This is a genomic window from Shewanella schlegeliana, assembly GCF_016765635.1.
Classification (GTDB): Bacteria; Pseudomonadota; Gammaproteobacteria; order Enterobacterales; family Shewanellaceae; genus Shewanella; species Shewanella schlegeliana.
This window is the reverse complement of record NZ_JAESVD010000002.1, coordinates 57,672-519,044: the sequence shown is the minus strand read 5'-3', so window position 1 is coordinate 519,044 and position 461,373 is coordinate 57,672. Positions and strand designations below refer to the sequence as shown.

Here is a 461,373-nt window from a genome sequence, read left to right as displayed (position 1 = left end):
TTATATCACCTCTAGGCGTTTGACTCGGCCCATCGAAGAGTTGGAGGCCGGTATTGTCGCCTTCGGCGCCGGAGAAACTAAACGGATTAAAAAGCCTCGCGGAGCGGCGAGCGAAATTGCCACCTTGACTGATAAGTTTAACGATATGGCCGAGGTGTTGGAGGAGCGGGAAGAGGCGCTGTTAGACTCTCGAGGTAACCGTTTCGCCAAGTTAATCGATGGTATGAGTGATAAGTCTTTCTATTGTTCTGTGGCGCCAAGTGGAGTGATTGATCAAGTGAGTGATGGTGTTGAAAAGGTATTGGGAGTCACGCCAGATCTTCTTAAGCGCAAGTACCAGAGGATGTTTTCAGATAATCCCATCAACGAGCTCAATTGGCAGTATATGGATCGGGCTTTGCTTGGAGAGAATGTGCCGCCGCACCAGATAGAGATGATCGATGCCTTCGGCAAGTTGAGACGCTTAGATCTATTTATGCAGCCTCTGCTCTCTGATAATAAAGAGCTGCTCTCCATAGAGATGCTATTTAATGATGTGACCGAGCAGTTTTCTGCCGTCGCTTGGTCAAATGCGGTACTCGAGTCTGCGCCAGAGGCGATGCTGATTGTCGAAGAGTCGGGACAGCTGGTGTTTACCAACAGTCGCTGCCAACAGCTGTTTGGTTATGATGAAGAGCAGATGTTGGCAATGTCAGTGGATGCTTTAGTTCCTGATGCGGTTAGAGAGGGGCATGCCGAGCAGCGGGCCAAGTTTGTGGCTGAGGGGCGTGACCGCAAGATGGGGGCGGGCAACCCGTTATGCGCACGTCGAAGTGACGGTAGTGAGTTTCCGGTGGAGATCAGTCTAGGGCTGTTGCCAATAACCGATGATGGCAAGCGTCAGGTGGCTGCAACTGTTAGGGACATGACAGTTGAGCTTGAAGTCGCTCAGCGGATAAAAGATAGTGAAAGCCGCTTTAGAGGCTTAGTGACCAACATCCCGGGAGCTGTCTACCGTACCCGGATTGGCGAGAGCTGGGTGATGGAATATATCAGTAATAACATTAGTGATATTACTGGCTTCCCCGCATCGGACTTTATTGAAAATAGCAGTCGTGGTTTTGCTAGTTTGATTATCGAGCAAGATCTCGAGGCCACGACTCGAACTATTGAGGAGGCACTGCTAGCGCAAAAAAGCTTCGAAGTTCAATATCGAATTAAGCACCGAGATGGCAGTATCCATTGGGTTCATGAGAAAGGTAAGGCGAGTTACAGTGATGAGGGGGTCGCGCTTTGGTTTGATGGCAGCATTAACGACATCACTAGGAGTAAGTTAGCCCAAGAGGAGATCGTCCAGTCTCAACAGCAGCTGGAGACGATCACCGAATCGATCCCAAGTACCGTCTATCAGTTACATTGGTGCAGTAGCGGTGAGCGTACATTTACCTTCTTATCCAGTGCCTGTATCACCACCTTAGGTTTTCACCGTGATGAAGTCATGAATGATTTCGAGCGAGTGGCTGAGTGTATTATCAGCGACGAGCGCTCGCATATTTTAGAGGCGCTCTCGGGGAAGAGCAGTAAAGGGCTGCAGTGGACCGAAGAGTTTAGGTACCGCCACCCGATTGGTGAGATCCGCTGGCTTCAAGCGGGGGCTCGAGGAGATCTGCAGGCCGATGGTTGTATTATCTGGAACGGTTACTTGATGGATATAACTGACCGTAAACAGATTGATAAGGAGTTAGAAGATCGTGAGGCTCACTTTAGAGCACTTTTTGATAATGCGGGGATCGGTATCGTCAATGTCGATGAGCGCGGTAATATTCTCGACTGCAACGAGCAATTTAGTTTGTATATGCAGACAGATGTCGCCGAGTTAAAGAGTTGCTCTTTCTTTGATTTTCAGCACCTAGATGATCGTGAAAAGGCTAGAGAAGTATTTGCCGATCTTACCGATGGCGGCAGTGATAATGTGCTCACCGAGCTAAGATTGCTTAACCAGTCTGGGGAGTGTATCTGGATGGATATCACCCTGACCAAGCTGCAAGATCCCGATGGTAAATTAACCTCTGTTGTGCTGTCTATGGCCAATATCACCTCGTTGAAGCAGCTTTCAGAGGAGCTAAAGCAGGCGAAAGACAGCGCCGATGCGGCCAATCAGGCTAAGAGTGACTTCTTAGCCAATATGTCGCACGAAATTCGCACCCCGATGAATGCCATCATAGGTATGTCACAGCTCTGCTTGCAGACCGAACTGGACAGTAAGCAGCAAAACTATGTCCAGAAAATCGACAGAGCCTCTAAGTCTTTGCTGAGGATCATTAACGATATTCTCGACTTTTCTAAGATAGAGGCAGGCAAGCTTGATATTGAGTCTGTCGCCTTTCAGCTTGATACCTTGCTTGAGGACTTAAGTGATATGTTCTCGGTCAAGGCAACCGATAAGCGGCTCGAGTTGCTATTTGCTGTATCTCCTAATATTCCAAGGCAGTTGCAGGGCGATCCACTGCGCCTGAGTCAGGTACTTATCAATCTAATGAGTAACGCCATTAAGTTTACCGAGCAGGGAGAGGTGCTGCTGTCCATCAGTCAGCTAGAGCGTATCGAAGATGACATAGTGCTTAAATTTAGTGTGCGTGATAACGGTATAGGGCTCACTGAGGAGCAGCGTGAACGACTGTTTAAGTCCTTTAGTCAAGCGGATACCTCTACCACTCGAAAGTATGGCGGCACTGGGCTAGGTCTGGCTATCAGTAAGCAGCTGGTGGAACTGATGGGCGGCGAGATTGGTGTTGAAAGCCAGTTTGGCAATGGTAGTACCTTCTACTTTAGCGTGAAGCTGAAGGTTGCCAATAATCAGCTGTTAAAAGTGAAACGTGAGATCGAAGGGATGCGGATCTTGGTGGCGGATGATAACGCTACTGCTCGAGATATTATGCGTACCACCCTTGAGAGCATGGGCTTTAAGGTCGATGCCGTTAAGAGTGGTGCCGAAGCGATTGAGTATTGTCTACATACTGACTATCCGGTGGCGCTGATCGATTGGTTAATGCCGGAGATGAATGGAATCGAGGCCGCGCAGAAAATTCTATCTGGGAAAGATAATCCCCCCAAAATATTGATCGTCTCGGCCCATGCCAATGCCGAGTTTATCGAGCAGGTAGAGCACAGTGACATAGCCAGTTACATCACTAAACCCATCAGTGCTTCGCGCTTACTTGACGGTATCATGTCTTCACTCGGCCAAAATGGCGCAATGGTGGTTCGTCGCAAAGGGAGCGACATCAGCCAAGAGTTGCTTTTGCAGTTGCAGGGCAAGCGAGTTTTGTTGGTTGAAGACAATGATATGAATCAGGAGGTGGCCACCGAATTTCTTGAGCAGGTTGGGGTGGTGCTATCTATCGCCGAGAACGGTCAAGTGGCACTGGAAAAACTGGCAACGCAAAGCTTCGATCTGGTGCTGATGGATTGTCAGATGCCAGTGATGGATGGTTATCAAGCCACGCGAGAGCTAAGGAAAATGCCAGGGCTAGAAAAGCTCCCCGTAATTGCTATGACGGCGAATGCGATGGCAGGCGACAAGGAGATGTGTCTGCGAGCAGGCATGAATGACCATATCGCCAAACCTATTGAGGTGGCGAGACTCTATAGCACCTTGCTGCAGTATTTAGGCGATAGTCAGCAGGCTATTACGCTTACCAACTTAGATGGTAAGGAGAACGAAGATGTGCCGTTTTGGCCGGAGCATAAGGCGTTAGATATCGACAAAGGTTTGCAGCTGGTACAGAACTCTGTGCGGCTTTATCGCAGGATCTTCGAACGTTTCCATAGTGGTAAAAGTCATATCGCCGAGGAGATAGAGTCAGCGCTTAGCCAAGGTAAGACCGATGACGCGATCCGCTATGCCCATACCCTGAAAGGCGTGTCTGGTAATTTGTGCTCGCCTCTATTAGTCGATCTAGCCAGTCAGCTTGAGGCTAAGCTGCAAGACTCACCAACGGCAGATGTGACAGATGAACTGAGTCAGATAGCCGAGCTAACGACATCGATATGTGCGGCAATTGCGAGCTGGCAGGCGAGTTTGGATGACGCTGTTGAGGTCGAGGCCAGTGGCGCACCAGAGTCTTTGTTGTCGGATAAGGAACTGAATCAGGAAGTGACACAGTTATTGCTGATGTTAGAGGAGGCTGATTCTGATGCGGTTGAGAAAATGAATCAAATTCGAGTGCAGGTCTCCCAGTCGCTATGGCAGAAGATGAGTCCTGCTGTAGCCATGGTTAACAGCTATCAGTTTGATGAGGCGGCAGAGCTGATTCAAGAGCTGTTTAAAGACAGGTCATGACAGTAAAAATATCATAAGTCACTTAAGCTGTTTTAGTGCCAAGCATAATAAGTGAGCAGCTATACTTGATTGCTAGTGTGAATACTAAAAGGAGAGATGGTTTAATGGATAAGGCCACCATTTTAGTTGTGGATGATACCCCCGAGAATATTGATATTTTAGTTGGGATATTAGGAGGGGACTACCGAGTTAAGGTCGCGATTGATGGCCCCAAAGCCCTTGCTTTAGCGAGCAAAACCACACCGGATCTTATTCTTCTGGATGTGATGATGCCGGGAATGAATGGCTATGAGGTATGTAAGCGACTAAAGCAAGAGCCATTAACTTGCCATATCCCCGTCATCTTTGTCACCGCCCTTAGTGATGTCGCCGATGAGACGCAAGGGTTTGAGCTCGGCGCCGTCGATTACATTACAAAACCGGTTAGTGCGCCTGTTGTGAAGGCGAGGGTAAAAACCCATTTGGCTCTCTATGATCAGAAACGCTTACTGGAGCAGGAAGTTAAAGTTCGGACCAAAGAGCTCGAAGAAACACGTTTCGAGATCATTCGTCGTCTTGGTCGCGCCGCTGAATATAAAGATAACGAGACTGGCTTACATGTCATTAGAATGAGTCACTATGCGCGCTTGTTGGCGGTTCAATCGGGTTTACCTGAATACTATTGCGAGCTGATTTACAATGCTGCGCCTATGCATGATATTGGTAAAATAGGCACACCAGACTCTATTTTAAAAAAGCCAGCTAAGCTCGATGATGCTGAGTGGACGGAGATGCAGCTTCACGCCGAAATCGGCGCCGAGATCATCGGTGAGCACAATGATCCATTGCTGGAGATGGCGCGTCGAATCGCCTTAACACATCACGAGAAATGGGATGGTAGCGGTTACCCCAATGGGCTGTCGGCTGAGGAGATCCCAATAGAGGGACGGATTGTGGCGATTGCCGATGTGTTTGACGCTTTAACTTCAATTCGTCCCTACAAGAAAGCGTGGACGGTGGAGGCGACCATGGCCTTAATCGAGGATGAAGCTGGAAAGCAGTTTGACCCAGAGTTAGTGGAACACTTTAAGCAGATAACTGATGAGCTGACTAAAGTTCGCGATGCCCACAATGAGACTGAATAGCAATTTAGCCGCTGAAAACGAGGGCAAATAAAAAGGCGCATTAAGCGCCTTTTCTGTTATGACAAACTCACTCAGTTACTCTTGCTCTTCTAGTGAGTAAGGTAGAGCTATTAGTGTCAGTTCAGATTGGTCGTCATCAGCAACGCGTAACTTGGCATCGAGCTGAGTATCGTTAGCCAGTACCGCAGTCAATAGCACCAGACCATCGCGTTGAACCGCTTCGATAATTGTGCCTGCGCGGCGGAAGCCTTCACCATCTTCAAGTGCAATTTCAAGCTGGCTGTCGTTAGTTAATGGCGTAGATACACTGCCACTGACGATGTAAAGTGCGCGCTTGTTGCCACCGCGATACTTCATTCTAGCAATCGTCTCTTGGCCCATATAGCAGCCCTTATTGAAGCTGATCCCATTGATAGCTTGGACGTTACACATCTGGGGGACAAACTGCCCTTGATGGTTAGCACCTAGGTTTGGATAACCCGCAGCGATTTCCAGTGCCTGCCATGCAGTAGCATCATAGATAGGTTGTTCGATAGCACTGATAAGTGATGCGGCTTGGCCTTGTTCAATCGCGACAATATAACGACCAGCATCGTGGATGATCATGCCGCCATCGATTAAAGTCAGTTCATGGTTTAGCTCGCCAAACTGTGCGGTTAACCATGTCGTAGCTTGTTCACCTGCCACACCCAGTAATAACCAGTCTGCAGTGACATCCGTTAATTCAGCCTTACTAAATACTGCGTATTTCTGCAGTTGCGGTAGATCCAGTGCCAAGGTGTCTTTTGGCATCATCAAGAATAGGGTGCCATCTTTAGCGAAGGTTCTAAAGCTCGCTAGCATCTTACCTTTAGGATCACAATGTGCGCCCCAGCGCCATTGGTCTTGCTCGAGTGAGCTGATATCGGTCGTGACTTGGCCGTGAATAAAGCTGCGACCTTGCTCTCCTGTGACCGAGATTAAACCTAAGTGCGTTAGTTCAGAGAAAAGCAGTTCAGGCTGTTGTCCATTTAGAGGCCAAGTTGGCTGAGAAGTTGACAAGGTCATAAGAAGATCCAAGAGTTAAACCAAAGAGGGTAATGATTGTACCGCTAAATTGATACTGCGCAAGCTTGCCAGTTCAAACATTTCGCGCTGCAAAAATAAAGGCCGTATAACCTGAGTTATACGGCCTTATTCATCGACTTAAACCAAGTGCAAATTTAGTGAAGCAAACGGGTTCTAATCGTGCCTTCAATCGCTTGCAGCTCAACTAATGCATCTTCAGCCTGATCTGAGTCCACTTCCATTACCACGTAACCGATCTCAGAGGTTGTCTGTAGATACTGTGCGGCGATGTTGATGCCTTTCTCTGCAAACGCCGAGTTAATCTGGATAAGAATACCGGGACGGTTATGGTGAATATGCAGTAGACGTGAAGTGCCAGAGTGCTGCGCAAGGGAAACTTCTGGGAAGTTTACCGCAGTCATGGTCGAGCCATTGTCTGAGTACTTAGCCAGTTTACCGGCAACTTCGACACCGATATTTTCCTGTGCCTCTGCCGTGCTGCCACCCACGTGAGGTGTGAGCAACACATTGTCTAAGCCACGTAGTGGGCTGAGGAACTCATCATCATTTGACTTAGGTTCAACTGGGAATACGTCAATTGCCGCGCCCGCCAGATGCTCCTCTTTCAATGATGCCGCTAGGGCATCGATATCGACCACAGTACCACGGGAGGCATTGATCAAAATGCTGCCTTTACGCATGCAGGCGAGCTCTTCAAAGCCGATCATCTCTTTAGTTTGTGGCGTCTCAGGTACATGCAAGCTGACAACATCTGCAAGGGATAATACCTGCTGCAGTGAATGCACCTGCTGGGCGTTACCCAGTGGCAACTTGTCTTCGATATCGAAGAAGATCACTCGCATACCTAAGGTTTCTGCAAGAATACCTAGCTGAGTACCAATGTGGCCGTAGCCTATGACACCTAAAGTCTTGCCACGGGCCTCATAACTGCCTGAGGCACTCTTTAGCCAGCCCCCGCGATGAGCCAAGGCGTTACGCTGCGGGATCCCGCGCAGTAACATGATGATTTCACCCAGCACTAGCTCTGCCACACTGCGGGTGTTAGAGAATGGCGCATTGAATACTGGGATCCCCAGTTTTTCTGCGGCAGATAAGTTAACTTGGTTAGTACCAATACAGAAACAACCAATACCGACGAGTTTGTCTGCTTGGGATAGTACTTCTTCAGTCAATTGGGTACGGGAGCGGATACCAATGAAATGTGCATCTTTAACAGCAGCGTGTAGTTCATCTTCAGCTAGTGATGCTTTGTGATATTCAATGTTGGTGTAACCCGCACGTTCAAATACATCTACCGCAGATTGGTGGACGCCTTCCAACAGCAGGATCTTAATTTTATCCTTGTCCAGCGAATGTTTCGCCATGATTTATGTACCCTTTTAGTTTATATGTATTATGTATACTTAATGCCACGGCAGAGACGACTAAACTCTACGTTGTAGGAGTGGTTTGGGTATAGACTGTCAATGTACTAAGGACTGTAAAGCCTTCACAACCGAAATTTACTTCGAAAGCGTAACAGAGGTAACAAAGTAGCACTTTTTTTTGTGGCTGTGGAGGGCTAGATGGCTAAAGTGTTTATTCTTAATTTAGAACAATATGGTATATAAGGGAGATATTTTGAATAAAAGCACTGTGTGGCTAGTGATATTCTTCGCCGTATTGATCTGGTCGGGGATAGATCCTAAGGATCAATTTACCTGGTTTTTAGAGGTGGCACCGGCCTTAATTGCCCTGCCTATTTTGATCTATACCCGTAATAGTTTTGCCTTAACCAGTTTGGCCTATGGATTGATCTTGGTTCACTGCATTATCTTGATGGTGGGTGGGCATTACACTTATGCCGAAGTGCCGCTGTTCGATTGGATTAGCGATTGGACGGGAGGTGAGCGTAATAACTACGACAAGGTCGGGCATTTTGCCCAGGGCTTTGTTCCGACTATTTTGGCTCGAGAGATATTTATCCGCTTGAGTGTGGTTAAGGTTGGCGCCTGGTGTAACTTTCTAGCCATTTGTTTTGCTTTGGCATTTTCTGCTTTTTATGAGCTTATCGAGTGGTGGGTTGCCGAGTTAACTGGCGAAGATGCCGAGGCATTTTTAGGTACTCAAGGCTATGTGTGGGATACACAGTCAGATATGGCGATGGCATTAATCGGTGCTATATCGGCAATCGTATTCCTCAGTCGTTTGCATGATAAGGCGCTAAGTGCAAAGCCTAGAGCTGCGAAGTTATGATAAGCTGATTGGCTACCAAGGAATTAAAAAGGCAGTTACAGCCTTTAGCGGGTCACATGATGTGTCTCGTATGGATGAATAAAAAATAATGCCGTAGTAAATAGTGCTATTTATGGCCACAGGCTCTCATGTTATCTCAGACTCGTTTCTGAATTAACATCGGAGCTTGTTCTATTTAGCGTACAGGCAAAACTTTTCAGGGAGAAAAGTAATGAGTAAAATTGATGAGATTGTCTTTCTTCATCAGGTGGCATCTCCTTGCCACTTAGCAATCCTCGCAGAGTCAATAGGACTTAAAACACGCGTCCTGTCTAACGTCGAACAGTTAGAAAATAACGCCAAAGTGAATAGCTTTTACCTATTATCACAACAGGGTGCCGCACTCGATGCTAACGGAATCCCACTTATTGCCAGCCAAATGGTTAAGCATGTTCCTGTCGCCTTATATCAAGTCGAGCGAGAGCAGTTGGCCGCCGATGCTGCTTTGTTGATGGGGATCCGTGGTTTGTTATTTACCGAAGAGCGCATGGATCTCCTTTTAACAGGGTTGCGTAAGATGCTGGCCGATGAGTTGTGGTTCGATCGTCCCCTAATGAGTCAGATGTTACGTCAATTGATCCGTCGAAATGAAGCCCCCGATGAACTGTCCGAGCAAAGTTCGGAAATGCTGCAACTGCTTACCAAGCGAGAGAAAACCATTATCGAGCTAGTATCCGGTGGATCGCGTAATAAAGAGATCGCCAATGCGCTGAGCATCAGTGAGCACACGGTTAAAGCGCACATCTCCTCTATTTTTAGAAAGACTCAGGCGAGAAATCGAGTCGAGCTATTGCGATGGGCACAATCTTTTCAGCGCCAACTAGGTAGCCCGGCCTTAAGTCATTATGCAGAGCATTTATAGGTGCTAGTTTTTGGGAAGGTAAAGCAGGAGAGAGGGCAGGCTTTGGGTCCTAGAATCTGCTTTCCTAGGTGCTTCTTTTAAAGTCTGCCTTAATTTAGGTTTAAGCTCCGTCAGTTAATAATGACTTAAAGATGTGGCTAGCATCTCTACCTCCATGTTATTAGCTAGCGAAGTTTTAGCTAAATGAGTCCAAAGTGATCGAGTTTTTGTCATTTTTTAAGTTGTAAACTTTCAGTATTGTAGTTGTTTGATCTATTTTTTGAGCTTGTAGAGCCAAAAAATACAATTTATAAGCTGCTTATTTTTTAGTCCTTATGTTGATATTTATTTAATCTAGTAATTACTCTGTAGGTTTACAGTTGCCTTTCTGTTTTTTGTTTATTGTGTTTTCTTTGTTTTTCACCCATTTCATCATGGTTTGCTATTCAAGACGATAAAACCTTCGTTTATCTTCGCCAAATTCGAGCAATTTCCTTGCAGCAAAATTCCGTCTGTATACACTGCCGTCATATTGATATTTAAATGGTAATAAATGTATGGAAGTTTTCATCAGTTTGTTCGGCATGCTTTGTCTTGTTGGCTTAGCGGTTGCATTATCAGAAAATAGAAAAGCAATTAACCCTAGAACAGTACTGGGTGCGCTGGCATTTCAAGTCGCCTTTGGTGCCTTTGTTATGTATGTGCCTATGGGGCAGGCGGTGCTTGATGGTGCATCAAATGGTGTGATGCATGTTATCGGCTATGCCAATGAAGGCTTAGCATTCCTATTTGGTGATCTGGCTAAATTTGGTGTTGGCTTTATTTTTGTGATTAACGTGCTGTTTGTTGTGGTTTTCATCAGCTCATTGATCGCCGTACTTTATTATCTTGGCATCATGCAGCTGGTTATTGGCTTGATTGGTGGCGGTTTATCTAAGCTTTTAGGCTCAAGCCGTGCAGAATCTTTGTCTGCAACAGCAAACATCTTCGTTGGTCCAATCGAAGCGCCATCTATGGTGAGACCTTTCGTTAAGCACATGACTCGCTCTGAGTTATTTGCGGTGATGACTGGTGGTTTAGCTTCAGTCGCTGGTGGCACCATGATTGGTTATATCCAGATGGGTGTTGACGTTAAGTACGTACTAACTGCAGCCTTTATGACGGCGCCAGCGGGTCTACTATTTGCTAAGTTGATGTGGCCAGAAACAGAAACGCCGCAAAATGACATCAAGAAAGTGATGGACGATGTCACTGATAAACCAGCCAACGTACTTGACGCAGCCGCTGGCGGCGCAGCAATGGGCATGCAGCAAGTATTGTCTGTATCGGCACTGCTATTAGCCTTCGTAGCCCTTATCGCCATGGTTAACGGTATATTAGGTGGCATAGGTGGTTGGTTTGGTATTGAAGACCTAACTATGCAAGCTATCTTAGGCTACCTATTAGCACCGCTAGCCTGGGTGATGGGTGTGCCTTGGAGTGAAGCGACACAAGCGGCATCATTTATCGGCCAGAAGATGGTGATCAACGAGTTCGTAGCCTATATCGATTTCTTGAAAGTGGCCGATCAGCTATCAGAAAAGACCCAAATTATCATCAGTTTTGCTCTATGTGGCTTCGCTAACATCGGCTCACTGGCCATGGTAATTGGTGGTTTAGCGGCACTTTGCCCTGAGCGTCGCCATGACTTAAGTGCTCTAGGTATGAAGGCGCTGATTGCTGCTGCTCTAGCGAACTTAATGAGCGGTACCATCGCAGGTCTACTTTATAGCTTAGCGGGCTAAGTGTTTAACAAAGAACAATATTTTGTAAACGGTGCTTGTTTATAGCGCAAACAAGCATCTTATTTTTTTGTAAGGAAAGTATCATGACTCCACATATCAATGCCGAAAACGGCGCATTTGCTAAAACTGTATTAATGCCTGGTGACCCACTAAGAGCAAAATACATTGCAGAAAACTTCTTAGAAAATGCCGTGCTAGTGACTGACGTACGTAATATGTTGGGTTATACCGGCGAATATAAAGGCAAGAAGATCTCTGTGATGGGCTCTGGTATGGGCGTGCCATCTATCTCTATCTACGCGAAAGAGCTGATCACCGAGTATGGTGTTGAGAATATTATCCGTATCGGTTCTTGTGGCGCTGTGAGCGACAAGATCAAGTTGATGGACGTGGTGATGGCGATGGGCGCAAGCACTGACTCTGCAGTAAACAGAACTCGTTTTGCTAACACTGATTTCGCTATGATTGCTGACTTTAACTTGTTGAAGCGTGCTGCAGACTCTGCTGAAAAGTTAGGTGCTAGCTACCATGTTGGTAACTTGTACTCTTCAGATCTGTTCTACTGTGCAGACGAAACACGTTACGACTTCATGGAAAAGTACGGTATCTTAGGTGTCGAGATGGAAGCTGCTGGCCTTTACGGCGTAGCGACAGAGTTTGGTGCTAACGCACTGGCTATGATGACAGTTACCGATCACCTTCGCCAAGGCTTGCACCTAACGGCAGAAGAGCGTCAGCAAACCTTAAACGATATGATCAAGCTCACGTTAGATGCTGTTGAAGATCTTCTTTAATAAAGAATTAAGCTTGGCAAGATAGGCTGCTCGACCATTTACAAAGAAACATAGATCAGCTTATCTCTTTACCCTCAGGTCCGCGATTATGCACACTAAGTTGGATTACGTAATCGACAAAAAATATTAAGTATTCTCGCGGACCAACTCTGTTTTCCCCTATAGATTTCCCTCATAGCCTCATAGCCATTAGCCATTAGCCATTAGCCATTAGCCATTAGCCCAGATTGCTAACGAATCTTGTGCCACTTTTAGCTAGTAAGTTACATAGTTAGTGCTGTGAGTCGATTCACAAGGCTTTGCTCTATTAGCAGTTTCAAGATCCCGCCTGACAAAGTAGACTGTGGCCAATATTGAGAATTAATAACAGTCAACAATAACATAGTGGAAGTTAAATATGTCGATTTGGTTTAAGCCTGTAACCCTTGAAGTCTGCGCAAAAATGGATGCTGGTATGCACGGTAAAGGCACCCTGATGCAGACGCTTGGGATCACCATTACCGAGATCGGTGATGACTATATGAAGGCGACTATGCCTGCGACTCCCGCAGTGCACAATCCACTTGGCATCGTTCATGGTGGCGCCAATGTGGCACTGGCTGAAACCGTTGCAAGCTACGCGGCTAATTTCGCGGTCGATTTTGAAAATTATTACTGTGTCGGCCAGGAGATCAACGCCAATCACCTTAAAGCCTCCCGTAATGGCACGCTTACAGCCACGGCTAAAGCGGTGCACTTAGGGAAGCGTAGCTCGGTTTGGGAAGTGCTTATTCATAATAGTGCCGGTGAGCTGTGCTGTATCTCTCGTATGACTGCCGCGGTGGTTAAGCGTTAAGTTTTACAGTTTTAGTTAAGCATCGAACAGCAGGCGTGCTGCTGTATGTGATCTATCATTCCCCATGACTGCCGCGGTGGTTAAGCGTTAAGTTTTACAGTTTTAGCTAAGCATCGAACAGCAGGCGTGCTGCTGTATGTGATCTATCATTCCCCATGACTGCCGCGGTGGTTAAGCGCTAGGCTGCTTTAGTGCTTTAGTGCTTTAGTGCTTTAGTGCTTTAGTGCTTTAGTGCTTTAGTGCTTTAGTGCTTTAGTGCTTTAGTGCTTTACTGTTTTGCCTAGCACCTAGCACCTAGCACCTAGCACCTAGCACCTAGCACCTAGCACCTAGCACCTAGCACCTAGCACCTAGCACCTAGCACCTAGCACCTAGCACCTAGCATCTTAGTGTCGAGTAACAACAAGGCTGTTGTATTTGATCTATCATTCTTATGACAGCCGCAGTGATTAAACGCTAAGCCAAAATTAATTTACGCTAGGCTTGTTTCTGCGGCTAATTTTTGCCCATACTTACTCTATCGTTAATGAGCATGATTTGCGGTCTACAGTGCTGTGGATCAATTCTCAAGCTAAGTCACTAGGAGTGGGCATGGATAACGCAACAATATGGGAATGGGTTGGCTATCTGGCGTCTGTCGTCGTCGCAATATCCTTGATGATGTCCAACATCAAAAAGCTGCGCTGGTGGAATCTGGTTGGTGCGGCGCTGTTCGTGGCATACGGACTCGCTATCGATGCAATTCCGGTGGCTTTGGTTAACTTCTTTATCGTACTTATCGATGCCTATTATTTAGTTAAACTCTATAAGGCTGAAACTAAATTAAAGAGTCAAACCTAGGCGCTACTAGCATAGGGAGAGCAGTTGTGACGCTCAGTCGCTGTTTTCCCGGCTCGCATATATCTTCAATTTACCTGATCTGGTTACCCAACTCGTTCTAATCTGAGCTTTCTAATTAAAACTCCCTAATTAAAACCTCCTAATCTAAATTTCAGTTTAGAGTTATCTGCTTTAATCGTTTTTAAATCTTTAAATTACTCATTAAGATTACTCCATCACTTAAGGCCTACCTGTTATAGCGTTTACACGCAGGAGATAAACCATGGCCACAATTTTTGATTTAATCGAAACTTGGCTCGAGACAAGCCAAGACTGAGGAGTAATGTATGAGTCAGCAAAACCGAGTTCTTACCACACAAAATGGCGCACCAATCAGTGATGACCAAAATTCACTATCTGCGGGAGAGCGTGGTCCGCTACTGCTGCAAGATTGGCACCTAATTGAGAAGCTTGCGCATTTCAACCGCGAGCGCATTCCTGAGCGTATTGTGCATGCAAAGGGTACTGGTGTTTACGGTACATTCACGCTGACTCGTGATATGAGCGACTATACCATTGCTGACCACTTTAACGGTGTGGGTAAGCAGACAGAAACTTTCGTGCGTTTCTCAACGGTAGGTGGTGAGATGGGCAGCGCTGATGCTGAACGTGATCCTCGCGGCTTTGGTTTACGTTTTTACACTGAGCGTGGTAATCACGATATCGTGGGTAACAACACGCCGACGTTCTTCCTGCGTGATGGCATTAAGTTCCCAGACTTTATTCATACTCAAAAGCGCAATCCGCAAACAAATCTTAAAGATCCTCATGCGATGTGGGACTTTTGGGCACTAAACCCAGAAGCTATGCATCAAGTGACTGTCTTGATGTCAGACCGAGGCATTCCGGCAAACTACCGTCAAATGCACGGCTATGGCTCGCACACATTCTCTTTCTGGAATGCAGAAGGTGAGCGTTTCTGGGTTAAGTTCCACTTTAAGACTAAGCAGGGCATCGCCAACTTAACCGCTGAGCAGGCCGATATCCTTAAAGGCATCGACCCAGACTCATCACAGCGTGACATGGTTGCCGCTATCACCGACGGTAACTTCCCTAAGTGGGCGGTTAAAGTGCAGATCATGCCAGAAGCGGATGCCAATACCTATAAGCTCAACCCGTTTGACCTGACTAAAGTCTGGCCACACGCCGATTATCCGTTGATTGAAATCGGTGAGTTAGAGCTAAACCGTTTACCACAAAACTACTTTGCTGAGGTTGAGCAGGTGGCGTTAGCGCCAAGCAACTTAGTGCCAGGCGTGGGGGCGTCACCAGACAAGATGCTACAAGCGCGTTTATTTGCTTATGCAGACGCACAACGTTACCGCATTGGTGCCAATTACAACCAGTTACCGGTTAACTGCCCACATGCAACTACGGCGAATCATCATCAGCGCGGCGGCGCGATGGCTGGCACACAATGCCCATTCTCAGGTAGCCAAACAGGTGGTGATGCGAGTCGTAACTACGGCCCAAACAGTTACGATGGTCTGCAAGACCAAGCGCAATTTGCCGAGCCACCACTGCGTTTAGATGGTGAAGCAAACCGTTACAGCCGTTACGACCAAGATGATTTCAGTCAAGCGGGCGACCTATATCGCTTATTGCCTGAAGATGAGAAGGCGAGATTGGTTGCTAACATTGTCAGCACATTAAGTGTCGTGAGCGAAGCGACTCAGAATAAGATGGTTGAGCACTTCAGCGCCGCAGACAGCGATTATGGCCAGCGAGTAAAAGAAGCGTTAAAGGGTTAATCAGGCTAAGAAAGGTTCTAGGTGAAAGCTGGTTCTAGGTCCTAGGAAAAGCAGGAGCTAAGATCTGAAAAGCTAAAGGCAAAACAGTGGATGCTGTTTTGCCTTTTTGTATTTTGTTTGTGCTAGAACCTAGAACCTAGAACCTTTCTTTAAAACACCAAAGTCGCGACACCGAGCAGTGCAAATAGGACGGCGCAGCCGCGATGGATCCAGCTCATGGGCAGCTTTTCGGCGCTAAAGTGCCCGGCTATGACCACTGGAACGTTGGCAATGAGCATGCCCAAAGTGGTACCCATCACCACCATGGCTAAGGCATCGTATTTGGCCGATAGCACCACGGTAGCAATCTGGGTCTTATCGCCCATTTCGGCGATAAAGAATAGAATAAAGGTGGCTATAAACGGTCCCATGGCATAGAAACGGCTCTCTTCGGCATCGACTTTGTCGGGAATTAATACCCATAGCGCGATGGCGAAGAAAGAACCTGCAACTAAGTAGCGTCCCATTTCGGGGCTGATCCAAGAGATGGCCCATTGACCAAGCCAAGCGGCGGCAAAGTGATTAACTAAAGTAGACAGAAATATGCCGAGAATAATGGCAGTCTTGTTTTTAAAGCGAGCGGCTAAGATTAGTGCTAATAGCTGAGTCTTATCACCGATTTCGGCGATGGCAACGGTAAGCGTCGAGGCGAGCAGAGCTTCCAAGGTTCAATCCTATAATGGGGACAAATAGCAAACTCTAAGCACAGCAACTCTTCCCCAAATTAAGAGGTGCGGTGCTCAGGTCTTGCTGGGCACATTGAATGCGAATGGCATTAATGGCTGTATGTACCATGGCATGTGGCCAATTATGTTGATACATACTCGGTAGTAGACTTAAGTTATCCTTGAGTCATGCACCGATAGCTACTCCCCTGAAGCGGAGGCGACATTATAGCGACTTACTTTTTTTTATCAACGTCGACTAGGATGGCGCGCAAATTTTTTGGCAAAACAAGCAAAACGTAATGTAACTGCTGCTTAAGTTTTACATTGATGTTGCCAACTCGTGCTAAGTTGATTTTAACTGCTCTAGATGGCTTGCTAGCAGGGAATACAGCTGTTAATGTCACTCACAGTCATTTTTTAGAGAAAGAGCCGTAATGAAGCAATTCAATCTGTATTTTCCACGATTTATCCAGCCTCAGTGGCTAAGTTGATAAGGTGAATACACGTATTATTTAACTAGCCGTTGGGGCCAATTGGAATCGCTAAGGTTGATTTTGACCAGATTCGATTGGGGGCTGTTAATGATGTTGTTAGCTTGCAAAATCCTCTCCCTCAAAGTCGTTCTAAATCTGACCTACCTAAATAAAAAATAAAATTTAACAGGACAATTTTGTGAACTCAAAAATACTTGGCTCTATTGCCATAGTTGCCGGCACGGCAATTGGTGGTGGCATGTTGGCATTACCACTGGCAACCGCTTCATTAGGTACCATCCCCGCACTGCTTTTACTTATCGCTATCTGGGGCGTATCTATTTATACCTCCCTATTAATGCTTGAAATTAACCTACGTGTCGGTGTGGGCCTAAACCTGCATAGCATCACGGGGAAAACCTTAGGTAAGCTAGGTCAGCTTATTCAAGGCGGCTCATTCTTAAGCCTGTTGTTTGCACTTACCATGGTCTATCTGATGGGCGGTTCTTCACTGCTTGAATCTAAGATGGAGCTGGTGGGCATGAAGATGGACAATCAACTCGCCGTACTGGTGTTCACGGCGGTTTTTGGTGGCTTCATTGCCGTCGGTGTCGGTTGGATCGATAAAGTCTCACGCGTGTTGTTCAGCACCATGATCGCACTGCTGGTTGTTGTCGTCGCCTACTTGATGCCAGAAGTCGACATGGGCATGATGATGACCAATACCACAGAAGGCTTGGTTGATGGGCGTGATCTGACTAACCTATGGCTGGCGGCGATTCCAATTGTGTTCACCTCTTTCGGTTTCCATGTCTGTATCGCGACTATCGTGCGCTACCTAGACGGCGATGCTATGTCGCTGCGTAAGGTATTGATTATCGGTTCGACCATTCCGCTAGTGTGCTATATCCTCTGGTTAGTGGTGACCCTAGGTACCTTAGGCGGCAAAACTGTCCATGAGTTTGATGGTTCGCTGCCATTGCTTGTGACGGCACTACAAGGTGTTGCCGAGTCTTCAATCTTGAAGCATTTCATCGATCTATTTGCCAACCTAGCACTGGTAACTTCGTTCCTTGGCGTAACCATGAGCCTGTTTGATTATGTTGCCGAGCTGACTCGCGCGAAAGAGAGCTGGAAAGGGCGTGCACAGACTTGGTTATTGACCTTCATTCCACCGCTACTTTGTGCGCTTTACTATCCAGATGGTTTCTTCAAAGTGTTAGGCTTTGCGGCGATCCCGCTGGTTGTGATGATTATCTTCCTACCGATTGCGATGGCATTGGGTCTGCGTAAACAAAACCTAGGTGGTTATCAGGTATCGGGTGGCAACGCGGCACTGGGCTTAGCGGCCATTGCAGGCTTAACTATTATTTTGGCTCAGCTATGGGTTGCACTATAGTAAATGCTGGCATCAGGCGTTGGAGGCCTGCTCTATGCTGATGCATGCAAAGTTATAGCTTTGTAAGAGATTAATTCAGAAGCTGTTATCAACGCTGCTTCTTATGATAAAGTCGAGCACGAATATGAAAATATTGGGCTCGGCTTTTTTGCTTTTTACGGCCCAAGAATAGTACGGACTTTGCTCGATTTAGGCTAAGCCAAGCGCTATTAATTGAATATCGAGAGACAAGCAATCAACAAAAATTTTAATAAATAAAAAATGGACTTATAAAATGAAAAAATGGCTTTTGACAGCGGCTATGGCGACCTCTTTTGGCGCTCTAGCTGACGAAGGTATGTGGCAGCCTTATCAGCTTCCTGCAATGGCAGATGAGCTTAAGGCGAAAGGGTTAGAAATTGATGTTAATTCGATTTCAAAACTGACCGAATTTCCAATGAACGCCGTGATCAGCCTAGGTGGTTGTACCGCATCGTTCGTTTCTCCAAAAGGGTTAGTCGTGACTAACCATCACTGCGCTTACGGCTCAATTCAGTACAACTCAACACCTGAGAACAATCTGCTTCGTGACGGCTTCCTAGCTAAGTCATTTAGCGAAGAGTTGCCTGCAACCCCTGGCTCACGTGTCTACGTGACTGAAAGTGTCACCGATGTGACCGACAAGGTTAAAGACGGGCTTGAAAACAAAACGGGTAACGCATTTTACAAAGGCGTAGAGCAAAAAGAGAAAGGCTTAGTCGCCGAGTGTGAGAAAGAGGACGGTTACCGTTGTAAGGTATACAGCTTCCACGGCGGCTTAGAATACTACCTAGTTAAGCAGTTAGAAATTCGTGATGTGCGCCTAGTATATAACCCAGCGGCAAGCGTAGGTAAGTACGGCGGCGATGTTGATAACTGGATGTGGCCACGTCACACAGGTGACTACTCATTCTATCGCGCCTATGTATCGAAAGATGGTAAGCCAGCAGATTTCAGCAAAGATAACGTGCCATTCGAGCCAAAGAGCTTCTTGAAAGTATCGGCTAAAGGTGTCAGCGAAGGTGATTTCGTGATGGTCGCAGGTTATCCGGGGCGTACCAACCGTTACCGCACCGCTTACGAAGTCGAAAACCAGTTTGAGTGGTCGTATCCAGAAGGCAAAGTCTTGCGTGAGCGCCTAATCGAGATCATCAAAGAAACCGCGCCTGAGGGCAGCGATGAGCGCATCAAGTATGAAAGCTCAATTGCAGGCCTTGCTAACTACGCTAAAAACTTCACCTCGATGATCGAGTTTTACGGCAAATCAACCATGCTTGACGACCGTAAGGCGCTCGAGCAAAAGCTAGCTAACTGGATTAACGCCGACAGCAAGCGCAAGCAGCAATACGGTAAAGTGCTCGCGGAGCTGGATAAGCTGATTGCGAAGAGTCAGCAAGATCAAGAGCGAGATCTGCTACTAGGCTACATGGGCTACAGCACCATGATGAGCACGGCAAATCGCTTATATCGTCTCGCCAATGAAAAAGCCCTGCCAGACATGGAGCGTGAGCCAGGTTACCAAGACCGTGATATGACTCGCTTTACCTCGGGCATGGAGCGTATCGAACGCCGTTATGCTGCCAGTGTTGATAAAGCCATGCTAGCGGACTTAATTACTCGCTACGCAGCGCTACCGAAAGAGCAGCGCCTACCGGCGTTTGATAAAGCCTTTGGGATCACCGATAACTTCGATGCGGCTAAGCTAAACAAGACACTTGATAAGATGTACGCCAACACCTCGCTTTCTGATAAAGAAGTGCGCCTAGCGTGGATGGAGAAGTCTGTTGCTGAGTTCAACAAGTCAAAAGATCCTTTCATCCAGTACGCGGTAGCGACCTATGATGAAAACATGAAGCGTGAAAAAGAGAAAAAGCAGTTAGCGGGTGAGCTAATGAAGGTACGTCCTATGTATATGGATGCCATCATCGCCTATAACCGCGAGCAAGGTAAGCCTGTTTACGCCGATGCCAACTCAAGCCTACGTGTGACAGTGGGTCATGTGAAAGGTTACTCACCTGAAGACGGTCTTTACGCTGAGCCGTTTACTCGTTTAGAGGGTATTTTGGCGAAAGACACGGGTGTTGAACCGTTTAACGCTCCGGCTAAAGAGCTAGAGCTTATCGCCAACAAGCAGTACGGTGATTACTATGTGAAGTCTCTGGACTCAGTACCAGTTAACTTCCTATCAACGCTGGATACCACAGGTGGTAACTCTGGTTCACCCACTTTGAATGGTCGCGCCGAATTAGTTGGCCTGCTGTTTGACGGTGTGTACGAGAGCATTATCGGTGACTGGGGTTACGATACCGAGACTAACCGTTCTATCCAAGTGGATAGCCGTTATATGCTTTGGGTCATGAAGTACCTAGATAATGCCGATAACCTGTTAGAAGAGATGGAAATTGTGCATTAACCTTATAGACCAAGGTTAGATAGGTCTTTTGGATGCAAAAGCCGAAACATGAAAGTGTTTCGGCTTTTTTGATCTTTGGTGGGTTGAGTTTCATGCTCAAACTCGCTGAATGATACGTTTAAGTAATCAAGCTGGGCTTGAGCTTTAATCGCTATCAATCGCCTGCAGCGGGCGGATGTGCAGACACTTCTGCGAGACGCTGCAAGTACAATCTCTGTAAGCTCTGCGATGACATCCATGTCATCGAAGCCCGCAGCCGTATCTACACGGGGTGGTTGGTGAACTCATTTATCATGGGATAACAGGCAAGCAAAGTCGTGGGATTCCAGCTCACACTCGGGCAAGAAGGGGAAAAAGAGTCAACAGCTAAGCCCTCTTGACTATTTTATTTATAAAGAGTCCCAGCCGCCCCGACGAAGTTACATGCATTAGATACGGACCTCATGCTTATGGATAAATCGCTAACGCTTCCGATGGGGCATCTGATGTGAATGGATTCACAAATGCCGTGATGGCAGGATGCCAAGGAACGGCCTGCCCCGCGAAAGCTATGCCCACGTCCGTGTGGGCATTACGACTATTTCTTCAACGTACTTCGGCAACTCCGATGGGGAACTGGTGTTTCCTGTGAGTTTTGTAGAAAGTTTACTCTGACCCGACTTATTAGGCGTAGCCTGATAAAAGGAGTAAGTTTATTAGACGAAGTCTAACGTCTAACTCAAGTGAGACTTGCTCAAATCAATCATTGGTGCCTATGCTAAATGAAATGGCGAAGATGAAAGTTTAGCTAGGTTACAACTGCTGATATTCGCTGGGCTGCGCTGTATTGAGTTGTTGAATGTTAGTCAGCGGCTGAGAGCAATATCAGTTGGTACTTTGACTGTATCTAAGTTTTTAATATCAAGGTTATTTATGGACAAGCCTCACTATTCAAAAATCAAAATTGGTGTTAGCAGCTGTTTGCTTGGGGAAAACGTTCGCTTTGACTCTGGTCATAAAAAGAATTCGTATATTACTGGTGTATTAACAGAGTTCTTCGAGTTTTTACCATTTTGCCCAGAGGTTAAAATCGGCCTTGGGATCCCACGTGAGCCGGTGCGTTTGGTTCTACAAGACGGGAGCGTTTATTGTAAAGGAACCAAAAATAGTGAATTGGATGTCACTGAGAAACTTAGCACTGTTGCTGAGCAGCAAAAAAAATGGCATGAAAGTCTATGCGGTTACATAGTCAAGAAGGACTCGCCAAGCTGTGGTATGGAGCGTGTAAAACTATATAGTAATGAAATGCCTAGTCGCAAAGGTGTTGGTATTTACACTAAGCGACTGATTGAAAACTTCCCCAATTTACCCGTTGAGGAGGAGGGGCGCTTGGAAGACGCTAAGCTAAGAGAAAACTTTATTCAACGTGTCTATGTTTTTTCTCGCTGGCAAGATATGCAGAGTCAGGAAGTCACTATCTCTGCCTTGCAAAGTTTTCATGCTAGGCATAAATACATTTTTATGAGTCATGACCAAACACAGGCTAAGGAGCTTGGTTCTATGTTGGCTGACATTGGAGACACTACACCAATCGACTTGGCTGAGCGATACCTTACAAAAATGATGTGTCTATTAAAGGTTATAGCGACGAGATCCAATCACGTCAATACCTTACATCATATACAGGGATATCTTAAAAACCACTTGGACACCGAAGATAAAGCAGAGCTAGTGTCGGTTATTCATGACTACAAAAATGGGTTATTGCCTCTTATTGTCCCTGTAACCTTGTTGCGCCATCATTTCAGAAAACACCCTAATGATTATATAGAACGATCTCATTATATGGCTCCTCACCCTGGGGAGCTAATGTTGCTCAATAATATATGAAGAAAATCCTTGTAAATGATAAATTTCAGAAAGGCTATGAATATCAACTTGTTGAGCCCGTTGGGGAGAACTTTGCCGCGGATTTTAGGCCAGAGCTGACACCCTGTGAAATGTTAAACTTGGGTGTGTTTGGCGGAAAATACTTGAATGATTGTCAGAATGAATTCCCTGAAAGCTGGTTTATCCACGCCAAATTAAGCAACGCAGGAAAGGATGTGAGCCTAAACTATTTCAATGCAGACGCTTCACAGTCGTTGAGCGAATGGGTAAAAAAGGGCTGGATTCACCCTCAGGATCCCCGTGGTTGGTTCCAATGGTATTGCCGATATTACATGGGGCGAAGAACTGACGATGACGCGCGCCAAATCAAAAGGTGGAAAGCATTCAGGCGTCATGAGTCAGCTGTAAAAAAGCATTGTGAACGATACAATTTCAGCTGCAGAAAAAAGCAGAGGCAGGCTCTTTTACATTGGGCATATGATTCACGAAAATATTAGGCAGCCTTTCGATAAGTGGTCAGAGTAAACTTTCTGAATTGATGCCTAGAACTGAATGAATACCTCTCTCTAGCCTTAGCCATAAACTAATAGTTAGTTGGTTATATTGGGTATACAGAAAACACCCATTCCCCATCGAAGTTGCCGAAGTACGTTGGAATAAATCGCGTGATGTCGACAGGGATGTCGGCGTAGCTTTCGCGGGGCAGGATGCCCCATCGGAAGCGTTAGTGATTTATCCATAAGTATGAGGCCCGTATCTAATGCATGTAACTTCGTAGGGGTGGCAGGGGAGATCCAAGAGGGGGTTGCTGTAGACCCCTTCTTGGCCGTGTGTGAGCTGGAAGCTTACGACTTTAGTTGTTAGACGCAGTCTAACTTAAAGGTCAGGCGTAGCCTGATTGCCTACAACAGAACTTGTTAGACGAAGTCTAACTTAATCCCCTAGCCGCTAAGGCTAAATCAATCAGCGCAGCTTTCTGGGCAAGCAACAGAAGCTAACAACTCCGTTAGCTCAGCGGAAGATAAAGGTCTCATAGACCCTTCTGCCAAATCCCCAAGTTGCAAACTCTGAATCGACACCCGTTTAAGGTCGATAACCTTAAACCCCAACGCCTGAGACATACGCCGTATTTGACGATTCAGCCCTTGAGTCAAGGTGATCTGATACTTATCAGCAGCTAAACGCTGCATGATACAAGGCAAGGTGGTGACATCCTTATAGCTTACCCCCGCAGCCATATTTGCCAAAAAAGTATCATCAAAAGCACGGTCGACCTGCACATGGTAGGTCTTAGCATGACCAAAATTTGGGTGCATTAGCTTATGGGTCAGTTCGCCATCGTTGGTTAAGATCAATAAGCCCCGGCTGTCTTTATCGAGACGGCCGATGGGGTAGAGTCGTGGTGACTCTGGCAAAAGGTGTATCAAGCTGTTTGGCAGATGAGCGAGCAAGCGGCTGTCGGTGCCGACCGCTTTATTAAATAGCCAATAGGCCTTGGCTTCGACAGGTTGAACGGCTTCATCGTTAACATAGATCTGCTCAGCGCTGCGTAGCCCTTCAGGAGTCTCGATAAGGGTCACGCTGTCGATATGATTGGCTAAGCGATCATCGATGCGAACGTGACCGTCTCTTATTAAACGAGTCGCGGCGCGGCGGGAACAGCAGCCGGTTAAGGCAAGGTATTTTGCGAGTCTCATGGTTTGTATTACGATTTACCAGCTAAGTAGCTTTGTGACAGGGCCAGATAGCTTTTAATGGCTATATTACGGATATTCCATGCAAACGAGAGGCACCACAGCATGACAATATTCGTCAACAGCCACATGGTGATAGCTACCAAACAATAGGGTTGTTTGTAGTTGTGACTCTCACAGGGATTAAAGTCCAAGGTGCGCCAGTTTAACTGAAATATCAGTACCGATGCTGCAATAAAACCTAAAACACTGAAAAAGAATACTGGCCAGCCACATATAGAGTGGTGATTAAACTTGTCGCTGATACAGAGGAAAAACATCATCACGGTGCCGATAAGGTAACAGGTAGAAACGATTCGATGCAGCTCAAGATAATTGGTCGGAAACACACCCATTAAGATCACAGCTAGGCCGACCCAGGCTCCAGCAAAGGATAGGTAATGACTAAAGTTACCTAGCTTTAACAGATAGAGGCCCAGCATGGATAGCATGATGCACACTCCTGCTACCATCAGCGAGATATTATAAACAAAAGCAAAGGGGGTATAGGTATAGTCACCGAGCAGATCGGGACGGGTGTTGAGTACTTCAAGGCCTATGTTTTGAAACTCGAACCAGACGGATGTGGATACCCCTGCTGCAGCGATGAGTGCGCCAATGAAAATACTGAGTACCACTAGGCGGTGAAGATCGTACTGCATTGACTGGTGCTGTATTTGGTCGTCCATATTGGTCCATTTGGGGTGTTTTTGTTAGCGTGAGCCACAAAAAAAGGAGTACATATCCATGTACTCCTCTATCGATTCGAATATGTTCAGGTAGAACTATTCTATAAGTTGCCTGATTATTTGCGTTTACGCAAGCAGACTATCGCGATTGCCACTACACCTAAGATCATGCAGTACCACGCGTGAGTCACAACATCGAGTGGAGACAGGCTAAAGGTTGAAGCAACTAAGAGTGCCTGTGCGCCGTATGGGAGCAGACCCTGAACGATACAAGAGAAGATGTCCAAAATACTGGCCGCACGCTTTGGTGTGACGCCGTGTTTCTGGGCTAACTCTTTGGCGATATCACCAGTAACCACAATCGATACCGTGTTGTTTGCTACACAAGTATTGGTTGCCGCCACAATACCCGCCATTCCAAGCTCTGATGCTCGGCACGAGGCTTCACCTTTTGCCTTTGAAAAACGGGCAATTAGCTTTTCAATCTTCTGGTTAACAAAGGCTAGACCACCTTGCTGCTGCATTAGCGCCGCTAGACCACCGACTAACATCGACAGGATAAAGATCTCCTGCATGCTGCCAAAGCCTGCGTAGATATCTTGGCCGAACTGAATGATGCCGTAATCCATGGTGGCGATGCCAGTAATACCGGCTAATAGAATGCCAATGGTCAACACGACGAATACGTTAAGGCCCGCTACCGCTAAAAATAGAATCGTTAGGTAAGGGATGACCTTGATGAAGTCGACATCTTGTGCTGCAACTTCAGCCTGCCCTTGGCCCGCTAGGGTAAATAGCACTAGGGTGATGATAGAGGCTGGAATAGCGAAAATCAGGTTTTCTTTAAACTTGTCTTTCATATGACAGCCCTGAGTACGGGTCGCCGCAATCGTGGTGTCAGAGATGATAGATAGGTTGTCACCAAATAGTGCGCCTGAAATTACCGCGCCAGCCATAATCGCTAAATCAATTTGTGCTTCATTGGCAACGCCCAGTGCAATTGGTGCTACTGCAGCGATGGTGCCCATAGAGGTGCCCATGGCCGTTGCGATAAAGGCTGCAATCACAAAGAAACCAGGTAACAGTAAGTTCGAAGGCACCAGTGATAACCCTAGAGCGACTGTGGCATCGACACCGCCAGTGGCTTTTGCTACAGCGGCAAAGGCGCCTGCTAGCAAATAGATCATACACATGGCGATGATATTTGAGTGGCCAATTCCCCCTAAGAAGGTTTCGATTGACTGGTTAAGCTTCTGCTTTGAGATCAGAATAGCGAAAACAATAGCAGGTAGAATCGCCACTACGCTCGGTAGCTGATAGAAAGCAAAGTCTACACCTTGGCTTTGAAAGTAAACGCCAGCACCGATAAAAAGTGCTAGGAACAGAAATAGTGGCGTCAGGGCTAAAAACGATGGTGCAGAGCTTGCTGCAGCATTTTGGGCATTATTGGAAGTCGTCAATGTTATCTCTCTTATCTTAAACCTGTCTTCGAACCATTGTTCCCATTGCCCTCCTAGCTGGAACACACTACTCATCAGCCTGGGCTAATTCATAGAATGGTACATCTCAATGGTTGAGAGGATATGAGATCGAAAGACGTCTGTCAATTTAGACGTCTAGATGTTTTTACTGCTAATGGCGACTTTGGCAAAAGTTGTGAACTCGGTTGGGTTAGTTATCGCTATTTAAGTCAATTCTTAATTAATGGGTTAAGTTGCCTACATTGGCGGTGAAACACAAACCTTTTCACTTTTGGGGTTGCAACAATCAGTTCATAAGTTAGCCGGGGAGAAGGGACAATAAGTAAATGTAACGAAAATTCATTTAGGCTTTAACTTTCAATGCTAAGCTGTAGTACATAATCGGCACCGCGATCGCGCTAGCGTGCTTAGTGAGAATATACTTACATGAGAGTGCGCTTTTTAAGAGCGCTAAGTCATTGTGTAAAATTAAATAATAAAAGAGACGAATCATGCAGTTGATGGATATTGATAAGCAGACTTACCGTAAGAATACCAACTTAGTGATTATGGGCTTTGTGGCGAGTTTGGCTATATTGGCGTTAGTCTACGGCGGTGTGTTGATCCACTTTTTCGGCGCAACCGAGACGGTTAGCGGCGAGTCTACAGGTAACTTCCACTTGAATCTAATAGGTGTCATCCTCGCGATGCTCACTTGTGGAGCTGTACTCAATACCCAAAAGCAGAAGCCCTTTATGCGTGAGGTGTATTATGTTTGGCGCTTAAAGCAGCTACATAATCAGATCTACCGCAAACTGACTAAGATCAAACAGGCCGCCGACAACGAAGAGGTGAACGCCTTTATTATCTTGAGCTTCTACTTTGCTAGTCTAAAACAGGTCTACACCCTAGATGACAATACACTGACGATATCCACGGTCGACAAGGATCTTATGCAGCTAAACGACAAGATAGCGGCGCTGGGCTTAACCATCACACCGGATCTGTTTGAACCCGAGATGCTGGATCAGATCTAAGTTTGGTTAACCATTTTTATCGGCCATCGAGAGAGTGATAAATATTTTATTTAGACTTCTAGATGGCTAGCTGTTATGTTGCTATTTCAATCAATGAAATAGGATATGACGCGATGAAACTCGAATCTTTAGCGCTGCACCATGGATATAAATCGGAATCGACCACTAAGGCTGCAGCCGTTCCTATTTATCAGACCACCTCCTATACCTTTGATGACACTCAGCACGGCGCCGATCTATTTGATCTGAAAGTGCCGGGTAATATCTATACTCGCATCATGAACCCGACCACTGATGTGCTCGAACAGCGCCTTGCGGCGATAGAGGGCGGCATAGGAGCCTTGGCGCTGGCCTCTGGCATGGCAGCGATCACCTATGCTATTCAGGCGCTCACTCAAGTGGGCGATAATATCGTTAGTACCAGCCAGCTCTATGGCGGCACCTATAATCTGTTTGCCCATACGTTGCCGCGCCAAGGTGTTGAAGTACGTATGGCGGCATTCGATGATTTTGAGCAGCTCGATGCCCTGATTGATGACAACACGAAGGCGCTATTTTGTGAGTCCATCGGTAACCCTGCGGGTAATATTGTCGATCTGCAGCGCCTAGCTGAAATAGCCCATAAACATGGCGTGCCATTAATTGTTGATAACACGGTGGCGACCCCGGTGCTGTGTAAGCCGTTTGACCATGGCGCCGATATCGTTATTCATTCATTGACCAAATATATTGGCGGCCACGGCACGACTATCGGTGGAGTGATTATCGATAGTGGTAAGTTCGACTGGGCGGCGCAGCCAAAACGCTTCGCACTGCTCAATGAGCCGGATCCCTCTTATCATGGTGTGGTTTATACCCAAGCCTTTGGGCCTGCCGCCTTTATCGGCCGCTGCCGCGTAGTGCCACTGCGTAATACTGGCGCGGCCTTATCGCCCCAAAGCGCCTTCCTGCTGCTACAAGGTTTAGAGACATTGGCCCTACGCATGGAGCGCCATTGCGATAATGCCTTAGCCCTAGCTAAGTATCTCGAAACGCACCCTAAGGTAAGCTGGGTTAACTACGGCGCACTGGAAAACAGTCCTTTCCAAGATAACTGTCATAAGATCACTTCAGGCAAGGCGTCAGGGATCATTAGCTTCGGTATAAAAGCCGATGATGGCAAGGTTGCTGGTGGTCGTTTTATCGATGGGTTACAGATGATACTGCGCTTGGTCAATATCGGCGATGCTAAGTCACTAGCCTGTCATCCAGCATCGACCACTCATAGACAGTTGGATGCCAATGAGCTTGCTAAGGCTGGGGTATCGGAAGACTTAGTGCGAATTTCGGTGGGGATAGAGCATATCGATGATATCATTAGTGATGTCGCCCAGGCGCTGGAAAAAGCCGTTTAAGATTCACTAAGCTTATACGATGCAGGCAAACCGATAACTTAGTTTGCCTGCATTTGCTCTTTGCTCGTCCTAGCCTTATCCTGTTTTACCTAGAACCTAGAACCTAGAACCTAGAACCTAGAACCTAGAACCTAGAACCTAGAACCTAGAACCTAGAACCTAGAACCTAGAACCTTCTCTTAAACCCTTTGCTTTTCCGTCTTAGTTTTTATCGGCTCTTATTCGGTCTTTCCCGTCTTAGCCTGTAGCGTCTTGGCTTTGCCTAGAACCTAGAACCTTCTGTTAACTCTATAAATATACTATTTCGCTGTGTTAAGCTGCGTGACGTTTATTGTAAATAATTTGGACTTTAGGTGTACATTGCAAAAAAGTGGCTAAACAGAGCAGGCCTATACATGGTGGCAAGTTTTGCTGCTGTGGCGAGCTTATGGGCACAGGCCGTCGAGCCACTTCAGCAGCTAGAACAGCAACTTTCTGAAATACCCGCGGCTCAGGCTTTGATATTACTGGATGAGTTTCAACTCGAACCAGACAGTGCCAGCGGTTATGACAAAGCCAAGTTACACTTCCTATACGGCATGCAGTACCAACGCGGGCGCCAGCTTGAGCAAGCGATTGCTAGCTATGATAAGGCGATCGCTCTGATTAAATCTCTAGCGGTATCAGATCTCCTGATTGATACTTATCTGGAGCGATCCTTTGTACTCTACTTAACGACGAATGATCCTGAGGCCTACTGCGGTGATAGAGACAAGGCGCTGACACTGGCTAGATTGCATGGTAATAAGCAGTTATTGGCTAAGAGCTTAACTCAGAAAGCGTTTTGCTATAACAAGGTGACTAACGTTCATCAAGGGATCGCCTTGTTAGATGAAGCCATGTTGTTGATCGATACCGAAGCCATTACAGATTACAACCGCAAGGCGATGATCTATAACGCCACAGGCTCCCTCTATCGCACCGTGGGTCTGCATAAGCGCGGATATGTCAATTTCAATAAAGCCTATCAAACTTGGAGCGAGATAGACGATACCCAAGACATGTTTAATATGCTGCATAATATGATTAGTGAAGCAGTTAAACTGGGGGACTGGGACAAGGCTCGCGGCAATATTGCCCAGCAGTTTTCCTTGGCACTGTCGGCGCCAGAGTTTATCGACTTTCGTTTTTTTGCCCACCTTAATGCTGGTCGAGTCGAGCTGGCAACTCATAATTACGCTGAGGCCATCGAGCACTTAAAGCAAGCTATCTTGTTAAAAGAGACCACTCGTGAGCAGTACTTTGTCACTGGAAGTTATCTGTTTTTGGCTAAGGCATATTTGCGAACCGGTGAAGTGGAAAAGGCGGCGGAGATGGCGCGTACCTTTAAGAAAAACAACCAGTTTCCTAAGAATATGACCAGTATGGCGTTAACCGCAAATGCCATCATAGCCCTAGATGAGCAGCAATACCTGAGCGCGATATACGCTTTATTAGAGGTGATAGATGAGGAGCGGGAAAAGCATAAGCAGATTATCGATAATGAGGTGATCGATTCGGCGCTAGAGCATAATGCTAAGCTGGCCGAATTTGAGAATCAGTTATTGGCTAATCAACTGGCTATCAACGAGTTGAGCTTGGCGGCAGTGAAGGATAAAGAGCGGATCTACGATCTTAGGCTGAGTATCTTCTTCTTAGTCGCCATCGTTCTGGTGATCGCCATCCTGTTTCTATGGCACTCCCGTAAGACCTTTAAGCATAGTGCTCAAACTGACTTCTTAACTGGCATTGCCAACCGCGGCCATACTTTTAAACTAGGCCAGAGGATGCTCGACAGGGCGATTAAGAAGCAGCGATCCTTAGCGGTGATCATCTTCGATATCGATAACTTTAAGTCTATTAATGATCGTTATGGCCACCATGTGGGTGATTTGGCGATAAAAGCGGTGGCAAGACGCGCAGAGCGATGGCTTAGAGATTGTGATTTGATTGGCAGAATCGGTGGTGAAGAGTTTTTGATTGTACTGCCCGATGTCACTGAGGCGGAGGCGATGGAAATCTCTGAACGGTTGCGAGAGGGGATCGCGACCCAGCCATTCCAGTTCGATGAGCAGGTGATCGAGCTGACAGTAAGCCTTGGTCTAGCCCCATTTAAGATGTCTCAAACCAGTTTGACGGAGCTGATTAATCAAGCGGACAGGGGGCTGTATAAGGCCAAATTCTCAGGTAAGAACCGAGTCTACTTTGTTGAGCAGTTTGCTTAAATATCCTTTCTACTGCCCAGTCAGTTCTGGGCAGCTTTTCATTTTATCCAGCATTATTTTCCACTATAGCGCCATGCTATAAGCTGAATAACTGGGTTTCAAACTTGTATTAAGTCATTTGTTTGCTATGTTTTTTATTTAGCGAGAGCTGAAGTTTGTTCGTGCCTGAGCGCGATACGATATCAGCTAGGATGCTCGTTGAATGGATTGATAAATTGATAACCAAGGTTGGAGATCCCATGAAAAAAGCGCTAGCAATATTCCCCCTTGCCACAATGGTTTTAATGCCATCGGCTTTTGCTGTTGAAATCTATAAGGATGATAAAAACTCCATAGGAATTGGCGGCTATATTGATGCTCGTATTATTGATACCCAAGGCCAAACTCAAGTCGTAAACGGTAGCTCTAGAGTCAATATTGGCTTTACCCGTGAGATGTCTGATGATTGGAAGGCTTTTACCAAGCTAGAGTGGGGGGTAAACCCCTTTGGTGACACTAGCTTGTCATACAGCAGTGAGAGTTTCTTTGAGACAACCACAGATAACTTTCTGAGCAACCGTTTAGGTTATGTTGGTGTTAGTCATGACAAGTTAGGCTCTCTCGCAATAGGTAAACAGTGGGGCGCGTGGTATGACGTTGTTTACAATACTAACTATGGCTTTGTATGGGATGGTAATGCATCTGGTACATACACTTATCAAGGAGATGGTTCGTTTAATGGTACAGGCCGTGCCGATAAAGCGGTGCAGTACCGTAATAGCTTCGGTATGTTTAGTTTTGCGCTGCAGGTGCAATTAAAAGATGATTCTTTCGATGTTATAGAACCGGTAGACCAAGCTGCTGCAATGGTAACGGCTCCAACAACAGTGACTCATGTAGAGTATAACTATACCTATGGTGCGGGTCTTACACTAGATGCAACCGATAGGCTAACATTCACCGCGGGTGCTAACTTTGGTGAATTTAAAGCGAGAGCTTCTAATGGTTCACGACTGACCGAAACTGATTATGTTTATGGTGGTGGTGTTACTTGGGGGGCATGGGATGACCAAGGGTTTTATGCGGCTCTAAATGCTAACCAACAGGAATACCATGATACAGATAATCTTGGACGTATGATCCCGGATGCAACCGGTCTCGAGTCACTCTTCTCCTATCTATTTGAAGGTGATTTTAAGGTTTTCCTCTCATATAACATTTTAAAGGCTGGTGATGAGTATGAAGCCGCCTATAACGGCGATATTTTTGAGCGTGAATCACTCGTTGCTGGTGGTCACTATATATGGAATAACAGTGTTATTTTCTACCTTGAAGGGCGTAAAGATTTAAGTAACTTTGACAGCACCAATAAAGCGCAAGAAGAGCTGATGGGTAAGCCTGAGGATGATGGCGTAGCGATAGGTGTTCGTTTTATTATTTAGGCTAACTTGATATTTAATATTAAAGGCTTACCAAGTTTCTATAGCTGCTTGATAAGCCTTTTTTGTTACTTTTTTTGATTAGCCTAAGATTATTTCAAACGATAGGTCACTTCGACTCTATCTTGGATGGTTACCTGACCCTGCTGGTAACTTGGGCCTGCATCGAACCCCTTTGCCTCAGAGTTCATTCTTAGCATAACAGGTTGAATAGGACGCTGTTCAAAGTAGCTGATCTGCCAAACACCATCGAGCTCTTCACCAAAGCCTTCGGCCAGCATCTTGGCTTTTTGCTGGGCATCTTTTATCGCGGCCATTCTTGCTTGCTCAACATACTGCGCTTCCTTACTGGATTTAAGCGCGATATTGTTGATGCGATTCATGCCCTGCTCAAGCGCCGAATCGAGGATATCGTTAAGCTCGGCCAGTTTTAGCACCGTTACCTTGATGCGGCGATTCGCGCTATAACCGATAAGCTGATTAGGCTTGTTCTTTTCGTATTGGTATTGCGGCTGTAGGCTGATATTAGCACTTTGGATAAGCTCTCTATCGACGCCAGCCTTTTCAAGGCGGGCTAAAAAACTGGCAACGGCTTTATCGGACTCTGTTTTTGCCTCTTTGGCTGTCTTGGCTCTTACCACGACCTCGACATTCACCTCTGCCATGTCGGCTTTAACGCTAATTTCACTGCTGCCTACCGTATTCAGGCTAGGAAAATCGAGATCGGCAGCCTGAGCCGTGGCGACCATGCTAGTCGAAGCGATAAAGCCTGAGATAAGTGCGGCGATAATTGATGATTTCATAATGACTCCAAAAATTGAAAGCAAATAAGGATTGATTAGGTAACTTGATAGTTATAAACGTAGTCACTTTTGAAAAGGGTTTTATTTTTTTTATTATTTTATTTTTCCTGATTAGTCGAGTCAAAGCGCTCTTTAATTATCACCTCACTCATGGTTTTTTGCTTTTCCCACCCAAGGGCTTTTAACTCGGGTTCGGCCAGAAAATCTTCTACATAACCGATGCAGAGGTAGCCAATCAGTTCGGCATCTTGAGGGGCGTTGAGGATCTTTTTCACTGACTCAGGATCGATAATACTGACCCAGCCTACTCCAATATTGAGTGAACGAGCCATCAACCATAGATTTTGAATCGCGCAGACAACGCTGAATCGGCCCATGTCGGCCATGCTGGTCTGTCCGAGAACAGGTTTCGCTTGTGGTTGATAAAAAACTGCTAAATTAACTGGGGCTTCCAAGATCCCCTCAAGTTTCAAGTTTTGATATAGCCGCTGTTTTTCACCACTAAACTGTTCTGCTCCTACGGCATTTTCTTTAATAAAAGAGTGATGCACCTGCTGTTTAACGCCATCTTCGCGGATCACAACAAACTGCCAAGGTTGAGAGTAGCCAACAGAAGGGGCATTTATGGCCGCCTCAAGTAGCTTGTCTAAAGTGTTGTCATCGATGGGGCTTGATAGAAATCGTGTACCTCTTACATCGCGTCTCAGACGAATAATTTCGGCGAGTAATAGGCTATCATTTTCAGAAAACTGGTGGCTCATAGGGCTCTCACAAGTGAACAAGCTAATAAAAAGGCGCCACTATGGGCGCCTAGACTGTATTTTGTTCTTAAAGCAGTTAGCTTATGCTGACGCTAGTTAATCATCATAGAGATGAAGTAACCAATGACGGTCGCAGTTATAACGCCGATAAAGCCCGGCATGATAAAGCTGTGGTTGACGATGTATTTGCCAATATGGGTAGTCCCAGTTCTGTCAAAGCTGATGGCTGCCAGGTCACTTGGGTAGAACGGGAAGAAGAAATAGGCGTAACACGCAGGTAAGACACCGATAAGCACAGGGGCTGGAATACCTAAAGAGAAACCCAATGGCAACATGATAGTTAAGGTCGCTGCCTGGCTCTTTAAAAATACCGAGGCAGTAAACATGGCGATAGCAAATGACCATGGATGGGCATGAACGATGTCGCTGACAGACTCGATTAAGTAGCTCTTGTGGTGGGCAATGATAGTGTCACTAAGCCATGCGATACCGAAGATGATGATCACCGCCGTCATCCCCGCGATAAAAACGTTGCTGTGAACAATTTTCTTCGGATCAATCTTGGTCGCTAGTAAAATCACTGCGCCAACCGATAGCATCATAAACTGGATTGCTACCGACATTTTAACGCCTTCAGGTAGTAGTTGATCGCTAAACATCGCCAGAGCGATAACGGACAATATACCCAATAGGAAAATGCTTAAACCCTTCTTGGCGGTGCTTTCGTTGTGATTCGAGTCACTAGACTCCACTTCACTATCTAGCAGGCTATTTCTAAACTCTTCATCCTGCAACCGCGCTTGGAACTCTGGGTCTTTATCGAGATCTTTACCGCGCTTAAGGCTCCAAGTGGCTGCGACTAACACACCGATTAATGTCGATGGAATGGTTACCAGTAATACATCCACCAAACTGATATCGAGATTATTCTCCATTGAGGTGGCAATCACCACGGCGGCCGCAGCAGCGATTGGACTGGCGGTAATACCCATCTGTGAGGCAACCGTTGCAATGGCAAGCGGGCGCTCGGGGCGAATGCCTTTCTTGTAGGCAACATCATAGATAACGGGGAGTAGTGGATAAACCGAGTGACCCGTACCCACTAATACCGTCAGTGAGTAAGTACAAAGCGGGCCAAGAAACACAATTTGACTCGGGTGTTTACGCAGCAGCTTTTCGGCGTAACGCACCAGTAATTTAAGACCGCCAGTGGCCTCTAAGGTTGCCGATGCTGCGACTACCGCCAGAATAATCAACATCACGTTGATTGGCGGTGTGCCAGGTGCTATGCCAAATGCAAACGCTAATATCGATACCCCTAAACCACCGAGCAGACCAAAGGCCACACCACCGTGGCGGATCCCCACAAAGATAACGGTTAACAGCAAGAGCATATGTATAAAAAACATAGCGGGTTCCTTTAAGAATCGGTCGTAATTATGAGTAGCTTAATCGCTGTGAGCACTGAGGCTGTCTATTGCAACGGCCTGTTACGCGCTGTTATACCGTATGTGACCGATTGCTTAAATAGCAGGGCTTCAGCAAGGTGATTGCACGCATTGATTTGATCAACTTTTTACAGAAAGTGTGAACTAAAACTGATGTCATCACGCTTGTCTCAGCGCTTGGCGACGGGGAAAAGGCAAGGTTATTGCAATCGTGTCGATTTAAACGCGAGTTAACTGACAAAGCTTGCCGCAATTGGGTAGAATGAGGCAGATTTTTCATTCACTAGAGTGATGGTATGCACGTACATATTTTAGGAATTTGTGGCACTTTCATGGGCGGCTTAGCCTTGTTGGCTAGAGCAGAAGGGCACAAGGTCACTGGTAGCGATGCCAACGTTTATCCTCCTATGAGCACACAGCTTGAAGAGCAAGGCATCGAGCTTATCCAAGGTTTCGACCCATCTCAACTTGGGACTAATGAAGATGATGCGCCAGATCTGGTGGTGATTGGCAATGCCATGAGTCGGGGGAATCCTTGTGTCGAGGCGGTATTAAACCGTGGCCTTAAGTACACTTCTGGTCCGCAATTTCTTGCCGAGCATATTTTACCTCAGCGTTGGGTGCTGGCAGTATCGGGTACCCATGGTAAGACATCGACATCGAGCATGTTGGCGTGGATTTTAGAAGACTGCGGCTATGAGCCGGGGTTCTTGATCGGTGGTGTACCACAAAACTTCGGCGTATCGGCCCGCCTCGGCGGCTCACCTTTCTTCGTGGTAGAAGCCGATGAGTATGACAGCGCGTTTTTCGATAAGCGTTCTAAGTTCGTTCATTACCAGCCGCGCACCTTAGTGATTAATAACTTAGAGTTCGATCATGCGGATATTTTTGACGATCTAAAAGCTATTCAACGCCAGTTTAACCATGTCATCCGTACGGTTCCGGGTGAAGGCAAGATAATCTGGCCTGCAGACGTTAAGAGTGTGCAGCAGGTGATAGAGATGGGCTGCTGGAGTGAGCAAGAAACCTATCATTTAGCCGCAAACAAGCAGGGCTGGTATGCGGTGAACCTAACTGAAGATGGGCATAAATTTGAGGTGTTCTTCGATGGTGAGTCCCAAGGCATTCTCGACTGGCAGTTAATCGGTCAGCACAATATCGAAAATGCTGTGATGGCGATAGCGGCGGCAAGACACGTAGGCGTTAAACCTGATGCGGCAATCGCAGCCTTGACTCAGTTTGCCCCACCAAAGCGTCGCATGGAGCTGCTGGCTGAGATAGATGGTATCGAAGTTTTTGATGACTTTGCTCATCATCCGACGGCGATTACAACCTCGCTTAAAGGGATGCGTGCCCGTGTTGGTGATGGCAAGATCACCGTGATTTTAGAGCCTAGATCTAACACCATGAAGAGCGGTGTGCATAAAGATACCTTGGCCAGCTCGTTAGAGTTGGCCAGCAACGCGTTTCTCTATCAGGCGGGCAATATCGATTGGGATATCGCCTCGGCGATGGGATCAGCCTCTATCCCGGTTAAGGTCTTATTTGAGATTGACGATATCGTTGAGCAAGTCGCGGCTCAAGCTCAGAGCACAGATACTATTATTGTTATGAGTAACGGCGGCTTTGGTGGCTTACATCAAAAGCTACTGGCAAAGCTTCGCAGTAAAACAGGTAAATAAATAGCTATGAGCGTGACATACCGTAAAGCAGAAAAATCTATCAGTTTGGCATGGACTGGCGCATCAGGAGCTCCCTATGGTCTAAGACTGCTGGAGTGTTTATTGAAGAGTGATTATCAGGTGTTCTTGATGATCTCTTCTGCCGCTCGGGTGGTATTGGCAACAGAGCAAGGACTGCAGCTCAGCGCGAATGCCGATAAAGCAAGATCCCAATTATTAGCCCAGTTTGGTGAGGTGGACGGAGAGCTGATTGTCTTGGGCAAGGAGGAGTGGTTTTCTCCACCTGCATCTGGCTCGGCCGCACCTAAGCAGATGGTGATCTGCCCCTGCAGCACCGGCACTTTAGCGGCGGTAGCAACAGGAATGAGTAATAATTTACTCGAAAGAGCTGCGGATGTGGTAATAAAAGAGCGCGGCCAATTAATCTTGGTTCCGCGAGAAACTCCCTTTAGTGCCATACACTTAGAACATATGTTGTCACTATCTAAGCTCGGGGTGACCATCATGCCCGCCGCACCAGGCTTTTATCATAATCCCAAATCGGTTGAAGATCTGGTAGACTTCATGGTCGCTCGAGTTCTAGACCATCTGGGCGTTAACCATGCACTAACGAATCGTTGGGGTTATGACAAGCATAACGTTAGCGACATCGACTATTGAGAGTTATATGAAACACACCACTGAAGTGATGATCACTGCTGAAGAGATCGATCAAAAATTGGATATTTTGGCTGAGCAGATCAATGCCCATTATGCCGACAGCGACCGCCTATTGATGGTCGGTCTACTGAAAGGTTCTGTTGTCTTTATGGCAGATCTTTGTCGACGCATTAAGGGACATGTTGAGATCGATTTTATGTCGGTATCAAGCTATGGCAACGAAATGACGAGCAGCCGTGACGTAAAAATCCTTAAAGACGTACAGTCTGAAATTCAGGGGCGTGACGTATTGATCGTTGAAGATCTTATTGACTCAGGCAATACCTTGAACAAGGTACGCGAAATACTCATGATTCGTGAGCCAAAGAGCCTTGCGCTTTGTACGCTACTGGACAAGCCAGAGCGCCGAGAAGTTGACGTACCTGTTGATTTTATTGGCTTTACTATCCCTGACGAGTTTATCGTTGGCTATGGTATCGACTATGCGGAGCAGTATCGTAATCTGCCGTATATCGCTAAAGTTGTGCCACTAGAAGACTAAATTTCAGCCCTAATGTCAGCGCTGGAAGTGTTAAATGAACGCGGAGCGCTGTTATTAGGGATGTGATTAGATGACTGACTCCCGCAATTGCGGGAGTTTTTATTTATTTTTCAGATGGATTGAAATAACCATGGCAAATTCTCAAGCCGCCCTCGTTATCGACTCTCTAAAAAAAACCTATAAGGGCGGAGTCGAAGCAGTTAAGGGGATCAGCTTAACCGTTAATAAAGGGGATTTCTTTGCCCTTTTAGGACCCAATGGCGCAGGTAAATCGACTACGATTGGCGTCATCAGCTCACTGGTACAGAAGAGTTCGGGCAAGGTCACTGTGTTTGAACATGACTTAGATACAGAGCTTGAGTTGGCGAAGCTGTGTATCGGGCTTGTGCCACAGGAGTTTAATTTCAATCAATTTGAAACCGTGCAGCAGATTGTGGTTAACCAGGCTGGCTACTACGGCGTTAAGCGCGATGTCGCATTACAGCGCGCCGAGAAGTACCTAAGTCAACTCGACTTATGGGAAAAACGTAATAGTGCTGCTCGTGAACTCTCAGGCGGCATGAAGCGCCGCTTGATGATTGCCCGTGCGCTGATGCACGAGCCAAAGTTGCTTATTCTCGATGAACCAACCGCTGGTGTCGATATTGAGCTGCGCCGCTCGATGTGGAGCTTCCTGACCGAGCTAAACGCTCAGGGAGTGACGATTATTCTGACCACCCACTATTTAGAAGAAGCGGAAATGCTATGCCGCAATATCGGTATCATCGACAAAGGTGTGCTGGTGGAGTGTACGAGCATGAAATCTTTGCTAAGCCGCTTGAATATGGAAACCTTTATTCTTGATCTGAAGAATGACCTCAATTCAGCCCCTGAGCTGAGTGGTGTGCAGTGTCGCTTGAACGATAGCCATACACTAGAGGTGGATGTTGCCAAGGAGCAGGGCTTAAATAGCGTGTTCCTACAGCTTAGTGAATTAGGTATTCAGGTGTTATCGATGCGTAACAAGGCAAACCGTTTGGAAGAGCTATTTGTTGAGTTAGTCGAGAAAGGTAAACATGGCGGAGATGTGAAATGAATATGAAGGCGCTGTATTTCACAGCTTTTAAAAGTATCCTAACCAAAGAGATCAACCGTTTTACCCGTATTTGGGTGCAGACCTTGGTGCCGCCAGCGATCTCTATGACTTTGTATTTCTTAATCTTCGGTAACTTAGTCGGTAAGCGTATCGGTGAAATGGGCGGCGTCTCTTACATGGAGTTTATCGCCCCGGGTCTGATCATGATGTCAGTGATTACCAGCTCCTACTCGAATGTGGCCTCGTCATTCTTCAGTGCCAAGTTTCAGCGTAACCTTGAAGAGTTGATCGTGGCACCCGTGCCTCATTATGTGATTATTGCAGGCTATGTTGGCGGCGGTGTCGCGCGCGGCCTATGTGTAGGCACGATTGTTACCCTAGTGGCGATGTTCTTCGTCAATATCACTTTGCATCATGTGGGATTAGTGGCGCTAACAGTACTGCTTACGGCAATTCTGTTCGCCTTGGGCGGCCTGATTAATGCGGTATTTGCCAAGAGTTATGATGATATCAGTATCGTGCCGACCTTTGTGCTGACGCCACTGACCTATCTTGGTGGCGTGTTTTACTCCTTGTCTCTACTTCCGGAGTTTTGGCAGGGCGTGTCGGCATTAAATCCTGTGGTCTATATGATTAACGTATTTCGCTATGGGTTCTTGGGCTATGCCGATATGAGTGTGCCTTTATCGATTGGTATCATGGTGGCTTTCTGTGCCGCTCTTTGGAGTGTCGCTTACTATCTGATCTCTCGTGGCATCGGCCTGAGAAGTTAAGCTAGAGCACACACTCTTGAGCGAAAAAAGCCAGCAGTTTATCTGCTGGCTTTTTGCTTTATTACTCTTGCTAGGAAAACCGATTGCAGATAACGGGGCTTAGATAACGGGGCTTAGTTGACCTCTGCTGTCTCTTGCTCTATCTGCTGTTTTCTTACATTAAGCAACGCTATGGTATCGGTGTTAACTTTTACAAGTTGATCAAAATGTTGATTCATCTCTTCGACTGACGATTGGTACTCAGGATCCGTTGGCTCTTTCTTCTGCCAATAGCGGTTGCGCTCAAGTTTTTGTAGTTCACTGGCTCTGAGGATCTCGTAATAACTGTTCTCTTGGCGAAGACGGTATGCCTCGCTGTCTAATAGCTGCAGTAAGCGTGCTTTAGAAATTGTACTTTTATTTAGTAGAGCCTGTAGGGGGTCTTGAGTCTTAATACGCTTATCAGAGTCGGTTTCGGTAGTAATGCCGTACTGATATTCAATCTTGTGCTGACGAAATTCTTTTGGGCAGGAGTGTTGGCTAAAGACGATCTTGTCATCTTTGATACACTTAAAAATGCTATTTGCCTGTGCGGCACTAGATAGCATAAGACAGACAATGGTAAAAATAACTTTCGCCATCCGGCTAAATATCCTTATCGAGCTTGGTGCTTAGTTAGATCCTGAAAAGCCTATGTTTACAGTGGTAACACTGCATTTGCTTAACAAAAGAGTTAATAATTTAACAATAGGCCATACTATGGCGTAACTTGGATCATAACGCCAGTATTTTGAGAGACGATGAATACTTGTTTGTGTAAGTGTAGGCGGGGGCATTTGATACAAAAACGGCTTAAAACTGAGTTTTAAGCCGTTTATCAGTTTTGCTACTTGCCTCTTAAGCCAGCTTGACGACAAGGTTATCGATAAGTCGAGTGGAGCCCATATAGGCCGCCACTAAAATCACTAACTCCGTGTCTTCGCCATTAGCGACGGCAAAGTTATTCGCATTTCTAACATCGAGGTAGTCGTTTCTAAAGCCGACGTCTTCTAGCTCTATTTGCCCTTGAGCAATAACGGCTTCGATGCTTTGAGCTGTTTTAAGTGAACAGGCCATCTTATCTAGGGTGCGCTTTATCTGTGCGGCCTGAGCTTTCTGCTCGGCGCTGAGATAACCGTTGCGTGAACTCATAGCAAGGCCTGAGTCTTCACGGATAGTTTCAACGCCAACGATTTCAATCGGCAGAGAAAGGTCATCGACCATGGTGCGGATCACTAATAGCTGCTGAAAGTCTTTCTGACCAAACAGGGCGATGTCAGGTTGCACGATATTAAACAGCTTACAGACGATGGTGGCTACGCCTCTAAAGTGTCCTGGGCGACTCGCACCGCAAAGCACATCAGAGATCCCTGGCACCTCGACAAAGGTCTGTGCATCCATCCCCTTAGGGTAGATGATTTCCGGTGTCGGTGTGAACAGCAGCTCGGCGCCCGCTTCAATGAGTGCTGCTTGATCGTCGGCTAAGGTTCTAGGGTAAGCATCGAGATCTTCGTTTTGGCCAAACTGCATCGGGTTAACAAAAATCGAGGTGACCACGTGGTCCGCTCGTGTCTTTGCTTCTTTAACTAAGGTGATGTGACCTAAGTGCAAGTTGCCCATAGTAGGAACAAATGCAACGGTTTCGCCCTTCTGTTTCCATGCTTTTACTTGGGCACGGATATCGGCGATAGATTGAGTCGTGATCATGGTTTTACTGCTCTGGTACGCAATTTAAAGAATGGCTCTCACCCCATAGGCTGAGAGCGAATGATTAGACTGGTTAGTTAAATGTATGCTCGTCACCAGGGAAAACACCCTCGGCAACTTCATCAATATAGGCACGAACTGCTGCGCGAATTTCGCCAGTCTGCTTGAGGTAGTTTTTAGAGAAGCGTGGAATATAACCACTAGAGATCCCAAGTACGTCATGCATCACTAGGATTTGGCCATCAGTGTCTTTACCCGCGCCGATACCAATAACAGGAATCGTTAACGCTTCGGTAATGGTTTTAGCCAGAGAAGCGGGAATGCATTCTAGAACCAATAGCTGGGCGCCAGCGCCTTCTAGGGCTTTGGCTTCGTCAAGAATACGCTGAGCGTTATCAGCGTCACGACCCTGAACTTTAAATCCACCGAATACATGTACAGACTGTGGTGTTAGCCCTAGGTGGGCGCACACTGGGATGCCGCGCTCGGTGAGCATAGCAACGCTCTCGAGTAACCATTTTCCGCCCTCAACCTTAACCATGCTAGCACCGGCTTGCATCAGCTTAGTGGCGTTGGTCATGGTTTGCTCTGGTGTGGCATAGCTCATAAATGGCATATCAGCGATAAGCAGAGAGCGCTCAATACCACGACGGACGCAACGAGTGTGATAAGCAATATCTTCAACAGTTACTGGTAAGGTGTCGCTATGTCCTTGCAATACCATTCCCATTGAATCACCGATCAATAGCACATCTATCCCTTCACTATCGAACGCACCAGCAAAGCTAGCGTCGTAGGCAGTTAATGCGGTGAACTTCTTACCTTCTTGCTTGAAGGTACGCAGTGTAGAACTTGTAATTTTGGACATAATGGTAACTTTTTAACCCAATTTGTGAAGCCGTTATATGCCAATAAAGGCTCGACTTCAATGATCTCGGTATCAAACTTTTATATTAACGGATAGGCGCCATACTAGCAGGAAAGACTACTGTGGTGCATGTCACTTATTCGTCGTTGGAATCTTGTGCTATTACTAATTCGGCTCTTAAGGCGTCGCTGATTAAACTCTTGAGCTGAGTGTTATCAGGTAAGCTAAGTGTTGGTGCGATATCGAATAGTGGTATCAACACGAAACTACGCTCGCGCATGCCATAGTGAGGCACTGTCAGGCGAGGGCTGTCGATGCATTGCTTGTCATAGAGCAAGAGATCTAAGTCTAGGGTTCTGGGTCCCCAGCGCAGCTCTCTTAAACGACCCTGTTGGTTCTCGATACTTTGTAATGCATTGAGTAACTCGATAGGCGTCAGCTCGGTTTTAAAGCCTGCCACCGCATTAACGTAGTCAGGCTGCTCGACGTCTCCCATGGGGGCGGAGCGATAATAGGGGGAGACTGAAAATGATTGGGGGGCGGCCAAACTCAATAAGGCCTCACAGGCATTATTGAGTTGGCTGATTGGGTTCGCTAAATTAGCGCCCAAAGCGACATAGACTTGCGCCATTATTCTGCAGATTTTGGCGCCGATTTAGCACTAGGCTTGCGACGACGGCGTTGGTTAGAGCTGCGATTGCGTCCGCCTTTATTGGCTGAACGAGCAATTACATTGCGCTGATCTTCGCTGCCTTCAACGAAGCTCTTCCACCAAGCGGCATTCTTAGCAATCACACCACCTTCGGCATGGGCGCGAAGCAGGAGTAGATCGTAAGCCGCTCTAAACTTAGGATGCTCGATAAACCTAAACGCCTTAGTGCCTCGGTTACGCTCGAATCTCAGTTGTAGCTGCCAGATATCTTTGGTTACTGTGCTAAAGCGGCGCGGAACACTAATAGAACGGCACTGCTGCTCCATAATATCGCCCATGGCGGCATTATAGGCATCATACATGGTTAGGCCACTTTCTAGTGCGATATCGTCAGCGCGCTGGCTCAGTGGGTACCAAAGCAGTGCGGCGTAGAAAAACGCGGGTGTTACCGGCTTATCTTGCTCAACACGCTCATCGGTGCTTGCCATCATCTCTTGCATCAGCTTAGCGATAGCCCCATTTGGCGCCTCTTTAAGTTGTGCTTCAACGAGTGGGAATAGTGGTTCAAATAGGCCAAATTCACGCATCATATGGTAGTTTTCAAGTGCTCTTCCTGCGAAAAACAGCTTGAGTACTTCTTCATACATACGAGCAGCTGGGATATCCTTAAGCAGACCCGCTAAGGCTTTAATTGGCTCGGCAGTCTTAGCTTCAATATTCATATCTAGCTTAGTCGCGAAGCGCACTGCACGTAGCATACGCACAGGATCTTCACGGTAGCGCGTTTCAGGGTCACCAATTAAGCGGATAGTACGTGACTCAAGATCTTCTAGGCCACCACCGTAGCTGTGAATAGAGAAATCACTGATATCGTAATACAGGGCATTAACGGTAAAGTCGCGACGTTCGGCATCTTCATCTATGCTGCCATAGACGTTATCGCGCAGCAGTCTACCAGACTCATTGGTCTTAGAGATCTTCTCTCCGCTATCGACATGGTGTCCACGCAGGGTTGCCACTTCAATCACATCGCGTCCAAAGACGATATGGGCGAGGCGGAAGCGACGGCCAACGAGACGGCAGTTGCGGAACAGTCGTTTAATCTCTTCGGGTGTCGCATTGGTGACAACGTCGAAATCTTTCGGTTGCATGCCCAATAAAATATCGCGTACACCACCGCCTACCAAGTAAGCCTTAAAGCCTGACTTGTGCAGTCTATAGAGTACTTTGATCGCATTTTCACTGATCTGTCTACGAGATATCGCGTGCCCATTTCTTGGCACGACCTCTAAGCTAAGACCTGTCTGCGTGTTTTCTTCAGCTATTGGTTTTGGACTGTCTTCAAATAGCTGTTTACAGAATTGGCTAATACGGCGAAAAATGGGACACCTCTGATTTGGATCTTAATTGGGGTAAAAACAAGTGGGCTATGATAACTCAATTAAAGCTTAATGAGTATACGATTAAGCTCACGTATCGAGGAGTATTTCCGATTGTGTAGGAACCTTGGTGAGATCAAATTGACTCACGGCCTGCTCAATCATCTTACTGGCTTGGGATTCTGTTGCAACGCTACTCTGCCCAAGAAAGGCTAAAGCCGCATTAATGCTGGCCTGCGGGTGAAGGTTGTCTATCGCGGGGGCATGATTTTGCTTAGACAATTTCCTGCCTTTCTCTGCGCAGGCTAAAGGCAGATGTAACCATTTAGGTATAGGTGACTTCAGTAGGTGATATAAGCTTTCTTGGCGACAGGTGGGTTCGAGTAGATCGCAACCTCTGACCACCTCGCTAATTTGCTGATGAATATCATCGAGCACAACTGCTAACTGGTAAGCGTATAAGCCGTCACTGCGCTTGATAATAAAGTCTTCAGCCGCAAAACGCTTATCAACCGAGACCAAGCCCATATGTTGATCGACAAACTGCTCGATAGCATAGGGGTTTCTGACTCTGATAGCACCTTGTGTTAAAGGTTGGATTAACTTGCCACAACGGCCATCGTAACTGCCACCCATAGCTTGGATCTGCTTGCGAGTGCACTGGCAGTAGTAAGCCAGATCATCCTGTAGTAGCTGTTCTATTTTATCTTGGTAAACATCGAGGCGTTGGCTTTGATAAAGCACACTGTCGTCCCACTCAAAACCATAGGCTTCAAGGGTTCTTAGAATTGCGCTGCTTGCACCAGGGATCTCACGTGGGGGATCGATATCTTCGATTCGAACCAACCATTTTCCGCCCAGAGAGCGGGCACGCAGATAACTGCCGAGGGCAGCAATTAATGAACCAAAATGCAGAGGACCAGATGGGGATGGCGCAAAACGGCCAATATAGGGAGTCACGTTAATCATTTACTGACGTCAAAACAAAAGAGCGGAGCCATAAGCTCCGCACCTTAAGATAGCATTTAACCTGCCATCTGTTTTTCTTTGATCTCAGCAAGCGTTTTACAGTCAATACACTGATCGGCTGTTGGACGCGCTTCTAAGCGGCGAATACCGATTTCGATGCCACAAGATTCACAGAAGCCGAAATCATCGTCTTCAATCTTTTGCATTGTCTTTTCGATCTTCTTAATAAGCTTACGCTCTCTGTCGCGAGCACGTAATTCTAGGCTGAACTCTTCTTCCTGAGCTGCGCGATCGACAGGATCTGGGAAATTAGCAGCTTCGTCTTGCATGTGATTCAGAGTGCGATCAACTTCTTCGCGCAATTGGTTACGCCATGCTCCAAGAATCGTCTTGAAGTGGCCCAATTGAGCCTCGTTCATGTACTCCTCACCTGGTTTTTCCTGGTAAGGATCTACACCAGCAATAGCGAGCACGCCAAGTTTTCTAGTGCCTTCAGGCATAACGCATCTCCTGTTAATCATTTGCGTTGTAGGGCGTCATTTAATAACGGCCGCTATCTATATCAGAAAGCTTTGAACTAGGCAAATAATTTGTATTAAATCGCTTCTATTCTTTGACTATGTCCGCTATTAAGAACAATTTCAACTCTATATTCAGAATTAAAGCCTAACCGGACAGGATTTAACCAAACGTGTCTGTGTGGGCGATAAGTCAGCGCTGTAGGCTAAAACCTCCACCCCAGCTTGGTGTGCTTCAGTCAGTAATTTAGCATAAGCTGCATCGATATGAGCGGCGGCGGCAACACAGTTTATGCCCGAATGCTGAACAACAAATAGCAATACGGCGCGATGACCCTGTTGCACCATTTCCATCAGTTCTCTAAGGTGTTTTTGTCCACGAGTGGTCACTGCATCGGGGAAGTATCCTTGCCCCTGCTCTAATAAAGTACAACTTTTGACTTCTATATAACAGTTAGGCTTATTGGCATCTTCGAGGAGGATATCGATGCGGCTGTTTTCACTGCCGTATTTGACTTCGCGGCGCAGTGAGTCGTAGCCCTGCAATTCGGTGATGATCCCTGAAGCGATTGCTTCCTCTGCGAGGGCATTGGCACGGCCAGTATTGATACCAATAATATGGCCATCGGGTGTTTGGGCTAGCTCCCAAGTGCGGCTATATTTGCGCTTAGGATTATCAGATACCGAGAACCAGACCTTTTCACTAGGAAATAAGCAGTTTTTCATCGAGCCAGTATTGGGGCAATGAATGGTGACCTGCTCACCATTTTCTAAGGTGATATCAGTTAAAAAGCGTTTATAGCGTTGGAGTAACACGCCACTTTCAAAAGCGGGACTAAATTCCATTGAGTCACCTGTTGTTAATCGATTTTGGCTTAGGTTAGCAAAATTTGCCCCTGCTGTGGCAACTGATAGTTGTGCTCTATTTCTGATAAAGGGGGAGTGACTAATCGCTCTGTTTCAAAATGCTGCCACTATTATAGTCATTCACTTGTAGTGCTAGCCTTTAGATATCGTTAGGGATCCAGTAGACTGCTTGCACTAAAAATAGGCTGGTTGTCGATAGCTCAAAGTCATTCGATAGGGTTGTCGAAACATCGATTTATATAAGGACCTAGCATGACGGATTTTATGAAAGTGACCCTTACTCACGAAAGTGCCGCTGCTCATTGGGGCAAGGCTGACGTGACTTTTCTGGGGGATGTCGCTTCTATTCACTTAATAGAGGGCGATGCCTTGCTGCATGTACAGCAAGCTGCGCGTAAGTTAGAGCTTCAAGGCGTGACCAAAGTTGCCCTTACTGGTGAGTTGTGGACAGTCGACCTACAGTGGGCATTTGCCCAAGGCTTTGCCACTGCACTTGCGGCCCCCATTATCCAGTGGACAGGCGATGATGCAACTCAGGCACTACTAACTAGCCGTCTCGAGAGCGCGACATTTGCTCGCCATCTGATTAACGAAACCCCTGAAAACCTATCGCCAATGGCGTTGGCGACTCAGGCGGCCACTTGGCTCAGCGCTATCGGCGGTGACAAGGTGAGCTATCGTATCATCGAAGGCGAAGCGCTACTGGAAAAGAAGTGGATAGGCATTCACGCCGTCGGTCGTGGTAGTGAGCGTCCACCTGCGCTGCTAGAGCTAGATTTTAATCCATTGGCCGATGACGCCCCAGTATCTGTTGCGCTTGTGGGTAAAGGCATTACTTTCGATTCGGGCGGCTATAGCATCAAAGGCTCCGAGGGCATGCTCGGCATGAAGTGTGATATGGGCGGCGCCGCAACCGTGACCGCAGCCCTAGGTCTTGCAATGAAATCAGGCCTTAATAAGCGCGTTAAGCTGTTCTTATGCTGCGCTGAAAACCTCATTAGTGGTCATGCCTATAAGCTTGGCGATATTCTTAAATATAAGAATGGCGTCACTGTTGAAGTCGTCAATACCGACGCTGAAGGTCGCTTGGTGCTGGCCGATGGTTTGCAGGCTGCATCTGAAACTGGTGCGCCTGTTATTATCGATGCGGCAACGTTAACGGGCGCAGCGGTAATGGCGGTGGGCACTAATTACAATGCTATTTTCTCGCCTAAGCCTGAGATGTTAGCGCTAGCCCAGCAAAAAGCAATGGCGGTTGGTGAGCGCGTTTGGCCGTTACCGCTAGACCCTTGGCATAAAGATAACTGCCCGAGTGCCTATGCCGATACGGCAAACAGTCGTCCGATGAAGGGCGGTGGCGCAGGTGGTGCATCGAATGCTGCAGGCTTCCTCTGGCGCTTTGTTGCACCAGAGGCCAACTGGTTGCATATCGACCTGGCTTCGGCATTTTCAGATACGGGGGATCACCTTTGGTCTGCGGGTGCAACGACCCACGGTGTGTTAACCATAGCGGGGCTGCTAGAAGACTAAGCACTATTTGCCTGAATGACTCTAAACCCTACATTTTGTAGGGTTTTGTTTTTAGGTTTAGTCGGTTGCAGATGGGCGCTGCTGCGAAATCAGGCTTTGCTAAAACCTTATTAATGTTGCACTATTGTTGCACGGCTCTTGGTTACCATTAGCAAAGGCTCTTCTGCATATGAAGCTCACTTTTAGTGAATTCTCTATCGACAGTGAAACTTTTGAATTGCGTGTTGGCAATCAAAGCGTTGCAATCGACGAACGAAATATTGCTCTGCTATCGATATTGGCGCAGCGTTACCCCGAGCACTGTATTAAACAGGAGTGTTTAGATCTTATCTGGCCAGAGACAGTCGTCTCTGATATGTCGCTGTCAAAGTTGGTGTCAGACACCCGTAAACTCTTCAGTAAGGCTGGCTATCAGGGGCCGCTGATCCAGACGGTTCATGGTCGCGGTTACCGTTTAGAACATGTGCTGGGTAAGCAAGTTGTCGAGCAGGCTAGGTCTGAACAACAAAATCAAGCGCAGAGTCAAAGCTCAAACCAAAATCAGACTCAGCGCCATGAAATAGATCCATCTATTCAGCAGGCTGTTGAACATACAAAGAGCGAGTCTCAGCATAAGACGTTGGCCTCTGATAAAACCATGTCTTCGAATAGACTGTCTAATTGGGAAAACTTTGCCAAGGTACTGATTGCACTGTTATTGATTATCGGTTTAGTTTTTCAGTTTTTGCATGTTACAAGCCCAAATCACAATCAGCATTCAGTAAGCCAACTTGCTTATAGTGAGCCCAATAAAGCGATTGGCCGCATACTATGGGTCGATGATCACCCTGAAAACAATCTAGTCGAGAAAGCCTATTTCGAGCAGAAAAATATTGGCGTCTATAACACGGTGACCTCACAAGAAGCGCTGATGTTATTGTCTATGTATAACTACCAAGCGGTGATCTCCGATATGGGGCGACACGGTGATTCACTGGCCGGGTTAAAGTTATTGCAGGCCATTCGTGCCGAGGGAAATAACACGCCGTTTTACCTCTATACCTATGTGGAGTCGCCTGGGCTTGTGGATGCAATTAATGAAAGTGGTGGTCAGGCCGTGGTACTTGAGTCAGAGTCACTCTATAAGTTGGTATTGAGCCATATTGAGCTTAAATAGATGGCTAACCGATTAAAATTCAAAACTTTTCAAATAATTTCAAGTTTTCTCTGTGGGTAATTTCAAAAGCTTGTGATATCAATAGAGCTAACAGATTGTGAACTTGCTGTTTAGTGATGCAGCAAGGGACAGGGCTCTTAATTACTGATGAGTTAAGTTAAAGCTCTTAATTAAGAGTGCTCTGTTGTTACTCAGGTTCTTCGATTAGCCACCTAGAGAGAGGTGGCCTTTTTTTGTCTGTTCGTTACGATGTGCCTAGCGTGATTAATCGCTAAAACCATCTTGAATGAATAGATGCTTAGTTTGGTTAAAGTTGCTTTCGCTACAGTTGACAAAGTCGATGGCGTACTGAGCATTATCGAGTCTAAACTTTTCAATTTTTGCAATTTCATATTCATTCATCACGATATTCATCGCTTCTTGAGTCCATTCAGGCTCACCGGTACCGATTTTAACTTCAGGCGGATCGTAGTGAGTCACCATCCAGTTTTGCAGGGCTTCGGCATCAATTTCACCTAGCTTCCAAGAAGTCAGAAGGGCAAGCAGTTGTGCTTTGGTAATTTCGGTTGTTTCCATGATTATCTCAAATAGCTAGAACTTAATACTGCATAGGGTAGCGTAGATTTTATAAAGCACCTAGTTTCCACGAATGGAGTGTTGGATATTCGACCCCGTTGGGGCTGGGACAGGACTCAAACAGGTGCAGTTCCGTTGGCGCTAGGGTTAACGCTTGGTAGTCAATTCCGTTGACTTCAGCCTTGGCCTTGCGCGAAAGGGTGATATGGGGATTGTAGTGATGCTCGCTGCAATGTAAGCCAAGCTCGGCGGCAAGGTGTTGTGTGTCTTGGGCAAGCTGTAGCAGCTTGATGTCTTCAGCGTGGCCTCTAAGGCAGAGGATTTTTGGCTTTGCCCAATGGCTTAAGGTATTGAGGGTGACGCTAAATTGGGGTTTATGCAGTTGGTTCACTTTCTGAATAAGCGCCGTTAATTGCTCAGGTGTCGCCGCACCTAAGAAAGCCAGCGTCATATGCAGATTCGCACTGGGCACTAAGCGGACGCTGCTGGGAAGCTGAGCTTGAATCGCGGTGATGCTATCGGTTTGCGCACTATCGAGAGCAAAGCCTAAGAAGACGCGCTTAATTTGGCTTTTTGTGTTGCTAGGCATCCAAGGTCCCTGAGTTTTTAATGTTGCGATAATACTAGCAGTTTAGTCTATAGCCCCTTTTAGAGTACACTAGTGGCCAATTAGAACCAGCTCAATCCTGTTGCTCTTTTGACTAAAACTAAAGTTGATTAAAGCCAAGGTTGATAGTTGATTAAAGCCAAGGCTACTTATAACCAAGCTTGATTCAAACTCAGTTTAATTAGGTTTAACACTGAGTTATCAACTCGAAAATAACGGTAATAGACCCACTCGTGACATCGCTACCTATACATGCACTGCTACAACCGCTGCGTGACACTTTTATGTGTTGCCAGCAGGTGATCCTCGAAGCGCCAACGGGGGCGGGTAAATCGACCGCTCTGCCACTGGCTATGCTGGATTGGCCGGAGATCGACGGTAAAATATTGATGCTGGAGCCCCGTAGAGTTGCGGCCCGTAATGTGGCGCAGTTTATCGCCAAGCAGCGTGGCTGTGAGCTGGGCACTGAAGTGGGTTACCGTGTCAAAGGTGATACTCGGGTGTCAACCAATACACGGTTAGAGATCGTCACCGAAGGTGTGTTAACCCGAATGATCCAGCAAGACCCTGAGCTTACAGGGATCGATATGGTGATTTTCGATGAAATTCACGAACGCCACCTGACCACAGATCTTGGCTTGGCCCTGGCGCTGGAGATCCAAGCGAGCTTTCGTGAGGACTTAAAGATCCTCGCCATGTCCGCGACTCTGTCTGGTTTACCGCTATCTGAGTTAATGCCTGAAGCAAGGCTATTAAAGAGTGAAGGTCGCAGCTTTCCTGTTGAGCACAGTTATAGCAGCGTACCCAACCAGAGCCACTGGCTAGAGCATATGGCTAAGGTGATAGTGACCAGTGTTAGCGAGCATACTCAAGGCTCCCTACTGGCATTTCTACCCGGGCAGGGGGAGATCAACAAATTACACGGCATGCTCAGTGCGCGACTCGACCCAAATCGTTATATAATCTGCCCGCTTTATGGCAGCTTGAGCCCTAAGGCACAGGACTTAGCCATTGCGCCTGCGCCAAGGGGAGTCAATAAGGTGGTGCTTGCCACTAACGTTGCTGAGTCGAGTTTGACCATTGATGGTATTACTCAGGTTATCGATTCGGGTTATAAGCGTCAGGCACGATTTAACCCTAAAACAGGCGTAACTCGCCTGTCACTTAAGCGAATAAGTCAGGCATCGGCGGCTCAGCGTGCAGGGCGTGCGGGTCGTCTTATGGCAGGTTTCTGCACTCGGCTATGGAGCCAAGAGGAGCATGGGCGATTAATTAAAGCCGATGAACCTGAGATAGTGCATAGCGATCTGCTGTCTATGGTATTGGATGGCGCTTATTGGGGGGTAAAGTCCCTAAATGAGCTGCCTATGCTCACCGAGCCATCAGTAGCCAATGAAGAGGTAAGTTGGCGCTTACTTCAAACTATGGCCATGGTTAATGAATCTCGTTTAATTACCCAACATGGGCGTGAGGCACACAAGTTAGGTTGTAACCCAAGACTTGCACATATGTTGTTGATGGCCAAGCAGAAGGCTGAAGATAATCAAGATCAAAACTTAGCGCTGTTAGCTTGCATATTAGCAGGCATATTAGAAGCCCGTAGTCGCAGTAGGCTGGGAGCGGATATCAGCCGTTATCTAAGCGAGGCGCTGCAAGGGGAGTCGCAAAAACAGATCCGCAACTGGGTTAACACACTAGCCCTCTCCTCCCTTGGAAAGGTTGATTTAGCTCAGGCGGCCCGCAATGCCAGTAGTCATGATATCGCCATGTTGTTGGCGTTCGCCTATCCCGACCGTATCGCTAAGGCGCGCGGCGTAACTGGTTACCAACTGGCAAACGGCTGTGGTGTCGAGCTGGTGAATGATGACGCACTATCGGGTTCGCCTTGGTTAGTGGTTGCTGACTTCCAGGAAACTGAGGGACGCAGTCAGGGGAAAGTCTATCTGGCAGCGCAGCTGGACTGCGCATTATTCGATAGTGAGTTAGCCGAGCTGGTTATCACGCAAGAATATGCTGGCTGGGATGAGGTTAAGGGTCGCTTCTTTGCCGAGAAACAGCAAAAAATTGGTGAGATTTTATTGTCTAAAGCACCGATTAACAAGGTGGATAAGCGTTTAATCAAGCAGGCTCTCCTAGAGCAAATTAGGCTCAAGGGACTGGCACTAATGAACTTTAATGATGCCTGCCACCAGCTGCAACGCCGAGCGGCATTGGCCAAACAGTATTGCCCAGAGCACGGCTGGCCCGCCCTAGACGATGATACCTTGCTGAGTGAGCTTGATGATTGGCTCGCTCCCTATTTAGATGAGGTGCGCACGCTTACACAATTGCAGCAATTAGATTGTTATACTCTGCTGCTTAATTTACTGCCTTGGGATCTACAACAGCAATTAGAGGCGTTATTGCCAAGAAAGTGGCCGATGGCAACAGGCTCGAGCGTAAAAATCGAGTATGATGCCACGGGGCGGGCACTGCTGAGTGTGAGACTGCAAGAGGCGCTAGGTATGCAGCAGAGCCCTAGACTGGCTCAGGGCAAGTTAGTGGTGACTATGGAGCTATTGTCTCCAGCTCATAGGCCACTGGCGTTAACCGCCGATCTTGAAAGCTTTTGGCAAGGACCTTATGAGCATGTAAAGAAAGAGATGAAGGGGCGCTACCCAAGACATCTATGGCCAGATGATCCCGCCAATACACAACCGACCAAATTTACTAAAAAGAAGACGTTTAGCTCGCAGTAAGCTCGAGCACGTCGCGGAAGTACAATGACAGATAAAGCTACACCAAAACCTAAAGTGGCAGCCAGAAAAGCGCCAGCAAAGAAGCGGCCAACCGCGAGAAAACCCCGAGCTAAAAAGTCGACGCCGAAGAGAGCGGGCATGAGCTGGGGTAAGAAGATCTGGTCTATCAGCTGGAAGCTTGGTCTTGTCCTAGTTGTGGCTATCGCCTCATATGGGATCTATCTGGATCAAATTATTGCTCGCAAGTTTGAAGGGCAAAAGTGGCATCTACCTGCCCAAGTATTTAGTCGCTCGATGGCGCTTTATCCTGGGGCTGCGGTGAGTCATGCACAACTGATGTCTGAGCTTAAGCTGCTTGGCTATCGTAAGGTGGCGAACCCTCGCCAGGTGGGGGAGTTTTCCGCTTCTAAGACCAAGATCGATCTCTGGCGTCGTCCTTTCCTACATCCACAAGGAGATCAGATTGAGCAGAGGGTGATGATCACCTTCGACAGCAATGGTGTGGTGTCGGTCGCCCGTAACAGCGATAAGCGCCAATTAGCCGTGTTCCATCTTGAGCCAGTACTGCTAGATAGAATTATCACAGGTGATGGTGAAGATAGACTGTTTGTGCCGACAGAGAGCATTCCAGAGCCGATCGTTAACGCACTGATTTTGGTCGAGGATCGCACCTTCTATCAACATCACGGGGTTAATCCGTTTGCTATTTTGCGTGCTGCTATGGTGAATATTAGTGCCGGGCGTACGGTACAAGGGGGGTCGACCTTAACCCAGCAGCTTGCGAAGAACTTCTTCCTTTCCAGTGAACGCTCGATAACCCGTAAGCTGCGTGAAGCCCTTATGGCGATCATCATCGATTTTCGTTATGAGAAAGATGAGATCTTAGAGGCTTATCTCAATGAAGTGTATATGGGACAGGACAAAGCCCGCGGAGTGCACGGCATGGGCTTAGCTTCGCAGTTCTATTTTGGCAGACCGATTGCCGAGTTAACCGTACCGCAGCAGGCATTCCTTGTGGCGGTAATTAAGGGGCCTTCTTATTATAATCCGTGGCGTTACCCTGAGCGCGCCCAAGAACGACGCGACCTAGTCTTGCGCCTATTGATGGAGGCGGGCGATCTGAATGTGGCCCAGTATCAAGCTGCCGTTGAGTCGCCGCTGGGGCTTAGAAAAGCCAACAAGTCTGTGCATCAAAAGCTACCAGCATTCTTCTCCGTGGTGAAGCATGAGCTTGCTAGTCGCTATGGCGACGCATTGCTGCAGCAGTCTGGGGTTAAGGTCTACACCACGCTCGATCCTATGGCTCAAGAAGCGGCCGAAAAGGCGGTCGAGCAGACCCTAAAGCAGCTGGGTAAAAACGATAAGAGTCTGCAAGTTGGCATGGTGCTCACCGATAAGTACTCTGCCGGTATTGCCGCTATGGTTGGCGATAAAGTGCCAAGCTATCAAGGTTTTAACCGCGCTGTTGAGATCCGCAGACCTATTGGCTCCCTGATCAAGCCGTTTGTCTATGCCACCGCGTTAAACCAAGGTGATAAGTACAACTTAGTATCGCCACTCAAAGATGAGCCGATAACCCTTAAAAATGATCAAGGTAAGACCTGGTCACCACAGAACGTCGATAAGCAGTTCCGTGGGCAGGTGCCGCTATTAACTGCCTTTAAAAAGTCGATGAACGTGCCAACGGTTAATTTAGGTATGGCGATTGGGGTGAGCAGCGTGGCGACGACCTTGGATAAAGCGGGCTGGCGAGAAAAGATCCCTGAGTATCCCTCTATGTTGCTTGGTGCGGTAAACGGCTCGCCCCTAATGGTGGCGCAGGTGTTCCAAACCATTGCCGATGATGGCCGCTATCGCCATTTAAACTCGGTGACCACTGTACTGGATGCTAATAATCAGCCGCTAGCTGCATCTCGTCCGCAAGCGAAACAAGCGATGCCTGCAGCCAGTAACTACTTAGTCAAATATGCCATGACTCAGGTGGTAGACTCGGGAACAGCCAAACGTCTAGGCAAGGCTTTCCCCTATGTGACATTGGCGGGTAAGACTGGCACCAGTAACGACTCGCGAGACTCGTGGTTTGCCGGTTTCGATGAGCGAAATGTGGCGGCTATCTGGGTTGGTCGAGATGATAACGGCAAGACGGGTCTATACGGTAGTAGTGGCGCAATGGCGGTGTACCAAGCCTTTCTTAATCACCGCGCACCGTTGAGCCTGCGTATGGCGCCAGTCGATGGTGTGGTGCAAGGTTACTTTGAGCGTGATACCGGTAAAGCGCAGGAGCCACAGTGTGCCAATGTGGTGAAGGTGCCAGCCTTAGCCGAGAGCTATCAGCCAGTGGCTAACTGCGGTGATCCATTGCCTTGGTGGAAGAAGCTAATTGGTGGTTAGTTCAATTTAAGTCTGACCTAATATCCAAGTTAAGATGTTAGCCAGAAATCTTCATATGGCCCAGAGATGATTTTTCATCTCTGGGCCATATTTTTAGGTGCGAGAATAATGGAGAGTAAGGTTAACTTGCTAGAGCTTGCACTCGACGAGCTCTGAGTAGGTAAACCAAGGGAATAATCGCGACAACAATGAGTAAAGTTGCCCAGCTACCGTTTTGGATCACGCCATAGTGCGCGGCGATAATACTGCCCAGTAGTGCCCCCCCACCAATACCTACATTGAACAAGCCCGAGTAGATAGCCATGGCGACATCGGTAGCTTCAGGCGCTAGTTTCAACGCCTTAGATTGCAGTGACAGGCACATCAACATCATGCCTGTGCCCCATAAGATGCACAGGGGGAGTAACAGCCAAAGTTGACTGGCGATAAATGGCAGCATTGCCATACAGCTGCCAAGGGTCATGATGGCGAGGATCAACAGTTGTTGGGCGTGCTTTGCTTGAAAGCGGCTGAAAAGCGCGCTGCCTATTAATCCGGCTCCGCCAAAGATCAGTAAAATCATGGTGGTGATATTAGCCGAATAGCCAAAATGTTCCTGCAGTAGCGGCTCGAGATAAGTGTAAACACTGTAGTGAGCAGTAACGAGCGTCATCGTCAGCAGATACAACCAGAGCAGGGCTTTATTGCGCGCTAACGAAGGCAGACTACGCCAACTGCCGCCATGAGTAGCGGGAAGGTTTGGCAGACCGCGCCACAGCAGCAACATCATAGCTAATGTGAGTAGGCCGATTAAGGCGAAGATACTGCGCCAACCCATTAATTGGCCAATAACGCGTCCAAGGGGAATACCGAGCACCAAGGCAAGTACGCAGCCAGTAGCGAAGATACTGAGTGCCTTTGCCCCTTGAGCATCGGGGGCTAAGCGCACCACTAATGCTGGGGCGATAGCCCAAAATAGCGCATGAGTTATTGCTATGCCTGTGCGCCCAGCGAGTAAGATCTCATATGTCGGTGACCAAACACAGATCCCGTGACTGATAATGAAAACAGACATTAACCCTAACAGCAGCTTTTTACGCTCAAAGCGGCCAAACAGCAGCACGGCAGGCAGGGAAGCTAGTGCGACCACGGCGGCATAAACAGTGAGCATAGGCCCGATGGCAACCGCGCTCATATTAAAGCTTTGGCCTAGGGAGGCTAAGAGCCCAACAGGTACAAATTCAGTCGAAACAAAAACAAAGGCGGTAAGAGCCAGTAAAAGCACTGGAGCCCAGGCGATAAGACGCTGTTTCATCGCGTTTAACATCCAAAATTCAAAGGGCGGCAAGTCTACGCCTAAACGGAATTTTTGGCGAGAGTGGAAGTGATGGTGCTGGGCGTGGAGTGTGTGATTTGTGAGCAGTGCTGCAGTTTTGCCTAAGCTGTTATGTTCTATTTTTTAGAACCTAGAACCTAGAACCTAGAACCTAGAACCTAAGCCGTCTAGAGCACTCGTAAGCTCGTTGCGAACACGCTTCGCTACTAGAACGGACTTCGTCCTGCTATACGGTCAAGAGCCAACATATGTTTTTGTTGTAGCTTGGGCTTTAGCCCATCAAAAATGACGGCATAAATGCCGACCTACATTAAAAGAAGGGCTAGGACGTAGGGCGCTTTGCTGCGAGGACGGGCTGAAGCCCAGCTAGGAAAAGCAAAAGCCAAAAGCGTCAGGCTGTTATCTTTGGTTTTCGCGCTTTATCTTTCCCTGCTTTTATCGTCCTTGCTCTTCCTAGAACCTAGAACCTGCTTTGCCTAGCGCCTTCCTTTAAACTTTTAATACCTCTTCAATAAAAAATAACGTTCGGGGCTTCTTGCTGTGCAGGGCACGGTACCGATAATTTCAAAGCCAAGTTTTTGATAAAAGAGTGGCGCCTGAAAGGAGAGGGTATCGACTTGTGCCATGGTGCAGTCCCGTTGTTTGGCTTCAATTTCGGCTTGCTGCATAAGCTTGCGACCAAGGCCTGTGCCTCGGACACTTTCATCGACCCACACCACGTTAATCAAGAAGTTGTCATAGATAGTGCACCCCGCGACACCAGCAATGAGCTTGCCAGTGTCATCATAAGCCACAACCGCTAACGGTTTGCTTTTCTCTGGCCCCATATGGGCCAAGTTATGCTGCCGAACGCCATCGACCAAGGCATCAAAAATGGCTGGATTTTCATCGTGGAGCACGTCTATGTTCATTTTAACATCCATTTTTATTGTTTTAGTTTGGCTCTGCTTTTTGATGTGGTTTGGGCTTTAGTTCATCAAGAATGACGGCAAAAATGCCGAGCTACAATTAAAGAAATCTCTAGGAAAAGCAGGTGCTAGGATAAAGAAAGGCAAAAGTGTTACCAATTGAGTTAGATAGATATGGTTTTGCTTTCCGACTTGTGTCGTCTTAGCCTCTATCGACTCTTATCCGGCCTTTCCCGTCTTAGTTTGAACCTTGCTTTTCCTAGAACCTAGAACCTAGAACCAGCTTTGTTCTATCGCGGTTGAAAAAACTGAAGAATAATCAGCTAAAATAGCACGCTGGCCTGCCGTAAACATCGCAAATGATGCATCAGTGGGCACTGTTAGTTCGCTACTGGTGACATTGACGATTAATTCGGGAAATAACACTGTGTTGGCTGCATTAATCAAGTCTTGCGCTTCAGTTAACGAGTAATCATCATTACTTATTGAAGCTGCTGAAATATTTGATAGTTCAGAATCAGATACTCGAATTATCACTGATAAATTAGCGAGTGCTGCAATCGACTCTTTGGCGTCATTTACCAAATCAGCGGTAGCAAAATCAGTGGGTTCTTGCCATGTGTACTGATAACCATCATTGAACTGGTAAGCTCGGCTGTTTTCAAATTCAATATTGGCAGTGGCACCGTCTGCGGGCAGATGAAAAATAACTCGGCTGGCAACCGTGCTTTTGGCGTAATTATTTTTCTGAATAACATTGTTGTAAGCGTATTCAACTCTGACTTCTTGTTGACTTGTATCAACATTAAGTTCGGTAATGCATTTAACGCTAATCTTATTTGTCGCTGTACATAAGCGGGTTATGGTGTCATCAGATAAGCCGAGTTGTAGCGCATCACTTCTGAAGTTTTTATCGACGATCACTTCATCACCATCGTCAGGGTGCAATATATTGTCGATATATTCACAGCCACTGATATTAAGACATAACAAACTAGTCACTAGTATTTTGACTTTAAAATTCATTAATTACTCTGCCATTGATAAAGCGATTGGTAACTATAATTTAGCACTGTTTTTAATGACAAGAGTAGTGATATTTACTCCTATGTACTATAGGCAATACTATAAGCAGATCCTTGCATTAGCGCCTGTAGTGCAACAGAGAACATGCCTGATAACTGAAGTTATATTGTGCCGTTACATGGCGTGGTTTTACTCGAAGTTATTCAGGTTAACTTCCGTATTTTGTTATTGTTTTAGCTTTACTCTATCTTGCTAGAATCTCAAAAGTCTAGAGCGCTAGCCTACTCGCTGCGAGGACGCTGTACGGCTAGAGCGGACTACGTCCTGCTATACCGTTAAGAGCCTGCAAATGTTTTTGATGTAGGTTAGCCCATCAAGAATGACGACATAAATGCCGACCTAGATTTAAATAAGCTGGTTCTAGGATAAAGAAAAGTAAAAGTGTGACTAATTGATTGGATAGATATGGTTTTGCTCTTCCGGCTTGTGTCGTCTTAGCCTCTATCGGCTGTTATTCGGCCTTTCTTGTCTTAGCTTTTTCTCGCACCTAGAGCCTAGAACCTAGAACCTAGAACCTAGAACCTAGAACCTAGAGCTAAACCCTTCTTTCGCTTCCAACTAAGTTACAAAAAAGGTGAGCTTGATGCTCACCTTTTTTAGTTTGGATTAAAACTTATATGTATAGCCTACAGAGACTGTTAATGGTTTGCCCACAAAGTTGGAACCATAGACTTTTGAGGTGACATATTTTTTGTCAAATAGGTTCTCAGCGGTGAGGTAAAGCTCCTGTGATTCACTGATAAAGTAACGACCCGATAAGTCGACAATGGTTTTGGCTTTGATCAGATCTTCAGGCGCAATTTCACCTTGGCCTGCTTTGGTGCGTATATCATCGGTATAGCGGGCTGCAACTGTTAGCTCCCAGCTATCTGCCTTGACACCTGCTGAGGCAAACAGCATGTTTTCTGCGATATAAGGAAGTTTATCTCCTTTTTTCACATCCCCCCATGGATCGAAATCTGATTCAAAGCTATTAGCAAACTCGGCATCTGTATAGGTATAGGCAAGCTTTACAGGAAAGCTGAAATCGTTTTGGGTATTAAAGCTATAAGCCAAGCTGAATTCCAAGCCTTTAACGTCAACTTTGCCACCATTGTATTGGTTACCAATATTGTCATCGTCACAGCCGATAGATGCCGTACATTCGCCGTGCATGTTGCTGTAGTCACTATAGAAGAAGATCGCCTCTGAGCTAAGATCGCCACTGTTATATCGGGCACCAGCCTCATAGTTCCAGCTCTGCTCCTCTTTTTTATCGGCATTACCAGGAGAGGCGGGGGCAAACCCCTTCTGAACTCCAGCAAGTACTAAGAAATCGCTGTTTACCTGATAGGTTGCCGACAGCGAAGGTAAGGTTGCTGAAAAACTGTTGTCGATATCTTTATTTGGTTGACCTTCGCGGCCAGGATTATCTTTACCCCAGTCGGTACGATTGGTCTTCACATCTTCATAGCGAACGCCAGCGGTAATATTGAAGTCACCTAACTGGATCTTATCTTGAACGTAGAGCGCTAAGGCCTCGGCGCTATCTACGCGGTTAGAGTCGCTGCCGGGAGTGCCGCTCTCAGTTAAAGTCATCACCTGATTTGAGTCTAGAGCATAATGATCGGCCCACTGGAATCTATCCATCTCATCTTCATGATAGCGAGCGCCAAAGGCCAGATCATGGTTATCGAGATACCAGTTAAGTTCAGTCTGAATCCCCTGTGAAATATAGCCACGATTATTGGCTTTAACGCGTACATCCATTGGCCCCATTGATGGGTTTTTATCAAATGCAGAGGCCGCTTCGATACCACCTTTACTGAGTTTAAGCCCGTCGACTTGATCGGCTTTATACCAGTTACGAGCAAAATCGTTGTAATAGGCTGTGGTACCTAAGGTAAGGTTGTCGCTAAAGTCAATAATATGGTTGATCTGCAGCTGCTTATGTTCAGTGTTCATCACATCTTTTTGTGAGGCCGAGTAACGAGCGTAGGGGGTCGCTTCATAATCGGCATCGGTTAATCCCATGTAGGTTTCATTTGAAACCTCATCTGAATACTTCAGCTTAAACTCTAGCACCTGCGCATATTTGGCATCGTCTGCGGAGCGAATGCTTACTTTAGCTAGGGCATCGTTTTTTTCAAAGCCAGTGTTGCCACCGACTCCATTGATATGTTTAAAGCCATCGGCTTGATAGCGATAGAAGTCCACTACCGCACCGACTCGTTCTCCTTGCCCACCGGCATAGGCGTGTAGCTTACCGAAACCATCTTGGCCCGCTGCAACATCGACTTTACCCGCTAACTCCTCCTCTGGGATCTGACGAGAGAGCATATTGATCACGCCCCCTGTGGTTCTAGGCCCATATTTTACGGTCGAGCTTCCTTTTAGGATCTCAACAGATTGCATTCTGCCGGGTGTTGGGAAGTAATAGGCGGCGGGGGAGGCATAAGGGGCTGGTGCTGCTAATACCCCATCTTCCATGATGGTAATTTTTTCAGAACGGTTCTGTCCTGTACCGCGCATGCCTATGTTAGGTCTTAAACCGTAACCATCTTCCTCTTGGATATATACGCCAGGAATGCTAGCAAGTGTGCGCATGATATCTGTGTATTTGAAGTTATCCAGCTCGGCCTGATTGATCTGATGCGCACTACCAGGAACGGTATTGAGCGGATTTTGCTTACCAAAGATACTGATCTGTTCCATGGTCGGCTGGGAGTCTGATTCCTGTGCCATGATTTGAGGCGAAAGCGCGGTGAGTAGTGCAGTTGAAAGTAAACTTAAGGAACGTGTTTTACGGTGCGGCATAGAAACTCCCAATTGGGTATAGGCTTCGAATAATTTTGCGGAATCTTAATGGTATTCATTCTCATTTTCAACAAGATCTTAGCCTTCGTTGCTTGAAATTAACTTAATGGTGTAAATCTTTACATTTGTTAACGCTCAACTATGGCAAAGGCCACTATGGGTGAGTAAGTCATCGGGTGAGTCAAAATCAAATCTTGGTATACACTGTCGGGTCATTTTTATGGCTAACAAGATGTTTGAGTGAATATGTTTCTAAGTTCTTATTTTAAAAAAGAAAATCAATCTGTATCTATCACTCCTACCCAGGCTAGTGATTTTGCCAAAGGCGTCGCACAAGACTTCAATCCTATCCATGATGTTGCGGCCAAGCGTTTTTGTGTGCCAGGGGATCTGCTTTTTGCCTTAGTATTGAATGAATATGGCTTAAGCCAGAAGATGACCTTCAACTTTGCCGGTATGGTGGGAGACGGTGTCAAACTGCAGTTTCCTGATGCGGTCGCAGAAGACTTTGACATTCGCGATGACAAAGATAAGTGCTATCTCGAGGTACATCGCAGTGGTGATGTGCGTCACTGCGAGACACAAATAGAGTCGTTTATCCGTAAGTACGTGGCATTCTCTGGTCTTAACTTCATGCACATCTTAGTGCCTATGATGAAGCAGCATCAGATGATGATTAATCCGGCTCGTCCATTGGTGATCTACGAGAGCATGTCGTTTGATTTAACTACCTTAGACTTTACCGAAGTGAGCTTGAAGTTGGTTAAGCAAGAACTCGAGATTGAAGGTAAGCGCGGCGATGTGACGCTAACCTTTGAGCTGCTCAGCGGTGATACTGTCGTGGGCACTGGTGTCAAAACGCTAGTGATGAGTGGCTTACGTCCATATGAAGAGGAAGCGGCGCAGCAGATGTGCGATGCCTACGAGAGCCGCCGAGTCGCATTTTCTTAAACACTATCCCCATGGTTCCTCCTAGTCCTTCTAGAAATTCAATGCCACTCAAGCCACTTAAACCATTTGGCTTGAGTGGCTTTTTAGTTTGGGCATTTGAACTTTAGTTTTTAGCACGAAATAGCGACAACTTGATTTAAAAGTGTGCGAATGAACGGCGAGTGTTAAAAATGTGACTAAGCTCACTTGCTGCAAGCGAACTGAGAGCGCATTCTATCTGTCCCTGCCACTTGCTGATCCTAATGGTTAGACAAGGGCGGGGATCCGTTCGGATGAAGGTAGCAGGAGAGTGGGGAGTAACCCCACACCGACGAGGCAACTTTGTGATGGCTTTAAGCCAAACAAAGCACTCTTTCAGGTGCCACATAGTGGTGAGGACTGTTACTGGACGAGCCTCTGGAGAGACTGTGAGCAGCTAAGTGTTCGAAAGCTTAATTGTCACACAGCGCCGAAGGCGAAAGTGTTAGCCCTATATTGAGCTAACGCGAAACGCTCAGGCAAAAGGACAGAGGAGAGGATGACTGTGCTAGTTATTAATCGTAACTACATAAAGTCACTGTCGTTTGTCGCTGCGCCTTTTTCTACCTAACTCACGTTTAGTGAAGCTAGGTGGACTCTATCGCTCGTTGCAATCGGCTAGTGCCAGCAACAGCCATTTCTTTTCCTCCTCCGATTATTAATAACTCTTATTAAAAGAGTCTTGTTGTTTAATACTCGAGGAATACCATGAACTTTCACGCGCTTTTAGCCGATATCAATGCCATTGTCTGGGGACCCGTAACCCTGTGCTTATTGGTTGGAACCGGCCTTTATCTCACCGTTAGACTGAAGCTTTTACAAGTCACTAAATTGCCTATGGCATTAAGTTTACTGTTTAAACCAGCAAGCGGAAAGGGCGACCTATCCTCTTTTGCGGCGCTATGTACTGCGCTATCGGCCACTATCGGTACCGGTAACATTGTCGGCGTAGCCACCGCGATTAAAATTGGTGGACCAGGCGCGCTATTTTGGATGTGGCTTGCGGCCTTTTTCGGTATGGCGACTAAGTACGCCGAATGTATGCTGGCGGTAAAATATCGCACTACCGATGCCAAAGGTAATATCGCTGGCGGCCCTATGTATTATATCGAACGCGGACTTGGCCTTAAGTGGTTAGCTAAGATCTTCGCCATCTTCGGTGTCGGTGTGGCGTTTTTCGGTATTGGTACCTTTGCTCAGGTTAACGCCATCAGTGATGCCATGACTATCGCCTTTGAGGTGCCATCTTGGGTTACGGCGGTTGTCTTAACGCTAATGGTGGCGGCGGTGACACTGGGTGGTGTTAAGCGCATCGCGAACGTGGCGCAAAAGCTAGTACCGACTATGGCGCTGGGTTATGTGCTGGCCTGTATGTGGGTACTGTTTACCTTTAGCGATCAGATCATTCCAGCGTTTGAGCTGGTTATTCATTCAGCCTTTACGCCTATCTCTGCTGCGGGTGGTTTCTTAGGTGCGACGGTTGCTCAAGCGCTGCAGATCGGTATTGCTCGCGGTGTGTTCTCCAATGAGTCGGGCCTAGGTAGCGCACCAATTGCAGCAGCAGCGGCTAAGACCAACGAACCGGTTGAGCAAGGTCTTGTGAGCATGACGGGAACCTTCTTCGATACTATTTTGATCTGTACCATGACAGGTTTAGTGTTGATTATTACCGGCGTTTGGAGTGGGGATACTGCTGGTGCAGCCATGACGAGCGCGGCATTTGCTGCGGGTGGTTCAGCCATTGTCGGTCAATACGTGGTGACTATCGCTCTAGTGTGTTTTGCCTTTACCACGATTCTAGGTTGGCATTATTACGGTGAACGCTGTTGGTATTACCTAACGGGAAGCCGTCTTGGTGAGAAGGGCGTTAAGTTGTATCAATTTACCTTCTTAGGCTTAATCGCGGGTGGCGCCTTCATTCACTTAGATCTGATTTGGATGCTAGCCGACACCGTAAACGGCTTGATGGCGATCCCTAACTTGATTGCGATTATTGGCCTTAGACACGTGATCTTAAAAGAAACTCGCAAATATTTTGCTAAGCAGCAAGCCCTCGCCACTCAAAGCACATTAGCTTAAGGCGTAAATATTGCAATTAGCCGACTGAACTGTAACAGTTAAAGTTCAAGGTAATTCAATAGGTTATACAATGTTGCAACCAGCCCGTCTCATCATCAGTGAGATGGGCTTTTTAATGGGCTGTTTTTTCGAAAAGGCTAAAGGTTTTAGACGATGCTGTCGCCTGTTAACTGCCGATTGATTGAGCATTAAAATGCCTAAAAATGGCGTATGATCTCGCTTCTGATATTTGGTTACCGAAACCGCCGCTTTAGTCACTTTGGCATAATTGCCAAGCGTAGCGCTTTCCTTTAATTTAGTGACCATCAAAACTTTTATAGCCCTAATATTAGCCCTAACATTAGACCTAAACATTATTAGCTTAATGTAAGCCCACAGTGCTTACCGTTACGGCTCTGTTTGGATTAAGGAATGCAATGCCAAGCTTAAATCGCATCATACTTATCGATACTCACCTACCTGGCGTGGTAGAACTGGCCTTGGATGGCCACACCAATATTTGTGGTACTAACGCATCGGGTAAAACCACCTTGCAGCGTCTGGTCCCTGTTTTTTATGGTGAATACCCGAGTCGAGTGGTGCCATCAACCCGTGACAGTTTCGAGCGCTGGTACTTGCCCCATGATTCAAGCTTTATCATCTATGAATATATCAAGTCAGATGGCTTAGCCTATCAGGCGGTGCTAGCATCAGCTGGTGATGGTAAAGGGGTTAACTACCGCTTTATTGCCAAGGGCTTTGAGCTTGAGGATTATATCAAGACTAAGCAGGGCGATAGTATTCAGTGCTTTACTATGGCTGAACTTGGCCGCGAGATGAAACGCGCCGGGGTGGCGGTGACCAACCTGCTGAACACCCGCGAATATCGAGCCATTATCCAAAATGATCGCGCGCTACTGAGCACCGGCAGCAACCGTAATGAGCTGCGCAACTATGCGCGTCAGTTCTCCCTGTGTGAGGCCGAGCACTCTCTACGCCATATCGAAAAGTTGGCTAAAGCGGTGCACTCGAAAGAGGGCAAGATGGAAACGATCAAGTCGATGATCGCCGCTATTCTAGAGGAGGACGGGGTTAATCCGCCAAGCTCACGCCTTAATCCACAGCGCGTTGAAGCCTGGATCCGTGAGAGCCAGTTAATTCAAGGTTTTGAGCAAATTCGCCCCGAGTTTGAAAAGCTAGAGCAGGAGTTTGACCAACTGCTGAGCACCGAGCAACGCCTTGCCAGTCTGCGCCGTGGCTACAGCAAAGATGAAACCACCGAGATTGAGCGCCAAGAGCACCATCAAGACCTGTCTAAGGCGTTAAATGCCCAGCTTCGCCAACTCGATGAAGAGTGGAAGGAGCAGCGTGACGAGTTGAACCTCGACCTGTCTGCCGCCAAGGGCGATGTGGCTAAGTGCGAGCATGAGCTGGACTCGATTGAAGATCAGCATGCCAGCTTCCAAGATGCCGATATCGAGCAGGCCAAATTAGATCTAGAGCAGCTTCCAAGCTGGCGCGGTAGCTTAGAGAACCTAAGCGAGCGTCATAAGCTGCAAACCGAGAAGCATCAAGATATTGAAGCCGCTTACAATGCCCGTCGCAGTAAGATTGGTGAAGGCCTTAACCGCGAGCTAGAAAACCTGCATCAAGAGCAAGATAGCCTACGTGAATCCCGTGATAAGCAAAGAGAGATTGGCCGTAGCGAGCTCGCAGAGCTAGAAGCGCAGTGGCGTGAGTCGACCGAGAAAGGTCAGGCACAGTTTAGCGAGCAAGCCTATCAGCTTAAGGTCAATGCCGCCGAGCTAAAGGTGCGCGTTGACAGCGTGACTTACTCAGAAGAGGAGAAGCTGGCCCTAGCGGTATTCGATGAGCGCATCTCCCGCGCCGATGAAGAGCAAGAAGCCTGTAATGCCAAGGTTGACCGCTTATCGAGCGAGGAGCGCAAGCTCAGAGCCAAGCGCGACCAGGCCAACGAAAGCCTGCGTGTTGCCGGAATTCGCGTAACCGAGCGCCAGAGTGAGCTTGAAGAGCTGACCCATATGCTGTTCCCACAGTCGCACACTCTGCTTGAGTTTCTTCGCAAAGAAGCTTGTGGCTGGGAAAACACCTTAGGTAAGGTGATTAACTCAGAGTTACTGCACCGTAGCGATCTGCACCCAAGCATTAGCAATGAAAACTTAGAAGCCCTATACGGTATCACGCTGGACTTAAAAGCTATCGACGCGCCGGAGTATGCCGCCTCAGAGCAAGAGCTACGTGTTAAACATGCCGCCGCAGAAGAGGCATTGTCTAGCGCCAAAGAGCTACAGGCCGAAGCGGAAGATATCTTAGTTGCCAGCAACACCGAGCTCGATAAGCTACTGCGTGAGCTGACGTTTGCTCGCACGGCTTACAAAAATAGCCGTGATGACTTGCGTCGCCTGTTTGATGACAAGCGCGCCGAGCAGGAGAAGATAAATCTTGCGCTAAACGAGCGTAAAGCTGCGTCACAAAAGCAGCTTGCCCGTATCGACAGCGATATTAAGCAGCTTCAAGGCCAGCAACAAGAGTGGCTCGAAGAGCAAAAAGAGCAGGCGCTCGAAGCGCGCATGGAGAAGAATGCTTACTGGCAAGAGGTGGTTGGCGCATTAGACAGCCAGCTAAATCAAGTTAAGAGCAATATTCAAAGCCGCCGTGAGCATGCAGCAAGCGAGCAAAAAGCTTGTGAGCAGTGGTACAAGAATGAGCTTAAGTCTCGCGGTGTCGACGAAGCTAAGATTGTCGCCCTTAAGGCAGAAATTCGTACCCTAGAGAGCAATATCTCTAAGGCAGAGCAACGCCGCAGCGAAGTACTGCGCTATGAAGACTGGTACCAGCACACTTGGCTTAAGCGTAAACCTAAGCTGCAGTCGGAGCTGAGCAAGGTTAAGCATGCGAGTCTCGATCTGGAGCAGCAGCTTAAGAGCAAGGCCAACGAAGTTAAGGCTAAACGCAACGAGTTAGATGGCGAGCGTAAGCTCTCTGATGCGGTTCAAATTGAGGCCTCAGAAAACTTAACTAAGCTGCGCAGCGTGATGCGTAAACTCAGTGAACTGAAGCTACCAGCCAGTAATGATGATGCTCAGGGCAGTCTGTCTGAGCGTCTGCGCCAAGGTGAAGATCAGCTACTGAAACGCGACTCATTAATGGGGTCGGTGAAGCAGTATGTTGAGCACTTTGACTCGGTGATCGCCAGCAAGTCTGGCTCGGGTCTATCTGAGACTTGGGAGCGCGCCCGTGAAGAGTCGAGCTTTGTTAACGACAAAGGCATCCGCATCCTAGATTACCGCAAGCTAGTGCCACAGCTTGAGCAGTTACTCAACGTCATGGTGCCGCAGTCAATTATGGCGCTGCGTGAGCAGGGGCGTATTTTCGGTGTCGATCTGACGGCCTTCTATGATGTACTGGCCGATATCGACCGCCGCATCGCCTCGCAAAGTGCGCGCATTACCCGTGAAGTGGGTGAAGAGCTGTTCCTCGATGGCGTATCTGAATCTGCGGTTAAGATCCGCTCGCGCATTAGTGAGCTAGAGTTCTGGCCTGAGTTAGAGCTATTCGTGAAGGCATTTAAGCGCTGGAAGGCGGACGGCTTTAACGACTTGCCGGGTGAGGATTACACTAATAGTATGCGCCGCGCGTTAGACATTATCGGTCGCGCAGCCCTGTCTGGTGGTATCGCTAAGCTGCTTGAAATTGAGCTGCGCCTAAAAGAGGGCAATAGCGACTTAGTTATCCGCACCGACAGACAGCTTAATGAGTCATCGAGTCACGGTATGGCTTACCTGATCTTATGTAAGTTCCTATTGGCGTTTACCCGTTTGCTACGTGGCCGCGCCGAGGTAACCATTCACTGGCCGATCGATGAACTCGGCACCTTGCACCACGGTAACGTGAAGAAGATTTTCGATGCCTGTGAGAATAACAATATCTCAGTCTTGGGTGCGTTCCCGAACCCAGAGTCAGAGGTGTTAAACCTGTTCTCGAACCGTTACATCATCAACAAACAAACTAAGAAACTGCAGGTGGTTAAGCCTCAAGTTAATCCTATCGCCGAGAAACTTAATCAGCGACGCACTCAGGAGGCTGTGTAATGAGCCAAGCAACCGAAACCACCATCGTTGGTACTAGCGCCCTTATTGAACGTTTGCTCAAAGGTGAGTTTATCTGTCGCACCACAGACGAAGATGGCTGGCGTGCACTAAAGAGCCCATCGACGCGTGATCATGTTGAGCAGTATCTGAATCAGATCAACCGCACCATAGGTTCGGCAGGTGAAGGTGAAGTGTTCTTCTGCGGCTATCAGCAGCTAGGCGATAGTGAGCGCAAGGTGATCTCATCACAGTTTAAAGATATCTGTAATGCGCTTATTCCGCTGGTGGAGTGGCTGGTATTGGTGCAAGAGGGCAGTGGCCAAGATGCACCGTTATCTGAAGGCGTTGCCGTGCGTTTAACCGAGCTGCAAACCCGTATCGAAGATACCCCTGCGTTTCGTGAGCAGCTGGCTAAGATCAGTCATTACCGCCTATTTGGCTCTACCAGTACTAACGTGGATGCCCAGATAAAACTGGTGTTTAAACGCTTGGTGGAGCTGGGATATCTGACTCGCCCGAATAGCGAGAAGCAGATCTATATCGCCACCGGTAAGCTGGATTATCTGTATGAGGTGATCCGCTTTATCGACGAGACCGAAGGCTTAAGCCTTGAAGCCCAGGCTGAGACCGCAACCCAAAGGGATCTGATCTAATATGAGCAGTAACTTGCATCAAGCAGGCGTTAAGCTGCTCAAGCAGTTAGGGCGTCATGCTGAGCTGGTGATGGACGTTTACTTGTCCGGCTCAGTTTCAATCGATGAGAGCAACGCCTCTGCCATCGATAAGCTGCAAAAGAGCGATATTTTATGGCGACCAGAGCCAGAGCAGGAGCTACGTCTTAAGCGCTCGGTACGTGCTTTGCTGGAAGAAGCCTTGAGCGATGAGCGTAACCGCCAGATAGATTCCAATGTAGGCTCGTCACTGGCCACCATCAAGACCTTGGCCGACCACTATAAAGAGGCGCGTCATAATGTGGATTTCAGTGCCTCAGAGGCTTATCTTGCCGATTTGAGTGAGCATGTGTATAGCTTCGCCGATGGCCTGCGTTACTCGATTCGTGTGCTGTGGAGCCGTATCAATAACGAGTTTGGTTATGTGGGCAGCATCAACGCTAAAATCCGTGAGAACGAGTTGGCCCAGAGCCAAGTCACAGAGCTATTAAACGGCCTTGAGATTTTCCAGTTTAGCGAACTCGGTGAGATAGCCGGTGATATTCGCGAGTTAAGAAAGCTGCTGGTAACCACGCTACAGGAAACCTTGAGTGATTGTACTCAGGAGCTGAGTGTGGTGCAGGCGCGTCTGCTTGAGCTACTTGGCCGTTTCCGTCAAATTCGTGGCCGTACTCGTTTGCTAAAAGGCTGGTTGCTTTATACCGATCTGCATCCAGACTACAAGCCTGCAGATCATGTTAGCCACAAGCAGCTTCCGGCACTGTTTAATATTGCCGAGCCACTGCTGGCTCCGGCGGCTGTTGACGTGCATAACCACAGCTTAGAGCCAGAGCTGCTTGAGATTGTCTCTAACATTAAGCGTATCGACCGCTTAAATGATGTTGGAGCGCTGCGTGAGCAAGATGTTTCAGTCGACCTTACCCAAGCGGAAGATTTCGATATCCCAGATAACCCGCTTAAGTTGGCGGTAGATGGTTATTTCTGCGCGGTTATCGACTCGGGCAAGAGTCAGTCGGCGCTGGAGTACCTTGACGAGCAGCAGTTACCTTGGGACAGAGAGTCATGGCTGTATCAGGTGATCTGTGGCTATGAGGGGCTGCCAGAGGAGCATCGCAGTTACTTCGAGCTTGAGCATATCGGTGAGCCAGACCCCGTATACAGTGGTAACTTTATCATCAAAGATGTGGAGCTGTGGTTGGCGTAATAACCTGTGTTTAGCGTGAGCTAACAGGTTTTAACTTATGGCGGCCAGATCTGTAAATGATACAAAAAAAGCACCTTTTAAAGGTGCTTTTTTTATGAGCATTAATCGGTGTATTTGCTTGCTGGTAACGGTTATCTCTTTTCAAGGTGTAATTGTTAGATTAATCATCTGTTGTGTTGACTATGTTTGGCGTAATTAACTGTGTAGTTTTTAAGTTTTCGTACTTAAAATGATATCGAAATGTTGCCAGTGTAAAAGTTGTGCCTAATGTCGCTTTGTGGTTTATGGTTTTTATTCTAATTAAAACAGATGTTTGCGATGTCTGCCTTTAGGGGGTTATCAAGCTGTTTCAAAAACTATTTCTCCCTTTTAGATTGAAATTCTTGCCAGCATGTTTCACTATCCCTGCCACAACGAGATGAAAATCAAGTTTTCATCAAGATTGAAGGCAATAGAAGGCATGCGCTAAGACATGTCCCAATAAGGCAAGCAAATGACAAAATCACTTTCGACCCGGATCTTTATCGGTCTTTTTTCAGGGCTTATTTTGGGCTCTATTATTCAATACTTCCTCGCAGATATCGGTTTCTTCTCTGGCACCATTGTCGAGCTAGCCTCAGGCGCTGGCACTATGTTCGTCAATATGATCATGATGCTCGTAGTACCTTTAGTCTTCGTTAGTATCGTTTGTGGCGTGTGCGAGCTTAAAGATCTCAATAGCTTCGGTCGCCTAGGCGGAAAGACATTCGGCTTCTACATTATCAACACCTTAGTGGCTATTTTCGCGGCATTAGGCGTAGCATTGCTGCTTGCACCAGGCAAGGGCGTGGATATGTCTAGCGGTGGTGGGGTTGATATCGTCGCGACAGAGTTACCAAATCTTGTCGATTTGATTGTCAGTATCGTACCGAGCAACCCGATTAGCGCATTTGGTTCGGGTAACATGCTACAAGTTATCTTTATGGCGCTACTACTTGGTGGCGTAATTAAGTCTCTTGGCGAAGCGGCGCAAAGCGCGGTAAGTGGCTTCCAAGTGGCGAACAAGATCATGATGAAGTTGATCAGTGTGGTGATGCAACTCGCGCCTATCGGTGTCTTTGCTTTGATGCTAAAGCTTGGCGCGACACTGGAAGCGGCAATTTTTGGCAGTGTGGTTGAATACTTAGTGTTGATCATCGGCCTATTACTGCTGTGGATTTTTGTGGTCTACCCATTTGCAGTCGGTCTGTTTACTCAAACTTCAGCAAAAGAGTTCCGCGCTAAGACTCGCGAACAGATTTTATTTTCACTGTCGACTGCGAGTTCTAATGCGACCATTCCAGTGACTATGCGTACGCTAACCGAAAAGCTAGGGGTTAATCGCTCTGTTGCTGGCTTTGGTGTACCGCTCGGCGCGACCATGAACATGGGCGGCGTATCAATTTATATCACTATCGCTATCTTCTTCGTGGCCAATGCATTTGGCGCCCCAATTTCGATGGAGCAGCTACCTGCATTGCTATTTAGCATCTTCCTGCTGTCTGTAGGCGCTGGTGGCGTACCAGGTGGCGGTATGGTGATGATTGGTGTGCTTATTCATCAGATGGGATTACCTATCGAAGCGTTCGCAATTGTGGCTGCTCTAGACCGCTTAATCGATATGGTACTGACCTCGTGTAACGTAGTGGGTGACACTGCGGTACTGACCATAGTTAATGAAACCGAAAAGGATGCAGACGCTAAGTTGGCACCTGCTCAAACACAAGTACAGGCCCAAGTTTAAGCCTAGCGGCAGCAGACTCACACTTACGGTTTGAAGATAAAAAATGCCAGCAACTTGCTGGCATTTTTGTTTTCTAGCTCTTGTCTCTTATTTTTCTTTGGTGATTCGTCGGCTCAAAGCACTCTGACTTATGCCAAGCATCTGCGCCGCAGCGGTTTGGTTATTGGCGGTGCGATTCATCGCCTCTTGAATGAGCGCGTCACTCATCTGCGCTAAGGTCGGCAGACTCTTGGGGAAGATAAGCTGGTCGCTGTCACTGCTATTATCTGGTTTACTCTGGTTTATCGCCTCCATAAAGGGGGTGATATTCAGCAGGATACCGTCACTGCGACTCACGGCGTCAAACACCATCCCCTTAAGTTCATGCAGGTTGCCAGGGAAATCATATTCGCTGAGCTGCTGGGCAAGGGAGGCAGGCTGTTGTGGCTCGGACAGTCCCATCTCTTTGGCGGCAAGGGTAATGAAGTGGTTGATCAGCATAGACAGATCTAGCTTGCGCTGCCTTAGCGGTGGTAGCTTGATGGTGTGTGAGCGCAGGCGATAGAGTAGATCGCTTCTAAATTTGCCTGCCTGATTTAGAGCCAATAGATCGTGCTGAGTCGAGGTGATGATTTTGCACAGCACGGGATAGGCTCTGTCGCTGCCGATTGGGTAATACTGCTTATGCTCTATCACATCCACAAGCTTAGCTTGGGCTTCAATGGGCAGGTCGCCAATTTCATTCAGATACAGTAGTCCTGACTGCACCTGATGCAGTACCCCGGCTTGGGCGCTGATCTGCCCATCTTCGCCAGTGTGAAGCTGGCCAAATAACTGTAGCTCAAATGCCGAAGTGCTGATCCCGGCCAAATTTACGTTAACAAAGGGGGCATCGGCGCAGATAAGCTGATGGCAAGACTTGGCAAACTCGTCTTTACCTGTGCCGCTTTCACCTTGGATCAGGATTGGTTCTGGGCTTAATGCCACCGCCTCCAGATAGCGAAACTGATCCAGTAGCGCAGGCTCGCAGGTGAGGATGTTATTAAACACATCGGGACGATTTAAGGTGCGGCTCAAAAAGCTCTCTTTGATGCGCAGATAGTTACGTTCAAGACCGACGACTTCAAGCGCACGGCGCACGGTGCGAGCCAGATCATCGACCTTGTCTGTCTTGATAAAGTAGTCATAGGCCCCGTTCTTGATACAGCGCACCGCGGTATCGACCTCGTTGACACCAGTCACTATGATGACGCGGGTCTTAGGAAACTCTTTGCGGATCATCTCCAGTAGATCTTCACCGGAGTGAAACGGCATGGTGAGATCGAGTAGCACTAAGGCATAGTCACCCGTCTGTAACCGACTCATCACTTGACGGCTATCGACACAAGTATCGATAGTCGCTTCAGGCACGAGGCGATTAAGGGTAATAGAGAGTGTTCTTAACCAAGTGGCTTCATCGTCAACGAGGAGAATATTTCTAGCAAGTTTCATGATAATAGCAATCCTAATAAATATCTGTTCAGTTCAGAGCCTCTGAGGCTTTTAATTCCAGAGCATGTCATTCAAGTTAATGAGTGAATGACCTTGGCTTGTGAATCAGCGCATTCTTAGTCACAGCACTTTTAGTGACAGTACTTTCAGTCACAAGATTAATACTCCAACGGAAAGCGAATTTTTATCACTGTGCCTTTACCAAGGCGTGAGGTGATCTGCATGTCGGCTTTATGCTCTTTAATGATGCGACTGCACACAGAAAGCCCCAGTCCAGTGCCACCACTTGAGCGGCGGGTGGTAAAGAAAGGCTCGGTAATACGCTGTAGTGTGGCGCTATCCATACCTGTGCCTTTATCGCTGACGATTAGACAGATATGTTTGTCTTCGACACAGGTTTTAATATTGATGTGTTCCTTGCACTCATAGCAGTCGGCATCTTGCCTTATTGCATGGCAGGCATTTTGGATCAGATTGATCAGCACCTGATGCAACTGCTGCGCATCGCCCATCACAATAGGGCTCGGAGTCAGCAGCTCAGTTGTGACATTAAATATCTTGGTCTGGTTGGCGGTGAGGCGCAGTGATACTTCAACCACTTCATTGAGGCTAATCGCTCGATATTCGTTGGCCAAGGTCGGCAGCGCGTAGCGTTTAAGATCGTTAACGATACGGCTAATGCGTTGAGCGCCTTCCTCTATCGAGTGGCTGCTTAAGTCTAATTCACCCATGGCCTGATCCGGTGGTAGTCCTGCCACTGTCCAAAATGGGTTCTGTTTCTGGTAATGACTGCTCGCTTCAGATAGATCTTTTAGGGCATCGCTGATAAAGGCGATTGAGTGAATGATAATGCCGGTGGGATTATTGATCTCATGGGCAATGCCTGCCGATAGCTCGCCTAATGAGGCGAGTCGACTGGCTTCATCGTTAGCCTGACGCAATCTATGTTGCTCGGTAGCCTCTTCTAGCAATATCACCACCTGTTGCTTACTAATAGGATGAAGCTGTAGCTGCCAATACTGATTGTTAATCTGCATATCGGCTTTTTGCGATTTTTGCTCGACTAGGGCATCACAGAGCGCATTGCCTAAGTTAAAGGTCTCCCCATCAATATAGTGAAACTCGGGATTGGTTAGCAGGTCGTTATTATTGTCATTGCTCCACAGACACTCAAGATCACGGTTGAACAGGGTGACACCGTGAGGAATACCGTTGAGTACCGACTGGAACTGCTTGGACAGGCTAGAGATGGCTCGTTCGGCTTTTTCTCTATGAGCCAATTCCACCTTAAGCGCCTTGGATCGTTTGCGCAGACTCAGGCTGATAAAGCCTGTTAACAGCATACCCACGGCGGAGATTAGACTGACAAAAATAGCCAGCGACAGCATTCTTTTCTGCGCAGAGTTAAGGTCAACCTTCTCGCGACCAGTACCAAACCACTTATTGACCAGATGGTCATATTCACCCGAGAGCTTAAGTTGTCTCAGGGCATCGTTGATCTGCGCCATCATCTCAGCATTCTTATAGTTGCTGACAAAGTTAAATGCGCCGTAGATCAGCGGATCGCTGGAGCTACGGATTGAGGGATACAGCGGCATTAGGCGTCTGGCAACGAAGTTCTCGGCGATCACCACATCGACTTCCCCTTTAATCAGCTGCTGAAAGCCAGTTTCATAGAGGTCGACATCGACGCGGGTAAAATCCTGCTCTTTACCTGAGATATAAACATCGACAAAGGCACCTTTCTTGATGGCGACGCGTTTGCCCGCTAGATCGTTCCAGCCGTTGATAAAGGACTTACCCTGTAAGGTATAGGCCTTGGCGTGGGTGGCATAGATGGGGTCAGACTGGCTCAGCTCACGGTCGATGGAAATAGGGCTGACTACGGCGATGACATCAATGAGTGAGTCACGGTCGTGCACGTCTTTTAAAAGTTGCTGGAAGCTCTTACGGCGGATAATGATGCGCTTACCCATAAGCTGACCGATGCGGTCCATCAGTTCAAGGTTAAAGCCTTGGTCGACACCATTGTTACGCCACTCAAGTGGTGCGGTTTTAGAGTGAACGCCGAAGATTATACTATGATTCTCATAGGGCTCGGCGGCATGTAATGGCAACGATAGCCCCAATAAGCAAAGAGCACAAAGCGTAAAAAGAGTGCAAATTAAGTTAACAAATATTTTCATAATGGAATCTTAGCATGAGCTTATACAAGATAACTGTGCGGGGTTTCTCGATTTGCTCTTTAACTAGCAGGGCTAGTTAAAGAGCTTAATCATGCTGAAATTCATTAGCTTAGCTGCGCTTCATATCCGTTTTTGCTCAGGGACTCTGCCTAATGGGTCGCCGTAAACAAGATATGTGATCTTGTTAACCCTGCACTATGCATTTTTGCATAACTGCCTATGAGGTTATGCATCTTTGCATGACCGCTTTTGTAAGCTGTGACCGAGGGGTCAGTTTCTTGAGTCATTCAAGAGATGTTGTTGAAGGCTGGCGGCTTCAGGCAGAAAATTACCTCGAATTGAGTATTTAAGACGGCGTTAATGACCGTCAAATATAACGTGATAGCTTTTTGCGCTGCTGCAGGCAGCAATAAAAAGGCGAGGAAATGAGATGAAAAACTTTAAAAAAGCAGTGTGTATCGCAACACTTCTAGGCTCAGCAGGCTTTATGTCTAACGCTATTGCTGCTGATAACTTGGCAGAGTTCCACGGTGAAAACCAAGAGTGTGATAGCTGCCACATGCCAGACGGTGAGCTTTCAAACGATAGCTTAACCTACGAGAACGAACAGTGTGTAGCTTGTCACGGTACACTTGCTGAAGTTGCTGAAGAAACTAAACATGAGCACTACAATGCCCATGAATCTCATTTCCCTGGCGATGTGGCTTGTACTTCTTGTCACAGCGCTCACGAAAAATCGATGGTTTACTGTGATTCTTGCCATAGCTTCGACTTTGACATGCCATACACTAAGAAGTGGGAACGTCATGAGCCAAGCATCGATGAATTATTAAAAGACCAATCAGACCGTGCGGCGGCGCTAGCTGAAGCACCACGTGACACCGTTGATGTCGTGGTTGTCGGTTCTGGTGGTGCAGGTTTCTCTGCTGCTGTATCTGCTTTTGATAACGGCGCTAAAGTGATACTAATTGAGAAAGAACCAGTCATCGGTGGTAATGCTAAGTTAGCAGCCGGTGGTATGAACGCCGCTTGGACCGATCAGCAAAAAGCTAAGGGTATCAAAGACAGCGTTGAGTCTATGTACAAAGACACCATGAAAGGTGGCCGTGACATTAACGAGCCAGAGTTAGTTGAAGTATTAACTTCTCACTCTAAAGGTTCAGTTGATTGGTTGACCGCGATGGGTGCAGACCTTAACGACGTAGGTCGTATGGGCGGCGCATCGGCTAACCGTTCACACCGTCCAACGGGTGGTGCAGGTGTTGGTGCTCACGTAATCCAAGTGCTTTACGATAACGCTGTTAAGCGCGATATCGATATGCGTATGAACACCCGTGGTATTGAAATCCTTAAAGACGACAAAGGCAATGTTGAAGGTCTACTCGTTAAAGGTATGTACAAGGGTTACTACTGGATTAAAGCTGATGCCGTTATCCTAGCAACAGGAGGTTTTGCTAAGAACAACGAGCGTGTATCTAAGCTTGATCCTAAGCTAAAAGGTTTTATCTCTACTAACCAACCAGGTGCGACTGGTGACGGTATCGACGTAGCAGGTAATGCGGGTGCTGCGATGACAGACCTTGAGTACATCCAGGCTCACCCAACGCTATCTGTTAAAGGTGGTGTGATGGTCACTGAAGCGGTTCGTGGTAACGGTGCTATCTTGGTTAACCGTGAAGGTAAGCGCTTCGTCAACGAAATCACCACTCGTGATAAGGCTTCTGCAGCGATTTTGAACCAAACTGGTAAGTCTGCGTTCCTAATCTTCGATGACTCTGTACGTAAGTCTCTAAGTAAGATTGATAAGTACATCGGTCTAGGTGTTGTTCCAAGTGCTGACTCACTAGTTAAACTAGGTGAGAAGACTGGTATTGATGGTAAGAACTTAACTGAAGCTGTTGCGCGCTACAACAGCCAACTTAAGAGCGGTAAGGACACAGACTTTGGTCGTCCAAACCTACCTCGTGCCCTTAACGAAGGTAACTACTACGCAATCGAAGTGACTCCAGGTGTTCACCACACTATGGGCGGCGTGAAGATTGACTCTAAAGCTGAAATCATGAACGCTAAGCAGCAAGTTATCCCAGGCCTATACGGCGCAGGTGAAGTAACTGGTGGTGTTCACGGTGCTAACCGTCTAGGTGGTAACGCTATCTCTGATATCGTCACCTTCGGTAGAATGGCTGGTGAGAATGCAGCTGAGTACTCTAAGAAAAACTAATCTTAGATTGTTAGTTAGCTAAAGGTTAACTTCAGAGTTTCTCTTAAAGTTAACCTTTAAATTGAAAGCCTTCATCTTGTAGATGGAGGCTTTTTTGTATCTGCTACTTTGGCGTTTAGTTACTTAACGATTAATGCAATCAAACTTCGTTTGATAAAGGTCGTGGTGCTTCGCTCCACATTGACAATGCATCAGGCTGCGCCTGACCTTTAAGTTAGACTGCGTCTAACAATTCAAGTCGTGAGCTTCCAGCTCACACTCGGGCAAAAGGGGGACAACAGCTCCCCCCTCTTGACCATTTCTTTTATAAAGAGTCCGAGCCGCCCCGACGAAGTTACATGCATTAGATACGGGCCTCGTACTTATTCGAAATAACCTAACGCTTCCGATGGGACATCTGATGTGAATGGATTCACAAATGCCGTGATGGCAGGATGCCAAGGAACTGCCTGCCCCGCGAAAGCTACACCGACATCCCTGTCGGTATCACGCGACTCTGGTTTATAAAGAGTTTCCAACGTACTTCGGCAACTCCGATGGAGGGAGGTGTTTTCTATGAGTTCAGTAATTCGGTTTTACCATTGTGCCACTACAGTTAGCCTGTGATGTGAGACTTCAAATACTGATGTATCTCAAACAAACGGAAAATTAGTAAAATTTTTTTGTTTTTAATCTTGGCTTAACTGTTGTCTTTTCTAGTAAAAAAATTACCACTTAGCTACCTAAATGATTAAAAAAAGTTGTTTTAACTTTAAGTTTAGTAATTTTTATTCACTCTCTCAATTGTTCAAAATCTGAGACAGTGCGTTTATTCTTTGTCGTTTCTTCTTTGTTACCTTCTTTATCTGCTTGTATTTTATTGGTAATTGCCTTTCTGGATGGTGAAGCTGTGTTCTGTTTTGCGGACAATGTTCGCTTTATTGACGTGCCGCTATTTAATCTCGGTTTTATGGGATTTAAAGCGTGATTTTGCGCAAGTAAAGGCGATTTTTTGTATTAAAAGTACAACAGGCGGCTTTCTAGTTTTGGCTGGTTTGTGTGCTTTCGGGGTACTAGTAATCCTATTCCGAGCTGCTGTAAGCTCTGGATTCTTGATCTTAAATGACGGCTTCGAGCTCGGGGTTTTAACTGCTTAGAGCTGTCGATAATACCAAAAATAATACCTACACCTAATAAAGGACGAGAATGATGAAAATCCTGAGCGCAACTGCTGCCGCAGTCACTCTAGCAATGTGTTCGTTTGCTGCTACTGCTGCAGACTTTAAGCCTGCTGTTGCTTTTGATACAACTGGTAAGTTCGATAAATCTTTCAACCAAGCCGTTTATCAAAATGGTGTGTTGAAGTTTAACGAAAGCTCAGATGTTGAAGTACGTGAATTCGTACCTTCAAATGATGCGCAGCGTGAGCAGGGTCTTGAGCGTTTAGCACGTCGTGGCTTTAGCCCAATCGTTGTTGTTGGTTTTATGTATGGCTCAGCACTTGAAAAAGTAGCTAAGAAATACCCTGAAACTGAATTCGTTATTATCGATTCAGTTGTTGACCTACCAAATGTTAAATCACTAGTGTTTAAAGAGCACGAAGGCTCATTCCTTGTTGGTGCACTTGCAGCGATGAAGTCTGAAACTAACAAGATTGGCTTTGTTGGCGGCATGGATATTCCGCTAATTCGTAAGTTTGCTTGTGGTTACGAGCAGGGCGCGAAGTTCATCAGTCAAGATGCTGAAGTATTCCAAAACATGACAGGTTCTACTATTGCCGCATGGAACGACCCTGCACGTGGTGCTGAGCTTTCTAAGAGCCAGTTCACTAAAGGCGCTGACGTTGTCTTCGCTGCAGCTGGTGGTACCGGTGTTGGTGTTTATCAAGCCGCTAAAGATGAAGGCAAGTTCGCAATTGGTGTTGATTCAAACCAAAACTACCTACACCCAGGTGTAATGCTAACTTCTATGGTTAAGTTGGTTGGTGTTGCCACATTTGAAGTATTTAAAGATGCTGAAAAAGGCACGTTCGTTGCTGGTATCGATAGCCGTGGTCTGGAAGAAAACGGTGTTAACTGGGCATTAGATGAGCATAACCGCGCACTAGTTACTCCAGAGATGGAAGCAAAGCTTGCTGATATCACTAAGAAAATTATTGCGGGTGAGATTGTTGTTCATGACTACATGAAAGACAACACTTGTAAATACTAAGCCGTATTAAGATAGAAGAGCTCCTGAGTTTTTGACTTGGGAGCTTTATTATAAGTGGTAATTTTTAAGAGTTAATTTTCTATTAATTCATTATTTGATCAATGTTTAGTCATCAATGCCTGCTTAGGCATTTGAGATAATTATGACCATGTCCATACACGCAAAAGAAAAATCAAATGAGCGTCCCGTAGCCTTAGAGCTTCGTGGTATCGACAAGAGATTTGGCGCTGTTCACGCCAACAAAGATATCTGCTTAAAAATTCCTGCTGGCACCATTCACGGTATTATCGGTGAGAACGGTGCAGGTAAGTCCACCTTGATGAATATCATTTATGGTTTCTACACCGCTGATAAAGGTGAGATCCTAATTGATGGTATAGAGCGCAAGCTAGCGAACTCTAAAGAAGCCATCAGTTATGGCATCGGTATGGTGCACCAGCACTTTATGTTGGTGGATAATTTTACCGTACTTGAGAACGTGATATTAGGTGCTGAAGAGGGCGGCTTACTTAAGCCTAGCCTGAGAAAGGCGCGTAAAGAGCTTGAGCGTTTAGCCAAAGAGTACCAACTCGATGTACCGCTAGACAGCCTCATTGAAGAGCTGTCGGTTGGCCTGCAGCAGCGAGTCGAGATCTTAAAAGCACTATATCGCGGCGCAAAAATTCTTATTCTAGACGAGCCTACAGGGGTTCTGACGCCGCAAGAAACTGAGCATTTATTCCATATTTTTGATGCCTTGCGGGCGCAAGGTGTCACTATCTTATTGATCACCCATAAGCTTAAAGAGATCCTTTCTGCCACTGACAATGTGTCGGTCATGCGCCAAGGTGAAATGGTTGCCCATAGAGAAACAGCTCATACCAATAAAGAAGAGCTCGCTGAGTTAATGGTTGGCCGTAAGGTTCGCCTGAAAGCCGAGAAAAGCGATGCCAATCCAACTGAAGTATTGCTTTCAACTCATAACCTTACCTATACCGATTCCATGGGCGTAGATCGCCTTAAAGAGGTGTCGATTGAGATTAAGGCGGGTGAAGTGGTTGGCGTTGCAGGTGTCTCTGGTAATGGTCAATCAGAGCTGTTAAGTGCACTTGCCGGCCTTATCACGCCAACTCGTGGTTCAATTAAGGTTGGCGGTAAGGTGATTGATGCTAACAACCCTAGTTGCGCCGATGAGATGCGCAAACTTAAGGTTGGTCACATCCCGGAAGACAGACTAGTCATGGGGCTAATCAAGTCTTTCACAGCGGAAGAATCTGCCATTCTTGGTCATCATAATCAGTCGCAGTACAACGGCCATTTATTGAATAAGCCTAAGTACATTACCTCTGAATGTAAGCGCTTAATGGATGAGTGGGATGTTAGACCGCGAGATCCTAAGCTGAAAAGCTCACTATTTTCTGGTGGTAACCAGCAGAAGCTGATCATTGCCCGCGAAGTGGACCAAGACCCTGATATCTTGTTGATTGGTCAGCCGACTCGTGGTGTGGATATTGGTGCGATTGAGTTTATTCACAAACGTATTATTGAGTTACGAGAGCAGGGCAAGGGCATTTTACTAGTATCTGTTGAGCTAGATGAAGTGATGTCACTTGCTGACAGAATAATCGTGATGTTTGACGGCCATGTGGTTGGTGAGATTGATGCCAGCAAGGCAGATGAGAAAACTCTAGGAATGATGATGGCAAATATTATGCCTGATGAGCTGGTTGCGGATAATGGAGCTCAAATATGAACGACTCTAAAATCCCATCTTGGGTAAATATTTTTGTTTTACCTTTGATTAATATCATGTTTGCCTTTGCGTTTGCCGCCGGTATTTTCCTTGCGGTCGATGTGAATCCGATCGAAGCGGCTGGCGTGATGGTACGCGGAGCCTTGGGTTACCAAGAGGGGATAGGTTATACGCTTTATTATGCGACTAACTTTATCTTTACCGGTTTAGCAGTGGCAATGGCATTCTCTGCCGGCCTATTTAACATTGGTGGCGAAGGTCAGGCTTATATGGGCGGCTTAGGTGTCGGGCTTGCCTGTTTAGCGCTTGATAGTACCTTGCCTTTCTGGGCATTGCTGCCAATTACCATGCTTGCCAGTATGTTGTTTGGTGCGCTGTTTGCGTTGATCCCGGCTTACTTACAGGCGTACCGTGGTAGCCATATCGTTATTACCACCATCATGTTTAACTTTATCGCGTCAGCGTTAATGGTCTACCTACTGGTAAACGTACTTAAGCTTGAAGGGCAGATGGCGCCGGTATCGCGGGTATTTGAAGATAGTGCTGGTCTGCCTATGTTCCATGAGATGACCCAATGGTTTGGGATCTCCTTCTCACAGTCGCCGATGAACCTAAGCTTCTTTATTGCACTTATCTGCTGTGTACTCGTTTGGGCGCTGTTGTGGCGTACTCGCTGGGGTTATGCCATCCGCGCAATGGGCGCGAGCCCAAGTGCGGCTGAATATGGCGGAATCAACTACAAGAAGCTGATCATAGTCGTCATGCTTATCTCAGGTGCACTATCTGGCATGATGGGTTTGAATGAAGTGCAGGGCTACAGCCAACAGCTAAAACTTGATTTTGTTGCGGGTTATGGCTTTACCGGTATTGCAGTTTGTTTGATTGGTCGCAGTCATCCAATCGGTATCATCTTAGCCAGTCTACTATTTGGCGTGCTGTATCAGGGCGGCGCAGAGCTGTCATTTGATTACCCTAATATCGACCGTGAGATGATTCAAGTGGTGCAGGCCTTAGTCGTGCTGTTTAGCGGGGCACTGGCATTGATGCTAGTTAAGCCTACTGAAAAGCTGTTTGTGTTTCTTGATCAAAAGAAGAAGGCCACTGATGGCACAATGGCGGAGGCATAAATATGTTTGAGAGTATCATTCTGATCTTAGATGCAACGCTAAGGGTATCGGCTCCACTTATTCTTGCTGCATTGGCCGGACTTTTTTCTGAACGCTCAGGAATCGTTAACATTGCACTGGAGGGCAAGATGCTCTCTAGCGCCTTTGCCGCAGCAGCAACGGCTTCGGTAACGGGCTCTGTTTGGCTAGGTCTATTGGCTGGTATCGGTATTTCAGTGCTGTTGGCACTTATCCATGGCTTTGCATCAATTACTCACCGAGGCGATCAGATCGTTTCTGGTGTAGCAATTAACATGCTTGCCGTAGGTCTAACCGTTACTCTGGGTCGTTTCTGGTTTGGCTTAGGTGGTCAAACACCTGCGCTAAATGATGAGTCACGCTTTACCGCTATCACTTTGCCATTTGCAGATGCATTAGCCGATGTACCAGTTATTGGCATGCTTTATAGCCAGCTAATATCAGGGCATAACTTCTTAGTGTATCTGTCGCTGTTTGCTGTACCAGCCGTTTACTGGGTTGTTTATAAAACCCGTTTTGGCCTTAGGTTACGTGCAGCGGGCGAAAACCCACACGCTGTAGATACTGCTGGTATTTCAGTTGCTTGGATCCGTTATCGCGCACTGATTATTGCCGGTGTGCTTGCGGGGATGGCGGGGGCTTATTTGTCGACAGCTCACAGTGCGGGCTTTGTGCCTAATATGAGTGCGGGTAAAGGCTTCATCGCCTTAGCAGCGTTGATTTTTGGTAAGTGGAAACCTGTGCCAGTGTTATTTGGTTGCCTACTGTTTGGTTTCTTAGACGCGATTGCGATTCGTCTGCAAGGTGTTGAGTTACCACTGGTTGGCGAGATCCCAGTACAGGCGATTGAGGTATTACCATATATCTTAACTGTGTTGTTACTAGCCGGCTTTATTGGCCGTGCAGTGGGACCAAAGGCGATTGGTCAACCATATGTTAAGTCTCGCTAGCGATAGCGTGGTTTATCGTTTTTGAAGTCTACCAGTTAGACTTCGTCTAACAATTAAAGTCGTGAGCTTCCAGCTCACACTCGGGCAAGAGGGGGACAACAGCTTCCCCCTCTTGCATCTCCCGAGCCGCCCCGACGAAGTTGTGATTCCTCATACTCCAATAAAAATTGCCTAACGGCTCAGATGGGACATCCATGTCCCGCCGAGCCTGAACCATCATCCATGATGGTTCCACGGCATTTTCATCTGCGTACTTCGGCAACTCCGATGGGGATTTGGTGTTTTATTTGAGGTATATGAGCAGATTTAATTGAAGTATTTTTTACTAGAAAAAGTAGGATTAAAAAAGAGTGATAATTCGTCAACTTTACTTAGTGTGTTGTTCGGAAGGAAGTTGATTAAGATTAAGTAATGAGCTTAATTCTGGTGTTATTGTGGGTGTTTGATAATAAAAAATTCAAGTTACTAGAGACTCAAATTTAAAGATGGAATAACGTTATACGTCTAGGAGGACAGAATGAGACTCATCAGCCTTATATTGAAGAACTATCGTGGTTACCAAGAACAAACAACTGTTGATATATCAGATCTTACTGCACTAATTGGAAAAAATGACGTTGGAAAAACCACAATACTAGATGCATTAGGTGTGTTTTTTAATCATAAATTGTGCAAGTTTGACGTAACAGATAAGTGCGTATACTCCGCTGATAATGATGATGTTCTTGTTGGGTGTGAGTTTACTGAATTACCAGAAAATCTCATTTTAGATGAAAGAGCTGGAACTACTCTAGCAAATGAATATTTATTAAACGAAATAGGAAATTTAGAGTTATATCGAATTTTTAAAAAGGGGAAAGGGAACGGGGAGTATGCTGCAAATTGCGTGCATCCTTCTGCTAAAGATGCAAAGGGAATTCTTTATAAGAAAAATGATCAGTTAAAAGCAATTGCTCAGCGGTTAGCGGTTGAAGTAGCTGATCAAAAAGTAAATGTATTACTCCGGCAAGGTATCTACGATAGAGTTGGAGATCTGAAGCTAAAATCTCAAATGGTTCCACTGAAAGCTGAAGATGGGAAATCTGTTTGGGATAAAATTGCTACTTATCTACCCCATTTTGCATTATTTCGAGCTGATAGGCCGAGTACAGATGAAGAGGCTGAAGTACAAGACCCTATGAAGGCTGCTGTAAATAACGCCCTTTCGGGTTTAGAAGAAGAATTGGAACATATTAAGCGGGTTGTTCGAGAAAGAACTCTTGAAGTCGCAGTCGACACTATATCTCATTTAAATGAGATAGACTCAGAGTTGGCAAGTGAGCTCATACCAGAGTTCAAGGTTGAGCCTAAGTGGGATAGTATTTTTAAATTATCACTTATCGGAAGTGATGGTGTTCATATTAATAAAAGAGGCAGTGGTGTTCGTAGGTTGATCTTGATTAGCTTTTTTAAAGCAGAAGCTGAGCGCATTAAGCGAGAAAATACTAACCGAGGAGTAATCTATGCAATTGAGGAACCAGAGACTTCACAGCATCCTAGTTATCAACAAATGCTCGTTGACGCATTTAAAGAATTAGCTGAGCAGGATAATTGCCAAGTTATTCTTACTACTCACGTTCCAGCGTTAGCTGAAAAAATAGATCTTTATAGCTTACGACATATTCACCGTAATGATAGTGGCGGACTAATTGTTGCTGGTGGGCAAGATGCAACTTATGAAGTTATTGCTAAAGATCTTGGTGTACTTCCAGATAGTCGTGCTCAGGTAATAGTCTGTCTAGAAGGTCCCAATGATATTAATTTTTTTAAAAGACTCTCACGGAACTTATTAGCCGAGGGGATTGGTATTCCTGATTTAAATGATGATCCAAGAGTGGTTATGATACCGCTTGGGGGAGATACACTTAGAGATTGGGTTAACTCTCACTACTTGAAGAATTTAGGTAAGCCAGAAGTGCATATTTATGATCGCGATATGGATGTTCCCCCTAAATATAAAGTTACTGCGGATGCCGTGAATGCACGTGGCGATGCTTCGCAAGCATTTATAACAACGAAGCGTGAATTGGAAAATTATATATCACCAAGGGCAATTAAAGCTATTTTTGGAGTCGATATTGATATTGATGATGACATGGATGTACCTACAGCACTCTCAGCTTTAACTAAATATAATGAAAGTAAGTGTAAGAAAAAACTGAATACTTTAGTTATGGATGGTTATACAAATGCGGATCTAATCGAGATGGATCCGAATGGAGATATTCTTGAATGGATGCGCTCTATTGAAAATCACCTTTCTTGATGAATTGAATTAATAATTGTTGGTATGTTTTTTGAACTAACTTACAGGGGGCACCGACTCCCCATCGAAGTTGCCGAAGTTCGTTGGAATAAATCGCGTGATGCCGACATGGATGTCGGCGTAGCTTTCGCGGGGCAGGATGCCCCATCGGAAGCGTTAGCTATTTATCCATAAGTATGAGGCCCGTATCTAATGTATGTAACTTCGTCGGGGCGGCAGGGGAGATCCAAGAGGGGGTTGCTGTAGACCCCTTCTTGGCCGTGTGTGAGCTGGAAGCTCACGACTTTAGTTGTTAGACGCAGTCTAACTTAAAGGTCAGGCGCAGCCTGATAGCTACAAGCCCCTGCGCCAAAAAGCTAGGCGCAAAAAAAAAGCACAACCCTAATTAACATAGGATTGCGCTTTTTCTTTGATTTTCCTAGGACCTAGGACCTATGTTAACCCCTAGAACCTATCTAAAAACCTTATAAAGAAGGTTCTTCAGAATAATCAACTTGATGATACTCAAGACACATATCAACTTCATTGGCAGAGCCAAGGATAACCGCCACTCGTTGGTGAATTGCTGTTGGCTGAATATCCATAATGGTTTCATAACCCGTAGACGCTTTACCACCGGCTTGCTCAACCAAGAATGCCATTGGGTTGGCTTCGTACATTAAACGTAGCTTGTATGGCTTTTCAGGGTTCTTGTTGTCTGTTGGGTAAGTGAAGATACCGCCGCGACAAAGTACACGGTGCACGTCGCCAACCATGGCGGCAATCCAGCGCATGTTGAATGACTTCTCACGTGGGCCAATCTTACCGAGTAGCAAATCGCTGATGTAAGTCTGCATTGGCGCTTCCCAGAAGCGTTGGTTTGACATGTTAATGGCAAACTCGCCGGTGTCTTTGCTGATAGCCATCGCGCCATCTGTGAGCAAGAACTCGTTAGTCTCTGGGTTTAGGGTAAATAGCTGTACGCCTTTACCTGTAGTCAGTGCAAGCATGGTTGATGGGCCATATAGCACATAACCTGCGGCAACTTGGTTGCGACCCGCTTGTAGGAAACTCTTTTCAGTTAACTCACCAGCTGGCGCGGGTAAAACTGAGAAGATAGTACCCACAAGTGAGTTGATATCGATGTTTGACGAACCGTCCAGTGGGTCAAAACAGACTAGGAACTCACCATTAGCATCGGCTTCGACAACGTAGTCTTCCTCTTCAGAGGCGATACCGCGCACTGTACCGTCCGCCTTAAGGGCATCTTTGAGCATATCATTGGTGATGATATCGAGTTTCTTCTGAGTCTCACCTTGAACGTTTTCTTGCTCTGTAGCGCCTAGTACGCCAGCGAGTGCGCCGTGGCGTACTGCATGGCTAATCTCTTTTGAGGTGTTAGCTAGGGTAAGGAGCAGCTTTTCAAGAGTAGGAGAAATTGCTTGTGATGTCAGGTTTTCAGCCAGAGTTTGCATCTTGTTTCCTATACAATTTTACGACAGTAAATTGAGTTTGAGGTCAGGATATTTGAGAGTTCTTTATTATTGTGGCGATGATACCTGAGTATGGCAGTTTTTTCAGCTGTAAAGATTGGCTTTTCGGTGGGAATGAATTGACAAAAAATTGTACAATTTTTGTTTTAGTGACGATTAAGGCACAATGTAGTCGAATTTTCAGCCAAGCTCTCTGCCGAGCTTCTAGTTAGCTTTCAGCTAAATAGTGTTGAGCTGAATACGATTTAACTGAAGACTACTTCGCGATTAATCCAGGGAATAATAATGACAAAAAATTGGATGAGTTTACTGTTGGCTTCTTTGTCAGTGGTAATTACACCTGCAACGATTGCTCAAACCTCTACGCCTACTGGTGGCACACACCCTCTTACCATTGAACGTATGTATGCCTCTCCTGCGCTAGCGGGTAGCAGCCCCCGCGGGCTTAAACTGTCACCGGATGGAAAGCGCGTGACCTATCTTGCGGGTCGTAAAGAGGATCAACACCTCTATGACTTGTGGCAGATGGATGTGGCCAGTGGTAAGCAGAGCCTGCTTATCGATGCCGATAAGCTCGAGGCCGGTGAGCTGTCTGATGAGGAGAAAGCGCGCCGTGAGCGTCAGCGCATTTATGGTCAGGGGATCATGGAGTACTTCTGGTCTGATGATGGCGAGGCGATTCTGATCCCGGCTGCGGGTCAACTGTATTACTACTCGGTTGCAGATAACAAGGTCAAGCTGCTTGCAACGGGTGAAGGCTTTGCTACCGATGCTCGCTTGTCACCGAAAGGGCACTATGTCTCTTTTGTGCGTGAGCAAAACCTGTTTGTATTGGATCTGAAAACACAGAAAGTGACGGCGTTAACGACCGATGGCGGCGGCGCGATTAAAAACGCCATGGCGGAGTTTGTCGCTCAAGAAGAGATGGGCAGAATGACGGGTTACTGGTGGGCGCCCGATGAGTCAGCTATTGCCTATACCCGTATCGATGAGTCGGGTGTTGAGCTGGTGACTCGTAACGAAATTTACGCCGACGGAATTAAGTTGACCGAGCAGCGTTATCCCTACGCTGGCGAGAATAACGTCAAGGTTGAGCTGGGCGTGGTAACCCTTGATGATAAAAAAGTCGCTTGGGTCGATTTAGGCAAAGAAACTGATATCTACCTGCCACGGGTTAAATGGCTGCCAGACAGCAAACATCTGTCCTATCAGTGGCAGAGCCGCGATCAGCAAGCGCTGGATCTGCGTATTGTCGCGATCGATGATATCAAAAATGACAGAGATTTAGTCAATGAGCGCAGTCAGGCTTGGGTAAACCTTAATGACGACCTGTACTTTTTAAAGCAACAGGACGCGTTTATCTGGGCGTCAGAGCGTGACGGCTTTAACCATCTTTACTTGATAGGCTTAGATGGCAAGGTTATCCGTCAGCTGACGTCAGGTGACTGGGCGGTAGACGCTGTTGAGTATATCGATGAAAAGGCGGGCGAGGTTTACTTCACCGGCCGTAAAACTAAGGTAACTGAGAAGCAGCTTTACCGCGTGGCATTGGCGGGGGGGAAAGTTGAATCAATTAGTCAACGTAGCGGCATGCACTCCACTGTATTTGCCGACAACAAACCCGTTTACTTAGATTACTTCAGTAGTCTTTCACAGCCGCCACAGGTGAGCTTGCATGACCAAAGCGGCGAGCGTTTAGCTTGGGTTGAGCAAAATGAAGTGAAGCAAGGCCATCCACTTTATGATTACTTTGGTTTGTGGCAAGTGCCGGAGTTTGGCGAGCTAAAAGCCGAGGATGGTCAGATGTTACAATACCGACTATTCAAGCCGACAAACTTCGATGCTGCAAAGCAGTATCCTGTGGTGGTGCGTGTCTATGGTGGCCCACATGCACAGCTGGTGGTTAACAGTTGGAGCCACCAAGACTACTTTACCCAGCACCTGTTACAGCAAGGCTATATCGTTTATCAGCTCGATAACCGCGGCTCTGCGCATCGCGGCACCAAGTTTGAGTATGTGATTTACAAGCAGCTTGGTGAGGTTGAGGTAAAGGATCAAAAGGTGGGGGTGGATTACCTGCGCACACTGCCTTATGTCGATAGCGACAACATTGCTATTTATGGTCACAGCTATGGCGGCTATATGGCATTGATGAGCCTATTTAAGGCGCCTGATTACTTTAAGGCGGCGATCTCTGGTGCGCCAGTATCAGACTGGCCCTTATATGACACCCACTATACCGAGCGCTATATGGGCCACCCTAAAACCAATGCTAAAGGTTATGAGGCCAGCAGCGTATTGCCCTATGTCGGCGGTTATCAGTCAGGCTTATTGATGTACCACGGCATGGCCGATGACAATGTCTTGTTTGAGAACAGCACTCGAGTCTATAAGGCTTTACAGGACGAAGGTAAGTTGTTCCAAATGATCGATTACCCAGGATCTAAGCATTCAATGCGCGGAGAAAAAGTGCGAGTGCATTTATATCGCTCACTAGCTGACTTTTTAGACCGTCAATTAAAGCAGTAAGTATCCATGATTCGCCGTGATGATATTCGTTGATTGATATCTATTTATTGCGGCGTTTTTTGATTATATGAATTTAATATTAATTATCATTAATAGGTGAAATATTTTAGGCGGGGGAAATTGAGCCCAATTAATAACACTAGAATATTATACAATTTATATAATAACTGCTGATATCTATAATTGAGTGTTGTGAATGCCGGTGGAAAGAGAGACTACTCATGGTGTGAATATTGCCCTCTGCCTGCTCTGCTTTATTTAAATGCTCTAAATTATTTATGGGTATAGTTTGAAAACCTTGATGCTAGTGATACAAAATATAGCCATAAAAAAAGCCAGTCAATCGACTGGCTTTTTATTTGCTGCTGCGCTAGCAGTACAGCTTGAAAAGCTTAGAATTAATCTTCTAAGCTACCGCAGAAACGGTAACCTTCACCGTGAATAGTTGCGATGATTTCTGGCGTATCTGGCAAGCTTTCGAAGTGCTTACGGATACGACGGATTGTTACGTCAACAGTACGGTCATGTGGCTTAAGTTCGCGGCCAGTCATCTTCATTAGAAGGTCTGCACGGCTTAGGATCTTGCCTGGGTTTTCAACAAAGTGAAGCATCGCGCGGAACTCACTGCGTGGTAGCTTGTATGACTCACCTTGTGGGCTTACTAGAGAACGGCTGTTGATTTCAAGGCTCCAACCGTTGAAACGGTAGAACTCAACTGCGCTTTTCTCTTCTGAATCTGTCCCTGTGCTATTAACGCGAGTTAATAGGTTACGAGCACGGATAGTCAATTCACGTGGGTTGAATGGCTTAGTGATATAATCATCTGCACCAATTTCAAGACCTAGAATCTTGTCTACTTCGTTATCACGGCCCGTTAGGAAGATTAGACCGATATTATTAATTTCACGAAGTTCACGAGCTAGTAAAAGACCGTTTTTGCCTGGTAAGTTAATATCCATAACGACCAAGTTAACTTTGTTGTCTTGCATAGCCTTATGCATTTCAGCGCCGTCATTGGCTTCCGTTACCACATATCCTTCTGCTTCAAAAATACTTCTAAGTGTGTTTCTTGTTACTGCTTCATCTTCAACAATCAGAATGTGCGGGTTTTGCATATTAATTACCTAATCTCTGTCAATTCTAACCATGAGTATAATAATATTTATACTCCATCTAGTTATGCTGATAAATCACTGATACACGTAGGTGCTTTCAAATTTGGTTCGAAACAGCAACACACTGCATGATAAGCAAAGTATGGGTATCTCACATATGGAAAAACGTGAACTGTATAAACTTCGATTAACAATTGTAGGAAAAAGTTCCTTAACTACCGTTTTTTATGGAGTTTAAATGTTAAGTCAAAACATAGATCACATTTGATACAGCTGTGTGGATTACTCTTCTATCTGTTTCAGATATGTGTAACAAAATGTGTTCGTTACATGTATACAGTATGAGTCAATCAACAAGCCTTATTGTACTCGTTTTAGGCATTTGTTAACAAATGAAATGTTAACAAAATTCCTCTACGATATGATTTAGATCACTTTTTGAAAATTATGTCATTGATTTTATTGAAAATGGCTAATTTCCAAATAGTGACCTATATCACGATGCTAGGAGGCGCTTACGAGTTTGCTATAATAATTGCACCTAAATTGGAGAAATTGTTAGCAATGAATGACTCTGTTGAAACCCTGTGGCGCTATTATAAAGAAACTGAATTTCTGCTTACTCAATCCCTGTCCTCGCAGCTATCGTTCGCTATTATCACTGCCCATAACCCCAGAGGGGAGGTTCTGACCCCTTGCCAAAATGGTCTTTTAGACCGCCAACTTCAACATGAAATATACAGATTGGGCTTGCCTTATCGCGCAATGATTGGCTCATCTCAGGATAGGAAGCATATGGAGAAGAGCTGGGTAGTGGCAACCGATAAGGCGTCGGCTATCGAGCTTGGACGCCTGTTTAATCAAAATGCTATTTATTATGTTGAAGCGGATAAGCTACAGCTCGTACCTTGCTTACTGGCGAAAGAGGAGGCCTTTCTTGGTGCCTTTTCGCTTAGAGTTAATAGAGTGCAGGAGTTTCCTGATATTGTTTGATTATTGTTCAGCTGAGCAGACCTTTTTGCATGGTTTTCGACCTGAACTTGTATAAAACTAAATCAGTTTATATTTACGTTGACTTGATTGGTTATTTTTTGATATTTTTTGAACTCTTATTTTGTATACAAAGCAGCTATTGTTTTAGAGAAAACGGCCTTATACAAAACAAGTACAGAAGAGGAGCGCTAACTAGGTAGTAAGTTTGAGGGGACCAAGACCCTGTGATGACTTATGAGGGAGATTAGCGCCGAGATATTCATAGCCATTTGGTCTGGCTTGAATGTTGGTTGTTCAGGCTGAATCCTGTCGATTGTCACCTAGGTTTATTATGGTGGAGAGCTTCTGGTGACGATCGCTTTGTCCCATCTTTTGGGGTGCAATCAATAGCACCAGGCTCTTCGAACGAAGTTAGTTCGGAGCTTATTTCATGTTAGTTATTCAAAATACCCATTTCTGCGTGTGTCAGCCATCTCTAATTTGTATGGAGGCGGTACTGTGTCTATAGCATCAGAATCTGTAACATATGTTTCTCAGTTAACTGTCGCCAAGTTCGGTGGCACGTCGGTGGCCGATTTTGACGCCATGCAGCGCTGCGCCGATATTATCATTGCTAATCCACAAACCCGCGTAGTGGTAGTGAGCGCATCGAGTGGTGTCACTAATCAATTAGTCGCGCTCACTCAGGCTGAAACCAGTAGTGATGAGTCAAAGGCGCTGATCAAGAAGATCGCCTCAATCCAATATCAAATTTTAGATAAATTGGGTAACCCTAGCGATGTGGCCGCAAAAATTGATCGCACCCTCAGCCATATCTCGACTCTCGTGGAGCGACTAAAGCTGACTCGCGACAAGGCTGTAATGGATGAGCTCTTATCTCAAGGTGAGATGTGCTCTTCAATATTTTTTGCCGCGGTATTGCGAGAAAAAGGGGCGAGCGCATCGGCTTTTGATGTGCGCCAAGTCCTTAGAACCGATAGCCATTATGGCCGAGCAGAACCGCAAATCGAACAAATTGCTGAATTGGCGCAAATCCATCTTCAACCATTACTTGCTGAGCAGGTGATAGTGACTCAAGGTTTTGTGGGCGCCGATAGTGAAGGTCACACCACAACCCTTGGCCGTGGTGGTAGTGATTACTCGGCGGCATTGCTAGCCGAGGCACTGCAAGCCTATGCGGTTGAGATCTGGACCGATGTTGCGGGGATCTACACTACTGACCCTCGACTGGCTCCCAATGCGAGCCCGATAGCCGAAATCAGCTTTAACGAGGCTGCCGAGATGGCGACGTTTGGTGCCAAGGTTTTACACCCTGCAACCATCTTACCTGCGGTTAGGCAAAAGATTCAGGTCTTTGTTGGCTCAAGCTGGGCACCAGAGCAGGGTGGTACTTGGATCCGCCATAAGGTTGAAAGCGAGCCTGTTTATCGCGCCGTTGCGGTGCGCCGCGATCAAACCCTACTCAATCTACACAGCTTACAGATGCTACATGCGCAGGGCTTCCTCGCCGAGACGTTTGCGACTTTAGCTCGGCATAAGATCAGTGTCGACTTGATCACCACCTCAGAGGTTAACGTTGCACTGACATTAGATAAAACGGGTTCTGACTCAAGTGGGCAAGGCTTGTTAAGTGAGGCACTGCTGCAGGAGTTATCTCAGCACTGCCGAGTGCGGGTCGAAGATGGTTTGGCTCTAGTGGCGGTGATCGGTAATAACATCGCCTCGACCGCGGGAGTGTGCCGCCGGGTATTTGAAGTGCTAGAAACTTACAATGTACGCATGATCTGTCAAGGCGCCAGCCCCCATAACTTGTGTATCTTAGTGGATGAATCAGAGGCGGCAAATGTGATTCGCGCCCTGCATGAAAACCTATTTGAAGCCTAGATAACAGATAGAGATGAGCTGGGAGCCGAGTCATTGATGAAATTTACCCAAACTAGCCTGAAGGTAGGCGAGTTGGCTACGGGGCAGGAGCTGAATGTGCCTGTTTACCAACTTCCTGCACAAGACCTGAGTGCGCCAAGTGTATTTATTCAAGCCAATGTGCATGGTGCTGAGGTGCAGGGTAACGCAGTAATTTTTCAGCTGATGAAGCTGCTGGAGACAATGGACGTTAAGGGGGAGGTAACCTTACTTCCCTTGGCTAATCCGTTAGGGATTAATCAAAAAAGCGGTGAGTTTACCTTGGGGCGCTTCGATCCTATCACTGGCGTTAACTGGAATAGAGAGTATCTCGATCATCAAGTTGATGTGGCAAGTTGGTATCAAGAACATGCTCATTTAGATGACAAGGCGTTGATTCAGGCATATCACTTGCAGTTAATTGAGTCGTGTCAGGCGCACCTTAACAGTGAGTGGGGCGTGACCACGGGAAAACGTCTTGCGGTAACCTTGCAGTCTATGGCTCATGCTGCCGATATTGTTATCGATCTGCATACCGGCCCTAAGTCCTGCAAGCATATGTATTGCCCTGAATATGATGTCGCTTCAGCCGCGTTTTTCTCCATTCCCTTTACTCTGGTGATCCCCAATGACTTTGGCGGCGCCATGGATGAAGCGGCGTTTTGTCCTTGGTGGCAGTTGGCTGAATACGCACAATCACAGGGGCGAGTTTTAGATGTACCTGTGTCGGCATTTACCTTGGAGTTAGCCAGCCAAGAGCGTATTGATATGAGTGATGCCCTTAACGATGCGCAAGGGATCTTGGCTTACTTAAGCCATCGCGGCGTGATCGACGATAAGGTTGAGCCGGCAAGAATGCCAAGATTTGGCTGTTATCTGAAAGACTATAAGAAGTTTCACGCGCCAACGGCAGGCATGGTTGAGTATAAGGCTGAGCTGGGGGAGCCATTGCAAGAGGGTGAGGCCTTAGCAAATATCTTAAGGCTGGATCTGTATGGCACAGATAAGGAGTTTACATCGCTCTATCTTAAGCAAGACTGTGTGCCAATCCTGCATTTTGCCTCGGCTTCAGTCTATCAAGGCACAGAACTCTACAAGGTAATGACTAATCTGTTTGAGCTGTAGTTTATTTATTAGATTTTAGCGACTAAAAAAGGGAGCCAGTGGCTCCCTTTTTTAGTTAATACTTAGTGATTATTACTTATTGCGGCGACGTAGGCCTGCAAATGGTAGAAGTACTAGTGCTAACCATCCTAGTGAACCACCTGAAGATTTCTCTTCTTTAGCTGTTACTGAGATTGTTGCAGTCGCTGTTTCACTCGACAACTCACCATCAGATGCAATAACAGAGAATACGAGATCTTGAGCTCCTTGTGGCGCAGTAAACGAGATAGACTCGCCACCATTAGTAAACTCTACATCTGTTCCTGCTGTTTGCTCCCATGTATAAGTTAAGTTATCACCATCAACATCTTGACCGTTTGCTTTTGCTGTTACAACAAACCCTTCAGTGCTCGTCATACCTGATGGGCTTACAGTTGGTGCGTCATTAACATTAGTTACGGCAATATGAACTTGAGTCGCTTCGTTAGTATTTTCTTTTTCATCTTGTGAAGTGTAGCTAAAGCTGTCTTCACCAAAGAAATCTACGTTAGGAGTATAAGTTACTGTGCCATCATCACTTACAGTCGCTTCACCATTTGAAGGCTCGTCAACTATTTTGACCATGCCTAATTTACCTGCAGGAACGATATCGATAAGACGTTGAGCATGTGCTGTCATACCGTCACCCGTCACTGAAGCTCGTGCAACTTTCTGACCACCAATATCATTATCAAGAACATTAAATTCTGCCGTACCTTCTTCTTCCACTTCTACCATATCGGTATGACCAGCATTAAAGGTAGTTGATTCGACCATATAGTTAATCTCTACACTACCAGCAGCTGTGTTCGTTAAATCAACAAAGTCATTTGTAGCGACACTATTACCTTCACCGTTGTAGTGATAGGTTGTGCCTACTGTACCACCGATGTTTTCTGCACCAATCGTTAGGTTTGCAGGCATATTTGGAACAGCGAAGTAGTTAAATGACACCGTCTCATTATCACCAGTTCGGATCCAAGTGCTAAAGCTATACTTGTCACCAGATGCATCATCGTATAATTGAGCATCTTTCCACTCAACGACAATCCACACATCGGTTCCAGTATTGACAAATTGGATACCTAGTTGTCCACCACCAGTATCGGTTTCACTGCCATCAGATAGATCAAAATCAGACCAGAATGGCGCTAGGATGTTGTTTGGATTAGCGCTATCTGGTAACTCTTTATTGTTCCAAGTTCCAGATGTACTGCCACCACCAACAAGCGCAATACCATTATCTGAAATGGTAATTTGTGAGTATGTAGCTCCATTGTATTTGTATTCAGGAGTGTTGAATGTAAATGACTTTTCGTCACAGCCATTATTACAGGCAGGTACATAAGCTAAATCAAGATCAAAGATACTCGGGAAAGTACCTGTGCCAGTCGTTGTGCCCATTTTAGGAAGGTTAAGCTTACCAACCCAAGTGATCATTCCTAGCTCTTCATTGACGTCCCGACCATTTTCAGTTGCACCAGTTGGTGTGATAACGACATCATCGGCTGAAGTCAGCTTGGTACCTTCTGGAGCAAAGGCTGTAACTGTGACAGTATTTTGAAAAACAGTGTTATTTACAACGGCTTTGATTGGGAATTTATCGCTTGCTTCAATATCTGTAGCACTTGTCATTGTCGAGATAAGCGATGAGTCGCTTGATTCTTTTGCCATAACAGCAAGAGGAAGGTGCGCATCTTGTTTACCTTCATCGCTCTTAATCATGACGTTACCGAAGATCCAAGAGCCATATTCAGTAAATGTAGAGTCAACAGTAACAGTGAAGGTAGCTGATGCACCAGCTTCAAGTTCTAGTGATGTTGGTGAAACAGTAATGCCTGCACTATCTGTAGATGCTGATAGTGTCCAAGCCGTTTTCTCATCGCTCTTGTTATAAACAGTACGAGTAAATGTGCAAGGTCCTACACATGAATCTGCAGCAATGGAAGGCTTATCAAATGTTAATACCGCTTTAGCTGCAGCATCTAAATCCATGCGACCAGCGCCCATAGCGAATGGTGATGCAGGAGTTACCGCGTCATCATCTAAAATACCATCCATTTTAGCTGTTGAGGTTAGAGCTGTTTTAATATCGTTAGCAGACCACTCTGGATGCAACTGTGTCATCAATGCTGCAGCACCTGCAACATGTGGACTCGCCATACTTGTTCCAGAGATCATGTTGAAGTCTTCACCGCCATCATCTGGAGAGTAAGCTGACAAAATGTTTGTGCCTGGTGCAGCCAAGTCTGGCTTTAGAATATTTTCATTACCATTTGGACCGCGTGAACTTGAGGCGGCAATAGTATCGGCTAATGACTGAGCTACTATGCGCTTAACTTCCGCTGAAATTGTGCCAGATGAGACTTCTGAATCTAAGATTCCTTCACCATCTTCTTGTGAAATCATTACAGAAGCTAGCGTTGCATCAGGCATATACATGCTGATTGGTGCGCCAGGTTTATTGTTGTAAACAACCATGGCCTCTGCGCCTGCAGCTTGTGCATTTGCGGCTTTATCAGCAAAAGAGCAAGATCCACGAGAAATGAGTGCGATACTGCCCTTAAAAGCATCAGCATCAAATGCTGTGCAACCTTCAAAGTTGTCTGAGTTAACATTTATTGAAGCAATAATTGGCAGGGCAATATCGGCTTCTAGCAACCCATTATTGCCTTCAATAGCAAGTAGGTCTTCACCACCCGCATTAAAGCTATTAGCAAAGAATCGGCCAGTTGTACTATTTGCTACACTAATACCAGATTCGATACATGCAGGACAGCCAATTGTTTTAGCTCCGTTACCATCATTGCCCGCAGCAGTGACTACAACGATACCTGCAGCTTCAGCAGCTTCAAACATTGTCTTATATGGACTGTTTGCGGGATCGCCACCCGCTCCGCCCCCCCAAGAGTTGTTAATGACGTCTGCACCATCGTTAACAGCATGTTCTAGGGCTTCCATCAACATAATGTTAGAACCTGAACCGCCGGAGCAATCAGCTTTAGAATAGAGTGCTTTATAAGACATCAAGTATGCTGCTGGAGCAACACCTGAAAGTTCAACATCAACGTCTTTAAAAGTAGTGTTAACTTTGTTACCTACAGCTGTACCTGCAACGTGAGTACCGTGACCACCAAAGCCTAATGGACTCATATATTCGTCGGCACATACTGGGAATGTTGGTTGTGACCAACGCGCAACGATCAATTTGTTATTACAAAAAGTTGTATCAACAGTTGAACAGTAATCATCAGTAGGCATCGCCCCTGTTGGTGCATCAAAACCATCATCTGCAAACATGGGGTTTTCTGGTCGGATACCGCCATCGATAACTGCAACTCTAATGCCTTTACCAGCATTCTCCATACCTTCAACGGCAGTCCACATTGCTTGGCTATTGATAACCTCAAGGGATGCGTCCATGTTTATCTCATACATGGCTTCCGGATAAACAGCTTTAACACCAGGAATAGCCATTAACTGCTCGATAGATAAGCCTTGCCCAGCAATCGTGACACCATTAAATAGTGTTTGAAATTGACGCTCCACTACAGAGTTTGCAGATATTTGTGAAAGTGCAGACGCAAATTTATTCTGTTCCTGTACAAGGTGACTTGCGTAAGATTTAGCTTCAGCAGAGTGAAGATCTACTTTTTGCCCCTTCTTTGTCGGAGTGGTAGCTGTAAATGAAGAGCTCCCACCTTTATACATTGAAAGCGCGGGAGACTCTAATTCAACAATAAATCTTTGAGGTGCTACTTGACTGGGAGCTGATTGAGATTTTTTGTATTGTTCAGCGGATAGGATTTCAGGCGCATAAGTTTTTGCAGTGTATTGAGTATTTGCAGCTATTGCGGTGCTGGAGAGTAGCGCAGCCGAAATAGCGATAGATAATTTAGTTTTCACAACGTTTTCCTCGTCAATTTGCCTAGACCTACATAGGCGTGGTCATACTTTTATTATTTTCTTGCTTTTTTAGTTCCCCGAACGAGTCGGTTGACAAGGTTGTAACATAAAAAGCTATAATTGATAACAGATGTGTCAAAAAAAGTGTTTTGTAACTGTTTTTGACACATTTAGATGCAATGATTAATACTTCTAACTTATTTCTATTCGTTTTAAGGCTTAACTGCCCGTACGATAGGGTTTTGTAAACTAATGAGTGTTTCGGTCGATTGGATCTCATCGATAGATTGTATACGATTAATCAATACATGCTGCAGTCCGTCGATAGACTGGCACATTACCTTTACAAATACACTGTAGTTACCAGTGGTGTAATAGGCCTCAACCACCTCTTCTAATGCATTGAGCTTTGAGATGGCGGCTGGGTAGTCACCGGCGCTCTTTAAGTTAATACCGATAAAACAGCATACATCGTAGCCTAAGGCTTTAGGGTTAACGGTAATTTGTGCCCCAGTGATGATGCCCGCCTGTTTCATCTTCTCAACGCGAACATGGATAGTTCCCGCACTGACGCCGAAGCGTTTAGCCAGCTCGGCGAAAGGCGTTCTGGCTTCTTTCATTAAAGCAGACAAGATTTGGTTATCGAGAGAGTCTCTTTGAAATGGGGCTTCCATAATAAATAGGTCAATTGCTTATTGGTTAGTTAAGCAATTTACGGATTTTTTGATGAATATTCTACTGGTTTATGGAAGAAGTGCTGGAGATGGCACACCTTCTATCTCGGCGGCGCTGTAGAACTCGCTATTTTGCACACTCCCTGTCACGGAAGGAGTGCAGTGCTTAAAGATGAGGTTGTCGAAAAGGGGGGATGCGGAGGGTTACCGAGCGATTAGCGCCAACGACTAAGTCGTGTCTTGCTGGCGCTTTGCTTTAAAGCGTTCTCAATCAGTTTTACTGCTCGCCCTCGGCATTCATAAAGGGGGCATCACAGCTAAAGGTCATTCGCTCTTTAGTGTAAGGGTGAGTAATAGTGAGTGACTGAGCATGTAGCAAAAGACGTGGAGCGAGTCTTTTTGCTAATGGGTCGGCATAGAAGTTATCGCCTAAAATTGGGTGTCCTAGGGCCATCATGTGTACTCGTAGCTGATGGGAGCGTCCAGTAATGGGGGTTAGTTTAACTAAGGTTGAACGTTTGCCATAGCTGATCACTTCATAATGAGTCTGTGATGGCTTACCTATCTTATGATCCACCTTCTGTTTCGGGCGATTTGGCCAGTCACAAATCAGTGGCAGGTTAATCGTGCCATGGTTCTGTTTGACGTGACCGGCGACTCTAGCATAGTAGGTCTTCTCGGTTTCTCTGTCTCTGAATTGACGCTTAAGCTCTGATTCTGCGCTGCGCAGCAAAGCCACCACGATAACGCCGGAAGTCGCCATATCTAAGCGGTGGACGATTTTAGCGTCTGGGAATTCGGCCAACACCCGAGTGTAGGTACTATCTGCATGAGCAGGATCTCGACCCGGCACAGAGAGCAGCCCCGATGGCTTATTAACGACCATAATGTCTCTGTCTTGATGTAAGACTTCAAGCCAAGGCGTAGTGGGAGGAGAGTAGACGAAATCAGTCATGATTGAACCTTATTAAAAATGCGCGGCAAAGATACCTCTTTGGACGTTCTTCATGCAAGCAGATTCGAGATAATCCAACGTAGCGCCAGTTATCGCTTGGGCTGAATTAAGAAAAGCCTCGGCCGTTAACATGCATGATGGCAAAGGTCCAAATTACAAATGCCAAGGCGCAGTGGATCAAGGCGTAGAAGGATTGGTCTAGGCGTCCCATACTTCTGGCATCCCAGATCAGATAGACATGTAGCAAGATGATGATGGGAAACAGGGCTAACAGTGGATACAGGCTCAGAACGCTGGCATCGCCAAACACTAACCGACTTAGCAGTGCCCAGATAACCATAAAGCCTGTGATGATAGGGGGAAGCGCAATTCGATATTGTTCTGGATAGGGGAACATAGCTGGCCTCCATTTCATGCTGTTTTATCGCAGTTGCAATTAAACTGGTGGTTTTTGAGCGATAAGCTGCGCCTTATAACTCGCCGTAGATAATTCAGTGAATAGATCTTCAGCGTAATGGAGTGTGTGCCAATTGGCAAATAATGCTTTTAATTCACCCGTTTTAAGCAGGAAGTTGGGATTTTTAGGCCGACCGATTTGTGCTTGTTGCTCGGTAAAGGTCTCGTAAATAATTATTCCGCCAGGCTTGATGCTATCCATTATTTGCGCGAATAGCGGTCGGTGTAGGTAGTTAAATACCAGAACAATATCATAGTGCTCAGTAGGGAGCTTCGGCGCACTACCATCTTCGAGATCCCACTCGAGTAACTCGATGGGGCTAGGGTCATTAGCTGTTACATCTAGCCTTGATAGGTTTTGGTCAAGATAACTCACATGGCAGCCTTTATTGGTAAACCATTGACCATTACGGCCGCTGCCACAGGCAAGGTCGAGTACCTGACAGCTGGGGGCGAGGTAGTCGTTCAGCGCTGAAAACTGAGTGATCAGTGCAGCAGTGTTAGCCTTTAACTTCTTTTCTTCCACCGATTCTGCGTCCATGTACTACTGAGAAATGTCTTAGCCCTGCTGGGCCGTGGGATACGACTACTGATAATAACACGATAGCGATAAGCAGCTCAGGCTTGTAGGTGGCAAAGGGAATAAATAAACCGAGCAAACCGAGCTTTACTAGGGTCAGCACCCCCTTTAGCTGGATTAGCCACTGCCAGTCACGCACTATCTCCCAAGCCATCATGGCCGCGCCAGTGCTCATGGCCATGATCCAGTAGACCAGCCATTGTTCCTGAGGTACGTGCAGTAAAATGCCACCACCAGCCCCGGTGATCCCCAATATATGCAAAGCGCGTAGGGCGGTCTTAGAAAAACGTTGGATCATAAATTGTTTTTCTGTGAGTTCTTTTCTGGCCATATTTAAGGAGTCTTGTGCTACTAGGTTGCTGTAAATCTTATCAGGAAATGGCTATTTGAAAAGCATTGACAGATCACAAGCCTAGTTTAATGGCTGTTTTGTTTATTTTGAAGGCGATAGCATTGGCTATACAGTAAATTTGTGAAGCAGATATCGATACCTATTTATAGATAGTGGTAGGCTAGCAAACATATGCTTACTCCTTGCTGTTATTGATATTTTTATGCTCAGTCAATAATGGCTTCGATCTGAATGCTTAAGAGAATTTATCCTTAACTCCTTAGCAAAGCCTTCAGAATAAGCTGGAAAGCGAGCTGTCAGGAGCTCGCTTTTTCTTTGTCTAAAAACTCCCTCCCATTAGACATAGCTCCATGGCCTACAAGACAAATCTGCCAATATCACATACACTGGTTACGGTTTTTCCTTCTCATTTAGGTAAGGTTTCTACAATGAAAATAGGCTTCTTTAGCGCTAAACATTACGACATGCAGTACTTCGATCGCACCAATGCTGGCTTTGGTGCCAATATTGAATATTTCGATTATCGACTGTGTATGCAAACGGTGAAGTTAGCAGAAGGCTTTGAGATAGTGTGCGCCTTTGTCAATGATTCACTGTGTGAAGAGGTGTTAGTCGAGCTAGCACAGGGTGGGACCAAGATTATCGCCATGCGCTGTGCGGGCTTTAATAATGTCGATCTTGAGGCTGCCGAGCGTTTGGGCATGAAGGTGGTAAACGTACCGGCCTATTCTCCCGAGTCAGTGGCCGAACACACGGTGGCACTCATGCTGACCCTGAACCGTAAAATTCATAAAGCATACCAGCGTACCCGTGATGCGAACTTCTCACTAGATGGACTCGTGGGCTTTAACATGCATGGCCGCACAGTCGGCGTAATAGGCACAGGTAAAATTGGGCTGGCAACCATCAAGGTACTGCAAGGTTTCGGCTGCAAAGTCGTGGCTCACGATCCTTATCCAAATCAAGCGGTAATTGACTTAGGGGTCGAGTATTTATCTCTGGAGCAGCTATATCCGATTTGTGATGTGATTAGTTTGCATTGTCCACTGACTAAAGAGAACCATCATCTGCTGAGCCAGAAGAGCTTTAGTAAGATGAAACCTGGCGTGATGGTGATCAACACCAGCCGTGGTGGCTTGCTTAATGCCCTCGATGCTATGGAAGCTCTCAAGTCTGGTCAACTTGGCTCATTGGGGTTAGATGTTTACGAGAATGAGAAAGAACTATTCTTTGAAGATAAGTCGAGTGAGATCATTCAAGATGATGTCTTTAGGCGTCTATCGGCATGCCACAACGTGATCTTTACTGGCCATCAGGCATTCTTAACAGAGGAAGCCTTGAGCGCGATTGCACACACCACACTGACAAATGTCACTCAGCTGCTGGCAGGAGAGGCGTGCCCTAATCAGCTGTATTAATCTGTTAGTGATAAGTGAGTGGGCAGGAGCGATTTTAGGTGTAAATCACTTGAGTGCGACTGCCTTTTTTATAGAGTTAAACCACTTGCTTAAGCTATCGAGAGGATTGATTATAATCGACATAAGAAGATAGCTATTATCATACTGCTCGCTGCCTACGTGGCGAGTCATTGTCTACTGACCAGCATCTAAGGAAAGAGAGCCGATGATCATTACTCAAGAGGTCCATGATATTTCCACCGCAACAGGAACCATGCGGACCTACCTATACCGCCCCGATTGTGAAGGGCAATTTGCAACTATTATCTTTTATTCAGAGATCTTCCAGCAAACGGCGCCTATCGCCCGTGCCGCTGCGATCCTGGCCGGTCACGGCTTTGTGGTCTTGGTTCCTGAAGTGTTTCATGAGCTTAACCCTATCGGCACCGTACTGGCGTACGACGATATAGGTAAAGACAAAGGTAACGAAGATAAGTTTGCTAAGCGGCTGGAAGACCATGACAGCGACACTGAGGCGCTGGTGGACTTTGCTCGCAGCCTAAGTTTTTGCAGCAGCAATATTGGTAGCATGGGGGTGTGTATTGGAGGGCATTTAGCCTATCGCGCCGCAATAAATCCCGATATCCAAGGGGCGTTTTGTTTATATCCGACCGATATCCACTCCAATACTTTGCCTAGTGACAAGGGTAATGACTCCTTGAGCCGAACCGGCGATATCGCGGCCGAGTTGGTGATGGTGTTTGGTAAGCAAGATCCCCATGTATCCAGTGAAGGGCGCAAGCTAGTGTATGACAAGCTTGAAGCCACTGAGGTTAAGTTTAACTGGCTAGAGGTCAATGCCCAGCATGCCTTTATGCGTGATGAAGATAGCAGGTATGATCCAGCGCTTGCACTACAGATGTATCTGCAGGCGGTGGCGTTTTTCCAACGAACGCTCAAGTAACGGGCTAAGCATAAAACGCTTTAGTCAAAGTAGATAAAAAAAGGGCCAGTATAACTGGCCCTTTTTAGATCACGGAGTAAGCGTTATTAATTATACCGCTTGGTATTAACCTTGCTGGTACGCAGCAAGCTCATCTGTGCTTATGCGTGCAATGAAGCTGTTATCTAAATAGAAATCAACATGCTCGCCTTGCTTAACACCAGACATAACCTGCTGGCTACCATCTTCATACACTAGCGTCATTGCTAAGGTATTTTCGTCAGTTGCAACCATTGAAGCGCTAGTTAGCTTAACGTTTTTTAGCGGAGCGGTAGTTAGGTCGCCATCGATGTGTTGGTTTACCTTGAAAATCGCTTCAACAGGCATGTCAACAACAGCAGGAGAGCGGCCCGTTACTGGGTTGGTGCCAGTCCAGAATTCGATGCTGTTAACAATAAATAGATCGCCAGTCGCAGCGAAGCCATAAATTGGGCTCATAAGCATAAATAGGCCTGCACGGCCGTAACGGTTATCTACAGCGCTAAGGTTTGCCTTAGTTACCATGGCACTTAGACCCATTTGGCCCATACAACCGGTAAGTTGAGTGCTTAGAATTGCAGTTAACGCGACTGCTGAGATTGTCTTTTTCATTGGTTTGATCTTACTAAATTGAGAATGGCGCAGATTGTATGTATCGGTAAAAAATGAGATGTGATAATGCTCGCAACTCTGGGTTGGAAAATTGTTTTGTTTGTAGTGACCTTGCTGTGACTTGTTTTATGGCTGTGGTGTTTGTGCCAAGATTTGGCGCGGTGCTGATTTTTGTTTGTTGATGTGTATTGCTTGTTACTCCAAGGCCTCACAGCTATCGGGGGTTGTGGCTATAACGGCGGCATTTTATTAAAGCAGAATTTAACGCATAATAGCGCCCCAAATGTCGGAGACCTCATGTCAGAATATCAAGTACTGCACCAAACCCAAGATGAATACGGCCCACTTATTGTGTTAGAAGATAAGGAAGCGAGAATTCTGGCATTTGGTGAAAACGACGAGCAGAGTAAGCTACTCAAAGCTGCGCCGCATATTCCGCAGCATACCTATGTGCAAGCCATGCTATTGGTGCTGCTCTATAGCCAACCTAAGAGTGCTATCGTACTCGGGCTTGGCGGTGGTGGACTCATCCACGCGCTACGTCACTTCGATGCGGGGATCAAACTCACCGCAGTCGAACTGAGATCCGATGTGATTGAGTTGGCAAAGCGCTATTTTCAGCTACCTTTGAGCAAAAAGCTCAAGGTGATCAATCAGGATGCGAAACAGTTTTTAGAGCTTGGCGATCATAAGCGGGTCGATGTGATCTTTACCGACATCTATAGCGCCGATGGCGTCGATGCAGCTCAGGTATCGGAGTCTTTCATCGCTCAATGTGGCGCCTTGATTAAGGCCGATGGTTATCTTGTGCTTAACTGCTGGAAAGAGCATAGCCACAACCGTGAGTTACTCGCTTACCTTAATAATTACTTCGTCGAGGTACGTGCCTGCCTAACGGGTAGCGGTAACTGGGTGGTGTTTGCGGGTAAGGCAAAGCGTGAGATCAGCGCCAGTGGTTTAAAAACCAAGGCGCAAGCGTTATCGCAGCAGTTGGATTTTCAGCTGGGGCGTTCGTTGACCCGATTCGATGTTTGGGAATAAGTTTCGTCGGGAATAAGCCTTGTAGTTAATTGTTGTGACAGCTTATGTCTCGCTAATACCATTAGTATTGGCGAGCCATTTACTTGCTGGCTTTGTTAATCGTTTTTTTCGTCCATAGATTTAATCTTGGTATTTTTGAGGCCCTATCCTCGACTTTTCACGCCTTTAAACCGCGCTAACTACCTAATATCGCTGATTTGTTAATCCTATTCGGAAAAATAGATTAGATTGATAGTTTTTACTCGTTATCATAATTTTTTGTGCACCGTTATTATTCTCCCATCGAAAACGAACTGGCTTTAAGAGACTCATCATCACTCATTCAGTTTGTTGAATTTAAAGAAATAGTATTTTCAATTTTAACGATTAAAACGGAGCATTACATGCATCAGTCAATCATCAACTCTACAATCAAGCCATTCTCTGCAACTGCTTTTCACAACGGTGACTTCCACCCAGTGACTGAGCAAGATCTTCTAGGCAAGTGGTCTGTTGTATTTTTCTACCCAGCTGACTTTACATTTGTATGCCCTACAGAGTTAGGCGACATGGCTGACCACTACGAGAAGTTACAGTCTATGGGCGTTGAAGTTTACTCAGTATCGACTGACACTCACTTCACTCACAAGGCGTGGCACTCAAGCTCTGACACCATAGGTAAGATCAAGTATCCAATGATTGGTGACCCAACGGGCACTATCACACGTAACTTCGGTGTGATGATTGAGGAAGACGGTCTAGCACTACGTGGCACATTTGTTATCAACCCAGAAGGTGAGATCAAAGTTGCTGAAGTTCATGACCTAGGTATTGGTCGTAGTGCTGCTGAGCTAGTACGTAAAATCCAAGCTGCTCAATATGTTGCGACTCACGACGGTGAAGTATGCCCTGCAGCATGGCAGCCAGGTGAAGAGACACTAGCTCCTTCAATCGACCTAGTTGGTAAGATTTAATCGGTAAGATTTAAATGATACAGCGCGTTAGCAAGCCCCATCTCTTGCTAACGTTCTAAAAATCATTACAGATTTCATCTCCATGGTTCAGCTTAGTGTCCCCCCTGTAATCTAGGCTGAACCATCGTTAGAACGAACACACTTTTTATTCTCTATACCATTTTTTATTTTTATCTCGAGTGCTAGGCATGCGCTGAGGGTTAATGCTGCCTGTAAGACACGGATTTCAGATTCGCTTTAAGATACTTAGGAGTCATCATGTTAGATGCAAACGTAAAGAATCAACTGAACACCTATTTGCAGAACCTCAAACATCCAGTTGAGCTTGTTGTATCTGCCGATGACAGTAAAAAAGCCCAAGAGTTAAAGTCACTTGCTGCAGATATTGATAGCTTGTCTTCACTCATATCAGTCACAGAGCGAGTGGGTGAGCGCACTCCTTCTATGTCGGTGATTAACCCACAATTGAACAGTCAAATCACTTTTGCGGGTCTACCTATGGGGCACGAGTTTACCTCTTTGGTGCTTGCGCTGTTACATAGTGGCGGCCACCCAATCAAGTTGGAAGCCGATGTGATTGAGCAGATCCGTCAGTTACCGGGTGAATATCGCTTCGAGACTTATGTATCCCTAAGCTGTCAGACCTGTCCTGAGGTGGTTCAGGCGCTGAACATGATGGCGGCGATTAATCCAAATATCACCAACGTGATGATTGATGGCTCACTGTTCCAAGATGAAGTGAACGAGCGCAATATCATGGCGGTACCCTCTGTGTATCTAAATGGCGAGCAGTTCTCTATGGGTGCCATCAGCACGGTTGAGATCTTAAATAAGCTTGATGTCAATGCGGCAGGTCGAAAAGCCGAGCAACTCAATGAGAAAGAGCCTTTTGAAGTGCTAGTGGTTGGCGGCGGCCCAGCGGGCGCATCGGCAGCCATTTATGCGGCACGTAAAGGTCTGCGTACAGGTATTGTTGCTGACAAGTTTGGCGGTCAGGTCGCTGAGACAGTGGGTATCGAAAACTTTATCTCAGTCAAGGCAACAGAAGGTCCTAAGCTGGTGGCTAACCTAGAAGCCCACGTACATGAGTATGATGTCGATATCATGAATAACCAGCGTGCGTTGAGCCTAAAGTCTGGTGAGCTATTTGAGCTGGAACTGGAAAATGGTGCCGTACTGCGTAGTAAGACCGTATTGTTAGCCACTGGTGCACGCTGGCGTGAAATGAACGTACCGGGTGAGCAGGAATACCGTGGTAGCGGCGTGGCATATTGCCCACATTGTGACGGTCCCTTGTTTAAAGGTAAGCGTGTTGCCGTTATCGGCGGTGGTAACTCGGGCATTGAAGCGGCAATCGACTTGGCTAACATCGTTGAGCACGTAACCGTACTTGAGTTCGATAAGAGCTTGCGCGCCGATGAAGTGCTGCAGCGTAAAGCCAAATCTATGGGTAATATCGACATCATTACCGAGGCGATGACCACTGAGGTGACTGGCGATGGTAAGCGTGTTAACGGACTTAACTATACCGATAGAGCCACAGGTGAAAACCATCATGTTGAGCTTGCCGGAATATTTGTGCAGATAGGTCTAGTGCCAAACTCTGAGTGGCTAAAAGATACCATCGATATGACGGCACGTGGCGAGATCATTGTCGATGCGAAGGGCGAGACCTCTGTCCCCGGAATTTTTGCCGCAGGCGATGTGACCAACTCAGCCTATAAACAGATCATTATCGCCATGGGCAGCGGCGCAACGGCATCACTCGGGGCATTTGATTACTTAATTCGTCACAATGTGGACGACTCGAGCTGCGGCAATATTGCAGCCTAAGCGACAAATTCTTAATATAAAGCCAGCAGCAGCTGGCTTTTTTTAGTTTTAAATTAATCTTAATCTTAATATATGTGGATGCAGAGTGCTGAGCGCTATGTTTTAATCAATGGGAAAAGTCGGTTTACTCGTTTAGCCATAATGGAGCAAGATCTGAAGTCACATCAATATCAAGCGCAGTTGAAGAGTGAAACCTTCATTATCATCAAGCGCGGCTTAGTTTGGGCGACATATGTTAGCTCTGTATTGCTGCTTGTGGTCATGCTCAACGCCTATTACTTTGATCGTGAGTATTTCGAAACCGAATTGCTTTGGCTAAAGCAGTTCCCGCTGGCCTTAACGCTTGTGTCAGGGATTGTGGTGATTAAACTCTTTGGGCTTTATCGAGTTGGCCGCAGACAGGCTTACCTCTATTTAGGCCTGCTTCTTGTTTCATGGTGTTACCTACTTATGGGCTTAGACTCGCTATCGGGTATCGCGATGCAGGGCATAGAATCTTTAGCCGATGTACTCGTGCTGGTGTTTGCGTTAGCGTTATTTCCCAATCGTAATCTAATGCTGATAGGGATCTTGCCTTTTCTAACCTTTGGCAGCATCTATCATTTCAATCAATATTCCGAGACACCTATCTACCCTATCACTAAGTTTCTCTGCTTTTTGGGTATAGTCTGGTCTGGGCAGAAGATTATTTCAGGCTGGTTCTTTAAGGCGGTTACTCGAAGTATCGAGAAAAAGAAGCTATTACAGCAGTTTAAGCGTTTAGCTTTAATCGATGGTTTGACTAATATCAGTAATCGTCGTCACTTCGATGATGTGTTAATTCAAGAGATCAAAGCATCACTTCGAACTCTGCAGCCGTTATCTATCATCATGGTCGATGTGGACTTCTTTAAGCCGCTTAATGACAGGCTGGGCCATCAAGTGGGGGATACATATTTAAAGAAGGTGGCAGGGGTATTAAATAGTGCACTGGAACGGCCAAGGGATCTGGTTGCCCGCTACGGTGGAGAGGAGTTTGTCATCGCGCTTCCCGATACCGATTTAAGCGGTGCAATTCAGGTCGCCGAAAAGATTAAACGGGCAATAGCAGCCGCCGAGCTTGCGCACCCAAGCTCAGGAGTATCAGACTTTATAACCGTCTCTCAGGGCATTGCGCAGTGGCATGAGGAGATGGAACCTGTCCAGTTACTTGAGGTCGCCGATAGTCTGTTATATCAAGCTAAGTCTGCAGGCAGAGATCGTTACTGTGCACAGACGCTATCGGCGGTGAACAAGGCAGCAGTTTAGGCTGTGGTATTAATGTTGTGGCCTGTATTTCCCACAGGCGCCTTCGCCGCTTCAGGAGCCGCAGCATTGATCAATTGCAGTGCAATATCACCTTGAACTTCTTGTTGCTCTTTAGCAAGTTGCGCCACTTTCACACCTACATCGCCATGACTCATGTTTGGTTGCAGATTCGCACTAGAGATAGTAACAGCCATATTTCGCTCAATTAATTAGTAATGTTATTCAGTTATCGGCGTGGCCCATCATGGCTTGAGGATTGTCGTGTTACAGATTGTATCGGGTTTAAAAGCTAAGACGGAAAAGAAGGTGCTAGGTTCTAGGAACGGGCTGAGACGGAAAAGCAAAGACGATAAGATCCGGACGGCCTGCGGCCTAGGGAACGTGGCTGCGTCACTTACGGAACGCTGCGCTTACGGAAAGGCAAAGAAGGTTCGAGGAAGAGCTGGTTCTAGGTTCTAGGAAGAGCAAAGACGGTGCTTTCAGCTTTTGATTTTCCTAATAGGGCGCAGCCCGTCCTCGCAGCGAAGCGTCCTAGGATCTAGGTCTTTATTTTAGAAAACGAAGGCCTTAGCTTAATCATAAGCTAAGGCCTTGATTAATTAAGGCTATGACTTTGCGGTTTGAGCCTTCTCAATACTCTTACGGATAAGGGTAATAATCACAGTTAACACGATAGAGCTTAAGATAAGGCCGATCGCTAAGGCCACATTCTGCAGCGCAGTTGGGTCAATGGCTAACATACCACCGAGTCCCATCATCATGATGCCTGACATCAGCTTAAGGGTCTGACCCTCTTTCTCGGTCAGTTTACGTTTACCAAGTGATACACTGAAGGCGATAACGATAGCCGCAAGCGGGATGACATAAACCACGTTGTACATCACCAGATACATGTAGCGCTCGAAGGTCTCTAAGTCATGCATCGACAATACGCTGGTATAGATCATTGGGAAGCCTGCGGTGCACAGCAACTCATAGGCATTGGCTAAGATTGATAGCACCACAGTACCGGCAATCATGGCGGTCATGCTGCTGGCACTCGTTAGCTTACCCATGCGTTTAATCAGGCCTGTGCGATTTTCTGCCGACATCGACAGGGTGACCTCTCCCTTGGTAAAGAAGTAGTCTTTGATGTTGATGGCTCCGGCAACGAGCGCCAGCATGCCCGCCCCGAGAATAATCCAGCCACCATCGCTACCTGCGCCTAGAAGCTGGAAGATATTGAGCCATGCACTCATAAAGATGAAGTAGATAAAGCCTGAGAAGAACACGAATATCCCGCCCACAATCAGCATGCGAGCACGGCTCTTAGCGTTAACCATGATAGAGAGCAGGAATAGCAAGACGAAGAAGGCACAAGGGTTGAAGGCATCGACACCCGCCAGTACGACAGTCAGTAGTGGCAGTGACATCTGCTCTGGGTGGACCACACCCACAAGTGGGATCTCAACCGGTTGTACATCTGAGCTGGCAAGCTCGCTGCCAGTATCTAAGCCTAGGCCACAGGTGCCCTCGGCGTCACTTTCGCTACCACTCTCATTACAGGTTTGAAACATTCCGCCAGCCATTGGGGTTGTGCTGTAATCGCCTTCAACCTCTGGGGCTAACTTGCCACCGAGTGAAACATAGTATGACTTTAAGCGCTGTACTAAAAACTCACCAGACACGGCCTGACTGGTGTAGCCGACAACGGCTTTTTCGCCACTGGCAAAGTAGGGGACCGAGCGTGCTTCGGTTCCGGTCTGTTTAGCGACTTCTTGCCACACCGCCATGGTGTCTGGCGCGGTGATCATATGATCTTCAACCTCTATCCAGGGGTAGCGCTCGGGTAGGCTATCGATAAAGGGGTGAGCCTCGGCGCAGTGAGGACAGGTCTTAGACCAGAAGAAATACAGTTTAACCTTAAGCTCTCCCTGAGCATTGGTGTAATGCCATAGATTGTTAGACGCTGTGGTTTCAGTAGCGGCAAAACTGGGTAGAGAGAGGCTAGATAATAAAAGGGCAATAAAGAGAATAATTGACTTAGGCATGCGAACTCCGGCAGACGTAATAGCCATGAATTAAGCGTGTTTGTTACTAATACTCTACTTTAATGCTTAGCAATAGCTAAATTAATGTTTTGTTTTTGCAGGTGAAATCTCGAATAATTTACTTTTGGGAACTACAACTAATTTTTTGCAAGAAAGTTAAACTTTTGCTGAAAGTTATAACTGCGTAGTTTAGATAAGGTTAAATTACATCTATCGATATTAGATCTATTAATATCCTAGGCTTATGCGAGTACTTGAGATGAGGTTTGCGGCTGTGTTTAGCTGGGGTGCCGATGGCTTGTGGCTTCACTCATCACTAAGAGTAGAGCCAGAGTTAGGCTAGAGCATTGAATGCTTATTCATTCTTGCTGGCGACTCTTACCCCTTGTTCACTTTCATCGGGACACCAGATCACCGATACACTACGATTTTTTTCGGTACTCGCCGTCAGCAGACGAGAGATCACTGGAGCCGGGTAAGCTGCGTCGTTAAGGTAGACTTTAACTCTCTCGATCCGTCTTTGTGCTAGCCACTTATTGTATTCTCGAGCTTCCTTGGTCGATTGAGTCTGGTTGACCTTGAATTCGAGCAGTAAGTAACCTGTATTTTGCTGCGTATTCTTGGTTAGTTGATCTAGCTGTGAGCTGTACTGTGAATCGAAGTAGGAGCTATTTTTAGGGTAAACAATATCGATAATGTGAGTGTTATTATCACATTGTGCCATCGTGCTTGTGGCAAATAATAAACAAACTGCAGCTATCCACTTCATACCGTACTTCCTTGCTAACTTTAAAATCATCCTCAAGAGCAGTTTATCGCAGCTCCATTATGCGAAAATTTATGCTATTACTAGAGGAAATACAATCACCTTTAGATTAAATGTTCTAATGATGAACTGCATTCTTCGCGGCTGTAGAAGATATTTGCGGCGTAGTTTACCCTGTTCATCATGGTGCGATTATTGGGCTATGCATAGCAATGAGTGAGCAATCCACTCAAGGAGCAAAAATGAAGACGGTCGATCTTCTAGTCATTGGTGGGGGGATCAATGGGGCGGGTATCGCTCAGTGTGCGGCTGCTGCTGGCTACAGCGTATTGCTGTTAGAGAAAGAGACCATTGCAGGGCAGACGTCGGCTAACTCCAGTAAACTTATCCACGGTGGTCTGCGCTATCTCGAATCTGGCCAGCTGCCCTTAGTAAGAAAGTCTCTGGCCGAGAGAAAAGCCCTGCTTAAACTCGCTCCCTCTCTAGTAAACCCGATCCCGTTTTACATCCCTGTTTATGACAATAGTCGGCGCAGTCCATGGGCGATTAGAGCCGGACTAAGCCTGTATGCCATGCTGAGTGATTTTGATGCTCTGGGACAGTTTAAATCGGTTCCCGCTGTGTATTGGTCGAAAATAAAAGGATTAAAACTCAGCGGGTTGAAAGCTGTATACCAATATTGGGATGCACAAACTGACGATATGTTGCTGACCCAAGCTGTGATTAAGAATGCACGCTCCTTGGGAGCCGATGTGATTGAGTATGCTGACTGTACCAATATTGAGCACAAGCAGGGTCATTGTGTGGTGCGTTACCAATACGCAGGCACAGAACAGAAGATTGAGGCGTTGGCAGTGGTCAATGCTGCTGGGCCTTGGGTTAACCAAGTGCTGGATACCGTGTTTCCGCCAATTGCTTCGCTGCCAATTGAGTGGGTACAGGGCAGCCATCTGCTGCTCGATATCCCTGCCAATGATGGCATCATCTATCTGGAGTCTTGCTTTGACAAACGAGTTATTTTTGTGATGCCTTGGAAGGGTAAAACGCTTATCGGAACCACCGAAACGATTCTGTCATCGCTGACGGCAAAACCGAGTGTGACCGCCGAGGAGGTTGAATACCTACTGGGGATCTATCGCCATTACTTTTCCTGCTTTGGTGATCTTGCATCCCTTAAGTCACGGGTTGTTGATAGCTTTTGTGGAGTAAGGGTGTTACCTAAGTTAACTGGAAGTGCCTTTGATCGCCCACGAGACACGGTTCATCAAATCCAACCTAGTCATCCGAACCTATTGAGCCTTTATGGTGGTAAGCTGACAACCTATCGAACCACCGCAAATGAAGTATGTGAATGGCTAGAAGGCACTATTGGTAAGCGGCAGAACCTAGCTGATTTTGAGCAACTATTTTTAGATTAACCTCGCTTTGAGTGATGAGCTTTCATTAATCTGTAACCTAAATGTCATACTATTGCTCGTATCATTTTTTGGGGCGCTTAGCTTTAATATATTCGTTTGAGTTTTAGTGTTTACTGTTTAGTGCTTAGTTTTAGTTTTTATTTGTGGATGATTATGTTTCAAATTTTTCTTCGTTTCTTCTCCCTCGGCTTAGTCTCATTTGGGGGGCCGGCGGCGCATATTGGTTACTTTAGGCAGACTTTTGTGCAGGAGCTTAAGTGGCTCGATGATAAACACTACGGCAGCTTAGTGGCGCTGAGCCAATTTATGCCAGGGCCAGGCTCGAGCCAAGTAGGCTTCGCCATCGGTTATCATCGCGGTGGTCTTTTAGGTGGCATCGCAGCGTTTCTAGGCTTCACGCTTCCCTCTTTTATCTTATTGTTTCTGCTTGCCGTCACCAGCAGCCAATGGCTAGATTACTCGTTTACTCAGGGGATCATTCACGGCCTAAAACTCTTGGCTGTGGTGGTAGTCGCAGATGCTATCTGGATCATGTTCAAACAGTTTTGTCAGCGTAAACAAGCCAAGCTATTGATGGTGATGAGCTGTGTCATTATCCTGCTGCAGCCTTCGATGTTGATGCAATTTGGTTTGCTGATTGCCGCAGCGCTTGTGGGACGTCACTATTTGTCTGGTGAGCGAGAGCATACTGCAGAGGTTGCGACAGAGAGAGTGAAGCTCAATCTCTTTTACTTAAGCTTATTTGTGGGGCTATTGCTGGCGTCGCTTGTGATGATAACGCTGACTAAGCAGACGGGGATTACAAATTTAACAGAGCTATTTAGCCAGTTCTACCAAGTCGGCAGCATGGTATTTGGTGGCGGTCATGTGGTGCTGCCTCTGCTGCAATCGAGTGTTGGGGATGCGATAAGCAACGATCAGTTCTTAACAGGCTATGCCCTAGCTCAAGCGGTACCTGGGCCTATGTTTGCCTTGGCGGCGTTTTTAGGTGCAGAGATCTGGGTGCAGCAACCGCTTATTGGCGCCTTAGTGGCAACGCTTGCTATCTTTTTACCGGGCTTTCTACTCATGCTGGTGGCGTTAAAGAGCTGGCATGCCATTAGTGCAAGGCCACAAGTGACAGGCGCAATTGCGGGCGTCAATGCCTGCGTGGTGGGCTTCTTATTAGCGGCGCTGTATAACCCTATATTTATTAGTGCGGTGCTATCACCGCTGGATATGGCGTTAGTGGTGCTAGGTTTTGGTCTGTTCAAGATTTTTAAGCCGAATATCTTTATCTTAGTGGCAGGCTTTGGCGTAACCGGTGCGCTGGTTGGGGCTTTTATCGGTTAACTCATTTTCGCCAGTAACTTAACCTACTTATGTTGTGTAATAAAAAGGCCGTAAGCGTTATCGCTTACGGCCTTGTTGTTCTAGCCTGCCTGCTGCTGGGAGCTGCCGATGGTGTTTAGGCTAATACTGCTTCAGCTACTTTTTCAGCTTTGACCGCACACACCTTAAACTCTGGAATTTTCGCCACTGGATCAAGCGCGTTGTTGGTGAGTTTGTTGGCCGCCGATTCAGCAAAGTGGAACGGCAGGAACAGCACCCCGGCTTGAGCACGTTTGGTCACAAAGGCTTGGATCTCAATCTCGCCGCGGCGAGTACTGAGCTTTAACATGTCGCCGTTATTGACCCCAAGCTTCTCAGCATCAAATACCGAGATCATCACCTTGGCACTACCAAGTTGGTTAAGACCTTCGGTTTTACGAGTCATGGTGCCTGTATGGAACTGCTCCAACAAACGGCCAGTCGACAGGATCAGCGGGTATTCGTCACATGGCATCTCTGCTGGTAAACGATAGTGCACCGCACGCATCTTACCCTTGCCGTGAGTAAACTGATTGCTATGCAGAATCGGCGTGCCAGGGTGACCTTCTGCTGGGCATGGCCACTGCAGGCCTAGTCGACCATTTTCTGTTAGGCTATCGATTACCTTCCAAGTTATACCGCGATACTGAGGTGTGACTTGGGTGATCTCATGCCAGATCTGTTTCTCGCTCTGATAACCCCACTCCTCACCCATTTGGCTTGCGATAAGTTGAATAATCTGCCAATCATTCTTAGCCAGTCCTGGCGGAGTCACTGCAGGCAATAGCTGCTGTACGCGGCGCTCTGTATTGGTAAAATGCCCTAGCTTTTCAGCAAAGGCGGCAGCCGGCAGTACAACGTCAGCCAGCTCGGCGGTTTCGGTTAAGAAGATATCCTGCACCACCACAAACTCTGCAGCGGCTAAGCCTTGCAGTACATGCTTTTGGTCTGGATCGCTCAGCACTGGGTTTTCACCCATGACATACAAACCTTTGAGTTCGCCATGACTGAGGGCGTGCATCATCTCGGTGGCCGAGAAACCGATATCGGCGCAAAGATCATCCTTGCCCCAAGCCTCACGGAAACGCATCTGTACTAATGGATCACTCAACTTCTGGTAGCCGCTGAAGTAGTTTGGTAGTGCGCCCATATCACAAGCGCCCTGTACGTTACTCTGGCCACGCAGTGGGTTAATCCCTGCGCCTTTAACACCGATATTGCCGCACAGTAACTGCAGGTTTGATATCGCGGTGACGTTATCGTGCCCTGAAGTATGCTGAGTCACGCCCATCGCATAGTAGATGGCGGTTTTCTCTGCTGTGCCGATAAGGCGTGCCATCTCGATAATATCTTTGGCATTCACACCGGTAATTAGCGCGGCATTTTCAGGGCTGTAATCGGTGCTCATCACCTCATCATAGAGTTGACTGAAACCTTCGACTCTAGACTGAATGTAATCTAAGTCATGCCAGTCATTTTTGATGATCTGCTGCATAATCGCGTTAAGCAGCATCACATCTGAGCCGGGTCTTTGCGCAACATAAAGCTGGGCCTTATCGGCAATGGAGACACGCTTAGGATCGGCAACAATCAAGCGTGCGCCATGTTCTCTAATGGCCTGCTTGATACGAGAGGCGATAATTGGGTGGGCACTCTCGGTATCCGAGCCAAGGATAAAGATAAGATCGCTATCTTTGATACTCGGAATATCGTTAGTCATCGCACCGCTGCCTAGGCTTTCGCGAAGCGCAGTCACGGTCGATGCGTGACAAAGACGGGCGCAGTGGTCGATGTTGTTATTACCCAGCACGCTGCGGAAGAACTTTTGGAAAACGAAGTTATCTTCGTTAGTGGCTTTCGCCGAAGATAGCCCGGCAATCGCTTGATTGCCATGGGCCTGTTTGATCTCTGTAAAGCGCTTAGCTATCACTGAGATTGCTTCATCCCAACTGGCTGGAACCAATTCACCCTCTTTACGAATGAGTGGTGTGGTTAGGCGCTTATCGCTACCAACAAAGTCGAAACCGAAGCGGCCTTTGACGCATAGCATGCCTTCGTTAACTGGCGATGTGCTATCGCCACTGATATGCAGGATCTGATTCTTCTGCTTATCCACATGCATGTTGATGCGACAACCAATACCGCAATAGGTACAGATGGTCGACACGGTTTTAAGCGGTGCCTTCTGTGCGGCTGTTAAGCCTTGAGTCTTATCGCGAGCATCCACCAGTGCGCCAGTTGGACAGACTTGTACGCAGTTACCGCATTGCACACAATCGCTGTCATTCATGCTGGCGCTAAAGCCGACACGTGGTGCTTTGCGCTCATGACTGTCACATGAGCTGTCACAAGAGATTGGAATCGCTTGGTAGTGATCTTTAGCAAAGGAGATCGCGTTATGACCGCTAGCGCCGTTACAGATCTCAACACAGGCACCGCAGCTAATGCAGCGATTCGCATCGAAGGTGATAAATGGCGCACTATCATCGACGCTAAAGTGTTGCGCATGACTGATATCGAGCTCGCTGGCCTTAACCTTATATTCGGTAGCATAGTCACGTAGCTTACAATCTGTGTTGGCCTGACAGGCGCACTCGAGACAGCGCGCCGCTTCTTTCATCGCTTCATCGGCGGCAAAGCCGAGCTCGACTTCACTAAAATTTAATGCCCGTTGCAGTTCGTTCAGTTCTGGCATTTTGCTGCGAGCCTGCACTGCCGTTTCTGGGTATAGCGCATCGGCTTTAAACGATTTAAGCGCGCTGGTCTTAGCCGCCTTAGTCGAGTTAAATGGCTGTTTGACTAGCTCACAGGTGAGACCTTGAGACAATAGCTTTTCGATGGCATCGGCAGCCTTACGGCCATCGGCCACGGCTGCAACGGCAGTTGCAGGCCCGGTGCGTGAGTCGCCAATCACAAACAGTTTATCGAGCCCTGCAGATTGACCCGCAGACATGGTGTGCTCACAACCTTCAAAAGTATTCCAGCGGGTAAGGGCCACGGCACCTGTCGCTAGCTGGCTCCGAGGGTGATCTAGAAACTCCATATCAGGGGTTTGTGATACGGCTGGAATGACGGTGTCGAACGCTTCGACAAAGGTTTCCCCTGTCGGTGTTGGGCTGCGACGGCCCGAGCTATCGGGTTCACCAAGCGCCATGACCTCAAAAGTGACGCTGGTAACGCGGCCGTTTTCATCACTATGGTTTTCAATCGGATTGGTCAGGAAGTGGAACTTAATGCCTTCCTGCTCCGCTTCGTGAATTTCATAGTCTTCAGCGGGCATCTCGTCACGAGTACGACGGTAGATTAATGTTACATCGGCGCCGTCACGTTTTGCGGTGCGCGCGCAGTCAATTGCGGTGTTACCACCACCGATCACCGCCACTTTTTTGCCGGTCTGGTATTGCTTATCGGTACAGTAATCTTTTAGGTAGTCGACACCTAAGTAACAACCATCAAGCTCGATACCAGGGTAGTTCATTGGTACCGCTTTTTGCGCACCAATGGCTAAACAGACCGCATCAAAATCTTCGATTAAGCCGTTGAGATGAATATCACGACCAAGGCGAGTATCGGTTTCAATATTGAGACCATTCTTGCACAGAAGTTCGATCTCTTTGTCGAGAATCGCCTTCGGTAAGCGATACTCTGGAATACCGTATCTTAGCCAGCCGCCAGCCTTTGGCATTGACTCGAATATGGTGACATCGTGGCCATTGTTAGACAGGTAATAACCCGCTGAAATACCAGCTGGGCCACTGCCTATGATGGCGACTTTCTTATTGGTCGCAGGCGCCTTGGGCGGTACATAAGGGTTGGCATCATCGAGATCTAAGTCGGCGGCGTGGCGCTTTAATTGGCGAATGGCGACTGGCTCATCGATGAGCCCTCGGCGACACTCTGACTCACAAAAGGCGGGACAGACACGGCCAATAGATAGTGGTAAGGGTAAGGTCTGCTTAATGACTTTAACCGCTTCACTATGGTCACCTTGGGCGATATGGTACAGGTAAGATTGCACGTCAACGCCAGCAGGACAGGCGGTTTGACAAGGGGCTTCACAGTCGGCGAAATGATCGGACAAAATGACTTGCAGCGCAGCTTTACGCTGTTTGCTGAGGGCGGCCGACTGAGTGATGACTTGAATATTTTGTTCTGTGATGTCGGCAACTCGCGTCTCACAGGCGCGGACATTAGTGATGCTGTTATCGCTGCCGACTAGCTCTACATGGCAAAGGTTGCAGTTTTGTTTGCTGTCATGCACTAAAGAGCTGGCTTTGCTCTTACATAGGTTAGGAATTGCTATGTCGGCATTGAGCGCGACGTCTAGTAGGGTATCTTGCTGATTGGCTACTAAGGACTTGCCATCAATTATTATTTGTTTCATCGCATGGGCCTTTATTTATAGGGTCACTGCTGGCACTAAGCGTTGGGGTCGATGACCTTGACGTAAGAGCTGCACTCACGGAGACGGACTAGGCGAAATCTTATTTCTCTGAGTATACCTGCGGCCTTTTTTTACGCTGATAATGCAGCTTAAGTTTTAACTAAAATTGCTAATCCGCTCACAGGTGATGCCTGAAGTGTGCGCAATAATTATTGTGGCTGGTCTAATCTGTGATCTAGATCCTTGTGTGGGTAGAGGGAGGTGTTAGGGAGGAGTTTTAAATGGATTATCAGAGGCTTATCGAGTCATCTTCTTGACAAATACCACCACGAATAGCGCGATAGTAAAACTGCCAGTAAAAGCCTCGAAGGCGGCGATGGCTCGTGAGAAACCGATTGGGGTGAAGTCGCCATAGCCTAGGGTAGTAAAGGTGACGACCGAGTAGTAAATGCAGTTGAAAAACAACATGATATTGCTGGCGAGATCTTGGCTTAGATTAAATGCCTGCAACTGACCGCCATACTGCAATCCGGCAAAGAAGTAGAGCACGGCGCAGATAAGAATGAGGATCAATGAGAAGCCCACCACCCTTAACGGTGCCTCACCGTAGCCGCAAAATAGATCGATCGCTTTAGAAATGATGCGCTTAAGGCAGTACCTTGGCATCTGATAGCGGCGCATGGTGAGCTCTTTACGAATATATTGGCCAGACATGGCGAACAGCCCCTCTCTATCGGCGGCTTTGCGCAGATCGCGGTAGATCTCTTCGGCCTGCTCTAAATAATCCATAGCCCTGTCATTATCTCTGACTTTTTTCGCTTCGTGAGCTAAGTGCTCCTGACGCAGGGTGTTTCCAACATGCATATTTTCAATTTTAGCGCCTAACCATTTAACTCCAAGCAGATTGCAGCCACTTAGATTGGCGCAGTGCACTGTGGCATCGCGCAGATCGGCCTTCATCAGACTGGCATTTTTAAGCTTGATATTAAACAGGTGGGCGCCGCTTAAATCGGCGCGGTAGAGTTCGGCATTGCTCATATCGAAGCCAACCTTTTGCTGGTGACGCACGAGGTCTATGTTGGCAAGGTTTGCATGGTTTAGGCTGATACCTCTAAGTTGACCTCCCTTACGGGCAAACTCTTCAAGATTATGAATATCCTCGGGATTATTCTTTATGATTTGTGGATCATGCCAGTAGCAAAGGCCCGATTTCCCAGCGACTTCTCGGCAGGTATGTTGATTGTTTTCATGGTAACGACAGAGGTTGGCAGGCTGGTTTTCTGTTGGCATAAATCGCGTCGACCATCAAAGTAGCTGGCTAATATTGAGTCTGGATATTACTGAGTATAGCCAGCCTTAACCAAAGCTGCAGATTTCACCTAGAGCGGCGTCGTTATTTGCTAATGCATTTGGTCGCAGTTTCTCGGTTTGTTTGTGATGGAAATTTAAGTTTTTAGCCATTGAGCAATGTTTGATGAATAAAATTGCTATTTTGTACGCTTTTGGCGCTAGGTTTCAAACAAAGCATGGGTTAAAATAGCGGGTTTTCCATTCGTAGTAACTTAAGCATTAATGCTTTTGGCAGATAACGCTTAGTAATTAAAAGTTGATTAAATCATGTTTGAAGTAAATCCAGTTAAATTCAAAATCAAGGAGCTCGCCGACCGTACCGACCTTCTTCGGGGGTATCTTTGACTACGATGCCAAGAGTGAGCGTCTAGAAGAAGTCAGCCGAGAGCTTGAAAGCTCTGAAGTTTGGAACGATCCAGAAAACGCCCAAGCCCTAGGCAAGGAGCGTGCAGCACTTGAAGCGGTAGTGAAGACTATCGACGATATGGACAGTGGCCTAGAAGATATCGAGGGATTACTCGAACTTGCCGTTGAAGAAGACGATGAAGAAACCTTCAATGATGCCGCTGAGGAATTACAAGGGCTAGAGAAACGCCTTGAGGAACTTGAGTTCCGTCGCATGTTCTCTAAACCACATGATGCGTCAGATTGTTATTTAGATATTCAATCGGGTTCAGGCGGAACAGAAGCACAAGATTGGGCCAATATGGTTCTGCGTATGTTCTTGCGTTGGGGTGAAGCCCATGACTATAAGCCAGAGCTGATTGAAGTTACTGCGGGTGATGTTGCGGGTATTAAAGGCGCAACAGTGAAGTTTACTGGTGAATATGCATTTGGTTCACTACGTACTGAAACCGGTGTACACCGTTTAGTGCGTAAGTCTCCATTTGACTCATCGGGCAAACGTCACACCTCTTTCTGTTCGGTATTCGTTTACCCAGAAATTGATGATTCGATTGAGATTGATATTAATCCATCGGACTTAAGAATTGACACCTACCGTGCGTCAGGCGCGGGTGGTCAGCACGTTAACAAAACTGAGTCGGCAATTCGTATTACTCACTTACCGACCAACACTGTGGTGCAATGTCAGAATGACCGTTCACAGCATAAAAACCGTGATTCGGCCATGAAACAGTTAAAAGCAAAGCTGTATGAGCTCGAGATGCTTAAGCAGAATGCCGACAAGCAAGCCGCCGAAGATGCCAAGTCAGATATTGGCTGGGGCAGTCAGATCCGTTCATACGTGCTCGATGACGCGCGTATCAAAGATCTACGTACCGGCGTTGAAAACCGAAATACCCAGAGCGTTTTAGATGGCGATCTGGACAAGTTTATTGAAGCTAGCCTGAAATCTGGCCTTTAACGAGAGAAGAAGATGACTGAACAAACCCAAGACGAGAACAAGTTAATTGCAGAACGTCGTGCAAAATTAGAGCACATCCGTACGAACTGCCCTGCAAACGGTCACCCGAACAACTTCGATCGAAAACACAAAGCGGCAGACATTCAAGCTGAATTTGGTAATAACACCAAAGAAGAGCTTGAAGGCATGGGTATTCAGCGTTCAATCGCTGGTCGTGTAATGGCTAAGCGTGGTCCATTCTTAGTGATTCAAGATGTGAGTGGTCGTATCCAGGCTTACGCGGGTAAAGACGTTCAAAAAGATCTTAAAGAGAAATTCCAAGGTCTAGATATCGGTGACATCATCGGTGTGACGGGTCAACTACACCTTTCTGGTAAGGGCGACCTATATGTGAACATGGAAGAGTACCAGTTGCTCACTAAGGCACTGCGTCCGCTTCCAGAGAAGTTCCACGGTCTAACAGACCAAGAGACTCGCTACCGTCAGCGTTATATTGACTTGATCGTTAACGAAGAGTCTCGTGAAGCCTTTATCATGCGTTCTAAAGTCGTTTCGGCTATTCGTAACTTCATGGTGAAGAAAGAGTTTATGGAAGTTGAAACGCCAATGATGCACAGCATCCCTGGTGGCGCTTCAGCACGCCCATTCGAGACGCATCACAATGCGCTAGATATCGCTATGTATCTACGTATTGCTCCTGAGCTATACCTTAAGCGTCTAGTGGTTGGTGGTTTTGAGCGCGTATTCGAAATCAACCGTAACTTCCGTAACGAAGGTCTATCACCACGTCATAACCCAGAATTCACCATGATGGAATTCTATATGGCGTATGCTGACTATAAAGATCTGATGGATCTGACTGAAGAGATGCTAAGTTCTATCGCCACTGAACTTTGTGGTTCTCCACAGCTTCCATATGGCGAGCACGTCGTTGATTTTGGTGGCCCATATGCACGTTTGAGCATGTTGGATGCAATCAAGAAGTACAACCCAGACAACGCAACAATCCAGTCTATGACTTACGAAGAAGTTAAAGATGTTGAGTTTATGCGTGACTTGGCTAAGAGCCTAGGCATGACAGTTGAGAAGTTCTGGACTTGTGGTCAGTTACTTGAAGAGATCTTCGGTGAGACTGCTGAGCCTAAGCTAATGCAACCTACTTTCATTACTGGCTACCCAGCGGATATCTCTCCACTAGCGCGCCGTAATGACGAAAACCATTTCATCACTGACCGTTTCGAGTTCTTTATCGGTGGCCGTGAAGTGGCTAACGGTTTCTCTGAGCTTAACGATGCTGAAGATCAAGATAGCCGTTTCAAGGCGCAGGTTGATGCAAAAGACGCGGGTGATGACGAAGCGATGTTCTACGATGCTGACTACATCACAGCCCTAGAGCACGGCTTACCGCCAACAGCGGGTCAAGGTATTGGTATCGACCGTCTAGTGATGCTATTCACTAACACGCACACCATTCGTGACGTGATCTTATTCCCAGCGATGCGCCCACAGGCTAACTAATCTCTGGAATGTAGGTGCTTATCTACAAGACTTAAAAAACCAGCCACTAGGCTGGTTTTTTTATGTCACAATTTCAAATTATGCATTTCTGTGACAGAGATGCATTTATCTAAATAGTAGAAAGATTAATCTCACGAGATATGATTTTTATCAAGTAAATCAAAGTCGATTCCCTGTATTTTGTCGGGTTGCTAGAGTTTAGTTTAGTTTAGTTATATTCGTTGTTGTTAATTGAGTTAATCTTGATTTAGTTTCGCGCTAGGCTAAAACTTTCCCTATTTAATATATAGGTGAAAACTAATACATACCTCTAATGGTATAGTGTGGGGCGAGAACGAGTGATAAATGAGATGGGATATCGCTAATGTCTATGATTTTATTGGTATAAATGTTAGATTAACGCGCTAGGTACGGGGCTAGAAAAGTCATTATCTAGTAAAGTTATTGCCATTTTGTCTCGTGCCGATTTTCTGCAATTTTATCTAGGGTGAATCTTTATATTTTTAGTCTTAAATACTAAGGTTAAGCCTGTTTTTGATATTTTCATGTGAAAAGAGTGTGTTTTACACTTTATCACCATCGATACTGGCACAATTGACAGAATACTTTTTGAATTACAGTGGAAAGATTAATAGGACATAGAGTTGATTGATATCATAATAACGCAAGCACAACGGGGTGAATGGCAGCAATCTATCGATATGCTGGCACGAATAGCCCAGTGCGGGACCGCGTTATTACAGGTAGAGCAGACGGATAAGTTTGTTCCTATCAGTTATGCCAATATTACTCTTGAGCGACTCGAGAAGCTGCAATTGACTCGGGAGCAGGTTTATCGCTGCGATTCTACCCAATTGTCTGATGATAGCGAAACGCTAGTTGAACTCGACAGCGGTATTCAATGTTTGTTGCCAATCAACTGGCCAGCAGGTGCTCTGTTCGGCTATCTCTGTATCTGTCCCCCGACCGACATTCCGGCTCACTCTTTTCCAGCTCAACAAGCTGAACTTCGACGGTTATTGAAAGTTTTTGCCGATAGCATAGAGCTGGACTTAGCTCAGATTTATCGCCAATTTAAGCGCGACCAAAATTGTATGCGTGATGTGAGTCATCAGACTAGCCTGATAAGTTTGCAGGACTTCATCGATTGCATGAAAGAGCATGTCTGGGTGAAAGATGTATCTGGCCGCTACATGATGGTCAATCACAGTGTAGAGCTTGCGTGGAATCGCCCTCGAGAGCAGATCCTGAACTTCACCGATGATGAGCTATTTGAACCACGCTTGGCTAAGCATTTTATTGCCAGTGATATCGAATCTATTCGACAAGGAGTTCAAGTCAGTGCTGGTGAATGTGAGGGCTTAGATATCGGTGATGTCGACTCTTGGCTCGAAACGACTAAAGTGCCTGTCATCGATAACGACGGTGAGCTCACTGGGGTGATTGGGATCTCACGTAATATCTCTTCACATAAAGCGGCAAAAGATCAGCTTGAACTGGCTTCGAGAGTCTTCGAAAACTCGGTAGAGGGCGTGATTATTACCGATGTCGATGGAACGATTGTCAATGCTCATGGTGCCTTTAGCAAGATTACAGGTTACACGAAAGAGGAGCTGTTAGGGCTAAACCCGCGAGTACTTAACTCTGGACGTCATGAGAAAGCCTTTTTTACCACAATGTGGCGCGACTTGCTTAGCAAAGGCAAGTGGCACGGTGAGATCTGGAATCGCCGTAAGAGCGGCGCTATCTTTCCACAGCTGCTTAATATCAGTGCGGTTTATGATGATGAGCATCTGATCCAATATTTTGTCGCAGTATTTAACGATATCTCTGCACAAAAACAGAGTGAAGCCGAGCTTGCTAAGGTCGCATTTCACGACCCGTTGACTAAGCTGCCTAATCGTATGGCGCTTAATACCAGCTTAGAACAGGAGTTGAAGCAGGCGGGACACTGCAATACCCGTCTTGGGTTGGTCTATATCGATGTCGATCTCTTTAAGCAGATCAATGAAAGCTATGGCCACCCAGTTGGTGATGAGGTTCTACTTGAGCTGAGTCGCCGTTTTAGTCTGACCTTAGGTGACTTAGTTACCGCTGCGCGATTAGGTAGTGATGAGTTTGCGGTGATCCTACCCAATATTGACAGTAACGATACCCTACTGCTGCAGATTAACAATTTGCGTAAGGTGTTCGACCAGCCTTTTATCTTAGGCGAGTATGGTCAGGCGCGCCTCACGTCGAGCATGGGGGTGGCTATTTATCCCGATGATGCTGAGGATTGCAGCGGATTACTGGTTAATGCAGAAGTCGCGATGCATAGAGCTAAGCAAGATGGCCGTAATAATTGTGCCTTCTATACCGAGTCTCTGAATCAAGAGTCTGTCGCTAAACTTAAATTACAGAGTGCACTCCATGACGCCATAGAGCTCAATGCTTTGCATCTGGTGTATCAGCCAAAGATCTGTTTTAACACTGGCCAAGTGGTGGGGTTTGAGGCCTTACTGCGTTGGGACGATCCTGTTTTTGGCTCTATTTCTCCTGCTATCTTTATTCCATTGGCAGAAAAAATTGGCCTCATTCAAGATATTGGCCGCTGGGTGTTAAAGCGTGCTTGTGAACAGGGGCAGCGTTGGCGTGAACAAGGTGTTAGTTTTGGTCGAATCGCAGTGAATGTTGCTGGTCAGCAAATTCAGCGCAGCAGTTTTGTCGATGAAGTTGCAGAGATCCTTAAACAAACCGGCTTGCCTGCCAGTAGTTTAGAGCTCGAGGTGACGGAAAGTTGCATGATGTCAGAGCCTGAGCTTGTAAGCCAAGATTTAGCTAAACTAGGGCTGATGGGGGTCGAGTTATCGATCGATGACTTTGGTACTGGATACTCGTCTTTAAGCTACCTTAAAAAACTGCCGATCCATAAGCTTAAAATCGACCAGTCCTTCATTGCGGGCTTGCCTTTCGATACCCACAATACCGCGATAGCTAAGGCGATTATTGCTATGGGGCATGCCTTGAATCTAAAAGTGGTTGCTGAAGGAGTGGAGACGCAGCAGCAAGCCGATTTCTTAAAAGATAATCTGTGTGATCATGCACAGGGCTATTTTTACAGCAAGCCTAAACTGGTTGAAGAGCTGACAGCATTTTTGCATTGTTCGCCGCACGGTTAATCACTTAGTCAGACTCGCAGCGGCTCTGTGTTTAGATAGCAAAGTTGCTGATAGGTATTACCTCGCCAGGTTTCATCTGCTTAAGACGAATATTCCCAATTCTGACTCTAACCAGCCTTAAGGTTGGTAAGCCTACCGCTGCGGTCATCTTTCTCACTTGACGATTTTTACCTTCACCTATGGTGACTGAAAGCCAGCTTGTGGGACCGTGACGAGCATCGCGCACCTTTCTTCCGCGCTCCGGCAGGTTAGGTTCTGGAGCTAATTGCTCAACCTTGCAAGGCAAGGTTAGGTATTTACCACCGCTAATTCCAATTTCCACCCCTTGTCGTAGCAATGAAAGCTGCGCTTCACTGACTTCGCCATCAACCTGTACATAGTATTCTTTTTCAATGGTTTTACTACGAATAAGGTGACTCTGCATACCATCGGTTGTGAGCAATAATAGACCTTCGGAGTCATGATCCAGTCGGCCAATCGCCATGGTTTTATCTGGGAAATCGAACAGCTCACCAAGTAGTGGTTTGCTCTTACGGGTTTCTGGTACAAACTGACTTAAATATCGGTAGGGCTTATAAATCACATAGTGAAAATGCGTTTGCTCTGCCGGTAAACCCGTTTCTGACATGCTTGTGTTCCTTTAATAATGGCGCGCAATTATAGCCTGAATCGATGGCACTTGAGCGAGTGTTTGCTTCTGCTTCGATACCCTTGTCTAAATAATAGCTAATGACAGCGTTGTCATTTGAGGTTATAGTTATGTTACATGGTTAACTGCCACTAACACATATTGGATCAAGTTTATGCAAATCGTAATATTAAAAGACAGTGCCTCTGTTGCTGAATACGGCGCCAACATTTTTATTAAACAGCTGCAGAAAAAGGCTGATTCGGTATTGGGGTTAGCCACAGGATCGACTCCGGTGTCGCTCTATCAGGGGCTGATTGAGGCAAACAAGGCCAAGCTGATCGCTTTTAAGAATGTCACCACATTTAATCTAGATGAATACCTAGGTCTTGAGGGGACGCATCCGCAAAGTTACCGCTACTTTATGAACGAGCAGCTGTTCGATCATATTGATATCGATAAGAGCAAGACCTTCGTGCCACCAGGTGATGCCGCTAATCCGATTGCCGCTTGTCAGGGGTATGAAGATAAGATTAAGTCCGCAGGCGGCATCGATATTCAGCTGCTTGGCATCGGTCGTAATGGTCATATCGGCTTTAACGAGCCATCATCTGGGCTGATGTCTCGTACTCGAGTGAAGACCTTAACCAAGGCGACCATCGATGATAATGCGCGTTTCTTTGAGGCGGGTGAGTACCAGCCACACCTATCGATTACCATGGGCATTGGCACCATCTTGGATGCTAAGAAAGTAGTATTACTCGCGACGGGTGAGAATAAGGCTGATGCCATTAAAGCAACCGTTGAAGGGCCGCTTACCGCAGCTTGCCCTGCATCTGCACTGCAATTACATCAAGATGCGGTGCTGGTGATTGACGAAGCTGCAGCGTCTAAGTTATCGGACCGAGACTTTTATAAGCATATCGAAGCCGAGAACCAAAAGCTGATGGCAAGGTTAGGCTTGTAGGTTTACGCAGGCTAGTATTCATTTTAAAAAGACAAGCTTAGCTTGTCTTTTTACTTTTAAACTTACGTTTAGTTATTTTTCGGCTTAGGTTTAGATTAAGCCCTAAATTCAAATATAGTCGCATCGGTATTTGTTATTAGGCTGATAATATGTTTATTTTAAGTTGCCATGTGAGAGGCAACTGATATCGCCCAACTAGGTTAATAAATGGATTATAAATAACGTAATAAAGGGATTCGCAATGACTCAAGTACATCAGCCACTTAATGATTTTATTGAATACCCGCAAACTGAGATGCTTGAGCGCGCCGATGCTAACTACAAGCAGGTGCTGCGTCGCCACTCAATTCGTAAGTTTTCAGATAGAGCCGTCCCTAAAGCGATCATTGAAAAGTGTATTCTTGCGGCTGGCACTGCCCCCAACGGTGCCAACCATCAGCCTTGGCACTTTGTCGCCATCAATAGTCCCGAGATAAAGGCGCAAATTCGTCATGAGGCCGAAGCATTAGAGCGAGCCTTTTACGCCGGTCGTGCCGGGGAGGAGTGGCTCGATGCGCTAAAACCGCTAGGCACCAACGCTGATAAACCTTACCTTGAGCATGCGCCGTGGCTGATCGCGATTTTTAGCCAAAAGCGTAGCGAAGAGGAGGGCGAACAAAAGGCTAACTATTATGTGCATGAGTCGGTAGGTATCGCTACAGGCTTCCTTATTCAGGCGCTGCATCATGCCGGGCTTGGCACCTTGACCCACACTCCTAAACCTATGTCATTTCTAAGTAAGGTCTGCGGTCGCGACAACAGTAATGAGCGCCCCTATATGCTAATTATTGCCGGTTACCCAAGTGATGATGCGACCGTGCCTGAGCATGCACTGCAGAAAAAGTCCCTAGAAGAGATCTGCACTTTTTTATAAGCATCTAAACGTATAAATCGCCAAATCCATACTAACCACAGATAACTAAGCATAGCGAACCGAGTACAGCGATGGAAAAGCACAATATCTTGAAAGCATTACCACAAGACTTAATTGAAGAGGCGTTTGAGCCACTGGTTGAGCAAGGTGAACTACTGATTGAGCGCATCATTTCTAAAGCGCATATCACGCCTTTAGGGGAATGGTACGACCAACATCGCAGTGAGTGGGTGATGGTAATGCAGGGCGCAGCTAGGCTGGAATTTATTGATGGTGCGGTGATTGAGCTAAGCGCGGGGGAGTATCTTAATATACCGGCCCATGTAAAACATCGCGTGGCTTGGACTTGTGAAGAGGTCGAGACTATTTGGCTAGCGGTTCACTACTAAATACAAATTTGCTCAAAAATTGATTTTATATTAGCTAACGCCAAAGCTGGTCAATTTTGCTATAATCTTCGCCCAAAATATTTGTGTTAACCCTTTTTGAGTGATTTTTTATGAGCAATGTTGGCATCTATACTCCTAGCGATAAGCTCGACGAGACGCCTAAAGACGAGTCGCATTCTCCTGTGGAGAGACAAAATAACCGTTTAGAGCTGCTGGCTCCGGCAAAGAATGCTGACTTCGGTATTGAAGCGATCCGTCATGGTGCCGATGCCGTCTATATCGGTGGTCCAGCTTTCGGTGCGCGCGCCACAGCCGGTAACAGCGTCGAAGATATCGCGCGCTTATGTACCTTTGCTCACCAATATCACGCCCAAGTGTTTGTCGCCATCAATACTATCTTGATGGACGATGAGCTCGAAGCGGCACAAAAACTCATCTGGGAAGTGTATGAGGCGGGCGCCGATGCACTAATCGTACAAGATATGGGCATACTGCAGCTGGACTTGCCTCCGATAGCCTTGCATGCCAGCACGCAGATGGATAATCGTAGCCCAGAGAAAGTCGCCTTCTTAGAACAGGTCGGCTTCTCGCAGGTGGTATTGGCTCGTGAACTGGGTTTAAGCCAAATTCGTGAGGTTGCGGCTAACACTAATATGCAGATTGAGTTCTTTATTCATGGCGCATTGTGTGTGGCATTCAGTGGTTTGTGTAACTTAAGCCACTCATTTAGTAACCGCAGTGCTAACCGTGGTGAATGCTCACAGATGTGCCGTTTACCGGCAGACTTAAAGACTCGTCAAGGCGAGGTATTGGCGCAAAACGAGCACCTGTTATCCCTTAAAGATAATAATCAAACTGACAACTTAGAAGCCTTGATTGATGCGGGTGTGCGTTCATTTAAGATTGAAGGCCGTCTAAAAGATTTAAGCTATGTAAAGAACGTCACCGCCCATTATCGTCAAGAGCTAGACAAGATCATTGCTCGTCGTAGTGAGTTTGTTGCCTCATCCCATGGCCGCAGTGAGCATACTTTTACCCCAGATCCAGAAAAGACCTTTAACCGTGGTAAGACGGACTATTTTGTCCATGAGCGTAGCCAAGGTATGAATGATTTTCGCTCGCCGAAATATATCGGTGAAGAGGTCGCTAAGGTGAAGCGCATCGGCAATGACTTTATTGAAGTCGAATCTGAGCATAGTTTTAACAACGGCGATGGTTTGTGTTTCTTCCCAAGCGATTATGCCGAGGCCAAGCAGTCAGATGACAAGCTAAAGGGGCTGCGAGTTAACCGCGCTGACGGGCTAAAGCTGTTTGTGATGCGTATGCCTAAAGAGCTTAAAGTGGGTATGACCATTTACCGTAACCACAACCAAGCATTTGAAGCGGTATTAGCCAAAGAGTCGGCTAAGCGTATTATCGGCGTCGACTTAGTCTTGGCCGACACTGCTGACGGTGTATCACTGACCATGACCGATGTTTATGGACATAGCGCGATTCAGTCTTTGGTGATCGAAAAAACCGCTGCAACCGATATCGAGAAAACGCAGCAAGGTTTGCGTAAGCAGCTTGCTAAACTGGGTAGCACCGATTTTAAGGCCCACAATATTAGTATCGAAACCAGCGATACCTGGTTTATTCCAACCTCTTTGCTCAATGGTCTTCGCCGTGACACTGTAGCGGCACTAGAGCAGGCTAGAGTGGATGGTTATCAGCGTCCTAAAGCGTGGAAATATAACCAAGATGCCGTTTATCCGGTTAAGCATTTGAGCTATTTAGGTAATGTGGCTAACGAGCAAGCTAAAGCCTTTTATCAACGTCATGGTGTGATTGAAATCCAAGATACCTACGAGAAAAACGGTATCACTGAAGATGTACCATTAATGGTAACTAAGCACTGTTTACGTTTTAACTTTAATCTTTGTCCAAAAGAAGTCCCTGGGATCAAGGCTGATCCAATGGTATTAGAAATTGGTAAAGATGTGCTTAAGCTAGTGTTTGACTGCCCGAAATGTGAAATGATGGTTGTCGGTGAAAACAGACAGGTTCGCTCAACGGACTAAACCGTCGAGCCTGATTCACCAACTTAAGTTTCACTTGCTTAACAACTATTAAGGAAAATAGACGATGGGATTATTAGATTCATTGATGGGCAACGCTTCGGAAGTCAATCTTGAGGAGCTAACTCAAGAGTTGAGTCCGATTATGGCTGATGATGAAAGGTTAACCTTAGCCTATAAGGTGATCCGCGATATGTTCGTCTTTACTAATAAGCGTCTGATCTTAATTGATAAGCAGGGCGTGACAGGTAAAAAGGTGAGTTATCACTCGGTGCCTTATAAGTCTATCACTCACTTTGAGGTGGAAACCGCTGGCACCTTCGATATGGATTCTGAGCTGAAGATCTGGATCTCGGGCCAAAAAGATCCATTGGTGAAAGAGCTTAAACGCGGTACCGATGTGGTGGGGATCCAAAAGACCATCGCCAATCTTTCTTTATAGTTCAGCTTTATAGGTCTTCTTTATAGGCAATAACGCTGTCATTGAGGCGCAATCAGTAATGGTTGCGCCTTATTGTTTTAAGGGATGAGCACAACCTCGTCGAGAGCTTTTTATATAAACCCGCTGAAGGCTCTTTATATCAAGACTTCGTTGAGGACTCTTTATATAAACCCCGCTGAAGGCCCTTTATATCAAAAGCTCGTTGATGACTCTTTATATAAACCTTGCTGAATGCTCTTTATATCAAAAGCTCGTTGATGACTCTTTATATAAACCTCGCTGAAGGCTCTTTATATCAAAAGCTCGTTGAGGACTCTTTATATAAACCCCGCTGAAGGCTCTTTATATCAAAAGCTCGTTGATGACTCTTTATATAAACCCCGCTGAAGGCTCTTTATATAAACCCCGCTGAAGGCTCTTTATATCAAAAGCTCGTTGATGGCTCTTTATATAAACCCCGCTGAAGACTCTTTATATAAACATCGCTGAAGACTCTTTATATCAAGACTTCGTTGAGGACTCTATCCCAGTTTTTGCCCATGATCTTGTCGCGCTCTAAGCTGGTAAACCCAGCTTTGCCCAGTGCCATGTCGATACGGTTCATGCGCTCGATATGGTTAAGCTCGGGGATCACCACATGCTCAGGCTCGACATCGTAGCCGAGTACCTGTTTTGCTCGTAGGCTGTACCACCAGTCCAAATACTGTTTTACGCCCTCGGCATTATTATTGTTGAGTTCGAGTAGTGTTTTTTGCCCTCGCAGCGGATAGTCATTGGCGATGGCGACCGCATCGATACCGCCGACATTAGCAACATGCTTTAGCTGAGCGATGTAGTGCTCCGTGGTAGGGACCTTGTCGTTAGTTAGCCAAAAGCTCATCATAAACACCCCAAATAAGCCGCCTGTATCGGCAATCGCTTTGATAACGTTATCGGGAGAGCAGCGAGCATGGTTTACGATTGCTCGAGCAGCGCCATGGCTCTGTACTATGGGCGACTGGCTAACATGTGCAGTATCTAGTGCCGTTTGTACGCTGGAGTGGCTAATATCGACCAGGATATTTTCACTATTGAGCTTGTCGATAAGTGCAATGCCTGCAGACGTTAAGGGCTGATTGAGGCCGCCACTGGCATCATTATCCAGTGCACCGCCGCTAAAGGCGTTGCCATAGTGGTGGGTCAACTGCAGCACGCGTAAGCCCTTATCGTAAAACTCATCGACTTGGCTAAGGTCTGTGTCGATGCTCTGTTCAACACAGTCAGCGCCTTGTATTTGAAAGAATACTGCTGTTCGCTCTGTGTGTTTGGCAAGATTAACATCTTTGCCGGTTAAGCCGAGAAGTAACTTGTCAGGATTCGCTTCAACTCGCTGTTTAGCCTCGCTAATGCTCTTGATACAGGCCTTATAGCTACGCTTATAGTTGGTGGTACCATCGGCTTGTTTGATCGCTTCGATATCGGAGATATCGCAAATATAAGCATCGATATTAGATGCTGTGGCATCGTTGAGATCATCGGGAAGGAAGCACAAGCCATCGACATAGAGGCGCTGCTTAGAGTCCCAGGCTGCTGAGGGATTAGCTGCAAACCTAGAATGAGTCGCGGCAAACGCTGGTAAAGCACCAAATTGGCTCAGAAGCCCCGCGGCACCTAAGGCTTTGAGCAGTTGGCGACGATTGGCGAAGTGATGCATGCTGCTTCCCTGTATTGATTATTATTTTTCCACAATGTTACCTTAGCCGTTATGTGTTTTCGAGTGCTGCACCTAGGTGCTCGAATAAACTCAATATATTAGACAAAAGGAGTTGGTTTATGTGGTCGGTGACTTTTCAAAATGACAGAAGGCGTACTGCATCTTATAAAACGGAGAAGGGAGCGCTGAAGGCAATATGGAAATGGCTTAAAGTGAATGAGGGGCATGCTGTATTTCTTGCTCCCGAAGCCGAGCCCAAGGTTTTTACTGATAGTGAGGAGCTACCTTTTAGTGAGCCAACAGAGCTGGATTTCTATAGCTCAGGAAAGTGGTTAAGGGTAAGGGCTAAAGCATTCGAGTTATACAATAACAGCTGTGCATGTTGTGGAGATACGCCATCAAGGGGCGCTATATTGCATGTAGACCACATTAAGCCTCGCTCTCAATATCCTGAACTAGCTCTGGATATTGAGAATCTGCAGATCCTTTGCGAAGCATGTAATAAAGGCAAGTCGAACCTTTCAGAAAAAAAGTGGCGTTAATTGTTTATCTAGCTTACTCAGCGGCGACTTTTATTGCCTTGGCGAGTGCCAGTAAGCCATTGGTGCGTGAGGGGCTGAGCTGACCCTGAAGCCCGAGCTGAGTAAAATAGCAGTCTGGGCTGAATGCACCGATCTCGTTGCTGGTTTTGCCATTGCAAGCAATTAATAGCAGGGCAATTAAGCCTTTGACGATGCGGGCGTCACTGTCGGCGATAAAGTAGTGTTTACCGTCAATTTCACTGTGATACAGCCAGGCATTACTCTCACAGCCACGAACCTGTGCGCTTTCAACGCGCAGGTTATCATCAAGCTTTGGCAGGCTCTTACCTAATAGCATGATCTGACGATAGCGCTCCTGCCAGTTACCCGCTTGTTCAAATAACTCCACGGTTGCTGCGGTATCATTTTCAAGGGTTAATGCTAAAAACTGCTCTGCAGAGGGTTGAACTGACTGACTCATACTCGACCTAAATTAATGATTAATAATAAATAACAAATCGTGCTTAGCTTTTATAGGACCTAGAACGCTTCGCTGCGAGGACGGGCTACGCCCTACTAGGAACAACAAAAGCCGCAAGCACCATCTTTACTGTTTGTTAGCTTTTGCTTTTCCGGCTTTACTCGGCTGTTACCGTCTCAGCCTGTACCGTCTTAGCTTTTCCTAGCACCTGCTTTTCCTAGCACCTAGAACCTTCTTTAAACCTAGAACCTATCTTTTATAACAACAGCTCTTTTACTGACTCCATCGCCGCAATAAAGCGGTCGATATCGGCCTTATTAGTATAAACCCCAATCGAGGCGCGGCAGCAGCCTTTTAAACTAAGGCTTTGCATCAAGGGCATAGCGCAGTGGTGGCCGCAGCGCACCGCGATCCCCTGCTGATCTAATAAGATGCCCACATCTTGATGGTGCTCATCGGCAAGGTTAAAGGCAACCGCGCCGATATTGTCCTTATGAGCGCCATAAAGCACCACATCGCCCAACTTCTCTAGGGCATCTTGCAAGTAATTGAGTAGCTCTCGCTCTTTTGCATGGATCTGAGCAGTGGGTAAAGCTTGAATAAAGTCGATAGCGGCGCCTAGACCGATAACCTCGGCAATTGGTGGCGTACCCGCTTCGAGTCTGTTGGGGAGTTGATTGAACTCGGTAGCCTCAAAGCTGACCGTTTTTATCATCTCACCGCCAGTCATTAGCGGACTTAAGCTGTCTAACATATCGAAGCGGCCATATAACACGCCAATTCCCGTTGGCCCATACATCTTGTGGCCCGAAAAGACATAGAAGTCACAATCGATACTCTGAACATCGACGTTCAAATGAGCAATAGCCTGAGCACCGTCTACTAAGGTGATGGCACCAGCCTGTTTGGCTTTGCTGACGAGCTCTTTAACCGGATTAACCGTACCTAGGGCATTCGATACATGACTCAGGGCAACGATGGCGGGGTTTTGCTGTAACAGCGCCTCAAATGCGTCAATATCTAAGCGACAATCTTGGGTGAGGGGGATCGGCTTTATCACTGCGCCAGTGCGCTTGGCGAGTTCCTGCCAAGGCACGATATTAGCGTGGTGAGCAGCGCTATCGATTAAGATCAGGCTACCTTGCTTTATGTGCGCAGTTAAACCATTGGCAACGGTATTTATCGACTCTGTGGTGCCGTGGGTAAAGATGATCTCTTCACGGCTATTGGCATTTATGAACTGGCGCAGTTTATCTCGCACCGCTTCGTACTGGCTGGTGGCACGTGCCGATAGCTGATGAGCTGCACGATGCACATTGGCATTATCATATTGATAATAGTGATTCATGGCATCGATCACCTGCTGGGGCTTTTGACTCGTGGCCGCGGTGTCTAAATAACACAGAGGGTAGCCGTCATTAGATTGAGCAAGAGTTGGGAACTGTGATCGCAGCGTTTGGAGATCCATTAATTGATCCAAGGTTATCGATAAAAATAAAAGGCGCTCGGATCTTGTAAGATCTGAGCGCCTAAAGCAAGTTTAGACTATTAAAAGCCTTACTTTAAGGGCAAGGGAAGCGATAAAGCAGTGCTAGCTCATCTAAGCGTAGTTGTAACTCAGGAGAAATGGCGCAGTGAATGCTGTCGATATTCTCTTTTAGCTGCTCAAGATTGGTGGCGCCAATGATGTTTGATGCGACAAACTTTCGCGAGTTAACAAAGGCAAGTGCCATCTGCGCTGGGCTCATATTGAATTCACGTGCAAGCTCGACATAGGCATTGGTCGCTTCGAGTGCCATCTGGGTGCCTGTATAGCGTGCGAAGCGCTTAAACAGGGTCATTCTCGCGCCCTCAGGCCATTGGTCATTGAGGTATTTACCCGAGAGTGCACCGAAGGCCAGTGGAGAGTAAGCCAATAGCGGTACCTCTTCGCGGTGACTGATCTCCGCCATTCCCACTTCATAGCTGCGGTTAAGTAGGTTATAGGGGTTCTGTACCGAGATGATTTTAGGTAGGCCGTGCTTCTCGGCAAGGCGTAGGTACTCCATAAAGCCCCAAGGTGTCTCGTTGGAGATGCCGATATAGCGGATCTTGCCAGCATTCACTAAGTCGCCTAAGGCTTCAAGAGTGTCGATAATCGGGGTGAGCTTCTCATGGTCATCTTGCTGGTTGTAGCTTAGTTCACCAAAAAAATTGGTGTGTCTATCGGGCCAGTGAACCTGATACAGATCGATAGTCTCGATTTGCAGACGTTCGAGGGAGGCATCGACCGCAGCATGAATATTACGCCAATCTAAAGCCATGTTAGGGCGGATATAATCGCTTTTGCCACCGGGGGCGGCGACCTTGGTGGCGATCACTAAGTTATCACGATTGCCCCTTTGTTTTAGATAGTTGCCTAGAATGCGCTCGGTCTCACCTTGGGTCTCTGCCTCGGGAGGGACTGGGTACATCTCGGCGGTATCGATAAAGTTAACTCCTTCACCAATAGCATAATCTAGCTGCTCGAAGGCTTGAGCTTGCGTGTTTTGCGCGCCCCAGGTCATGGTGCCTAAACAGATTTGGCTTACATTTAAACTCGAATGTGAAAGACGTCTATATTCCATAAATAACTCACTTCTACGCAAATGCGGTTTTATTTGAGGCTAGCAAGCTTTCGCTATAAAAACCATTAACTTATCACTGGTTTGATGCTTACCTCATGCAAATAGATTAGTCGTTAGATAGCGACCGTAACATGGCTATCTCACAGGCATCGTGACCAGTATTGCCTAGCGGACTATCGAGATGTTTAAACTCTAAAGATTCATAGAGCCTTATTGCTTCGATTAGATTGGCGGTGGTTTCTAAATAGCAGGAGTCAAAGCCTTGTTCGCTCGCAAATCGCAGGCCTTGCAGAGCTAAACGCTTGGCAAAGCCCTTCCCGCGTACTTCGGGTAGGAAGTACATCTTCTGTAATTCACAGACTCCATTTTCACCTGCAAGGGGAGCGATACCTGCACCGCCCAAGATCTTGTTATCAAGTTCGATCACCCAGTAACGAGCATTATCAGCCTGATACTCTTCACTGAGGCTATCGAGACTCTTATCTGCCACGCCGTAGCCTTTATCGGCGGTGAGACCATATTCATCTGATACCTGACGGATCACTTGGGCGATATGGGGGTTATCTCTCACCTCAATCTCTCTAACAATGAAGCCATTTTGAGATTTCGACTGCTTGATCGCCTTATTATAGTGACCCAAAGCGATTTCGAGTGACAAGATCTGCTCTTGAGTGAGTTGCGCCATAATTTCGCTAAAGAGTTGGTTCTGCTGCTGATCGAGCTTATTGAGTAGTTTTTTACCCTTAGGTGAAAGCTGCACCACTAAGCTGCGGTTGTCTCTCGGGTTAGGCTGGGATTTAGCAAAGCCCTTATCGACTAGCTGACTCACGGCTCGGCTGGCATTGGATTTATCGATATTAAGATTATCGGCCAGCTGTTTGATGGAGTGCTGGCTTTCGCCAAGTTCAATTAGGCTGTGGGCTTGAATTGGGGATAACGGCAGGTTGCCGCAGGCTGCATCTAATAAGCCTAATTGACGGATTAACTGTCTAGAGAGGCGACGTAACTGCGAAGAGGCAATAGAACAGTTTGGCAGAGCTTGATTCATCGAATAGTGTTTGTCAGTTGCGATTAACAACTAACTTACAGGGCTAATTATCAAAATCAAGCGTCTTAAGTAAAAAATAATAAAGTGTATGCTAATTAATGTACAGTTCTGGGTGTAGAATAGGCGCCATTGCGAGAATGATAGCTTGAGTGTATACACTCTGACGACTGGCATGGCCGTTTGTCAGTAGTGCGATAGCGCCGCCTTTCTGCTTAATATTGACCGTATTAAATAGCTTATCCATCACTGACCCCAGCTCTTCCCCTTGAGTAAGTGCTTGATAAACAGATATGGGAAGCGGCAGTAAGGCGCTACGTCCAATGCTGACTTGTTTCTTGTAGGCAATCGCAATATAGGCAAAGGTCGCTGGTCCATGCTCAAACTGATCTACTCCTCCTTCCATCGCTAAAAAAAAGTCGGCTTGATGGCGAGCTTGGCAGTGCTTGACACGATTGATTGCACCTAAGCGAGTTTCGGCTTCAGTCATAGGCTGATCGCGTACCAGTGAGGGAGCGCTAACGCCTTGGCATTCGATATCGCTATCGGGAAAAAGAGTCGTTAAGGCTGCTTGTGCAGCACCAACTTTAACTGGGTTTGTTGAGCCAACGATGACTGTAATGGTGTCTTTCATGGAGTGTGTCTTTAACTCATGTAGGGAGATTTTATAGCGCTAGTCTATTGGATTTTCGTTTTGGCTTCACCTTGAATGAGATGTTCGCAAACGTTACTTGTTTAGCACTTGAGTAACTCTGGTTTACTTATGCTCAATAAATTTTTACAAGATTTATCATTAGATTAGCTAATGACAGAGTAAATTCTGACATTAAAAGCTGTGATCGGCTTCAAAAAGTAACGTTGGGTTGGCGGGTTAGGTCTTTAAATCGTGCTTTATGTGATCTATGTCCGATAGCAAGTTTTCCTAATTCGACTGAGTACATGAGCAATTCATGATTTAAGTAATGTTAATGTTAATTTAAGGTTCGGTTGGGTTGCGATAGTGATGATTAAATGAAAACTTATTACATAATTTAAGAGATCTAGCTCTCAATTTGATTAGGATTTGAAAATCAATTACAGAATGTGAACTCAGATCAATATTTGGGCCATGCATTAGGATATTCTTAACCGCGAAATTACTCCTGAGATCAAAATTTACTGGTGTTTCTCAGCACCTTCAAGGTAACAAGAATGCAAAAAGACGCGATCTGTACACAAGAAGTGGTACAAAATGATACGGCAACGACTAAGTCAATGCCTTGGACACGTCAAGATACGACTTGGATGTTGAGTTTGTTTGGTACAGCTGTTGGTGCCGGAATCTTATTCCTACCAATTAACGCTGGTATGGGTGGTTTTTGGCCGTTAATGATGATGGTTGCTATCATCGGTCCAATGACTTACCTAGCTCACCGTGGATTATCACGTTTTGTTTGCTCATCAAGCAAGCCAGGCAGTGACATCACCCACGTAGTAGAAGAGCATTTTGGTGTGGGTGCGGGTAAGGCAATTACTTTGCTTTATTTCTTTGCTATCTACCCAATTGTTTTGATTTACGGTGTGGGTATTACCAACACTGTTGATAGCTTTATTGTTAACCAGCTAGGCATGGCATCGCCACCACGCTTCATTTTATCAGGAGTATTAATTCTTGGCATGATGTCAGTGATGGTTGCTGGTGAAAAAATGATGCTTAAAGTGACTCAGCTATTGGTATACCCACTAGTTGCGATTTTGGCATTCATGTCTATTTATCTGATCCCTGATTGGAAAGCTGACGCACTACAAGTTGTGCCAAGCACAGTAGACTTCTTAGGTACGGTTTGGTTGACTATCCCTGTACTAATTTTTGCCTTTAACCACTCGCCAGCGATCTCTCAGTTCTCTGTGTCGCTTAAGCGTGAACATGGTGTAAATGCAGCGCGTAAAGCAGACGTGATTCTACGTAACACCACATTTATGTTGGTTGGTTTCGTGATGATGTTTGTTATCTCATGTGTATTAGCACTATCGCCAGCGCAACTTGCTGAAGCGAAATCGATGAACTTGCCAATTCTTTCTTACTTGGCAAACGTGCATGAAAGTGGATTTGTAAGCTACTTCGGTCCATTCATTGCTTTCGTTGCGATTATCTCTTCTTTCTTCGGTCACTACATGGGTGCTACTGAAGGTATGAAAGGGCTTATTACTAAGCAACTACGCTCAAGTGGAAAAGAAGTTTCTGATTCTAAACTGAACAAGTTTATTTTAGGTTTCATGTTCTTCACTATCTGGGGCGTGGCAATTATCAACCCAAGCATCTTGGGTATGATTGAAGCGCTAGGTGGTCCAATCATTGCGGCTATCCTTTACCTAATGCCAATGTATGCGATTCACAAAGTGCCAGCTTTGGCAGCGTACCGTGGTCGCTTCAGCAACATCTTTGTTGTGGTAGCAGGTCTACTTGCAATGACTGCGATTCTATTTGGTTTGATGTCTTAAGAAGATATTGCTGGGCGCTTAAAGATTGCATGCGAGCATCTTAAAGCGCCCAGTTTTTATTAGTTCCATTTGTTTGACTTAGCCAGGAATTCTCCCGGCTTTTCCTCTTTTTCCGAGGTGATTTTTATGTTTAGCGCATTTGATATTTTTAAGATAGGTGTGGGCCCGTCGAGCTCTCACACTGTCGGGCCGATGAAGGCCGCCAAAGAGTTTGTCGACGATGTACGTCAATCGGGTCAGTTAGAACAAGTGACTCGCTTAGGTGTAGAAATTTTTGGTTCTTTATCTTTAACCGGTAAAGGTCACCATACCGATATCGCTATCATCGTTGGTCTAGGTGGTAACTCGCCTGAGAGTGTTGATATTGACGCGATCCCAGGTTTTATCGCTCAAGTTGAACAGACGCAAAAGTTACCTATGGGCCAAGAAAAGCACCTTGTAGACTTCGGTCTAGATGCCGTTCTGTTCCATGACTATGCCTTACCATTACACGAAAACGGCATGAAACTGCACGCTTACAAGGGCGATGAGCTATTGATGAGCAAGACTTATTACTCAACAGGTGGTGGTTTCATCGTTGAAGAGTCTAAGTTCGGTAAAGAAGCTGAAAACCCTGTAGAAGTCCCTTATCCGTTCAACTTTGCAGACGAGCTGTTAGCAACGTGTCAAGAGACCGGCATGAGCATCAGTAGCATCATGTTCAAGAACGAACTGGCCTTCAACAGCGAGCAAGCGATTTATGATGGTTTTGGCGCTGTATGGGAAACCATGCGTCAAGCGATTGAAAAAGGCTGCCAGACTGAAGGTGTGCTTGCTGGTCCACTAAAAGTGGCTCGTCGTGCACCTGCGCTTTACCGTCAACTATTGACAGGTGAGCGTCTATCTAGCGACCCAATGGAGATCGTGGACTGGATCAACGTATTCGCCATGGCAGTGAGTGAAGAGAACGCAGCCGGTGGCCGTGTGGTAACTTCACCAACTAATGGCGCAGCGGGTATTATCCCTGCGGTATTGGCTTATTACGATAAGTTCATCAAGCCTGTTGGTAAGCAAGAGTACACACGATTCTTCCTAGCGGCAGCAGCAATTGGCTCTCTATATAAGCGTAACGCTTCTATCTCTGGTGCCGAAGTGGGTTGTCAGGGTGAAGTGGGTGTAGCTTGTTCTATGGCGGCAGCAGGTCTTGCTGAGATCATGGGTGGCAATGCGGCGCAAGTTTGTATGGCGGCAGAGATTGGCATGGAGCACAATCTAGGTTTGACTTGTGACCCTGTTGCTGGTCAAGTTCAGGTACCATGTATCGAGCGTAATGCGATTGCAGCGGTTAAGGCGATCAACTCATCACGTATGGCGATGCGCCGTAACTGTGCACCAAAAGTCAGCTTAGACAAAGTGATTGCGACTATGCTTGAGACGGGCAAAGATATGCACGTTAAGTACCGTGAAACTAGCCAAGGTGGTTTGGCTATCAAGGTAACTAGCATCTGCGGTTAACTCCTATTGTCAGGCTCTGTCTGAAATAGAATCGCAAAAAAAGGCCATCTACTGATGGCCTTTTTAATGTCTGTCATTTGCTCAAATCGAGGAGCGGCTGACAATCTTACTTCTGTTCGTACATCAGGTAGTAGCTTTGCTCCATGCCTTGGGCGCTATAGGTTCGTTGGGCATTGGTGTTCTCTTTCTCTACATAGAGTCTAAAGCTAGCTGCTCCGCCGTTTTCTGCTGCAATATCTTTAACGGCTTGATAGAGCTTGCCATAGATCCCTTGGCGACGATTCTGGGGACGAATATATACGCTTTGGATCCAATAGTAGTCTTTAGCGCGCCAGTCACTCCATTCGAATGTCACCATCAATGAACCAACAATCTCCCCATACATTTCGGCAACTAGGTAGAAGCCTTTCTCTGGAGAGGTCAGTAGGGTGTTTACCCCCTTGCTAAGCACTTGAGAGTCTAAGGTTAGGCCTTCGGTTTCCTCAGCCATAGCTTGGTTAAAGTTAACTAGGGCTTGAAGATCGGTAGTTTGGCCTTTACGAATAATCATTTTTCAGTGGTCCTTTTTTTTGCGCCCACTTTAGCACGAAGCGCCAGCGGCTCAGATTTATTTTTATAATTCTTATTCGACTAAAGTCTAACTCTGCTAGACTTTTTCTATGGCCTGTAATCAACTGGACTCGTGATGAAAAAAGTGAAATCAAACTCTTCAATCTCCTCAAGTTCACGGGAAGCAATAGCCTCGGCAGAGTCGACAACCCAACCTCAGCGCGTTGTTCGCTCCGAGAACATAAGACATGGATTGCACTTTGCTCTGACGTTACTCACATTCGGCGTTTGGGGGCTAGTCTGGTGGTGGCTTATTTTACGTGCCGAGAATAAACAGATCTTTTCTGGCTTTGATGATGCTTATTGGAGTTATCTTATTGAGCGCGATCAGCCGCCAGCTGCACTTCATCGAATGCATTTCTCTAAAAATAACAAAAGCTCAAAATTTGAGGCCTAAAATTACGAATTTCTCAATGAGCTAGGGGTTTTTGTTGTGACTAATCTATGGAATGTGTCAGCGTGATACAGATCATCTCTCGCTTTTAAAGCTTATGCTAAACTGCCGCGTTATTTTTGAGCTAGTAATTTGCTGGTAGTCCTTCCTTCAATTGTTTCAAGGTTTAAATATGTCACGTCAACAACCTTCACTGGTGAAAAAAGTGTGGTCGAGCTGGATGTCTGTACCTCTGTGGTTACAGATCATGATTGGTATGCTATTAGGTATTTTAACTGGGGTTAGCTTGGGTGAGCAGGCGACCTACTTGAAACCAATTGGAACGTTATTTGTAAATACTATCAAGATGTTGATTGTACCTTTGGTATTCTGCTCCTTGATTGTAGGCGTTACCTCAATGCAAGATACGGCCAAGATGGGGCGCATTGGTTTCAAGTCGTTCGCTTTCTACTTAGGTACTACCTCTATCGCGATCACCCTTGGTCTAGCGGTTGGTCACTTTATGCAGCCAGGTGCTGGATTAGATATGGTACCTCATGAGACTGCAGAAGTTGTAAAACAAGCTCCATCTGTGATGCAAACTCTAATCGATATCGTGCCTACCAACCCGATTGCTGCACTCGCTAGTGGTCAGATCCTACAGGTGATTGTGTTCGCTGTCGCACTCGGTATCGCTCTTGTGCTAATTGGTGAGCATGGTAAGCCTGCGATTAAGGTATTCGAAAGCCTAGCAGAAGCCATGTATAAACTGACTGACTTAGTGATGAAACTTGCACCATACGGTGTATTCGGTCTGATGGCATGGGTGGCTGGTGAATATGGTGTCGATATGTTGATGCCATTGATTAAGGTGATTATTGCGGTTTATATCGGCTGTTTCCTACATGTTGTCGGTTTCTATAGCTTTGTTTTAGTCGTATTTGCCAAGTTAAATCCAATCCAGTTCTTTAAAGGGATCAGTAACGCGATAGCTGTGGCGTATACCACATCTAGTTCGGCAGGTACGCTGCCAGCGAGCATGAAGTGTGCCAGCGAATACTTAGGTGTTAACAAGAAGATCTCAAGTTTCGTACTGCCTCTAGGTACTACCATCAACATGGATGGTACCGCGCTTTATCAAGGTGTAACTGCATTGTTTGTGGCTCAAGCATTTGGTATCGATCTGACTTGGGTCGACTATATCACCATTATCCTAACGGCAACGCTTGCCTCTATTGGTACCGCGGGTGTGCCTGGTGCGGGCCTAGTGATGTTGACCTTAGTATTGACCACTGTGGGTCTGCCACTTGAAGGTGTTGCGTTAATCGCCGGTATTGACCGTATCTTGGATATGGCACGTACTGTAGTGAATGTCTCTGGCGACTTAGTGGCAACCACTGTGATTGCTAAGTCTGAAGGCGAAATTGATGTTGAGCACTACAATGCTAATGCGGAAGAGAGTGCAGAGATGGCAGAGAAGCTAAACTCTTAACCCTAGCGAGCAAAACTCAGGCTCATCTCTAATAGTGAACCAATAAAAAACCGCCTTAAAAGGCGGTTTTTTTATGTCTGGAACATTTATGCCGATTTGCCAAGGATGGTAAAAAATCGTCTTTATGTCTGGAACATTTATGCCGATTTGCCAAGGATGACTTTGTCGAAACAGTCAATCAAATCCTTGTTATGTCATATTTAAGCGATTACTTTTTGCTTAGTACCATAACGGTATTGTTGCTAGCATCTTTTAGCACTAGCTTACCTTTTACCATTTGTGCTTGAGTCACGCTAGGCATCACTTGCATCACGCGTTGCTCTTGTGCCATCAGCGCATCGACACAGGCTTTCATTGTGCTACCTGCTGGTTGTAGTTGCAGTGACTGACCTGATAGTACATAGCCACCGAAAAAGTTATTACAGCTATTGTTACCGGTTAGATTCCCCTCTGCATCAAAAATCAGTTCAGCAGGGCTGTAATCGATGACTGGCTGGCCATTAGCTGACTCAATGTGCCATGTACCTTCAATGGCTAAATCCTCTACTTGAGTTTGAGGAGACGACTGACAAGCAGTTAAACTCAATAACAAACTTGCTACGATTAAGGATTGTTTTATCATGTTCGGGATCCAAGGTGATTAATATCAATATACTGTGAGTATTTTAGTACAAAATCAACAGAGAAAAGGCGACTTATAGTGGAAAAAAGTGTAATAAAAACTCTAAAAATATTGCATTGGATGGGCTTAAGTATGTTGCTATGTTCGGTTGGCACCTATTTCTTATCCGATATGTCACAGCAAGTTGAAGGAATGGTTATGATTGCCAGCCTAGCGGGTCTCGGCATGGTGATGATGTCACCTTTTCCAATAGCACTGTTTTTAGAATGGGCACGTAAGCAAAATCCAGATTAGCAGCCTGTCCAATATGCCTATTGTCAAAACAAGAAGTTGAAGGAATGATCCTTATTGCGAGTCTGTCAGGCCTTGGCATGGTGATGATGTCGCCATTTCCAGTTGCATTGTTTTTAGAATGGGCACGTAAGCAAAATTAACAGAAGGTCCTAGGAAAAGCAGGTCCTAGGTTCTAGGAAAAGCAGGTCCTAGGTTCTAGGAAAAGCTAAGAAAGGACCTAGGCCCTAGGAAGATCAGAGACGGTTAAAGCCGGAAAAGATAAAGCGGGAAAACCAAAGATAACAGGCTGAGGTTTTTGGCTTTTGTTTTTCCTAGCAGGACTTTAGCCCGTCCTCGCAGCGAAGCGCCCTAGGACCTAAGTTCTATCTTTCCCCTAGAACCTGCTTTTAACCCCGATTCTTCTCTAAATCTGCTATCGCCTCTTGCTGCATTGGGATTAACGAGAGCTGGGTATCGGGAGTAAAAAAACTCTTACCTACGATTAGGTTTATCTCCGGTGCCTCTCTGTGTACTTGTTTGCGCAGACGTGCGATTAAGCTATCAAGATTCGCTTCATTATCGACAAAGGCAAGAATGATAAACTGTTGATTCTCGATTCTGGCTGAGATATCGGCTTCTCGCATGCTATCGGAAATTATCCTAGCAATAATGCGAATTCGTTGAGACTCGGTGTATTTTTGTTGTAGTTGAGGCGAGGGTTGCTCTTCCAATACGATGAGCCCGGCGTGAGAGCCAAAGCGACGACTTAAACTTAGCTGCCTAGGCGCCATTAGATTAAAGCCGTAAGGATTGAGCATACAGGTAAACTCATCCTGTACCGACAGCCTCTGCAGTTGCCCCATCAGATACATCTGCTTTAACTCGCCTTGGATCAGCGCCTTAATGGTGTCACAGACCGCAGCTGAAGTGGCAATGACTCTGTCACTTTTGGGGTCACAAATGACTAGACAGCCAAATAATCGCCCGTCTGGCCAATTGAGTTTAACGGCGAGTAGCCTGTCGAAGTCACTAAAGCTGCCCCCGATCTTTGTTGCGTCGAACTGGGTGACTCCATGGCTAACATTGTCGCAGATGGCATCGATAAGCCCTTCTCTTTGAAGCATAGTCCCGGTGGTTAACCCGTTATCAGCTTGCTTTAGGCTGCAGACTATCTGAGCATCTTTACCATTAGACTGGATAATAAGGGTATTTTTCGACTGATAAAGGTCGTTAATTAGATCGACTTGCTGCTGCCACCGCGGCAGGTTAATGGCGGGATGATCCATTTCCCGTAGCCAACTATTATGATTGATTTTTGGGGCTAACATGGTTGGGCTCACTTATTTATTTGGGTCATGATCTGGCGGTATCACGCTAGAATCGTCGAATAACTATACTGGCTTTTGCTGGTTGGATAAATGTTAAATGTGTGAAATTTTGAACTCTAATTGTCTAAGTTATGCTCATCGGAGCACTTGGCTATAGCTTTTTATGTGGCAGCTTATATGGCAGTAGAGAGTCGGTAGTTTGAAGCCTAACAATAGTCATCCTAATTCAGCTATAATCAGCGATAAAATAGTGTTTTTACAGCTCTGTATGTAGAGACGGCCTAGATAAAACAGATGAAAAAAGTAGATGAATATAAGACGCGCTAAGACCGCCGACATTACGGCATTGGTCGCACTAGAACAGAACCACCTACAGGATGAGTTAGCAGCCGATAAGCGTGACAGCTCGCTGCAAGGTCAGTCTTTCACTCAGGCTGACTTAACCACATTGGTTAATCAGCATTGGCTTGTAGTGGCTGAGATTGAGGGGGAGATTATTGGCTATGTGATTGCTGGGCGCTGGTCTTTCTTCAAACAGTGGCCAATCTACCGAAATTTACTTAATCGTTTGCCTCGTCTCGACTATGAGCGCGCTAAGTTAACCGAAAAGAATTGTTGTCAGTATGGCCCTATCTGGATAGATAGTCGCTATCGTGGCCAGGGCATTTTTGAGGCGTTAGTCGCCTTCATTAAGAAGCTTGTCGCTAACGAGTTGCCTTATATGCTGACCTTTATCGCCGAAGATAATGCAGGCTCTTTTGCTGCCCATACTCGTAAAGGTGGTATGCAAGTCGTCGATTACATCAGCTTCGATGAGCGTGACTATTACCTATTAGTGCTACCAACTAGCGAAAGCTTTTTCTAAGGATCTTTATGTTGTCTGAATCTGTTACTTCAATCTTTACGCCGTACCTCACGTTAAACTTGTCGGCGTTCGATAACCTAAAGCTGGTTGTTGCAGTGCTAACCGATAGAGGAGAAGAGTGTCATGCGCTAGAGGCTGATGTTCTTTTTGATGGCAAGCAGCAAAGTGCTTATCTGGTACGCTGGAACAAACATTTCATCTATTGCGGCCGTACTAACTCTTATGGCAATCAAATCGATGAGATCGCCGATTTAGAAGCGATTACAGCCGAATCGATCCAGGTATTGCAGCCACCAGTACTTTCTATGCAACAGCTGGAGTTTATGTGTATGGAAAATGCACACTTTGACCATTGTTAATGATGTTAACTATCGATTTAGTCAGAGTTTTTCGAGCTTTCTGACATTAGTAAGCGTACAGAACGTTACGAAGGCAAAATCAATTAGAATAAGGCGTGAATTGCAACAGGTACTTAGCAATGGTAGTTTTAATGCGTTAATCGAGCGACCGAAAGCGTTATCGTGCTGCAATTGAATAAAGGGTTAACTTTAAATTAGCCGTATCAAATAGCAGTACACTTAATTGAGCTTCAAACTAGTGATGGAGATGGCTAGTCTTATGGATAATACGCAGTACTTTTACCGAAATGCTATTTTTTCTAGCAAAAACAACCGAGTGTCTTTAGTTGATATTGAGTATCCCGATAGGGCTACCTCTTTGGATGAGTGGTTGGGTGTGGTTGTCTCGCTCGCTGATGGTCAGCATACTATTCAGCAGATGATTGACCATATGAGTAGACAATACCGGCAAGCTCCAGAGAATTTAGAGGAAACCTTACACTCAGTTATTGAAAGACTAGAGGAGGGTAAGATTATCCAACTGAGTAAGAGAATTGTATCTTTGCCCTATTATTTAAGCTTACCAATAGAAGAGCTCGATATTGAAAAGGCTAAAAAATTGATACAAGAAGACGGCTACAATAATTCCTCAAGCAAATTAAACTAACAGCTTGCTTTAGTTCAACCTGAACACTTGAGTTTTGCCCCTTTCTCTTGATAAAAGTCGAGCCAAGAAGGGGGAACTATTCCCCCACATTCGATCTATCTTGGCTTATTCTCTCAAAGAGTCCCTGCAGTCTTAGAGGCGCAGGACTCTACATCATAATACAGGCATTATTGTCTTTTTAAACCAATCGAGCAGTAAGTCTCGCTCGTAGGGGAAGGCATCGTTGGTGATGGGTTGGATACCAAATAGGAAACCCATGTTGTTTAGTTTTTCACTTCCCGATTTTATGATTTTACCATTTTGAGTTAGCGCGTAATCAAAACTTATTTTTGGCGGATAGAGATCGCTAATAACGCGAATATCATTCGTGGTGGCACCAAAAGTTGGTTGTACATCTCCCGCTAAGTCGACATTTGTCACGGTTAGGTCGAGCTGTTGGTCATTAGCCAAGTGTTTATTTGCCAGCTTTCCTAGTTCGTCAGTAAGCTGAGTAAAAAGGTACTGCTCAAATGTCGATTGAAGGCCAATAGTCGCCTCGATATCGCTATAGTCATTTGGGGTTTGCCAAAGAATATTAACATTCCCATCATTGGTCATGATGCTTTCAGGGACGGTTGATTCTTGCTTTTGAGCACAACCACCGATTGCTAGTGTTGTGGCAATAATTGCTGTCATTAGAAAGAGTTTCATAACGGCTCCGTTTGAGTTTGAGTTTGGGTCTATCTAGTTATAACTCAGATTTCGGATATTGCGAACTTAAGATTTTGTAGTAATAAAGTTTATCGCTTGTGCTGCTAGGCAGGGAAGGCTTTAGCAAAAAGCTAAAGCCATAAACAGAGACTGAAAGCTAGAAAGGGTAAGCCTAGCAATTACATTGCGGCTAGCATTGTAAGGCGCATGTCGAGATCTTCTGCTGGCGCGAGCATCTCACCGAATTCGGTTGGGCGCTCTGTTAGATTGAGCCAGTCCTGACAAATTTTAAATACAGTTTGCTCTGCTAGCTCCTCTGAATCTTGTTGAGCCGCGGTTATAGGTTCAAAGCTGGCGTTGTAGACGGCTTCAAAGTGATTGGTGAGAGCTATGCCATCTTCAAGTTCACGCAGATACCAATGATAGTGCCGTTTTAAGCTTTCAATGGTATTAAGCATTTCATTGATTTCATCATCTTCAGGTAGGTTGAGGTAACGCTCAGAGTAACCTCTTTGGGTTTGCGCCCAAGTGCTGAAAAATAGTGAGGTAAATTGGCTAGCGCTGGTGACTTTTGTGCATTCAAAGTACAGGCTGAATTTGCTTTCGGTCTCGCAGCAAACAAGGTACTGGATATCGTTTCCTTGTTTGCTATCGTGTTTGATATCGAGTTGCCATTGCTGTGGCTCCATATTCCAATGAAGGCCCCAATCTGAGTCGTCGTCAGCAGCGAGATTCTCAGTACTCAGGTATTCTGAGTCAAGGCTGACACTATCGTAGCTTGGGGCGATTATTTTAGCCGATTCGCTATCGGCATTTGTTGACAAGAATTCAGCCACTTTGGCTGTGTCTAACTATTTACGTCTTAATGTAACAATGGTCGCGAGTGGTGCATTGGGCAAGTATGTTGAACCATGCTCCATAATCGTTCGACGGTACGGTTTTGGATTACAGAGTCATTTCTGAACTTCGGCAACGTCTAATCTCAACAATGTATGATGAAGAGTGACACTAGGTGTAGAACAAGGTATTTTTACGCCCTTGTACGTTATTTAGTATCAATGCTGGCATCCTAGAGCCGTTAGCCTAGCATCATAGAAGCAGCGCTGTTTTTTATCTTTAAACTTTTCGAAGCTTCATGCTTCGCCTGGAAAACAACATATGAGTAGTACATCGACACATAAACCTCGGCCTATGGTTGACCTGTTAGTGAGTATCGCCATACCCGCTTTTATTCTAATGAAGCTAAGTGGTGACGATCAGCTAGGGGCGAGCGGTGGATTAATGTTGGCGTTAAGCTTTCCGTTAGGCTGGGGCGTATTTGAGCTGGTAAAATACAGGAAGTTTAACTTTATCGCCTTGCTTGGATTAGCCAATGTGCTGTTGACCGGCGGGATTGGTCTACTGGAGCTTGATCTTAAGTGGTTGGCAATCAAAGAAGCCGCGATTCCAGCGATTATTGGTACTGCCGTCGTGCTGTCGACCTTTACTTCTAAGCCATTAATTAAAGCCATCATATTTAACCCAGCGGTGATGGATGTTGATAAAATCACTGGCAGGCTGCAGCAGAACAATTGTGTGGCGGCATTTGAACAGCGATTAATGAAGGCCACCTATTTGGTTGCCGGCTCGTTCGCCTTCTCTGCCGTCATGAATTACGTATTGGCTAAATGGATTGTTACCAGCCCAACTGGCACGCCAGAGTTTAATGAGCAGTTAGGGCAATTGAGCTTATACAGTTACCCCATGATAGCCTTGCCTTCTATGTTGATGATGATGGGTACCTTTTATTATTTATGGCGCACTATCCATGATTTAACCGGGCTTAAATTGGAAGAGGTTTTAGCCAATCAGTAAGGTTGTCAGGTTGCGTCTGACGGTTCGCTTTTTGATAAGCAATCAAACTGCGTTTGATAAATCTATCAGGCTGCGGCTGACTTCTAAGTTAGACTTCGTCTAACAACTAAAGTAGCGACGCTTCGCCCGCACCCGAGTGCTAATCAAGCTGCGCTTGATAAAAGGTCGTGACCTTGTCACTTATCAGGCGATGCCTGAACTTTAAGTTAGACTTCGTCTAACAATTAACGTCGCGGCGCTTCGCCCGCACCCGAGCCAAGGGGGAAAGCGCTTGTCCCCCTTAGCGAACCCTCTGCGCCCCAGACGAAGTTGTGATCCCTCATGCTCCAATAAAAATTGCCTAACGGCTCAGATGGGACATCCATGTCCCCCCGAGCCTGAACCATCATCCATGATGGTTCTACGGCATTTTCATCTCCGCACTTCGGCAACTCCGATGGGGAATAAGTGTTTTCTGTGAGTCTAGTATGACCTACTAGCTTTTCAGTCTATGACTAAAGCTATAAGGTTCTCTTAACCCCATTTTGGACATTTCCAAGTTAGACATCAAACTGCTGTAGTCCCCAATAAACACCAATTATCCGGTGTAGATACGGCTGAAGCCGTCGAAAACATGGATGTTTTCGTTGAGCCTACAGGGATGTACTTGAGGCGTGCTTCAGCTGTGTCTGCACATACCCCGCTGGAGGCGATTGATAGCTATGAATCTAAAACACAGAACACACTTTCCCGTAGATACTGCTTAGAGAAAAATGTAATCGAGCCTTCATTCGAAGGCTAGCCAGCTTTGGGGCATTTCCAAGTTAGACACCAAATGACTTAGACCTAAATAAGTACACCAATTAACCAGTGTCTGCACATGCGCTGACCGCAGGTCATTGGAACCCGTGTTGCTGAATGTTGCAACTCAGTATTACCGCGGCGGCACAGCTACAGGTTCACTGAGGAGATGGGGTTAATCCCATTAACACCAACCTTTCACCATCCCCCTGATACTTGAGAAACAACTGCTCAATATCATTGGGCGCTGATGACACAGCGTAAAACCCATGTTGTGCATAAAACCCCTCTAAATGCGCCAAGGCAAAAATATACGTATTGCCGTCTGCAATGACAGACTGCAAGGCATCCATCAACTGATGCCCCACACCTTGGCCACGAAAATCGGGATGCACTAACATGCCAGTTAAAATAGCTAACTGACCAATAGGCCGAATACGCGCACTAGCAATTATTTCAGAACAAATGATTTGCTTAGAATTGGCTTTAATGTCATTAGCCGGAGTAGAGTCGGCTTGAGTCAATACACAGATAGACTCCTTCTGCAATAGGCGTGCATAAGGCATATGCTGGCGATAGAACTTCCTCACCTCGATGCGATCATCAGGCGCTAACCAAGTTAATTGCACTTTGTAACTACCTCATTCTTAGTCTGTAGAGAGCCGCTCTGGGAATATTACTTTGTACATTGATAGTAATCAGAGTGATATTAATGAAGCAAGTATCCGCAGCAGGGATGCTGTGGTTAAGCCCTCAAGGATGAGTTTATGGCGTCTTGCGTAATTGTGTCACTCTGATGCACAAACTAATATTGCAAATTGCAGACATAACGGTGATTTACTATTTTGAAAAAGTCATCCTTGGAAAATCGTCATAAATGTTCCTGGCATAACGACGATTTTTTGCCATCCTTGGCAAATCGCCATAAATGTTCCAGACATAAAAAAACCGCCAAGTGGCGGTTTTTCATTGGCGTTGCATAAACAACGCCGAACTAATCGGTGACGATTAAAGACCTGCGTCAGCGCGTAGTGCGTCAACTTTGTCAGTCGCTTCCCATGGGAACTCTTCACGACCGAAGTGACCGTATGCTGCAGTCGCTTGGTAGATTGGACGAGCTAGGTTTAACATCTCTGTTAGACCGTATGGGCGTAGGTCGAAGTGACGACGTACTAGGTCGATCAATAGCTCTTCGCCCACTTTAGCCGTGCCAAATGTTTCGATGCTGATTGAAGTTGGCTCTGCAACACCAATCGCGTAAGAAACTTGGATCTCACAACGGTCAGCTAGACCTGCTGCAACGATGTTCTTAGCTACGTAACGTGCCGCGTATGCTGCACTACGGTCAACTTTTGATGGGTCTTTACCAGAGAAAGCACCACCACCGTGACGAGCCATACCACCGTATGTGTCAACGATGATCTTACGACCCGTTAGACCACAGTCACCTACTGGGCCACCGATAACAAAACGGCCAGTTGGGTTGATGAAGTACTTAGTGTCTTTAGATAACCACTTAGCCGGTAATACTGGCTTGATGATGGTTTCCATTACACCTTCAATCAGATCAGACTGGCTTACGCTGTCACAATGCTGAGTTGAAAGTACAACTGCGTCGATACCAGCAATGCTGCCATCTGGGTTATAAGCAAAAGTTACCTGACTTTTCGCATCTGGACGTAACCAAGGTAGTGTCTTGTCTTTACGAACTTCAGACTGACGCTTAACTAGCTTGTGCGAGTAAGTGATCGGTGCAGGCATCAGTACGTCGGTTTCGTTGTTGGCATAACCAAACATTAGACCTTGGTCACCAGCGCCTTGCTCTTTAGGGTCAGCACGGTCAACACCTTGGTTGATGTCTGGAGACTGTTTACCAATAACGTTTAGGATTGCACAAGAATCAGCATCAAAACCCATGTCTGAGTGAGTGTAGCCGATATCACGTACAGTCTTACGGGTGATCTCTTCGATATCAACCCAAGCAGAAGTAGTAACTTCGCCGCCAACCATAACCATGCCAGTTTTGACATAAGTTTCGCATGCTACACGAGCTTTTGGATCTTGCTCCAAAATTGCGTCTAGTACCGCATCAGAAATCTGATCGGCGATTTTATCTGGATGACCTTCTGAGACCGACTCAGAGGTGAACAAGTGCTTTGCCATGATGGAAAATCTCGTCTTTATTCAATTTGAATGTGTAGAAGTATCTACATCTAGACGGCTATTCTAGTGTAAATCTGAGCCGATGACACCCCTTTCACTAAATTTTGTGCAGTCACTCGCGCTATTTATTTAGTCAATGCACGACAAGCGTCTGTTGTGATTTAGATTAGCTATTTGTTAACTAAGAGAATTTCATGGGTTTTATCGAGGTTGTTCTCAGTATGAGATGATCTAAATTTACCAATTAGACAACGCTAGGCAACACGCGGGCGCTGAAAAAATAGTCTTTAGCTGATAAAAACAGCCATTTGATGAGCTTAGGTTGCTCAACCTCTATTCAAGTGCGCAAAAAGAGCTAATATTTTTCATTCTGGGCGAATTAAATTTGCGTCCTACTGCCTAGTAGGCGAAAATATGGCTCCAAAATTTGCTGTAGGGAAGGGAAAAGCAAATACAAATTTGCGGCCCTTGTCTTTATCTAAGCCTCAATACCTCAAAACGAAGCAGGAGAGAGCATGTCATCTCGTAAAGAACTCGCAAACGCAATCCGCGCATTGACCATGGATGCTGTTCAAAAAGCCAATTCTGGTCACCCAGGTGCACCAATGGGGATGGCTGATATTGCTGAAGTGCTATGGAACGATTTTCTAAAGCACAACCCAAACAACCCTGAATGGGTTGATCGTGACCGCTTCATCCTTTCTAACGGCCACGGCTCTATGCTTATCTACTCTTTGCTACACCTAACAGGTTACGCATTGCCAATGGAAGAGCTGAAAAACTTCCGCCAGCTTCACTCTAAAACACCAGGTCACCCAGAATACGGTTACACACCAGGTGTTGAAACCACTACGGGTCCGTTAGGTGCTGGTATCAGTAATGCTGTCGGTATGGCTATCGCTGAAAAGACATTAGCTGCACAGTTCAACCAGCCAGGTCACGATATCGTTGACCACTTCACATACTGCTTCCTAGGCGATGGCTGTTTGATGGAAGGTATCTCTCACGAAGCTTGTTCTCTAGCGGGCACTTTGGGTCTTGGTAAGCTAATCGCATTCTGGGATGACAACGGTATCTCTATCGACGGTCACGTAGAAGGCTGGTTCACCGACGATACGCCTAAGCGCTTCGAATCTTACGGCTGGCACGTGATTGCTAACGTAGACGGTCACGATAGCGACGCTATTCGTGCGGCAATCGAAGAAGCTAAGTCAGTAACTGACAAGCCAACAATGATCTGCTGTAAAACAACAATTGGTTTTGGTTCTCCAAACAAGTCTGGTAGCCATGACTGTCACGGCGCGCCACTAGGTGATGAAGAGATCGCTGCTGCACGTGAATTCCTTGGTTGGAACCATGGTGCATTCGAAATCCCTGAAAACGTTTATGCGGGTTGGGATGCGAAAGAAGTTGGCGCTGCGCGTGAGACAAGCTGGAACGAAAAGTTCGCCGCTTATGAAGCTGCATTCCCAGAGCTTGCTGCTGAGTATAAGCGTCGTGTTATCACAGGTGAACTACCTGCTGAGTTTGAAGAGAAAGCACAAGCTTTCATTCAAGAGTGTCAAGATAAAGCTGAAGGTATTGCGAGCCGTAAAGCATCTCAAAATGCGATTGCTGCATTTGGTGCCATCCTACCTGAAATGCTAGGTGGATCAGCAGATCTAGCCGGTTCTAACCTAACGCTTTGGTCAGGCTCGAAGGGTATTCAAGACGATCCAGCTGGTAACTACATTTTCTACGGTGTACGTGAATTCGGTATGAGCGGTATCATGAATGGTGCTTCTCTACACGGTGGTTTCATCAACTACGGCGCGACATTCATGATGTTCATGGAATACGCTCGTAACGCAGTACGTATGTCTGCATTGATGGGTATCCAAAACATCTTCGTTTACACCCACGACTCTATCGGTCAAGGTGAAGACGGCCCAACTCACCAGCCAGTTGAGCAACTTGCTAACCTACGTATGACACCAAACATGAACGTATGGCGTCCATGTGATGCGGCTGAAACCGCGGTTTCTTGGAAGAATGCAATTGAGCGTCGTAATGCGCCAACATCATTAATCTTCAGCCGTCAGAACCTACCAGCTCAAGCACGTACTGCAGAGCAGTTAGCTAACGTCGCTAAAGGTGGTTATGTACTAAGTGATTGCGCTGGTACGCCAGATCTAATCCTTATCGCTACTGGCTCTGAAGTGCAATTAGCTCTTGATTCTGCTGCAGCATTAACTGAGCAAGGTCAAAAGGTTCGCGTGGTATCTATGCCATCGACTAACGAGTTCGACAAGCAAGATGCAGCTTATAAAGAGTCTGTATTGCCAAGCTCTGTGACTAAGCGTGTTGCGATTGAAGCGGCTCACGTTGATTTCTGGCACAAGTATGTTGGTTTCGGCGGCGCAGTTGTGGGCATGACTACTTTCGGTGAGTCAGCTCCAGGCGGCGACTTGATGAAGTACTTCGGCTTTACTGTTGAAAACGTTGTAGCAACCGTTAACGGACTATAACCAGCAGCTGTATTAAGGCAAATGATGCAATGGTTGGGCTTAGGCCTTGCTCTAGCTCTAGGGGAAATATGACCATTGCATCGAAAAATTGCGCTAAGATACAGAATAACTGTTTAAGTATTTTTTACTTTAAGCATTTATGATACAACGGCTTACCTAGTGAGGTAGGCCGTTGTCGTATCAATAAATAGGCTATTAAAGGGAATAGAAAGCTTACATGATCAGAGTCGCTATTAATGGCTACGGCCGCATTGGTCGTTCAATTCTTCGTGCATTGTATGAGTCTGCAAAACGCGACCGTATTCAGATTGTGGCGATAAACGAGTTGGCAAAACCAGAAGCCATGCTTCATTTGACTCAGTACGACACCACCCACGGTCGATTCCACACCCAAGTTAAGCTTGATAACCAGCATATGGTTATTGGCGATGATGCTATCAAGCTACTACATGAGCCCAACCCAGAAAACCTGCCTTGGAAAGAGATGGATATTGATATCGTCTTTGAGGCCACAGGGGTACTCCACGATAGAGCAGATTGTGAAGCTCATATCAAGGCGGGTGCCAAGCAAGTATTGATCAGTCATCCATCATCAAGTGATGTCGATGCCACCATCGTATATGGTGTGAACCAAGATTTACTTAAGGCCGAACATACCGTTGTGTCTAATGCCTCCTGCACTACCAACTGTATCGTACCGGTAATCGATGTGCTCCATAGACACTTCGATGTTAAAAGTGGTGCAATTACCACTATCCATTCTGCGATGAACGATCAGCAGGTGATTGACGCCTATCATGATGATCTACGCCGTACCCGCGCCGCTGGGCAGTCTATAATTCCTGTTGATACCAAGCTTGCACGTGGTATTGAGCGAATTCTGCCGCAGATGAAAGACAAGTTTGAAGCGATCTCTGTACGGGTACCGACTATCAACGTTACCGCTATCGACCTCTCCGTTACGCTCAGTAAGCGCGTCGATATTGAAACCGTTAACCGAGTACTGAAACAAGCCAGTGAAGGCTCGTTTTCTGGGGTGGTGGGCTTTACTAACGAGCCGTTGGTATCCTGTGATTTTAACCATGACCCACGCTCAAGCATTGTCGATGGCACCCAGACCCGCGTCAGCGATGGTCACTTAGTTAAGCTACTGCTCTGGTGTGATAACGAGTGGGGCTTTGCTAACCGCATGCTCGATACCAGTTTAGAGATGATCAAGGCTAAAGAAAGGTCCTAGGGGAAAGCAGGTTCTAGGAAAAGCTAAGACGATAAAAGCAGGTTAAAAGCCGAAGAAAGCTGAGCCGGTACAAGCAAAGACGAATAAAGCCGGTTAAAAGCCGAAAAGGGCTGAGACGGAAAAAGCTAAGACGATAAAGTCGGAAAACGAAAGAATCTAAAAGTAGGTTTGCAGTGGCTTTGCTGTGCAGACCTGAGCCTAGGACTTGGGTGTTGTGTCCCCGAGATTTAGTAACACAATTTTATTTAACTTTAATTTTAACTTAGATAGTAAGGAAGCATGAAAATGGCGATTCTTAATATGAAAGATTTGGACCTTCAAGGTAAGCGCGTGCTTATTCGTGAAGATCTGAACGTACCTGTAAGCGATGGTGTAGTCACAAGCGATGCACGTCTGCGTGCCTCTCTACCGACCATCAAGCTCGCCCTTGAAAAAGGTGCTGCGGTAATGGTGATGTCTCACTTGGGTCGTCCAACTGAAGGTGAGTTCAACGCTGAGTTTTCTATGCAGCCTGTTGTTGATTACCTAATAAAGGCACTCGATTGCCCAGTACGTCTTGCTGCTGACTACCTTGATGGTATCGAAGTGGCTGTGGGTGAAGTCGTTGTTTTCGAAAACGTCCGCTTTAATGTTGGCGAGAAGAAGAACGACGAAGCGCTATCTAAGAAGATGGCTGCGCTTTGTGATGTCTACGTGATGGATGCATTTGGTACGGCGCACCGCGCCCAAGCATCGACCCACGGCGTTGGTCTTCACGCGCCTATCGCCTGTGCCGGCCCATTGTTAGCGGGTGAACTTGAGGCTTTAGGTAAGGCGCTTGATAACCCTGCACGTCCAATGGTCGCCATTGTTGGTGGCTCAAAGGTATCAACAAAACTGACTGTACTTGAAAGCCTTTCAACTAAAGTTGACCAACTTGTTGTTGGTGGCGGTATTGCCAATACTTTCATTGCAGCTGCTGGCCACAAAGTGGGTAAGTCACTCTATGAAGCCGATTTAATTGAAGAAGCTCAGCGCCTTGTTGCTAACGCACAGAGCCGTGGCGGCGATATCCCTGTACCAACTGACGTGGTTGTTGCAGGCGAGTTCAGCCCAACAGCTGCTGCAACATTAAAAGATGTTAGCGATGTTTCTGATAGCGATATGATTTTCGATATCGGTCCAGACAGTGCCGAAGCACTGGCTGAGATCATCAAAAATGCCGGTACCGTTGTTTGGAACGGCCCTGTAGGTGTATTCGAGTTTGATCAGTTTGGTGAAGGCACTAAGCGTATTGCTCAGGCGATTGCCGAGTCAAATGCCTTCTCTATTGCTGGTGGCGGTGACACATTAGCGGCTGTCGACAAGTATGACATCGCTGACAAAGTCTCTTATATCTCTACGGGCGGCGGCGCTTTCCTTGAGTTTTTAGAGGGCAAAGAACTTCCAGCTGTGGCAATGCTTGAAAGCCGCGGACAGTAATCGATAAGCAGTTACCAAAAAATTACCAAACTGTATGTTGGCGGCCTTTAAATCGTAGTTGGCTACGGTTACACTAGCCGCCAATAATTTTGTGATATCGCTGGCAAGATAAAGCGTTATCTAAGTTGTGAAAACAACCGATAAATACAGTGCATAAAAACTGTTTATAACAATAAGAAAATAATCAAAAGTAACCGCTTTAGTGTTAGCCAGCTTAGAACTGGAAACGTTAGAGCATAAAAATCCATCCAAACGATAGTGACCTTGGTGAGGCGACTCACCCTATTATTGGAGTAAAAAATGGCCTTAATTTCCCTACGTCAAATGTTAGATCACGCAGCAGAGCACGGATATGGCGTTCCTGCGTTTAACGTGAATAACTTAGAGCAGATGCGCGCTATTATGCAGGCTGCTGAAGCAACTGATAGCCCTGTAATCGTTCAGGCTTCAGCTGGTGCACGTAAGTATGCACGTCCACAGTTCCTTAAATATCTAATGGCCGCTGCACTTGAGCAGTATCCAGATATTCCAGTTTGTATTCACCAAGACCATGGTACCGATCCTGATATTTGTCAGCGTTCTATCCAGTTAGGTATGTCATCAGTGATGATGGACGGTTCTTTGATGGCTGACGGTAAGACGCCTGCATCATACGAATACAACGTAGACGTGACTCGTCGTACCGTTGCCTTTGCTCACGCTTGTGGTGTGTCTGTTGAAGGTGAAATCGGCTGTCTTGGTAGCCTAGAAACAGGTATGGCTGGTGAAGAAGACGGTGTTGGCGCTGAAGGTATTTTGAGCCACGATCAACTACTAACGACTCCAGAAGAAGCGGCACGCTTTGTTGCTGACACTCACGTAGATGCCCTAGCAATCGCTATCGGTACTAGCCACGGTGCATATAAGTTTAGCCGTAAGCCTACCGGTGATGTACTACGTATCGATCGTATCAAAGAGATCCACGCGCGTATTCCTAACACTCACCTTGTTATGCACGGTTCATCTTCTGTACCGCAAGAGTGGCTAGAGATCATCAACCAATATGGTGGTGCGATTCCAGAAACTTACGGTGTGCCACTAGAAGAGATCGTTGAAGGTATTAAGCACGGTGTGCGTAAAGTGAACATCGATACTGACCTACGTTTAGCATCAACTGGCGCAGTACGTAAATTCCTTGCTGAAAACCCAGCTGAATTTGACCCACGTAAATTCCTGAAGGCATCAATGGAAGCGATGGCAGATATCTGTACAACTCGTTACGAAGCCTTCGGTTGTGCGGGTATGGGTTCTAAGATTAAGCCTAAGTCACTACAAGCTATGTACAAGGCTTACCAGTCTGGTGAGCTTGACCCACAGATCAAATAAGCCAGATCTTATGCAGCCCTATTAAGGGCTGTGCTAAAAATACCTGCCAACGTGCAGGTATTTTTTTGCCTGAAATCCTAGCGCATAAATGCTGAATATCCCTATAAATATAAGTTACTTGTATCAGATGTTTTCAATTATTAGAACGAAATGTTAATATTGCGCCGATTTTTAGGGAATAGAGTGAACGGAGTACTAATAATATGAAAAAAATGCTTACAGCTATGGCGGTGGTAATGGCTGCTCCTTTTGCTGCGCATGCGGGCGCTGATTTTGTTGAAGGTGATAAGACTTTCGCTGGTGAGGCCGAGCTTGGTGCAACACTAACAACGGGTAACACAGAAACGTCTTCAGTGAAGGGCCGCTTGAATATGCTACAAGAGCTGGGTAATTGGGAAAACCAATACTTATTCGAAGGCTTGTATAAAGAAGATACGGGTGAGGTCACGGCGAAACGTTACTACGGTGGCATTCAAGGTGATTACAAGTTCGATGAAAAGAACTACATGTTTATTACTGGCAACTACGAAGTAGATCCGTTTACTGGTTATGACTACAAGGCTGTCGCTTCTGCCGGTTATGGTCATAAGTTTATCGATAACAGTAATATGTTTTTAAGTGCTGAGATTGGTCCAGGTTATATCTATAAAAAGCTGGATGATGAGCAAACAGCACTGCTAGGTTATGATAACGAAGATAGTGTTGTAGCCCATGGCGCGGTTAACTTCACCTATGAATTCAGTAAAACGTCTAAGTTTACTCAACTATTTGTTGCCGATTATGGCGACAGTTTAGAAGGCCGTTCTGAGTCGGCTATTACAGCTAATATTGTAGGCGCGCTAGCAATGAAGTTTGCAGTGATTGTGCGTTATAATGATCAGCCACTTGACGACAAGAAAAGCACAGATACAGAGACAAACATGACTCTGTTATACGCTTTTTAAATCTGTTGACAAAAGGCTTATATGGCCTTTTTAAATCGATTACATTCCCCTCAAATTGTAAAGAATCGTCAGCAAAAGGCATCCAATGGGTGCCTTTTTGTTTTTTTATTGGTGTTGTTTTAGGCGTTTGAATATTCCCCCCTGCTTAGGTATTAACCTATTCTGTATTTGTGTATCCAAGTGTATCGACTGTTGGTTAAAAGATAGCAGAATTATTGTGCTAGACCTCACGAAAGCTAAATCCATTGCCTGTTTCATGCGATTTTATCACGGACTCTCAGTGCGAATGCCAGTAAACTATTTGTCAGTAATTAAGTCAGAGTTGTTAACGTGTATATAGGTCCATACCGGTTTGACGTAGATTTAAGGGAGTTGATTCATATTGGCCCTGAAAAAGCTTCTGCGTTTAAATTATCTAATATTGAATTTTTGGTACTCGATCAGCTGCTAGCATGCAGAGGTAAGGTCGTATCTACTGAATCAATGTGTGATACGCTTTTGCCTCAGGTTGTGACCCACCAAGATATCGCGACAGCGGTACAAAATATTAAGCGCTTTCTCGGTGTTGAACACGCATCATGGATAGAGGTTATTGCTAAGCAGGGGTACCTGCTGCATATCAATGGCAAAGATAGGCCTATATTGGACCGAGCATTACATTCGGTTTCACTTAAGAATTATTTGTTGTGCCTTATTCTTGGGATCTTCTTGGTCATCTTTTTGGTAATGAATCTTACAACGACTTCAGATATTCGATTATCTGTGCCCGATAGGATTAAGATTACAGGCAGTGAGTCGATCCTCGTTCCCATTTATGCCTCCGATGAAGACAGGAAAAACTATCACAGCCGAGTTAAAGAGTTCGCTCAAAAACTGGGGAAATGCGACAAGGTAAAGTGGCAACGGATTTATATTGCTCCTTCGAGTGACGGTGACGTCTTACAGTTTGTAATGAATAACCTTGCAGATGATGGCAAGGCATGTAGGAACTTAAAAGTCACTAACGTGAAAGATAATTGGAATTTTATGGACTTAGCTTGGCTTAAAGAGGCTGGGGCTTGTGAATAAGTTGATGAACAAGAATACATTTTCAGGCTTTAAGTCTACACCTGTATTAGCGACGCTCACTTTTATTTGTGGTCTGTGTGTATTCCTCGAACATACCGTTGATCCTGATATGAACTCTACACTCAGCTGCGACTCAGACATATACCGTGTCGGAGAAGGAGACAAAGGGAGTCAGCAATTGATACTGAAAAATACCGGTCACGGCGTCGAGGTGGCTCTGAACTTTTTTAAAGAGGGTAAGCTAACTCACAAGCTAATGGCTGCAGGAACGGTTAAGCAACTTAAGGACTCTATTCTGACTTATGAAGTGAGTTTAGCAAACGGCCAATACTTAAGATTATGGCAGGCGGAAAGTGATCAGTTACAGCAAGATGCCGTTAAGCTAGCTGAGCAGGTGTTAGGTGATGCCAAGAGTGAGAAGTTTTTAGTTAAGGTACTTGAAATGAACAAAGCTGCTGAAGTCGTCACGGTGCAGGTCCAGCCAGGCAACGGTTTATGGGCTTGTAAAATTAATTAGAAGTAGCCTGTCTTCATTGCTCCTTTCATTAGCATTGCCAAAAGTGCTAGCTACAACTCATAAAATATAGGTTAGACTAGAAAGGGTCTATCGATGATTTTGAGTCGAAATCTCATCACAAGCAATGATAAGTTCGAACGACTAACTCCAATTGCAACGTATAGATATGCCCTACAGGCTTCTCGCAGTCGATCCGTAGACCTATAAAATATATTATTGTCCTAAGATAGCTGCGACTCCAAAAAGTCACATAAAAGTGAGTTAGTCTTATTCTCTGTCGCTATGGTTTTCTCGTACATTTAAAAAGGTATACGTGTCTAAAGTAAAGATAAAACAGGAAGAGTCACTTTCGATTAAGTTTATCCATCAGATGGAGCTCGGTGATAGCCGTCGCCTCGATCTGTATTTTTTTCTTCCTAAAGAGATGGGTATTAATCCACAGAGCCTTAATGAGGAGGAGTATTATCACTCCTCGATTACTGGCCGCCGCTCATATTACTCATCAGGTCTACACCTCCCGCTCGTTCAAAGCCGTTTTGTGAGCCAGAAAAAGCGCACCGTTGATGAGTTCAGGCTCTACTTGAACCTGTTTGCCTACCAGTTTTCGGTAGCGATTGAGACCGACAGTAAAGAGTTGGCTCAGGTTGAAGATCTTGAGATCTTTTACGGCTCTCTCGATGAACTGAGTGAGCAGGTGGTGAGCCTGCTGAAGCGATTTAGACGTAATGAGCCAAGTGACGAGAAGTGGAAATCTTACTTTGAAAATGCTGATAACTACCTCTCTTGGTTATGTGAACAGCGTCTGCTCAAGCTACTGGCTCATGCGCCAAGAAGCAGTGATTTCACCGACATTACCGATAAGGTGGTCGCTCTGTGCCGTGCTGAAGCACAATATAGAGAAGAACATAACTACAACTCGACGCAAACTATCAAAGACCCTAACCGTATTGCCAACAAGATGTTGCTTCTGCGCCGCTTAATCCAGCAGGGGGTGGTACTCAAAGAGGAGCTAAAAACCTTAGGTGTAGGCCTTAAGAAGATGACCACGGGGATTGCAACCGGTATGGTGATGCTGGTGGTTTCAGCGCTGATTATTAAGGCTCAGGGCTTTTTCAGCGGCCTGACAATTGCTTTAGTGCTGACCCTTGCGGTGATTTACGGTTTTCGTGAGATCTTTAAAGACGATATTCGTAATGCGATGTGGCGTATTATTCAGCGTGGCCGGCCCCGTTGGAGTCGAATATTAAGCGATACCACTAGTAAAAACACCGTCGCACGTCAGTTAGTCTGGCTTGAGTTCATGCGAAAAAGTGAGCTGCCAGATGCGGTTTCTAAGATCCTTACTAAGCGCCATAGCCAGAATAAAATTGATGCTGAGATTTTTCACTATGGCATTCATACTCGCGTTTCCCAAAAGGACTTCCTAGCGGGATACTCTCGGATCCAAGAGCAGGTTAACTTCAGTTTTGTGCCTTTTGCACGTAACTTAGAGCGCGGTAAGGCCAAGATTTATAAAGAGCAAGACGGCAAAATCAGTAATGAGTCGGTCGAACGTCGCTATCAGGTAAACTTGATTGTGGCCCTGCGAGAGGGGAAGCAAGCCTCACAGTATGCGCGCTACAAGATCACCATGAACCGCTCAGCAATTATTGAGATCACCGAAAGTGACCTGCCTTCCGGTATTGCGGGCATGGAAGAGGCGCCTTTTAAAGAGGAGCTAAAAGTTAAAGAGGAGCTAAAAGCAACAAGCCCTCTTTCTGAGTGAGGGCTTGATATTTTTAGGGGATTAGAGCTTAGGTTATCTGCCGCGTGTAAGCTTGGCAGATATGTTGCTCTCCGGTATGCTTCGCCCGCTTAAGTGCGACTTCGGCATTGGCGATAAACTGCTCCAAATCTTGCCCCGTTTGATAGGAGGCGATACCGATAAAAATACCTTCTCCTAGGCCATTATCATTGAGCTTATTGAGCGTATCTATAGCAAAGTAATGCGCCTGATCTGAGTCAGTATCTGGTAGCACTACAATTAGCTTTCCTAACTGCCAGTGGGACATTTGATAGCGATGGGGCAGATCCCGCAGCAGATGCACCTCCACCTCTTTTTGGCGAGATTCAAGTTGGCCAATGTCACTCATATGACTCAACATACCCTCGGCGCTGATATCTATCATAAGCAAGCTAGAGAAATCTTTGCTTTGTTGAGAGAGGTTATTGAAATACCTTACCAAGTCATCTTTGTGGTTGAAGATGGTGCTTCTGTGTGGCACTAAAGTGCCGCTGTCTTTATTGGTGGGTTTGAGTCTTGCGTGTTCAAAAGAGCAAAGAATGTACTCAAGCTCTCCTGCAGCGTCCAAATAGCCTTTGAGTGTTGCTTGTAAGTAGCTATCTTTTATATGGCCAACCTCAGCAAATACTTGACCTTTCCAAGTTCCTTGGATGATTAACTGTTGAGCGATTTGCGGCCAATGGCTACTGAAGTCTTCACTCAATAGGTGGTTAACGTTTAGTGCTTCGCTATCTTCAATCTGCAGTAACGAATCGAAGGCGTCATTTGACTTAACCACGAGGCCCTTAGCATCGGTCAATACACACGCCATGGGGCCATTGTTGAGTAAGTAGTTTAACATCGCCTCCTTCTGGCTCTGTTTTAACTCGCTAATATCTTCAAAGGTGACCAGCATGTAGTGACGTTTTTTATCTATGCTTACTTCGATACGTACGCGGATTTTTAGCCAAGTGTAGGGCGTCGTCTCAGTATTAAGTTCGCTATACCACTGCTGCTCAGTGTCCATCTTATGTAAGAACTCACTGTACTGATCATCATCTAAATTCAGAATACGTTGTAAGCTGCGATCAGAGAGATCTTCGATAGCCAGGGCTAGTAACTTTGATGCGGCCGGGTTTGCGATGAGTACACGTCCGCTCTCGTTCGCAATGATACAGCCAACGTCACTATCAAATAAGCGATTGGTCATGCCGATACTGAACTCTCGAGAGCGCTGCACTAAGCGATACAGGTGAGCTAAGAAGATCACTAAACTGGCTAATAATGTCAGTAAGATGGCGCCGCCGATGAGAATATTACGCCATTGAGCAAACTTGGCTGCGATATCTTCATTCTTGATGTAAGACACTAAGAAGTATTCGCGACGGGTTTCATATTGGGTCGTTAATTCAACCTTGAGATATACGAAGCTCGCGGCATCACCGTGGAATTGGCCGAAGTTGCTCATTGCCATCTTGCGCCATAACGCTGGGTAGGATTGCTTCAAACTGCCGCCCATGGTCTCAGGCAAGCGGCTAATACTTGGCTCTGATTGTGCTCCAGCATAGAGCAAACCTTGGGTATCTAACATCATAAGCGGTGCTTGCTTGCTAGAGTAAGCAGGCTTTATGCTCGTAAGCATTTTCGACATTGAGTTATAGGTGACAATGTAGCCACGAATACTCTGATTAGGGTTTTCTAGCCAAGCAAACTGATACATATAGGGCTCGAGTTGACCGTTAATTGGGGTAAACTCGAGTGGTGAGGTATAGATCTCATTGCCACCCATATTCCTCTTGGGACCAAGTAATGCGTGCGGAAGACTATCCTGACCAAAATCGTTGCTGGTGGCAAACTTGTACTGACCTTGAGGGTCGTAGAGGGCAATACCGAGAAGCTCTGGAATGTTATCGACCAGAATATCCCAGTTATCAAGCAGCTTGTCTTGGTTTTCTGGGCTGGGCAGGGTGAGGTAATGTTTTAGTAGTTCAGACTTGGCAAACATCTGGGTTCTAAACTGCTGAAAAGAGACTTTATCAGAGATCATGGCACCAACGGCTTGAAGCTCACTATAGCGCTGGGTGGCCCAATCTTCCTGCAAGCGCCTTTCACCTAAGGTGATAATGATGTTAGTCAGGATAATCACAGTCACGAGCAGCATACAGATCTGGCTCACGGCCGCTAAAATGCGCTGTTGAGACCAATGGATCCCTTGGGCATTGATAAGTAAAGGTAATTTGCGCGTCAGCATCGGTTGATTTTTATTGCCGTTATTATGCGCGTCATATTAACACGAATTAACTCCCTCACAATTGTTTGTTGGCCTTTTAATAACAAGATCTTGCAGTGAGATGGTGTTCATTATTAAAGCTGAGAATGAGTTTAGAGTCCTTAGGGAGATTAGCCGACGATATCGAGCTCTCGTTGCTTAAAGGTTGCGCCAGCGGTTTCGACTATTTCGCGGCAGGCATTAATATCGACTCCCTCTAAGCCATTGATTGCTGATATTTGCACATCATCTATGTACTGAGGGGCGAGTTGAATAAACTCGAGTAAAGCAGGGTAGGCACCAGCCAATTTTGGCCGGCAATGCAGTTGATATAGGCCTTCGGTATTGGCGTTGAGTGAAATTGATAGACTATCAACGCAAGTGGCTAGTTCTGGCAAGATATTGCGTCTATGGAACAGGTTGCCAAGTCCATCGGTATTGACCCTGACCGTACCGCCACGCAGTTTAATCTCTTTAGCCACCTCAAGTAGAGTGGTCAAATTGAGAGTTGGCTCGCCATAACCGCAGAATACATATTCATCAAATTCTGATACTTCACCCAATTGTGCAATTAGCTCGTCGGCCTTAGGTTGGCGACTCAGATCCAGTTGATATTGGTGCACCTGTTTACTGCCATTATGTTTGGGGCAGAATTGACATCTTAAGGTGCAGCGACCAGTAATATTTAGGTAGCGACTATCGCGGATATCGTAAACGAGTGTTGGCTGATTATCGGTCATGAGAGCATCTTGTTGAAAATAAGACCGCCAAGCATAACGGTTAACTTGATTGAAATCTGCTTGCTGGATCGGATTCTAATACCGTTGCAGCTATCAAAGATGCATTAAAAAGGGAGGCATTTTGCCTCCCTTTGTTAACTCACCTTTTCGATTTCCGAGTTTATGCTCTCACTCGGTCCTATTTAAGGTGTTAGAACTGAGCTTGTTCATGGTCCGATTTTGGCTGCCACCACCAGTGGAAGAATCGTCTAAAGCCGCGTCTGACATCATCTAAGATGATGTACAGAATTGGCACCAAGATTAATGTCACCACGGTAGAGAATAAAATACCGAATGCCAAAGATGCAGCCATCGGGATCACAATTTGTGCCTGCAGGCTTCGCTCTAGCAGAATGGGGACTAAGCCGACAAAGGTGGTGAGGGAGGTGAGGATAATCGCCCTAAAACGGTAACAACCCGAATCAACCGCAGCCTTGACAATGCTGTGTCCTTCGGCGCGAGCACGGTTAACAAAGTCCACCAAGATCAGCGAGTCATTGACTACCACACCCGCTAGCGCGACGATGCCGCATAGGCTCAAGATGCTCATATTCAGCCCTAGGATGAAGTGACCAAACAGGGCACCGATCATACCAAAGGGGATCACCGACATGATAATCAGTGGCTGACTATAAGATTTCAGCGGAATCGCCATCAGAGCATAGATGGTAAACAGCGCGAAGAAGAAGCCTTGCAGCAAGCTAACTAGGGCGCTCTGTTCATCGGCACTGCCGCCATCGAGTGCGGTAGAGATATTCGGGTATTTAGCCTGAAGTGCTGGGAGGAAATCCTCTTGGATCTCACCAACGACTTTTGATGGTTCAACCTTATTGGTGTCTGCGTTAGCAATAATGGTAATCGCTCGGCGACCATCGACACGGGTAATCGAGGAGTAGGAATCACCCAGTTGCAACTCGGCTACCGTCGAGAACGGCACCGCTGCGCCGCTCGGTGTGCGAATAAGCATATTTTCAAGGTGACCTACGGTGCGGCGCTGCTCTAACGGGTAGCGCACCATCACTTTAACTTCCTCTTTATTACGTAAAATACGCTGGGCTTCGTAACCATAGAAGCCATAACGCACTTGGCGTGCAAGATCTGACAGTGTCAGGCCTAATGCTTCGGCTTCGGGGCGGATCTTTAACTTGATCTCTTGACTACCAGAGGAGAAATTATCTGAAATATCGTACACCCCCTCGTAGCTACGTAGCTTCTGTTTTAGCTCCTCAGAAGCCTTTGATAACTGTTCTAGATTGTTCGATGTCAGTCTAAAGGAGATATCGCCGCCGGCATCATTGGTGCTGGCATTGATATTTAATTTCTTAACCGCGACTAACTCGGGTAACTGTTTACGCCAAGCGCTAGCGATAGCTTCGCCATCGACATCACGATCCTCGCCCTTAGTCAGTTCGGCAAACAGGAAGGCTGAGGTGCGCGAGCTCATATTGATAAAACTGTGCTTGACCACTGGGTAGCCTAGCTCCTCTTCCATCTGAGCATTCATCGTATATAGTGCCTCTTCAACTTCTTGCACGACTTTAAGGGTGTTTTCCTCTGAGCTGCCCTCAGCCATATCAAGACGAACCTGGATAAAGTCAGATGGGATATCTGGGAAGAAGACCCAGCGTACCTGACCACTGAGAACCAGTGCGATAGAGAGGATGAGTACACCGACAAAAACGGCCACCGTGTTGTAACGTTGTACGATACAGCGCTCCAAGAACGGTCGGTATTGGTTATGGATAAAGTATTGCACCTTATCATTCAAACCCGCTTTAAGACGGCCCAGTAGCCCAAGCTCTGATCTGGGCTTGCGCGGTTTCATATGGGCAAGGTGGGCGGGTAGGATAAGCTTTGATTCCACCAAGGAGAACAGCAGACACAAGATCACTATCATGCCGATGGACTTCCAAATAATCCCTTGTGGGCCAGACACCATCAGCATGGGCATGAAGGCGGCAATGGTGGTGAGTACTCCAAAGGTGGCGGGCATGGCCACTTTCTTGGCACCCTTGACGACGTTCTCTAGGGAGTGCCCCTTCTCCTCTATCTCTGTGTAGGCGCTCTCGCCGATGACAATGGCGTCATCCACCACGATCCCCAGCACAAGTATGAAGGCAAACAGGGTCAGCATATTGATCGACAGCGAGAAGGGCTCTAAGGGCATAAACAGCATGGCGCCTAAGAAGCAAACAGGCAGTCCCATCATTACCCAAAATGCTAGCTTAATCTCTAGGAATAGCGCGAGGATAATGAATACTAGCAAGGCACCGTAGAACATGTTCGACAGCATCATGTTCAATCGACCCTTAAGATAATGGGTGAGATCACCCCAAGTATCTAGTTTCGCGCCAGCAGGTAGCGCGTCACGCTTTTGCTCGATGTACGCCTTAACTTGCTCGGAGATATCCAGTGCATTTTGATCATCGACGCTGAGTACTTCGATGATCGCCGCAGGCTGGCCATTAAAGCGGGTATATTCTAGGCGCTCTTCGAAGCTGTCATTAATAGTGGCGACTTGAGGCAACATCACTCGGCTACCGTCTGGGCGAGTGCTGACAACTATCTGAGAGAAGTCTTCGCCAGTATAGGCTTGGCCCTTGGTGCGCAGCAAGATATCGCCATCTTTAGCGCGAATCGAGCCACCGGGAAGATCGATAGAGGAATTTTGTACCGCCTGTGCCACCTGAGAAAAGGTGAGACCATACTCCCTAAGTTTGTCTTCAGACAGCTCTATTCCAATTTCGTACTCGCGTACACCCGTAACTTGAGCGCGGGTCACCGCTGGTAACAAGGCCACTTCGTCACGAATGGTTTTCGCTAGCTCTTTCATCTCTTGCAGAGACTGATCGCCGTAGACCGAAATCCAGATCACATTATTTTCAGGTTTGATACGGAAAATATTGGGCTTCTCAATATTGACCGGGAAGGTGGAGATGGCATCGATGCGCAGCTTGGCTTCATCGAGAATATCTTGTGGATCGTAGCTATCTTCAACCTCAATCGTAACCGAACCCACCCCCTCGCTGGCAACGGAAGAGATCTTCTTGATGCCATTAATATCTTGAATCGCCTCCTCTATCTTAATGTTGATCCCCTCCTCAATTTCTTGAGGGGCGGCGCCTGGGTAGGCTACGGAGATCTGTAGGTAGTTAAGCTCAAACGTGGGGAAAATTTCTTTATTAATAATCAGGGTGCTGAACAGGCCACCTATGATTAAGATCCACATCAATAGATTGGCCGCCACACTATTGCGGGCAAACCAGGCGATAATCCCTTTCTGGGTGTCGATTGGGGCGCTCATTATTGACCACCCGCACTAGCGAGTTGCTCTTCACTGCTCTCACTCTGAGACTCTTGATTAGAGCTAGAATCTTCGCCGACAACTTTGACCATCTGCCCATCTTCGGCATTGACAAGGTTAGTCAGTGACACGCGCTCACCATCGTTAAGGCTGTCCTTGATGTAGACACTGTCCAGATCGGTGCGTACGACATTGACGCTGCGAAGCTCGATGCTGCTATCGCTATTTACAATAGTGACTTGGTTATTTCGTACTAAATGACGTGGTAACTTGACGATACCGTCAACGGTGCGACCTTTAATCACTGCGGTGACAAAGGTGCCGTATTTTAGGGGCAGCTGGCCTTCGACTTGGTTATCACGTAGGTAGGGGTCTTTCACTTCGGCAACCAAGAAAACCATGCGGTTTTCAGCATCGATAACGCCTTCGCTACGCACAATTTGTCCCTGCCAAATGATCTTTCTACCAGCGAGATCGGCGCTTAGACTGACATCGGTATCTGGGTTATCGACCGACTCTAGGTAAGCTAGATCGTTATTCGATAGCGGCAATCTCACCTCGGCTATACGGGTGTCATATAGCTCACCTAAGTTAGTGCCTAGAGTGACATACTGGCCAAGGTCGACGTTGCGCGCCTTAATGATGCCATCGAATGGTGCGCGAATAACGGTTCGTTCAAGGTTGCGCTGTGCGCGGGCAAGGGCTGCTTGCTGGAACTTTACATTGGCTTGTTCTTGCTTTAGTTGTGGGAGGCGTAGACCAAGCTCTGGTGGAATGCCGCCGTCGTAGCCTTTCCAGTCATTTTTTGCCACTTCCCCTTTGGCGCGCTCCTCCTCCAGGGCGGCCTTGGCTTTAGCCAGAGAGGCCTGCGCCTGCATCAGATCCGCCTCGTAATCAGATGGCTCAATAACGGCCAACTCGTCACCTTTCTTTACTACGCCACCGGCAACAAAGTTAGCCGAGATAGACAACATACGGCCCTGTACTTCGGTGACCAGTTGCGTTTTATATTTTGGTGTCACCACCCCGTAGGAGGGCAGGTTGAGTGACACAGTTTGGCGTTTCACTTCGGTGACATCAACAATCGGCACTGGGGCGGTATCGGCTTTCTGCTCAGGGGCTTCCTTGGTACTAATCAGAATTTGAGCGGCGATAATAAAGGCCAGAAGAATAAAGAGAGGAGTCATTCTCCTAAGTATTGTTTTAATTTTATTTATCATCTGATCTGCTTTTCCATGCATAGACTTTTCTAATTGCATAAATTACCAGAGTCAGGGACAAGGCGACATCTTTATTTGTAACAAATATGTTTAAACTTGTAGTGTTGGTGTGAGGTTTACCAAGGGAGTCATTATCAAACTTAAATACTTGGTACCAAGGCGGTTCTCTGACTAAAGTTGTGACTAGTCACGATTGAAATCGTACCGTCTAAGCGTAATATGAAAATCTAACGCGAGCAGATCCACTTCAATGATTCGACTAGGGGAATGACTAATGGATATTAACGGTGACTAATTATGTTTAACGCAATTAAGACTAAATTTCACCCGAGTCACCAAACGCACAAAGAAACACTGATAAAGTTTATTGTTTTACTGGCAATCATTGTTGTTTATTTTGGTTATATGAGCTGGAAATATAATGCGTCTACAGGCTTTGCATTAGCGGTATTGAGTTGGAGTTTCTTTGTATTATGCACCCCCGTTGCAGATGGTGGCTTTCTAATCGCATTTCCAGTGCGCTTACTGTTCAATGTCAGGATGGCCATAACTCAAGTCGTGTTGTGGTTTATTGCCGTTGGGGTCAATGTTTACTTTATCAACTTTTCAGAAAGTACTTATCAATTGACGTTTCTTACCCGACTATTACAACATATTTTGACTCAACCTATTCCTTATTGGAGCATTCTGGCTATTAGTGCACTTGGTACTCTTTTGTCGATCTATTTTGGAGACGAAATGATGGATGTAGTGACACATAAAGACCGAGTAAAGCATCATCAACATGGTTTTAAATACCGCATCCTTTTGGTTGTCGGTATGGGGGCGGTAACCATAACAGCCTATTATCATCTGTTGCGCAGTTTGGGTGTGCATATACCTGGGTAATGGTGATAAAAAAGGCCACGTAAACGTGGCCTTTTAATATTATTGTCGAAAAAGAAGGCTCGTATTTACTTCTTCTTTTTCTTCTTGTTTTTCTTACTGAAGTTTTTACCTTCTGGACCCGCTTTTTTCTTTCCAGGAGGCTTAGCTTCTTTGTTCTTTGGACGCAAGTCTTTAACGAAACGGCGTTTCAGTGGTTGGCCAATATAGCGCTCAATCTTACCTACGACACGGATATCATGGGCTTCAACCAATGATATTGCAGTACCTTTAGCACCTGCACGGCCTGTACGACCGATACGGTGAACATAAGTATCTGCAGAGCGTGGCATATCGAAATTGATCACATGGGTAATACCGTCAATATCGATACCGCGTGCAGCAACGTCTGTTGCTAGTAAGATATTGACTTCACCTTTGGTGAAACGACCCAGTGCTTGGAAACGCGCTTTTTGCTCCATATCGCCGCGCATAAACGCACAAGCGATGCCCTCTTTCTGTAGCAGGCCTTCAAGGCTAGCAACCGCTTCACGGGTCTTAACGAAGACGATGGTGCGCTGAACTTCTTCTTGCTTTAAAAGTGCTGCGAGCAATGCAAACTTATGTGCCTTGTCGTCGGCTAAGTGGATCCACTGATGGATCTTAGCTTTTTCGCTGCGTGGTGCTTCTGCTTCCAGCTTAACTGGGTTGGTTAGTAGCTGATGTGAGAAACGTCCCACGTCGCTGCCTTCGAGCGTGGCAGAGAATAGCATGGTCTGCTTACGGCCAACTGATTCGATTGCAATACTTTCAACGACTGCAGAGAAGCCCATGTCTAGCATGCGGTCGGCTTCATCGATCACCAATACTTCGACTTCTTCGGCGTTGAAGTGCCCCTTGTCTAAGTACTCCATCAAACGGCCTGGAGTGGCAACTAAGATGTCAACGTTCTTCTGTAGTGCTTCCTCTTGAGGACCGTAAGGAACACCACCCGTGATGATGACGGTGTCAAGACCTAGGCCTGTTGCAAGGTGGCTGGCATAACGATGAATTTGGCTAGCAAGTTCACGTGTTGGAGTCAGAATCAATACGCGCGCTCGGCCGCCATATCGACGTGGAAAGTCGATTAGGTGCTGCAACGCAGGCAGAAGAAAGCTTGCCGTCTTGCCTGTACCCGTTGGTGCGCGAGCTAAGATATCTCTTTGCTCCATGGCAACAGGGATTGTTTGCTGTTGTATCGTAGTGGGCTTGTTATGGCCCATTGCTTTTAATGACTCTAACAAACAAGGGTCAAGCTGGAGATCTTCAAATTGCATGCGTGGCATCTCAATAAATAATAGCCGGACATTATAATGCTTATAGAAGCGACTTTAAACGATTAGATCGCCAGATCCTTAAAGCTTTAAATAAAAATCCCTACTCAATAAGCTAAAGGCTTGGCTGTACTGGCCGTTTTTCTGACGAATATAGAGCTGCTGCTCGCTAACACACTCAAACTTACCCTCTACTGTTAACTTGGCTTTAGTATTTGAGTCATCTGTCGTTGCGGGAGTATGACGCAGCACGAGCACTTGTCGGTTCGCTTCTTTTCCCTCAACGCTGGAGGCCATCAATCTTTGACTCAACGTGAGCTTATATTGGCTTAACTTACTTTCAAATAGCTTTATTGACTCGGTAGGCAGAATAAGACTCGCCGCTCCTTGGGGCGCTAGCAGCTGCTTGATGGCACTTAGCAAGGCATCGAAACTTAGGCTATCGGTATGGCGAGCGGTGGCTCTTGAGGCGTCGCTCGATTGTGGCCCACTGGCAAAATAGGGCGGATTACAGATGATATGCTCAAACTGCTGTTGTTGCGCTTGTTGGCAATAGGCTTGGATATCGCAGCAGATAACCTCAAGGCGCTCTGACCAATGGCTGGCATTGAAATTTTGCTGACAGTCTAAGGCGGCATGGCTATCTAGCTCGATGGCGGTAATCTTTGCTTGGCTACGCTGTGCGGCCATTAGGCTTAATAGGCCACTGCCTGCGCCAATATCGAGTATGGTTTTGGCTTGTACTAATGGTGCCCAAGCGCCCAGAAGTACGCCATCGGTGCTGACGGGCATGCCGCAACGGCTGTCATCGACATGAAAGAGTTTGAAGGTAAATGGCATTGCAACAAGAGTTGGTTTGAACTGTTAAGCTAATTGTACGCTAATCAAGCGTATAGCGTAATCAACTAATCTAGGTTTAATTGTTAATGTTTTAAGCACGCTTTAGTTATTATGCATGTAAGTGGTTACTCACGTTGAACTGCTTGCTGGCTATTAAAGCGGATGTGTCGTGTTGTGGGTGCTCATGGGGTGAATGTAAGTAATGGGAATGTTTTGTTGTTATTGTGTTGCTGGTTATATCGAGAATGCTCGTTTTTCCGTATGCCTGCTTGTTTGTTTTTAACGACTCTGTTAATAGTATGCCCCTCTTTGTTGGGTAAAAGCTCAATTTTAGAGAAGGTAAACCAGTTTTAAAGCAATTGAAGCGTTACTTTTTTCGCCGCTGTTCAAAAACTCGCCAAGAATGGGCCCTATTTACCATGGAACTGTGTAAAGTAAAGATTACACATTTTTTTGCTATCAACCTAAGTGGTGCCTTAGGAATGTGATGGCACAAAATAATTAACTAAATAAAATAATGATGGGGCATAAAGTGCAGAATAATCAGATGAGTATTACAGATACGTTAGGGTTGGGTTTTATGACCTTCGCGTTCTTTTTGGGGGCGGGTAACTTAATTTTCCCACCATTAGCAGGCTTTTTGGCGGGCGAAAATATCATCCTAGCTATGCTTGGCTTCCTTATTACTGCGGTCGGCCTTCCTCTCCTGACTCTTATTGCTGTCGCTAAAGCGAACGGTAAAATAATGCAATTGCTGCCTCCCATCGCTGCGACTGCATTAGCTGTCTCTATTTTTATCATTATAGGTCCTGCGTTCGCCGCACCAAGAACTGGACTGGTTGCTTACGAAGTCGGCTTCAAGCCGTTTTTAACTGATACTAGTGCGACCTTTATGATTGCGGGTTTATCACTTAACATCGCGCAGCTTATTTATACCTTAGGTTTCTTCGGTCTATCTATGGTACTGGCTCTGTTCCCAGGTAAGTTACTTGATAGCGTAGGTAAAGTATTAACGCCGATCCTTATCTTATTATTAGTCGGTCTAGCGATCTCTGTGATCGTGATCCCTGGTAGTGATATCGGCGCAGCCGTTGGTGATTACCAAGTAAACCCACTAACTAAGGGGATCTTGGAAGGCTATAACACCATGGATACCTTGGCCTCATTGATCTTCGGTATGTTGATCATCGATATCCTACGTAAGAAAGGCGTCACAGAGCCAAAAGCACAGACTAATTATTTAATTAAAGCGGCCCTGATTGCGGCAGCAGGCTTGGCATTTGTATATGTATCACTATTCTATTTAGGTGCTACAGCAGGCGACTTAGCGGCTGGTGCAGAAAATGGCGGCGTGATCTTAACTAACTATGTTACTGCTAAATTTGGCGCAAGCGGCATGGTGTTATTGTCATCTGTTGTGACACTCGCCTGTTTGACTACGGCTGTGGGTCTTATCAGTGCTTGTGGTGAGTACTTTAACGAGCTACTACCAAAGATCTCTTACCGCCGTTTCGTAGTGCTAGTCAGTATCGTTTGCGCGACTATCGCTAACGTAGGTCTAGCACAGCTTATCAGCATCAGCGTTCCAGTATTGATGACGGTTTACCCAGTGGCTATCGCCTTGGTTGCGGTGACATTCTTAACTGAACGTTTCGCTAATCCAAAAGCGGCTCACCGTATTGTACTGAGTGTTGCACTATTTTTCGGTATCATCGACGGCATCAAGGCTGCAGGTGTTGACGTTAGTGTGCTGAACTTTATGCCATTGCATAATGAAGGCATGGCTTGGTTACTGCCTACTGGTTTGGCAATACTGGCTTGCATGTTGATCAAAAGTAGCAAGCCTAAGACTGAGGTCGTACTGAATTAATAGTGGCTAAACTTTAGCGCATTGAATTTCGTGTAACGGAATTTAATGCGCTACGTCACTCTTATCTTAATCAAATCGTCTAGCTTATTAATGATTAGCTGAATCGATTGCTGTTGTTAATCTGTTGCATTCACTCCTATTGCTAGTGTCAATGTTTGATATTAGTGTCTTGTGTTACCCCCAAACCATTGAAATGTTGCCCTCTTGATGTGAAGTGGGGCTTTGTTGTATTGACTGCTTGTCACCATTGAGTGAATTTGATAATTAGTACGCGCTAATTAATGCTCGTTTACAGAGCGATTCGAATATCATCATGATGGATAGTAAAAAGTGCACAGCAAAAAAATGACGACTGCCGATACATTGGGCTTAGGTTTTATGACTTTCGCTTTTTTTCTAGGTGCGGGTAATTTAATTTTTCCACCTCTTGCAGGCCACTTGGCTGGTGAGAATATGACCTTAGCCATGTTAGGTTTCTTAATTACTGCGGTTACCTTGCCACTGATGACCTTGATTGCCGTTGCTAAGGCTAACGGTAAGATGATGACGCTGCTTCCACCAGTTGTCGCGACCTTGTTAGGTTTAGCTATCTATATCATTTTAGGCCCTGCTTTTGCGTTACCTCGTGCAGGACTCGTTGCCTATGAAATGGGGTTTAAGCCATTTCTTAGCGACTCAGCGGCGACATTTATGCTGGCTGGTGTGACGTTTAATGTGTCGCAGCTTCTTTATTCTCTGCTCTTTTTTAGTTGTGCAATGTTGCTGGCTCTTTACCCTGGGAAACTACTCGATAGTGTGGGTAAGGTACTGACGCCTATTATGCTGTTTCTTTTGGTTATTCTTGCTTTCTCTGTGTTTATGCAGCCTGATGCGCAGATAGGGGGCGCGGTAGGAGAGTACCAATCGAGCCCTTTAGTTAAAGGAATATTGGAGGGTTACAATACCATGGATACGTTAGCTGCCATGGTGTTTGGAATTTTGATCATCGATATTTTACGCCGCAAAGGGGTGAGTGATATTAAAGAGCAGACCCATTACCTTATCAAGGCTGCACTGTTAGCAGCGGCTGGTCTTTCATTTGTCTATTTTTCACTTTTCCATCTTGGCGCTACAGCAGGTGAGATTGCAAAAGGAGCCGATAATGGGGGCGTGATCTTAACCAATTATGTGGCAAATGAATTTGGGGCGTTAGGCCAGATCTTATTGGCGACAGTCGTTACTTTGGCTTGCTTGACTACGGTTATTGGTTTGGTAACGGCTTGTTCTGAGTTTTTTCATGAACAGTTTCCTCGTTGCTCTTATCGCAGCTTTGTTGTGCTCAGCTCCCTTACCTGTGCCACTGTTGCAAATGTGGGCTTGGCGCAGCTTATCAGCATCAGTGTTCCAGTACTCTATACCATCTATCCAGTGATTATCGCTTTGGTTTTTGTGACTCTTTTGAATCAAAAGTTCGTAAACCCAAGGATGTGTCACCGATTTGTACTGGGAGTTGCATTTATATTTGGTTGTATCGATGGACTGAAGGCGTGCGGTATTGATATGAGCCTAGTCGATTTTATGCCACTTTATAGCGAAGGTATGGCTTGGTTACTCCCGACTGCTATCGCCATCGTTGCTTGCATGTTTGTTAAAAAGCCTGCCGAGCAGATAGCGGTTAACTAAAGCTAGCGGTTGTAGCTTTAGATAAAGTGATTCGTTAAAGCTAATAGCCTAAGCCAGTTCGATGGCATAATATTGAGGCGATGCTCTATGAGCATTGCCTTTTTTGTTTATAAGAAGGTTTAAAAGCAGGTGCTAGGAAAAGCAGGTTCTAGACCCTAGGAAAAGCTGAGACGGTAAAAGACGAACGGCCTGCGGCCTTACGAACGTGACTGCGTAACTTACGGAACGCTGCGCTTATGGAAAAGCTTTGAAAGTCAAGAAAGGTTCTAGGCCCTAGGAAGAGCAGAGACGGGAAAGCAAAGACGCTAGAAGCCTGGAAAGGCTGAGACGGATAAAGCCGGAAAAGATAAAGCGGGAAAACCAAAGATAACAGGCTGACGCTTTTGGCTTTTGCTTTTCCTCGCAGCGAAGCGTCCTAGGATCTAGGTCCTTCTTTATTAAATCGTAGGTAGGAATGATAAGTGTCAGATAAGTACACGCCTAATAGCATTATTGATCTGTTTTTAGATGACCTTTGGTCAACCAAGGGCTTAAGTGATAATACCTTAAGCGCTTATCGCACCGATCTGCGTCATCTCGATCGCTATTTACAGTGCCGTGGGGGCGACTTAGTCACCTGTAGCCAGTTTGATATCCGTGACTACTTAGCTGAGCGCTTCGATAAAGGCTTTGCCAAAACCAGTAGCGCTCGCATGATGAGTAGTTTACGCCGTTTTTATGGCTATCTTATTGTAAAGAAACAGATCGATACCGATCCCATGGCGCTTATCGAATCGCCCAAACTTGCTCGTAAACTTCCTGACTCACTGAGTGAAGAAGATATCGACCGTTTGCTGGCGGAGCCTGAACAAGACGATCCTGTTGAGTGCCGCGACAAGGCGATGCTGGAGCTACTGTATGCTACGGGTTTGCGTGTATCGGAGCTGGTGGGACTGACCATGGAGCAATTAAGTCTGCGCCAAGGCCTAGTTCGTATTACTGGTAAGGGGGGCAAGGAGCGTTTAGTGCCGCTCGGTGAACTCGCCGTTACCGAGGTTGAGGATTATCTTAAGTTTGCCAGAGCCGAGCTGCTTAAGGGCAAGCAGAGTGATGTGCTATTTCCCTCTAAGCGGGCGCAGCAGATGACGCGACAAACTTTCTGGCATCGTATTAAGCTCTATGCCCTGAGAGCTGGGATTACTACTGAGCTTTCGCCTCACACTCTCAGGCATGCATTTGCCACTCACTTACTTAATCACGGTGCAGACTTGCGCGTGGTGCAATTACTGCTCGGTCATAGCGACCTATCGACGACACAGATCTATACCCATGTTGCGACTGCAAGGCTGGCAAGCCTGCACAGTGAACATCATCCTCGAGGCTGATTTTCGCAACGCAGTTAAATTGTTTTTATGCTTTGAATGACGAATATTGATTCGAGGCTTGATGAGTCTCAGGTTAGAATTTTGAGTAGATGAAAGCGAAATTGAGCCTACAGAATAACTTTCATTAATTCGCTACTTAATTGAATTATATGATGAGTTTCACGTCTGTATGATTTAGTTACAGCAAATAATTTGCTTTAACTGAATTGAGTCTGTAACTTTTCAGCTCCAGATAAGGTCTAATCATTTATATCTGTCAGTCTGACCCTTACAAAGAGTAGGAAAACTAATGAAGTTCACTCGAACATTTTCTTTGATTGCTGCAATGTTGGTTGCACCAGCAGCTTTCGCAGCATCAAACAGCACAGGCGATGATACCGCAGCGTTGAAGCAGAAGTTAAACGAAGCGTTAAACGTTGAAGTGCTTTCTATGAAGCCATCACCTATCCCTGAGCTATACGAGGCCTTCACTGACCGTGGTGTGTTGTATATCAGCAAAGATGGTTCAAAGCTGTTTCATGGTAATCTTTATGACCTCGATAAGGGTATGAAGAACTTAACCGAGGCGGCGATGGCGGGGCCTCGCGTGGATATGATAAAGCCACTCGAAGACAATATGCTGGTCTACAAGGCAAAAAATGAAAAGTACGTGGTAACTGTATTTACCGATGTAAGCTGTGGTTACTGCCGTAAGCTACATAACGAGATGCAAGAGTATAACGACCTCGGAATTACCGTGCGTTATCTTGCGTTCCCACGTGCGGGCGTTCCATCTGCTAATGCAGACGAGATGGAGTCTGTATGGTGCGCAGCCGATCCACTTAAGGCCATGGGTGATGCCAAAAATGGTAAGGCGATTAAGAGCGCCAAGTGTGACGCTAAAATTGCCGAGCAATATAACCTAGGTCAGGCTATTGGTATTAACGGCACGCCAGCGCTCATTCTTGAAGACGGTACTCTTATTCCTGGCTACCAGCCACCTAAGGCACTGCTACGTACTTTAGAGTCTGTACAGTAATTCAGTTGTTGAATTCAGGACTGAATTGAGTCTGAGAAGCAAAAAGGTGAGCCTAGGCTCACCTTTTTTGTGCCCCTTTTCCGGCAGTCTTTGCTATGCTGCTACTGTTTTTAGTTTTGAGGGTTTAATTCAACGTGATCCATAAGATAGTTCGCCGCCCTAGAGTCGATGATAGTCACCTTCCCGATACGCTTTCTCCCATTTTAAAACAGATCTACGCCAGTCGTGGTGTGGTTGCTGCCGATTGTGAGCTGAGCCTTGGCAAGTTACTGCGCCCCAACACCATGGCCGGGCTTGAGCAAGCGGCTAAGATAGTTGCCGATGCCATCGAGGCGCAAAAGGCGATTCTGATCATGGGGGATTTCGACGCCGATGGTGCCACCTCCACCAGTGTCTGCGTGTTAGCACTGCGGATGATGGGCGCACAAAAGGTGGATTACCTGATTCCGAACCGCTTCGATTACGGTTATGGCTTAAGCCCTGAGATTGTCTCGGTTGCGGCCAGCAGGCAAGCACAGCTTTTGATCACCGTCGATAATGGCATCTCCTCAATAGAGGGGGTCGCGGCGGCAACAGCCCACGGCATGACGGTGGTGATTACCGACCACCATCTCCCTGGGCACACTTTGCCTGACGCCGATGCCATCGTGAACCCTAATCAAGACGGCTGCGAGTTTGCCAGTAAGTCTATTGCCGGAGTGGGCGTGGCATTTTATCTGATGTCGGCGCTTAGAGCCGAGCTTCGAAGCCGCAACTGGTATCAGCAGCAGGGCATTAGCGAACCTAACCTTGCTCAACTACTGGATATCGTTGCCCTAGGCACTGTGGCCGACGTGGTATCGCTCGATACCAATAACCGTATTCTAGTGGAAGCGGGTCTACAGCGAGTTAAGGCTGGACGCTGTCGTGTTGGTATCACCGCGTTATTAGAGGTGGCCAAGCGCACACCATCGCGTATTGTCGCCTCAGACTTTGGTTTTGCTGTTGGGCCACGGCTTAACGCCGCGGGTCGTCTCGATGAGATGGCGCTCGGGGTGGAAACCTTACTCTGTGAAGATATGATGCTGGCTAGGCGCATGGCATCTGAGCTTGATGGCTTGAATGCCGAGCGGCGCGATCTAGAAGCCGATATGCAGCAAGAGGCGCTTAAGAGTCTTGAGAGTATCGAGCTTAATGAAGCCGAGCTGCCATGGGGCATCGCCATCTATCAGGCAGATTGGCACCAAGGGGTGATCGGTATTTTAGCCTCGCGCATTAAAGATAAGTATCACCGTCCAGTCATCGCCTTTGCTGAGGCGGGTGACGGCGAGATTAAAGGTTCGGCACGCTCGATTAAGGGCTTGCATATGCGTGACCTACTGGAGCTGATTAACTCGCGCCATCCAGGGCTTATTCTAAAGTTTGGTGGACACGCCATGGCGGCGGGTCTATCGATTCAAGCGGGTCAGTTTTCCCTGTTTGCCGAGGCTTACGATAAAGCGGTGCGGGAAGTGTTAGCGCCTGAATTACTGACCGGCGAGTTGGTTTCAGACGGCGAGTTGGTGCCCGAGCAGTTTAAGCTTGAGCTTGCCAGTGAGCTAAGGAGTGCAGGCCCTTGGGGACAGTCATTCCCTGAGCCGCTGTTTGATGGTTACTTTAGGGTTATCCAGCAGCGCATCGTTGGCGAGAAGCACTTAAAATTGATTTTAGAAACCGAGTGCGGCCGAGTGATGCTCGATGCCATCGCCTTTAATGTGGACTTGAAGACCTGGCCCGATGCCACTATTCAGTACGCACAGGTGGTGTATAAACTCGATGTGAATGAGTTTAGAGGTAATCAGAGTTTGCAGCTGATGGTTGAGCAGATAGAGCCTAAGTAGGGCTATGGCAAAATGACATCAAGGGAGAGGGATGCACTGGTTGCATCCCTTTTTTTATCGGTTTAAATAAACTCGGAAGCGATGAGGGTTAATTAAGCAGGCTTTAATGGCAAAACCGTGCTGAACTTCAACGACTCCATCGCAAAGGTTGAGGTGACATTGGTTAAGCCTGCCACTTGATTGACCAAACGTTTATAAAAGTGATCAAATGCAGCCATATCTTCAACTTGTACCCGCATCATATAATCATACTCCCCAGCCATGCGGTAAAACTCCATCACTTCCGGCATGGCGTAGACAGCTTCAATAAATTTCTCATACCAAGCATGGGAGTGATCACAGGTCTTAACCTGCACAAATGCGGTGAAATCAACACCTATTTTACTGGGGTTGAGTAGGGCGACTCGCTTGTTGATCACCCCCTCTTCTTCTAGACGCTTTAAGCGTTTCCAGCAAGGCGTGGTCGTTAAATTAACGGCTTTGGCTAACTCGTTAAGCGATAAGGTGACATCGTGCTGCAGCATGGTTAGCAGTTGTCGGTCGACTTTATCTAGTTTTACTTTTTCAACCACAAGGTTCTTCCTTACTGAGATTCTCTGTTGATTATCTATTATTGAATATTTAAGCGGCTGTATAACTTGTAAGCGTATTCTAGTAGAAAATCTTTCTCTTTTCTGTCTCATTGGTAGAAAAAATGGAAAAATAATTCTTCAAGTAATCCATTACAATGAAACAAAGATTGCAATGACTTTATTCCAAATAGTGTCGATGACTAGAAGCGAGTAGAACGATGAAACAACACTTATGGCCTTTATTCCTTGAAGCAGTTAAACGCGATGTCGTTCCAGCCCTTGGCTGTACTGAACCAATTTCTGTTGCATTAGCTGCCGCCATTGCCATTGATGAGTTAGGCATAAAAAACCAAGCCTGTAACGCCACAAAGGACGTTAAACTGGACATTAAGATGGACGTTGCTGTTTCTGCCAACTTAATGAAAAACGGTATGGGCGTGGGCATTCCCGGCACGGGGATGGTTGGCTTGCCGATTGCTGCTGCCATTGGTGCCATCGCAGGGGAGCGTAGTGCTGGTCTTGAAGTATTAAAAAAACTCACTGATAACGATGTCGAGGCCGCTAAGTTAATGCTGGCGAACGATCAGGTGACTGTAGGCGTCGCTGATGTGGCTAATGTCTTATACGCCAAAGTCACGGTGTATTATCAGCAGCAAACAGCGAGCGTTACCATTGCCGATAGCCACACTCAAGTCATTGCGATTGAAAAAAATGGTGAGCAGTGTTTACTCACTCCACAGGTGGAGACTGTTAAAGACAGCTGCAAAGCGAATCCGTTTACCGAGGCCAAACTGCAAGATATTTATGATTTTGCCATGCATGCACCACAGGATGACATACGTTTTATTATGCAGGCCAAAAGCCTAAATGATGCCTTATCCATTGAAGGCCTCAGTGGTAATTATGGTTTGAAAATTGGTGCGACATTGGTAAAAAACCAAGCTAAAGGCTTGTTGTCTGGCGGCTTACTGACCGAAGTGCTAACCCGTACTGCTGGGGCGTCTGATGCGCGTATGGATGGCGCCATGATGCCTGCGATGAGTAATTCGGGCTCTGGAAACCAAGGCATTGCGGCAACCATGCCCGTTGTTGCCAGTGCAGAGTTTCTTAAATCCAGCGAAGAGCAAACCATCCGCGCGTTAATGCTGTCGCATTTAACGGCTATCTATATTAAGAGCTATCAGAACAAACTCTCTGCCTTATGTGGCGCAACAACGGCATCTATGGGGGCGGCGGCTGGCATCACCTATCTGCTTGATGGTGAGATTGAACAGGTAAGTGCTGCAATTTGTAGCATGATTGGCGATGTCAGTGGCGTTATTTGTGATGGGGCCAAAACCGCTTGCGCAATGAAAGTGTCTTCATCGGCTGGTGCCGCCGTAAAGTCTGCCTTAATGGCCATTGATGGCATTCGAGTGACGGGCTCTGAAGGTATTGTTGCTGATGATGTTGATCAAACTATCCGTAACCTTGCGACATTGGCTAATGGCGCAATGACACAAACTGATGTGCAGATCTTAGATATAATGCTTCACAAGTAAGCATGTTTTTTTGATAAAGCAGAACTATAGCGTTTATCAGCCATTCTAAGTCAAAACTTAAGCTAGAACTTTAAGCCAAGTCGGTACTCAATTAAGAGTCGACTTGGCTTTTTAGTTTCTCAACTTGATACACCAAGGCTCGAGAGGCTGTTTCAATTATTGTCCTCTTACTTCAGACTCACTGCTTCAGACTCACTGCTTCAGACTCATTGCTTCAGACTCATTGCTTCAGACTCATTGCTTCAGACTCATTGCTTCAGACTCATTGCTTCAGACTCATTGTTTCAGACTCACTGCTTCAGACTCACTGCTTCAGACTCACTGCTTCAGACTCACTGCTTTAGACTCACTGCTTTAGACTCACTGCTTCAGACTCATTGCTTCAGACTCACAGCTTCAGACTTACTGCTTCAGACTCACTGCTTTAGACTTATTATTTCAAACTCATTGTTAATGGCTCTAGCAAGACTCTTCCTTTGCTCCTCCATGTCATACCTCCGCTTTAATGGCTGAACAAAGTGAGCATTTCATCCATTCGCCTTCAATCTTGCATCTTGCTTAAATGAGCTAGCTGCCTCGAGTAAGCTGGCTAAAATATCTCTTATGAGTTTGATTTTTAATCTGATTATGGATGAGTGTAGGCTGTTGATATTGCTCACATATTGATTTTATTTAGCTGTGCCTATCACTTTAATTCGTTAAATGTGCGTCATATCTCTCGCTACCAAAAAGCAAAATCGTGAAATGCTTCATGTTTTTGAATGCAGGTTAGCAGGTGAGTAATGACTAATAAGGTGAAGGACATCAAACTATTGAGCCGTCAAAAGTGATTAACTCTTGATCTGGATCAGTACGGAAAAACGATGTGAAAAAATCACTGAATTGAGAGTATGTTTTGCTAAATCTACGCCAATAGCGATGAATTTTAATAAAAAATTTCTCTCCATCCTTGAGTATGCTCAGGCCAAGCAAACGCGGTAAAACCCCTGTTTTCTCATAAACATAATTACAATTTTTATCATATCAGTGGCTATAGCCAAATTTAATGGAATTGATATATGAGTGAAGTAGTTCAAGGCACACCAAGTGGTGATAGCCAAGCGCAACCCCTGCACGAACGAGCCAATATGACCAAAGCCGAATGGCAACAAGCCACCAAGTTTGACAGTATCGATCTTGGTTGGATAGTGATGAGTATTGGTATGGCCATCGGTGCTGGTATTGTATTTTTACCAGTTCAGGTTGGCGTGATGGGACTATGGGTATTTTTGCTGTCATCCATCATTGGTTACCCTGCAATGTATCTGTTTCAAAAGTTATTCATAAATACTTTGGCCGAGTCAAAAAAGTGTACCGATTACCCAGGTGTTATTGAAAACTATCTCGGTAAAAACTGGGGTATTGCATTAGGCGTGCTTTATTTCTTGATGTTGGTCATTTGGGTGCTGGTTTATTCGTTAGCCGTGACCAATGACAGTGCATCTTACCTGCATTCATTTGGTGTCACAGAGGGATACCTTAACGACAATGTATTTTATGGCTTAGGCCTAATCTGCTTATTGGCCTTTATCGGCTCAAAAGGCGAAAAGCTGCTATTTAAGCTGTCAGGTTTTATGGCGGTGACTGTGCTGTCACTGGTAGCTGTAATGGGTGTGTTACTGATGGCACGTTGGGATATGGCGAATATTCCAAGTATGGGGGAATTTGGCCCAATGCTTAAAAATGCCATTATTACGCTGCCATTTACCTTAACCTCGATTCTGTTTATTCAATCGTTAAGCCCAATGGTTATCTCGTATCGCTCACACGAAAAGTCGATTGAGGTTGCGCGTTTCAAGGCTGAACGAGCAATGAAAATAGCCTTTGCTATCTTATTCGTGGTGGTGTTCTTCTTCGCTATATCGTTTACCTTTGCTATTAGCCAAGAGCAAGCGACCGAGGCGATGAACCAGAATATCTCTGCATTGGCGATTATTGCGCAATACTTCCCTGGCAGCTGGGCAACGATTACTGGTATTGTAATTAACATCTTTGCGATTGTGACGTCTTTCTTCGGGGTATTTTTAGCCTTCCAAGAAGCCTGTCGTGGCATTGCAATGAACATACTACTGCGTAGTCGTAAAGAATCAGAGATTAATAAAGCGCTAGTGAATAAATTAGTTACAGTATTCATTATTCTACTGGCTTGGTCTGCGATTGCCTTAAATGCACCAATTCTATCGTTTACCTCTATCTGTAGCCCTATCTTCGGTCTGGTGGGGTGTTTAATCCCAGCTTACTTGGTGTACAAGGTGCCACACTTAAACAAATACAAGGGTTGGGCGACTAACCTGATTATTGTCACAGGGGTATTGTTGTGTATCTCGCCGTTATTGGCGTTTATGTAATTGGCTGATTTTATTGCTGATTAGCAATTGGGGTAATCAAGCTGGCGCTTGGGCTTAAGCAATCAAACTTCGTTTGATGAAAGGTCGTGGCGCTTCGCCCACACCCGAGTCAAGGGGGAAAGCGCTTGTCCCCTTTCTTGATTTCATAAGAGTAAACCCTCTGCGCCCCAGACGAAGTTACATGCGTTGGATACGGGCCTTACTCATCTTCGAAAATCACTAACGCTTCAGAATCGCCATCTGATAGGCAGGAAACCAGAATGTCTTGAAGTGCATGGATGCACGAGAAAGACCATGGCTCTACTAAAGCTAGCTCGGCATCCCTGCCTCGCTCACGCGATTTTCTTCTATGTGCTCGGCAACTCCGATGGGGAGTTGGTGTTTTCTGTTCATTTGGTTATGCACCTTATCCCTTGGTTGTAAAAAACTGAAGTAACCTCTAACCTCTAACCTCTAACCTCTAACCTCTAACCTCTAACCTCTAACCTCTAATCTTTTGTTTGGTTGTAAGGTTTTGGTTATATTGTATAAATTCTAATTTCACCCATTAAAATAATGGGTTGTCTTCATGCGAAGAATATTGTCGAGACGCACTGATAATATTTAAAGATGCAGTACCGATAACAATGTTATCAGTGCTGTTATTTAATAAGCTGCTACACGAACTCTAAGATTGCAGTTTGTTGGCTCAGTTCAGCGATTGAACCGTTAGTTATTTAGGCATGAAAGTAGATGGATTTCCTTTTTCTTTGCTGCCTTTTAGTTTTCATTTCATCAGGTTCGGCAATTGACCATTATTGCCAAAAGTTCATGGATTTCAGAAGCCAATTCACACTTCAATTGTTCATGGTTTTGCCTGATTTCAGTTTGCATTAGTGTTTTGCTCGCAGCATTTTCAATCCAAATAGTAGTTAGGATATTTGGTTTATAAATTCCAAATTGGCTGAAACAAAATTGTATAAATGGTGTAGGAAAAAGGGATTGTTTCGCTTCACTGTTATTGCCGTTGATTAGATATTCTGCTCGCTTAATTGGTCCAGTTCAATCAAACCCTGTTTGTAGTAAGTCCTGTTAAATTAATCACTTATTAAGCTGGCGAGGGGCGTTGAAAAAGATCGTGTAACAAATGCATCAACACGATTGGCTACATTCGGCGTTGTCGGCTTGTCTTTAGTTTCAGTGATTAAGGCAGTAAAGTTCAGCATAATCTGCATGGCAGCAAACGTGTTATGCAAGCGTTACTGAGCATACGATTGCCATAGGCTTCTTGATTCTCGCCCCAAAATTTTGCGCTTTACACTAACTTACTTCTGCCCAGTAACGATCTAGGGCTATAGTCATAACGCTAAGTTTCAAAGATTATGCTTTTCTAACTCAGTGTAGATACGGCCGTGACCGTCGAAAACAGGGTGAAAGATAACGAAGTTATTAAACTCTTGAACGAGAGGTATGGATACCGAAATGGTCTTTAAACAGGATGTTGTTTGTTTCGTTGAGCAGACAGGGCCAATTCTGTTCCATACATAATTTGGCATTTCCTCCGTTCATGGAGGTCAGATGTGCTTGCCGCGACTCTCAGAAGTGTCTGCACATATGCTTGCCACAGACAATTGGAACCACTTTTGCTGGCAGTCATCCTCAGCCTAAAAATATATCCAGTCTTTGTGGGCTTTGCTATCCAATGAAGTTTGATTACTTAAAACTTGTTAGACGAAGTCTAACTTCAAGGTCTGGCGTAGCCAGATATTCTCTCAATATGGAATGCCTGCAATCATCGCAATGATATTGGTTTTATCCGATGCTGCAATCGATACCGATTCAGCTTTGACTATCGCGCCATAGTATACCTGTTGAATCGTACAAGTTTCTGCTGCGCTGTAGGTATCACCGTAAGGGGGGATGGGGCATCCCGCTGTAGTTGCTAAAGAGATAGCGAATAAGACAACTAAGTTGTTTTTTTCATGACGGGAGGTCCGAAGCTATTTTAATGGTAAAAGTATAGGAGTACAGTAGCGGTTTTGCTGAGATGGTAGGGCTGAGGGGATAACTTGGGATCTGCGCATCATATGATAAAAGTTGTTATTTATGCAGCAGAAATCGTTTAAAGCCTTCAAGCTCAACAGTTATCTTTCGGCTAGGCTTGTATGAAGAGACTAAGGGAGATTTAGCTGTGTCTATTACTGAATATCTGTACTTGGGCGTAATCGCGCTTATAAGTGGTATCGCGCAAGCCACAGTCGGTGGTGGCGGCTTGTTGCAACTACCTGCATTATTTAATGCTATGCCCGGAGTCGCCGTTCCGATTGTGATAGGTACCAATAAGCTAGCCTTGCTCGCGAGTGGTATTCATAATGTTAGACGCTATGCATTTTCAATAGAGTTACCTTGGCGGCTTATTGTTCCAGCCATCATTAGCGGTTGTATATTTGCTTTTATTGGCTCGTCTTTACTAGACGATGTGTCAGAGTCTTGGTTTAAACCTATTTTACTGGTGATCATGATTGCACTGGCAATTTACACTTTCCGCAATAAAGATCTGGGCGAGAAGGCTAGTGAGCCCTTGTTTACACATCATCAAAGGAAAGTGAGTGCCGTGATGGGCGCCATACTTGGCTTCTATCAAGGCATGTTTGGTCCTGCCACATTATCGTTTGCCATACTCGGTAATATTCGTGCCTTTGGGATGGACTTTCTCCACGCAATGGCCTCATCTCAAGTGTTATCAACCTTGTTTAATGTTAGTGCGTTAGTTTGGTTTATCAGTCATGGCTACTTTGATATTAAACTGGCTGCAATTATGACTATAGGTACTTTGACGGGCTCAATTATAGGCACTCGCATAGCATTGATAGGTGGTAATCGGGTGATAAAAATCTTATTTATTATGATGCTACTGATTGAGATCGGCCGTTACTCTTGGGGGCTTTTTCATTAGGGCTAATCGCAGCCCATCTTTAAGGCCAAGTTTAGGACTCCCTTATTCAAAGTAGGTGTCGCCAGCTACTTTGAATGAAAGTTGTATTATCGTGTTGATTTATAATGTATCTGGCATCAAGGCTGCGTTAAGCTAAAACAAAGTTTGAGCACCAATAGCGATATTAGGAACGCAATCCTTAAACAAAAATCATTATCTAAACCTACTTGGCGAAAAAGGAGTGAGATCCAAACTGGTTTTCTCTTTAGTTATGATCTCGCTAATCAGCTTGCCCGTTATTGGCCCAAGACTTAGGCCCATCATGGCGTGTCCCGTTGCTAAGGTGAGGTTTGCTAACGTATCGACTCTGCCGATAATCGGCAGGCCATCAGGGCTGCATGGGCGAAAGCCTGACCAAAACTCTTCTGACTTTACTTGAGTGGTATCTAAATCTGGTAGGTAGCGTGCTGCAGATTTAGTGAGTCCCTTGATCCTGTTGAGGCTGATGCCTGAGGATTCTTGGCTCGATAACACTCCTAGCTCCATGGTGCCGCCAAATCGAATGCCGTTATCTAGCGGGCTGACCGCGACTTTGGCTTCGCTCAGGATAAACGGGGTGCGGCACTCAAGCTTTGCGCCCTCTTTAACGGGAGGGCTATCGAAGCTGATACAGATCCCTTTACCCGGTTGTACTGGTAGGCTAAAGCCCAGCTGTTTGGCGAGTTTTGGCGACCAGGCACCGTTGGCGAGGACAAAATCGGCGGCGCGAATCTCGCCGTCAGCTGTTATCGCTGAGCGAATTTTGCTGTTGGTGGTGTCTTTCGTGAAGCCGGTGATCTCAGTGCGCTGCCTAAACTCGACCCCTTGAGCGGCTAAGTAGTTTTTCATCGCCACGATAAACTCATAGGGGGCGATATGCGCATCTTCTGGATAGAAGCTGGCGCCTATCACATCTAGCTGGATATCGGGCTCTAACTGCTGAAGATCTTTTGGGGTTAGCATTTTCGCTTTCAGGCCAAGCTTGTTGGCTGCTGCCACCGTTGTTGCTTCATCATTCAAGCCTTGCTGAGTATTACACAGCATCAGCAGGCCATTTTGATGAAACTCAAAGTCAAACTCTGCCTCTAGATGTAGTGCCTGATACAGCTCAAGGGATTTAAGGTTAATATCTAAAATCGCCTGCTGATTAGCAAGAGTATGTTGCGGTGTACACTTTTTGGCGAAAGACAATAGCCATTTTAGAAAGTCGACATTGAGACTTGGGCGCACGTAGAAGGGGCTTTGTGGGTTTAGCATCCACTTAAGGCCTTTTTGGATCATACCTGATGCGGCTAGCGGAATAAAGTGACTCGGAGTGATGTAGCCAGCATTGCCAAAGGAGCAGGCTTTACCTATCTCATCTTTGTCGATAACCACCACAGACTTACCCGCCTTATGGAGGTAATAAGCACTGCAGACTCCTATAATACCGCCACCTATCACAGCCACATCTTTAACCGCTGTATCCTTGGGAGCGTTTTTCATCTGTTGAACCGTCATCTTCTTTCCTGAAGCCCTGATTTTAGAAGATAAACTACAGTGCTCGCTCGAATCAGATTTGTTCTAAATCAAGTGTTGTTAAAAAAACTAAGCTAGATGAATTCTTTTAATGATGGCGGCGTGAGGGCAAACAAAAAGCCACTCATTTGAGTGGCTTTAGTTATGGTGGAAGGCTCCACATTAACAGCAATAATCAAAAACAATTAATAAGTAATTGTCTTAACACCGTCAGGAGTACCCACTAGCAACACGTCTGCACCGCGCATGGCGAATAGACCATTAGTCACCACACCAACGATACCGTTGATCTGCTCTTCTAGTGCTTTCGGGTTCATGATTTTCATGTTGTACACGTCTAAGATGATGTTGCCGTTATCGGTCACACAACCTTCGCGGTAAACAGGGTCGCCGCCAAGCTTAACAATCTGGCGAGCCACGTATGAACGTGCCATTGGGATCACTTCGATAGGTAGTGGGAAATCACCTAGAATATCGACTTGCTTAGTGTTATCGACGATACAGATAAACTTTTCGGCAACCGCTGCTACGATCTTCTCGCGAGTCAGTGCTGCGCCGCCGCCTTTGATCATATCCATGTGAGCGTTGATCTCATCGGCGCCATCAACATAGACAGATAGCTCGTCGACGCTGTTTAAGTCAAAAACAGGAATACCTAGGGCCTTCATTTTTTCTGTTGACGCTTCAGAGCTTGATACTGCGCCTTGGATATCGAACTTCATTGTCGCAAGTGCATCAATAAAGTGATTTACCGTTGAACCCGTACCTACACCAACAATGCTGTTTTCTTCTACGTACTGAAGAGCTGCCCATCCAGCAGCTTTTTTCATTTCATCTTGAGTCATCATGAAATCCTTTGTTAAAGATAGAAGTTAAAGACAAGGTTTAAAATATTGCCGACAGTATACTCGTTTAACGTGGTGAGCGCGGCTGAATTTTGCTTTAAAAGTGACACGCAAGGCGTATCATGTTTACCTTGAGTCGATTGACGGGGCGTTTTCTACTTTGGCTAACCGTTTATTGTCATTAGCTTATTCACGATTGCCGCTATAGTGTATGTGTAAGTGCTAGTTTGAACGTTCGATGGATTTTGGCGTGGATACGCCCGCCTTTGTAATCAATGAGTAGACAGTGCAGGGGCAAGCTTATTCACCAATGCTGCTACAGTGTAGATGCTATTTATTTAGTTGATAGTCGATTGATAGTTAGATTGTTAGCGTGACCGAGTGTTAGTTAGATGGATTTTTGGCGTGGATACGCGCCGCGAAGTGATAAAGGAGTCGATATGGCAGGGGCAAGCTTATTAACCTTGTTAGATGATATCGCGACGATTTTAGATGATGTCGCCGCTATGAGTAAAATTGCCGCCCGCAAAACGGCAGGGGTGCTTGGAGATGATTTAGCGCTTAATGCCCAGCAGGTGACAGGCGTGAGTGCCGACAGAGAGTTACCGGTCGTTTGGGCGGTAGCGGTTGGCTCGTTCAAAAACAAATGCATGTTAGTGCCAGCGGCGATGCTGATCAGTGCATTTATTCCTTGGGCGGTGACGCCGCTGCTGATGTTTGGTGGTCTGTATCTTTGCTATGAAGGTTTTGAAAAGATATACCATAGCTATCACGCTAAGAAGCACCATCAAATCGATGAGGCTCAGGCGACCGAGGAGGAGATAGTCGATCTCAAGGAGTACGAGGCCAATAAGGTTAAAGGCGCGATACGCACCGACTTTGTATTATCAGCTGAAATTATTGCTATCACCTTAGGCATTGTCGCCGACAAGAGTTTGAGCACTCAGTTCTTTACCTTAAGCTTTATCGCCATTGTAATGACCATAGGCGTCTATGGTTTGGTCGCAGGTATTGTAAAGCTCGATGATGCCGGACTCTATTTGAGCCAGCGCCCAGGTGAGAGCTTATGGGCTCGCTTTAAGCGCCGCTTTGGCTTTATGCTGCTCAATTCTGCACCTTATCTTATGAAGACCTTATCAGTTGTCGGTACTATCGCCATGTTTATGGTGGGTGGTGGTATTTTAACTCACGGCTGGCATTGGATGGGTGAGCAGATAAGCCATGCGGCCAGTTGGATCGCCGCCTTTGAGTTTGTCGGCCCAGTGGTTGCCTTTATCACGCCGAGTATCTTAAACGCTATCTTTGGGGTCATCGCCGGTGCTATAGCTGTATTGCTGATGGAGCTATTTATGAAGCTTAAGGGCAGTAAAGCTGAGCAAGGCTAATAGCGTGCAAGACGAAGAGAGAGTTGCAGTGACTATTGCAAGTGACTATTGCAAGTGTGTAAGTGGCTAAAGGTGGGCATTTTATCAATAATCGGGGCAGTCAGATGCAAGATGAGGCGTTTACCCTAAAGCTCGCTAGCTTTAACCTGTTTAACTATATCGAGCCACCACTGGCCTATTATGATTTTGAGAATATCTACACTCAGGAGCAGTGGCACAAGAAGCAGCGCTGGTTGGCTGACTTTTTGGTGCAGCATCAGCCCGATGTGATTGGCTTTCAAGAGGTATTCTCTGCCGATGCGCTAGCGAAGCAGATGAGTGAGGTTGGCTTTGAGTATTTTGCGGTGGTCGATACGCCAACTGTTATTGATGATTATATTTGTCGCGACCCTGTTGTTGGCCTAGCTTCAAAGTATGTTTTTGAAGAGGTGATATCGATAGAGGTGGATAGTCGACTTGCTGTCGGGATTGGCTTAGACAAAGATTTTGCCTATAGCCGTAAACCTCTTAGAGCAACGGTTAAGCTACCTGAAATCGGCCTGTGTGATATTTACGTGGTGCACTTTAAATCTAAACGTCCGCATATGGATGAGCTACCTGCAGCTAATACCTTAAGCACTAGCGCAAATGCTAAGCCCTTGGTGAATTTCGGTGAACTGCTAGGGCGTAACAGTTTAGGGCAATGGGCATCGAGTATTCAAAGAGGCAGCGAGGCGGCACTACTGTTCCATACTATGTTACAAAGACGTATTGAGACAGAACAGCCGATGATCTTGATGGGCGACTTTAACGATGAGCTGAGCAGCTCGGTGTTATCGGCTCTGACTGCACGTGAACTACGCTTTGAGAAAGAGGGGCTCGGAGAGTTGGCTCACTACCCGCTAACTGATGCTTATTCTTTGTTTAGGCAAGGGGTTGAGAGCCTGTTCTTGTCGGAAGTCAATCTGAAGAGCGTGAGTGAGCAGGATAATCAACAGAGTAATGGCTTAGGTCTACCTGAAGGTTTAGTAAGCGAAGGCTTAATTGCCGAGAGCATGGATCGAGTATCGCGTGCGCCAACCCATTATTATGGCGCGACAGGATCAGTACTAGATTACATTCTGTTGTCGGCGGATTTCGACCCCAGTTATCACAAGAGTATTGCTGAGGTGTGTGACTATTACACCGAAGACAGGCACTTAGTGAACCCAAGCTTTGAGCGTGATAGCCAAAGCAGCGACCATGCTCCAGTGATCTGCACTATCCGCAGCAGAAGTTAGATTTAAAGATTTTAAAGAAGGCCCTAGGAAAAGCAGGAATTAGGAGCTAGGAAAGCTCCATTGCTGCTTGCTTTTGCTAGAATCTAGAGCGCTCGTAAACTTGCTGCTAGAATCTAGAGCGCTCGTAAACTTGCTGCTAGGACGCTTCGTGGATAGAGCGGACTTCGTCCTGCTATAAGATCAAAAGAAAACATGGATTTAGGCTTTGCTTTTCCTGCTTTATCCGTCTCTGCTTGCACCGTCTTTGCTTTCCCTGCCTTTACCGGCCTCTACTGTCTTAGCTTTCCCTAGAACCTACCCCTTTTGCACTTAACAAACTGTTTACATTCTTGTCTTCTTCGTGTCATGGTGGTGCTTTAGTATTAAAGCTGATTAGACCTCGTACCACCGAATACTATTAATACACTGGAATATTAAGGGAATAATAACAATGAAACGACCTTTCACTCGTAGAGATTTTTTAGCCATGTCAGCCAAAGGCGTAGGCGCGGCCGTTGTATCCTATGGCCTGATGGGCTGTAGTAGTGACGATGACGACAAAGGAATTTATGCTGAATTCTTACATGGATTAGCAAGTGGCGACCCTAGCCATGACGCGGTGATTATTTGGACCCGTGTTAGCCCAGAGCGAGATGGCGATATCAAGGTGTCATGGGAAGTGGCAACAGATGCAGCCTTCAGTCAATTGCTCGTCACGGGCAAAACCATTACTAACAGCGACAGAGATTATACCGTTAAGGTCGATGTAGTTGGTCTTGAAGCTGGGACGCAGTATTTCTATCGATTTAAAACAGGTAACAAAACTTCTCAGCCAGCGATGACTAAAACCTTGCCTCAAGGCGCTATCGACAGTGCTAAATTTGCCGTGCTCTCTTGTGCTAATTTCCCTGCAGGATATTTTAATGTGTATGAGATGGCCTCTCGAATGGATGATCTCGATGCGGTGATCCACCTAGGTGACTATATCTATGAGTATGGTCGTGGCGGTTATGCCAGCGAACGCGCAGCTGAGCTTGGGCGTGAGGTCCTGCCCGAAGGCGAGCTGATGAGCTTGACTGATTATCGTACCCGTTACGGCCAGTATCGCAGCGATATTAGCTTGCAGAAGCTTCATGGTAAGACTGCATTTATCAACGTGTGGGATGACCACGAGGTTGCCAATGATAGCTGGCGTGATGGGGCTGAGAATCATAACGATGGTGAAGGTGACTTCGATGCCCGTAAAGAGGCGGCGCTGCAAGCTTACTTCGAGTGGCTACCTATTCGTCCATGGCGTGAGGGCAACCATGAAGAGATCTATCGCTCATTCCTGTTTGGTGACTTGGTCGACCTGCATATGCTCGATACTCGCTTGCTTGGCCGCGATAAGCCGCTGGACTACGCCGAATATGTTGACCCTGCTACTGGCGGTTTAGATAGCGCTCGCTTTATGGCGGATGTGACCGACACCAACAGAACCATGCTTGGTCAAGAGCAGCAGGCTTGGCTACAAACGGCGCTACTCACCTCGACGGCAACTTGGCAGGTGCTGGGGCAGCAGGTATTGATGGGGCAGATGATGTTGCCAGCGGCTATCGCCACTCAACAGTTGTCGATCCCTGAGTTTGGTCAGCTGGCAGCATTAGCCCAATTTGCTGCACGCAAAGCGGCGGGGGACCCGACGTTGACCGAAGATGAGCTTAAATACTTAGCGTTTTATGGCCATAAGTTAACTCCTGAGGCGATGGCTTTGCTGCAGCTGCCATCTATCCCTTATAACTTGGATGCGTGGGATGGTTATGCCTACGAGCGTGAAGTGATTTTGGCGACGGCAAAATCACAGGCGAAGAATTTAGTCGTGATCGCGGGTGACACTCATAACGCATGGGCGAATGAGCTGAAAGACGCGGCGGGCGACGCCGTAGGTGTCGAGTTTGCAACCAGCTCGGTGTCATCGCCTGGGCTTGAGTATTACCTAGGTATCGATGCTAAAGATATTCCCGCAACGGAAGCGGCAATTATCGACCTCGTCGATAACCTTGCCTATGCTAACTTGATGGATCGCGGCCTGATGACGCTGACCTTTACCCATCAAGAGGTCCGTAGCGATTGGCGTTTTGTCGACACCATCTACACTCGTGATTTTAAAGAGAATATTGAGAGAAACTTCTCTATGACCACGAAAGCCGGTACTCCCTCTTTGAGCACTGTCACTGAGTAGTGACTGACTAGAGAGGGAGATAGCATCCCTGCTTTCACTTCAGCTCATTTTCGTACTTTTATTTAATGCCAAGGCAATCTAACGAGGTTGCCTTACTTTTTTAGTGATAAGGAGGTAAGTTTTCCGCTTTTTTGCAGCAATCAGGACTATTTTAGTATAAAATTCGCGACCAAAATCAGGTGGGTGGCTAGACTTTGAGCAGTGAATCGAATTTATCAATTCGCTAAGGGCGACTCTAGAACTTGGGATAGATACTACCACCTACCTTTTTATCGCTATCGACTTAATTGTTTTGCTCTATTCTTAGTAAATAAGAGTGGGTGAGTTTAATTCGATTGTTATTGCTAATAACCTGTTTGTACTCTTCATTTGAAATGCTCCTAGTCAGAGTGTTCTCGAGACAGGCAAGCGATAGCGATAAGACTTAATTCAGATATTAATAACAAGATGGGGACGGTCAGATGTCAGAGAAACGCTTTATTACCGCACAGGAGTTGCTAGAAGATTCTTTTCGTTTAGCGGCACAAGTTTATGAAAGTGGCTTCCGTCCACAGTTTATCGTCGGTATTTGGCGTGGTGGTGCTCCGATAGGCATCGCAGTACAGGAATTTTTTGACTTTAAGAAAGTTGAAACTGACCACATTGCAGTGCGTACATCGTCTTACTATGGTATCAACCAGCAGAGTAAGCAGATCAAGGTGCATGGCCTGCACTACATCGTAGAAAATGCTAATGCCAGTGATGGCCTATTGATTGTCGATGATGTGTTTGATTCTGGTCGCAGTATCCATGCGTTAATGGAAAACTTAAGCGATTTGATGCGCTTGAATATGCCAAAAGATGTGCGTATCGCTTGCCCATACTACAAGCCGCAAAATACAGCTGTGCCATTAAAACCTGACTATTTCATCCATGAGTCTGATGAGTGGTTAGTGTTCCCACACGAAGTGTCAGGTTTATCAGTAGAAGAGCTTGCCGAAGGCAAGGGCGATCTGAAGAACATTAAACACCTGTTCGTATAAGCCGTTGTTATAAGCTTACTAGAGCTTGAGTAAGCATTAAAAAGCCACCGACAGGTGGCTTTTTTGTTTTAAAAGATGGACCTAGGGCGCTTCGCTGCGAGGGCGGGCTTCGCCCTGCTAGGAACAGCAAAAGCCAAGCTGTTATCTTTTGTTTTCGCCTTTGCTTTTTCCGGCTGTTACCTGTCTTAGCCTGTTCCGTCTCTGCCTTTTCGACCTTTGCCGTCTTAGTATTTTCCTAGAACCTAGAACCTATTCTCCTGCTTTCCTAGAACCTAGAGTTTATCTATCTCATCTTTCAGCTGATATGACTTATCTGTGACGATCTGTTCAAGGGTGGCGACACGCTCTCTGAGTTTTTCTAACTCGGTCTTTACACTCACTAGCTCATTGAGTTCGACTCGACCTTTATGTTTGTTGTATTCCTTAAACGCGGCGATTGAAAAAACGCCTATGATAGCCAGCGCGGCAACCGTGAAGGGCCCCATATGTCGCTCCTTGATGAGTAAAGTGCTACTCAATTATAGCGGTAAATACAGGGGCTAGGTTTGAAAGAAGGTTCTAGAAAGAGCAAAGACGGGGAGGCCTGAGACGGTAAGAGTGAACGCCCTGCGGCCTAGGGAACGTGACTACGTTACTTACGGAACGCTGCGCTTACGGAAAAGATAGCAAAAGCAGGAAGCTAAGAAGTGGACATTACGATGCCTTGCACTTTGCTTTTCCTGCTTGTCCGGTCTTTGCCGTCTTAGCATTTCCTAGCACCTTCTTTTCCGTACTAATGCTTCATCTTCGATTTAATCAATAAGCACTTCTGCTCATGTTGCAGAGCCTCTTTAAGGGCTCTTAGGCTTGTATCTGATAGTGGCTTTTGTGTTTGTTCTGACTCAACGGATTTAATGACTTGTTGTAATCGATTGGCATTGCCATAGCTGCAGTCTGTGGGAATAAGTGACTTATTATAGCTACGCATAAAAACAGGGCCTTTACTGCTGTCTAACTCGGCAAGCGTAGCTAGACGCTGTTCGGCACTTGCTGCGCTCAGTCGTTTTTGCTCACTTGGGTAAAGGTTTTCCATTACGGTACGAACCTTGGCAAATGGCAGATGTGTTGGTTGCTGAATTCGTTTTAACCACTGGGCTTTGTTTGAAGTTTCAGGGCGAATGACCTGGGCGGCCAATGCCGATTTCTGCCCAGCATCAGAGTTATCAGCCGCACGCTCTTTATTGAGCCAGTAACGGCCGTTGCGGTGATCAAAGCGATTGAGGTGAACTATCATCTTCCAGCGTAGTGCTTGGTCGATCTCAACCCCTTTAATAGTTGCGGTTTGCTGCAGCAGTGAATCGATATGATTAAGCGCATCGCTGCTTCTCGCAAACTCGATATAGACTGCAAACCAGCGGCGCTGAATGTCGCGGTTGCCTTTGTTGACCATCACCTTTCTCAAGCTCATCTGCTCAATGGCTCTTATCGCTTTTTTGGCATAGCCTTGATTGATAGGTACCATTTTATCTAGATAGATCCGCGCGCTAGATAGACTCGTTAATACCTGATCTAAGATGGTGAGATCGCGCTCGCCGGGTAAGTTGATCAGTACTGTGCCGATGTAATCATTTAAGGATTGTTCACCGCTTTCAACACTGTCCCACAGACTTTGCCAAAGCATAGAGCGAAGCAGTGGGTCTTCAACAGATGCAAGATTGGTCTGTGCGGTTCTAAATGAAGTTGGGTCTAGGGTCACTTTAACAAAACCCCAGTCTTGGTAATTGGGGTAAACAAGTGCAGGGCAATGTAGGCCGATAACTTGCTTCACTTCGGTGATGGCACCGCGATAGGTCACTGGCACACTAATGTTGTGGTATAAGCGATTTCGACCTTGAGTGAATAGGCCGAGTTGTACCTTTTGCTCTCTCAAGGTGGGCAAGCCCCTTGGTGCAGTTTGCTTTAAATTAAAGGAGCTGATGCGGCCATTGTTACAGCTAAATTCCGCTTGTAGTGTGTTGACCCCAGCGTTATACAGCCAGTCTTGGCTCCATTGGCTTAAGTCTCGTTTTGAGACCTGCTCAAGGCTAGTGATAAAGTCTTTTAGCTCGGCGTTCTGGTAACGGTATTGGGTTAAGTAGTTTTGTACACCCTTTTGGAAGGTCTTCTCGCCTAGAAGATGGTTGAGCTGTTTTAGTGTCGATGCGCCTTTGGAGTAGGTGATGGCATCGATGTTATCGAAGGCATTTTGGCTGGTGGCGACCGGGACCTCGATAGGGTGCGTGCTGGCTAAGCTGTCTTGATGATAAGCATCTTGTTTGTTTTTGGCGTAGAAGCTGCGCCAAGCATGGCTAAACTCATCGATTTGACTGGTGGCTAGCGTTCCCATAAAAGAAGCAAAGCTTTCGTTTAACCATAAGCCATTCCACCACTTCATGGTGACTAGGTTGCCAAACCATTGGTGTGCCATCTCGTGCATGATAACGCTGGCCAGACGCTGCTTTTCGCTGACTGTCATCTGAGAGTCTGTCAGGAAGTAACTTTCGCTAAAGGTGATCGCGGCGGCGTTCTCCATCGCGCCATAGAGGAAGTCTGGCACTAACACTTGATCATACTTGTTAAATGGGTAGGGGATACCAAAGTAATTGTCGAAGAAAGTTAACCCCTGCTGAGTGTAGTTAAACCAATCTTTTTCATCGACTTGCTTTGCCACAGACTGCCTCGCAAATAGCCGCAGTGGATATTTGCCTGAGTTGTCTTGCCACTCATGGTAAGGGCCCGCGTGCATTGAGAAGTTATAAGGGCTCAGCTTAGGCGACTTAGGAAATACCCAGTGGCGTTGCTCGCCTTGCTCGGTGACCGAAGTTTCTCTCATGGCGCTGATCACAGTCCAGCTCTTGGGCGCCGTTACTGACAGGGTGTAGTTTGCCTTAAGATCGGGTTGATCGAACAGGGCAAACATCTGCTGCGCGGCAGCGGGTTCAAAATGTGAGTAGAGATAGACCTTGTTATCAACGGGGTCCACGAAGCGGTGTAGCCCTTCGCCATTGCTGCTGTAGTCGCGGCTGAACGCCACCTCGATAGTGTTGCTGCCACGGTTTAGCAAGCGTGGATTGAGAGTGATGTAGCTGTTGTTGTAATTGGGATAGACCTTCTTACCATTAATGGTAAGGCTACTAATTTGGGCTTGGTTGAGGTCTAAACTTAGTGGTTGCTTGGTATCACTGAGCTCGAAGCTGACAGTACTTATGGCACTAAATTGCTGCTCTGTCAGGGTAAAGTCGAGATCATAGTCCACTTCTGAAATTCGCTCAGCACGCGAGGCAGCCACTTGCTGACTAATATAAGGAGTAGCATCGCGCTGGGCTGTTAACTCTTTACTACTGACATTGGTGGCGATCAAAGAACAACATAGTGCGGCGGCAAAACCTGTGTGCAGCAACTTCAAAACAACTTCCTTAATATTAAACCCAGCGGGCTTTAGCCCTTATTATTCTATTTAAACTCTAGCCTGATTTCGGCGTGACATTGATTGGTCTTATGGCAACAACCATCAGCCGAAGGAACCATAGCACAAGCGGCATAAGTTACCTTATTTCGAGTTGCCGCAGAAGCATTAAAACATGTCATTTTGTGGCAATGCTGGTAAGCAAATGAGCCAATAAAAAAGCCAGCGTATTGCTGGCTTAATTACTGATGGGTCATTCTCTAGATAATTATAGGCCTAAGAAAGACTTAGACTTAACCTTACGGATCTCTTTTTCATCAGACCATTCGATTAAACCTGTCTCTAGATCCATTAGACGCATGGTCATCTTGTAGTAAACATCTTTGGTGCTGCCATCTTGCTTAACGATGCTAGATAGGTTGCCGTATAGCATGTACTGAGCACCGATTTGACGACCGAAGTTAATTGCTGTCGATGGGTCAACCATGCCTGAATTGTTTTGATAGTCTAACTGTTTGCGTACAGAGTCGACTTTAGTCATGTCGATAAAGCGGAACTTACCTGAGCGAAGTAGCTTGTTGCTGATTGAATCGGTTACCGATTCGGTATCGATATGCTCTGAAGTCTTGTTCTTAATTTTATCGACAAAGATGATTGGGCGATCGTTCGCTGTCATAGCTACAACAGGTGGGAAGGTCAGCATGCTATCGACCATCTTAGCGGCAATGGCTTGCAGATCTGTTGAGCCAAAGTTTTCGTTAACGGTTTCCACTTCTGTGGCATCACCGTATTCAACTTTAGATTGGCAGGCAGATAAACCGATTACCGCAGCAAGAATAAAAACGACTTTTAAATGTTTCATAGTAAGTTCCATACAAGTGAGTGCTAAATGATTATTGAATAAAAGCGGGTGTAATTACCAGTGTCAATTACCCAGACTAAGGTTGTACGCCCACTCTTAACTTCGATGGGATCGGCTGGGTTATTGTCTAGCATTAATGAATAACTGCCGGGTTTTACGTATATGCGAGCGATCTGTGCCTGCTCTGGCAAAGTTAACCAGCTGCGTCTATCCGCCTGCTCGCTGACCACATTAAAAATCTGCATGGCGATAGAGGCGTAGTCGATATCATTATTGCGTTTCTTAGTTTGACTCTCGACGCTCTGAGCCATTTCAGACTTGGCATAGATCCGAGCCGCTTGTCTAACTAAGGCTGCTGGCAACTCCTCTTTTAAGGCGTTAATGGCTAAGGCATCGATGTTGGCTATGGGCGCGGTTTTTAGCACTGTGCCTAGGCCTTGTATCTGTGCCTGCTTCTCTGGCTGTCTATTGGGATAATAGGTGGCTAAGGAGGCTGTCTGCCAATTGCCATTAATGGTAAAAGGTACGGTGAAGCTTTGTTTCTCTGGTACAAAGCCACGCTCCAGCATGATGATCACTTGGCCATCACCTTTATTAGGCAATACCGCATCGCCCCAGCGCCGCTTAAACTCATCGTACTGTGGCATAGAAAGCTGCTTTGCTAATCTGACTAAGTCTTTTTGCAGGTAGGGGTTGTTAGGGGTAATTTGCGCTGCCTTTCGGTAGTCGATAAAGGCATCATTGGGCTCGCCTAAGATCTCGTGCAACATGCCTGTCGTGTAGTAGCTATAGGCATTTAAGAAGGAGCTGGTGGTTGTGCCTGCTGCCTTGCTGAGTTTGTCCATCTCGGCGTCTATGGTGCCGTTTGCCATGGCCTGTACCGACTTGTTAGACTTTTGGTAGCGGGCCTGCTCTTGGCTTTGTAGCTCATTACTGCGGCGTACTTCCACGAGTGCGCCTTGGGGATCGCCTGCAAACAGGTAGTTTAGCGCCTGGTATTGGTGCAGCATGATGCGCTCATAGCCCGGGCCACGATAAGGGATAACATTGTCGTTGATAAACAGGCTACTCGCCGTGGCACCTGCATCGCTGAGGCTAAGCTTAGCCTTGTCATCGAATGCAAGGTAGTCGGATATCGCTTGCTGATAGTATTTTTTACTGGTGTCAAAGTTCCCGGCAATTTGGGCGCTTCTACCTGCTTCTTGGGCGTAGAGTAGGCCATCGGCGTCGTTGATCTTTTCCTCGACTATCTTGGCTGCGTTTTGTGGCGTGGGTGAGTTTAGCTGGGCCTTTACTGGCGCAATTTGAGAGGGGTAATTGACAAAGATACTGTTAAACGCGCAGCCACTTAGGCTTAACATCATCACTGTTAGCAGTAGTAAACTTCTCATTCCTGAGTCTCTTTGGTTTGCGCTAGTTGCATCGCTTTCCTTGATAGCCTTGGAGTCAGCCTACTTAGTTTAAAGCTTGGTTGAATTTGTCGGTTGCTTCCAATAATTATAAGAGGTGAAAGCTCATTTATTGCATGTTTATAAAAACTTACAATATTTGATGGTTATATCAAGGCTTTTATAGCGCTTTTAAAGCTGAACATAAGATGAATATCTTAAACCTATGCTTAAAAAGTACATGCTATGTTGTCCCTTCTCGCTCAGTTAAATCTACTCATCTTGATGATGAAACGAATCAATAATGTGGAGGGGGCGTTTCATCAGCCTGGCTTGCCATATTACTCGGCTCGACCGCTTGTACCCTATTGAGAAGGAGTTTTAACTGTTCCTGCTGATATGCAAGTAAGTTGTTTAGTTTAATGACTTGCAGGTTGAGCTCTTCGATGGTGCCGTCTTGAAAGGCGATCTTCATCTCTAACTCTTCGACTCGATTTTCTAAATTATCCAAATTGACCTCTGATGGATAGGGCTTCACTTTCTCAACGACTCCAGTTAGGAGTAGTCAGAGATGCTTGGTTTAGCAGAGTATACAACGCCAAGTCATCTTTATGGAAATTTGCTCTGTAAAAGAGTGGTGCGATAATGGGTAACTATTGTTCAGAAAGCTGAATGAAACCTGATAAAAGCGCTATCTCATAGGCTTATGAATGAACTCGCTCTGATTTCTGCTGTCTTTATGGTGACGATTAAGATAATCATTGCTAAGTTAATGGCAATAAATCCCAATATTTGCACCGTGAGTGCAGGTAACTGATCCTGCTTTACGTTGAAAAGTAGGGGTGAAAATAGCCGAGTCGCTTTAAACCAATCAGATTGGAATAACCTATTTAACTAGTATAGAGTGGTTCGCCTAAATATAAATAAAGGTTAGTTTAACCACGTGAAAATGCTGAGGAAGCTTTAATGAAATCAATTTATAAATATTCACTAGTGGCTCTGGCTGTAGTTGGTCTAACAGCATGTAATCAAGAGCAAGCCGTTGCTGTAGATGCGCCAGTAGAATTAAAAACTGAAGCACAAAAAGAAGCTTATAGCGTTGGTGCATCAATCGGTACTTACATGGCAGGTCATATTAAAGAGCAAGAAGAGCTTGGTCTTAAAGTCGATAGAAGCTTGATTGTTACTGGTTTTAGCGAAGGTCTAAACAGTGACCTGAAGCTGACTCAAGAAGAGATGCAAACCATTTTACAAAAGCTTGATGAGAAGCTAAACGAGAAGCGTCAGGCACAGGCTGCAGCTTTAGCTGAAAAGAGTTTAGCTGAAAGCAAGGCTTTCTTAGATGCTAACAAGGCAAAAGAAGGCGTTGTAACTACAGATTCAGGCCTACAGTATGAAGTGATCACCGAAGGTACAGGTGATAAGCCGACAGCTGAAGATACAGTGAAAGTTCACTATGTGGGTACATTAACTGACGGTACTGAGTTTGATAGCTCTGTTGCACGTGGCGAGCCTGCAACCTTCCCACTAAACCGTGTTATTCCTGGTTGGACTGAAGGCGTTCAGTTGATGCCAGTGGGTTCTAAGTACAAGTTTGTTATTCCTGCAGACCTAGCTTATGGCGACCGTGACACAGGTAGCATCCCTGCGAACTCTACCCTAGTATTTGAAGTTGAGCTGCTTGATATTCAAAAAGCTGACGCACCTACTGCAGATGCTGCTCACGAGCACTAATTTGCTGGTAAATGATTAAACTGAAAAAGGACGCTATATGCGTCCTTTTTTATCGGCTTGATTTGACTATTAAAAAGCGTAAGTCACGGCAAATCCGCCATAATCGAACTCTGCATCATTGTAGTAGTCATTGGTGTCGGTCGTTTGATTGATCTGCCCGGCAAACAGAGAGGTAGCCCAACGATCATTCAACTGATAGTTAATACTTAGCCACAGGCTTTCTTGATCGAAATCGGATAAACCTGAGATGCGATAGCCTATGGTGGTCGAGAGACTCTCGGTAAAGTGATAACCCGCCTCTATACTCGCTGCGGGTGTAATAAATAGATCGTCATGTTCACTTAAATTCTCACCATTGATGTTATCTAGGCGAATCGATTGGCCAATAATACTGACTCCGGCGCCGACATCGAGCACCCAGTCGCTATCTGTGAGTAGCTTGTAGACGTAATCTGTACTCAGCATCCAATTTCGATAGGCTGAAACGACTTCTGAACCTGCATGGTAACTCTTTCCACCAAAATTGGTATCTTGTTTCAATATCGTGGTGTCTCTCGCTTCCATCGGGACAAAACCAAATGAAAGATATTGGGATTCATCGAGTCCCCAACGCAGTTGGGCGGCGGCATAGGTGTTCGGCTCTGATTCGCGACTGAAGTCATAAAGATCGAAGCTGTCTTGGCCCACTTCGTTGATCTGGTTCTTCTCGGTATCGAAGCCACCCACTAACAGCGAATAGCTGTGCAGCAAGGTCTGTTTTTTTTCACCCCAAATTTCGGCATTTTGGTTTGATTTATTGCCTTTAGGGCCTTTGAGACCTGGGGTGTAGCTCATTGCCAACCCAATATGGTCTTCACCAAAGCTGGGTACCACAACCAGAGCTGAATTATTGTAAGGGTCAGTAAAATATAAGCTACTTAATACCGCAATCGATCCGCCTGCCAGAACATCATCCACATAATGGCGGTTAGCCCAGACTCGGCTTGCGCCAACGAAAGTGGCTGCAGCGTAGGCTGGTATGCCCCAAGCATTACCATATCGATGATGGATGTAGGCTGCACCTGAGAATGCGGCGGAGGTATGGCCCGATGGGAAGGAGTTACTCTCGCTACCATCAGGGCGAAGCCGTTCATAACCAAACTTCATGGTATGGGTGATGGCGGCCGTTGCCGCAACGCCTTTGGTTAATTGCCATGCGCCTTCTGTATCGCCTATCCAGAGGCTGCCGATGAGCGCTCCGGCGGGCAGAGCAATCTGTACCACATCACCTATCTCTGAAATGGTGCCTGACTGTCCGTCAAAGATTTCACTCTGAGCATATAAAGATGGGCTAAGTGTGGATAAGGCTAGCGCAGTGGTAATGCTTAAACAGACTACTGGTTTTGTTGTGGGCATTGCGATCGTCCTTGAAATAATTTTCATTGATTGTATCAATTTTGGTTTTTACTGTGTCAAATTGGTTGCGTTTCTGTGAGCTTGGTTTGGCGAGATATTTTAACTTTAATGAATGGGCGCGCAGGGGGGGATTGAGTTAAAATAGTTTATGAGAGTGATGTTTATTTTGAGCTAAATTATGGAATACGAATTTTTACGCAACACCATAACCGATACAGTATTTGCCCGTTTCAGTATGGATCATGAGGCGTTAGGCTTTTGGTTATCGGAGGAACTTGCCGATAATAGCGATCTATATGTTGAGATCTGTCAGCAAATTGAGCGTTTACAAACTGGTCTTGGCAATGAGTGGCGTTTGGTGGGGAAGGCGTTATCCCTTGAACTGGACAGCGAACAGGCGAGAGTTTTTGCCAATGATATTGAAGATAATGATGATCAAGAACTGGATGAGTCGATGTCATTTTATGACGGTGAGTCAGAAGCCTTCTGTGGTTTAGAGGATTTTTATGAGGTACTTGTGAGCTGGCGACGTTTCTTAGACGAAAATTGATTGCCGATCCTCAGATTTTTTTATCATCATAAATTGACTGAAAAGGCAGCGGTTAGCTGCCTTTTTGATCTCAATGGTCTGTCTTATTAAGCTATCTCAGTCGAATTTAATTACTGATTTAGATAACGTACCGCCATCTCTGTGCGTGACTTAGCGTTGGCTTTACGCAGTAAGTTTTTCACGTGTACCTTCACAGTGCCTTCGCTAATGTGCAGCTGCTCCGCGACAATACGGTTGCTCTGGCCTTCGGCAAGGTGTTGCAAGATCTCTAACTCTCTAGGAGTTAGGTTGTCGATCCACTCTTGCTCATTCACTGAGCTGTTGAGTTCCGACAAATACTCTTGCACGTTATCACTGATCACTCTATGGCCGAGCATGGCGCTCTTGAGCATATCGAGCAGTATGTCTGGCTCAGTGTCTTTTAGCAGGTAACCATCGGCACCCGCTCTCACTAAGCGGATCACGTCTTGTTTGGCATCGGATACCGTTAAAATAACGATACGTGAGGTGACGCCCTCTTGCCTTAGTGCATTGAGTGTATCTAGGCCTGTCATTCCTTTCATGTTGAGATCGAGCAATATGATATCAGGCTCGTCATCGCTTACCGCTGACAACGCATCTAAACCACTACCCGCCTCACCAAATAGGGTGAAATCAGAGTCAGAGGTGATAAGCTGACAGATCCCACGCCGTAGCAGTGGATGATCATCAATTACTAGAACCGAATAGGGCTTTCCCATTTTAAGGCCTCCTGCTGAGGTATATACGTCAAAGTAATAAGGTGAAAATCCATTAATCACCCATAAAATCAACAGCGTAGAAAGTGTTCTTTATTCACTTCCTTCCTGTTGAGGTGGGAAGGTAAGGGTCACTGTTGCCCCTCCTTTTTTATTCTGGCTAAATTCTACCACACCAGAGAGACGACTGGCGCGCTCATGCATAATTCCAAGGCCAAAATGTTGATCTCTTTCTTTTAGCTCCTCGATGCCGACACCATCATCACTGATACTGATAACCACTTTCTCACTCGATACCTTCTGGCAGCTAATATGGATATGCTTAGCGTTGGCGTGTTTAATCGCATTTAAGGTGGCTTCACGGGTTAACTGTAAAATATGAATATGTTGGTTTGCGCCTAATAGTTGTGTCGGTAGTTTATAGTCTAGGGTGATATCAGCATCAGATTGGCCACGAAGTTGTTCTACCATGGCTTCAATAGCATGGCCTAGGTTTGGATCTTTTATGGTGAGCCTGAAGGTCGATAGCAGTTCCCTCAGCTGCACATAAGCGGTATTCACCCCTTCGTTTATCTCTTGTAACTGTAGTGCCGCGGTTTCGCTCTTACAGGTCTTATCAAGTTCTTTAGATAGTAAGTTAACCTGAATTTTTAAGAATGAGAGTAGCTGGCCAAGAGAGTCATGCAGCTCTCTGGCAATGACGCCACGCTCTTCCATTAAGGCGAGCTGCTGTCGTTGTTCGCCAGCATTGTAGATCACCATAGATCTAGCCAGCATGATAGCAAAGTTGTTAAATAGCTGAAAAGAGAATGGTTTAGAGGAGAGTACCTCTAAGTAGCCTAGATTATTATCTTCAAACTGTAGCGGGAACTGTTGGGTATTATCGCTATGGTGCGGCCATTCATGGTTGTTATCTGTGGTAATGATATCGGTGACTTCACCATCTTGTACCATGACTAAGCGTAAACGCGCCTCGCTCTCATGAGCCTGCAGCTGATTGAGCGCTTGGATTAGGCTGTTGGCGTCGAGCTTACTGGAGTGCAGCATGACTAGGCTATCATAAAGTAGGGTAAGCTCATTGTTCGCACGGGTTAGTGCAACGGTCTTTTCTTGGACCTGTTCTTCTAAACCTTGATATACACTACCTAGTTTTTTCACCGTCGAGTCCAGAGCAGTGCTTAAAGCACTTAATTCTAGGTACTCTGTTTTAGGCATTTCTACATTAAAGTTACCTTGTGAAATTGTATCGGCGGCTTGCATTAATTGTTGCAAAGGTTTAACAACTTTGCGCTTTGCGAGTCTTACGGTAAAGAACGCAATTAATAACATTAGTGCTAAACCTGTTATCTGGCTTACGGCTAGAAAGCGTAATTTTAAGGCTGCATATTGCTCGGTTTCGAGTACAAAAAGATCGATCGTATCGACAAAATCTTTTAACGCTGCTGCATATAACCGAGAATTCTCAGACTCAATGTAGTAGCGCATGACTTGCCATTTATCGATAACAGCTAAGTACTTATCTTTTAAGTCCTGTGGTGTAAACCAACTGAGTGATTGCTTAAGTGCTTGAGAGTCAAGGGTGTTTTCAAACTCCTTTATCTTGTCTTTAGCTTCTTCGCTACCTGAGTTTGCGTAAAACATCAGTCGGTAACTTTGCATGCGCAGAGAGCCTGAGGCGTTAATTGCTCTGGCATCTCCAAGGCTATAAGACAAGTTGACGATGGCAAAAATGGCTAAGCCACTCGACAATAAAATGAGTGTGAGCATAAAGCCCCAAATAGCCGAAGTGAGTCTGCCTTTTTTCATTTAAAAAATCTCATTGCTGGAGTTTATACGCGATTAATTTATCGCGGTTTAACATTAGTGGATACTTGATTACATTAACAAATACGCAAAAGTGTGAGCAACAACACATTCACAAGTTGATCTACCGCAAGGTTTATATCGGATACCTCATTGGGGGTATGTCTTTGTTGCGTAGAAGTGATTAAATTCGGTCTAGAAATAGGTGGGACTATACAAAAATATAAAAGTAACATGGAGATGAGATGGTGAAAACATTAACTAAAAAGTCTTTTGCACTGAGTGCAATCGTCGCTGCAAGTTTAATGGCTGGTAGCGCAATCGCAAGCGATAAAACTGAGCCGCGTAACGAAGTTTACAAAGATAAGTTCTCAAAGCAGTATAACAGCTGGCATGAAACTTCAGAAAGCGTTGAAATCACAGATGCACTTGAGCAAGATCCAAATCTAGTCATTCTTTGGGCTGGTTACGGCTTTGCTAAGGATTATAACAAGGCTCGTGGTCATATGTATGCGGTTACCGACGTTCGTAACACACTGCGTACAGGTGCACCTAAGTCTGATACTGACGGTCCAATGCCAATGGCATGTTGGTCTTGTAAGAGCCCAGACGTACCTCGCATGATTGAAGAGCAAGGTGAAGACGGTTACTTCAAAGGTAAGTGGGCAAAAGGTGGTGATGAGATTGTAAACACTATCGGTTGTTCAGATTGTCACGAAAAAGGTAAGTCTAAGCTACGTATTTCTCGTCCATTCGCTGAGCGCGCAATGGAAAGCATCGGCACACCATTCGATGAAGCTTCTCGTAAAGATAAGCAGTCAATGGTTTGTGGTCAGTGTCACGTAGAATACTATTTCGAGAAGACAGCTGATAAGAAAGGCTTTGTTAAGTTCCCATGGGACAAGGGCACAACTGTTGAAGATATGGAAGCATACTATGATGGTATCGACTTCGCAGATTGGACTCACGCCGTTTCTAAGACGCCAATGCTAAAAGCACAGCACCCAGGTTATGAAACTTGGCAGCTAGGTATGCACGGTAAGAACAACGTAAGCTGTACTGACTGTCACATGCCTAAGGTTAAGAATGCTGAAGGCCGTAAGTTTACCGATCACAAAGTGGGTAACCCATTCGATCGTTTCGAAGAAACTTGTGGTACTTGTCACGAGCAAAGCAAAGAGTTCATGGTTAACCTAGACAACGAGCGTAAAGCTAAGGTTAAGCAGATCCAACTTCAAGCTGAAAACCAGCTAGTTAAGGCTCACTTCGAAGCTGGTGCAGCTTGGGAAGCTGGTGCAACTGAAGCTGAAATGGCGCCTATCCTAAAAGATATCCGTCACGCTCAATGGCGTTGGGATTATGCAATCGCTTCTCACGGTGTTGCATCTCACGCTCCAGATGAAGCGCTACGTGTACTAGGTACTGCAGTAAACAAAGCAGCTGATGCTCGCGTTAAGCTAGCTCAACTACTAGCGAAGAAAGGCGTACAACAGCCTATCGCTCTTCCAGACATCTCTACTAAAGCTAAAGCGCAAGCGGCTCTAGGTATGGACATGAAGAAGATGAACGCTGATAAAGCTGAGTTCAAGAAGACTGTTCTACCTAAGTGGGATGCTGAAGCTGAAAAGCGTGAAGCAACTTACAAGTAAGATATACACTGCATAGTGTTTAATATTAAAAGCCCTCATTAGAGGGCTTTTTTATTTTCAGCCCTAAACCACCGACTTCAGTAGAGGCCGTTAGCATCAATTAGGCCTTGCCTGAAATATAACGAATGCAAGTTTAGGAATATATTTACGGCGTCTTGCTAAAGCAGGATAGGAAAGCTCCCTTCTAGGGAGTACGCTTCATAATAAAAAGTAAAGCCACCTTCTTCAGATGGCGGACTCTTTACTATCTAAATTAAAACTGTTTTGACTTTAACGCTTATTTGATGAGTTTTAGTAAAGCTTTAAAGCGCTCTCCCATCGCTTGCTGCTGTAACTCAAACAGCAGAGATTCAACGTTGGTTTGCTGTGCGCCACTCGCCTGCATCATTTGGATGCCACAGAGCTTGTTTGCCTCCTCTCTGGAGGAGGTAGCATCCACCACTAGATGGGTTTTATAGCCATTTTCCAATAGTTCTATACAGGTTTGATAGACACAAATATGAGTCTCTATTCCGACTAGGATGATCTGCTTTTGAGGCAGGGCATTGAGCTTGGAGCGAAAGTCGCTCGCCTGCCAAGCGCTAAAGTGCTGTTTACTGATGGGGTGACAACTGCTTACAAGTGCTTGGGCTAAGTTATCACTGGTAGGGCCTAGTTTCTCTGGGAGCTGCTCAAGCCACAGAATAGGTATATCGAACAACTGCACTCCCTTAATAAGTACCTCTAGCTTTTGATGGAGTCGCTCACTTTGCTGCACGACTCGTGCTAGCTGCCCCTGAACATCGACCACAACCAATACACACTCTTCGGGTTTTAGCATCTTAGCCTTCTTGCATTTTTTTAAAGTGGAGAGCAGCCAGTAAAGCGGATTGCTTTACTGGCGCCAATTGGAAATTGGTCTAAGGCGTTACCCTCGGTGCTTTATCTTTGTGCAGCAAGTGAATAATTGCACTCTGTTGGTGCATTTATATTCTGGTTTTTTGCGGGTGATTTGTCTATCTGCTTGAATTTAAACAACTAGTATGTTTGGCCTAATGCTTGAATTGTGTTTAAGCAAATCGAAAAGGAATTGGAGAGTGTGATGAAACTGGTTAGTGCGATCATTAAGCCATTTAAATTAGACGATGTGCGAGAGGCGGTTGCTGGCGTTGGCATTGAAGGTATGACGGTGACAGAGGTGAAGGGCTTCGGTCGTCAGAAAGGTCACACAGAGCTTTACCGAGGCGCCGAATATCAAGTGGATTTTTTGCCTAAGGTGAAGCTCGAGATCGCGATTAAGGCGGAGAGGCTGGAGTTGTTGCTAGAAGCCATTAGCGGGGCTGCACGCACAGGCAAGATTGGTGATGGCAAGATTTTCGTGATGGATCTTGAGCAGACAATCCGTATTCGAACTGGTGAACTGGACGGCGAAGCACTTTAAGGGGATAAGCTAATGGAAGATTTAACTCAATTGGGATTAACGGTAACAGAGTTGCGCTTTGCTCTAGATACATTCTACTTTCTAATTTCAGGCGCTTTGGTTATGTGGATGGCAGCGGGCTTTGCCATGTTAGAAGCGGGCTTAGTACGCTCGAAGAATACCACTGAAATTTTGACTAAAAACGTCTGTTTGTATTCGATAGCTTGCGTCATGTATCTGATTGTTGGTTACAACATCATGTATGTAGATAACAGCGAGGGAGGATGGTTACCATCGTTTGGCTCGCTTATCGGCTCGCAATCTGAGGGGGCTGACCATGCACTGGAGTCTGATTTCTTTTTCCAAGTGGTGTTTGTCGCCACGGCTATGTCTATTGTATCGGGAGCTGTTGCAGAGCGTATGAAGCTATGGGCTTTCTTAACTTTTTCGGTATTTATGACGGCAGTTATCTACCCTATTGAAGGTTACTGGACCTGGGGCGGCGGCTTCTTATCGCAAGCTGGGTTCGTCGATTTTGCCGGTAGTGGGATTGTGCATATGGCTGGCGCAGCAGCGGCGATTTCTGGCGTGTTATTGCTCGGAGCGCGTAAGGGGAAGTATGGTGCTAATGGCCAAGTGAATCCTATCCCGGGCTCTAACTTGCCCATGGCGACACTGGGGATGTTTATCTTGTGGATGGGCTGGTTTGGTTTTAATGGCGGCTCACAGTTGTTGCTGTCGGATGCCGAGAATGCCAGCGCGGTGGCTAAGATCTTCGTTAACACCAATTCGGCAGCTGCTTTTGGTGCTATCTCGGCGTTAATTGTGTGCCGACTCATCTGGGGGAAAGCAGATTTAACCATGATCTTAAATGGCGCATTAGCAGGACTGGTTGCGATAACGGCTGATCCTCTGTCCCCATCACTTGTAATGGCCGGGGTAATTGGTTTGGTTGCGGGTGGCTTAGTGGTATTTTCGATTGTCGGTTTCGATAGGGTTAAAATTGACGATCCAGTGGGCGCTATCTCGGTACATGGTGTGGCGGGTTTGCTCGGTTTAGTTTTGGTTCCCTTATCAAACGCAGAGGCTTCACTTTTAACTCAGCTATATGGCGCCGCAGTGATTTTTGCTTGGGTGTTCTTGGCTTCGAGCGCAGTATGGATGGCGCTTAAGCTGACCATGGGGATCCGTGTCTCACAGGAGGAGGAATATAATGGTATGGATGCATCTGATTGTGGTATCGATGCCTATCCCGAGTTTGTTTCGGTTAAGAGTGCCAACTAGGGGGAAAACTGAATCACTATTGCTAGTGGCTCAAGCTCGATATAGCTGATTTTAAGAAGCAGGGATGGCCCCCTGCTTTTTTGTGGCCGCGAGTAAGCTGCATTTAACAGTTTTATAGCGCTCCATTATGGGCTAGAGTAAGTTAACTAAAATTTAGTTATTGGCCTGCTATGAAAAAGCTCAATTTTCTTCTTGGTATGCTGCTTGCCACTCTCAGCGTTAATGCGAGTGCAGGGCAAGTTGTGGTACGAAAATCCAGCGAGCCCTTCGATGCGTTTGCGGTGAGGGATGAAGTGCAGAGGCAGCATGAATGGCGTGAAGCGTTGCGCTTTCAGCAGCAACTTCAGATCTTACAGGCCTTGCCTTTAGGCTGCATACCACTTGCTAGCCCTTATCATCACTTCTCCTGCCAAGGCTTATTTTATCGGCCATACCCTTACCAGAATAGAGAGCTATTTATTCAAATCGATCCCCCAGTCACTGAGGTTCCCTAGCAGGACCGAATATTGGCAAGAAGGAGCAAGTTAACAGCATGGCAAGGGGCACTCGAGTTCATTGTCTGTGCATAAAAGACAGGATATTTACGTTTTGTAACGCATTTACGCTCAGGCGTTATATTCATAGCATATGCTTAATGCAGAGGTTCTTTGCCTAGAGTGTGTGATGAAACGGCCAATTGTTATATTAATTGCTCTATTAATTCTATGTATATTGCTCATCAGCGGCTGTGCGACGCAACCTGCTGTAACCTCTGATGACTTAACGGTTTATTTTCATGACGAGCATTTCAGCCCCCCTCAAGATCTGCCTGAAGCCGATAAGCTATTCGAGCTGCCAGATATTGCAGTTAACTCACTGCGTAGGGAAGTGATGCGCTCCAAGAATTATCAGCAGCAATCGAGTGTGATGATGCATCAGTGGTTAGCTAATTACATCAATGCAAGTGATGGTGGTTTTCGCTACGCCGATAATCTCACCCGTAGTGCCAGTGATACTTTCGAAGATAGAGAGGGAAACTGTTTGTCTCTGGTGGTATTAACGACGGCTTTAGCAGAGGAGCTTGGGGTTAAGGTTGAGTTTCAAGAGATTGATATTCCCCCTGTATGGGATAGGCAAGGGGGCTTTTATCTCGTTAATGGACATATCAACCTTAAATTGCTGCCTCAGGAGAAAGGCAATATCTTCAATATTTCGACTCCGTCGATACAGATAGATTTTCTACCCGAGCGCGCCATGCAAGGTTATCAAAAGCGTCGAGTTAGCCGCTCAACCGTGGTGTCGATGTTCTATAACAACATCGCCGCCGAAGCCTTGGTTGAGGGAGACTATGATCGCGCCTATGGCTTGTTAAAGCTTGCCCTAGAGCAGCATGAGCGGTTTCTGCCCGCACTGAATACATTGGCGGTCCTGTATCGTTATAAAGGGTTAGACTCCCAGGCTGAGGCTTTATATAAATATGTCTTGAATGTAGAGCCTGAAGATATGAATACCCTCAATAACTACGCCATCATGTTATCGGCGCAAGATAGGCTGGAGGAATGGGCTGATGTGCATAAGGTGATGGAGTTAGCGCGGATTAGAAACCCATATTACTACTATGGCATGGCGCAGCAGGCGTATTTCGACAGAGAGTATCAAGATGCACTAATCTGGTATAAAAGGGCGATCGCCAAGGCTGATTATCGACACGAATTTTACTTTGGTCTGTCACGAACCTACTGGGTAACAGGAGATGAAAGACGTGCGAAGCAGAACCTTAAAAAGGCGCTCCGACTCACGACCGATGAACACAATAAACGGCGCTATCAATCAAAGTTACATGCTATGAAAAGTCATTAGTGTACTTGCTACTATCATGATGTCGATATTGGACTTTCTGTTACACGGCTACTTTTACCTTAAAAGTTCATTCTGCCGATAAAAACGTTAAGTTTTACTCAGCTTTGACTGCAGTTTTTCGAATGTAATCATGTCATTGTGTATGGATTAATTTCTTTTTAAACAATAAATTAAAAATAATTATATTAAATAATAATAACTTGATTGCAATCTAGCGTTAGACTGGATAAATTGAATGCAGTATCGCAATTGAGAGATCTGTATTCATAGGCTAGACGGAGCTAAGTATTACCATGTATTACCAAAATGATGATGTTCGAATTAATAAAATTAAAGAGTTGTTACCTCCAATTGCAATTTTGGAACGATTTCCTGCAACTGAGAACGCATCGGCTACCGTGTTTAATGCCCGTGAAAGTATCCATAATATTTTAGCAAAGAAAGATGATCGCTTATTGGTGGTTATCGGTCCCTGCTCGATCCATGATCCGGTAGCGGCACTTGAATACGGTAAGCGTTTAGTCGAGCTACGTGAGCGTTATAAAGATCAGCTTGAAATCGTTATGCGAGTCTACTTTGAGAAGCCTCGTACCACGGTAGGCTGGAAAGGCTTGATCAACGATCCCTACATGGACAACAGTTTTAAGCTAAACGATGGTTTACGTACTGCGAGAAAGTTGTTGTTAGATCTTAACGATATCGGCATGCCAACTGCGGGGGAGTTCTTAGATATGATCACGCCTCAGTATGTGGCTGACTTGATGTGCTGGGGCGCGATTGGTGCGCGTACGACTGAGTCTCAAGTGCATCGAGAGTTGGCCTCGGGACTATCTAGCCCTGTAGGCTTTAAGAATGGCACCGATGGCACCATCAAGGTCGCTATCGATGCGATTGGCGCCGCAAGTGCACCGCATCACTTCTTATCTGTGACTAAGTTTGGTCATTCGGCGATTGTCGAGACTAAGGGGAATACCGACTGCCATATCATTTTACGTGGCGGTAAAGAGCCTAACTACAGTGCCCAGCACGTAGCTGATATTAAGCAACAGCTTGAGAAGGCAGGGCTTGCGCAAAATATCATGATCGATTTTAGTCATGCTAACAGCAGTAAGCAGTTCCAGCGCCAGATGTTGGTCGGTGAAGATGTGGCGACTCAGATGGCAAATGGTGAGCAGGCAATCTTTGGAGTTATGGTAGAAAGTAACTTGATTGAAGGACGCCAAGATCATGTTGAAGGCCAGAGCCTGTGTTATGGGCAGAGCGTAACGGATGCCTGTATCGGCTGGCAAGACTCTGAAAAGCTCTTGGGCTTGTTAAGCGAAAGTGTTGTTCAGCGCAGAAATCGCTAACCTAAACCATAAATACAAAAAAGGAGGCTAAAGCCTCCTTTTTCGATCAAGTCGTTCATGGATTCGAATTACTTGTTTTTATCTTGCTCAATTAAGTATTCATTGGCTTTCGCTAAGCTGCCAAAAGAAGCAATTAGATTGCTCTGTCCCTTTTCTTGAATTTCAGGGTTGCCTGATTGGGTCATCATCCATATCCATGTTTGGATGAGAGGTAAAGGGGGATATTCTGGCTTGGATGAATCCAGCATGTTTGCATCCTTTTTTAGTTAACTTGAAAAGAGCTAAATTAAGCCCTTTCTGCCTGTTTACTTTTAATATTTTGCCGCAGAGTATCAAATTCTTTTCTTTGAGTTAACAGAATTTGCGCTACTTAATACAAAATTACCGAAAAATGTGCAAACTACTCCTAGTGGAGAGGCAAAAGCACACTCTATCGGACTAAAGTCGTACGATAACATAGCTTGCGCCCTGTGGTCGTTAACTTTTTATATACATCATCGTGATGTTTTGAGTATGGATTTAAGCTAACTTACTGTCATTTATTTAAAAATGACCTGAGTTTGAATTTTAAATTTTTTTTGGAATGACAAATGCGCCCCTCTCTCTATTTCGATGGACCGATAGGTAAATTAAATTGGCATGTACTACGCATGTTATGGCCCTATTTAATTGAATTTAAATCTAGGGTCGCTTTGGCAATGCTATGTTTAGTCATCGCGAAGTTGGCCAGTGTTGGCTTACCGTTTGTGCTTAAGGCACTAGTGGATGGGCTCTCGGACTCTTCTGCCAAGGAGCTGATCTCGGTTCCTATCTCTTTAGTCATCGCTTATGGCTGTATTCGTCTACTCAATACTATTATTTCCGAAGTGAGGGACACGCTATTTGGGCGCGTGACTGAGCGTGCCATACGTCGATTGGGCATGGCGGTTTTTGATCACCTCCATCGTTTGGATATGGCGTTTCATTTAGAACGCAGAACTGGCGGCTTGTCGCGAGACATAGAGCGTGGCACCAGTGGCATGAGTTTCTTGATGCGCTTCATGGTGTTTAATATTGTGCCGACGATTCTTGAGATAGTACTGGTCGTCGGGATCTTATTTTATAACTACGGCTACGCTTTTGCTGGTGTGACGCTACTCTCTGTGATCGCTTACGGCGTATATTCCATTATTGCTACCGAGTGGCGCACAGGTTATGTGCGAGATGCCGCTAAAGCCGATTCAGTATCCAGCACTCGGGCAATTGATAGTCTACTTAACTATGAAACCGTTAAGTATTTTAATAATGAGCAGTATGAAGCCAAGCAATATGATGAGGCATTAGCGCAGTGGGAAGTGGCTAAACGCAAAAACAGGCTCTCTCTGTTTGCACTCAATGCGGGTCAAGCTTGTATCATCTCGGTGGCGATGACCTTGATGTTAGGCATGGCAGCTTATGATGTCGTTCAAGGCAAGATGACCATAGGCGACTTCGTGCTGATCAATGCCTTTATGATGCAACTTTTTATTCCTCTTAATTTTTTGGGGTTTGTTTATCGGGAGATCCGTGGCGCGTTTGCCAATATCGAACGAATGTTCGATCTATTAGATAAGGTTCCTTCTATTCAAGACTCGGCCGATGCCTGTAACCAAGTTTTAAGTCAAGGTCGAGTCTCATTCGAGCACGTAGGCTTTAGTTATGACTCACGGACAATCTTAGCTGATGTCAGCTTTTCCATAGAAGCGGGTCAGAAAGTGGCCATTGTTGGCGACAGTGGGGCGGGTAAGTCGACCTTGGTGAAGCTGTTATTTCGTTTTTATGACGTCATCGATGGGAGAATCTGCATCGATGGTCATGATATTCGCACGTTAACTCAGAGTGCTTTGCGCCAAGCCATAGCCATCGTGCCCCAAGATACCGTGCTATTTAATGATACCTTAATTGAGAATATCCGTTATGGCCGCCCCGATGCAACGGCCGAAGAGATAGATGCAGCAATTAAGATGGCCCATCTGAGCCAGTTTATCGACAGTTTACCCGAAGGTGGTGAAACCAAGGTTGGTGAGCGTGGCTTAAAGCTATCTGGTGGGGAGAAGCAGCGAGTCGCGATTGCGAGAGCGATTCTGAAGAAGTCACCCATCTTAGTCTTCGATGAGGCCACCTCATCTTTAGACAGCCATTCCGAACAGGCTATTTTAACAGCTTTAAAGGAAGTGGCAAAAGGCCATACAAGCCTTGTCATAGCCCATCGACTCTCCACTGTTGTCGATGCCGACCGTATCATTGTCTTGAGCAAGGGCAGAGTGGTTGAAACCGGTAGCCATAGTGAGCTGCTTGCCGCGAAAAGTTTCTATGCTAATTTATGGCGAGTGCAGCAGGAGTAGGCTCAACTTTCAGATATGCTAATAGACTAATATTGATTAATAAACTGTCTAGGATTCAGCGTAGGTTCAGTTTCGTGTGCCTATAATTGGCATCAACTTAACGGAACGCTAATGCAGAGAAGGTCACAATGAAAAATATACCTATACTGGTGCATATTGAAGGACAGGACAGCAAAGTTAATACTGATTGGCTTGCGATTATGGCCACCCTAAAAAAGCGCGGCTTAGAGAGAGATGAACTTGAAGTGGTATATTTTGAGTTATGTGCCGGTATGCGAGTGACGACGCGAGGGTTGGGTTTAGCAAAAGTGACGCCAGTCGAACCGTTACAAGGCCTGTTATATGAGCCCAAATTTTCAGCTAGGGACTATGCGGGAATGCTAATTGCTTAACTGTTTATTCACTCAGCCTACAGGCTTACCCATTTTCCAGCCGTCACAGATTAGTTTAGTTTGAGGAGAAGGTTCTTTCGTTGGAGTCAGTCCGATGATTTTGCCTTCTCTGAAGCAAATAAATTCTCCCTCAATATTGTTCATTCGCTGGCAACTGCTGCAACTTGCTGATAAAGCCTTACTTTTTGAAGGGTTGTTGGAATCGTTCACTGTGTTTTCCTCACTGCCACCTTGATAGTCTTGTACCAAATAAATCTTGTGTAGAAGTTCGGTTATCCCCTTTCCCGAAATGGTATTTAATCATTTAAAGACTAATATACTAACCATTTATAGTAAACAGGCTTGATTATTTTTTCATTACAATTGCGTTTTAATTCGTCTGGATGTGTGGTGTTGTTTTAGATAATTAATTTCCAAAATGGGTTTGAATCAGGCTTACCGCCCCCTCTTTAGGAATGGATAGTAGATAGAGACTAGCGTATTGGCTCTCTTCAATGGCTGGAATTTTCGGGCCGCCGAGCGCCTTTATGATGAGGGGGACTGTGTTGGAGTGCCCAGCGATTAAGCTGTTCCCCGAGGTTTGATTAACTAAAGTCACGATGGAGGCGATATGAGCATCCAGTCCAAATTGGCTATCGGCGATGATTACTGGCAGTTTCCTCTGGTTGGCAATGGGATCTAAGGTCAATTGAGTTCGTTGGTAGTTAGAAGCAATCAGTTGCGACAGTTCCAGCTGTTGCAGCGCTTCTATCAATGCCTTTGCTCTTTGTTGCCCCGCCTCGCTTAGTACAGGGTTGCGAGTGCCATCATCCCGTTTTTCTGCATGCCTGACTAATACAACGATTTTTGCTGGAGAGTTACTGTTTGCATCGATCCCTAGCGTGTCATTTGGCTTAGCTATAGTGATGAAGCTGATAGTCAATAGCAGCATAACGACAATATTTGCTGTGATTAATTTAATTTTCGTCCTCATGAGTTCACTCCTTTAATGACATCTTCATCCTTGGCTAGACTAATCTTTATGAATATGAAATAAAAGCTTAGCTAGTTTTACCATTTACTAGGGGGTGCTGAGCGTTACCTTGCTCGGTCAGCCGTTTTATTGGAGGCGCTATGTGGATTGAAGGACTGGTCATAGAGAGGCGAGATTGGAACGATAAGCTGTTCTCGCTAAAGATTAAAGTTGATATTGGAGATTTTAAGGCTGGGCAGTTTATTAAGCTGAGCCAGGTTATTGATGATAAACGAATTGGCCGAGCCTACTCGTTAGTTAATCCTCCTGGTTGTGGCTATGTAGAGGTATTGGCTGTGGCCGTAGAAGAGGGGCTATTGTCACCCAACTTACAAGCACTTAAGGTCGGTGATGTTATCGATGTCGCCACTAAAGCCTCAGGCTTTATGACCCTAGATGAGCTACCGACGGATGAGGCAAAAGGAAAGCATTTGTGGTTTTTAGCCACAGGTACCGCTGTTGGACCTTTTATCTCGATGATGGACACTTGCGAACCTTGGGAAACATACGAGCGGTTAGTATTAGCCTATGGCGTGCGCAAGGTTGAAGACTTAGCTTACCTTGAGCAACTAAAAGGATATGAAGCAAGATATCCTGAACAGTTTAAACTGGTGCTGTCTGTGACTCGTGAGCAGTTAAATGGTGCTTTAACGAGTCGGATCCCCGATGCAATCAGCTCCGGAGAGTTAGAGAGCAAAGCTGGATTAAGGCTTAACCCTGAAGAGTCACAAGTGATGATCTGTGGTAATCCTGAGATGATCACCGCATCACAGCAGGTACTGAAAGAGAGGGGGTTAACAAAGAATCTACGCCGTGCGCCAGGACAGGTAACCGTTGAGAGATATTGGTGAGTGCACCTCTTCGGTCAATTAGAAATTTTATCTAGCTAAAGCCATATAAGTTAAGGGTTTGCTTATGTAGATCGAGTTGTCATTTTTGAGTTAAAAATATGACAAAAGCTTGCTGTTTGTATGAGTTTTGATTACCCTCTTTGCAATTGAGAATTATTATCAGTCGTTTTACGCTGATGATTTCGATACTTGTCCAGGGAGAAGAGTAATGAAAATGGTAAAGAGTCTAGCGGTTATAGGACTGACTTGTTTTGCATCTATCGCCAATGCTGCTGATAATCTAACGGTATATTCTTATCGACAAGCCTTTTTGATAGAACCTATCTTAGAAAACTTTACTAAAGAGACTGGTATTAAAGTCGATGTTGTCTTCTCTAAAAAAGGTATTGCCGAACGTATGATGCGTGAAGGGCGACTATCTAAGGCTGATATCGTTTTGACCTCAGACTTTTACCGTTTGATGGAGTTGGTTGAAAAGGATCTGGTTGTGCCTGCCAGCAGTGACGTTCTTAAACAAAATATTCCACAGAAATATCGCTCACCAGATGATGAGTGGTATGCGCTAACGATGCGTGTACGTAATGTTTATTCTTCAAAAGATAGACAAGGTAAATTAGACATTAATTACGAAGATCTAGCTGACCCTAAGTTTAAGGGCAAGATCTGTACTCGAAGTGGTAAGCATCCGTACAATGTTTCGTTAGTGGCCTCAATGATTGCCCGTCATGGAGAGTTGGAGACAAAAACTTGGCTAGAAGGCTTGAAAGCCAATTTAGCCAGAAAGCCACAGGGTAATGATAGAGCACAGGTTAAAGCGGTAAGTGAAGGCTTATGTGACCTAGCAATTGGTAACAGTTATTACTTGGGCAAGATGCTACAAGATCCTAAGCAAAAAGTATGGGCGGATGCTATAGAGATCAATTTCCCTAACCAAGATAACCGTGGCTCACATATCAATGTATCAGGCATGGCATTGGCCAAGCACTCTAAGAATCAAGCGGCAGCACTTGAGTTGATGGAGTATCTATCCGGTGATAAGGCGCAGCAAGCTTATGCTGAAGTGAACTACGAATACCCTGTTAAAGCGGACGTCGCTCCTTCAGAGTTAGTCGCTTCTTGGGGAACCTTTAAAGCTGACGACCTACCGATTTACAAGCTAGCTGAATATCATGGCGCTGCAATTAAATTACTCGATGAAGTGAAGTTTGATCTCTAGTGAGTACTCTTAAGGTTGAGCTAACCTATTCAAGCTAGACTCAAGGTATAGCTTTGAAGTTAATGCGTTAGCTCGGCCTACCCATATTTTAGTTAACCTATCAATTTAGATAGGTTTTCTTGTTTTTATCAAAGTACACGGATGTTTAATTTTTAGGTAGTTAAGATTATGGTTTTAGGCTTAGCCAAGGGCTGGTCTGTTGTGGGTTATACTCTGGCATTGTTGATTATCATGCCTTTGATTGCGCTGATTGCTCAGTCATTGCTACCCGACGAGGCTGTATTTGGTCACCTGTTTAATACGGTTCTACCTACTTATATCAGCAATAGTTTATGGTTAATGCTTTGGGTGGTTATAGGCTCCCTTATCATTGCAGTCCCTGCAGCTTGGCTAGTGGCCAAGTGCCACTTTCCCGGTAGACGTATTTTCCAATGGGCGCTGTTATTACCTTTAGCCATGCCCGCTTATGTTGTGGCCTATGTTTATACCGATCTACTCGATTATGCTGGCCCCGTGCAACGAAGTTTGCGTGCCGCTTTTGGTTGGCAAACCCCTCAAGATTATTATTTTCCGGAAGTGAGAACCCTAGGTGGCGCTGCAATAATGTTGGCGCTAGTGCTGTTTCCTTATATTTATTTATTGGCCAGAACCGCTTTTATGGAGCAATCGGCGAGCCTAAGTCAGGCCACGCGAGTGATGGGCTGTGGGCCGTGGAAAAGTTTCTGGCGTTTAAGTTTACCTATGGCTAGACCCGCGTTAGCCGTTGGTGGCGCATTAGTGGCTATGGAGACCGCGGCGGACTTTGCTACGGTTAGTTACTTTGCCGTGCCGACATTAACCACTGCAGTTTATGATACTTGGTTTGAATATGGCAGTTTGACTGCAGCGGCTAAGCTTTCAACCATCATGTTGTTAGTGATTTTTGCTATGGTTGGCTTTGAACGTTTTGCTAGGCGTAAACAAAAGTTATTTCAAAAATTATCGAGCCCTGGCGAACTCGATATTTACTCCTTGTCGGGCGCGAAGGCTTTTGCGGCGACGGCTTATTGTGCAGGATTGCTATTTTTAGCATTTTTACTGCCTTTTATTATTTTGCTGCAATACGCCTATGGCTATTTTGCTGAAAGCTGGAATGAAGAGTTTTTCGAATACAGTTTTAATAGCTTGTGGATCTCTTTGTTAGCTAGTGCTATCTGTGTCGTTATTGGCATTGTGTTGATGTTTATTCGCCGTATTAGTCCACGTCAGGCCGATGCCTTGCCTTCGCGCTTGGCTTCAACGGGCTATGCGTTGCCAGGAACGGTTTTAGCGATAGGGATCTTGGTTCCATTTACTCAGCTCGATTTCGCTATCAACGATCTCGCCGAATACCTTGGTTTTGAAGGACCAGGGCTTATCTTAACTGGCAGTAGCTTCATCATTGTGTGTGCCTTTACTATTCGTTTTGCTGCAATTGCCATAGGTAGCATCGAGAACAGTTACAAGCGGATCTCACCATCACTGGATATGGCTGGGATCACCATGGGACTTAAGCCATTAGGCCTTTTAAGATTGGTACATATACCTCTGCTCAGAAAAGGCATTTTTGCAGGTCTACTCTTAGTGTTCATCGAGTGTATGAAGGAGTTGCCGGCGGCGCTCCTATTAAGGCCTATCGGCTTTGAAAACCTCGCCACCTATGTATATCAGTTTGTATCAGATGAACAGTTAGAGCACGGTGCCTTAGCAGCAATAGTGATTGTGCTCGTTGGCCTCATTCCGCTTATCTACCTTAACCGTTCCTTGGAGCACGATAATTAATATGGCTACATTACAAGTACAACAGGTGTTTAGTGACTACCAAGGACAAGTCGTACTAAAGGGCTTAGATCTTACGGTGGAAAAAGGTGAGATTGTCGCTCTGCTTGGACCAAGCGGCTGCGGCAAGACCACACTGCTTCGGGCCATTGCCGGGCTGCAGGCGATTACTAGTGGTAAGATCATCATCAACGGCAGAGTCGTCGCGGACGATGGCCGTTTCGTTGCCAGTGAGCAACGAGGAGTAGGGATGATCTTTCAAGACTATGCCCTGTTCCCCCATCTCACTGTTGCCGAAAATATTCTGTTTGGGGTTGAGACTCGGGATAAATCACTAAGAGCTAGCCGCTTAGCGCAGATGCTGGCATTAGTTAAGCTTGAGGGGCTCGAAAAACGTTATCCCCATGAGCTTTCTGGCGGACAGCAGCAGAGGGTCTCTATTGCTAGAGCACTTGCCTATGAGCCAGAAGTGCTGCTATTGGATGAACCTTTCTCTAATATCGATGCTAAGGTGCGCCGTGAGATGATGTTGGAGATCAGAGAGATCCTTAAGTCACATAATGTAAGCGCCGTATTTGTGACTCACAGTAAAGATGAAGCGTTTGTCTTTGCCGATAAGCTTGCCCTCTTTAATCAAGGGCAAATTGTACAATCTGGTGACGCTGAAAACTTGTATTCAACACCGACAGACAAATATGTGGCTGATTTCCTTGGGGCGGGCAACTACCTTAAGGCAAAAGTTGTCGGCGACCAGCGCATAGCCACAGCAATCGGTGAAATGGACAGTGATACCGTTCTCAATCTGTCTGTTGGCAGCGAAGCTGAAGTCTTGTTAAGACCACAGCAGCTATTAATGAAAGCTGACGAGTCAGGTATTGGAGAGATCACAGGGCGCCGCTTCTTAGGAAATGTCTGCCAATACCAAGTGCAGGTGGCCGAGAATGTACTCGATGTGCATAGTGCAGAGCCTGATCTGTTAGTTGGGCAACGCGTTGCAATTGAGTGTAAGCGCCATAGTTTGGTCTTGTTTTAAGAGCGGCAGCCAATGGTTAGATAACCAATGGTGAGTCATCGCAGTAAATGGGTGAGCTAAACAACATTAGCTCAGTTTAGTCTTAGGTAATTTACGATGAATTCTAGTTATTGTGCGTTAGTTAATGACATTAATAACTAAAGTTATAGATAATATTGCCGAAAAATTAATTAAGAAGAAGGGTTACTTATAATAATGGATAGTCAGGTTATGCCTCGTGAACAGCTTGGAGTTTGTGCAGAAGGAAACTTGCACAGTGTCTATTTAATGTTTAATGCAAATGACAATGTTGAGTCAGATATGCGTCCATGCGTGGCGACTATCGCTCAATATATTCATGAGTTAACGGATCAATATTCTGATAGCGCTTTTAATGGCTTTGTTGCTATCGGTGCTAATTATTGGGACACCTTATATCCTAATGCGAGACCTGAGCTGTTAAAACCTTTCCCTGCAATGAATCGTGATAACCGGGATGCACCTGCTATCGAGTTTGATCTGTTCGTGCAGATCCGTTGTGATCGTTTTGATATTTTGCACTTAGTGGCCAATGAGGTTTGCCAAATGTTTGAAGGCTTAGTAGAGCTTGTAGACGAAGAGCGCGGCTTTAGGTTTTTAGATTCGCGAGACCTAACAGGCTTTGTCGATGGTACAGAGAACCCTAAGGGACGTAGCAGGCAGGAAGTCGCTTTAGTTGGCGATGAAGACTCCAAATTTAAAGGTGGCAGCTATATCCATGTGCAGAAGTTTACGCATAACTTGAGTAAGTGGAACCGACTTCCTGTTAAGAAGCAAGAAGACATTATCGGGCGTACTAAGGCTGACAATATTGAATATGCCTCTGCAGACAAGCCGCTAACAAGCCACATTAAGCGTGTGAACTTAAAAGATAGCGAAGGTAAGTCGATGGAGATCCTAAGGCAGAGCATGCCTTACGGCTCGGTTAAAGAGCAGGGCTTGATGTTTATCTCTACTTGCCGCAACTCAGTGCATTTTGAAAAGATGTTAGAGAGCATGATTCATGGTGATGCTGAGGGCAATCATGATCACTTGATGCATTTTACTCAAGCATTAACGGGCTCATCATTCTTCGCACCTTCACTGGACTTTATGCATAGCGCTATCTGATGTTATAGAGTTCAGACAATTAAAAAAACGCACATTTAGGTGCGTTTTTTTATGGGTGATGATCGACAGATTTATTCGCTATCAACTTCGTCTCGATCCCAATAGTTAGTGGGGCGTCTGGCATAAACTTCGTTTACTGACTTGACTAGCACTTTATTATTTTCTGGATAGACCACTACATCATGTATGTCTCGGTTACCGACCACAAGGAAAACAAAATCTTGATCACTATGGTTAACGAGTTTATGTGAAATGCCGGTATCGGCATTAAAACAAATATATTCTCCCTGACTAAAGGAGTGAGGTTCGCCATCAATATAAAGAGTAGCTTCGCCGTGCATGGCGTAGATATGCTCTTCCTCTTTTGTATGGTAATGGGCGACCGCAGAGGATTTTCCTGGAGCTAAGCGTTCCATGGTGACGCCGATTTTTTCCCCGCCAGCAGTATCACCTATGTGTTTTTGCTCACTAGCATATTCATCTTTATGTTGCCAAGGTTCCCAGCATATATCGTTGATATTTATAATGTTACTTTTATTCATTCTTTATCCTCGACTCGAATTACTGTCGTTTAGGATTATAACGATTATTGTTAAAGAGAGAAGAATCTATTCAATATATTGTATAAAACAATGTGTTTTATATTTGGGGAGGGGGGAACGTGATTATTTTAGCGGGGAGTTTGCGGTGTATAGTTAAACTTACTGTGAGAAGCGGATGCTGTAACCTAGGGGCTACAGCATATCGCCAGTCACACTTATACTAGTTAGTCTGCGTAATTAAACAGTGACTTTACAGTTTCCAGTGTGTCTTCAATATTGTGAATGCTCGATGGACAGATAAAGATGGTGTCATCGCCAGCAATCGTTCCTAGAATTCCTTCAGGCTTACCTATTGAGTCTAATAGACGAGCGATGAGCTGCGCCGCGCCTGGGCTGGTTCGGACTACAATCATTGATTGGTTATGGTCAACATCTAGCACTAGGTTTTTAAGAGGGCTACCTGCAGTAGGGACACCAAGTTCAGCTGGAAGGCAGTAGACCATCTCTTGTTTGGCGTTACGGGTTCTGACCGCACCAAACTTACTTAGCATACGAGATACTTTTGACTGATTGATGTTGCCAAAGCCTTCGGCTTGTAAGGCGATAACGATTTCACTCTGAGAGCCAAATCGCTCTTCTTTTAAAATAGACTTGAAGGTCTTAACTAAATCATCTTGGCTTTTATTCGTTTGCATATATTATTATTCTTTATTCAAAAAAATCCGCTCTATCATGATTATTTTCGGTTTTTTTGTCAATCTTTATTCGTTTTTATGAATAAAAATTCATTGCTGGGGATATTCAATTTCATGAGTGTCCGATAAGTTAGATTGTTTATTCTAATTTTGACTCTGCTAATGTATCCTTATCAACTCTCCTGCAAGCCTGACTCTTACTCACTTTCACCATGTTGCCACCTATATTAGGGTTCTAGATTATACGGAACGCGACTAAGGGATAATTGTATTTTTATTGTGAATCCAGTACTGTTGCGGGAAAAGAAAAATGGATCTAAATCACAAAAATCCGAGGATTAACGGAGATAATTATGAAAGTTGCTGTACTTGGTGCTGCTGGTGGTATTGGCCAGGCGCTCGCCCTACTATTAAAAACTCAATTACCTGCGGGTTCTAAATTGTCGCTTTACGATATCGCACCAGTGACTCCTGGCGTTGCGGTTGACCTAAGCCATATCCCAACTGCTGTAGAAGTAAAAGGTTTTGCTGGCGAAGATCCAACTCCTGCTCTAGAAGGTGCTGACGTAGTACTTATTTCGGCTGGTGTTGCTCGTAAGCCGGGAATGGATCGCTCAGATCTATTTAATATCAACGCAGGTATCGTACGAAACCTTGTTGAGAAATGTGCTACAACTTGCCCTAAAGCTTTGATCGGTATTATCACCAACCCTGTAAATACGACTGTAGCGATTGCAGCTGAAGTACTTAAGAAAGCGGGGGTCTACGATAAGAACCGCCTATTTGGTGTGACGACACTCGATGTTATCCGTTCAGAAACCTTCGTTGCAGAAGCAAAAGGCCTGAACGTTGCAGACGTTAAGGTTCCAGTGATTGGTGGTCACAGTGGTGTGACTATCCTGCCGCTTCTTTCACAGGTTGAAGGTGTAAGCTTTACTGATGCGGAAATTGCAGCACTGACGACACGTATCCAAAATGCGGGTACTGAAGTGGTTGAAGCTAAAGCTGGCGGCGGCAGTGCAACACTCTCTATGGGTCAGGCAGCATGTCGCTTTGGTTTATCACTTGTTCGTGGCTTACAAGGCGAAGCAAACGTTGTTGAGTGCGCTTATGTCGATGGTGGCAGTGAGCATGCTGAATTCTTTGCACAACCTGTTGTATTGGGTAAGAACGGCGTTGAGGAAGTATTGGCATATGGCGAGGTTAGCGTATTCGAAGCTAATGCACGTGACGCTATGCTAGATACCTTAAAAGCAGATATTCAGCTTGGTATCGACTTCGTTAAGTAATCAATGTGAGCAGCCTCACTGAGGCTGTAATTAAAAAGGGAGCCTAAGGCTCCCTTTTTATTTGAACGTTAATGTCACGGCTTTATTAGTTGCTACGCTGTGTGGCGATTTTAGCAAGCGAGATCAGTGCAGTTTTATAATCAGAGTCGGGAATAATCTCAAGGGCTGCGATTGCCTTATCTGACTCTTCGATAGCACGTTTTTCGGTATATTCTAAAGCACCACAGTTCTTAAGTGCACTTAGGATAACCTCGATGTGCTCACTGCCATCACCTTTCTCGATAGCTTCACGGATCAAGGCTTTCTCTGTGTCGTTGCCATTTGCCATAGCAAAGATAAGCGGTAGAGTTGGTTTACCTTCGGCTAAGTCATCACCGATATTTTTGCCTAACTCTTCGGTTTCAGCCGTGTAGTCTAGCAGATCGTCGGTTAACTGGAATGCGGTGCCTAGATACTTACCGTAGTCCGCCAGTGCATTCTGTACCTCTATTGGACTGTCAGCGAGTAAACCAGCGAGGCGAGTAGCGGCTTCGAATAGTTTTGCTGTTTTACAGTAGATGACGCGCATATAGCTGTCTTCTGTAGTGTTTGGGTCGTTACAGTTCATTAACTGTAGAACTTCACCTTCGGCGAGTACATTAGTCGCGTCGGCAAGGATCTCAAGCACATCTAAACACTTCAGTTCAGTCATCATCTGGAAAGAACGGGTATAAAGGAAGTCACCCACCAATACACTTGCGCTATTTCCAAATAATGCGTTGGCTGTCTCTCTACCACGGCGTAGGGTGGATTCATCAACGACATCGTCATGTAAAAGTGATGCTGTGTGGATAAATTCGATAATGGCGGCTAATTTAAGGTGAGAATCACCTTTATAGTCGATGGCTCGAGCTGCTAGAATAGATAGCAGAGGTCGTAAGCGTTTACCACCGCCGTTAATAATGTAGAACCCAAGTTGATTAATGAGGGCGACGTCTGACTCTAGTTGTTTATAGATCAGTTGATTGACAGCTTGCATGTCGCTATCAGCCAATTGACGAATGGCGTTTAAATCCATAAGTAGGCTCTGGTTTTGTGGGCTGCCGATTAACATAGACAGCTCAATTAAGGCTTAAATGTTATAATAATTGGATTCTACCTAAATTTGCGGCACAAGACAGTAGTTGTAGAAGATTGTGAGAGTTAATTGGGTCTTTTTTTATTCTTAGTTAATTAAGACTTGTCAGCGGCTACTTCTTAGCGTAAACTCCGCGACCATTGTCATTAAAGCTTTTATAGCACCCCTGCATCAAACAAATATGTTTTGAGCGGCGTGTTAGAAATATCGGAGTAAAATAGCTATGTACGCTGTTTTTCAAAGTGGCGGCAAGCAACATCGCGTTGAAGCCGGCCATACAGTTCGTTTAGAGAAATTAGAAGTCGCTACAGGCGAAACTATCGAATTCGACCAAGTTCTTTTGGTTGCTGATGGTGAAACTGTACACGTAGGTGCACCTTTAGTTGAAGGTGGTAAGGTTGTTGCTGAAGTTATCAGCCACGGCCGTGCGGAGAAGGTAACTATTGTTAAGTTCCGTCGTCGTAAGCACCACGATAAGAAGATGGGCCACCGTCAGTGGTTCACCGAAGTTAAAATTACAGCTATCAACGCTTAATTAGGAGTCTAACTCATGGCACATAAAAAAGCTGGCGGTTCTACTCGTAACGGCCGCGATTCAGAAAGTAAACGTCTTGGTGTAAAGCGCTTTGGCGGTGAATCAGTTCTTGCTGGTAACATCATCGTTCGTCAACGTGGTACTAAGTTCCACGCTGGTGTAAACGTAGGTGTTGGCCGCGACCACACTTTATTCGCTCTTACCGATGGTAAAGTGAAGTTCGAAGTTAAAGGTCCTAAGAACCGTAAGTTCATTAGCATCGAAGATTAATCTTTAGCTACGCTAAGATTGATACTAAGCCCCGCCATTGGTGGGGCTTTGTTTTTTTTAAATTAAGTAAATTGTGTTTTGGCGACTAGAATCGTTAAGAGTATAATTCTTCCATTCTATGGTGCCAGGAGTTGGTATGAAGTTTGTCGATGAAGCTATTATCCGTGTAGAAGCCGGTAATGGTGGCAGTGGTTGCGTTAGCTTTAGACGCGAAAAATATGTTCCAGACGGTGGTCCAGATGGTGGTGATGGCGGGGACGGCGGCAGTGTTTACCTGCAAGCCGATGAAAACCTCAATACCTTGATCACGTATCAGTTTGAACGTTTTCATATCGCCGAGCGCGGTAAGAATGGTCGTGGTCGTGACTGTACCGGTCACGGTGGTGCAGACTTGATCCTTAAAGTACCTGTAGGTACACGCGCTATCGACAACGATACCGAAGAAGCACTAGGTGATTTAACCACTCACGGGCAGAAATTGCTTGTGGCTAAAGGTGGTTTCCATGGTTTAGGTAATACTCGTTTTAAGAGCAGTACTAACCGTGCGCCAAGACAGAAAACCTTAGGTACAGATGGTGAAGTTCGTAGCCTTAAACTAGAGCTACTTCTACTTGCCGACGTGGGTTTACTCGGTATGCCAAATGCGGGTAAGTCGACCTTTATTCGCTCGGTTTCTAAGGCTAAGCCAAAGGTTGCTGACTATCCATTTACAACTTTAGTTCCTAACCTAGGTGTTGTTAACCCAAGACCTGGCCAGAGCTTTGTTATTGCGGATATTCCTGGTCTTATCGAAGGTGCGGCTGATGGCGCTGGTTTAGGGGTTCAATTCCTTAAGCACTTAGAGCGTTGTCGTGTATTGCTGCATATCCTAGACGTAGAGCCTATCGATGGTAGCGATCCTGTGGAATCTGCTCGTGCAATCGTAGCTGAGCTAGAGAAGCATTCACCTAAGCTTGCAGGTAAGCCACGCTGGTTAGTGATTAACAAAGCGGACTTGATGCTTGAAGAAGAGCTTCAGGAACGTATCGATCATATCGTTAAAGAGCTAGAGTGGGATGGCGACGTCTATACTATTTCAGCTTATAACCGTGAAGGTACCGCTGAGCTAGCCCTTAAATTACTCGACTTTATCGACTCTCTACCTCCAGAAGAGGAAGCGGATGCCGATGCAGAAGTTGAATTTAAGTGGGATAATTATCATCAGAAAGCAAATGAATCGATTAATGAAGATTATGACGATGATTTTGACGATGACTTCGATGATGATGATTACGATGTTGAAATTATCTATCAAAGATAATTGATACGATAAGAGGAAGTTGAGACAAGGTGTACGCTACAACGCAAAATGACATTACTCGTCAAGTCGTTAGAGTTGCTCAACTTCTGCTTGCTTATGGCGCTGAATCAGAACTCGTTGAAGAGATCACTCAGCGTCTAGGCCACGCCTTAGGTCTAGAAAGTGTGGAGATCTCCATCTCCTCAAACTCCTTAGTATTAACCAGCCTATCTGTCGGTCGGTGTATTACAACGACTCGACGAATTCGTGAGCATGGCATCAATATGACCGTGGTTTGCGAATTACAGCGTATCTGCCTACTGACCGAAAAAGGGATCTATGGATTGACCGAAGTGCGTAAGCGCGTCGGCCGTATTGAGCCCAAGACTTATCCTGCTAAGTATGTTGTGCCTATGATAGGTCTATCATGTGCTAGTTTTTGCCACCTGTTTGGTGGTGACTTAGTCGCTTGCTTAATTACCTTCTTAGCCTCGGCTGTTGGCATGTTCGTGCGTTTATCTATTGCTAAGCGTCACTTTAATCTTTTACTTAATTTTAGCGCTACCGCCTTTGTGACCACGCTTATTGCACAGACAGGTTACCAGTTTGATTTGACTGATACCCCAAAACTGCCGATGGCGGCAAGCGTGTTGATGTTAGTGCCAGGTTTTCCGATGATCAATTCAATATCGGATATGGTCAAAGGCCACCTTAATGTTGGGATCTCTCGCTGGGGACATGCAACCTTACTTACAGTGGCATCGGTGATTGGTATTACCATCGCCATGCAGATAGGTGGCTTGTTCTGATGTTGTCGCTTATCTTAACCATGCTCAACGATGCCATCTTCTCAGCTATTCCAGCTATAGGCTTTGCCATGGTGTTTAATGTGCCGCGCCGATTTTTGCCCTACTGTGCAATCGCTGCAGCAATGGGGCATGGCAGCCGTACCATGTGGCTAAGTTTTGGTTTACCGATTGAGTGGGCAACCTTCTTAGCTGCGGCCTTAGTGGGTATCGTCACTATTGCATTTGCTAAAAAGCATTTAGCGCCACCTTTGATGTATGCTGTGGCTGCGATTATTCCGATGATCCCGGGCACCTACGCATTTAATACCGTTATCGGTTTGGTACAGTTGACTGCGCAAGCTGATATGAGTCCAGAACTTGTCTATCAAGTGGTCAGTAATGGCCTTAAAACCGTGTTTATTTTAGGGGCTCTCTCGGTGGGCTTAGCTATGCCAAGCTTGCTCTATTTCCGCTCTCGCCCCGTCATTAAATAACTAAATTTATTAAGCCTACAGGGCGTTAGTGGGCTATGAGATTGCACGCTAACACCTCAGAATTAAAGGGAAGTATCATGAGAATAGCTATGATTGCCGCTATGGCAAATAACCGCGTTATTGGTAAAGACAACCAAATGCCGTGGCATCTTCCTGAAGATCTTCGCCACTTTAAAGCGATGACCTTAGGCAAGCCTGTGGTGATGGGAAGAAAGACCTATGAATCAATAGGTCGGCCACTACCAGGTCGTCACAACATAGTTATAAGCCGACAAGCCGATCTGGTTATTGAGGGCGTAACCATTGTTAGCAGCTTTACTGAGGCAAAGGCCGCCGCCAGTGATTGCGAGGAGTTGGTTGTGATAGGCGGCGGTCAACTATATGAAATGTTACTTCCGCAGGCAGATATTCTCTATCTCACTGAAATCGCTTTAACAGTCGATGGGGATACCTATTTTCCGCATTGGGATGATGGAACTTGGCTCGAAGCTTCTCGTGATGTAGCGAAAAATGATAAAGGTGTTGAATATAGCTTTATCAAAATGGTAAAAAAATGTTAAATTCAAAGGGTTGTTTAGTACCCTAAATAAAGAGAAAGCAAGCTACTAAATAGCGCTACTTTTCTATATAAAAACTAAAAATAAGGAGTGTCTGATGCGTCTGTTGCCCTTGAGCATCGCTACACTGATAGTGGCATCTTCAATTTCTGTTCCATCAACTGCGCTAGCTAATCAGGAGCAATTAGCTGCAAACATCTGTAACTATGTACAAGCAGATGATAAAAACCGTCTCCGTAAGAAGCTCAAAGAGAGTCGAGTAAAGCTACGCAACATCTATAGCGGTGTTTCCTGTGGCGGCGATAGTTTATTAAGAACGGCTTTAAAGAGTGGTTCTAATAAGGTTGGTACCTTTGTCGCTAAGCGCCTTCCGGCATCTGAGTTAAACGAAGCGGAAGCCGATGGACAAAGTATTGTCGCTTGGGCTGAAAGTAACGGCCATGGTGGCAGTGAAATTACAGCAGCGATTAAAGAGCGTATAGCAGGCAGTTAGGCTCTTAAAATCAGTTTTAAAATTACTGGGCTCGCCCCAGTATTTTTATATCTGATAAGCTTAAATGTAGAAGCGAAAATACAAAAGAGGCGCTAAATATAGCGCCTCTTATTATTTCGAACTTTTGGTTAACAGCGCCAGTGTCGCCGTGAGCATTCTAGACTTTAAACTCTTTAACTGAGGCCTGAAGCTCTTCTGCTAATTGAGCAACCTGATGACTCGACTGTGCCGTTTGGTCAGCTCCGGTAGAGGTTTCCTCTGAAATTGCGGCAATATGTTCAAGCTTTTCAGATACCTGCTGGCTGACGAGATTCTGCTCTTGAGCAGCGTGGGCAATATGGGTTCCAGAGTCATGAGCGCGATGTACAGCTTCGCTAATACTTTCTAAAGCATTATTAGCCTGTTCAGTCTTCTCGACGCAAGAGCTTGCCTGAGAGCTTCCTAAGTCCATTACAGCCACAGCTTCTTGGGTACCCTTCTGTAGCACCTCGATCATCTGTTGGATCTCTTGGGTTGAGTCTTGGGTTCTCGATGCTAGGCTACGAACCTCATCGGCAACCACTGCAAAGCCTCGCCCCTGTTCACCGGCGCGGGCGGCTTCGATTGCGGCGTTAAGTGCCAGTAGGTTTGTCTGTTCAGCAATACCGCGGATCACATCGAGAATCGAGCCAATAGAGGCACTGTCTGCGTGAACTTTATTGATCACCACACTGGCTTTAGCCACTTCATCGGCGAGTGCAAGAATAGTGCGCTTGTTTTCATTAGCTATCAGGCGCATATGTTGGCTTTCATCATCGGCGGCTTTTATCTGACTTAGTGCATCGTCAGCACTCACTGTCACTTGTTGCGCGCTGGAGCTTAGCTGAGTTGTGGCGGTCGCAACTTGATCAACTTGGCTCTTCTGCTCTTGAATTCCAACCGTGGTCTGCGCCGTGATTGCTGAAGTCTCTTCGGCTGCGGCGGCGAGTTGATCTGAGCGCTCTAAAATACCCTGAATAAGGCTACGTAGGCTATCGACCAGCTTATTGCAGTTTGCAGACAATTTAGCAAACTCATCATGGCCAGAGTCATCTAATTTATGAGTCAAATCACCTGATGCCAGTACGTTTAGCGCATGGTTGATTTTATCGAGAGAGCGGGTTAGTGGACGCACAACCGCGATGCTGACGATGATGGCGACAAGAATTGCGATAGCCATTAACACTATTGTACGCATACTTGCGCTGTCGATGTTCTCAATGGCGCTGCTGCTAATTTCACGAGAGATAGTTTCGATGTTAACCGTGAGTGTTTTCATCTGCTGGTTAACATTACCAGCGGCAAGTTCTACATCGCTAAGTAAACTCGTTGCACGACTATTAAGCTCTATCTCTTTGCGTTTTAATTCAATTAACGAATTCTCGCCTTTAACCATGTTAAATACATTCGCAGCTTCGCTGTTGAGCTCCTCAATAAGGTCTGCCTCGACTACACCATCCCAATGGCTAGAGACGTAATCGACTTTACTCTGAGTATCACTAACGATGTAATCTAGTTCTTTAGAGATAGTGTCGAACTTGGCTTTGTCTGTGCTGCGAATAAGGTCAAAACTGGTGCTCGCGATATTACTAAAGCTAAGCTCTAGTGTACTTGCTGTAGCGGCAATCTCCTGCTCGACTAGATCTTCACTCATCTCAAGATCGATTAAATCTAACAATAATGAGGCTGTGTCATCGACGGCAATCTCAACATCATCGTATTGGCTAGTAATCTTCTTCGTTGTGATTAGTGCAGCTTCATGGGTCGCTATCATCTCTTTACTAGTACTATTGAACTGAGAATATTGAGTATCAAGAGTCTGAATAACGGAGTTTAAATCGGAGTTGTTACTGACTAAGGTGCTCAGTTTGTTAATCTCTGTCTCAAAGGTCTGACTCGCTGTTGAGTACTGAGAGTTGAGCTGAGGGATCTCACTTGCATTTGGGGTGTGATAAGCCACTAATATCAGCTTTTCTTGTTCGGAGATAGTCTGTGACAGTAAGCTTCCAGACTCGAGTGCTGGTAAGCTGAGCTCTTGTAGAACTTGTGTGCTGCTCTTTAGTTGGCTGTTAGTTAACCAAGACGCTGCGCCTAGGACGATCAGCAGTAAGGTGACGACTGTAAATCCCGCAATCACCCTGGTGGCTACATTTAACTTCATAGGAGCTCCATTTTTATTATTTTTATTCAAGTCACAGTATCCGCCTGACACCTATATCGAATACTTTATCGGCCAAATTTAGCGATAGTTTAACCCTTTTTTAACTTCTTTTAACGTCTTTTAATTTTTCTTGAGTGATTTTTTGGTTGGACTCGAAATGCCATAGGGTCATATATTCTCCCCAACAACAGCCCGTATCCAAACCGACTCGGTTTGTAAGGTTTGTCTGTCCCATAATCGCAGCCCAGTGGCCAAAGACTAATGTATAGTCGGCGGGTATTTTGGACTCAAGGTCAAACCAAGGTGTTAAGTCTGCCTGGTTACTCCCCTGAATAGGCGTCTTACAGTTGAAATCTAGCCGTCCATCTTGTGTAATGTAGCGCATACGGGTCAGGGCATTGATACAATAGATCTGCTTTTCAAGAGGCGTTAGGCCTGAATGATAGTCATCAACATCGTTACCGTACATTTCACTGATTAAGTCATTTAAATAATTGTCTGACTGTAGAGTTTGGCTAACCCTATCGGCTTCTGTACGTAAAGTCGCGAGATCCCACTGAGGTGGAATACCGGCATGACTCATAATGAGGCGTTGCTCGGGCCACTCCTGGTAGAGCGGTTGGAGTCTTAGCCAATCGATAATATTATTGATATCGTCAGCGGCGAGTAGTTCACTTAAGTTATCTTTAGGGTTTACGCGCTTTAATTTTCCATGGATAGCAAGCAAATGCAGATCATGATTGCCTAGCACTATCTTTGCTGAACCCGCTAGTGATTTAAAAAAACGCAGTGTTTCTAAAGAGCCTGTGCCCCTTGCCACAAGATCACCCACTGCCCATAAACAGTCTTTCGAGGGGTTAAAGTCGACGCGATCGAGAAGCAGGGTTAGCTCCTCGAAACAGCCCTGTATATCGCCTACCAAATAGTTAGCCATTTTTTCCTAGATATGATTTTTGCTTTTAGTGAAGTAAACCTGGAGTGGATAAACGAAAGGCAGATATTGGCGCTTCAAACTCATTGCCGCCGCTATCGACCATAGTGTAACGGCCCTCCATGACGCCCAGTGGTGTTTCAAGAACGGTGCCACTGGTATATTCGTAACTGCTGTTGGGTTTTATCGTTGGAGTCTCTCCTACAACACCTGCGCCATGAACTTCGCTTTTTCGGCCATTAGCATCTGTAATGCACCAGTGACGGCTCTTGAGCGTGATCTCCTCATCGCTTAGATTGGAGATAGTGATGGTATAGCTAAACAGGTATTTCTTTTCGTCCGGTGAGGACTGAGCTTCAATATACGCTGTTTTGACATCGACACTGACAGATGATGCTACTTGACTCATATCGCTCCCTAAAAGATGCTGTTAACTCTATTGTGACTCGTCACACTTTCATCTTAAATGGACTATCCCTTAACAGGCAATAATTTATTTATAAGGTACAAAAAAAGGGCAGTTATTGCCCTTTATTTATCAGTTGCTTATTCAGCGAATAAGCTTACTTTTTGTCGAAAACGTGGTTAGCCATAGCAACATATTGGTCAACACGGATCTGTTCAGGTCTTAATGTTGCGTCGATACCTAGTTCGGCAAAATCTTCATCAGACAAGAGTTGCTTAAGGTTATTTCTCAGCGTCTTACGGCGCATGTTGAATGCGGTCGTGGTTAAGTTTCTTAACAGGTCGACATCTTTACATGGCCAAGGCTTATCTTTATACGGCACAAGGCGCACTACAGCTGAGTCTACTTTTGGTGGCGGCGTGAAACATCCTGGTGGAACTTCAAGTACTGGCATCACTTGACAGTGATACTGCGCCATCACGGTTAGGCGGCCATAGGCTTTGGTTCCTGGTGCAGCAGAGAGGCGTAGAACCACCTCTTTTTGCAGCATAAAATGCATGTTCTCAATATGCTGAGCGAACTCAAACAGGTGGAACATCAGTGGTGTTGAGATGTTATATGGCAGGTTACCAAACACCTTCATCTGCTTGTCTTCACGCACCAATTGGTTGAAGTCAAACTTCAGTGCGTCGCCTTGATGGATCTCAAGCTTATCTTTGAGCACTGGGTGCTCTTGTAGACGCTCAACCAGATCTTTATCCAATTCGACAACGATTAGCTTATCGATACTGCTAGCGACAGGCTCTGTTAACGCAGCTAGGCCTGGACCAATTTCTACCATGACATGGTCGTTATCTGGCGAGATAGCACCAACGATACGGTTAATCACATTCTCGTCGGTTAAGAAGTTCTGTCCAAAACGCTTTCTGGCCGTGTGGCCTAAATGTACTTTATTGCTCATGAGTAATCTTTATCACTAATTCTTTGCGGCCAAATCAATGGCTTTATTTAATGCGCAGACAAAACTACCGATATCGGCAGTGCCTGTACCTGCAAGCTCTAAGGCCGTACCATGGTCGACCGAGGTTCTTATATAGGGTAATCCTAGAGTGATATTGACAGAACTGCCAAATCCTCTAGATTTTAGTACTGGAAGCCCCTGGTCGTGGTACATGGCGAGTACGACGTCAGCATCTTCTAGGTATTTAGGTTGAAACAGGGTGTCGGCTGGTAGTGGGCCGACGATATCCATATCGAGTTCTCTCAGCTCGTTGAGTGCTGGGATGATGGTATCGATCTCCTCTGTGCCTAAGTGGCCATCCTCACCTGCGTGTGGGTTTAAACCGCACACGTAGATCCGCGGGGACTCGATAGCAAACTTGTCGACGAGATCCCTGTGTAGGATCTTGATGATTTGGTGTAGGCGATCACGAGTAATAGCTTTTGACACATACGCCAATGGGATATGCGTTGTCACAAGCGCAACCTGCAGACCTGGCGCCGCCAGCATCATCACTACATCTTGGCAATTTGCTTGATTGGCGAAAAATTCGGTGTGACCACTAAAAGGAATACCTGCCTGGTTGATAATGCCTTTATGAACCGGGCCTGTAACCACCGCATCGAATTCGCCAACCATGTTTTTCTCGCCGGCAAATCTTAATGTGTCAACGACATAACCACTGTTGGTTTCATTTAACTGACCACAAATCGCTTCAGCTTCAAGGGTAAAAGGCACGATAGTGAGTGTGCCGGCTTCTTGAGCCTTAGGAGGCTGATTGGGTTGATACGGACGCAGCTGAATAGAGAGCCCCAGCTTTTTGGCACGAGACAGTAACAGTTCAGGATCAGCACAAACAACTAGCTCAGCAGGCCAAGCCTGCTGAGCTAGTTGTATCACTAAATCTGGGCCAACACCCGCCGGTTCTCCCGGCGTGATGGCAATGCGTTTAGTCACAATAGTATTAACCTCGATTCGTTTCTGGCTCAAAAATATCGATAAATGCTTCTGAGCGCATCTCATCTAACCAGTTCTGTAACTCTTCATTAAATTTACGACGATAGATCAGCTGGTGAGCTCGATTGTTATTAAATTTATCGGTCGCGTCTGTTGTACGTTTCTCTTCTAATTGAACAATATGCCAACCGTGAGTTGAGCGGAATGGCTCACTATATTCACCGACTTTAAGGCTATTGAGCTCTTGCGCAAATGCAGGCACATAGATATTGGGATCTGCCCAGCCTAGTTCACCACCTTTAGCGGCAGAACCTGGATCTTCTGAGTACTGACGGGCTAAGTCTTCAAACTTGGTTTCACCAGATTTAACTTGAGCAAGGAATCTGTCCATCATGCTCTTAGCACGTTCTTCTGAAAGAATTGGCGATGGCTTAAGTAGAATATGGCGCGACTTAACCTCTTGAACTTCTTTAGTCTGTAACCCTCGAGCGTCCATAATCTTGATGATATGGAAGCCTGATGCGCTCTTAATTGGTCCTATGATATCACCCGTTTTAGCATCACCGACCACTTCAGCGAATAAAGTCGGCATTTCGTTGATGTTCATGTAGTCCCAAATACCACCCTCAAGCGCTTTAGGGCCTGAAGATGCTGCTATAGCGATGCTTCTAAAGTCATCACCATCTTTTAGACGCTTCATCACGGTTGCAGCTCGCTTGCTCGCCGCATCAAGCTGTTGACTATTGGCGTCGCTTGGTACATCAATCAAGATATGACCAAGCTGGAACTCAACATCCTTAAGTCCTTGTTCATTAATAAGCTTAACTAGGTTATTGATCTCTTGTGGCGACACTTGAATACGACGCTGAACCTGAATACGTTGGATCTCACCTAGAGTGATCTCTTCGCGAAGCTGCTCACGATACTGAGCAAACGTGGTGCCATCACTTTCGATTTCTGCTTTCATCTGCGCGACGGTCATCTTCTGTTCTTTAGCGATATTCTCGATAGTTTGGTCAAGTTGTAAGTCACCAATATGCAAACCAATTCTATCCGCCATCTGTAGCTGTAGACGGGTTAAAATCAATCGCTCAATAACCTGAGTGCGCAATGCTGTATCTGAAGGTAACTTTTGACCCGCATTGGCAGCATTCGCTTTGATGGTCTTAACCATTCCTTCGACTTCGCTTTCTAAAATGATCCCTTCATTTATCTGCACGGTTACACGGTCGAGTGGTACGGGCGCAGCTTGAATTGTCTGGCTCATTGCCAATGTAAAAAGAGCAAAAATCAATCGGTTACAGCGTTTCATCCACTAAAATCCTTGGCATTTATTGAGTGTCATCTGCGGCATCTGCATACCGCATTAATGATTCTTTAGTCCTGCTTTGACTGCATGTCGTCAGCTAGGTTCAGCATTTTTTTACGTTATTTGTTTGCTAATTCATCAAATAAAGTGGTTTACGGTAGTTAAATAGGCCGTCATCTAGCATATCAGACACCCCTAATGGGCCTGAACCACCGAGTCCTTTGATGACAAAGTTTAGGTAGATCCCACTTTCAAATAGCTCTCGAGTATCCTGTACTGGATTATCTTCGTCAATATAATTGGTTTTAATGCGGTAATGATAACTCAAACGCACTGCCCAGCAACATGATTCATATTGAAAACCTGTGTAGGTCTCTACCGCTCGGCTTTCATTTAGATCGTAATACCAGTTACCGACTAAATATAAATTGTCATTAATCGGCCAAGCGCCGCGAAAACCTAACTGCTTAATATCTACCGATTCATTGGTGTTAGTATTGAGTAGATCGGGTACATAGCGATAGCTCGCCTGTAGCAGTTTATTAGTGCCTGGACGATAGTCGACAGTAACTTCACTCTTCTTGTTTTCGCTCTCTTTAACGTCATATTGAATCGAGCCACTTAAGAACCAATCTGCATATAGCTGAGTCGTCAACTCTGCAGCAATCGCTGAGTTTGAGGTGTTCTCCTGCACAAAAGTATCGTTAGTGCCATTAATATCATTGATACCTACGCGGCTGTCTTCTAAATAGATAATTTGACCAAGGCTGAACTTAAAAACTTCATGGTTTTGTTCGTTAAACAGTCTGGTTGTCAAACCTAAGGTAAACTGGTTGGCATCGGCGATACGATCTAAACCAGAGAAACGACGATCTCTAAATAGGCCGTTATAATCTTCTTGCAACAGGGCGGTATCGTAAATTCCGATATCAGATTGATCCTCATAACCCACATAAAGGTATTGGAACTGTGGCTCTAATGTTTGGCGGTACTGACTATCGAAGTAATCCGTAAAACGCTCAAAGTTCACCTGACCATGAATACGCACTTCTGGCAGTGTACGGTTTACTCGGTCGCGAAGTTCTGAATCGGAAGGATCTTCGCTTACATCCTGCCAATAGTTAGTTTGCAGTAGTTTGACTTCACTGGTTAGCGAGCCTGCAGGGCCATGAATTGGGTAAGAGATGCTAGGCTCAAGGTGCACTCGAGTGGCAGCCGAATACTCTCTATCTTGATGTTCGAAATTAGTCGCTTCACTATAAAGCTTAAAGTCTAAGCCATGCCAATAGCTTGGTGCACGGTAGTTAAAGGTAACCTGCGGCATCACCTGATAAGGCTTTTCTTCCTCACCAAGCACCTTAATATCTTGTACTCGAGCACTGAAATCCCAGTTTTGCTCGAAGTAAGAGATCTCACCAATGCGGTTTAATTGGTTATCGGTTGCGCGCTGTACGTCAGAGTTCAAGTCATTAAAATAGTTGTTATCTGACACTTCGGTATAATTAGCCAGTACGCGCCAGTTTTTATTAATAGCGCCGCTGTGCTCCCAGTGATATAGGTAGCGGTCAGGGCTATTGGCCAACTTGTCATCATCGGCAAGGTATTCAAAGTTCAATTGACCTTGCTGATTTTCACCGGCTAAATATCTGAATTCGGTTTTGGTGTATAGACCACGCGCCGACATGTAGTTGGGGGTAAAAGTTAAGTCATATTCAGGTGCGATATTCCAATAATATGGGGTCGCGACCTCAACACCGTTGGTGGTACTGGTGCTAAATGTTGGAAATAGAAAGCCTGATTTACGCTTATCCGATACCGGAATTGTCATGTAAGGAACATACATAACCGGTACGCCGGCAATTTTAATTTTAGCGTCCCAAATTTCTCCCCACTCTTCGGTACTATCAATCTTAATGCGATCGGCTTCGAGCAACCAATCAGGATCTTTACCGGGGCAGGTGGTGAAGTTAGTGCCCGATAGCAGCAGGTTATTCTCTTTAGTGATCTCGAGTCTGTCGGCATCACCATGGATCTGCTGTCCTGTGAGCCAATATTGCGCACCACTTAAGATAGCGCTATTGCTGCGCATCTTGGCGACTAAGGAGTCGGCGGTAACGGTAAATATATCGTCTTGGAAAACTAAGTTACCATTGGCATGAAGCTCTTCCGATTCTTGGTTGAGAATAGCCTTATCAGCGGCGATGTTGCGGCCGCCTTGACTGAAGTTAACATCGCCAGTGAAGGTAGCTTCTTTACCCATCTGCGCCGAAGAGCGATCGGAGCTAATGTAGATCCGCGCTAAATCTTCAGGGCTATTTCCCTCGTAAAGCGGAACATAGGGCTTTACTGGTGGCTCAACAATACACTGTGAGCTTGTTTCGGCAACAGTTTCGGTTTCGTCTGCTAAGACTAATTGGGGAAGCAGGCACAAGGCCAAAAAATAACGGATCTGCATCTTAGGTCAATTAATTATGATTTCTTAGTCTGGACGGTGAAGAGAAGGAAGTTGACCCTTTCCTGGGCAACTCAGCCAAATAATTTTTTTCAAGTGCTTAGCTGTTTCCATTTTGTCGTTATAATAAAGCAATTTCTTCTTAAGAGCCATGAGGTGCCCTTGTCAGATCCTAGATTTCTTCAGTTAAATGCATGGCTAAACCAGTATTTTAATGCAAATGTATCGCCACAGCTAATATCTGGTGATGCAAGTTTCAGACGCTACTTTAGAGTTGTGGTAGATAACCTGTCTTATATTGTAGTCGATTCACCACCGAACCTTATCGATATTAGCCCATTTATTCAATTAGCTGACAGTTATTCGAAGCAGGGAATTGCCGTCCCCGAAGTGATCGCTAGCGATAAAGCACAAGGTTTTATGCTTTTAAGCGATCTCGGTGATGTGCAGTTGTTATCCGCACTCAATAAAGAGAATTTGCAGCAGTATTACTCTCAAGCACTGCTATTACTCAATGACATTGCAAAGGTCACTCATACTCAGGTGGGGGCTCTACCTCTGTATGACGCAGAATTTGTGGTGCGGGAGTTAACCATTTTTACCGAATGGTTAGCTGTGCACCATCTTGGCTTGACGCCAGAGCTAGTGCAAACTCACACCGAGGCTGCTTTTAAAGTATTAGTCGAAAATGCCTTGGCGCAGCCACAGGTTGGTATGCACCGTGACTACCATAGTCGTAATATCATGCTGCAAGACAAGCAACTTAAGGTGATTGATTTTCAAGATGCAGTTATTGGGCCTGTGACCTATGATGCGGTTTCGCTTCTGCGTGACTGCTACATTCGTTGGCCAGATAGTGAAGTCGATGCGTTGATGCAACAGCACTATCGCCAGTGCCTAGAGACTAAACAGATAGACTCAAGTGTCAGCTTTGAGCAATACCGTCGCTGGTTCGACTTGATGGGCATTCAGAGACATATAAAAGCGGCGGGCATTTTTGCTCGCCTCAATTACCGTGATGGAAAACCGGCTTATATGGCCGATATTCCGCTAACGCTTGAGTATATCCGTGATATTGCTGGCCGTTATAGTGAGCTTATGCCCTTGAGTCAGTGGATCGCTGAGGTGATCATTCCTGCAGTGAAGGCTAAGCATGATCTTGACAGTGAAGGACGTTAAATGAAGGTTATGATTCTAGCGGCGGGGCGTGGTGAACGCCTGAGACCATTAACAGATTCTCTGCCAAAGCCTTTGGTTGAGGTGTCGGGAAAACCTTTAATTGTTTATCACATAGAAAAGCTTGCTGCAGCGGGCTATAACGAGATAGTAATCAATCACGCTTGGCTAGGCCATAAGCTGGTTGAGACACTAGGTGATGGCAGTCAATGGCAAGTCAATATCCAATACAGTCAGGAAACCTCAGCTTTGGAGACTGGCGGTGGTATAAAGCAGGCATTAAGCCTGTTAGGTGATGAGCCGTTTTTGGTAATCAATGGCGATATCTTTATCGATGAACTGCCTGTCATCGCTACACTAGAATCGAATAAGCTGGCTCACCTCTGGCTTGTGGATAATCCGGTTCAGCATCCCAACGGAGATTTTGCGCTGCATGGCAGCCAAGTGTCAGATGTTGGCTCTGATAAGCTGACATTTTCGGGGATGGGGGTTTATCACCCCCAATTATTTAAAGGTACACCCGAAGGGGCATTTGCCTTGGCACCGCTTCTTCGTCAGGCCATGGCCGACGGCTTGGTATCGGGTAGTCATTATAATTGGTATTGGTGTGATGTTGGCACGATTGAGCGACTAGCACACATTGAAGAACGTGAAACGAATAAGGTTAGATAATGCGTATTTGGGGTAAGGTTTTCGGCTTCATCATTGGGTTTATGTTTGGTCGTTTAGCCGGTGCAATATTAGGGCTTTGGCTGGGTCACATGTATGATCGTAAGCTGAGTAAGAAGGCTGGCTTTAGCGGAGTAGGTAAGCGTCAGGCGCTGTTCTTTAATACCACATTTTCGGTGATGGGACATGTAGCTAAAGCATCTGGGCAAGTGACCCAAAACGATATCCGTATGGCAACCTCGCTGATGGACCAGCTTAATTTAAGCGGACAGGCAAGGGCCGATGCTCAGGCTGCGTTCAGAGAGGGTAAAGAGGCTGACTTTGATATCTATGCCTGCTTAAAAACCTTTAGGCTGATCTCCATGGGTCGTAAAGAGCTGCTACAGATGTTTTTGGAGATCCAAATTCAAACGGCGCTTGTCGATGCTGAGTTAGATCAAAAAGAACTTTCAATTCTCACTATCATCGCCAAAGAGCTAGGCTTTAGCCAAAAGCAGTTAGATGACTTACTTGCACGTTGGCAGGCTGAGTTTAATTTTCACCGCAATGGCGGCGCGGGTCAGCAAACTTCGGTTGAAGACGCTTATAAACTGCTGGGCGCGTCAGAGTCGATGTCAGATCAGGATATCAAGCGAGCCTATCGAAAGTTGATGAATGAACATCACCCCGATAAGTTGGTTGCTAAGGGCTTACCTGCTGAAATGATGGAAATTGCCAAGTCAAAAGCACAAGATATTCAAGCCGCTTATGATAGGGTAAAGAGTGATAGAGGCATGCGTTAACCACATATTAATGATAAGGCTATAGGGACATACTATGAAAAAATGCTTAGCTGTATTACTCGGGTCATTTTGTGCGCTACCAGCAATGGCGGAAGTTTATGTCGCACCGTTTGGTGGGTACAGCTTCGGTGCTAGCGAGTTTGATATCGCAAGCACTGAGTCTGAGGAAAAAGGCCAGGTAAAGATCGCCGAGTCGCAAAACTATGGCGTCATGCTTGGATTTACCACAAAAGATCCCGGTAATGTTTACCTGCTCTATAGCCATCAAGGCACAGATTTAAAAACCGGTGATAACTTCAGTCCTAACATCATTACCTCGATGGATGTGGACTACTTTCACGTGGGGGGCAGTCTCTACTTCCCGATGCAAAGTGTGAAGCCTTATGTTACCACCAGCCTAGGTTTAACCAATATGCGACCTGGCGGAGCTTATTCTAATGAGACGCGCTTCTCTATGGCAATCGGTGGCGGTATTGAATATCAGGCCACCGAGGCATTTTCATTGTTTGCCGAAGTGAAGGGGTATGCCACCTTTATCAATGCTGATAACGCCTTGTTCTGTGGTAATGATGGTTGTCTGTGGAATATTCAGTCGGACATCATGTGGCAGGGGCAAGCTAATATCGGTGCCAGTTTGAAGTTTTAAAAGGCCGTTTTATGAAAATTGTGGTACTCGATGGATATACGCTAAATCCAGGCGATCTTGATTGGCAAGCGTTAATAGCATTTGGAGAGTTGTGCGTTTATGAGCGCAGTGCTCCTGAAGAGCGGCTATCTCGTAGTCTGGACGCTGAGGTTATTTTTACTAATAAGACTCTGCTCGATGCTGCGACATTAAAGCAACTGCCTCAGCTTAAATATATCGGTATCCTCGCGACGGGAACCAATGTGGTGGATCTTGAGGCCGCGAAAGAGTTAGATATCGTGGTGACCAATGTGCCGGGTTATGGTCCCGATGCTGTTGCACAGATGGTCTTTGCCCATCTCCTTCATGCTACGCAGCAGGTGGCTTTGCATTCAGATGCAGTAAAGCGCGGAGTCTGGAGTGAGTCGCAAGATTTTTGTTTTACCCTCACGCCGTTGCAATCGTTAAAGGGAAAGAACTTAGGTTTAGTCGGTTTTGGTGATATAGGTAAAGTGGTTGCGCAAATTGGCCAAGCTTTTGGTATGAAGGTGCTGGTAAATACTCGTAACCCTCAAGCCAAACTACCACATGGCTGCTCCTGGGTTGATCGAGAGTCGCTATTTACTCAATCGGATATCGTTTCGCTGCACTGCCCATTAACTCCTGATACCGATAAATTGATCAATAGCGCAGTGCTTGAGAAGATGAAAAACTCTGCAATCTTGATAAACACCGCACGTGGAGGACTGATTGATGAGCAGGCCTTGGCTGATGCGCTTAATCGTGGGCAACTGGCCTTTGCTGGTGTCGATGTGTTATCAACTGAGCCGCCAGCGGCAGGTAACCCCTTGCTGAGTGCAAACAATATTAGTATCTCGCCCCATAATGCGTGGGCAACAATCGAAGCGAGGCAGAATCTACTCAATATCGCAATCGATAACCTTTCTAACTTCTTGCTGGGGCAGGTGAGTCATCAGGTGAACTAATGCTATGCGGTAAAGCATAAAACCTCTGCAGTTGGGTGACGTTCTGAGAACCTAAGCGTATAAAAGTAAAGCCTCAAACTTAATGCTAAACCTACTTAGCAAAGTTCGAGGCTTTTTCTTTTACTGATTTTATTTAACCGACTGATACCGATCGAATTATAGGATCACATTAATCTTGCTGGCGGCGTTTATCGCTTTGGTTACCGCGTTGTCGATACTGCTACCTCGAGCAAGCGTCACACCTAAGCGCCTCTTGCCGTCGATTTCAGGCTTGGCAAATAGTCGCAGTTGAGTATTCGCCTCTACTAGTGCTTCGGCGATGCCAGTGAATTGAATATTGCTTGATTTCCCTTCGGCTAAGATCACCGCCGATGCACTTGGTCCGTGCTGAGCGATATTACTAATCGGCAGGCCTAAGATGGCACGGACATGCAGAGCAAACTCCGATAGATCTTGGCTAATGAGGGTCACCATGCCGGTATCATGGGGACGAGGCGAGACCTCAGAGAAATAGACTTCATCACCTTTGATAAACAGCTCTACACCAAATAGACCATAGCCACCAAGCGCTTCAACGACTTTCTTACCTATCGCTTGTGATTTCGCTAGTACGATATCCGACATCGTCTGTGGCTGCCAAGATTCACGGTAATCCCCATCTTCCTGACGATGGCCGATAGCGTCACAGAAGTGAACACCGTTTACCGCACTGATAGTCAACAGAGTGATTTCATAGTCAAAGGCAATAAATCCTTCAACAATGACGCGACCTTTACCCGCACGGCCACCTTCTTGGGCATACTGCCAAGCAGACTCAATTTGTTCTTGGCTTCGAATAACGCTTTGACCTTTACCCGAAGAGCTCATCACAGGCTTAACTACGCAAGGTAGACCTATGGTCGCGACGGCATCATTGAACTCTTGCTGAGTATCGCAGAAAAAGTAGGGTGAAGTTGGAATGGCTAATGTTTCGGCCGCTAAGCGGCGTATGCCTTCTCTGTCCATCGTTAGCTGAGTGGCTTTAGCGGTTGGCACAATATTAATGCCCTTAGTCTCCATCTCAACTAGCGTTTGCGTGGCAATGGCTTCAAGCTCTGGGATCACTAAGTCAGGCTTTTCGAGTTCGATAAGCGACTTTAACACCTCGGCATCGAGCATGTTTATCACGTGAGAGCGGTGGGCAATTTGCATTGCGGGGGCATTCGGGTAGCGGTCCACCCCGATGACTTCGATACCATAGCGTTGAAGTTCGATTGCCACCTCTTTACCCAGTTCTCCACAGCCAAGCAACATGGCGCGCTTAGCATTTGCAGATAGAGCTGTACCTATCATTGTGTTTACCTTTTTAGATTGTAGGGAATAGTTATTGGTTGCTGGACTGATAAGGCTTTCAGCTGTGCAACATGTTGGAAGCCACTTTTTCTTACGACTTTTAGGCTGCCAACTTTTTTGGGCGTAGTGTAACGTGCCGCCTATTTGTCGAGGCTAGATTTAATGGCAACTGTGCGCAAGATCACTCAGCCTTGATAAATTTGTCATCGCTAATGTGCGGTTTTTAATCAAAAAAAATGGATTTATCGGCTTAATATTGCCAATATGTTGCTAGAATGTTCGCTAGGCTCGATTGCCGTAATAACGGTTGAAAAAGGAGTGCGCCGTGTTTTTAGATTATTTTGCGTTAGGAATTATTTTTTTCGTTGCGATTTTTCTCTTCTACGGAGTGATCGCAATCCATGATATTCCTTATGAAATCGCCAAAAAACGTAATCACCCACAGCAAGATGCTCTGCATATTGCTGGCTGGGTCAGCCTGTTTACCCTGCATGCTATTTGGCCATTTTTGTGGATCTGGGCAACCCTTTACCGTGAGGATCGTGGCTGGGGATTCCAAGAGGTGGTAGAGAAAGAGCAAGTGCTAGAAAGCGAGGTACAAGGATTGACTGAAAGCATCAGAAAATTGGAGCAAAGACTAGCGCAGATGGAAGCTTCTAATATCGAAGCTTCTCAAAAAGCAGCTTCTCAAACAAATAGCACGGAGGTGTAACATGGATTTACTACTCGTACTCACCTATACCGCCGTTTGTATCGCTATTTTTAAAATCTTTAAGATCCCACTGACTAAGTGGACAGTACCGACCGCAATATTAGGCGGTATCTTTATCGTTGGTGCTCTGATCTTATTGATGAACTATAACCACCCCTACACGCCATTTGCGAAAGAGTATTTTGTGACTACGCCGATTAACCCCGCTGTTAGAGGGGTTGTGGTGTCGGTGGAGGTTGAGCCTAATACGCCAATCAAGAAAGGCGATGTACTGTTTAGAATCGACCCAACCCCTTTCCAAGCGATAGTGAAACAAAAACGTGCCGCGCTAGTTGCGGCAGAGCTTGAAGTGCCGCAACTTGAAGCCGCGTGGGAAACGGCAAAGGCTGCAGTGACTCGAGCTACGGCCGATAGGGATAGAACCAAGTCGGCATTTGAGCGTTATGAGAAAGGACGTAAACGCGGCGGAGTTAATTCACCATTTACAGAGCTAGAACTAGATAATAAACGCCAGTTTTACTTTGCAGCAGAAGCCCAGCTGACGGCAGCAAATGCAGAAGAGTTAAGAGTGCGCTTAGCCTATGAGTCCAATGTTGATGGGGTAAACACTAAGGTTGCAGGCATTCAAGGTGAGCTAGAAAAGGCGCAATTCGACTTGGAGCAGACCGTGGTTAAGGCGCCTGCCGATGGTATGGTCACGCAGATGGCGCTGCGACCAGGTATTGTGGCTGTGCCTATGCCGTTAAGACCGCTACTGAGCTTTATTCCCGATGAAGAACGTGCCTTTGTCGGTGCGTTTTGGCAAAACTCTTTACTTAGATTAAAAGAGGGGGATGAAGCAGAGATTATCCTAGACGCTGCCCCTGGTCAGGTGTTCAAAGGCAAAGTGGCTAAAGTTCTGCCTGCAATGGCAGAAGGTGAGATTCAGTCATCGGGTTCACTGATCTCATCGCAACGAGTGATGAACCGCGGTCGTGCGTTAGTACTGATTAAACTTGAAGACCATGAGGTTAAAAAGGAGTTCCCTGCTGGTGTTTCGGGCCACGCCGCTATTTATACCGAGCACTTTGCCCATGTCTCTATCATGCGTAAAGTCCTCTTAAGAATGCAGGGCTGGCTCAACTACCTATTCCATTAATCTGTTTGGAATTGTTGCGCTAAATTGTGGCTTATGCAGGTACAAATTGAGCCACAATTGATATAAGGGACCTCAGTGTCCCTTTTCTTTTCGGGAAAGCTCTCCCCCTGCTGCTTGTCGAGCTTTACTTAAGGAGTTACATGCAAGATATTCAAGATCTCACCGCAGTGCTGCGCTCAAATACACCGATTATCGTCATAGAGACCTATGAGGAATATCGAGTGATAGAGCTGCTCAGGAAAGTCTCTAATATCCTTTATCAGCCGTTATTTAGCTGGAGTATTACTCAGGGCTTAATGCGAGTCGACGGTGGTATGGGGCGGCAAAAGTTCAATTGTGAACCCGGTGATATCCTTGGGCAGATTAAGTCGACAACGCAGCAGGGGATCTATGTATTGTGCGACTTTCATCCCTTCGTAGAGAATGCGCCGAAAAATGTACGCTTACTGAAAGAGATCGCCCTTGAATATGAAGCGCTGAAACATACAGTCGTGCTTGTGAGTCATGAGTTTGCAATCCCCCCTGAAATTAAACGCTATTGTGCTCACTTTAGGCTATCGCTACCCAATACCGCTCAGCTGATGAACCTTGTCTATGAGCAGATCGATAAGGTGCGCAGTCAAGGTGTAATGCTCAATGTCGATGACAGTGCGGTGGTAAAACTTGCTGAAAATCTGCGAGGAGTCACTTTTGATGATGCCAGACGTCTTGCCCATAAGGCGATAGTCGATGATGGTGCCGTTACTCACTCGGATGTGGACAGTATTAACCGCGGCAAGTTTGACCTACTCGATATGCAAGGCGTGTTGCACTTTGAGTATGACACCAGTGATTTCTCTCAAGTGGCGGGTTTGCATAACCTAAAGCAGTGGTTGAGTCATAGAGCACCTTCATCACAGACACAGTTGCTTGAGGATAAACCGAAAGGGATCTTATTGCTCGGTGTGCAGGGCAGTGGTAAGAGTTTAGCTGCCAAGGCCGTTGCTGGAATGTGGCACAGACCACTGCTAAAGATGGATATGTCAGCGCTTTATAATAAATACATAGGTGAAACCGAGAAGAACCTACATAAGGCGTTGGAGCTTGCCGACCTTATGTCGCCTTGTGTGTTGTGGATAGATGAAATAGAAAAGGGGTTAAGCAGCGGCAGTAGTGACGATGGCACCTCTAAGCGCATTTTAGGAACCATGTTAACTTGGATGGCAGAGCGTCAATCTGACGTGTTTTTGGTGGCAACGGCCAACGATATCAGTGCGCTTCCGCCTGAGTTGATGCGAAAGGGACGAATGGATGAAATCTTTTTTGTCGACCTGCCTGATGCTGAAATTCGACAGGCTATCTTCCTCATTCATCTCCAGCGGCGTCAGCTTGAGCCGATGCAGTTTGATTTAGCCCAACTTGCTAAGGTGAGCCAGGGCTTCTCTGGCGCAGAGATTGAGCAGGCGGTGATCTCTGCTATCTATACGGCTAAAGCATCGGAGAGAGAAGTGGAGCAGTATGCTTTAGTTGAAGAGCTGATGAAGACACGTCCTCTGTCAGTCGTGATGCGGGAGAAGCTGCAAGCCTTGAGGCTGTGGGCCGAGGGGCGCACGGTTAATGCTCATCAATAGTAGGCAAAGCTCGAGTGATGGTGTTTTCTACAGGAATTTAGTGATGAACCGAACGCGTGGTGTTCGGTTCATTATGGTTACTTCTCTGTTTTAGGGGGAAACTGTGCGAGGATTTTGGCCACCGTTGCTTTAGTTTCTTCCGCCTTGGCTTCTCCGCCATCATCGAAATTGAACTTATCTGTGCCGCGCCAGATCAGCTGGTTGGTTTTAGGATCGATTATATCAATCTGTATGGTTTGTATCTTTGCAGTATTGCTGCCAACTGGCACATCCACGCTAGTGCCGATACTTGCGCCGCCAGAACTACCCCAAGTGCCTGTTCCCAATCCAATTGAAAAGCCTGAATCCTTGGGCTTATCTTCAACCTTAAAACCGTAGGCCACACTAAAGTCAGCTTCCTTAGCTTGGGGGGTAAAGCCTTGACTAGTCAGTGAGCTGGCTATCGCTTGCTGAATTCTACTGGCGCTCAACGGGTCGCTATTCTCGCTAGGCGCTAGCTGTGAGAAGCTCTTTAAACGGGAAAAATCATAATTGAGATCATAATCATTTTTAGGGGTAGAGCTACATGCTACGAGTAAAAAGAGCGGAATCATTAACAGTGAACATAGGTAACTTGGTCTTTTTCTTTGCATCATTGAGTGACCTCTAATAAGGGGCAAGCGGTTAAACATTTTATTAATGCTAAAACAGGGACTTTAATGACTGTATTTATTTTAGCCATTCATTGTCAAGATAGTATATGGTTAAGGTATGGAGCAGTTAGAGTTTTTTGAGATCCCCAGCCCCTGTATTGGCGTATGCCAAAGTGATGCTAGAGGCTACTGTAAAGGGTGTTTGCGTAATCGAAACGAGCGCTTTAATTGGCTAGAGTTTTCAGATGCACAAAAATATGATGTGATTCGCTTATGCAAACAGCGCAAGCGAAGGCGTCAGCTTGCGCGACTAAAAGCTAAGAAAGCCCTGCTATTAGATGAAAGAGCCAGAGTCAATACTAGCCTGGACTTTGGTCAAAAGTCTACGATAGTGCCGGGTGACGATGTTGATGATTTTAAGCTTGATTAACCGCAGGCCAGAATAGGGTAAATTGGGTAAAGCCTGGGCGGCTTTGCAGACTCACCTCAGCATGATGCCTATCCATAATCCGCTTGATTATCGCTAAGCCGAGACCATGACCCTTATTGCCATTTTTACTGCTTGCGCTACGGTAGAATGGCTCAAAAATTTTACTCTGATCCTCTTCTAGAATCCCTTCACCATCATCGGTAACCGACAGGGTCACGCCATCACTGTCTTGTGAGATCTTAACGATAATATCGTCTATTGAAAATCGCTGTGCATTGGTGATGAGGTTTTGCAGCGCACGCTCTACTAGAGATGGCTCAGCAACTAAGTAAATAGTGTGCTCTGGCTCATCGAGAATGATGGGCGTAGGGTGATGGCTCTGTAACCGTCTGATGGTTTGCGCCACTAGACTATTTAAATCACAGCGCTCGAAGTTGAGCGACTCTCGCTGGGTCTCAAGACTGGCGTAGGTGAGCAGTTCTTGTAGAAGATTTTCCATCTCTTTTATATCGAGCTGCATCTCATCTAAGAAGCGTTGACGCTTAGTGACATCGGACTCTGGTTGGCAGTATTGAGGCAGCAAGGCTAAGGCAAATTTGAGTCGAGCCAGCGGAGTGCGTATTTCATGAGAAACGGCATTAGAGAGATGCTTTTGGTTTTCGATAAGCGCACTAATATGAGCGGCCATATCGTTAAAGGTGTTCGCTAGCGGCAATACCTGAGAACGTTTGGTTAACTGGATCCGAGTGTTCCAGTTGGCTTGGCCAAACTCTTTGGTAGCTTTACGCAAAATCTTAAGGTCTTTCGACAGTGGCCAAACCCAAATTAGCGCGATAAAAGCCAATAACAGATAGAAGAAAATATTGTAGATACTTCGCAAGCTAGCTGCAGGGTCGATTGCGATAGGTCCGGCCATTAACACTTGCTCACCCACAGCCACAAATTGAAGTTCGTGGTTGATGTCATAAGGGGTCGCAATCACTTTATCAGGACCGAAAAGCTGTTCGTTAGAAAATGCCACCTGGTCAGAATCGAGTAGAGTCAGGGGAAAGTCAGGGTCGGCTTTGATAGTGTCTAGCATCTCTTGGCGCTCAGCTGGTGGCAGAGTTGCTAATACTTGCGCCAAAGCGACTAAAGGTGCATCGAGTACACCTTTTTCGTCGACATTGTTTTGCCATAAATTATCGAGTGTCCAGCCAATGCCTAAAAAGCCAATGCTGAGCAGAAGATAGAGACTAAGAAAAAGACGCTTCATCTTTTATTAATGCGCAGGCCTAATTATTCCACGCTTCAGGTGCGAATAGATAACCTTGGCCCCATACGGTCTTAATCCTAAATGGTGTTTCAATATTATCGCCCAATTTCTTTCTTAGGCGAGAGATCCGCACATCGATCTTTCTATCTTTACCGTCAAAATCGATATTAAGCAGGTATTGGTAGATATATTGGCGACTCATGACTTGACCTGCCTGTGATGCTAGCAGCCAAAGTAACTCAAATTCATGGCTGGTTAGGTCAACTTCGGTATCACCTAAACGAATGGCCTGAGTATGTGGGTCTATGCTTAATTTGCCAAAGCTGAGGCAGTGTGATTCAACTTGTGCAGGTTTTGCTTGGCGACGAAGTAAGTTATTAATGCGCGCAACTAATAGAGCTGGATCAACAGGCTTAACGACATAATCATCGGCACCTAACTCTAAGCCCTTAATCTGGTCTTCATTTGAGCCTAGGGCGCTCATTAACAGGATAGGACCGGCAAAGTAGTCTGGTAGCTTTTCACATAGGGTCAAACCGTCCATACCTGGAAGCATAATATCTAGCAAGATAATGTCTGGTTTGTAGTTAATTAGGCGGGTCAGTACCGTATCGCCTCTACGCTCTACTTCAACGTGCATGCCATGTGATTTTAAGAAATCGACAATCAAATTGGCCAAACGAATATCATCTTCGACTAATAACACTCTATGCGTAGATTGAGAATTGGTCATTAGAATAAGCTCCATGGGTTGCGATATCGTCGCCTAACTTGAGGCGAAGAGGCTGGTGTAACTTTCAATTTTACACCTGCTAATGTTTCGTGGGTATCTTTGTCTATCATTACAAACTGAATATCTCGGTCTGAGCTAATATTGATGGTCAAAGAGTGAATATCTGGTGAAGGAGAACACCATTTTTTTAGGTTTTTGTAATCAGAAATAATACAGATTGTTTGTCCGGTTAACATTTCCCATTCTAAGGTGACTTCAATATCGCAGGACTGCGCATTCTCTGATGTGATACAGAGTTCTGGAGAAAGCCGAAGATCAGGTGCCGAGTCTTCAGTGCTATCAATTGCCGCAGCCGTCGCACTCATGAGTGAGCCCAAAAGCAAACACGAAAATATTAGTTTGAATTTTGAAAACACTCGAGTTAGAACCTATACGCTGCGCCTACAAAATAGGTGGTAGTGTAATCTTTATCGACAAGAGGACTGTCGACGATTTCGTCGGCAATATCAGTGTAACGAGCAACTAAGAGTAAATTCCAGTTTTCAGTGAGTACATACTGTCCCGTAAACTCTATGCTCTTATTCAATGCTGACTCCGCTTGATATTCTTGATTCTAGTAGAGGCTCTCACTCGGTCTTACACCGTAGTAGTAATCGACAACCTCTTTACTCTTCCAGTCTAATACGGCAGCAAATTCAAAATTCCATTTATCTAAAGGAATGTTGTAGAACCACTTCAATTTAGACTCAAGGCCGCCATGAACGTCTAAAATATCATGAGCGACGCTGGCATGCACTATACCAAATCGGGTGTAAATAAAAGCCTCGGCTCCGCCAAGATATGTAAAGTTTCGATTTTCCAATTCACCGATAACAGGTTCTGGTGCCATTCTGCTGCCGAACGTAGAGACAATAGGTGAAACGGCACGCTGATTGTTGCTACCACTTAATAGGAATATATTCGAAGGATCCCAACGATAGAAGAAGGCGCTGTCGTTACTAAAGGTAGTGACGAGGTTGACAGTGTAGTTCTCACCCTCTGCTAAGGTGTAACCAATATTGCCATTATCAAAGAACCAGCTATCACCATAGTAGGCGATGGTTGGTACTAGATAGAGCGGAATATCTTTGTAATCTTTGAGGGGGTTAGACTTATTGCCGTAGCCAAGAGTAAAGCCGAGATCCCACCGTCCGACTTCAATACAATCGGTGTTATTGTCACAGCTTGTCGGTATGCTCGCTGAGCTAGCCCCTGAATATAGGCTGATAGCAAATATAAGCGCTAATAAATATGGCATTAAAAAATTCGACTCAGGGTTACAAAATTAACAAATGAATCCATAGAGTATCATCTATTAGAAAAAGCAGCATGTTAGATAAGAAATTTGTTGCAAACTGATACAGGTTGTAAATTAACCAATTTTCACCCTTGTTTCATCTGCTAAATAAAGGAAGTGAAATATTCATGCTCATTAGGTATTGACATGTAAGGTGTTTTTTTGAAAGTTAACCTATTGGGGTAACGCTGAGTTGAAGGAGAATTCTGTGGCAGACTCGCATATACCACTGGATGTGGTGAAAACTAATTTGGTAGATATTGATATTCGTCACAGCTTGGATGCAGATATTAAAGGGATCTGTCAGCTATACAGTCAGCCTAGTTGTTACAGAGAGACACTACAACAGCCTTTTCCATCTCTGCAGTTGTGGCAGAAACGTTTGATGGATTTACCTGAAAACTTTTACAGCCTAGTGGCTATTAGGGATGGCGAGGTTGTAGGTCAAATAGGGATGGAAGTGTTTAGCAATCCGCGGCGAAAGCATGTGGCCAATATCGGTATGGCGGTACATGAGGCGTACCGTGGAATTGGTATTGCTTCGGCACTACTCGATACCATGGTGTCATTGGCGCAAAACTGGCTTGCGGTGAGGCGGATTGAGCTTGAGGTCTACACGGATAATCACTTAGCGATCAGTCTCTATAAAAAGCATGGCTTTGTGATTGAGGGAGAAATGCGTGAATATGCTTTCCGTGATGGCGAATATATCGACGCATTCCTGATGGCAAACGTTAGAGATTAACTGTTTTTCTCTGGTGTCTTGTCTAACACAAAGTCGATGGCTTGCTTATCTAGGCTGCGTTTAGACAGGTAACTGGTTCCTTTGCTGTGTTTGATTAAGAAACCTTGCTCTGTGGGGGTGATGCTGCTGACGTCTTGCCATAAAATCGTGCCTTGAACGTAGAATGAGTCGTTAGTGATCCCCGTCTCGTCTATGGTTAAGGTCACTTCGTTGTTAGCGGCTTTACTCATCATTTGGCGCATCAGCCACCACGGCTTTCTAAAATAGACACTTAGGGCTTCGAGGGCACCTAAGGCAATGATAAACCAAGAGGCGTAACCATTGATATTAGTTAGCATTAACGCTGTACCCACTATAGTGAAAATAATGGCCTTACGATATGCGCGTATGGATTTATCGACCATAACAGATTCATCATAGCACTCACTAAAATGGCTTCTATCTAATGTGTATTGTGTGGTGTAGCTATATTGTTCGTTCATTGGTTCTCATTATTACTGCAAGGGCTTACAAATGAATTTCACTATAAGTGCGGATTATAGTGCTTAGTTTGCTGTTAGTCGCTTAACTTGAGCTTAAATCGCTTTTATTAGCTTTTATAAATAAGGAGGGGATATGACTAAGATCCCAGCTGATTACGTTAATTATAAATCCACTCCGGTATTTGAAAAACATAATGTACCTAAAATGTTTCTTCATCTGCATAACACTAAGGCTGGCGTTTACGGCCAAATTCAGGTGTTGAGTGGAGCGCTTAAATTTTACGGCTTCAGAGATAGGCGAGGAGAGGTGGAGCAAGAGCTTATTATTAATACCGGTGATACTGGAATTTCGCCTCCTCAATATTGGCACAAAGTGGAATTACTCACTGATAATACCCAATTTAGAGTCGATTTTTGGGCGCAGCAGGACTCAGATATCGTCATTCAAAATCTATCAGAGCGTGATTGAAGCCCTCAACTCTTGCGTTTTTTTAGGGGGAGTTAGTGTAAGTGGGGTTTGATCGCTAAGATGTCGCATTTGAGTTCATCAACGAGTACTGAGGATGTATGACCTTTTAACTCACTGATTAACCCATGGTGCTCACCGGCTCCAATAACCAAAAGATTGGCATTACATTGGTTTGCTACAGCGGGGATGACATGATCCGGTAGCCCTTGCTCAAGGTGCAAGTGATCGTCTGCTAGATGGTAGTTTTTAGCGCTGTTTACTAGGCGATCCCAATGTTGTTTTTTTTGCTCTTCATCTGAGCTTTGGTGATTCACTTTTGTGACCGACATGTTCCAGTTTTCCAACTGATAACAGTTAAGTAGATGAATGTCATTGTCCAATAGCGATGCGAGTTGTTGGCTATCATCGATTAAACACTGGTTTAACTCCTTGTGTTCGGTATTGGAGTCGGCAGTTTCTAAGGCGGTGAGGATATGCCCATGAGCTTGCCAGCTTTTATTACCCACAATCATAATGGGTTGATCGCAATCACGTAGAAGATGAGCTTCACCGCGAGGGATAAATTCACTCAAGAGTGCATTGTGATGTTTATTGTTGATGATAACTAAATCGTAATCGCCACTCTGTGTTTCATTTAACAGCGCGACATGATCTTTGAGGTTATTGATGCTTTTTATCTCTACCTCTACACCTTGGCGTTGGTACTTGGCTAAGAGCTTTTTTACAAAAAGCATAGGGTCAAGGGCGTTATTTGGAATGAGTCCTATTTTGCTTAATAGGTTGCTGTAGGGGCGATCGATTTTTAATACAGTGACTTTAGAGTTGGTTTTTTTTGCGAGCTGTAACGCCTTATTTAATGCAAATTGTACTGGTGAATCATTATCTATCACCGTTAATGTATGGTGGTACGCTATCATGGGGAGGTACTCCGTTAGCCTTACACTCCCTTGCGATTAACGCTTGTCCGTTACTTAAGTAAACTTAGCCTATTACCTCATAAATACACAGGTTTCCTAATACTAAATCACGCTTAAAGCAAGGTTTGTAAGCGCATTTTGAACTACGAATCTATAAGTGGCTGATTTAAAGATATTTCATCTCGCTATCATTCAGGTTGTTTCAACGAATTTCAATAAGCGAAAACCCACATTATTGTTGTTAACAATTGTTAACCTGACATTAACCTTTGGTGTGGGTATGGTTTTACGCTATAGGGAAAGGACGATACAGGGAGCTGTAAAATGCAACTAAAAATTGATAAGCCACAAAGTGACGCTGTGGATTCTAGTGCCCAGTTTGAGCAACAATGCGATGAAACCAAGCAAAACCTCCTGCATAAGCGAGCTAATGATAAACAGGCTCAACCTAAACAAACGGGCTTGCCACAAACTAAGCAAATAGAGGGGAGGAGTTGGGGGCTGTTTGATTTAATCGAGATGCAAACTGAATTTGCCTTATGCCAATCGATGGCACGTTCGAAGACGTTGACGATTATGGTCTGTCTCGGAGTGCTGGGATACGGCGGATTTATTCTATTTCTATTTAAAATGGCATCGTGAATTTAATCGCTAAGGAGAGCGTGATGTTTGCATTAACAGCTGAATTACTATTTTGGATTATCTGGGACTTTGTCCTTTCTTATCTGTTTTACTTTACCGGAGCACTGCTGCTCTACCTGTTTAGTTTTGGCAAAATTAACCATCCCCTGTCTCCGACAAGGTTTCTATCTAGGCCAAAAATAAGAGGCCGCTCGGTAACCGATAAACCTTTGCTTGTAGGATTGGCTTTCTATATCGGCTTATTCACGCTCGCTATCTGGGTATATTGAATCGATTAAGGCGTTATCAAAACGCCCGCCTAACTCTCTATCCAAGCCAGTGTGTAGTGACAGGGTTTACATTGATGACTCTCATTAGTAGCTTTGGGGATCACTAAAGAAACCTGTAATGAGTGATAATGATGGTCACAAAACGTCAAACGATATTAATTACTGGGGCGAGCTCCGGTCTAGGTAAAGGTATGGCGCTTGAATTTGCCAAGATGGGACGAGATCTCGCATTGTGTGCTAGGCGAGTCGATCGCTTAGAGCTGCTTGAGCAAGAATTATTGCTGATAAATCCTAATATTAAGGTGTCCACCAAAGAGCTTGATGTGAATCAACATCAAGATGTATTTAGGGTGTTCGATGAGTTTAACTCTGAGTTTGGTCAGCTAGATAGGATCATCCTCAATGCGGGGATGGGGAAGGGCGCAGCGATTGGTACCGGGCGTTTCGAAGCTAATAGGCAAACCGCTGAAACCAACTTTGTTGCTCTTTTAGCACAAGCCGAAGCGGCAATGGCCATTTTTCGCAAACAAAACGCCGGTCACTTAGTGACAATCTCTTCAGTGAGTGCAGTTAGAGGCTTTAGACGAGCGATGACTGTGTATGCGGCAACTAAGGCTGCGGTAACATCATTATCCGAGGGCATTCGTATTGATGTGATGGATACGCCGATTAAGGTCAGTTGTATTCATCCAGGTTTTATTCGTACAGAGTTAAACGAGCACGTTGACAAGGTACCGTTTATTGTCGATACCAAGGTTGGCTGCAGGGCGATGGTTGCTGCCATCGAAGCTGAAAAAGCAAGCTGCTTTGTTCCTAGCTGGCCTTGGGCTGTATTAAACTGGCTATTACGAATTACTCCAAGCCGTTGGATAAGACAAATGAGTTGAGCAAGCTCATCTTCTTAATAGCCTCAGTCTTAACAATTTAAGTCTTAACAGCTTAAGGCTTAACAGCTTTAGTTATACCGTTTCAGTCGTAGCGATTACGCAGAGTCGGAATGTCTGACAAGTATTCGACAAACTCCACTTCATAACCATCGGGATCGATAAAATACACGCTACGCCTGTACTCGTCATTGGCACCGAGTTTGTCTATATCTAGGCCTATTTTCGCTAAGCGTTCTATCACACCATCGAGATCGTCGGTGACATAGCCGAAGTGTGCTAGACCCACCTGATGACCGCTTAAGTCGCGATTGTCTTCATTACCATCGTCATTAAATGTTAGATATTGAAAATCATCGCCAAAGTGAACCCAGTTACGCTCAACCCCATGCCAAGTGGACTTACCGCCACCGCGAACCTGCCAATGAGGAAACACTGCCTGATAAAACGCCAGTGTCTTTGAAAGATCTCTTACCACTAAATTTAAATGCTCTAAACGCATCATGATTTGCTCCTTGAGTTATAAGTGTTTAATCGACTGTTTACATGCCTTAACAGTACTCCTGTTGCTTCGGGGATGGCTGCTGTTGGTGGTTGAGTCGGATAGTTTTGAGTGCCTGAGCGTATTGCATCAACATATGCAAACTGTAGTCGCTACGTTCACGTAAATATAATTCTTGATCAGTATCGGGTTCGTTGTGATTTAGCGCTTTGTTAAAAGTTGCGAATGATTAAGCATTAAGTAAAGTCATCGTCTTACAAAAAAACAAGGTAAGCTTAAGGGGGCTCTATCGTCAGTAGTGAAGAGTAGATTATTGAAGGCGCATGTCGCTGCACCTATTAAGTGGTGCCAAACAAGGGGATTGGTTATTCAAGTATGGAATCAAAACGTGCGCGTTTAGACAGGTTTATCAGCGCCAAAACCGGGATTAATAAAAAACACGTCAGGGTACTGCTTGCAAAGGGGCAAGTGCTCGTCGATGGTGAAGTTGCCAGAGATATTGATTTGATTGTCGATGAGTTCTCTCATGTCAGTTTAGATGGCAAGGTGCTGCAAGCAAATACGCCTAGCTATGTCATGCTGCATAAGCCTGTCGGTGTGGTGAGTGCCACCATTGATGACAAGCATAAGACGGTTATCGATCTATTGGATAGAGAAGATAAACACAGTTTGCACATAGTAGGGCGACTGGACTTGAATACGTCGGGCTTGCTGTTGCTGACCAACGATGGTCGTTGGTCGAAGCGGTTGATGTCGCCGCAGCACAAGGTGGATAAGGTGTACCGAGTGACGCTTAAAAATCCTATCGACGAATCCTATATCGCAGCGTTTGCAGAAGGGATGTACTTTGCATTTGAGGATATCACAACCCAAGCCGCTAAACTTGAAATTGTCGATGACCATACTGCCTTAGTGACACTGGTTGAAGGCCGCTATCATCAGATTAAGCGGATGTTTGGTCGCTTTCGTAATCCCGTTATTGGTTTGCACCGGTTATCGGTTGGCGCTATTGAGCTGGGTGCGCAACTGGCCGTTGGAGAGAGTCGAGATCTGTCGTTGAGCGAAATCCAAAACGTTTAGCTATTGCTCCCATGAATAGGAGATAGTCTGGCGATTTAACCTTGCGGTGCTTGCGGTGTTAGTTATTTTGTATGCAAACGTTCAGTTTTCAAGATGCAATACTGCAAGATTTTGCCGCTAGAATGTAAATTTGACAGAAAAAGATCCATTTTATTAGTTTGTGAGCTGGTGCAATTTTTCGACACTTTTACTGAGGCAATTTCACTAGCTGCTAATGTGCTAAATTAGATGAAGCGTGTTCAATGTTGTAAAAGTGCTTGCTTTTGTGATAGGTATCCCTATTTGGTGTTGCCCCCATATTCCCTGCCGCGCATACAATCTAACTTGTTGATTAGTATGGTATATACTGCTTTATGCCTCTTCAGTAAGGTTTTCCTTTCATAAGTTAACAGATTTGCTCGGCGTGATGGCTTCAACTAGAATGCGCGCGCTCAAATTAACTTAATTTAATAATGCGCCTTAGTTGAGGTGTATTTTTTATTGACTACTTCCTGTAGGGGAACTCAATGTCGACACAACTAGCTAACCCAGCTCCACTTGGCCTTATGGGATTCGGTATGACTACCGTCCTATTAAACATCCATAACGCTGGCTTTTTCCCAATAGATTCAATGATCTTAGCAATGGGGATCTTCTACGGCGGTATCGCTCAGGTTATCGTAGGTATTATGTGCTTTAAGCGCGGTGATACGTTCGGTACTACAGCATTTACTTCTTACGGTTTATTCTGGCTAACGCTAGTAGGACTATTGGTTATGCCTAAGATGGGTCTTGCTGCAAGCCCTGCTGCTTTCATGGGTTGGTACTTGTTACTATGGGGTCTATTTACTGGTGCACTATTCATCGGTTCATTACGTTACCCACGTGCTAAGCAAGTTGTATTCGCTTCATTAACTATTCTGTTCTTGCTACTTGCTGCACGTGATTTCACTGGTAGTGAGTTAATCGGCACTATCGCTGGCTACGAAGGTATCTTCTGTGGTTTAAGCGCGATTTACTTTGCTATGGCACAAGTTTTGAACGCTGAGTTTGGCCGCGTAATTTTGCCAGTTGGTCCAGTAGCTGTTGCTGCTTACGAGCCAACTGCAGAAGCTAAAGCCGCTTAAGCTAATCATCATTATCGCAATTTTGTGATGATGCGTGATTTAAGCGATAAAAAAAGCTGACCTTAGGTCAGCTTTTTTTGTATCTAGGCTAGCAATAGGCTAAGTGCTAATGACTCATTTAGTTTTGCTGCTGCAGCTTGAACAACCACTTACCGTATAGATAGATCCCCACGGCTGAAATGGTGCCAATAGCAGCGATAATGTACCAAGCCATGCCAATGTTATGGGTGTTATAAAGTAGCGTTGTTAGTGCTTGTTCTGACTCACCTGTATAACTCACTAAGGTGGTAAAAGCTTCACCCTGTGGAATCGCACTGATCTCTGCGGGACTCATTCCGCGTTCTGCCAACAGCTCACGAGAGAAGATCTCTTTAGAGGCAAACATCTCATAAAGCTTAGGACCGAAGTAACCTTCAAGTGTCCAGCCGATGCCTTGCGGTAGCATTACGAAACCTAAGTACATGGCTTTCTTACCTTCTGGGGCAATGTTACCCATAAACTCATTTTTCTTTGGGCTGATCATCATCTCGCCAAAAGAGAACATTGCAATTGCCAGAACGATCATCCATGCGGCATTGGTCGCACCAATTAGTACGAAAGCCAAAATACTCAGTATACAGCCACCTAACATCGCCGTGGTGATGCGATACTTTGCGGTTAAGGCTGCCACTAAGAAGCAACTGGTCATGATCATACCGGCGTTAAGGTTAAGCATGCCTTCAGGCATGACCTTGGTACCCGTGTTATTTAGGCCAAGCCAGAACTGCGCCATACCATTTGAGGTACCTTCTGGGCCAAATAACGAGGTGACAATTACGCTGGTATCGACCCATTCGGCAATATGGATAGGTAGTACGTCAAATAGTGAATTGAATAGGAACCAGAAGCCTGCAAATACTAGCATGTAGTAGATCACCACAGGCTTTTTAAGCTCATGCCAAGCGTCTTTCCAAAGCGCCTCTTGGTGTATTTCACCCGCTTTAATTTTGCGATTACGCTCCATACGTTCCTCTTTACCCGGCTCTTGATAGGCGAGTAGAAATAGGAAGTTCAGCGATATGATCGCGGCGCAGGCGTAGAAAACATTATCCCAGGATAACTGACGCATATGTACGGCAACGAGTGGGCCTAAGAAGCCACCAATATTAACCACTTGGTAGAATATCCCCCAAGCCATTGAGGTATTTTGTCTACCCGTTGAGAGCACTAAGGTGCCTTGAATACCGGGTTTAAATACCCCTGTACCACCCGCAAGGAGTATGGCACCGAACAGGAAGCCATAAAAACTTGGGAAGAAAGCCATCACTAAATAGCCAGCAATCTTGATGATGGTGGAAACAAAAATGGTTTCTTTATAGCCGACACGGTCGGAGATCCCGCCGGTAAAGACAGGAATAAAGGTCTGCATAAATGCCCAGATAGCGATAATGACACCATAATCGCTAAGGCTAATCCCTAAACCGCCTTCAGATGTCGGGGCTTTTGCATAGAGGCCGGCACTGGCCTTGACGCCGTAATAGGCAATTCGCTCAACCAGCTCCATACCACCGACAATCCAGAATATATAACTTAAGCTGGCAATCGAGGCCCACATTCCTAGCTGCTTAACTTCCCTCAGGTCGTTATCTGCATAAGCATCTTTCGAATCGCTCATAACTTTCCTTCAAATGTTCTAATTATTTATATTTATTATTTATGTTGCTTATTGTGTTGGTTTTGGGTGTGCAGAACGTGTCACTCTTTGCCAAAACGCTACAAGCTTGTAATTGCAGACGACACTTTACCTAATTTGGCAGCAAACACCAAAGCGTTAATTAGATCTATTGAGGTAGCATGTTTTAAACAGCGGAGGAAATGGGACGAGCTGTGGTAGAAATCAATCCTTATGCTGGAATGAATTTGTGCTGGCTAGCCTAGGCTAGGCAATAGATTACTAGAAAGTATATGGAGCAGCCTTACTCTTTAAGTTGCGAGTCTTAGGGACTTAATTAGATGACGTGAAAAATGTTTGAGTTGATTGCTGCTTCATTAAGAATCGGCTGCCTGTATTGCTGAGCAGGCAGCCGCTGTGATCATGCAATTTTTATTTTGACTGGCTATATTGTTGAGCAGATAGCGACTGTGATGATGTTATTTTAATAAGGCTGCAAATAGTGGCGCACTTAAGACCATGGCTATTCCTGTAAAAATCATGGTCAAACTGGCGATAACCCCCTCTTGTCTACCAATTTCACTGGCCTTGGCTGCGCCCGCACCGTGGGCTGATGCACCTAAAGCGACTCCCTTCGCCACGGAGCTGCGAATTTTAGCCACTTTAAACAGTGGCTCACAAATTAACATGCCCATTATGCCTGTGAGCAGCACTAGCATCGCAGTTAGCTCGGGGATGCCGCCAAAGGCCCCCGTTGCTTCGATAGCGAACGGTGTTGAAACAGAACGTACCATCAAGCTGTGGGAGAGCTGTGACGGCATATTAGTTACTAAGGTTAGTAACCAAGATGACCCCACTCCTAAGACTAAACCTGTTAATACCCCTAGGCTAAGTGTGAGTGGATACTGCTTTATTAATTGTCTTTCGCGGTAAATTGGCACGGCAAAGGCAATAGTTGCGGGGGCCAATAGCGCAGCTAGCCAATGGGTGTAACTAAAGTAATCGCTCACACTAATATTTAGGCTGATGACCACAGTTACTATGATCACCGGGGCGATAATGATTGGGGCAAACCACACTTTACGCTGTCGGCGGTAGAGGGCCTTACTGGCGTAATAACCTGCCAATGTTAAGGCTAAGCAGAGTGCACCTATAACGGAATGATTCACGCCGCTTTCCTTTCATCATGGTTCTGAGCAACAGGGTGTAGCGGTATAACTTGGGCCTTTGAAGAGGCTAAGTGCTTTCTTAATCGCTGCTTGCGCTCAAACTTAAATAATCTATCTACGGTGAATGCTGTGCCTAACAGTACGCAACTGCTCGCGATTAGCATCGATCCAATAAGCACCGCGCCATAATGTTCAAGCAGGTCTTGGTATTTAATCACGGCTACTACGGGAGGAATAAAAAACAGCAGCAGATCGCCTATTAACCAACTGGAACCTAAGTTGATACTGCTTTCGGGCAGTAATTTGCTGGCCAATAATAGCAGTAGGATCCCAAGGCCGATAACGCTACCGGGAATCGGGGAGTGAATCTGTACTGCCAAAATTTGGCAGCCCCAAGCAAACAAACAGAGAAGGGTGATCTGTGCGCCAGTAAGAGCCTGGTGTTTGAAGTGAATCTGAGCACGATTGGCAAGGCTTGCCATGATGAGTTCCAAGTGAGCAAATAGGATTATTTACGGCAATTTTACGCTTGCTTAATTGATAAAAAAAATGAATATTAAGAATGGAATCTATGAAATTTGGTTATCTGAATGGATCTTAAAGCGCTGCATTATTTTTCTCAGGTTGTTGATGCTGGTGGTTTTGCCAAGGCGAGCCGCAATGCATTTCTCACTCAACCCGCACTTTCTAAGGCGATTAAAGCCTTAGAGGAGGAGTTGGATATGGTATTGCTGGAACGGGGAAAGCGTGGCACCCAGATTAAGCTTACCGCAGCCGGGGAGGTGGTATATCGTCACGCAGAGCTATTGATGTCACAGCGCCAATCTATGCTATCGGAGCTGGGCGCGTTGAAAAACCTGACTGGCGGTACATTGAAGTTAGGCTTAGCGCCCCTTGGCAGCGCCGAGTTATTTGCCCCTGTGATAGCTAAGTTTCGGCTGCAATACCCTAAGGTTGATATGCAGTTGTTGGTTCGTGGAGGTATAGAGCAAACCTTAGCCCTACAGAAAGATGAGATTGAGTTGGCGACCGGGATCATCGAGTTTGATGGTGAATTCGATGGGTTAAGGATCCGCAATGATCCTATGGTCGTGGTCGTGCCTAAAACCCATGCTCTAGCTGGGTGCAAGGAGCTGCAACTTAAAGACTTACAATCTCTGCCCCAGGTGATGTTTGAGCCTGAATACGCCCTCTATGAGTTGATTTTACACGCTTGCGAAAAAGCCGGCTTTATTCCTGCGGAAATAACACGAGTCAGTCATGCTGATTTTGGCATCGCACTGGTCGCGGCAGGTACAGGGATTATGGTGTTACCGCAAATCATTGCTGAGCGTTATCGTGTCGACGCGGTGGTCAATGTGCCACTTGCTGCTAATGATCTCAGGTGGGAGCTGTCGCTATTTTGGCGTAAGCAGCAGAGCCTCTCTTTTGCGGCAAAGGCGATGATAGAGTTAGTTAAGCTGCAACTAGAACAGACTGCCGTACCCGAATAATGCAGAGCTCCCCCTCGAATTGTGCGGCAAAGGCGATGATAGAGTTAGTTAAGCTGCAACTAGAACAGACTGCCGTACCCGAATAATGCAGAGCTCCCCCTCGAATTGTGCGGCAAAGGCGATGATAGAGCTAGTTAAGCAGCAACTAGAACAGACTGTCACGGCTACTTAATACTGAGCTGTTTTAGTATGGGGTGTGGTAAAACAAAAAGCCTAGCTCGATTTCATATATCGTAAAAGCTAGGCCTTTGGGGTTATATCGAATCTTTACTTAGTAACGAGCTTACTTAGCAATTAGCGACTTAGTAACGAGCTTACTTAGTGATGACCCATAGCGCGTGTAATAAGCCTGGCACAAAGAAAAGCAAACAGAGAATAATATTGATCAATAGGTCTTTGCCTACACCACTTTTTAGAAATACCGCCACAGGTGGTAGTAAGATCGCGATGATGATGAGTAACAGCTTGTTGGTATCCATGTTGTTATTCCCTTATTGAGTTTCGAACGCTTTTGGCGCTAGGTACAGGCGCTTGCCAGTAATAGATATTGATTTAAACTTAATACAGTTTAGTGCTTGTGTAAACGTGATTACCTTGCATCATAGGTTGAACTGTTAAGCTCACAACGGGGCAAAGCTCGAAGTTCTACAGCGACTCTTCACTAAAGTGAGTCACACTAAACACTTCGACCTTCATATTAGAAGACCAATAGCCTCTGTCCCAGCCCCCCTTGACTTTTAGAGCCTCGATAAACTCTTTGGGCTCAGGTAATTGCTGCCAAACTTGTGGCAGAAACAGGGCTTTCCTATCGCCTTCACTTAGCACTAAGCCTAATGATGTTCCCTTAAGGTAGCTCTGCAGTTCAGACTGCTCATTGACTTCGACGACTTGCATCTTAGATAGCAGTGAGATCTCTATACTAAGTGAGGTAAGCTGAGATTCGACTAAGGGCTGAAAGCGAAGATCGTTGAAGGCACTGCTGTTAGTGAGTGTAGGCAGTAGCTCGGTAATTGGACGGTCAGTCTCAATGTGACCAATACAGCCCTTGAGCTCCCCATCTAAGGTTAGGGTAACGAAACAGCCAAGTTGAAGTTGCTTAAGCCTCTCTGTGAGCAGCGGTTGTTTTGCCGCAATATAGTTGGGATTGAATGCAGCAATAAGCGTGTTACGGGCTAAAACTAGCAGTTGCTCCTTCTCTGATTGGCTAAGTTTAACGACTGGCAAAGCTGGCATAACCGACGACCCGATCTTTGTCTCCGGCTGTGTCGCCTGAGTTTTGGTAACTTAGTTGAGTAAGGCACAACTGGTGGCGTTTAAGTTGTGGCTGTAAGGCATTGAGGCTTGAGCTGCCACAGGCTTGCTCGGGGAAGATGGTTTCCTGCGCCTGTAAAATTTTCTGGCAAGTTAGCTTGTCGAGACTCGTTGCTTCAGCGTAATGATGAAAATGACTTAAGTCTGTGCTTACTACCACTAGAGTTTCCTCTCCTCCCCATAGCAGCTCTAACAGCTTTGCCATCCCTTGGGGATCGCTTTCGCCAATTAATAGTGGAATTAGTTCAAATTGATTGAGGCAATGCTGCAGGAATGGCAGTTGCACCTCGAGGCTATGTTCTTGGCTATGGGGCAGGTCTGAGACAGTAACATGCGGATTAGACTCCAACATCTCTACGCTGCGCTTATCAATGCTTATCTGACCCAATGGCGTTTCAAAATAGTGGTTTTGTGGTAGCGCGCCTCCCTGTAGGTAAACTCGATGGGCAGGGCCGATTAGCAGCACCTTGTTGACGGTAGCGGCCATCGACTCAATCAAGGCGTAAGCATGGGCTGCGACTAGGCCTGAATAGATATAGCCTGCGTGGGGCACAATAATGACTTTAGGTGAGTTAAGTGTATTAATCGAGCCAGAAGAGTTAGTCGAGTCTAGGTTTTTAGCTTGGGAGTGCTGAGTATTTGCTTGGCTAATAAGGCTCATTCTAGCCCGAGCTAAATAGCCCTCGAGCATTGCCCTAAGCTCATCAGGAGCGGCTGGGTAGAATAGACCCGCAACCGCAGCGGGTCGAACTGAAGCAAACATAGGCTGTTGAGCTCAAGGTTATCAACTAGGCTTTAAGTATAGCTCACTGAGGTAGCGCCCTAGGGACGTATTTATGTCTACAAACCGCGGAGTGATTACAACCGATAAAAGGGATATTTTTACCGTTCAGACTCAGTACTGGCATAGGCTTGATGATGGCCGGGTGCAGTGTGATCTTTGCCCAAGACATTGTCAGTTAAGAGAGGGAAAGCGTGGGGTCTGTTTTATCCGGCAAAACATCGATAATCAGATAAAGCTCACCAGTTATGGTCGCTCCAGTGGCTTTTGTATCGACCCTATCGAGAAAAAGCCGCTGAATCATTTCTATCCTGGAAGCTCAGTACTCTCATTTGGTACCGCTGGTTGTAACCTGAGCTGTAAGTTTTGCCAGAATTGGGATATCAGCAAATCGCGAGAGTTTGACACCTTAGGCGCAAAAGCGATGCCTGAAGATTTGGCATCTGCCGCTAAACGAATGGGCTGCAAGAGCGTTGCCTTTACCTATAACGATCCGGTTATCTTTCATGAATATGCCATCGATGTCGCACAGGCCTGTCATGAACTTGGGATCAAGGCGGTCGCGGTGACCGCAGGTTATATCTGCCCTGAGCCTAGAGTGGAGTTTTTTAAGGTTATGGACGCTGCTAATGTCGATCTTAAAGGCTTCACTGAGAGGTTTTACCATAAGATCTGCGGCGGCCACTTAAATAATGTTCTCGATACCTTGCTCTATCTGCACCATGAAACTCAGGTCTGGCTTGAGCTAACCACCTTACTGATCCCTGGGGAAAATGACTCCAGCAAAGAGTTAGAGCGCCAGTGTCGCTGGATAAGCGATAATCTAGGCTCAGATGTACCGCTGCATTTCAGCGCATTTCACCCCGACTTTCACATGATGGATACCCCCGCGACTCCCGCTTCAACCTTGACACGGGCAAGGGAGATAGCCATCAATCAGGGATTAAACTTTGTCTATACTGGCAATATCCATGATCCAAGTGGTGGCAGCAGTTACTGTGCTAACTGTAAAAAGTTGCTGATAGCTAGAGACTGGTACGAACTGGGCGAGTATCACTTAGATAATAGCGGTCGGTGTGACTATTGTGGCAGCCAGTTGCCAGGTCGATTCGATGGACCACCGCAGCATTTTGGTCGACGCAGGATCCCTGTTTCAATTAGCTGAATCGATAAGGCAGATAACAGCATCTGTGAGCCTCGAAAACAGAAGCTAGAATATAAAAGCCATCTAATAATATGGTGATTGCGATTAGATGGCTTTTACTGAAAGCTGCTTATTGTATGGCTAACGATTTACAGTGGCCACGGCTGCTGACCATCGACGGCAACCGCTTGCAGATCTAAGCTTAGGCAGTAATCGCCAGGATTATAGACATAGACTTCCCTGCCTATAACGCTGAAGTTGAAGGCTGCAATCTGATCTTTGGCCGCTTGGCTGGTAGCTAAGCCCCACATCTGATAAAGCTCACGATAATCCAGTTTAGTGGCGTAACTCATGCCCACCATTAAGAAGTCGTTATTTGAGATATTCTTGGCTGCGTCTAGGCTAAATTGACTGAAGCCTAGCTGAGCACGCTTCTCTAGCCAAAGCTCCTCAGCGCCCTTAGCCCGTTCAAACTCTCGCAGTAAGATGTGCAATCTTGCGAGCAGATGCCAACCGTTTTCCAGTGCACCGTGTTTTTGTGCTGCAACCATCATCTGTAGCATGGTTGCCATGCCGTTTGACCAACTTGTTAACTTGGCGGCTTGCATATAAGAAAATGGATCGGCTTGCTTCATACTCGCTTGCAGCACGGCAAATTCATCATCAATATCCAGCCCTTGGCAAGAAGGGAGCTTACCTAGCTCTGTATAGGCGCGAGACTTAGTGTAGTAGGAGTATGGGTTAGTCGATGCGTGACCATCATGACCATCAAAACGTAGACGGCCCTTTTCTAAGCCGTGGCCAAGTTCATGAATGTCTCCGTGTCCTGTTGGGCTAAATGACCAGTAAGCATCGTAAGGGTTACCTGAGCAGCCAGAGCCACAGGTGGCTTGGTCAGCGTTCATATGCTTAACGGTATCTATGCTATCGACTTGCCAACCTTGGCTGACGGCAAAGTCTGTTATTTCTGCGACTTCATCGATAAAGGGTCCCTTAAAGCCTGCTAACAGATGTGGGTAATTATGTACTTGCGTCATGATGGCGGTAGCCATCTTCTCTGGCGTATTCCAAAGTGGTTCATGCTCCATGGTCTTTTGCATCTTATCGAGCTTGGAGTGCACCTCAAAATGCGCTGTTGCCAGCTCGCTCCAGTCATATTGATTTGCCGCTAAGTCTTGCATGAACTTATTGCTATCCATGCCTTTGCGCCAATATGGGTGCTTGCCAACTTGGCTAAAGCTAAACTGTGTCGGCAGATCGGTTTGATCAAAACGGATCTGCATCGGTCCACCATAAGGACTGGTAAATTTTATGGTTTCACCAGCCTTAACTTCAATATGAGTCGATTGCAGTAATTTAGGACGGTTGTAACCCTTGCTGGCAAACTCATGGGTTGAGCCTGAGCGTAGCGTGTTGATAAAGACCCAGGTGCGCACGTCACTGTTGTCTTTACGGCTCACACTCACAGTTTGTCCAGGTAGGGCGTATACGCCTGCAGAGCGGAAACCTTTCTTGCTGCTAAGGCTAACCTCTTGGTTTACCGCGCTGATGTGGCTAAAGTCGCTGCGACTAAAGTTACCTAAATCCTTTTGCACGGGATTAATATCACGGAAGTTATATACGCTATGATCGGCGTAATAGGCTTTTAGATAATTGAGGCTATCGCTGGTGGCCACGTCCATCGGATATTGGATAGCTTGACGATAGTTGTCACCCAAAAGAATAAGCAGCTTATAGAGGGAATAGTCTGGCTGATTAAAGATATCAAGTTTGCTTGTTTCTATTGCTTGGATATTACTACGAATACTCGCTAGAGCTGGACGATAGTCATCGTTAAATCTAGGGTCACAATTGCTGGCGCAGTTGGCGAGATTGAAGTCGACTCGCTCATTGTCAAACAGTGTTAGCCATAGTTGCTCACTGTCGAGTGCGCTGTAGCTTTCAAGCATGGCGCTTGCAGCGCTCCAATCAGCCTTGTCTTGAGCGAAGTAGTTCCCGGGCCCGCCAGTCCCCTGCATGCTAAATCCCATAGGGTTAAGCACGGTTTGGGTTAATGGCACGCTATTCCAGCTGTGCAGATGTAGATAGAGCAGTGGTTGTTTGTTTACTTGTATCTGCGTGATAAGCCGTTCTACTGTTTCGATAGAAAATAGCTCTGAAGAGCCGGTGATCACCAATTGCGCCTGTGCTAAGCAGCTTGAAAGCGTTGCTTTATCGCTACAGGTTTCAACTTGCCAATTCGGATAATGCTCGCCAATCCAGCTATTGATGCGATTAACGGTACTACCGCTCATCAAAAAAAGCCTTATCTGCTTAGGGTCCGTAAGAGCCGTTTGATCTTGAGCTAACATCCAGCCGAGTAAACGCTTAAAGCTTGGCTCGAAACTGGCGTTATTGTCTTGCTGCATGCTGGAAATGATATCGGTACCAAAAGCGGCATTGCGCTGGCCTGCTTTATCGTTGGCAGCAGCAAAGGTCAGGCCTTTGTTGCCAGTGACAATGGCGTAAGCTTTATTTTTGGGGTAGCCATGCTCGGCGTCGGCAAGTTGGATCATCTGCGAGTGACGACCTTGGTCATACTGCACTACGTCAGCTTGGTAGATGTTGTTGATGAGTGTTTTGCCATCTGAGCGATATTGCGCAATATGTTTCAGTGCCCGCTTGGCTATTTGCGGTGAGAGGTCGGCAGCAATACTGGCATTGCCAGTTGTCATCGCTGCGTTAATTCTATCGTTAAGTTGGATAGTTAGCTGATCACTAGTGGTTTGATTACTGCTATCGGTGACGGTTAGGCTAAGTGTAATGCTGCTGTCTTGTTCGAGCGCGCTGGCATCGATAGTCACGCCTTCAAGGCTGGCGCTTGAGAGTGACACTTCTGGCCCAGACACTTGCTGCCACTTGAATGTTGAGCTACCAGAGGCGTAGATATTTACAGTGGCCGTTAGGCTAATTAGCTTATCGTTCCAGAAGGTTAATGTTTCTCCTAACTCTACACTAGGTGCTTGAACCGTGGGCGGAACAACACCGCTGTTATCAGAGTCCGAACTGTCCGAGCCTCCGCAGGCCGATAAGCCCAGTAATACGCAACTAGATAGTAACCAATACTTCATTTTATTAACACTTTGTCGAATTTGCTCACATCTTGAGTACTTTTGATATTAAAATCAACAATGCAAATAAATAAAGCTTATAAAACAATCGTTAAGGCGGTTTATTGACGTCGTCACCAAATTGACGTTAGCTGTGATAATGGGGGATTTGACCTGAGGAAAGTCTATTAAAGTGTTTTAAGTCCTGCAGAGTAAAGCGACCAAGATAGCGGCGCAGTGTGAAATAATCTCGCTCTTGTGAGCAATATCAATAATTTAAACACATGTTTTATATATGTATACCAAATTTGAGCAATTTCACTATGCTGCTTCAGCATTGTTTTACTTGTGGTAGGACGAATGCATTAGAGAGCTTTTGTTTTCATGATTCCATCAATACTGATGGGGAACAGGAATTAATATGTCTGTATTAATCGAACAGTTAGGGCATGATGAGGTTCGCCAATCTCATCAATCAAAGCCCGGCTTTATTTCGCTTTTTAAATCGGTACGATTTCAACTTAAATTTATCGTATTTCTGACCGTAATTTCATTTTTATTCTTAGGCTATAAAGGCATTACCGGTATGCAAGATGCCGGAGAGTCGATAGGCGAGCTGCATGCCCAAGGCATGCAGCATAGTATTCGGGCGGGTAAGGTACTCAATGAACTCGCAATTGCACGTAGCGAACTGTTATTGGCATTTCAGCATGATCCGAGTAGTCAATTCTCTGAAATGCACAATCACCCGCTGACGTTACATATTTCGCAGGCTCAAGCGGCTATCGCCCAGCTGCATAACATCATCGATAATGAGATCTTAGGAGCCAAATTAGATAATGAAGAGCGCCAGCAAGTTAATCGCTTAAAGAGCTGGCTTGATAAGGTGGTTTCTCAGGGATTCAATCCAACTATAGAGTCATTACAACGAGGCGAATATGAAGCGGCAAATCGAGTCTTACTGACTCAGATTAACCCACTGTTTAAGAATATTACCGCCGAAGCGCAATCATTTTTAGACCTGCAGGTTGCTGGTGGTGAAGAGACTTTTGTAGGCTTTAATGAAGATATGCGGGTGTATATCTTATTGGTGGCGATTTTTTCAAGTGTTTGTATCTTGGTGATCACCATTAGCTCATCGTTAATCGTTCGCCGTATGGGGAAGGCGATGACAGAGCTTGAAATGACGGCCAACGATATTGCTAATGGCGATTTGACTAAACGTATCGAGATCGGTGGTGATGATGAGTTTTCGCATATCGCTGACTACGTTAACCGGATAGCGGCAAGGTTTCAGCATGCGGTGCAAAATACCCATGAGTCTACCTCTCGTTTAGCCAGTGCGGCCGAAGAAAACTCTGTGGTATCGACGCAGACTCAACGTAATGTGGTTGAGCAGCAGCAACAGACACAGCAGATCGCCGCTGCTATTCATCAGTTTACTGCGACGGTGAGAGAGGTGGCCCAAAGCGCAGAAGCGGCAGCAAGTTCATCGTTAGAGGCTAACGATGCGGCGCATCATGGTCAGGCCGTTGTCGATGAGAGTATCTCTGTGATTGAGACTCTATCTACCGAGATGGATGGTGCGACAGAAGCGATGAGGTTACTATCTAAGTCTTCCGATGAAATTGGTAGCGTGGTGGATGTGATTCAAGGGATCTCTGAGCAGACCAACCTGTTAGCACTTAACGCCGCTATTGAGGCGGCGCGTGCTGGTGAGCAGGGGAGAGGTTTTGCCGTAGTGGCCGATGAGGTTCGATCGCTTGCCAAGCGTACGCAGGACTCGACTGAAGAGATCCAGAAGATGATTCAGCATCTACAGCAAGGCGCACGTGACTCAATGTTGATGATGGAGCGCGGTACTGAACAGGCTAAATTAAGCGTGGAGAAATCGGCACAAGCTGGCACCGCTTTGCTGCAAATCATGACCAGTATTGAACAGATCAATGGCTTGAATACACAGATAGCCACGGCGTCAGAAGAGCAGAGCTTAGTAACGGAAGAGATCAACCGTAATATTATCAATATTAGCGATATTTCAGATCAAACCGCGGCGGGCGCAGAGCAAACGCAAGCTGCTACCCATGAGTTAGCTCAGCTTGCTGAAAGTATGCAGCAAGAGATCGCTTACTATCAAGTTTGATATTAGTGCTGATACCCATGTCTATGATACCTGAGCCTAGAGAGCCTAGGGGCTGAAATTGAGATAACAAAAAGGGCTGTCGATGACAGCCCTTTTTTATGGGGTAAATTCGAGGCTAGTAGCCTTTCAGTTTAACCTTCTAACTTAGCAAGCTCGGCTTTCTGCTCAGTTAGTTTGTCCATATCACGCTGGTATTCAGCTTGCTTAGCACGCTCTTTTTCAATCACGGCTGCAGGGGCTTTAGCTACGAAACCTTGGTTAGATAGCTTACCTTCGATACGCTTGTACTCAGCTTCAGCTTTTTCAAGTAGCTTATCGATACGTGCCACTTCTTTAGCCACATCGATTAGACCTGCCATTGGGATCAATAGCTCCATGTTGCCCACTAACTGTGTAGTAGACATTGGCGCAGTTTCACCGTCAGCTAGAATCGTCATTGATTCTAGTTTCGCTAGCGTCTTGAAGAAGGTTTGGTTCGCTTCAAGGCGCGCCTTATCTTGCTCACTCACGCCACGCAGTAGTGCGTTTAGCGGCTTAGATGGGGCAATGTTTAGCTCTGCACGGATGTTACGTACCGCAACAATCACCTGCTTAACCCACTCAAGATCTTCCATCGCTGTAGCATCAACTTTATCTGCTTGATACTCAGGGAACTGAGCTAGCATTAAGCTATCGCCTTCAACGCCTGCAAGCGGCTTAACGCGCTGCCAAATCGTCTCGGTTAGGTATGGCATGATTGGGTGCATTAGTCGCTGCATCTGCTCAAGCACGTTAACTAGAGTATGACGTGTACCACGCAGTTGTGCATCGCTACCACTTTGCATTACAGGCTTAGTTAGCTCTAAGTACCAGTCACAGAATTGGTTCCAAGTGAACTCGTAAATCGTGTTAGCAGCTAGGTCGAAACGGTAGTTTGCCATATGCTCGTCATAGGCTTTAACTGTTTCATTGAACAGACCGATAATCCAACGGTCAGCAAGCGACAGTTCCATTTCACCCGGTTTGCCATCAACAAGAAGCTGGCCGCAATCTAATGCTTCGCCGATTGCATCATCGCTAGCACCTTCAGCTTGCACTTCAGTGTTCATTAACACGTAACGTGATGCGTTCCAGATCTTGTTACAGAAGCTGCGGTAACCGTCTAGGCGTTTCATATCCCAGTTGATGTCACGACCAGTCGATGCCATAGACGCTAGTGTAAAGCGCAGTGCGTCCGTACCGTGCGGCTCGATGCCGTCGGCAAACTCTTTACGCGTGCTCTTTTCAATCTTAGCGGCAAGTTGAGGCTGCATCATGTTGCCAGTGCGCTTTTCAACAAGAGACTCAAGATCGATACCGTCAATCATATCGAGTGGGTCTAGTACGTTACCCTTAGACTTAGACATCTTGTTACCCGCTTCATCACGGATAAGACCTGTCACGTATACCGTCTTGAACGGAACCTGTGGCTTGCCGTTTTCATCTTTGATGAAATGCATGGTCATCATGATCATACGGGCAACCCAGAAGAAGATGATGTCAAAACCAGTAACCAACACATCTGTTGGGTGGAAGGCTTTAAGCTCAGCTGTATCTTCTGGCCAGCCTAGTGTAGAGAATGTCCACAATGCAGAGCTGAACCAAGTATCGAGTACGTCGGCGTCTTGGCGTAGAACCACTGAATCATCAAGTTTGTGCTTTGCACGCACTTCAGCTTCATCACGGCCAACGTAAACTTTACCAGCTTCGTCGTACCAAGCTGGGATACGGTGACCCCACCAAAGCTGACGTGAAATACACCAGTCCTGAATGTCACGCATCCAAGAGTTGTACATGTTTTCGTACTGCTGTGGCACGAACTTGATGTCACCGTTTTCAACGGCTTCCATCGCAGTCTTAGCCATAGGCGCAACAGCAACATACCACTGGTCTGTTAATAGTGGCTCGATAACGACGCCAGAGCGATCACCGTAAGGCACCTTCAATGCGTGTGGATCGATTTTGCCAAGTAGGCCAAGCGTTTCAAATTCTTCGACGATAGCGGTACGCGCCTTGAAACGATCAAGACCAGCATAACGCTCTGGTAGGCTATTATCTAAGTCGTTGTTTGCAGTGCCATCGGTGTTAACTACTTCGGCGCTTGAGCGAATTGCCGCATCGATAGTTAAGATGTTGTACATAGGCAGTTCATGACGCTTACCGACTTCGTAGTCGTTAAAGTCGTGAGCAGGAGTGATTTTCACACAACCTGTACCGAATTCCATATCCACATAATCATCTGCAACGATAGGGATTAGACGGTTTACGATAGGCAGTAGAATGAACTTACCAATGAGTGATTGATAACGCTCATCGTCTGGGTGAACGGCTACCGCACTATCACCAAGCATGGTTTCTGGACGCGTAGTCGCCACTTCTAGGTAATCTTTACCGTCAGCGGTTAATGCGCCATCGGCTAGCGGGTAGCGGAAGTGCCACATGCTGCCTTGTTTTTCTTTGTTTTCAACTTCTAAGTCAGAGATAGCCGTGTGCAGGGTAGGATCCCAGTTCACAAGACGCTTACCGCGGTAGATTAGGTCATCTTCGTACAGGCGTACAAACACCTCTTGTACCGCTTCTGACATGCCTTCATCCATGGTGAAACGTTCACGATCCCAATCTACAGATGCGCCAAGACGACGTAGCTGCTTAGTGATAGTGCCACCCGACTGTGCTTTCCAGTCCCAAATACGGTCGATAAAGTTTTCACGGCCAAGATCGTGGCGGCTTAGCCCTTCTTCCGCTGCGACTTTTCGCTCAACCAGCATCTGAGTAGCGATACCGGCGTGGTCAGTACCGACCTGCCAAAGGGTGTTCTTACCCTTCATACGTTGGTAACGAGTCAAGGTGTCCATAATGGTATCTTGGAAGGCGTGGCCCATGTGCAAGCTACCCGTCACGTTTGGTGGCGGGATCATGATGCAATAGTTGCCTTGAGACTCATCGCCGTGTGGCTTGAAGTAACCTTTCTCTTCCCAGTTTTGGTAGAGAGACTGTTCGATAGACTGCGGGTTATATGTTTTTTCCATGGGGCGTGTTTATCTCAAACTAAAAATTAATAGGTTGTGTTGCTATATCTTGGGTGCTTAATGCAATTCCAAGTGTGCGATACTGTCTGTAACGATCGCGTGCAATCGCTTTATGGCTATCGTCATTAGCAACGAAATCGATAATCTGTTCAAAGTTTACCGCAAATTGCGGCACTTGGTCTGCAAGATTAATCAGAAGATGACGTTTTTTGTTGGCACCAAGTCTATCAAAGCCAATTTCTACCGGTGCACCGCCTAACGGGCCTTCACCTTTAAGGTTGTGGGGCACGAAAGATTGCGGCTCAAATTGCCATAGTAATTCATCGATAGCGTAAGCCTGCTGTTGATCCTGGCAATGAATGTAGACCAACTCTTGACGGGTAAAGGCTCGCTGTGCCAATTGGCAGGCAAGAAGATACACTTGCTCAAGCGCCAATTTGGGCGCATTAGATGCGTGCTGTGCACCCTTTGGCATCAGATAAAACTGAGCCTGTGATTGGCTTGGCGACATGCTTAAAAACCTGCTTGATGACCTGCTCGAAGAGATAGCTTGCTATTGCTTCGGCTTTTTGGCTGACGAAAGAGGAGATTTTACACTAAAAGTCGCTCAGAGATCAGCCTCTAATCGTGGATTTATTTGTTGGTGAACAGGGCTTCTGGGCTTAGCTCATTGCCGCGTTTGTTTTAAGCGCAGTTTAGGGATGGGCTAAGCAGTTAATTTTACTAATAGCGCCGCTATCGCTACACTCCATGCAATTGCCGTTATTAGCCCATATTATGAAATTTTCCGACCTTAACCTTTGCGCCGAAATCGTGTCTAAACTACCTGCGAAACTGTCTGTCGCCACCGACATACAACGACTTGCTATCCCTGAAGTATTAGCGGGCAAAGATCTATTAGCGCTGGCGCAAACGGGCAGCGGTAAAACCTATGCTTATGGGCTGCCATTGCTTCACACTATCATCAATGATAATACTCACTCGGGCGAGATCTGCGCACTCGTGTTAGTGCCAACTCGTGAATTGGCGTTGCAAGTTGGTGAGGCGCTTAAGTTAGTGTCGGCCAGCATGGGGATAACCGTATTATACGGCGGCGTTGATAAGGCTGAGCAACTGAAACAGCTTGAGCAGAATCCGTTACAGAGAAAACCGCAGCTTGTGGTGGCAACACCAGGGCGATTACTCGATTTTCTGCGCCAGCAACAACTTTCACTTAGCTCGGTAAAACAGTTAGTACTCGATGAGGCCGACAGGCTAATAGAGATGGGCTTTTGGCCAGATGTAGAGTCTATTCTTGAGTTTATGCCCGCTAACCGCCAGACCTTGCTGTTTTCTGCAACACTTGCGCCAGAGCTCAATGACAAGGCGCTTAAGTTATTAAATAACCCCAAAAAGATAGCGGCTCAAGCGCTTAATAGCGTGGTTAGCGATATTAACGAGTCGCTGTATTTAGTGAATAAGGGCGACAAGGCGAGGGCGTTGACGGCCCTAATAAAACAGCATCAGTGGTCACAGGTATTGGTGTTTATCAATGGGCGAGACGATGCCGATAAGCTCGCTAAAAGGTTAGTAAAAGCGGGGATTAATGCCGCTGCACTGCATGGTGATAAAGAACATCTACAGAGGCAGCAAACGCTCGAGGCATTTAAGGCCTGTGAACTGCAGGTATTAGTGACAACCGACCTCTTATCTCGCGGCATTCATATCGATGCATTGCCAGTGGTGATCAATCTGGATCTGCCTAGTAGCGCCCCTGTATACGTACATCGCATTGGCCGCACCGCGAGAGCTGGCGATAACGGTATCGCTATATCGCTGGTGTGTCATGGTGAGGCCGATAGCCTAAAGGCGATTAAGTTGTTAACTGGGCGAGATCTTAAACTTGAGGCTCTTGACGGGTTTGAGGTGACGGATAAGCCGTCATCGGGTGAAAGTAAAAGGGCACCAAGGGATAAAAAGGCTAATCGTCGCAGCCAGAATAAGCGCAGCGCCAAAGAATTTGCCGCTAAACGGACAAAATTTCCGACTAAATAATCAGTTTAAAATAGCGGTCTAGATTGGAAAATACGACTTCCTTGTCGTGGTTACTTTTAATTATAGATAAAGCCTAAATGAGTTGATTTAACATCTCTGCATCGTAGACGGTTAGTGGCTTTTTAGTCCGTATTTTCTCAACATAATCGGGGTTAGCTATCAGTGGTCTTCCAATTGCGACTAAGTTAGCATCACCTTGACTTATGGTCATGCTGCCATTTTCTGCGCTATAGCCACCACAAGCGATAATGGTTCCGTGGTATAGGCTTTTAATGTACTGGGTTACGCTACCTTGTAACTGTGCCTGATAAGTGTCTTCGAACATACCGGTATGAACGTAGCTCAAATTACAATCATTTAGACGTTGAAGTAGGTGGTTAGAAACAAGAATATCCCGTTCATCATGCTCGAGATTCAGATAGGCGACAGGAGATATACGGACGCCAACATGCTCAATGTTTTGTTTTACCGCATCGATAACGTTAAACAATATTTGGCTCATATTCTCAGCGCTTCCCCCCCAAGCATCAGTGCGTCGGTTGGTATCCCAATGTAAGAACTGATCGAGTAGATAACCGTTTGCAGCATGGAGCTCGACGCCATCAAAACCGGCTTCTTTGGCATTGGCAGCGGCATTAGCAAACTCAGTAACGATTAGCTCTATCTCCTGCTCCGTCATCTCTTTGGGGGTGCCATATTGCAAATTATCGGTGCGAGGTACACGTCCCTCAAGTGGTACTGCTGACGGAGCCCACGGCTGCTGTCCATTTAAATAAATTGGGTGCGAAACTCTGCCTGTGTGCCATAACTGAGCAAAGATTTTACCGCCGTTATCATGAACCTTATCGGTGACTTTTTTCCAGCCCGCTATATGTTCAGGCGCATAGATTGCGGGTGTATTGGGGTAGCCTTGGGCATTTGGGGAGATCATAAGCGACTCGGAAATGATTAAGCCAGTATCGGCTCGACGAGCGTAGTAGTTCATCATTGCTTCTGTTGGGACAAATTTATCATCTGCCATACTACGATTCATTGGTGCCATCACAATACGGTTCTTTAATCTCAGCTGTTCGCTTAGTTTATATGGCTTAAATAAGGGGCTGTATTTCATCGGTAGGATCTCTGCAAGGAAAGTTAATTGGGTTTTGCTGACTATAAGTGACAGAGAACAGGAATAGAATTAGACTAAAATGAATAGTATTAATTCCATAATGGAATTCTTGTGAAGACGAGAGTTTAGTTAGTCACTAAGGTGATCCGTATGGGGAACAGCTTAAACTCTGGAGGTTAGATGGATCAGTTAGGTGCGATGAGGGCATTTGTTCGTGTAGTACAAAGCGGCAGTTTTTCAGCCGCAGCCAGAGAGCAAAACACGACCCAAGCGACAATCAGCAAGAAAGTCGCTGCTCTGGAAAGTCTGCTAGGGGCGAAATTGCTCACTCGTAGTAGCAGAGAAAATTCGATGACCGAAGTCGGCACCGCATATTATGAAAGTTGTGTGGCGATTATTGGTGAGCTTGATGAAGCGCAGGCGCAAGTTCGATCGCAACAGGCATCGCCTAAAGGTGTGCTTCGTGTGGCGGCTCCAATTGTATTTGGCTGCCAATTTATCGCGCCATTTTTGAGTCATTTTCTCGAGTGTTACCCTGAGATAAAAGTGGATCTGATGCTCAGTGATAAGCACGTGGACTTAATTGCTGAAGGGATAGATGTGGCTATTCGAGCTAAGCAGCTTGAGGACTCATCGCTAATCGCAAGACATTTATTCGATAACCCCATGGTTGTCGTTGCATCGCCAGACTACTTAAAGCGCTTTGGTGAGCCAGAAGCGCCTCAGGAACTGAGAACTCATAACTGTATCGTCTACTCAATGTTAAAGTCGGTCAATATTTGGCATTTTGAGCAAGCTAAAGAAAGCGGTGATAAGATCTCTGTGCCTGTGAGTGGTAATTGTCGCTGTGATAATGGTGAGGCGATATTACAACTAGCCCTTGACGGCTTAGGAGTTGTTCAGCTGCCAATATGGATGGTCGATGAGCATATAAAAGAAGGAAACCTCAAAGCGATACTGTCAAATTACACCGCTAAACCATTACCTTTTAATGCTATCTATCCACAGAGCCGTTATGTGCCGTTAAAAGCTCGCTGCTTTATTGATTTCCTAAAGCAGCGTCTAGCCGAAAGCTCCAGCTATCGGTAAGCGAAAGCCAACACTTCTGTGTTGGCTTTTGATAAGGCTAAGCTCACTTTCTTCTACCTCAGTTACGATTAAAAGTAAGTGCCACGGATCGGGTAATTGTTTTCTGGGTCGCGGATAAAGCTTAGGCCAGATAATAAGATGGCCAGTTCAGGGCGCGCAAAGGGACCATTGGAAATATCTAACACTTGAACGAGCCCCTTATCATTGATGACAAACAATCCGGGCTCGGCAAAGGGATGGTCGGTTTCTTTCTCTGAGCGTGGGTGAGAGATATAAAGCCCAAGCTGCTGCATATTCTCGATAGTGAGATTGTAAGCGATAGGGAAGCTGACAGCTAAGTTGCTCTTATGAATCTGTGCTTGCTCTAGTGAATCAGCTGAAGCGGCTACGATATCGATGCCCAATTTTAGAAAATCGGCTGCAAATTTCTCCACTTCGTTGAGGTAGCGAGTACATAGTGGGCAGTGTTTGCCTCGGTAAATGATTACTAATCGCCAATCACTTCCCTGCGCTGGAGTCCCTAAAGCGATTGATTCTCCCGCTAGGGTAGGCAGTTGAATGCTAGGAAAGGGGGCTCCTGCAGTAAATTTCATTGATGACATATTATTACCCTTATCTGGTGGAACGTTGCTAATGTGTACTTATCTTTATGGAGGCCGATGGCGGCCTTCATCATTTACTTAAGTCAAAAAGGTTAGATTGAGATGTAATTGTAGCTGTCATCTTGATGGTTGCGTTTGCCTCGATACTTATCACTGAAGTTATCGGCCCAAATCGCCGTGGCATTTTGGTTTTGGTTCCAGTCAAATACAGTAGAACGATGGTTAATTTTCCAAATATCGCCTCGGCGTTCGAAGCGGAAATGATGTCGTCCGCCTAGAATTCCCTCTCTATCGACACCGTCCTCTTCATGTACATGATATGCCCAAACGTAAGCCTCTGCGGTTGCTGTATCGCCGTCGATCTCGATAAGAGGGTTGCTGATCCTGTGCTGAGTGACTTTTAAGGCTCTAAAGCCTTCCATTGCAGGCTCAACAAATTGATGAGCGTTATCATTATAGAAAAACAGATCTGGGAAAATAGGGTCTTGATGTTCTTCAATCGCATCTTCCCAGTAGGTTGACTTCATCAGTTCACCATCGACTCTGTCCAATGCTCGAGCGAACTTATACATAAGCTCGGTCATTTCTTGTTTATCTAATAGTTGCTGAAGTTTTTGCTGCATGTCCATGGTGTTAATCCTCGTGTCATTTTCATTTGGTTTAATTAGCCGCTGAAGTTGAAATTACCAAGTGAGTGAATTGGCTACTAAAGCGATGAGGAGATGTTAGCCATTCGATATCATCTTGATAAGTGCGGCTATATGCATAGCATCTATTCCATTGAGGAATGTTTTCGATTAATTATGTTTTACAGAGATTGGGGGGATTCGAAGGACATGAAAATCATTGTTGATTATTTTTTATGCAAACAAGGGGTTGGGTGAAGCTCTTTGCTTTTGTCTATGTGATAAAAAATTAATCGCTCACATTGGTTAATTTATTAGCTGGTGAGTTGTCTGTATTGGGGATATACTCCGCGATCGCGCCAATAGGAGGTTGGTCATTATACTGAGTTCTGCTTAGGGAAAATGAGTACCGATAAGTAGAAATAATGATATGCAGTAGAGGGATAGTGTGTTTTTAGTTTTGAGAAAGGTGCTAAATGAGCTTCTTTGATAATGCTGTGATTATATTGCTCCTGATTGGAGTCAGTTGTTTTTTCTCTATGTCGGAAATTGCCCTCGCGGCAGGGCGTAAAATTCGTCTGCGCCAGCTTGCATCTGAAGGGGACGCTCGAGCCGATAAAGTGTTGCTGCTGCAATCTCAGCCAGGTAACTTTTTTACTGTGGTACAGATAGGCTTAAATGCGGTCGCCATCATGGGGGGTATCGTGGGTGAGTCAGCTTTTACTCCCTATTTTCACTCGTTCCTATCGAGTTGGTTGAGTGGTCCTTGGCTAGATAAGATGAGCTTCTTGCTCTCTTTCGTCTTTGTAACGAGCTTGTTTATTCTGATTGCAGATCTGATGCCTAAACGTCTAGCCATGGCGTTTCCTGAAAAGGTCGCTATGACCTTTGTTGGCCCTATGATGGTCTGCATCGTGGTACTAAAACCTTTGGTTTGGTTCTTCAATGGTCTTGCGAATTTCGTGTTTCGAGTGTTTCAAGTTCAAACTGCCCGTAATGATGCGGTGACCTCAGATGATATTTATGCTGTGATGGATGCGGGCGCAGAAGCGGGTGTGCTTGATAAAGGCGATCAGCTGATGATGGAAAAAGTGTTTGAAATGCAAACTATTCCAGTAACAGCTGCCATGACGGCGCGTGAGAGCTTAGCGTATTTCTTGCTACAAGATAGTGAAGAGGAAATTAAAGCCAAGATTGCCCAGCAACCCCACTCTAACTTCTTAGTTTGTGATGAGCAGTTAGATACCGTTGTGGGTATTGTTAACGCTAAGAAATTACTTATCTGCCTAATTAACGGCGAGAAAATAAGCCTTACCGATAAAAAATTGGTGACCAACTGCTTTATCATTCCTGACACATTAAGCCTGTCAGAATCGATGGATTATTTTAAGAATAGTCGTGCAGATTTCGCGATTGTGATGAATGAATACTCTCTGGTCGTCGGTGTGGTGACGGCTAAAGACCTGCAAGATGCGGTGATGGGTGCTTGGTCTTTACCTGAAAGTGAAGAGCAGATCATTGCCCGCGATGAACGCTCTTGGCTGATGGATGGCGTAACGCCGATTATTGATGTTATGCGTGCGCTGGATATTGAAGAGTTTCCACAAAATCATAACTACGAAACTATCGCTGGTTTTATGATGTTTATGCTGCGTAAAATTCCAAAGTGCACTGACTCAGTAACACATGCGGGCTTTAAGTTTGAAGTGGTGGATGTGGATAGCTATAAAGTGGATCAGTTGTTGGTGACTCGTATTGAAGAGCCGACTATGGCTGAAGAGTTAGAGCTTAAAGCTTAAGAGTCATTCGCTGTCGCGATTACCTTAAACCGAGGTGGGTCAGTCTTGACTCACCGCCAATTTAGGTTTTTGCGCTCAGCAATTGACTAAGTGCTTTTCTTGAGCCTCTGCACAAGAGTGTATGGCATTACTGCGTGGGAGGTTAAAATAAAAAAGGCTAAACCCAGAGGTTTAGCCTTTCAATGTATATTGACTTCGTGCTGGGCTTACTCGCCCTGTTCGATACCTGCTCGGTTGATCAGGAACTGCGTTAGCAGTGGCACTGGTCGACCGGTTGAGCCTTTATTGGCTCCGCTGTTCCAAGCCGTACCTGCCACATCTAGATGGGCCCAGTTGTACTTCTTAGTAAAGCGAGACAGGAAGCAGGCGGCGGTAATTGAGCCAGCAGCACGACCACCTAAGTTTGTCATATCTGCAAATGGGCTTTCAAGGTGCTCTTGATACTCATCCCATAAAGGCATGCGCCACGCGCGATCACCACTTTGCTCACCAGCATTTAGCAGTTCATGGGCAAGTGGGTTATGACCTGAGAACAAACCCGATGCATGCTTACCTAAAGCGATGACACAGGCGCCTGTTAGGGTTGCGGTATCGACAACCAGTTCAGGGTCAAAGCGCTCGACATAGGTCAGGACATCACACAATACTAAGCGGCCTTCAGCATCGGTGTTTAACACCTCTACAGTTTGGCCTGACATAGTCGTAAGAATATCCCCTGGACGATAAGCGTTGCTTGAAGGCATGTTTTCACAGCCAGCCAAGATCCCGATAACGTTAATAGGTAGCTGCATCTGACATAGGGCCTTCATGGCACCGATAACACCTGCTGCGCCGCCCATGTCGTACTTCATCTCATCCATGGCTTCGCCAGGCTTAAGTGAAATACCGCCGGAGTCGAAGGTAAGGCCTTTACCGATTAAGACAATTGGCTTTTCGGTATTATCTACCGCACCCTTATATTCCATGATGGTCATAACAGACTCATTATGGCTACCACGACCCACTGCTAGGTATGAGTTCATGCCTAGAGCTTCCATCTGCTCTTCACCGAGAGTGGTTACTGTTAGATTCTCAGTATTTTCGGCGATTTGACGAGCTTGCGAGGCTAAGTAAGCTGGATTACAGATATTTGGTGGCATATTTGCCACATCGCGGCAAAGGTGCATGCCCGCAGAGACGGCCATACCGTGCTCGATGGCGCGCTCACCCACGGTCAATTCGCGGCGAGTCGGTACATTAAATACTAACTTACGCAGTGGACGACGAGTCTCGCCTTTGCGTGTTTTTAGTGCATCGAAGCTATAAAGGCTGTTTTGCGTGGTTTCAACGGCTTCACGTACTTTCCAGTAGGTGTCGCGTCCTTTAACATGTAACTCGGTAAGGAAACAAACTGCTTCCATAGAACCCGTTTCATTTAAGGTGTTGATGGTTTTGGTGATGATCTGCTTATATTGACGTTCATCAAGCTCACGCTCTTTGCCACAACCAACGAGTAAAACACGCTCGCTAAGTACGTTCGGTACATGATGAAGCAATAACATCTGTCCTGGCTTACCTTCCAAGTCGCCACGACGAAGTAAGTTGCTGATATAGCCTTCACTGATTTTATCTAACTGTTCGGCGATACCGGACAAGCGTCTTGGTTCGTATACACCAACAACGATACAAGCTGAGCGTTGTTTTTCTGGACTGCCGCTCTTTACGCTAAACTCCATGAGCTCTCCTAGATTCTTAAAGACAAATTTTATTATTTATTAGATAATGTCTGCTTATGCCCAAAAAGGGCCGAAATATGGCGCACTCAAGAATTTTCTTTTCGAGTGTTTTCCCTGGCCATGTTATGTAATTGTTGGTTACAAAACTACTAAAAGTAGACAGTCTACATGAAAGTTGTATTGATACCAGCATAAATGAAAGTTTGGAGACCGGATCCTCACTGTGATTGTATTTAGATACCTGATTCGAGAAGTTTTAAAAGCGCAAATCGCAGTACTTTTAGTGCTGTTAGCTATTTTTATTAGCCAACATTTTGTGCGTGTGCTTGCTGATGCCTCCGATGGCGAGTTTCCTGCATCGCTTGTTATGACCTTATTGGGTCTTAACATGCCATTTCTCACAGTTTTAGTGTTACCGCTAAGTCTTTTCTTAGGTATTTTGCTCGCCCATGGGCGCATGTATGCCGAGAATGAGATGGTTATTTTTCATGGCGTAGGGATCAGTGAGTGGTATATCACTCGGGTGACGCTATTGCTTGCGGTGATCAACATGGTGTTTACTGCATTTTTGTCTATCTATGTTGCGCCTTGGGCCGAGGAACAGCAGAATCAAGTGCTAGAACACGCCCAGTCTGAGGCTGGTCTGGCCGCGTTGACTCAGGGCCGCTTCCAAACCAGTCCTAATGGTCGTGCGGTACTGTTTGTCGAGCGCATTGGTCGTGATAACCAATTAGACAAGGTGTTTGTTGCCCAGTTACCAGAGCCTGATGATGAAACCGGCGTCGCCAATGTGGTGGTGGCACGTACTGGTAAAGTGGTCGAAGATGAGACCGGTGGTCAGCGTCTGCAGCTGGAAGAGGGTGTGCAGTATCAGGGCAATCCAAAGCGCGTCGATTATCAAGTTGTCGAGTTTGGTGGCTATCAAATGCAGATTAAAGAGCAAGAGGTGGATGAACGCCGCCGTAAGCTGTCTGCCATGCCAATTGGTGAGCTAATGGATATCGATAGCCCAGAAGCGACCGCAGAATTTCATTGGCGCTTAGCTATTCCGCTGGCGATCCCGCTGATGACTCTGATTGCAGTGCCTATGGCACGAGTGAATAATCGCCAAGGTAAATTTGCTAAGATGTTCCCTGCGATTCTACTCTATTTAGGCTATTTTGGTTTGATGGTGGCTGGACGTAAGTCACTCGAAGATGGGGTGATCCCACAGTATCTAGGTATGTGGTGGATCCATGCTTCCGCGCTCTTTATTGGTATATTATTGCTCGGTAAAGAGCGGCCACTCGGTGCTAAAGTCACAGGCTTATTTAAGCGTAAGAAGGCGGCCAAAGCATGAGAATATTAGATTTTTATATCGCTAGAACTCTGATTAGTACCTCATCTTTAGCCTTGCTGGTGTTAACGGGTTTATCTGGCATTATTAAGTGGGTTGACCAGCTACGTTTGGTGGGGCGTGGTACTTACACCATGATGGATGCTGGCGTCTATGTGCTGTTTTTGATCCCAAGGGATATTGAGCTGTTTTTCCCTATGGCCGTGTTACTCGGTGCCTTGATTGGTATGGGCATGCTAGCCTCTAACTCTGAGTTAGTGGTGATGCAGTCTGCGGGCTTGTCTCGTTTACAGATCACCATGTCGGCAATGAAAACGGCGATTCCACTGATGATTATTGTCATGATGCTAACCGAATGGGTTGCGCCTGTTGCTGAGCTTAGGGCTAAAGAGATCAAACGTACCAATGTGTCAGGTGGTAAGTTAATTGAATCTAACCGTGGGATCTGGGCAAAAGATGGGCCGTTATTCGTTAATATTGGCGGTGTGGTCGATAGTGACCGCCTGCGAGATATTACCCTGTATGAGTTCAACGATACTACTAACTTAACCAGTACCGTACACGCGGATTATGCTGAGTATAAGGATAAGTATTGGCAGCTGACAGATGTGAGAAGAACCACGTTTAAAAATGAGCAGGTAGTGCTAACTAACCTCGAAGAGGATAAGTGGGTTTCCTCACTGACCCCTGAAAAACTGAGTGTGGTATCGGTTAAACCTGAGTCGTTGTCGATAGCAGGCTTACTCGATTATCTCGATTATTTGAAAAATAACAATCAGGCATCTGAACGTTATGAGTTAGCACTGTGGCGCAAGTTGTTGCAGCCAGTAACCGTTGCGGTAATGATGCTGGTCGCCCTGTCGTTTGTATTTGGACCGCTTAGAACCGTTACCATGGGCGCGCGAGTGTTGCTTGGGGTTGTGGCAGGATTTAGCTTCTATATCTGTAGTGAGATTTTTGGGCCACTAAGTATCGTTTACGGTTTACCCGCCTTTATTAGTGCTGGCATGCCCGCATTGCTATTTAGTATTGGCGCACTCTACTTTATTAGGAAGTAATCCTTCTTAGCTGCTATACAGCAATCATAAAAAAGCCAATCAACAGATGAAGTCTGTGATTGGCTTTTTTGTTATGCTTTTCTGTTGCGTCTTAGGAGAGAGCTGAGATCTAAGATGCTAAATATGTATTGCTAGCGTGTTGCTTCTTGCTAGAGGTGTAGTTTAAACACCGTGCCAGTTACGCATCTGATTGGCTTCTTTAGAGAGCACAACCACTTCTGAGCGAGTCATCATATCCTGTAGGGCTAACTTATCCCTGTTAATTAGGATCCATAAGTTGCCCACCCCTAGCAGTGACCAAACCAATCTAGCCGCCGCAGTGACCATACTCAGGTTTTGACCATTCGGATGCTGGATCTTGAGCCGCCATGCTCGCATCCCTAATGTTTGACCGCCTTTGCTCCAAAAACTGATATAGAACAGACCCACACAGGCCATAATCCAGCACTGGTAGATACCTTTATATAGCGGCGTGTTATTGAGCAGGTCTGAAACATGCTCAAAGCCTGCCATATCGATTAAGCCACTGCTGGTTAAGCCGATAAAAATACCAAAACCTATGGCGCCAGCCACCATATACACGGCGACGGCAAGTAACAGATCATAAACGATAGCACCGCAGCGCTTAAAAAAGCCTGCTCGTGGAAAGTTAGCGTGTTCGTTATTAGGCATGTAATGAGTCGTCATTGATATCACTTATTATTAGGTCTATTGGATGGTGATGGCGAATACTGGCTCAAATGTTATGACTTTTTGGGTTCATCTTTGATGTAGTAGATGTCACTAAAGCCAAATCGTGCAAACTCTTTAGCGCGAAAATCTTTTACTGCAGATGAACCTTTTGAGGTCATAGCGATCTGCTGCTCCATCATGAGGTATTGCGTTAAATCAACGCCTTCAGCCGCGGCAACGGCCTCATAGATGTCATGATATTTGTCGTAAGCAAAGTTAATCTCTTTCGCTTGGTTCTTAAACTTATAGGTAATTCTGGTTGCCATGTTTAGCTTCTCTAATGAAATTGCCTCTATGATAGCAAATCTTGGCTATAAGGTATAAACCATATAGCAAGCATCATCTGGATAGGCAGAAAGATCTTTGGCAATGCTTTTTGCTTTGAAACCCTGTTTAGCCCAGTAATGATGCGCACCTTGTACGGCTACTAGAGAGATATTGGGGTAGTTGTGACTGTGGGCAAACTCTATCAGGCTGGTTAATGCGGCTCGTCCCGCTCCTTTCCCCTGTGCCTTCGAAGACAGTGCAATATCATGTAAGTAGAGCGTATTTGGCTTGTCTACCTTAGTCAATAGTTGCTCGAGCGAGGGCGGGCTATCTTGAAGCCAAGGGTGAGCAAGGCAATAACCTATTACCTCATCTTGTGATTCCAGCACAAAACAGCTTTTAGGTGATACCTTCCACTTGCTCTGCAGTACCTCTAGAGATTCAGGTTCTATCTGTGGGTAGCACTCGAGTTGGATTTGCAAAATGTGTGGCCAATCGGATGGCGCTATACTGCGTAATTGCATAAAAAGATCCTAAATAGGGGCGTTTATTATTCCCATTAGCAAAGGACTGCTAATGGGAATATTGTCACTCTAGCGCGACAGGTAACGGGTTTCTAGGTGTTTTTTGAAGTGAGTAGGGTTGAGCGTCTCACCTGTAGATTGACGCATTAGCTCGTCGATACTGAGTAAGCTGCCTTGAGACCAGATGTTATCGTTTAACCAGCCCATGACGCTGGAGAGATTACCTGAGTCGATTTGACTTTCTACGCAGCCGAGCTCTGTTTCCATCGCACTTCTAAACTGCGCCGCATACATAGCGCCTAAGGTGTAACTGGGGAAGTAACCCAGCTCGCCTACTGCCCAATGGATATCTTGCATACAGCCATTCCTGTAATCACCATCGGTATTGATCCCCAATAGTGACAGCATCTGCGTCGACCAAAAATCAGGGAGATCTGCAACCGCAAGCTCGCCAGTAACCAGCGATTTTTCAGCCTCAAAACGCAATAAGATATGACAAGGGTAGGTCACCTCATCGGCATCAACTCGAATAAGCTCAGGCTTGACACGAGTGTAGATGTTGGTCAATTGACTGTGGGTCAGTGGGCTACTTAATATGCTGGTTAAATGAGGTTCTATCAGCTTAAGAAAAGCGGAGCCGCGGCCAATTTGCATCTCGCAAAATAGACTTTGGCTCTCGTGCAGCGCCATAGAGCGAGCAACACCGGCAGGTTGACCACGCCACGTCTTAGGTAAACCCTGCTCATATTTAGCATGACCCGTTTCATGGACGATTCCCATTAAGCCACTGGTAAAGTCAGCCTCATCGTAACGGGTAGTTAAACGCACGTCACTGGCAACGCCGCCACAGAAAGGATGGCTACTGATATCGAGTCGGCCGTGGTTAAAATCAAAACCTAAGATATTCATGATCTCTCGTCCCAGCTTGGCCTGACTCTCTGCGCTGGCGTTAGGGATAGTGAAATTAGGCTCTGATTTTTGTTTATCTTGCACTTGTTGAATTAACTGAGGCAACCAGCTCTTGAGATTGCCAAAGATCTGCTCAAGGTTTGCAGTCGTCATACCTGGCTCGAATTTATCGAGTAGCGCATCGTAAGGAGAGACATTTTGTGCCTCGGCGCGAATAGTCGCTTCCTCTTTGACGAGTAGCATTAGGTTTTCGAGATTAGGCTTAAAACCCTGCCAGTCGTTATCTCTGCGCTGCTGTCGCCAAGCTTGCTCACAGCGATAGGCGGCTTTCGTTTTAGCTTCAACAAGCTCACCAGGGACAACATTCGCCTGAAGGTACTGATAACGCATCTCCGCAAGGTTAGCTTGTTGTTGCTTCGTCAGCGGCAACTCTTTTGCGTCATTAATTGTCTGCGCCAGCATGGGGGCTGTCTTTAGGGAGTGAATATGTTTGGCCAGTTCAGCCATTGCTGCGCCGCGTGCTTCCCCACCTCCCATAGGCATCATGGTGGCTTGATCCCAATCTCCCAAGGCGCTTAGGTGCTCGAAATGACTAATGCTTTGAAAGTGTTTAACTAATGTGTCGTAATGCGAGTTGCTTTTTGCGCTCATTATGTCTGATTTCAATCCAATTATTTGCCGTTATGCTAGCACATAATTTTGTTTTCTAATGGTTATTTCCTCAGTACGCACAGAACAAGGGTTGAGTTTGATAGTCTTGATCTACTGATGAAAAGCACAACCGCTTGCTGACGCTGTCCTACCTGAATGAAATAAAAAAATCTTTGCATTTTTATACTTTTTCTCGGCATTTAAATTCAACATTGGCTTAGAGGGGAGCGTATATTTTTTCTCTTAAAATTGATGCATTTCTGTTGCAGTGGTCATTTTGAGCTCCTTGATAATACTTTTGAACTATTATTCAGCTTAAATGTAATTACAAAATATTACACCTGTTAATGAATTGTTATTGGTTAAGGGCTGTGCTAGGTTAATTTTCGTGTTCCGGTTTTTTTAACCAATAAACCACTAAAATTAAGTTTAAAAAACTAACAATAAATTGGGCTTAGGTTTGCGGCCTAATATCAAGATTTTGGAGCGAATAAATATGAGATTAACAAAAATAGCTACGGCTCTAGTCGCCTTATCTGTGGGAGTTTCAGCTGGCGCTTCGGCTAGCGAAAGATATGTTATTCAGGTCGATAATGATAAGAAAGGCGTGGTTAAAGCTCTTGCTAAGAAGCTTGGCGGGGAGCTGAACCTAGATGGTAATGGTTTTATCGCGGCGACTTTTTCAGGAAAGGACCTATCTCAAGTTAAAGGGTTACTCAATAATCCACATGTTAAGTTAGTCGAGGTGGATCAGCCCCGTTTTCTGATGTCGTTCAGCGATGATGCGGGTAATCCAATGACTCAGCAAGTCACTCCTTATGCCGTTTACCAATCAAACGTTAATGATATAGGCTTCAATGCCAGCGCCGGTATGAAGGTCTGTGTTATCGATTCTGGCTTAGATAGAAGTAATCAAGACTTTGTCTGGAACAATATTAGTGGTGATAACGATAGCGGCACAGGCAACTGGGATGAAAATGGTGGCCCTCACGGTACACACGTAGCCGGTACGATTGGCGCTGCAGATAATAATGTCGGTGTTGTGGGTATGGCACCGGGCGTTGATATGCATATCATTAAAGTATTCAATGCCGATGGTTGGGGTTATTCATCAGATCTTGCTCATGCTGCAAACCTATGTAGTGATGCGGGCGCAAACATCATTAGCATGAGTTTAGGTGGTGGGGGCTCTAACTCTACCGAGTCTAATGCGTTTCAATCATTTAGTGATGCAGGCGGTCTAGTGCTTGCCGCAGCGGGTAATGATGGTAACAGTGTTCGCTCATATCCTGCGGGTTACCCTTCGGTGATGATGATTGGTGCAAATGATGCAAATGATGCCATTGCTGATTTTTCTCAATTCCCAAGTTGTACCACGGGACGCGGCAAGAAGCAGCGCACCGATACCAGCATCTGTGTCGAGATCGCGGCAGGCGGTGTCGATACCCTATCAACCTATCCAGCAGGTATGGCAACGGCCTCTAATATGAGTGTTGATGGTAATCCATTAGCCAGTTCTGCAATGGAGAACTCAGGCTCAGTCAATGGTAGTACCTACTTTATGGGGACGGCCGAAGCGACAGACTCAAATGCGAATGGTAAGGTCTGTGTTATCGACCGCGGCGCAATCTCATTCCATGATAAGGTGCTGAACTGTGAAACCTCGGGTGGTGTCGGTGCCATTATTATCAATAATGAGCCAGGTATGCTTTACGGCACCTTAGGCGATACAAATGCTACGTCGATTCCAGCTGTGGGTGCGACATATGAAGATAGAGCGGCAATTGTTGCTGCGAGCAGCGCAGAGATCTCAATCGGTACATCTGATTACGGCTTTATGAGCGGAACCTCAATGGCGACACCTGCGGTATCGGGGATTGCGGCGCGTGTTTGGTCAAACCATAACCAGTGTCGTGGTGAAGAGATCCGTGCGGCACTAAATGCGAGCGCAAGAGACTCGGGTGCTAGCGGCCATGATGTGTACTTCGGTCACGGTATTGTTGATGCAGCGGCCGCCGATGCATATCTAACCGCAAATGGTTGTTCTGGCGGTGACGGTGGTGGGGATCCTGGTACTGGTGATGGACTGAGTGTAACCACCAATCACTATAAGCAAAGAGGTGTTAAGGTTGTTGAGCTGAACTTTAGTGGCGCAGCGGGTAGTAGTGTCGATGTTTATCGTAACGGTACTCAAATCGATACCGCCTCTAGTTCTGCGACTTATACCGACAGGATTAGTACTAAAGGTGGCGGAACCTATACTTACAAGGCCTGTGATAGCGGCACATCAACTTGTAGTGCAGATGTCAGCGTGACTTTCTAAGTTATTTTGCATAATAAAAAAGGCCTGCTTGATGCAGGCCTTTTTTATGTTTGAGCAAGTTTATGTTTAAACAAGGTTGAATGCGTACTTTTTGATGGGCCCTGAGTCGGAACTTATAGTGCTTGCAGTATCGTTAGTGCTGGCTGTAGGTTTTTTGGCCAAACTTGATAGGCTTTATGATGTTTAATCAAAGAGCTCTTCTTATTACCAGGACTGAGCAGTAAGTTGTGGCGATAAGCAATCTCGGCAAACTTGGTTTCATCGGCACGAACATAAAGGGTAATTGGTTTGATAATCTCATCACCATCAATGCGCTGACTAAATTGCTCATCAGAAATAACCAGGCTATTACAACCATCGCTATCAAGCTTTAGCTTCTTGGTGACCTCTTCGTCAGTGATGACAATCCAATCTTGGCTTTCAAGCTCAGCTAACATTGTTTTGAGAGACAGACCTAGACCGGTTTGCTTGTCGCTAATATAGCTATATTGCGCTTGGATCTTCTCGAGCAATGTCTTAAGTTCAGCACCCGCGCCCATGCTACGGCCTTGACGGATCCACAGGGTTAAGTCATCGGCAACCAGTTTTGAAAAAGTGCGTTGCTTTAATGCGGTTACCATCCAGCTGCAAAGAAAATGACTCTCAGCCGCTGGTGTTCTTACGCTGCTACTCTTAGCGCTCGCTTCTGAAAGAGCTTCGAGTCCCGCTGTGGCGAACTCTAATACAGCTTGGTTATAGGTGATATCTGACATGAATTCTCCGCCGTGTTGAAATGGTAAAAGAGACGGCAATGGGATTATACCTAATGGTGTAATAAGTACGAAATTAACTTGTACTCAATATGCCGAACGAAATATTTGCTTGCTAAATAATCGCTGTGATTAAAAAAGGCACCGAAGGGTGCCATTTTTGTTCATAAAATAATTCGGTGTCCGTACAGCGATTATTTTATCTTCTTAATTTTTGCTGGTGATGAGTTTTTCACTTTTACCCGGCGACCTTGCATGTTCTTCTCTGCAATCACCTGCGCACCAGCGTTATCGACACGCTGCTGTTTCTTGGCGAAGCTACGGCGCTTTTGCAGCTGTTTGATCAATAGATCGCGGCTGCCAACTTCGTAACCTGGAATACTAATACGGCGTAGCTGCTGACCGATTAACTTTTCGATATCAGCAAGAGTACGCTCTTCTTCACGGCTGACAAATGAGATCGCCACGCCCGACTTACCTGCACGACCAGTACGGCCAATGCGGTGAACATAATCTTCAGCAAGGAAAGGTAGATCGTAGTTAACTACGTACTCTAGACCTTGAATATCGAGTCCGCGAGCAGCAACTTCAGTTGCTACTAACACGCGCATTTTGCCCTCTTTAAACTCACGAAGAGCACGGCGACGGCTACCTTGGGCTTTTTCACCGTGAACAACCGCCGTAGGAATACCATCAAGGTTAAGCTCTTTTTCAAGCTTGTCGGCAGCATCGCGGGTTGCGGTAAAGACTAGCACTTGTCGCCAGTTTTTCTTGCCGATAAGCTCTGACAATAGCTCACGCTTACGGCGCTGTTCTACAGGGTAAACCACTTGGCTTACCGTTATCGCAGTGGTGTTTTGCTTGTCGGCTGCAATCACATTTGGCTTAACCATCATCTCGTTAGCAAGTTGCTTTACTGCCGATGAGAAAGTAGCTGAGAACAGCAAGTTTTGGCGCTTCTTGTTTACAGCCTGCAGAATCTTTTGAATATCGGCACTAAAGCCCATATCTAACATGCGGTCTGCTTCATCGAGTACTAGCGACTCAACGTTTGACAGGCTTAGGTTACAGGCAACAATGTGCTCAAGCAGGCGCCCAGGCGTTGCGATAATGATATCTGCACCGCGCTTTAATTTGGTTGCCTGAGTATCTGTCTTTACACCACCGAAAACAGTCACGACTTTGACGTCTAGGTATTTGGCGTAATCATTGATGTTGTCAGCAATTTGCATTGCCAGCTCACGAGTCGGGGTCAAGATCAATGCTCGTGCATTTGAACGGCCCGTGGTGCTTGGGTTATCTATCATTTTTTGCAAGATAGGCAGCGCGAAAGCGGCGGTTTTACCCGTACCAGTTTGTGCACTTGCAAGTACGTCTTGGCCGCGACGAACGGCAGGGATCGCTTGCTGCTGAATTGGTGTCATTTTTTCATAACCACATTCAGAGATTGCGCGCAAAATCTCAGGAGCAAAACTAAAAGATTCAAATCTCATGATTGAGGAGTCCTATGTTCAACAATTCAATTGCTAACAGGCAGAGCTAGCATTCTATCTATACCATTAAAATGGCGGTGGCGGAGTATAGCAAACTTTTATACTGACTGGTATTAGATTAAAACCTGCACTTTTTTCGTTACACCCCTAGGGAGTAGCATAAAAAAGCAGCGCTTAAACGCTGCTTTTTATTAATTAACAATAAAATGCTTAAATAGACGCAGTCACTTTAGTTAACCAGTCTAAATCATCACCCTGCATAAATGGCGAAAGCTTTTCTCTAACCTGCTGATGATATTGGTTAAACCAGCTAATTTCTGCATCCGTCAAATAGCTTTTATCAATCAAGCGAGCGTCCATTGGAATAAAGGTTAACGCCTCAAATTCCAACATCTCTCGTTCGCTATTAGCTAAGGCTTCACAAGGGCGGACGGCGATTAAGTTTTCTAAACGAATGCCAAACTCATCGGCGCGGTAGTAGCCAGGCTCGTTCGATAGCACCATACCTTCGAGTAGTGCGACATTTGAGCGACCCTTAGCTATGCCTTGTGGGCCTTCATGAACACTCAAGTAATGGCCGACGCCATGGCCTGTGCCATGATCAAAATCGTAGCCGTGTTGCCACAGGTATTGGCGAGCAAATGAGTCGAGCTGCATGCCGCTTGTGCCTTTTGGGAACTTGGCTTGATCGATTGCGATATGCCCCTTAAGTACTAAGGTCACCATCTTTCTTTGCTCATCGGTAACATCGCCAATGGCAATGGTACGGGTGACATCTGTGGTGCCATCTAAATATTGTGCGCCAGAGTCAACAAGGTAGATGCTGTTCATCTGCATTTGTGCTGGCGTGCCATTGTTGTGGTTATAGTGGCACATAGCCGCATTACCACCGGTTGCAGAAATCGTATCGAAGCTTGGTTCTTGATACATAGGGTCGGCTAGGCGGAAGCTTTCAAGCTTTTCGGCAAGCACGGCTTCATCATAGAGGCGGTTCGTGGCAACTTCGCGGTCTAACCAAGCAAGGAAGCGACTCACAGCCACGCCATCACGAATATGGCAGGCTTTCATGCCAGCCAGTTCAGCTTCGTTTTTCTGCGCTTTAGGCAAGGCTACCGGATCGCTACCGGCAATTAGCTGTGCGCCAGCAGCTTGGGCGGTTAGTTGTAGCCATGCGTTACAGCTATCAGGACTGGCTAACACTTTACTGCCGTTTAAGTTGGTCAGCTCTGCCGCCAATTCTGATTCCGCTTTAAAGCTGACGCCTTCACCAACGTGATCGAGAATATTTTCAGGTAACTTGTTGAGATCGGTGAATAACAACATATCGCCATTGGCGTGCAGTAGCGCTGTGCCCAATACCACGGGTAAACAAGGAATGTCTTTACCGCGAATATTGAGTAACCAACAGAACGAATCGAGCGCCGAGATAATGGCAATGTCCGCTCCCTGTTTCTTGATCTCTAAGCCGATGGTTCTACGTTTCTCTAAGCTGCTTTGTCCCGCACTTTGCTCGCTAAACAGCATTACAGGGCTAGATGCAGGTGTGGGTCTGTCCTGCCAATTTAGATCTATTGGATTTTGCGCGACCTGAGTGAGTTCGATTTGCGCCTTAGCAAGCTCGAGATGGGTTTGGTTAAACCAGGCTAATGTGTGCAGGCGAGCATCGAAACCGACTTTGGCGTTTGCAGCTAGTTGCTCAATTAACCATTGAGCTTGTGGCGTTTCATGTAGGCTTAAATATTCAAATAGTTCGGCGTCCACTTGCTGGCGCACCTGCACCGTGTAGCGGCCATCGACAAAAATTGCAGCGCTGTCCTTGAGGACGATAATCATCCCTGCCGAACCCGTAAAGCCACTAGCCCATAGCATGCGCTCATTATGCTCTGGTACGTATTCGCCTAAATACTCATCGGCCCGTGGAATAATAAAAGCATCTAGATTGGATTTAGCCATCTCTGTGCGAATGGCGTTGAGGCGTGCTGCAATTGTATTTGACATTCAAACTCCGTTATCAGCCTTCGAGCCCCGTTAATGTATGGACTTGAGGCTGTTTATTTTTGTACGAATTTAGCGCGGAGGTTATCACAAACCGCTTTTGCTGGGGAGGTTCGCGGCACATTTTAATCTGGCGACTTTAATGCATGTGTTAACCAAACTGGTCAAATTGTTTATAAATCTGAGTGGGCATGCCAGTATGGGGCGAGTGACTCATGTGATCATGCTGACTAAAAACTATCAACAGGAGCATAGGTTTATTCCATTTAATGTCTGGCTATTAACACTCGCGCAGGCGTTCGCCATGAGTGCCACCCCTATGATGATGTTACTCGGTGGTTTAATTGGCGCCGATATCGCGCCTTCTCCACAGATGGCAACACTTCCCATCGCCTCTATGGTGATAGGTCTCGCGTTGTCAGTACTGCCAGTTTCAAGACTGATGCAACGATTTGGTCGTAAACCTGTATTTATTGGAGGGGCCTTACTCGGTGCGTGCTCAGGTCTTGTCGCAGCGTTTGCGACTTCACAGCAAAACTTTGTTCTATTTTGCCTCAGTGCAGCGATGCTCGGCGCTGCGGGAGCTGTGGTGCAGCAGTATCGCTTTGCGGCGATGGAGTCGGTTGCTGAACCTATGATAGCTAAGGCCGCTTCAAGGGTGTTGCTCGGTGGCCTCGTTGCAGCCGTTATAGGTCCAGAGCTCGCCATATTGGGAGCTAAGCTCTGGCCACAGGCTTATGTTGGTGCATTTTTCTTCCTTACCTTGGTGAGTCTTATTGCTGCGGTGATCTTGGGTTTTTACCGAGAGAACGAACTTGAAAGAGAATGGAGTACGCCGTTGGTTCAAGATAAGGCGCGCCCTTTAACCGAGATTTTAGCTCAGTCACAGCTGTGGGTTGCTGTTGCTGGAGCTACCTTAGGTTACGCCATGATGAGTTTCGTGATGACAGCGACCCCATTACATATGCATCATGTTGAGCACCACTCTCTTGAAGACACTAAATGGGTGATACAGAGCCATATTATTGCCATGTACTTGCCCTCCCTATTTAGTGGCATATTAGTGGCACGTTTGGGCGTCTCTAAGATGATGTTGCTCGGTCTGCTAGCCTATCTCGTTACCATTATTAGCGCACTCATAGGACGTGAACTACTTAACTATTGGGCTGCCTTGGTTTTGCTCGGCATAGGGTGGAATTTTTTGTTTGTTGCTGGTACATCACTGCTGCCTAGGTGTTATGACAAGAGTGAGCGTTATAAGGTGCAATCCTTTAACGACAGTTTTGTGTTTGGTGCACAGGCGATGGCATCACTCTGTGCTGGCTGGGTGATCCACCTGCTAGGCTGGAACATGTTACTAATAAGCTGTCTTCCTTTGATAGCGGTTCAATTACTGCTTGTCTTATGGTGGAAGTGGAGTAGGAGCCAGCAGGCATCGAGACTTTAATCTCGTGTTTGCCGTTTATTTACTGTTTTTGGTATGGATTCTTTAAAGCAAAATTGCTTAAAATTAAAGCTGTTGCAGTAAGTTTTCTGCGCTCTAGTAGGGGCTAACTCTTTCTTATGTTAGAATTTTGTTGGATTGTGGCGCAGGTTTTTGAATCGGGTATTTCTGCATTAATGGGGTGGTAAATGCAAACGTTAACAATAGATATTAGTGGTTCTAAAGCCTTATTCGAGATCGATATTCAAGGTCGAATTGAGCAGTATAAAATTGCTGTGGCAGAAAACTTCACTTTGGAGAGTTTAAACGCGCAGATATCCGAACTAGAGCAGGACTATGGCCTGAATGACTACGCTCTGGGAGTTGCCGTACCTGGATTGGTGCGGGCACAGGAGCTGGTCTCATGCCAGTCTTTACCGGGCCTTAAGGGGTTAAGTGCTACGAAGTTAATCACTAAGGCTAGTCGTATTCTCATTGCCAACGACTGCGATGCCGGATTACAGGCCTTAGTTGATCCTAAGCAAGTATGTGAGTTGCTGGTGATGTGCGATATGGGGATCGGCCTATCGATTGCCATCAACGGCGTCCCTTTTACTGGCGCATCTGGAATGGCGGGGGAGTTGGGGCACAGTCGTTTGATGACCGAGTTTGGTGAGTTTAGCTTAGAGCAAGTCGCGAGTGGCGCAGCGATTAAACGCCGTAATTGGACTCGCAATGACGATGTCGCGCGAGCGGGCAGTTATATCGGTGCGAGTCTAGCTTGGGTGGTAAACCTATTTAATCCGTCTCGGATCTACCTTGCTGGTAGCTTGATGGATAACCCTCATTACTATCAAGCCTGTTTGGCTTCAATTAAAGAGATGGCGCTGCCGATCCCTATGGGGCAGGTGAAAATTAACCGCGTCGATGACCGCGAGACCATTGTTTGTCGTGGCCTTAAGGTTATGTTGGCTAAATAAGGTTTAAATCTAAAGCAGTGACAGCGTGGCCGTCGCTGCTTCAATCTAATCTGAATATTACTCAGCTTTAGCTTGGTTCATCTACAATGACAAAGCCTCGACTTCTTTCGACATCCGTTGTTGCCATCGCCTTTAATAATGCCGAACTATCTACCCATACCCAGTTTTGGTAAGTATTGGAGACATCCATTATCAAAAAAGAATCTGAATCACGGTGATAAGCTACTATGGGAGAGAAGTGCCCGGCTCCTTTCTGTTTTAAGCTAGCTCTAGAATAATTCCCAATCACATAGGTTTTTTGCTGTTGCAGTGCCAAGATAAGGCGTTGCTTTATCATCGCGACATAATCTGTGTTCGGCAACTGGTTAGCTTCGACATGGGTTTTAGATGTATGAAAGTCTAGGGACTGAGCTAACGCTTCGAACTCAGTTAACTGCATACCTAACTCACTAGTGAATTTAGTCGCCTTAGGCCTACCCAGTAATTGCGATTTTGTCAGCGTACTGCTGGCTAAAATCGTCGCCTGACTATAGCGGTGAAACAGTGGGCTAACTCCTTTTGGAAAGTAAGAAGCTTCCTCCTTGCTGACCAAGCGAGGATCTTGTGGGATCTGTGCGTTGTCGCCGTTGACTCTGAGCGCATTGGCGATAATTGTCATCGAGGCTGCGCCGCAAAAAACCTTGTTCTCTTGGCCTTCAAAGTGTGGTGCTAAGCGGAAAAAGTCTTGATTAAACTCGGCGAGTACGAGACGGCTTTTCCCCTCATCGCTGGACCAGTCAATGACTTGAGCTGTCACACTTTGCCATAGGATTATCAAAATCCCCCCTAGATAAATACTGGCTAAACTTAGGCGTCTTTTTATCTGCATCTTTTTTCTCTATGTAACAGTGACTGAGCTGAGTTGCATGCTGCCCTGTTACAACTTTCTAAGCATCACTAGTGATCTTAGTGATTGGCTGTACTTAGGTGATGGATGGGGAATTGTAAAAGTGAGAGGGGCAGTGGAAGAGTTCGCTACATAGCTCATGTCAGCGGTGCAGTTATCGGTATTCAAACGACAATTATTTGCACTTTAACTGATTTATTACTGACGCTTTGTATATTTTATGCTAGAAAGTGGGGCATATAAGTGTGCCATTGCGATTGAGTCAAACCATAGAGCCTTATTTAGGTTTTATTGTATTTAAGTATAAATAATTAAAAGTTAAGGGTAAGCATATGACCTTAGGTGTTGGCGGTTCTACCGCAGAGCAGGAATTAGCAAAACTAACCGATATGACTAAAGGTGTAGAGCCTATCAGTCGTGAAGAGTACCAAGCTCGTATCGCTAAGGCGCAAGCCATCATGAATGAGCAAGGTATTGCCGCTATTTACCTAAATGCAGGCACTAACCTTTACTATTACACAGGTACTCGTTGGTATGCCAGTGAGCGTATGGTGGGGGCTATTCTTCCAGCAACTGGTGATGTTGAATATATCGCGCCTGCATTCGAAGTTGATACCTTAAATGGTTACATGGTCATTGGTGGTAAAGTAAACACTTGGCAAGAAGATGAAAGCCCATTTGCCTTGTTTGGGAATGTACTGGCTAACATGGGAATTGCGTCAGGTAATATTGGCATCGATGAATCTGCTGCATTCTTTATCTTTGATGGCGTGCGTCAAGAGCACCCACAGTATAACTATGTCAACGCTAAGCCCGTGACTGCCGGTTGTCGTATGATCAAGTCGGCTGTTGAGCTAAGCCTGCTACAGCGCGCTAAAGATATGACTATGGAAGTGCATAAAGCGGTAGCACGTATTTTGCGTGAAGGTATTACGACTAGTGAAGTGGAAGCCTTTATCAACGCCGCGCATATTAAAGTGGGCATTCCTGCTGGATCATATTTTTGTATCGTACTATTTGGCGAAGACAGTGCCTACCCACATGGCGTTAAGTCACCTAAGGCATTAGAGCTGAATGATACCGTATTGATCGATACAGGTTGTCAGCTACATGGCTATAACTCTGATATCACTAGAACATACGTATATGGTGAGCCTAGCCCACGTCAACGTGAGTTGTGGCAATTTGAGCAAGATGCACAAATCGCAGGATTTGAAGCGGCGCAAATTGGCGCAACCTGTGCCAGTGTTGACCGTGCTGCTCGTGATGTACTCGAAGCGGCAGGTTTTGGCCCAGATTATGATGTGCCGGGTCTACCACATAGAACTGGTCACGGCGTTGGTCTAGATATTCATGAATGGCCATACTTGGTACTGAACGATCACACTCCACTTGAAGCGGGTATGTGCTTCAGTAACGAGCCAATGCTATGTGTACCAGGCGAGTTTGGTGTACGTCATGAAGATCACTTCTATATGAGCGAAGAAGGTCCTGTGTGGTTTACTAAACCTGCGTACTCAATTGATGACCCATTTGGCTACGAAGCGTAATAACTATTATGTCTGGTCATAAGCAACGAGACATCAATGGCTATGTGTACCAGGCGAGTTTGGTGTACGTCATGAAGATCATCTCCTCATACAAGAGTATATGAGCGAAGAAGGCCCTGTGTGGTTTACTAAACCTGCGCACTCAATTGACGACCCATTTGGCTACGAAGCGTAATAACTATTATGTCTGGTCATAAGCAACGAGACATCAATGGCTATGTGTACCAGGCGAGTTTGGTGGGCGTCATGAAGACCATCTCCTCATACAAGAGTATATGAGCGAAGAAGGCCCTGTGTGGTTTACTAAACCTGCGCACTCAATTGACGACCCATTTGGCTACGAAGCGTAATTTGCTTTAAGTAATCAAATTAATAATAAAAAAGCCCGAATAGTTATCTATTCGGGCTTTCTTTTAATGATTGTTTAACCCTTTCTTTAGTCGATACTGATTAGCTCAACATCAAAAATCAGGGTTGAACCACCAGAGATCTTACCTGCGCTACGATTACCGTATGCCAGTTCACTTGGTATAAAGAAACGCGCTTTCTCGCCGACAACCATCAACTGTACGCCTTCTGTCCAGCCTTTAATCACGCGATTAAGCGGAAATGCAATTGGCTCGCCACGCTCAACAGAGCTATCGAAAACAGTACCATCGATTAGCGTACCGTGATAGTGAACGGTCACAGTGTCGCTAGCCTTTGGATGTATCGTGCCAGTGCCCGGTTCGATAACCTGATATTGCAGGCCAGAAGCTGTGGTCGTGACGCCATCTTTAAGCTTGTTCTCAGCAAGAAAAGTACTGCCCAAGGCGATATTTTCTTTGGCAGCTTTTTGGTTATTCATCGATGTAAAAAAGTAGAAAACAACACACGCAATTACTACAACAGCTAAAACCATTCTCATTTTCGAGCCACCTTGTTTTGATTTGACCGCCTATGATAACGAATCGCTATCTTGAGGTAAATCTCGGCACATTCTTTAACAATACAGTTTATAGGGCTTTAGAACTTGGGGGCGGATGAGCTTTGGTTTTTAAGGAAATAACTTATTAATCAAGTTTTTGAATAATTGATGGATAAGCGCTACTTATACGGATTATTGTTACGGCTAATGTGATAATGTAGCGTGAATAAGCTACTATGTTCGGTTGCAAACCTAATCTGTAACACATTGTTATCGAGGAATAAGCCATGTTTAAACCAAGTTCCATGAGAAGTATCTCAATTGTTCTTTCGACTCTGCTGTACTTGCCTTTAGTCGTGGCTTACGCTGCACAGCTTGATGACGTTGAGCCTGTAAAAGAGTTTGAGTCCTACTTTTATCTTGGGGCAAAGGCCGGCCTGATGCATTATCAAAATGCTTGTGAAAGTTGGAGCATAAGCTGTGATGGAGATGATGTTGGCTTTGGCGGTTTTGCTGGTTATCAAGCGTGGCAATATTTAGGTTTTGAGACCGCATACCTCGACTTGGGGGAGGCGGTGGCACATTACTCTGAGAGCGGTGTAAATAACACTTATACTGGTAGCATGAAAGGCTGGGAGATCTCAGCGGTGACTCGGTTTAGCTTAAGTGAAAGTTTTGAGCTATTTGCCAAGGCGGGTAGCCTCTATTGGGATGGTGACAACCGCGGCCCCCATAGTCGTAACTCTGATTCAGATTGGGCTCCTATGCTAGGGGCTGGGGTAGAGTATCAGTTAGCGCCTTCTTGGGTCGCACGACTCGAGTATCAATATATCGATAGCTTAGGCAGTGAGCTAATTGGTGGTAGTAATGGCCATTTAACCACATTAGGTATTAGCTATCGCTTCGGTCAAGCTGCGACAAAAACTCAGCCACCGGCTAAAGATACTCCGGTTACCTTACCTGAAAAAATTCCACCTGTAATACCTAAACCAGTTGTATTACCAGCTGTAACGGTAACCAGTTTATTTGATTTTGACAGCAGCGAATTAACTAATCCTGATTCTTTAGCGCCAGTGATTGAGCGGTTAAAGCGAGCTCCCACTGCAGTAGCCAACATTAAAGGTTATACCGACTCTAAAGGTAATGCTGTCTACAACCAAGCACTGTCGGAGCGCAGGGCTCAAGCTGTCGCCGACTATTTAATTGCGGCGGGTATCAAGCCCGAGCAGATAGAGGTCCATGGTTATGGTGAGCAGTTCCCTGTAATGAAAAATGATACGTCAGAACATCGCCATGAAAACCGTCGAGTGTTAATACACATCCAATCAACAACGTCAGAAGTTAATCCGGAGATCTAAGCATGTTGATTTTTAAACAGTTAAAGCGTCATTTGATATTGCTTACTCTGCTTATTTTGGCTGGTTGTGGCGGCGATGACGATGGTTTTCCAACAGGAGCTTGTGGTGGACCCGATAACCCATGCCCCGCATACGCAGTCGCTCTTGAGATCAGTCCAAGCAACAGTGTTGTTGCCGTAAGTACCCATCAAGTCTATCAAGCGTTCGCGACATACAGTGACGGCGCAACTAAAGATGTCACCCAAGAGGTCAGTTGGTCGAGCAGTGAGCCTACGGTCGCCACTGTTTCTGCAAATGGTGTCGCTCAGGGAGTCTTAGCTGGAGAAGTGCAGATAACTGCAAGTCTTCCGCCTATGCAGGAAGGGGGCACGGAATTAACCGATAGCGCGGCACTTAAGGTGACGGATGCTGCTCTGACGGCACTGAATATTGAACCGGGACAGGCTCAGATATTGGTTGGAATGAGTCAGAATTTTCGAGCCTTGGCTTTATTTGCCGATGGCCATCAACAGGATGTGACTAACGAGGCTAATTGGACAAGCTTAGATACTGATATTGCAACAATAAAGAGCGAAGGAGACTCTATCGGTCTCGCAACTGGAGTTGCTGTAGGCGTAACACAAGTTAAGGCACTGTTTTCTGCTCAGGAAGCGTTAGCAACATTAGTTGTGCTAGCGACCAAACCAAGCCAGTTATTGATTAACCCTCTCGATGAAGTGTTACCGAATGGCACCAGTCTACAGTATCAAGCACACCTTATCTTAGAAGATGGTTTGAGTATCGATGTGACGACACAGTCGGCGTGGCACTCTTCTTCTGTCGATATTGCGTCTATCGATAATCAAGGCTTTTTAGTCGCTAAGACACTTGGGCAAACACGAGTGACGGCGACACTTTCATTTGCAGGTGTTAGCTTGTCTGATACAACCAGTGCAACGGTTGTCGATGCAAAGGTCAGTAATTTAATCGTGACTCCGGCCCAAGGGGTATTTCCTGTGGGAACCAAAGGCAGTTATGTTGCTACTGCCTATTTTTCAGATGGTCAGGTGAAAGATGTGAGCCGCGATGCACTCTGGTCTGCATCGCAGACGGATGTTGTCGACATCACAGCACAAGGGCAAAATGCTGGCGATGCCACCGCGAAAGCAGTTGGTAGCTCAAGCATTACCGCTAGCTATCAAGAGTTAAGTGCAAATGCGCAGTTAGAGGTGACCGATGCCGTGTTAACCTCGCTACAGATCTCACCGTTAAATACCCAAGTACCGGCTGGCACTCAGGTTCAATATCAGGCTTATGCGAGCTTTAGTGATGGCAGCGCAAAAGATGTCACGACTTTGGGTTATTGGCAAAGTAGTGAGCCACAAATTGCTTCAGTTGGTTTAACGGGAGGGCTTTCTGGCATTGCTGATACCTACCAAGAGGGGATTACCGAGATCCGCTTCGATTATCAGGGGCAGACTCAGGCAACAGAGTTAACGGTTACACAAGCAACTTTGGTCGATTTACAGATCTCACCGATAGGTCTGCAGGCGCCTATCGGCACACAAGGCCAATATATTGCAATTGCCTATTATTCCGATGGGCATAGCAACGATGTTACTCAGCAGGCGAGTTGGCTGTCGAGTAATCGAGAGATTGTGAGCATTGTAAACTCAGGAGTCGATGGCGGTTATGCCATGGGACTAACCGAGGGACAGGTAGAGATCTCAGCCACCTATGCAGGGCTAAGCTCTGGAGCAAGTTCTGCATTGTCTTCACGGGATTCGCAAGCCGTAGCTGAGATAGGGGCATCGACAACCATCAGCAGCAAAACGACGGCAAAGGTGACTCCTGCTATTTTACAGAGCCTGATTATCTCACCTGTTAGCGCGAGCATTGCTGCAGGCAATAATAAGCCTTATCAATTATTTGGCCTATTCTCTGATGGTAGCAGTAAAGAGGTGACGCCTTACGCCTACTGGCAAACCAGTGATACCAGCATAGCCACCATAGACCGCTTTGGCTTGGCTCACAGCCTTGCCGAGGGCCAGGTGAATATTGTTGCCAGTTATCTTGGCATGCAGGTCAGTGCCGAGTTAATAGTGACGGATGCGGTCATCACTCAGTTACAGGTCTCACCAGCAGATAGCACGATAGCGCTCGGTTATAGTCAGCAGCTGATAGCAACGGCCTATTACTCAGATGGTCATAGCAGCGATGTCTCTAGCTTAGCTAATTGGAGTTCATTGTCACCCTCAACCGTTCAAGTTGACGCCACAGGTCTTGCTGAAGGTGCGGCTCAAGGAAGCTCGACCGTTGAGGCTAGCTATCAAGGCATGCTGGCAAGCGCCAATGTTAATGTTACCAGTGCAATTCTCGAGTCGCTTAGTCTGACGCCTGTAACGGCAACGGTGGCAGCGGGTAATACTCAACAATATCGACTGTTTGGCATATTCTCTGACGGCAGCCATAAAGAGTTAACCTATGTGGCAAGCTGGCAATCGAGCGCATTAGCGATTGCAACCATTGATAAATATGGCTTAGCGCAAAGTTACCGGCAGGGGACGAGTCAGATCAAGGCCAGTTATATCGGTTTCTCTGCAGTTGCTGAGCTTAAAGTGACTGATGCCGAAGTCACTAGCCTTCAAGTTTCTCCAGCCAATCTCTCGGTTCCATTAGGAACAACAGGGCAGTATCGCGCCGATGCATTTTATTCCGATGGCCATACCAGTGACGTTACCCATTTAGCGACTTGGAGTGTTTACGAACCAAGTTTAGTTAATATTGCTACAACGGGAGTCTCGGCGGGCTTTGCAGAAGCCATTGGGGTTGGGGTGACGAAAGTTAAAGCCGATTTTGAAGGACAGAGTGATGAGGTTGATGTGACGGTAACCGATGCCATACTCGAAAAGCTTGTGATCTCACCAGCTTATAGCAGTATTGCGGCAGGACTTAGCCAGCCTTATCAAGCGACAGGTGTGTTCTCCGATGGTAACACTAAACCCCTTACAGACGTTGTCAGTTGGAGTAGCTCCGATAGTGAGGTCGCCACCCTTAATCGTTTGGGGGTAGCTCAAAGTTATATGGCGGGTAATATTGTCGTCAGTGCCAGCTACATAGGTTTTAAGGCAACGGCTGAACTGAATGTGACTGATGCACGGCTAAGTTATATCAAAGTTACGCCGAGCTTAATCAGTGTACCATTAGGGACTGAAGGCCAGTTTACTGCCCGTGCTTTCTATACCGACAACAGCTCAGAAGATATCACTGAGGTTGCAACTTGGACATCGAATGATGAGACGATAGTGCATATTGACACTGGCGCCCCAACTTCCGGTTTTGCTAGTGCTGTTGGGCTTGGGCAAACAGCTATCAACGTTCAATATTTAACGGCAACCGATACCGCCGTGGTAAAGGTTACACCAGCCGAATTAGTCGAATTGACCGTATCTCCAGCTGATGCAACTGTTGCTGCAGGTCTAGACCAAGCTTATCAAGCTTTTGCCCGCTTCTCAGACGGCAGTAGTAAAGATGTGACGTTAGAGTCGAGTTGGCAGAGCAGTAAAACCGATATTGCCACTGTTGACTCTCAAGGTGTCGCACATACTTTGTTATCCGGTAACACAGAGATCCAAGCAAGTTATAAATCTCTTAAGGCTAAGGCTTCACTCTTCGTTAATGAACCTATCTTAGTGGAGCTGCAGGTTACGCCAGTAAGTTCGACGATAAATATTAATGAAAGCCAGAAGTATATCGCGAGGGCGTTCTATTCTGACGGTTATTCAAATGATGTATCAATGGTATCGACATGGAGCTTGGCCGATGACTCTATAGCACATGTTGTCCCATCGGGGTACTCAGCAGGTAAAGTCACTGGGGATGCTCACGGTCAGACGAGTGTAAAAGCGCGTTACGCTGGTATGGACGCTCAGGCTCAAGTGATTGTTAGTGATTTTGAGTACATAGGTGTGCAAGTCGAGCCTGCTGATACTCATGTTATCGTGAATAAAACAACTCAGTTACAGGCGTTTGCTGTTTATAGAAATAGTAGCGGAACCATAACTCAGAAAGATGTTACCAATATCAGTGACTGGCGAGGCGCTGATGCGAGTAAAGTCTCCATTGACGATAAAGGTGTCGCATACGGTATAGAGGCTGGGGTAACGGATACTATTGCGATTTATCAAGGCATTGAAGGACAAGGCAGGATCACTGTTTATGACAGTGAGCTTATCGGGCTGACGATCAGCCCCGATAACCTGTCGGCCCCCATTGGTACTAAGGGGCGCTATAAGGCGATAGCCAATTATATCGATAGACCCGATGAAGATGTAACTCAGCTAGCCACTTGGTCCTCGAGTTATCCTGATGTGGTGCATATCGTTACCTCGGGAAGCGATGGCGGAACGGCAACGGCTAAAGCTGTGGGTATGAGTGAGATAACTGCCCAATTTGATGGTGCTATCGATAGTGTCAGCGCGCAAGTTACCGCTGCCGTGCTAGAGCGAATAGAGATCACCCCTAGAGTCGATACTATCTATGCCGAGTATACTACGCAGTTCTATGCCAATGCGTATTTCTCTGATGGCAATAGTGTCGATATCACCTTGGATGCCGATTGGAAAAGTGATGATCTTCAAAGGGTGACAATTCAAACGGGTAACTCTCGAGCTGGCGAGGCGATGGGGGTGAGTCAAGACGGCTTCGCAACCATTTCTGCTAGCTATGACGGATTTAGTGATAGTTTGCTGCTCAATGTTAAGCCTGTCTTGCCAGAAAGTATCGAAATCATTCCAAATGCAATGACACTTAAAAATGGCGGTTATCAAACTGTGCAGGTGATGGTGACTTATACCAACGGCGATGTGTATGACTACGCTAAATATGTCGATTGGAGCTCAACCGATGATAGCGTTGCCTATGGTCATAAAGGGGAGGTTCGCGCCGAAGGTGTTGGTAACGCCACCGTAACTGCGACTATGGGGGGGGTGTCAAGTTCGGCAGAAGTGACCGTGACACCTTAAGCTTTTCTAAACAGAATTAGCTCAGTTCAAGTTCAATTCAAATGAAAGAACGCAGCGCTTAGGCTGCGTTCTTTATTTGTTTTAGCTTAACAGTGTATTTAATTCTGGCCTATGTACGAGATAGATAAGCGCTAGGTTGATGCTTATCGTTAACCATAAGATAAATTTAAACCGACCCTTGGCCGATTTGTGCCTTAGCCATTGCTGAGCAAGCAGGGCACCGGGCCAGCCACCAGCCACGCTTAATAGGTGTAACTTAAGCTCACTCACTCGCCAGCGACTTTTCCGTGCAGAGCGCTTATCCCAGCCATAGGCGAAAAATGTTACTAGGCTCGCAGAGATAAAATAGAGCAACAGCCAAAGAGGGATATGCTGCAGTGAGTAGCTAATGGTCAAGATGACGATAAAGCTCAACGCAATAGCGATACTAAAGCGACTTGATGAACAGTTAATTTTTCGGCTCGACTTTATTGTGCCGCCACTAAGTAACTGGGCTTTGTCGGCGCGCCATTTACCTTGCTTGTCTTTTGTCAGATGAAATTGAACCCGATTGCCGGTTTGTGGCCTTAAGCTCTGGCGAGTAAAGGCTGAAATGTGTAAAAAAACTTGCTGTTTTTGCCCCGGAATTTGAATAAAGCCAAATCCCTTAGCATCATCCCAGCTATCTATTACACCCGTTGATACTGCGACTTTTGTCATTGAATACTGTCTGCTTCTATTCCTGTGTCACTGCTTTAAACACAGATGTTTACCGTATTTCTATCGAATACAAGTTAGGGTTGATGCGCTGTCAGTTATTGCAAATTCAGTTAGCAAGACTCTCCAGAGCAGCACTCTTCCTGTAAGAACTGAATAAGGTCTTCTAAGCAGTCAAATTGAGGGATGCAATGCAGTACCCGCCCCTCACGGTGCTGCTTGACGAGTCCTGCAGACATCAGGCTCGATAGATGATGTGACAGCGTCGAGTTGGGGATCTGCAAGATCTCTTGTAGATGGCCAACGGGTAGCCCCTTACGTCCCGCTTTGACTAAGGTTCTAAACAAGGTTAGTCGGGTAGGGTGGCCTAACTCTTTTAAGGCTTTTGCCGCAATTTCAGTATCCATACGCTTAACTCACAAAGAAAAATGTTTCGGTAGTTCTGGAAATAATAGCAGGGAAACCACAACCAATAAAAGGATATTTTAATCCCAGAATGAGAAGCTAAGGTTAGCTTTTGCTCGGCTTTTCAGAGATCCAAAGCTTGATGGTGCCTTGAACCACTATTACGCCGTCCGTGTCGTATGCGGTGACGGGGACGAGCATATCACCGGGAACCCACTGCTCAGGTTTAACCTCGGCAACACAGGTAATATCGCTTCCAGCCTTGGCTGTATAGTCCACGCTCATCCCTTTTGGGATCCATCTTAGGTGATGCGGAATAGAAGCCTCAGCCATCACTCCCATCGCCATCTCTAGGCCGTTACAGATCGCAATCACGTGTACAGTCTGGATGTGGTTATGCACTGCCTTGCGTTTCTTTATCTGGCAAACACAGCGATTCACATTTAATTCACTTATGATGGGCTTTACTGTGCCAAAGTAGGGAGCCATACGGCTAACCATTAGTGAGAATAGCTTGTTTCCAAAGGGCAGTTTTGTGACACGGTTATAGAGTGACATGACCTTAGTGGGTCTTTGATTTTGTTTAGGCTGGCTCATCTCGTTCCCTGTTTGGCTAACTGGTCAGATGAGGTTAACATCGATTTAACATTAAATGCCAGCCGTAGGTTAATTTACCTTTATAAAAGCAAACTTCATTTCCTTTTTGATTGTAATGGAACGTATAATTTTGCCGGCGAGCAGTTTTGAGTGAATTAAGGAATAAAGTGAATTATTTAAAGACCTACCTAAAGGGAATGGCGATGGGCGCAGCCGATGTTGTTCCCGGGGTATCTGGCGGCACGATCGCCTTTATTACGGCGATTCTCGATCCGTTATTGGAAAGTATTAAAAAAATTAGACCCTCTTTACTGGGCGTGATTAAAGAACAGGGCATTAAAGCGGCTTTTATGCATATTAATGGTCCATTCCTAGTCTGTGTATTCGGTGGGATATTGACCAGTATTCTCAGCCTAGCCAAATTGATCACTTATTTACTGGACACTCATCCCATTCCTGTGTGGTCATTCTTTTTCGGCCTGATCTTGATCTCAGTCATTCATATGCTCAAGCAAGTGAAGGGCTTTACCATAGGGCGCTTAGCTTTGTTTGCCTTGGGAGCTGTGTTCGCGTGGGGGATAACCATGCTAAACCCAATTGCAGTTGAGATGACTTATCTCAACGTGTTCTTGGGCGGCTGTATTGCGATTACTGCGATGATCCTACCGGGCATTTCGGGCAGCTTTATCTTGCTACTTCTAGGTTTATACACGCCAGTAATTGGCGCGGTTAAGAATTTTGATATCGCCATTATGGCCACCTTTGCGGCGGGTGCTGCAATAGGCATATTAAGTTTTAGTCATGTATTGTCGGCACTGCTTAGAAAGTATCATGACGCGACATTGATGTTTTTGATCGGACTAATGCTGGGGACACTTGGTAAAATCTGGCCATGGAAAGAGGTGGTCAGCTTTCGCGCAAACTCTAAGGGCGAGATGGTACCACTCGATGAGCGTGTACTATCACCGATGCAGTATGAGCATATTACCGGTCAACCTTCGCTGTTGATGTATGCGGTTTTCGCCATGTTTGCCGGTATTCTATTGGTATGGGGCTTAGAGCGTTTCGCTGATAAGACTCGCTAGTTTCTTTGCTAGCGATAGTCAATAATTAATAATGCCAGCTTTCGAGCTGGCATTTTTTCTATAGGCTTAGATACTAGATAGAAAGGCTTTATTTAATCTTGATTCAAAAGGAGCCTTGCCCTAGTTGATAAAATTTCGAATGATTAGTGTAAGAATGCCGATGAAAACGATTTTAACTCTGTTAGTGCTATTAGTGTTGAGCGGCTGTGGTTCAACTGCCAGTTATAGTGTGTCAGCAAGCTCGAGTGATGATGTGATGTCTGCGAGACAGGCACCAATCATGTCTGATAATACGCCAATTATTAATGAGCAATGGATTAAAGAAAAAGAACTGAAGGAGAAAATCCAACAGTTAGAAAAAAATGGCAAGCGCATATCATTTAGATAAACAGCTTGTTACTGGAGGAGGCCTTCGGTTTCAAGCGTGAAGGCCTAGGAGTTACAATACTCGTTTATGATGTCTTTCGGCTGTTATCGACCTGCTTTTTGTCGTAATACTCAAATGGAAACACATTTCTAATACGCTGAGTAATTGTATCGCTGACGTTAGCTGATACATGCAGTCGCACATCACCAAGTTTTTCAGCTCTAACTGTGCAAGTTAGCTTATTGGATTTCGCGATGGCGCGGCACTCTTTGGCGAACTTGTCTGGGATCTTGCCCTTGTGAGAGCTCATCCTGCCATCTTTAAAATGCATCTCAAACAGGGGTAATCCTTTCTTACCGCTGAAGATTAGTTTGTAGATAATAAAAACGGCGATAGCGATAAATAAAATTTTAAGCAGGGTTGGGGACATGCGCTTTCCTTTTCGTTCGATTTTAGCCCTAAAGTTAAGATACTCCTGCCTAAAGTAATTTAAAAGAGTGCCATGCCACAGAATCGCTAGATTTGTAATTTATGCTAGAGTGAATATAGCTAAGGGATCTATTGGCTTTTAATTTTAGTAAAGGATGACACCATGCAAATATCTAATGCCCAGCGTTGGCTTGAGCTTTGTGAAAAGCAGGCGCAGTTAATCGACAACTTATCTCAAACTTTTCCCGAGCGTAATGAGCAGCATGAACACTTAAGTGGGTGTTGGCGCCAAGTGGCTGAGTATCTGAGTCATGGTGAGTTTGAGAGTATGACAAAGTTAAAATAAAAAAACCGCCACAGGGCGGTTTTTTTATTGGGAGGGAACTATCTAGGCGAGCTTAAAATGCATAGCTTGCGGTAGCTAGCACTGTACCATCGTTTCTCCATGGCTCTTTCGAATCGATGATATTATCTGAGCTTAAATTGGTATCTAACCAAGCTAGAGACAGACCTATACCACCAAGCTCAGTAGAGACACCGATAGAATAGTCGACATAGTCTTCACCCCAGTCGTAATCGGCACCGTCACCATAGCTGTAACCAACATGGGCATCGATGCTCCAGTTCTCGAAGATCTCATAAGAGTAGTTAAGCTCTGTGTAGTTTAGTGAAACATCGGCGTTGGCATAGTCATTGGTGTACCACTGGGCGAGGTGGAAGCCGCTATAGTAAAGGCCAACATTCGCCTCTAGGTATCCCGTGTTTTCATCTTGTCCTGGGTAGCTGTAGTAGGTCAGGGTAGCGTCATATTCCCACTCTTCATCGGCACCGAAAGCGCCCCAATAACCAGCATAGATATCGACTTCTACATCGGCATCATAGCTATCTTTATCAACATTACTCGCCCAAGCACCAAAGAAAAGGCCATTTTCTAGGCTGTAATCTAAGCCACCTTGAACCGCGAAGTCACCGGCCGTTTGTGATACACCGCGGAAGCGGTAATCGTTAGTGACACTTATCTCGCCAGAGAACTCCGCTTGAGCTAGAGGGGCAATTAGCGCTGTAGAAAGTGATAGACCGACAACCTGGGCAATCCGTTTTATATTGAGTTTTTTATACACGGTAGTTTCTCCATTTTACTATTGTTGACTGCGATGCTCTGTTATTAGTTTTATACCAATGCTTGATAAGCAGTTGGTGTTAAGCATCATTTGATTTTGCCAAACAGCAGCATATTGCTACGACCTCATGGCGAATAAGTGAATTTCAAATCGCTTTATTGCGTGTTTGACTCGAAAATCACGTATACCTTACGGCAGTTATCTAGCACCTCCCAGGTGCCTTCAAACCCAGCTGGAATGACAAACCTGTCACCCGTTTTCACCGTTACGCTGTGACCATTTTTATCGGTGACCTTACTGGCTCCCGCTAAAATCTCACAATATTCATGTTCGCTATAGGCAACCTTCCAAGTGCCTATATCACCTTGCCAAACGCCAGCATGAAACTGCTCACAATCGCTGGAGTAATGATTTTGCAACTCTTGTCCAGGATCGCCCGTTAACACTTTTTCTGCATCGAGTTTATATCGCTCAATTGCGGTGTTGAGCTTTGCAAAGTTAATGATTGAATTTATGTTCTGAGCCATTGGTGTTTCCATTTCATTGATACCTAGGTGCCTATAAAGCTAAACGAAAAAAGCGCGGCCTAAGCCACGCCTTGTTATCTTTACTTCATTGTTGGCATCACAAACTCTGCCTTAGCGCCAGCTGTACTCTTTTGTGTCGATTGCGGCCAACGGGCAGTAATCGCCTTACGTTTGGTATAGAAGCGGACGCCATCAGGGCCGTGCATATGCAGTGGACCGAACAGTGAGCGCTTCCAGCCACCAAAACTATGAAATGCCATCGGTACCGGGATCGGCACATTGACACCGACCATACCCACTTGTACGTTGTGGCAGAAGTGGCGCGCCGCCTCTCCACTTTGAGTAAAGATAGCTGTGCCATTACCAAACTCATGATCATTAATTAGTTGCAGTGCCTCGCTGTAATCTTTTACGCGGACAATTGCCAGCACAGGGCCGAAGATCTCTTCTTTGTAGATCGTCATCTCAGGAGTAACGTGATCGAATAAGCAGCCACCTAAGAAGTAGCCCTGCTCATGATCGCTAACAGAGAGTTGACGGCCATCGGCAAGTAGTTGTGCCCCTTCGGCAACGCCTATTTCCACATAGTTGCTGACTTTTTCTAGGTGCTGAGCTGAGATAAGCGGGCCCATATCCATCTCTGGTGTCACGCCATTACCCACTTTAAGTGCCTTGAGCTGTGGCAGAAGCTTTTCAACTAACGCATCGCCTGAATCGCCTACGGCCAATACGACCGAAATTGCCATGCAGCGCTCGCCAGCACTGCCGTAAGCCGCGCCCATCAAGGCACCAACGGCTTGATCGAGATCGGCATCTGGCATCAATAACATATGATTCTTCGCCCCGCCCAGAGCTTGAACACGCTTACCGTGTTTAGATGCCGTCGAATAGATATACTCGGCGATAGGGGTTGAGCCCACAAAGCTTACCGCCTGCACATCTTTGTGAGTCAGTAGCGTATCAACCGCTTCTTTATCGCCGTTAACCACATTAAACACGCCATTCGGCAAGCCTGCCTCGGTCAGTAGCTCGGCCATACGCATTACTGAGCTTGGGTCTTTCTCCGATGGCTTCATGATAAAGCTGTTACCGCAAGCAATCGCAATTGGGAACATCCACATGGGGACCATCACAGGGAAGTTAAATGGGGCAATACCTGCAACAACGCCTAAAGACTGATTAAGAGTCCAAGCATCGACTCCACCACCGACCTGCTCGGTATGCTCGCCTTTCAATAGGTGTGGAATACCACAGGCAAATTCAACTACCTCTAAGCCACGGATGATCTCACCCTTAGCATCATCGAGTACCTTGCCGTGCTCACGGGTGATAAGCTCTGCGAGCTCATCCATGTTGGCTTCAACCAAGGCTTTAAACTTAAATAGTACGCGAGAGCGGTTGAGTGGGGTGACTTTAGACCATGATTCATGAGCTTTTTTAGCTAGCTCAATCATGCCTGCCACTTCTGCTGCACTGGCGAGAGAGACGGTGCCACGTTGCTCGCCTGTCGCAGGTTCGAAGAACGCTTGGGTGCGTTGACTTGGCTCAGAATGGTTGCCGTTAATGTAATGGTTAATGGTGTGCATAACGCGAAATCCTAATTCTATTCCCTGAAGGGAGACTAATTTATCGGTAAATGTTAATGACTTGGCTGAGCCGTTACTGTGAATCGCAATAACGGCTTAGGAATTAACCCACAGCCTTGATTGCATCACCAAGAGTATTAACGATTTGATCTATCTGCTGTTTATCGACAATTAATGGTGGTGAGATAGCGATAATATCGCCGGTGGCACGCACTAAGGTGCCCGCTTCGAAGCAGTGCTCAAAGATCCCGAAGCCACGCTTACCTACGCCTTTTTCGCTAGGGGCAAATTGAATGCCGCCTACCAGACCCGTGTTGCGAATATCAATCACATTGGGAAGGCCTTTGAGACTATGCACCGCATCTTCAAAATAGCCCTCAAGCTCTTTAGTGCGCTCAAATAGCTTTTCACTTTCATAGATATTGAGGGTGGCAAGCGCCGCTGCGGCTGCAACGGGATGACCGGAATAGGTATAGCCATGAAATAGCTCAATCGCATTTTCAGGCCCTTGCATACAGGTATCATAGATATTGTCATCAACCAGTACGGCGCCCATTGGGATAGCGCCATTATTCAGCGCTTTAGCCGTGGTGATCATGTCTGGCACCACGCCCCAACGCTGGCTTGCAAAGGCATCGCCTACACGGCCAAATGCGGTAATTACTTCATCAAAAATTAATAAGATGCCGTACTTGGTGGTGATCTCGCGCAGCTTTTGCAGATAACCTTCGGGTGGTAAAATCACGCCGGCTGAGCCTGACATCGGCTCGACAATCACGGCAGCGATGTTTTCAGCGCCGTGTAGCGCAACGAGTTGCTCAAGTACTTCCGCTTTCTCGGCACCAGTCTTAGGCATTCCACGACAAAAAGCGTTATCTTTAATATCTAGAGTATGGGGTAGGTGGTCTACCCCTTGCAGCAGCTGCTGGTTAAAGGTTCTACGGTTATTGCCAATACCGCCAACCGAAATACCACCAAATCCTACACCGTGATAACCCAACTCTCGACCGATAAAGCGAGTACGAGTCGCTTCACCATTAGCGCGGTGATAGGTGAGTGCAATCTTTAATGCGCTATCGACCGACTCTGAACCTGAGTTAGTGAAGAACGCTTTGTTGAGACCTTTAGGGCTGATTTGCGCTAGGCGCTCTGCGAGTTCAAAGGCTAATGGGTGGCCCATCTGAAAAGAGGGCGCGTAGTCCATCTCATGAATTTGTTTGCTGACCGCTTCAGAGATCTCTTTACGTCCGTGTCCTGCGTTACAGCACCACAAACCTGCTGTACCGTCTAATATGGGGCGACCTGCGACATCTTTATAGTACATACCTTCGGCATGGGCGAGCATTCTCGGGCTCGATTTAAACTGCCTATTCGCCGTAAACGGCATCCAGTAATGCTCTAGTGACTGTATATCGCCTTGATTGTGCGTCTGTGAATCTGCCATATCATCTACCTTGATTCAGTGTAATTATTGTTTTTTAGAGACTATTGACTTTTATCTGTTGCTTTTTTAGGCAAGCGGTCGATATTTGCTATGCTATGTCAGAAATAATGAACATGAAAGCTTTTTGTGCATTTATTTGTAGCAAAAATGAAGTTTTTGTAAAAAATATTGAAATTGCATTAATAAAAAGCGTAATCTTTAGCCACACCTTTTTGCACAAACAACCTGTATATGGCTGTTTGAGTGCATTAACCGTCATTCTAATTATTATATTCAGTGTTAAGAGGTCATCATGAGCACACCCAAAAGCCGCATTCAGTGGCAGGCGTTAGCAGATTCTATGTCGATAAATGGTTCCGCTTTTATCGCAGGCGAGTACCTAGATGCACAGTCGAAGCAAACCTTCGACTGTATCAGTCCAATAGATGGCAAGGTTCTAGCCAAAGTTGCCAGTTGTGATGAGGCTGATGCTAATATCGCGGTACAAAACGCCAGAGAAACCTTTGAAAGTGGTGTGTGGGCTAATCTGGCGCCAGTTAAGCGTAAGCAGGTGATGATCCGCTTTGCTGAGCTGCTGGAGCAAAACGCTGATGAACTGGCCTTGCTAGAAACCTTAGATATGGGTAAGCCTATTCAGTACGCTAAGGCCGTTGATGTGGCGGGTGCCGCTCGAGCTATTCGTTGGTCTGGTGAAGCGATTGATAAAATTTACGATGAAATTGCACCGACGGCGCACAATGAAATTGGCATGATCACCCGTGAGGCGGTGGGCGTGGTCGCAGCGATTGTGCCATGGAATTTCCCTATGCTGATGGCCTGTTGGAAGCTCGGTCCTGCTTTAGCTACGGGTAACAGCGTGGTACTTAAACCTTCAGAGAAGTCTCCGTTAACCGCGATTCGCATGGCACAGATTGCCGTTGAAGCAGGCCTGCCAAAAGGCGTGCTAAACGTGCTGCCAGGCTTTGGCCATACCGTGGGCAAAGCGCTGGCGTTGCATATGGATGTGGATACCTTAGTATTTACCGGCTCGACCAAGATAGCTAAGCAGCTGATGATCTACGCGGGTGAGTCTAATATGAAGCGTGTCTGGCTAGAAGCTGGCGGCAAGAGTCCGAATATTATCTTCAATGACGCCCCAGATCTTAAAAAGGCAGCCGAGGCTGCGGCTTGTGCAATCGCCTTTAATCAAGGCGAAGTCTGCACCGCTGGCTCTCGATTACTGGTGGAGTCGGGTGTTAAGGATGAGCTTATCACCTTGATAGCCGAAGAGCTTAAGAGCTGGACGCCGGGGCATCCACTGGATCCAAGTACCACCTCTGGCGCCGTTGTCGATAAACAACAGTTAGATAATGTGTTGGGTTATATACAGTCGGGAATCGATGAAGGCGCGACCTTAAATCATGGTGGCTGTCAGGTGATGCAAGAGTCGGGCGGTGTGTATATTGAGCCGACGATTTTCTCCGATGTAGACAATAAGATGACCATAGCCAAAGAGGAGATCTTTGGCCCTGTGTTATCTGTGATCACTTTCGATGGCATGGAGCAGGCGATTGAGATCGCCAATGACACCATCTATGGCCTCGCGGCAGGTGTATGGACTGCTGATATCAATAAGGCCCACAAGACGGCTAAGGCACTTCGCAGTGGCATGGTGTGGATTAATCACTACGATGGCGGCGATATGACAGCACCGTTTGGCGGCTATAAACAGTCGGGTAATGGCCGCGATAAGTCGCTACATGCGTTTGATAAGTACACCGAAATTAAGGCCACTTGGTTGGTGTTAGAATAAACTTAGCGCAATCGACACTAATAGCCACCAGTTTGAGCCCTGCTCATCTAGGTGGCTGTTTTTTTTCTGTTATTTAGGCGGTGTTATATAACCGTGTTAAGCACGCCGTATTGATAGGCTTTACTAACTAAGTTTGTACGATTTTTAGCATCTAAAACAATACGTGCACGGTCCAGATGATAGTTCACTCCCCGTTCGCTCATAAATATCTGTTTTGCTATATCTTCGCTAGAGTAACCCTGTGCGACTAGCTCCAGTATTTGAATGCAAGTTGGTGATAGAACCCTAAAGTTAATCAAAGGATTGATAGCACTTAGAGCTAAAGAGTTAAAGGTATCTGCAAATTCTAGTAGGAGCTGCTTAAGTTTCTCACCATCGCGAGCGAGTCTCTGGCTGATTTCCTCGTTTGGAAGAGGAGAAAATAGGTTGTACATGCTAAGCCAGTTTTTATGATTTTTTAGTGGTTGATAAAATGTTAGTCGACTCGCAATTTGATGACGGTGAAGTAATTGTTCAAAGGTTAACTGTTGGCGTTGGGGGACACTATTGCTCGGCCATAAATAAGGGTTTTGAGACTTTCTAATCGATGGAGAACTGGTGGCAAAGCCCTTATCTTTTTTTGAAAAGCGGCAAAGAAACTCTTCTCGGTACTGAAGGATCTCAGAGTCGGAAGCAACCGCAAAGCGCATTTTATTAATATTGACGGCTTTAGAGAAAGTTAGCAGCTCGCAAGTTTCAGGGGATTCTGAATCTGTCTCACATGGTAGGATGCAATAGTAGAAGCGAGTAAAGCCAAAACGAGAGAGTTGCTTTATAAAGTCTTCAATGATGAAGTGGTTAACCAATTGGCTTGGTTTCGCTGGCATTATTTGACACATCCATAATAAAACAGAGAGCGTAACCACCCTCTTGGTTAATCTACATCCGTTTATTTGCCTTACGAGTAAGCTCATCCCTGAGCTTACAGTGATGACCGTGCGATAAGCTCGGTCATCACTCAACAATATTTAATGCGAGTTAATGCTTTTCGACGTGACAAGTTAAACAGCTTTCAGGCTCTTTAAACTGAGTCTCTAGTCCAAAGTAATCATTCTTGGTGGTGTATGCATCGCCATGACTCTCTAAAGTTTGAGCATGACAGAAGCCGCAGGTCAGTAACTCACCATGGCTATCGGGTGCACCATTGTTACCATGACATTCGGCGCATTCCCAAGGTGCCATTTTTTCAACCACATGACTATTACTTGGATCATGACAGGTACTGCAGTCAGGGATCTTCCAGCCAAAGTGAGTCTCGGTTAGCGGTGCTCTAGCTTGGCTGACATCTTTGATTAAACTTGGATCGATCTCTGGCGCGTCAGTATCACAGCCTGAAGTTGCTTGTTGATCGCCATAACCATTGCCGAATGCTGCGCCCACGTAGTTGATATACTCAGGGCTATAGATGATCATCGCATCGCCGGTTAAGTGTGGATCGTTACCACCAAAGGGGAGACCAAACTTGATGTAACCGCGGCCAGCGGGGTTGTGATTCTCATACTTCTCACCAACTCCATAGTTATGGGCACGGTAACCAAGGACGCCTGGAACTTTGCCGTAACAAGCTTCACGAAACTCCTCTCCCATATCGGTACGAGAGCCACACATAACCCATTGGTATAGGCCATGTTGGCGGCCAGAATCCATATAGTTTTCCCACTCACCAGTGGTGTGTACGAAGCCACAAGAACCGTTGTTAGTGTATCGCTCGTTAACGATGTTTCCAAGGTCGTCACGGCCGTTAAAGGTGATCGCAGTCGCAACATAGCCTTGTACGTTGGCGTTGGTACTTAGGCGAGGCCAGTAGCTATAGTCGATGGTTAAGTCTTCGCGCTGTTCATCAAGCGACAACCAGGCATCAAGCTCTGTAATAACGCCGGGTTGGTAGATGTCAGTACGTAGGTTATGGGCTTTAACTTCTACGTTTTTAAATACCACACGCTGATTTGGAACCAGCACTTCGCCTGTCGCCGAGTATTGTGCAGGTTTAAAGTCGATGACCATTTCAGGGATGATCACTTTGCCGCCATTTTGCGCCATACGATCCATCTCTTTCTGGTACTTCTTCTTACGGATCTCCATTTCACCCGGCTCGGCTGGCATAATCACGATACTCATCTCATTCTTTAGAGGATGGTGATCCATGCGGAAGTAGATCTCTTCCTCTTTATAGTACAAGCCCTTGGTATCAAAATCTCCAGCATCTTTATCTTCCCAAACGCTTGGAGCGACTAAGTATTTCCAGCCTTGGCCCTCAGTCTGACCAAGATTTTCTTGGTCAACAGCTTCAGGCAATCCTTTAATACCTTCAATAGCGGTAATAAAGTGGGTATTTAACGCTTCATCTTTTTCAATCTTGATGTCTATACCGTATTTCTTGCCCGCCCAAACCAGTAAGTCCATGACTGAGCCTCGACCTGGTTGAAACAGATCTGGACGTATGGTGTCGATATTAACGCCTGACATATTAATTGCCGTTGGTGGAAGCAAGTAATCAACCTTTAAGCCAAGGGCCGCGGCCTCATCTTCCATCTTCGATTTTACAACCCCTTCAATCTGAATTTGTTTTGCGCGAGTGTCACTCACTTCAGCTAATGGGCTAAAACCTTTTACGATAGAGATTTGAATGACTTTATTGATCTTTTGCTCATCAGCTAGCGGTCCACCGAATACACTGTCAGGTTTCACAACAGGAGGTGGCTCTGGCGTCACGGGCGGTGTTGGATTGGAGTTGTCGTCGTTACCACAGGCTGTGATTGCTAAGCTTAAGGCGATTAGGCTCGCTAAGCGGGTGAGTTTCATTCATCATTTCCTTACTGTTGTTATTGTGGCGTAAGGATAGAAGTACTATCTATGGCTTAGCACTGGTAAAAATACCAGTCTCGAACGGCAGTGTGATGTGGGTCTTAGGCTGTTAATTTATGCAGACTAAGGCGATTATCTTGAGCCCAAAATGCTATCTCTTAACCTAATTCCTTAGAACTTGGCGCTAATGCACAGTATTAATAAAGTTCGTCTTGACCTGTCTAAAGCTTCATAGTTTAAGCTGTACCTATATATACAAAGGAAAAGCTATGTACCGTATTTCTGAGTTAGCAGAAAAAGTCGGCTTAAGCCGCTCGACCTTACTGTATTACGAAAAGCTGGGATTAATTTCGGCAAAGCGCCAAGCCAATGGCTACCGAAGTTACTCGGAGCAGGATCTGCAACGCTTAAAGTTACTGCAGCAGCTTCAGGCGGGGGGATTGACCCTAAAAGAGTGTCAGTCCTGCTTAGAAAGCCGCATCGATAGGGAGTTACTACTGCAACGCCTAAAGGTGTTGGATGACGAGATAGCTCAGAAACAGCAGGCCAGAGAGCTGCTTAGCGCAATGCTTGGCATGAGCTCGATGAGAGAGTGGCACCAAACGACAGAGAAACAGGCCCCCCATGCGCATCTCGATTGGTTGATGAAGCAGGGGTTCGATGAAAAACAAGCGTTAAGGCTTAAATGGTTATCAAAAGATATGAATGAGCATGAGCTGTATATGGCAGATTTTGAGCTGATCTTTGACGGGCTCGAAAGGTTAGGCCCTGGTACGGAGGCGGATTCATTAACGGCGCTCAAAGCCGTTTTATCGAGCACTGAATCACTCAAGGCTGAACCGTTTAACTCGGGGGAGCTGCTAGAGATAGGTTGTGGCAGGGGGATTGCGACTCGCGTATTGGCGCAGCACTCAGTGTTTACGATTACGGCACTGGATAATGATGAGTCGAGCCTGAATAGTTTGAATAAAAGCTTGGATAAAGCGCTCAAACAAAGAGTGAACACTGTGTGTGCAAGCATGACCGAGTTGCCGTTTGAGCCGTGTCAGTTTGATGTTATCTGGTGTGAAGGTGGCGCTTATATCATGGGGGTAGAGCAAGCCCTTAAAGATTGGAAGCCATATATTAAAGCGCAAGGGTATTTAGTGCTCAGTGATTTAGTCTGGAGTAGCGATACTCCCAGTGATGAGCTGCGTGAGTTTTGGCTACAAGAGTATCCCGATATGGTCAGTGCAAAACAGCGTATCGAGCAAGCTAAACAGGCGGGATATGAGTTGATTGATAGCTTTCCTCTGAGTGAGCAAGCGTGGAGTGATTATTACGCGCCGCTTAAAGGGCGAGTCGATGAGTTAGAGACGATGATGCCAAATTCAAAGGCGCTAGCTGACGTTAAAAGGGAGCTAGAAATATTCCATAAGCGGCAAGGTAAGTTTGACTACCAAATGTTGATTTTAAAGAAGATGTAATGACTAAAGGCTCAATATCGTTTTGGTTTCGATTAATGGTTTTAGATTAACGATTTTAGATTAATAGTTTTAAATTAAGAAGAAGGTTAGGTAAATAGAGATGAATTTTACGGCTTACGATGCAAATAACACTGAAGAGATCTCGCAGCTTTTCAATGAAACTTTTACTGACTCAGAAGGCGCCGATGAAGGTCAGGTAATAGGTGAGTTAACCAAGGATCTAATGAGCACTACTGACAGTGATGACCTGTTTATTTTTGTTGCAACAGAAGATAATAAACTGGCAGGCAGTATCATCTTTTCAAGGTTAACTTTTGAAACTGGCATCGATGCATTTATTTTGTCGCCGGTCGCTGTTCACCCCGATTTTCAACGCCAAGGCGTCGGCCAGAAACTGATTAAGTTTGGCCTAGAGACCTTAGCGCGAAAGGGCGTTGAACTCGCTTTTACCTATGGCGATCCCAACTACTACTCAAAAGTCGGCTTTAAGCAGATTAGTGAAGATATCATTAAGGCGCCACTTGCTATGACCTACCCAGAAGGCTGGCTTGGGCAATCACTTACTGCGGATGCGCTGCAGCCAATAAGTGGTCGCTGCACCTGTGTGTCTGCGCTTAATAACGCTGAGTATTGGTGATGCTTTTGACTAGTGAAGCTAATTAATCAAGAAGCTTGAACTCCGTTGCTAGCTATTGAATATAAAAAGGATATTATTGCTGCTGAGTGAGAACTATGTGAAAAGTTAGTAAGTCTTAGTGAGAGTAACAATCTATGAGCCATAAGCACTTTAAAGGTCAGTTTGAAGTCGAGTTAAAGTACCGTTTGGCGTGCCGGGTTGCATTCTTAGCGGTACTTAATTCGATAGAATATGAGGTCATGTTTGAAGATAATATCGAGTCTGATTGTTATTTCGATACGCCTACACAGCAGCTTTTAGCTCAGCATAAGAGTGTTTGTATACGTGAATGTGAGCCGTCGGGTATTAAGCTTTGGATAGTTAAGGGGCCGGATGCAGATCGCTGTCAGGCCTCTAATATCACCGATGCAAAAAGTGCTAAGAGCATGCTTGAAACCATGGGGTATCAGGTATGCTTGCAGATGACTAAGCAGCGCAGTATCTACTTTGTTGGTAAGTTCCATATCACGCTTGATCATTTAGCTGGGCTAGGCGATTTTGCCGAGTTCGCTATCATGACCGATGATGAAGACTCGTTAGAGATTTATCGAGCAGAGCTGGTGGACTTAGCGGCTCAGTTTGGATTGACTCAAGATCAACTTGAGCATAGATCATACCGTAGTATGCAAGAGGCTAAATAGAAGTCATTCACCTTGTATAGAGCAAATATAGAGACGTAATATAATGAAAACGATAGGCATGTTAGGCGGTATGAGTTGGGAGTCAACCTCCAGTTATTACAAGGCGGTTAATGAAGGTGTAAAGGCAAGGCTCGGTGGTTTGCATTCTGCAAAAGTGTGCCTCTACAGTGTTGATTTCGCAGAAATTGAAAGGTTACAGCATGCGGGGAAGTGGCAAGAAACTGTCGATATCTTGTCTGCTGCCGCTAAAAATGTTGCAGCAGGTGGTGCTGATTTTTTATTAATCTGTACTAATACAATGCATAAGGTGGCTGATGAGATCCAGGCTCAGCTCTCAATACCCATCTTACATATTGCCGATGCAACTGCAGCAAAGCTCTTGGCTAACGGTGTCACTAAAGTGGGCCTGTTAGGGACTCGCTTTACTATGGAGCAAGATTTCTATAAAAGCCGCCTGATAAACCAATTTGGTATAGACGTGATTGTTCCAAATGAAGCGGATCGCGATGTTGTGCACCATGTTATTTATGAGGAGTTATGTCGAGGCGTGATTAACCCCAGCTCAAAGCAGCAATATTTAGATATCGTTAATGACTTACATGCGCAGGGGGCTCAAGCAGTCATTTTGGGCTGTACTGAGATAGCGTTATTAATTGGGCAACAAGATACCCAAGTGCCTCTCTATGATACGACTGCGATCCACTGTGAATATGCGGTGAATATGGCATTAACCTAGGTTGTGCAGCTTCATCAATAAAAAACGGACAACAAAGTCCGTTTTTTTATTGAACAGGATTAAAAATGGAGATTAAAAAATATCCTTAAACCTATGATAAAGCATGCCCATTGCTAACATTGGCGAACGTAGGTGTGGCCCACCAGGGAAGGTCATATGGGGCACTTTGGCGAAGATGTCAAACCGCTCGGCTTGGGTGGTAATAGCCTCGGCGATGAGTTTTGCCGCCATATGGGTGGCATTCACGCCATGGCCCGCATAGGCCTGGGCATAGAAGATATTCTTGGCATCGGGCAGACGACCAATCTGTGGTAGACGATTGGCGCCAATGCCCATCATACCACCCCATTCATAATCGATACGAACGCCTTTTAGCTGTGGAAATACCTTCTCAATATTCGGTCTGAGAGCCGCTTCGATATCTTTAGGATCTTTGCCTGAGTAAGTACACAAGCCACCAAAAAGCAGACGATTGTCTTCAGACAGATGGTAATAATCAAGATCGACCCTTAAGTCGGCAAAGGCCATATTTTGTGGGATGATGGCATCGCATTGCTCTTGTGTCAGAGGCTCTGTTGCCAACACATAAGTACCTGCTGGTAGGATTTTACTACCAATGTTTTCCTCTAAATCGAGTCCTAAATAGGCGTTACCCGCTAAGACTAGATACTGGCAATTCACTTCTCCGTGCTCAGTGATCACCTTAGGTTTATCTCCCTTAACTATCTTGTGGGCAGCGCTATATTCATAGGTCTTAACGCCTAGACTACGAGCAACTCTAGCCTCGCCGAGGGCTAAGTTGAGTGGATGCAGATGACCACTGGCCATATCAACGAGAGCACCTTGATAAAAATCTGAGCCAATCACTTCACCAATCCGAGACTTATCAAGTAAGGTCATGTTATGGCCGTAACCGATACTATTGAGGTGTTCAAAATCTTCTTCAAGTTCCCTCATATGACGAGGGCGTATAGCCAAGTCGCAGTAGCCCATCTGTAAGTTACAATCGATATTGTGCTCAGCCACGCGCTGCCTGACGATATTGACCGCCTCAAATCCCATCTGTTCGATGGCTTTAACCCCTTCGCTACCGATAATATTTTGAAACTGGCTAACGTCATGGCCAATGCCACGGATCAATTCACCGCCGTTGCGCCCCGATGCTCCCCAACCGATACGCTTAGCCTCAAGAAGTGCCACGCTAAAGCCTTTTTGAGCCAGTTCAATTGCCGTATTGATGCCACTGAATCCTCCGCCGACCACACATACATCGACATCTAGCACCTCCTCTAGTCGTGGTGATTGATGCAGCTCTCTAGCTGTTGCGAAGTAATAGGATGCAGGATATTGGTCGCTATGCACCGGACTCTTAGTTGACATCATTTCTCCAAATATATGTTTTTATTGTAAATTGGACTTGTATAAGTAATATATTTAACTGTTGGGGATAAATTATTTACAGATGTTCGTTATTTTTAACACGCTTTCCTGTAGAATACAAATTGCTCGATAGAAGTTATGGTCTAGTATTTTTTAAGACACTACTCTAGTCGTACCGAGAATGGGTTGTATTGCTCTACATATTGTTGGAGACAAAGAACAATTACTTCAATTAGGGGAAAGATTTTGGATATTGGTGAGAGCCTTAAAAAGGTCAGAAAAGAGAAGGGCTTGTCCCAGCGAGAATTGGCTAAGCGCGCCGGTGTGACCAATAGCACTATCTCGATGATCGAGAAAAATAGTGTTAGTCCTTCGGTGAGCTCACTTAAAAAAGTGCTTTCTGGTTTACCTATGTCTTTGGTGGAGTTCTTTTCTATAGAAGATACACAAGAGACTGAACAAAAAGTGGTGTATCGCAGTGATGAACTGTTGGACATTGGTGATGGGGTATTGGATTTTAAGCTCATCGGCCGAGACTTTCCTAATCGCGCCATGTCTGTCATGAGTGAAACTTATCCTCCGGGTTCTGATACTGGTATCGAAATGCTCAAGCACGAGGGCCAAGAGGCTGCCATGGTTATCGAGGGGCGTTTAGAGCTGACAGTGGGTGAAGAAGTGTTTGAATTAGCAGAGGGCGATAGCTATTACTTTAACAGTGAGCTTCCCCATCGTTTTCGTAATCCATATGATGAGGCTTGTCGTATCGTTAGCGCTACTACACCTGCAAATTTCTAATAGATTTCCTCCTTTTTTTGTAAAGCTAGCTTACCGCAGAGAATATCGATTTCTTTACGGTAACTAGCTTGCTATCTATATCATTATTCTGCATTTTTCCATTTGTATAATATTACCCGCTAGGCAATTCTGCCTGATGCTGTTTTTATGCTCTTATGTAAATAATATAAAGCATTCGCTATGCATAAGTGTGATCGCCATCAGATCTGTTTGTTATGCATATAATGCATAAAAAACTTATTTATATGAATTTTCGTATAAAGACCTATAAAAAGCTATTTGGGTAAACTCTTGATATCAAATGCCTTATGCCTTTGTTTGATATTTTTTAACAATCCTTTCACCTTCTCTATTGCCTAGTTAATTGATTCCGTGTAGTGTGTGAAAAAATGAACATTTGGATAATAACTGTTCATTATTCAAGATTTCGTAAATCAAGATAAAAACTATTCAAAATAATTCTAAAAATTACGAAGAAAAGGATTGAAGGTGTTTTATGTCGGAAGTAGGACTTGCAGTTGTCGGTGTAACTGCATGTAATCAGCAGTTAGGCTTGCACCCCTTTAATATCGTAGGTGAGAAATACCTATTATCGATAGCGGATGCCACACAAGCTTGGCCATTAGTTATCCCTTCATTGGGGCATTGCCCTGCAGAAGTCGTTCTGTCTCGTCTGGATGGAATTTTGTTCACCGGTTCCCCCTCAAATATTGAGCCTCACCATTTTGACGGTCCCGCAAGTGATGCGGGAACACATCATGATCCCAAGCGCGATGCGACCACTCTACCGCTGCTTAAGGCGGCAATCGATGCAGGTGTTCCAGTACTGGCAATCTGTCGTGGATTTCAAGAGATGAATGTTGTTTTTGGTGGCAGCTTGCATCAGAAGCTTCATGAATTGGATGGCTTTATTGAACACAGAGAAGATAAGACCAAATCTGTAGAGGTGCAGTACGGTATATCTCATGAAGTTCAAATAGAACCTGGAGGATTGCTTCACGAGGCCTGGGGCCGCAGCTCTGCAGAGGTGAACTCTGTCCATACCCAAGGTGTCGATCGCCTAGGGGTTGGGTTGCGGCCAGAAGCTTATGCAACAGATGGTTTGATAGAAGCCTTTTCTGTCAAAGACGCAAAGAATTTTGCACTAGGTGTGCAGTGGCATCCAGAGTGGAAAGTACTCGATAGCCCTTTCTATACCGCTATTTTTGCAGCCTTTAATAAAGCATGCCAACGCCGTGCAGCAAGCAGAGTGAAATAAACATGAAAAAATTAGTCAGTTATTTAAAAGAACAAAAAATTACCGAAGTCGAGTGTGTTGTCTGTGATATGACGGGTATCGCCCGCGGCAAGATTGCTCCCGTTGCTAAATTTATCGATGAGAAAGGCATGCGCCTGCCTGAGAGCGTGTTACTGCAGACGGTGACGGGCGACTATGTTGATGACGAATCTTATGATGCACTGCTTGATGAAGCAGATATCGACTTTGTTTGTGTACCCGATGAAGACGCTGTCTTTAAATTGCCATGGACCATCGAAGCCACCGCTCAGGTGATCCACGATACCTACGATAAGATGGGTAACCCAATCGAACTGTCTCCGCGTAACTTACTGAAAAAAGTCCTAAGGCTTTATGAGGATAAAGGTTGGAAGCCAGTTGTTGCGCCAGAGATGGAGTTCTACTTAACGCGTATTAATGAGCATCCCGATCACCCGCTGACACCACCAGTTGGACGTTCAGGCCGTCAAGAGTCGGGTCGTCAGTCTTTCTCTATCGACGCGGCAAATGAGTACGATCCACTGTTTGAAGATATGTATGACTGGTGTGAAGAGCAGGGGCTCGATATTGATACTCTGATCCACGAAGAGGGCACCGCGCAGATGGAGATTAACTTTTCTCACGGTGACGCACTCTCTCTCGCCGATCAGGTGTTTGTCTTTAAACGCACCCTCCGTGAAGCCGCCCTTAAGCATAATGTGTGCGCCACTTTCATGGCCAAACCTGTGACTAACGAGCCGGGCAGTGCTATGCACCTGCACCAGAGTATTGTTGATGTTAAGTCAGGCAAAAATATCTTCTCAAATGAAGATGGCACTAAGAGCCCGCTGTTTTATAGCTACATAGGCGGCCTGCAAAAGTTTATTCCAGAATTATTGCCGCTATTTGCGCCAAATGTTAACTCATTTCGCCGTTTCCTACCGGGCGCTTCGGCTCCAGTAAACCTTGAGTGGGGTGAGGAAAACCGCACCTGTGGTCTACGTATTCCTGAATCATCGCCACAAAACTTACGTATCGAAAACCGTATTGCTGGCGCCGATGCCAACAGCTACCTGTCGATAGCGGCCAGCTTGCTATGTGGCTACATGGGCATGGTTGATGATGTTAAGCCGTCAACACCTGTACAAGGTCGTGCCAATGAGACTCGTGGCGGTGCTGCGTTGCCATTAACCCTTGAAGAGGCGTTAGCGATTATGGCTGAAAGCTCGGCTTGTCGTGAGTATTTAGGCGATATCTTCACTAACGGTTATATCGCAGTGAAACAAGCGGATCTTGAAAACTACCGCCGAGTGATCAGCTCATGGGAGCGAGAGTTCCTGCTATTGACGGTATAGATAAACATTGCAGCGAGGCGTTTTGGGGACGTGTCGCTGCAGTCGAAAGTGATTGCAAGATGTAAAAGGAGTTATTCATACAGATAGCATTTTTAAGAGTGCTATCTATATGAAAGCTGTAAAGCAGTACCACACTGCCGATGCGGTTTTTCGGGTGTAGCATTGGTGAAAAATAAGAACTAAAGCCGGTATATCGGCAGCACAATGAATGGACAGCAGAGGCGGATTTCCTGCTGCTACGCTAAATAGGAGAAAGCATGAAACTATTAAAAAAAGTGACCACACTTGCCCTTGTCACCGCAAGTGTAATGGCTTCGACTACGGCTTATGCCGAAGAAGTTGTTCGCGTCTATAACTGGTCAGATTATATTGCTGAAGACACCTTAGAGAACTTCCAAAAAGAGACTGGCATTCGTGTTATCTACGATGTGTTTGACAGTAATGAAGTGGTTGAGGCTAAGCTACTTTCAGGCCGTTCTGGATACGATATTGTCGTTCCATCAAATAGTTTCTTGGCTAAGCAGATTAAAGCGGGCGCTTTCCAAAAGCTAGATTCAAACCAGCTACCCAATCATAAGAATTTGAGCCCTGAACTCATGACTCAACTCGAGTCAGCCGATCCGGGCAATCAGTACTCCGTTCCTTACCTGTGGGGCACAAACGGTATCGGTTATAACGTCGAAAAAGTGAAAGCAGTGCTGGGCGAAGATGCACCTGTTGATTCGTTAGAGCTTATCTTTAATCCTAAGTATGCAGAGAAGGTATCTCAGTGTGGCCTATCTATGCTTGATAGCGCCGATGAAATGGTGCCGATGGCGCTTATCTACCTTGGGCTGGATCCAAACAGCACCAAAGCCGATGACTTTAAGAAGGCCGGTGAAGTGCTTGCTAAGGTACGTCCTTATATCACCTACTTCCATTCATCACGCTATATCACAGACTTAGCTAATGGCGATATCTGTGTGGCATTTGGTTATTCGGGAGATATTTTCCAGGCTGCCGATCGCGCCGATGAAGCGGAGAATGGTAATACCATCGAGTACTCGATCCCTAAAGAAGGCTCAAACCTTTGGTTTGATATGTTAGCCATTCCTGCGGATGCGGCGAACGTTAAAAATGCTCACACCTTTATCAATTACCTGCTTCGTCCAGAGGTGATTGCACCTATCACTAACTATGTGGCTTACGCTAACCCGAATGTTCCCGCATTGCCTTTAGTGGATGAGGATGTGCGTACTAACACCTCTATCTACCCAACTAAAGAAGTACTCGACCGTTTATATGTAGGCGATGTACGCCCAATGAAATCACAGCGTTCATTAACACGCGTTTGGACCAAAGTGAAATCAGGCTACTAAGCAAATATGGGCAAGGCATAGCCTTGCCCTTTTTGATCAACAGCTAATTTTGACACAGTAAGTAATAAATAAATTGAAACAAAGGGCATTGATTATCGCCCTTAGTTGGAGAAGTAATATGGCTAGTACCTTAGACGTCACCAATAACTCGATTAAAAAGACGCAGGGCGAAGTGCTACTTCAGATAGACAGAGTGAGTAAGCTATTCGATGAAGTGCGTGCAGTAGATGATGTCACGCTTAATATCAAAAAAGGGGAGATTTTTGCATTACTAGGCGGGTCAGGCTCGGGGAAGTCGACCTTGCTACGTATGCTTGCAGGATTTGAAAAACCATCAGAAGGGCGCATTTTTCTAGACGGTGAAGACATTACCGATATGCCACCTCACGAACGCCCTATTAATATGATGTTCCAGTCTTATGCTCTGTTTCCCCATATGACCGTGGCGCAGAATATAGCCTTCGGCCTAAAGCAGGACAAGTTACCTAAAGCTGAAATTGAGTCCCGCGTGCAGGAGATGTTGAAGCTAGTGCATATGGAAAGCTACGCAAAACGTAAGCCTAACCAGCTCTCGGGCGGCCAGCGTCAACGTGTTGCCTTAGCCCGCTCTCTTGCTAAGCGTCCAAAGTTATTGCTTCTTGATGAGCCAATGGGGGCGCTAGATAAAAAGTTACGTACCCAGATGCAACTTGAGGTGGTCGATATTCTTGAAGCCGTTGGCGTAACTTGCGTGATGGTGACCCATGATCAAGAGGAAGCGATGACCATGGCGGCGCGTATTTCGATCATGAATGATGGCTGGATTGCACAGACGGGATCGCCAACAGATATTTATGAAAGCCCGAGCAGTCGCATGGTGGCCGAGTTTATTGGCAGCGTAAACCTGTTCGAAGGTGAAATTGTCAAAGATAGAGCCGACCACGTTATTATCGAAAGCCAAGGCTTAAGCCAGAAGCTGTTTATCGATCATGGTGTTTCTACGAGTGTCGAGGATAAGTGTGTATGGGTTGCGGTACGCCCAGAGAAGACTCGCATTACCCGTGAGCAGCCTCAAGGCGACTATAACTGGTCAAGTGGCGTGGTGGAGGATATCGCTTACCTTGGTGGTATTTCAGTGTATTACATTCGTCTACCTAACAAACAGCTTATTCAAACCATCATGACTAACCGGGAACGTCGTTCAGATCCTCCCACGTGGGAAGAAGCGGTTTTCATTAGCTGGGAGGCCACCAGCGGAGTGGTCCTTAGATCATAAGGATACGACCATGAAAAAGCCGTTAAAATTTCGATTACCCAAAGGTCAATGCTGGACCATCGGCGTCCCGTACTTTTGGCTACTGATGTTCTTCGCACTTCCTTTCGCAATTGTACTAAAGATCAGTTTTTCAACACCCATCATCTCGATACCGCCTTACGAGCCGCTGTTCCAGTATGCCGAAGAATCGCTGCAGATCATGATGAACCTGGGTAACTATCTGCTCATTCTCGATGACTCCTTGTACTACAACGCTTATTTGGGCTCGCTTAAGATGGCGACCATCTCAACTATAGGTTGCTTGCTCATAGGTTATCCGATGGCCTACGCCATTGCTCGTGCCCCTAAGCGTAATCAAACCATGTTAATCCTGTTGGTGATGCTGCCCTCTTGGACCTCATTTCTAATTAGGGTCTACGCCTGGATGGGGATATTGAGCAACAATGGTGTGATTAATAATTTGCTGATGTGGACAGGGATAGTTTCAGAGCCTCTGCAGATCTTAAATACCAATACCGCGGTCTATATCGGCATCATCTACAGTTATTTGCCGTTTATGATTTTGCCGCTTTACGCAAACTTGTCACAGCTCGATGGTAGCTTGCTAGAAGCGGCTGCGGATCTCGGTTCTCGCAGCTTAAATACGTTTTGGAAGGTCACGCTTCCTTTATCAAAAGGCGGCGTAATTGCAGGTTCCATGCTGGTGTTTATTCCTGTGGTGGGTGAGTTTGTGATCCCTGAGCTACTCGGTGGCCCAGATTCACTGATGATAGGTAAGGTGCTATGGCAGGAGTTCTTTAATAACCGCGATTGGCCTGTGGCTTCGGCGCTTGCGATAGTGATGTTAGGGCTACTCATCATCCCGATCACCCTATTCCACCGCTATCAAGCCAAAGAGATGGAGAAGACAGCATGAAGAAGTTAAATTTCTCTACCGTTATGCTTTGGGCGGGTATGTTTTTCCTGTATGCGCCAATGTTTATCTTGGTGATCTACTCATTTAATGAGTCTAAGCTGGTTACCGTATGGGCTGGATTTTCGACTAAATGGTACGGAGAACTGTTTCGTGATCAACAGATCCTCGATGCGGTTTGGACCAGTTTACAGGTGGCCTTTTACGCCTCCACCATGGCGGTTATTTTAGGCACGATGGCAGCCTTTGTGATGACGCGATTTGCTCGTGGTTGGGGTAAGTTAACCCTGTCGAACATGATCACTGCGCCTTTGGTGATGCCAGAGGTGATCACCGGTCTTTCTCTGTTGCTCTTGTTTGTGCATATGGCAGATCTCTTAGGCTGGCCAGCAGAACGTGGCATGTTGACCGTTTGGATTGCTCATTCGACATTTTGTGCGGCTTATGTTGCCGTGGTGGTCTCTTCTCGTTTGCGAGAGATTGATCGCTCGGTAGAGGAGGCCGCTCAAGACTTAGGGGCAACACCATTTAAAACCTTCTTCGCGATTACTGTGCCGATGATCTCACCTGCGTTAGTCGCAGGCTGGTTACTGTCGTTTAGCTTATCTCTTGATGACTTAGTGATTGCCAGTTTTGCCTCTGGCCCAGGGGCAACAACCCTGCCTATGGTGGTGTTTTCATCGGTACGTATGGGGGTCTCGCCTAAGATCAATGCGTTGGCGACCTTGATCATTCTCATCGTGTCACTCATCGCATTTATCTCTTGGTACTTCGCACGTCGTGCGGATATTAAGCAGCGTTCTAGCTCCGCTTAACGTTATCGGTTTCATTAGGGGATAAGGCTTGTATTACCAGCCTTTATCCCCGTCAGTTATATCAACGCCCCATACTCGTTGAAGACCCATTTACCAAAGACCTATTTATTAAAAATTGGGGCTATTAAAGGATAGAGAGCCAAAATAGCTCTGCTATCGAGAACAACAAATTCGCAGCGTAAAAGCAAAGAATAAAAGGACAGAAGTTATGTCAATAATAATCAATGAAAGACAGGCGGAAACCATGATTACTACACCCCATGCAGATTCATATTATGCGGCATCAGCCAACGATAAGACCGAGCGTCCGATGCTACAAGATAATATCGAGACCGATATTTGTATTATTGGCGCAGGCTACACTGGATTGTCGACCGCCTTGCACCTACTTGAGATGGGATACAAGGTAACTGTACTCGAGGCGGCGCGTATCGGCTGGGGGGCATCGGGGCGCAATGGTGGCCAGATAGTTAATAGCTTTAGCCGTGATATCGACTCAATCGAGAAAACCGTCGGCAAACAAGCGGGTAAGTTGTTTGGTGAGATGGCCTTTGAGGGCGCTCGCATCATTAAAGAGCGTATTAACAAGTACAATATTGACTGCGATCTGCAAGATGGCGGCGTATTTGCGGCGCTAAACGATAAACAGATGGGCCACCTGCAAGCACAAAAAGCGCTGTGGGAAAAGCATGGTCATATGAATCACCTTGAGCTGTTAGATAAAAATGATATTCGTAAGGTGGTCGATACCGAGTCATATGTTGGTGGTTTGCTAGATACCAGTGGCGGTCATATTCATCCACTCAATTTGGCATTGGGTGAGGCACAAGCGGTTGAATCGTTAGGCGGCCAGATATTTGAAGGCTCGGCAGTGATTAAGGTCGAAGAGGGTGAGAATCCTGTAGTACACACCAGCCATGGTAGCGTTAAGTCTAAGTTCGTGGTGGTGGCGGGCAATGCTTATCTTGGCGGTTTGATGCCTAAACTACAAGCCAAATCCATGCCCTGTGGTACTCAGGTGATCACCACTGAACCTTTGGGTGAAGAGCTGGCTAAAAGCTTATTGCCACAAAACTACTGCGTCGAAGATTGTAACTACCTACTCGATTACTTCCGCCTATCCGGTGATAACCGACTTATTTATGGCGGCGGTGTGGTGTATGGTGCAAGGGATCCTGCGGACATTAAGTCGATTATCGGCCCCAAGATGCTTAAGACTTTCCCGCAGCTAAAAGGTGTGAAGATTGATTACACCTGGACCGGCAACTTTCTGCTGACTTTGTCTCGTTTACCACAGGTGGGGCGCATTGGTAGCAATATCTATTATTCGCAAGGCTGTAGTGGTCATGGTGTTACCTATACTCATTTAGCGGGTAAGATCTTAGCTGAGGCGATAAACGGTCAAGCGACTCGATTTGATGCCTTCGCGGGCTTGCCACACTATCCATTCCCAGGCGGTCATATGTTCAAGGTACCCTTTAGCGCAATTGGTGCTTGGTACTACACTATGCGTGACAAGTTAGGGGTATAAATTTATATCGTTAATGATGAACTCAATTCGACTTTAGGGAGTCGAAGCCAATTAGTCACTCGGCTAAAAAGCGTCAAAGCAAATTAAGGAGTAACCCGTGCAGTTAAATGATATGAGCTTATTACGCCAGCAATGCTATATCGATGGTCAGTGGCTTGAAGCCATAAGTGGTGAGAAGGTTGAGATAGCCGACCCTGCCACCCATAACGTGATTGGTAGTGTACCCGTGATGGGCACGATAGAAACCAAAGCTGCGATAACCGCAGCTGAAAAAGCACTCCCTGCTTGGCGTGCATTAACCGCAAAAGAGCGTGGCGCCAAGCTAAATCGCTGGTTTGAGTTACTACTTGAGCATCAAGACGATCTTGCGCTGATGATGACCACGGAGCAGGGGAAACCCTTAGCCGAGGCTAAAGGTGAAGTGGCCTATGCGGCGTCATTTATTGAATGGTTCGCCGAGGAAGCGAAGCGTATCTATGGCGATACCATCCCTGGCCATCAGGGCGATAAACGCTTGATGGTGATTAAACAAAGTGTTGGCGTGACTGCTGCGATTACGCCTTGGAACTTCCCTGCGGCGATGATTACCCGTAAAGCCGCTCCAGCATTGGCGGCAGGCTGTACCATGGTCGTTAAGCCTGCACCGCAAACCCCTTTTACCGCATTGGCATTGGCAGAGCTTGCTGAGCGTGCGGGTATTCCTGCAGGTGTATTTAGTGTCGTCACTGGCGATGCGATCGCCATCGGCAACGAGCTTTGTAGTAACCCTGTGGTTCGCAAACTCTCTTTCACAGGCTCAACTCCCGTGGGCATTAAGTTGATGCAGCAGTGTGCGCCGACACTTAAGAAGATGTCACTGGAGCTAGGCGGAAATGCGCCCTTTATCGTGTTTAACGATGCCGATATCGATGCGGCGGTTGAAGGGGCGATGATTGCTAAATACCGCAATGCCGGACAGACCTGTGTTTGTGCCAACCGTATCTATGTCCAAGACGGTGTATACGATGAGTTTGCCGAGAAGCTCGCTGTTGCCGTTGCTAAGCTCAAGGTGGGAGTTGGCACCGAAGCTGGCGTGACAACGGGGCCGCTAATAAACAGTGATGCTGTGGCTAAAGTACAAAGGCATCTGGATGATGCTCTATCGAAGGGAGCATCGCTTATCGCTGGTGGTAAGTTGGCAAGCTTAGGCGGGAATTTCTTTGAGCCAACGATTATTACCCAGGTCAATAAGAGCATGTTAGTCGCCAAAGAGGAAACCTTTGGACCTTTGGCACCGCTATTTAAGTTCTCTGATGTTGATGATGTGATTGAGCAGGCCAATGACACTGAGTTTGGTTTAGCGGCTTATTTTTATGGCCGTGATATTTCACTGGTGTGGAAAGTATCTGAAGCGCTGGAATATGGCATGGTTGGGGTTAACACCGGCCTTATTTCCACTGAGGTTGCGCCGTTTGGTGGGATTAAAGCATCGGGGCTGGGCCGTGAAGGCTCTAAGTTTGGTATCGAAGAGTACTTGGAGATGAAGTACATCTGCATGTCAGTTTAATACTTGAAGATTAAGTTCATCAGTATGTCTGTTAAAAGGAAATCGTTATGACAACTAATGAGTCACTTATGGTGCGCCGTCAGGCCGCGGTCGCTAATGGTGTAGGTCAAATTCATCCTATCTACACTCAGCACGCCGAAAACGCCACTGTGTGGGATGTGGAGGGGCGTGAGTTTATCGATTTTGCTGGTGGTATTGCGGTGCTCAATACTGGCCACCTGCACGATAAAGTTAAAGCGGCGGTTGCGGAGCAACTCGAGCTGTTTTCCCACACTTGCTTTATGGTGCTGGGCTATGAGAATTACATTCAAGTATGTGAGAAGTTGAATCAGCTTGTACCGGGTGACTTTGCAAAGAAGACTGCGCTGTTTACCAGTGGCTCAGAGGCGGTTGAAAACGCGGTTAAAGTCGCGCGTGCTCACACCAAGCGCAGCGGTGTTATCGCTTTTACCTCAGGCTATCACGGTCGCACTATGGCGGCATTGGCTTTAACGGGTAAAGTTGCACCTTACAGTAAAGGTATGGGCTTGATGTCGGCTAATGTATTTAGAGCCGAGTTCCCCTGTGCGCTTCATGGCGTGAGTGATGATGATGCTATGACATCAATTGAGCGTATCTTTAAGAACGATGCCGAGCCTGATGATATTGCGGCAATCATTATTGAGCCTGTACAGGGTGAAGGCGGTTTTTACCATACCTCTGTCGAGTTTATGCAGCGTTTACGTCAGCTATGCGATAAGCACGGCATCATGTTGATTGCCGATGAGGTACAGACGGGCGCAGGACGCACAGGTACCTTCTTTGCTATGGAACAGATGGAAGTGAGTGCAGATATCACCACCTTTGCCAAGTCTATCGCTGGTGGTTTCCCACTATCGGGTATAACCGGGCGTGCCGAAGTGATGGATTCAATTGGGGCAGGTGGCTTGGGTGGCACCTATGGCGGGAGTCCATTAGCTTGTGCTGCTGCACTGGCAGTGATAGAGGTCTTCGAAGAGGAAAATCTGTTACAGCGAGCCAATGCACTTGGGATGAAGCTTAAAGAATCGCTGCAAGCGATGGCGACCAAGCATAAGCAGATCGTTGATGTTCGAGGCCTTGGCGCCATGATCGCGGTTGAGCTAACGCAAGACGGTAAACCAGCACCAGAGCTGTGCGCGCAAATGCTTAAAGAGGCTCGAGACAGAGGGCTTATTCTGTTGTCATGCGGTACTTACGGTAACGTGCTGCGTATTCTTGTGCCGCTTACTGCGCCCGATGAGCTGGTCGACAAGGGACTGGAGATCATTCGTGCTAGCTTTGATGTTGTATTGAAACCAGTGTAAGCAATTAATAAATTACCCAAAAGGCCTGCATTGCAGGCCTTTTTCATTGCTATCTCTGTACGATGGGGGAGTGGGTTACATATCGCCGAATAATCCCTTCAGTCGATTCATGCAAAGCCCAAAAATGATAACTGCACATTCGATAATGGCGATACCCATTATCATTGAAAATAGCGCGGGTACATGTCTTATAAAATCCATAGAAGACCTCATTCAATATTTGATACAGATTGATACGTTCAAGAAAATATCCCATAAAAACAGCTTGTAAAGTTTGATGTTGCTCGCAAAAGATGAGCTAAACCTTGAGTCGTTGTAGTGAGGTTTTATACCAATCAGTATAAACATTTAGTCGCTCAGCGAGAGTTTAGCGGGTCTGAGGCAAGGTCATTAAATGCTCCTGCATTAATGACATTCACCACATCCATGTGGTTTGCAACGAGTGAAGAGCATAGTTGTTTTACGGTTAAGCTCGTTAACACAGCATCAGACCCGCTAAAATTCGCCATTCTGGAGCGTTTTTCGCTGCCTACTTCTGCGTTGAATAGCTTTATAAGGGAATAACTATTATTGCAGCTATTCGCCTTGAATTAGTTTGCCAAAAATCGCTCTGAGTAGATCAAATTCTTATACTGATTGGTATCATTAGCGACTAAAGATATAAGAAGTCTAAATGAAGTAGGGTTTTCCGCTTTAAATTGGCTGGCTCTCACGGACATGAACAGCAGGAATTGATGAAGATTATGGTTTTTAGTTATACAGTCAAATTACAGGCATGAAAAAGCCGCTTAAATTTCTTTAAGCGGCTTATCAAAATTGGTGGCCCCTCACGGACTTGAACCGCGCGAATTGATGACGATTATGGTTTTTACATAAGGTCATGTCATTTTTTGCAGATACAAAAAAGCCTACACAAGGTAGGCTTCTTCGTTTTAAATTGGTGGCCCCTCACGGACTTGAACTGCATGAATTGATGACGATTATGATTTTTGTTTCGGCAGTCAAATTACAGGCATGAAAAAGCCGCTTAAATTTCTTTAAGCGGCTTATCAAAATTGGTGGCCCCTCACGGACTTGAACCGCGCGAATTGATGACGATTATGGTTTTTACATAAGGTCATGTCATTTTTTGCAGATACAAAAAAGCCTACACAAGGTAGGCTTCTTCGTTTTAAATTGGTGGCCCCTCACGGACTTGAACTGCATGAATTGATGACGATTATGATTTTTGTTTCGGCAGTCAAATTACAGGCATGAAAAAACCGCTTAAATTTCTTTAAGCGGTTTATCAAAATTGGTGGCCCCTCACGGACTTGAACCGTGGACCTGACGATTATGAGTCGTATGCTCTAACCAACTGAGCTAAGGGGCCGACTTAAGATAGTCGTCACTATCGAAAGCGCAAAGAAGTATACGAGGTTTGTAAGCGCTTGTCATCAGAGTTTTTACTAGAAATCGCTCTTAAGTGATCAACTGCTTATCTGTTAATCAATCTTTGCTGTTTTAATTTGTTTAGCATAAAAAAAGCTGCCCATAGGCAGCTTTCTTATTTGAAATTGAACTCGTTAGAGACAATTAATTGTCCCTTTTCAAGTCGAGTATTTACTACTCGTCTAGGAAAGACTTCAAAATCTCTGAGCGAGAAGGGTGGCGCAACTTACGTAGCGCTTTAGCTTCAATCTGACGAATACGTTCACGTGTTACGTCAAACTGCTTACCAACCTCTTCAAGCGTGTGGTCAGTATTCATGTCGATACCGAAACGCATACGCAGTACTTTAGCTTCACGAGCTGTTAGGCCAGCAAGTACTTCATGAGTTGCGTTCTTCAAGCTTTCGCCTGTCGCTGAGTCTAGTGGTAGCTCAAGCGTCGTATCTTCAATGAAGTCACCTAAGTGCGAATCTTCATCGTCACCAATAGGGGTTTCCATTGAGATAGGCTCTTTAGCAATTTTAAGTACCTTACGGATCTTATCTTCAGGCATTAACATGCGCTCTGCCAACTCTTCAGGAGAAGGCTCACGACCCATCTCTTGTAACATTTGACGAGAGATACGGTTAAGCTTGTTGATAGTCTCAATCATATGTACTGGGATACGGATCGTTCTTGCTTGGTCAGCAATAGAGCGAGTGATCGCCTGACGGATCCACCAAGTTGCATAAGTAGAGAACTTATAACCACGACGGTATTCGAACTTATCTACCGCTTTCATCAGACCGATGTTACCTTCCTGGATAAGATCCAAGAACTGTAGACCACGGTTGGTGTACTTTTTCGCGATAGAAATAACTAGACGTAAGTTCGCTTCAACCATCTCTTTCTTTGCACGGCGAGCTTTTGCTTCACCGATAGACATACGACGGTTGATATCTTTAATTGCACCAATCGCAAGACCGGTTTCAGTCTCGATAGCGTCAAGCTTTGCACGACAACGTTGAACATCAAACTCAACCATCTGCAGACCTTCTACATATGGCTTACCTGATGCTAGTTCGTCGTTGAACCACTCGATGCTGCTTTCGTTACTGGTGTAAACTTTGACGAAGTTTTTCTTCGGCATTTTGGCTTGTTCAACACAAAGCTTCATGATCAAACGTTCTTGAACACGGACTTTGTCCATCATAGAGCGCATGTTCTTAACTAAGCGGTCAAACTGCTTAGGCATCAAACGGAACTCTTTGAAGATCTCGCCAATTTCGAAAAGTGCCACAGTCGACTCTGGGTGACCACGACCTTTTTCTGCAATGATTCTTAATGCGTTTTCATGGGCAGTACGAAGCTGAGTGAAGCGCTCTTTGGCTTCCTCTGGATCAGGACCCTTTGGACCCTCATCACCTTCGCTGTCATCATCGTCATCATCATCGTCATCATCGTCATCATCTTCGTCATCTAAATCGTCATCAGATAACTCAGAACCAACGTGAGTTGCGGTTGGGGCAACGTCTTCTGCATTTGGGTCAACAAATCCAGAGATAATATCAGAAAGTCTAACTTCTTCGGCTTCGTAGCGATCGTATTGCTCTAGGATCATCGCAATCGCTTGCGGATATTCCGCAACAGACGCTTGAACCGTGTTGATCCCTTCTTCGATACGCTTAGCGATAACAATCTCGCCTTCACGTGTCAGTAGCTCAACGGTACCCATCTCACGCATATACATACGTACTGGGTCAGTTGTACGACCTAATTCAGCTTCTACTGTTGCAAGCGCAGCAGCGGCTTCTTCTGCAGCATCGTCATCGGTGCTGTCTTCAGACATCATGATTTCATCAGCATCCGGAGCCTGTTCGTAGACTCGAATACCCATGTCATTGATCATCTGGATAATATCTTCAATCTGGTCAGAATCGACCATGTCTGCAGGTAAGTGATCGTTCACTTCTGCATAGGTTAAGTAACCTTGCTCTTTACCTTTGGCGAGCAACAATTTAAGTTGCGACTGCGGAGTATGATCCATAGATATCATCCAAGTTGGGAAACTGTTAAAACGACGGGCAAAAAACAGCCACGCAAGTCGTCAATTATAGCCTTCGGCGCGTCTCTGTGCTAGTCCAAGTGTTTACTTTTGAGGCTGAATTTTTAATTAAGCCTTGTTTTTAATCACTGAAATTAGCTTACTAAGCTGTAACCGCTCTTCTTTCGTGAGGTTCTTCTTCATACTCAGCTCTTGATATCGCTGCTCAAGATACTGGTTGTTTAACCAAACGAGGGTTTCTTTTAACTTTTGAAGCAAGTTTTCATCCGCCACTTGATGATCCCATTGGGTCAGTTTCTTTAGGGTGCTGAATTGGTTATCGCCCCTGAACTGTTCAAGTAGTTGTGCGCTGCTTATCACTTGTCCGCGAGTTAAATCTAATACAAGGTTCAGCAAGTCAATGCCGGCCATCTGTATATGTTTCAGCGCTGGTTGTTCAGGCAAGTTCTCACCTAAACGTGGGTGTTGTACTAACAAGGCGATGGCTAATCGCAACGGGGTACCGCGCCCTTTCAACGCTTTGTGCTGACTTGGCTTTTCGGCCGTCTTAGCGGAAAAGTTAAACTTTCGCTTAAGCTCGTCTGCACCGTTCATTCTTAGCTTGTGTGCTAAATCTTCGAGTAACAGGCTCTGTAGTACTGTGTCCTGCACTTTTTCAATGAGTTTAATGGCATTCTTTGCCAAAACACTCTTATCTTCGTTGCCGTAGGTTTTTGCGAGGTTTTCGAACAAAAACTCGGGTAGTGCCATGGCCTGATCGATTTGTGCTTCAAACTGCTCTTTGCCAATCTGTCTTACCAGAGTGTCGGGGTCTTCCCCTTCTGGTAGGAACATAAATCGAACTTGGTTTCCGGGCTTTAATAACGGCAGTGCCGTTTCGAGTGCCCGCCATGCGGCTTCTTTACCAGCATTGTCGCCGTCGTAGCAGCAGATAACTTCTTTTGCACTACGAAGTAACAGTTGAAACTGATCCGCCGTTGTAGAGGTGCCGAGTGAGGCAACCGCATAATCAACGTCAAATTGTGCCAGTGCCACCACATCCATATAGCCCTCAACAATCAGGACTCGTTGTGGATCGCGATGACGTTGCTTTAACTCGTATAAACCGTAAAGTTCATTACCCTTATGAAATATGGGCGTTTCCGGAGAATTCAAGTACTTTGGCGTACCGTCACCTAACACTCGGCCGCCGAAGCCGATAACGCGCCCGCGTCTATCGCGGATCGGAAACATCAATCGGTCACGGAAGCGGTCGTAACGTTTACCGCTGTCGTTCTCGATGACCATACCAGCGGTTAATAGCTTGGCTTGCGAATCTTGGTTTTGGCGGTAACGGCTGAGTAAACCATCCCAACCATCGGGTGCAAAACCGATATTGAAGTGTTCGACCACTTCTTTTGATAGTCCTCGAAGTGCTAAATAATCAAGGACTTTTTGTTTGTCTGTATGTTGCCTAAGTTGGCTTTGATAGAACAGGCTAGCCTCTTCCATCAACTGATATAAGTCTCGGCTAAGCTCTTGATCTCGAGGCTTGCCAGTGCCTTGTTCCCTTGGGACTTCGAGTCCGAGTTGTCCGGCGAGTTCTTCAATGGCATCAACAAAGTCGAGTCGGTCATATTCCATGACAAAGTCGATAACGTTGCCGTGCGCGCCGCAGCCAAAACAATGGTAGAACTGTTTGTCTCTGCTGACGGTGAAAGAGGGAGATTTTTCGCTATGAAAAGGACAACAGGCAGAGTGATTTTTACCCGCCTTTTTAAGGGGCACTTTAGGGTCGATCAAATCGACAATATCAGTGCGAGCTACTAGCTCATTAATAAAATCACGAGGTATCGCCATTAGTGTTGTTAAATGCCGCCTTTATTACGTGAAATCAAAAGTTACTCGAAATCAAACGTTTCGTGAAATCAAACATTTCGTGAAATCAAACGTTTCGTGAAATTAAACATTTCGTGAAATCAAACATTTCGTGAAATCAAATTTGGGAATTTCGAAAACAAACAAGCCGCGCAGAAGCACGGCTCATTCATGCAATAAAACTAAAGTTACTTGAGTTTTGCACGGATCATAGCGCCAATTGCCGCCATGTCAGCTCTACCCATTACCTTTGGTTTTAATGCTCCCATTACTTTACCCATATCCGCCATGGTGGATGCGCCCATCTCAGTGATGCTCGCATCAACTAGTGCAGCAACTTCCTCTTCGGAAAGAGGCTTAGGCAAAAAGTCTTCTAAAACTAGAATCTCTTCTGCTTCTGCTTGCGCTAGTTCGTCACGTCCTGCTGCTGTATATTGAGCAATAGAATCGCGACGCTGTTTTACCATTTTGGTTAAGACCGCTATAGCTTGGTCGTCAGTCAGAGTTTCGCGGGTATCCACTTCAATCTGCTTAACGGCGGCTAGTGCCATACGAATTGTCCCCAAGCGCACTTTTTCTTTCGCGCGCATGGCTTCTTTCATCTGGTCTTTTAGCTGATCAACTAGGCTCATAATGAGATTAGTATAAACGTACGCGACGTGCGTTTTCGCGAGAAAGCTTCTTAGCTAGACGCTTAACTGCAGCGGCTTTAGCACGCTTACGTGCAGTAGTTGGCTTCTCGTAGAATTCACGAGCGCGAACGTCAGCTAAGATACCAGCTTTTTCACAAGAGCGCTTGAAACGACGTAGAGCTACGTCGAATGGTTCGTTTTCACGTACTTTAATAATTGGCATACGCCATCACCCCTTAGGTGTAGGTTGTGTGAGACAATTACTTGACTCAGATAATTTAAAAATGGTGCGGAATTCTATACCGACTCGCACCCTCTTGTAAACCCCTTAAAACGATCAGAATGAGTCATATTAGGCGATATTATCCGCAGACCGCGATAGGGCTATGGAGTAATTAAAGCACAGCAGGTAGAATTGGCGTTAATTATGTCAATTGAAGACGAGAAAAAATGCGGGTTTTAGGTATAGAAACATCCTGTGATGAGACAGGGATTGCGGTTTATGATGATGAAAAGGGCTTGCTGTCGCATACGCTTTATAGTCAGGTTAAATTGCATGCTGATTATGGTGGAGTGGTGCCTGAGCTAGCATCTCGCGACCATGTTCGCAAAATTGTACCTCTAATACGCCAAGCGTTAGCCGATGCCGATATGAGCATCGAGGATCTCGACGGTATCGCTTATACCAAGGGACCGGGGCTTATTGGTGCCTTATTAGTGGGGGCCTGTGTCGGTCGAGCATTGGCTTTTTCATGGGACAAGCCTGCTATTGGGGTACACCATATGGAAGGCCATTTATTGGCTCCGATGCTTGAAGATGACGTACCTGAATTTCCGTTTCTAGCGCTACTGGTTTCTGGCGGACACTCGATGATTGTCGGGGTTGAAGGCATAGGCCGTTATACCGTGCTAGGAGAGTCGGTCGATGACGCCGCTGGTGAAGCATTCGACAAGACCGCTAAGCTGATGGGTCTCGATTACCCTGGTGGTCCAAGACTTTCTAAGCTTGCCGCTAAAGGTGTGCCAAACAGTTACCGTTTCCCGCGTCCGATGACTGACAAGCCTGGGCTTAACATGAGTTTTTCGGGCCTTAAAACGTTTGCGGCTAACACCATTGCTGCAGAGCCAAAAGATGAGCAGACTCGCGCCAATATCGCCTGTGCATTTGAAGAGGCGGTTGTCGATACCTTAGCGATAAAATGTAAGCGTGCATTGAAGCAAACGGGTTATAAAAACCTAGTGATCGCTGGCGGCGTGAGTGCTAACACACGCTTACGTGCATCTCTTGCTGAGATGATGCAAGGTTTAGGTGGCAAGGTATATTATCCCCGTGGCGAGTTCTGTACCGATAATGGCGCAATGATAGCCTATGCGGGCTTGCAGCGTTTAAAAGCTGGACAAGTTGAAGACTTAGCGGTCAAGGGGCAGCCAAGATGGCCACTCGATACGCTAGAGCCTGTCGATTAAGGTTTAGAAAAATACAAAAACGGCGCTCATTGAGCGCCGTTTTTGTTAGTAAAAAGGGTTTCGTTATATGTCCTGATTGGCATTGCTAACGTGGAAACCATCGGTAATGTTGTTCATCACGGTACCACTTCATTGTGGTTACATAAGAAGGTGCCTTGAAGATGATAGTTTACCTGTCGACTCAACTATAGATTCAACTATGTTTTTTCCGCGAGACTTTAGACTCTTCACCCTTAAGCAGGCGCTTAATATTATCTTTGTGACGGATCACTATGAGCGTTGACAGCATGGCTACGGGAATGGTGAATCTGTCGTCAAGCCACCAAGTGTAAACCGGGGCGAGCAGAGCGGTACAGATGGCGGCAAAGGAGGAGTAGCGGGTGAGTAGGAGGATGACAATCCAAGAGCCCATAAGCCAAAGTGCTAAGTCATGACCGATGGGGGCCATGGCTCCGAAAGCGGTAGCAACACCTTTACCGCCTTTAAAGTGAAAAAATATCGGGAAGATATGTCCAAGACAGGCTGCGATGGCGATAACACCCAGTGCAATAGGGTCAACGCCGAGTCTAAACGCAAGATATGCAGGTGCCGCACCTTTTAGCATATCGAAAAAAAGAACTAATGCTGCAGAGCTAGCGCCGCCGATGCGTAGTACATTGGTCGCACCTGGATTACCAGAACCTTGACTGCGAGGATCGGGAAGTCCACGCATTTTACAAACCAAAACAGCACTCGATATCGAGCCAGCCAGATAGGCGGCAAATATCATCACTATGGTCAGTACTGTTACGGTCAAATTGGTTTCCTTATTCGTCTTAGGGTATCATCGCGCCACGTAATATATACGTTGCTATTTTTTGTCGCGCGGTTACGACTAAAATGGGTCACTAGCCCGAAAAATATTGCTCATAACGCTTTGTTGGTAAGCTTGTCTTACAGGTGACAGCTTTTTAATAATTCTTTATATATCGAGACTTATCCTACTTTGGTTTGGCCTCGTTAGAAAGAGCATCAGGCTAATATTTCAGCTTTGTGGCGGATTATATCCTTTTTGTTCGTTTTAGCTTATCTGACCTCAGTGTCATAGATTAAAGTTTTGGAGATATCATGGATAAAGTACTGATTAGAGAGCTTAGAATTGAAACTGTTATCGGGATCTATGAGTGGGAAAAGCAGATCCACCAAAGCTTGCTAATTGATTTAGACATGGCTTGGAATAATCGTCCTGCAGCCGATAGTGATGACTATCAATATGCGCTTTGCTACGAAACGGTGTCGAACCGATTGACAGCACTTATCACCGAAAAGCCGATTGAGTTGATTGAAACTGTGGCTGAAATGGTCGCAAATTGCGTGATGACTGAGTTTAATGTGCCTTGGGTTAAGGTTAAGGTGATGAAGCCTGGCGCAGTACCAACCGCTGCGGCAGTGGGTGTTGAAATTGAAAGAGGCTATGCATAGATGGCTAAAATCTTTATCAGCTTAGGTAGCAATATTGACCCTGAGCATCATCTTAAGGCGGCTTTAACTGACCTGACTGATCACTTCGGTGAGCTGGAAATGTCATCAGTGTTTGAAAGTGAAGCGGTGGGTTTTGAGGGAAGTAACTTTCTCAATATGGTCGTGGCCGCTCAAACTGAGTTATCGATTGAAGAAGTGGTGAGCACTTTTAAGCTGATTGAACAAGCCCACGGGCGAGTGAAAGGCGCGAAGAAATTTGCCCCAAGAACCTTAGATTTAGATCTGTTGCTGTTTGACGATACGGTTAGTCAGCAGCCGATCGAATTACCGAGAGCCGAGATCCTTTATAATGCCTTTGTGTTATGGCCGCTAGCGGAGATCGCCCCCTCTTTAAACCATCCCGTTGTCAAACAGTCATATCAAACCCTTTGGGGGAGTTATGACAAGAGTCAACAATCACTATGGCCAGTTGAGTTTAATTGGTCTGCGTAAACCTCTTTTTTATTTAGGATAGTTATGGATACCTTTCAGGTGATTATATTGGCTCTTATTCAGGGCCTCACCGAGTTTTTGCCGATCTCGAGTTCTGCTCATCTTATTTTACCGGCGCAGCTTCTAGGCTGGCAAGATCAAGGCTTGTCGTTTGATGTTGCGGTTAATACTGGTTCTTTCTTGGCGGTTGTGATGTATTTTCGCCGCGAGCTCTTGTCGATGTTTACTGCCTGGACTGGCAGTATCGTTACCCGTAAGCAGACTCAGGAGAGCAAGCTTGCTTGGTGGATTATCTTAGCCACAATCCCTGCCGTTATTATTGGTTTTAGCGCTAAAGGTTTTATTGAAACACATTTTCGAAGTATTGAAGTCATTGCGGTTACAACCATTGTATTTGGTTTACTGCTTTGGTGGGCAGATAAAATGCAGCGTGAAGGCTTGAATGAATTTCAAGTCGGTTGGAAAAAAGCCTTAGTGATTGGTATCGCACAGGCAATGGCACTGATCCCTGGTACATCACGTTCTGGCGCAACGATTACTGCGGCATTAATGTTGGGATTGAGTCGTGAAGCTGCGGCACGTTTTTCATTTTTGATGTCGGTTCCAGTGAGCCTAGGTGCGGCAATCTTAGTTACCAAAGATCTGCTTTCTAGTGGTCAAGTCATCGATTATCAGGCATTAGGTTTAGGTGTCGTGGTGTCGTTTATAGCAGCTTATATCTGTATTCACTATTTCTTAAAGATCATCAGCAAGATGGGCATGACACCATTTGTTATTTATCGCCTAGCGCTAGGTGCGGTTTTATGTGGGGTTATCTTCCTATAAGCAGAGCTAACCACTCTATAATTTAAGTAATTGATCTAAAGACGAGCATGTCATGAATAGTATTTATCTTTGTCCTGTATGTCAGTCACCCTTTATGGTGCATGAAGAATCCAAGGGGCTGCATTGTGAAAACAAGCATCACTTCGATATCAATGAACAGGGCTACTGGGTGTTTAGCCAACCCAAAAAACCTAAGGCTGACTCACGCGCAGTGATGCGTGCTAAGCGCTACGTGCTTGAGTCTGGGATCTATATTCCGTTAGCACAAGCGATTGCGAAGGTGATTGCAGAGTTACCTCAAGTTACCTCTGCAGAGACCTTGTCCCAACTTGATTTCGATTGTGGTGATGGCTATTTCCTACGCACAGTGAAAGGTATTTTAGCTGAATTAAAGCCGGATTTAGCATTAACGCAAACAGGGATTTGCGAGGCCGAAAATGCCATATTTGCAGCGGCTAAAGCAGAGCCTAGCCCAACGTATATCGTTTCAACGTTAAAGCACCTACCTTTTGCCAATGAGAGCTTTGATTTAGTCACCTTGATTGATAAGCAGTTAAAAGGCAAAGAGTTGACTCGTGTATTAAAGCAAGAGGGCATTTTGCTACAAGTGGCGGCAGGGCCAAGACACCTTTGGCAAATTCGGGAGTTTATCTACCCTGATTTATCGGAAAAGCCGGTGAGTGAGAACTTGCCTAAAGATCTTGAGCTGCTTCACAGTGAGCGTTTATCGCTGACGGCAAGCGTATCGGGCGAGCAGGCAATTGCGCTGCTGGAAATGACACCTTATGCATGGCGCGCCAATGATAAAGTGAGACATCAAATTCAACATACCCAGTTCGATACATTAGAAATCGACTTCGTAATTAATGTGATGACTAGAAAATAATCTGTGCTCAGGGTAACCTTTGCTTATTGAATTAAACGGAAACTGAAAATCGATGATGCGTACTTTGCTGTTGTTCATCTTGGCATGTTTGCCACTGACTTCATTCGCCAATGTTTATTCAATTCCTCAAGACGGCAGTCGCTTAGTCGGGGAGTTGCAAGAACATATTGTGCAGAAGGGGGACTATTTCCAAACGATCTCTAAGCAATACAATATTGGGATTTTGGAACTGATGCAGTCTAATCCAGGGGTCGATCCGTTCTTGCCAATCCCAGGGACTCGTTTGTTGATCCCAACTCAGATGTTGCTACCAGATGTGCCACATAAAGGTGTGGTGATTAACTTGGCCGAACTGCGTCTCTATTTCTTCCCTAAAGGTGGTAAAGAGGTTCACGTATTTCCAGTTGGTATCGGCCGTGTTGGCCGTGAAACGCCAGAAATGGTGACTAAGATTAAGTCCCGCATTCCAAACCCGAGTTGGACACCCCCTGCGAGTATTCGCAAAGAGCATTTAGAGGAGCGTGGTGAGGTATTGCCTCGAGTGGTACCTGCAGGTCCTGATAATCCACTGGGTAAGTTTGCGATTCAGTTATCTTATGGCGATGGCAGTTACCTTATTCACGGTACTAATAAAGACTTCGGTATCGGCATGCGTGTGAGTGCGGGCTGTATTCGTTTAAACCCTGATGATATCGAGTGGTTGTTCGAGCAAGTGAAATATGGCGATCAGGTTACTATCATCAATGAAACCGTTAAGACCTCCACAGAGCCTGACGGTCGAGAGTTAATTGAGGTGCATTCACCTTTATCAACCGCAAATGGTGGCAGTGATAATGTTCGACAGATGAATCGTGGTGTGGTTGAGTTTATTGGTAAAGAGCAGGTCGATTATGCTAAAGCGAATGATGCCTTACTGACTCAAGCGGGGATTCCGGTCAATATTCAAAGCCAGTCAAACGGTTAATCAGTTTGGACTTGTTTGCATCCAAGAAAGGCGTCCATTAGGGCGCTTTTTTATTATCTTTAACTAGGTAGCTGTTCTGAAAGTGTCAGAGAGTTCATGAGTAGGATAAGCAGGGGAGAGTGGATAAATTAAAGGCTTGGTCAAGCGCAATACCTGAAACCAAGCCTTGGGAGTTAGCCGTTATAAAATAAGGCCAAATTCCTAAACAATATTACTTCTTGTAAGAAGAAGCGATGTTGTCGATGCGTGCGTTAGCACGTTCTGCTTCAGCAAGACCAGCTACTGCTGCTGCAGTTGCATCGTCGATGTCTGCAGACATTTTAGCGTGATCTGACTTTAGAGAGCTAACTTCAGCTGAAAGCTGGTCAACTTTGTTACCTAGGTTTGCAACGCTTTCTTCAAGAGCAGTAGTGTTTGCACAGCCACCTAGTAGGGCAGTCATTGCTACACCAGCAATCATAAGTACTTTTCTATTCATCGGGAATTCCCTTTATATAGGTTGGTTTAAATAAGTACAGCTGCACATTACAACTGAACTGGTTAATTATGTCACAGAGAAAAAATTTTGCTATGCATTTTAACGCTAAGCTCTGAATAACTTAGTGAAAAATTGAGCAATTGCAAGATAAGTGTAAATTATTCAAAAATAATTTACTTATAATATTAGTCTATAAATGTGATGTTTTTATATTTTTTATATTTTTTATATTACTAAATTGCCCTACACCCCTTTAAAACTCTGAACTGCAGCAATTCTAGCCTTAGTGAGTTGCTCACGGATCTCTACCCCTTTATACCCTTGTTCAATAATGGACTTTACCTCCACGGCCGATGCTGCTGCAAAAGATTGTTTTAGGTAATCAGCCTGAGGGTAGGGACTCAATTCGAGCCCTGTGCGCCCTTTGCTATCGGCTTCGCAGGCGATGAGCAGTTGGTCAAGCCGTTGAGGTTTTCGCCAAAAGTCAGCTTTATCAAACAGTTTTACTAGGGTATCGGCCCTAAGTTCGGTGATCTTATGGATGTTTTGGTGTTGATCGCTGACCAGTAACGCTAGGTCTCGATACTCATTGGGTACCCTAAAACGCTCACATAGGGAGTTAATTAAGGGTAAACCTTTTTGGCCGTGACCATGATGTTTTGGTAGGTGTTCTTTAGGGCTTAACGCTTTACCGAGATCGTGTACTAGGGCGGCGAAGCGCACCGAGTTATCCTCGGTTAACTTGGCAACTTGCTCGAGTACCATCATGGTATGGATGCCGGTATCGATTTCTTGATGCCACTTTTCAGGCTGAGGTACACCAAATAACGCCTCAATCTCTGGAAACAACACAGCAAGTGCGCCGCACTGTCTTAGAACTTGAAAGAAAACCTGCGGGCTATCGGTGGAAAGCGCTTTATCGAGTTCTAAATAGACGCGCTCTGGGGTTAGTGCCTCTAGTTCTCCGCTTTGGCTTATCTCTGCCATTAAAGTCATGGTTTCTGGAGCGACGCTAAAGCCTTGGGAGTGAAAGCGAGCGGCAAAGCGGGCAACTCGCAGGACACGTAAAGGATCTTCAATGAAGGCATCTGATACGTGTCTTAGGCTGCGTTTCTCAATGTCTTGAATGCCTTGGTAGGGGTCGTAGAGGTTACCTTCTTCATCTTGTGCGATGGCGTTGATCGTTAGATCTCGGCGCATAAGATCTTGTTCAAGAGTAACTGTTGGCGCCGCATCGACACTAAAGCCACCGTAGCCCGCTGCAGTTTTGCGTTCGGTACGGGCCAAAGCATACTCTTGCTGGGTTTTTGGGTGTAAAAATACTGGGAAATCTTTACCGACCTGATTGTAGCCAAGGGCAAGCATCTGCTCAGGTGTTGCACCGACGACCATATAGTCGTGATCTTTAACCGGAAGCTTGAGTAATTTATCGCGGACGGCGCCGCCAACAAGGTAAATTTTCACATCGATTCTCACTTGATAACTTAGTCGCGAGTGTAGCATGGAAGCAAAGGGTTAGAAGCATAGTGCGATAAGCTTGATTATTGAACTCTCTAGCGTCATAGATGTAGATAAAAGTAGCAATAACTTACGTGCTATTTGATATTGAGCTTACTTTAGGAGAATAAGTTACTGCAAATTTTGACAAGTATTGTCCTTGGCTTTAACTTGAGCCTTAATGACACATTTATGTTGTGAATAAGGCTGAAACGGAGTCGTTTCGTCCCTTAAAGTAAATTGAAAAACATCGACTGGCACATCAAGGTGATATGCACCTCGGGATGTGTATTTAGAGTGCAAAAAAGATCCAGCAAAGTGATTAGCTGACTCATCATGATTTTAAAAGGATAAAAGTTCGCATGTATAAGGCTTTCTTTGGCTTAAATGATAATCCATTTTCTATCGCACCGAACCCTCACTATCTTTTTTTGAGTGATCGACATAGAGAAGCTTTGGCACATCTTACTTATGGCCTAGGTGAAACCGGTGGCTTTGTGTTGCTCACGGGCGAAGTCGGTACCGGAAAAACCACCGTTTCTCGCTGTCTTTTAAAGCAGCTTCCCGATAATACCGATACCGCATTTATCTTAAATCCGTCATTAACAGAGTCTGAGCTACTGGCCACCTTATGTGATGAGCTAGGCATAGTTTATGGCGAGGATCCCAGTCTTAAGCAACTGACAGATTTGATCAGTAAATTCCTGCTGGAGAATCATAGTAAGGGCCGCAATACGGTATTGATTATCGATGAGGCGCAGCACTTAAGAGCCGAGGTGCTCGAACAGTTAAGGTTATTAACTAATCTAGAAACGGATACTAAGAAGCTGCTACAGGTCATCTTGATCGGTCAGCCTGAATTACAGCAACTGCTTAAAAGACAAGAGCTGCGTCAATTAGCCCAGCGCATTACCGCGCGTTATCACCTGCTGCCGTTAACTATCGAAGAAGTCGCGCTATATGTGCAGCATCGACTCCAAGTTGCCGGACGTCACGAGCCACTTTTTCATAAGAGTGCGATTAAGGCATTACATAAATATAGCGGCGGTATTCCAAGATTGATTAACCTGTTGTGTGAGCGTGCACTGATGGCCAGTTATGCTCAATCTAAGGTGCCTATTGATAGTAAGATGGTTCGTTTGGCCTCGGCAGAGGTTTTAGGCGAAGAGCCTGAGAAGAAGGGTCTGTTGCTGCCTATCAGCATAGCCGCATCGCTGCTTGCTACCTTTGGCATTGCATTTTACCTGTTTAGCCCATCTATTACGACAGCAAGTACAAGTGCTGTCAAAACATCAGCACCAGTCGTCGCACCTGTAAATGAAGTAAAGCAAGATGCGAGTATTAATACCTTAAATAATAGCCAGCGCGTACTCAATAATGCGATCGCTCAGAGCCGTGATATCGATACGGCCTACGCAGGTATTTTAGGATTGTGGGGTAAGGTGCCCTATATAGGTTTGTCTGCATGTCAGTCGGCTAAGCAGCAGGGACTAGATTGTTTCCAACAGCAGGGCAACTGGCACTCATTAGTGCGCCTTAACTACCCTGCGGTTGTCTATTTGGTCGATGATAACGATCAAGCGTTTTATGGCACTGTGGTGTCACGTCAGGGCGAGCAAATTTTGCTACAGCTTAACGAGCAACAACTTTGGGTGAGTAGAGACTGGTTTACTCGCCACTTTACTGGCACTTTTGAGATCCTCTGGCAAGCGCCTAAAAATCAGCCTAAAGAGATTGGGCAGTCGGCGAATCAGGCTCAACTTCAATGGCTAGAGAACAGCTTAGCGCGTATTGATGACAGAGCGCCGAGACTGGTTGATTACTTTGATCCTGAATTGGAGCAGAGCTTAAAGGCGTTTCAGCGCCAACATGGTTTGACTGCAGATGGTATCGCAGGCTCGCAAACGCTAGTTCAGCTCAATCTGTATCTGAGTGATGCCGGTCCTCGACTCGGTCAAAGTAAGAGGTTGTATTAATGTCGATTTTACTCGATGCAGTGACTCGAGATAAGCAGCAATCTCAAGGGATAACTCATGATGTGGTATTGACTCCGAGGGCGCAATACAAGGCACAGCAAGAGAGCGGAAAGGGGCTTAAACTTGTCGCCATTTTTATCTCTTTATTGCTATTAATGATCTTAGCCGCCTGGCTATTGAGTAAGGCGCTGTATCCCGAATCACCAGCGATTCAAGGATTCGGAGACACGATGAGTGTTAACTCAAATAGCAACCCTGCACTGACTCAACAAGAGCTAGCTAAGCAAGTGTCGACGCAACAAGTGAGTCCAAATGTGGCCGACTCTGAGTTTACATCTGAGCCTATAGCTGAGTCGACACAGGAGATCCGGCTTGCTGGAAAAGTTGCATTGCCAATCGCTCAACCTATGACGGTAACTCAAGTCGCAATGGTTCCCACTTCGGTATCGCCGACAAACAGTGCTGCAGCAGAGGAGCCGAATGATTTGATGGCTGCGCTTTTGAAAGCGCAGCAGAGTGTAGAGAATAATAACGAGTCGACTTCTAACCTAGTTCCAAATAAAAGCATAGCGACAAGTGATAGTGAGCCCATTATTTTAGGGGCTAATAGTAATCAGCGTGGTGACGAGTTGCTTGAATCGCTTAAGGAGCAGGTACAAGATGCTGCTAACGATGTTGGTTTAAAAACCGCGGAGCCTGCCGCAAACAATAATCTTTTAGCTGCATTTGAGGCTGCACTTAAGGATGTCGAACGCGATAATGCGGTGGCGACGCCAGTAACAGAGCCTAAGCTCGACCCTATCCCTGTAACGCCAAAGTCGGATGATATTCCCAAATATGGTCAACTGCCTGCTGGGCTGCAGCTACAAGTGCCTGAGTTTAATATCAATGCTCATGTTTACTCGAGTGCGCCGGACAATCGTTGGCTAAATGTCGATGGTGCAGAGTTACAAGAGGGGGATAGTATTCAGGGCAAGTTGACTATCGTTGAGATAAGACCCAGAGATGTCGTGTTAGCGATTCAAGGTACCGAATTTAAAGTACCGGCAATTTAATCTCATTTAAAAGCTTTGCTAAGTCAGGCCTAACCTTGAGTTAGGCCTTTTTTATTTCAGATATTACTCAGCTATTAATTGTAAAGCTGGTAAGCAAGTAGCAGAGTTAAACCGTAACCTAAGCTATAGCAAAGACTAAGAGCTGGAACGTATTTTAGGTAGCTAACGAAGGTGAGCTCCTTAACTTTACTCATGGCGATAATCCCTGCCGCAGATCCTATGACAAGCAGCGAACCACCAACGCCAACAGCGTAAGTGAGTCCTAACCATTCTGGCGTATTTAATGCTGGCTCAGCTTTTAGCAGTGCGGCGGTGAGTGGCACATTATCTAAAATGGCTGAGCCTATTCCTGCGACAAAGTTCGATATATTTGGGTCAAACTGAGTGTAGACTTCAGTGGGTAAATCTAGGGTGCCAATCTCTTTAAGCATGCCTACCAGTAGTAAAATACCTAGGAAAAATAGCAGTGTGTCGTATTCTACTTGGCGGATATATTCGAGGATCTGTAGTTCTTCTTTATCGCTTCTAGAGGTATGCCCGACTAAAAACATGACCGAGAGGCCGGTTAAAAAAGTCAGTACAGGCGGAATACCAAATAGAATGTTTAACGCCATTGTCAGCATAATGGTGCTAAAAAAGATCACCGCAATGACAACATCGATTGTACGTACGCTTTTAGTTATCGTCTCGGTGCTCACTTCGCCTTCAGCTTTTAGCGAGAATAGTATTGCTAATAACATCACACTGAAAGCTGCCGGCACAAACAACATCAATAATTCAGACATATGTACATGGCCGCCTAAAAATATCATTAAGGTAGTGACATCGCCGGTGATTAAAGCAACTCCTCCTGAGTTAACCGCAAAAATAATGAGTACAGCCATGCGTCGACGTATATGGGCTTCAAGCTTAAAGGTGGTGAGTAGCCCTAGAGAGACTAAGGTGGCTGTAACGTTATCGCAGATGGCTGAAAGTAGGAGAGAGAACAAGGCAACTTGGAGCATTAACATACGAACTGAAACCCTTTGAGGAAACAGTTTCTGCACTAGAATTTGGATCATGCCTTTAGCATTAAGATAGGCTACGAAAGTCATTGTGGACATTAGAAACAGCCACAAGGTCGCAATTTCTAGCAAGTTTTCGTTAAGTTCGTTTTCAATGATTTTTTCATGGCTTGGATCCCCAGCAGCCATAAATAGGATGATCCAAGAGATGCAACCAAAGAAAAGTGTCGTTTTAGCTTTATTGAGGTGAGTGACCTCTTCAAATACGATACTGAGTAAGGCCAGTACAGCAAGTGAGATTAACAGTGCGTATAACATATAGGGCTCACATAGGTGATGTTATGACGTACCTAAACTTAAGTTGGGTCGCCACTTTTAAGGTTATTTTAAGGTTCGCGCGACGTGATATGACCACAGCAACAGATTAATGGCAACTGTTATCTATCTCTTGTTTTTGTGGGAAAGTGTGATCTAAGCTTTAACGACAGATGAGCTTTTAGCTGTTTTAGCTAAAGCAGCCTTACTTGGTAGGTTTTTGTACTGCACAGGTTAAGGTTTTGCTAATTTTTAGGTGGTGTTTGCTAAAGCGACTCATACTGAAATTTTTATTTTTCAATAGGATTAAAATAACGCCAATCAGTATTAAGGCTTGCTCGCTGAGTAAGCTCGACTTTATATACTGATTGGTATAAATAGAAATAAAAAAGGAACACCTAGGTGTTCCTTTTTTGATAAAGCAGAAGTTTACAGATTAAGCTTTAGCAAGTTTTGCAAATACGCGATCTGCTGCTGCTAGTGTTGCTTCAAGCTCTTCTTCACCGTGAGCAAGTGATAAGAAACCTGCTTCATAAGCGCTAGGTGCAAGGTAAACACCTTCATCTAGCATTAGGTGATAGAACTCAGCAAATAGTGCGGTGTTACACTTAGTCACTTGCGCGAAGTTGGTTACCGTCTCTTCGTCTGTGAAGAAGAAACCGAACATACCGCCAACATAGTTGATTGCCATTGGAATGCCGTGCTTGTTTGCAGCAGCTTTAAAGCCTTCAGCAATATACTGAGTCTTAGCGGCTAGTTGCTCGTAAACGCCTTCTTCACAAAGGGCTTCCATCTGTGCAAGACCTGCTGACATCGCAATTGGGTTACCAGATAGGGTACCCGCTTGGTAAACCGGGCCAGTTGGCGCGATAAACTGCATCACATCTTTACGACCACCGAAAGCACCGACTGGCATACCGCCACCGATCACTTTACCTAGGGTAGTTAGATCTGGCGTTACGCCGTAGTGACCTTGTGCGCCGCTCTTAGATACGCGGAAACCCGTCATTACTTCATCGATAATCATTAGTGCGCCGTACTGATCACAAATAGCACGTAGACCTTGTAAGAAACCGTCGATTGGCGGGATACAGTTCATGTTGCCAGCAACTGGCTCGATGATGATACAAGAGATCTCTTCTGGGTATTGCTCGAAGATAGCTTTAACAGAATCTAGATCGTTATAGGTCGCTGTTAGCGTGTGCTTAGCGAAGTCTTCAGGAATACCTGGAGAGCTTGGCTGACCCAATGTTAGTGCGCCAGAACCAGCTTTAACGAGTAAGCAGTCAGCGTGACCGTGGTAGCAGCCTTCAAATTTAAGGATTTTGTCACGGTTAGTGAAGCCACGTGCTAAACGAATCGCACTCATGGTTGCTTCAGTACCTGAACTCACCATACGAACTTGCTCCATTGAGGGAACCATTTCGATAACTTTTTCAGCCATAGTGACTTCAAGTTCAGTTGGCGCGCCAAAAGATAGGCCATTTTCAACAGCTTTTAATACTGCTTCACGAATTTTTGGGTGGTTGTGGCCTAAAATCATTGGGCCCCAAGAACCAACATAGTCGATATATTTTTTGCCATCAGCATCGAAAATATAAGCGCCATCGGCCTTCTCGATAAAGCGTGGCGATCCACCCACACCTGAGAATGCACGTACTGGCGAGTTAACGCCACCAGGGATGGTCTTTTTAGCCTGTTCAAAGAGTTCGTCGGAACGGGTCATTTTTAATCCTTAAAATTTATAGCCAACCTAGAAATCAGCTTTTCGTGAATACCAATTAACTGGACGCTCATATTGCTCAAGTTGAGAGTCAACACCTAACGTCAGCGCAAACAGTGCCATGCGGATCAACAGACCATTATCGGCTTGTCTAAAGATAGCCAGATTTGGATGGTCGTTAAGATCATTATCCAATTCGTTCGCTTGCTCACGAGAGTCTCGTGGCAATGGATGCATGATCACTGTGTTTGATTTGCAATGCTGTGTATAAATACTTTGGTTTAATCGGAACTTACCGCGGTATTTGTTCGCTTCTTCTTGAGAAGGGAAGCGTTCTTCTTGAATTCGCGTTAGATAGAGTATATCAGCGCGATCTAAATTGCCTTCAAGTTGGTCTGTTATTGTGATCTTATGGCCAGCATTTTCAATGTCACTGATCACAGAGTCAGGCATTGCTAGCTCTTTTGGTGATACGAGTGTGAAGCTGACATCTTTATACATGCATAACAGGCGAGAAAGCGAGTGAACGGTACGACCAAATTTTAGATCGCCCACCATGGCGATATTCATGCCGCTAATATCTCGGCCACCGGCTGCAAGTTCTTTTTGAATGGTAAATAGATCCAATAAAGCCTGAGTTGGATGCTCGTTTGAACCATCACCACCGTTAATGACAGGAACGCGGCTGCCTTTGGCAAAGTCACGTACCGAGAAAGAGTCTGGGTGACGCATGGCTATTACATCAGAGTAGCTCGAAAGTACCCGAGCGGTGTCGTAAAGTGACTCGCCTTTAGATAGCGATGAAGATGCCATGCCGACAGTCTCGTTAACTCGACCGCCAAGTAGGCTAAAGGCGCTGGCAAAGCTGACACGGGTACGTGTACTTGGCTCAAAAAAGAGGTTACCCAAAACGGCGCCATCTAATACAGTGGTGCGTTTTTGTCGTAAAGCATAGGGAGTCATGCGGGTAGCAACGGAGAAAACGTTTTGAACGGCTTCCAAATCAAGTTGGTTTACCGACAGGATGTGCGAACCTTGAAACTGAGTCATCAGCCTTTATTTCCAATTTCTGGGGGGCGAATAGCTTTGCTATAGCCCAAATTTATGTAGGGTGGCTGAGGCGGCACTATAGCAGAATCTAATGGGCAGATAAATATCTTCTGTTATGAAGTCAAAATAAAAAATGGCTACCTGAGCAGCCATTTTAATTGTAATTAAAGAGTGGGGGTTAACCGAGTGGAATGATGCTTTCTACTTTAAATACAAGTGAACAAGCGCCAACCTGCGTCCAATTTACTTGGTCTGGAGTGAAGTTCTCTCCTGCACCAAGTCCTGGAACTTCTGTAACCCAGTCAACGCCTTTTAACGCAGTTTTAGTGTAATCAATTTTAGCTAGGATCCGTGCGCCCTTGTTGCGTTCCTGTTTGCCTGAGAGCATCGGGTCATATTCATAATAACTGAAGCGCGCTTCACCATTCATGATTGCGTTATAGCAAGTATTATTCTTACCTATGTTCATTGAAACATTATAATCATTGCCATTTTTCTTCATGCCGTAACCAAAGGTTGCGATATTTGGAGTTTCAACAGGCTTATTCGTTGTTTCATCGATAAATTTGTTAGTAGTGGAGATAAGCTTCGCTCCCATTTGATTACTGAAGCCACTTAGAATGTAGTTCTTACCATCAGTAGGAAACATTTGCTTGATATGTTGGCGGTCATTTAATTGGCAAGCAGCTTCTAAGCTATTAACTCCTGGATTGTCTTCTGTTGGTTGAGCCCATTCAAAGTTGTGAATAGAACCATTGAGTCGACTGGCGAGATAGTCAGCATTTAAGTATGAACCAGGGGTGTAATAGAATGAGCCTGATGCACCAGTTTTACCATCAACTAAGCTCTCACTTGGTTGTGGTTGAGGGAAGCTAGGATCCGTTGGGTTACCTGGAACAACAGGCTTATCGTCAGAGTGTGGGTTATCGTGGCAATTGGCACATGTACTTCCAAAATCTTGGTGGGGAACCTTAATTGGCTCCTCATAGGTGTGGCAGGCTAGACAGTCTGATTCTTCTGCTGCAGCCATATAGTTTGGAAGCATGCTGATTTCAGTAACAGGAGCATTTGGGTCAACATAGTCGAATTTAAATCCGGCTTCTGTGCACTGTTCTTCAAAAGTATTAATATAGCTTACAGCTTTTTCTTGTAGACTTGTATTATCACTTACTAAGTTGCTGTTTGTTTCTTTTAGAGTGGTATTACTTGCAGTTAACTCGCTATTTTTAGTTTCAAGTGCTGCTATTTGAGACTCTAGCCCAGAAGTATCTGTATCGTCGCTATCACAGGCTGTTAGCGCTAAAATAGAAACACATAATAAGCTTAGTTTAAATGTCGCTTTCATCATAAAACCCTTAGTTTTTTAGTTGTTTTATATTTATAGTTGTTGTGATTTTTTGAATGAATCAGAGTAATGGGTAATTAGTTTTCCAAATTTGTCCTCTATTAACATGACGGGGATATTGTGCTTGTTTGCAATTGCTATAGATTTTTTTGCAGGTAAAACCATAAATGCAGTGGCCAAGCCATCTGCAGTCATACAGCTTTCTGTTATCACTGTTGCAGATACAATTTTATATTTGACTGGTTTACCCGTTTTTGGGTCTATTATGTGTGAGTAGTGCTCACCACCGCTTTCAAAATATTTTCGATAATTACCTGATGTAGCTACAGCACTATTTTTTGGTGTTATAACTTCCGCTTGCCCACTTGAATATGCAAAAGGTTTATCTATGCCAATACTCCAGCTTTTATTCTTTAAATTTGTTCCGTTGATTCTGAGTTCGCCACCAATATCAACTAAATAATTAGTTATATTGCTTTCTTCTAAAATAGTGGCAATAGCATCGACCGCAAAGCCTTTCGCAATGGAGGATAAGTTTATGGTTACTTTATTTGAACTACGGCTAAGTACACCATCTTCTAAGTCAATCTTATCCACTCCAACGAACTTTAAGGTTTTCGTGATTTCGGTAGAAGTTGGAACATTATATGTTTGCCCACTTTCTCCAAAGCCCCACAAACTAATTAGAGGGTCCACAGTTATATCTAAGGCCCCTTGAGTAATATGGTTAATTCTAATGGCTTCATTTATTACAAACTCAAGTTCTTGGCTGATAGCAACTTGATTGCCGTTGGCGTTATTTAATAAGCTTAACTCTGAATCTTTGTCCCAGTTAGACATCGCCTTATTAATTTCTTCAAGTCTAGCGTTAATTTTATTGCTTAGAAGGTGCATTCTATTAGGTGATATAGTTTCCTCTTTCCACTTGACGCTGTAACTATTTCCCATAGTAAAGCCTTTAAGGGTTTTAACTTCTTCAGCAATGCAAATGTTGGCTACTAGATAAAATGTAAGTGTTGCTATTAGTTTTATTATTTTCAATTTTATTTTTGAAATTTTGTTTTTTTATAAAATATCTTTAAGGTCTAAGTTCTAGTGTGATGCATGTCAATAATGTGATTTTTGAAAATGCAGTTATTGTTCAATATGTGAACTATGTTGTTAATATGATTTGTCTAAATAAGTTTTTGCGTGATTATATTTACACTTTGGTTATTTAAAGTGATTGTTTATTCTTTGGCTAAATTAGTGTTTATGTTTGCTTATGAGGTATAAATAATAAAGGTTAATAGACTTATTGATGATATGGATTCGTTTATGAAAGACAGAAAAATCCACATTTAATGGGAGACGGAGCTTGCCAAATGGCTTGCTGACGCGTAAAACTGCGCATGAGTTGTCGTGTTTTCGATTTAAAATAACTGATTTGGAAGGCTTAGTTTGGACCATTTTATTTGGAATATTGACCCCGTTGCGATCAGCTTCATGGGCTTGAAAGTACATTGGTACGGCATCCTGTTTGCGCTGGCGATCGCGTCAGGGTTTCAGGTGATGAAACGCATCTATATTAAAGAGAACTTGCCTGTCGAGTCGTTAGATAACCTGCTGATGTACTGTGTGGTGGGGATTATCGTCGGTGCGCGTCTGGCGCACTGCTTGTTTTACGATCCGGCATATTACTTTAGTCACCCATTGAAGATTTTTGCTATCTGGGAAGGCGGTTTAGCCAGTCATGGTGGTGGCTTAGGTGCGATTTTAGCCCTGTACTATTATCAGCGTAAGGTTAAATTGCCCTTTTTGTTCTTGTTAGACCGCTTGGCGATTGCTACGGCGATTTTTGGCTTCTTTGTGCGTATGGCCAATTTTGTCAATTCAGAGATCTTAGGCTTACCAAGCACTGTGCCTTGGGCGATTGTGTTTGAGCGTGTCGACATGTTGCCTCGCCATCCGGCGCAGTTATACGAAGCGATTGCTTACCTGTCTATCTTCATACTGCTTTGGGCTATCTATAAACTCACCGATATGAAGCAAAAACACGGCGCGATCTTTGGTTTGTTCTTAGTGCTAGTGTTTAGCTCGCGCTTCCTAATAGAGATGGTGAAGGTTAAGCAAGCGGTTTATGCCGATACTTGGACATTTAGTGCTGGGCAGCTGTTGAGTATTCCATTCCTGCTTGTTGGTATCATGCTGCTGTTAATGCCTTATTTACGTAAGAGTAAAGCTTGATATAACTAGTGCAAAAAAACAAAAGTGCTAAAAAATAAAAGCCGTAAGCAAATCGCTTACGGCTTTTTTGTGGTAAGAGGCTTAGTCTGGTCTTGGTATTAAGTGTAGCGGCGCGGCATCACTTAGATAAGCTTCATCGACTTGATCTAACTTGTTATAGCTAATCATCTGGCGAATACCATCAATATAGGCTTGGCCGCGTTCGGAGTATTTATCTAAGGTTCCAGCAAGCTCAAGCCCTGTAATGGGTTTATTGTCAGCGCGCAGACTTGCTCTTAATTCTCTAAGCTGCTTATAGGCATTGTTTGTGTTGAGGTTAAGCATATAACCTTCGACGGAGGCTAGTGGTGTATCAAAGCGGGCTAAACCGTAGTTGCCTAACTCTTTACGCTGCTGTTTAGGGATCATGCCCTTGCCGCTAAAGTCCCATTGCCCGAAAAACGCATTCCCCTCAACGGTAAAGCGTGACGTTGCCCAGCCACTCTCTTCTGCAGCCTGTGCAAGAACAAGCGATGGCGGCATGATATCCACTTCTTCTAACAAAGTCTGCCTCTGCTGCTCTGTTAGTGGCGTCTCTGCATCCTTGGTGATTTTGTACTTTAGAGCAATTTTTTGTAGTACTACATCATCTAATGGCGCCGATTCAATTAGTCGACGCTCTAAAAGAATATTTTCATTTGCAACCAAGATTAATGGGGCAAGCAAACGGAAAAATACCATTTTCTTTTGCTGAACAGGTATTTGATTAGATGTCTTTTGCCAGCGCTCACTAACCGACTCAAAGGTGAGTCGTGGGACCTCCCTGTTGCCCTCTTGCCAGCTCTTGGTGTTGTAATTGAGCGAGTCGAATAGCGCCATCAGCTCATCGAGGGAGTTGATACGAATATCTTCAGGAGCTTTGGTTGGGCGCCCATCAGACACTTTTATAAAGCTGGTTTGTGTTTCATCTGAGTCTGAGGGAGTTGCAAGATCCGCGGCGACAGTTTTAGGCGCGTGCTTAACGGTTACCGTGTCGCTTTCTGGATTAAATTGAGTATTGGCGGCATATAGCATTAATAAGACAGCGAGTAGGGTAAGAACGATAAGAGTCTGAGGTTTCTTGAGCATATGCAGTCCTTGAAATCTGGCGCTAATAAGCTAAAACATCATCTTACTATATTTGGTGTTGTTATGAAATTGTAAATGCTTGATGCTGTTACCGTATAGAGCTCATCGAGCTTAAATAAAAAAGCCCAGGTAATGTCATTATCCGGGCTTTTGCTAATACTTAAGACTGCTTAAGGCTAATATTAAGAACCGCCTAAGGCTAAGATTGAGAGCCTTAGGCTATTGGCTCAAATCTGACGCAGTTTGCCTAGAGTAGTAATAGGCGATGTCTTTCATTTCTGTCTCAGACAACATGCCAGCCTGAGCTTGCATTAAAGGATCGGTACGATCACCACGCTTAAAGTCAACTAGCTGCTTGAATAAGTAAGCGGCTTTCTGGCCTTTAAGGTCTGGATATGTCTTCATCATGCTAAGCATGGCATCGCCATGGCAAGCGATACAGCGTTGATTTGCTAGCGTTTCACCTTTGCTTGCATCGGCTTGGTAGTTCAATGCGCTCGATTCAAGCTTTAACCCTTGTACTGCTAAGGTATCTTTAAAGGATGTATCCGTCTCAGCATGAGCTACGGTTGCCGTTGTTGCCCATATCAAGCTGATTGCTAAGACTTGTTTAATTAAACGATTACGCATCTTAACCTTCCTTACTCGAAGTTGGCATTGGCGGCATCTGGTCGCTATCCAAAGGCTTACGTCTAAAGATCTTCATGTCGATACCGGTCTCATCATAATAGGTCGAGAGGTAGTCGAGTACAGGATCCCATGTATCTGAGAGATCCCAAAGGCCTTGGGTATCAACCATCCACTGAATGGTATCGCGCCAAACTTCACGGTTACCCTTGTTCTGCGGGATAATCGATGTGGTATGGCAAGCGTTACACTGATAGTTCACCATCTCCCACCCCGGTGCCATTATAAGGCCTGACTCTGGGTCAACTGGGTAGCTTTTGGCTGCATCAGCAGCCATAGCAGTAGAGAGGCAACTTAAAGCAAGCAGGCTTGCCGTAAACAGAGTCTTTCTCATTATACGACCCTTACTGCCACTCGGTGACAGCCGTTAAATAGGTAGCCTTTCGGGTTCCACTGTGGCTGTACCATAGGCTGAGTGTCGCCCTTGGTATCAGTTGCGCGAGCCCAGATCTCGTAGTAACCAGCCTGAGGAAGCTTTAGGTCGATATTCCACTGCTGCCACGCTGTTGGGTTCACAGGTTTAGTTAATGCCGCCGTTTGCCATGTTGTGCCGTAGTCGTAGCTGACTTCAACTTTAGCGACATCGCGCATACCAGCCCAAGCATGGCCGCTGACAGAAAGTGTTTTGCCTAGAGCCAACTCACTACCCGTTTGTGGCGCAGTGATTAGCGACTTAACTATCATCTCTTCGATGATCTTAAAGTCTTTGTTGTCGACTTTCTCACCCGGTGCTACTGGATACTTAGGTACTTGATAAGCAGGTGCGCCCATCTTCTTACCGTCGTGAACGCGATCTCTCACACCCAAACCTGTGGCACATTTCTGTGAAACTGAACCTGGACGGCCGCCAAATACGATACGCAGTGGGTAACCGTGCATGTATGGAATATCTTCGCCGTTCATGCCCCAGGCAATCATGCCGTTTTCATTCATGGCGGCATCGATTGGTACACCGCGAGAGATAGCAGCGCCTTTACCGCTGATGTGCTTATCTGCGCCGTAATGAGCAGTGTAAACAGCGTCACTCTTTACGCCACAATCGGCAAGTACGTCTTTAATTAATACACCAGTCCACTCAGCGCAGAATACCGCAGTGTTACTCCATTGGTTACCTTTAGCATTTGGGTAGAAGTTTTCGCGGCTGTTACCACCGCACTCAAGCACGAGTTGCTGAGTATGGGTCTTGAACTTCTTCTTTAGCTCGGCAATGGTGTAAGTTTTTGGTGTTTCGATTGACTCACCGTCTACGGTAAATTCCCAAGTGTCAGGATCAATCTTGTCGAACTCTGGCATCTGGCCGTTCCAACGAATAAAGGCTACGTCGGCTGGTGTTTTTACTGGTGCAAGGAGGTGCTCAGGCGGGAAGGCGTTTAGTGGGCTAGAGTTAAGCACTTTAAAGTGGCTTGGCAAATCATCAACATTCTTCCACTTAACAGCCGAGACGTCCATAGGCTCAATACCTGCTGGTCGGTTTGATGCAAAGGCCCAGTTTAGTGGCAGCATGGCTGTTACAGAGGTCGCTGCTGCGCCCTTTAAAAAATTACGTCTATCGATAGCCATTAGTCTTGCTCCTTACCGGTATTGAAATAAACTGCCATTGCCTGCATCTGCTCTTCGGTTAGCAGTTTGGCGACTTTACTCATCGTCTTGTCTTGGCGTTTATCAGTTTTAAAGTTTTTTAGTTGTCCAACCATGTACTGCACGTTTTGTCCCTTTAAATTAGGGATAGAAGCGAAGTCGTTACTCCCGTCGACTCCGTGACATGCGATACACATGTTGAGCAGCTTTTGGTCGTCCTCTGCAAACGCTTGGCAGCTAAAGCCACCCATCGTGGCAGAGAGCACCATAAATGCTGCTAATTTATTATTTAATACACTCATTGTGTGCCCTTATCGGGATGATGTTGTTTACTCTTGGTTAAGCGAGCCCTTGGAAAATCGCGTTGCCTTTGCATCGTGCTTTGGGTGCGAATGCCATGTTACGAATATGCAACGATTTTTCATCAACGCTCCCGAGTACTTGTTTTCGTTATTCGTAAATGAAAGCGTTTGAGGTCGTAAAATTACCGAAAAGTGTGATGATAAGCCTGTGAAAAAATCTAAAAAGTTGTGAAAGTGGCGCTTAAGTAGGCAGCCTGTCTATTTTTGTTTCAATTGACAGGTCGAAACACAAGTTGGTTAGGTTGTGTGGTGATTGTTGCTTTATTATTGCTCTATGGTTTTGCATTTGATGTGGATTAGTTTGTGAGCGTGAAGTGCCTGATATTTAGACGGTGTTTTATGGGGATGAGGTCGGCGTTGTGATTAATCGACTTTAGCTTGGAGTTATCTTTGAGCGTTAAGTCGACGATTAAGGGCATGTTTTCGCTATTGGTTCGCGATGCAAGTCGGATTAAATAACAGATGTTAGAGATGATAATTTAGGGTTGGCAATTGTTTCAAAAGTGCTTGTGTTGATGATGGCTATTATTTATGTCACAGATCTTATGTCTAGAGTATATGTGCCCAAATAGCAGCTAAATAAATAGAAAACGGGAGAGACAATCACTGCCTAGCAGCTGAGAAGATGATTGTCTAGAAGGGGGCTGAGCTTCGATAGTGGTTATTATCAACTTATACTCATCAAATCTGGTATCTGAGTAACGGTTTACACTTGCCCTGAGCGGATCTCTTTTCGTAGAGAAACCCAGTTAATCACACCAACAATCTGTTCTTTTGTATCTTGGTAGATATAGACCTCCCCTCGGCGCTCTTTGGCCAAAATGGCGTATACCTCATTGAGAGTTGAAGTATCTGGGAGACCTTGAATAGGGTGGCGAGTCAAGGTGGTGTCTTCGTCTCTTACTTGTAGCTCAAGCTGCAGCATATCAACTTGTCCTTGGGTATTTCTAATTAGCACAGAGCGACCCTCAGCACGCTTTAGCACCTCCAGCAAGAGTTCATCATTGTCAGTCACAATCACAAAGCGCTTATCCATGAGTTGGCGCACACCGACTTTTTGTAGCCCAAGGTTTACTGGGGCAACTTTATAGCCTAGCCCCATAATTTCTAGCTGCTCGAAGAAGATAGACTTAGTCTTGAAACCTTGGTGGGCAATCAAAAAGGCGGGGATAACCACAAACATAGAGGGCAAGATGATGGAAGCGTTATTGGTTAGCTCAATAAGGGCCACTAGTGCGGCTAGTGGGGCGCTTAAACACACACCCATCATGCCTGTCATGCCGATAATAGTATAAAGGCCAATATAGGGAGCAATACTTGGAAACATGAGTGCGCTCACTAACGCTAAAATCGTTCCGAGTAGGGCACCGATGCCATAGAGTGGACCAATGAGGCCTCCGGGAATGCCTAAGCCTATAGCTGCAATCGTGGCGATGATCTTGCCGATTAAAATGGCACTCAAAAACAAAATGCTGGGATGCTGGTTAATGGTCTCGGCTATCGCTAGCTCACCGCTGCCAATCGATTGCGGTAATACTAGCCCCACTAAGGTGGTAACAGCGCCAGCAAGCAATAAGCGATTAATCAGTGGCCAGTTTTGTCCCATAGCGGTGACTTTTAGCAGACTGGAGTTAAAGAATGCCGCGATACAACCAAGGACTACTCCGAACATTGCGAGTAGTGGATATTGACTGAGTGGGATTGCAGCAACGCCAATTTGATCGAACTCATGAACGTCACCAAATACCAACTGGCTGCTGAGAGCACCACAGATGGCCGAGAGCATAATCGGAAAGAAGTAATGAATTTTATATTCTCTAAGCACCACCTCAAAAACAAAAATCACCGCAGCTAATGGTGCGTTAAAAATAGCGGCGATACCGGCGGCGATACCACTGGCGCACATGATACGAACACTGTTATCGGGCAGTTTAAATTTTTCGGCTAATACACTGGCACTGACGGCGCCTAAATGAATAGCTGGGCCTTCTCGGCCTACTGAAAAGTTGGTGGCAAGTGCGAATAGGGCTTGGAAAAACTGTCCCGGCGCAGACTGTAGTGGAATTTTACCGTAATGCAGTTTAATTCTATGGAGCACATAGGCGATGCCCATACGTTTATAGCGCTGAGATCCCATTTTTGCGACACCCCAGATTAAAAATGCCCCTAAAAGGGGTAATAATACTCGCCAGTCATCGATGATGTCCGTAAAATTCAGCTCTTGTGTTTTGGTGAAGGTGTCGAGCCAGAGCAATAGTAATCTAAAAAGAAGAATGACACCGGATGCGAAGAGTGCAAAAAGCAATGCGAGCAAACACAGTTGCACACTGATCTTAGATTGAGAAAGCTTATCTTTAAGGTCGGTATGTAGGTATTTTTGAAATTGCTCTCGCTTCTTAACGATTGTTTGATGCACAGAAATTTCCAAAATTTATGTTTGTCACATTGATTAAAAAATGTGAGATTTTTTATTAGGGGGCTGTTACTTAATGCCAAATTATCATCGTTGGATCGATCGCTTGCAAGTGATTGAACGACAAATTAGACCTTCAAGCGTTTATTTATTGCTTTTATTGAGTGTAGCCTTTGTATTAGGCGCACTTTGTTACGATATAGCAAAGGCGCATTATCTGCCAAAGGCTGCGGTACAAGTCGATAACAGTGAGCAGTATATGCAAGAGTTGCAGGTGCAAGCGCAAACATTGGCAGCACGTAATATCGAGCTCGCACTAGAGCGAGAAGCGAATAGCAATATGCAGGTAATGTTTGTTGAGCAAAATGCAAAACAAAAAGAGTTGCAGCGTGAACTGGCATTCTATCGCAGTGTGATGGCGCCTGAAAACAGTGCCGATGGCATTGCTATTAATGCACTAGAGTTAGAGCCGAGTCTAGAGACCCGTCAATACCGTATCAAGCTAGTACTGACACAGCTGGAGAAGCGTAAGCGTTCAGTAGCAGGTCGTAGTGAAGTCACATTGGTTGGTTTACAAGACGGTAAAACAGTTACTCTTAAGTTATCAGATCTAAGTGAGGCCTCATTTAAGTTCAAATTTAGGTATTTTCAGGTGTTAGAGGGCGAATTTACATTGCCTGAGGGCTTTAGCTTGTCTAGAGTGAAGGCCAAAGTGATCGTTCCAGCCAGTCGTTGGACCAAGGGATCACAAACTGAACAGGAATATAATGCACAAGATTTACTTGTGGATGAAAAAGAGCAGGGCATATTACTTGAACAAAACACTCAGGTATTAGATAATTCTGCACAGCAAACAGAAGTAAGAGGTAGTAATGACTGAACAAGCTGAAGATGCTTTGCCAATCCGTTTCACCGATGCGGCGGCTTCAAAAGTAAAAACCTTGCTCGAAGAGGAAGAAAATGACGCACTTAAGTTACGTGTTTATGTAACGGGTGGCGGTTGCTCAGGTTTCCAGTATGGCTTTACCTTTGATGAGAAGGTGAATGAAGGTGACTTTACCGTCGAGAAGCAAGGTGTTCAGTTGGTTGTTGATCCAATGAGCCTGCAGTACCTTGTTGGCGGTGAGGTGGATTATACTTCAGGCCTTGAAGGTTCGCGCTTCTTCGTTAAGAATCCAAACGCAACGACCACATGTGGTTGTGGCGCAAGTTTCTCAGTTTAACCTTTCGATAAGGTAATTAGAGTTACTAAAAAGCCGTCAAATAGACGGCTTTTTTTGTGTATATCGCCCAAGGCATTAACGCATAATGTTGAGGTTGACCTCACGGTCAAAATAGCTGCCAACCTTACGATTAAAGGCGAGCCACACCTGCACAATCGCTAACAAGATAAGAATGGCAAACACAATCCAGTCAGGAAGCTGTGTTTTGAAGCTGCCGATAGCAAAGCTAGATGGACCCGATGCGGCGAGGTTTTCAGGATCGTAAAGGACGAGCGGGAGTACGCTCACAATCGCCAGCTGCAATAAGGTATATACCCGCAACATAATCAGTCCAGCTTTTTGTTTGCCTATAATGGCAAGCACCATGAATAGAGTTAGGATGCTGAAGAGTACCCCTTGTTTGGCGATTAATCCGCTAATTGAAATCACCACAAAAAAGACGAGTAGGGCGATAAGGCGTTTAGGCATGCTGACTTTGCTGGGTGTATTGGGCTGTGTGGTTGGCTGATTGGTATCCACTTTCAACTCCCTTGCTCTTATTTTTTATTTTATGTTTGTCGCAGATAGAAAGCTAAATAACGGCTAGCGCGGTTGCGCTAGCCGTAATCAATAATCTAAGTAGTGATTAGTGACGCTTTTTTGGTGTTAGACGATCTTCAAGCTCGTGTGGTGGGATCACAACGCCTAAGTCATCTTGCACAGGGAATACGGCAACGAAAAGGTCATCGTCTTGCATACCTGGTACCCAACGCTCCAACCACTCGTCAACTGGAATCGCTAATGCTTGGCAATCTTGCCAATCATCTACAGCCCAAAGTGCAGCCGCTTCTTCTGTTGGCCACATAGGAATGCAGTCTTCCTCTTCTGTGGTTAGCATCACGCAGCCATCTAAATCTTGTAGTGACCACAGAGTTTTGTGCTCTTTCACTTGCTCGACTAGGTAGTCGTAGCGAGATTCTGGAGTCATTTCAGTGATTTGTTTAAGGCTTTTGCTTTTGTTGCTCATGGATTACATCTCTTAATATTAAATGAGGCGAGCCTTGAAACAAGGATAACGCGCCGATTAAACGGATAATAGCACCTAGCAGGGTATTGAAAAAGAAAACAGAGCTTAATTAGGCTCTGTTTCTCTATATTGACAGCTAATCTTACAAGCCACCCAAGACAAGCTAAAGTATGGACAAGCCAAAGTATGCCAATAAGCTCGGCAGTCATCGTTGAGTCAGGCTCATATATCGGTTACTTAACCTTGTAACGCTCATTTTGTACCATTTGGATAAGCATTGCGGCTATCTCGGTGTTGTCTTTATGACCTCGAAAGTACAGTGCGCCTTGGCCATAGGCGTATATGGGCACATCGATTGCGTCATGTCCGCCCGTAGTCCATCCTGTATAGGTCAACTTATCAATAGCTTGTTTTATATCGTCAGTGACTTGCTGTTTGTGCTTATGGTGCGATAGCCGTGAATTGAGCTTCTTTCTTAATCCATCTAATTTTTTATCTTCGAGCGTAATGCTGATGTGTGGCCGTAAAAATGCACTGAATGTCGGCAAATCATTGAGAACCTCCGGGGTGGCAATGATGAGCTGGGCAATGGTGCTTGGTAAGCTGTGAACTTGATGTAGTAACTGACCTTTCCATTGATAAGTACCGTCTCTGCCCAATGTCAGACCACCGGTAGAGTGGTCCGCCGTCGCGACTAATAAGGTATCTGGGTGACTATCGACATAACGCTTAACTAAGCTCAAGGTATTAGCAAAGTCTTCCATCTCGTTCATCGCACAGACGATATCGTTGCTGTGACCACACCAATCTATTTGACTGGCTTCTACCATCATTACAAAAGGGGCTTCTTGATTCGATAGCAAGGAGAGAGCCTTGCGGGTCATGGTGGTTAGTCTTAGAGGATCTTGACTTTCAATAGCATAGGGCAGGCCTTTAGGAGCAAACAGCCCTAGAGCGGGCAGGCTTTCTATGCGACTAAGCTCGCTAAGATTGTTGACATATTGGTAGCCGTACTCTTGAAACTCTAATGTCAGATCACGATCACTACGGACGAAGTATTGGCTGCCACCGCCCAGCATGAGGTCGGCAACTGGGCGCTTGTCGATAAGGTTAGATAGATAACTATCAGCAATCTGATTGTAGTTTCGGCGACTTTCATTATGGGCCAAAAAACTGGCTGGGGTGGCGTGGTTAATCTGTGAGGTGACCACCACAGCAGTCGTCTTCCCCTGCGTTTTTGCCATCTCAAGTAGTGTGGGAAACGGCCCGTGCTGGTGGTCAACGGAGATTGCGCCATTATAGCTCTTATAGCTAGTAGCGAGTGCCGTCGCTGCGGCTGCCGAGTCGGTGACATAGGTGTCATCGTCTGGATAGGTACTCGACATGCCAACCAGTAGCTTATCGAAGATAGTCTTCTCGACTCTTTGGGTTTGTGGGTTATCACTATAGTAGCGATAGGCACTGGTATAAGCTGGCCCCATACCGTCACCAATTAAGTAGATAATATTCTTAGGTAGGTATTCAGCTGCAATAATAGGTGCGAAGGGGTCGTCAGTTTCCGCAGCGGCCTCTTTGCTTAATAGCGCAGTACATAATAGAGCTGTACTTAATAGGTAGGCACTAAACAGACCTAGGTTTGAGTTAATAGCCGATAAGCGAGTTATCGAATTTGAGTTTGTCATGTCCAGACTGTCCTAAATATTCAAGAGTCTGTGGCTAACTTAAAGATTGATACTGTTAGCCACCGCCGTCACTAGTGGAATGTCACGTATGCTTTGTTTGGTCGGCTTGGTTCAAATTGAGCGCTAGCTTGCGCCGTATCCGGCTTTTTTAGATAGAGTTCAAGCCAGTTCTCCTGCTCCCATAGCATGTGCATAATTGACTCTTTTGCTTTATAGCTATGGCTCTCATAGGGGAAGGTCACTAGACGTGCTTGTCCCCCGAGCCCACGAATGGCTTTGAATAGTCTCGATGATTGCATCGGATATGTGCCTGAGTTTGAGTCCATTTCGCCATGCATCAGTAGTAAAGGTTCATCGATTTTGTCGGCATGGGTAAACGGAGAGATCTGTTGATATAGACTCGGCGCTTCCCAGAAGTTACGTTTCTCATGCTGAAAACCAAAGGGAGTTAATGTGCGGTTGTAGGCTCCGCTTCTGGCAATACCTGCGGCAAATAGATCTGAGTGTGCCAGTAGGTTGGCAACCATAAAGGCACCATAGGAGTGGCCACCTATGGCTACGCGATCTCTATCGGCAATGCCCATCTCTACTAAGGTGTCGATCGCTGCATTGGCATTGGCAACGAGCTGACGGCGAAAGCTATCGTTGGGTTTCTCGCTTCCCTCACCAACAATCGGCATGGCAACCTTATCGAAGATGGCATATCCCTTAGCGGTAAATGGTACCGGGCCTTTGGGGCTTATTTGATTGTATTGATTAGGCGAATAGTTTACTTGGCTGGCGACCTCAGCATTTTTGTACTCTCGGGGATAAGCCCACATCAAAACAGGTAGTGGGCCATCCTCAGTACTATAGCCTGCTGGCAGGTATAGCACGCCCGATAGTGGCAGACCGTCATCACGGCTGTAGTTGACTAACTGCCGAGTCATGCCCTGATAGGCATTTAGTTTATGTTGGTTTTGATATAGCAATTTCTCGTTACCGGAATCCACCTCTAGCATCACTAAGTGAGAGGGGGTATCTGCACTTTGTCTGCTAATAATCAGTGTCAGTGGCTCAAGATCGAGAATATATTTAACTCTTTCTAGTTTCTCTGTAGAGGATTGCCATAGGGTTGCAGGCTTGGCGGTGCTTTGCTTGCTCTCTAGCAATGTTAGTGGTGATGACTTCAAGAAAGGTTGATAGCCGTCAGGTGAGGCACCTATACCATAGTGCAGTAAGCTATTGTTATGTAGCTTGAAGACTCGTCCCAAGTCATTGCCATTGAGCTTAGCGTTCTGCCGGTAAAGACTGCCTGGGTCATTATAGGTATCGCGAATTGCCTTTTGATACCAGAGCGAAAGCGCTTGGTTGCTAGCTACTGAGGTGTCTAATAGGCTGACGCGCATCTGTTTCTTATCGGATTGTCGCTCTGTGACGAGAGCATTATTTTGCTCTCCCCAGGTTATTTTACTGATCCGCCAAGGGGTCTTGGTGAGTGGCATAGGCTTTTGAGTAAAAGGTGCACTGAGTTGTAGCAGTTGATCGCGATAGGCGACTTTGATACGACTGTCGCCATTATCGAGGGCTTTTACAAAGGCTAGGGTATCTGGCTTATCACTACGCCAATGGATCATGCGCGGACCTTTGCGTACTGAATCGCTACCCGGTGCGCGGTATTCACTGCTTTCTAAGTGCGCCAGGGTTTGTAGTTTGTCACCCGTTTGGCTAAACAGCTCTACCGATTGAGCGAAGTCATAGTATTTCACCATATAAGAGAAAGGTGCTGCGATACGTTTTACCACTAAGTATTTATCGTTAGGTGATAGGCTATAGTTGATATTAATGGCGGGCTTACCGATAGGCTTAACATCGCCATGAAGTGAGATAAAGCTTAACTGGCTGGTGGTTAAGGCGGTGAATTCGGCCTCATCTTGTGGATTTTTTAGCAGGTCTTGATAGGTTCTGCGTGGCGCTTTCTGGCCTGATGTTTCACTGATGTTAGGTGCGGTTAACTCTGGGTTTCTATTACGAGTAGTCGTTACTGCAAGGTTAGTGAATACTCCCTCACTATTGTTTTTCCAGATATATTTTAGTCCAAGGGTGGCATTGAGGCGGCTCGAATTGAGTTTACGGCTTTGCTGGTTTGCTAAATCAAAAATAAACAGATCGGCGCCATGTTTAGTTAACCCTATATAGCTTAAGTATTGGCTATTAGGGGAGAAAGTGATATTGGCCAGTTGCATACCGCTTGGCAGTGGTATCGTGATGGGGGGGGCTCCGGCTTTTAATTTGCTTAGGTTAATTAGTTCGACACTCAAATAGGTGTACTTTATGCGGCTCGGGATCAGTTGTTCTGGTGATACTCTAAGCCCTGCAAGTTTTCGCTCAGTTTGTGCCAGCGTATCGATTGAAAGGTGCTTTCTAGGGGTTAATATTGCAAGCCACTGTTTGTCTTTAGATAAGCGAGTACTTACGTTTTTCGTTTGCTCAACCACATCTTGCAGTGCTTGGCTTGGTAATTGGTAGCTATTGCACATTGCTGTACTGCTAAACAGTAGTGGCCAGCAGATGGCTATCAGGGCATACATTAAGAGCGAGTTGCGAGACATTCTTATCTCCTGATATTAGGGAAGAGAGTAGCGGGAAGGATAAGCGCCCAAAATTGGGCGCTTATTTCTCGTATTAAAGGGAGATTTACACGAGATTAGAACTTCTGTGAGTAACCGAAGAATAGACTACGACCAGTGTTTGAATAGCTGCTGTTGTCATCTTCATAGAAAGGCCAGTCATTGTGCTTGTCGTTACGCACATCGTACAAAGGTGGCATCTCATCGGTTAGGTTTTTAACACCTGCGGTGAACTTACCCTTCCAAGGTGCGTAGTAGCTCAAGGTAATGTTGATGATTTGATAAGCATCTAGTGTATCTGTCTCCATTGACTCGACATCATCACCGTTGCCATCTTGGTACTCGAACAGATCGACACCTTTTGCTTCACCCGTGTAGTAGTAGGCAACCGTTGCGCTAAAGTCTTCATAGTTCCAGTTTAGGCTCGCGTTACCTTTCCATTTAGGGAAGTAATCGGTCTCAGTTTGCTCTTCAATTTCGCTATCGATGCGCTCTTGGTACTCTTTCTTAATTAGATAAGAAGCGGCAACTTTGAATTTGAAATCACCAATCGCTGTTTCTGGGAACTGATAGTTAAAGCTGGTATCAATACCTTCAGAGGCCTCATAAGCACTGTTGATTGGGCCTTTACGCATACAGGCGATGTTTTCGATACCGTCATCATCGTACTCAGTCAGGTAACCCACTCTATCCATCTCTTCACAGCTAGTGTAGTTACCCGTTTGGTAGTAAGAAGGATCGGCTAACATTTCATCGGTTGAGATGGTTTTAACTGCGCCATCAAGTTCGATGTTCCACCAGTCAACAGTGATATCTGCGTTGTCGGTAATGTTGGCTACAATACCAAAGTTCCAGTATTCACCCTTTTCTTCTTCAAGGTTTAGATTACCTTGAGTAATTGAACGGTAATCATCTTCATAAATCTCATCTGGGATGGTTGGGTGCGGATAATCTGTTCCACCGAAACCGATAGTGCGCCCAGCGTAAAGGCGGTGCATGTCTGGTGCTCTAAAGCTCTTACCCCAGTTAGCACGAACCATGACTTCATCAATTGGACGGTATGAAAGTCCTACTTGTGGAGTGGTTGCGCCGCCTACATCAGAATCATCTAGGTATTGGTCGTAACGCAGTGCAGCTGAAAGATCTAATGACCTAACTCCCGTGATATCGGCTAACAGTGGGATTTGTAACTCACCAGCAACGGCAACGCGGTCTCTATCACCTTTACCGCCTGTACCGCCCATACCGATTAAGCCACCGCTTGAGGTAACGTCATCTAGGGTATCTTCATAACTTTCACGCGCCCACTCGGCAGTGGTTGCAAAGCCTGCAGTCCCTGCAGGTAACTCCATCAAATCACCAGCAAATACCGCTTGGAACTGGTGCAAGCTTGAATCTGAGTTTTTAGTTGAGTCTGCAATAAGCATGTTAGCTTGTTCAGTCGTCATTTGACTATTCGGGTACCACTTAGATGGGTCGGCATCGTTTGGATCGAAAGTCACAATATCAAGCAGTGCATCAGCCTTGACCATGTGATGGTTTTGTTTTTCGTACTTGTTGTAGCTGCTTGACCAAGAGAGATCTAGCTCGTACTCACCAATGTTACCGTCGGCGCCAAATGAGATAGAAGCCTTAGTATTTTGGGTATCGTAAGTACGTGGCCCTGGATACTCTTCCATTCTACGCGCTAGATAGAAGCGGTTATCATCTTCAAACTCATATTTGTCATAGCTCAGTGCGCCAGTCGCTTCATCTTGATAGATGCTAGTCCCGAAGCCCTTTTCATCTTTGTACTTAGTCGCTTCTTTATAAGAGGCGTTAACCATACCGTACAGCTGCCAATCGTCATTTAAGTCATAGGTTGAATTTAAGACTAGGTTGACACGATCGTAGGCTGATTTTAGGCCTCGGTCGGCATACTTATCGTAGTAACAGTCATATTTGTAAGTGGGCCTGTAAATTCCTTTATCGCCAAACAGCTCACCACACTGTTGTTCACTCAGGTTAACGTATTTATCTTCGTGATAAACCTTGCTGTAATCGGTAATTCTTGAAGACCAACTTGAAGGTGCGGCATCGCCATAAGGGCCTGCCCCCCAAGTAAGGTCTCCATCTTCATTTTCATAGTAAGCAGGACTGTATAGGCCATCACGCTGATAAGTTTGAATCGACTCTGCTTTTTTATATTCGAGGATTAACAGGGTTTGGCTCTTATCGGTATTGAAGCCTTGTAGGTAAGACAGATCAAGTTCCTCACCGCCACCTTGAGTTGGGTCATTATATTTAGCTGAAACCTTCGCGCCTTCATATTCTTTCTTAAGAATAATGTTGACCACACCACCAACGGCATCAGAGCCATAAATCGCCGAGGCACCACCAGTTAGGATTTCGATACGTTCTACTGCCGCTGCAGGAATGTCTGATACATCAACAAAGTTTGAGGTGCCACCCGCGGCACTAGGAAAAGAGGCTTGACGGCGGCTATTGATAAGAACCAAGGTACGGTTAGCGCCCATACCTCGTAGGTTAACAGAGCTAGCACTATCAGTGTAACCATCGCTCTCACCGTTGAGTGAACCACCAGTATTAGCAACAGAGGATTGCAGTACCTCAGAGATAGAGTTAAGGCCACTATTGGCGATATCGTCTGCTGTAATGACAGTAACAGGTAAGACCCCTTCGAAGTCGGCACGTTTAATTCGCGAGCCTGTCACTTCAATTTTTTCCATCTCTTTTTTAGCGTCGCTCTTGTCTGCCGCTTCAGCTGCAAACAAAGTTGTAGGGGTTAGCGCTGCCATGCTGATGGCGAGGCTCAATGCTGAAAGTTTTGTTTTTGGTTTCATTGATTGCAGTCCTTATTTTTATAATTTCCCTAAACACTCAAATCAAATTTATCTATTTGTAAGTCGATTAAAGTGAGTCATTCCTAGGGTGAATACTGTCGAGTTTCCAATTGAAATACTGCTGGTAGTCAACTGATGTTAGTTGTAATTAATTTGTTAGTTGGCAGCAATCGAACTAGGGTCGTTTATTTGTTGTTTATATGTCTATTTAATGTCTATTGTTTGTTTTTTCATTGTGTTAGTGTATGTTTTGCGTGTGGGTTCGTTGCTTTATCTATGTGAAATAGATGTAAATTTTAGCTCGATTTATGCAAGGGAACTTTAAAGTGATAACGATAAAGTGGGGGGCAGATGGTAGAGATAAGAAAAGAGGCGCCGTTTAAACTTGGCCAGTGTGAGGTCAACCCCAGCGACAATAGCCTTAACTTTTTTGATGCAGCATCCATTGTTGCCACCTCAGAGAAAGTCTCCATTCAGCCGAAATTTATTGAAGTATTAAGTTATCTTGCGCGGCAATACCCAAAGGTTGTGACTCGAGAGGAGTTAATCGACAATATTTGGGAGGGTAACAGTTATGTGGGTAGTAAGGCGTTAACGAACGCCATCTGGCACCTGCGTAAACACCTTAATCAAGGTGTTGGTGGCGAGCAAGTCATCGAGACTGTGCGTAAGATGGGCTACCGTTTACTGCTTGAGCCTGAGTTTAATGATGCTGATCTGGTAGATGAGCCTGATCTTTTTCAGCAAGCGCAACAAAAAATCAAACATCTTACTCGGCTTAATCGAAGACTTACCTTAGCGGGTGGATTGTTTGTCTGTGTGGTTACTGTTGCTTTGGGATATCACCTATACCAAGATAGTATTCGTTATGTTCCCACCACCAAGCAAAATCTGACCACTGCCGCGGGGTCGGAGCTTTACCCCGCAGTTTCTCCCGATGGCCGTTGGTTAGTTTATGGCAGTCGTGGCAGTAACAAGTACGCCAGCCTTTATCTTAAAGATCTGCAAAACCCCGCCGAAACCCCTAAGCGACTCACCTCGACAAAGACGGCAGAGATCAGAGCCGTATGGAGCCCTGACGGTAGCGCACTGTATTACGGATCCGAACATAGAAGTGAAGATAAGTGCTACCTAACTAAGCTGAATTTAGACAGTAATGAAGCGCTTAAATTAGGTGAGTGTTACACCTATAGCTCGGCTATCGATATCGCTCCCGATGCAAGCCGTCTAGTGTATATTTGGGATAGTGGCGAGGGGGTTGGTTCCGGCCTTTATCAACTGTCTCTTACAGCTGAAGGCGAAGAACCTAAGCGTTTATCTTGTATTGAAAACTGTAGCTATCGTGACCGTGATATTGCTTTTAGCCCTGATGGTAGCTGGCTGGCGGTTGCACGGCGTTTTGGTAATATCTCCGAAGATATCTTTATACTGCATACTCAAACTGGTGAGGAGCAACGTTTAACCTTTGGCTTAGAGGATATCCGCGGGCTTAGCTGGCATCAAGACAGTGAAAGACTGATCTTTAGTACCGAAAACTCTGGGATCAGAAATGGCTATATCGTCGGCATTGATGATAAGCATATTTTGTCGTTAGAGGTGGAGGGCATGAGTTATCCCCGTTCAATACCTAATAGCGATGAGCTGGTGTATTCCAACTATATGCGTGACTATCAGGTGGGGTCATTTGCGCTGGAACAGTCTATCCCCACCGCCACTTTTCCGCTACTACAAGTTGAATACAGTTATCGAAATCCCGACTACTCTTCGGTTACCGAGCGTATCGTCTATGTGTCTAATGAAACGGGTTTCAATGAGATCTGGTCTAGTGATGCCGATGGTAATCAAAGGCGGCAGCATACGGATCTTAAGCGGCGAGTGGCGTACCCAAGTTGGTCCCACGATGGTACTAAGGTGGCTTTCTTAGCACCGGATGATAAAAATGAGGGTAATAAGATCCATGTGCTAGATATGAGAACCTCCAATATCAGCATTCTTGCTACTCCCTATCTCGATCACAACCGTCCAAGCTGGGGCTGGAATGATGAGATGGTACTGGCTAGCAGTAAAGATGGTATCACCGAGTTTTACCTTGATAATCGTTTACCTAAGGTGATTAGTCCTATCGATATGCGCTTAGGTAAGATAATCGCCGAAGATAAGTTAGTCTTTACTCAGCTTGGGAAGCGAGGGCTGTGGATGTTGTCGCTGTCTAACCCAAGTCAGCCCAGTGAGCTGATTAGTGCTAACCATTTTGGTGAAGGTTATAACTGGGTTGCGACCGATAAAGGGATCTACTTTAGAACGAGTCGTAGTGGCTTTCAGTTAATTAACTTTTGGCGTTTTAACACTGGGCTTATCACACCCATCTTAAAGTTGCCGTCGGGAAGTATTCCTCGCTCGGGAGCCATGACCTATGTGACGAATCGCAATAGTCTGCTGATGACCCTTTCACAGAACTACAAACGTGATGTGATTAAACTGCAGCATAAGCTATTGTATTAGCTTACGCTGCATATAAGTACTTATGCCATAACATTAAGCAGCAGGGAAGAAAGCACCGAGTACAGCTTCTCTAGAGGCTCCAGTTACCGCAGGGAGGTTACCCGGCAGACCTTGATGGTACCGCATCGCTAACCAAGCAAAAGCGATGCCTTCGACCCACTGCGGATCCATGCCAAGCTCGGAGGTCGTGACCACCTTGTAGTTTGGCAGCAGTTTACGCAATCTGTGCATAAGCTCACAGTTATAGGCGCCGCCACCACAAACATACATCTCGCCATTTTCCGACAACTTTAGTGCATCGCTGGCGATGCTGTAGCAGGTTAAATCCAGCAACGTCGATTGAATATCTGCCTCGCTTAAATGACCAAACTCTGATAGCTGCTGCTCAGCCCAAGCTTGGTTAAACAGTTCGCGACCGGTACTTTTGGGGGCTGCGAGAGCAAAGTAGGGATGGGACAACAGGTGCTGTAGCATCTGTTGATCTGTGGTGCCCGATTTCGCCCAAGCGCCATCTTTATCAAAAGAGTGTCCAAGTTGGTGTTGGATCCATGCATCGCTTAAGCCATTTCCTGGTCCAGTATCAAAGCCGGTGACATCTTGGGTGTTTCCTGGCAGGTAAGTCACATTGGCGATACCACCAATATTTAAAATGATGCGTTTGTGATTTGGGCTGGCAAATACATGCTGATGAAAGGCGGGGACCAGTGGCGCGCCTTGACCGCCTAGAGCGATATCTTTACGTCTAAAGTCAGCAATGACATCGATACCTGTTTCGGCGGCGATGGTATTGGGATCACCAATTTGCAGGGTAAAGCCCATCTCAAGATTGGGCATATGGCGCACGGTTTGGCCGTGGCTACCTATGGCGATGACTTGCGACTTGTTGACACCAGCCTTATCTAGTAGGGCATTGGTTGCTTTAGCGAAAAGCTTACCCATGGCGCGATCTAAATGACCGAGACGGTTTATCTCATCATTTCCAGGTAGGCAAAGCTTCTGTAGGTTACTTAAAAGCGCCTTTGGTAGTTCCTCTGTATGAGAGGCAATAAGCCTTGGCTTATCGTCTTCAAAGCTAACCAGAACCGCATCGACACCGTCCATGCTTGTGCCGGACATCAAGCCTACGTAATAACTGTTATTCATGGCATTAAACCTATAAGTCGCACCGTGAAAAGTCCGATGCTTTCACCGCGCTACTGCGCTGCAATCTGTAGCTGTTTATTATGTTCAAGCTCAGCCATCATGGTTTTACTTAGTGTGGCAAACTGGGCCTTTTCTTTCTTCGCAATGGGTTCAGACTTTGGCAACTTTATCGTGCGAGGGTTGCGGTGCACACCATTAACGATGAACTCATAGTGTAGGTGTGGACCCGTTACTCGGCCTGTGGAGCCAAGAGTACCGATAATCTGCCCTTGTTTAACCGATTGCCCTGTCTTTACCTTACGTTTAGTCAGGTGAAGGTACTTGGTGGTATAGGTATCGTTGTGCTTAATAAACACGTAGTTACCATTATATTTGTTGTAGCTCGACTTAATGACACGGCCGTTACCCGCTGCCTTAATTGGTGTGCCTACTGCCGCGACATAGTCTACGCCGCGATGGGCCTTAACTTGGCCTGTAACCGGGTGCAGTCTACGAGGGTTAAAGCTAGAGCTAACATATTTAAAGTCGACTGGAGATCGCAAGAAGGCTTTACGCATGCTGCGGCCCTCTTCTGAATAATAGTTACCATCCTTGTATCTCACCGCCGTGTAGCGGTCGCCTTGGTTGGTAAATTCTGCGGCGAGAATATTGCCGTTTTTTAGGAACTCGCCATCGGCGTACTCTTCTTCGAATATCATTGCAAACTGATCGCCCTTACGGAGATCTAAGGCAAAGTCGATATCCCAACCAAAAATGGTGGCGAGCTGCATAATTTGGTTCGGTGTCAGTCCGGCATTCACTCCCGCATTCCAGAAGTTGTTCTCGATAGTGGCGCTAGCAAACTTAGAGCGCGCCTCGACTTTTTTAGTGACGATCTGCTCTTTATAACCACTATCGTTATGAGTGACGATTAAGGTGGTGATCTTATCGAGGTGATAGGTAAGTTGAGCCAGCTTGCCATCGGGTGTTTTAGCGATCACTAAGTCATCGCCTGGCATAATTTTCAGCAGATTCTTCTTGGCTTTGGGCAGCTGAGTTACATCATAGACATCTTTAGCCGTTAACCCTACACGCTCAAATATCGCGGCTAAGGTGTCACCACTTTTTACTTGAAAGTGCTTCTCTTTTAATTTTGGCGCTGTAGTTTTTTGTATTTCAGGCTTATCAGCAGCTTCAGCCAGCGCTTGTTTCTTGTTTGGCTCGCGACTTTGGCTTAGGGGCTCACTGTGAGTTCGTTGCGATGGGTTAGACTCGCTTAATGATGCTGAAGGTGGTGTGGGCTTTCTAAAGGCGAGTGGAACGTCATAGCGAGTATTAACGTCATATTCACCAGATGCTGACGGTGTCTGCTTAGATGCCTGTACATCATCTGATGGCATTAAGATAATAATTAGCGTGACAAAAACTAAACCGCATAAGAGCATTTGATGTAATTTTGGCAGTAATTTAAATAAAGTTATAACCTTTCCCATTGACCTTGATACCAAATTAGCCCTTTCTTAGTGATCCCTTTAGTGTACACACTTTCATTTGTGCTTGCTAACAAGTAACATGAGTGCCCATATTTTTTTGATTAGGCTCCCAGGAGTAACCGCCGATATGGCTGATTTAGAGCAAGCATTAGCAGAAATAAGACGTGGCACCGACGAGATATTACTCGAAGCGGATCTGCTGGAGAAGTTGAAAGAAGGTCGCCCGTTAAAAATTAAACTAGGCGCTGACCCAACCGCTCCAGATATTCATCTTGGCCACACGGTTATTTTAAACAAGATGCGTACCTTCCAAGAGTTAGGTCATGAAGTGATCTTCTTGATTGGTGACTTCACAGGTATGGTCGGTGACCCAAGTGGTAAGAACAGTACTCGTCCGCCATTGACTCGTGAGCAAGTACTTGCCAATGCTGAAACTTATAAGCAGCAGGTTTATAAGATTTTAGATCCTGCTAAGACGCGTATTGAGTTTAACTCTACCTGGTTGGAGCCATTAGGCGCTGCGGGCATGATCCGTCTTGCGTCACAGCAAACTGTTGCACGTATGATGGAGCGTGATGACTTTAAAAAGCGTTACGCTTCAGGTCAGTCAATTGCTATTCATGAATTCATGTACCCATTGCTACAAGGTTACGACTCAGTTGCACTAGAGTCTGACGTTGAGCTAGGTGGTACCGATCAGAAGTTTAACCTACTTATGGGTCGTGAACTGCAAAAGTCTGCGGGCCAGAAGCCACAGACTGTGATCATGATGCCACTGCTTGAAGGCCTAGACGGCGTTAAGAAGATGTCTAAGTCTGCTCATAACTACATTGGTGTGAGTGAGCCTGCTGGTGAAATGTTCGGTAAGATCATGTCAATTTCAGATGATTTGATGTGGCGTTACTTCGAGCTACTCTCTTTCCGTCCTTTGACCGAGATTGAGCAGTTCAAAGCTGACGTAGAAGCGGGTTCAAACCCTCGTGATGTGAAAATTGCATTAGCGAAAGAGATCATCGCACGTTTCCATGATGAAGCTGCTGCTGAAGCTGCACACCAAGAGTTCATCAACCGTTTCCAAAAAGGTGCGATTCCAAGCGATATCGAAGAGCTAGAGATTGTTGCTGGTGAAGGTATTGCGATTGCTAACCTGCTTAAAGAAGCGGGTCTAGTAAACTCTACTTCTGATGCGATGCGCATGATTAAACAGGGCGCAGCTAAGATTGATGGCGATAAGATTGAAGATACTCGCCTACAATTGACTGCTGGTACCTCTGCGGTATTCCAAGTAGGTAAGCGCAAGTTCGCTAAGATCACACTCGTTTAACGCGATTAAATCTCGGCTTAACTTGCTGGGTTTAAGTGCTAATCACTACTAGAGTGAAAATAGACTAGTGGTTATTCAAACAACGGTCTGTACCAAAGTGCAGGCCGTTTTTACATTGCCAAGTTAATCTTGCCGCATCTAACGTCCAGCGATCTTTCTGCTTCTCCATCGAAAGAATCAACAGCATCTTAGGGTGTTCAGCACTTGCGCCACTGACGTTATAGGTCACCACTTTTCCTTGGTACTGTTTGACTTTGGCCAGTTGAAAGCTGCTGCCAGCATAGTGGGCAGAGATAGATTCGGGTTGTTTACTCCAGCTACGCTGCTGCTGTTGCGCAAGTTCGAGTTTTTGATTGAACTTATGGATAGGCTGGTCGGCAAAAGAGACCACGATTGGTTGCTCAATGGCCATAGCGGCACTACAAGTGAGCATTGATAAGACAATCAGTGAGCGAAGCGCGTTAGTAAAACCCATAACAACCTACTGCATTCAAGGTACTTAGTTACTTTGACAGGTAAGCGACAAAAAGTTTCCTGTAGCAGCAGGATTTTGTGATCTGGGTATTATACCGGTTGGTATTACTAACGGGGATTACTGAACGGCGAGTTGATCGGCCATGGTTTGGTAATCCATCAGATCTTGATGCTCTTTAACCCTTTGATGGGTCATGTCTAAACGCAGTGTAGTCACGCCGGGAATGGCGATGTCTATGATGCGGCCAGGTTTACCAAATAGCTCGCCAGGCCCTTTATAGCGGTAGTTACCGATAAGTACGACTAGTGAGCCAGAGTTAAACATATGCTCGATATTAAAGTTGTATTCGAGTACACCGCGATGAGCACGTTTTAAAAACTGTAAAATATGGCGCTTGCCTGTGTATGTCCGCCCAGCGGTTCTGTCATTAAACACGCTGTCACGATTATAGAAGGCGCTCAGGCTCGTGTAGTCTTGACGAGTTAGCGCTTGAATATACTTAATAGCCAGCTGTTGCTCTTTGGGCATATCGCCGATATTGGCGAACGCCGGAAAGCTAAACAGTGCAAATACAAAACTAAGTAAAGCTAATCTCATTATTGTGGTGTCTTTAAATCAAAAGCCGGTAATGACAGGTGCCAACGAATAGCGGCTAATCTAATCACGAGTGCGGTACCCATTGCAAATAATAAGGCAAACATATCGGCCGCTCCCCAATGTAAACTTATGGTGTAACAGATCCCGCCCACTATCGATGCTGTCGCGTAGATCTCTGTACGAAGCACCATAGGTACCTGTTGACAGAGTAAGTCTCGAATAATACCACCACCGACGCCAGTGATTAAGCCCATAACGACGGCAGTCATACCGCTGAGCTCTAAATTTAGCGCTTTTTCTACGCCAATCACAGTAAAGAGTGCTAAACCAAAGGCGTCGGCAACGGGCAGGAGGTAACGTGGGACTCGCTTAGGTTTACGGACAAAAATAAAGGTTAATATAACGGTAATTAAAATCACCGTGATGTAATTGTGATCTTGGATCCAGAATACCGGAGTGGTGCCTAATAGAGCGTCACGAATGCTGCCGCCACCAATGGCAGTAACGGAAGCGAGTACGAGTACGCCAAATGGGTCCATCTTATGTCTGCCAGCGGCTAATGCGCCCGAAAGTGCAAATACAGCGGTACCACACAGGTCGAAGAAATAGATCCAATCGATCATCTATCCAACTCTTCAAGATGAATATTGAGGGCATCCACCGAAATTCGAATTTCGATAACAGAAAGCAGTAGTGAATAAAGTAGCAGGAGCAAGCTGCAACCGAAGATAAGTGCCCCGACTTTGTTAAGGCCGATGTAAATAAAGATCATACATAATACGCATAGGGCAAAGCTCAATGCCCCCGACTCCTGCATTCGTTTAATGATGCTGATCCGCTGACGAAGATTCTTTAGCTGACTATTGTGGAGCGGTTTGCCATTGGCACTGAGATTACGTATGAGCGCCGCTAAAGAGAAGAAACGATTGGTATAAGCCAACAACAGTAAAGAGATGGCTGGAAAGAGCAGTGCAGGCGTTGTCAGTGAGACATGGATATTTTCAAACAATGGAGTCAGCCCTAAACGAGTCAATATACGATTTTAGGAATCATACCAATGCCAATAATTTATACAAGATGATTACAATCTACTGAATAAATAAGTAGCGCATAAAGAAGGTTATTAAACAAAATTCAAGATATTAGCTGCTCTTGGTAGGGTTAACCTTGCATCACCCGCAGCAGGCCCCAAATACTTGGCAAGATAACGATAGCAAGCGTCCATAGGCTGAAGGCCACAGAGTTGAGTTTAACCGCTCTCAATAGATCGTTCTCATCGGGTAGCTTGCCATAAGTGACCTTAGGCATATCGACCTTTTCTTTGTTGAATTTTACCGGCCCACCTAGTTCAATCGCTAACGCACAGGCTACGACTTCGCAGGTTTGATACTCATTCAGTGGTGTTGTATTTACCTTAGGCGCCAATAGCCTCATAAGGCTCTTTGGACCGCCTTGAATGGCAAGGCTAAGGCTCCAGAGTTTTGCTGGGATATAGTGTACTAAGGTGCTGAGCACATATACCGGCATACCAAAATAACGGTATTGCGGGTTGTATACAGGCCAGACTGACTCGATTTGCTTTATCATTCTTGCGATGATCAACAGCGGTACGCCACCTATTGCAAAAAAGACAATGGCTGAAACAGTGCCATAAATCGAGGTGGTTGATAGCCTTTCAATGGTGGTCTTACACAAACCAACATTTGAAAGCGATGCCGTGCTGCGACTAACCCAAGGTAGTAGTAGGCTACGTGCATGGGGCTTATTATCGCGTTTGATGGCGATAGCCACTTCGTTGGCAATGTACCTGAAATGATCGTCTTGTAAGCAAAGATAAATAATGACGGTTTCAAAGAACCAAGGGAATTCGGCAAGCTCAACTAAGAAACTTATCACCGCCCAAAAAGGAATAATTAACAGTAGCATGGCGAGGGTGCCTGCGATTAACTGCTGCGATGGCGCACGGTTTACATGGTTTACCTTTGCGCTTAAGTTTTTAGCCACTTGAGATAACCACTCAAGTGGCTGAAGGTTGCGTGGCAGTGGAGCGATTCGAGCCAGTAAAATGGACACGAATAACACCAAGGCTCCAGTGTAAAGCTGACTATCTAGTGAGAAGATTTTAGTAAACTCTGGAACCATATTGCTGCGCTATCCTTGTGTTGCTTTGCTCGTCTTTTGTTTAAAAGCTTTTTAGCTTAGAGCTTTTTTAACTTAAAACAGCTTAGCTTATAGTTGCTCAAGCAGAGCGATAACCATTAATGCAGAGTGGTGACCCGCTTTTACGATGTACTCGTCAAAATCCACTGGCGAGTCGTTGTTAGCATTATCAGACAGTGAACGGATAACCACAAACGGTACACCAAACTGGTGACAAACCTGAGCAATAGCCGCGCCTTCCATTTCGCACGCCGCCATCGTTGGGAAGTTCTCTAGCATGGTCTTGGTGCGCACTGGATCGCAAATAAAGCTATCGCCAGTACAGATTAAACCTTCAATCGCTTTGACCTCGCCAAGGCTAGCAACGGCTTTTTGCGCCGCAGCAACAAGCTTTGAATCTGGGATGAATGCCGCTGGTTGCTGTGCCATCTGACCAATTTCATAACCAAAGGCTGTCACGTCTACATCGTGGTGACGTACTTCAGAAGAGATCACGATATCGCCAATGGCAAGTTCATCAGCGAAACCGCCAGCAGAACCCGTGTTAATAATCGCATCAGGTGCATACTTTTCAATAAGCAGTGTTGTCGCAATACTGGCTGTTACTTTACCAATGCCTGAACGAGTAACGATAACTTCTTTACCCGCTAGCTGACCTGCAACAAACTCGATACCGGCGATGGTTGTAGAGCTTGGGTTTTCCATCGACTCAACTAAATGTGCAACTTCCGGCTCCATAGCGCCAATAATACCGATTTTCATGAAATGACCTTTTTAACTACCTGAATGAATATGGGCGCTAATATACCACGGCACTTGGCGTTAGTGAAAAAGCCTTATGGATAAGATGAGAGGTCGGGCAACGGATAGGCTGATGACTATAACTGGTGCCGATATGCAGGGTAATGATAATCGTGGTCGTAAGTTCTTGCTCTTTTTGTGGATAAGGAGGGCTTTATGGTTTTGTGACACTCAAGTTAGGACTGTTATATGTCAATAATCTTAATTGATTCATTTGTTTATTAACTCGCTTTGTACTGTCTTTGTTCTAGACTCTAATTCTAGAGTTTGTGTGTAAGCTCGTTGCCAAGCTCCCAAACTGATGTTACTGCCTGTGATTAGGTGATTTAGGTCAATTTTTTGCTTTAGATATTGTAGACGCTAAGTGGGAACAATTTATTATGGCGAGTAATCCATTCTAATAATTAAGCTGTAAACTTTAAGGGGGCTCGAATGAGCATTCGCTTCAAACTCGGGCTTCTTCTATCGTTACTGTTTTTTGCTGCAATTGGTAATACTGTATTTACATTTATCCTCGAGGAGTATGGTGAAGAGAAGCTTGAATGGGTGATTCATACCCATGAGGTGCTAATTGAGTCTGAGCGCCTTATTGGCGCGGTTATCGACGCTGAAACGGGTCAACGAGGCTATCTGTTAACCCAAGACTCCGCATATCTTGAGCCGTACCATATTGGGGTGTCTTCGGTGGATAGACATCTTCAAGAGCTCTTTCGGTTAACTTCGGATAATTTGTCACAGCAGAAGCGCTTAGAGAATATAAGTGGGTTATTGACGAAAAAGCTCGCCGAGCTTGATTTAACGATTAACTTGACCCAAGAAAATACTCCCTCCTCCATATCTGAAGCCTCTAGCATTGTTAAAAATAACAGTGGTAAGAACTATATGGATGCGATTAGGGATGAGCTCACTTCGTTTAATAATGAGGAGCTTGTGCTGCTAGAACAAAGGAAAGGCGCCTTTAACGAGAGTCGAGCATATATCACCACATTGATTGGAGCTGAGATCCTATTTTTTGTTTTTTTGTCGATTATTACGGCAATGTTTGTAAAAAATAAATTCTATCAACCATTAGGCATGATGATTGAAGCTACGGCTAAAATGGAGCGGGGTGAGCGGCAAGAGGTCTCAGATATCCTGCCAAAAGATGAGATGGGCTATTTGCTCTCGCGTTTCTATCAAATGAGTGAAACAGTCTATGCGAAGGCAAAGTTGCTAGATTACGAAGCTAACCACGATTATCTCACTGGATTAAAGAATCGTACTGGCTTAGATACTGGAGTTGATTACTCTATAAAGGCACTAAGTTATGGCCAAAAATTGGCAATATTTTTTATAGACCTAAATAAGTTTAAAGTATTGAATGATAGCCTAGGGCATGACGTTGGAGATGAAATTCTCAAGGAATCAGCCTTGCGTATCAAAGAGTCGGTGAGATCGAATGATGCAGTATATCGCTTCGGAGGGGATGAGTTTGTTGTTATTGTCAATGACATTAAGGAAGCGGACCATGCAAAAATAGTAGCCGAAAAGATGTTGGCTAAATTCAGCTCGCCATTTCTTTGCAGAGGCCATGTAATCGATATCTCTCTGAGTATCGGCATCTCTATTTCGCCTGAGGATTCATTACAAAGCTGTGAGTTAATCAATCGGGCTGATATCGCTATGTACGCTGCAAAACGAGATGAGAGTGTCAATTATAAATTCTTTGATAACTCAATGTTATGCCGAGTAAATGATAAGGGTGATACCTGTTCGTTATCAACTGATGTTATAGAGACTAGTCACAGCGATAATAGTAGCCAAGTGACGTAATATTGCCGTTGATATTAGATAACTCAAACTCCATAAACTGACCGAAACAGCTATCACTTAGAGAAACAATGCAGATTAAAGTAGGGCAACTGTGCAGTGAGCAGGTGCTAGCGTTATTAAAGGCGCATCATGAAGATATGGCATCGCACTCCCCGCCTGAAAGTGTGCATGCACTAGATGTCTCTGGGCTAGAAGCTGAGGATGTTACCTTTTGGAGTCTATGGTGCGAAGATGAACTCGCAGGCTGTGGTGCACTAAAACAGCTTGATAGTCGCCATGGCGAAATCAAGTCGATGCGCACATCGAGCCATTTTCTTCGCCAAGGTGTCGCACAAACGCTTCTGGCACATATTATCAGTGAGGCAAGAGCGCGAGGTTATCAAAGACTCAGTCTTGAGACTGGCTCTATGGCAGCCTTTATTCCGGCTCGTAAGCTCTATGAGCAGTTTGGTTTTATCGAATGCCAGCCATTTGGCGATTATAAGCAGGATCCTTACAGTAGCTTTATGAGCAAAATGCTTTAAACATAAGGTCAATAAAACAACTTGCTTTATGGCTAAGTGAGGTGACGTAAGGCTAAAGCGTTTAATCCGCCTGAATTTGTCCCACCAACAACACGGGGGCGGCATCTAACTCATTGGCATCCATCATGGCGGCAATGCGCTCAACTGACGATAACAGCTGGCTTTGCTCCCACTGTTCAAGGTTTTGATAACGAGTAATGAAGTGTTCTTGAAGTGGTTTAGGTGAATCACTGAGTAGGGCTTGACCACTTTCGCTCAATGATAGGTGTACCTTGCGCTTATCGGTTTCGCTGCGAGTTCTAATCACTAACTGACGACTTTCTAATCTATCGATAATCGTTGTGACAGTGGCCGGGCTTAAGGCGACTTCATTGGCGACCTCTTTAGCCAGCGGTGACTCAAGTTGAGCAATACTGTGCATTACCATTAACTGTGGACCGGTTAGACCCGATTGTTTATTGAGCTGGCGAGAATGGATGTCAATCGCTCGGATCACTCGGCGCAGTGAAATCAGCAGCTGTTCATATTTTTCCATCTGTATTCCTCAGCTAAAAGGCCTTTGCCAGTGTTATTAAGTTTTCAATTAATAGTTTTGCTGTTCATCGCAGCGATTAAAAAAGTGCGGTACAACGTTCAGGGTTATACCGCACAATTTAGTTTAGCTGCAAGCTTACACTTACTTGACGGGTGTGAATCCGCTTAGAAGTTAAAGGTTCTTGCTACAGACAGTACAGCACGAGTATCGGCGGTATCTAGATCCATGCTGGTATCTTCAACCGCTAGGTTAAAGTCGAAACCTTTCCAGCTGGTCATGTATTCGGCACGGTAGTGGTTATAGGCTTTGTCGCCATCCCAAGACCACTTGTTCACATCTGTTGATGTTGAACGGTCAAAGCTGATGCGGATGTCATGGCCTTCAGTAATCGTAAATGTATGTGCCGCCATCATGATGTAATGACCCGCATCAACGCCGAAGTAATCCCATGTATACCAGAAGTTAAGCTCTGATTGGCCAACCGATGAGCCGTAGCCAAATTTAGTGTACACCTCTGGATATTGGTACTCATCTGAGAACGAATCACCGTGGTAAGTGTAATAAGCGACACCCGCATCCAGTGACACGCTTTCGCTCAACTGGAAGTACATGCCGCCGTAAAAATCCAGCTCTAGCCAAGTGTCATCACCTGAGCCGTAATCCACATTCGATGCCCAAGTACCCACATACCAACCAGTATCGGCGGCGTAATCAAGGCTTGCCTGCAGCGCAGGGCCATTATCTGTTTGGCTTACACCGTTAAAGGTGTAGTCTGAGGTGGCATTAATTGTTGAGCTAACGCCTGCCATTGCTGTTGCTGGCAATGCGATTAGACCCAGTAGCGCAAGATTTTTAATTGTTGTTTTCATCATTTCCCTTTCTTCTTTTTAGTTAGCTAATTCAATTTTGCTAAAATCAATTTTGTTTTCTGTCGGTGAGTGCTCGATGGCTGCAACCTTCTTGTATTTAGTCGCTAAGATGTAACCAAAACAGCCTAAAATCAGACCGATTGCCAGTGCGCCAACCCACTGGATCTCTAAGAAATTCAGCTGGAACAGCAGGGTGAGACCACTCATCAAGGCGAGATTGCCAATGATGTATTTAGTCTTGCCGAAGCGCTCAACGGTAAGGTTAAGGTTGTCGGTGTAGAGACGAATTAACGAGTCGAGAGAGTTAACCACGAAGGTAATACCTACCATCACCATCGCGAGGTTATAGAAGCCTGTGGTGGCAATTTCATTAGCGCTATAGTAGTACAGCACCGTAAACCACACCGCGATAGGCAGAGATGGGAAAACCATCATGGCAATCAGTACTTGGTAGGTCTTCATGCCGCCCACAAAGCGTGAGGTGAACTGACCAATCATGATGCTCCAAGCGAACCACCAGAATAGGTAGAACTCATGGTAATCATTCATCGGCAGGACGAAGTGATGGATATTGCCAAAGTAATCACCGATCAGGGCGAAGGTGTTAACGAACTCACCTATACCTGACTCTTTTGACATAAATGCGCCGGCCCACATCAACACTATTAAGCCTAGAAATAACCAAGTGCTGGCTAAGCTCAGAATGCGTACATAGCGAATACTGGTACTTGAGTATACGGCTGCGGCGATAATCACGAACACAATTAGATAGAAGCTGCTCACCACTGACTCGCCATCACCCATCTCTGGCAGATACCAAGGTAAGTTGGTCAATAGCAGGTAAGCGGTGAAGGCACAGGTGCCGATAATCACTAAGTTATTAATGAACTTAATGACAGGGATCTCGAAGAACTTGACCCTAGGCTCTATCACACAAAAATAGAAGCAAGTTAAGAAGTAAAATGCCCAGATTAAGAATGCCCAGAAACCAAATTCAATTGCCAGGGGATTGGTAAAACCATACTCAGGGCTCGCGCTTAAGTCTGCGTAGCCGCCAAACTCGGTTAGCGGGAACATGATTAAACCCACATCCAAACCTGAGGTAAACAGGATGGCGATAAAGGTAAAGGTACGCACTGGTGTGACACCCACGCACTTGACGTTGCCCCAGCGGTAGATCACGAAGGCGATGGCGGCGAACGTAAATAATATCCCTATAGTTAGCCAAGTGGTCATAGTTGAGCTCCTAGCTTATTTTCAGTATAAAAATTTCCATTAAAAAACATGCTTTTAGTCCTTGTTTTTATTGTCGTTATGCCCGCTAGCAGCCAAATTTTGGTCGCAAAAATCCCTCAAGCCTTAATTGCCGTTTTCACATCAGTTAAGGTTTGATAAATTAAACGTGGCGGTTAATGCCATTTAGCCGCTATGGCTTAGGTTGGCTGGACCTATACGTAAACAGTTTGAAGAAGCGGCTGGTAGATTGCCGAGCATCTTCATCTCGTTTGTGGAGGGGCTTGGCCTAGCCCATACTCTTAGTCTCAGTGTCACTGAGGCGTTAGTACATGGGCTAAGCTAAAGCGTTTATCTTGCTGGTGGTCGCTGCCTTTGCTGCTGTTGCCAATCTTGGCTGATGACCACTTCGGCAGTACTTGGCGCCAACGGCGTATGACCTAAAATCAAGTCGGCGGCACGCTCGGCTAACATGATGGTTGGCGAATTTAGGTTGCCGTTTGGAATGGTGGGGAAAATAGAGGAATCAACCACTCTAAGCCCTTCTATTCCATGCACTCTTGTTTCTGAGTCGACCACCGCCATGGCATCCTCTCCCATCTTGCATGAGCAAGAGGGATGATAGGCACTCTCAACCGCGTTTCTTACAAAGCTATCTATCTGTTCATCGGTTTCTACACTCGTTCCTGGCTGAATTTCTTCGCCGCGGTACTCATCTAGCGCGGGTTGATTGATGATCTCACGTGTTAAGCGAACGCAGGCACGGAAACCTTCGATATCGTCTTGATGAGACAGATAGTTAAACTGAATGCTGGGTGCAATTTTTGGATCATTTGAGATCACTTTGACGCTGCCGCGACTCTTAGGTTTGTTGTGGCCTATGTGCACTTGGAAGCCATGGCCTGCAAAGGCTTCTTTGCCGTCATATCGCATCGCTGCTGGCAGGAAGTGGTATTGCAGATCTGGCCATTCAAGACCCGCCTTTGAGCGAATAAAGCCACAAGACTCGAAATGGTTGGTCGCGCCCAGCCCTGATTTGTTTAAGATCCAACGAGTACCGATAAATAGCTTGTTGAGTGGATCGAGTTTACCGTTGAGAGAGATAGGCTTAAGGCACTTAAACTGGAAGTAGAACTCGAGGTGATCTTGCAAGTTTTCACCGACGCCTGGCAGCTCGTGTACTTGCTCGATCCCCGCTTTGTTAAGGGTCTCTGCTGCACCAATTCCTGAGAGTTGTAAAATATGCGGCGAGCCGATAGAGCCTGCAGACAGTACAACCTCTTTACTGGCATTGACTTCACAGATTTTACCTTTGCGCTCAAAGCGCACACCCACGGCTTTGTTAGCCTCACCGGGTTTACTTGAAAACAGTACTTTATGCACCTGAGCGTGGGTGATAACGGTTAAGTTTTCACGCTTCATCGCAGGTCTTAGGTAGGCATTTGATGTTGACCAGCGCACACCGTTTTTAACCGTCATGTGCATCGGGCCAAAGCCCTCTTGCTGGGCACCATTGTAGTCGTCTGTCGCTAAGTAACCAGCATCGACACCCGCGGCGACAAAGGCTTTATACAAGGGGTTTTTCATCTCGTTGCCGTTGTTGACCCCAAGTGGGCCATCGTTACCGCGATAATCATCTTCGCCAAATGCCCACTCTTCGGCTTTTTTGAAGTAGGGCAGGCAGTGGGCGTAATCCCAGTTTTTTGCACCGTGTTCTTGCCATTCATCGAAGTCCCTAGCATGGCCGCGAACGTACACCATGCCATTAATCGATGATGAGCCGCCTAATACCTTACCGCGTGGACAATGCATACGGCGGTTATCGAGGTAAGGCTCGGCTTCAGTTTCAAACTGCCAAGCGTACTTCTTGGTATTCATCGGGATTGAGAGTGCGGTGGGCATCTGAATAAAGATGCTCCTGTCACTGCCGCCAGTTTCAAGCAGCAATACGCGGTTATTCGAGTCGGCGGATAAGCGGTTGGCGAGTACACAACCTGCGCTGCCTGCGCCAACGATAATATAGTCGTATTGTGGATGGGTTATGGTCATGTCGGCTCCTTAAAATGGACTTTCAAGAGGCTGCATACCCACGTATACGGCTTTGATTTGAGTGTAGGCTTTTAGGGTTTCGCTGCCGTTTTCACGGCCAATCCCTGACATTTTGTAACCGCCCACAGGCATCTCGGCAGGGGAGGCGCCATAGGCATTGATCCAGCAAATGCCGGCCTGCATCTGATGGATAACTCGGTGAGCGCGGTTAATGTCTTGAGTAAACACACCTGCGGCTAATCCTAGTTGGGTATCGTTAGCACGGCGAACGACTTCCTCTTCATCATTAAAGGGTAGCACTGACATCACTGGGCCAAAGATCTCCTCTTTACTCAGTGTCATCTCATCGGTGCAGTTGCCGAAGATGGTGGGCGCGACAAAGTAACCATTCGGGCTATTTTCAGGTGTTAATGCATGACCACCGGCGAGTAGCTCGGCGCCCTCTTGCTTACCTATCTCGATGTAGCTTAGTACCTTGTCTTGGTGAGCCTTTGAGATCAGTGCACCAAAGTTAGTCTCAGGATCCATTGGATCGCCACAGACGATATTGTTTTGGGTGCGGGTCAGTAGCTTTTCGATAAATTGCGGATAGATGGCTTTTTGCACGAATACGCGAGTACCGTTAGTGCAGATCTCGCCTTGGGTGTAGAAGTTACCCAACATGGCGGCAGAAACTGCATTGTCGATATCGGCATCGTTGAAGATGATAAGGGGCGACTTGCCCCCTAGCTCCATGGTGACCTCTTTAAGTGAACTTGCCGCAGCGGCCATCACTTTCTTGCCAGTGCCAACTTCGCCAGTGAATGACACTTTTGCTATTTGGTCATTGTTAGTCAGCCAAGCACCGACACGACCATCGCCTTGAACCACGTTAAATACACCATCTGGCACGCCAGCTTCGGTGAAGATCTCTGCTAACTTTAAGGCACCAAGGGGCGTTTCCTCTGATGGCTTAAAGATCATCACATTACCGCAAGCTAGAGCAGGAGCTGATTTCCAGCAAGCGATTTGTAACGGATAGTTCCACGCGCCAATACCAGCACAAATGCCTAGAGGTTCGCGGCGAGTATAGTAAAAGTCATCGCCTATGGTTTGCTGATTGCCTTCAATACTTGGGGCAAGGCTGGCAAAGAACTCGATAGAGTCGGCACCAGTGACAACATCGACTACCGAGGCTTCTTGCCAAGGCTTACCAGTGTCTTGTACTTCAATGGCGGCTAACTCGTCGTTACGCTCACGAAGTAGAGACACGGCTTTAAGCAGGATTCGACTGCGCTCCATAGCGGTCATTTTAGACCAAGTTTCAAAACCAACTTTTGCGCTTTCGATTGCGGCTTGTTGAATTTCTTCATCGGCAACTTCGACTAAGTAGCTCACCTCTCCATTGGCAGGATTGATGACTTCGAAGGTTTCGCCTGTGGTGTTTCTGAGAGCTTTGCCGTGGATATAATTGGGGTAAACGACTAGTGACATCGGGTTTCTCCGTACTGCATGATCACTGCCTCGATAAAGGCTTTAGATAGAATTTGGGCTTGCTGGAACTCTTTCTCTGGCGTTGGACTTAAGGCACTGCGTAGCCAGAAGCCATCGATCATCGCTGCAGTTTGTTTAGCTGCGGTAATGGCTTGAGGTTGCGGAAGTAGTTTTTTGAAAGAGAATAGAAGGTTGCTATAAAGTCGTTGGCTATTGATGTGCTGTAGTCTGGCAAGGCCTTGCTCATGCATGGCTTGCGACCAAAAACATAACCAAGTCTTAGTAGCGGGTCTTGAGCGTTGTAGCTCGGTAAAGTTGGCTTCGACTATGGCATGCAGTCGCTCGAGCGGTAACAGTGTTCTGCCTGTAGTGCGGCTCAACAGCGCTTGCTTAAGTTGATCTAGCAGGTACTTTTGCGTGGCTTCAATAAGGCCTTGCTTGCCGCCGAAGTAATGACTGATGAGCCCTGAAGATAAGCCTGCTAAACCGCTAATAGTGTTGATGGTGGTGTTGTGTAAGCCGTGACGCTCAACAGAGACAAGAGTGGCGTCGATGAGCTGTTGTTGTCGAACGGTTTTCATTGGCGGGCGCGGCATAAAGAGCAAATTCCTGAGTACATTATTGAATGTTGTTTTTAGTGTTATTTTTATTAATTCTTTGTTGTTTTTATTGTTGATTGAACGTTCAATTAATAACAACTCTAATGGTTAGAGTTGTAACGATCAAGCTTTATCGAAAAGTGCGACAGGCTTCACAGATTTGTTTTGCTGAATTATGCAGGGAGCTGGTGGTATGCAAGTTATTGTTTATTTAAGGGGAAATTGGCTGCTTTAATTTTGTTCAGAGAGGTCAGATGAGTCGCAAATAAAATTTCAATAAAAATTAGTTTTAACTGTAATCTTTATGAAATGGATAGGCTTGGACTCGAGTCGATCGGATTTGTCGGGCTGGCGACTGACTTAGAATCGCAGTCGTTATTGGGCTGTTATTCAGCTTGCGGTGATAGTGTTTGGTATAAAGCTTGGGGCATAAATAGCAGGCAAAAAAAAGGCGCTCCATTGGGAGCGCACAATCACAGACAACTTTCTATAAACTTCTTTAAACCCCTACTTAAAAACCTCTTTAAAATATTAATCTTCTAAGTAATTTAAAATGCCCATGGCTGCATCGCGCCCTTCGGCAATCGCTGTGACGACTAAATCTGAACCACGCACCATATCGCCACCGGCAAACACCTTAGGATTGCTGGTTTGGAATGGGTTGTCGGCCAGTTTTGCTGCTTTCACTAAGCCCCACTCATTGAGTTCAATATTGTGATCCGCTAACCAAGTTGCTGGACTAGGCTGGAAGCCAAAGGCGATGATAAGCGCATCGGTATCAAGTACTTGCTCGCTACCGGCTATCGGTTCTGGCCGGCGTCGACCACTCTCATCTGCTTCACCTAACTGAGTCTCTATGCACTCGATGCCTATTACTTTGCCGTCGACGGTTTTGATTGCCGTCGGTTGACGATTAAATAGAAACTCGACTCCCTCTTCTCGGGCATTTTGCACCTCCCGGCGTGACCCCGGCATATTCTCCTCATCGCGGCGATAAGCGCAGGTGACTTGAGTTGCGCCCTGTCGCACTGCGGTGCGAACACAGTCCATCGCGGTATCACCGCCGCCGAGCACGACAACACGTTTTCCCTTAAGGCTGAGATAGGGCGTATCTGTGCACTCTGTGCCCATCACGTTATGGGTATTACCGATAAGGTAGGGCAGAGCCTGATGAACCCCCTGTGCATCTTCGCCTGGCAGGTTTGCCTTCATTGCTGTGTAGGTGCCCATTCCGAGGAATACGGCATCGTATTGATCTATTAACTCTTTAAAGTCGATATCTTTGCCAACGGTAACGCCAAGTTTAAATTCTATTCCCATGCCTTCAAGCACGGTGCGGCGAACCTGCATCACCTCTTTATCGAGTTTAAATGAGGGAATACCGTAGGTGAGTAGGCCACCTATCTGTGGGTTCTTATCAAACACCACGGCTTTAACACCGTTGCGGGCCAAGATATCAGCGCAGCCAAGACCTGATGGACCCGCGCCTATGATAGCGACACGTTCTTTACGGGGAGTCACCTTTGACATATCTGGGCGCCAGCCCTGTGAGATAGCTGTATCGGTAATGTACTTCTCGACATTACCTATGGTTACCGCGCCAAACTCTTCGTTCAGGGTACAGGCTCCTTCACACAGGCGGTCTTGAGGGCAAACTCTACCGCAGATCTCCGGTAGGGTATTGGTTTCATGAACCAGATCTGCCGCTTCCATGATTCGGCCCTGTTTGGCGAGTTTAAGCCAATTAGGAATATAGTTATGCAGCGGACATTTCCACTCACAATAGGGATTACCACAGTCTAGGCAGCGATCGGCCTGCTCATTCACTTGAGGCTGGGCAAAAGGCTGATAGATCTCAATAAATTGTGTTGCACGCTGCTTAGCGGCGTGTTTAGTCGGGTCTTTACGCCCAACTTCAAGGAACTGAAAATCATTGCTCATTTTGTGTTACCCCGCTCTAACTGCTATTGCAGGTTTAGATTGTTCTAACTTCAACAGATCGCTTAGCTCAACATTTTTGGGTTTTACTAAGATGAAGCAATCTAGCCAGTTCTCAAAGTCGCTTAAGATCATCTTGGCATGCTCGCTGTTGGTCTCTTTGACATGTTGTTCAATCAAGTCACGTAGATGTTGCTGTTGGATCGGCGATTGGACTTTATGGGTATCGACCATCTCGGTATTGACGCGGCGATTGAAGCGGCCAAATTGGTCAAATACGTAAGCAAAACCACCTGTCATGCCTGCACCAAAGTTAACCCCTGTCTTCCCTAGCACCACAACAATACCGCCTGTCATATATTCACAGCCGTTATCACCTAAGCCCTCAACAACGGCGATGGCTCCTGAGTTACGTACGGCAAAACGCTCACCAGCTTTACCCGATGCGAATAGTTTGCCGCCAGAGGCACCATATAAACAGGTGTTACCTAAAATAGAGGAGCGTTCACTCCTAAACGGACTTCCTAGTGGTGGGTAGACACAGATCTTACCGCCAGACATGCCTTTACCCACATAGTCGTTGGCATCACCACAGAGCATTAACTCAAGACCCGGGGCGTTCCATACACCAAAGCTTTGGCCGGCACTACCGTTAAACTTCAAGGTGATAGGCGCCTTTGCACCGTCGCGGCCTGCATGAGTGGCGATGAAACCTGAAAGGCTAGCCCCCACAGAGCGGTCGGTATTGTTGATATTAAACATCTCACAAATCGACTCACCCGCTTTGACGGCTTCTTTGCAGTCCTCTACGAGGCGTTGGTTCAACAGGCCTTTGTCTGATGGCTGATTGATTTCACGCCAAGTGACAGCTGAGTTTTCTGGTACCTCAGGGCGATACAGGATTGGTGTTAAGTCGAGGCTTTGCTGCTTAGCCGTTTCACCTTCGATGGCCGCTAACCAGTCGCTTCGACCGATCAACTGCTCAAACTCGGTAACGCCAAGGGCTGCCATCTGCTCACGGATCTCTTGAGCAACAAACTCGAAGTAGGTCATCACCCGCTCTGGTAGGCCGTGATAATGTTCATTACGTAGGGTTTGGTTTTGGGTGGCAACACCTGTGGCACAGTTATTTAGATGGCAAATACGTAGGTACTTACAACCGAGTGCAATCATAGGTACGGTTCCAAAGCCAAAGCTCTCGGCGCCAAGTAGCGCGGCCTTGATAACGTCTTTACCCGTTTTTAAGCCGCCATCAACTTGCAGCCTGATTTTATGACGTAAGCCATTGGCAACTAATGATTGATGAACTTCGGCAAGTCCAAGCTCCCATGGGCTACCTGCATACTTTACCGAAGTGATTGGGCTTGCACCCGTACCGCCATCGTAACCAGATACGGTGATCATATCGGCGTAAGCTTTGGCTACGCCAGTGGCAATCGTACCGACACCAGGTTCAGAAACCAGTTTGACCGACACAAGCGCCTTAGGATTTATTTGCTTTAAGTCGAAGATCAGCTGCGCTAAATCTTCGATGGAGTAGATATCATGATGAGGCGGCGGTGAAATCAGGGTGACACCAGGGCGAGCATTACGCAGCGCGGCAATCTCTACACTGACTTTATCACCGGGAAGCTGACCGCCTTCACCAGGTTTTGCCCCTTGAGCAACCTTAATCTGCAACACTTCAGCGTTGACGAGATAATGGGCGGTAACGCCGAAACGACCCGATGCGATCTGCTTGATGGCAGAGTTACCTTCGGTGCCAAAACGGCGCGGATCTTCACCACCTTCACCAGAGTTTGAGCGACCTCCTAGGCGGTTCATGGCAACGGCTAGCGCCTCGTGAGCCTCGGGGCTCAGGGCTCCGATACTCATTGCCGCACTATCGAAACGCGGGTAGAGGGTTTTAGCGGCTTCGACCTTATCGAGTTCAACAGGGGCAAGTTCGCCTTTGACTTGGATTAAATCACGCAAGGTGGCAATAGGGCGGTCATCCACAAGCTCGGCAAAGCGTTTATAGGCTTGGTAATTCTGGTCCTTTAAACTGGCCTGCAGGGTATTAACTACATCAGGGTTAAAGCAGTGATATTCACCGCCCTCTACGTATTTTAGTAGGCCACCCTGTGGCAGTTGTTGATGGGCTCTAAAGGCACTCTTGTGTAAGATCTGTTGATCTTTCTCAATCAAGTCAAAGTTTGCTCCCTGAATACGACTAATCACGCCGTTAAAGCAAAGTTCGACCACTTCATCTGCAAGGCCTACGGCCTCAAACTGCTGGCTACAGCGATAAGATGCGACGGTACTAATGCCCATCTTGGACATGATTTTACGCAGTCCTTTATCGATACCGTAGCGGAAGTTGAGCATGAGATCGCGAGTATTTTCGACACCGTTCCGCTGAGCGAGATCAGCGATGCACTCATAGACAAGGTAAGGATAGATAGCGGTGGCACCGAAACCTAACAGCACGGCGAAATGATGTGGATCTCTTGCCGATGCCGTTTCTACTATGATGTTGGTATCACAGCGTAGACTGTTATTGACTAATACTTGTTGCACTGCACCCACAGCCATAGCGGCTGGGATCACTTGTTTTGACTTGGCTGTGGCGCGGTCGGAAAGAACTAGCAGTGTGGTTCCCGAACGCGCAAGGCGCTCGGCCTCATCGCAGATCCGTTTAACAGCGGCTTCCAGTCCTTCGCTAAGATCATAATTCAAGTCGACAGTGTTAGCGCGATAGTAGGTGCTATCGAGTGCCATAAGCTGATTGAAATCGCTAAATAGCAGCACTGGTGAGTTAAACATCACGCGATAAGCATGACCTGTGGTTTCGTTAAACAGATTTTGCTCACGACCTGCACAGGTGGTTAACGACATCACATGCTTTTCACGCAGCGGATCGATAGGTGGGTTGGTTACCTGAGCAAACTTTTGGCGGAAGTAGTCATAGATGGTGCGCGACTTCTTAGACAGCACTGCCATCGGGGTGTCGTCGCCCATAGAGCCTGTGGCCTCTTCACCTTTTTGAGCTAATACCCAGATGACTTGCTCAAGCTCTTCTCGCGAGTAACCAAACTGCTTTTGATATTGCAGTAGTTGGGCATCATCGAATTCACGTTTACCCTGTTCACCGGGGCCGAAGTCTTCTGCAGGCTTAAGCACCTTACTGTTTTTGGCCATCCACTCTTTGTATGGATGACGACGCTTAAGGTCATTATCGATCTCAAATGAGGAGTAAAGTTGACCATTTAAGGTGTCTAGAACCAAGAGCTCACCTGGGCCGACACGGCCTTTTTCTATCACCTCATCTGGGCCATAGTCCCAAATACCCACCTCTGAACCTAAGGTTAAAATACGGTCTTTGGTAATGACATAGCGTGATGGACGTAGACCATTACGGTCAACGGCGCAGGCGGCATGGCGACCATTAGTCATTACGATGCCGGCAGGGCCGTCCCATGGCTCCATGTGCATGGAGTTAAAGTCATAGAAGGCTTTAAGCTCTTCGTCCATCTCGGGATTACTCTGCCATGCTGGTGGAATAAGTAGACGCATGGCTCGGTATAAGTCCATTCCACCGGCAAGTAACATATCAAGCATATTATCGAGGGAGGAGGAGTCTGAGCCTGTTTCATTAACGAAAGGCGCGGCTTGTTGTAGATCTGCTAACAGAGGCGCGGTGAACTTGTAAGCACGGGCTCTTGCCCATTGACGGTTACAAGTGATGGTATTGATCTCACCATTATGGGCCAGATATCTCAATGGCTGAGCCAGTGGCCACTTAGGTGATGTATTGGTTGAGAAGCGCTGGTGGAATAAACAGATTGAACTCTGTAAGCGTATGTCTGCTAGATCACTATAGAAAGCGGGCAGATCCGCAGGCATCATCAGCCCTTTATAGACGATGACTTGGCCTGAAAGACTGGCAACGTAGAAGTCTTTATCGTGAGTGAGCTGCTGCTCCACACGTCGTCTTGCCATATATAGGCGGCGCTCTAAGTCTTTTTCTCGCCAGCCGATAGGGGCATTAATCAATACTTGTACTATTTGCGGCTGGCTGGCCTTACCTATAGGTCCCAGTACGTTAGCGTTTACCGGAACGTCTCGCCAGCCTGCGACACTTAAGGTCTCTTTTTGCAGCTCTTGTTCAATTAGCTGCTTGGCTTGCGAAGCTAAAATAGTATCTTGGCTGAGAAACAGCATACCCACTGCAAAGCGGCGGCTAAGGTGCCAGTCATTCTCTTCGGCAATAGCTTTGAAAAAGTTGACTGGTAATTGCATTAATAGTCCACAGCCATCGCCTGTTCGGCCATCAGCAGCAATACCACCACGATGCTTCATTCGGTCTAGGCCGTGGATCGCGGTGCGTACAATTCGGTGACTCGGTTCACCGTCCATCTGGGCGATTAAGCCAAATCCACAATTGTCCCGCTCAAAACTTGGATGATATAAGCTCATTACTACACTCCCTAACCTCGACTGATACAACTCGGGAGATAAAGCAAAATTATCTATAGATATGCACCCGAATCAATCAAATTAACTCTAAGAGTCTTAAAGGTCAAACCTATTTAGTGCATAAAAAGTAACAGGCTTGTGTCGTTTTATACGCAGGTGTTAACTGCTTTACCTTGACGTAAACTGCAGATGCTTACGTATAACCTTATGAATAAAAAGAATTTTAAATTAAGTGTTTTTGCGCTTTTACCTTTTTATAACAAGTTGCTGGATTGTACTTGTTTTCAGTAAAGTGATTTTTATTGCAGATACAGTGAAATGATAATCACTTTTGCTTGTGACTATTTATGCATTAGTAACCGTTAAAGTAATTAACCCCAAGTGAACGGTATGCCAGTGTAGTATTTCCGTTATTTGAGCTAGCGCTAATTAATGTTTTTTAGAACTGGTTAAAATAGCGCAAATTTTTTGGCTAGGTGATATAGCAGTTGGGACTGGATAGTTACGTTAATACCTTTGGTGGTGTGTGCAAACAGAAATATGGTGAGCGGATCCGTAAGCTGACAATTGATGCAAAGTTTACTTGTCCAAATCGTGATGGCACCTTAGGCAAGGGCGGTTGTACCTATTGTAATGTGGCATCATTTAGCCATGAGCATAAGACCGAGCTATCTATCCAAGAGCAATTAGCTCAAGGCAGAGAGCGTCTGTCATCAAAGTCATCAAAGTACATTGCATATTTTCAAGCTTATACCAGTACTTATGATGAGTACTTGGTCCTTAAGCAAAAATATGATGAGGCGATCCAAGATAGCGATATCGTTGGCCTATGTGTCGGTACTCGCCCAGATTGCGTTCCCGATGAGGTTCTCGAGCTATTAGTTGGCTATCAAAATGATGGTGTCGATGTATGGTTGGAGTTAGGTTTGCAGTCGGCAAACGATGCAACATTAAAGAAGATCAATCGCGGTCATGATTTCGCTGCTTATGAAGATACGGTTGTCCGTGCTCGCAAGTTAGGTATTAAGGTCTGCACTCACTTGATCTTAGGGTTACCGGGAGAGTCCCATGAAGATTACCTTGAAACACTCGATAAGGTATTAACTGTTGGCGTTGATGGCTTGAAGCTACATCCGCTACATATCGTTGAAGGTAGCACCATGGCCAAAGCATGGCGCAATAATAAAATGAGTCTGCTTGAGCTTGAGACCTATGCCTACAGTGTCGGTGAGTTAATCCGCCGTACGCCTAAAGAGGTGATATTCCACCGAGTGACGGCTTACGCGAAAAAGCCTATGCTGTTAGCACCTGATTGGTGTGCATATCGCTGGAATGGTTTGGTTGCGATTGTTGACGATCTTAAAGCGAAGGGGGGCCAGGGGGCTTACCTTGAGACGCAAAAATCGACAGTTGAACCAATATTTGAGTAAATAATATTCATTGTTAGCTAGTGAATCGTGAGTCTTATAGACAGTTTGTGTAACTTACTGTTATTAAAAGGTTAAAATGACGGTAATTTGACTCTCATCTATTACTAGCTATTGCACCCGTGATTATAGCGGGTATTATGTGGTAAAATTGATTTTTTGTATACACGACAATATTTTGAGAGGTGCCTAAATGGCAGCAGCTGAGCTAGATTCAATCCTAGATCTTAATACACTGGAGCAATACTGCAGTGCAATTGGTGCAGGTACGCTACTTAAAAGCGTCGTTTTATTTGAACAACTTATGCCAGAATACGTTGGCAATTTAGTCAGTGCGCAGCAGGCGAATGATAAAGATACGCTTTGCAGCGAAGCGCATAAATTTAAGGGCGCAGCGGGTTCTGTTGGACTTAAGCGTATTCAGCAGTTTGCTCAGTTATTACAGCATGGCGAAGAAGCAAGCTGGCAACAAGAGCACCTAACATGGCTAAATGAGATTGTTGAATATGCATCGAAAGATCTACAGCAATTAAAAGAATACTTGGAGTCTAAGGTTTAGTTAAACCGACTCTTTTATTCAATAGCGCAGCTTGGGCCTCCCACTGCGCTATTTTTTTATCTGTAATCTAGCTTCTGTAGTAGATTATCTTGTGCATTTTTGATTCAGTTCACAAACTAGCCAACTTACCTCAAGGTTAACTTAGCTATTTATGATAGAGTTAAATTGAACTATTAGATAAGTAATGTCACTGGTAATCTATTTTATGAAACATCTCCCCAGTTTAAAAAATTTGTTCTATCTGGTGAACTTGCACCAAGAGCAGAATTTCAATAGAGCCGCCAAAATATGCCATGTTAGTCAGTCGACTTTGTCTAGCGGTATTCAGAATCTTGAAGAGCAGCTGGGGCATCAGTTAATTGAACGTGACCACAAATCATTTATTTTCACCGCCATAGGCGAAGAGGTGGTAATGCGTTCGCGTAAATTATTGACCGATGTAGACGATCTTGTTGAGCTGGTTAAACACCAGGGAGAACCTATGACCGGGGAGATCCGTTTAGGTTGTATTCCAACGATTGCACCATTTCTACTGAGTAATGTGGTACAGCACTGTAAGCAGGTTTACCCAGATCTGACACTGTTTTTAAAGGAAGACACCACTGATAGGTTAATCGATGCTCTCGGTAAAGGTGAGCTTGATCTATTGTTACTTGCACTTCCGGTGGATACCAGTGGTTTTCATAGTATGAAAGTCGGCATCGACCCGTTTAAAATGGTGGTGCACAAAGATTTAACCGATGAGATCCATGAGCCGATCGACTACCAAGACTTGCCTGATGAAAGTATCTTCCTTTTGCAAGCTGAGCATTGCATTACGGGGCATGCGATTACTGCATGTCAGTTAGGCGAAAGTGCTAAGATCAATCCGTTTGCCGCAACAAGCTTACATACCTTAGTACAGATGGTGAACTGTAAGCTCGGTACCACTTTCCTGCCTCAGATGGCGATTGATGCGGGGATTTTAAATAATACGGATTTAACCACTATGGCGCCGCCAGGGGAAACTCCTTATCGAGATATCGGTTTAGTTTGGCGTCAAACGTCCAGCAGGATTTTGACCTTTAGAACATTAGGATTAGAGATCCAAACCTTATTGGATCAAGCTGACGATATTTAGCGATGAGATAAAACAGAACAGCCGATATGATTATCGGCTTTTTTTATTGGGGATTTTTGCGCTATGTATTAGCCGTTTTTGGCGTTACACCAAAGACTTCGATAGAGTGCTGTTTACCCTTGAGCTTAATAGGACCTAGGCTGTTTAGGTTATATTTCGAGTCACTGTATTCGAGTCGTGACTGCAGTGAACCTGAGATCAGCATGCGCTGACCCAGTGGATTACACTGATCTTGTAATCTTGCTAGCGTATTAAGTACGTCGCTGAAGAAGCTAATCTCTTGTTTCTGCACACCTACAACGGCAGCCACAACTTGCCCACAATGCGCAGCGGCTTTAAATTTAGGAACAAAACCGTACTGCTCTTCAAAGTATTGTCTCTGCCAGCTAAGCTGCTGACTAAACTCGTAGTAGATATTGAAGCAGCGATCTTCCTTAATCCCATCTTTTAGTGGCCAATAGATCAATACCGCATCGCCCATATAACGATAAATCTCAGCTTCGTTATTGGTTACTGTATCCGCGAGTAGGCTAAAGCTGTCTTGAATAAGACGACTAAAACGATAATCACCCAAAGATTCTGCATGAGTGGTGGATGCCACCATATCGAGGTAAAGGAATAAGCGCTGCTCATATCTTGGTTTGTGGTACTTACCTAAACCGATATTAAATAGCACTCTAGGGCCAACGAGTAGCGCCATTTGCTCGATAAAAGCAAGGCCAATGCGCACCACAACCAAATAGACAATCAAAGCTTGAAACGATGGACTATAAAGGATGTGCGCAGTGAGCATTTGGCGCAAGGTGGTCATGTGGTTTTCAATGGCCCACATGTTGAGGTACTGGGTGATATAAGCCAGGGTTGTGGCACCAAGCAATAAAAACAACCCTTTGAAGATCACTGAAAAAACATAAGGTAAGCGATTAATTGCACTAAAGTCTGCAATTAAGTTCGACATCCAGTGAAGGCTGCCAAAAATAAGACCCATATAAATAGAAAGCGTGGCTAAATCAGCGGAACCAATGGCCCACTGTGGCAATTCAGGCGTTTGTGCGTATCTAAAAAATACGAAAGCCGCCATGGCTGCAGTCCATGCGAATATAGCAAAGGTTAATTTCTTCGCTTGTATACGTGCTTTCACTATTTAAGGGAATCCAAATGCTACATAAATTTAGGAGGCGCTAGTTTATAGAATAAACCCCTACTTTTACCAGCAGTATTTGTGATCTAAGTCAAATGAGTGTGAGTTTTGGCCAAAAAACGACTCAAAGTAGTTGTGAAAGTATTCTCTGAGTAAATTGCGTCTTTAAATAGAAGCCTCTGGGATTGGTTTGAGTCAGCTTACCGTCTCGGCCTATGCTGTCGGTGAGTACCTGACTATTTGCCGCTTTTGGACGAAGTTGCAACACTTCGCCGTGGCGGGCAGTAACCTTATCGACCTGTCCCATCGAGATAAACTCCATGATCTCTTCCCAGTCTTGCTTGAGTTGCGCACTCTCTTCAGCTGATGGACGCCATAAGATAGGTGAGCCTATTTGACGCAGGGACAAAGGAATATCTCTATCGCCTTGCACTGGGATCCACAGAATTTGTTGAAGTTTATGGCAAACAACACTCTCTTCCCAAGTTAGCCCTTGAATATTTGTCAGTGGAGCGACAGTGACGTAGGTGGTTTCTAATACCTTGCCGAGTGCACTTACGGGGATAGTTTTAAGCTCTATACCTAGGTGAGCAAAATCTTGCTCAGGTTTTGAACCTGCTAATGCACCGAGTTCGAGTTCAATGAGTTGACCAACCCAACCTTTATGTCGTTTTAGATCTTTAGGGATTTGGATTTCGTGGAAATTCGCGAGTTGGCCTAGGGTTAAACCTGCCATCGATTCAGCGCGTAGCATTAACTCTTCGATGCTATTTGGAGAGTGGAGTGATTTCTTCATGGGGCGATTTTACCTAATTAAAGGCTTTTATCAAACAAGTACAAAAAATGAACAGAGATTCATTTTGCTGAGGATAACTTTAATCATTTCATCTAAGCTTATGAATTAAGAGACGATCTTTTAAATATGAGCTAACTGTTACTCAGATACTAAGTAGTTACACCAGTTCTTTCCCTCTTTTTCCAACATAGTTATCCACAGATTTATTGGATAACTTCAATTTAGCATCGGACTACTGCAATAAATGTGATCTGTCAATGCTATTTTCTTGCGGTTTTTGGCTTTTTTCTCACAGCAAACTATTGCACTTGTGAATAACACCTTTGGTTCATTTATCGCTTTTATGGATTTAATTTTGCTGTGCAAATAGTAAGCACTCTCTATGGTGGTTGCTATAGATATTTGGGTTTTCTTGGGTAACTTGTTGTTATTCAAGTTTTTAACTGGGTTGTTATGAGAGGGGGTAAATTGATAAACTCAGATTAAAGCGACAAGTTATTAGACTTTAACCGAGTTTCCAACAGAGATATCCACAGTTTCTGTGGATATCATCGCTTATTCATCATTAGTTCTGTTGATAAGGTTGTCGTTAATGGGGATTTATCCAAAGAATTGTGCGTAACAGATATTTGCTGCCGGACACGCTTTGTGAAACAATCAAAAGATTAATAGTTAATAGTTCGGAGTCCATGTGATTGATAGTGACGGCTTTCGCGCAAATGTGGGCATCATTATCTGTAATCGCTTTGGGCAGGTTATGTGGGCAAGACGATTTGGCCAACATTCCTGGCAATTTCCTCAGGGTGGCGTTGACGATGGAGAGTCGGCAGAAGAGGCCATGTATCGTGAGTTATATGAAGAAGTAGGATTAAAGCCAGAACATGTGCAAATTCTAACATCGACGCGATCATGGTTACGCTATAGGCTACCTAAGCGGTTAATCAGACAAGATAGTAAACCCGTGTGTATAGGGCAAAAACAGAAGTGGTTTTTGCTACAATTGAAAAGTGCCGAAAATGCCATAGATCTCAACGCAAGTGGCCATCCAGAGTTTGATGATTGGCGTTGGGTTAGTTATTGGTATCCAGTAAGGCAAGTCGTTTCTTTTAAAAGAGATGTTTACCGAAAAGTCATGAAAGAGTTCGCTCCGACTACCTTACCTTTACAGGTTAAAGAGTCGAATAACAGAAGACGAGGTATGCGTAGAAGCTAAATAGGGAGGTTTGCGTTAGTGCTAAAAACACTTAGAGATATCACACAAGCAGTTGCTTCAGCCCGCGATCTACAATATGCGTTGGAGTTGCTGGTTACGCGAACCAAACAAGCTATGATGACTGAATGTTGCTCTATCTATATTATAGAGGAGCAACATCTTATTTTATCCGCGACAGATGGCTTAGACCCTTCAGCTGTCAATCGTGTCAAACTCCCTGTCACCCAAGGGCTCGTTGGGCTGGTAGCCCAAAGAGAAGAAGCCATTAACTTAGCCGATGCGGCTTCACACCCTAGATTTAAATTACTTCCCGAAGTGGCTGAAGAAGCCTACAGCGCCTTTCTTGCGGTACCAATCGTTTATCAAAAATCAGTGATTGGCGTGATCGTGGTGCAGCAGGTTCAAGCTCGGCAGTTTAGTGAAGGCGAAGAAGCTTTTTTAATGACGCTCGCAGCGCAGCTCGCTGTTGCAATCAAGGGACTCACCCATAAGGTTAAGAGTGGGGATAGCCTGCAGCAGCGTTATTATACTGGCACCCAAGCATCGAAAGGGATTGCGATAGCAAAGGCGTTAGTGCTGGGCGGGCAGATTTCATTTGATTTAGTCGAGCAGCAAACTCAATCAACGGCAGGTGAAGAGTTGCGTCTGCAAGAGGCGATGAGTCGCTGTAAAGATCTATTGGTTGGCTTGTCACAGCGTTTTGACCGTGAGAAAGATGAAGAAGCGGCGTCAATTTTTAATGCATTGCTGTTACTGCTTGAAAAAAGTAGCCTCGGTGGTGAATACATAAAAGAAGTTAGAGCTGGCTGGTGCGCTGAAACGGCTGTATGCCGTGTATCAAAACGTTATATCGAACATTTTGAGGCGATGAGCGATCTTTATCTGAAAGAGCGCGCCAGTGATATCAGAGATTTAGGGCAAAGGGTTCTTAGGCAATTAATTGAACCCAATAAGATCTTTTTAGAGCCCGAAACGCCAGTGATCCTGATTGCGCGTGAGGCGAGCACCACCTTGCTTGCAGAATTTCCTCGGCAGAAGCTTGCAGGTATCGTTACCGAGTTCGGTGGAGCAAACTCTCATGCGTCCATTCTCGCTCGAGCGATGGGAGTGCCAGCGATAATTGGTGTTGATGGGATTTTAAGCGCTAATATCGAACAGTCTTTGCTAATCATTAACGCCAATCGTGGCCAAGTGATTATTGAGCCATCCGCGATAGTACTTTCAGAGTACCAAAGCTTAATTGCTGCTCAGGAAGAGCAGCAAAGACAATATGCACAAGAGTTGTCATTTAAAACGGTTACTCAAGATGGTAAGCGTATTTACCTTTATATAAACAGTGGCCTGCTTTCCAGTGTCGATTCAGAAACAGGTTCAGACTCTGACGGTATTGGACTTTACCGCACCGAGATCCTGTTTATGATTAAGCAGTGTTTCCCAGGTGAGATCGAGCAACTCGAAATTTACCGTAAGGTATTAAAGGCGGCAGGCGACAAGCCTGTAGTGATGCGAACTCTAGATGTTGGCGGAGATAAGCCGCTCGATTATTTTCCTATTGTAGAAGATAACCCTTTCTTAGGATGGCGTGGTATTCGCTTGTCACTCGACCATCCGGAGTTATTCTTGATCCAGCTAAGAGCCATGCTGCAAGCAGCGATAGGTTCAGAACAGTTGCACGTACTCCTACCTATGGTCAGCAATCTCGAAGAGGTTGATTTAGCACTTATCTATCTAGATCAAGCTTGTCAGGAGCTAACCGCGGAGCTTGGCAAAACGGTTACTATGCCTAAAGTCGGCATTATGCTTGAAGTGCCCGTGTTGCTGTATCAACTCGATGAAGTCGCTAAACGTGTCGATTTTGTCTCAGTTGGCTCCAACGATTTAACTCAATACTTGTTAGCGGTCGATCGTAACAACCCCAGTGTGAGTCCCCTATTTGATAGTTATCATCCTGGGGTGCTTAGAGCGCTTAAGTTTGCAGTAGAGCGGTGTAACGAGTATCAGTTGCCGATTAGCGTCTGTGGAGAGCTTGCTGGCGAGCCTATTGGCGCTATTTTGCTTATCGCTATGGGCTACGACCAGTTAAGTATGAACCAAGCGAGCTTAGCTCGGATAAATTACCTTTTAAGGCGTGTTTCTCAAACCGAGTTGAATCAGCTACTAGCTCAGGCCTTAAAGCTAAATAGTGGCGAAGAGGTGAGGTTGCTAGTGGGTCAATACTGTGAACAAAAGGGGCTCACGTCAGTATTAAGTTAAAAGAGCTTATGCTCTATGAACTCCGCCTTGATTGTTTTAAGCTTGATAAATAATAACGACTAAAGGTAGCGCTTGTGGAAAGCTGGCTATATATATTGTGCATCTGCCTTATTTTAGGCGCGGGGATCGGTTTTATGGCTGGGCTCCTAGGGATCGGTGGGGGCCTGATAGCGGTTCCTGCCTTGCTGCATATTCTTCCTCAGGCCGGTATTACGTCAGATAACTTACCCCATGTGGCTATCGCGACTTCTTTAGCTGCAATTATCCTGACTTCTCTCTCTTCTGCTCGTGCTCACCATAAACGAGAAAACATTCCTTGGCCGCTATTTAAATCTATGCTGCCCGGTTTTGTGTTGGGAGCTTTATGCTCGGGATTTATCTCTGAGATGATTGCCGCTAAATCACTGCAGCAAATCTTTGCACTATTCGTGATCTTGATGGCAGTGCAGATGGCCTACCCATTTAAAGCACAATCAAGCCGAAATATGCCAGGGCCGATGAGTTTATTTTTTGCCGCAGCAGGCATTGCGGTTATTGCGGCGTTGATGGGGATAGGTGGTGGAGTTCTTTTGGTTCCATTCTTAACTTGGTGTGGCCTACAGATGCGTTTTGCCGTGGGCTTCTCTGCGGCGACGGGGTTACTCATCGCCTTGTTTGGCAGTATTGGTTATACATTGGCAGGCTGGAACGCCCCAAGCTTACCCGATTGGACTCTAGGCTACATCTATCTGCCAGCGCTCATTGGTATCGTATCGACCTCAATGTTAATGGCGCCTGTGGGCGCAAGGGCGGCTACTACGCTTCCCACAGCAAAGTTAAAGAAGCTATTTGCTGTATTCCTTGCCCTTGTCGGTTTGAAACTTGTTTTAGCATAATGTTCTACCGAGTAATTATTGGTAGTATTTCCGCGTTTAGCGCTGACAGTAAGCTCAGCAACTCTTTTTTATAGGTAGATAATCATGAAACAGTATTTAGATCTTTGTCAGCGCATTATTGATGAAGGAACATGGGTTGAGAATAGCCGCACCGGTAAACGTTGTCTTACGGTGATTAATGCTGATCTGGTTTATCATGTCGATAAAAATGAATTTCCGCTGATTACCACCCGTAAAAGTTTTTATAAAGCAGCCATCGCCGAACTGCTAGGCTATATCCGAGGTTATGATAATGCTGCTGATTTTCGTGCTATCGGCTGTAATACTTGGAACGCCAATGCCAATGATAACCAAGCTTGGCTAAATAACCCACATCGTAAAGGCACGGACGATATGGGCCGAGTCTACGGTGTTCAGGGGCGAGGTTGGAGTAAGCCAGACGGTGGCAACGTTGACCAGTTACGTAAAATTGTCGATGACCTATCTAAAGGGATAGATGACAGAGGCGAGATCTTGAGCTTCTATAATCCAGGTGAATTTCATATGGGGTGTTTAAGACCGTGTATGCACACCCACAACTTCTCTTTAGTGGGTGATACCTTGCACCTAACGAGCTTCCAGCGCTCCTGCGATGTCCCACTAGGGCTGAACTTCAATCAGGTCCAGGTATTTACGCTATTGGCCTTGATGGCACAAATTACAGGACACAAAGCGGGAACGGCGTTCCATAAAATTGTTAACGCCCATATCTATGAAGATCAGTTAGAACTGATGCGAGATGTGCAGATTAAGCGCCAACCCTTTGCTTCACCGAAGTTAGTGATTAACCCTGATATCAAATCCTTAAAAGATCTTGAGACTTGGGTGACGATGGATGACTTTGAAGTGACAGGCTATGAACACCACGAGGCGATTAAATACCCATTCTCTGTGTAGTTTTCCTGAGTACAAATCAGACTATAAAAACTCGCCAAATGGCGAGTTTTTTTTATCCAATATTGGCCAAACTCTCGCGTAGCCTTCATCTATTTATACCTTCAATTTATCTGTTATAAGATTCCTGTTACTTTGACGGTTTAAGTCTATTTTCAGCATAGACTCAGTTAATGATTGCTGCAAAAATGAACGAAACTTCGTTTTTTTCGAGTCCTTATCTGCGGGTGATTTAGGCTCTCATTTTTAGAGAAAACTAGACTTTCGATATAGACCACCGTTTTACTTGCTAAAAAAGTGTGATCTATAGCGCTTTATTGTTGTTGTGAGTTTTTAAAACGTGATTATTCTGTTGATGTTTGATATTTACTTTCTATAGGACTAGACTTGATACTTCGGATATCCCGATGTTTATAGCTGATGCAAACGATTATTCAGGTTAATCGTATTCGGCTACACTCGCGGTATTGAGATTTTATGGAGCGTAAAAATGGAACGGGCAATTAGGAATTTTCTAAGCCAGGAATCGGCAGGCGGCATCTTATTGATGATTTCCGTCGTGCTTGCAATGTTATTAGCAAACTCACCTTTATCGGGTATGTACCAAGGCTTTCTGGAAACAGAGATGCAAGTGCGTGTTGGTAGCCTTGATATCGATAAGACACTTATTCACTGGATCAACGATGGCTTGATGGCCATTTTCTTCATGCTTATCGGTTTGGAAGTGAAGCGAGAGTTGCTTGAAGGTGCATTATCTAGCCGTGCTCAGGCATCTTTGCCTACATTTGCGGCGATCGGCGGTATGGTTTTCCCAGCAGCTGTATACCTTCTTTTCAACTACTCAGATCCAATTACACAGGTGGGTTGGGCAATTCCAGCTGCGACCGATATCGCGTTTGCTTTAGGTATTATGGCGCTACTTGGTAGCCGCGTACCTGTAGCATTAAAGGTGTTTCTATTAGCACTGGCGATTATCGATGACCTCGGTGTGGTTGTCATTATTGCACTGTTCTACAGTACAGATTTATCAACTATTAGCTTAGTTGTCGCTGCTATTGCGATTCTTGGTTTAATTGGATTAAATCGCAAAGGCGTCACCGCCCTAGGGCCATATGGTGTATTAGGTCTTATTTTATGGATCGCGGTTCTGAAGTCTGGTGTACATGCCACATTAGCAGGCGTAATTATTGCCTTCTGTATTCCGCTTAGAGCTAAAGATGGATCGTCTCCTTCTGAGAGTTTAGAGCATAGTCTGCACCCATGGAGTACCTTCATTATCTTGCCTATCTTTGCTTTTGCAAACGCAGGCGTAGACTTAGGTGGTATGAGTTTAAGCTCATTGTTATCACCAGTACCACTTGGTATTGCACTCGGTCTATTGGTAGGTAAGCCGCTTGGTATCATGTTGTTTAGTTTCATCGCCGTGAAGCTTAAACTGGCTGTTTTACCTGAAGGCATGGGCTGGAGGCACATTACACCTGTTGCTGTGATGTGTGGTATCGGTTTCACTATGTCTATGTTTATCTCTTCACTTGCCTTTATTGGTGAGGGACAGATGTACGGTGATTATGCAAGATTAGGGATTTTATTGGGGTCAATAGCATCAGCGACGATAGGTTATTTCTGGTTGTCGAAGGTGTTACCTGAGAAAGGAGAGAAGGCATGAGATTAGGATTATTTGCATTAGTTATTGGTCTTGGGTTTAGCTCTGTCGCAACCGCTGGTCAGATTGAGCGTTGTAATCAAGACATCGACAGTGTTGTGTGTAAAAACTACTTAGATGGTGTTGTTGATGGAGCCTTGATGTATAGAGGTGCGGCTGTGGGTCAACGGTTAGAGACTGATGGTTATGAGTCTCGTGCACTTAAGTACCGCGGTGGTAAGCGTTTTCAGGAAGCCAACCGTGAATTTTGCCGGGATAGAATACCTGATCGAAACTCGCTGGTTTCAGGGTTAGCTGAGGCATTCTCGGCTGGTGAGATCAAGACTACTGACGATTTAACAGCTGTGATGTCTGACTTAATGGACTGTCAACGTCTTAAGTAAGCCTAAAAGACTAACGAGGCAACTGAATAAGTTGCCTCGTTTTTATTTACAACAACGGTAACCGACTATGGCAAATCTAAACTATAACCATCTTTACTATTTTTGGATGATCCAGAAGAAGGGCACCGTAGCTAAAGCTGCCGAGGCTTTATGCTTAACCCCGCAAACAGTCACAGGTCAAATTCGCGTGCTCGAAGCGAGCCTAAAGGGCAGTTTATTTAAGCGAGTAGGACGTTCACTAGAGCCTACTGAGCTTGGGGAATTAGTTTTTCGCTATGCCGACAAGATGTTCAGTCTTAGCTATGAAATGCTCGACTTGCTGAACTATCAAAAAGATGAAAATATCTTGTTTGAAGTGGGGATTGCGGCCGCGTTATCTAAGGCGTTGAGCAGTCGAGTATTACTCTCTGTTGTACCGAGTGATGGCTCGATGCATTTAGCCTGTTATGAAGCGACACATGAAGAGTTAATGACGCGACTACGTGAGCATAAATTGGATATGATCCTTTCTGACTGCGCTGGGGAGAGCCTTAAATATCCTGAAATCCTTTCTAAGCAACTCGGTGAGTCTGGTGTGGCTTTTTTCTCTGCAGAGACATACTCCAAGCCTTTTCCACAATGCTTAGAGCAGGGAAAGTTACTTATTCCTGGAAGACGAACCTCACTGGGGCAGCAATTAGTGCGCTGGTTTGATGAGAAGGCCCTGAATGTGAGCATTCTGGGGGAGTTTGATGATGCGGCGATGATGAAATCTTTTGGCTTTTTCAAACAAGGGATCTTTGTCGCTCCTTCGATTTACAAGCAAGATATTTTAGCTCACGGTATGACTTTGCTAGGTGAAACATCAGAAATTAAAGAGGTGTATCATGTGATGTTTGCCGAGCGAATGATCCAGCATCCGGCGGTTAAGAGCCTATTAGAAACAGACTTTACCGAGTTGTTCGCTGGTAACGACTTAAAAGTACAGCAGTTGTAGCATGTTCCTGATGAGGCTATCTTAGTCGACTCCTCAGTCTTAGTCCGGATTAGATTATCCTGTGTAGCAATTATCGACACTAAGGCGCGGCAACTGGTACACTTAGCTGCAATATAACGATAACAGTTTGGAGTTTGCACCTTGTCTGAATCAACCCAAGAACCGATGAAAATATCAAGAGTTAAATGGGCTTGCCGTAGAGGCATGCTTGAGCTGGATGTTCTGTTTCAGCCTTTTGTTGAAGCGCACTATGAGTCAATGTCGCTAGAAGATAAAACCGTATTTGTTAAACTTCTCGAGTGTGAAGACCCGGAGTTATTTGCTTGGTTTATGGGACATGAAGTGTGCCCTAATCCTGCGTTTGCTGAAATGATTATCAAGGTTCGTGGGCGTCCAGCAGCATAGTTTTGATGTTAGCTCCTCCAACGGTCAGCGACTTTCTCTGGCCGTTATTACTGTTATCTGTTTAAGCTCTTTCCTTTTTTGGCCCTACGCTGAAAATACCCTTTATATCTCGATAAAGTACCTCGTTTTTACGGCCTGCTGTGGTTTTTTTCTCTGGCAGTTTTATCGCTTAAGGCATTGGCGCTGTCAGTTTGTGCTCAACGCTGATGGTGGAGGTAAGCTTAATCGCTGCATGGACTTTGTGTTAACTGGAAAGCCGGTGATTACACCTTTTGCTGTGATGTTTGATATTGTTTTGATGGGGAAGATAAAACGTCTGGTACTGTGGGCGGATATGTTAGACGACACAAATTATCGACATCTGTGTCGTCTACTTCAGTTAGCCTATCAGGGGCAGTGCAGGTAAAGCACTATTTAGTCAGGCTGTAAGATGGTTGGTTTTGGCGATTCATCCTTGTTAGGATGATCGATATTATAATGCAAGCCTCGACTCTCCTTGCGCTCCATAGCACAGCGAATTATCAGCTCGGCAACTTGTACTAGGTTACGCAGTTCAAGTAAGTTGTTACTCACCTTAAAGTTGCTGTAATACTCTTGAATTTCCTGTTGTAGCATTACGCAGCGACGCAGAGCCCGCTCAAGACGCTTATCCGAGCGCACAATACCCACATAATCCCACATAAAGAGGCGAAGCTCATGCCAGTTATGGGCGATGACAACCTCTTCGTCGGAGTTCGATACTTGGCTCTCGTCCCATGCCGGTAAACAACTCGGCATAGGAATTTTACCGAGTTGGCTCTCAATATCTTCGGCGGCAGCACGGGCAAATACCAGACACTCAAGCAGAGAGTTACTGGCTAGGCGATTTGCACCGTGAAGTCCGGTATAAGCCACTTCACCGATGGCGTATAGGCCGTTGAGATCGGTTTGGCCATGCAGATCTGTCATTACACCACCGCAGGTATAATGCGCGGCAGGTACCACAGGGATTGGCTCTTTGGTGATATCGATGCCAAGTTCGAGGCAGCGCTTATAAATAGTTGGAAAATGCTTGATGATAAAGTCTGCTGGCTTATGAGTAATATCCAGATACACACAGTCAGAACCTAAGCGCTTCATCTCATAGTCAATGGCACGAGCAACGATGTCACGTGGTGCAAGCTCGGCACGCTCATCAAACTCTGGCATAAAGCGTGTGCCATCGGGGCGACGCAAATAAGCCCCTTCACCTCTAAGAGCTTCGGTCAGCAGGAAGTTTCTGGCATCGGCATGATATAAGCAAGTTGGATGAAACTGATTAAATTCCATATTGGCAACACGGCAACCAGAACGCCACGCCATAGCAATGCCATCGCCAGATGCAATATCTGGGTTAGAGGTATATTGATAAACCTTAGAACTGCCGCCTGTTGCTAGGGCAACGAAACGTGCCTTAACTGTTTCAACATGCTCTTCATCTCTGTTCCAAACATAGGCTCCTTGGACACGGTTGCCCGGTCGACTCAACTTACGAGTAGTAATGAGGTCGATGGCGTTGTAGCGCTCCAGCACAAGAATATTGGGATGGTTGCGAGCCTGATCCTGTAGGGTGACTTGCACCTCTTTGCCTGTTGCGTCTGCGGCATGTAGAATGCGTCTGTGACTATGGCCACCTTCACGGGTTAAGTGATAAGGCGCTTCCTCTTTACTGCCAGCGGGAACTTCTTCTTTATCGAAGGCCACGCCACAATTAATTAACCATTGCATTGCAGCTTTGGCATTTTCGGCAGTAAATTTGACGACAGGTTCGTCACAAAGCCCGGCTCCGGCAACTAAAGTGTCGGCAACATGGGACTCGATGGTGTCATCTTCATCGAAGACTGAGGCGATACCGCCTTGGGCATAATAGGTTGAGCCTTCGCTGAGCGGCCCTTTGGATAGCAAAATAACTTTTGATTTTTCAGCAAGATGCAAAGCTAAAGTGAGACCGGCAGCACCACTACCGATAACCAAAACGTCAGATTGGTGTTCAACTACTTGTTTCATCAGGTATCATAGAGTTATCTGGGAGTCCGACTATGTTAAACCATGACGTCGAATATGGATACTTTCATCGGTCGCATATAAAAAAATCAAAGCTTCCATAAAAGAAAATCACATCTTTGCAAATTTTTTTAGAACTTTTTTGAAACGCGCTAGTCTACATAAGTGAATATGATTCGAGCGGCTGAGAAATCAGTATTAGATTTAGGAGTAGTCGGCTCGGATGAGTGGACAAATAAGTGATCAACAATTAGTTGAGCGCGTACAGCGTGGAGACAAAAACGCTTTTAACCTTTTGGTACAGAAATATCAAAACAAGGTCGCGAATCTGATATCTCGTTACGTGCGAAATCAGGCCGATGTTGCAGATGTTTCGCAGGAAGCTTTTATTAAAGCTTACCGCGCATTACCAAACTTTCGTGGTGAAAGCGCGTTTTATACTTGGTTGTACCGCATTGCAGTGAATACTGCGAAGAATCATCTGGTCGCTCAGGGACGTCGTGCCCCAGCGAATGATGTCGATGCTGAAGAAGCTGAATATTATGATGGCAGTGATGCGCTAAAGGAGTTTGCCTCCCCAGAGCGTCTGGTTTTGTCAGATGAAATTCAAAAGGTAGTTTTTGATACCTTAGACACACTGCCAGAAGAGTTGAAGATGGCTATTTCTTTACGGGAGCTCGATGGTATGAGTTATGAAGAGATTGCCAATGTCATGGATTGCCCTGTAGGCACTGTAAGATCACGGATCTTCAGAGCGCGAGAGGCAATCGATAAAAAGCTTAAGCCGTTGCTAGAACGTTAGCATCTTAAATAGATAGGTGAATAATGGATAAGTTAGGTCAGGAATGGGTATCTGCTGCTGTCGATGGTGAAATTGATGAGCACACGTTAGCTGAATTAGTCGCTGACGCAGATTCACATGAGCAGTGGCGTGATTATCATATGATTGGTGATGCGATGCGTGGCGAGTTATCAAAGACAGTGTCTTTGGATCTTAGCGCAAGCATTATGGCGGCCATTGACGAAGAGCCTGCGATTGTTGCGCCTAAGCCAACAACTGTGGCCAAAGAGTCAAATTCTGGCGCGACAGGTAAAGTTATTCCACTGTTCAAGCAATTTGGCCAATACGCTATTGCTGCGACTGTTGCCATGGTAGCGGTAGTGGGCGTACAGAATTATAACCAAGATAGCTTAGTGGATAACTCTCCACTGCCAGTGCTCAATACGCGACCATTAATTGGTAGTGCCTCACCTGTGAGCTTACAAACTGGTGCGGTGCAACAGAGCCAAAGCTATACCAATGATCAGATGGCCGACCAACGTCGCCGTATCAATGCCTATATTCAAGATCATATGTTGCAACAAAGATTGAATAATGGAGTGAATATCGACGACAATAGCGAGGTCGATACTACACCTGTTGCTCAATAATGAGGAGTTAGCTTGCGTCTAATCCTATTGGCTATTATAGCCATGAGTTTTCCCGCGATGGCGCGGGAAGACATGCCCGCCAAAGCTTGGCTAGAAAATATGAGCCAAGCCCTGCGTGAACAAGAATTTAAAATTTCCCTTATCCAACTTCAGGCAGATCACATTCGGCCTTTGGTTTATATACACGGTAAAGTCAATGACGAAGAAGTGGCCTTTTTAGAGCATCTAAATGGACCGCCAAAAAACGCTGTGCGTGTGGGTAACACGGTTACCTTTATTGAGCATGATCAGCCCGCTTATAGCGTGCACTCTAATCGTATCCAGGGTGTTATTCCCGCAGCTTTCGCTGATGATATCTCGAAGTTAGAAACGGGCTATCAGTTTGTATTAGGGGGCCGCAGTCGAATTGCCGGACGTCCTGGCCAGCTCGTACGTATTATTCCAACCGACGATAACCGCTATGGTTATCAAGTTTGGTTGGATATGGATACCTACCTGCCACTGCGTTTTGACATGATAAGTGGTGACAAACAGTTATTAGAACAACTTTTGGTTGTTGAACTATTAGTGCTTGATGAAGTTCCCGCTATTCTGAAAGAGGCCTATAAGCAGGAATGGCCTCCTGTTCTGTCTCAGTCTGATAGAGAAGGCGGTGAAGATTGGCAGTTTAGCTGGTTACCAGCAGGCTTCAAGGTGCTGATTAAAGATCAGCACAGACTTATCGGTAGCAAGGAGGCGGTAGAATACATTGCTATAAGCGATGGTTTAGCCAATATCTCTGTTTATGTTGCCAAGGCTGGTGAAGCACCACTTCCCGAAGAGCTAGTGACACGCAACGGTTTATCACTCGCGACAGAGCGAGTCGGCAATGCCGAGGTTGTTGCTGTGGGTAAGGTTCCTGCTGAGACTTTGAGCCGTATCGCCAAGAGTATCATGTTACAGTAATGAAGGTTTTATCATGATGGAAGAGGTCGCCAGAGTTGTCGCCAATAGCAACTCTGGTTGGGTCGTGGTCGAGGTCGAAATGAAGAGCGCCTGTAATCATTGCGAAAGTGGTGATTCTTGTGGCACATCGGCCGTTTCAAAAGCGTTCTCATCTAAGGTTCAGCGTTTCTCTATTCAGAGTGATAGTCAGTTTGTTAAAGGCGAGCGTCTCAAACTGGGCTTGCCTGAGAGTGTGATTCTTAAAGCGGCTACGCTAGTCTATATTCTACCGCTTGTCGGCTTATTTATCGGAGCCTTTAGCGGTAATCAAATTGCCGGCTTAGCTGATGTTCACTCAGATCTGCTATCAATTATCGGTGCACTGTTTGGCGCTTTAGCCTTTTGGGCTATGGGAAAGCGAGCGGCTAAGAGATTAGAAGAGCAGGCACAGCCCGTTATAATCAAGTCTCTTGGCAAGCCTATCGAGATCGTTAATTAGCGCTATCTAGGCCACAAGAGTTAATTTTCCACCGTAATCGCACTATAAAAATTGGTATTAAAGCTGCAATCGGGTACAATTCTGCACTTTAAAATTTTTATCAACTTCGAGTTAAGTCATCCCAGCATAATGAAGCATATTAGAAACTTTTCAATTATTGCCCATATTGACCACGGCAAATCAACACTATCAGATCGCCTTATTCAAGAATGCGGTGGCTTAACCGATCGTGAAATGGCTGCGCAAGTTCTCGACTCAATGGATATTGAGCGTGAGCGTGGTATTACCATTAAAGCGCAAAGCGTAACTTTGGACTATTTAGCGAATGATGGTGAAACTTACCAGCTAAACTTCATTGATACCCCAGGCCACGTTGACTTCTCTTATGAAGTTTCACGTTCACTTGCTGCGTGTGAAGGCGCGTTGTTGGTGGTTGACGCGGGTCAAGGCGTTGAGGCACAAACTCTAGCTAACTGTTACACGGCGCTAGAGATGGATATGGACGTTGTTCCAGTCTTGAACAAGATCGACCTGCCGCAGGCTGATCCCGATCGTGTTGCCGAAGAAATTGAAGATATCGTGGGTATCGAAGCGACAGATGCCGTTCGATGCTCAGCTAAAACTGGCGTTGGTATTAAAGACGTACTTGAAGTTATCGTTGCCCAAATTCCACCTCCTGAAGGTGATCCTGAGGGACCACTTCAGGCACTGATTATTGACTCTTGGTTCGATAGTTACCTAGGCGTTGTATCTTTAGTGCGTATTAAGAATGGCGTACTGAAGAAAGGCGATAAGTTTAAGGTGATGTCTACGGGCCAAACCCATAACGCAGATCGCGTTGGTATCTTTACGCCTAAGCAAACCGATACTACCGAGCTAAAAACAGGTGAAGTGGGCTTTGTTATCGCGGGCATTAAAGAGATCCATGGTGCACCAGTAGGTGATACCTTGACTCATGCTAAACACGGCGCATTAGAGCCACTACCGGGCTTTAAGCGTGTTAAGCCACAGGTTTATGCGGGTGTATTCCCAATTTCTACCGATGATTACGAGAACTTCCGTGACGCATTGAACAAGCTTAGCTTGAATGATGCATCGCTATTCTTCGAGCCAGAAACATCTTCTGCACTGGGTTTTGGTTTCCGTATTGGTTTCTTGGGTCTGCTCCACATGGAGATCATCCAAGAGCGTCTAGAGCGCGAATACAACCTAGAGCTAATCACGACTGCGCCAACCGTAGTGTATGAAATCGTTCAGACTAATGGCGATACTATTTACGTAGATAACCCGTCAGATCTGCCAGCAGTTAATAATATTGCTGAGATGCGTGAGCCGATTGTTGAGACCAATATTCTGGTACCAAAAGAGTATTTGGGTAACGTAATCACTCTGTGTATCGAAAAGCGTGGTGTACAGACCAACTTAGTTTATCACGGTAACCAAGTGGCTTTGACCTACGAATTGCCAATGGCTGAAGTAGTAATGGACTTCTTCGACCGTTTAAAATCAACCAGTCGTGGTTATGCGTCGCTTGAGTATAACTTTATCCGCTTTGAGCCCGCAGATATGGTGCGCTTAGACATCTTGATTAATGGCGATAGAGTCGATGCGTTAGCGATGATTATTCACAAAGGTTTGATCCGTACTAAGGGTCTAGCACTTGTGAACAAGATGAAAGAACTTATTCCTCGTCAAATGTTTGATATTGCAGTTCAGGCAGCGGTTGGTAGCCAGATTATCGCCCGTTCATCGATTAAAGCGATGCGTAAAGACGTAACGGCTAAGTGTTACGGTGGCGACGTTTCTCGTAAGAAGAAACTGCTGAACAAGCAGAAAGAAGGTAAGAAACGCATGAAGCAAGTGGGTAACGTTGAGGTGCCACAAGAGGCATTCTTAGCGGTACTTAAGCTTAATGATTAAGCTCAATCGTTAAGATTTGTTAATATATCGCTAGTCTGTGCGCCGCAATTTGCGGCGCTTTCATTACTGGCGTATAACCATTACTGACCTTGGCGCTATCGCCATAAAACCGATTATGTTTGGCAGGAGTTAATTTTATAATGGCAGCCTATTTTTCTCTAATTTTGGTGTTAGTTACCTTAGGTAGCGGCCTAATTTGGATGGCCGATGCACTATTTTTTGCGCCTAAGCGCCGTGAGAAGTTGGCAATGGCTCAAGCAGCACAGGCAGACTTGAGTGAAGAAAGCGCTGATAAGATTATGCGTGAGTCAGCGTTAGTTGAAACATCAAAGTCTATCTTCCCTGTTATCGCTTTTGTGTTGATCCTACGTTCTTTTATTTATGAACCATTTCAGATCCCATCGGGCTCAATGATGCCGACATTGCTTGTGGGAGACTTTATCTTAGTAGAGAAGTTCAGCTACGGCATTAAAGATCCAGTTTGGCGCACTACACTTAAAGAAACTGGCAAGCCTGAGCGTGGCGATGTCGCTGTATTTAAGTATCCGGTGAACCCACAGATTGATTACATTAAGCGCATCGTTGGTCTACCGGGCGATCGTATTATCTATCGTAACAAAGAGCTTTATATTCAGCCTGCCTGTAAAGAGGGACAAAGCCCTTGTCCTGAATTAAAAATGGTTGATAGAGCCTTGGTTAACCGTGGTGAGTTTTCTCAAAATGGTACGCCTTTGATCCGCTATAAAGAGCAGTTAGGTGATGTGAGTCATGACATCTTAATCAATCCGACTCGCCCAGATATGATTAGCCACTATTTCCGTCAAGATAATGTACCGCTAACGGAGTTTATTGTTCCAGAAGGTCAATACTTCGCGATGGGTGATAACCGAGATAACAGTCAAGACAGTCGCTACTGGGGTTTTGTACCTGAAGATTATCTAGTGGGTAAGGCTGTGGCAATTTGGATCAGCTTCGAATTTGACAGAACGCCAGCAGACTTTTTACCGACTTGGATCCCAACAGGGGTTCGCTTTAACCGTGTAGGCGGAATTCAGTAATATGGAACCGATTAAAAATATTCCACGTTTGTGTCGTACTTTAGGGTATGAATTCAACGAAAAGGCATTTTTAGATCAAGCGTTGACGCACCGTAGTGCGTCTAACAAGCACAACGAAAGATTGGAGTTTCTAGGAGATTCAATCTTATCGATAGTGATCTCTGATGCCCTTTATCACCAATTCCCAGCGGCCACCGAAGGTGACTTAAGCCGTATGCGAGCAACACTCGTTTGTGGCAAGATGCTGGCGGAAATCGCAATTGAGTTCAAACTCGGCGATTACTTAAAGCTTGGTCCAGGAGAGCTAAAGAGCGGCGGCTTTAGACGTGAGTCTATTCTTGCCGATGCGGTAGAGGCGATTATCGGTGCGATTTATCTCGATTCAGATATTGAGAACTGCCGTAAGCTAGTACTTAGCTGGTACGAGTCGCGTCTCAAGGTCATCGAGCCAGTAAACCAGAAAGATCCTAAAACATTGCTGCAGGAATACTTGCAGAAGTTTAGAAAGCCACTGCCAATTTACAAAGTGGTCCATACTGAAGGTGATGCTCATGAGCAGACTTTCACCGTTGAATGTATTGTTGAAGACTTGAGCAAAGCCGTTATCGGAGTAGCCAGTTCACGCAGAAAAGCGGAACAGAGTGCTGCAGCTCAAGTGTTGGAGTTAATTAATAAATGAGTGACAACAAAGATTTACCCGAAAGCCACGAGCCAAGTTTAGACGAACTACTGGCCAATATGAACAATCCGTCGTCTGCGGTTAAGTACGCAGTGACCTATTGTGGCATGGTCGCGATCGTTGGTCGTCCGAATGTGGGTAAGTCAACGCTGCTGAATAAGCTACTTGGTCAGAAGATCAGTATTACCTCTAAGAAGCCGCAAACAACGCGTCACCGTATCATGGGTATTCATACCGATGGTCCGCGTCAGGTGGTGTTTATCGATACGCCTGGCCTTCATATTGAAGAGAAGCGTGCGATTAACCGCTTGATGAACCGCGCCGCAGCGAGTTCACTTGCAGAAGTCAGCTTAGTGGTATTTGTTGTCGATGGCATGAACTGGACGCCAGACGATGAGATGGTTCTGCGTAAGCTGCAGAGTCGTGATGATGGTCGTAAGACGATTCTTGCGATTAACAAAGTCGATAATATTAAAGATAAAGAAGCACTATTTCCGTATCTTGAAGAGTTATCGAAGAAGTTTCCGTTTGATGAGATCTTACCTATCTCAGCAACTCAAGGTACTAACGTGCAGCGTATTCTCGATATGGCTGTGGAGTCTGTGCCAGAGTCGCCACATTACTTCCCTGAAGATTATGTGACAGACCGTTCACAGAAGTTTATGGCATCAGAGATCGTCCGTGAAAAGCTAATGCGTTTCTTAGGTGATGAACTGCCTTATGATTGCACCGTTGAAATCGAACAGTTTAAGATGATGGAAAACGGTGTTTACCAGATCAACGCGTTAGTGTTAGTTGAGCGTGAAACGCAAAAGCGTATGGTGATCGGTAATAAAGGCGAACGTATTAAGAAGATCAGTTCTGCTGCCCGCGTGGATATGGAAGTCTTGTTTGATAATAAGGTGTTCCTAGAGATGTGGGTCAAGGTTAAGTCTGGCTGGGCCGATGATGAACGTGCGCTGCGCAGCCTTGGCTACGGCGACGAGTAGCGTCAAGCTAGCTTGAAAGTTAATCGAGCGAATCATGCCTCTTTTTAGTGATAAGAAGAGGCATTTTTATAGCCAGCACACTAACACTATTTTGCAAATGGGATGAGATAATCATGGAGCGTGGCTACGTTCTTCATAGCAGACATTTTCGCGATTCAAGCGTCATCGTTAACCTGCTCGTCGATGGTATGGGACGGGTCGATGCTGTGGCGCGTCTAGGTAGCGCTAAAAACTCCATTCGCAGTATCATACAACCTTTTCAACCTTTGATTTTTCAGTTGCAGGGCAAATCCGAGCTTAAAAATTTAAAACAGGTCGAAGCTGCCAGTCCTGCGGTACCACTCAGTGGTGATTGTCTATACTCTGGCCTCTATCTTAATGAGCTACTGATCCGTTGTTTAACGGTGCAACATAGCGCAGAGGGGCTCTTTTTTGAGTATCATCGTACACTCATGACTATGGCTGCTGAGTTTGAACAAAGCCAGCTAAGATACTTTGAGCATGCGCTGTTAAAAGAGCTAGGTACCATGCCATCTCTGGACGTTGACCCGAGTGATGCACCGATAACAGCAAGTGGTTTCTATCGCTTAGATCACGATCATGGCTTTACACCTGTCATCACAACCGAGTTTAATCGGCATAAGTTTTTTACTGGCGAGATGTTGGTGGCGCTTAATCAGCGTACCCTTAGCGTAGAGCAGTTTCTTGAAGCTAAAAAGTTGATGCGTCTGCTGTTAGCGCCGGTGCTGGGTGATAAACCACTGCATTCAAGAAGTTTATTCGTTAAAAAGCTCAAACCTTAACTAATACCAATCAGTATAAAGATTTGGTCGCTCAGCGAGAGTTTAGCGGTTATGAGGCAAGGTCATTAAGTGCTCCTGCTTTAATGACATTCGCAGCATCCATGCTGCTCGCAACGAGTGAAGAGCATAGTAATTCTACGTTTAAGCTCGTTAACATTGCATCATAGCTGCTAAAATTCGCCATTCTGGAGCGTTTTTGGCTGCCTACTTCTGCGTTGAACAACTTCACAAGGGAGCAACCATTCTTTCAGTTATTTGCCTTGAATTAGTATGCCAAAAAACGTTCTGAGTAGATCAACTTCTTATACTTGTTGGTATATATATAATTTCAATTCACTTAAGTCTGCCATACTGGCTAAAGTCGAGTCCTATCAGTACAATATCTTATTTATTTCAGCTTACTTTTTAAGGAACAATCATGAGCCGGATCCTATTGGGCGTTAACATCGATCATATTGCGACTCTACGTCAGGCACGCGGGACCAATTATCCAGATCCAGTTCAAGCTGCAGCGGTTGCAGAGCACGCTGGTGCAGAAGGCATTACTATCCATCTGCGCGAAGATCGTCGCCATATTACAGACAGAGACGTGTATATTTTAGCTAAGACGCTAAAGACTCGAATGAATTTTGAAATGGCTGTTACCGAGGAGATGCTAGATATCGCCTGTGATATTAAGCCTGCCTATGTTTGTTTGGTGCCAGAGAAGCGTGAAGAGCTAACGACCGAAGGTGGACTAGACGTTGCGGGTCAGCAAGAAAAGATAGCTGCAGCGGTTGAGCGTCTAACCAAGCTCGGGATTAAGGTTTCTCTGTTTATCGATGCTGACAAGACTCAGATCGATGCCGCTGTTGCCGTTGGCGCGCCAGTCATTGAGATCCACACTGGCTGTTACGCCGATGCAGAAACCGATAGCGAACAAGCTGCTGAGTTACAACGTATTACTGAGATGGCAACCTATGCCCATGGTAAAGGCTTAGTGGTCAACGCCGGTCATGGTTTGCACTATCATAACGTAAAAGCGATTGCAGCGATCCCTGAGCTGTATGAGCTGAATATCGGCCATGCGATTATTGCTCGCGCAGCTATCGATGGTTTAGCCACTGCCGTACGTGATATGAAGCAATTGATGCTAGAAGGTCGCAGAGGCGAATAAGCTTTTAGGTCATGGTTACTGATAAGCCGAGACATGAGTTCTCGGCTTTTTGGCTAAATATCTAGGTCTAGATTTAGGCCTGCTATGTTGCCTGAGTTATTTTAGGGGTTAATGGGGAAGCATTATGATTGTTGGTTTAGGCACTGACATTGTTGAAATCGCTCGAATTGATGAGCGTATTTCCGCGGCAGGCGATGAGACGCTATTAAACTGTCGCTTAGCAAAGCGCGTGTTAACTAAAACCGAGTTTGCACTCTTTGTCTCATCGAGCCAACCAGGGCGATATCTTGCTAAGCGCTTCGCAGCTAAAGAAGCTGCAGCTAAGGCGTTGGGAACTGGCATAGGCCGCGGCGTTTCATTTCAACATATTGAGATCAGCAATAATGCTAATGGTGCTCCGTTGGTGATGTTCAGTGACGGTGCCGCCGAACGCTTGGCTCAGCTTGGTGGAAGCCGAGCACACCTCTCCATAGCCGATGAGAAGCACTACGCAACGGCAACAGTGATCCTAGAGTCTTAATGCTGTTTTTTTTGAGTCGAGACTCATTATATGCTCACCATTAATGTCTTGCTCGCCAGTAAACTGGAAACCTAACTTATGATATAGAGCGATAGCTTTATCATTATTTGGGTAAACACTTAAGAAGATCTGCTGACAGTTAAAGTGGTTAAATAAAAAAGTTAATAGTAATTGTGCAAAGGCTTTACCTAATCCGCGCCCCTGAAACTGCTTGTCGATAAGAAAGCGGTCAAACCAAACTCGACTTTGTTGCGATTCGTCAAATAGACCATACATCGCAAAACCTGCTATTTGCTCGTCTATGCATAGCGCTACAGGTGTGTAGCGCCTATCCTGTAGCGCCTCTTCTAGGCAGGTGGCAATAGGCTCTATAAAGTCACATTGTTCGGTATTGAGTTGTAAATTGAGTAAGGCATTTCGGTTGCTCTGATTGACCGTTTGGATGCTAAGCGAAGGTGCTACGAGTGTCATTGTTTGTAAAGTTGATAAAGTCTTAGGGCGGATGTTACTGCTTATTAGGCCAAGGCTACAAGCAAAATACGCAAAGAACAGCGGTGTTTGAGCAGCGTACTGATCTCTAAGTGAATCTAAGAAAAGTACGCTGTTACTGTTGGCGATATTAGTATTTATTCATCATCAAACTGATCTAAAAATGCTTTAGATGGCATAAAGAATAAGCAGCCTGTCTTAGCCTCAACAAAGTCCAGTAGACGGTCGTAATGACCGTGTTCGTCTGCATTGATCATCTGGCTAAGTGAGGTTTCAATAATCGATGGCGTGGCAGCAAAGCCAACAAACATGGTGCCATGTTCCATAGCATTACCGTATGGCCGATTTTGTCTAAGCATTTTAATCTCTTCACCATCGATCTCCACTTTGCTTTTAGCATTGTGGGCCCAAGCGGGTTTAACGTCATCACTTAGCTCTACATTATCCATCTTGGTGCGGCCAACCACCTGCTCTTGATATTCTGTGCTCTGCTTATCCCATTGACCCTGGCGGTCGACATAACGCTGAACATGTAAGTAGCTACCGCCTTGATGCAGTGTTACATCGTCAGCAACTAATACCGCCTCTGTGCGTTCATTGCCTACAGGATTTTCAGTGCCATCGACAAAGTCAATCATGTCGCGATTATCTAGATACTTATAACCCTGAATATCTTCAATTAAGTTAGCAATATCGTTAAAGCTATTGCGAATGTATTTTGCGGCCTGAAAGTTCAGATCGATTCGTTCAGATTTTATCATCACGAAGATATCACCAGGCGTTGATGGGAAGTGACGTTCGCCGTTGCTCATCTCCACAAAGGTGTGCAGTTCGCTCGGTGTTGGTTGCTCAGGGAATAGTTGTGGCCATGCATTAGCAGAAAAACCGATGGAGATATTTAAACCAGCGGTTAAATCTTTTTGGTTAATCGATTTTTCAATACCAATAATGTCGCCAATGCAATCGGCAATAGCCTCTGTACTTGCGGAGTTAGGTTTAAGGCAAAAAGTGAGGTATTCAACATGGGAGGTTGGGTTAGATAAAACCCCTGATTGTGCGAGTGAGCATAGCGCTGTCATTAAAGTTTCCCCATCAAAAAGTTAGCAGTGATAGTCCCTAATAAAGAGTGTAGTGGAACTTATCGATATTAAAAAACTATACGCCTTTAAATCATAATGTGAAATTAACTCCCGTTAATTATTGTCATTACCCTCATTTTGGATGATGGGGAGAGGGGAGAAGCTCTTTAGTGAATCTAGGTTTTAGTGACGGAGGTTGTGATTTTGCTGATGAAACGAGGAGTGGTGGTTAGGTTGTTTGTGAACTGCTAAGTCTCTGTGTATTCTGCTGCAGCGTTATCTAACTTTATGTTTTACCTGATGGTAATTAACTTAGGTTGTTATCTACCCCAATTTAATCACAAGAGTAAGCACATGCCGTTTATCACTAAAACAAAACGTTATACCTATCTTATGGTGCTGATGATCAGTGTTGGTTTACTATCGGCGTGCGGCGGTGATATACAGCTTCCAATTAGTGAGGACGACTTAGAGCAAATTACCTGTGACGCGCAATATCAAAGTGATTGTCCTGAGACTTATCGAGGTGAGTTATTTACTGGTATTGCGACTAATTATGCTTATGGCAAGGCGTTTTATAGAGCGACTCAGTATCAAGATGGACTCGAGCACGGCTATAGCTTCTCAACGCTCAATAATCAACTCAATGAAACCGCTTGGTATAAGGCGGGTAAGTTAGATGGTAAACAGATTAGTTACCACTTTTCGACTACAGGAAAGCCACAATGGGTGAGACTGTATCAAGCTGGCGTGAAAATAGAGCATTGGCTTTATGATGAGCAGGGCGTAATCCTCAGCTATAAGCGGTTTGAAGGCGATAAAGAGGTCGAGAGCATCAGTTATGAGAAGGGCCGAGAATGGCGGCTGTATTATTTTGTTGATGGTGAAAAGCGCCAGCGTCACAAAGACTATTATGCAGATGGCCAGCTTGAGAGTAATAGTGAATTCATTTATGCCGATTATAAAAAGCTGAATGAGAAAACTTACTATCGTAATGGTCGCTTAAGAAGCAAATTTAACTATGACAGAGCAAGTAACAGCGGGATGTTAGAAACCTATGGCTCAGATGGCAAGCGCCGATCAGAGCAGCATTATGGCTATAACCCGTTAAATACTCGCCATGGGGTGCAGCTAACCTTCTGTGGTGAAAATGGCCAAGTTGAATCTTCGGAGCATTACAATATGGGGGTAGCGGATGGAGAGTTTAAGAATTATCACTGTAATGGACAATTGGAAAACAGCCGTACCTATGTAAATGGTCTGGTTATAGATAAAGAGATAAAAACCTATAGAGATAACGGTCAGCTGATGCTAGTAGAGAAGCTAGATAGCAAAGGTAAGGTCACACATACCACCTACTATGATGAAAGTGGAAAGTTAGATTCTCAATGGTAGTCGCTTGTAGAAATTGAGTTTTGTATTTAGCCGTTCACATTCGGGCTTGCTAAGGTTTAAACGTTAGTGAGCCAATATTTGATCCCAATCTATTTGTTATATCTTAAATTCATTTTTAAACTACCTGTCCTGTCCTGCCCTATTTAGTTATCCCTCTAAATAGGTAGTAAATAGAAGATCTTAGTGATCCAGTCCGCACTATTTTGCTGTTAAATATCACATGAATCCGCTTTAACCTGATGTACATCATGAAAGCTTTTCATTGTGTGATGAATCCCTCATGAGATTAAGCGCCTATTGATTTAGATCAACGTGAAATTAAAACGCGGGTTTAACATGGTGGCGCATTGTTATTATCAATAACTTAACAATGCAATAAGAAAAATAACCAAAGTAAAATAATGGTTTAATAAATTGAGTTAATTGAAGTGCAATAGAGGTGTATAAAATGGAATATACTCGAAATGTACGGCGGTGGTTATCTATACTGCTTCCACTCTTAGCAGTGGTTTGCCTATCATGGACGTCAACAGTAAATGCAGAAGCAAAAGCGCTAGTTTTAAAACCCTTCAAACAGTTAAGTGATCAAAGTGCAGAATGCGCGGCCTGTCACAAAGAGAAAAACCCATCAATCTATGCCCAATGGGGGCGTTCTAAGCACTACGGTGCCAATGTCGGTTGCTATGAATGTCACGCAGCAGATAAAAACGATAAAGATGCGATAGAGCATGAGGGCAGTGTAATCTCAGTTATTGTCTCGCCTAAAGATTGTTCTCAGTGTCATAACCAAGAGGTTGAACAGTTCACTAAGAGCCATCATGCCAAGGCAGGGAAGATCATGGGGTCATTAGATAACTTCCTCGCCGAAGTTGTTGAAGGTGCAATGACTTTTAATGGCAAATCACCCGCTGCGGTTAATGGGTGCTGGCAGTGTCATGGCTCAGAGGTGAAGGTTTTGCCTAACGGCGATCTTGATCCTACGACTTGGCCTAACACGGGGATAGGACGGATTAACCCGGATGGATCTATTGGTGCTTGTACAGCTTGTCATCAACGCCATGAGTTCTCTATGACGCAGGCTCGTCGCCCTGAAGCTTGTGGTAAGTGTCACATGGGACCCGATCATCCTCAGAAAGAGGTCTATGAAGAGTCTAAACACGGGATTAACTTCTACGCTAACGTCGATCGTATGAACTTAGACTCATCTAAGTGGATTGTCGGTGAAGATTATGATGCTGCGCCGACTTGTGCGACTTGTCATATGTCTGCAACACGCGAGCAGCCAATCACCCATGATGTTGGTGACAGAATTAGTTGGACCTTAAGGCCAGCCGTATCTGAGAAGATTGATGCCAAGGCAATCGCTCAGGGACATAAGGTTAAGAGCTGGCAGGATCGACGTGAGGATATGAAGGAGGTTTGTCAGTCTTGTCATACTAAATCCATGACCGATAGTTTCTATCAGCAATTTGATTCTCTCGTTAATCTTTATAACGATAAGTTCGCGAGCCCTGGCAAGCGTCTTATGGGAATGCTGAAGCAGGAAAATATGCTCACCGAGACTGCATTCGATGAAGAGATCGAGTGGACTTGGTTCTTCCTATGGCATCACGAAGGGCGACGCGCCCGTCATGGTGCAGCGATGCAGGCTCCTGACTATGTACAGTGGCACGGTATGTTTGAAGTCGCCGAGCGTTTCTACATTGAGATGGTACCTCAGTATCTGGAAGTCGTTGAGGTAGCCGAGCACAATGGTAATACAGAGGGCGCTGAGAAGGCTCGTAAACTTCTTGATGAGATATTATCTCGTCCAGAGCACGCATGGTTTACAGGTAATGAACCCGATGAGGTGAAAGAAGCCCGTAAAGCAGCTCAGAAAGAGTTTAAAGCTCGCTATTTAAGTGAAAGTAACTAGCAACCGAGCAAGGGGGTGTTAATCACCTCCTTACTCCCCCAACTGAGGAGACTCTAGTGAATAACAAAGGGGAAAAAACTCGGAGGCAGCGACTCTGGACTTGGTTAAAGCGACCTTTAGCTTTGGGGATCCCTATCGGAGTGTTTCTGCTGGTAATGGGAGCGGCATCGTTTCAAGGAATGATGGTGGCATCAAACCAAAACGCTTTCTGTTTTAGTTGTCATCTGAAGATGGATACGATTGTGCAGGAGTATAAAGCGTCATCTCACTTTAGTGATGGTGAAACAATTCCTGCGACTTGCTCTGACTGTCATGTGCCCCGTCCTTTTATTGATAAGATGATCGTTAAGACTGTCGCATTAAAGGATATATACCACATGATGGTCGGTACCATTACTAAGGAAAACTTTGAAGAGCATAGGCCTGCGATGGCAGAGAGTGTTTGGATAGATTTTAAGAAGAATGATTCGGCGAATTGCCGTGCGTGTCACCAAGGTGAGAACTTTAATCTAGCTAAACAGCCACAAAGGGCTCGACTCAATCATGAACAGATAGCCGCGAGAGGGGAGACCTGTGTTGATTGTCATCAAGGGTTAACCCACAACCGGATTGTAATACGTTAAGGCTCGTTTATGAGCTCGTAATGATTAACAATAAACTCTTCTCCAGTAAAGGCCGCCTCCCACCTGCGGCCTTTTTATTTTCTACCTATCGTGTTTTGCTTTTATTGACGACTGAAGTTTTTGCAGTTGTATGCCGTGGGGCTGTTAATCACGCCCAAAATCCATTAGGTTAATATTTGGTTAAATGAGACGGGTGTCACAGTTAGACTCGCTAGGTCGTTGAAAGACCAAAGCCAGAGTCCAAATCATAGCGATAGGTTAATTAACAATAATATTGACTAGAATTTGCAATAACAAGAGGGAGAAGAGCAGATGAAATCCGCCGTAGAGCAGTTAGCTCGTTATAAAAGTGTTCACTTAAACCCAAATAATATTAAGACCCACTTTGTGGGGATCCCGATGATTATCTGGTCACTGTTTGTGATGCTAAATCTTATTCCTGTTAATTTAGTTGTTTTGCCAGAGCAGGGAATATCAGTCAACGTTGCGGATGTTTTTACTATTGGTGTACTTATCTACTATGTGATGTTGCACTTGAGACTGGCATTGGGAATGCTGCTGTTTATTGTGCCGGTACTCTATACGTCAAACCTTGTTGCTCAGCATCAATATGGTTTATGGATAGCGATAGCCGTATTTGTGTTAGCTTGGGTTATTCAACTTATCGGCCATCAATATGAGAAGGCCAAACCTGCATTTATCGATGACTTAAATCAGCTGTTAATAGGGCCTTTTTTCCTAATGGCTGAGATTTACTTTATGTTGGGGTTTGAAAAAGAGCTCAATAAGCAGATCACACCGCTGGCGATAACTAAGCGACGTGAATTAGAGGCAGCTAGGAAAGCCGCCGTATAGTTGTACTTAGTCGCATTCAACATGGGGCGCGTATGGCGCCTTGTGGTTGCTTATGACTCGTTCGCTATTAGTCAAAACACTTCAGCGAGTTAAGGTGCCCGGTAATGCATCGGCATGACTCGCACCGTTTTAATCATGTTGTCAGCAACATCAATCACTTCTAGCGGATAGCCGTATAAGCGCATCGAGGTGTTTGGCTCTGGGATCTCCTCAAGGTACTCTAGCACTAGGCCATTAATGGTTTTAGGGCCATCGATTGGAAATTGCCAATTCATCTCCTTATTGAGTTCCCGAATGTTGATACTGGCCTCAATCAGATAGCTTCCATCTTGTTGTAGGGTGATATCTTCGCTCGGTGGAGCGACCATTGAAGTGGTAAAGTCACCGACTATCTCCTCCAAAATATCTTCAAGTGTCACTAAGCCTTGAATGTCACCGTATTCATCGACAACTAAACCAATGCGCTCTTTATTATGCTGGAAGTTCGACAGCTGCACATTGAGTGGGGTGGCTTCAGGAATAAAGTACAGCTCTTTTACTGCGCGTAAGAGCGATGATTTACTAAACTGCCCTTTAGATTGAAGGCGAAGCGCGTCTCTTAGATGGACAAAGCCAACCGCGTCATCGATTGTGTCGCGGTAGAGTAAAACTCGAGTATGGGGGCTTTGAATAACCTGTTTATTGATGCTCTTGAAGTCATCATTGATGTTGATGGCATATAAGTCAGAGCGTGGGATCATGATGTCGTCTACGGTGACCTTTTCAAGATCCATAATTGAAAGCAGCATCTCTTGGTGACGCTGAGGAATGAGCGCGCCAGCCTCATTCACAACGGTTCGTAACTCCTCTTGGCTTAGAGCATCATCAGCTTTGACTGAGCGAATGCCCAGTAGCCGTAAAAACGTTGAGGTGATGAAGTTAACGACTTTGACTAACGGGGAGAGAATAACTAACAAGCCACGCAGAATAACACTAGAGGGGAAGGCGATACGCTCAGGGTGAAGCGCCGCAACTGTTTTAGGAGTGACCTCTGCAAAGACGAGCACTACCAAGGTTAACACACCGGTCGAGATGGCGACCCCCACGTCACCAAATAAACGAATTCCGATAATGGTCGCGATAGCCGAAGCAAGAATATTCACCAAGTTATTGCCAATAAGGATAAGCCCAATCAGTCTATCGGGGCGTTCAAGCATGACTATGGCGCGTTTAGCCCCTTTATGGCCACTGTTAGCTAAGTGGCGGAGGCGGTAGCGGTTGAGCGACATCATGGCGGTTTCAGAGCCAGAGAAGTAGGCTGAGAGCAAGATTAAGACGAACAGAACAGTTAAAAGTACGCCAGTGGATATATCGTCCAAATGTCGGAACTCCGCTGTTGTTTAAAGAAAGGGCGAATAAAAAGCACTAAAAATTAGTAATTACAGAACTTTCGAGGGGGTGTCAAGTTTGACCCATCAGAGATAGACGGGTCAATTGACAAAAATCGAGGCTTAACTGAGGATCAGCTCTTTAACTACGCGGGCGCCGAAGTAGGCCAGCGAAAGCAAAACACCACCAGTTAAGGTGTAGGCGACAGCGGCTTTAATGCGGCAACCCACCCAATATTGCTGGGCTAACATAGCGATATAAACACACCAAGCCATGATGGATAGTACCGCTTTGTGGCCTTTGCCCTCTTCAAACATGTCATCGAGGAAGATGAAACCTGTCGCGAGTGATAAGCTTAGTAAAATCACGCCTACAACCACTAAGTGATAAAGCTGCTTTTCAACAGTCATGAGTGGCGGCATTGCCGAAGTCATCACTAGTTTTTTGTTCTTAAGGCGGTTCTGAATAATCGCTAACTGGATAGCATAGAGCGCAGCAATCATCAGCGCACTGTAAGCCATGAGTGATAATACTACGTGAACTAAGACGTCTGGGTGGATCTCGAAATGAATGATGTATTCTGGAGGCACCAGCCAAAGCAGTGCAACTGATATCACTGAGCAGGCATAAACGACAGGTAGAACAACAATGACCTTCAGTCTGAATAACAAGATGGTAAAGCTGAAGGTAATGATCCAGTTAACCATAGAGATTACATTGGTTAAGCTGAAGTTTTGACCATCGCCTGTCACAATAGCTTGATATAGCGCCGCTGCGTGCAGTACAACACCAACCGCAGCCACGCCTGCAACTAATCTTCTGTTTGGCCCGTCAACATGAAAAAGTCGGCTTGCGACGAGAACCAAAGCAATACTGTAAAACAACATGGCTGAAGCTGAGAAAATAACCATTGAGTATTAACCTATTTGTTTTATAAATCTGGTGCGCTAACACATGCTTTTAATCTTTGTGTAAGCAGACTGCATGACTCGCATACTAGCGTGATTCAATCCGGAGTTAAATCACTGAGTGTGCTAAATATCGCGTCGAGTTAACCTGTAAAAGTCATTTTGACTTTAATCGTTAAGTTAGCACGTAACATTATGGTGTAGAATAGCATGAGCTAATGGGATTTGGGCAGTGACCTTGGTTGCAAAAATAGGTCGATTTTTTGCCTTATAAGTGTTTTTTGGTCATTTTTTACCTTTCTCAGCCCTCAGTTGTAAAAGTAACTTGATTCATTCTGTAGCATAATTACTGGGCATCGCTATAATACAGCCCTATCAATAGCAATTTTAAACGGTAAAGAACTGGATAATGTTTGAGAACTTAACTGACAGATTGTCACGGACTCTGAAAAATATCAGTGGCCGTGGTCGCTTAACGGAAGAAAACGTTAAGGAAACCTTGCGCGAAGTCCGCATGGCTCTTTTAGAGGCCGATGTCGCCTTGCCTGTGGTTCGTGAATTCGTAAATAGCGTAAAAGAACGCGCTGTTGGCCAAGAGGTTTCAAAGAGTCTAAGTCCAGGCCAAGCCTTTATTAAGATCGTACAAAGCGAACTTGAAAACGCCATGGGCGAATCGAATGAAGCTTTGGATCTGTCGGCTCAACCGCCAGCAGTCATCATGATGGCGGGTTTGCAAGGTGCCGGTAAAACGACCAGTGTTGCGAAACTGTCTAAGTTCTTACGCGAGCGCTCGAAAAAGTCGGTGCTTGTGGTTTCGGCGGACGTATACCGCCCAGCGGCTATCAAGCAGCTAGAAACCTTGGCTGGCGAAGTGGAAGTGGAGTTCTTCCCATCAGATGTTAGCCAAAAGCCAGTCGATATTGCTAACGCGGCAATTGCTCACGCTAAATTGAAGTTCATCGATGTCGTTATTGTCGATACTGCAGGTCGCCTGCACGTAGACGAAGCGATGATGGATGAGATTAAAGAGCTTCATGCTGCAGTGAAGCCAGTTGAAACGTTATTTGTTGTCGATGCGATGACAGGTCAAGATGCGGCTAATACTGCTAAAGCGTTTAACGAAGCTCTACCGCTAACTGGTGTGGTACTGACAAAAGTCGACGGTGATGCACGTGGTGGTGCGGCGCTTTCGATTCGTCATATTACTGGTAAGCCAATTAAGTTCTTGGGTGTAGGTGAAAAGACCGATGCACTAGAGGCGTTCCACCCTGAGCGTGTTGCTTCACGTATTCTTGGCATGGGCGATGTGCTATCTCTTATCGAAGAGGTTGAGCGCGGCGTAGACCAAGAAAAGGCGATGAAGCTTGCTGCTAAAGTCAAGAAGGGCGGAAGCTTTGATTTAGAAGATTTCCGCGAGCAGCTGCAGCAGATGAAGAACATGGGCGGCATGATGAACATGATTGAGAAGCTACCTGGTGTGGGTCAATTACCACCAGAAGCGCTTGCTCAAGTTCAAGATGGCAAAATGACTGGGCAGATGGAAGCGATTATTAATTCTATGACTCCTGCTGAGCGCCAACGTCCTGATATCATCAAAGGCTCGCGCAAGCGCAGAATCGCGATGGGGTCAGGTACACAAATTCAAGACGTGAACCGCTTACTTAAGCAGTTCACCCAAATGCAGAAAATGATGAAAAAAATGTCATCGAAAGGTGGTATGAAAAAGATGATGCGCGGCATGAGTGGTATGCTGCCTCCTGGCATGAAAATGCCGGGCCGTTAGGCTTTAGTTTAATTCTGCAAAGCTAAATTTAGGGACTAGATTGATTTTCAATCTGGTCTTTAAATCGTTTTAGGTGTAAAAAACGCCGATTACGGTTGCATTCGTCGGTCAGTCAGGTAAAATCTGCCGGCTTTCTATCTGGGGCTCTCCGCGAACACGGAGTTTCAGTTTTTATTTTTGCTTGATAAAAAGCAAATCATTAGAGGATACCAAACGCATGGTTACCATTCGTTTAGCTCGTGGCGGCGCAAAAAAGCGTCCATTTTATAACATCGTTGTAGCTGACAGCCGTAACGCCCGTGACGGTCGTTTCATCGAGCGCGTTGGCTTTTTTAACCCAGTAGCACGTGGCCAAGAAGAAGCTCTACGCTTAGATCTTGACCGTGTTGAGCATTGGGTTGCTAACGGTGCTGCTACTACTGATCGTGTAGCAAAATTGATCAAAGACGCTCGTAAAGCTGCTGCTTAATAGCGTTAGGGTATAGATTGATGAGTAGTAAACAAGAACCCGTCATCCTTGGCAAAATCGGTTCAAGTTATGGCATTAAAGGTTGGTTGAAGATCACTACCTATACCGACTCTGTTGAAGGTATCTTTGACTATTCTCCTTGGCTTATTAAAGAACAAGGTGAATGGCGCGAGGTTAAAGTCGCCCAGTGGCGTTTTCAGGGGAAAGCAGTCGTTGCTTGTCTTGAAGGCGTAACAACACGGGATGAGGCTCAAGCGCTTACAAATTGTGAGATTGCTGTGCCTGCTGAGCAGATGCGAGATTTACCAGAAGATGAATTCTACTGGCGAGATCTTATCGGATGTGAAGTGATTAATACCAAAGGCTACAACATGGGTACGGTACAAGAGATCGTGGAAACAGGATCGAATGACGTACTTTTAGTTAAAGCTAACGCGAAAGATGGCTTTGGCAAAGCGGAACGTATGATTCCCTTTGTTACTGACCAGTTCATCCAAAAGGTGGATTTGGCAGCAAAACAGATTTTAGTGGATTGGGATCCGGACTTCTAAGTCGAGGTACAACATATGTGGTTAGGGGTAGTAACCCTGTTTCCCGAGATGTTTCGTGCCGTAACAGATTTTGGTGTAACGGGTCGTGCAGTTAGCAAAGGGTTGCTAGAGTTGCAAACGTGGAATCCTCGAGATTTCACCCATGATAAACATAAGACAGTGGATGACCGCCCATACGGTGGTGGCCCTGGAATGTTAATGATGGTGCAGCCTCTACGTGACGCTATCCATGCAGCGAAAGCTGCAGCTGGAAACGAGGTAAAGGTGATTTACCTTTCTCCTCAAGGCCGTAAGCTGACACAGCAAGGCGTTGAAGAGTTAGCGCAATCATCCAGTTTGATTTTGGTGTGTGGACGATACGAAGGTATTGATGAGCGCATCATTCAGACTGAAGTGGATGAAGAGTGGTCAATTGGAGATTACGTGCTTTCGGGCGGTGAACTTCCAGCGATGACTCTGATTGATTCAGTATCAAGATTGGTTCCTGGCGTGCTAGGAAAACAAGCTTCCGCAGAGCAGGACTCTTTCTCTGATGGCTTACTGGATTGTCCCCACTATACGCGTCCTGAAAGTTTGGATGGTTTGGATGTTCCAGCCGTATTGTTAAGTGGCAACCACGAACATATTAGACGCTGGCGTCTACAGCAAAGCCTAGGTAGGACTTTGTTGAGACGGCCAGAATTACTTGAAAATCTAGCTCTGACTGGCGAACAAGAGAAGCTTCTAGCTGAATTTGTTGACACCATCAAACAAGATGATTAGTCGAAGCGCAGTTATTACTAGTATGGAGTTTATTTAATGAATAACATCATCAAAATGCTCAACGAAGAGCAAATGAAAACCGACGTACCACAATTTGGTGCCGGTGATACAGTAGTTGTTAAAGTACGTGTTGTAGAAGGCGGTAAAGAGCGTCTACAGGCGTTTGAAGGCGTTGTAATCGCTAAGCGTAACCGCGGCGTTCACTCTGCATTCACAGTACGTAAAATCTCTAATGGTGAAGGTGTTGAGCGTGCGTTCCAGACTCACAGCCCAATCATCTCTAGCATCGAAGTTAAGCGTCGCGGCCGTGTTCGTCGTGCTAAGCTTTACTATCTACGTGATCGTTCAGGTAAGTCTGCACGTATCCGTGAGAAGCTTGCTACTAAGTAATTTAGTACTCGCTATAAATAAGATGCAGTGTTCGCACGAGAAACCGCCTATATGGCGGTTTTTTGTTGCCTAAATTTGCTATTTTCGTCACTCACCTTCAACATTTCCCCTTTCTCAGCATAAGCTCCCGAGTAGTATAAAAGTCGCTCAGCCTATTTAGCTCCTATGCTCAAATTCAAGCTAGCATGGTGTAAGCTTGTATGATTCATAGCGCAAGCCGAGGTAGTTATTGCTCCCCTATGTAACTATTCATTCCATAACCTAAAACCTAAGATTAGAATTTTTCATTTATTGGAAATGCCCCTTGACCTTATATCTTGGTATAGGCATAGTGTTTTCAAGGTGTAATGGTGTAGCGTTACAGTATTACTTTTATATATGGTCTTACATAGTCGTGAGACATTCTTCTGTGTAGTAAAGGTCTTTGAGTTGAAGAGCAGATAAGAGATTAACGGGTGGTAATCATGCAACAAGATACAATTAACAATGTCCATATTAGTTCTGAACAAGTGTTAGTGACTCCTGAGGAGTTAAAGCGTGAGCTACCTCTGTCTAAGCATGCTTATCAATATGTACTCAACGCGCGAAAGACGGTTGCAGATATTGTTCATAAACGTGATAACCGTGTGTTAGTGATCTCTGGCCCTTGCTCAATTCATGATATCGAAGCGGCGAAGGAGTATGCCCTTAAGCTTAAGAAACTGCATGATGAACTCGGTGAGCAGTTTTTCGTGTTGATGCGGGTTTACTTTGAAAAGCCACGTACAACCGTAGGCTGGAAAGGGATGATTAACGATCCTGATATGGATGAATCCTTCGATGTAGATAAGGGGCTTCGCCAAGCGAGAGAGTTGATGATTTGGCTTGCAGAGTTGGAGCTACCTGTAGCCACTGAGGCGCTCGACCCAATTAGCCCGCAATATATGTCTGAGCTTGTTACTTGGTCAGCCATTGGTGCTAGAACCACTGAATCACAGACTCACCGTGAGATGGCATCGGGCCTTTCTATGCCTGTAGGGTTTAAGAATGGCACAGATGGAAAACTTGGAGTGGCCATTAACGCATTAGAGTCTGCTGCGAGTAGTCACCGTTTTATGGGTATTAACCAACAGGGACAGGTTGCACTACTGCAAACCGCTGGGAATCCTGATGGTCATGTGATTTTACGTGGTGGCAAACAACCTAATTACGATGCAGCCAGTGTGGCGGAGTGTGAGAGTCAGCTTCATGGGGCTAATTTAAGTGCTCGTCTCATCGTCGATTGTAGTCATGGTAATTCATCTAAAGATCACAATAAGCAAAAGCCTGTATGTGAAGATGTATTTAATCAGATCGCAGTGGGTAATAAATCTATTATCGGTGTAATGCTTGAGAGTCACCTGAACGCTGGTAAGCAGAGCAGTGACTTACCAATGGAGCAGCTGGCTTACGGTGTGTCAGTCACCGATGCCTGTATCGACTGGCAAACTACTGAAGCGCTATTGCGCGAAGGAGCCACCATGCTAGCCTCGGTATTACCGACAAGATTTGATATGCTGAAAGTTGCAAACGGCTGATGGAAGAAACAAAGATGAATGAGAAGACCACCGCAGAGCTTGAAAATTTAAGAGGTTTGATTGACGGTGTCGATCAGCAGTTACTGCACCTGCTACGTAAACGATTAGATTTAGTCGCTCAAGTTGGGGCGGTAAAACACGGTGCGGGTTTACCTATCTATGCTCCTCAACGTGAGGCCAATATGTTGGCTAAGCGACGAGAAGAAGCTAAGGCGATGAATGTGGCACCGCAGCTTATTGAAGATATTCTGCGTCGCCTTATGCGCGAGTCCTACCTTAATGAGAAGGATGTCGGTTTTAAGCAGGTGAAAGCCGACTTAGGTCATGTGGTTATTGTGGGCGGTGAGGGTAAGCTGGGTGGCTTGTTTTCACAGATGCTGACGCTGTCTGGTTATGAGGTCAGAACGCTTGATAAAGATGATTGGGTCAATAGTGAGGCTATCTTCGATGGCGCAGGCTTAGTGATTGTCACTGTCCCTATCATTATCACTTGTGATCTGATCGCTGAGCGGCTTACTAACCTGCCAGCAAACTGTATCCTAGCGGACTTGACCTCGATTAAAGGCGCACCTATGGAGGCGATGCTCTCGGCGCATTCGGGCCCTGTACTTGGCTTGCATCCGATGTTTGGCCCCGATGTAGGCAGTTTAGCAAAACAAGTCGTGGTTGTGTGCCATGGCCGCGATAGCGAGGCTTACCAATGGCTGATTGAGCAGATCCAGATCTGGGGCGCGCGTATTGTAGAAACTGAACCGACTAAACACGATAAGGCGATGCAACTGGTACAGGCGATGCGACACTTCTCCTCTTTTGTATATGGGTTAAATCTTTATAAAGAGGAAGCGGATATTGAGTCTCTGCTGCAGTTTAGCTCGCCAATCTATCGCTTAGAGCTAGCTATGGTGGGACGCTTGTTTGCACAAAGCCCAGAGCTTTACGCCGATATTATTTTTGCCCAAGAGGAGAGCTTGGTCGCTATCAGTGATTATCTTGATAATTACTCTCAAGCGCTGTCTATTCTCAAGTCAGGCAATCGAGAAGCATTTGTCGCGCAGTTTGAAGAGGTCTCACGCTGGTTTGGTGACTTTGCCTCACAGTTCCAAAGAGAGAGCCGTGCGATGCTGCAATCGGTTAATGATATGAAAACCGGCTAGTGTGTTGAACCACCTATAACAATATTGACAAAAAGGAGCTTAGGCTCCTTTTTTGATCTCCTAAATAGAGGATTTAGGGTGTTTGAGCACCAGTGAGTATTTTAAGTTACTATTTTTATGAGTATTTTTTCAGATTCTTAGCTAAATCAATATCGCCTGAATAAATTTATTAGCCATTGCTTAAAGTGATCTCTTTCATGTTTTCTCTCATTTAACGTAAAAAAACCTTTTGCAATTCCTCAAGAAGCGTAAACTAACTCAAAACATGTAAATAATATGCATGATTATAATATAGGAGTTAGTGCTGTGTTTTGTATTCAATGTGAGCAAACAATTAGAACACCTGCAGGTAATGGCTGTAGTTACACTCAAGGTATGTGTGGTAAGTCTTCAGATACTTCAGACTTACAAGATCTTCTTATCTATATTCTTCAAGGTGTGTCGTCATACGCAGCGCTTGCTCGTGAAGTCGGTATTATCGACCATGAGATTGATACGTTTGTGCCGAAAGCGTTTTTCGCTACGCTAACTAACGTTAACTTTGATGATGACCGTATCATAGCCTATACCACACAGGCAGAAACATTCCGTAATCGACTAAAGTCGGCTTATGAAGCTAAGTGCAGCGAACTAAATATCGAAGCTAAGCCAATGAACGCACCAATGCAGCTTGTATTGGGCGCGACTAAACCTGAAATGCTAACTCAGGCGCTTCAAGCTGTACCTAACCGTGGTAAAGATGAAGTTCATGAAGATATCATGGGTCTGCGCTTACTATGCTTGTATGGCCTAAAAGGCGCTGCAGCATACATGGAACACGCTCGTGTACTGGATCAAACTAGTGATGAAGTTGCCGGTGAATTTCATGAGATCATGGCGTTCTTAGGTGAAGACTCTGTTGATGCGGACAAGTTATTTAATACAGCAATGCAGATTGGTCAGCTTAACTACCGTGTGATGGCGATGCTCGATGAAGGTGAAACTCACGCCTTTGGTCACCCAGAGCCAACTCAGGTAAACACTAAGTCTGTAAAAGGTAAGGCTATCTTAGTGTCTGGTCATGACATGAAAGATCTAGAGCTAATTCTTGAACAAACCGAAGGTAAGGGTATTAACGTCTACACTCACGGTGAGATGTTACCTGCACTGGCTTACCCAGAGCTGAAGAAATATCCACACTTAGTGGGTAACTACGGCAGCGCATGGCAGAATCAACAAAAAGAATTTGCGACATTCCCTGGCGCAGTTGTAATGACATCTAACTGTATCATCGACCCAAATGTTGGTGACTATTCAGACCGTATCTTCACCCGTAGCATCGTAGGCTGGCCAGGTGTGACTCACCTAATCGGTGATGATTTCAGTGAAGTGATTGCCAAAGCTGAGTCGCTAGAAGGCTTTATCTATGATGAGATCCCCCATCTAATCACCATAGGTTTTGCTCGCAATGCATTAATGGCTGCAGCGCCGACCGTAATTGAAAATGTGAAGAGTGGTGCAATCAAGCATTTCTTCTTGGTCGGTGGTTGTGACGGTGATAAGCAAGAGCGTGGTTATTTCACCGATATCGCGACTCAAGCGCCTGCAGACTCAGTCATTCTGACTCTAGGTTGTGGTAAGTATAAGTTTAACAAACTTGAGTTTGGTGACATTAACGGCATTCCACGTCTATTGGATATTGGTCAGTGCAATGACTCTTACTCAGCGATTCAGTTAGCTATCGCGCTGTCAGAAGCCTTTGAGTGTGACATTAATGAGTTACCACTTACCTTGGTACTTTCTTGGTTCGAGCAAAAAGCGATTGTGGTACTGCTAACACTATTGTCATTGGGTGTGAAGAATATTATGACTGGCCCAACTGCGCCTGCATTCTTAACTCCTAACCTTGCTAAGGTGCTTGAAGAGAAGTTTGGTCTTCGCAACACCACGACGGTTGAAGCAGATCTAAATCGCATACTTAATGTGGCGTAACTGCAAAGTTATTGGTGATATGTAAGTCAAGAATGGCCACCAAAGTGTGGCCATTTTTAGCTTAGAAGTTAACAGGCTAAGTACGATAGGTAGGTATAGCGTGAATATGGCAATCAATAAACAAGCTTCTAATTTAGAAACATTTTCTGCCCAGCAATGGCAGTCAGGTGAACATCAACTCGTTTGCGTTGAAAAATGGAGCGAGAACCATGATGTGATGAGTTTCCGCTTTCAGGGTACTGCTCCGGTAAAGTTTCATTTTAAACCCGGGCAGTTTTTAACCCTGTTGCTTGAAATTAATGGCGAGAAAATTGCGCGTAGTTATACCATTAGCTCTTCTCCTTCACGGCCATACTCGATTGTACTAACCATCAAACGTATTGAGGGTGGTAAGGTTTCTAACTATTTGGCCGACAACCTTGAAGTCGGTCATATGGTACGAGCGCTAGGGCCAGACGGTGTGTTTAACCTTGTCGATATTCAAGCCGATAAGTATCTATTTTTAAGTGCTGGCTGTGGTATCACTCCTATGTACTCTATGTCGCGTTGGTTAACCGATACTGAAATTGGCCCTGATGTCAGCTTTGTTCACAGTGCTAAATCAAACAACGACCTGATTTTTGAGACGTCATTGGCGCAGATGGCGCAGCGTAATGAGAAGTTTACGCTTAACTATATTTTGGAAGAGCTAGGTGAATCGCTTGATGAGTATACAGATCCCTTAGCGGGTCGGTTAAGTGCTGAAAGACTAGAGCGCCTAGTGCCAGATTATCAGACTCGAACCGTGTTTGTCTGTGGCCCAGAGCCCTATATGCAAGCGGTTAAAGCACTGCTTGAGTCACTAGGCTTTGATATGACTAGGTTCCATCAAGAGAGCTTTGGCAGCTTCAAAGGCGATAGTGCAGAACTTGAAGCGGCTAAAGAACAAAGTGCTGGCACGAATACCGACTCAAGCGGTTTTATGTTGAATATCGGTGATAGAAGCCGTGCCCTGTCAACAGAACAAACCGTATTAGATGGCATCGAAGCGGAAGGTCTACCTATTATCGCTGCTTGTCGCTCGGGTGTTTGCGGTGCATGTAAGTGTAAAGTTGTTGAGGGGGAGGTCGAGTCTTCAAGCCAGATGGCGTTAACGCCTGACGAGATCGCTCAAGGCTACGTGTTAGCTTGTTCTACTAAGTTAAAGTCAGATGCAAGGCTAGAACTTTAGATTCGAACTTTAGTCGCATCAAATGGATTTATTTTAGTCTATTATATAAAAATCCGTAATAAATCAGATGCGAAAGTTGCGTAACTCACTATGAGAAAGTAAGGTTAAAGACAGGCCATGATGGATTTGCGCCTGTCTTTGTCTACTAATTGATCTCATCTCTCGATGGAGTGGCGTATGGCATCTACATTACATTCTCAGTCACTGGCGCTAGAAGATAAGAGTCTTGCGCATCTGCTTTATGCACTTATGGCATGTTTTCCTATCATGCTGTTGCCTGCCGCCCTAAGCTTACTCATCAACCTTTATCAACCTCAGCAAAATCCTAATAGTCTACTTGCTATTCATTTTCGCTGGCAGCGCTGGTCTATTATGGGCATGTTTCTGATGATGGCGACGGGATACTTAGCGACCCAAGTATGGTTAAGTGCGGCGCTTTATGTGGTCGCTGCGATATGGTTCAGTGGTAGAATCATTAAAGGCTGGCTTAGCCTGATTGAAGGTCGCATTATTTAACCTTTATCCCCTTTCTTTCAAACCGAGATCTGATCGTGACCAGTTACGAAATCCTTTGTCTGTTATCTGCGCTCTCTTTAGCTATTTCTCTCATATCTTCACGTTTACATCGTTGGCAGCAGACAATCACTATCACTGCATTAGCTCTGAGTTTAAGTTTGGTGATCTTAGCTGCAGGTAAGATTTTTGGAGTGTCGATTTATTCAACTTTAGTGACCGATCTAGAGCAACTTGATTTTAATGCGCTATTGCTTAATGGCATGCTGGGCTTCTTACTGTTTGCAGGTACGTTGCAGATCAAGCTTCACGTATTAAGGAGGCAAAGGTGGGAAATTTTTGTTCTGGCTTTTGTTGGTACACTTGTATCAACCTTTGTAATCGCAGGCCTCCTATACCTCGTTGCTTCCGTTATAGGGTTACCTTTAAATTTCAGTTATTGCCTACTGTTTGGAGCCCTGATTTCGCCAACAGATCCTATTGCGGTGTTAGCAATAATTAAACAGCTTGGTGCCCCAGAGGATATTGCAACTCAGGTAGAGGGAGAGTCGCTCTTCAATGATGGCATCGGTTTAGTGATTTTTATTACTGTTTCGCAAGTTGCATTTTCAACAGAACCGTTAAGCTTCACTGATGTGAGCGGACTCTTCATTAGAGAAGCGCTTGGAGGTTTACTTTATGGTGCGGTATTAGCCGCAGCCTTACATGGTATGTTGCACTTCTCTGAGGAGCGGACTCAATACTTATTGATGACCTTATTGGTGCCCAGTGCTGGATACATAGGCGCAGATATGCTTGGTGTCTCTGGGCCTTTAGCCATGGTAAGTGCGGGGATTATCACTGGCAATGTGTGTGTGCCTAAGCTACTTAATAACGAGGAACAGGGTCACCTTGAAAGTTTTTGGTTATTGATAGAGTCCTTCTTTAACTCATTGTTGTTCCTGCTCTTAGGCTTACTATTGTTGCTCATTCACTTTGATGTCGAGCTATGGTGGTTTATGTTACTTTCAGTACCTATCGTACTTATTGGGCGGATCATCAGTATTTATCTGCCTTATTATGGTTTTAGGCGCTTTAGAGACTATAACTCTTACGCAGAAAAGATCTTAGTTTGGGGTGGGCTACGCGGTGGTTTAGCATTAGCAATGGCGATGAGTTTACCTACTGGTGTGATCGTGGTCAGTGGCAGTAATATCGATCTTAGAGAGTTGTTGATGGTGATGACGTACGCGGTAGTGGTGTTTTCTATTTTAGTGCAAGGTACCACCATTCCAAGCCTGATTGATAAGAGTAACGCCGAGCATGCTGCTCGGCGTAAACTTTAACTTAGGTCAGTGATATAGGTTTCTCAATAGTTCGTTGAGTAACTCGGGCTTTGCTTCGAGTGTCGATGCTTCAAGCGCACTTAAGTTAAGCATAATACCATCGCCTTTTAGCTGCTTAATCGCTCTAACAAATGTAGCCATCTGCTCAGTTTCGATAGCATAACTTGGATTCACTACAATGGGTAAGTGACTGAGAGCCTTTAGCTCAACTAGGGCGGCTAAGTCTAGAGACGGTCTACCCGAATTATTGAGAGTGCTCACACCTGACTCGCATAGAATTAGCTGCTGGTTGCCTTGGCTCAGCAGCGTTTCGGCCGCATCGAGCAGATCATCGACACTCGCCATCGCATTTCGCTCTAATACCACAGGAATAAGCAAGGAGCCTAGCTGAGTTAATATTGCTTGGTTGTACATCAAGTTGCCCGATAACATCACTATATCGGCAAATTGAGTCGCAATGGCTAAGTCTGTTTCATGATCAATAACCAATACATTAACTAAACCGAACTGTGTTAGCGTGTGCTTAAATTTAGCAATTGAGTTAATCAAATCGCTTTGTTGACTCAAGCCTTGGATAGCCACAGCTTGGAAACCAGACTCTTTTAGTCGCTTAGCCTGTTGCTCAAATTGTTGAAGATCTAATGGTAGTTGCACTTGAGCTATGGCGCCGATATTCCCAGCTCCTAAATTTAGTTGGCCGCAGAGGACTTGCGTTGGCTCACTCTTGTATTGTTTGCTAACACGTAGCTGTTTGACAGGCTCCGTTGGAGTGACTGTGATTGCCTTAGAAGTATCTGGCTCTATCATCAATTGGCTATTGCTTAGTTGAGTTGGTTTAACCGTTTCACAGGGGTAGCAGCCAAGTACTTTAATAAAGCGAGTGGTCTTTTCTAACTCTTTTAGTGCTGCCTGCATAGGCTCACTGGAAAGATTAGCGTCTATATCTAAGTAGAACATCTCCTCCCAAGGGGTACCTGGGATGGGTCTAGACTCCAGTTTACTCATATTGAGATTACGGGCCTTTAAAACCAATAGTGCTTCTACAAGTGCACCGGGCTTCTGTCCAGTGGCCATGATTAAGGTACATTTGGCTGGGAGTTGCTCCGGAACTTCGACCGCTTTTCTCGCTACAACGATAAACCGGCTTTGATTAACTTTTTGATTGGCGAGGCCAGTTTCAATAGCTTCAAGTTGATATAGTGCTCCACCTTCAGCACTACCGATAGCGGCGACACTGTTATCGTTTGCATTGCAGACCTTTTCCATCGCCTCGGCGCTGCTAGAGCAATATTCAAGTTTAAACTCACCATGCTGACTCAGATAACGGCTGCACTGGCTGATAGGCTGAGGGTGGGCGTAAATCGTTTTGATATCACTAATATTGCTATCGCTATTAGCCAGTAGGCAGTGTCCGACCTCTATGGTGGTTTCACCAACAATGGCAAGGCTTGTATGCTGCAATACGTCATAGACTTCGTTGATTGAGCCTGAAGAGGTGTTTTCAATCGGCAGGAAGCCATAATCAGCATGACCAGACTCGACAGCTTGTACTATCTCATCGAAGCTCTGACAGCCAAGATCTTGCATCTTCACTTGGCGTCTATCACAGTATCTGCTTGCTGCTAGATAGGAATAAGAGCCTCTAGCACCTAGGTAAGCGATACAGTACTGTTGCTGCTGAGTCTCAGG

Annotated in this window: 384 protein-coding genes, 1 tRNA gene, 1 pseudogene and 2 riboswitches (2 of these 388 running past the window's edge); of the genes and pseudogenes, 213 read left to right on the top strand and 173 right to left on the bottom strand. The window is 45.7% G+C overall.

Annotated elements, in window-relative coordinates; all coding sequences use genetic code 11:
• Positions 1 to 4,321, top strand: the 3' portion of a protein-coding gene (locus JMA39_RS05220) for a PAS domain S-box protein (protein ID WP_202720758.1). It extends 971 nt beyond the left edge of the window; only the last 4,321 of its 5,292 coding nucleotides appear in the window; its start codon lies beyond the left edge, outside the window; its stop codon occupies positions 4,319 to 4,321.
• A gap of 104 nt (positions 4,322 to 4,425) precedes the next feature.
• Positions 4,426 to 5,445: a response regulator gene (locus tag JMA39_RS05215; RefSeq protein ID WP_202720757.1), complete on the top strand. Its 1,020-nt coding sequence runs from the start codon at positions 4,426 to 4,428 to the stop codon at positions 5,443 to 5,445.
• A 75-nt stretch (positions 5,446 to 5,520) separates the two neighbouring features.
• Here the strand turns inward: JMA39_RS05215 and ygfZ are convergent, their stop codons facing one another.
• The gene (ygfZ, locus tag JMA39_RS05210; RefSeq protein WP_202720756.1) at positions 5,521 to 6,492 is read right to left on the bottom strand and encodes a tRNA-modifying protein YgfZ; all 972 of its coding nucleotides are present in this window, start codon (positions 6,490 to 6,492) and stop codon (positions 5,521 to 5,523) included.
• 155 nt (positions 6,493 to 6,647) lie between these two features.
• Complete coding sequence (gene serA, locus JMA39_RS05205) at positions 6,648 to 7,877, bottom strand: phosphoglycerate dehydrogenase (RefSeq protein ID WP_202720755.1); 1,230 nt, start codon at positions 7,875 to 7,877, stop codon at positions 6,648 to 6,650.
• 256 nt (positions 7,878 to 8,133) lie between these two features.
• Between serA and JMA39_RS05200 the strand changes: the two genes are divergently transcribed.
• From JMA39_RS05200 to katB, 7 genes are all read left to right on the top strand, one after another.
• Positions 8,134 to 8,748 carry a DUF2238 domain-containing protein gene (locus tag JMA39_RS05200; RefSeq protein WP_237732614.1) on the top strand — a complete coding sequence of 205 codons (615 nt, stop codon included), beginning with the start codon at positions 8,134 to 8,136 and terminating at the stop codon, positions 8,746 to 8,748.
• Positions 8,749 to 8,959: 211 nt separating this feature from the next.
• A complete protein-coding gene (locus JMA39_RS05195; protein ID WP_202720753.1) occupies positions 8,960 to 9,649 on the top strand; it encodes a response regulator transcription factor in 690 nt (229 codons plus the stop codon).
• Between the two features lie 536 nt (positions 9,650 to 10,185).
• Complete coding sequence (locus JMA39_RS05190) at positions 10,186 to 11,412, top strand: NupC/NupG family nucleoside CNT transporter (protein ID WP_202720752.1); 1,227 nt, start codon at positions 10,186 to 10,188, stop codon at positions 11,410 to 11,412.
• Positions 11,413 to 11,492: 80 nt separating this feature from the next.
• On the top strand, positions 11,493 to 12,206 hold the full coding sequence (gene deoD / locus JMA39_RS05185; protein WP_202720830.1) for a purine-nucleoside phosphorylase: 714 nt from the start codon (positions 11,493 to 11,495) through the stop codon (positions 12,204 to 12,206).
• A gap of 397 nt (positions 12,207 to 12,603) precedes the next feature.
• Positions 12,604 to 13,041, top strand: coding sequence for a PaaI family thioesterase (locus JMA39_RS05180; protein ID WP_202720751.1), 438 nt, complete (start codon positions 12,604 to 12,606; stop codon positions 13,039 to 13,041).
• A gap of 558 nt (positions 13,042 to 13,599) precedes the next feature.
• A complete protein-coding gene (locus JMA39_RS05175) occupies positions 13,600 to 13,881 on the top strand; it encodes a YgjV family protein (protein ID WP_373316312.1) in 282 nt (93 codons plus the stop codon).
• Positions 13,882 to 14,207: 326 nt separating this feature from the next.
• Positions 14,208 to 15,671 carry a catalase KatB gene (gene katB / locus JMA39_RS05170; protein WP_202720749.1) on the top strand — a complete coding sequence of 488 codons (1,464 nt, stop codon included), beginning with the start codon at positions 14,208 to 14,210 and terminating at the stop codon, positions 15,669 to 15,671.
• A 149-nt stretch (positions 15,672 to 15,820) separates the two neighbouring features.
• On the opposite strand, the gene JMA39_RS05165 is transcribed toward katB, so the two are convergent.
• A complete protein-coding gene (locus JMA39_RS05165) occupies positions 15,821 to 16,375 on the bottom strand; it encodes a TMEM165/GDT1 family protein (protein ID WP_202720748.1) in 555 nt (184 codons plus the stop codon).
• Between the two features lie 675 nt (positions 16,376 to 17,050).
• Here JMA39_RS05165 and JMA39_RS05160 point away from each other — a divergent pair.
• The 4 genes from JMA39_RS05160 (at position 17,051) to JMA39_RS05145 (ending at position 23,047) form a co-directional block, all read left to right on the top strand.
• On the top strand, positions 17,051 to 18,250 hold the full coding sequence (locus tag JMA39_RS05160) for an amino acid permease (RefSeq protein ID WP_202720747.1): 1,200 nt from the start codon (positions 17,051 to 17,053) through the stop codon (positions 18,248 to 18,250).
• A gap of 274 nt (positions 18,251 to 18,524) precedes the next feature.
• Positions 18,525 to 20,681, top strand: a complete 2,157-nt coding sequence (locus tag JMA39_RS05155) for a S46 family peptidase (protein ID WP_202720746.1) — start codon at positions 18,525 to 18,527, stop codon at positions 20,679 to 20,681.
• 912 nt (positions 20,682 to 21,593) lie between these two features.
• Positions 21,594 to 22,550: a YbgA family protein gene (locus JMA39_RS05150; RefSeq protein WP_202720745.1), complete on the top strand. Its 957-nt coding sequence runs from the start codon at positions 21,594 to 21,596 to the stop codon at positions 22,548 to 22,550.
• Positions 22,547 to 23,047, top strand: coding sequence for a hypothetical protein (locus JMA39_RS05145; protein ID WP_202720744.1), 501 nt, complete (start codon positions 22,547 to 22,549; stop codon positions 23,045 to 23,047). Before JMA39_RS05150 ends, JMA39_RS05145 begins: the two co-directional genes overlap by 4 nt.
• A gap of 462 nt (positions 23,048 to 23,509) precedes the next feature.
• On the opposite strand, the gene JMA39_RS05140 is transcribed toward JMA39_RS05145, so the two are convergent.
• The 3 genes from JMA39_RS05140 to JMA39_RS05130 form a co-directional block, all read right to left on the bottom strand.
• A complete protein-coding gene (locus JMA39_RS05140) occupies positions 23,510 to 24,247 on the bottom strand; it encodes an RNA pseudouridine synthase (protein WP_202720743.1) in 738 nt (245 codons plus the stop codon).
• Positions 24,248 to 24,255: 8 nt separating this feature from the next.
• A complete protein-coding gene (locus JMA39_RS05135) occupies positions 24,256 to 24,972 on the bottom strand; it encodes a DUF998 domain-containing protein (protein ID WP_202720742.1) in 717 nt (238 codons plus the stop codon).
• A gap of 116 nt (positions 24,973 to 25,088) precedes the next feature.
• Positions 25,089 to 26,507, bottom strand: a complete 1,419-nt coding sequence (locus JMA39_RS05130; protein ID WP_237732611.1) for a Na+/H+ antiporter NhaC family protein — start codon at positions 26,505 to 26,507, stop codon at positions 25,089 to 25,091.
• Positions 26,508 to 26,944: 437 nt separating this feature from the next.
• Here JMA39_RS05130 and JMA39_RS05125 point away from each other — a divergent pair, with 437 nt between their 5' ends.
• The 4 genes from JMA39_RS05125 to JMA39_RS05110 all read left to right on the top strand — a co-directional run bounded on the left by JMA39_RS05125 (position 26,945) and on the right by JMA39_RS05110 (position 32,527).
• Positions 26,945 to 27,469: a DUF3087 domain-containing protein gene (locus JMA39_RS05125; protein ID WP_202720740.1), complete on the top strand. Its 525-nt coding sequence runs from the start codon at positions 26,945 to 26,947 to the stop codon at positions 27,467 to 27,469.
• A gap of 113 nt (positions 27,470 to 27,582) precedes the next feature.
• The gene (locus JMA39_RS05120; protein WP_202720739.1) at positions 27,583 to 28,863 is read left to right on the top strand and encodes an O-acetylhomoserine aminocarboxypropyltransferase/cysteine synthase family protein; all 1,281 of its coding nucleotides are present in this window, start codon (positions 27,583 to 27,585) and stop codon (positions 28,861 to 28,863) included.
• 353 nt (positions 28,864 to 29,216) lie between these two features.
• Entirely contained in the window at positions 29,217 to 31,106 is a 1,890-nt protein-coding gene (locus JMA39_RS05115) for a GGDEF domain-containing protein (protein WP_244999869.1), read from the top strand.
• A 239-nt stretch (positions 31,107 to 31,345) separates the two neighbouring features.
• Complete coding sequence (locus JMA39_RS05110) at positions 31,346 to 32,527, top strand: porin (RefSeq protein ID WP_202720738.1); 1,182 nt, start codon at positions 31,346 to 31,348, stop codon at positions 32,525 to 32,527.
• A gap of 89 nt (positions 32,528 to 32,616) precedes the next feature.
• Here the strand turns inward: JMA39_RS05110 and JMA39_RS05105 are convergent, their stop codons facing one another.
• The 3 genes from JMA39_RS05105 to JMA39_RS05095 form a co-directional block, all read right to left on the bottom strand.
• Positions 32,617 to 33,327: an oxidative stress defense protein gene (locus tag JMA39_RS05105; RefSeq protein WP_202720737.1), complete on the bottom strand. Its 711-nt coding sequence runs from the start codon at positions 33,325 to 33,327 to the stop codon at positions 32,617 to 32,619.
• Between the two features lie 98 nt (positions 33,328 to 33,425).
• Entirely contained in the window at positions 33,426 to 34,088 is a 663-nt protein-coding gene (gene bluB / locus JMA39_RS05100; RefSeq protein WP_202720736.1) for a 5,6-dimethylbenzimidazole synthase, read from the bottom strand.
• Between the two features lie 92 nt (positions 34,089 to 34,180).
• A complete protein-coding gene (locus JMA39_RS05095) occupies positions 34,181 to 35,497 on the bottom strand; it encodes an anaerobic C4-dicarboxylate transporter (RefSeq protein ID WP_202720735.1) in 1,317 nt (438 codons plus the stop codon).
• Between the two features lie 335 nt (positions 35,498 to 35,832).
• Here JMA39_RS05095 and mpl point away from each other — a divergent pair, with 335 nt between their 5' ends.
• From mpl to JMA39_RS05070, 5 genes are all read left to right on the top strand, one after another.
• Positions 35,833 to 37,218 carry a UDP-N-acetylmuramate:L-alanyl-gamma-D-glutamyl-meso-diaminopimelate ligase gene (mpl, locus tag JMA39_RS05090; protein ID WP_202720734.1) on the top strand — a complete coding sequence of 462 codons (1,386 nt, stop codon included), beginning with the start codon at positions 35,833 to 35,835 and terminating at the stop codon, positions 37,216 to 37,218.
• A gap of 6 nt (positions 37,219 to 37,224) precedes the next feature.
• Complete coding sequence (locus JMA39_RS05085) at positions 37,225 to 37,878, top strand: flavin prenyltransferase UbiX (RefSeq protein WP_202720733.1); 654 nt, start codon at positions 37,225 to 37,227, stop codon at positions 37,876 to 37,878.
• 7 nt (positions 37,879 to 37,885) lie between these two features.
• A complete protein-coding gene (gene hpt, locus JMA39_RS05080) occupies positions 37,886 to 38,419 on the top strand; it encodes a hypoxanthine phosphoribosyltransferase (RefSeq protein WP_202720732.1) in 534 nt (177 codons plus the stop codon).
• A 130-nt stretch (positions 38,420 to 38,549) separates the two neighbouring features.
• Positions 38,550 to 39,494 carry an ABC transporter ATP-binding protein gene (locus tag JMA39_RS05075; RefSeq protein ID WP_202720731.1) on the top strand — a complete coding sequence of 315 codons (945 nt, stop codon included), beginning with the start codon at positions 38,550 to 38,552 and terminating at the stop codon, positions 39,492 to 39,494.
• A gap of 2 nt (positions 39,495 to 39,496) precedes the next feature.
• Positions 39,497 to 40,267, top strand: a complete 771-nt coding sequence (locus tag JMA39_RS05070; RefSeq protein ID WP_202720828.1) for an ABC transporter permease — start codon at positions 39,497 to 39,499, stop codon at positions 40,265 to 40,267.
• A gap of 113 nt (positions 40,268 to 40,380) precedes the next feature.
• On the opposite strand, the gene JMA39_RS05065 is transcribed toward JMA39_RS05070, so the two are convergent.
• The 8 genes from JMA39_RS05065 to sfsA form a co-directional block, all read right to left on the bottom strand.
• Entirely contained in the window at positions 40,381 to 40,887 is a 507-nt protein-coding gene (locus JMA39_RS05065; protein ID WP_202720730.1) for a DUF4124 domain-containing protein, read from the bottom strand.
• Between the two features lie 256 nt (positions 40,888 to 41,143).
• Positions 41,144 to 41,992 carry a pantoate--beta-alanine ligase gene (gene panC / locus JMA39_RS05060; protein ID WP_202720729.1) on the bottom strand — a complete coding sequence of 283 codons (849 nt, stop codon included), beginning with the start codon at positions 41,990 to 41,992 and terminating at the stop codon, positions 41,144 to 41,146.
• Between the two features lie 73 nt (positions 41,993 to 42,065).
• Positions 42,066 to 42,860, bottom strand: coding sequence for a 3-methyl-2-oxobutanoate hydroxymethyltransferase (panB, locus tag JMA39_RS05055; RefSeq protein ID WP_202720728.1), 795 nt, complete (start codon positions 42,858 to 42,860; stop codon positions 42,066 to 42,068).
• Positions 42,861 to 42,996: 136 nt separating this feature from the next.
• On the bottom strand, positions 42,997 to 43,491 hold the full coding sequence (folK, locus tag JMA39_RS05050) for a 2-amino-4-hydroxy-6-hydroxymethyldihydropteridine diphosphokinase (protein WP_202720727.1): 495 nt from the start codon (positions 43,489 to 43,491) through the stop codon (positions 42,997 to 42,999).
• The gene (pcnB, locus tag JMA39_RS05045) at positions 43,491 to 44,795 is read right to left on the bottom strand and encodes a polynucleotide adenylyltransferase PcnB (protein WP_244999870.1); all 1,305 of its coding nucleotides are present in this window, start codon (positions 44,793 to 44,795) and stop codon (positions 43,491 to 43,493) included. Before pcnB ends, folK (JMA39_RS05050) begins: the two co-directional genes overlap by 1 nt.
• Before the next feature lie 186 nt (positions 44,796 to 44,981).
• A complete protein-coding gene (gene gluQRS / locus JMA39_RS05040; protein ID WP_202720726.1) occupies positions 44,982 to 45,860 on the bottom strand; it encodes a tRNA glutamyl-Q(34) synthetase GluQRS in 879 nt (292 codons plus the stop codon).
• A gap of 56 nt (positions 45,861 to 45,916) precedes the next feature.
• The gene (dksA, locus tag JMA39_RS05035; protein WP_202720725.1) at positions 45,917 to 46,360 is read right to left on the bottom strand and encodes an RNA polymerase-binding protein DksA; all 444 of its coding nucleotides are present in this window, start codon (positions 46,358 to 46,360) and stop codon (positions 45,917 to 45,919) included.
• 159 nt (positions 46,361 to 46,519) lie between these two features.
• Entirely contained in the window at positions 46,520 to 47,224 is a 705-nt protein-coding gene (gene sfsA, locus JMA39_RS05030) for a DNA/RNA nuclease SfsA (protein WP_202720724.1), read from the bottom strand.
• Between the two features lie 273 nt (positions 47,225 to 47,497).
• Here sfsA and pepB point away from each other — a divergent pair, with 273 nt between their 5' ends.
• Positions 47,498 to 48,775 (top strand): aminopeptidase PepB, encoded by a 1,278-nt coding sequence (gene pepB / locus JMA39_RS05025; protein ID WP_202720723.1) that lies wholly within the window; start codon positions 47,498 to 47,500, stop codon positions 48,773 to 48,775.
• A gap of 169 nt (positions 48,776 to 48,944) precedes the next feature.
• A complete protein-coding gene (locus tag JMA39_RS05020; protein WP_202720722.1) occupies positions 48,945 to 49,931 on the top strand; it encodes a winged helix-turn-helix domain-containing protein in 987 nt (328 codons plus the stop codon).
• Between the two features lie 264 nt (positions 49,932 to 50,195).
• On the opposite strand, the gene JMA39_RS05015 is transcribed toward JMA39_RS05020, so the two are convergent.
• Together JMA39_RS05015 and thpR are read right to left on the bottom strand one after the other, a co-directional pair.
• The gene (locus tag JMA39_RS05015) at positions 50,196 to 50,507 is read right to left on the bottom strand and encodes a hypothetical protein (RefSeq protein WP_202720721.1); all 312 of its coding nucleotides are present in this window, start codon (positions 50,505 to 50,507) and stop codon (positions 50,196 to 50,198) included.
• A 49-nt stretch (positions 50,508 to 50,556) separates the two neighbouring features.
• On the bottom strand, positions 50,557 to 51,096 hold the full coding sequence (gene thpR, locus JMA39_RS05010) for an RNA 2',3'-cyclic phosphodiesterase (RefSeq protein WP_202720720.1): 540 nt from the start codon (positions 51,094 to 51,096) through the stop codon (positions 50,557 to 50,559).
• A 251-nt stretch (positions 51,097 to 51,347) separates the two neighbouring features.
• Here thpR and hrpB point away from each other — a divergent pair, with 251 nt between their 5' ends.
• Together hrpB and mrcB are read left to right on the top strand one after the other, a co-directional pair.
• Positions 51,348 to 53,852 carry an ATP-dependent helicase HrpB gene (gene hrpB / locus JMA39_RS05005; protein WP_202720719.1) on the top strand — a complete coding sequence of 835 codons (2,505 nt, stop codon included), beginning with the start codon at positions 51,348 to 51,350 and terminating at the stop codon, positions 53,850 to 53,852.
• A 24-nt stretch (positions 53,853 to 53,876) separates the two neighbouring features.
• A complete protein-coding gene (gene mrcB / locus JMA39_RS05000) occupies positions 53,877 to 56,243 on the top strand; it encodes a penicillin-binding protein 1B (protein ID WP_202720718.1) in 2,367 nt (788 codons plus the stop codon).
• Between the two features lie 121 nt (positions 56,244 to 56,364).
• Here the strand turns inward: mrcB and JMA39_RS04995 are convergent, their stop codons facing one another.
• From JMA39_RS04995 to JMA39_RS04980, 4 genes are all read right to left on the bottom strand, one after another.
• On the bottom strand, positions 56,365 to 57,537 hold the full coding sequence (locus JMA39_RS04995) for a sugar transporter (protein ID WP_202720717.1): 1,173 nt from the start codon (positions 57,535 to 57,537) through the stop codon (positions 56,365 to 56,367).
• 518 nt (positions 57,538 to 58,055) lie between these two features.
• Positions 58,056 to 58,469 carry a GNAT family N-acetyltransferase gene (locus JMA39_RS04990; protein WP_202720716.1) on the bottom strand — a complete coding sequence of 138 codons (414 nt, stop codon included), beginning with the start codon at positions 58,467 to 58,469 and terminating at the stop codon, positions 58,056 to 58,058.
• Between the two features lie 270 nt (positions 58,470 to 58,739).
• Positions 58,740 to 59,492 (bottom strand): hypothetical protein, encoded by a 753-nt coding sequence (locus JMA39_RS04985; protein ID WP_202720715.1) that lies wholly within the window; start codon positions 59,490 to 59,492, stop codon positions 58,740 to 58,742.
• 666 nt (positions 59,493 to 60,158) lie between these two features.
• Positions 60,159 to 62,348: a TonB-dependent receptor family protein gene (locus JMA39_RS04980; RefSeq protein WP_202720714.1), complete on the bottom strand. Its 2,190-nt coding sequence runs from the start codon at positions 62,346 to 62,348 to the stop codon at positions 60,159 to 60,161.
• A gap of 246 nt (positions 62,349 to 62,594) precedes the next feature.
• Between JMA39_RS04980 and JMA39_RS04975 the strand changes: the two genes are divergently transcribed.
• The 6 genes from JMA39_RS04975 (at position 62,595) to JMA39_RS04950 (ending at position 73,124) form a co-directional block, all read left to right on the top strand.
• Positions 62,595 to 63,299: a DUF3581 domain-containing protein gene (locus JMA39_RS04975; protein ID WP_202720713.1), complete on the top strand. Its 705-nt coding sequence runs from the start codon at positions 62,595 to 62,597 to the stop codon at positions 63,297 to 63,299.
• A gap of 386 nt (positions 63,300 to 63,685) precedes the next feature.
• A riboswitch (glycine riboswitch) is annotated at positions 63,686 to 63,818 on the top strand.
• A 207-nt stretch (positions 63,819 to 64,025) separates the two neighbouring features.
• Positions 64,026 to 65,396 (top strand): alanine/glycine:cation symporter family protein, encoded by a 1,371-nt coding sequence (locus tag JMA39_RS04970; RefSeq protein WP_202720712.1) that lies wholly within the window; start codon positions 64,026 to 64,028, stop codon positions 65,394 to 65,396.
• Positions 65,397 to 65,812: 416 nt separating this feature from the next.
• Positions 65,813 to 69,487, top strand: coding sequence for an ATP-binding protein (locus tag JMA39_RS04965; protein ID WP_202720711.1), 3,675 nt, complete (start codon positions 65,813 to 65,815; stop codon positions 69,485 to 69,487).
• On the top strand, positions 69,487 to 70,140 hold the full coding sequence (locus JMA39_RS04960; RefSeq protein WP_202720710.1) for a hypothetical protein: 654 nt from the start codon (positions 69,487 to 69,489) through the stop codon (positions 70,138 to 70,140). Before JMA39_RS04965 ends, JMA39_RS04960 begins: the two co-directional genes overlap by 1 nt.
• Before the next feature lies 1 nt (position 70,141).
• Positions 70,142 to 71,362, top strand: a complete 1,221-nt coding sequence (locus JMA39_RS04955; RefSeq protein WP_202720709.1) for a phosphoenolpyruvate carboxylase — start codon at positions 70,142 to 70,144, stop codon at positions 71,360 to 71,362.
• A gap of 493 nt (positions 71,363 to 71,855) precedes the next feature.
• Positions 71,856 to 73,124 (top strand): dicarboxylate/amino acid:cation symporter, encoded by a 1,269-nt coding sequence (locus tag JMA39_RS04950; RefSeq protein ID WP_202720708.1) that lies wholly within the window; start codon positions 71,856 to 71,858, stop codon positions 73,122 to 73,124.
• Positions 73,125 to 73,211: 87 nt separating this feature from the next.
• On the opposite strand, the gene JMA39_RS04945 is transcribed toward JMA39_RS04950, so the two are convergent.
• Both JMA39_RS04945 and JMA39_RS04940 read right to left on the bottom strand, forming a co-directional pair.
• Positions 73,212 to 74,594, bottom strand: a complete 1,383-nt coding sequence (locus tag JMA39_RS04945) for a sigma-54-dependent transcriptional regulator (RefSeq protein ID WP_202720707.1) — start codon at positions 74,592 to 74,594, stop codon at positions 73,212 to 73,214.
• Positions 74,595 to 74,752: 158 nt separating this feature from the next.
• Positions 74,753 to 76,780, bottom strand: a complete 2,028-nt coding sequence (locus tag JMA39_RS04940; protein WP_202720706.1) for an ATP-binding protein — start codon at positions 76,778 to 76,780, stop codon at positions 74,753 to 74,755.
• A 430-nt stretch (positions 76,781 to 77,210) separates the two neighbouring features.
• Here JMA39_RS04940 and JMA39_RS04935 point away from each other — a divergent pair, with 430 nt between their 5' ends.
• The 6 genes from JMA39_RS04935 (at position 77,211) to JMA39_RS04910 (ending at position 87,323) form a co-directional block, all read left to right on the top strand.
• Positions 77,211 to 79,001 (top strand): flavocytochrome c, encoded by a 1,791-nt coding sequence (locus tag JMA39_RS04935; protein WP_202720705.1) that lies wholly within the window; start codon positions 77,211 to 77,213, stop codon positions 78,999 to 79,001.
• A 1,185-nt stretch (positions 79,002 to 80,186) separates the two neighbouring features.
• Positions 80,187 to 81,191, top strand: coding sequence for a BMP family lipoprotein (locus JMA39_RS04930; RefSeq protein ID WP_202720704.1), 1,005 nt, complete (start codon positions 80,187 to 80,189; stop codon positions 81,189 to 81,191).
• 142 nt (positions 81,192 to 81,333) lie between these two features.
• Positions 81,334 to 82,923, top strand: a complete 1,590-nt coding sequence (locus JMA39_RS04925; RefSeq protein ID WP_202720703.1) for an ABC transporter ATP-binding protein — start codon at positions 81,334 to 81,336, stop codon at positions 82,921 to 82,923.
• On the top strand, positions 82,920 to 84,050 hold the full coding sequence (locus JMA39_RS04920) for an ABC transporter permease (protein ID WP_202720702.1): 1,131 nt from the start codon (positions 82,920 to 82,922) through the stop codon (positions 84,048 to 84,050). The genes JMA39_RS04925 and JMA39_RS04920 overlap by 4 nt, the downstream gene beginning before the upstream one ends.
• A gap of 2 nt (positions 84,051 to 84,052) precedes the next feature.
• Entirely contained in the window at positions 84,053 to 85,018 is a 966-nt protein-coding gene (locus tag JMA39_RS04915) for an ABC transporter permease (RefSeq protein WP_202720701.1), read from the top strand.
• A gap of 517 nt (positions 85,019 to 85,535) precedes the next feature.
• Complete coding sequence (locus JMA39_RS04910) at positions 85,536 to 87,323, top strand: ATP-binding protein (RefSeq protein WP_202720700.1); 1,788 nt, start codon at positions 85,536 to 85,538, stop codon at positions 87,321 to 87,323.
• 464 nt (positions 87,324 to 87,787) lie between these two features.
• On the opposite strand, the gene JMA39_RS04905 is transcribed toward JMA39_RS04910, so the two are convergent.
• Positions 87,788 to 88,777 carry a class 1 fructose-bisphosphatase gene (locus JMA39_RS04905; RefSeq protein WP_202720699.1) on the bottom strand — a complete coding sequence of 330 codons (990 nt, stop codon included), beginning with the start codon at positions 88,775 to 88,777 and terminating at the stop codon, positions 87,788 to 87,790.
• A gap of 303 nt (positions 88,778 to 89,080) precedes the next feature.
• Here JMA39_RS04905 and JMA39_RS04900 point away from each other — a divergent pair, with 303 nt between their 5' ends.
• On the top strand, positions 89,081 to 91,324 hold the full coding sequence (locus JMA39_RS04900; RefSeq protein ID WP_202720698.1) for a S9 family peptidase: 2,244 nt from the start codon (positions 89,081 to 89,083) through the stop codon (positions 91,322 to 91,324).
• Positions 91,325 to 91,722: 398 nt separating this feature from the next.
• Here the strand turns inward: JMA39_RS04900 and arcA are convergent, their stop codons facing one another.
• On the bottom strand, positions 91,723 to 92,439 hold the full coding sequence (arcA, locus tag JMA39_RS04895; protein WP_012153996.1) for a two-component system response regulator ArcA: 717 nt from the start codon (positions 92,437 to 92,439) through the stop codon (positions 91,723 to 91,725).
• A 564-nt stretch (positions 92,440 to 93,003) separates the two neighbouring features.
• On the opposite strand from arcA, the gene JMA39_RS04890 reads away from it, so the two are divergent.
• The 3 genes from JMA39_RS04890 to JMA39_RS04880 all read left to right on the top strand — a co-directional run bounded on the left by JMA39_RS04890 (position 93,004) and on the right by JMA39_RS04880 (position 96,459).
• Positions 93,004 to 93,432, top strand: coding sequence for a DUF3293 domain-containing protein (locus JMA39_RS04890; RefSeq protein WP_202720697.1), 429 nt, complete (start codon positions 93,004 to 93,006; stop codon positions 93,430 to 93,432).
• 170 nt (positions 93,433 to 93,602) lie between these two features.
• Positions 93,603 to 93,785, top strand: a riboswitch (Lysine riboswitch).
• 145 nt (positions 93,786 to 93,930) lie between these two features.
• Positions 93,931 to 95,316 carry a lysine-sensitive aspartokinase 3 gene (gene lysC, locus JMA39_RS04885; RefSeq protein WP_202720696.1) on the top strand — a complete coding sequence of 462 codons (1,386 nt, stop codon included), beginning with the start codon at positions 93,931 to 93,933 and terminating at the stop codon, positions 95,314 to 95,316.
• 36 nt (positions 95,317 to 95,352) lie between these two features.
• Positions 95,353 to 96,459 carry a succinylglutamate desuccinylase/aspartoacylase family protein gene (locus JMA39_RS04880; RefSeq protein WP_202720695.1) on the top strand — a complete coding sequence of 369 codons (1,107 nt, stop codon included), beginning with the start codon at positions 95,353 to 95,355 and terminating at the stop codon, positions 96,457 to 96,459.
• 72 nt (positions 96,460 to 96,531) lie between these two features.
• On the opposite strand, the gene JMA39_RS04875 is transcribed toward JMA39_RS04880, so the two are convergent.
• The 6 genes from JMA39_RS04875 to JMA39_RS04850 all read right to left on the bottom strand — a co-directional run bounded on the left by JMA39_RS04875 (position 96,532) and on the right by JMA39_RS04850 (position 103,379).
• On the bottom strand, positions 96,532 to 100,383 hold the full coding sequence (locus tag JMA39_RS04875; protein ID WP_244999871.1) for a S8 family serine peptidase: 3,852 nt from the start codon (positions 100,381 to 100,383) through the stop codon (positions 96,532 to 96,534).
• A gap of 212 nt (positions 100,384 to 100,595) precedes the next feature.
• Positions 100,596 to 101,057, bottom strand: a complete 462-nt coding sequence (asnC, locus tag JMA39_RS04870; RefSeq protein ID WP_012275918.1) for a transcriptional regulator AsnC — start codon at positions 101,055 to 101,057, stop codon at positions 100,596 to 100,598.
• 277 nt (positions 101,058 to 101,334) lie between these two features.
• Entirely contained in the window at positions 101,335 to 102,012 is a 678-nt protein-coding gene (rluA, locus tag JMA39_RS04865; protein ID WP_202720694.1) for a bifunctional tRNA pseudouridine(32) synthase/23S rRNA pseudouridine(746) synthase RluA, read from the bottom strand.
• 106 nt (positions 102,013 to 102,118) lie between these two features.
• Positions 102,119 to 102,409, bottom strand: a complete 291-nt coding sequence (locus JMA39_RS04860; RefSeq protein WP_202720693.1) for a hypothetical protein — start codon at positions 102,407 to 102,409, stop codon at positions 102,119 to 102,121.
• Positions 102,410 to 102,448: 39 nt separating this feature from the next.
• Entirely contained in the window at positions 102,449 to 103,009 is a 561-nt protein-coding gene (locus JMA39_RS04855) for a class I SAM-dependent methyltransferase (protein ID WP_202720692.1), read from the bottom strand.
• The gene (locus tag JMA39_RS04850) at positions 102,969 to 103,379 is read right to left on the bottom strand and encodes a hypothetical protein (RefSeq protein ID WP_202720691.1); all 411 of its coding nucleotides are present in this window, start codon (positions 103,377 to 103,379) and stop codon (positions 102,969 to 102,971) included. Before JMA39_RS04850 ends, JMA39_RS04855 begins: the two co-directional genes overlap by 41 nt.
• Positions 103,380 to 103,828: 449 nt before the next feature.
• Here JMA39_RS04850 and JMA39_RS04845 point away from each other — a divergent pair, with 449 nt between their 5' ends.
• Together JMA39_RS04845 and JMA39_RS04840 are read left to right on the top strand one after the other, a co-directional pair.
• Entirely contained in the window at positions 103,829 to 104,818 is a 990-nt protein-coding gene (locus JMA39_RS04845; protein WP_202720690.1) for a 2-hydroxyacid dehydrogenase, read from the top strand.
• Between the two features lie 205 nt (positions 104,819 to 105,023).
• On the top strand, positions 105,024 to 105,761 hold the full coding sequence (locus JMA39_RS04840) for a dienelactone hydrolase family protein (protein WP_202720689.1): 738 nt from the start codon (positions 105,024 to 105,026) through the stop codon (positions 105,759 to 105,761).
• Positions 105,762 to 105,866: 105 nt separating this feature from the next.
• Here JMA39_RS04840 and JMA39_RS04835 read toward each other — a convergent pair whose 3' ends face one another.
• Entirely contained in the window at positions 105,867 to 106,391 is a 525-nt protein-coding gene (locus tag JMA39_RS04835; protein WP_202720688.1) for a DUF3332 domain-containing protein, read from the bottom strand.
• 297 nt (positions 106,392 to 106,688) lie between these two features.
• On the opposite strand from JMA39_RS04835, the gene JMA39_RS04830 reads away from it, so the two are divergent.
• The 4 genes from JMA39_RS04830 to JMA39_RS04815 all read left to right on the top strand — a co-directional run bounded on the left by JMA39_RS04830 (position 106,689) and on the right by JMA39_RS04815 (position 111,505).
• Positions 106,689 to 107,432 (top strand): spermidine synthase, encoded by a 744-nt coding sequence (locus JMA39_RS04830; protein ID WP_202720687.1) that lies wholly within the window; start codon positions 106,689 to 106,691, stop codon positions 107,430 to 107,432.
• Positions 107,433 to 107,815: 383 nt separating this feature from the next.
• The gene (gene ahpC / locus JMA39_RS04825; protein ID WP_202720686.1) at positions 107,816 to 108,385 is read left to right on the top strand and encodes an alkyl hydroperoxide reductase subunit C; all 570 of its coding nucleotides are present in this window, start codon (positions 107,816 to 107,818) and stop codon (positions 108,383 to 108,385) included.
• A 258-nt stretch (positions 108,386 to 108,643) separates the two neighbouring features.
• Positions 108,644 to 110,218, top strand: coding sequence for an alkyl hydroperoxide reductase subunit F (ahpF, locus tag JMA39_RS04820; RefSeq protein WP_202720685.1), 1,575 nt, complete (start codon positions 108,644 to 108,646; stop codon positions 110,216 to 110,218).
• A 141-nt stretch (positions 110,219 to 110,359) separates the two neighbouring features.
• Positions 110,360 to 111,505, top strand: a complete 1,146-nt coding sequence (locus tag JMA39_RS04815) for a GGDEF domain-containing protein (RefSeq protein ID WP_202720684.1) — start codon at positions 110,360 to 110,362, stop codon at positions 111,503 to 111,505.
• Here the strand turns inward: JMA39_RS04815 and JMA39_RS04810 are convergent.
• The 3 genes from JMA39_RS04810 to JMA39_RS04800 all read right to left on the bottom strand — a co-directional run bounded on the left by JMA39_RS04810 (position 111,502) and on the right by JMA39_RS04800 (position 114,304).
• Positions 111,502 to 111,699, bottom strand: coding sequence for a cytoplasmic protein (locus JMA39_RS04810; protein WP_202720683.1), 198 nt, complete (start codon positions 111,697 to 111,699; stop codon positions 111,502 to 111,504). The two genes, JMA39_RS04815 and JMA39_RS04810, sit on opposite strands and share 4 nt — an antisense overlap.
• 411 nt (positions 111,700 to 112,110) lie before the next feature.
• Entirely contained in the window at positions 112,111 to 113,535 is a 1,425-nt protein-coding gene (locus JMA39_RS04805; protein WP_202720682.1) for a thioredoxin domain-containing protein, read from the bottom strand.
• 355 nt (positions 113,536 to 113,890) lie between these two features.
• Entirely contained in the window at positions 113,891 to 114,304 is a 414-nt protein-coding gene (locus JMA39_RS04800) for a hypothetical protein (protein WP_202720681.1), read from the bottom strand.
• 239 nt (positions 114,305 to 114,543) lie between these two features.
• Between JMA39_RS04800 and JMA39_RS04795 the strand changes: the two genes are divergently transcribed.
• Together JMA39_RS04795 and chrA are read left to right on the top strand one after the other, a co-directional pair.
• Entirely contained in the window at positions 114,544 to 115,719 is a 1,176-nt protein-coding gene (locus tag JMA39_RS04795; RefSeq protein ID WP_202720680.1) for a glycerol-3-phosphate dehydrogenase/oxidase, read from the top strand.
• 153 nt (positions 115,720 to 115,872) lie between these two features.
• Positions 115,873 to 117,051, top strand: a complete 1,179-nt coding sequence (chrA, locus tag JMA39_RS04790) for a chromate efflux transporter (protein ID WP_202720679.1) — start codon at positions 115,873 to 115,875, stop codon at positions 117,049 to 117,051.
• A gap of 115 nt (positions 117,052 to 117,166) precedes the next feature.
• Here chrA and fdhF read toward each other — a convergent pair whose 3' ends face one another.
• Both fdhF and JMA39_RS04780 read right to left on the bottom strand, forming a co-directional pair.
• Entirely contained in the window at positions 117,167 to 121,453 is a 4,287-nt protein-coding gene (fdhF, locus tag JMA39_RS04785) for a formate dehydrogenase subunit alpha (RefSeq protein ID WP_202720678.1), read from the bottom strand.
• Positions 121,454 to 121,750: 297 nt separating this feature from the next.
• Positions 121,751 to 122,743, bottom strand: a complete 993-nt coding sequence (locus JMA39_RS04780) for an ion channel (protein WP_202720677.1) — start codon at positions 122,741 to 122,743, stop codon at positions 121,751 to 121,753.
• Between the two features lie 327 nt (positions 122,744 to 123,070).
• Here JMA39_RS04780 and prfB point away from each other — a divergent pair.
• The 3 genes from prfB (at position 123,071) to JMA39_RS04765 (ending at position 128,848) form a co-directional block, all read left to right on the top strand.
• Positions 123,071 to 124,169, top strand: a protein-coding gene (prfB, locus tag JMA39_RS04775) for a peptide chain release factor 2 (RefSeq protein ID WP_202720676.1) whose coding sequence is annotated in 2 segments (ribosomal slippage) — positions 123,071 to 123,145 and positions 123,147 to 124,169 — 1,098 coding nt in all. Because the reading frame shifts where the segments join, the coding sequence is not laid out codon by codon here.
• Between the two features lie 12 nt (positions 124,170 to 124,181).
• Positions 124,182 to 125,687, top strand: a complete 1,506-nt coding sequence (gene lysS / locus JMA39_RS04770) for a lysine--tRNA ligase (protein ID WP_202720675.1) — start codon at positions 124,182 to 124,184, stop codon at positions 125,685 to 125,687.
• Between the two features lie 701 nt (positions 125,688 to 126,388).
• On the top strand, positions 126,389 to 128,848 hold the full coding sequence (locus tag JMA39_RS04765; protein WP_202720825.1) for a putative bifunctional diguanylate cyclase/phosphodiesterase: 2,460 nt from the start codon (positions 126,389 to 126,391) through the stop codon (positions 128,846 to 128,848).
• Positions 128,849 to 128,879: 31 nt separating this feature from the next.
• Here the strand turns inward: JMA39_RS04765 and JMA39_RS04760 are convergent, their stop codons facing one another.
• Positions 128,880 to 129,476, bottom strand: coding sequence for a pseudouridine synthase (locus JMA39_RS04760; protein WP_202720674.1), 597 nt, complete (start codon positions 129,474 to 129,476; stop codon positions 128,880 to 128,882).
• A 175-nt stretch (positions 129,477 to 129,651) separates the two neighbouring features.
• On the opposite strand from JMA39_RS04760, the gene nagB reads away from it, so the two are divergent.
• The 5 genes from nagB to JMA39_RS04735 all read left to right on the top strand — a co-directional run bounded on the left by nagB (position 129,652) and on the right by JMA39_RS04735 (position 134,244).
• On the top strand, positions 129,652 to 130,443 hold the full coding sequence (gene nagB / locus JMA39_RS04755; protein ID WP_202720673.1) for a glucosamine-6-phosphate deaminase: 792 nt from the start codon (positions 129,652 to 129,654) through the stop codon (positions 130,441 to 130,443).
• 241 nt (positions 130,444 to 130,684) lie between these two features.
• A complete protein-coding gene (locus tag JMA39_RS04750) occupies positions 130,685 to 131,356 on the top strand; it encodes a nitroreductase family protein (protein WP_202720672.1) in 672 nt (223 codons plus the stop codon).
• 71 nt (positions 131,357 to 131,427) lie between these two features.
• Positions 131,428 to 131,745, top strand: coding sequence for a cupin domain-containing protein (locus tag JMA39_RS04745; protein ID WP_202720671.1), 318 nt, complete (start codon positions 131,428 to 131,430; stop codon positions 131,743 to 131,745).
• 110 nt (positions 131,746 to 131,855) lie between these two features.
• The gene (locus JMA39_RS04740; protein WP_202720670.1) at positions 131,856 to 133,805 is read left to right on the top strand and encodes a peptidase U32 family protein; all 1,950 of its coding nucleotides are present in this window, start codon (positions 131,856 to 131,858) and stop codon (positions 133,803 to 133,805) included.
• Between the two features lie 64 nt (positions 133,806 to 133,869).
• The gene (locus tag JMA39_RS04735; protein ID WP_202720669.1) at positions 133,870 to 134,244 is read left to right on the top strand and encodes a PH domain-containing protein; all 375 of its coding nucleotides are present in this window, start codon (positions 133,870 to 133,872) and stop codon (positions 134,242 to 134,244) included.
• Between the two features lie 496 nt (positions 134,245 to 134,740).
• Here JMA39_RS04735 and JMA39_RS04730 read toward each other — a convergent pair whose 3' ends face one another.
• Positions 134,741 to 135,937, bottom strand: a complete 1,197-nt coding sequence (locus JMA39_RS04730; protein ID WP_237732608.1) for a membrane dipeptidase — start codon at positions 135,935 to 135,937, stop codon at positions 134,741 to 134,743.
• A gap of 119 nt (positions 135,938 to 136,056) precedes the next feature.
• On the opposite strand from JMA39_RS04730, the gene JMA39_RS04725 reads away from it, so the two are divergent.
• Positions 136,057 to 136,479: an HNH endonuclease gene (locus JMA39_RS04725; RefSeq protein ID WP_202720668.1), complete on the top strand. Its 423-nt coding sequence runs from the start codon at positions 136,057 to 136,059 to the stop codon at positions 136,477 to 136,479.
• A 13-nt stretch (positions 136,480 to 136,492) separates the two neighbouring features.
• Here the strand turns inward: JMA39_RS04725 and JMA39_RS04720 are convergent, their stop codons facing one another.
• From JMA39_RS04720 to yjjX, 5 genes are all read right to left on the bottom strand, one after another.
• Positions 136,493 to 136,939, bottom strand: a complete 447-nt coding sequence (locus JMA39_RS04720; protein WP_202720667.1) for a SufE family protein — start codon at positions 136,937 to 136,939, stop codon at positions 136,493 to 136,495.
• Positions 136,940 to 137,195: 256 nt separating this feature from the next.
• Positions 137,196 to 138,407 (bottom strand): cysteine desulfurase, encoded by a 1,212-nt coding sequence (locus tag JMA39_RS04715; protein ID WP_202720666.1) that lies wholly within the window; start codon positions 138,405 to 138,407, stop codon positions 137,196 to 137,198.
• 94 nt (positions 138,408 to 138,501) lie between these two features.
• Positions 138,502 to 139,545 (bottom strand): NADP(H)-dependent aldo-keto reductase, encoded by a 1,044-nt coding sequence (locus tag JMA39_RS04710; protein ID WP_202720665.1) that lies wholly within the window; start codon positions 139,543 to 139,545, stop codon positions 138,502 to 138,504.
• A 106-nt stretch (positions 139,546 to 139,651) separates the two neighbouring features.
• Positions 139,652 to 140,593: a bifunctional helix-turn-helix transcriptional regulator/GNAT family N-acetyltransferase gene (locus JMA39_RS04705; RefSeq protein ID WP_202720664.1), complete on the bottom strand. Its 942-nt coding sequence runs from the start codon at positions 140,591 to 140,593 to the stop codon at positions 139,652 to 139,654.
• Between the two features lie 91 nt (positions 140,594 to 140,684).
• A complete protein-coding gene (gene yjjX / locus JMA39_RS04700) occupies positions 140,685 to 141,224 on the bottom strand; it encodes an inosine/xanthosine triphosphatase (RefSeq protein ID WP_202720663.1) in 540 nt (179 codons plus the stop codon).
• 557 nt (positions 141,225 to 141,781) lie between these two features.
• Between yjjX and JMA39_RS04695 the strand changes: the two genes are divergently transcribed.
• Together JMA39_RS04695 and JMA39_RS04690 are read left to right on the top strand one after the other, a co-directional pair.
• Positions 141,782 to 143,071 carry an HAAAP family serine/threonine permease gene (locus JMA39_RS04695; protein WP_202720662.1) on the top strand — a complete coding sequence of 430 codons (1,290 nt, stop codon included), beginning with the start codon at positions 141,782 to 141,784 and terminating at the stop codon, positions 143,069 to 143,071.
• Between the two features lie 126 nt (positions 143,072 to 143,197).
• Entirely contained in the window at positions 143,198 to 144,565 is a 1,368-nt protein-coding gene (locus JMA39_RS04690) for an L-serine ammonia-lyase (RefSeq protein ID WP_202720661.1), read from the top strand.
• Positions 144,566 to 144,671: 106 nt separating this feature from the next.
• Here the strand turns inward: JMA39_RS04690 and JMA39_RS04685 are convergent, their stop codons facing one another.
• Positions 144,672 to 145,115, bottom strand: coding sequence for a GNAT family N-acetyltransferase (locus JMA39_RS04685; RefSeq protein ID WP_202720660.1), 444 nt, complete (start codon positions 145,113 to 145,115; stop codon positions 144,672 to 144,674).
• 135 nt (positions 145,116 to 145,250) lie between these two features.
• On the opposite strand from JMA39_RS04685, the gene JMA39_RS04680 reads away from it, so the two are divergent.
• Complete coding sequence (locus JMA39_RS04680) at positions 145,251 to 145,571, top strand: hypothetical protein (RefSeq protein WP_237732606.1); 321 nt, start codon at positions 145,251 to 145,253, stop codon at positions 145,569 to 145,571.
• A 169-nt stretch (positions 145,572 to 145,740) separates the two neighbouring features.
• The gene (locus JMA39_RS04675; protein ID WP_202720659.1) at positions 145,741 to 147,039 is read left to right on the top strand and encodes a dicarboxylate/amino acid:cation symporter; all 1,299 of its coding nucleotides are present in this window, start codon (positions 145,741 to 145,743) and stop codon (positions 147,037 to 147,039) included.
• A 208-nt stretch (positions 147,040 to 147,247) separates the two neighbouring features.
• Here JMA39_RS04675 and JMA39_RS04670 read toward each other — a convergent pair whose 3' ends face one another.
• Positions 147,248 to 147,661: an META domain-containing protein gene (locus JMA39_RS04670; protein WP_202720658.1), complete on the bottom strand. Its 414-nt coding sequence runs from the start codon at positions 147,659 to 147,661 to the stop codon at positions 147,248 to 147,250.
• A 78-nt stretch (positions 147,662 to 147,739) separates the two neighbouring features.
• Here JMA39_RS04670 and JMA39_RS04665 point away from each other — a divergent pair, with 78 nt between their 5' ends.
• Positions 147,740 to 147,955, top strand: coding sequence for a hypothetical protein (locus tag JMA39_RS04665; protein ID WP_202720657.1), 216 nt, complete (start codon positions 147,740 to 147,742; stop codon positions 147,953 to 147,955).
• A 386-nt stretch (positions 147,956 to 148,341) separates the two neighbouring features.
• Here JMA39_RS04665 and JMA39_RS04660 read toward each other — a convergent pair whose 3' ends face one another.
• Positions 148,342 to 149,262 (bottom strand): GGDEF domain-containing protein, encoded by a 921-nt coding sequence (locus JMA39_RS04660; RefSeq protein WP_202720656.1) that lies wholly within the window; start codon positions 149,260 to 149,262, stop codon positions 148,342 to 148,344.
• Positions 149,263 to 149,569: 307 nt separating this feature from the next.
• Between JMA39_RS04660 and JMA39_RS04655 the strand changes: the two genes are divergently transcribed.
• The 3 genes from JMA39_RS04655 (at position 149,570) to JMA39_RS04645 (ending at position 151,132) form a co-directional block, all read left to right on the top strand.
• Positions 149,570 to 150,127 (top strand): GNAT family N-acetyltransferase, encoded by a 558-nt coding sequence (locus JMA39_RS04655; protein WP_202720655.1) that lies wholly within the window; start codon positions 149,570 to 149,572, stop codon positions 150,125 to 150,127.
• Positions 150,128 to 150,135: 8 nt separating this feature from the next.
• Positions 150,136 to 150,486 carry a hypothetical protein gene (locus JMA39_RS04650; protein ID WP_202720654.1) on the top strand — a complete coding sequence of 117 codons (351 nt, stop codon included), beginning with the start codon at positions 150,136 to 150,138 and terminating at the stop codon, positions 150,484 to 150,486.
• Positions 150,487 to 150,745: 259 nt separating this feature from the next.
• Positions 150,746 to 151,132, top strand: a complete 387-nt coding sequence (locus tag JMA39_RS04645; RefSeq protein WP_237732604.1) for a hypothetical protein — start codon at positions 150,746 to 150,748, stop codon at positions 151,130 to 151,132.
• A 153-nt stretch (positions 151,133 to 151,285) separates the two neighbouring features.
• On the opposite strand, the gene JMA39_RS04640 is transcribed toward JMA39_RS04645, so the two are convergent.
• The gene (locus JMA39_RS04640; protein WP_202720653.1) at positions 151,286 to 151,822 is read right to left on the bottom strand and encodes a DUF3016 domain-containing protein; all 537 of its coding nucleotides are present in this window, start codon (positions 151,820 to 151,822) and stop codon (positions 151,286 to 151,288) included.
• 179 nt (positions 151,823 to 152,001) lie between these two features.
• Positions 152,002 to 152,658 carry a hypothetical protein gene (locus tag JMA39_RS04635; RefSeq protein ID WP_202720652.1) on the bottom strand — a complete coding sequence of 219 codons (657 nt, stop codon included), beginning with the start codon at positions 152,656 to 152,658 and terminating at the stop codon, positions 152,002 to 152,004.
• Positions 152,659 to 152,980: 322 nt separating this feature from the next.
• Between JMA39_RS04635 and JMA39_RS04630 the strand changes: the two genes are divergently transcribed.
• Positions 152,981 to 153,676, top strand: coding sequence for a VC0807 family protein (locus tag JMA39_RS04630; RefSeq protein WP_202720651.1), 696 nt, complete (start codon positions 152,981 to 152,983; stop codon positions 153,674 to 153,676).
• 938 nt (positions 153,677 to 154,614) lie between these two features.
• Here the strand turns inward: JMA39_RS04630 and JMA39_RS04625 are convergent.
• Together JMA39_RS04625 and metK are read right to left on the bottom strand one after the other, a co-directional pair.
• Positions 154,615 to 155,085: a GNAT family N-acetyltransferase gene (locus JMA39_RS04625; RefSeq protein WP_202720650.1), complete on the bottom strand. Its 471-nt coding sequence runs from the start codon at positions 155,083 to 155,085 to the stop codon at positions 154,615 to 154,617.
• Positions 155,086 to 155,464: 379 nt separating this feature from the next.
• A complete protein-coding gene (metK, locus tag JMA39_RS04620; RefSeq protein WP_202720649.1) occupies positions 155,465 to 156,619 on the bottom strand; it encodes a methionine adenosyltransferase in 1,155 nt (384 codons plus the stop codon).
• 515 nt (positions 156,620 to 157,134) lie between these two features.
• Between metK and tkt the strand changes: the two genes are divergently transcribed.
• The 8 genes from tkt to JMA39_RS04580 all read left to right on the top strand — a co-directional run bounded on the left by tkt (position 157,135) and on the right by JMA39_RS04580 (position 167,483).
• Entirely contained in the window at positions 157,135 to 159,126 is a 1,992-nt protein-coding gene (tkt, locus tag JMA39_RS04615) for a transketolase (RefSeq protein WP_202720648.1), read from the top strand.
• A 217-nt stretch (positions 159,127 to 159,343) separates the two neighbouring features.
• Complete coding sequence (epd, locus tag JMA39_RS04610; protein ID WP_202720647.1) at positions 159,344 to 160,363, top strand: erythrose-4-phosphate dehydrogenase; 1,020 nt, start codon at positions 159,344 to 159,346, stop codon at positions 160,361 to 160,363.
• Between the two features lie 285 nt (positions 160,364 to 160,648).
• On the top strand, positions 160,649 to 161,824 hold the full coding sequence (locus tag JMA39_RS04605; protein ID WP_202720646.1) for a phosphoglycerate kinase: 1,176 nt from the start codon (positions 160,649 to 160,651) through the stop codon (positions 161,822 to 161,824).
• A gap of 300 nt (positions 161,825 to 162,124) precedes the next feature.
• On the top strand, positions 162,125 to 163,189 hold the full coding sequence (gene fba, locus JMA39_RS04600; protein ID WP_202720645.1) for a class II fructose-bisphosphate aldolase: 1,065 nt from the start codon (positions 162,125 to 162,127) through the stop codon (positions 163,187 to 163,189).
• Positions 163,190 to 163,392: 203 nt separating this feature from the next.
• A complete protein-coding gene (locus tag JMA39_RS04595) occupies positions 163,393 to 164,133 on the top strand; it encodes a DUF481 domain-containing protein (RefSeq protein ID WP_202720644.1) in 741 nt (246 codons plus the stop codon).
• 330 nt (positions 164,134 to 164,463) lie between these two features.
• A complete protein-coding gene (locus JMA39_RS04590) occupies positions 164,464 to 165,201 on the top strand; it encodes a winged helix-turn-helix domain-containing protein (RefSeq protein WP_202720643.1) in 738 nt (245 codons plus the stop codon).
• Positions 165,202 to 165,205: 4 nt separating this feature from the next.
• Positions 165,206 to 165,718, top strand: a complete 513-nt coding sequence (locus JMA39_RS04585) for a hypothetical protein (RefSeq protein ID WP_202720642.1) — start codon at positions 165,206 to 165,208, stop codon at positions 165,716 to 165,718.
• A 313-nt stretch (positions 165,719 to 166,031) separates the two neighbouring features.
• Positions 166,032 to 167,483, top strand: coding sequence for a hypothetical protein (locus JMA39_RS04580; RefSeq protein ID WP_202720641.1), 1,452 nt, complete (start codon positions 166,032 to 166,034; stop codon positions 167,481 to 167,483).
• A gap of 28 nt (positions 167,484 to 167,511) precedes the next feature.
• Here JMA39_RS04580 and JMA39_RS04575 read toward each other — a convergent pair whose 3' ends face one another.
• The 4 genes from JMA39_RS04575 to JMA39_RS04560 form a co-directional block, all read right to left on the bottom strand.
• Positions 167,512 to 169,731 carry a PAS domain-containing protein gene (locus JMA39_RS04575; RefSeq protein WP_202720640.1) on the bottom strand — a complete coding sequence of 740 codons (2,220 nt, stop codon included), beginning with the start codon at positions 169,729 to 169,731 and terminating at the stop codon, positions 167,512 to 167,514.
• Between the two features lie 149 nt (positions 169,732 to 169,880).
• Positions 169,881 to 170,489, bottom strand: coding sequence for a TatD family nuclease-associated radical SAM protein (locus JMA39_RS04570; RefSeq protein WP_202720639.1), 609 nt, complete (start codon positions 170,487 to 170,489; stop codon positions 169,881 to 169,883).
• A 190-nt stretch (positions 170,490 to 170,679) separates the two neighbouring features.
• Entirely contained in the window at positions 170,680 to 173,820 is a 3,141-nt protein-coding gene (locus JMA39_RS04565) for an efflux RND transporter permease subunit (protein WP_202720821.1), read from the bottom strand.
• Positions 173,821 to 173,831: 11 nt separating this feature from the next.
• Complete coding sequence (locus JMA39_RS04560; protein WP_202720638.1) at positions 173,832 to 175,052, bottom strand: efflux RND transporter periplasmic adaptor subunit; 1,221 nt, start codon at positions 175,050 to 175,052, stop codon at positions 173,832 to 173,834.
• Between the two features lie 297 nt (positions 175,053 to 175,349).
• Here JMA39_RS04560 and JMA39_RS04555 point away from each other — a divergent pair, with 297 nt between their 5' ends.
• Positions 175,350 to 175,940 carry a hypothetical protein gene (locus JMA39_RS04555; RefSeq protein ID WP_202720637.1) on the top strand — a complete coding sequence of 197 codons (591 nt, stop codon included), beginning with the start codon at positions 175,350 to 175,352 and terminating at the stop codon, positions 175,938 to 175,940.
• Positions 175,941 to 176,005: 65 nt separating this feature from the next.
• Here JMA39_RS04555 and srmB read toward each other — a convergent pair whose 3' ends face one another.
• Both srmB and JMA39_RS04545 read right to left on the bottom strand, forming a co-directional pair.
• Complete coding sequence (srmB, locus tag JMA39_RS04550; RefSeq protein ID WP_202720636.1) at positions 176,006 to 177,232, bottom strand: ATP-dependent RNA helicase SrmB; 1,227 nt, start codon at positions 177,230 to 177,232, stop codon at positions 176,006 to 176,008.
• 78 nt (positions 177,233 to 177,310) lie between these two features.
• Entirely contained in the window at positions 177,311 to 178,069 is a 759-nt protein-coding gene (locus JMA39_RS04545) for a tRNA1(Val) (adenine(37)-N6)-methyltransferase (protein WP_202720635.1), read from the bottom strand.
• Positions 178,070 to 178,589: 520 nt separating this feature from the next.
• Between JMA39_RS04545 and brnQ (JMA39_RS04540) the strand changes: the two genes are divergently transcribed.
• From brnQ (JMA39_RS04540) to recJ, 5 genes are all read left to right on the top strand, one after another.
• Positions 178,590 to 179,939, top strand: coding sequence for a branched-chain amino acid transport system II carrier protein (gene brnQ / locus JMA39_RS04540; protein WP_202720820.1), 1,350 nt, complete (start codon positions 178,590 to 178,592; stop codon positions 179,937 to 179,939).
• A 330-nt stretch (positions 179,940 to 180,269) separates the two neighbouring features.
• Positions 180,270 to 181,601, top strand: coding sequence for a branched-chain amino acid transport system II carrier protein (brnQ, locus tag JMA39_RS04535; RefSeq protein ID WP_244999874.1), 1,332 nt, complete (start codon positions 180,270 to 180,272; stop codon positions 181,599 to 181,601).
• Between the two features lie 461 nt (positions 181,602 to 182,062).
• Positions 182,063 to 182,965 (top strand): site-specific tyrosine recombinase XerD, encoded by a 903-nt coding sequence (gene xerD, locus JMA39_RS04530; protein WP_202720634.1) that lies wholly within the window; start codon positions 182,063 to 182,065, stop codon positions 182,963 to 182,965.
• Positions 182,966 to 183,254: 289 nt separating this feature from the next.
• Positions 183,255 to 183,983, top strand: a complete 729-nt coding sequence (dsbC, locus tag JMA39_RS04525; protein WP_202720633.1) for a bifunctional protein-disulfide isomerase/oxidoreductase DsbC — start codon at positions 183,255 to 183,257, stop codon at positions 183,981 to 183,983.
• A 134-nt stretch (positions 183,984 to 184,117) separates the two neighbouring features.
• Entirely contained in the window at positions 184,118 to 185,842 is a 1,725-nt protein-coding gene (gene recJ / locus JMA39_RS04520) for a single-stranded-DNA-specific exonuclease RecJ (protein ID WP_202720632.1), read from the top strand.
• Positions 185,843 to 185,934: 92 nt separating this feature from the next.
• Here recJ and JMA39_RS04515 read toward each other — a convergent pair whose 3' ends face one another.
• Positions 185,935 to 186,414: an Lrp/AsnC family transcriptional regulator gene (locus tag JMA39_RS04515; RefSeq protein WP_202720631.1), complete on the bottom strand. Its 480-nt coding sequence runs from the start codon at positions 186,412 to 186,414 to the stop codon at positions 185,935 to 185,937.
• A gap of 218 nt (positions 186,415 to 186,632) precedes the next feature.
• Here JMA39_RS04515 and JMA39_RS04510 point away from each other — a divergent pair, with 218 nt between their 5' ends.
• The 3 genes from JMA39_RS04510 (at position 186,633) to JMA39_RS04500 (ending at position 193,277) form a co-directional block, all read left to right on the top strand.
• Positions 186,633 to 187,955 carry an L-cysteine desulfidase family protein gene (locus tag JMA39_RS04510; RefSeq protein ID WP_202720630.1) on the top strand — a complete coding sequence of 441 codons (1,323 nt, stop codon included), beginning with the start codon at positions 186,633 to 186,635 and terminating at the stop codon, positions 187,953 to 187,955.
• Positions 187,956 to 189,082: 1,127 nt separating this feature from the next.
• On the top strand, positions 189,083 to 190,342 hold the full coding sequence (locus JMA39_RS04505) for an SLC5/6 family protein (protein WP_202720818.1): 1,260 nt from the start codon (positions 189,083 to 189,085) through the stop codon (positions 190,340 to 190,342).
• Positions 190,343 to 192,512: 2,170 nt separating this feature from the next.
• Entirely contained in the window at positions 192,513 to 193,277 is a 765-nt protein-coding gene (locus tag JMA39_RS04500; RefSeq protein ID WP_202720629.1) for a sulfite exporter TauE/SafE family protein, read from the top strand.
• 192 nt (positions 193,278 to 193,469) lie between these two features.
• On the opposite strand, the gene JMA39_RS04495 is transcribed toward JMA39_RS04500, so the two are convergent.
• Both JMA39_RS04495 and rpiA read right to left on the bottom strand, forming a co-directional pair.
• A complete protein-coding gene (locus tag JMA39_RS04495; protein ID WP_237732600.1) occupies positions 193,470 to 194,780 on the bottom strand; it encodes an NAD(P)/FAD-dependent oxidoreductase in 1,311 nt (436 codons plus the stop codon).
• A 218-nt stretch (positions 194,781 to 194,998) separates the two neighbouring features.
• Positions 194,999 to 195,658, bottom strand: a complete 660-nt coding sequence (rpiA, locus tag JMA39_RS04490; protein WP_202720627.1) for a ribose-5-phosphate isomerase RpiA — start codon at positions 195,656 to 195,658, stop codon at positions 194,999 to 195,001.
• A gap of 440 nt (positions 195,659 to 196,098) precedes the next feature.
• Between rpiA and JMA39_RS04485 the strand changes: the two genes are divergently transcribed.
• The 4 genes from JMA39_RS04485 (at position 196,099) to JMA39_RS04470 (ending at position 201,524) form a co-directional block, all read left to right on the top strand.
• Positions 196,099 to 197,043: a DUF808 domain-containing protein gene (locus JMA39_RS04485; protein WP_202720626.1), complete on the top strand. Its 945-nt coding sequence runs from the start codon at positions 196,099 to 196,101 to the stop codon at positions 197,041 to 197,043.
• Positions 197,044 to 197,147: 104 nt separating this feature from the next.
• A complete protein-coding gene (locus JMA39_RS04480; RefSeq protein ID WP_202720817.1) occupies positions 197,148 to 198,302 on the top strand; it encodes an endonuclease/exonuclease/phosphatase family protein in 1,155 nt (384 codons plus the stop codon).
• Between the two features lie 430 nt (positions 198,303 to 198,732).
• A complete protein-coding gene (locus tag JMA39_RS04475; protein WP_202720625.1) occupies positions 198,733 to 200,502 on the top strand; it encodes an alkaline phosphatase D family protein in 1,770 nt (589 codons plus the stop codon).
• 461 nt (positions 200,503 to 200,963) lie between these two features.
• Positions 200,964 to 201,524: a phosphoribosyltransferase gene (locus JMA39_RS04470; RefSeq protein ID WP_202720624.1), complete on the top strand. Its 561-nt coding sequence runs from the start codon at positions 200,964 to 200,966 to the stop codon at positions 201,522 to 201,524.
• A gap of 272 nt (positions 201,525 to 201,796) precedes the next feature.
• On the opposite strand, the gene JMA39_RS04465 is transcribed toward JMA39_RS04470, so the two are convergent.
• The 5 genes from JMA39_RS04465 to JMA39_RS04445 all read right to left on the bottom strand — a co-directional run bounded on the left by JMA39_RS04465 (position 201,797) and on the right by JMA39_RS04445 (position 207,709).
• Positions 201,797 to 202,009, bottom strand: a complete 213-nt coding sequence (locus JMA39_RS04465) for a hypothetical protein (protein WP_202720623.1) — start codon at positions 202,007 to 202,009, stop codon at positions 201,797 to 201,799.
• A 287-nt stretch (positions 202,010 to 202,296) separates the two neighbouring features.
• A complete protein-coding gene (pepN, locus tag JMA39_RS04460; RefSeq protein WP_202720622.1) occupies positions 202,297 to 204,948 on the bottom strand; it encodes an aminopeptidase N in 2,652 nt (883 codons plus the stop codon).
• A gap of 268 nt (positions 204,949 to 205,216) precedes the next feature.
• Positions 205,217 to 205,810: a penicillin-binding protein activator LpoB gene (lpoB, locus tag JMA39_RS04455; RefSeq protein ID WP_174208590.1), complete on the bottom strand. Its 594-nt coding sequence runs from the start codon at positions 205,808 to 205,810 to the stop codon at positions 205,217 to 205,219.
• A gap of 23 nt (positions 205,811 to 205,833) precedes the next feature.
• The gene (locus JMA39_RS04450) at positions 205,834 to 207,201 is read right to left on the bottom strand and encodes a COG3014 family protein (protein WP_202720621.1); all 1,368 of its coding nucleotides are present in this window, start codon (positions 207,199 to 207,201) and stop codon (positions 205,834 to 205,836) included.
• Between the two features lie 295 nt (positions 207,202 to 207,496).
• The gene (locus JMA39_RS04445) at positions 207,497 to 207,709 is read right to left on the bottom strand and encodes a SlyX family protein (protein WP_202720620.1); all 213 of its coding nucleotides are present in this window, start codon (positions 207,707 to 207,709) and stop codon (positions 207,497 to 207,499) included.
• 455 nt (positions 207,710 to 208,164) lie between these two features.
• On the opposite strand from JMA39_RS04445, the gene fkpA reads away from it, so the two are divergent.
• Positions 208,165 to 208,932 carry an FKBP-type peptidyl-prolyl cis-trans isomerase gene (fkpA, locus tag JMA39_RS04440; RefSeq protein WP_202720619.1) on the top strand — a complete coding sequence of 256 codons (768 nt, stop codon included), beginning with the start codon at positions 208,165 to 208,167 and terminating at the stop codon, positions 208,930 to 208,932.
• A 69-nt stretch (positions 208,933 to 209,001) separates the two neighbouring features.
• Here the strand turns inward: fkpA and JMA39_RS04435 are convergent, their stop codons facing one another.
• Positions 209,002 to 210,327, bottom strand: coding sequence for a phosphatase PAP2 family protein (locus JMA39_RS04435; protein WP_202720618.1), 1,326 nt, complete (start codon positions 210,325 to 210,327; stop codon positions 209,002 to 209,004).
• 178 nt (positions 210,328 to 210,505) lie between these two features.
• Here JMA39_RS04435 and JMA39_RS04430 point away from each other — a divergent pair, with 178 nt between their 5' ends.
• On the top strand, positions 210,506 to 210,877 hold the full coding sequence (locus tag JMA39_RS04430; RefSeq protein WP_202720617.1) for a YacL family protein: 372 nt from the start codon (positions 210,506 to 210,508) through the stop codon (positions 210,875 to 210,877).
• Between the two features lie 110 nt (positions 210,878 to 210,987).
• Here JMA39_RS04430 and JMA39_RS04425 read toward each other — a convergent pair whose 3' ends face one another.
• Positions 210,988 to 211,617, bottom strand: a complete 630-nt coding sequence (locus tag JMA39_RS04425; RefSeq protein WP_202720616.1) for a response regulator — start codon at positions 211,615 to 211,617, stop codon at positions 210,988 to 210,990.
• Between the two features lie 90 nt (positions 211,618 to 211,707).
• Positions 211,708 to 213,420: a nitrate/nitrite two-component system sensor histidine kinase NarQ gene (gene narQ, locus JMA39_RS04420; protein WP_202720615.1), complete on the bottom strand. Its 1,713-nt coding sequence runs from the start codon at positions 213,418 to 213,420 to the stop codon at positions 211,708 to 211,710.
• Positions 213,421 to 213,662: 242 nt separating this feature from the next.
• Here narQ and nrfA point away from each other — a divergent pair, with 242 nt between their 5' ends.
• Positions 213,663 to 215,066: an ammonia-forming nitrite reductase cytochrome c552 subunit gene (nrfA, locus tag JMA39_RS04415; RefSeq protein ID WP_202720614.1), complete on the top strand. Its 1,404-nt coding sequence runs from the start codon at positions 213,663 to 213,665 to the stop codon at positions 215,064 to 215,066.
• 277 nt (positions 215,067 to 215,343) lie between these two features.
• Here nrfA and JMA39_RS04410 read toward each other — a convergent pair whose 3' ends face one another.
• Positions 215,344 to 215,886: an isochorismatase family protein gene (locus JMA39_RS04410; RefSeq protein ID WP_202720613.1), complete on the bottom strand. Its 543-nt coding sequence runs from the start codon at positions 215,884 to 215,886 to the stop codon at positions 215,344 to 215,346.
• A 261-nt stretch (positions 215,887 to 216,147) separates the two neighbouring features.
• On the opposite strand from JMA39_RS04410, the gene JMA39_RS04405 reads away from it, so the two are divergent.
• The 5 genes from JMA39_RS04405 to aroG all read left to right on the top strand — a co-directional run bounded on the left by JMA39_RS04405 (position 216,148) and on the right by aroG (position 220,937).
• Complete coding sequence (locus JMA39_RS04405; RefSeq protein ID WP_202720612.1) at positions 216,148 to 216,486, top strand: P-II family nitrogen regulator; 339 nt, start codon at positions 216,148 to 216,150, stop codon at positions 216,484 to 216,486.
• A gap of 12 nt (positions 216,487 to 216,498) precedes the next feature.
• Complete coding sequence (locus JMA39_RS04400) at positions 216,499 to 217,749, top strand: ammonium transporter (protein ID WP_202720611.1); 1,251 nt, start codon at positions 216,499 to 216,501, stop codon at positions 217,747 to 217,749.
• A 170-nt stretch (positions 217,750 to 217,919) separates the two neighbouring features.
• Complete coding sequence (locus JMA39_RS04395) at positions 217,920 to 218,243, top strand: hypothetical protein (RefSeq protein ID WP_202720610.1); 324 nt, start codon at positions 217,920 to 217,922, stop codon at positions 218,241 to 218,243.
• A 169-nt stretch (positions 218,244 to 218,412) separates the two neighbouring features.
• The gene (locus tag JMA39_RS04390; RefSeq protein ID WP_237732598.1) at positions 218,413 to 219,588 is read left to right on the top strand and encodes a tetratricopeptide repeat protein; all 1,176 of its coding nucleotides are present in this window, start codon (positions 218,413 to 218,415) and stop codon (positions 219,586 to 219,588) included.
• Between the two features lie 293 nt (positions 219,589 to 219,881).
• The gene (gene aroG, locus JMA39_RS04385) at positions 219,882 to 220,937 is read left to right on the top strand and encodes a 3-deoxy-7-phosphoheptulonate synthase AroG (protein ID WP_202720608.1); all 1,056 of its coding nucleotides are present in this window, start codon (positions 219,882 to 219,884) and stop codon (positions 220,935 to 220,937) included.
• A 68-nt stretch (positions 220,938 to 221,005) separates the two neighbouring features.
• On the opposite strand, the gene JMA39_RS04380 is transcribed toward aroG, so the two are convergent.
• Positions 221,006 to 221,185, bottom strand: coding sequence for a hypothetical protein (locus tag JMA39_RS04380; RefSeq protein WP_202720607.1), 180 nt, complete (start codon positions 221,183 to 221,185; stop codon positions 221,006 to 221,008).
• A 342-nt stretch (positions 221,186 to 221,527) separates the two neighbouring features.
• On the opposite strand from JMA39_RS04380, the gene JMA39_RS04375 reads away from it, so the two are divergent.
• The gene (locus JMA39_RS04375) at positions 221,528 to 223,300 is read left to right on the top strand and encodes an ABCB family ABC transporter ATP-binding protein/permease (RefSeq protein ID WP_202720606.1); all 1,773 of its coding nucleotides are present in this window, start codon (positions 221,528 to 221,530) and stop codon (positions 223,298 to 223,300) included.
• Between the two features lie 128 nt (positions 223,301 to 223,428).
• Positions 223,429 to 223,692, top strand: a complete 264-nt coding sequence (locus JMA39_RS04370; RefSeq protein ID WP_202720605.1) for a hypothetical protein — start codon at positions 223,429 to 223,431, stop codon at positions 223,690 to 223,692.
• 406 nt (positions 223,693 to 224,098) lie between these two features.
• On the opposite strand, the gene JMA39_RS04365 is transcribed toward JMA39_RS04370, so the two are convergent.
• A complete protein-coding gene (locus JMA39_RS04365) occupies positions 224,099 to 224,665 on the bottom strand; it encodes a histidine phosphatase family protein (protein WP_202720604.1) in 567 nt (188 codons plus the stop codon).
• A gap of 140 nt (positions 224,666 to 224,805) precedes the next feature.
• Between JMA39_RS04365 and JMA39_RS04360 the strand changes: the two genes are divergently transcribed.
• From JMA39_RS04360 to JMA39_RS04340, 5 genes are all read left to right on the top strand, one after another.
• A complete protein-coding gene (locus JMA39_RS04360; protein ID WP_202720603.1) occupies positions 224,806 to 225,555 on the top strand; it encodes a ferredoxin--NADP reductase in 750 nt (249 codons plus the stop codon).
• 208 nt (positions 225,556 to 225,763) lie between these two features.
• A complete protein-coding gene (locus tag JMA39_RS04355) occupies positions 225,764 to 226,771 on the top strand; it encodes a Fe(3+) ABC transporter substrate-binding protein (RefSeq protein WP_202720602.1) in 1,008 nt (335 codons plus the stop codon).
• Between the two features lie 168 nt (positions 226,772 to 226,939).
• On the top strand, positions 226,940 to 228,571 hold the full coding sequence (locus JMA39_RS04350; RefSeq protein WP_202720601.1) for an ABC transporter permease: 1,632 nt from the start codon (positions 226,940 to 226,942) through the stop codon (positions 228,569 to 228,571).
• A 1-nt stretch (position 228,572) separates the two neighbouring features.
• Positions 228,573 to 229,601, top strand: a complete 1,029-nt coding sequence (locus tag JMA39_RS04345; protein WP_202720600.1) for an ABC transporter ATP-binding protein — start codon at positions 228,573 to 228,575, stop codon at positions 229,599 to 229,601.
• Positions 229,602 to 229,796: 195 nt separating this feature from the next.
• Positions 229,797 to 230,729 (top strand): Dyp-type peroxidase, encoded by a 933-nt coding sequence (locus tag JMA39_RS04340; RefSeq protein ID WP_202720599.1) that lies wholly within the window; start codon positions 229,797 to 229,799, stop codon positions 230,727 to 230,729.
• Positions 230,730 to 230,800: 71 nt separating this feature from the next.
• Here the strand turns inward: JMA39_RS04340 and JMA39_RS04335 are convergent, their stop codons facing one another.
• Positions 230,801 to 231,271, bottom strand: a complete 471-nt coding sequence (locus JMA39_RS04335) for a cupin domain-containing protein (protein WP_202720598.1) — start codon at positions 231,269 to 231,271, stop codon at positions 230,801 to 230,803.
• A 224-nt stretch (positions 231,272 to 231,495) separates the two neighbouring features.
• On the bottom strand, positions 231,496 to 231,966 hold the full coding sequence (argR, locus tag JMA39_RS04330) for a transcriptional regulator ArgR (RefSeq protein ID WP_202720597.1): 471 nt from the start codon (positions 231,964 to 231,966) through the stop codon (positions 231,496 to 231,498).
• A gap of 353 nt (positions 231,967 to 232,319) precedes the next feature.
• Between argR and mdh the strand changes: the two genes are divergently transcribed.
• The gene (gene mdh / locus JMA39_RS04325; RefSeq protein ID WP_202720596.1) at positions 232,320 to 233,255 is read left to right on the top strand and encodes a malate dehydrogenase; all 936 of its coding nucleotides are present in this window, start codon (positions 232,320 to 232,322) and stop codon (positions 233,253 to 233,255) included.
• 85 nt (positions 233,256 to 233,340) lie between these two features.
• On the opposite strand, the gene ispB is transcribed toward mdh, so the two are convergent.
• Positions 233,341 to 234,312, bottom strand: a complete 972-nt coding sequence (gene ispB, locus JMA39_RS04320; RefSeq protein ID WP_202720816.1) for an octaprenyl diphosphate synthase — start codon at positions 234,310 to 234,312, stop codon at positions 233,341 to 233,343.
• Between the two features lie 283 nt (positions 234,313 to 234,595).
• Between ispB and rplU the strand changes: the two genes are divergently transcribed.
• From rplU to JMA39_RS04285, 7 genes are all read left to right on the top strand, one after another.
• Positions 234,596 to 234,907: a 50S ribosomal protein L21 gene (gene rplU / locus JMA39_RS04315; RefSeq protein ID WP_028765847.1), complete on the top strand. Its 312-nt coding sequence runs from the start codon at positions 234,596 to 234,598 to the stop codon at positions 234,905 to 234,907.
• Positions 234,908 to 234,922: 15 nt separating this feature from the next.
• A complete protein-coding gene (rpmA, locus tag JMA39_RS04310) occupies positions 234,923 to 235,177 on the top strand; it encodes a 50S ribosomal protein L27 (RefSeq protein WP_202720595.1) in 255 nt (84 codons plus the stop codon).
• A 136-nt stretch (positions 235,178 to 235,313) separates the two neighbouring features.
• Positions 235,314 to 236,477: an Obg family GTPase CgtA gene (gene cgtA / locus JMA39_RS04305; protein ID WP_202720594.1), complete on the top strand. Its 1,164-nt coding sequence runs from the start codon at positions 235,314 to 235,316 to the stop codon at positions 236,475 to 236,477.
• A gap of 29 nt (positions 236,478 to 236,506) precedes the next feature.
• Entirely contained in the window at positions 236,507 to 237,265 is a 759-nt protein-coding gene (locus JMA39_RS04300; RefSeq protein WP_202720593.1) for a threonine/serine exporter family protein, read from the top strand.
• Positions 237,265 to 237,738 carry a threonine/serine exporter family protein gene (locus JMA39_RS04295; RefSeq protein WP_202720592.1) on the top strand — a complete coding sequence of 158 codons (474 nt, stop codon included), beginning with the start codon at positions 237,265 to 237,267 and terminating at the stop codon, positions 237,736 to 237,738. Before JMA39_RS04300 ends, JMA39_RS04295 begins: the two co-directional genes overlap by 1 nt.
• Positions 237,739 to 237,815: 77 nt before the next feature.
• On the top strand, positions 237,816 to 238,298 hold the full coding sequence (gene folA, locus JMA39_RS04290; protein ID WP_202720591.1) for a type 3 dihydrofolate reductase: 483 nt from the start codon (positions 237,816 to 237,818) through the stop codon (positions 238,296 to 238,298).
• A 94-nt stretch (positions 238,299 to 238,392) separates the two neighbouring features.
• Positions 238,393 to 238,788, top strand: coding sequence for a DUF3718 domain-containing protein (locus JMA39_RS04285; RefSeq protein ID WP_202720590.1), 396 nt, complete (start codon positions 238,393 to 238,395; stop codon positions 238,786 to 238,788).
• 157 nt (positions 238,789 to 238,945) lie between these two features.
• On the opposite strand, the gene JMA39_RS04280 is transcribed toward JMA39_RS04285, so the two are convergent.
• The 7 genes from JMA39_RS04280 to lptD form a co-directional block, all read right to left on the bottom strand.
• On the bottom strand, positions 238,946 to 240,967 hold the full coding sequence (locus JMA39_RS04280; RefSeq protein WP_202720589.1) for a methyl-accepting chemotaxis protein: 2,022 nt from the start codon (positions 240,965 to 240,967) through the stop codon (positions 238,946 to 238,948).
• 100 nt (positions 240,968 to 241,067) lie between these two features.
• On the bottom strand, positions 241,068 to 241,901 hold the full coding sequence (locus JMA39_RS04275) for a symmetrical bis(5'-nucleosyl)-tetraphosphatase (RefSeq protein WP_202720588.1): 834 nt from the start codon (positions 241,899 to 241,901) through the stop codon (positions 241,068 to 241,070).
• 25 nt (positions 241,902 to 241,926) lie between these two features.
• On the bottom strand, positions 241,927 to 242,307 hold the full coding sequence (gene apaG / locus JMA39_RS04270) for a Co2+/Mg2+ efflux protein ApaG (protein ID WP_202720587.1): 381 nt from the start codon (positions 242,305 to 242,307) through the stop codon (positions 241,927 to 241,929).
• A gap of 154 nt (positions 242,308 to 242,461) precedes the next feature.
• Positions 242,462 to 243,265, bottom strand: a complete 804-nt coding sequence (gene rsmA / locus JMA39_RS04265; RefSeq protein ID WP_202720586.1) for a 16S rRNA (adenine(1518)-N(6)/adenine(1519)-N(6))-dimethyltransferase RsmA — start codon at positions 243,263 to 243,265, stop codon at positions 242,462 to 242,464.
• Positions 243,266 to 243,280: 15 nt separating this feature from the next.
• Positions 243,281 to 244,264 carry a 4-hydroxythreonine-4-phosphate dehydrogenase PdxA gene (gene pdxA / locus JMA39_RS04260; RefSeq protein WP_202720815.1) on the bottom strand — a complete coding sequence of 328 codons (984 nt, stop codon included), beginning with the start codon at positions 244,262 to 244,264 and terminating at the stop codon, positions 243,281 to 243,283.
• A 4-nt stretch (positions 244,265 to 244,268) separates the two neighbouring features.
• Positions 244,269 to 245,573 carry a peptidylprolyl isomerase SurA gene (surA, locus tag JMA39_RS04255; RefSeq protein WP_202720585.1) on the bottom strand — a complete coding sequence of 435 codons (1,305 nt, stop codon included), beginning with the start codon at positions 245,571 to 245,573 and terminating at the stop codon, positions 244,269 to 244,271.
• Between the two features lie 127 nt (positions 245,574 to 245,700).
• The gene (gene lptD / locus JMA39_RS04250; protein WP_202720584.1) at positions 245,701 to 248,025 is read right to left on the bottom strand and encodes an LPS assembly protein LptD; all 2,325 of its coding nucleotides are present in this window, start codon (positions 248,023 to 248,025) and stop codon (positions 245,701 to 245,703) included.
• Between the two features lie 153 nt (positions 248,026 to 248,178).
• On the opposite strand from lptD, the gene JMA39_RS04245 reads away from it, so the two are divergent.
• The 5 genes from JMA39_RS04245 to JMA39_RS04225 are packed head-to-tail and all read left to right on the top strand — an operon-like array spanning position 248,179 to position 252,260.
• A complete protein-coding gene (locus tag JMA39_RS04245; RefSeq protein WP_202720583.1) occupies positions 248,179 to 249,201 on the top strand; it encodes an aminoglycoside phosphotransferase family protein in 1,023 nt (340 codons plus the stop codon).
• Positions 249,202 to 249,870 (top strand): N-acetylmuramate alpha-1-phosphate uridylyltransferase MurU, encoded by a 669-nt coding sequence (gene murU, locus JMA39_RS04240; protein WP_202720582.1) that lies wholly within the window; start codon positions 249,202 to 249,204, stop codon positions 249,868 to 249,870. It begins immediately after the preceding gene.
• Positions 249,870 to 250,649: a co-chaperone DjlA gene (djlA, locus tag JMA39_RS04235; RefSeq protein ID WP_202720581.1), complete on the top strand. Its 780-nt coding sequence runs from the start codon at positions 249,870 to 249,872 to the stop codon at positions 250,647 to 250,649. The genes murU and djlA overlap by 1 nt, the downstream gene beginning before the upstream one ends.
• Positions 250,650 to 250,683: 34 nt before the next feature.
• A complete protein-coding gene (locus JMA39_RS04230) occupies positions 250,684 to 251,295 on the top strand; it encodes an outer membrane beta-barrel protein (protein WP_202720580.1) in 612 nt (203 codons plus the stop codon).
• Between the two features lie 11 nt (positions 251,296 to 251,306).
• Entirely contained in the window at positions 251,307 to 252,260 is a 954-nt protein-coding gene (locus JMA39_RS04225; RefSeq protein ID WP_202720579.1) for a D-2-hydroxyacid dehydrogenase, read from the top strand.
• A 156-nt stretch (positions 252,261 to 252,416) separates the two neighbouring features.
• On the opposite strand, the gene purT is transcribed toward JMA39_RS04225, so the two are convergent.
• Positions 252,417 to 253,592: a formate-dependent phosphoribosylglycinamide formyltransferase gene (gene purT, locus JMA39_RS04220; protein ID WP_202720578.1), complete on the bottom strand. Its 1,176-nt coding sequence runs from the start codon at positions 253,590 to 253,592 to the stop codon at positions 252,417 to 252,419.
• A 325-nt stretch (positions 253,593 to 253,917) separates the two neighbouring features.
• Between purT and JMA39_RS04215 the strand changes: the two genes are divergently transcribed.
• The 3 genes from JMA39_RS04215 (at position 253,918) to JMA39_RS04205 (ending at position 257,052) form a co-directional block, all read left to right on the top strand.
• The gene (locus JMA39_RS04215) at positions 253,918 to 254,304 is read left to right on the top strand and encodes a DUF3302 domain-containing protein (RefSeq protein ID WP_202720577.1); all 387 of its coding nucleotides are present in this window, start codon (positions 253,918 to 253,920) and stop codon (positions 254,302 to 254,304) included.
• Position 254,305: 1 nt separating this feature from the next.
• Entirely contained in the window at positions 254,306 to 255,442 is a 1,137-nt protein-coding gene (locus tag JMA39_RS04210; RefSeq protein WP_202720576.1) for an HlyD family secretion protein, read from the top strand.
• A gap of 140 nt (positions 255,443 to 255,582) precedes the next feature.
• Positions 255,583 to 257,052, top strand: coding sequence for an AAA family ATPase (locus JMA39_RS04205; protein WP_202720575.1), 1,470 nt, complete (start codon positions 255,583 to 255,585; stop codon positions 257,050 to 257,052).
• Between the two features lie 77 nt (positions 257,053 to 257,129).
• Here JMA39_RS04205 and JMA39_RS04200 read toward each other — a convergent pair whose 3' ends face one another.
• Positions 257,130 to 257,687 carry a DUF4136 domain-containing protein gene (locus JMA39_RS04200; protein WP_202720574.1) on the bottom strand — a complete coding sequence of 186 codons (558 nt, stop codon included), beginning with the start codon at positions 257,685 to 257,687 and terminating at the stop codon, positions 257,130 to 257,132.
• Between the two features lie 115 nt (positions 257,688 to 257,802).
• Between JMA39_RS04200 and JMA39_RS04195 the strand changes: the two genes are divergently transcribed.
• Positions 257,803 to 258,114 carry a DUF1289 domain-containing protein gene (locus JMA39_RS04195; protein WP_202720573.1) on the top strand — a complete coding sequence of 104 codons (312 nt, stop codon included), beginning with the start codon at positions 257,803 to 257,805 and terminating at the stop codon, positions 258,112 to 258,114.
• Here the strand turns inward: JMA39_RS04195 and JMA39_RS04190 are convergent.
• The 4 genes and pseudogenes from JMA39_RS04190 to JMA39_RS04175 form a co-directional block, all read right to left on the bottom strand.
• On the bottom strand, positions 258,101 to 259,369 hold the full coding sequence (locus JMA39_RS04190) for an ATP-binding protein (protein ID WP_202720572.1): 1,269 nt from the start codon (positions 259,367 to 259,369) through the stop codon (positions 258,101 to 258,103). The genes JMA39_RS04195 and JMA39_RS04190 overlap by 14 nt on opposite strands.
• Before the next feature lie 19 nt (positions 259,370 to 259,388).
• Positions 259,389 to 260,102 carry a response regulator gene (locus JMA39_RS04185; RefSeq protein ID WP_202720571.1) on the bottom strand — a complete coding sequence of 238 codons (714 nt, stop codon included), beginning with the start codon at positions 260,100 to 260,102 and terminating at the stop codon, positions 259,389 to 259,391.
• Positions 260,102 to 260,467, bottom strand: coding sequence for a DUF3019 domain-containing protein (locus JMA39_RS04180; RefSeq protein WP_202720570.1), 366 nt, complete (start codon positions 260,465 to 260,467; stop codon positions 260,102 to 260,104). Before JMA39_RS04180 ends, JMA39_RS04185 begins: the two co-directional genes overlap by 1 nt.
• Before the next feature lie 56 nt (positions 260,468 to 260,523).
• Positions 260,524 to 261,399 (bottom strand): annotated as a pseudogene (locus JMA39_RS04175) (MipA/OmpV family protein).
• 247 nt (positions 261,400 to 261,646) lie between these two features.
• On the opposite strand from JMA39_RS04175, the gene JMA39_RS04170 reads away from it, so the two are divergent.
• Positions 261,647 to 262,183 (top strand): GNAT family N-acetyltransferase, encoded by a 537-nt coding sequence (locus tag JMA39_RS04170; protein WP_244999877.1) that lies wholly within the window; start codon positions 261,647 to 261,649, stop codon positions 262,181 to 262,183.
• Here the strand turns inward: JMA39_RS04170 and JMA39_RS04165 are convergent.
• A complete protein-coding gene (locus JMA39_RS04165; RefSeq protein ID WP_202720569.1) occupies positions 262,180 to 262,665 on the bottom strand; it encodes a YcxB family protein in 486 nt (161 codons plus the stop codon). The two genes, JMA39_RS04170 and JMA39_RS04165, sit on opposite strands and share 4 nt — an antisense overlap.
• 133 nt (positions 262,666 to 262,798) lie before the next feature.
• On the opposite strand from JMA39_RS04165, the gene JMA39_RS04160 reads away from it, so the two are divergent.
• Positions 262,799 to 263,134 (top strand): DUF1971 domain-containing protein, encoded by a 336-nt coding sequence (locus JMA39_RS04160; protein WP_202720568.1) that lies wholly within the window; start codon positions 262,799 to 262,801, stop codon positions 263,132 to 263,134.
• A gap of 32 nt (positions 263,135 to 263,166) precedes the next feature.
• Here JMA39_RS04160 and JMA39_RS04155 read toward each other — a convergent pair whose 3' ends face one another.
• Complete coding sequence (locus tag JMA39_RS04155; RefSeq protein ID WP_202720567.1) at positions 263,167 to 264,051, bottom strand: universal stress protein; 885 nt, start codon at positions 264,049 to 264,051, stop codon at positions 263,167 to 263,169.
• Positions 264,052 to 264,375: 324 nt separating this feature from the next.
• Between JMA39_RS04155 and JMA39_RS21135 the strand changes: the two genes are divergently transcribed.
• From JMA39_RS21135 to JMA39_RS04140, 3 genes are all read left to right on the top strand, one after another.
• Entirely contained in the window at positions 264,376 to 264,693 is a 318-nt protein-coding gene (locus JMA39_RS21135) for a hypothetical protein (protein WP_237732595.1), read from the top strand.
• Positions 264,694 to 264,716: 23 nt separating this feature from the next.
• Complete coding sequence (locus JMA39_RS04145) at positions 264,717 to 264,962, top strand: hypothetical protein (RefSeq protein WP_202720566.1); 246 nt, start codon at positions 264,717 to 264,719, stop codon at positions 264,960 to 264,962.
• 128 nt (positions 264,963 to 265,090) lie between these two features.
• Positions 265,091 to 265,849, top strand: a complete 759-nt coding sequence (locus JMA39_RS04140) for an SDR family oxidoreductase (RefSeq protein WP_202720565.1) — start codon at positions 265,091 to 265,093, stop codon at positions 265,847 to 265,849.
• Positions 265,850 to 265,931: 82 nt separating this feature from the next.
• Here the strand turns inward: JMA39_RS04140 and JMA39_RS04135 are convergent, their stop codons facing one another.
• Positions 265,932 to 266,351: a VOC family protein gene (locus tag JMA39_RS04135; protein ID WP_202720564.1), complete on the bottom strand. Its 420-nt coding sequence runs from the start codon at positions 266,349 to 266,351 to the stop codon at positions 265,932 to 265,934.
• Positions 266,352 to 266,723: 372 nt separating this feature from the next.
• Between JMA39_RS04135 and JMA39_RS04130 the strand changes: the two genes are divergently transcribed.
• Positions 266,724 to 267,428: a pseudouridine synthase gene (locus tag JMA39_RS04130; protein WP_202720563.1), complete on the top strand. Its 705-nt coding sequence runs from the start codon at positions 266,724 to 266,726 to the stop codon at positions 267,426 to 267,428.
• Positions 267,429 to 267,934: 506 nt separating this feature from the next.
• Complete coding sequence (locus tag JMA39_RS04125; protein WP_202720562.1) at positions 267,935 to 268,534, top strand: acetate uptake transporter; 600 nt, start codon at positions 267,935 to 267,937, stop codon at positions 268,532 to 268,534.
• Positions 268,535 to 268,652: 118 nt separating this feature from the next.
• Here the strand turns inward: JMA39_RS04125 and JMA39_RS04120 are convergent, their stop codons facing one another.
• The 3 genes from JMA39_RS04120 to JMA39_RS04110 form a co-directional block, all read right to left on the bottom strand.
• Complete coding sequence (locus JMA39_RS04120) at positions 268,653 to 270,188, bottom strand: MFS transporter (RefSeq protein WP_202720561.1); 1,536 nt, start codon at positions 270,186 to 270,188, stop codon at positions 268,653 to 268,655.
• 476 nt (positions 270,189 to 270,664) lie between these two features.
• On the bottom strand, positions 270,665 to 271,354 hold the full coding sequence (locus JMA39_RS04115) for an LrgB family protein (RefSeq protein ID WP_202720560.1): 690 nt from the start codon (positions 271,352 to 271,354) through the stop codon (positions 270,665 to 270,667).
• Positions 271,351 to 271,836, bottom strand: coding sequence for a CidA/LrgA family protein (locus JMA39_RS04110; RefSeq protein WP_202720559.1), 486 nt, complete (start codon positions 271,834 to 271,836; stop codon positions 271,351 to 271,353). The genes JMA39_RS04115 and JMA39_RS04110 overlap by 4 nt, the downstream gene beginning before the upstream one ends.
• Positions 271,837 to 271,944: 108 nt before the next feature.
• On the opposite strand from JMA39_RS04110, the gene JMA39_RS04105 reads away from it, so the two are divergent.
• A complete protein-coding gene (locus tag JMA39_RS04105) occupies positions 271,945 to 272,847 on the top strand; it encodes a LysR family transcriptional regulator (RefSeq protein WP_202720558.1) in 903 nt (300 codons plus the stop codon).
• 314 nt (positions 272,848 to 273,161) lie between these two features.
• On the opposite strand, the gene JMA39_RS04100 is transcribed toward JMA39_RS04105, so the two are convergent.
• The 3 genes from JMA39_RS04100 to amrB all read right to left on the bottom strand — a co-directional run bounded on the left by JMA39_RS04100 (position 273,162) and on the right by amrB (position 274,921).
• Entirely contained in the window at positions 273,162 to 273,326 is a 165-nt protein-coding gene (locus JMA39_RS04100; RefSeq protein ID WP_202720557.1) for a YqaE/Pmp3 family membrane protein, read from the bottom strand.
• Positions 273,327 to 273,492: 166 nt separating this feature from the next.
• Entirely contained in the window at positions 273,493 to 274,080 is a 588-nt protein-coding gene (gene amrA, locus JMA39_RS04095) for an AmmeMemoRadiSam system protein A (protein WP_202720556.1), read from the bottom strand.
• A complete protein-coding gene (amrB, locus tag JMA39_RS04090) occupies positions 274,058 to 274,921 on the bottom strand; it encodes an AmmeMemoRadiSam system protein B (protein WP_202720555.1) in 864 nt (287 codons plus the stop codon). The genes amrA and amrB overlap by 23 nt, the downstream gene beginning before the upstream one ends.
• 73 nt (positions 274,922 to 274,994) lie before the next feature.
• Here amrB and amrS point away from each other — a divergent pair, with 73 nt between their 5' ends.
• On the top strand, positions 274,995 to 276,104 hold the full coding sequence (amrS, locus tag JMA39_RS04085) for an AmmeMemoRadiSam system radical SAM enzyme (protein WP_202720554.1): 1,110 nt from the start codon (positions 274,995 to 274,997) through the stop codon (positions 276,102 to 276,104).
• Between the two features lie 128 nt (positions 276,105 to 276,232).
• Here amrS and JMA39_RS04080 read toward each other — a convergent pair whose 3' ends face one another.
• On the bottom strand, positions 276,233 to 279,193 hold the full coding sequence (locus tag JMA39_RS04080; protein ID WP_202720553.1) for an ImpA family metalloprotease: 2,961 nt from the start codon (positions 279,191 to 279,193) through the stop codon (positions 276,233 to 276,235).
• A gap of 400 nt (positions 279,194 to 279,593) precedes the next feature.
• Between JMA39_RS04080 and JMA39_RS04075 the strand changes: the two genes are divergently transcribed.
• On the top strand, positions 279,594 to 281,315 hold the full coding sequence (locus tag JMA39_RS04075; RefSeq protein WP_202720552.1) for a methyl-accepting chemotaxis protein: 1,722 nt from the start codon (positions 279,594 to 279,596) through the stop codon (positions 281,313 to 281,315).
• 131 nt (positions 281,316 to 281,446) lie between these two features.
• On the opposite strand, the gene JMA39_RS04070 is transcribed toward JMA39_RS04075, so the two are convergent.
• Complete coding sequence (locus JMA39_RS04070) at positions 281,447 to 284,362, bottom strand: valine--tRNA ligase (protein ID WP_202720551.1); 2,916 nt, start codon at positions 284,360 to 284,362, stop codon at positions 281,447 to 281,449.
• A 19-nt stretch (positions 284,363 to 284,381) separates the two neighbouring features.
• Positions 284,382 to 284,873: a DNA polymerase III subunit chi gene (locus tag JMA39_RS04065; RefSeq protein ID WP_202720550.1), complete on the bottom strand. Its 492-nt coding sequence runs from the start codon at positions 284,871 to 284,873 to the stop codon at positions 284,382 to 284,384.
• Between the two features lie 266 nt (positions 284,874 to 285,139).
• Here JMA39_RS04065 and JMA39_RS04060 point away from each other — a divergent pair, with 266 nt between their 5' ends.
• Positions 285,140 to 286,396, top strand: a complete 1,257-nt coding sequence (locus JMA39_RS04060) for a DEAD/DEAH box helicase (RefSeq protein ID WP_237732594.1) — start codon at positions 285,140 to 285,142, stop codon at positions 286,394 to 286,396.
• Between the two features lie 73 nt (positions 286,397 to 286,469).
• Here the strand turns inward: JMA39_RS04060 and JMA39_RS04055 are convergent, their stop codons facing one another.
• On the bottom strand, positions 286,470 to 287,507 hold the full coding sequence (locus tag JMA39_RS04055) for an alkene reductase (protein WP_202720548.1): 1,038 nt from the start codon (positions 287,505 to 287,507) through the stop codon (positions 286,470 to 286,472).
• Positions 287,508 to 287,687: 180 nt separating this feature from the next.
• On the opposite strand from JMA39_RS04055, the gene JMA39_RS04050 reads away from it, so the two are divergent.
• Positions 287,688 to 288,596 (top strand): LysR family transcriptional regulator, encoded by a 909-nt coding sequence (locus JMA39_RS04050; RefSeq protein ID WP_202720547.1) that lies wholly within the window; start codon positions 287,688 to 287,690, stop codon positions 288,594 to 288,596.
• 68 nt (positions 288,597 to 288,664) lie between these two features.
• Here the strand turns inward: JMA39_RS04050 and JMA39_RS04045 are convergent, their stop codons facing one another.
• Positions 288,665 to 289,198 (bottom strand): redoxin domain-containing protein, encoded by a 534-nt coding sequence (locus JMA39_RS04045; RefSeq protein WP_202720546.1) that lies wholly within the window; start codon positions 289,196 to 289,198, stop codon positions 288,665 to 288,667.
• Positions 289,199 to 289,290: 92 nt separating this feature from the next.
• Positions 289,291 to 289,827 (bottom strand): nuclear transport factor 2 family protein, encoded by a 537-nt coding sequence (locus JMA39_RS04040; RefSeq protein ID WP_202720545.1) that lies wholly within the window; start codon positions 289,825 to 289,827, stop codon positions 289,291 to 289,293.
• Between the two features lie 473 nt (positions 289,828 to 290,300).
• Between JMA39_RS04040 and JMA39_RS04035 the strand changes: the two genes are divergently transcribed.
• Positions 290,301 to 291,623: a hemolysin family protein gene (locus JMA39_RS04035; RefSeq protein WP_202720544.1), complete on the top strand. Its 1,323-nt coding sequence runs from the start codon at positions 290,301 to 290,303 to the stop codon at positions 291,621 to 291,623.
• 206 nt (positions 291,624 to 291,829) lie between these two features.
• Here JMA39_RS04035 and pepA read toward each other — a convergent pair whose 3' ends face one another.
• Positions 291,830 to 293,338 carry a leucyl aminopeptidase gene (pepA, locus tag JMA39_RS04030; RefSeq protein WP_202720543.1) on the bottom strand — a complete coding sequence of 503 codons (1,509 nt, stop codon included), beginning with the start codon at positions 293,336 to 293,338 and terminating at the stop codon, positions 291,830 to 291,832.
• Positions 293,339 to 293,561: 223 nt separating this feature from the next.
• Here pepA and lptF point away from each other — a divergent pair, with 223 nt between their 5' ends.
• Both lptF and lptG read left to right on the top strand, forming a co-directional pair.
• Positions 293,562 to 294,677, top strand: a complete 1,116-nt coding sequence (lptF, locus tag JMA39_RS04025; protein WP_202720542.1) for an LPS export ABC transporter permease LptF — start codon at positions 293,562 to 293,564, stop codon at positions 294,675 to 294,677.
• On the top strand, positions 294,674 to 295,732 hold the full coding sequence (gene lptG, locus JMA39_RS04020) for an LPS export ABC transporter permease LptG (protein WP_202720541.1): 1,059 nt from the start codon (positions 294,674 to 294,676) through the stop codon (positions 295,730 to 295,732). Before lptF ends, lptG begins: the two co-directional genes overlap by 4 nt.
• Positions 295,733 to 295,894: 162 nt before the next feature.
• Here lptG and JMA39_RS04015 read toward each other — a convergent pair whose 3' ends face one another.
• The 4 genes from JMA39_RS04015 to JMA39_RS04000 all read right to left on the bottom strand — a co-directional run bounded on the left by JMA39_RS04015 (position 295,895) and on the right by JMA39_RS04000 (position 298,815).
• Positions 295,895 to 296,404 (bottom strand): RDD family protein, encoded by a 510-nt coding sequence (locus JMA39_RS04015; protein ID WP_202720812.1) that lies wholly within the window; start codon positions 296,402 to 296,404, stop codon positions 295,895 to 295,897.
• A 71-nt stretch (positions 296,405 to 296,475) separates the two neighbouring features.
• Positions 296,476 to 296,730 (bottom strand): DUF2960 domain-containing protein, encoded by a 255-nt coding sequence (locus JMA39_RS04010; RefSeq protein WP_202720540.1) that lies wholly within the window; start codon positions 296,728 to 296,730, stop codon positions 296,476 to 296,478.
• Positions 296,731 to 296,775: 45 nt separating this feature from the next.
• Complete coding sequence (locus JMA39_RS04005; protein ID WP_202720539.1) at positions 296,776 to 297,255, bottom strand: GNAT family N-acetyltransferase; 480 nt, start codon at positions 297,253 to 297,255, stop codon at positions 296,776 to 296,778.
• A 69-nt stretch (positions 297,256 to 297,324) separates the two neighbouring features.
• On the bottom strand, positions 297,325 to 298,815 hold the full coding sequence (locus tag JMA39_RS04000; protein ID WP_202720538.1) for a carboxypeptidase M32: 1,491 nt from the start codon (positions 298,813 to 298,815) through the stop codon (positions 297,325 to 297,327).
• A gap of 496 nt (positions 298,816 to 299,311) precedes the next feature.
• Here JMA39_RS04000 and JMA39_RS03995 point away from each other — a divergent pair, with 496 nt between their 5' ends.
• Positions 299,312 to 301,138, top strand: a complete 1,827-nt coding sequence (locus tag JMA39_RS03995) for a S8 family serine peptidase (RefSeq protein WP_202720537.1) — start codon at positions 299,312 to 299,314, stop codon at positions 301,136 to 301,138.
• Positions 301,139 to 301,251: 113 nt separating this feature from the next.
• Here the strand turns inward: JMA39_RS03995 and JMA39_RS03990 are convergent, their stop codons facing one another.
• The 3 genes from JMA39_RS03990 to JMA39_RS03980 all read right to left on the bottom strand — a co-directional run bounded on the left by JMA39_RS03990 (position 301,252) and on the right by JMA39_RS03980 (position 305,378).
• On the bottom strand, positions 301,252 to 301,890 hold the full coding sequence (locus JMA39_RS03990) for a DUF2913 family protein (RefSeq protein WP_202720536.1): 639 nt from the start codon (positions 301,888 to 301,890) through the stop codon (positions 301,252 to 301,254).
• A gap of 191 nt (positions 301,891 to 302,081) precedes the next feature.
• Entirely contained in the window at positions 302,082 to 303,380 is a 1,299-nt protein-coding gene (locus JMA39_RS03985; protein WP_202720535.1) for a DEAD/DEAH box helicase, read from the bottom strand.
• A 210-nt stretch (positions 303,381 to 303,590) separates the two neighbouring features.
• The gene (locus JMA39_RS03980) at positions 303,591 to 305,378 is read right to left on the bottom strand and encodes an aminopeptidase P family protein (protein ID WP_202720534.1); all 1,788 of its coding nucleotides are present in this window, start codon (positions 305,376 to 305,378) and stop codon (positions 303,591 to 303,593) included.
• A gap of 196 nt (positions 305,379 to 305,574) precedes the next feature.
• Between JMA39_RS03980 and JMA39_RS03975 the strand changes: the two genes are divergently transcribed.
• Positions 305,575 to 306,822 carry an MFS transporter gene (locus tag JMA39_RS03975; protein WP_237732593.1) on the top strand — a complete coding sequence of 416 codons (1,248 nt, stop codon included), beginning with the start codon at positions 305,575 to 305,577 and terminating at the stop codon, positions 306,820 to 306,822.
• A 185-nt stretch (positions 306,823 to 307,007) separates the two neighbouring features.
• Complete coding sequence (locus tag JMA39_RS03970) at positions 307,008 to 307,778, top strand: ROK family protein (protein WP_202720533.1); 771 nt, start codon at positions 307,008 to 307,010, stop codon at positions 307,776 to 307,778.
• A gap of 67 nt (positions 307,779 to 307,845) precedes the next feature.
• Here JMA39_RS03970 and JMA39_RS03965 read toward each other — a convergent pair whose 3' ends face one another.
• Positions 307,846 to 308,646: a phytochelatin synthase family protein gene (locus JMA39_RS03965; protein ID WP_202720532.1), complete on the bottom strand. Its 801-nt coding sequence runs from the start codon at positions 308,644 to 308,646 to the stop codon at positions 307,846 to 307,848.
• 350 nt (positions 308,647 to 308,996) lie between these two features.
• On the opposite strand from JMA39_RS03965, the gene JMA39_RS03960 reads away from it, so the two are divergent.
• The gene (locus JMA39_RS03960) at positions 308,997 to 310,214 is read left to right on the top strand and encodes a M24 family metallopeptidase (protein ID WP_202720531.1); all 1,218 of its coding nucleotides are present in this window, start codon (positions 308,997 to 308,999) and stop codon (positions 310,212 to 310,214) included.
• 436 nt (positions 310,215 to 310,650) lie between these two features.
• On the opposite strand, the gene JMA39_RS03955 is transcribed toward JMA39_RS03960, so the two are convergent.
• Positions 310,651 to 311,121 carry an FKBP-type peptidyl-prolyl cis-trans isomerase gene (locus tag JMA39_RS03955; protein WP_202720530.1) on the bottom strand — a complete coding sequence of 157 codons (471 nt, stop codon included), beginning with the start codon at positions 311,119 to 311,121 and terminating at the stop codon, positions 310,651 to 310,653.
• A gap of 287 nt (positions 311,122 to 311,408) precedes the next feature.
• Between JMA39_RS03955 and JMA39_RS03950 the strand changes: the two genes are divergently transcribed.
• Together JMA39_RS03950 and JMA39_RS03945 are read left to right on the top strand one after the other, a co-directional pair.
• On the top strand, positions 311,409 to 312,479 hold the full coding sequence (locus tag JMA39_RS03950) for an OmpA family protein (protein WP_202720529.1): 1,071 nt from the start codon (positions 311,409 to 311,411) through the stop codon (positions 312,477 to 312,479).
• A 2-nt stretch (positions 312,480 to 312,481) separates the two neighbouring features.
• Entirely contained in the window at positions 312,482 to 317,482 is a 5,001-nt protein-coding gene (locus JMA39_RS03945) for an Ig-like domain-containing protein (RefSeq protein ID WP_202720528.1), read from the top strand.
• An 81-nt stretch (positions 317,483 to 317,563) separates the two neighbouring features.
• On the opposite strand, the gene JMA39_RS03940 is transcribed toward JMA39_RS03945, so the two are convergent.
• From JMA39_RS03940 to JMA39_RS03930, 3 genes are all read right to left on the bottom strand, one after another.
• Positions 317,564 to 318,181, bottom strand: a complete 618-nt coding sequence (locus tag JMA39_RS03940) for a DUF1294 domain-containing protein (protein ID WP_202720527.1) — start codon at positions 318,179 to 318,181, stop codon at positions 317,564 to 317,566.
• 110 nt (positions 318,182 to 318,291) lie between these two features.
• Positions 318,292 to 318,585: an ArsR/SmtB family transcription factor gene (locus JMA39_RS03935; RefSeq protein ID WP_202720526.1), complete on the bottom strand. Its 294-nt coding sequence runs from the start codon at positions 318,583 to 318,585 to the stop codon at positions 318,292 to 318,294.
• A gap of 103 nt (positions 318,586 to 318,688) precedes the next feature.
• Positions 318,689 to 319,180 carry a hotdog fold domain-containing protein gene (locus tag JMA39_RS03930; protein WP_202720525.1) on the bottom strand — a complete coding sequence of 164 codons (492 nt, stop codon included), beginning with the start codon at positions 319,178 to 319,180 and terminating at the stop codon, positions 318,689 to 318,691.
• A 167-nt stretch (positions 319,181 to 319,347) separates the two neighbouring features.
• On the opposite strand from JMA39_RS03930, the gene JMA39_RS03925 reads away from it, so the two are divergent.
• Positions 319,348 to 320,265, top strand: a complete 918-nt coding sequence (locus tag JMA39_RS03925) for a DUF368 domain-containing protein (protein WP_202720524.1) — start codon at positions 319,348 to 319,350, stop codon at positions 320,263 to 320,265.
• Positions 320,266 to 320,425: 160 nt separating this feature from the next.
• The gene (locus tag JMA39_RS03920; RefSeq protein ID WP_202720523.1) at positions 320,426 to 320,653 is read left to right on the top strand and encodes a hypothetical protein; all 228 of its coding nucleotides are present in this window, start codon (positions 320,426 to 320,428) and stop codon (positions 320,651 to 320,653) included.
• 64 nt (positions 320,654 to 320,717) lie between these two features.
• Here the strand turns inward: JMA39_RS03920 and JMA39_RS03915 are convergent, their stop codons facing one another.
• Positions 320,718 to 321,062: a DUF3634 family protein gene (locus JMA39_RS03915; RefSeq protein ID WP_202720522.1), complete on the bottom strand. Its 345-nt coding sequence runs from the start codon at positions 321,060 to 321,062 to the stop codon at positions 320,718 to 320,720.
• Positions 321,063 to 321,224: 162 nt separating this feature from the next.
• Between JMA39_RS03915 and JMA39_RS03910 the strand changes: the two genes are divergently transcribed.
• The gene (locus tag JMA39_RS03910; protein ID WP_202720521.1) at positions 321,225 to 321,407 is read left to right on the top strand and encodes a hypothetical protein; all 183 of its coding nucleotides are present in this window, start codon (positions 321,225 to 321,227) and stop codon (positions 321,405 to 321,407) included.
• Between the two features lie 52 nt (positions 321,408 to 321,459).
• On the opposite strand, the gene JMA39_RS03905 is transcribed toward JMA39_RS03910, so the two are convergent.
• The 4 genes from JMA39_RS03905 to JMA39_RS03890 form a co-directional block, all read right to left on the bottom strand.
• Positions 321,460 to 322,182, bottom strand: a complete 723-nt coding sequence (locus JMA39_RS03905) for a TorF family putative porin (protein WP_202720520.1) — start codon at positions 322,180 to 322,182, stop codon at positions 321,460 to 321,462.
• 155 nt (positions 322,183 to 322,337) lie between these two features.
• Positions 322,338 to 322,709 (bottom strand): cupin domain-containing protein, encoded by a 372-nt coding sequence (locus JMA39_RS03900; protein WP_202720519.1) that lies wholly within the window; start codon positions 322,707 to 322,709, stop codon positions 322,338 to 322,340.
• Positions 322,710 to 322,789: 80 nt separating this feature from the next.
• Positions 322,790 to 324,295 carry a CoA-acylating methylmalonate-semialdehyde dehydrogenase gene (locus JMA39_RS03895; RefSeq protein ID WP_202720518.1) on the bottom strand — a complete coding sequence of 502 codons (1,506 nt, stop codon included), beginning with the start codon at positions 324,293 to 324,295 and terminating at the stop codon, positions 322,790 to 322,792.
• A gap of 103 nt (positions 324,296 to 324,398) precedes the next feature.
• Positions 324,399 to 325,739 carry an aspartate aminotransferase family protein gene (locus tag JMA39_RS03890; RefSeq protein WP_202720517.1) on the bottom strand — a complete coding sequence of 447 codons (1,341 nt, stop codon included), beginning with the start codon at positions 325,737 to 325,739 and terminating at the stop codon, positions 324,399 to 324,401.
• 292 nt (positions 325,740 to 326,031) lie between these two features.
• Here JMA39_RS03890 and JMA39_RS03885 point away from each other — a divergent pair, with 292 nt between their 5' ends.
• Positions 326,032 to 327,531, top strand: coding sequence for an aldehyde dehydrogenase (locus JMA39_RS03885; protein WP_202720516.1), 1,500 nt, complete (start codon positions 326,032 to 326,034; stop codon positions 327,529 to 327,531).
• Between the two features lie 83 nt (positions 327,532 to 327,614).
• On the opposite strand, the gene JMA39_RS03880 is transcribed toward JMA39_RS03885, so the two are convergent.
• A complete protein-coding gene (locus JMA39_RS03880) occupies positions 327,615 to 328,397 on the bottom strand; it encodes a response regulator transcription factor (RefSeq protein WP_202720515.1) in 783 nt (260 codons plus the stop codon).
• 151 nt (positions 328,398 to 328,548) lie between these two features.
• Entirely contained in the window at positions 328,549 to 330,372 is a 1,824-nt protein-coding gene (locus JMA39_RS03875) for a cytochrome c3 family protein (protein ID WP_202720514.1), read from the bottom strand.
• A 272-nt stretch (positions 330,373 to 330,644) separates the two neighbouring features.
• On the opposite strand from JMA39_RS03875, the gene JMA39_RS03870 reads away from it, so the two are divergent.
• The 4 genes from JMA39_RS03870 to JMA39_RS03855 all read left to right on the top strand — a co-directional run bounded on the left by JMA39_RS03870 (position 330,645) and on the right by JMA39_RS03855 (position 333,894).
• The gene (locus JMA39_RS03870) at positions 330,645 to 331,841 is read left to right on the top strand and encodes a MerR family transcriptional regulator (RefSeq protein ID WP_202720513.1); all 1,197 of its coding nucleotides are present in this window, start codon (positions 330,645 to 330,647) and stop codon (positions 331,839 to 331,841) included.
• Between the two features lie 100 nt (positions 331,842 to 331,941).
• Positions 331,942 to 332,478 carry a GNAT family N-acetyltransferase gene (locus JMA39_RS03865; protein ID WP_202720512.1) on the top strand — a complete coding sequence of 179 codons (537 nt, stop codon included), beginning with the start codon at positions 331,942 to 331,944 and terminating at the stop codon, positions 332,476 to 332,478.
• 134 nt (positions 332,479 to 332,612) lie between these two features.
• Positions 332,613 to 333,158, top strand: coding sequence for a class IV adenylate cyclase (gene cyaB, locus JMA39_RS03860; RefSeq protein WP_202720511.1), 546 nt, complete (start codon positions 332,613 to 332,615; stop codon positions 333,156 to 333,158).
• Between the two features lie 43 nt (positions 333,159 to 333,201).
• A complete protein-coding gene (locus JMA39_RS03855; RefSeq protein WP_202720510.1) occupies positions 333,202 to 333,894 on the top strand; it encodes an aspartate/glutamate racemase family protein in 693 nt (230 codons plus the stop codon).
• A 72-nt stretch (positions 333,895 to 333,966) separates the two neighbouring features.
• Here JMA39_RS03855 and JMA39_RS03850 read toward each other — a convergent pair whose 3' ends face one another.
• Entirely contained in the window at positions 333,967 to 335,274 is a 1,308-nt protein-coding gene (locus JMA39_RS03850) for an NAD(P)/FAD-dependent oxidoreductase (protein ID WP_202720509.1), read from the bottom strand.
• 246 nt (positions 335,275 to 335,520) lie between these two features.
• Here JMA39_RS03850 and JMA39_RS03845 point away from each other — a divergent pair, with 246 nt between their 5' ends.
• From JMA39_RS03845 to gabT, 10 genes are all read left to right on the top strand, one after another.
• A complete protein-coding gene (locus JMA39_RS03845; protein WP_202720508.1) occupies positions 335,521 to 336,069 on the top strand; it encodes a cupin domain-containing protein in 549 nt (182 codons plus the stop codon).
• Positions 336,070 to 336,565: 496 nt separating this feature from the next.
• Positions 336,566 to 337,327 (top strand): gamma-glutamyl-gamma-aminobutyrate hydrolase family protein, encoded by a 762-nt coding sequence (locus tag JMA39_RS03840; RefSeq protein WP_202720507.1) that lies wholly within the window; start codon positions 336,566 to 336,568, stop codon positions 337,325 to 337,327.
• Between the two features lie 2 nt (positions 337,328 to 337,329).
• On the top strand, positions 337,330 to 338,679 hold the full coding sequence (locus JMA39_RS03835; RefSeq protein WP_202720506.1) for a glutamine synthetase family protein: 1,350 nt from the start codon (positions 337,330 to 337,332) through the stop codon (positions 338,677 to 338,679).
• Positions 338,680 to 338,936: 257 nt separating this feature from the next.
• The gene (locus JMA39_RS03830) at positions 338,937 to 340,037 is read left to right on the top strand and encodes a polyamine ABC transporter substrate-binding protein (protein ID WP_202720505.1); all 1,101 of its coding nucleotides are present in this window, start codon (positions 338,937 to 338,939) and stop codon (positions 340,035 to 340,037) included.
• Between the two features lie 118 nt (positions 340,038 to 340,155).
• A complete protein-coding gene (gene potA / locus JMA39_RS03825; protein ID WP_202720504.1) occupies positions 340,156 to 341,292 on the top strand; it encodes a polyamine ABC transporter ATP-binding protein in 1,137 nt (378 codons plus the stop codon).
• A 10-nt stretch (positions 341,293 to 341,302) separates the two neighbouring features.
• The gene (locus tag JMA39_RS03820) at positions 341,303 to 342,208 is read left to right on the top strand and encodes an ABC transporter permease subunit (RefSeq protein WP_202720503.1); all 906 of its coding nucleotides are present in this window, start codon (positions 341,303 to 341,305) and stop codon (positions 342,206 to 342,208) included.
• Entirely contained in the window at positions 342,205 to 343,020 is an 816-nt protein-coding gene (locus JMA39_RS03815) for an ABC transporter permease subunit (RefSeq protein ID WP_202720502.1), read from the top strand. Before JMA39_RS03820 ends, JMA39_RS03815 begins: the two co-directional genes overlap by 4 nt.
• A 244-nt stretch (positions 343,021 to 343,264) precedes the next feature.
• Positions 343,265 to 344,551, top strand: a complete 1,287-nt coding sequence (locus JMA39_RS03810; protein ID WP_202720810.1) for an NAD(P)/FAD-dependent oxidoreductase — start codon at positions 343,265 to 343,267, stop codon at positions 344,549 to 344,551.
• A gap of 97 nt (positions 344,552 to 344,648) precedes the next feature.
• Positions 344,649 to 346,097, top strand: coding sequence for an NADP-dependent succinate-semialdehyde dehydrogenase (gabD, locus tag JMA39_RS03805; protein ID WP_202720501.1), 1,449 nt, complete (start codon positions 344,649 to 344,651; stop codon positions 346,095 to 346,097).
• Positions 346,098 to 346,144: 47 nt separating this feature from the next.
• Positions 346,145 to 347,422 carry a 4-aminobutyrate--2-oxoglutarate transaminase gene (gabT, locus tag JMA39_RS03800; RefSeq protein WP_202720500.1) on the top strand — a complete coding sequence of 426 codons (1,278 nt, stop codon included), beginning with the start codon at positions 346,145 to 346,147 and terminating at the stop codon, positions 347,420 to 347,422.
• A 1,295-nt stretch (positions 347,423 to 348,717) separates the two neighbouring features.
• On the opposite strand, the gene JMA39_RS03795 is transcribed toward gabT, so the two are convergent.
• From JMA39_RS03795 to rpsU, 5 genes are all read right to left on the bottom strand, one after another.
• Positions 348,718 to 348,794 (bottom strand) — tRNA-Ile (locus JMA39_RS03795).
• Positions 348,795 to 349,027: 233 nt separating this feature from the next.
• A complete protein-coding gene (rpoD, locus tag JMA39_RS03790) occupies positions 349,028 to 350,878 on the bottom strand; it encodes an RNA polymerase sigma factor RpoD (protein WP_202720499.1) in 1,851 nt (616 codons plus the stop codon).
• A 126-nt stretch (positions 350,879 to 351,004) separates the two neighbouring features.
• Positions 351,005 to 352,735 (bottom strand): DNA primase, encoded by a 1,731-nt coding sequence (gene dnaG, locus JMA39_RS03785; RefSeq protein WP_202720498.1) that lies wholly within the window; start codon positions 352,733 to 352,735, stop codon positions 351,005 to 351,007.
• A 206-nt stretch (positions 352,736 to 352,941) separates the two neighbouring features.
• Positions 352,942 to 353,385: a GatB/YqeY domain-containing protein gene (locus tag JMA39_RS03780; RefSeq protein WP_202720497.1), complete on the bottom strand. Its 444-nt coding sequence runs from the start codon at positions 353,383 to 353,385 to the stop codon at positions 352,942 to 352,944.
• Between the two features lie 7 nt (positions 353,386 to 353,392).
• Positions 353,393 to 353,608, bottom strand: a complete 216-nt coding sequence (gene rpsU / locus JMA39_RS03775; protein ID WP_006080725.1) for a 30S ribosomal protein S21 — start codon at positions 353,606 to 353,608, stop codon at positions 353,393 to 353,395.
• 227 nt (positions 353,609 to 353,835) lie between these two features.
• Between rpsU and tsaD the strand changes: the two genes are divergently transcribed.
• Positions 353,836 to 354,852: a tRNA (adenosine(37)-N6)-threonylcarbamoyltransferase complex transferase subunit TsaD gene (tsaD, locus tag JMA39_RS03770; protein ID WP_202720496.1), complete on the top strand. Its 1,017-nt coding sequence runs from the start codon at positions 353,836 to 353,838 to the stop codon at positions 354,850 to 354,852.
• A gap of 193 nt (positions 354,853 to 355,045) precedes the next feature.
• Here the strand turns inward: tsaD and plsY are convergent, their stop codons facing one another.
• Positions 355,046 to 355,648, bottom strand: a complete 603-nt coding sequence (gene plsY / locus JMA39_RS03765) for a glycerol-3-phosphate 1-O-acyltransferase PlsY (RefSeq protein ID WP_202720495.1) — start codon at positions 355,646 to 355,648, stop codon at positions 355,046 to 355,048.
• A 311-nt stretch (positions 355,649 to 355,959) separates the two neighbouring features.
• On the opposite strand from plsY, the gene folB reads away from it, so the two are divergent.
• The 5 genes from folB to JMA39_RS03740 are packed head-to-tail and all read left to right on the top strand — an operon-like array spanning position 355,960 to position 359,480.
• Positions 355,960 to 356,313, top strand: coding sequence for a dihydroneopterin aldolase (gene folB / locus JMA39_RS03760; protein ID WP_202720494.1), 354 nt, complete (start codon positions 355,960 to 355,962; stop codon positions 356,311 to 356,313).
• Positions 356,314 to 356,805, top strand: coding sequence for a 2-amino-4-hydroxy-6-hydroxymethyldihydropteridine diphosphokinase (gene folK / locus JMA39_RS03755; protein WP_202720493.1), 492 nt, complete (start codon positions 356,314 to 356,316; stop codon positions 356,803 to 356,805). It begins immediately after the preceding gene.
• A gap of 24 nt (positions 356,806 to 356,829) precedes the next feature.
• Positions 356,830 to 357,630 (top strand): undecaprenyl-diphosphate phosphatase, encoded by an 801-nt coding sequence (locus JMA39_RS03750; protein WP_202720492.1) that lies wholly within the window; start codon positions 356,830 to 356,832, stop codon positions 357,628 to 357,630.
• Between the two features lie 52 nt (positions 357,631 to 357,682).
• Complete coding sequence (locus JMA39_RS03745) at positions 357,683 to 358,516, top strand: putative RNA methyltransferase (protein ID WP_202720491.1); 834 nt, start codon at positions 357,683 to 357,685, stop codon at positions 358,514 to 358,516.
• A 52-nt stretch (positions 358,517 to 358,568) separates the two neighbouring features.
• Positions 358,569 to 359,480 carry a L,D-transpeptidase family protein gene (locus JMA39_RS03740; protein WP_202720490.1) on the top strand — a complete coding sequence of 304 codons (912 nt, stop codon included), beginning with the start codon at positions 358,569 to 358,571 and terminating at the stop codon, positions 359,478 to 359,480.
• A gap of 211 nt (positions 359,481 to 359,691) precedes the next feature.
• Here the strand turns inward: JMA39_RS03740 and JMA39_RS03735 are convergent, their stop codons facing one another.
• Positions 359,692 to 359,958 carry an Lpp/OprI family alanine-zipper lipoprotein gene (locus JMA39_RS03735; protein WP_202720489.1) on the bottom strand — a complete coding sequence of 89 codons (267 nt, stop codon included), beginning with the start codon at positions 359,956 to 359,958 and terminating at the stop codon, positions 359,692 to 359,694.
• 243 nt (positions 359,959 to 360,201) lie between these two features.
• A complete protein-coding gene (locus JMA39_RS03730) occupies positions 360,202 to 361,422 on the bottom strand; it encodes a multifunctional CCA addition/repair protein (RefSeq protein WP_202720488.1) in 1,221 nt (406 codons plus the stop codon).
• Between the two features lie 395 nt (positions 361,423 to 361,817).
• Here JMA39_RS03730 and JMA39_RS03725 point away from each other — a divergent pair, with 395 nt between their 5' ends.
• Both JMA39_RS03725 and JMA39_RS03720 read left to right on the top strand, forming a co-directional pair.
• Positions 361,818 to 363,431: an ExeA family protein gene (locus JMA39_RS03725; protein WP_202720487.1), complete on the top strand. Its 1,614-nt coding sequence runs from the start codon at positions 361,818 to 361,820 to the stop codon at positions 363,429 to 363,431.
• A complete protein-coding gene (locus tag JMA39_RS03720; RefSeq protein ID WP_202720486.1) occupies positions 363,431 to 364,486 on the top strand; it encodes a general secretion pathway protein GspB in 1,056 nt (351 codons plus the stop codon). The genes JMA39_RS03725 and JMA39_RS03720 overlap by 1 nt, the downstream gene beginning before the upstream one ends.
• Before the next feature lie 74 nt (positions 364,487 to 364,560).
• Here JMA39_RS03720 and nhaD read toward each other — a convergent pair whose 3' ends face one another.
• From nhaD to JMA39_RS03695, 5 genes are all read right to left on the bottom strand, one after another.
• The gene (nhaD, locus tag JMA39_RS03715) at positions 364,561 to 365,808 is read right to left on the bottom strand and encodes a sodium:proton antiporter NhaD (RefSeq protein WP_202720485.1); all 1,248 of its coding nucleotides are present in this window, start codon (positions 365,806 to 365,808) and stop codon (positions 364,561 to 364,563) included.
• Between the two features lie 433 nt (positions 365,809 to 366,241).
• Positions 366,242 to 367,531, bottom strand: a complete 1,290-nt coding sequence (gene hemL / locus JMA39_RS03710; RefSeq protein ID WP_202720484.1) for a glutamate-1-semialdehyde 2,1-aminomutase — start codon at positions 367,529 to 367,531, stop codon at positions 366,242 to 366,244.
• 27 nt (positions 367,532 to 367,558) lie between these two features.
• On the bottom strand, positions 367,559 to 368,578 hold the full coding sequence (locus JMA39_RS03705) for an aspartate carbamoyltransferase (RefSeq protein WP_202720483.1): 1,020 nt from the start codon (positions 368,576 to 368,578) through the stop codon (positions 367,559 to 367,561).
• Between the two features lie 178 nt (positions 368,579 to 368,756).
• Entirely contained in the window at positions 368,757 to 369,923 is a 1,167-nt protein-coding gene (locus tag JMA39_RS03700) for a hypothetical protein (protein ID WP_202720482.1), read from the bottom strand.
• A gap of 33 nt (positions 369,924 to 369,956) precedes the next feature.
• Positions 369,957 to 370,964: an FAD:protein FMN transferase gene (locus tag JMA39_RS03695; protein WP_202720481.1), complete on the bottom strand. Its 1,008-nt coding sequence runs from the start codon at positions 370,962 to 370,964 to the stop codon at positions 369,957 to 369,959.
• A gap of 399 nt (positions 370,965 to 371,363) precedes the next feature.
• Between JMA39_RS03695 and lgt the strand changes: the two genes are divergently transcribed.
• Positions 371,364 to 372,149, top strand: a complete 786-nt coding sequence (lgt, locus tag JMA39_RS03690) for a prolipoprotein diacylglyceryl transferase (RefSeq protein ID WP_202720480.1) — start codon at positions 371,364 to 371,366, stop codon at positions 372,147 to 372,149.
• An 81-nt stretch (positions 372,150 to 372,230) separates the two neighbouring features.
• Here the strand turns inward: lgt and JMA39_RS03685 are convergent, their stop codons facing one another.
• The 6 genes from JMA39_RS03685 to JMA39_RS03660 form a co-directional block, all read right to left on the bottom strand.
• Positions 372,231 to 373,256 (bottom strand): glucosaminidase domain-containing protein, encoded by a 1,026-nt coding sequence (locus JMA39_RS03685; protein WP_202720479.1) that lies wholly within the window; start codon positions 373,254 to 373,256, stop codon positions 372,231 to 372,233.
• 219 nt (positions 373,257 to 373,475) lie between these two features.
• Positions 373,476 to 373,886, bottom strand: coding sequence for a c-type cytochrome (locus JMA39_RS03680; RefSeq protein ID WP_202720478.1), 411 nt, complete (start codon positions 373,884 to 373,886; stop codon positions 373,476 to 373,478).
• A gap of 1 nt (position 373,887) precedes the next feature.
• Positions 373,888 to 374,277, bottom strand: coding sequence for a cytochrome C (locus JMA39_RS03675; RefSeq protein WP_202720477.1), 390 nt, complete (start codon positions 374,275 to 374,277; stop codon positions 373,888 to 373,890).
• On the bottom strand, positions 374,277 to 375,503 hold the full coding sequence (locus JMA39_RS03670; RefSeq protein ID WP_202720476.1) for a molybdopterin-dependent oxidoreductase: 1,227 nt from the start codon (positions 375,501 to 375,503) through the stop codon (positions 374,277 to 374,279). The genes JMA39_RS03675 and JMA39_RS03670 overlap by 1 nt, the downstream gene beginning before the upstream one ends.
• Complete coding sequence (locus JMA39_RS03665) at positions 375,503 to 375,823, bottom strand: c-type cytochrome (RefSeq protein WP_202720475.1); 321 nt, start codon at positions 375,821 to 375,823, stop codon at positions 375,503 to 375,505. The genes JMA39_RS03670 and JMA39_RS03665 overlap by 1 nt, the downstream gene beginning before the upstream one ends.
• Before the next feature lie 766 nt (positions 375,824 to 376,589).
• Positions 376,590 to 378,311, bottom strand: coding sequence for a chloride channel protein (locus JMA39_RS03660; RefSeq protein WP_202720474.1), 1,722 nt, complete (start codon positions 378,309 to 378,311; stop codon positions 376,590 to 376,592).
• 61 nt (positions 378,312 to 378,372) lie between these two features.
• Here JMA39_RS03660 and JMA39_RS03655 point away from each other — a divergent pair, with 61 nt between their 5' ends.
• Complete coding sequence (locus JMA39_RS03655; protein ID WP_202720473.1) at positions 378,373 to 379,176, top strand: DUF6776 family protein; 804 nt, start codon at positions 378,373 to 378,375, stop codon at positions 379,174 to 379,176.
• Positions 379,169 to 379,519: an iron-sulfur cluster insertion protein ErpA gene (erpA, locus tag JMA39_RS03650; RefSeq protein ID WP_012154245.1), complete on the top strand. Its 351-nt coding sequence runs from the start codon at positions 379,169 to 379,171 to the stop codon at positions 379,517 to 379,519. The genes JMA39_RS03655 and erpA overlap by 8 nt, the downstream gene beginning before the upstream one ends.
• 75 nt (positions 379,520 to 379,594) lie before the next feature.
• Here erpA and JMA39_RS03645 read toward each other — a convergent pair whose 3' ends face one another.
• The 5 genes from JMA39_RS03645 to JMA39_RS03625 form a co-directional block, all read right to left on the bottom strand.
• Positions 379,595 to 380,038, bottom strand: a complete 444-nt coding sequence (locus JMA39_RS03645) for a hypothetical protein (protein ID WP_244999878.1) — start codon at positions 380,036 to 380,038, stop codon at positions 379,595 to 379,597.
• A 106-nt stretch (positions 380,039 to 380,144) separates the two neighbouring features.
• Positions 380,145 to 380,525, bottom strand: a complete 381-nt coding sequence (locus JMA39_RS03640) for a DUF2750 domain-containing protein (RefSeq protein WP_041415856.1) — start codon at positions 380,523 to 380,525, stop codon at positions 380,145 to 380,147.
• A 233-nt stretch (positions 380,526 to 380,758) separates the two neighbouring features.
• Positions 380,759 to 382,207 carry an alkaline phosphatase gene (locus tag JMA39_RS03635; RefSeq protein WP_202720472.1) on the bottom strand — a complete coding sequence of 483 codons (1,449 nt, stop codon included), beginning with the start codon at positions 382,205 to 382,207 and terminating at the stop codon, positions 380,759 to 380,761.
• 71 nt (positions 382,208 to 382,278) lie between these two features.
• Positions 382,279 to 384,798: an alpha/beta hydrolase family protein gene (locus JMA39_RS03630; protein ID WP_202720471.1), complete on the bottom strand. Its 2,520-nt coding sequence runs from the start codon at positions 384,796 to 384,798 to the stop codon at positions 382,279 to 382,281.
• Positions 384,799 to 384,893: 95 nt separating this feature from the next.
• The gene (locus JMA39_RS03625; protein WP_202720470.1) at positions 384,894 to 387,659 is read right to left on the bottom strand and encodes a TonB-dependent receptor plug domain-containing protein; all 2,766 of its coding nucleotides are present in this window, start codon (positions 387,657 to 387,659) and stop codon (positions 384,894 to 384,896) included.
• 351 nt (positions 387,660 to 388,010) lie between these two features.
• On the opposite strand from JMA39_RS03625, the gene JMA39_RS03620 reads away from it, so the two are divergent.
• A complete protein-coding gene (locus JMA39_RS03620) occupies positions 388,011 to 390,161 on the top strand; it encodes a winged helix-turn-helix domain-containing protein (RefSeq protein ID WP_202720469.1) in 2,151 nt (716 codons plus the stop codon).
• A gap of 33 nt (positions 390,162 to 390,194) precedes the next feature.
• Here JMA39_RS03620 and JMA39_RS03615 read toward each other — a convergent pair whose 3' ends face one another.
• The gene (locus JMA39_RS03615; protein WP_202720468.1) at positions 390,195 to 391,304 is read right to left on the bottom strand and encodes an anhydro-N-acetylmuramic acid kinase; all 1,110 of its coding nucleotides are present in this window, start codon (positions 391,302 to 391,304) and stop codon (positions 390,195 to 390,197) included.
• A gap of 50 nt (positions 391,305 to 391,354) precedes the next feature.
• Complete coding sequence (locus tag JMA39_RS03610; protein WP_202720467.1) at positions 391,355 to 392,776, bottom strand: peptidoglycan DD-metalloendopeptidase family protein; 1,422 nt, start codon at positions 392,774 to 392,776, stop codon at positions 391,355 to 391,357.
• Between the two features lie 127 nt (positions 392,777 to 392,903).
• Here JMA39_RS03610 and tyrS point away from each other — a divergent pair, with 127 nt between their 5' ends.
• On the top strand, positions 392,904 to 394,100 hold the full coding sequence (tyrS, locus tag JMA39_RS03605; RefSeq protein ID WP_202720466.1) for a tyrosine--tRNA ligase: 1,197 nt from the start codon (positions 392,904 to 392,906) through the stop codon (positions 394,098 to 394,100).
• 64 nt (positions 394,101 to 394,164) lie between these two features.
• Here the strand turns inward: tyrS and JMA39_RS03600 are convergent, their stop codons facing one another.
• The 6 genes from JMA39_RS03600 to mtnN form a co-directional block, all read right to left on the bottom strand.
• Positions 394,165 to 394,575, bottom strand: coding sequence for a hypothetical protein (locus tag JMA39_RS03600; protein WP_202720465.1), 411 nt, complete (start codon positions 394,573 to 394,575; stop codon positions 394,165 to 394,167).
• Positions 394,576 to 394,692: 117 nt separating this feature from the next.
• Positions 394,693 to 395,172: a nuclear transport factor 2 family protein gene (locus JMA39_RS03595; RefSeq protein ID WP_202720464.1), complete on the bottom strand. Its 480-nt coding sequence runs from the start codon at positions 395,170 to 395,172 to the stop codon at positions 394,693 to 394,695.
• Positions 395,172 to 395,795 (bottom strand): trimeric intracellular cation channel family protein, encoded by a 624-nt coding sequence (locus JMA39_RS03590; protein WP_202720463.1) that lies wholly within the window; start codon positions 395,793 to 395,795, stop codon positions 395,172 to 395,174. The genes JMA39_RS03595 and JMA39_RS03590 overlap by 1 nt, the downstream gene beginning before the upstream one ends.
• Entirely contained in the window at positions 395,792 to 396,169 is a 378-nt protein-coding gene (locus JMA39_RS03585; protein WP_202720808.1) for a DUF2721 domain-containing protein, read from the bottom strand. Before JMA39_RS03585 ends, JMA39_RS03590 begins: the two co-directional genes overlap by 4 nt.
• A 164-nt stretch (positions 396,170 to 396,333) precedes the next feature.
• Positions 396,334 to 397,314, bottom strand: a complete 981-nt coding sequence (locus JMA39_RS03580; protein ID WP_202720462.1) for a cobalamin biosynthesis protein CobD/CbiB — start codon at positions 397,312 to 397,314, stop codon at positions 396,334 to 396,336.
• Positions 397,315 to 397,401: 87 nt separating this feature from the next.
• On the bottom strand, positions 397,402 to 398,094 hold the full coding sequence (gene mtnN / locus JMA39_RS03575) for a 5'-methylthioadenosine/S-adenosylhomocysteine nucleosidase (RefSeq protein ID WP_202720461.1): 693 nt from the start codon (positions 398,092 to 398,094) through the stop codon (positions 397,402 to 397,404).
• Positions 398,095 to 398,565: 471 nt separating this feature from the next.
• Between mtnN and JMA39_RS03570 the strand changes: the two genes are divergently transcribed.
• Together JMA39_RS03570 and JMA39_RS03565 are read left to right on the top strand one after the other, a co-directional pair.
• Entirely contained in the window at positions 398,566 to 399,945 is a 1,380-nt protein-coding gene (locus tag JMA39_RS03570) for a diguanylate cyclase domain-containing protein (RefSeq protein WP_237732589.1), read from the top strand.
• A 68-nt stretch (positions 399,946 to 400,013) separates the two neighbouring features.
• Complete coding sequence (locus JMA39_RS03565) at positions 400,014 to 400,469, top strand: GNAT family N-acetyltransferase (RefSeq protein ID WP_202720460.1); 456 nt, start codon at positions 400,014 to 400,016, stop codon at positions 400,467 to 400,469.
• A 61-nt stretch (positions 400,470 to 400,530) separates the two neighbouring features.
• On the opposite strand, the gene JMA39_RS03560 is transcribed toward JMA39_RS03565, so the two are convergent.
• From JMA39_RS03560 to gltB, 8 genes are all read right to left on the bottom strand, one after another.
• The gene (locus JMA39_RS03560) at positions 400,531 to 401,004 is read right to left on the bottom strand and encodes a MarR family winged helix-turn-helix transcriptional regulator (RefSeq protein WP_202720459.1); all 474 of its coding nucleotides are present in this window, start codon (positions 401,002 to 401,004) and stop codon (positions 400,531 to 400,533) included.
• A 164-nt stretch (positions 401,005 to 401,168) separates the two neighbouring features.
• Entirely contained in the window at positions 401,169 to 401,873 is a 705-nt protein-coding gene (locus JMA39_RS03555; RefSeq protein WP_202720807.1) for a TorF family putative porin, read from the bottom strand.
• A gap of 18 nt (positions 401,874 to 401,891) precedes the next feature.
• Positions 401,892 to 403,109 carry a BCCT family transporter gene (locus tag JMA39_RS03550; protein ID WP_202720458.1) on the bottom strand — a complete coding sequence of 406 codons (1,218 nt, stop codon included), beginning with the start codon at positions 403,107 to 403,109 and terminating at the stop codon, positions 401,892 to 401,894.
• Positions 403,110 to 403,457: 348 nt separating this feature from the next.
• A complete protein-coding gene (betA, locus tag JMA39_RS03545; protein WP_202720457.1) occupies positions 403,458 to 405,155 on the bottom strand; it encodes a choline dehydrogenase in 1,698 nt (565 codons plus the stop codon).
• A gap of 9 nt (positions 405,156 to 405,164) precedes the next feature.
• Positions 405,165 to 406,628, bottom strand: a complete 1,464-nt coding sequence (betB, locus tag JMA39_RS03540; RefSeq protein WP_202720456.1) for a betaine-aldehyde dehydrogenase — start codon at positions 406,626 to 406,628, stop codon at positions 405,165 to 405,167.
• A complete protein-coding gene (gene betI, locus JMA39_RS03535; RefSeq protein ID WP_202720455.1) occupies positions 406,619 to 407,224 on the bottom strand; it encodes a transcriptional regulator BetI in 606 nt (201 codons plus the stop codon). Before betI ends, betB begins: the two co-directional genes overlap by 10 nt.
• 534 nt (positions 407,225 to 407,758) lie before the next feature.
• Positions 407,759 to 409,168 carry an FAD-dependent oxidoreductase gene (locus JMA39_RS03530; protein ID WP_202720454.1) on the bottom strand — a complete coding sequence of 470 codons (1,410 nt, stop codon included), beginning with the start codon at positions 409,166 to 409,168 and terminating at the stop codon, positions 407,759 to 407,761.
• A gap of 6 nt (positions 409,169 to 409,174) precedes the next feature.
• Positions 409,175 to 413,623, bottom strand: a complete 4,449-nt coding sequence (gene gltB, locus JMA39_RS03525) for a glutamate synthase large subunit (protein WP_202720453.1) — start codon at positions 413,621 to 413,623, stop codon at positions 409,175 to 409,177.
• Positions 413,624 to 414,111: 488 nt separating this feature from the next.
• Here gltB and JMA39_RS03520 point away from each other — a divergent pair, with 488 nt between their 5' ends.
• The 3 genes from JMA39_RS03520 (at position 414,112) to oxyR (ending at position 416,729) form a co-directional block, all read left to right on the top strand.
• Positions 414,112 to 415,053 carry a TIGR01212 family radical SAM protein gene (locus JMA39_RS03520; protein WP_202720452.1) on the top strand — a complete coding sequence of 314 codons (942 nt, stop codon included), beginning with the start codon at positions 414,112 to 414,114 and terminating at the stop codon, positions 415,051 to 415,053.
• Positions 415,054 to 415,243: 190 nt separating this feature from the next.
• Entirely contained in the window at positions 415,244 to 415,609 is a 366-nt protein-coding gene (locus tag JMA39_RS03515; RefSeq protein WP_202720451.1) for an Hpt domain-containing protein, read from the top strand.
• Positions 415,610 to 415,814: 205 nt separating this feature from the next.
• A complete protein-coding gene (gene oxyR / locus JMA39_RS03510; protein WP_202720450.1) occupies positions 415,815 to 416,729 on the top strand; it encodes a hydrogen peroxide-inducible genes transcriptional activator OxyR in 915 nt (304 codons plus the stop codon).
• Positions 416,730 to 416,790: 61 nt separating this feature from the next.
• Here the strand turns inward: oxyR and JMA39_RS03505 are convergent, their stop codons facing one another.
• Positions 416,791 to 417,870, bottom strand: a complete 1,080-nt coding sequence (locus JMA39_RS03505; protein WP_202720449.1) for an adenylate/guanylate cyclase domain-containing protein — start codon at positions 417,868 to 417,870, stop codon at positions 416,791 to 416,793.
• A gap of 124 nt (positions 417,871 to 417,994) precedes the next feature.
• Complete coding sequence (gene mutH / locus JMA39_RS03500) at positions 417,995 to 418,666, bottom strand: DNA mismatch repair endonuclease MutH (protein WP_202720448.1); 672 nt, start codon at positions 418,664 to 418,666, stop codon at positions 417,995 to 417,997.
• A 691-nt stretch (positions 418,667 to 419,357) separates the two neighbouring features.
• Here mutH and rppH point away from each other — a divergent pair.
• From rppH to JMA39_RS03455, 9 genes are all read left to right on the top strand, one after another.
• Complete coding sequence (gene rppH / locus JMA39_RS03495) at positions 419,358 to 419,879, top strand: RNA pyrophosphohydrolase (RefSeq protein ID WP_202720447.1); 522 nt, start codon at positions 419,358 to 419,360, stop codon at positions 419,877 to 419,879.
• 18 nt (positions 419,880 to 419,897) lie between these two features.
• Positions 419,898 to 422,132 carry a phosphoenolpyruvate--protein phosphotransferase gene (ptsP, locus tag JMA39_RS03490; protein WP_202720446.1) on the top strand — a complete coding sequence of 745 codons (2,235 nt, stop codon included), beginning with the start codon at positions 419,898 to 419,900 and terminating at the stop codon, positions 422,130 to 422,132.
• Between the two features lie 74 nt (positions 422,133 to 422,206).
• On the top strand, positions 422,207 to 423,007 hold the full coding sequence (locus tag JMA39_RS03485) for a sulfite exporter TauE/SafE family protein (protein WP_202720445.1): 801 nt from the start codon (positions 422,207 to 422,209) through the stop codon (positions 423,005 to 423,007).
• Between the two features lie 84 nt (positions 423,008 to 423,091).
• Positions 423,092 to 423,943 (top strand): thymidylate synthase, encoded by an 852-nt coding sequence (locus JMA39_RS03480; protein WP_202720444.1) that lies wholly within the window; start codon positions 423,092 to 423,094, stop codon positions 423,941 to 423,943.
• A 487-nt stretch (positions 423,944 to 424,430) separates the two neighbouring features.
• Entirely contained in the window at positions 424,431 to 425,606 is a 1,176-nt protein-coding gene (nhaA, locus tag JMA39_RS03475; RefSeq protein WP_202720443.1) for a Na+/H+ antiporter NhaA, read from the top strand.
• A complete protein-coding gene (locus tag JMA39_RS03470) occupies positions 425,603 to 425,986 on the top strand; it encodes a hypothetical protein (protein ID WP_202720442.1) in 384 nt (127 codons plus the stop codon). The genes nhaA and JMA39_RS03470 overlap by 4 nt, the downstream gene beginning before the upstream one ends.
• 67 nt (positions 425,987 to 426,053) lie before the next feature.
• Positions 426,054 to 426,962 carry a transcriptional activator NhaR gene (nhaR, locus tag JMA39_RS03465; RefSeq protein ID WP_202720441.1) on the top strand — a complete coding sequence of 303 codons (909 nt, stop codon included), beginning with the start codon at positions 426,054 to 426,056 and terminating at the stop codon, positions 426,960 to 426,962.
• 165 nt (positions 426,963 to 427,127) lie between these two features.
• Positions 427,128 to 427,367, top strand: coding sequence for an FAD assembly factor SdhE (locus JMA39_RS03460; RefSeq protein WP_202720806.1), 240 nt, complete (start codon positions 427,128 to 427,130; stop codon positions 427,365 to 427,367).
• Positions 427,348 to 427,773, top strand: a complete 426-nt coding sequence (locus tag JMA39_RS03455) for a protein YgfX (protein ID WP_202720440.1) — start codon at positions 427,348 to 427,350, stop codon at positions 427,771 to 427,773. The genes JMA39_RS03460 and JMA39_RS03455 overlap by 20 nt, the downstream gene beginning before the upstream one ends.
• Positions 427,774 to 427,781: 8 nt before the next feature.
• Here JMA39_RS03455 and nadB read toward each other — a convergent pair whose 3' ends face one another.
• Positions 427,782 to 429,392 (bottom strand): L-aspartate oxidase, encoded by a 1,611-nt coding sequence (nadB, locus tag JMA39_RS03450; protein WP_202720439.1) that lies wholly within the window; start codon positions 429,390 to 429,392, stop codon positions 427,782 to 427,784.
• A 220-nt stretch (positions 429,393 to 429,612) separates the two neighbouring features.
• On the opposite strand from nadB, the gene rpoE reads away from it, so the two are divergent.
• The 11 genes from rpoE to acpS all read left to right on the top strand — a co-directional run bounded on the left by rpoE (position 429,613) and on the right by acpS (position 439,368).
• Positions 429,613 to 430,191, top strand: coding sequence for an RNA polymerase sigma factor RpoE (gene rpoE / locus JMA39_RS03445; protein WP_202720438.1), 579 nt, complete (start codon positions 429,613 to 429,615; stop codon positions 430,189 to 430,191).
• Between the two features lie 23 nt (positions 430,192 to 430,214).
• Entirely contained in the window at positions 430,215 to 430,820 is a 606-nt protein-coding gene (locus JMA39_RS03440) for a sigma-E factor negative regulatory protein (RefSeq protein ID WP_202720437.1), read from the top strand.
• A 12-nt stretch (positions 430,821 to 430,832) separates the two neighbouring features.
• Positions 430,833 to 431,765 carry a MucB/RseB C-terminal domain-containing protein gene (locus JMA39_RS03435; protein WP_202720436.1) on the top strand — a complete coding sequence of 311 codons (933 nt, stop codon included), beginning with the start codon at positions 430,833 to 430,835 and terminating at the stop codon, positions 431,763 to 431,765.
• A gap of 13 nt (positions 431,766 to 431,778) precedes the next feature.
• A complete protein-coding gene (locus tag JMA39_RS03430) occupies positions 431,779 to 432,243 on the top strand; it encodes a SoxR reducing system RseC family protein (RefSeq protein WP_202720435.1) in 465 nt (154 codons plus the stop codon).
• Between the two features lie 129 nt (positions 432,244 to 432,372).
• Positions 432,373 to 434,163 carry a translation elongation factor 4 gene (gene lepA / locus JMA39_RS03425; RefSeq protein WP_202720434.1) on the top strand — a complete coding sequence of 597 codons (1,791 nt, stop codon included), beginning with the start codon at positions 432,373 to 432,375 and terminating at the stop codon, positions 434,161 to 434,163.
• Between the two features lie 140 nt (positions 434,164 to 434,303).
• Positions 434,304 to 435,221 carry a signal peptidase I gene (gene lepB, locus JMA39_RS03420; RefSeq protein WP_202720433.1) on the top strand — a complete coding sequence of 306 codons (918 nt, stop codon included), beginning with the start codon at positions 434,304 to 434,306 and terminating at the stop codon, positions 435,219 to 435,221.
• Position 435,222: 1 nt separating this feature from the next.
• A complete protein-coding gene (gene rnc / locus JMA39_RS03415) occupies positions 435,223 to 435,900 on the top strand; it encodes a ribonuclease III (RefSeq protein WP_202720432.1) in 678 nt (225 codons plus the stop codon).
• Positions 435,897 to 436,889, top strand: a complete 993-nt coding sequence (gene era, locus JMA39_RS03410) for a GTPase Era (RefSeq protein WP_202720431.1) — start codon at positions 435,897 to 435,899, stop codon at positions 436,887 to 436,889. The genes rnc and era overlap by 4 nt, the downstream gene beginning before the upstream one ends.
• A gap of 113 nt (positions 436,890 to 437,002) precedes the next feature.
• Complete coding sequence (recO, locus tag JMA39_RS03405; protein ID WP_202720430.1) at positions 437,003 to 437,692, top strand: DNA repair protein RecO; 690 nt, start codon at positions 437,003 to 437,005, stop codon at positions 437,690 to 437,692.
• A gap of 418 nt (positions 437,693 to 438,110) precedes the next feature.
• The gene (pdxJ, locus tag JMA39_RS03400; protein WP_202720429.1) at positions 438,111 to 438,848 is read left to right on the top strand and encodes a pyridoxine 5'-phosphate synthase; all 738 of its coding nucleotides are present in this window, start codon (positions 438,111 to 438,113) and stop codon (positions 438,846 to 438,848) included.
• A gap of 124 nt (positions 438,849 to 438,972) precedes the next feature.
• Positions 438,973 to 439,368, top strand: a complete 396-nt coding sequence (acpS, locus tag JMA39_RS03395) for a holo-ACP synthase (RefSeq protein WP_202720428.1) — start codon at positions 438,973 to 438,975, stop codon at positions 439,366 to 439,368.
• On the opposite strand, the gene JMA39_RS03390 is transcribed toward acpS, so the two are convergent.
• Both JMA39_RS03390 and JMA39_RS03385 read right to left on the bottom strand, forming a co-directional pair.
• Positions 439,357 to 439,839 carry a GNAT family N-acetyltransferase gene (locus JMA39_RS03390; protein WP_202720427.1) on the bottom strand — a complete coding sequence of 161 codons (483 nt, stop codon included), beginning with the start codon at positions 439,837 to 439,839 and terminating at the stop codon, positions 439,357 to 439,359. The genes acpS and JMA39_RS03390 overlap by 12 nt on opposite strands.
• 155 nt (positions 439,840 to 439,994) lie before the next feature.
• The gene (locus JMA39_RS03385; protein ID WP_202720426.1) at positions 439,995 to 440,936 is read right to left on the bottom strand and encodes a Dyp-type peroxidase; all 942 of its coding nucleotides are present in this window, start codon (positions 440,934 to 440,936) and stop codon (positions 439,995 to 439,997) included.
• Positions 440,937 to 441,290: 354 nt separating this feature from the next.
• Between JMA39_RS03385 and JMA39_RS03380 the strand changes: the two genes are divergently transcribed.
• The 4 genes from JMA39_RS03380 (at position 441,291) to JMA39_RS03365 (ending at position 445,724) form a co-directional block, all read left to right on the top strand.
• Positions 441,291 to 442,331 carry a toxin-antitoxin system YwqK family antitoxin gene (locus JMA39_RS03380; RefSeq protein ID WP_202720425.1) on the top strand — a complete coding sequence of 347 codons (1,041 nt, stop codon included), beginning with the start codon at positions 441,291 to 441,293 and terminating at the stop codon, positions 442,329 to 442,331.
• A gap of 448 nt (positions 442,332 to 442,779) precedes the next feature.
• Positions 442,780 to 444,246 carry a multiheme c-type cytochrome gene (locus JMA39_RS03375; RefSeq protein WP_202720424.1) on the top strand — a complete coding sequence of 489 codons (1,467 nt, stop codon included), beginning with the start codon at positions 442,780 to 442,782 and terminating at the stop codon, positions 444,244 to 444,246.
• Between the two features lie 56 nt (positions 444,247 to 444,302).
• Positions 444,303 to 444,869 carry a NapC/NirT family cytochrome c gene (locus JMA39_RS03370; RefSeq protein WP_202720423.1) on the top strand — a complete coding sequence of 189 codons (567 nt, stop codon included), beginning with the start codon at positions 444,303 to 444,305 and terminating at the stop codon, positions 444,867 to 444,869.
• 312 nt (positions 444,870 to 445,181) lie between these two features.
• The gene (locus JMA39_RS03365) at positions 445,182 to 445,724 is read left to right on the top strand and encodes an Mpo1 family 2-hydroxy fatty acid dioxygenase (protein ID WP_202720422.1); all 543 of its coding nucleotides are present in this window, start codon (positions 445,182 to 445,184) and stop codon (positions 445,722 to 445,724) included.
• A gap of 89 nt (positions 445,725 to 445,813) precedes the next feature.
• On the opposite strand, the gene JMA39_RS03360 is transcribed toward JMA39_RS03365, so the two are convergent.
• Together JMA39_RS03360 and JMA39_RS03355 are read right to left on the bottom strand one after the other, a co-directional pair.
• Entirely contained in the window at positions 445,814 to 447,082 is a 1,269-nt protein-coding gene (locus JMA39_RS03360; RefSeq protein WP_202720421.1) for an HlyC/CorC family transporter, read from the bottom strand.
• A gap of 132 nt (positions 447,083 to 447,214) precedes the next feature.
• Positions 447,215 to 448,003, bottom strand: a complete 789-nt coding sequence (locus tag JMA39_RS03355) for a cytochrome C assembly family protein (protein ID WP_202720420.1) — start codon at positions 448,001 to 448,003, stop codon at positions 447,215 to 447,217.
• 406 nt (positions 448,004 to 448,409) lie between these two features.
• On the opposite strand from JMA39_RS03355, the gene ffh reads away from it, so the two are divergent.
• From ffh to JMA39_RS03300, 11 genes are all read left to right on the top strand, one after another.
• A complete protein-coding gene (gene ffh / locus JMA39_RS03350; RefSeq protein ID WP_202720419.1) occupies positions 448,410 to 449,783 on the top strand; it encodes a signal recognition particle protein in 1,374 nt (457 codons plus the stop codon).
• Positions 449,784 to 450,000: 217 nt separating this feature from the next.
• The gene (gene rpsP / locus JMA39_RS03345) at positions 450,001 to 450,252 is read left to right on the top strand and encodes a 30S ribosomal protein S16 (RefSeq protein ID WP_012154307.1); all 252 of its coding nucleotides are present in this window, start codon (positions 450,001 to 450,003) and stop codon (positions 450,250 to 450,252) included.
• Between the two features lie 20 nt (positions 450,253 to 450,272).
• Positions 450,273 to 450,803 (top strand): ribosome maturation factor RimM, encoded by a 531-nt coding sequence (gene rimM / locus JMA39_RS03340; RefSeq protein ID WP_202720418.1) that lies wholly within the window; start codon positions 450,273 to 450,275, stop codon positions 450,801 to 450,803.
• A gap of 15 nt (positions 450,804 to 450,818) precedes the next feature.
• Positions 450,819 to 451,565 carry a tRNA (guanosine(37)-N1)-methyltransferase TrmD gene (gene trmD / locus JMA39_RS03335; RefSeq protein WP_202720417.1) on the top strand — a complete coding sequence of 249 codons (747 nt, stop codon included), beginning with the start codon at positions 450,819 to 450,821 and terminating at the stop codon, positions 451,563 to 451,565.
• 36 nt (positions 451,566 to 451,601) lie between these two features.
• Positions 451,602 to 451,955 (top strand): 50S ribosomal protein L19, encoded by a 354-nt coding sequence (gene rplS / locus JMA39_RS03330; protein WP_012276214.1) that lies wholly within the window; start codon positions 451,602 to 451,604, stop codon positions 451,953 to 451,955.
• 464 nt (positions 451,956 to 452,419) lie between these two features.
• Positions 452,420 to 453,511: a 3-deoxy-7-phosphoheptulonate synthase gene (locus tag JMA39_RS03325; protein WP_202720416.1), complete on the top strand. Its 1,092-nt coding sequence runs from the start codon at positions 452,420 to 452,422 to the stop codon at positions 453,509 to 453,511.
• A gap of 14 nt (positions 453,512 to 453,525) precedes the next feature.
• The gene (gene tyrA / locus JMA39_RS03320; protein ID WP_202720415.1) at positions 453,526 to 454,665 is read left to right on the top strand and encodes a bifunctional chorismate mutase/prephenate dehydrogenase; all 1,140 of its coding nucleotides are present in this window, start codon (positions 453,526 to 453,528) and stop codon (positions 454,663 to 454,665) included.
• Positions 454,666 to 454,971: 306 nt separating this feature from the next.
• A complete protein-coding gene (gene hcp, locus JMA39_RS03315; RefSeq protein WP_202720414.1) occupies positions 454,972 to 456,636 on the top strand; it encodes a hydroxylamine reductase in 1,665 nt (554 codons plus the stop codon).
• Between the two features lie 106 nt (positions 456,637 to 456,742).
• Positions 456,743 to 457,846, top strand: a complete 1,104-nt coding sequence (locus JMA39_RS03310) for a hybrid-cluster NAD(P)-dependent oxidoreductase (protein ID WP_202720413.1) — start codon at positions 456,743 to 456,745, stop codon at positions 457,844 to 457,846.
• Positions 457,847 to 458,023: 177 nt separating this feature from the next.
• Positions 458,024 to 458,362, top strand: a complete 339-nt coding sequence (locus JMA39_RS03305) for a hypothetical protein (protein ID WP_202720412.1) — start codon at positions 458,024 to 458,026, stop codon at positions 458,360 to 458,362.
• Positions 458,363 to 458,397: 35 nt separating this feature from the next.
• On the top strand, positions 458,398 to 459,684 hold the full coding sequence (locus tag JMA39_RS03300) for a cation:proton antiporter (RefSeq protein ID WP_202720411.1): 1,287 nt from the start codon (positions 458,398 to 458,400) through the stop codon (positions 459,682 to 459,684).
• 6 nt (positions 459,685 to 459,690) lie between these two features.
• Here JMA39_RS03300 and JMA39_RS03295 read toward each other — a convergent pair whose 3' ends face one another.
• A protein-coding gene (locus tag JMA39_RS03295) for a chorismate mutase (RefSeq protein ID WP_202720410.1) crosses the window boundary here: on the bottom strand, positions 459,691 to 461,373 show its 3' portion. The gene runs 291 nt beyond the window's last position; only the last 1,683 of its 1,974 coding nucleotides appear in the window; the start codon falls outside the window, past its right edge; its stop codon occupies positions 459,691 to 459,693.

What these genes read in the sequence shown, in the direction of transcription:
- JMA39_RS05215 (WP_202720757.1), top strand. Translation starts at nt 4,426, where the DNA reads ATGGATAAGGCCACCATTTTAGTTGTGGATGATACCCCCGAGAATATT.
- ygfZ (WP_202720756.1), bottom strand. Translation starts at nt 6,492, where the DNA reads ATGACCTTGTCAACTTCTCAGCCAACTTGGCCTCTAAATGGACAACAG.
- serA (WP_202720755.1), bottom strand. Translation starts at nt 7,877, where the DNA reads ATGGCGAAACATTCGCTGGACAAGGATAAAATTAAGATCCTGCTGTTG.
- JMA39_RS05195 (WP_202720753.1), top strand. Translation starts at nt 8,960, where the DNA reads ATGAGTAAAATTGATGAGATTGTCTTTCTTCATCAGGTGGCATCTCCT.
- JMA39_RS05190 (WP_202720752.1), top strand. Translation starts at nt 10,186, where the DNA reads ATGGAAGTTTTCATCAGTTTGTTCGGCATGCTTTGTCTTGTTGGCTTA.
- JMA39_RS05180 (WP_202720751.1), top strand. Translation starts at nt 12,604, where the DNA reads ATGTCGATTTGGTTTAAGCCTGTAACCCTTGAAGTCTGCGCAAAAATG.
- katB (WP_202720749.1), top strand. Translation starts at nt 14,208, where the DNA reads ATGAGTCAGCAAAACCGAGTTCTTACCACACAAAATGGCGCACCAATC.
- JMA39_RS05155 (WP_202720746.1), top strand. Translation starts at nt 18,525, where the DNA reads ATGAAAAAATGGCTTTTGACAGCGGCTATGGCGACCTCTTTTGGCGCT.
- JMA39_RS05150 (WP_202720745.1), top strand. Translation starts at nt 21,594, where the DNA reads ATGGACAAGCCTCACTATTCAAAAATCAAAATTGGTGTTAGCAGCTGT.
- JMA39_RS05145 (WP_202720744.1), top strand. Translation starts at nt 22,547, where the DNA reads ATGAAGAAAATCCTTGTAAATGATAAATTTCAGAAAGGCTATGAATAT.
- JMA39_RS05140 (WP_202720743.1), bottom strand. Translation starts at nt 24,247, where the DNA reads ATGAGACTCGCAAAATACCTTGCCTTAACCGGCTGCTGTTCCCGCCGC.
- JMA39_RS05135 (WP_202720742.1), bottom strand. Translation starts at nt 24,972, where the DNA reads ATGGACGACCAAATACAGCACCAGTCAATGCAGTACGATCTTCACCGC.
- JMA39_RS05130 (WP_237732611.1), bottom strand. Translation starts at nt 26,507, where the DNA reads ATGAGTAGTGTGTTCCAGCTAGGAGGGCAATGGGAACAATGGTTCGAA.
- JMA39_RS05125 (WP_202720740.1), top strand. Translation starts at nt 26,945, where the DNA reads ATGCAGTTGATGGATATTGATAAGCAGACTTACCGTAAGAATACCAAC.
- JMA39_RS05120 (WP_202720739.1), top strand. Translation starts at nt 27,583, where the DNA reads ATGAAACTCGAATCTTTAGCGCTGCACCATGGATATAAATCGGAATCG.
- JMA39_RS05110 (WP_202720738.1), top strand. Translation starts at nt 31,346, where the DNA reads ATGAAAAAAGCGCTAGCAATATTCCCCCTTGCCACAATGGTTTTAATG.
- JMA39_RS05105 (WP_202720737.1), bottom strand. Translation starts at nt 33,327, where the DNA reads ATGAAATCATCAATTATCGCCGCACTTATCTCAGGCTTTATCGCTTCG.
- bluB (WP_202720736.1), bottom strand. Translation starts at nt 34,088, where the DNA reads ATGAGCCACCAGTTTTCTGAAAATGATAGCCTATTACTCGCCGAAATT.
- JMA39_RS05095 (WP_202720735.1), bottom strand. Translation starts at nt 35,497, where the DNA reads ATGTTTTTTATACATATGCTCTTGCTGTTAACCGTTATCTTTGTGGGG.
- mpl (WP_202720734.1), top strand. Translation starts at nt 35,833, where the DNA reads ATGCACGTACATATTTTAGGAATTTGTGGCACTTTCATGGGCGGCTTA.
- JMA39_RS05085 (WP_202720733.1), top strand. Translation starts at nt 37,225, where the DNA reads ATGAGCGTGACATACCGTAAAGCAGAAAAATCTATCAGTTTGGCATGG.
- hpt (WP_202720732.1), top strand. Translation starts at nt 37,886, where the DNA reads ATGAAACACACCACTGAAGTGATGATCACTGCTGAAGAGATCGATCAA.
- JMA39_RS05075 (WP_202720731.1), top strand. Translation starts at nt 38,550, where the DNA reads ATGGCAAATTCTCAAGCCGCCCTCGTTATCGACTCTCTAAAAAAAACC.
- JMA39_RS05070 (WP_202720828.1), top strand. Translation starts at nt 39,497, where the DNA reads ATGAAGGCGCTGTATTTCACAGCTTTTAAAAGTATCCTAACCAAAGAG.
- JMA39_RS05065 (WP_202720730.1), bottom strand. Translation starts at nt 40,887, where the DNA reads ATGGCGAAAGTTATTTTTACCATTGTCTGTCTTATGCTATCTAGTGCC.
- panC (WP_202720729.1), bottom strand. Translation starts at nt 41,992, where the DNA reads ATGATCACGACTCAATCTATCGCCGATATCCGTGCCCAAGTAAAAGCA.
- panB (WP_202720728.1), bottom strand. Translation starts at nt 42,860, where the DNA reads ATGTCCAAAATTACAAGTTCTACACTGCGTACCTTCAAGCAAGAAGGT.
- folK (WP_202720727.1), bottom strand. Translation starts at nt 43,491, where the DNA reads ATGGCGCAAGTCTATGTCGCTTTGGGCGCTAATTTAGCGAACCCAATC.
- gluQRS (WP_202720726.1), bottom strand. Translation starts at nt 45,860, where the DNA reads ATGATTAACGTGACTCCCTATATTGGCCGTTTTGCGCCATCCCCATCT.
- dksA (WP_202720725.1), bottom strand. Translation starts at nt 46,360, where the DNA reads ATGCCTGAAGGCACTAGAAAACTTGGCGTGCTCGCTATTGCTGGTGTA.
- sfsA (WP_202720724.1), bottom strand. Translation starts at nt 47,224, where the DNA reads ATGGAATTTAGTCCCGCTTTTGAAAGTGGCGTGTTACTCCAACGCTAT.
- pepB (WP_202720723.1), top strand. Translation starts at nt 47,498, where the DNA reads ATGACGGATTTTATGAAAGTGACCCTTACTCACGAAAGTGCCGCTGCT.
- JMA39_RS05020 (WP_202720722.1), top strand. Translation starts at nt 48,945, where the DNA reads ATGAAGCTCACTTTTAGTGAATTCTCTATCGACAGTGAAACTTTTGAA.
- JMA39_RS05015 (WP_202720721.1), bottom strand. Translation starts at nt 50,507, where the DNA reads ATGGAAACAACCGAAATTACCAAAGCACAACTGCTTGCCCTTCTGACT.
- thpR (WP_202720720.1), bottom strand. Translation starts at nt 51,096, where the DNA reads ATGCCTAGCAACACAAAAAGCCAAATTAAGCGCGTCTTCTTAGGCTTT.
- mrcB (WP_202720718.1), top strand. Translation starts at nt 53,877, where the DNA reads ATGACAGATAAAGCTACACCAAAACCTAAAGTGGCAGCCAGAAAAGCG.
- JMA39_RS04995 (WP_202720717.1), bottom strand. Translation starts at nt 57,537, where the DNA reads ATGAAACAGCGTCTTATCGCCTGGGCTCCAGTGCTTTTACTGGCTCTT.
- JMA39_RS04990 (WP_202720716.1), bottom strand. Translation starts at nt 58,469, where the DNA reads ATGAACATAGACGTGCTCCACGATGAAAATCCAGCCATTTTTGATGCC.
- JMA39_RS04985 (WP_202720715.1), bottom strand. Translation starts at nt 59,492, where the DNA reads ATGAATTTTAAAGTCAAAATACTAGTGACTAGTTTGTTATGTCTTAAT.
- JMA39_RS04980 (WP_202720714.1), bottom strand. Translation starts at nt 62,348, where the DNA reads ATGCCGCACCGTAAAACACGTTCCTTAAGTTTACTTTCAACTGCACTA.
- JMA39_RS04975 (WP_202720713.1), top strand. Translation starts at nt 62,595, where the DNA reads ATGTTTCTAAGTTCTTATTTTAAAAAAGAAAATCAATCTGTATCTATC.
- JMA39_RS04970 (WP_202720712.1), top strand. Translation starts at nt 64,026, where the DNA reads ATGAACTTTCACGCGCTTTTAGCCGATATCAATGCCATTGTCTGGGGA.
- JMA39_RS04965 (WP_202720711.1), top strand. Translation starts at nt 65,813, where the DNA reads ATGCCAAGCTTAAATCGCATCATACTTATCGATACTCACCTACCTGGC.
- JMA39_RS04960 (WP_202720710.1), top strand. Translation starts at nt 69,487, where the DNA reads ATGAGCCAAGCAACCGAAACCACCATCGTTGGTACTAGCGCCCTTATT.
- JMA39_RS04955 (WP_202720709.1), top strand. Translation starts at nt 70,142, where the DNA reads ATGAGCAGTAACTTGCATCAAGCAGGCGTTAAGCTGCTCAAGCAGTTA.
- JMA39_RS04950 (WP_202720708.1), top strand. Translation starts at nt 71,856, where the DNA reads ATGACAAAATCACTTTCGACCCGGATCTTTATCGGTCTTTTTTCAGGG.
- JMA39_RS04945 (WP_202720707.1), bottom strand. Translation starts at nt 74,594, where the DNA reads ATGAAACTTGCTAGAAATATTCTCCTCGTTGACGATGAAGCCACTTGG.
- JMA39_RS04940 (WP_202720706.1), bottom strand. Translation starts at nt 76,780, where the DNA reads ATGAAAATATTTGTTAACTTAATTTGCACTCTTTTTACGCTTTGTGCT.
- JMA39_RS04935 (WP_202720705.1), top strand. Translation starts at nt 77,211, where the DNA reads ATGAAAAACTTTAAAAAAGCAGTGTGTATCGCAACACTTCTAGGCTCA.
- JMA39_RS04930 (WP_202720704.1), top strand. Translation starts at nt 80,187, where the DNA reads ATGATGAAAATCCTGAGCGCAACTGCTGCCGCAGTCACTCTAGCAATG.
- JMA39_RS04925 (WP_202720703.1), top strand. Translation starts at nt 81,334, where the DNA reads ATGACCATGTCCATACACGCAAAAGAAAAATCAAATGAGCGTCCCGTA.
- JMA39_RS04920 (WP_202720702.1), top strand. Translation starts at nt 82,920, where the DNA reads ATGAACGACTCTAAAATCCCATCTTGGGTAAATATTTTTGTTTTACCT.
- JMA39_RS04915 (WP_202720701.1), top strand. Translation starts at nt 84,053, where the DNA reads ATGTTTGAGAGTATCATTCTGATCTTAGATGCAACGCTAAGGGTATCG.
- JMA39_RS04910 (WP_202720700.1), top strand. Translation starts at nt 85,536, where the DNA reads ATGAGACTCATCAGCCTTATATTGAAGAACTATCGTGGTTACCAAGAA.
- JMA39_RS04905 (WP_202720699.1), bottom strand. Translation starts at nt 88,777, where the DNA reads ATGCAAACTCTGGCTGAAAACCTGACATCACAAGCAATTTCTCCTACT.
- JMA39_RS04900 (WP_202720698.1), top strand. Translation starts at nt 89,081, where the DNA reads ATGACAAAAAATTGGATGAGTTTACTGTTGGCTTCTTTGTCAGTGGTA.
- arcA (WP_012153996.1), bottom strand. Translation starts at nt 92,439, where the DNA reads ATGCAAAACCCGCACATTCTGATTGTTGAAGATGAAGCAGTAACAAGA.
- JMA39_RS04890 (WP_202720697.1), top strand. Translation starts at nt 93,004, where the DNA reads ATGAATGACTCTGTTGAAACCCTGTGGCGCTATTATAAAGAAACTGAA.
- JMA39_RS04880 (WP_202720695.1), top strand. Translation starts at nt 95,353, where the DNA reads ATGAAATTTACCCAAACTAGCCTGAAGGTAGGCGAGTTGGCTACGGGG.
- asnC (WP_012275918.1), bottom strand. Translation starts at nt 101,057, where the DNA reads ATGGAAGCCCCATTTCAAAGAGACTCTCTCGATAACCAAATCTTGTCT.
- rluA (WP_202720694.1), bottom strand. Translation starts at nt 102,012, where the DNA reads ATGACTGATTTCGTCTACTCTCCTCCCACTACGCCTTGGCTTGAAGTC.
- JMA39_RS04860 (WP_202720693.1), bottom strand. Translation starts at nt 102,409, where the DNA reads ATGTTCCCCTATCCAGAACAATATCGAATTGCGCTTCCCCCTATCATC.
- JMA39_RS04855 (WP_202720692.1), bottom strand. Translation starts at nt 103,009, where the DNA reads ATGGACGCAGAATCGGTGGAAGAAAAGAAGTTAAAGGCTAACACTGCT.
- JMA39_RS04850 (WP_202720691.1), bottom strand. Translation starts at nt 103,379, where the DNA reads ATGGCCAGAAAAGAACTCACAGAAAAACAATTTATGATCCAACGTTTT.
- JMA39_RS04845 (WP_202720690.1), top strand. Translation starts at nt 103,829, where the DNA reads ATGAAAATAGGCTTCTTTAGCGCTAAACATTACGACATGCAGTACTTC.
- JMA39_RS04840 (WP_202720689.1), top strand. Translation starts at nt 105,024, where the DNA reads ATGATCATTACTCAAGAGGTCCATGATATTTCCACCGCAACAGGAACC.
- JMA39_RS04835 (WP_202720688.1), bottom strand. Translation starts at nt 106,391, where the DNA reads ATGAAAAAGACAATCTCAGCAGTCGCGTTAACTGCAATTCTAAGCACT.
- JMA39_RS04830 (WP_202720687.1), top strand. Translation starts at nt 106,689, where the DNA reads ATGTCAGAATATCAAGTACTGCACCAAACCCAAGATGAATACGGCCCA.
- ahpC (WP_202720686.1), top strand. Translation starts at nt 107,816, where the DNA reads ATGCATCAGTCAATCATCAACTCTACAATCAAGCCATTCTCTGCAACT.
- ahpF (WP_202720685.1), top strand. Translation starts at nt 108,644, where the DNA reads ATGTTAGATGCAAACGTAAAGAATCAACTGAACACCTATTTGCAGAAC.
- JMA39_RS04815 (WP_202720684.1), top strand. Translation starts at nt 110,360, where the DNA reads ATGGAGCAAGATCTGAAGTCACATCAATATCAAGCGCAGTTGAAGAGT.
- JMA39_RS04810 (WP_202720683.1), bottom strand. Translation starts at nt 111,699, where the DNA reads ATGGCTGTTACTATCTCTAGTGCGAATCTGCAACCAAACATGAGTCAT.
- JMA39_RS04805 (WP_202720682.1), bottom strand. Translation starts at nt 113,535, where the DNA reads ATGCCTAAGTCAATTATTCTCTTTATTGCCCTTTTATTATCTAGCCTC.
- JMA39_RS04800 (WP_202720681.1), bottom strand. Translation starts at nt 114,304, where the DNA reads ATGAAGTGGATAGCTGCAGTTTGTTTATTATTTGCCACAAGCACGATG.
- JMA39_RS04795 (WP_202720680.1), top strand. Translation starts at nt 114,544, where the DNA reads ATGAAGACGGTCGATCTTCTAGTCATTGGTGGGGGGATCAATGGGGCG.
- chrA (WP_202720679.1), top strand. Translation starts at nt 115,873, where the DNA reads ATGTTTCAAATTTTTCTTCGTTTCTTCTCCCTCGGCTTAGTCTCATTT.
- fdhF (WP_202720678.1), bottom strand. Translation starts at nt 121,453, where the DNA reads ATGAAACAAATAATAATTGATGGCAAGTCCTTAGTAGCCAATCAGCAA.
- JMA39_RS04780 (WP_202720677.1), bottom strand. Translation starts at nt 122,743, where the DNA reads ATGCCAACAGAAAACCAGCCTGCCAACCTCTGTCGTTACCATGAAAAC.
- lysS (WP_202720675.1), top strand. Translation starts at nt 124,182, where the DNA reads ATGACTGAACAAACCCAAGACGAGAACAAGTTAATTGCAGAACGTCGT.
- JMA39_RS04765 (WP_202720825.1), top strand. Translation starts at nt 126,389, where the DNA reads ATGCTGGCACGAATAGCCCAGTGCGGGACCGCGTTATTACAGGTAGAG.
- JMA39_RS04760 (WP_202720674.1), bottom strand. Translation starts at nt 129,476, where the DNA reads ATGTCAGAAACGGGTTTACCGGCAGAGCAAACGCATTTTCACTATGTG.
- nagB (WP_202720673.1), top strand. Translation starts at nt 129,652, where the DNA reads ATGCAAATCGTAATATTAAAAGACAGTGCCTCTGTTGCTGAATACGGC.
- JMA39_RS04750 (WP_202720672.1), top strand. Translation starts at nt 130,685, where the DNA reads ATGACTCAAGTACATCAGCCACTTAATGATTTTATTGAATACCCGCAA.
- JMA39_RS04745 (WP_202720671.1), top strand. Translation starts at nt 131,428, where the DNA reads ATGGAAAAGCACAATATCTTGAAAGCATTACCACAAGACTTAATTGAA.
- JMA39_RS04740 (WP_202720670.1), top strand. Translation starts at nt 131,856, where the DNA reads ATGAGCAATGTTGGCATCTATACTCCTAGCGATAAGCTCGACGAGACG.
- JMA39_RS04735 (WP_202720669.1), top strand. Translation starts at nt 133,870, where the DNA reads ATGGGATTATTAGATTCATTGATGGGCAACGCTTCGGAAGTCAATCTT.
- JMA39_RS04730 (WP_237732608.1), bottom strand. Translation starts at nt 135,937, where the DNA reads ATGCATCACTTCGCCAATCGTCGCCAACTGCTCAAAGCCTTAGGTGCC.
- JMA39_RS04725 (WP_202720668.1), top strand. Translation starts at nt 136,057, where the DNA reads ATGTGGTCGGTGACTTTTCAAAATGACAGAAGGCGTACTGCATCTTAT.
- JMA39_RS04720 (WP_202720667.1), bottom strand. Translation starts at nt 136,939, where the DNA reads ATGAGTCAGTCAGTTCAACCCTCTGCAGAGCAGTTTTTAGCATTAACC.
- JMA39_RS04715 (WP_202720666.1), bottom strand. Translation starts at nt 138,407, where the DNA reads ATGGATCTCCAAACGCTGCGATCACAGTTCCCAACTCTTGCTCAATCT.
- JMA39_RS04710 (WP_202720665.1), bottom strand. Translation starts at nt 139,545, where the DNA reads ATGGAATATAGACGTCTTTCACATTCGAGTTTAAATGTAAGCCAAATC.
- JMA39_RS04705 (WP_202720664.1), bottom strand. Translation starts at nt 140,593, where the DNA reads ATGAATCAAGCTCTGCCAAACTGTTCTATTGCCTCTTCGCAGTTACGT.
- yjjX (WP_202720663.1), bottom strand. Translation starts at nt 141,224, where the DNA reads ATGAAAGACACCATTACAGTCATCGTTGGCTCAACAAACCCAGTTAAA.
- JMA39_RS04695 (WP_202720662.1), top strand. Translation starts at nt 141,782, where the DNA reads ATGCAAAAAGACGCGATCTGTACACAAGAAGTGGTACAAAATGATACG.
- JMA39_RS04690 (WP_202720661.1), top strand. Translation starts at nt 143,198, where the DNA reads ATGTTTAGCGCATTTGATATTTTTAAGATAGGTGTGGGCCCGTCGAGC.
- JMA39_RS04685 (WP_202720660.1), bottom strand. Translation starts at nt 145,115, where the DNA reads ATGATTATTCGTAAAGGCCAAACTACCGATCTTCAAGCCCTAGTTAAC.
- JMA39_RS04680 (WP_237732606.1), top strand. Translation starts at nt 145,251, where the DNA reads ATGAAAAAAGTGAAATCAAACTCTTCAATCTCCTCAAGTTCACGGGAA.
- JMA39_RS04675 (WP_202720659.1), top strand. Translation starts at nt 145,741, where the DNA reads ATGTCACGTCAACAACCTTCACTGGTGAAAAAAGTGTGGTCGAGCTGG.
- JMA39_RS04670 (WP_202720658.1), bottom strand. Translation starts at nt 147,661, where the DNA reads ATGATAAAACAATCCTTAATCGTAGCAAGTTTGTTATTGAGTTTAACT.
- JMA39_RS04660 (WP_202720656.1), bottom strand. Translation starts at nt 149,262, where the DNA reads ATGTTAGCCCCAAAAATCAATCATAATAGTTGGCTACGGGAAATGGAT.
- JMA39_RS04655 (WP_202720655.1), top strand. Translation starts at nt 149,570, where the DNA reads ATGAATATAAGACGCGCTAAGACCGCCGACATTACGGCATTGGTCGCA.
- JMA39_RS04650 (WP_202720654.1), top strand. Translation starts at nt 150,136, where the DNA reads ATGTTGTCTGAATCTGTTACTTCAATCTTTACGCCGTACCTCACGTTA.
- JMA39_RS04645 (WP_237732604.1), top strand. Translation starts at nt 150,746, where the DNA reads ATGGATAATACGCAGTACTTTTACCGAAATGCTATTTTTTCTAGCAAA.
- JMA39_RS04640 (WP_202720653.1), bottom strand. Translation starts at nt 151,822, where the DNA reads ATGAAACTCTTTCTAATGACAGCAATTATTGCCACAACACTAGCAATC.
- JMA39_RS04630 (WP_202720651.1), top strand. Translation starts at nt 152,981, where the DNA reads ATGAGTAGTACATCGACACATAAACCTCGGCCTATGGTTGACCTGTTA.
- metK (WP_202720649.1), bottom strand. Translation starts at nt 156,619, where the DNA reads ATGGCAAAGCACTTGTTCACCTCTGAGTCGGTCTCAGAAGGTCATCCA.
- tkt (WP_202720648.1), top strand. Translation starts at nt 157,135, where the DNA reads ATGTCATCTCGTAAAGAACTCGCAAACGCAATCCGCGCATTGACCATG.
- epd (WP_202720647.1), top strand. Translation starts at nt 159,344, where the DNA reads ATGATCAGAGTCGCTATTAATGGCTACGGCCGCATTGGTCGTTCAATT.
- JMA39_RS04605 (WP_202720646.1), top strand. Translation starts at nt 160,649, where the DNA reads ATGGCGATTCTTAATATGAAAGATTTGGACCTTCAAGGTAAGCGCGTG.
- fba (WP_202720645.1), top strand. Translation starts at nt 162,125, where the DNA reads ATGGCCTTAATTTCCCTACGTCAAATGTTAGATCACGCAGCAGAGCAC.
- JMA39_RS04595 (WP_202720644.1), top strand. Translation starts at nt 163,393, where the DNA reads ATGAAAAAAATGCTTACAGCTATGGCGGTGGTAATGGCTGCTCCTTTT.
- JMA39_RS04585 (WP_202720642.1), top strand. Translation starts at nt 165,206, where the DNA reads ATGAACAAGAATACATTTTCAGGCTTTAAGTCTACACCTGTATTAGCG.
- JMA39_RS04575 (WP_202720640.1), bottom strand. Translation starts at nt 169,731, where the DNA reads ATGCTGACGCGCAAATTACCTTTACTTATCAATGCCCAAGGGATCCAT.
- JMA39_RS04570 (WP_202720639.1), bottom strand. Translation starts at nt 170,489, where the DNA reads ATGACCGATAATCAGCCAACACTCGTTTACGATATCCGCGATAGTCGC.
- JMA39_RS04560 (WP_202720638.1), bottom strand. Translation starts at nt 175,052, where the DNA reads ATGATAAATAAAATTAAAACAATACTTAGGAGAATGACTCCTCTCTTT.
- JMA39_RS04555 (WP_202720637.1), top strand. Translation starts at nt 175,350, where the DNA reads ATGTTTAACGCAATTAAGACTAAATTTCACCCGAGTCACCAAACGCAC.
- srmB (WP_202720636.1), bottom strand. Translation starts at nt 177,232, where the DNA reads ATGCAATTTGAAGATCTCCAGCTTGACCCTTGTTTGTTAGAGTCATTA.
- JMA39_RS04545 (WP_202720635.1), bottom strand. Translation starts at nt 178,069, where the DNA reads ATGCCATTTACCTTCAAACTCTTTCATGTCGATGACAGCCGTTGCGGC.
- brnQ (WP_202720820.1), top strand. Translation starts at nt 178,590, where the DNA reads ATGGGGCATAAAGTGCAGAATAATCAGATGAGTATTACAGATACGTTA.
- dsbC (WP_202720633.1), top strand. Translation starts at nt 183,255, where the DNA reads ATGAAGTTCACTCGAACATTTTCTTTGATTGCTGCAATGTTGGTTGCA.
- JMA39_RS04510 (WP_202720630.1), top strand. Translation starts at nt 186,633, where the DNA reads ATGAAACAACACTTATGGCCTTTATTCCTTGAAGCAGTTAAACGCGAT.
- JMA39_RS04505 (WP_202720818.1), top strand. Translation starts at nt 189,083, where the DNA reads ATGACCAAAGCCGAATGGCAACAAGCCACCAAGTTTGACAGTATCGAT.
- JMA39_RS04495 (WP_237732600.1), bottom strand. Translation starts at nt 194,780, where the DNA reads ATGAAAAACGCTCCCAAGGATACAGCGGTTAAAGATGTGGCTGTGATA.
- rpiA (WP_202720627.1), bottom strand. Translation starts at nt 195,658, where the DNA reads ATGACTCAAGATGAAATGAAAAAAGCTGCTGGATGGGCAGCTCTTCAG.
- JMA39_RS04485 (WP_202720626.1), top strand. Translation starts at nt 196,099, where the DNA reads ATGGCAGGGGCAAGCTTATTAACCTTGTTAGATGATATCGCGACGATT.
- JMA39_RS04480 (WP_202720817.1), top strand. Translation starts at nt 197,148, where the DNA reads ATGCAAGATGAGGCGTTTACCCTAAAGCTCGCTAGCTTTAACCTGTTT.
- JMA39_RS04475 (WP_202720625.1), top strand. Translation starts at nt 198,733, where the DNA reads ATGAAACGACCTTTCACTCGTAGAGATTTTTTAGCCATGTCAGCCAAA.
- JMA39_RS04470 (WP_202720624.1), top strand. Translation starts at nt 200,964, where the DNA reads ATGTCAGAGAAACGCTTTATTACCGCACAGGAGTTGCTAGAAGATTCT.
- JMA39_RS04465 (WP_202720623.1), bottom strand. Translation starts at nt 202,009, where the DNA reads ATGGGGCCCTTCACGGTTGCCGCGCTGGCTATCATAGGCGTTTTTTCA.
- lpoB (WP_174208590.1), bottom strand. Translation starts at nt 205,810, where the DNA reads ATGAAACATTTAAAAGTCGTTTTTATTCTTGCTGCGGTAATCGGTTTA.
- JMA39_RS04450 (WP_202720621.1), bottom strand. Translation starts at nt 207,201, where the DNA reads ATGAGAAGTTTACTACTGCTAACAGTGATGATGTTAAGCCTAAGTGGC.
- fkpA (WP_202720619.1), top strand. Translation starts at nt 208,165, where the DNA reads ATGAAATCAATTTATAAATATTCACTAGTGGCTCTGGCTGTAGTTGGT.
- JMA39_RS04435 (WP_202720618.1), bottom strand. Translation starts at nt 210,327, where the DNA reads ATGCCCACAACAAAACCAGTAGTCTGTTTAAGCATTACCACTGCGCTA.
- JMA39_RS04430 (WP_202720617.1), top strand. Translation starts at nt 210,506, where the DNA reads ATGGAATACGAATTTTTACGCAACACCATAACCGATACAGTATTTGCC.
- JMA39_RS04425 (WP_202720616.1), bottom strand. Translation starts at nt 211,617, where the DNA reads ATGGGAAAGCCCTATTCGGTTCTAGTAATTGATGATCATCCACTGCTA.
- narQ (WP_202720615.1), bottom strand. Translation starts at nt 213,420, where the DNA reads ATGAAAAAAGGCAGACTCACTTCGGCTATTTGGGGCTTTATGCTCACA.
- nrfA (WP_202720614.1), top strand. Translation starts at nt 213,663, where the DNA reads ATGGTGAAAACATTAACTAAAAAGTCTTTTGCACTGAGTGCAATCGTC.
- JMA39_RS04410 (WP_202720613.1), bottom strand. Translation starts at nt 215,886, where the DNA reads ATGCTAAAACCCGAAGAGTGTGTATTGGTTGTGGTCGATGTTCAGGGG.
- JMA39_RS04405 (WP_202720612.1), top strand. Translation starts at nt 216,148, where the DNA reads ATGAAACTGGTTAGTGCGATCATTAAGCCATTTAAATTAGACGATGTG.
- JMA39_RS04400 (WP_202720611.1), top strand. Translation starts at nt 216,499, where the DNA reads ATGGAAGATTTAACTCAATTGGGATTAACGGTAACAGAGTTGCGCTTT.
- JMA39_RS04395 (WP_202720610.1), top strand. Translation starts at nt 217,920, where the DNA reads ATGAAAAAGCTCAATTTTCTTCTTGGTATGCTGCTTGCCACTCTCAGC.
- JMA39_RS04390 (WP_237732598.1), top strand. Translation starts at nt 218,413, where the DNA reads ATGAAACGGCCAATTGTTATATTAATTGCTCTATTAATTCTATGTATA.
- aroG (WP_202720608.1), top strand. Translation starts at nt 219,882, where the DNA reads ATGTATTACCAAAATGATGATGTTCGAATTAATAAAATTAAAGAGTTG.
- JMA39_RS04380 (WP_202720607.1), bottom strand. Translation starts at nt 221,185, where the DNA reads ATGCTGGATTCATCCAAGCCAGAATATCCCCCTTTACCTCTCATCCAA.
- JMA39_RS04375 (WP_202720606.1), top strand. Translation starts at nt 221,528, where the DNA reads ATGCGCCCCTCTCTCTATTTCGATGGACCGATAGGTAAATTAAATTGG.
- JMA39_RS04370 (WP_202720605.1), top strand. Translation starts at nt 223,429, where the DNA reads ATGAAAAATATACCTATACTGGTGCATATTGAAGGACAGGACAGCAAA.
- JMA39_RS04365 (WP_202720604.1), bottom strand. Translation starts at nt 224,665, where the DNA reads ATGAGGACGAAAATTAAATTAATCACAGCAAATATTGTCGTTATGCTG.
- JMA39_RS04360 (WP_202720603.1), top strand. Translation starts at nt 224,806, where the DNA reads ATGTGGATTGAAGGACTGGTCATAGAGAGGCGAGATTGGAACGATAAG.
- JMA39_RS04355 (WP_202720602.1), top strand. Translation starts at nt 225,764, where the DNA reads ATGAAAATGGTAAAGAGTCTAGCGGTTATAGGACTGACTTGTTTTGCA.
- JMA39_RS04350 (WP_202720601.1), top strand. Translation starts at nt 226,940, where the DNA reads ATGGTTTTAGGCTTAGCCAAGGGCTGGTCTGTTGTGGGTTATACTCTG.
- JMA39_RS04345 (WP_202720600.1), top strand. Translation starts at nt 228,573, where the DNA reads ATGGCTACATTACAAGTACAACAGGTGTTTAGTGACTACCAAGGACAA.
- JMA39_RS04340 (WP_202720599.1), top strand. Translation starts at nt 229,797, where the DNA reads ATGGATAGTCAGGTTATGCCTCGTGAACAGCTTGGAGTTTGTGCAGAA.
- JMA39_RS04335 (WP_202720598.1), bottom strand. Translation starts at nt 231,271, where the DNA reads ATGAATAAAAGTAACATTATAAATATCAACGATATATGCTGGGAACCT.
- argR (WP_202720597.1), bottom strand. Translation starts at nt 231,966, where the DNA reads ATGCAAACGAATAAAAGCCAAGATGATTTAGTTAAGACCTTCAAGTCT.
- mdh (WP_202720596.1), top strand. Translation starts at nt 232,320, where the DNA reads ATGAAAGTTGCTGTACTTGGTGCTGCTGGTGGTATTGGCCAGGCGCTC.
- ispB (WP_202720816.1), bottom strand. Translation starts at nt 234,312, where the DNA reads ATGGATTTAAACGCCATTCGTCAATTGGCTGATAGCGACATGCAAGCT.
- rplU (WP_028765847.1), top strand. Translation starts at nt 234,596, where the DNA reads ATGTACGCTGTTTTTCAAAGTGGCGGCAAGCAACATCGCGTTGAAGCC.
- rpmA (WP_202720595.1), top strand. Translation starts at nt 234,923, where the DNA reads ATGGCACATAAAAAAGCTGGCGGTTCTACTCGTAACGGCCGCGATTCA.
- cgtA (WP_202720594.1), top strand. Translation starts at nt 235,314, where the DNA reads ATGAAGTTTGTCGATGAAGCTATTATCCGTGTAGAAGCCGGTAATGGT.
- JMA39_RS04295 (WP_202720592.1), top strand. Translation starts at nt 237,265, where the DNA reads ATGTTGTCGCTTATCTTAACCATGCTCAACGATGCCATCTTCTCAGCT.
- folA (WP_202720591.1), top strand. Translation starts at nt 237,816, where the DNA reads ATGAGAATAGCTATGATTGCCGCTATGGCAAATAACCGCGTTATTGGT.
- JMA39_RS04285 (WP_202720590.1), top strand. Translation starts at nt 238,393, where the DNA reads ATGCGTCTGTTGCCCTTGAGCATCGCTACACTGATAGTGGCATCTTCA.
- JMA39_RS04280 (WP_202720589.1), bottom strand. Translation starts at nt 240,967, where the DNA reads ATGAAGTTAAATGTAGCCACCAGGGTGATTGCGGGATTTACAGTCGTC.
- JMA39_RS04275 (WP_202720588.1), bottom strand. Translation starts at nt 241,901, where the DNA reads ATGGCTAACTATTTGGTAGGCGATATACAGGGCTGTTTCGAGGAGCTA.
- apaG (WP_202720587.1), bottom strand. Translation starts at nt 242,307, where the DNA reads ATGAGTCAAGTAGCATCATCTGTCAGTGTCGATGTCAAAACAGCGTAT.
- rsmA (WP_202720586.1), bottom strand. Translation starts at nt 243,265, where the DNA reads ATGAGCAATAAAGTACATTTAGGCCACACGGCCAGAAAGCGTTTTGGA.
- surA (WP_202720585.1), bottom strand. Translation starts at nt 245,573, where the DNA reads ATGAAACGCTGTAACCGATTGATTTTTGCTCTTTTTACATTGGCAATG.
- lptD (WP_202720584.1), bottom strand. Translation starts at nt 248,025, where the DNA reads ATGCAGATCCGTTATTTTTTGGCCTTGTGCCTGCTTCCCCAATTAGTC.
- murU (WP_202720582.1), top strand. Translation starts at nt 249,202, where the DNA reads ATGAAGGTTATGATTCTAGCGGCGGGGCGTGGTGAACGCCTGAGACCA.
- djlA (WP_202720581.1), top strand. Translation starts at nt 249,870, where the DNA reads ATGCGTATTTGGGGTAAGGTTTTCGGCTTCATCATTGGGTTTATGTTT.
- JMA39_RS04230 (WP_202720580.1), top strand. Translation starts at nt 250,684, where the DNA reads ATGAAAAAATGCTTAGCTGTATTACTCGGGTCATTTTGTGCGCTACCA.
- JMA39_RS04225 (WP_202720579.1), top strand. Translation starts at nt 251,307, where the DNA reads ATGAAAATTGTGGTACTCGATGGATATACGCTAAATCCAGGCGATCTT.
- purT (WP_202720578.1), bottom strand. Translation starts at nt 253,592, where the DNA reads ATGATAGGTACAGCTCTATCTGCAAATGCTAAGCGCGCCATGTTGCTT.
- JMA39_RS04210 (WP_202720576.1), top strand. Translation starts at nt 254,306, where the DNA reads ATGGATTTACTACTCGTACTCACCTATACCGCCGTTTGTATCGCTATT.
- JMA39_RS04205 (WP_202720575.1), top strand. Translation starts at nt 255,583, where the DNA reads ATGCAAGATATTCAAGATCTCACCGCAGTGCTGCGCTCAAATACACCG.
- JMA39_RS04200 (WP_202720574.1), bottom strand. Translation starts at nt 257,687, where the DNA reads ATGATGCAAAGAAAAAGACCAAGTTACCTATGTTCACTGTTAATGATT.
- JMA39_RS04195 (WP_202720573.1), top strand. Translation starts at nt 257,803, where the DNA reads ATGGAGCAGTTAGAGTTTTTTGAGATCCCCAGCCCCTGTATTGGCGTA.
- JMA39_RS04190 (WP_202720572.1), bottom strand. Translation starts at nt 259,369, where the DNA reads ATGAAGCGTCTTTTTCTTAGTCTCTATCTTCTGCTCAGCATTGGCTTT.
- JMA39_RS04185 (WP_202720571.1), bottom strand. Translation starts at nt 260,102, where the DNA reads ATGACCAATTCTCAATCTACGCATAGAGTGTTATTAGTCGAAGATGAT.
- JMA39_RS04180 (WP_202720570.1), bottom strand. Translation starts at nt 260,467, where the DNA reads ATGAGTGCGACGGCTGCGGCAATTGATAGCACTGAAGACTCGGCACCT.
- JMA39_RS04165 (WP_202720569.1), bottom strand. Translation starts at nt 262,665, where the DNA reads ATGAACGAACAATATAGCTACACCACACAATACACATTAGATAGAAGC.
- JMA39_RS04160 (WP_202720568.1), top strand. Translation starts at nt 262,799, where the DNA reads ATGACTAAGATCCCAGCTGATTACGTTAATTATAAATCCACTCCGGTA.
- JMA39_RS04155 (WP_202720567.1), bottom strand. Translation starts at nt 264,051, where the DNA reads ATGATAGCGTACCACCATACATTAACGGTGATAGATAATGATTCACCA.
- JMA39_RS21135 (WP_237732595.1), top strand. Translation starts at nt 264,376, where the DNA reads ATGCAACTAAAAATTGATAAGCCACAAAGTGACGCTGTGGATTCTAGT.
- JMA39_RS04145 (WP_202720566.1), top strand. Translation starts at nt 264,717, where the DNA reads ATGTTTGCATTAACAGCTGAATTACTATTTTGGATTATCTGGGACTTT.
- JMA39_RS04140 (WP_202720565.1), top strand. Translation starts at nt 265,091, where the DNA reads ATGATGGTCACAAAACGTCAAACGATATTAATTACTGGGGCGAGCTCC.
- JMA39_RS04135 (WP_202720564.1), bottom strand. Translation starts at nt 266,351, where the DNA reads ATGATGCGTTTAGAGCATTTAAATTTAGTGGTAAGAGATCTTTCAAAG.
- JMA39_RS04130 (WP_202720563.1), top strand. Translation starts at nt 266,724, where the DNA reads ATGGAATCAAAACGTGCGCGTTTAGACAGGTTTATCAGCGCCAAAACC.
- JMA39_RS04125 (WP_202720562.1), top strand. Translation starts at nt 267,935, where the DNA reads ATGTCGACACAACTAGCTAACCCAGCTCCACTTGGCCTTATGGGATTC.
- JMA39_RS04120 (WP_202720561.1), bottom strand. Translation starts at nt 270,188, where the DNA reads ATGAGCGATTCGAAAGATGCTTATGCAGATAACGACCTGAGGGAAGTT.
- JMA39_RS04110 (WP_202720559.1), bottom strand. Translation starts at nt 271,836, where the DNA reads ATGGCAAGCCTTGCCAATCGTGCTCAGATTCACTTCAAACACCAGGCT.
- JMA39_RS04105 (WP_202720558.1), top strand. Translation starts at nt 271,945, where the DNA reads ATGGATCTTAAAGCGCTGCATTATTTTTCTCAGGTTGTTGATGCTGGT.
- JMA39_RS04100 (WP_202720557.1), bottom strand. Translation starts at nt 273,326, where the DNA reads ATGGATACCAACAAGCTGTTACTCATCATCATCGCGATCTTACTACCA.
- amrA (WP_202720556.1), bottom strand. Translation starts at nt 274,080, where the DNA reads ATGCCAGCTTTGCCAGTCGTTAAACTTAGCCAATCAGAGAAGGAGCAA.
- amrB (WP_202720555.1), bottom strand. Translation starts at nt 274,921, where the DNA reads ATGTTTGCTTCAGTTCGACCCGCTGCGGTTGCGGGTCTATTCTACCCA.
- amrS (WP_202720554.1), top strand. Translation starts at nt 274,995, where the DNA reads ATGTCTACAAACCGCGGAGTGATTACAACCGATAAAAGGGATATTTTT.
- JMA39_RS04080 (WP_202720553.1), bottom strand. Translation starts at nt 279,193, where the DNA reads ATGAAGTATTGGTTACTATCTAGTTGCGTATTACTGGGCTTATCGGCC.
- JMA39_RS04075 (WP_202720552.1), top strand. Translation starts at nt 279,594, where the DNA reads ATGTCTGTATTAATCGAACAGTTAGGGCATGATGAGGTTCGCCAATCT.
- JMA39_RS04070 (WP_202720551.1), bottom strand. Translation starts at nt 284,362, where the DNA reads ATGGAAAAAACATATAACCCGCAGTCTATCGAACAGTCTCTCTACCAA.
- JMA39_RS04065 (WP_202720550.1), bottom strand. Translation starts at nt 284,873, where the DNA reads ATGTCGCCAAGCCAATCACAGGCTCAGTTTTATCTGATGCCAAAGGGT.
- JMA39_RS04060 (WP_237732594.1), top strand. Translation starts at nt 285,140, where the DNA reads ATGAAATTTTCCGACCTTAACCTTTGCGCCGAAATCGTGTCTAAACTA.
- JMA39_RS04055 (WP_202720548.1), bottom strand. Translation starts at nt 287,507, where the DNA reads ATGAAATACAGCCCCTTATTTAAGCCATATAAACTAAGCGAACAGCTG.
- JMA39_RS04050 (WP_202720547.1), top strand. Translation starts at nt 287,688, where the DNA reads ATGGATCAGTTAGGTGCGATGAGGGCATTTGTTCGTGTAGTACAAAGC.
- JMA39_RS04045 (WP_202720546.1), bottom strand. Translation starts at nt 289,198, where the DNA reads ATGTCATCAATGAAATTTACTGCAGGAGCCCCCTTTCCTAGCATTCAA.
- JMA39_RS04040 (WP_202720545.1), bottom strand. Translation starts at nt 289,827, where the DNA reads ATGGACATGCAGCAAAAACTTCAGCAACTATTAGATAAACAAGAAATG.
- JMA39_RS04035 (WP_202720544.1), top strand. Translation starts at nt 290,301, where the DNA reads ATGAGCTTCTTTGATAATGCTGTGATTATATTGCTCCTGATTGGAGTC.
- pepA (WP_202720543.1), bottom strand. Translation starts at nt 293,338, where the DNA reads ATGGAGTTTAGCGTAAAGAGCGGCAGTCCAGAAAAACAACGCTCAGCT.
- lptG (WP_202720541.1), top strand. Translation starts at nt 294,674, where the DNA reads ATGAGAATATTAGATTTTTATATCGCTAGAACTCTGATTAGTACCTCA.
- JMA39_RS04015 (WP_202720812.1), bottom strand. Translation starts at nt 296,404, where the DNA reads ATGCCTAATAACGAACACGCTAACTTTCCACGAGCAGGCTTTTTTAAG.
- JMA39_RS04010 (WP_202720540.1), bottom strand. Translation starts at nt 296,730, where the DNA reads ATGGCAACCAGAATTACCTATAAGTTTAAGAACCAAGCGAAAGAGATT.
- JMA39_RS04005 (WP_202720539.1), bottom strand. Translation starts at nt 297,255, where the DNA reads ATGCAATTACGCAGTATAGCGCCATCCGATTGGCCACACATTTTGCAA.
- JMA39_RS04000 (WP_202720538.1), bottom strand. Translation starts at nt 298,815, where the DNA reads ATGAGCGCAAAAAGCAACTCGCATTACGACACATTAGTTAAACACTTT.
- JMA39_RS03995 (WP_202720537.1), top strand. Translation starts at nt 299,312, where the DNA reads ATGAGATTAACAAAAATAGCTACGGCTCTAGTCGCCTTATCTGTGGGA.
- JMA39_RS03990 (WP_202720536.1), bottom strand. Translation starts at nt 301,890, where the DNA reads ATGTCAGATATCACCTATAACCAAGCTGTATTAGAGTTCGCCACAGCG.
- JMA39_RS03985 (WP_202720535.1), bottom strand. Translation starts at nt 303,380, where the DNA reads ATGAGATTTGAATCTTTTAGTTTTGCTCCTGAGATTTTGCGCGCAATC.
- JMA39_RS03980 (WP_202720534.1), bottom strand. Translation starts at nt 305,378, where the DNA reads ATGTCAAATACAATTGCAGCACGCCTCAACGCCATTCGCACAGAGATG.
- JMA39_RS03975 (WP_237732593.1), top strand. Translation starts at nt 305,575, where the DNA reads ATGGGGCGAGTGACTCATGTGATCATGCTGACTAAAAACTATCAACAG.
- JMA39_RS03970 (WP_202720533.1), top strand. Translation starts at nt 307,008, where the DNA reads ATGCAAACGTTAACAATAGATATTAGTGGTTCTAAAGCCTTATTCGAG.
- JMA39_RS03965 (WP_202720532.1), bottom strand. Translation starts at nt 308,646, where the DNA reads ATGCAGATAAAAAGACGCCTAAGTTTAGCCAGTATTTATCTAGGGGGG.
- JMA39_RS03960 (WP_202720531.1), top strand. Translation starts at nt 308,997, where the DNA reads ATGACCTTAGGTGTTGGCGGTTCTACCGCAGAGCAGGAATTAGCAAAA.
- JMA39_RS03955 (WP_202720530.1), bottom strand. Translation starts at nt 311,121, where the DNA reads ATGAGAATGGTTTTAGCTGTTGTAGTAATTGCGTGTGTTGTTTTCTAC.
- JMA39_RS03950 (WP_202720529.1), top strand. Translation starts at nt 311,409, where the DNA reads ATGTTTAAACCAAGTTCCATGAGAAGTATCTCAATTGTTCTTTCGACT.
- JMA39_RS03945 (WP_202720528.1), top strand. Translation starts at nt 312,482, where the DNA reads ATGTTGATTTTTAAACAGTTAAAGCGTCATTTGATATTGCTTACTCTG.
- JMA39_RS03940 (WP_202720527.1), bottom strand. Translation starts at nt 318,181, where the DNA reads ATGACAAAAGTCGCAGTATCAACGGGTGTAATAGATAGCTGGGATGAT.
- JMA39_RS03935 (WP_202720526.1), bottom strand. Translation starts at nt 318,585, where the DNA reads ATGGATACTGAAATTGCGGCAAAAGCCTTAAAAGAGTTAGGCCACCCT.
- JMA39_RS03930 (WP_202720525.1), bottom strand. Translation starts at nt 319,180, where the DNA reads ATGAGCCAGCCTAAACAAAATCAAAGACCCACTAAGGTCATGTCACTC.
- JMA39_RS03920 (WP_202720523.1), top strand. Translation starts at nt 320,426, where the DNA reads ATGAAAACGATTTTAACTCTGTTAGTGCTATTAGTGTTGAGCGGCTGT.
- JMA39_RS03915 (WP_202720522.1), bottom strand. Translation starts at nt 321,062, where the DNA reads ATGTCCCCAACCCTGCTTAAAATTTTATTTATCGCTATCGCCGTTTTT.
- JMA39_RS03910 (WP_202720521.1), top strand. Translation starts at nt 321,225, where the DNA reads ATGCAAATATCTAATGCCCAGCGTTGGCTTGAGCTTTGTGAAAAGCAG.
- JMA39_RS03900 (WP_202720519.1), bottom strand. Translation starts at nt 322,709, where the DNA reads ATGGCTCAGAACATAAATTCAATCATTAACTTTGCAAAGCTCAACACC.
- JMA39_RS03895 (WP_202720518.1), bottom strand. Translation starts at nt 324,295, where the DNA reads ATGCACACCATTAACCATTACATTAACGGCAACCATTCTGAGCCAAGT.
- JMA39_RS03890 (WP_202720517.1), bottom strand. Translation starts at nt 325,739, where the DNA reads ATGGCAGATTCACAGACGCACAATCAAGGCGATATACAGTCACTAGAG.
- JMA39_RS03885 (WP_202720516.1), top strand. Translation starts at nt 326,032, where the DNA reads ATGAGCACACCCAAAAGCCGCATTCAGTGGCAGGCGTTAGCAGATTCT.
- JMA39_RS03880 (WP_202720515.1), bottom strand. Translation starts at nt 328,397, where the DNA reads ATGCCAGCGAAACCAAGCCAATTGGTTAACCACTTCATCATTGAAGAC.
- JMA39_RS03875 (WP_202720514.1), bottom strand. Translation starts at nt 330,372, where the DNA reads ATGAAACTCACCCGCTTAGCGAGCCTAATCGCCTTAAGCTTAGCAATC.
- JMA39_RS03870 (WP_202720513.1), top strand. Translation starts at nt 330,645, where the DNA reads ATGTACCGTATTTCTGAGTTAGCAGAAAAAGTCGGCTTAAGCCGCTCG.
- JMA39_RS03865 (WP_202720512.1), top strand. Translation starts at nt 331,942, where the DNA reads ATGAATTTTACGGCTTACGATGCAAATAACACTGAAGAGATCTCGCAG.
- cyaB (WP_202720511.1), top strand. Translation starts at nt 332,613, where the DNA reads ATGAGCCATAAGCACTTTAAAGGTCAGTTTGAAGTCGAGTTAAAGTAC.
- JMA39_RS03855 (WP_202720510.1), top strand. Translation starts at nt 333,202, where the DNA reads ATGAAAACGATAGGCATGTTAGGCGGTATGAGTTGGGAGTCAACCTCC.
- JMA39_RS03850 (WP_202720509.1), bottom strand. Translation starts at nt 335,274, where the DNA reads ATGTCAACTAAGAGTCCGGTGCATAGCGACCAATATCCTGCATCCTAT.
- JMA39_RS03840 (WP_202720507.1), top strand. Translation starts at nt 336,566, where the DNA reads ATGTCGGAAGTAGGACTTGCAGTTGTCGGTGTAACTGCATGTAATCAG.
- JMA39_RS03835 (WP_202720506.1), top strand. Translation starts at nt 337,330, where the DNA reads ATGAAAAAATTAGTCAGTTATTTAAAAGAACAAAAAATTACCGAAGTC.
- JMA39_RS03830 (WP_202720505.1), top strand. Translation starts at nt 338,937, where the DNA reads ATGAAACTATTAAAAAAAGTGACCACACTTGCCCTTGTCACCGCAAGT.
- potA (WP_202720504.1), top strand. Translation starts at nt 340,156, where the DNA reads ATGGCTAGTACCTTAGACGTCACCAATAACTCGATTAAAAAGACGCAG.
- JMA39_RS03820 (WP_202720503.1), top strand. Translation starts at nt 341,303, where the DNA reads ATGAAAAAGCCGTTAAAATTTCGATTACCCAAAGGTCAATGCTGGACC.
- JMA39_RS03815 (WP_202720502.1), top strand. Translation starts at nt 342,205, where the DNA reads ATGAAGAAGTTAAATTTCTCTACCGTTATGCTTTGGGCGGGTATGTTT.
- JMA39_RS03810 (WP_202720810.1), top strand. Translation starts at nt 343,265, where the DNA reads ATGATTACTACACCCCATGCAGATTCATATTATGCGGCATCAGCCAAC.
- gabT (WP_202720500.1), top strand. Translation starts at nt 346,145, where the DNA reads ATGACAACTAATGAGTCACTTATGGTGCGCCGTCAGGCCGCGGTCGCT.
- rpoD (WP_202720499.1), bottom strand. Translation starts at nt 350,878, where the DNA reads ATGGATCATACTCCGCAGTCGCAACTTAAATTGTTGCTCGCCAAAGGT.
- dnaG (WP_202720498.1), bottom strand. Translation starts at nt 352,735, where the DNA reads ATGGCGATACCTCGTGATTTTATTAATGAGCTAGTAGCTCGCACTGAT.
- JMA39_RS03780 (WP_202720497.1), bottom strand. Translation starts at nt 353,385, where the DNA reads ATGAGCCTAGTTGATCAGCTAAAAGACCAGATGAAAGAAGCCATGCGC.
- rpsU (WP_006080725.1), bottom strand. Translation starts at nt 353,608, where the DNA reads ATGCCAATTATTAAAGTACGTGAAAACGAACCATTCGACGTAGCTCTA.
- tsaD (WP_202720496.1), top strand. Translation starts at nt 353,836, where the DNA reads ATGCGGGTTTTAGGTATAGAAACATCCTGTGATGAGACAGGGATTGCG.
- folB (WP_202720494.1), top strand. Translation starts at nt 355,960, where the DNA reads ATGGATAAAGTACTGATTAGAGAGCTTAGAATTGAAACTGTTATCGGG.
- folK (WP_202720493.1), top strand. Translation starts at nt 356,314, where the DNA reads ATGGCTAAAATCTTTATCAGCTTAGGTAGCAATATTGACCCTGAGCAT.
- JMA39_RS03750 (WP_202720492.1), top strand. Translation starts at nt 356,830, where the DNA reads ATGGATACCTTTCAGGTGATTATATTGGCTCTTATTCAGGGCCTCACC.
- JMA39_RS03745 (WP_202720491.1), top strand. Translation starts at nt 357,683, where the DNA reads ATGAATAGTATTTATCTTTGTCCTGTATGTCAGTCACCCTTTATGGTG.
- JMA39_RS03740 (WP_202720490.1), top strand. Translation starts at nt 358,569, where the DNA reads ATGATGCGTACTTTGCTGTTGTTCATCTTGGCATGTTTGCCACTGACT.
- JMA39_RS03735 (WP_202720489.1), bottom strand. Translation starts at nt 359,958, where the DNA reads ATGAATAGAAAAGTACTTATGATTGCTGGTGTAGCAATGACTGCCCTA.
- JMA39_RS03725 (WP_202720487.1), top strand. Translation starts at nt 361,818, where the DNA reads ATGTATAAGGCTTTCTTTGGCTTAAATGATAATCCATTTTCTATCGCA.
- JMA39_RS03720 (WP_202720486.1), top strand. Translation starts at nt 363,431, where the DNA reads ATGTCGATTTTACTCGATGCAGTGACTCGAGATAAGCAGCAATCTCAA.
- nhaD (WP_202720485.1), bottom strand. Translation starts at nt 365,808, where the DNA reads ATGTTATACGCACTGTTAATCTCACTTGCTGTACTGGCCTTACTCAGT.
- hemL (WP_202720484.1), bottom strand. Translation starts at nt 367,531, where the DNA reads ATGACCCGTTCCGACGAACTCTTTGAACAGGCTAAAAAGACCATCCCT.
- JMA39_RS03705 (WP_202720483.1), bottom strand. Translation starts at nt 368,578, where the DNA reads ATGACTCAGTTTCAAGGTTCGCACATCCTGTCGGTAAACCAACTTGAT.
- JMA39_RS03700 (WP_202720482.1), bottom strand. Translation starts at nt 369,923, where the DNA reads ATGAAAGCGACATTTAAACTAAGCTTATTATGTGTTTCTATTTTAGCG.
- JMA39_RS03685 (WP_202720479.1), bottom strand. Translation starts at nt 373,256, where the DNA reads ATGCTCAAGAAACCTCAGACTCTTATCGTTCTTACCCTACTCGCTGTC.
- JMA39_RS03680 (WP_202720478.1), bottom strand. Translation starts at nt 373,886, where the DNA reads ATGCGTAATCGTTTAATTAAACAAGTCTTAGCAATCAGCTTGATATGG.
- JMA39_RS03675 (WP_202720477.1), bottom strand. Translation starts at nt 374,277, where the DNA reads ATGAGAAAGACTCTGTTTACGGCAAGCCTGCTTGCTTTAAGTTGCCTC.
- JMA39_RS03670 (WP_202720476.1), bottom strand. Translation starts at nt 375,503, where the DNA reads ATGGCTATCGATAGACGTAATTTTTTAAAGGGCGCAGCAGCGACCTCT.
- JMA39_RS03665 (WP_202720475.1), bottom strand. Translation starts at nt 375,823, where the DNA reads ATGAGTGTATTAAATAATAAATTAGCAGCATTTATGGTGCTCTCTGCC.
- JMA39_RS03655 (WP_202720473.1), top strand. Translation starts at nt 378,373, where the DNA reads ATGCCAAATTATCATCGTTGGATCGATCGCTTGCAAGTGATTGAACGA.
- erpA (WP_012154245.1), top strand. Translation starts at nt 379,169, where the DNA reads ATGACTGAACAAGCTGAAGATGCTTTGCCAATCCGTTTCACCGATGCG.
- JMA39_RS03640 (WP_041415856.1), bottom strand. Translation starts at nt 380,525, where the DNA reads ATGAGCAACAAAAGCAAAAGCCTTAAACAAATCACTGAAATGACTCCA.
- JMA39_RS03635 (WP_202720472.1), bottom strand. Translation starts at nt 382,207, where the DNA reads ATGACAAACTCAAATTCGATAACTCGCTTATCGGCTATTAACTCAAAC.
- JMA39_RS03630 (WP_202720471.1), bottom strand. Translation starts at nt 384,798, where the DNA reads ATGTCTCGCAACTCGCTCTTAATGTATGCCCTGATAGCCATCTGCTGG.
- JMA39_RS03625 (WP_202720470.1), bottom strand. Translation starts at nt 387,659, where the DNA reads ATGAAACCAAAAACAAAACTTTCAGCATTGAGCCTCGCCATCAGCATG.
- JMA39_RS03620 (WP_202720469.1), top strand. Translation starts at nt 388,011, where the DNA reads ATGGTAGAGATAAGAAAAGAGGCGCCGTTTAAACTTGGCCAGTGTGAG.
- JMA39_RS03615 (WP_202720468.1), bottom strand. Translation starts at nt 391,304, where the DNA reads ATGAATAACAGTTATTACGTAGGCTTGATGTCCGGCACAAGCATGGAC.
- JMA39_RS03610 (WP_202720467.1), bottom strand. Translation starts at nt 392,776, where the DNA reads ATGGGAAAGGTTATAACTTTATTTAAATTACTGCCAAAATTACATCAA.
- tyrS (WP_202720466.1), top strand. Translation starts at nt 392,904, where the DNA reads ATGGCTGATTTAGAGCAAGCATTAGCAGAAATAAGACGTGGCACCGAC.
- JMA39_RS03600 (WP_202720465.1), bottom strand. Translation starts at nt 394,575, where the DNA reads ATGGGTTTTACTAACGCGCTTCGCTCACTGATTGTCTTATCAATGCTC.
- JMA39_RS03595 (WP_202720464.1), bottom strand. Translation starts at nt 395,172, where the DNA reads ATGAGATTAGCTTTACTTAGTTTTGTATTTGCACTGTTTAGCTTTCCG.
- JMA39_RS03590 (WP_202720463.1), bottom strand. Translation starts at nt 395,795, where the DNA reads ATGATCGATTGGATCTATTTCTTCGACCTGTGTGGTACCGCTGTATTT.
- JMA39_RS03580 (WP_202720462.1), bottom strand. Translation starts at nt 397,314, where the DNA reads ATGGTTCCAGAGTTTACTAAAATCTTCTCACTAGATAGTCAGCTTTAC.
- mtnN (WP_202720461.1), bottom strand. Translation starts at nt 398,094, where the DNA reads ATGAAAATCGGTATTATTGGCGCTATGGAGCCGGAAGTTGCACATTTA.
- JMA39_RS03570 (WP_237732589.1), top strand. Translation starts at nt 398,566, where the DNA reads ATGAGCATTCGCTTCAAACTCGGGCTTCTTCTATCGTTACTGTTTTTT.
- JMA39_RS03565 (WP_202720460.1), top strand. Translation starts at nt 400,014, where the DNA reads ATGCAGATTAAAGTAGGGCAACTGTGCAGTGAGCAGGTGCTAGCGTTA.
- JMA39_RS03560 (WP_202720459.1), bottom strand. Translation starts at nt 401,004, where the DNA reads ATGGAAAAATATGAACAGCTGCTGATTTCACTGCGCCGAGTGATCCGA.
- JMA39_RS03555 (WP_202720807.1), bottom strand. Translation starts at nt 401,873, where the DNA reads ATGAAAACAACAATTAAAAATCTTGCGCTACTGGGTCTAATCGCATTG.
- JMA39_RS03550 (WP_202720458.1), bottom strand. Translation starts at nt 403,109, where the DNA reads ATGACCACTTGGCTAACTATAGGGATATTATTTACGTTCGCCGCCATC.
- betA (WP_202720457.1), bottom strand. Translation starts at nt 405,155, where the DNA reads ATGACCATAACCCATCCACAATACGACTATATTATCGTTGGCGCAGGC.
- betB (WP_202720456.1), bottom strand. Translation starts at nt 406,628, where the DNA reads ATGTCACTAGTCGTTTACCCCAATTATATCCACGGCAAAGCTCTCAGA.
- betI (WP_202720455.1), bottom strand. Translation starts at nt 407,224, where the DNA reads ATGCCGCGCCCGCCAATGAAAACCGTTCGACAACAACAGCTCATCGAC.
- JMA39_RS03530 (WP_202720454.1), bottom strand. Translation starts at nt 409,168, where the DNA reads ATGAGCAATGATTTTCAGTTCCTTGAAGTTGGGCGTAAAGACCCGACT.
- gltB (WP_202720453.1), bottom strand. Translation starts at nt 413,623, where the DNA reads ATGAGCTTATATCATCCAAGTTTTGAGCGGGACAATTGTGGATTTGGC.
- JMA39_RS03515 (WP_202720451.1), top strand. Translation starts at nt 415,244, where the DNA reads ATGGCAGCAGCTGAGCTAGATTCAATCCTAGATCTTAATACACTGGAG.
- oxyR (WP_202720450.1), top strand. Translation starts at nt 415,815, where the DNA reads ATGAAACATCTCCCCAGTTTAAAAAATTTGTTCTATCTGGTGAACTTG.
- mutH (WP_202720448.1), bottom strand. Translation starts at nt 418,666, where the DNA reads ATGAAGAAATCACTCCACTCTCCAAATAGCATCGAAGAGTTAATGCTA.
- JMA39_RS03480 (WP_202720444.1), top strand. Translation starts at nt 423,092, where the DNA reads ATGAAACAGTATTTAGATCTTTGTCAGCGCATTATTGATGAAGGAACA.
- nhaA (WP_202720443.1), top strand. Translation starts at nt 424,431, where the DNA reads ATGGAACGGGCAATTAGGAATTTTCTAAGCCAGGAATCGGCAGGCGGC.
- JMA39_RS03470 (WP_202720442.1), top strand. Translation starts at nt 425,603, where the DNA reads ATGAGATTAGGATTATTTGCATTAGTTATTGGTCTTGGGTTTAGCTCT.
- nhaR (WP_202720441.1), top strand. Translation starts at nt 426,054, where the DNA reads ATGGCAAATCTAAACTATAACCATCTTTACTATTTTTGGATGATCCAG.
- JMA39_RS03460 (WP_202720806.1), top strand. Translation starts at nt 427,128, where the DNA reads ATGAAAATATCAAGAGTTAAATGGGCTTGCCGTAGAGGCATGCTTGAG.
- nadB (WP_202720439.1), bottom strand. Translation starts at nt 429,392, where the DNA reads ATGAAACAAGTAGTTGAACACCAATCTGACGTTTTGGTTATCGGTAGT.
- rpoE (WP_202720438.1), top strand. Translation starts at nt 429,613, where the DNA reads ATGAGTGGACAAATAAGTGATCAACAATTAGTTGAGCGCGTACAGCGT.
- JMA39_RS03440 (WP_202720437.1), top strand. Translation starts at nt 430,215, where the DNA reads ATGGATAAGTTAGGTCAGGAATGGGTATCTGCTGCTGTCGATGGTGAA.
- JMA39_RS03430 (WP_202720435.1), top strand. Translation starts at nt 431,779, where the DNA reads ATGATGGAAGAGGTCGCCAGAGTTGTCGCCAATAGCAACTCTGGTTGG.
- lepA (WP_202720434.1), top strand. Translation starts at nt 432,373, where the DNA reads ATGAAGCATATTAGAAACTTTTCAATTATTGCCCATATTGACCACGGC.
- lepB (WP_202720433.1), top strand. Translation starts at nt 434,304, where the DNA reads ATGGCAGCCTATTTTTCTCTAATTTTGGTGTTAGTTACCTTAGGTAGC.
- rnc (WP_202720432.1), top strand. Translation starts at nt 435,223, where the DNA reads ATGGAACCGATTAAAAATATTCCACGTTTGTGTCGTACTTTAGGGTAT.
- era (WP_202720431.1), top strand. Translation starts at nt 435,897, where the DNA reads ATGAGTGACAACAAAGATTTACCCGAAAGCCACGAGCCAAGTTTAGAC.
- recO (WP_202720430.1), top strand. Translation starts at nt 437,003, where the DNA reads ATGGAGCGTGGCTACGTTCTTCATAGCAGACATTTTCGCGATTCAAGC.
- pdxJ (WP_202720429.1), top strand. Translation starts at nt 438,111, where the DNA reads ATGAGCCGGATCCTATTGGGCGTTAACATCGATCATATTGCGACTCTA.
- acpS (WP_202720428.1), top strand. Translation starts at nt 438,973, where the DNA reads ATGATTGTTGGTTTAGGCACTGACATTGTTGAAATCGCTCGAATTGAT.
- JMA39_RS03390 (WP_202720427.1), bottom strand. Translation starts at nt 439,839, where the DNA reads ATGACACTCGTAGCACCTTCGCTTAGCATCCAAACGGTCAATCAGAGC.
- JMA39_RS03385 (WP_202720426.1), bottom strand. Translation starts at nt 440,936, where the DNA reads ATGACAGCGCTATGCTCACTCGCACAATCAGGGGTTTTATCTAACCCA.
- JMA39_RS03380 (WP_202720425.1), top strand. Translation starts at nt 441,291, where the DNA reads ATGCCGTTTATCACTAAAACAAAACGTTATACCTATCTTATGGTGCTG.
- JMA39_RS03375 (WP_202720424.1), top strand. Translation starts at nt 442,780, where the DNA reads ATGGAATATACTCGAAATGTACGGCGGTGGTTATCTATACTGCTTCCA.
- JMA39_RS03365 (WP_202720422.1), top strand. Translation starts at nt 445,182, where the DNA reads ATGAAATCCGCCGTAGAGCAGTTAGCTCGTTATAAAAGTGTTCACTTA.
- JMA39_RS03355 (WP_202720420.1), bottom strand. Translation starts at nt 448,003, where the DNA reads ATGGTTATTTTCTCAGCTTCAGCCATGTTGTTTTACAGTATTGCTTTG.
- ffh (WP_202720419.1), top strand. Translation starts at nt 448,410, where the DNA reads ATGTTTGAGAACTTAACTGACAGATTGTCACGGACTCTGAAAAATATC.
- rpsP (WP_012154307.1), top strand. Translation starts at nt 450,001, where the DNA reads ATGGTTACCATTCGTTTAGCTCGTGGCGGCGCAAAAAAGCGTCCATTT.
- rimM (WP_202720418.1), top strand. Translation starts at nt 450,273, where the DNA reads ATGAGTAGTAAACAAGAACCCGTCATCCTTGGCAAAATCGGTTCAAGT.
- trmD (WP_202720417.1), top strand. Translation starts at nt 450,819, where the DNA reads ATGTGGTTAGGGGTAGTAACCCTGTTTCCCGAGATGTTTCGTGCCGTA.
- rplS (WP_012276214.1), top strand. Translation starts at nt 451,602, where the DNA reads ATGAATAACATCATCAAAATGCTCAACGAAGAGCAAATGAAAACCGAC.
- JMA39_RS03325 (WP_202720416.1), top strand. Translation starts at nt 452,420, where the DNA reads ATGCAACAAGATACAATTAACAATGTCCATATTAGTTCTGAACAAGTG.
- tyrA (WP_202720415.1), top strand. Translation starts at nt 453,526, where the DNA reads ATGAATGAGAAGACCACCGCAGAGCTTGAAAATTTAAGAGGTTTGATT.
- JMA39_RS03310 (WP_202720413.1), top strand. Translation starts at nt 456,743, where the DNA reads ATGGCAATCAATAAACAAGCTTCTAATTTAGAAACATTTTCTGCCCAG.
- JMA39_RS03305 (WP_202720412.1), top strand. Translation starts at nt 458,024, where the DNA reads ATGGCATCTACATTACATTCTCAGTCACTGGCGCTAGAAGATAAGAGT.